At 59.1% G+C, this 390,685-nt stretch carries 299 protein-coding genes, 7 tRNA genes, 1 other RNA gene, 3 pseudogenes and 2 riboswitches; of the genes and pseudogenes, 191 read left to right on the top strand and 119 right to left on the bottom strand.

The annotated features are described in order from the left end of the window. The first annotated feature begins 223 nt into the window (after positions 1-223). Positions 224-5,638, top strand: coding sequence for a DUF6531 domain-containing protein (locus tag EII11_RS04065; protein ID WP_124868885.1), 5,415 nt, complete (start codon positions 224-226; stop codon positions 5,636-5,638). A gap of 8 nt (positions 5,639-5,646) precedes the next feature. Continuing rightward, the gene (locus EII11_RS04060; protein ID WP_124868882.1) at positions 5,647-6,372 is read left to right on the top strand and encodes a hypothetical protein; all 726 of its coding nucleotides are present in this window, start codon (positions 5,647-5,649) and stop codon (positions 6,370-6,372) included. A gap of 748 nt (positions 6,373-7,120) precedes the next feature. Here EII11_RS04060 and EII11_RS04055 read toward each other — a convergent pair. Both EII11_RS04055 and EII11_RS04050 read right to left on the bottom strand, forming a co-directional pair. Then, complete coding sequence (locus EII11_RS04055) at positions 7,121-8,230, bottom strand: transaldolase family protein (protein WP_124868878.1); 1,110 nt, start codon at positions 8,228-8,230, stop codon at positions 7,121-7,123. A gap of 163 nt (positions 8,231-8,393) precedes the next feature. Continuing rightward, the gene (locus EII11_RS04050; protein WP_338068030.1) at positions 8,394-9,149 is read right to left on the bottom strand and encodes a GntR family transcriptional regulator; all 756 of its coding nucleotides are present in this window, start codon (positions 9,147-9,149) and stop codon (positions 8,394-8,396) included. Positions 9,150-9,286: 137 nt separating this feature from the next. Between EII11_RS04050 and iolC the strand changes: the two genes are divergently transcribed. The 3 genes from iolC (at position 9,287) to iolD (ending at position 13,421) form a co-directional block, all read left to right on the top strand. After that, positions 9,287-10,396: a 5-dehydro-2-deoxygluconokinase gene (gene iolC, locus EII11_RS04045; RefSeq protein ID WP_124868875.1), complete on the top strand. Its 1,110-nt coding sequence runs from the start codon at positions 9,287-9,289 to the stop codon at positions 10,394-10,396. Next, positions 10,393-11,271 (top strand): 5-deoxy-glucuronate isomerase, encoded by an 879-nt coding sequence (gene iolB / locus EII11_RS04040; RefSeq protein WP_124868872.1) that lies wholly within the window; start codon positions 10,393-10,395, stop codon positions 11,269-11,271. The genes iolC and iolB overlap by 4 nt, the downstream gene beginning before the upstream one ends. A 239-nt stretch (positions 11,272-11,510) precedes the next feature. Further along, positions 11,511-13,421, top strand: a complete 1,911-nt coding sequence (gene iolD, locus EII11_RS04035) for a 3D-(3,5/4)-trihydroxycyclohexane-1,2-dione acylhydrolase (decyclizing) (protein WP_124868869.1) — start codon at positions 11,511-11,513, stop codon at positions 13,419-13,421. A 322-nt stretch (positions 13,422-13,743) separates the two neighbouring features. On the opposite strand, the gene EII11_RS04030 is transcribed toward iolD, so the two are convergent. Beyond that, entirely contained in the window at positions 13,744-14,445 is a 702-nt protein-coding gene (locus EII11_RS04030; protein ID WP_124868866.1) for a hypothetical protein, read from the bottom strand. 300 nt (positions 14,446-14,745) lie between these two features. Between EII11_RS04030 and EII11_RS04025 the strand changes: the two genes are divergently transcribed. The 3 genes from EII11_RS04025 to EII11_RS04015 are packed head-to-tail and all read left to right on the top strand — an operon-like array spanning position 14,746 to position 18,288. Continuing rightward, complete coding sequence (locus EII11_RS04025) at positions 14,746-16,239, top strand: CoA-acylating methylmalonate-semialdehyde dehydrogenase (protein WP_124868863.1); 1,494 nt, start codon at positions 14,746-14,748, stop codon at positions 16,237-16,239. A gap of 10 nt (positions 16,240-16,249) precedes the next feature. Next, on the top strand, positions 16,250-17,137 hold the full coding sequence (iolE, locus tag EII11_RS04020) for a myo-inosose-2 dehydratase (protein WP_124868860.1): 888 nt from the start codon (positions 16,250-16,252) through the stop codon (positions 17,135-17,137). A gap of 14 nt (positions 17,138-17,151) precedes the next feature. Beyond that, the gene (locus EII11_RS04015) at positions 17,152-18,288 is read left to right on the top strand and encodes a zinc-binding dehydrogenase (protein WP_124868858.1); all 1,137 of its coding nucleotides are present in this window, start codon (positions 17,152-17,154) and stop codon (positions 18,286-18,288) included. A 268-nt stretch (positions 18,289-18,556) separates the two neighbouring features. Here EII11_RS04015 and iolG read toward each other — a convergent pair whose 3' ends face one another. Together iolG and rarD are read right to left on the bottom strand one after the other, a co-directional pair. After that, positions 18,557-19,546 (bottom strand): inositol 2-dehydrogenase, encoded by a 990-nt coding sequence (iolG, locus tag EII11_RS04010; protein ID WP_124868855.1) that lies wholly within the window; start codon positions 19,544-19,546, stop codon positions 18,557-18,559. A 185-nt stretch (positions 19,547-19,731) separates the two neighbouring features. Further along, entirely contained in the window at positions 19,732-20,706 is a 975-nt protein-coding gene (rarD, locus tag EII11_RS04005) for an EamA family transporter RarD (RefSeq protein WP_240623048.1), read from the bottom strand. 735 nt (positions 20,707-21,441) lie between these two features. Between rarD and EII11_RS04000 the strand changes: the two genes are divergently transcribed. From EII11_RS04000 to EII11_RS03990, 3 genes are read left to right on the top strand one after another with little or no spacing between them, the layout of a single operon-like run. Beyond that, entirely contained in the window at positions 21,442-22,905 is a 1,464-nt protein-coding gene (locus EII11_RS04000) for an SLC13 family permease (protein ID WP_124868852.1), read from the top strand. Then, positions 22,906-24,885: a sensor histidine kinase gene (locus EII11_RS03995; protein ID WP_124868849.1), complete on the top strand. Its 1,980-nt coding sequence runs from the start codon at positions 22,906-22,908 to the stop codon at positions 24,883-24,885. It begins immediately after the preceding gene. 34 nt (positions 24,886-24,919) lie between these two features. Continuing rightward, positions 24,920-25,390 (top strand): response regulator, encoded by a 471-nt coding sequence (locus tag EII11_RS03990; RefSeq protein ID WP_124868846.1) that lies wholly within the window; start codon positions 24,920-24,922, stop codon positions 25,388-25,390. Positions 25,391-25,946: 556 nt separating this feature from the next. Here EII11_RS03990 and EII11_RS03985 read toward each other — a convergent pair. The 5 genes from EII11_RS03985 to EII11_RS03965 all read right to left on the bottom strand — a co-directional run bounded on the left by EII11_RS03985 (position 25,947) and on the right by EII11_RS03965 (position 29,452). Continuing rightward, entirely contained in the window at positions 25,947-27,086 is a 1,140-nt protein-coding gene (locus tag EII11_RS03985) for a TDT family transporter (protein WP_124868843.1), read from the bottom strand. Positions 27,087-27,323: 237 nt separating this feature from the next. Continuing rightward, positions 27,324-27,545, bottom strand: coding sequence for a hypothetical protein (locus EII11_RS03980; protein WP_124868840.1), 222 nt, complete (start codon positions 27,543-27,545; stop codon positions 27,324-27,326). A 561-nt stretch (positions 27,546-28,106) separates the two neighbouring features. Continuing rightward, a complete protein-coding gene (locus EII11_RS03975; RefSeq protein ID WP_124868837.1) occupies positions 28,107-28,310 on the bottom strand; it encodes a cold-shock protein in 204 nt (67 codons plus the stop codon). A gap of 234 nt (positions 28,311-28,544) precedes the next feature. Continuing rightward, positions 28,545-29,165, bottom strand: a complete 621-nt coding sequence (locus EII11_RS03970) for a PepSY domain-containing protein (protein WP_124868833.1) — start codon at positions 29,163-29,165, stop codon at positions 28,545-28,547. Positions 29,166-29,365: 200 nt separating this feature from the next. After that, a tRNA-Leu gene (locus EII11_RS03965) sits at positions 29,366-29,452 on the bottom strand. A gap of 168 nt (positions 29,453-29,620) precedes the next feature. Here EII11_RS03965 and EII11_RS03960 point away from each other — a divergent pair. Beyond that, positions 29,621-30,517 carry a patatin-like phospholipase family protein gene (locus tag EII11_RS03960; RefSeq protein WP_124868830.1) on the top strand — a complete coding sequence of 299 codons (897 nt, stop codon included), beginning with the start codon at positions 29,621-29,623 and terminating at the stop codon, positions 30,515-30,517. 376 nt (positions 30,518-30,893) lie between these two features. Here EII11_RS03960 and EII11_RS03955 read toward each other — a convergent pair whose 3' ends face one another. The 9 genes from EII11_RS03955 to EII11_RS03920 all read right to left on the bottom strand — a co-directional run bounded on the left by EII11_RS03955 (position 30,894) and on the right by EII11_RS03920 (position 39,515). Further along, positions 30,894-32,567, bottom strand: coding sequence for a succinic semialdehyde dehydrogenase (locus EII11_RS03955; RefSeq protein ID WP_240623055.1), 1,674 nt, complete (start codon positions 32,565-32,567; stop codon positions 30,894-30,896). 5 nt (positions 32,568-32,572) lie between these two features. Next, positions 32,573-33,463, bottom strand: coding sequence for an SDR family NAD(P)-dependent oxidoreductase (locus EII11_RS03950; protein ID WP_205649222.1), 891 nt, complete (start codon positions 33,461-33,463; stop codon positions 32,573-32,575). 157 nt (positions 33,464-33,620) lie between these two features. Beyond that, on the bottom strand, positions 33,621-34,583 hold the full coding sequence (gene nrdF, locus EII11_RS03945) for a class 1b ribonucleoside-diphosphate reductase subunit beta (protein ID WP_124868825.1): 963 nt from the start codon (positions 34,581-34,583) through the stop codon (positions 33,621-33,623). 229 nt (positions 34,584-34,812) lie between these two features. Continuing rightward, entirely contained in the window at positions 34,813-35,349 is a 537-nt protein-coding gene (locus EII11_RS03940) for a hypothetical protein (protein ID WP_124868822.1), read from the bottom strand. Positions 35,350-35,500: 151 nt separating this feature from the next. After that, entirely contained in the window at positions 35,501-35,665 is a 165-nt protein-coding gene (locus tag EII11_RS10460; RefSeq protein ID WP_165867054.1) for a hypothetical protein, read from the bottom strand. Between the two features lie 52 nt (positions 35,666-35,717). Next, a complete protein-coding gene (locus EII11_RS03935) occupies positions 35,718-37,028 on the bottom strand; it encodes an alpha/beta fold hydrolase (RefSeq protein ID WP_124868820.1) in 1,311 nt (436 codons plus the stop codon). 379 nt (positions 37,029-37,407) lie between these two features. After that, the gene (locus tag EII11_RS03930; protein ID WP_124868817.1) at positions 37,408-37,770 is read right to left on the bottom strand and encodes a branched-chain amino acid transporter permease; all 363 of its coding nucleotides are present in this window, start codon (positions 37,768-37,770) and stop codon (positions 37,408-37,410) included. Next, positions 37,767-38,447, bottom strand: coding sequence for an AzlC family ABC transporter permease (locus EII11_RS03925; protein WP_124868813.1), 681 nt, complete (start codon positions 38,445-38,447; stop codon positions 37,767-37,769). Before EII11_RS03925 ends, EII11_RS03930 begins: the two co-directional genes overlap by 4 nt. 21 nt (positions 38,448-38,468) lie before the next feature. Beyond that, on the bottom strand, positions 38,469-39,515 hold the full coding sequence (locus EII11_RS03920) for a ribonuclease H family protein (protein ID WP_124868993.1): 1,047 nt from the start codon (positions 39,513-39,515) through the stop codon (positions 38,469-38,471). Positions 39,516-39,946: 431 nt separating this feature from the next. Here EII11_RS03920 and EII11_RS03915 point away from each other — a divergent pair, with 431 nt between their 5' ends. Beyond that, a complete protein-coding gene (locus EII11_RS03915) occupies positions 39,947-40,423 on the top strand; it encodes a hypothetical protein (protein ID WP_124868810.1) in 477 nt (158 codons plus the stop codon). A 271-nt stretch (positions 40,424-40,694) separates the two neighbouring features. Beyond that, positions 40,695-43,478 carry a GDSL-type esterase/lipase family protein gene (locus tag EII11_RS03910; RefSeq protein ID WP_165867053.1) on the top strand — a complete coding sequence of 928 codons (2,784 nt, stop codon included), beginning with the start codon at positions 40,695-40,697 and terminating at the stop codon, positions 43,476-43,478. A 497-nt stretch (positions 43,479-43,975) separates the two neighbouring features. Here EII11_RS03910 and EII11_RS03905 read toward each other — a convergent pair whose 3' ends face one another. The 10 genes from EII11_RS03905 to EII11_RS03860 form a co-directional block, all read right to left on the bottom strand. After that, positions 43,976-46,267 carry a S9 family peptidase gene (locus EII11_RS03905; protein ID WP_124868804.1) on the bottom strand — a complete coding sequence of 764 codons (2,292 nt, stop codon included), beginning with the start codon at positions 46,265-46,267 and terminating at the stop codon, positions 43,976-43,978. Between the two features lie 111 nt (positions 46,268-46,378). Continuing rightward, complete coding sequence (locus EII11_RS03900) at positions 46,379-48,892, bottom strand: ABC transporter permease (RefSeq protein ID WP_124868801.1); 2,514 nt, start codon at positions 48,890-48,892, stop codon at positions 46,379-46,381. Then, positions 48,889-49,611 carry an ABC transporter ATP-binding protein gene (locus EII11_RS03895; protein ID WP_124868799.1) on the bottom strand — a complete coding sequence of 241 codons (723 nt, stop codon included), beginning with the start codon at positions 49,609-49,611 and terminating at the stop codon, positions 48,889-48,891. The genes EII11_RS03900 and EII11_RS03895 overlap by 4 nt, the downstream gene beginning before the upstream one ends. 263 nt (positions 49,612-49,874) lie before the next feature. Further along, positions 49,875-51,629: an ABC-ATPase domain-containing protein gene (locus tag EII11_RS03890; protein WP_124868796.1), complete on the bottom strand. Its 1,755-nt coding sequence runs from the start codon at positions 51,627-51,629 to the stop codon at positions 49,875-49,877. A 649-nt stretch (positions 51,630-52,278) separates the two neighbouring features. Further along, the gene (locus EII11_RS03885) at positions 52,279-52,746 is read right to left on the bottom strand and encodes a TM2 domain-containing protein (protein ID WP_124868792.1); all 468 of its coding nucleotides are present in this window, start codon (positions 52,744-52,746) and stop codon (positions 52,279-52,281) included. Positions 52,747-52,904: 158 nt separating this feature from the next. Then, on the bottom strand, positions 52,905-53,261 hold the full coding sequence (locus EII11_RS03880; protein WP_124868789.1) for a hypothetical protein: 357 nt from the start codon (positions 53,259-53,261) through the stop codon (positions 52,905-52,907). A gap of 123 nt (positions 53,262-53,384) precedes the next feature. Then, on the bottom strand, positions 53,385-54,431 hold the full coding sequence (locus EII11_RS03875) for a LacI family DNA-binding transcriptional regulator (RefSeq protein ID WP_124868787.1): 1,047 nt from the start codon (positions 54,429-54,431) through the stop codon (positions 53,385-53,387). Positions 54,432-54,532: 101 nt separating this feature from the next. Continuing rightward, positions 54,533-55,468, bottom strand: coding sequence for a carbohydrate ABC transporter permease (locus EII11_RS03870; RefSeq protein WP_205649221.1), 936 nt, complete (start codon positions 55,466-55,468; stop codon positions 54,533-54,535). Further along, a complete protein-coding gene (locus tag EII11_RS03865) occupies positions 55,465-56,370 on the bottom strand; it encodes a carbohydrate ABC transporter permease (protein WP_124868785.1) in 906 nt (301 codons plus the stop codon). The genes EII11_RS03870 and EII11_RS03865 overlap by 4 nt, the downstream gene beginning before the upstream one ends. Positions 56,371-56,527: 157 nt before the next feature. After that, complete coding sequence (locus EII11_RS03860; protein WP_124868782.1) at positions 56,528-57,895, bottom strand: ABC transporter substrate-binding protein; 1,368 nt, start codon at positions 57,893-57,895, stop codon at positions 56,528-56,530. Positions 57,896-58,265: 370 nt separating this feature from the next. On the opposite strand from EII11_RS03860, the gene EII11_RS03855 reads away from it, so the two are divergent. Then, on the top strand, positions 58,266-61,232 hold the full coding sequence (locus EII11_RS03855; RefSeq protein WP_124868765.1) for a glycoside hydrolase family 16 protein: 2,967 nt from the start codon (positions 58,266-58,268) through the stop codon (positions 61,230-61,232). 16 nt (positions 61,233-61,248) lie between these two features. Then, positions 61,249-63,765, top strand: coding sequence for an alpha-galactosidase (locus EII11_RS03850; protein ID WP_124868764.1), 2,517 nt, complete (start codon positions 61,249-61,251; stop codon positions 63,763-63,765). Positions 63,766-64,259: 494 nt separating this feature from the next. Here the strand turns inward: EII11_RS03850 and nrdE are convergent, their stop codons facing one another. From nrdE to EII11_RS03830, 4 genes are all read right to left on the bottom strand, one after another. Next, on the bottom strand, positions 64,260-66,416 hold the full coding sequence (nrdE, locus tag EII11_RS03845; RefSeq protein ID WP_124868763.1) for a class 1b ribonucleoside-diphosphate reductase subunit alpha: 2,157 nt from the start codon (positions 66,414-66,416) through the stop codon (positions 64,260-64,262). Beyond that, complete coding sequence (gene nrdI, locus EII11_RS03840) at positions 66,401-66,802, bottom strand: class Ib ribonucleoside-diphosphate reductase assembly flavoprotein NrdI (RefSeq protein WP_124868762.1); 402 nt, start codon at positions 66,800-66,802, stop codon at positions 66,401-66,403. The genes nrdE and nrdI overlap by 16 nt, the downstream gene beginning before the upstream one ends. 113 nt (positions 66,803-66,915) lie before the next feature. Continuing rightward, a complete protein-coding gene (gene nrdH / locus EII11_RS03835; protein ID WP_124868761.1) occupies positions 66,916-67,179 on the bottom strand; it encodes a glutaredoxin-like protein NrdH in 264 nt (87 codons plus the stop codon). A 653-nt stretch (positions 67,180-67,832) separates the two neighbouring features. Then, on the bottom strand, positions 67,833-69,485 hold the full coding sequence (locus EII11_RS03830) for an L-serine ammonia-lyase, iron-sulfur-dependent, subunit alpha (RefSeq protein WP_124868760.1): 1,653 nt from the start codon (positions 69,483-69,485) through the stop codon (positions 67,833-67,835). 366 nt (positions 69,486-69,851) lie between these two features. Here EII11_RS03830 and EII11_RS03825 point away from each other — a divergent pair, with 366 nt between their 5' ends. From EII11_RS03825 to EII11_RS03815, 3 genes are all read left to right on the top strand, one after another. After that, positions 69,852-70,910 (top strand): DUF559 domain-containing protein, encoded by a 1,059-nt coding sequence (locus EII11_RS03825; protein WP_165867052.1) that lies wholly within the window; start codon positions 69,852-69,854, stop codon positions 70,908-70,910. 92 nt (positions 70,911-71,002) lie between these two features. Further along, positions 71,003-71,467, top strand: a complete 465-nt coding sequence (locus tag EII11_RS03820; RefSeq protein ID WP_124868757.1) for a RidA family protein — start codon at positions 71,003-71,005, stop codon at positions 71,465-71,467. 394 nt (positions 71,468-71,861) lie between these two features. After that, the gene (locus tag EII11_RS03815) at positions 71,862-72,398 is read left to right on the top strand and encodes a DUF2249 domain-containing protein (protein WP_124868755.1); all 537 of its coding nucleotides are present in this window, start codon (positions 71,862-71,864) and stop codon (positions 72,396-72,398) included. Positions 72,399-73,099: 701 nt separating this feature from the next. On the opposite strand, the gene pntB is transcribed toward EII11_RS03815, so the two are convergent. Continuing rightward, entirely contained in the window at positions 73,100-74,542 is a 1,443-nt protein-coding gene (pntB, locus tag EII11_RS03810) for a Re/Si-specific NAD(P)(+) transhydrogenase subunit beta (protein ID WP_124868753.1), read from the bottom strand. 3 nt (positions 74,543-74,545) lie between these two features. Continuing rightward, the gene (locus EII11_RS03805; protein ID WP_124868751.1) at positions 74,546-76,096 is read right to left on the bottom strand and encodes a Re/Si-specific NAD(P)(+) transhydrogenase subunit alpha; all 1,551 of its coding nucleotides are present in this window, start codon (positions 76,094-76,096) and stop codon (positions 74,546-74,548) included. A 289-nt stretch (positions 76,097-76,385) separates the two neighbouring features. Here EII11_RS03805 and EII11_RS03800 point away from each other — a divergent pair, with 289 nt between their 5' ends. The 5 genes from EII11_RS03800 (at position 76,386) to EII11_RS03780 (ending at position 82,939) form a co-directional block, all read left to right on the top strand. Further along, positions 76,386-76,856, top strand: coding sequence for an SRPBCC family protein (locus tag EII11_RS03800; RefSeq protein ID WP_124868749.1), 471 nt, complete (start codon positions 76,386-76,388; stop codon positions 76,854-76,856). 401 nt (positions 76,857-77,257) lie between these two features. After that, positions 77,258-77,368, top strand: a riboswitch (TPP riboswitch). A gap of 35 nt (positions 77,369-77,403) precedes the next feature. After that, complete coding sequence (locus EII11_RS03795) at positions 77,404-78,000, top strand: ECF transporter S component (protein ID WP_124868987.1); 597 nt, start codon at positions 77,404-77,406, stop codon at positions 77,998-78,000. Between the two features lie 187 nt (positions 78,001-78,187). Then, complete coding sequence (locus EII11_RS03790) at positions 78,188-80,815, top strand: ATP-binding cassette domain-containing protein (protein ID WP_124868747.1); 2,628 nt, start codon at positions 78,188-78,190, stop codon at positions 80,813-80,815. 131 nt (positions 80,816-80,946) lie between these two features. Then, positions 80,947-81,657, top strand: coding sequence for a nucleoside/nucleotide kinase family protein (locus EII11_RS03785; RefSeq protein WP_124868745.1), 711 nt, complete (start codon positions 80,947-80,949; stop codon positions 81,655-81,657). Positions 81,658-82,069: 412 nt separating this feature from the next. Next, a complete protein-coding gene (locus tag EII11_RS03780) occupies positions 82,070-82,939 on the top strand; it encodes a class I SAM-dependent methyltransferase (RefSeq protein WP_240623047.1) in 870 nt (289 codons plus the stop codon). An 83-nt stretch (positions 82,940-83,022) separates the two neighbouring features. On the opposite strand, the gene EII11_RS03775 is transcribed toward EII11_RS03780, so the two are convergent. Continuing rightward, a complete protein-coding gene (locus tag EII11_RS03775) occupies positions 83,023-83,916 on the bottom strand; it encodes a DsbA family protein (RefSeq protein ID WP_165867051.1) in 894 nt (297 codons plus the stop codon). A 370-nt stretch (positions 83,917-84,286) separates the two neighbouring features. On the opposite strand from EII11_RS03775, the gene EII11_RS03770 reads away from it, so the two are divergent. The 3 genes from EII11_RS03770 to pheA all read left to right on the top strand — a co-directional run bounded on the left by EII11_RS03770 (position 84,287) and on the right by pheA (position 88,427). Next, positions 84,287-84,943 (top strand): DedA family protein, encoded by a 657-nt coding sequence (locus EII11_RS03770; protein WP_124868980.1) that lies wholly within the window; start codon positions 84,287-84,289, stop codon positions 84,941-84,943. A 98-nt stretch (positions 84,944-85,041) separates the two neighbouring features. After that, positions 85,042-87,339 carry a DUF6541 family protein gene (locus EII11_RS03765; RefSeq protein ID WP_124868741.1) on the top strand — a complete coding sequence of 766 codons (2,298 nt, stop codon included), beginning with the start codon at positions 85,042-85,044 and terminating at the stop codon, positions 87,337-87,339. A gap of 131 nt (positions 87,340-87,470) precedes the next feature. Continuing rightward, on the top strand, positions 87,471-88,427 hold the full coding sequence (gene pheA / locus EII11_RS03760; RefSeq protein ID WP_124868739.1) for a prephenate dehydratase: 957 nt from the start codon (positions 87,471-87,473) through the stop codon (positions 88,425-88,427). A 145-nt stretch (positions 88,428-88,572) separates the two neighbouring features. Here the strand turns inward: pheA and EII11_RS03755 are convergent, their stop codons facing one another. Further along, on the bottom strand, positions 88,573-89,766 hold the full coding sequence (locus EII11_RS03755) for a diacylglycerol/lipid kinase family protein (RefSeq protein ID WP_124868737.1): 1,194 nt from the start codon (positions 89,764-89,766) through the stop codon (positions 88,573-88,575). A 462-nt stretch (positions 89,767-90,228) separates the two neighbouring features. Between EII11_RS03755 and serS the strand changes: the two genes are divergently transcribed. From serS to EII11_RS03710, 9 genes are all read left to right on the top strand, one after another. Further along, positions 90,229-91,506, top strand: coding sequence for a serine--tRNA ligase (gene serS, locus EII11_RS03750; protein WP_124868735.1), 1,278 nt, complete (start codon positions 90,229-90,231; stop codon positions 91,504-91,506). Positions 91,507-91,799: 293 nt separating this feature from the next. Continuing rightward, entirely contained in the window at positions 91,800-92,714 is a 915-nt protein-coding gene (locus tag EII11_RS03745) for an HAD family hydrolase (RefSeq protein ID WP_124868733.1), read from the top strand. A gap of 92 nt (positions 92,715-92,806) precedes the next feature. After that, the gene (locus tag EII11_RS03740; protein WP_124868731.1) at positions 92,807-94,402 is read left to right on the top strand and encodes a xylulokinase; all 1,596 of its coding nucleotides are present in this window, start codon (positions 92,807-92,809) and stop codon (positions 94,400-94,402) included. Between the two features lie 89 nt (positions 94,403-94,491). After that, positions 94,492-94,926 carry a Fur family transcriptional regulator gene (locus tag EII11_RS03735; RefSeq protein WP_124868729.1) on the top strand — a complete coding sequence of 145 codons (435 nt, stop codon included), beginning with the start codon at positions 94,492-94,494 and terminating at the stop codon, positions 94,924-94,926. A gap of 159 nt (positions 94,927-95,085) precedes the next feature. Beyond that, the gene (locus tag EII11_RS03730; protein WP_124868727.1) at positions 95,086-96,543 is read left to right on the top strand and encodes a catalase; all 1,458 of its coding nucleotides are present in this window, start codon (positions 95,086-95,088) and stop codon (positions 96,541-96,543) included. A gap of 325 nt (positions 96,544-96,868) precedes the next feature. Then, positions 96,869-98,620 (top strand): L-lactate permease, encoded by a 1,752-nt coding sequence (locus EII11_RS03725; protein WP_124868725.1) that lies wholly within the window; start codon positions 96,869-96,871, stop codon positions 98,618-98,620. 220 nt (positions 98,621-98,840) lie between these two features. Then, positions 98,841-99,641 (top strand): (Fe-S)-binding protein, encoded by an 801-nt coding sequence (locus EII11_RS03720; RefSeq protein WP_124868723.1) that lies wholly within the window; start codon positions 98,841-98,843, stop codon positions 99,639-99,641. Then, entirely contained in the window at positions 99,641-101,224 is a 1,584-nt protein-coding gene (locus tag EII11_RS03715) for a LutB/LldF family L-lactate oxidation iron-sulfur protein (protein ID WP_124868977.1), read from the top strand. Before EII11_RS03720 ends, EII11_RS03715 begins: the two co-directional genes overlap by 1 nt. Further along, positions 101,224-101,874: a LutC/YkgG family protein gene (locus tag EII11_RS03710; protein WP_124868721.1), complete on the top strand. Its 651-nt coding sequence runs from the start codon at positions 101,224-101,226 to the stop codon at positions 101,872-101,874. Before EII11_RS03715 ends, EII11_RS03710 begins: the two co-directional genes overlap by 1 nt. Positions 101,875-101,934: 60 nt before the next feature. On the opposite strand, the gene EII11_RS03705 is transcribed toward EII11_RS03710, so the two are convergent. Then, on the bottom strand, positions 101,935-103,377 hold the full coding sequence (locus tag EII11_RS03705; protein ID WP_124868719.1) for a L,D-transpeptidase: 1,443 nt from the start codon (positions 103,375-103,377) through the stop codon (positions 101,935-101,937). A 290-nt stretch (positions 103,378-103,667) separates the two neighbouring features. Between EII11_RS03705 and EII11_RS03700 the strand changes: the two genes are divergently transcribed. Genes EII11_RS03700 through EII11_RS10825 form a run of 3 tightly spaced genes read left to right on the top strand, consistent with a single transcriptional unit; the run spans position 103,668 to position 106,014 of the window. Continuing rightward, positions 103,668-104,549, top strand: a complete 882-nt coding sequence (locus tag EII11_RS03700; protein WP_124868717.1) for a DUF5926 family protein — start codon at positions 103,668-103,670, stop codon at positions 104,547-104,549. A 17-nt stretch (positions 104,550-104,566) separates the two neighbouring features. Then, a complete protein-coding gene (locus EII11_RS03695; RefSeq protein ID WP_124868715.1) occupies positions 104,567-105,406 on the top strand; it encodes a glycosyltransferase in 840 nt (279 codons plus the stop codon). After that, the gene (locus tag EII11_RS10825) at positions 105,403-106,014 is read left to right on the top strand and encodes a methylated-DNA--[protein]-cysteine S-methyltransferase (protein WP_124868713.1); all 612 of its coding nucleotides are present in this window, start codon (positions 105,403-105,405) and stop codon (positions 106,012-106,014) included. Before EII11_RS03695 ends, EII11_RS10825 begins: the two co-directional genes overlap by 4 nt. A gap of 54 nt (positions 106,015-106,068) precedes the next feature. Here the strand turns inward: EII11_RS10825 and EII11_RS03685 are convergent, their stop codons facing one another. Further along, positions 106,069-108,489 carry a heavy metal translocating P-type ATPase gene (locus tag EII11_RS03685; protein WP_124868711.1) on the bottom strand — a complete coding sequence of 807 codons (2,421 nt, stop codon included), beginning with the start codon at positions 108,487-108,489 and terminating at the stop codon, positions 106,069-106,071. Between the two features lie 44 nt (positions 108,490-108,533). Then, complete coding sequence (locus EII11_RS03680; RefSeq protein WP_124868709.1) at positions 108,534-108,773, bottom strand: heavy-metal-associated domain-containing protein; 240 nt, start codon at positions 108,771-108,773, stop codon at positions 108,534-108,536. Between the two features lie 447 nt (positions 108,774-109,220). Here EII11_RS03680 and EII11_RS03675 point away from each other — a divergent pair, with 447 nt between their 5' ends. Beyond that, complete coding sequence (locus EII11_RS03675) at positions 109,221-110,714, top strand: alpha/beta hydrolase family protein (protein WP_124868707.1); 1,494 nt, start codon at positions 109,221-109,223, stop codon at positions 110,712-110,714. Positions 110,715-110,787: 73 nt separating this feature from the next. Continuing rightward, on the top strand, positions 110,788-111,324 hold the full coding sequence (locus EII11_RS03670) for a pyridine nucleotide-disulfide oxidoreductase (protein ID WP_240623046.1): 537 nt from the start codon (positions 110,788-110,790) through the stop codon (positions 111,322-111,324). 34 nt (positions 111,325-111,358) lie between these two features. Here the strand turns inward: EII11_RS03670 and purB are convergent, their stop codons facing one another. Both purB and EII11_RS10945 read right to left on the bottom strand, forming a co-directional pair. Beyond that, positions 111,359-112,813 (bottom strand): adenylosuccinate lyase, encoded by a 1,455-nt coding sequence (gene purB, locus EII11_RS03665; RefSeq protein WP_124868705.1) that lies wholly within the window; start codon positions 112,811-112,813, stop codon positions 111,359-111,361. A gap of 257 nt (positions 112,814-113,070) precedes the next feature. Next, positions 113,071-113,349: a fructosamine kinase family protein gene (locus tag EII11_RS10945; protein WP_338068026.1), complete on the bottom strand. Its 279-nt coding sequence runs from the start codon at positions 113,347-113,349 to the stop codon at positions 113,071-113,073. 848 nt (positions 113,350-114,197) lie between these two features. Between EII11_RS10945 and EII11_RS03655 the strand changes: the two genes are divergently transcribed. Both EII11_RS03655 and EII11_RS03650 read left to right on the top strand, forming a co-directional pair. Next, entirely contained in the window at positions 114,198-114,458 is a 261-nt protein-coding gene (locus EII11_RS03655) for a hypothetical protein (RefSeq protein ID WP_124868703.1), read from the top strand. 8 nt (positions 114,459-114,466) lie between these two features. Continuing rightward, a complete protein-coding gene (locus EII11_RS03650) occupies positions 114,467-116,263 on the top strand; it encodes a lipase family protein (RefSeq protein ID WP_124868701.1) in 1,797 nt (598 codons plus the stop codon). 225 nt (positions 116,264-116,488) lie between these two features. On the opposite strand, the gene EII11_RS03645 is transcribed toward EII11_RS03650, so the two are convergent. After that, positions 116,489-116,875, bottom strand: a complete 387-nt coding sequence (locus EII11_RS03645) for a phage holin family protein (protein WP_124868699.1) — start codon at positions 116,873-116,875, stop codon at positions 116,489-116,491. Between the two features lie 137 nt (positions 116,876-117,012). On the opposite strand from EII11_RS03645, the gene hisC reads away from it, so the two are divergent. Then, complete coding sequence (gene hisC / locus EII11_RS03640) at positions 117,013-118,116, top strand: histidinol-phosphate transaminase (protein WP_124868697.1); 1,104 nt, start codon at positions 117,013-117,015, stop codon at positions 118,114-118,116. Between the two features lie 29 nt (positions 118,117-118,145). Here hisC and EII11_RS03635 read toward each other — a convergent pair whose 3' ends face one another. The 4 genes from EII11_RS03635 to EII11_RS03620 all read right to left on the bottom strand — a co-directional run bounded on the left by EII11_RS03635 (position 118,146) and on the right by EII11_RS03620 (position 122,381). After that, a complete protein-coding gene (locus tag EII11_RS03635) occupies positions 118,146-118,976 on the bottom strand; it encodes a YwiC-like family protein (RefSeq protein WP_124868695.1) in 831 nt (276 codons plus the stop codon). A gap of 188 nt (positions 118,977-119,164) precedes the next feature. Then, a tRNA-Pro gene (locus tag EII11_RS03630) sits at positions 119,165-119,238 on the bottom strand. A 62-nt stretch (positions 119,239-119,300) separates the two neighbouring features. Further along, entirely contained in the window at positions 119,301-120,254 is a 954-nt protein-coding gene (locus EII11_RS03625; protein ID WP_124868693.1) for a metallophosphoesterase, read from the bottom strand. Between the two features lie 3 nt (positions 120,255-120,257). Further along, positions 120,258-122,381 carry a transglycosylase domain-containing protein gene (locus EII11_RS03620; RefSeq protein ID WP_124868691.1) on the bottom strand — a complete coding sequence of 708 codons (2,124 nt, stop codon included), beginning with the start codon at positions 122,379-122,381 and terminating at the stop codon, positions 120,258-120,260. A gap of 219 nt (positions 122,382-122,600) precedes the next feature. On the opposite strand from EII11_RS03620, the gene EII11_RS03615 reads away from it, so the two are divergent. Both EII11_RS03615 and EII11_RS03610 read left to right on the top strand, forming a co-directional pair. Further along, a complete protein-coding gene (locus EII11_RS03615; RefSeq protein ID WP_124868689.1) occupies positions 122,601-122,951 on the top strand; it encodes a WhiB family transcriptional regulator in 351 nt (116 codons plus the stop codon). 164 nt (positions 122,952-123,115) lie between these two features. After that, complete coding sequence (locus tag EII11_RS03610; RefSeq protein WP_124868687.1) at positions 123,116-123,274, top strand: Sp36 family protein; 159 nt, start codon at positions 123,116-123,118, stop codon at positions 123,272-123,274. 79 nt (positions 123,275-123,353) lie between these two features. Here EII11_RS03610 and EII11_RS03605 read toward each other — a convergent pair whose 3' ends face one another. Further along, positions 123,354-124,037: a Crp/Fnr family transcriptional regulator gene (locus EII11_RS03605; protein WP_124868685.1), complete on the bottom strand. Its 684-nt coding sequence runs from the start codon at positions 124,035-124,037 to the stop codon at positions 123,354-123,356. 248 nt (positions 124,038-124,285) lie between these two features. Here EII11_RS03605 and nth point away from each other — a divergent pair, with 248 nt between their 5' ends. After that, entirely contained in the window at positions 124,286-124,918 is a 633-nt protein-coding gene (nth, locus tag EII11_RS03600; protein ID WP_124868971.1) for an endonuclease III, read from the top strand. A gap of 137 nt (positions 124,919-125,055) precedes the next feature. On the opposite strand, the gene EII11_RS03595 is transcribed toward nth, so the two are convergent. Continuing rightward, entirely contained in the window at positions 125,056-127,218 is a 2,163-nt protein-coding gene (locus EII11_RS03595; RefSeq protein WP_124868683.1) for a hypothetical protein, read from the bottom strand. Between the two features lie 69 nt (positions 127,219-127,287). Continuing rightward, positions 127,288-128,145 carry a hypothetical protein gene (locus tag EII11_RS03590; protein ID WP_124868681.1) on the bottom strand — a complete coding sequence of 286 codons (858 nt, stop codon included), beginning with the start codon at positions 128,143-128,145 and terminating at the stop codon, positions 127,288-127,290. Positions 128,146-128,354: 209 nt separating this feature from the next. On the opposite strand from EII11_RS03590, the gene EII11_RS03585 reads away from it, so the two are divergent. Continuing rightward, positions 128,355-129,212 (top strand): hypothetical protein, encoded by an 858-nt coding sequence (locus EII11_RS03585; RefSeq protein WP_124868679.1) that lies wholly within the window; start codon positions 128,355-128,357, stop codon positions 129,210-129,212. Positions 129,213-129,271: 59 nt separating this feature from the next. Here EII11_RS03585 and EII11_RS03580 read toward each other — a convergent pair whose 3' ends face one another. After that, on the bottom strand, positions 129,272-130,102 hold the full coding sequence (locus EII11_RS03580) for an HAD family hydrolase (protein ID WP_240623044.1): 831 nt from the start codon (positions 130,100-130,102) through the stop codon (positions 129,272-129,274). Between the two features lie 153 nt (positions 130,103-130,255). On the opposite strand from EII11_RS03580, the gene EII11_RS03575 reads away from it, so the two are divergent. From EII11_RS03575 to EII11_RS10980, 5 genes and pseudogenes are all read left to right on the top strand, one after another. After that, the gene (locus EII11_RS03575) at positions 130,256-131,668 is read left to right on the top strand and encodes a TadA family conjugal transfer-associated ATPase (protein WP_124868677.1); all 1,413 of its coding nucleotides are present in this window, start codon (positions 130,256-130,258) and stop codon (positions 131,666-131,668) included. Beyond that, positions 131,652-132,821: a type II secretion system F family protein gene (locus EII11_RS03570; protein WP_165867050.1), complete on the top strand. Its 1,170-nt coding sequence runs from the start codon at positions 131,652-131,654 to the stop codon at positions 132,819-132,821. The genes EII11_RS03575 and EII11_RS03570 overlap by 17 nt, the downstream gene beginning before the upstream one ends. A gap of 224 nt (positions 132,822-133,045) precedes the next feature. Then, positions 133,046-133,186: pseudogene (locus EII11_RS03565) on the top strand (DUF4244 domain-containing protein); the annotation flags it as partial. Between the two features lie 99 nt (positions 133,187-133,285). Next, on the top strand, positions 133,286-133,621 hold the full coding sequence (locus EII11_RS03560; protein ID WP_165867049.1) for a hypothetical protein: 336 nt from the start codon (positions 133,286-133,288) through the stop codon (positions 133,619-133,621). Continuing rightward, positions 133,582-134,028 (top strand): Rv3654c family TadE-like protein, encoded by a 447-nt coding sequence (locus tag EII11_RS10980; protein WP_124868669.1) that lies wholly within the window; start codon positions 133,582-133,584, stop codon positions 134,026-134,028. Before EII11_RS03560 ends, EII11_RS10980 begins: the two co-directional genes overlap by 40 nt. 682 nt (positions 134,029-134,710) lie before the next feature. Here the strand turns inward: EII11_RS10980 and EII11_RS03550 are convergent. From EII11_RS03550 to EII11_RS03540, 3 genes are read right to left on the bottom strand one after another with little or no spacing between them, the layout of a single operon-like run. Further along, positions 134,711-137,131 (bottom strand): DEAD/DEAH box helicase, encoded by a 2,421-nt coding sequence (locus EII11_RS03550; protein WP_124868667.1) that lies wholly within the window; start codon positions 137,129-137,131, stop codon positions 134,711-134,713. Further along, positions 137,128-137,619 (bottom strand): YbjN domain-containing protein, encoded by a 492-nt coding sequence (locus EII11_RS03545; protein ID WP_124868665.1) that lies wholly within the window; start codon positions 137,617-137,619, stop codon positions 137,128-137,130. Before EII11_RS03545 ends, EII11_RS03550 begins: the two co-directional genes overlap by 4 nt. Next, the gene (locus tag EII11_RS03540) at positions 137,616-138,074 is read right to left on the bottom strand and encodes a YbjN domain-containing protein (protein WP_338068031.1); all 459 of its coding nucleotides are present in this window, start codon (positions 138,072-138,074) and stop codon (positions 137,616-137,618) included. Before EII11_RS03540 ends, EII11_RS03545 begins: the two co-directional genes overlap by 4 nt. A 366-nt stretch (positions 138,075-138,440) precedes the next feature. Here EII11_RS03540 and EII11_RS03535 point away from each other — a divergent pair, with 366 nt between their 5' ends. The 3 genes from EII11_RS03535 (at position 138,441) to rlmB (ending at position 141,922) form a co-directional block, all read left to right on the top strand. Further along, positions 138,441-139,379: a phosphatase PAP2 family protein gene (locus EII11_RS03535; protein ID WP_165867047.1), complete on the top strand. Its 939-nt coding sequence runs from the start codon at positions 138,441-138,443 to the stop codon at positions 139,377-139,379. Positions 139,380-139,388: 9 nt separating this feature from the next. After that, positions 139,389-140,861: an amidase gene (locus EII11_RS03530; protein WP_124868661.1), complete on the top strand. Its 1,473-nt coding sequence runs from the start codon at positions 139,389-139,391 to the stop codon at positions 140,859-140,861. Positions 140,862-140,941: 80 nt separating this feature from the next. Beyond that, a complete protein-coding gene (gene rlmB / locus EII11_RS03525) occupies positions 140,942-141,922 on the top strand; it encodes a 23S rRNA (guanosine(2251)-2'-O)-methyltransferase RlmB (protein ID WP_124868659.1) in 981 nt (326 codons plus the stop codon). Positions 141,923-142,054: 132 nt separating this feature from the next. Here the strand turns inward: rlmB and EII11_RS03520 are convergent, their stop codons facing one another. Then, on the bottom strand, positions 142,055-143,023 hold the full coding sequence (locus EII11_RS03520; protein ID WP_124868657.1) for a S41 family peptidase: 969 nt from the start codon (positions 143,021-143,023) through the stop codon (positions 142,055-142,057). Positions 143,024-143,394: 371 nt separating this feature from the next. Here EII11_RS03520 and EII11_RS03515 point away from each other — a divergent pair, with 371 nt between their 5' ends. From EII11_RS03515 to EII11_RS10900, 6 genes are all read left to right on the top strand, one after another. Then, positions 143,395-144,369 carry an SPFH domain-containing protein gene (locus EII11_RS03515; protein WP_124868655.1) on the top strand — a complete coding sequence of 325 codons (975 nt, stop codon included), beginning with the start codon at positions 143,395-143,397 and terminating at the stop codon, positions 144,367-144,369. Positions 144,370-144,503: 134 nt separating this feature from the next. Further along, positions 144,504-144,686: a type II toxin-antitoxin system antitoxin gene (locus tag EII11_RS10975; protein ID WP_205649226.1), complete on the top strand. Its 183-nt coding sequence runs from the start codon at positions 144,504-144,506 to the stop codon at positions 144,684-144,686. Positions 144,687-144,893: 207 nt separating this feature from the next. After that, positions 144,894-146,180, top strand: coding sequence for an adenylosuccinate synthase (locus tag EII11_RS03505; RefSeq protein WP_124868653.1), 1,287 nt, complete (start codon positions 144,894-144,896; stop codon positions 146,178-146,180). A 35-nt stretch (positions 146,181-146,215) separates the two neighbouring features. Then, entirely contained in the window at positions 146,216-147,163 is a 948-nt protein-coding gene (locus EII11_RS03500; protein ID WP_124868651.1) for a hypothetical protein, read from the top strand. A gap of 8 nt (positions 147,164-147,171) precedes the next feature. Next, positions 147,172-147,747 (top strand): hypothetical protein, encoded by a 576-nt coding sequence (locus EII11_RS03495; protein ID WP_124868649.1) that lies wholly within the window; start codon positions 147,172-147,174, stop codon positions 147,745-147,747. Then, complete coding sequence (locus EII11_RS10900; protein WP_276310951.1) at positions 147,744-147,869, top strand: hypothetical protein; 126 nt, start codon at positions 147,744-147,746, stop codon at positions 147,867-147,869. The genes EII11_RS03495 and EII11_RS10900 overlap by 4 nt, the downstream gene beginning before the upstream one ends. Positions 147,870-147,961: 92 nt before the next feature. Here the strand turns inward: EII11_RS10900 and EII11_RS03490 are convergent, their stop codons facing one another. Then, positions 147,962-149,230, bottom strand: coding sequence for a hypothetical protein (locus EII11_RS03490; protein WP_124868647.1), 1,269 nt, complete (start codon positions 149,228-149,230; stop codon positions 147,962-147,964). Positions 149,231-149,435: 205 nt separating this feature from the next. Between EII11_RS03490 and betT the strand changes: the two genes are divergently transcribed. From betT to dtd, 5 genes are all read left to right on the top strand, one after another. Further along, positions 149,436-151,670 carry a choline BCCT transporter BetT gene (gene betT / locus EII11_RS03485; RefSeq protein ID WP_124868645.1) on the top strand — a complete coding sequence of 745 codons (2,235 nt, stop codon included), beginning with the start codon at positions 149,436-149,438 and terminating at the stop codon, positions 151,668-151,670. Between the two features lie 226 nt (positions 151,671-151,896). Further along, positions 151,897-152,889 (top strand): hypothetical protein, encoded by a 993-nt coding sequence (locus EII11_RS03480; RefSeq protein ID WP_165867046.1) that lies wholly within the window; start codon positions 151,897-151,899, stop codon positions 152,887-152,889. 37 nt (positions 152,890-152,926) lie between these two features. Further along, positions 152,927-153,547, top strand: coding sequence for a heme-binding beta-barrel domain-containing protein (locus EII11_RS10740; RefSeq protein ID WP_205649220.1), 621 nt, complete (start codon positions 152,927-152,929; stop codon positions 153,545-153,547). 3 nt (positions 153,548-153,550) lie between these two features. Continuing rightward, positions 153,551-154,732, top strand: a complete 1,182-nt coding sequence (gene ygfZ, locus EII11_RS03475; RefSeq protein ID WP_205649219.1) for a CAF17-like 4Fe-4S cluster assembly/insertion protein YgfZ — start codon at positions 153,551-153,553, stop codon at positions 154,730-154,732. Between the two features lie 17 nt (positions 154,733-154,749). Next, positions 154,750-155,175, top strand: coding sequence for a D-aminoacyl-tRNA deacylase (gene dtd, locus EII11_RS03470; protein WP_124868641.1), 426 nt, complete (start codon positions 154,750-154,752; stop codon positions 155,173-155,175). A gap of 87 nt (positions 155,176-155,262) precedes the next feature. On the opposite strand, the gene EII11_RS03465 is transcribed toward dtd, so the two are convergent. Further along, entirely contained in the window at positions 155,263-155,949 is a 687-nt protein-coding gene (locus EII11_RS03465) for a uracil-DNA glycosylase (protein WP_124868639.1), read from the bottom strand. A gap of 121 nt (positions 155,950-156,070) precedes the next feature. Between EII11_RS03465 and EII11_RS03460 the strand changes: the two genes are divergently transcribed. Together EII11_RS03460 and groL are read left to right on the top strand one after the other, a co-directional pair. After that, positions 156,071-156,682: a LytR C-terminal domain-containing protein gene (locus EII11_RS03460; RefSeq protein WP_165867045.1), complete on the top strand. Its 612-nt coding sequence runs from the start codon at positions 156,071-156,073 to the stop codon at positions 156,680-156,682. A 441-nt stretch (positions 156,683-157,123) separates the two neighbouring features. Further along, positions 157,124-158,743: a chaperonin GroEL gene (gene groL / locus EII11_RS03455; RefSeq protein ID WP_124868637.1), complete on the top strand. Its 1,620-nt coding sequence runs from the start codon at positions 157,124-157,126 to the stop codon at positions 158,741-158,743. Positions 158,744-158,927: 184 nt separating this feature from the next. Here groL and EII11_RS03450 read toward each other — a convergent pair whose 3' ends face one another. The 4 genes from EII11_RS03450 to EII11_RS03435 all read right to left on the bottom strand — a co-directional run bounded on the left by EII11_RS03450 (position 158,928) and on the right by EII11_RS03435 (position 162,716). Then, positions 158,928-159,221 (bottom strand): WXG100 family type VII secretion target, encoded by a 294-nt coding sequence (locus EII11_RS03450; RefSeq protein WP_124868635.1) that lies wholly within the window; start codon positions 159,219-159,221, stop codon positions 158,928-158,930. 174 nt (positions 159,222-159,395) lie between these two features. Continuing rightward, positions 159,396-160,391, bottom strand: coding sequence for an HD domain-containing protein (locus tag EII11_RS03445; RefSeq protein ID WP_124868633.1), 996 nt, complete (start codon positions 160,389-160,391; stop codon positions 159,396-159,398). 87 nt (positions 160,392-160,478) lie between these two features. Further along, positions 160,479-161,999 carry a sensor histidine kinase gene (locus EII11_RS03440; RefSeq protein ID WP_240623043.1) on the bottom strand — a complete coding sequence of 507 codons (1,521 nt, stop codon included), beginning with the start codon at positions 161,997-161,999 and terminating at the stop codon, positions 160,479-160,481. A 3-nt stretch (positions 162,000-162,002) separates the two neighbouring features. Continuing rightward, positions 162,003-162,716 carry a response regulator transcription factor gene (locus tag EII11_RS03435; protein WP_124868631.1) on the bottom strand — a complete coding sequence of 238 codons (714 nt, stop codon included), beginning with the start codon at positions 162,714-162,716 and terminating at the stop codon, positions 162,003-162,005. Between the two features lie 148 nt (positions 162,717-162,864). On the opposite strand from EII11_RS03435, the gene EII11_RS03430 reads away from it, so the two are divergent. The 5 genes from EII11_RS03430 to panD all read left to right on the top strand — a co-directional run bounded on the left by EII11_RS03430 (position 162,865) and on the right by panD (position 167,950). Further along, on the top strand, positions 162,865-163,347 hold the full coding sequence (locus EII11_RS03430; RefSeq protein ID WP_124868629.1) for a PH domain-containing protein: 483 nt from the start codon (positions 162,865-162,867) through the stop codon (positions 163,345-163,347). An 8-nt stretch (positions 163,348-163,355) separates the two neighbouring features. Next, positions 163,356-165,170: a PH domain-containing protein gene (locus tag EII11_RS03425; RefSeq protein ID WP_124868627.1), complete on the top strand. Its 1,815-nt coding sequence runs from the start codon at positions 163,356-163,358 to the stop codon at positions 165,168-165,170. Beyond that, positions 165,167-166,156, top strand: coding sequence for a Rossmann-like and DUF2520 domain-containing protein (locus EII11_RS03420; protein WP_124868625.1), 990 nt, complete (start codon positions 165,167-165,169; stop codon positions 166,154-166,156). The genes EII11_RS03425 and EII11_RS03420 overlap by 4 nt, the downstream gene beginning before the upstream one ends. 322 nt (positions 166,157-166,478) lie before the next feature. Then, a complete protein-coding gene (gene panC, locus EII11_RS03415; protein ID WP_124868623.1) occupies positions 166,479-167,489 on the top strand; it encodes a pantoate--beta-alanine ligase in 1,011 nt (336 codons plus the stop codon). Positions 167,490-167,491: 2 nt separating this feature from the next. Further along, the gene (gene panD / locus EII11_RS03410; protein ID WP_276310950.1) at positions 167,492-167,950 is read left to right on the top strand and encodes an aspartate 1-decarboxylase; all 459 of its coding nucleotides are present in this window, start codon (positions 167,492-167,494) and stop codon (positions 167,948-167,950) included. A 138-nt stretch (positions 167,951-168,088) separates the two neighbouring features. On the opposite strand, the gene EII11_RS03405 is transcribed toward panD, so the two are convergent. Further along, positions 168,089-169,033, bottom strand: coding sequence for a hypothetical protein (locus tag EII11_RS03405; RefSeq protein WP_124868621.1), 945 nt, complete (start codon positions 169,031-169,033; stop codon positions 168,089-168,091). A gap of 203 nt (positions 169,034-169,236) precedes the next feature. On the opposite strand from EII11_RS03405, the gene EII11_RS03400 reads away from it, so the two are divergent. The 5 genes from EII11_RS03400 to EII11_RS03380 all read left to right on the top strand — a co-directional run bounded on the left by EII11_RS03400 (position 169,237) and on the right by EII11_RS03380 (position 176,222). Then, complete coding sequence (locus tag EII11_RS03400; RefSeq protein WP_124868619.1) at positions 169,237-170,850, top strand: lysine--tRNA ligase; 1,614 nt, start codon at positions 169,237-169,239, stop codon at positions 170,848-170,850. A 530-nt stretch (positions 170,851-171,380) separates the two neighbouring features. Continuing rightward, entirely contained in the window at positions 171,381-172,493 is a 1,113-nt protein-coding gene (locus tag EII11_RS03395) for an N-6 DNA methylase (RefSeq protein WP_124868617.1), read from the top strand. Beyond that, positions 172,481-174,547 carry a sensor histidine kinase gene (locus EII11_RS03390; protein ID WP_124868615.1) on the top strand — a complete coding sequence of 689 codons (2,067 nt, stop codon included), beginning with the start codon at positions 172,481-172,483 and terminating at the stop codon, positions 174,545-174,547. Before EII11_RS03395 ends, EII11_RS03390 begins: the two co-directional genes overlap by 13 nt. After that, positions 174,544-175,209, top strand: a complete 666-nt coding sequence (locus EII11_RS03385; protein WP_124868613.1) for a response regulator — start codon at positions 174,544-174,546, stop codon at positions 175,207-175,209. Before EII11_RS03390 ends, EII11_RS03385 begins: the two co-directional genes overlap by 4 nt. 2 nt (positions 175,210-175,211) lie before the next feature. Continuing rightward, positions 175,212-176,222 carry a ComEC/Rec2 family competence protein gene (locus EII11_RS03380; RefSeq protein ID WP_124868611.1) on the top strand — a complete coding sequence of 337 codons (1,011 nt, stop codon included), beginning with the start codon at positions 175,212-175,214 and terminating at the stop codon, positions 176,220-176,222. A 301-nt stretch (positions 176,223-176,523) separates the two neighbouring features. On the opposite strand, the gene EII11_RS03375 is transcribed toward EII11_RS03380, so the two are convergent. After that, positions 176,524-176,841, bottom strand: a complete 318-nt coding sequence (locus EII11_RS03375) for an integrase core domain-containing protein (RefSeq protein WP_124868609.1) — start codon at positions 176,839-176,841, stop codon at positions 176,524-176,526. Between the two features lie 181 nt (positions 176,842-177,022). Between EII11_RS03375 and EII11_RS03370 the strand changes: the two genes are divergently transcribed. Further along, the gene (locus EII11_RS03370; RefSeq protein WP_124868607.1) at positions 177,023-178,576 is read left to right on the top strand and encodes an IS1634 family transposase; all 1,554 of its coding nucleotides are present in this window, start codon (positions 177,023-177,025) and stop codon (positions 178,574-178,576) included. A gap of 85 nt (positions 178,577-178,661) precedes the next feature. On the opposite strand, the gene EII11_RS03365 is transcribed toward EII11_RS03370, so the two are convergent. From EII11_RS03365 to EII11_RS03350, 4 genes are all read right to left on the bottom strand, one after another. After that, positions 178,662-179,045 carry an IS3 family transposase gene (locus EII11_RS03365; protein WP_165867044.1) on the bottom strand — a complete coding sequence of 128 codons (384 nt, stop codon included), beginning with the start codon at positions 179,043-179,045 and terminating at the stop codon, positions 178,662-178,664. 84 nt (positions 179,046-179,129) lie between these two features. Further along, complete coding sequence (locus tag EII11_RS03360; RefSeq protein ID WP_124868603.1) at positions 179,130-179,441, bottom strand: transposase; 312 nt, start codon at positions 179,439-179,441, stop codon at positions 179,130-179,132. Between the two features lie 218 nt (positions 179,442-179,659). Beyond that, entirely contained in the window at positions 179,660-180,280 is a 621-nt protein-coding gene (locus EII11_RS03355; RefSeq protein WP_165867043.1) for a uridine kinase family protein, read from the bottom strand. A gap of 129 nt (positions 180,281-180,409) precedes the next feature. Then, positions 180,410-182,677: a hypothetical protein gene (locus EII11_RS03350; RefSeq protein WP_124868599.1), complete on the bottom strand. Its 2,268-nt coding sequence runs from the start codon at positions 182,675-182,677 to the stop codon at positions 180,410-180,412. A 373-nt stretch (positions 182,678-183,050) separates the two neighbouring features. Between EII11_RS03350 and EII11_RS03345 the strand changes: the two genes are divergently transcribed. From EII11_RS03345 to EII11_RS03330, 4 genes are all read left to right on the top strand, one after another. Next, the gene (locus tag EII11_RS03345; protein ID WP_124868597.1) at positions 183,051-183,974 is read left to right on the top strand and encodes a PRD domain-containing protein; all 924 of its coding nucleotides are present in this window, start codon (positions 183,051-183,053) and stop codon (positions 183,972-183,974) included. A gap of 19 nt (positions 183,975-183,993) precedes the next feature. After that, complete coding sequence (gene nagE / locus EII11_RS03340) at positions 183,994-185,574, top strand: N-acetylglucosamine-specific PTS transporter subunit IIBC (RefSeq protein WP_124868595.1); 1,581 nt, start codon at positions 183,994-183,996, stop codon at positions 185,572-185,574. A gap of 28 nt (positions 185,575-185,602) precedes the next feature. Beyond that, complete coding sequence (locus EII11_RS03335) at positions 185,603-186,091, top strand: PTS sugar transporter subunit IIA (protein WP_124868593.1); 489 nt, start codon at positions 185,603-185,605, stop codon at positions 186,089-186,091. Positions 186,092-186,182: 91 nt separating this feature from the next. Further along, entirely contained in the window at positions 186,183-186,446 is a 264-nt protein-coding gene (locus tag EII11_RS03330; protein ID WP_124868591.1) for an HPr family phosphocarrier protein, read from the top strand. Between the two features lie 109 nt (positions 186,447-186,555). Here EII11_RS03330 and EII11_RS03325 read toward each other — a convergent pair whose 3' ends face one another. Then, entirely contained in the window at positions 186,556-187,557 is a 1,002-nt protein-coding gene (locus tag EII11_RS03325; RefSeq protein WP_420820439.1) for a sugar-binding transcriptional regulator, read from the bottom strand. Between the two features lie 201 nt (positions 187,558-187,758). Here EII11_RS03325 and EII11_RS03320 point away from each other — a divergent pair, with 201 nt between their 5' ends. Together EII11_RS03320 and glpK are read left to right on the top strand one after the other, a co-directional pair. Further along, positions 187,759-188,484, top strand: coding sequence for an MIP/aquaporin family protein (locus EII11_RS03320; RefSeq protein ID WP_124868946.1), 726 nt, complete (start codon positions 187,759-187,761; stop codon positions 188,482-188,484). Positions 188,485-188,579: 95 nt separating this feature from the next. Next, positions 188,580-190,100: a glycerol kinase GlpK gene (gene glpK, locus EII11_RS03315; RefSeq protein ID WP_124868589.1), complete on the top strand. Its 1,521-nt coding sequence runs from the start codon at positions 188,580-188,582 to the stop codon at positions 190,098-190,100. Between the two features lie 307 nt (positions 190,101-190,407). On the opposite strand, the gene EII11_RS03310 is transcribed toward glpK, so the two are convergent. From EII11_RS03310 to EII11_RS03300, 3 genes are all read right to left on the bottom strand, one after another. Next, positions 190,408-190,965 carry an NYN domain-containing protein gene (locus tag EII11_RS03310; RefSeq protein ID WP_124868587.1) on the bottom strand — a complete coding sequence of 186 codons (558 nt, stop codon included), beginning with the start codon at positions 190,963-190,965 and terminating at the stop codon, positions 190,408-190,410. Positions 190,966-191,090: 125 nt separating this feature from the next. Continuing rightward, positions 191,091-191,807, bottom strand: coding sequence for a PspA/IM30 family protein (locus EII11_RS03305; protein WP_124868585.1), 717 nt, complete (start codon positions 191,805-191,807; stop codon positions 191,091-191,093). A 116-nt stretch (positions 191,808-191,923) separates the two neighbouring features. Further along, a complete protein-coding gene (locus EII11_RS03300; protein WP_124868583.1) occupies positions 191,924-193,426 on the bottom strand; it encodes a coiled-coil domain-containing protein in 1,503 nt (500 codons plus the stop codon). A 161-nt stretch (positions 193,427-193,587) separates the two neighbouring features. Between EII11_RS03300 and EII11_RS03295 the strand changes: the two genes are divergently transcribed. The 7 genes from EII11_RS03295 (at position 193,588) to EII11_RS03265 (ending at position 200,024) form a co-directional block, all read left to right on the top strand. Beyond that, positions 193,588-193,965, top strand: coding sequence for a cold-shock protein (locus tag EII11_RS03295; RefSeq protein WP_124868581.1), 378 nt, complete (start codon positions 193,588-193,590; stop codon positions 193,963-193,965). Then, entirely contained in the window at positions 193,958-194,728 is a 771-nt protein-coding gene (locus EII11_RS03290; protein WP_124868579.1) for a DUF3027 domain-containing protein, read from the top strand. The genes EII11_RS03295 and EII11_RS03290 overlap by 8 nt, the downstream gene beginning before the upstream one ends. A gap of 151 nt (positions 194,729-194,879) precedes the next feature. Then, the gene (locus EII11_RS03285) at positions 194,880-196,331 is read left to right on the top strand and encodes an NCS2 family permease (RefSeq protein WP_124868577.1); all 1,452 of its coding nucleotides are present in this window, start codon (positions 194,880-194,882) and stop codon (positions 196,329-196,331) included. 290 nt (positions 196,332-196,621) lie between these two features. Then, positions 196,622-197,104, top strand: coding sequence for a DUF2975 domain-containing protein (locus tag EII11_RS03280; protein ID WP_124868575.1), 483 nt, complete (start codon positions 196,622-196,624; stop codon positions 197,102-197,104). Beyond that, a complete protein-coding gene (locus EII11_RS03275) occupies positions 197,104-197,325 on the top strand; it encodes a helix-turn-helix domain-containing protein (RefSeq protein WP_205649217.1) in 222 nt (73 codons plus the stop codon). The genes EII11_RS03280 and EII11_RS03275 overlap by 1 nt, the downstream gene beginning before the upstream one ends. Positions 197,326-197,434: 109 nt before the next feature. After that, a complete protein-coding gene (locus EII11_RS03270) occupies positions 197,435-198,664 on the top strand; it encodes an MFS transporter (RefSeq protein WP_124868571.1) in 1,230 nt (409 codons plus the stop codon). A gap of 106 nt (positions 198,665-198,770) precedes the next feature. Continuing rightward, the gene (locus EII11_RS03265; RefSeq protein ID WP_124868569.1) at positions 198,771-200,024 is read left to right on the top strand and encodes an MFS transporter; all 1,254 of its coding nucleotides are present in this window, start codon (positions 198,771-198,773) and stop codon (positions 200,022-200,024) included. A gap of 10 nt (positions 200,025-200,034) precedes the next feature. Here EII11_RS03265 and serC read toward each other — a convergent pair whose 3' ends face one another. Then, positions 200,035-201,219, bottom strand: coding sequence for a phosphoserine transaminase (gene serC, locus EII11_RS03260; protein WP_124868567.1), 1,185 nt, complete (start codon positions 201,217-201,219; stop codon positions 200,035-200,037). Between the two features lie 192 nt (positions 201,220-201,411). On the opposite strand from serC, the gene EII11_RS03255 reads away from it, so the two are divergent. The 7 genes from EII11_RS03255 to EII11_RS03225 all read left to right on the top strand — a co-directional run bounded on the left by EII11_RS03255 (position 201,412) and on the right by EII11_RS03225 (position 208,526). Then, positions 201,412-202,086: a metal-dependent transcriptional regulator gene (locus EII11_RS03255; RefSeq protein WP_124868565.1), complete on the top strand. Its 675-nt coding sequence runs from the start codon at positions 201,412-201,414 to the stop codon at positions 202,084-202,086. A 312-nt stretch (positions 202,087-202,398) separates the two neighbouring features. Continuing rightward, positions 202,399-202,564, top strand: a riboswitch (cyclic di-AMP (ydaO/yuaA leader). A gap of 4 nt (positions 202,565-202,568) precedes the next feature. Then, positions 202,569-203,330: a C40 family peptidase gene (locus EII11_RS03250; RefSeq protein WP_240623041.1), complete on the top strand. Its 762-nt coding sequence runs from the start codon at positions 202,569-202,571 to the stop codon at positions 203,328-203,330. A 140-nt stretch (positions 203,331-203,470) separates the two neighbouring features. Then, positions 203,471-204,409: a universal stress protein gene (locus EII11_RS03245; protein ID WP_124868940.1), complete on the top strand. Its 939-nt coding sequence runs from the start codon at positions 203,471-203,473 to the stop codon at positions 204,407-204,409. A gap of 78 nt (positions 204,410-204,487) precedes the next feature. Beyond that, a tRNA-Arg gene (locus EII11_RS03240) sits at positions 204,488-204,560 on the top strand. A 107-nt stretch (positions 204,561-204,667) separates the two neighbouring features. Then, a complete protein-coding gene (locus EII11_RS03235) occupies positions 204,668-205,618 on the top strand; it encodes a cation diffusion facilitator family transporter (protein WP_124868563.1) in 951 nt (316 codons plus the stop codon). Positions 205,619-205,696: 78 nt separating this feature from the next. Then, positions 205,697-205,786: transfer RNA gene (locus tag EII11_RS03230), tRNA-Ser, on the top strand. Between the two features lie 610 nt (positions 205,787-206,396). Further along, positions 206,397-208,526: an acyltransferase family protein gene (locus EII11_RS03225; protein ID WP_165867042.1), complete on the top strand. Its 2,130-nt coding sequence runs from the start codon at positions 206,397-206,399 to the stop codon at positions 208,524-208,526. Positions 208,527-208,611: 85 nt separating this feature from the next. Here the strand turns inward: EII11_RS03225 and EII11_RS03220 are convergent, their stop codons facing one another. The 3 genes from EII11_RS03220 to EII11_RS03210 all read right to left on the bottom strand — a co-directional run bounded on the left by EII11_RS03220 (position 208,612) and on the right by EII11_RS03210 (position 211,803). After that, positions 208,612-209,517, bottom strand: coding sequence for an ABC transporter substrate-binding protein (locus EII11_RS03220; protein ID WP_124868559.1), 906 nt, complete (start codon positions 209,515-209,517; stop codon positions 208,612-208,614). A 139-nt stretch (positions 209,518-209,656) separates the two neighbouring features. Further along, positions 209,657-210,955, bottom strand: a complete 1,299-nt coding sequence (locus EII11_RS03215; protein WP_124868557.1) for a phosphotransferase enzyme family protein — start codon at positions 210,953-210,955, stop codon at positions 209,657-209,659. A gap of 224 nt (positions 210,956-211,179) precedes the next feature. After that, complete coding sequence (locus tag EII11_RS03210) at positions 211,180-211,803, bottom strand: superoxide dismutase (RefSeq protein ID WP_124868555.1); 624 nt, start codon at positions 211,801-211,803, stop codon at positions 211,180-211,182. Between the two features lie 931 nt (positions 211,804-212,734). On the opposite strand from EII11_RS03210, the gene EII11_RS03205 reads away from it, so the two are divergent. After that, entirely contained in the window at positions 212,735-213,109 is a 375-nt protein-coding gene (locus EII11_RS03205; protein WP_124868553.1) for a hypothetical protein, read from the top strand. A 426-nt stretch (positions 213,110-213,535) separates the two neighbouring features. Here the strand turns inward: EII11_RS03205 and EII11_RS03200 are convergent, their stop codons facing one another. Continuing rightward, complete coding sequence (locus EII11_RS03200; RefSeq protein WP_124868551.1) at positions 213,536-214,507, bottom strand: DUF808 family protein; 972 nt, start codon at positions 214,505-214,507, stop codon at positions 213,536-213,538. A 288-nt stretch (positions 214,508-214,795) separates the two neighbouring features. Further along, positions 214,796-215,992 carry a glycine C-acetyltransferase gene (locus tag EII11_RS03195; protein ID WP_124868549.1) on the bottom strand — a complete coding sequence of 399 codons (1,197 nt, stop codon included), beginning with the start codon at positions 215,990-215,992 and terminating at the stop codon, positions 214,796-214,798. Positions 215,993-216,362: 370 nt separating this feature from the next. On the opposite strand from EII11_RS03195, the gene EII11_RS03190 reads away from it, so the two are divergent. Continuing rightward, complete coding sequence (locus EII11_RS03190) at positions 216,363-217,658, top strand: ATP-binding protein (RefSeq protein WP_124868547.1); 1,296 nt, start codon at positions 216,363-216,365, stop codon at positions 217,656-217,658. A gap of 77 nt (positions 217,659-217,735) precedes the next feature. Here the strand turns inward: EII11_RS03190 and EII11_RS03185 are convergent, their stop codons facing one another. From EII11_RS03185 to EII11_RS03175, 3 genes are all read right to left on the bottom strand, one after another. Then, positions 217,736-218,791, bottom strand: coding sequence for a 5-methylcytosine restriction system specificity protein McrC (locus tag EII11_RS03185; protein ID WP_124868545.1), 1,056 nt, complete (start codon positions 218,789-218,791; stop codon positions 217,736-217,738). Between the two features lie 14 nt (positions 218,792-218,805). Continuing rightward, entirely contained in the window at positions 218,806-220,944 is a 2,139-nt protein-coding gene (locus EII11_RS03180; RefSeq protein WP_205649215.1) for an AAA family ATPase, read from the bottom strand. 88 nt (positions 220,945-221,032) lie between these two features. Further along, on the bottom strand, positions 221,033-222,046 hold the full coding sequence (locus tag EII11_RS03175; RefSeq protein WP_124868543.1) for a hypothetical protein: 1,014 nt from the start codon (positions 222,044-222,046) through the stop codon (positions 221,033-221,035). A gap of 536 nt (positions 222,047-222,582) precedes the next feature. Here EII11_RS03175 and EII11_RS03170 point away from each other — a divergent pair. Genes EII11_RS03170 through EII11_RS03160 form a run of 4 tightly spaced genes read left to right on the top strand, consistent with a single transcriptional unit; the run spans position 222,583 to position 228,287 of the window. Continuing rightward, a complete protein-coding gene (locus tag EII11_RS03170) occupies positions 222,583-223,278 on the top strand; it encodes a TetR/AcrR family transcriptional regulator (RefSeq protein ID WP_240623040.1) in 696 nt (231 codons plus the stop codon). A 2-nt stretch (positions 223,279-223,280) separates the two neighbouring features. Next, positions 223,281-224,855, top strand: coding sequence for an MFS transporter (locus EII11_RS03165; protein WP_124868541.1), 1,575 nt, complete (start codon positions 223,281-223,283; stop codon positions 224,853-224,855). Continuing rightward, on the top strand, positions 224,849-227,569 hold the full coding sequence (locus tag EII11_RS10455) for an ABC transporter permease (RefSeq protein WP_165867041.1): 2,721 nt from the start codon (positions 224,849-224,851) through the stop codon (positions 227,567-227,569). The genes EII11_RS03165 and EII11_RS10455 overlap by 7 nt, the downstream gene beginning before the upstream one ends. Next, entirely contained in the window at positions 227,541-228,287 is a 747-nt protein-coding gene (locus EII11_RS03160) for an ABC transporter ATP-binding protein (protein ID WP_165867040.1), read from the top strand. Before EII11_RS10455 ends, EII11_RS03160 begins: the two co-directional genes overlap by 29 nt. A 258-nt stretch (positions 228,288-228,545) precedes the next feature. Here EII11_RS03160 and EII11_RS03155 read toward each other — a convergent pair whose 3' ends face one another. The 6 genes from EII11_RS03155 to tdh all read right to left on the bottom strand — a co-directional run bounded on the left by EII11_RS03155 (position 228,546) and on the right by tdh (position 236,710). Then, on the bottom strand, positions 228,546-230,732 hold the full coding sequence (locus EII11_RS03155; protein ID WP_124868537.1) for a sialidase family protein: 2,187 nt from the start codon (positions 230,730-230,732) through the stop codon (positions 228,546-228,548). A gap of 254 nt (positions 230,733-230,986) precedes the next feature. After that, positions 230,987-232,858, bottom strand: a complete 1,872-nt coding sequence (locus EII11_RS03150) for an amylosucrase (protein WP_205649214.1) — start codon at positions 232,856-232,858, stop codon at positions 230,987-230,989. 28 nt (positions 232,859-232,886) lie between these two features. Beyond that, positions 232,887-233,390 carry a universal stress protein gene (locus tag EII11_RS03145; protein WP_124868533.1) on the bottom strand — a complete coding sequence of 168 codons (504 nt, stop codon included), beginning with the start codon at positions 233,388-233,390 and terminating at the stop codon, positions 232,887-232,889. Positions 233,391-233,396: 6 nt separating this feature from the next. Continuing rightward, positions 233,397-234,752, bottom strand: coding sequence for an MFS transporter (locus EII11_RS03140; protein WP_240623039.1), 1,356 nt, complete (start codon positions 234,750-234,752; stop codon positions 233,397-233,399). Positions 234,753-234,805: 53 nt separating this feature from the next. Next, on the bottom strand, positions 234,806-235,282 hold the full coding sequence (locus EII11_RS03135) for an SRPBCC family protein (protein WP_124868531.1): 477 nt from the start codon (positions 235,280-235,282) through the stop codon (positions 234,806-234,808). 369 nt (positions 235,283-235,651) lie between these two features. Then, the gene (gene tdh, locus EII11_RS03130; protein WP_124868529.1) at positions 235,652-236,710 is read right to left on the bottom strand and encodes an L-threonine 3-dehydrogenase; all 1,059 of its coding nucleotides are present in this window, start codon (positions 236,708-236,710) and stop codon (positions 235,652-235,654) included. Between the two features lie 114 nt (positions 236,711-236,824). Here tdh and EII11_RS03125 point away from each other — a divergent pair, with 114 nt between their 5' ends. The 7 genes from EII11_RS03125 to EII11_RS03095 all read left to right on the top strand — a co-directional run bounded on the left by EII11_RS03125 (position 236,825) and on the right by EII11_RS03095 (position 246,607). Then, positions 236,825-238,507 carry a methyltransferase gene (locus EII11_RS03125; RefSeq protein ID WP_240623038.1) on the top strand — a complete coding sequence of 561 codons (1,683 nt, stop codon included), beginning with the start codon at positions 236,825-236,827 and terminating at the stop codon, positions 238,505-238,507. 229 nt (positions 238,508-238,736) lie between these two features. Beyond that, the gene (gene topA, locus EII11_RS03120) at positions 238,737-241,523 is read left to right on the top strand and encodes a type I DNA topoisomerase (protein WP_124868527.1); all 2,787 of its coding nucleotides are present in this window, start codon (positions 238,737-238,739) and stop codon (positions 241,521-241,523) included. Between the two features lie 47 nt (positions 241,524-241,570). Continuing rightward, positions 241,571-242,275, top strand: a complete 705-nt coding sequence (tmk, locus tag EII11_RS03115) for a dTMP kinase (RefSeq protein WP_124868525.1) — start codon at positions 241,571-241,573, stop codon at positions 242,273-242,275. Beyond that, positions 242,272-243,468 (top strand): DNA polymerase III subunit delta', encoded by a 1,197-nt coding sequence (locus tag EII11_RS03110; RefSeq protein ID WP_124868523.1) that lies wholly within the window; start codon positions 242,272-242,274, stop codon positions 243,466-243,468. Before tmk ends, EII11_RS03110 begins: the two co-directional genes overlap by 4 nt. Before the next feature lie 151 nt (positions 243,469-243,619). Continuing rightward, positions 243,620-245,278 (top strand): alpha/beta hydrolase, encoded by a 1,659-nt coding sequence (locus EII11_RS03105; protein ID WP_124868521.1) that lies wholly within the window; start codon positions 243,620-243,622, stop codon positions 245,276-245,278. A 132-nt stretch (positions 245,279-245,410) separates the two neighbouring features. Next, positions 245,411-245,483, top strand: a tRNA-Thr gene (locus EII11_RS03100). A 629-nt stretch (positions 245,484-246,112) separates the two neighbouring features. Continuing rightward, positions 246,113-246,607: a ribonuclease E inhibitor RraB gene (locus EII11_RS03095; protein WP_124868519.1), complete on the top strand. Its 495-nt coding sequence runs from the start codon at positions 246,113-246,115 to the stop codon at positions 246,605-246,607. A gap of 54 nt (positions 246,608-246,661) precedes the next feature. Here the strand turns inward: EII11_RS03095 and EII11_RS03090 are convergent, their stop codons facing one another. Both EII11_RS03090 and EII11_RS03085 read right to left on the bottom strand, forming a co-directional pair. Further along, entirely contained in the window at positions 246,662-247,348 is a 687-nt protein-coding gene (locus EII11_RS03090) for a response regulator (protein WP_165867039.1), read from the bottom strand. Continuing rightward, entirely contained in the window at positions 247,341-248,537 is a 1,197-nt protein-coding gene (locus EII11_RS03085) for a sensor histidine kinase (RefSeq protein ID WP_124868515.1), read from the bottom strand. Before EII11_RS03085 ends, EII11_RS03090 begins: the two co-directional genes overlap by 8 nt. 116 nt (positions 248,538-248,653) lie before the next feature. On the opposite strand from EII11_RS03085, the gene EII11_RS03080 reads away from it, so the two are divergent. The 3 genes from EII11_RS03080 to EII11_RS03070 are packed head-to-tail and all read left to right on the top strand — an operon-like array spanning position 248,654 to position 250,916. Beyond that, positions 248,654-249,373: an ABC transporter ATP-binding protein gene (locus tag EII11_RS03080; protein WP_124868513.1), complete on the top strand. Its 720-nt coding sequence runs from the start codon at positions 248,654-248,656 to the stop codon at positions 249,371-249,373. Continuing rightward, the gene (locus EII11_RS03075) at positions 249,370-250,173 is read left to right on the top strand and encodes a hypothetical protein (protein WP_124868511.1); all 804 of its coding nucleotides are present in this window, start codon (positions 249,370-249,372) and stop codon (positions 250,171-250,173) included. Before EII11_RS03080 ends, EII11_RS03075 begins: the two co-directional genes overlap by 4 nt. Beyond that, a complete protein-coding gene (locus EII11_RS03070) occupies positions 250,170-250,916 on the top strand; it encodes a hypothetical protein (RefSeq protein WP_124868509.1) in 747 nt (248 codons plus the stop codon). Before EII11_RS03075 ends, EII11_RS03070 begins: the two co-directional genes overlap by 4 nt. Positions 250,917-251,026: 110 nt before the next feature. Here EII11_RS03070 and EII11_RS03065 read toward each other — a convergent pair whose 3' ends face one another. Beyond that, positions 251,027-252,370 carry a DUF5692 family protein gene (locus EII11_RS03065; RefSeq protein ID WP_124868507.1) on the bottom strand — a complete coding sequence of 448 codons (1,344 nt, stop codon included), beginning with the start codon at positions 252,368-252,370 and terminating at the stop codon, positions 251,027-251,029. Between the two features lie 333 nt (positions 252,371-252,703). Here EII11_RS03065 and EII11_RS03060 point away from each other — a divergent pair, with 333 nt between their 5' ends. After that, on the top strand, positions 252,704-253,672 hold the full coding sequence (locus tag EII11_RS03060; protein WP_420820441.1) for a hypothetical protein: 969 nt from the start codon (positions 252,704-252,706) through the stop codon (positions 253,670-253,672). A 188-nt stretch (positions 253,673-253,860) separates the two neighbouring features. Here EII11_RS03060 and EII11_RS03055 read toward each other — a convergent pair whose 3' ends face one another. Beyond that, complete coding sequence (locus EII11_RS03055) at positions 253,861-254,883, bottom strand: DUF5692 family protein (protein WP_205649213.1); 1,023 nt, start codon at positions 254,881-254,883, stop codon at positions 253,861-253,863. A 154-nt stretch (positions 254,884-255,037) separates the two neighbouring features. On the opposite strand from EII11_RS03055, the gene hemH reads away from it, so the two are divergent. Beyond that, complete coding sequence (hemH, locus tag EII11_RS03050) at positions 255,038-256,114, top strand: ferrochelatase (RefSeq protein ID WP_124868503.1); 1,077 nt, start codon at positions 255,038-255,040, stop codon at positions 256,112-256,114. Between the two features lie 356 nt (positions 256,115-256,470). Here the strand turns inward: hemH and EII11_RS03045 are convergent, their stop codons facing one another. Beyond that, the gene (locus EII11_RS03045; RefSeq protein WP_124868501.1) at positions 256,471-256,911 is read right to left on the bottom strand and encodes a MarR family winged helix-turn-helix transcriptional regulator; all 441 of its coding nucleotides are present in this window, start codon (positions 256,909-256,911) and stop codon (positions 256,471-256,473) included. A gap of 366 nt (positions 256,912-257,277) precedes the next feature. Here EII11_RS03045 and ffs point away from each other — a divergent pair. The 3 genes from ffs to recR all read left to right on the top strand — a co-directional run bounded on the left by ffs (position 257,278) and on the right by recR (position 261,187). Further along, positions 257,278-257,373: signal recognition particle sRNA small type (ffs, locus tag EII11_RS03040), an RNA gene on the top strand. Positions 257,374-257,605: 232 nt separating this feature from the next. Beyond that, positions 257,606-260,587 carry a DNA polymerase III subunit gamma and tau gene (locus EII11_RS03035; protein ID WP_124868499.1) on the top strand — a complete coding sequence of 994 codons (2,982 nt, stop codon included), beginning with the start codon at positions 257,606-257,608 and terminating at the stop codon, positions 260,585-260,587. 3 nt (positions 260,588-260,590) lie between these two features. Then, positions 260,591-261,187, top strand: a complete 597-nt coding sequence (gene recR, locus EII11_RS03030; RefSeq protein WP_124868497.1) for a recombination mediator RecR — start codon at positions 260,591-260,593, stop codon at positions 261,185-261,187. 109 nt (positions 261,188-261,296) lie between these two features. Here recR and EII11_RS03025 read toward each other — a convergent pair whose 3' ends face one another. Next, positions 261,297-263,006 carry a phosphoenolpyruvate--protein phosphotransferase gene (locus EII11_RS03025; protein ID WP_124868495.1) on the bottom strand — a complete coding sequence of 570 codons (1,710 nt, stop codon included), beginning with the start codon at positions 263,004-263,006 and terminating at the stop codon, positions 261,297-261,299. 286 nt (positions 263,007-263,292) lie between these two features. On the opposite strand from EII11_RS03025, the gene EII11_RS03020 reads away from it, so the two are divergent. Together EII11_RS03020 and EII11_RS03015 are read left to right on the top strand one after the other, a co-directional pair. Further along, the gene (locus EII11_RS03020) at positions 263,293-264,609 is read left to right on the top strand and encodes an aspartate kinase (RefSeq protein WP_124868493.1); all 1,317 of its coding nucleotides are present in this window, start codon (positions 263,293-263,295) and stop codon (positions 264,607-264,609) included. Continuing rightward, entirely contained in the window at positions 264,606-265,706 is a 1,101-nt protein-coding gene (locus EII11_RS03015) for an aspartate-semialdehyde dehydrogenase (RefSeq protein ID WP_124868491.1), read from the top strand. Before EII11_RS03020 ends, EII11_RS03015 begins: the two co-directional genes overlap by 4 nt. Before the next feature lie 86 nt (positions 265,707-265,792). Here the strand turns inward: EII11_RS03015 and trxA are convergent, their stop codons facing one another. From trxA to EII11_RS03000, 3 genes are all read right to left on the bottom strand, one after another. Beyond that, positions 265,793-266,152 (bottom strand): thioredoxin, encoded by a 360-nt coding sequence (trxA, locus tag EII11_RS03010; protein ID WP_124868489.1) that lies wholly within the window; start codon positions 266,150-266,152, stop codon positions 265,793-265,795. Between the two features lie 195 nt (positions 266,153-266,347). Beyond that, the gene (locus EII11_RS03005; RefSeq protein ID WP_124868487.1) at positions 266,348-267,043 is read right to left on the bottom strand and encodes a TetR/AcrR family transcriptional regulator; all 696 of its coding nucleotides are present in this window, start codon (positions 267,041-267,043) and stop codon (positions 266,348-266,350) included. Positions 267,044-267,098: 55 nt separating this feature from the next. After that, positions 267,099-267,623 (bottom strand): NUDIX domain-containing protein, encoded by a 525-nt coding sequence (locus EII11_RS03000; protein ID WP_240623037.1) that lies wholly within the window; start codon positions 267,621-267,623, stop codon positions 267,099-267,101. A gap of 155 nt (positions 267,624-267,778) precedes the next feature. On the opposite strand from EII11_RS03000, the gene EII11_RS02995 reads away from it, so the two are divergent. The 5 genes from EII11_RS02995 (at position 267,779) to EII11_RS02970 (ending at position 271,524) form a co-directional block, all read left to right on the top strand. Beyond that, positions 267,779-267,849 (top strand) — tRNA-Gly (locus tag EII11_RS02995). Positions 267,850-267,868: 19 nt separating this feature from the next. Beyond that, positions 267,869-269,263 carry a recombinase family protein gene (locus EII11_RS02990; protein WP_276310953.1) on the top strand — a complete coding sequence of 465 codons (1,395 nt, stop codon included), beginning with the start codon at positions 267,869-267,871 and terminating at the stop codon, positions 269,261-269,263. 471 nt (positions 269,264-269,734) lie between these two features. Further along, positions 269,735-270,436, top strand: a complete 702-nt coding sequence (locus EII11_RS11040) for a hypothetical protein (RefSeq protein ID WP_240623036.1) — start codon at positions 269,735-269,737, stop codon at positions 270,434-270,436. An 87-nt stretch (positions 270,437-270,523) separates the two neighbouring features. Next, the gene (gene cmtR / locus EII11_RS02975) at positions 270,524-270,883 is read left to right on the top strand and encodes a Cd(II)/Pb(II)-sensing metalloregulatory transcriptional regulator CmtR (protein WP_124868483.1); all 360 of its coding nucleotides are present in this window, start codon (positions 270,524-270,526) and stop codon (positions 270,881-270,883) included. Further along, the gene (locus EII11_RS02970; protein WP_124868481.1) at positions 270,880-271,524 is read left to right on the top strand and encodes a cation efflux transmembrane domain-containing protein; all 645 of its coding nucleotides are present in this window, start codon (positions 270,880-270,882) and stop codon (positions 271,522-271,524) included. Before cmtR ends, EII11_RS02970 begins: the two co-directional genes overlap by 4 nt. A 102-nt stretch (positions 271,525-271,626) precedes the next feature. Here the strand turns inward: EII11_RS02970 and EII11_RS10940 are convergent. The 3 genes and pseudogenes from EII11_RS10940 to EII11_RS02955 form a co-directional block, all read right to left on the bottom strand. Further along, a pseudogene (locus tag EII11_RS10940) lies at positions 271,627-271,734 on the bottom strand (LLM class flavin-dependent oxidoreductase); the annotation flags it as partial. A 13-nt stretch (positions 271,735-271,747) separates the two neighbouring features. After that, positions 271,748-271,855: pseudogene (locus EII11_RS10935) on the bottom strand (helix-turn-helix transcriptional regulator); the annotation flags it as partial. Positions 271,856-272,537: 682 nt separating this feature from the next. Then, positions 272,538-273,251 carry a FadR/GntR family transcriptional regulator gene (locus tag EII11_RS02955; RefSeq protein WP_124868479.1) on the bottom strand — a complete coding sequence of 238 codons (714 nt, stop codon included), beginning with the start codon at positions 273,249-273,251 and terminating at the stop codon, positions 272,538-272,540. Positions 273,252-273,390: 139 nt separating this feature from the next. On the opposite strand from EII11_RS02955, the gene EII11_RS02950 reads away from it, so the two are divergent. From EII11_RS02950 to EII11_RS02940, 3 genes are all read left to right on the top strand, one after another. Beyond that, positions 273,391-273,933, top strand: coding sequence for a gluconokinase (locus tag EII11_RS02950; RefSeq protein WP_124868477.1), 543 nt, complete (start codon positions 273,391-273,393; stop codon positions 273,931-273,933). A gap of 40 nt (positions 273,934-273,973) precedes the next feature. Further along, a complete protein-coding gene (locus EII11_RS02945; RefSeq protein ID WP_124868475.1) occupies positions 273,974-275,383 on the top strand; it encodes a GntP family permease in 1,410 nt (469 codons plus the stop codon). Between the two features lie 177 nt (positions 275,384-275,560). Further along, complete coding sequence (locus EII11_RS02940) at positions 275,561-277,402, top strand: glycerophosphoryl diester phosphodiesterase membrane domain-containing protein (protein WP_124868473.1); 1,842 nt, start codon at positions 275,561-275,563, stop codon at positions 277,400-277,402. 7 nt (positions 277,403-277,409) lie between these two features. Here EII11_RS02940 and EII11_RS02935 read toward each other — a convergent pair whose 3' ends face one another. Further along, complete coding sequence (locus EII11_RS02935) at positions 277,410-278,837, bottom strand: MBL fold metallo-hydrolase (protein WP_124868471.1); 1,428 nt, start codon at positions 278,835-278,837, stop codon at positions 277,410-277,412. A 240-nt stretch (positions 278,838-279,077) separates the two neighbouring features. Here EII11_RS02935 and EII11_RS02930 point away from each other — a divergent pair, with 240 nt between their 5' ends. The 4 genes from EII11_RS02930 (at position 279,078) to EII11_RS02915 (ending at position 284,368) form a co-directional block, all read left to right on the top strand. Beyond that, a complete protein-coding gene (locus tag EII11_RS02930; protein WP_124868469.1) occupies positions 279,078-280,178 on the top strand; it encodes an efflux RND transporter periplasmic adaptor subunit in 1,101 nt (366 codons plus the stop codon). Further along, complete coding sequence (locus tag EII11_RS02925) at positions 280,178-280,882, top strand: ABC transporter ATP-binding protein (RefSeq protein WP_124868467.1); 705 nt, start codon at positions 280,178-280,180, stop codon at positions 280,880-280,882. The genes EII11_RS02930 and EII11_RS02925 overlap by 1 nt, the downstream gene beginning before the upstream one ends. Beyond that, a complete protein-coding gene (locus EII11_RS02920) occupies positions 280,882-282,273 on the top strand; it encodes an ABC transporter permease (protein WP_124868914.1) in 1,392 nt (463 codons plus the stop codon). The genes EII11_RS02925 and EII11_RS02920 overlap by 1 nt, the downstream gene beginning before the upstream one ends. Before the next feature lie 733 nt (positions 282,274-283,006). After that, positions 283,007-284,368 carry an MFS transporter gene (locus tag EII11_RS02915; protein ID WP_124868465.1) on the top strand — a complete coding sequence of 454 codons (1,362 nt, stop codon included), beginning with the start codon at positions 283,007-283,009 and terminating at the stop codon, positions 284,366-284,368. A gap of 372 nt (positions 284,369-284,740) precedes the next feature. Here EII11_RS02915 and EII11_RS02910 read toward each other — a convergent pair whose 3' ends face one another. Both EII11_RS02910 and EII11_RS10970 read right to left on the bottom strand, forming a co-directional pair. Beyond that, positions 284,741-286,360, bottom strand: coding sequence for a hypothetical protein (locus tag EII11_RS02910; RefSeq protein WP_124868463.1), 1,620 nt, complete (start codon positions 286,358-286,360; stop codon positions 284,741-284,743). A gap of 2 nt (positions 286,361-286,362) precedes the next feature. Further along, a complete protein-coding gene (locus EII11_RS10970) occupies positions 286,363-286,650 on the bottom strand; it encodes a helix-turn-helix domain-containing protein (protein WP_124868461.1) in 288 nt (95 codons plus the stop codon). Positions 286,651-286,695: 45 nt separating this feature from the next. Here EII11_RS10970 and EII11_RS10965 point away from each other — a divergent pair, with 45 nt between their 5' ends. Then, the gene (locus EII11_RS10965; RefSeq protein ID WP_124868459.1) at positions 286,696-287,799 is read left to right on the top strand and encodes a DNA cytosine methyltransferase; all 1,104 of its coding nucleotides are present in this window, start codon (positions 286,696-286,698) and stop codon (positions 287,797-287,799) included. A gap of 139 nt (positions 287,800-287,938) precedes the next feature. Here EII11_RS10965 and EII11_RS02895 read toward each other — a convergent pair whose 3' ends face one another. Next, positions 287,939-288,880, bottom strand: a complete 942-nt coding sequence (locus EII11_RS02895; RefSeq protein ID WP_205649212.1) for an A/G-specific adenine glycosylase — start codon at positions 288,878-288,880, stop codon at positions 287,939-287,941. Between the two features lie 103 nt (positions 288,881-288,983). Between EII11_RS02895 and dcd the strand changes: the two genes are divergently transcribed. Beyond that, positions 288,984-289,571, top strand: a complete 588-nt coding sequence (gene dcd, locus EII11_RS02890) for a dCTP deaminase (RefSeq protein ID WP_124868457.1) — start codon at positions 288,984-288,986, stop codon at positions 289,569-289,571. Continuing rightward, positions 289,561-291,081 (top strand): hypothetical protein, encoded by a 1,521-nt coding sequence (locus tag EII11_RS02885; protein WP_124868455.1) that lies wholly within the window; start codon positions 289,561-289,563, stop codon positions 291,079-291,081. The genes dcd and EII11_RS02885 overlap by 11 nt, the downstream gene beginning before the upstream one ends. 181 nt (positions 291,082-291,262) lie before the next feature. Here EII11_RS02885 and EII11_RS02880 read toward each other — a convergent pair whose 3' ends face one another. Next, positions 291,263-293,908 carry a (Fe-S)-binding protein gene (locus tag EII11_RS02880; protein ID WP_124868453.1) on the bottom strand — a complete coding sequence of 882 codons (2,646 nt, stop codon included), beginning with the start codon at positions 293,906-293,908 and terminating at the stop codon, positions 291,263-291,265. Between the two features lie 362 nt (positions 293,909-294,270). Between EII11_RS02880 and EII11_RS02875 the strand changes: the two genes are divergently transcribed. From EII11_RS02875 to EII11_RS02820, 12 genes are all read left to right on the top strand, one after another. Continuing rightward, positions 294,271-297,303, top strand: a complete 3,033-nt coding sequence (locus EII11_RS02875) for a Na+/H+ antiporter subunit A (protein ID WP_124868451.1) — start codon at positions 294,271-294,273, stop codon at positions 297,301-297,303. After that, on the top strand, positions 297,300-297,875 hold the full coding sequence (locus tag EII11_RS02870) for a Na(+)/H(+) antiporter subunit C (protein WP_124868449.1): 576 nt from the start codon (positions 297,300-297,302) through the stop codon (positions 297,873-297,875). The genes EII11_RS02875 and EII11_RS02870 overlap by 4 nt, the downstream gene beginning before the upstream one ends. After that, positions 297,872-299,749, top strand: coding sequence for a Na+/H+ antiporter subunit D (locus tag EII11_RS02865; protein WP_124868447.1), 1,878 nt, complete (start codon positions 297,872-297,874; stop codon positions 299,747-299,749). The genes EII11_RS02870 and EII11_RS02865 overlap by 4 nt, the downstream gene beginning before the upstream one ends. A gap of 2 nt (positions 299,750-299,751) precedes the next feature. Further along, entirely contained in the window at positions 299,752-300,306 is a 555-nt protein-coding gene (locus EII11_RS02860; RefSeq protein WP_124868445.1) for a Na+/H+ antiporter subunit E, read from the top strand. Further along, positions 300,303-300,749, top strand: a complete 447-nt coding sequence (locus EII11_RS02855) for an MrpF/PhaF family protein (RefSeq protein ID WP_124868443.1) — start codon at positions 300,303-300,305, stop codon at positions 300,747-300,749. The genes EII11_RS02860 and EII11_RS02855 overlap by 4 nt, the downstream gene beginning before the upstream one ends. After that, positions 300,746-301,063 carry a monovalent cation/H(+) antiporter subunit G gene (mnhG, locus tag EII11_RS02850; RefSeq protein ID WP_124868441.1) on the top strand — a complete coding sequence of 106 codons (318 nt, stop codon included), beginning with the start codon at positions 300,746-300,748 and terminating at the stop codon, positions 301,061-301,063. The genes EII11_RS02855 and mnhG overlap by 4 nt, the downstream gene beginning before the upstream one ends. 103 nt (positions 301,064-301,166) lie before the next feature. Next, positions 301,167-302,717: an amidophosphoribosyltransferase gene (gene purF / locus EII11_RS02845; RefSeq protein WP_124868908.1), complete on the top strand. Its 1,551-nt coding sequence runs from the start codon at positions 301,167-301,169 to the stop codon at positions 302,715-302,717. Positions 302,718-302,761: 44 nt separating this feature from the next. Then, positions 302,762-303,967, top strand: coding sequence for a phosphoribosylformylglycinamidine cyclo-ligase (gene purM, locus EII11_RS02840; protein WP_124868439.1), 1,206 nt, complete (start codon positions 302,762-302,764; stop codon positions 303,965-303,967). Positions 303,968-304,301: 334 nt separating this feature from the next. After that, the gene (locus EII11_RS02835) at positions 304,302-309,311 is read left to right on the top strand and encodes a SpaA isopeptide-forming pilin-related protein (RefSeq protein ID WP_124868437.1); all 5,010 of its coding nucleotides are present in this window, start codon (positions 304,302-304,304) and stop codon (positions 309,309-309,311) included. A 99-nt stretch (positions 309,312-309,410) separates the two neighbouring features. Then, positions 309,411-311,126, top strand: a complete 1,716-nt coding sequence (locus EII11_RS02830; RefSeq protein WP_124868435.1) for a SpaH/EbpB family LPXTG-anchored major pilin — start codon at positions 309,411-309,413, stop codon at positions 311,124-311,126. Positions 311,127-311,280: 154 nt separating this feature from the next. Further along, positions 311,281-312,225: a class C sortase gene (locus EII11_RS02825; RefSeq protein ID WP_124868905.1), complete on the top strand. Its 945-nt coding sequence runs from the start codon at positions 311,281-311,283 to the stop codon at positions 312,223-312,225. Between the two features lie 390 nt (positions 312,226-312,615). Then, entirely contained in the window at positions 312,616-317,442 is a 4,827-nt protein-coding gene (locus EII11_RS02820; protein WP_124868433.1) for a beta-galactosidase, read from the top strand. A gap of 277 nt (positions 317,443-317,719) precedes the next feature. On the opposite strand, the gene EII11_RS02815 is transcribed toward EII11_RS02820, so the two are convergent. The 4 genes from EII11_RS02815 to EII11_RS02800 all read right to left on the bottom strand — a co-directional run bounded on the left by EII11_RS02815 (position 317,720) and on the right by EII11_RS02800 (position 320,941). Then, entirely contained in the window at positions 317,720-317,935 is a 216-nt protein-coding gene (locus EII11_RS02815) for a DUF3073 domain-containing protein (RefSeq protein ID WP_124868431.1), read from the bottom strand. Between the two features lie 203 nt (positions 317,936-318,138). After that, on the bottom strand, positions 318,139-318,438 hold the full coding sequence (locus EII11_RS02810; RefSeq protein WP_124868429.1) for a DUF3618 domain-containing protein: 300 nt from the start codon (positions 318,436-318,438) through the stop codon (positions 318,139-318,141). Beyond that, on the bottom strand, positions 318,431-318,934 hold the full coding sequence (locus EII11_RS02805) for a phage holin family protein (RefSeq protein WP_240623034.1): 504 nt from the start codon (positions 318,932-318,934) through the stop codon (positions 318,431-318,433). The genes EII11_RS02810 and EII11_RS02805 overlap by 8 nt, the downstream gene beginning before the upstream one ends. 165 nt (positions 318,935-319,099) lie before the next feature. Continuing rightward, the gene (locus tag EII11_RS02800; protein WP_124868427.1) at positions 319,100-320,941 is read right to left on the bottom strand and encodes a hypothetical protein; all 1,842 of its coding nucleotides are present in this window, start codon (positions 320,939-320,941) and stop codon (positions 319,100-319,102) included. A 186-nt stretch (positions 320,942-321,127) separates the two neighbouring features. On the opposite strand from EII11_RS02800, the gene EII11_RS02795 reads away from it, so the two are divergent. Together EII11_RS02795 and mscL are read left to right on the top strand one after the other, a co-directional pair. Continuing rightward, positions 321,128-325,417 (top strand): prevent-host-death family protein, encoded by a 4,290-nt coding sequence (locus EII11_RS02795; RefSeq protein ID WP_205649211.1) that lies wholly within the window; start codon positions 321,128-321,130, stop codon positions 325,415-325,417. A gap of 473 nt (positions 325,418-325,890) precedes the next feature. Continuing rightward, entirely contained in the window at positions 325,891-326,295 is a 405-nt protein-coding gene (gene mscL, locus EII11_RS02785; RefSeq protein ID WP_124868423.1) for a large conductance mechanosensitive channel protein MscL, read from the top strand. A gap of 163 nt (positions 326,296-326,458) precedes the next feature. Here mscL and EII11_RS02780 read toward each other — a convergent pair whose 3' ends face one another. Further along, positions 326,459-327,100: a 5-formyltetrahydrofolate cyclo-ligase gene (locus EII11_RS02780; RefSeq protein ID WP_124868421.1), complete on the bottom strand. Its 642-nt coding sequence runs from the start codon at positions 327,098-327,100 to the stop codon at positions 326,459-326,461. Positions 327,101-327,148: 48 nt separating this feature from the next. On the opposite strand from EII11_RS02780, the gene EII11_RS02775 reads away from it, so the two are divergent. The 5 genes from EII11_RS02775 to EII11_RS02755 all read left to right on the top strand — a co-directional run bounded on the left by EII11_RS02775 (position 327,149) and on the right by EII11_RS02755 (position 330,668). After that, positions 327,149-327,385: a hypothetical protein gene (locus EII11_RS02775; RefSeq protein WP_124868419.1), complete on the top strand. Its 237-nt coding sequence runs from the start codon at positions 327,149-327,151 to the stop codon at positions 327,383-327,385. After that, positions 327,385-328,611, top strand: coding sequence for a molybdopterin molybdotransferase MoeA (locus EII11_RS02770; protein WP_124868417.1), 1,227 nt, complete (start codon positions 327,385-327,387; stop codon positions 328,609-328,611). The genes EII11_RS02775 and EII11_RS02770 overlap by 1 nt, the downstream gene beginning before the upstream one ends. Next, the gene (locus EII11_RS02765) at positions 328,611-329,330 is read left to right on the top strand and encodes a GNAT family N-acetyltransferase (protein ID WP_124868415.1); all 720 of its coding nucleotides are present in this window, start codon (positions 328,611-328,613) and stop codon (positions 329,328-329,330) included. The genes EII11_RS02770 and EII11_RS02765 overlap by 1 nt, the downstream gene beginning before the upstream one ends. 64 nt (positions 329,331-329,394) lie before the next feature. Further along, complete coding sequence (locus EII11_RS02760) at positions 329,395-330,525, top strand: hypothetical protein (protein WP_124868413.1); 1,131 nt, start codon at positions 329,395-329,397, stop codon at positions 330,523-330,525. Between the two features lie 67 nt (positions 330,526-330,592). Continuing rightward, positions 330,593-330,668 (top strand) — tRNA-Ala (locus EII11_RS02755). A gap of 385 nt (positions 330,669-331,053) precedes the next feature. Here the strand turns inward: EII11_RS02755 and EII11_RS02750 are convergent. Beyond that, complete coding sequence (locus EII11_RS02750; RefSeq protein WP_124868411.1) at positions 331,054-334,446, bottom strand: fibronectin type III domain-containing protein; 3,393 nt, start codon at positions 334,444-334,446, stop codon at positions 331,054-331,056. Positions 334,447-334,797: 351 nt separating this feature from the next. Here EII11_RS02750 and EII11_RS02745 point away from each other — a divergent pair, with 351 nt between their 5' ends. Together EII11_RS02745 and EII11_RS02740 are read left to right on the top strand one after the other, a co-directional pair. Beyond that, a complete protein-coding gene (locus tag EII11_RS02745; RefSeq protein WP_240623033.1) occupies positions 334,798-336,357 on the top strand; it encodes a hypothetical protein in 1,560 nt (519 codons plus the stop codon). A gap of 382 nt (positions 336,358-336,739) precedes the next feature. Next, positions 336,740-338,377 carry a hypothetical protein gene (locus EII11_RS02740; RefSeq protein ID WP_124868409.1) on the top strand — a complete coding sequence of 546 codons (1,638 nt, stop codon included), beginning with the start codon at positions 336,740-336,742 and terminating at the stop codon, positions 338,375-338,377. 46 nt (positions 338,378-338,423) lie between these two features. On the opposite strand, the gene EII11_RS02735 is transcribed toward EII11_RS02740, so the two are convergent. Further along, positions 338,424-339,548 carry an alpha/beta hydrolase gene (locus tag EII11_RS02735; protein ID WP_124868407.1) on the bottom strand — a complete coding sequence of 375 codons (1,125 nt, stop codon included), beginning with the start codon at positions 339,546-339,548 and terminating at the stop codon, positions 338,424-338,426. 334 nt (positions 339,549-339,882) lie between these two features. Between EII11_RS02735 and EII11_RS02730 the strand changes: the two genes are divergently transcribed. Further along, a complete protein-coding gene (locus tag EII11_RS02730; RefSeq protein ID WP_338068024.1) occupies positions 339,883-341,193 on the top strand; it encodes a C40 family peptidase in 1,311 nt (436 codons plus the stop codon). Between the two features lie 181 nt (positions 341,194-341,374). Here the strand turns inward: EII11_RS02730 and EII11_RS02725 are convergent, their stop codons facing one another. Beyond that, positions 341,375-341,869: an inorganic diphosphatase gene (locus EII11_RS02725; protein WP_124868403.1), complete on the bottom strand. Its 495-nt coding sequence runs from the start codon at positions 341,867-341,869 to the stop codon at positions 341,375-341,377. A gap of 160 nt (positions 341,870-342,029) precedes the next feature. Between EII11_RS02725 and dacB the strand changes: the two genes are divergently transcribed. From dacB to EII11_RS02675, 10 genes are all read left to right on the top strand, one after another. Further along, positions 342,030-343,412: a D-alanyl-D-alanine carboxypeptidase/D-alanyl-D-alanine endopeptidase gene (gene dacB, locus EII11_RS02720; protein WP_165867038.1), complete on the top strand. Its 1,383-nt coding sequence runs from the start codon at positions 342,030-342,032 to the stop codon at positions 343,410-343,412. A gap of 51 nt (positions 343,413-343,463) precedes the next feature. After that, on the top strand, positions 343,464-344,312 hold the full coding sequence (locus EII11_RS02715) for a zinc-dependent metalloprotease (RefSeq protein ID WP_165867037.1): 849 nt from the start codon (positions 343,464-343,466) through the stop codon (positions 344,310-344,312). Continuing rightward, on the top strand, positions 344,299-345,543 hold the full coding sequence (gene tilS, locus EII11_RS02710) for a tRNA lysidine(34) synthetase TilS (RefSeq protein WP_165867036.1): 1,245 nt from the start codon (positions 344,299-344,301) through the stop codon (positions 345,541-345,543). Before EII11_RS02715 ends, tilS begins: the two co-directional genes overlap by 14 nt. Before the next feature lie 166 nt (positions 345,544-345,709). Continuing rightward, positions 345,710-346,264 carry a hypoxanthine phosphoribosyltransferase gene (gene hpt / locus EII11_RS02705; protein ID WP_124868395.1) on the top strand — a complete coding sequence of 185 codons (555 nt, stop codon included), beginning with the start codon at positions 345,710-345,712 and terminating at the stop codon, positions 346,262-346,264. 38 nt (positions 346,265-346,302) lie between these two features. Beyond that, positions 346,303-348,339: an ATP-dependent zinc metalloprotease FtsH gene (gene ftsH / locus EII11_RS02700; protein WP_124868896.1), complete on the top strand. Its 2,037-nt coding sequence runs from the start codon at positions 346,303-346,305 to the stop codon at positions 348,337-348,339. Beyond that, a complete protein-coding gene (folE, locus tag EII11_RS02695; RefSeq protein WP_124868393.1) occupies positions 348,339-348,905 on the top strand; it encodes a GTP cyclohydrolase I FolE in 567 nt (188 codons plus the stop codon). Before ftsH ends, folE begins: the two co-directional genes overlap by 1 nt. 29 nt (positions 348,906-348,934) lie before the next feature. Beyond that, positions 348,935-349,855, top strand: a complete 921-nt coding sequence (folP, locus tag EII11_RS02690) for a dihydropteroate synthase (RefSeq protein ID WP_240623032.1) — start codon at positions 348,935-348,937, stop codon at positions 349,853-349,855. 10 nt (positions 349,856-349,865) lie between these two features. Next, a complete protein-coding gene (gene folK / locus EII11_RS02685; RefSeq protein ID WP_124868391.1) occupies positions 349,866-352,499 on the top strand; it encodes a 2-amino-4-hydroxy-6-hydroxymethyldihydropteridine diphosphokinase in 2,634 nt (877 codons plus the stop codon). Next, positions 352,496-353,005, top strand: coding sequence for a DUF3180 domain-containing protein (locus EII11_RS02680; RefSeq protein WP_124868389.1), 510 nt, complete (start codon positions 352,496-352,498; stop codon positions 353,003-353,005). The genes folK and EII11_RS02680 overlap by 4 nt, the downstream gene beginning before the upstream one ends. A gap of 38 nt (positions 353,006-353,043) precedes the next feature. Continuing rightward, positions 353,044-353,835: a hypothetical protein gene (locus EII11_RS02675; RefSeq protein ID WP_124868387.1), complete on the top strand. Its 792-nt coding sequence runs from the start codon at positions 353,044-353,046 to the stop codon at positions 353,833-353,835. A 161-nt stretch (positions 353,836-353,996) separates the two neighbouring features. Here the strand turns inward: EII11_RS02675 and disA are convergent, their stop codons facing one another. The 4 genes from disA to EII11_RS02655 all read right to left on the bottom strand — a co-directional run bounded on the left by disA (position 353,997) and on the right by EII11_RS02655 (position 358,756). Further along, positions 353,997-355,067 carry a DNA integrity scanning diadenylate cyclase DisA gene (disA, locus tag EII11_RS02670; RefSeq protein ID WP_124868385.1) on the bottom strand — a complete coding sequence of 357 codons (1,071 nt, stop codon included), beginning with the start codon at positions 355,065-355,067 and terminating at the stop codon, positions 353,997-353,999. A 74-nt stretch (positions 355,068-355,141) separates the two neighbouring features. Then, positions 355,142-356,521 carry a DNA repair protein RadA gene (gene radA / locus EII11_RS02665; RefSeq protein ID WP_124868383.1) on the bottom strand — a complete coding sequence of 460 codons (1,380 nt, stop codon included), beginning with the start codon at positions 356,519-356,521 and terminating at the stop codon, positions 355,142-355,144. 77 nt (positions 356,522-356,598) lie between these two features. Further along, positions 356,599-357,267 (bottom strand): potassium channel family protein, encoded by a 669-nt coding sequence (locus EII11_RS02660; RefSeq protein WP_124868381.1) that lies wholly within the window; start codon positions 357,265-357,267, stop codon positions 356,599-356,601. A 94-nt stretch (positions 357,268-357,361) separates the two neighbouring features. Continuing rightward, positions 357,362-358,756, bottom strand: a complete 1,395-nt coding sequence (locus EII11_RS02655) for a TrkH family potassium uptake protein (RefSeq protein ID WP_240623049.1) — start codon at positions 358,754-358,756, stop codon at positions 357,362-357,364. A 404-nt stretch (positions 358,757-359,160) separates the two neighbouring features. On the opposite strand from EII11_RS02655, the gene EII11_RS02650 reads away from it, so the two are divergent. The 4 genes from EII11_RS02650 to EII11_RS02635 all read left to right on the top strand — a co-directional run bounded on the left by EII11_RS02650 (position 359,161) and on the right by EII11_RS02635 (position 361,746). Beyond that, entirely contained in the window at positions 359,161-359,379 is a 219-nt protein-coding gene (locus EII11_RS02650; RefSeq protein ID WP_124868377.1) for a helix-turn-helix domain-containing protein, read from the top strand. A 74-nt stretch (positions 359,380-359,453) separates the two neighbouring features. Next, positions 359,454-359,552: a 30S ribosomal protein bS22 gene (locus tag EII11_RS02645; protein ID WP_003792170.1), complete on the top strand. Its 99-nt coding sequence runs from the start codon at positions 359,454-359,456 to the stop codon at positions 359,550-359,552. 94 nt (positions 359,553-359,646) lie between these two features. Further along, positions 359,647-361,041 carry a peptidase U32 family protein gene (locus EII11_RS02640; protein WP_240623031.1) on the top strand — a complete coding sequence of 465 codons (1,395 nt, stop codon included), beginning with the start codon at positions 359,647-359,649 and terminating at the stop codon, positions 361,039-361,041. A gap of 36 nt (positions 361,042-361,077) precedes the next feature. Then, the gene (locus tag EII11_RS02635; protein ID WP_124868373.1) at positions 361,078-361,746 is read left to right on the top strand and encodes a histidine phosphatase family protein; all 669 of its coding nucleotides are present in this window, start codon (positions 361,078-361,080) and stop codon (positions 361,744-361,746) included. Here EII11_RS02635 and EII11_RS02630 read toward each other — a convergent pair. The 3 genes from EII11_RS02630 to EII11_RS02620 all read right to left on the bottom strand — a co-directional run bounded on the left by EII11_RS02630 (position 361,736) and on the right by EII11_RS02620 (position 364,685). Beyond that, the gene (locus EII11_RS02630) at positions 361,736-362,293 is read right to left on the bottom strand and encodes a hypothetical protein (RefSeq protein ID WP_338068023.1); all 558 of its coding nucleotides are present in this window, start codon (positions 362,291-362,293) and stop codon (positions 361,736-361,738) included. The genes EII11_RS02635 and EII11_RS02630 overlap by 11 nt on opposite strands. A 140-nt stretch (positions 362,294-362,433) precedes the next feature. Then, a complete protein-coding gene (locus tag EII11_RS02625) occupies positions 362,434-363,345 on the bottom strand; it encodes a 1,4-dihydroxy-2-naphthoate polyprenyltransferase (protein WP_124868371.1) in 912 nt (303 codons plus the stop codon). A 2-nt stretch (positions 363,346-363,347) separates the two neighbouring features. Then, positions 363,348-364,685, bottom strand: a complete 1,338-nt coding sequence (locus tag EII11_RS02620; RefSeq protein ID WP_124868369.1) for an AMP-binding protein — start codon at positions 364,683-364,685, stop codon at positions 363,348-363,350. 149 nt (positions 364,686-364,834) lie between these two features. Between EII11_RS02620 and EII11_RS02615 the strand changes: the two genes are divergently transcribed. The 16 genes from EII11_RS02615 to EII11_RS02540 all read left to right on the top strand — a co-directional run bounded on the left by EII11_RS02615 (position 364,835) and on the right by EII11_RS02540 (position 387,320). Further along, on the top strand, positions 364,835-366,283 hold the full coding sequence (locus tag EII11_RS02615; RefSeq protein WP_124868367.1) for a L,D-transpeptidase family protein: 1,449 nt from the start codon (positions 364,835-364,837) through the stop codon (positions 366,281-366,283). A 212-nt stretch (positions 366,284-366,495) separates the two neighbouring features. Next, a complete protein-coding gene (locus EII11_RS02610; RefSeq protein WP_240623030.1) occupies positions 366,496-367,941 on the top strand; it encodes a L,D-transpeptidase family protein in 1,446 nt (481 codons plus the stop codon). Positions 367,942-368,249: 308 nt separating this feature from the next. Continuing rightward, on the top strand, positions 368,250-369,767 hold the full coding sequence (locus tag EII11_RS02605) for a sugar ABC transporter ATP-binding protein (protein WP_124868365.1): 1,518 nt from the start codon (positions 368,250-368,252) through the stop codon (positions 369,765-369,767). After that, complete coding sequence (locus EII11_RS02600) at positions 369,764-370,765, top strand: ABC transporter permease (RefSeq protein WP_124868363.1); 1,002 nt, start codon at positions 369,764-369,766, stop codon at positions 370,763-370,765. Before EII11_RS02605 ends, EII11_RS02600 begins: the two co-directional genes overlap by 4 nt. Positions 370,766-370,855: 90 nt before the next feature. After that, positions 370,856-371,863 carry an ABC transporter substrate-binding protein gene (locus EII11_RS02595; protein ID WP_124868361.1) on the top strand — a complete coding sequence of 336 codons (1,008 nt, stop codon included), beginning with the start codon at positions 370,856-370,858 and terminating at the stop codon, positions 371,861-371,863. Between the two features lie 183 nt (positions 371,864-372,046). Then, positions 372,047-373,810, top strand: coding sequence for an L-fucose isomerase (locus tag EII11_RS02590; protein ID WP_124868359.1), 1,764 nt, complete (start codon positions 372,047-372,049; stop codon positions 373,808-373,810). Between the two features lie 213 nt (positions 373,811-374,023). Next, on the top strand, positions 374,024-375,424 hold the full coding sequence (locus EII11_RS02585) for a rhamnulokinase (protein ID WP_124868357.1): 1,401 nt from the start codon (positions 374,024-374,026) through the stop codon (positions 375,422-375,424). Next, complete coding sequence (locus EII11_RS02580; protein WP_124868355.1) at positions 375,408-376,403, top strand: LacI family DNA-binding transcriptional regulator; 996 nt, start codon at positions 375,408-375,410, stop codon at positions 376,401-376,403. The genes EII11_RS02585 and EII11_RS02580 overlap by 17 nt, the downstream gene beginning before the upstream one ends. Before the next feature lie 12 nt (positions 376,404-376,415). After that, positions 376,416-376,847, top strand: a complete 432-nt coding sequence (locus tag EII11_RS02575; RefSeq protein WP_124868353.1) for an RbsD/FucU family protein — start codon at positions 376,416-376,418, stop codon at positions 376,845-376,847. 280 nt (positions 376,848-377,127) lie between these two features. Then, positions 377,128-377,880: a DeoR/GlpR family DNA-binding transcription regulator gene (locus EII11_RS02570; RefSeq protein ID WP_124868351.1), complete on the top strand. Its 753-nt coding sequence runs from the start codon at positions 377,128-377,130 to the stop codon at positions 377,878-377,880. Positions 377,881-377,889: 9 nt separating this feature from the next. After that, positions 377,890-379,245 carry a dihydrolipoamide acetyltransferase family protein gene (locus tag EII11_RS02565; RefSeq protein ID WP_124868349.1) on the top strand — a complete coding sequence of 452 codons (1,356 nt, stop codon included), beginning with the start codon at positions 377,890-377,892 and terminating at the stop codon, positions 379,243-379,245. 5 nt (positions 379,246-379,250) lie between these two features. Continuing rightward, complete coding sequence (lpdA, locus tag EII11_RS02560) at positions 379,251-380,612, top strand: dihydrolipoyl dehydrogenase (RefSeq protein WP_124868347.1); 1,362 nt, start codon at positions 379,251-379,253, stop codon at positions 380,610-380,612. A 46-nt stretch (positions 380,613-380,658) separates the two neighbouring features. Beyond that, complete coding sequence (locus EII11_RS02555) at positions 380,659-383,109, top strand: alpha-ketoacid dehydrogenase subunit alpha/beta (protein WP_124868345.1); 2,451 nt, start codon at positions 380,659-380,661, stop codon at positions 383,107-383,109. A 148-nt stretch (positions 383,110-383,257) separates the two neighbouring features. Next, on the top strand, positions 383,258-384,577 hold the full coding sequence (locus tag EII11_RS02550) for a PHP domain-containing protein (RefSeq protein ID WP_124868343.1): 1,320 nt from the start codon (positions 383,258-383,260) through the stop codon (positions 384,575-384,577). A gap of 63 nt (positions 384,578-384,640) precedes the next feature. Continuing rightward, positions 384,641-385,657, top strand: a complete 1,017-nt coding sequence (locus tag EII11_RS02545; RefSeq protein ID WP_124868341.1) for an SDR family NAD(P)-dependent oxidoreductase — start codon at positions 384,641-384,643, stop codon at positions 385,655-385,657. 55 nt (positions 385,658-385,712) lie between these two features. Further along, complete coding sequence (locus EII11_RS02540; RefSeq protein WP_124868339.1) at positions 385,713-387,320, top strand: alcohol dehydrogenase catalytic domain-containing protein; 1,608 nt, start codon at positions 385,713-385,715, stop codon at positions 387,318-387,320. A 571-nt stretch (positions 387,321-387,891) separates the two neighbouring features. On the opposite strand, the gene EII11_RS02535 is transcribed toward EII11_RS02540, so the two are convergent. After that, positions 387,892-388,173 carry a metal-sensitive transcriptional regulator gene (locus EII11_RS02535; protein WP_240623028.1) on the bottom strand — a complete coding sequence of 94 codons (282 nt, stop codon included), beginning with the start codon at positions 388,171-388,173 and terminating at the stop codon, positions 387,892-387,894. Positions 388,174-388,348: 175 nt separating this feature from the next. Here EII11_RS02535 and EII11_RS02530 point away from each other — a divergent pair, with 175 nt between their 5' ends. Beyond that, complete coding sequence (locus EII11_RS02530; RefSeq protein WP_124868337.1) at positions 388,349-390,034, top strand: FAD-dependent oxidoreductase; 1,686 nt, start codon at positions 388,349-388,351, stop codon at positions 390,032-390,034. The last annotated feature ends 651 nt before the right edge of the window (positions 390,035-390,685 follow it).

Here is a 390,685-nt window from a genome sequence, read left to right as displayed (position 1 = left end):
GCGCTGCCCTTGAGAAGGCCAAGACTGAACTGGAAGAACTACGTGGCCAGCTCCAGCAGATCTCGACCAACATCTTCCAAGCAGGCGGCGGACAATAGTAAAGGTATCGTTGCTCGCTTTGCCTATGTGCCACACCTCTACGTAGATCACATGCTCAGCCCAGAAGTGATCAACTAGTTCACCCCCCATATTCCAAGCCCGTCACTATTTCGAACGGTGAGTTATGCCCAACTTTGGTGACTACGAGACCGATGTCGTGTTCGACTTTTCCTATGCACGCGACCTTGCTGCATTGTTCCGCTCAGCGGCACAAAAGACACGCGACTACGAATCGTCCCGAGCCGCGGCTCAACTAACGGCAGAAAAAGACTTTGAAGGCCATTTTTCTGAAGTTTTCGCCCGCAATATGCAGATTGCTCGCAATGACGGGGCAGCACTAGCAACCGCGCTTGACGACGCAGCGAACGCGGTCGACCACCTTATTTCTGAAGCCACCAAAGAAAACGCGCGGCGTCGTCAAGTGCGCGAGTATCTTGCGCGCCATGATGACTGGTGGGAGAAGGGTTGGGATTGGGTTTTTGGCCAGGAAGCCCCTCCGAGGTTTGCGAGCGACGTTCTTCCCACCCCCTATGTTTCTCCCGCCGCTTCACGACCTCGAGAGCTTCCCCTCCCAGGAGTGGGAGGATCTACTGGGCAGTCAGTGTCCTCTGCGCGACCGTCCAATCTTCGTTCAGCATCCCACGCCATTGATAATGCCAGCGTGGGCCTCGCTATTCGCATCACTCTACAGAATAAGCTCAACGGCTTCGCTTCTGTGTGCTGCTACGGTACGCTTGACGCCTCAGCCCTTGTGACTAACTTCAATACATGGTGTGGACTCCATGGCGAGGACGCGAAATGGCTCCGAACCGTCGCGGACGCTTTCGCGGCTGCAGGCGGCGAAAACAACGTTTCGACCCTTGAGGATTCTGCGATCTACAACGCGTTGAAGGCTGCAAATGTTAGCGCTTCCCGTGACGACCTTGATGTTCCTCCTGCTGCCCTTTCTGGTTTTGATCCCAACACGGGGTACGCACTGGATCCAGTAAACACCGTAACGGGAAACTTCATTGAACCGGAATGTGACATTGCGTTTACAGGATTGGCGGCAGAACTCAATGTCACCCGCATGTACAACTCCCTATCCGAGGATTGTGGTGTTCTCGGCATAGGTTGGGCGAGTACTCTCCAGCAGCGTCTTCTGGTTGACGATGAGAGCATCGTATGGGTTCAAGCAGATGGTGGAAATATCTCCTTTGCGTCCGCCACTGCATCGACTGTCAGAGCAGATCACGCAAATTTTTGGCTCACCAAAGATGCTGACATTCGCTTCCCGCTAGAAAAATCTCACAATGCCACCGTGTGGGTAGTAAACGACAATGCCGGACGCGCATGGGTCTTTACGCCTGAAGGTCAGTGGCTTGCCAGCCGCGATTCATCTTCCACGTGGCTTTGGGCAGAGCGTGATGCCGACACGATCACTGCTCTTGTTCACGAGAACGGGCGCCGAGTTGACTTCACCTATCGTGACGGTCTGCTAGTTAAAGCACTTTCCAACGATGGGCGCAGCGCAGATTACAGTTACGACGATCGCTCTCGCCTCGTGAATGTCACAACACCAGAGCACACGCGGCGCTACACGTGGGACACTAACAACCTACTTATTGAGGTCAGGAACAGTGCAAACGTCGCTGAGGTCATCAATACCTACGATGACCGGCGCAGAGTCATCTCACAAATCACCCCGCATGGCCGACGTGTCCGTTTCGCTTACCTTCCTGGACGTGTTACCGCCGTCTCCGATCATGATGGCTCTCGGTCGGATACCTGGATCGCTGACCGTTTTGGTCGACTTATTGGAGTTGTCGACTCTGCGGGAAATCGCCAATCAATGTCCTATGACGGTCATGGGAACCTCGTGCAGGTTACTGACCGTGAGGGAGCAGTTACCGTTCACGTGTACGACCAGCGAGGGCGGCGTGTACGCACTGTCCTCCCCTCGCGAGGCGAGTTCACTTTTGCTTGGGATGAGCATGATCGTCTCACCGACATCGTGACAGCAGAAGGCAGCCATATCAGCTACGTCTATGCTGCCGATCAGCGAGACCCTTCTGAGATTCATGACGCTCTAGGAGGCGTGAGTTATCTCGAATGGGAAGGGGGAATCCTGCGTCGAGTAGTCGACCCTGTTGGGGTGACACTCTCACTCCTATACAACGCCCACGGCGAACTCGAAGGCATTGAAAATGCTGATGGTGCCATAGCTCGCCTTATCCGTGACAGTCGGGGACGTGTCATTGAGGCGATCACCCCCTCCGGTGCGAGTAGCGAGTACACCTACGACGATTCGAGCAACCTGACAGCTTATCGGGATGCTGAAGGTGCCACATGGATTTTTGAATACGATGCGTACGGGCGTAAAACCGCAATGACTAACCCTGTCGGTGCTCGGACGACATACGCATATGGAGACCATGGAGCTCTGGCACGGGTTATTGATCCTCTGCTTCGAACAACGGCCTGTGCATACGACGATCTCGGAAATATATCAAGCCTCACTTTGCCTGATGGTGCCGAATACCTCTTTGAGTACGACACTTTATCGCGTCTGACGGCCATGCGTGCGCCCCAAGGTGCACAGTGGTCGTGGGAATACAATCCGAGCGGAAGAGTGACAGAGAGCCGTGATCCTTCCGGGCGCATCTCATCACAGGGTTTTAACCCCATCACTGGAGAGTTCCACTACCGTGACAGTGGACAGACAGGAAAGATCCTTTGTGACCCTTATGGGCGTCCAATCGGAGAGAGTTCTGTTGACAACTCTCAACAGTTATATACGCGTGATGCTGCTGGAAACATCATCGAGATTGTGGATGCCGAGGGTGGGTTGACCCTCCTGCGCCGTGACCTTGCTGGTCGACTCATTGAACATGTGAGCCCAGAACAAGTCTCTACTGTTTATACCTATGATGCGTGTGGGCGCATTGAGAGTATCGGCGATGCTTTTGGCAATGCTACGACTTACCACTACGACATCGACTCTCGTGTCACGGGTTTCACTCTGCCTACTGGCGAGAGAGGTAGCTACTCCTACGATCGTTGCGGGCGACTTCTCTCAGCTACTCTCCCTGGGAACGGGAAGTTTGTATTTTCATACGACGCATGCGGGCGTCTGATCTATCAACGTGATTCTCTGATGGGTATCCGTCGTTTTTCCTACGATGCCAGTGGTCAGATGGTGGCTGCGACTAACGGTCTCGGAGGAGTGACGCACTATGACTACGACGAGCGCGGGCGCGTCGTCGCTGTTACGCACCCGTCCGGCGGTCGCACTCAGTACGCCTATAACGATCTGAATCAATGCGTACGTGTCATCAACCCCGTCGGCGCACAGACCCAGTATTTCTTCGACCCATCGGGACTACCAACAGGCACGCAAGCACCGGATGGAACACGACTGTCCTTTGTTTATGAAGATGACTCTCTCGCGGGAGCTACTTATGTTAATGATCATCTTCTGAGCCGTATTGAGATTAGTGAGGATCTGCGAACTCTGCGCATCTGTGATTACACCGATCACAACATTGAGCATCACATCGAACTCATTTTCGACAGTTTGAACCGCCTAATCGCACGGCGAGATGATGGTGTTGAGCACACGTGGAGCTATGACAAGGATGGTCGTGTCACGCAGCATCGTGATATCAACGGTGACATCACCCGTTACGAGTACGACAAGAATGGGCAGCTCATCGTTGTGCGCCACAGCCAGTTGGGACGAATTGATCTGCAACATGATGCCAGTGGACGTCTGCTCAGTATTCGACGTGATCAACATGCTGACGACTACCGCTACCTCGAGGGCTGGTTGGCAGAACACATACACCGCACGAAGGTCGGTACAACTACCACCCAGGTTAAGCGTGACACCTGGGGTAGAGTTATCACCCTCTCCTATCAGGAGGGGAAAGTCGACTACGGCTATGACGATGCGAACCAACTCGTGTCTTTGTCGGGAATGGGCGAAAACTCCACCTGGGAGTATGACGAGGCTGGGCGTTTGGTCACCTCTTGTGACAACACCGTCACCACTCGCTACGCCTACAATGAAGCCGGTCAGCTCACTTCAATCGCGCCGATGAATAGTGAACCAACACTATATTCCTACAATGCATCCGGCCAGCGAGTGACAGAAAAAGGCCACAATGGTGTCAAGACTTTCTCGTGGGATCCTCGAGGGTGGCTTGAAGACATCACCTGGGATAGTCCCACAGGCCAACAGAACAAGACCAATCTGTGGGTCAATGCGCTTGGAGAGCTTTCTCGGATTGACAATACTCCGATCTCATGGGACATCCATCGCCTTACCAGCGTCGGCACGTTACCTGTTCTGAGTCTGCCCGGTGTCACTACCGTCATCGGAGGTCGACAGCCCGATTCGCAGTGGCGACAGTTCCGCCACGCCCCCGCAACGAACCCCTGGGATGTTACCTCTATCCTTACCTCTCCACATCCAAACCTGGGTATGACAGGGCATGGCTCACTCATTGTTGACGGGATGGAATGGCTAAGGCATAGGGTTTATGATCCACGATCCATGGGCTTCCTCTCTCAAGATCCCGTGCTTGCGCCAGCTGGTGCGATTTGGGAAAGCAACCCCTATAACTATGCTGCGAATAATCCGCTGAACCTTTTAGATCCGCTCGGTCTCAATCCGGTGACAGATGCAGATTTGCAAGCCTATGCTTCGACAATTAACACACGGGGGGCGCTGGGCTCAGCCTGGGAATGGACGAAGAACAACTGGGAATACATTGCTGGTGGAGCGGCGATGGTCGTCGGTTTTGGCCTCATGTGTACTGGCGTTGGGGGCCCAGCTGGCATCGCACTCATGGCAGCAAGTGGTGCTGCATTGAGTGGAGGTTCAAGCATCTTGATGCAGAAGTACTTTAATGGAAAAGTCGACTGGGGACAGGTTGGGATTCAAACGCTCATCGGTGGGGTCACAGGAGCCTTCGGTGGGTGGGCAGCCGGCCTCTCCAAGGCAGCAAATGGCGCAAGGGCATTGGGTACGATGACGTCGGTCAATGCTGGTGTGGGTGGGACAAGCTCCGCTCTCACCTATGGCCTGACCGCCGAGAATCCTACGCCTCAGGGCTATCTTGCCGCTTTCCTCTCTGGGGGGCTTGCCAGCGGAATCAGTGGCGCCGCTGGCCCTGCTGGGGGGACGATCGCCCAACAATTCGGACACGGCGCAACTTCCCTGTTTGCAAAGGGAGCCACAGGAGTGATTCAGTTTGTTGCTGGCGCTTCGGGCTCTGCAACGAACAACATTCTCAATGGTCAACCAGTATCCGTGGAATCCATGATCACAGCTGGAGGTCTCAACTCTGCTGTCTCAATAGGCGTTAGTAAGTTGGTTCCAGATCAGCACGGTACATCCACTTTGAATCAAGCTTCCTACTTTGGTGTGCGTACAGCTTCAGGCCTCGTAAACCCCACCGGACCAAATGCTGGCAGACTCATCAGCAGTGCGATCACAGGATCAATCGTTGGCTCCGGCGCCGATGTTGTGGTCCAGCAGGTGACTTCACCTTGAGAACGCAAATGAATACCATCCGCACGAGGCTCCCCCTCATTCTTACAGGAGTCCTCGTCATTGTTCTTTTCCTGGTGCCTCAAGGGGATCTCTCCATAGAGCAGGCATTGTTGTCACGCGGTTTCACTCTGCTCTTCTTTCTTGTGATTGGTGGAGCCTTCCAGACACTTGCCCCCATTTGGTCATTGATTCCCTCATTCTTCGTGATATTTTTCGGTTTCAGCTTGCTGGAAGTTGTGGGTCTTCATGTCGAACCGCTGGCGTGGATGATCGTTGGGGGATCACTGTTCTTTATATGGGCCCCAACATTCATGTGTTACTCCGAGCGTCGTGTCATGACTCTCTCCGTTGAGTACGCATCTCTTAAGGATCTGCCTCTTGGTCGGCTCATCCACTTCTTTGTCCTTTCATGGGCTGCTGCTGGTGCACTCGCATTCCTTTACGGGGTGGCTGTTCCTTTCCAGTACGGTGTTGGCATAGGTGATATCACCCTACGTGCCGTTGGTGGTTGTGGAGTGGGTGCACTCTTGGCAGCAATCAGTGGAAAGTGGAAGGTCTATGCGGTTCTTTTCGGTATTCCCGCACTTACGGTAACCATGCTTTCCGGTATTAATGCCCTAACTTCCATCGCTTTAGGGTGGCTAACCGGCTACATTATTTCCTGCCTGCTGCGGGATGAATCGACGATCTATCGGCCGTTGTCGCGGATGTTCCGCAGTCCTAAAAGCAGATAACTCCGCCTCTCAAGTGCTTTCCTAGGAGTACCGCTATGACTACTGCTATGCCTCTCACCATTGGGAGTCTGTGTTTCAGTGTTAATGAAGTAAGTTCTCATGGAATGTTTGCCCGGTGGCGAAAAAAAAGATGGTACGTTACTGTCTCAGATGCTTCCTATAGGTTGAATTTTCGTTATGAGGAGATTAAAGCGCTCTGCGATGGCCCAATCCTCATTGAAGCCGATTCCAGTTCATTGCCCCGGGGTAATTATTTTCTTGTCTCACCAGAGGCCATTAATCCTCAAAGCGCAGTAGGTGAAGCGCTCGCAGAGATGTCTTTTGAGGACGGGGCTCTCATTCTTCTCCAGGGGTTCACAGTTCTGAGGGAGTTATCTGCAAGTGAGTGCGAACAATTATGTGCCTGGCTGAAGGCGAGTGTGCCATCCGCTTAGTTCGATAATGCACGCTGTTTCCGCATCCCACCCTCATGTGAGTCCAAGGAACAACCGGGCGGTGTGAGGTCACTTTTCGTCCTGGGCACGCAGCTGGGTGTCGACTCGGGTTAGTGAGTACTCACTCGGAATGCCGGTGTTGACGTAGATGGGCGCGAAGACGTGGCGTAACAGGCGGTGGGGCGTAGAGTGCGGGGCACTCATTCACCATGAGCCCGTGGATGGACAAAGAAAAACCGTGCGGCCCGAGGTGAAGGGGTGGGAGCCTCGGGCCGCACGGTTATGCCGCCGTCTAAAGGAGGAAAGACGGGGCTTTAGGGTGCAGGCAAGATAATGTTGCGAACCAGGGTGTCAAGGTCGGCATCGGCTTGGAGGAACTGGCGCAGGGTCTTGCGTGTCAGACCGTAGTTCTGGAAGTCCTCTACCGCTAGGCCGTCTTCCTCGTAGGCTTCGAGGAACTCCGGCACCCGGCTGAGCTCCTTGAGGTAGTGCTCATCAACGGGAACATCGATACGGGCAGTGGGCTCGTAGTCGGAGGCATTGATAATGGCCTGCCACTTAAAGGGTGGGGACACGACAACGTCGCCGCCTTGCAATTCAGTCCAGTGCAAGACATTACGGAAGGCAGCAGCCAGAACGCGGGAACGGTAGCCGCGTTCTTGGAAGATCTGGTAGGCCTTCTTGAAGGTGGCCACACCTGCCCACTCCAGAGCAGAGGCATCAATAAAGATCCCCTTGCGTGCGACGGCTTCCTTCACCCAGTCATCCAGGCGTCCCACCATCAGGGTGACGACAGCGGTTTGACCGTCAATGGGTAGGCCTTCTGCTTCACGGCGTTTCAAACCGCGCTCGATTGCTTCCGCAGAGGCGACAGCTTGCGCAAGCGTGAAGGACACGGTGACATTGATCGAGACGCCACGGTAGGTGGCCTCTTCAATAGCCTTCAGGCCGATCTCAGTGGCGGGAATCTTGACGATAATGTTCTTCGCCATGTGATGGAACTCTTCGGCCTGATCGGCGAGCTTTTCCGCATTGCGGAAGTAGCGGGGGTCGGTCTGAACGGAGAGGCGACCGTTGCGTCCCTTATGCTCCTCGAAGGCGGGTTCAAGAAGGGCCGCGGCCTCAACGGACATGTCTTTGACGGCCTGCCAGCCGATTTCGGATTCACTCCATGTGGGGTGGGCATCGGCAATGGCTTGAATGCGGGGTGCCCAGATGTCGAGGTGGGCAGAGATTGTGGTGAGTGCAATGACGGGGTTGCAGGTCGCGCCAACACCACCGAAGGAGATGGATTGGCGTAATTCGTCCAGGTCAGAGGAATCGTTCCACAGTACGGATGGGAATGAGCGGGCCGCGGTGAGAAGCGGTCCTGGCGTAAAGGTGCTCACGACAAACTCCTGATGGTTAATCCCCGTCGTCCCCATTGGCGGCGGGCGTCTACCATCAAGTCAATGACAAAGTTCCTCACATGTCAAGGCTTTGTTAGGACAAATTCGGATTTTAGAGTTTTTTCAGGCGGCGCCCATCAAGACATCAGGATAGTGGCGGTATCCTCAATCTCCAGGCGTCCGGGAGTCCCATGCTCACTTACTCAGAAGTGAGGGTGAGATGGAAGGAATAATGCTCAGGGTTATACACATGATTGCCGTACTCCACAATCTGCCCTGAAGCGTCATAGGCGGTACGGCGCATCGTCAACACCGGTGAAGGGTGCTCGATCCCCAGATGCTCAGCCTCTTCAGGCTCAGAAAAGCGGGCGCCAATGGACTGCTGGGCTGAGCTGGGGTGAATCCCCAAGGAAGCAAAAGCCGCATACAGGCCGCCAGAGGTCAACTGCGTAATTGACGGCGCAATCGAAGCAGGCATGAGGTTTGTCAGGATCGCTAAAGGACGCTGATCAATACGGCGCAGGCGAACGATCGAGACAATCTCGTCGCCCACCTGGCAGCCCAGATGCTTAGCGTCCCCCGCGTTGGCCAATCGCACCTCGTAATGAAGAACCTCGGTACTTGGCTTGAAACCGGCTTTCGTCAGGTCATCTTGAAGGGATGTCAAGCTCAGAGGGCGACGCACATGAGTGGGGGTGACACGGGTGCCGATGCCGCGCCGACGCGTCAAAAGGCCTCGACTGACAAGGTCTTGCAGGGCGCGCCGAGCCGTTGGCCGTGACACCTGCAGGCGGTTCGCCATGGAAACCTCATCCTCAATGAGGCGTCCGGGGGCAAGCTCGCCAGACTGGATGAGCTCCTCAAGCGGCTTGGCAATCTGGTCATACAGGGGCACAGGGGAGTTGCGGTCAAGCTCAATTGTCAGTGCAAAAGGTGCAAGAGAATCACTCATCATTGGCCTCTGGGAAAGCGGTTTTGTCACCCCATCGTAGCGCACGCCACACAAATATCACTATTTGTACTGACAAAACGAAGGGCGGGCGGTAATCTAGGACACAGTGCAACCGCCCCAATGCCGTGGAAGGAAACACCATGCCCACTCACCCGACGCACCTTGATGTGCTGGCCATCGGGCGAAGCGGCGTCGACATCTACCCACTACAGGCAGGCGTCGGCCTCGAAATGGTTGACTGCTTTGGAAAATTCCTCGGCGGATCCCCCACCAATGTGGCCGTCGCTGCCGCCCGCATGGGCCGCAGATCGGCCATGATCACAGCCGTAGGGGATGACCCCTTCGGACGTTTCGTTCGCGCTGAAATGCGACGCCTGGGCGTCTCTGACCGATACGTCCACGTCATTGAAGGCATCACCACCCCCGTGACCTTCTGCGAAATCTTCCCGCCCGACAACTTCCCCCTCTACTTCTACCGCGACCCCACCGCCCCCGACTTGCAGCTTCAAGCCACGCACATTCCCCTCGATGCTGTCCGAAGCGCCCGCGTGTTCTGGTTCTCCGCCTCCGGCCTGTGCGCAGAACCCGTGCGCAGCGCCCACCACGCCGCCCTTCAAGCCCGCGCCCTCTTCGATAGCCGCGAGATCGACAACCCCTACTTCTCCACCCCCGAGTGGACCATTCTCGACCTCGACTACCGCCCTCGTTTTTGGCGCAGTGAAGAGCATGCGCGCGAAGAAATCAACGCCGTCCTGCCTTACGTCAATGTCGCCATCGGCAACCTTCAAGAATGTGCGATCGCCGTCGGATACGACGAGGCCGAACGCGCCGCTGACGCTCTCCTAGAGCGCGGCGTTGAGATTGCCGTCATCAAGCAGGGGCTGAAAGGAACCCTGGCCAAAACCCGAGAAGAACGCATCTTCGTCCCCGCCACCCGCGTTGAAACCCTCAATGGCCTCGGAGCGGGAGACTCCTTCGGCGGATCCTTCTGCCACGCACTACTGCAAGGCTGGGACCTGGGCCGCGTCATTCACTTCGCCTCCACAGCTGGAGCCATCGTCGCCTCCCGCCTCGAATGTTCCACCGCCATGCCCACTGAATTCGAAGTCGACCACCTCATCAATGCCAACCCCGACATCTTCCCTCGTGTCGAACGCCTCACGCCGCCTCACCACCCAGCCGAGCCGAGCGCGCCAGCCTCGTCAATGACCACCGCCAACCCCCACCACGAAGTAGGGAGCTACCAATGACTGACAGCCGCTACGTCATCCGCGCCGGAGAACTCGCCGACGCCACCTTTGACCTCAATCTCACCTCCGAAAAAGCAGGGTGGGACTGGTCGGCCCTGCGCATCCTCACCCTGCCAGCAGGCGGTAGTGTCGGCATCCCCGGCAGCGACATCGAATACCTCGTCCTGCCTCTCGCTGGCGGCTGCGAGGTTGAAGTCAACAGCGAACGCTTCACGCTGGACGGCCGCGAGAGCGCCTTCACCGACATCACCGACTACCTCTACGTACCCAGAGACGCCGACGTCACCATCATCTCCCACGAGGGCGGCCGCTTCGCCCTCCCCGGCGCGAAAGCCACCGCCGACCTGCCCGCGCGCTACTGCCCGCGTAGCGAAGTTGTCACCACCCTTCGAGGCGCCGGCCCCTCCTCGCGTCAGGTCAACAACTACGCCCTGGGCAACACGGTCGAAACCTCGCACCTGCTGGCCTGCGAAGTCCTCACCCCCGGCGGCAACTGGTCCTCCTACCCGCCCCACAAGCACGATGAACACACTGAAGTGGAGCGCATCCTCGAAGAGATCTACTACTACGAGATCCGCCCCGGCCAGGACGAGCGTGAAGGCTTCGCCCTGCAGCGCATCTACCCCTCACCTGGACACGACATTGACGTGTGCACCGAGGTCCACTCCGGCGACATCGTCATCATGCCCTACGGCTACCACGGCCCCTCCGTCGCAGCCCCCGGCTACGACCTGTACTACCTCAATGTCATGGCAGGACCCGCGGAGGACTCCGTATGGCTCATGACCGACGACCCCCACCACACCTGGGTGCGCCAGACCTGGGAGGCCCAAGAGGTTGACCCGCGCCTGCCCATGACCCCCATGAACCCCTAAACACGCCCCACTTCCACGACCGCCTCATGTCGTAACCGCCACAGTCACTGCCCACTACAGTCATTGCCCCACCACGGTCCCTGCCCCAACACGGGACAGCGTAAGCCACACCCCCGCCCACAGGAAGCGCCACCCCGCCGGGTGCTCTTCCACCGGAAGGACAACCCGTCGCCCCAAAGAAGGGCGCGGCGACGGCCTCGCCAAAGGGACCCCAACCCACCCGCCCACCAGGAGTACCCATGACCTTCGTCAGCCTCGGCCAAGAAACCGTGCGCCTCACCGTCGCCCAGGCCACCATCCGATTCCTCATCAACCAATACTCCGAGCGCGACGGCGTTGAACAACGCCTCGTCACCGGCGCCTTTGGCATCTTCGGCCACGGCAACGTCGCCGGTATTGGCCAGGCCCTCCTCCAAAACGAGATCGACCCTGAACCCGACGGCGGCTCCATGCCCTACATCATGCCCCGCAATGAGCAGGGCGAAGTGCACGCGGCCGCCGCCTACGCCAAGGCCACCAACCGCCTGCAAACCATGATGTGCACAGCCTCCATCGGCCCCGGCTCACTCAATATGGTCACCGGCGCGGCTCTGGCCACCACCAACCGCCTGCCCGTGCTCATCTTCCCCTCCGATCAGTTTGCCAACCGCGTCCCTGACCCTGTGCTCCAGCAGGTCGAAAACCCCGTCCTCTTCGACACCACCTGCAATGACGCCTTCCGGCCAGTGTCGGCCTTCTTTGACCGCATCAACCGCCCCGAGCAGCTCCTGCCCTCCCTCATGCAGGCCATGCGCACCCTGACCGACCCCGCTGACACGGGTGCCGTCGTCATCGCCATGCCCCAAGACGTGCAGGCAGAGGCCTACGACTTCCCCGTCGAGATGTTCACCAAGCGCGTGTGGCATGTGCGCCGCACTCCGGCTGAACGAGCCGCCATTGAACGTGCCGCCGCTATGATCCGCGCCTCCAAGCGGCCCATGGTGATCTCCGGTGGCGGCACGATCTACTCCGAGGCCTCCGAGGAACTGCGCGCCTTCGCCTCGGCAACGGGTATTCCCGTGGCGGACACGCAGGCTGGCAAGGGAGCCATCAATTTCGACCACCCCTGTTCCATTGGTGGTGTGGGCTCCACTGGCGGCGACTCAGGCAACCATATTGCCGACAAGGCTGACCTGGTGATCGGTATTGGTACGCGTTATTCGGACTTCACCACCGCGTCCCACACCCAGTTCAAGGACCCCAACGTTCGCTTTATCAATATCAACGTCAAAGCCTTTGACGCGGTGAAGAACGGTGCGGAGATGGTGGTTGCGGATGCTCGCGAGGCGCTCGCGGCCCTGACCGCCGCTCTGGAGGGCTACCGCGTCGACGAGGCCTACGCCGCTGAAGTTGCTGAAGAAAAGGCCGCGTGGGATAAGCGCGTCTACGAGGCCACCCACACCGGGCATGGCCCAATTCCGGCCCAGACCGACGTGTTTGGTGCGCTCAATGAGCTCATGGGTGACAACGATGTGGTCATTAACGCTGCTGGTTCCATGCCCGGTGACCTGCAGGCTCTGTGGCAGGCACGCACCCCCGTCCAGTACCACGTTGAGTACGCCTTCAGTTGCATGGGCTACGAGATTCCTGCGGCCCTGGGCGTGAAGCTGGCGTTGCCGGACTCCCAGGTGGTCTCCATCGTGGGGGATGGAACCTACCAGATGTTGCCGATGGAGTTGGCGACTATCGCCCAGGAGGGCGTGAAGGTGATCTTCGTGCTCTTGCAGAACTACGGGTTTGCCTCCATTGGCGCCCTGTCGGAATCTCGGGGTTCTCAGCGTTTCGGCACTCGCTACCGTGCGGGCGGAGCCGGGGCTGACCATACGGTGGATGGCCGCAAGCTTGATGTTGATATTGCAGCCAACGCCCGCTCCTGGGGGATCGATGTCATCGAGGTCCACACCATTGAGGAGTTCAAGGAGGCCTACCGTCAGGCTGAAGCCTCCGACCGGGCCACGATGATTCACATTGAGACTGACCTGTATGGCCCGAACCCTCCGGGTTCATCATGGTGGGATGTGCCCGTGTCGCAGGTGTCGCGCATTGAATCGACGCAGAGTGCGTTCGAGGATTATGTGCGTGATCGCGCCCCGCAGAGGCACTACCTGTAGCAGGTGAGTTCCAGCGCAGGTGACTGCCTGTCGCAGGTGACTGCGGCTGTGGCTGTGGCTTGAGCGTGTGGCCCCGCTCCTTTTGGGCGGGGCCACAGCTTTTACCTCTTCTACTTCTACCTCTTCGCGTCTGTGTACACCGCGTTGTCATGTGCACACCGGATAACCCCCAGAAAGTGCAATAAGGCTCCCGCAGGTGGTGGGGCCATTGTCGGGGTGTGCGGGCGGACCTCCTAAACCTGCGCCTTGTTGTTAATCTTGCGCGGTGTGCGGGGCTATTTTGTCAACAAGACGCATGTTTAGAACCTGTTGAGCTCTGAGATCAGTTCACTGACCAGTACGTGCACATGTCAGAGAAGTAGGTGTAGGCCAACCTCTCAGGCTCACAGGTAATGATCCTGCCCGCATAGTCGCCGGTGAGTTCCTTAAGGAGCGCACGATAGTGGGAGGGGTCGATCGGGCGAGGGGAGTCTGGGCGGTAGTAGGCCAGCGTGATATGGGGTGTGAAAGCTCCCGAAGGAATGCATGAGTCGAAAGTGGCCCGAGCTGTGAGCGCGCGCTCGCAATCTTCATCCGTTGTGGGGACCAGTCCAATGACGGCACTGGTGTTCATCAGGTTGAACACAGCATTGACTGTCATGGAGATGGGGCCGACACTGCGCGCCTGTTCAAGCAGGGTTGGCACCTGACGCGAATCCCAAAAAAGCGTGTCGCTGATAGCGCTGAGCTGCGGGTGCGCGCGCAGGTCATGGAGAGTCAGGTGGAAGGACTCGCGAGGTAGAGGTTGCGTCAAAGCTTCCCCCAATTCGTCGTGAAGCCGCGTGGCAAGCCCGTCAATCCATAGCTTCGTCTCCTCATTCAGGTCATAGATGATGGTGCTCCCATAGAAAGGACGAGGCTCACCGGTGGCGGCCTGGAACTTTTCCCGCGCCGAGTCGGATACGAAGAAGGGGGTCTCGGACGGGACGGAGTTGAGCTCGAAGCTATTGACTCGGGTAGTCAGTGCCTGGAGGGATTCATGCATAAACCCAGCCTACTTGCCTGTCACCCTGGCCCTGCACCCCTTGTATACCGGTGGCTTGTTGTTATTCCGGTGGCGGGTACGCCACCTCTTTGTTGACAAGGCACCTATTTGGCGGGTGAAGGTGGGTAGAGGGTGCGGAAAGGCAACTCCTGCCTCACCCTCGTAAATGACGGAACAAATTAACCATATGTACTGACAAATGCCCTCCAGGGGGACTAGGATGGAAAACAATCGGCACACAGGCGTGCCCAGCGTGCGCCTCATGCCGCCACAGCGACACCCCACAAGGAGTTCACGACAATGACGACGATCGAACATTGGGTCAACGGTGAGTCCTACCACGGCACCCCCGTCGGCACCTTCCCCGTCGAAAACCCTGGCACCGGCGAAGTAGAAGCCGAACTGCTCCAAGCCTCCAAGGACGACCTCGACCACGTCGTCGCCGTTGCACGCGAAGCCCAAAAGAAGTGGGCAAAAGTGCCCCTCTCCAAGCGTGTCGCCATCATGTTCCGCATGCGTGAACTCGTCCTCGAACACCAAGACGAAATGGCGCGCCTCATCGTTGCCGAACATGGCAAGAACTACTCCGACGCCATTGGAGAAATCCAACGCGGCCGCGAAACCCTCGACTTTGCTACCGCCATCAATATCGCCCTCAAGGGCGAGCACTCCTTCGACATTGCAGGCGGCGTCGACATCCACACCCTCCACCAGCCCGTCGGCGTCGTTGCGGGCATCTGCCCCTTCAACTTCCCCGCCATGGTGCCCATGTGGATGCACCCCGTTGCCATTGCCACCGGCAACGCTTTCATCCTCAAGCCCGCATCCTCCACGCCCTCGGCCGCGATCCTCACCGCCAAGCTCTACAAGGAAGCCGGCCTGCCCGACGGCATCTTCAACGTCATCTCCGGCAACCGTGAACTCGTCGGTGACATCCTCACCCACCCCGGCATTGACGCCATCTCCTTCGTGGGCTCCACTCCCGTTGCCCACATTATTCAAAACACCGGCGTCGCCCACGGCAAGCGCGTCCAAGCCCTCGGCGGAGCCAACAACCACGCTATCGTCCTGCCCGACGCTGACCTTGACTTCGCTGCCGGACACATCAGCGCCGCCGCATTCGGTGCCGCAGGCGAACGCTGCATGGCCCTGCCCGTTGTCGTCGCCGTCGGAGGAATCGGCCCCGACCTCGCCCAGCGCGTCAAGGCACACGCCGAAAAAATCAACGTCGGCTACGGCATGGACGAGGGGGTTGACATGGGTCCCGTCATTGACGCCGCCGCGAAGAAACGCATCACCGGACTCATTGACGATGCCGAATCCCGAGGCGCCGACGTCGTCCTCGATGGACGCAGCCTGGTGGTGCCCGGCCACGAAAATGGCCACTTCCTTGGTCCCACCATCCTTGACGGCGTGCCATTGGACGCCCCCGTCTACCACGAGGAAGTCTTCGGCCCCGTCCTCACCATCGTCCACGCCGACAGCTACGAAGAGGCCATTGAACTGGTGAACTCTTCCGAATTTGGCAACGGTGCAGCCATCTTCACCAACGACGGCGGAATGGCCCGCCGCTTCAGCCTCGACGTAGAAGCCGGCATGGTGGGCGTCAACGTTCCCATCCCCACCCCCGTCGCCTACTATTCCTTCGGCGGGTGGAAAGCCTCCCTCCTGGGAGACACCCACATCCACGGCCCCGAAGGCGTGCGCTTCTACACGCGCCTGAAGGCCATCACCTCGCGTTGGCCCTCCGAAAAGAGCTACGCAGCCACCATGTCCTTCCAACGAGAAGAGTGAGAACACTTCAATGAGCACCATTCGTGTGGGCTGCGCGCCCATCGCCTGGGTCAACGACGACATGCCCGAACTCGGCGGCGAAACCACCTACCAGCAGATCCTCTCTGAGGTTGCACTCGCCGGGTACGAAGGCACTGAAATCGGCAACAAGTACCCCAAGGACCCCGCAGTCCTCAAACGCGAACTCGACCTGCGAGGCATCCGCATTGCTGCTGCCTGGCATGGCTGCCTGCTCACCACCGAGCCCTACGAGGACGAGGAACGTAAGTTCATCGACTTTTGCGACTACATGGTGGCCCTCGGCGCAGACTGCGTGAACATCTGCGAGCAGGGACACTCCATCCAGGGCATGCGCGACACATCCGTCTTTGATGACAAGCCCTTCTTCACCGACGACGAATGGGAGCGCCTCGCTGACGGGCTCAACCGCTTCGGTGACATTGCCAAGGAAAAGGGCCTGCGCCTGGCCTACCACCACCACATGGGAACCGGCGTGCAGACCACCGAGGAAATCGACCGTCTCATGTCGATGACCGATCCTGACAAGCTGCTGCTGCTGGTCGATAACGGGCACCTATTGTTCTCAGGCGAAAGCACTGCAGACATCATTGCCCGCTACCTGCCGCGCATCGGACATGTGCACCTGAAGGACATTCGTCCTGAGATCGTGGAGAAAGCCCGCGCTGAAAAGCTCAGCTTCCTCGATTCGATCCTGGCGGGTGCCTTCACCGTGCCCGGCGATGGACCCACCGACTTTGCGACGCTCATGCGTCCCGTGGTGGACTCGGACTATGACGGGTGGTTCCTTGTCGAAGCTGAGCAGGATCCGGCCATTGCCAACCCCCTGGAATACGCCCTGATCGCGCGTACATACCTGCGCGACTCCCTGGGCGTGTAAGGAGGGCCGCTGCGATGAGCCACAATGCCCCCGTCGTGCCGGACACCATGCGAGCAGCAGTCCTGTCCAGCATTGAGAAAGGGCTTGAAATCCACACGATTCGCACACCGCGCCCGCGTGCGGGCGAGGTCCTCGTGAAGGTCAGTGCCTGCGGGCTGTGCCACTCTGACCTGCACGTGATTGGTGGCGCCATCGCCTTCCCCCTACCCGCCGTGCTCGGCCACGAGGTCGCAGGCCAAGTGGTTGAGCTCGGTCCGGGCACTGAACACAGCGGGCTCCAGGTGGGGCAGCAGGTCGCGGGCGCATTCCTCATGCCCTGCGGCTCCTGCCCCGCCTGCGCCGCTGGGCGTGACGACCTGTGCGGGCCATTCTTTTCAATGAACCGCCTCAACGGCACGCTCTACGACGGGGAAACACGCCTGGCTGACTGTGAGGGCAACCCCATTGCCATGTACTCCATGGGCGGTTTAGCTGAATATTGCGTCATCCCCGTGACTTCGGTGGCGCCCGTTCCTGACACGATGGATCCGGTGGCTTCAGCCATTTTGGGGTGCGCGGCCCTGACCGCTTACGGGGCGGTTCGGCGCAGCGCTGACCTGCGTGCCGGGCAATCCGTGGCGGTGGTTGCAACGGGTGGCGTAGGTTCCAATGTCATCCAATTGTCGAAGGCCTTTGGTGCCAAGGACGTCATTGCTATTGACATTTCGGATGAAAAGCTTGATGCCGCTTTAGCATTGGGAGCTACCGCCGTCGTTAATTCCGCCACCGAGAATGCGCGCGAGCGAGTCTTTGAGATGACCGGCGGATTTGGCGTGGATATTGCCTTCGAGGTGTTGGGGCGCCCACAAACGTGGGAGACCGCCCTCAACGTGCTGCGAGACGGCGGACGCATGGTGCCTATCGGCCTGGGGGCCGGCGTTCAAACAGCGGGAGTGGAAATCAACCGCACCGTGCGCCGCTCGCAATCCATTGTGGGCTCCTACGGTGCGTTGACCCGTCAAGACCTGCCTGAGGTCATTCGTTTAGCGGAAGCCGGAATCATCCGCTACGAAGACATCGTCACCCGGCAGGTCAGCCTTGACGAGGTTGCCGACACCTACGATGCGTTGCGCCGTGGAGAAATCCAAGGCCGCGCTGTCGTGAAGATGTAGCGCAGGGTGCGAATGTAGCCGCGTTGCGTCCGTGTGGATCGATGCTGATCCTTTCTTGTGGGGGTTGTGCCCGCTGCCTGCTTTCAGGCAGCGGGCACAACTGTGTGCCGCACAAGTCGATGCGGCACAAGTCGATGCGGCTGGCCTGGCGTAGACGTGAAAACCCGCAGGGAAACGCAGGAAAAAGGTGTCCTCTTGCCTGACATGTTGCAGGCAAGAGGACACCCGGTGGCGTCAGGCGCCACAGCGCACCACCGTGCGGGTCGCCTCAGTTCAGACGCACAACCTGTCCTGTGCGCGCGGACTCTTCGGCGGCCTCGGCCAGACGCAAGGCGGCGGCACCGTCTTCAATATCAGGCGAGGGGCGACGACCTTCAGTAATAGCTGCAATGAACTCCGAAAGTTCAGCGGAGTAGGCAGCCTCGTAACGCTGAAGGAAGAAGTCCAGGTAGGGATCCTCAGCATTGGTGTGCTCGGCGGTGGAGTAGCGCACCGTTGTGGGGCGTACGTTCTCAGCGAAGAGCGCACCCTTCGTTCCAAAGGCTTCCAGGCGCTGATCGTAGCCCGAGGCGCAGTGGCGCGAGTTCGTAATAGTGGCACTGTGGCCTTCCGCGTTGATGAGGGTGATGATGACGCCATCAAAGTCGCCAGTGTCAGCGAGCTCCGGGTCAAGGTTTTGGCCAACGGCAGACACGGCAACGATGTCGCCTAGGAAGTAGCGGGCCATGTCGAAGTCGTGGATCGTCATGTCCTTGAAGATGCCGCCAGAAACAGCGATGTACTCCTTGGGGGGAGCGGCGGGGTCACGCGAAATGATGGTGAGCTGCTCAAGGGTGCCCACGGCTCCAGCCTCGACCTGGTCGTGAATGTGACGGAAGGACGGGTCGAAGCGGCGGTTGAATCCGAGCATGACAACGGGGTCAAGGCCCTCAAGATCGGCGCGGAGGTTCTCAACGGCAGCGGTTTCCATGGCGACGGGCTTTTCGCACAGGGCGGGCTTGCCGGCGCGGGCGGCGGCCAGGATGTGAGGGACATGCAGGGGGGTGGGAGAGCAGATAATGACGGCGTCAACCTCATCGTCGGTGAAGACAGCGTCAACGTCATCACTTGCGCGAGCGCCGTAGGCTGCGGCAACGGCCTGTGCGTTGTCGAGGAAGGGGTCGGCTACGAGGACAAGCTGGGCCTCGGGGTGGGCGGCGACCGAACGTGCGTGAACTTGGCCGATTCGGCCGGCGCCAATAAGAGCAATACGAAGCATTCGACACTTCCTTGTGTGCGGAGGAATTACAGGTGCGCCCTCAATTCTAGGCGCAATGTCACAGGAATGTGAATACTTTGTTCGGACAAATGGGGTGGGGGAGACCAGGGCGAGGTCGGAAGGGCGGCGCGAGGATGGAAGTGTGGGGCTGGAGGTGCGAGGGGCAGGGCGGCCGTCACTTTGCGTCAACGCGCCTGTGAGTCAACTTCAGGGCTGTGCTCCTGTAGGCGGCGCAGCTTGCGAGCTTGCACGAACCAGTCCATCGTTACGAGTGCCAGGGCGCACCACACAATGCCCGTCGCCACCCAACGAATTGGCTCCATCTGCTCATGGAACACCCACACCCCCAAAATGAACTGCAGTGAGGGTGAAAGGTACTGGATGAGTCCCTGAACTCCCAAGGGCAGACGCTGGGAGGACTTCGCAAACATCATCAATGGGATCACCGTCAGGACCCCGGACCCTGCGAGCATCGCGGCGTGGCCCGCGATGCTCGCAGGGTCAGCGTGCTGAGCCGCGAGGACATGAAACGAGGTTCCCCCGGTCAGGGTGAGGTAGAGATAAAAAACAATCAACAGTGGTGTGACAGCAGCCGTCTCAGCAGCCATGCCCTCCAGAGGGCCCACCCGCAGAGCAACCTTCTTTTTTACTAGGGAATAGAAGGCAAAACTTGTCGCCAAGACAAGAGAAATCCACGGTAGGGACCCCACTCCGATAAGCAGGACCACCACAGCGGAAGTCCCTAAAGCCACGGCCGCCCACTGCAGGGGGCGGATGCGTTCACCAAGGAACACCATTCCCAGTGCCACCGTTACCAAGGGATTAATGAAGTACCCCAAGGCGGCATCCACCGTGCGTCCGATTTGCACGGCGTACACGTAGGTCGTCCAGTTCACGATGATGAGAAGGCCCGCAGCGCTCAACTGCCACATCAACTTTGTGTCGCGGACAATCGCCATGAATCGACTAAAACGGCGAAGCACCAGAAGAGCAAGGACGCAGGCGATCAGGCCCCACACCGCCCGATGAACAATCACCTCAAGGGGATGTGCCGGTTCAAGCTGGCGAAAGTACAGGGGGAAGAAGCCCCAAATAACGTGCGCCAGGATGGCCAAGGTGAAGGCATGGGAAGAGGCAGAGGACTGCGAAGGTGTGGACACACATGTCAGGATACGCCCCCATGTGGGTGAAGACCGGCCAGTATCGACCATTTGGGCAGCGTCAGTCGGCTCGGGCAGCATCATTTTTCAACCAGCGGCTCGCCACATGCAGGTGCCCCCTCACTCCCAGGCTCAGAAACCAACATAGAAGAAGTGGCTCGCTGCACACGCAGGTGACATGGCGTTACCTCGGTGAGGCCTTATTGGAGCTGCGGCCCATCTCCAGTGTTGCCCACACTGATGCCTGAGCGCCGCTTTGACATTGCTCTCGGTGCGGCCCAGGTGCTATCTCGATGTCGCCTCGCCGTCGGCTCACAGCTGTCCCGGTGGCGCGCCTCGCTGGTGCCGCAGTATCTGTTCTCCTGTCCCCTGCGCTCCCGCATGTGCGCCCAGGCATGTTATGCCTCCCGGAAAGCCCCCTAAGCCGTTGGAAGCACACCCGGGAAGCAAGGGAGCTACGAGGTGGCCTTGGCGGTGGTGCGTGCGTCGCATGGAAGCATATGCGGGAGGCAGAACGGTCCATGTGGGGAAAGGGGCGGATCGGACAAGCCTGCATCACATCAGAACTTGCGACGAAAGGCCCATAAAAACCCTGAAAAACCCGACAAGCGAACTAGGTCACCCTGGCCGGGGTTTCAAAAGTCAGAAAATATCTCCCTGATCACACCGAACTCGCCTATGATCGACATCGTTCTGACCACATCGCTTCGGCCAGCACTGTGAGGTGTCAACTCTATGGTTCCGCCTGCATCTCGTACACGAATCCGTGTCGCTGCACGCCCGTCCTCAAGCCCCAGCAAGGCAAAGAAGGGGGGAGGCAAATCTGACGTCACCAAGATCCAATGGTTCGGCCGAATCGCCACCATTATCGTCCTCACCACCTTCCTCTTCGTTGAGGTTCCCGGCCTGGACGCTGCAGGATCACGCATGCTCGGCATTTTCCTGGCAGCAATCCTCCTGTGGGTAACCGAAGCAATCCCACTTGCCGCCACGGCAGTCCTCATTATCTTCCTGGAAGTCCTCCTCGTCTCTGACCAATCCCTCCTGGCGGTCAGCGAGGAAGCCCCCAAAGCCAGTGTCTTCTTCGGAGCACTAGCAAACCCGGTCATCATCCTCTTTCTTGGCGGCTTCATGCTGGCTGACGGTGCCTCCAAGTACCGTGTCGACCGCGCACTCTCAGCCGTCCTCTTGCGCCCCTTCCTGGGTAACCCCCGCATGACCGTCATGGGCATCATGCTCATCACCGCCGTCATGAGTATGTTCATGTCGAACACGGCCACCACCGCCACCATGTTCGCCATCATGATGCCCGTCATCATCGCCCTCCCCGAGGGTAAAGCCCGCACCGGTATCGCTCTCTCGATCCCCGTTGCCGCCAACGTTGGTGGCATGGGCACCCCCGTTGGCACCCCGCCCAACGCCATCGCCCTCGGCGCCCTGCAAAGCGCAGGCATCCACATCTCCTTCGTGGAATGGATGCTCGCCGCCCTGCCAATGACCCTCCTGACCCTGCTGGTGTCGTGGCTGTTCATCTCCTGGCGCTACATCCCCGGCGACGCCAGCTTCGAGGTCGACACCTCCGCCAAGTTTGACAACTCCCGTAACGCCAAGATCTTCTACGTCGTGGCCGGCCTGACCATCCTGCTGTGGATGACCGAGTCCTTCCACGGCATCTCCTCCAACACCGTCGGCTTCCTGCCCGTCGTGGCCCTCATGGTGCTGGGCGTCATGAACGGTGACGACGTCAAGGCCCTCGACTGGCCCGTCCTGTGGCTGGTCGCTGGCGGTATCGCCCTGGGTAAGGGCGTGGGAGACACCGGCCTGGACAAGTTCCTCATCGGCTCTATCAGCTGGGAAGCGATCCCCGTCGCCCTCCTCGTCCTCGTTTTGGCAATCGTGGGCTGGGTCGTCTCCAACGTCATCTCCCACTCGGCCTCGGCCAACCTGTTGATCCCCATGGGTATTGGTCTGGCTACCTCGATCGCCGCCTCCGAAGCCGAGGTCGCAATCGTTCTGGCCCTGGGCTGCTCGCTGGGCATGTGCCTACCGATCTCCACCCCGCCCAACGCTATCGCCTACGCCACCGGCACCACACCCACCCGTGAAATGGTCATCGTTGGCATGGTCGTCGGTGTCACCGGCGTGGCCCTGCTCGCCATCTTCGCACCGCTGACCTGGGGCCTGCTGGGGGTGGTGTGAGTGAAGCTCTCCCAGGTTCACGTCATCCTTGTGGGTGACGACTCGCGCGGCATTGTGTCGAGCATTGTCGCCGACTGGGAGCGCGCATTCCCCCAAATTGACCTTGTCTGCGTGGCCGACGGGGAGGAACTTACCCGGTGGAACTCCACGCTCCTGCCCGCCGACCACGTTGCCCTGGGCATGGTGTCCTCAGAGGTGCCTAACATTGACGAGGCTTTCGCCGGGGTTGCTCACATGCCCCTCCTGCAAGACACGCAGTGGATCCTCCTGACCGACCGGGATGAACACTCTGACCTGGCCACCCTGACCAGCGCCGGACACCTCGCTGCCGTCATGCGCGCCCCCTGCACCCTGGGGCTCTTCCTTGGCCAGGCCTACCAGGTGATGGTGGCCTACTTCCTTCAAGAAGGCCTCAGCCGCGAGAGCATTATTGAACTCATTGGCCCCGCGCCAAAACGCGCCGTCCAAGGCCCGCTACTCCAAGGCCTAGGTGCCGACGAGTACGACATGGTGCGTGAACTCCTTGAAGGCGTCGAAGAAGTCATCGGGCGCCGCCCACGCATCCGCATTCCCGCAGGCGTTGACCTTACCCGTCAGAACACCTCGATCGCCGCCGTGCACCTGGTGCTTGATGGTCAGGTGAGCCTGCGGCGTGAAACCGATCGCGGCGAACTCTTGCTCCACCACGCGACCTCGGGCCTGCTCATCGGCCTCGTGTCCCTCACGCGCAACGAGAAAGCATTCTTCACCGCAACCACCACTACTTCCGCGCAGGTGGTGCGCCTGACCAATGAGCAGCTGCGCATGGTCATTGATGAAAAGCCTTCCGTTGCGGGCACGCTGGCAGTCCTGGCGATCCAATCCCTCACCCGGCGCCTCATCCGCGCTGAGGATCTCCACATGGAAAACGCGGTGCTGGCCGAGGACCTCGAAGAAGAGCGCGCCCACCTGGCCGAAACCCTTGAGGACCTGAAAAACACACGCGCTGAGCTCGTTGAACGCACACGTTTTGCCATGCTTGGCGAACTCTCCGCCGGCATCGCCCATGAACTCAACAACCCCGTGACCGCCCTCGTGCGCGCCGCCGAACACCTCGGCGAGGACCTCGACGCACTGCTGGAAACCGCCCCGGCGATGGCTGCCGCGCACACCGCCATGCGTCGGGCCCGAACGCAGGCCGTGCGCTCCACCGCGCAAGAACGCGAACTCGTCCGCCAGATTTACGAGGTCGTTGGCGATCGTGCCCTCGCGCGGCGCCTCGTCCAGGCGGGGGTGGAGGACCCTGCTGAGGCGCGTAAACTCACCAAGCGGCGCGGCAAGGAACTGCCCGCCGTGGAACTTGGAGCCAGAGCGGGCTCGTCGCTGCGGTCGGTTCTATCGGCTTCCGAGCGCGTCATTGAACTGACCGCCAGCCTCAAGGGCTACGCCCGGCCCGACAGTGAAGATCTCAAAGCCGTAGACGTGCGTGAGGGCTTAGATGACGTGCTGCGACTGACGAACCACCGGCTGCGCGGCATTGAGGTCGAACGCTACTACGAGGATGTGCCCGCAGTGCTGGCCCATCCTGCCAAGTTGCAGCAGGTGTGGACGAACCTGCTGGTGAACGCCGCTGAAGCCATTGATGATGAGCGTGAAGACGCTGCCGCACGCGGGGAGATGCCCGCTCGTGGTGAGGGTGAGCCGCTCATCCATGTGGCTGTGGAAGCCGGGGATGGGGCCGTGACCGTGACGATTACTGATAATGGTCCGGGTATTCCTGACTCCGTGCTGGAGCGGATCTACGAGCCGCACTTCACCACGAAGGCTGGGCGCGTGCGTTACGGCCTGGGGATGGGCATGGCGATCTCGCGTTCCATCGTGGAAGACGTGGGCGGTTCGATTACTGTTGATTCAACCCCCGGCCGTACCCGCATGATCGTGGCCCTACCAGCCTATAGTGCCCCGATCGCCACATCAGCCACTCCCACTCCCGCAGAGTGACACCCACCCCCGACACAATGAAGGAGGCGCAGAAATGACACTGACGATTCTCTCCCTTGAGGACGAAGTCGAAGTCCGTGAGGCTCTTGAGCGTGACTTAGAGGGTTTCTGGGACAAGATTCGCCTGGAGACTGCTGACACCGTTGATGATGCGTGGGCCGCTCTTGAAGAGATCTACGCCGATGGGGATGAGCTCGCTGTTGTGCTCTCTGACCATCGTCTGCCCGGTAAGACCGGTGTAGATTTCCTGGTGGAACTGGCATCCGATGAGCGTTTCGCTGACGCGCGCACAGTGTTGGTGACCGGCCAGGCCGATCAGGAGGACACGATCCGCGCTCTCAATGTGGCGGGCCTGGATCACTACATTGCGAAGCCCTGGCAGCCTGAAGACCTGGTGGCTGTGGTACGAGATCAGTTGACCACCTATGTGCTGCAGGCCGGTGTGGACCCACTGCCGTATCTGCCTGTGCTTGATGGTGTGCGCGTCATGGAGGCGCTGCGCTGATCGGATAGCTGCATGAGGCTGCACCATGTAGCTGAGAGGCTGAGCAGATAGCTGCTGGAGCCTTGGGCCCGGTGTGGTGGACTCTGGGTGAGTCCACCACACCGGGCTTTGTGTGTAGCCGTGTACTCGATGGGCAGGTGTGGTGTCAGGCAGTGACAGAGCCTGCGTATGATCGCGCGTTTTGCGTGCACCTGCGCCTCTCTGCCCTTGCCCTGGGTCCTGCTAATACCGTCGAGTCCCTGCCTTGGTGCTAATACCGTCGGGTCCCTGCCCCTGCACTCCGCCCGTTGTTCCCTGCTCCTGTTGTTGGATCCCTGCCTCCTGCTCACGCTTTCTGCCGTCAGCGCCCTGTCGTCGGCTCTCAGTTCTGGCCCTCGGCTCCCGCGTGTGCGCTCAGCCGGTTTTCGCGGCTCTGGGAGGGCAAAATCGCCTGGACTCACACCTGGGAGCCAGAGGAGCGGATCGGAGCCGCAGGAGCCTGTCTCGGCGGGTGGCATTTGATTGAGCACCGCTTGCCTGGGCGTCGATTGCCTGGGCGTCGCCGACTGGGGCGCTCCTAACTAAGGGATGTCGGGCGCAGGACGGCCCGAGTAACTGCGTGGGCACTTGCCACCAGGCAGAGCGTGACCGTGCCAATGAGGATGACGGTCGCCGCCACGCCGCAGCCGGTGAAGGCGGGGTAGCCGGTGCCGCGACCCAGCAGGGTGGCTCCCAGAGCCAGGGTGCCGATAGGGAAGGTGAGTGCCCACCAGCCGGGGGTGAAGGGCATGCGGTGTTGGAATCCGCGCAGAGTCACCAGGGTTGCCCAGGCAATCAACGGTGTGCCGACAAAGAACATGACGTAGCCATAGACATTGGCCATGTGTGCCAGTGCGTGGGCGAATTCGGGTGATGTCATGGGGGCGGCAGTGTGGGCCATGGCTTGAACGGCGGCTGTGGATTGGCCGACGAGTCCGAGTGGAATCCAGGAGGAGGCGGAGGCGACCAGCGGGATGGGAGCGGTGCGCCAGTGGCGCTGGTAGGCGTAGGCGAAGATGACGAGCCCCAAGGAGAGGGCCAGGAAGAAACAACTCAGTGCGGCCATGAGGATGTAGGGCGCAAATTGGGTGGGGACGTGTTGTGCCAGGAGGGCGCCGGTAGTTGCCGACACCATCGGACCCACAACGGCGAGGCCCCATACGGGTGTGGGGTCGCCCAGATTGGGGCCTACGAGGCGCGTTCCAAAGTACAGGGCAGAGAGCACACCGATGATGGTGCCGATTGTCCAGGTGACTGTGTCGATCTGCCAGGCGAGAGTATCGCTGCCGGGCAGGTGTGCAGGGAGGACCATGGTTGTTGACGATCCTGCTGAGAGGATGCCCATTGAAACCGTCCCCCAGAAGGGGATTTGCGCCGGAAGCGTGAGGGCTGCGCGCAGCACACCAGGTTGGGTGAGACAGCGCAGGGTGAAGGTCAGCGTTAATCCAAGCAGTAGCAGCCAGCAGATAATGAGCGTGGCGGGAGCGAGGAAGTGCGCGCCGGGGATGGTGTGGGCGTGGGTTTGCAGTAGTCCTGCCAGGATGCCAGTGCCCATGACGGAAGGGAACCACGCGGGGCCTGCACCTGGGAGCGGAGGCGCGCTGATCGGGTGGGTGGTGCCAGGTGTTTGGCGAGGGCGTTCGGGGGAGGCCAGGAGGAGTGGGAGCGCGTGGGGCATGGTTTTATCTTGCGCCTTTAGGCAAGGTCAGGTGAATCATCGGAGGGGGTGGCGTGGCTTTGAGAGCTGATCCACGCTGCGTGCGTACTTCTTCGTTGAGGTGGAGCCGTCTGTGTGACGAGGTGTGGGGTGTGTCTGGTTTTGGGCATAAAAAAGGCGCAACACCTTGTGTCGGAGAATCCGGGTGTTACGCGACCAGGGCGGGGGCGCGCTTCCTTGCGCGCCCCGAATTGTCAATCAGCGTGCGCGGGCGGGGATGGGTGCGCGAGTGGTGAAGGTGGCTGCCAGTGCGATCACTGCTGCTGTGGCGGCGGTGGCAACGGCAGCCACGGAGCCTGCGTAGATGCCAGCGGAGACAGCCAGGGCGGCAATCATGGAGATCGTAACGGCCAGGGCAATGCGATCAGCGGTGTGCTGCCAGCTTGCGGGGGAGATGGTTGAGTCGACAACGTGAGTCATGCGAGTGTTCCTTTCGGTTCGTGCTGGCGAAGCACGAACCGTGCTTCGCACGGCAGCGTGTCTAATAATCCGCTGTATGTTCCATCAGATTTAGGAAACTTTCTACAGCACTGTCTACTGTACTCCTGCCAAGGGGCGTGCGCTACGAGAGGTGGGCAATGGCACAGCTTCAAAGGGCCTGATTTTTAGCGGATTTTGGCACAGGCTAGGCCGTCCAGCAAGCCTCCAATAGTGCCTGAAAAGGGGGAATGGTCGAGTGCGGCGGTGAAGGGGTGAGTGTCGGAAAACCTGCCGGACATAACGTTAATCGTCGCTATCGGTAAATGCGATGAGTTGACGGAGGTATCTCACCTGGCCGACACTCACAAAAATCTTGGCGTGCCCGCCCTCATCGTAAGAATATGAGCCCACACAAAAGGGGCTCAAGACTCCAAGCAATGCGGGTGGGGGTGCAGCTCAATGATGGACTGCTCCCCCACCCGCATGCCAATATGTCCGCAGCACGCGCCCGTTCCTCAACGTAACGATGGAAGAAACGAAAGGCGTGCGGCGGTGGCCTCGTCAGAGACGAACGATGCGAGACGCCTGCAGACCCTTCGGGCCCTCCGTCGCCTCAAACTCAACCTTCTCGCCCTCTTCGAGGGTGCGGAATCCGGTGGACTCGATTGCCGAGAAGTGAGCGAAAATATCCGCCGAACCATCGTCGGGGGTGATGAAGCCGAAACCCTTATCCGGGTTGAACCATTTCACGACACCAGTAGCCATGAGTATTTCCTGTCTGTTGTGCCCCCACAAGAGAGGGCGGAAGTCTCCACCCCCAGGTTCGGAGGGGAGATAGTGACGCACTCTCCCTGCAACGACCGGAAAACCGCACGTACTGCAATGAAACTGAGAAACTACCCCTCAAACTTACAGGAGAACGCGCAAAAATGTGGGGCTAATGCCTCACAGTGAGACATCACCCCCACATTATGCGCTGGCAGCACCAAAGGGCACAGATCAGTCAACGACGAGGACGGCTTCGCCAGTCACAGCATTGATCTGAACCTTTTTATCGTCATCCATACCGGGAGCGTCAATGTCGATATCCCACGTCGGAACACCGTTTAGCATCTCAAGATCAGCACTGTCGAAAGTGCCAGACATCATGGTGAAAGCCTTCGCGATAGCTGCCTCCACAGTGACAGTCATGCCCTGAACGGACAACACATCGTCATCGTCCGTGTCGGGTTGAGTGCTGGTCACCTGGCCGTTGAGGACCTTCACCTCAATCGCCTTATCCGCGCCGTCAGGAAGAATATCGACCTCCCACTCGCCCCGATCATCCGTGCCATCATCAAGGCCGACGACCGTGCCAGGCTGAACGGCAAGAGCGGCTGCAATAGCGGCAGTTCCTGCTTCAGGAAGCATGCCCGTGACAGGCGCATTCGAAGCGGGCGCCGGGGTTGCGGCCGATGCGGGAGCCTCGGCAGTGGGCATCTCCGACTGCGGAGCAGTCTGGGGTGCGGGCCCTGGAGCCTCGGTCGCACCCGAGGGAGCTGTCGGGGCGGGAGAGGAGCACGCAGCAAGAATCAAAGCAGTGCCGGCCAAAGGAGCAAGAATACGAAGTGAAGTGTTCATGCCCCCAGCATGACAGCTATCCACAGAAGATGGCACAGTCAAAAGAGGATTCTCATTAGTCCCTTAGGAAACTCTTATGAAGCGCACAGAGGTGTAAAACGCGGAAAAACGGGGTGAGAAGCGAGGTAGGAATGGGGGCCCAGGCCCGAGGGAAAGCATCCAGATATGAGAAAAACCGTTGGTTTCCCAACGGTTTCTGATGGTGCGCGAGGGGGGAGTTGAACCCCCACTCCATCACTGGAACACGGACCTGAACCGTGCGCGTCTGCCTATTCCGCCACTCGCGCGTGCTGGATAACAATACGCAGGTTCGCCCATGAACGTCAAATTGGGGTGCACCGGCGGCTCAGACAGGGAAGAATAGCTGTGGCAAGGAAAATAAGACGGCTCACCGCAAGCATCCTCACCTGCACAGGATGGGCGCAAGGGGCCTCTTTCCGGCGATAAAGGACATCATGCCTGAGAAACTCCACTCAACGATCACCGACACAGCCCTCATCTTCGAGGGAGGTGGCATGCGCGGCTCCTACACGGCAGCCCTCGTCAACCTCCTGATCCGCGAGGGCATCTTCCTGAATCATGTGAGCGGAATCTCGGCAGGCTCCTCGCACACCACCAACTACATGTCCCGAGACGCCTGGCGCGCCCGAGCAGCCTTCGTTGACGTTGCTGACGACCCAAACTTCTGCGGCGCCTCGCACTTCCTGCGCGGACACGGCTACTTCAACGCCGAATACATCTACCAGCACACCGGCCTACCCGACGGCACGCTGCCCCTCGACATGGAAACCTTCCACGCTAACCCCGCTACCATGCGCATCGGGGTCTTCGACGCGACCGCCAACAAGCAACTGTGGCTCGGCAAGGAAGACATGCCCACCTACACCGAAGTTGCCCGCGTCATCCGAGGCTCTTCCACCCTGCCACTCCTCATGCCCCCGCAGGTCGTTGACGGACACGTCTGGGTTGATGGTGCCCTGGGCCCGAACGGCGGGATCGCGCTGGATGCCGCGATGCGAGACGGATACCGCAAGTACCTCATCGTCCTCACCCGCCCACGCGACTATGTGAAGGGCCCGCTGCGCCCCTGCGTGGGCGCGGCTCTGCGGGCGGCTTTTCCTCGCCTGCCCTCCATTTACGAGGCTGTCGCCCAACGCCCGTCCCGCTACAACGCGGTACGCCGACACATCCAAGCGCTAGAAGATGCCGGGCGTGCCTACGTGTTCTATCCGCGTGAAATGAGTGTGTCCGGCACTGAAATGCGCCGTGACCGCCTGGAAGCCTCCTATGAGGCGGGCATGCGCCAGGCAGAGGAGGAACTGCCCGCGATTAAGGATTTCCTGGGCTTATGAGATGTGGTGGTCTGCGCTTGTGGTTGGCATGCCGATCACGTGATGCGGTGTTCACGCGTTCGCGTACTCTGCGCTGAAGTCATCTCTTTCTGAATGCTCCCTGCAGTGTCGGTGCCTCGTCGTGGTGTTGGCGCCCAGGTGTGAGCTCAGGGTGAAAACGGATGCCTTGACGGCACTTTCGCGTCTGGGCGCACACGCGGGAGCGCGCTGGCAAGGGCCTATTTCTGGTGGAGAAGCTTCAGATGGCCTGTGAGGAAGAATCTAGAGGCGGATGTCAAGCGTCGAGCAGACCGGGCCTGCTCTATAGCCTCAGAAGCAAGAGAAGATCTTCAGGTGTGCGCAGGCTCAGATGCGACGACAACTACGTGGATTCACTTTATGCCCCGCGCAGGACATTCAAGGCCCGCACAGCCTGGGACATCACACGGTCGTAAGACTCATTACTCATACCCGGCACCGGCGCCAAAGGCATTAGGCGTTGACGAGCAATGGTCTGAACCTCCGTGTACTTCTCAATACCCTCGCGCCCATGCCGGCGCCCCAGGCCTGAATCCTTCCACCCGCCCATAGGCGCGCCATGACTGGCCCAAGCGGCAGCATACCCCTCGTTGATATTGACGGTCCCTGCCTCCAACCATTCGGCCACCAGCCACGGCAGGCGCCCCGAGCCCCACACGCTGGCATTGAGGCCATAGGCAGAATCATTAGCCAACTCAATGGCTTCTTCCACGTTAGCCACCGGGTAGATGGCCACCACCGGCCCGAAGGTCTCCTCCGCATAGAGCCTTGCCGACGTGGGCACATCCATCAAAACCGTCGGCTCAAAAACCGTTGGCCCAAGGTCTGGCCGTACCCGTCCACCCGCACAGACGCGCGCCCCCTGCGCAACCGCGTCATCAACGTGAGCCTTCACCTTCGCCAGATGATCGGTCGAAATCAGGCCGCCCACATCAATACGCCAATCGGTGCCAACACCCACACGCAGCGCTCGAACCTTGTCCACAAACGCCTCTACGAACTCCTCCGCAATGGCCTCAGAGACGTAGATCCGCTCAATGCTGATACATAGCTGCCCGGCATTGGAAAAACACGCGCGCACTGCACCCGCAGCGGCGGCCTCGACATTGGCCCCGGCGGTCACAATCATCGGATTCTTCCCGCCCAGCTCAGCTGAAAAACCAATGAGCCTCTCCCCGCAGCGCGCGCCGATGCGCCGACCAGTCGCCGTGGAGCCGGTGAACATCATGTAATCGACCGCGTCAATCAGGGCATCCCCTACCGTCGCGCCCGGCCCATTGAGCACCTGGAACACGCCAGCAGGTAGGCCAGCTTCCTCAAAGAGCGCTGCAACCATCAGAGCACTCAAGGGCGTGGCAGAATCGGGCTTGAGAATAACGGCATTGCCCGCCAGAATCGCCGGAATCGCATCCGATGCGGCCAGGGTGAAGGGGTAGTTCCACGGGGCGATCATGCCGACCACGCCCTTGGGGTGGCGCACCTCCCGCACACTCGTCAGCACAGGAATGGCGCCCGCCCGCCGCCGAGGCCGCAGCGCTCGCGGAGCCAGGCGCGCATAGTGTGCCGCCACCAGGGACACGTCGAGCACTTCCTCCAGCGCATGAATCCGCGCCTTCGCCGTTTCAGCCTGCACGACATCGAGCAATTCGGCGCGCCTGCGCAAAACCAGGCGCGAAAATGCGCGCACAATCCGCACGCGCTCATCCCACGAGGTTCCCGCCCACGCCCGTTGAGCCTGGCGCGCCGTTTCGCTGATGGCCTCAAGATCCTCACACGTGTGAGTAGGGATGGTGCCAAGCAGGCTGGCGTCAATGGGGGAGAGGAGTTCACGCACGGGCCCACTGCCGGTCACGCGCTCACATAGCTCCTGGTAGGGAGGCTGGGCTGCATTCAGTGAGGAGGCCGATGGCGCTGCTCCAGGAGCGTTGGTCGTGGCGCGCTCGGTGGTGTTTTCCGCATGAGGCTGCGCTTTCACCGGAGCACGCCCCGCGGTGGCCTCGTCCGACACCCCCTGATGTCCCTGCATTTTCATCCGACTCACGCCCGGCCCCTCCCCGTGAAATGATCCATCGACGAATACACGCCAAAAATCCGATCAGCAACGAAATCCCACGCTCGTGTGGGCAGCACACCCCGCACCGCCATCCCCAGCTTCACTGTCCACGGCTTGGAAACCACCGGAGTACCCCGCAACATGCCGCGCCAAGCAGCATCCACTGCCACCTGTGGCGTCATGATCGGAGTCAGGAGCGGCGCGCGCACGCCCTCAAACATGCCGGTATCAATGTAGCTCGGGCAAAAAGTCGTGACCAGAATATGACGGTGCTTCTCTTTTTCAAGCTCCAGGCGCAAGGATTCGCTCCACCCCAGCAGTGCCCACTTCGAGGCCGCGTAGACGCTCATATGCGGATTGGCCAGCGTTCCCGCCGCTGATGCGACATTCATAATCCTCTTTGGGCGCGCGGTATCGGCAATCATGGCGGGCAAAAACTCGCGCACAATCCACATTGGCCCCAGCGTATTGACCCGCATCGTAGCCTCAATATCGCGCACGGGATCGTGCTCCCAGAAGGTTGTGCCGCGCACGATACCCGCGTTGTTAATGATGATGTCCGGGTCGCCCATGAACTCGCGGGTGCGCGCGGCCGCCTGCGCAATGTTCTCCCGGTTGGACACGTCCACCCCGATCGCCATAGCCTGCGTCCCGTTAGCGGTCAGTTGATTGGCGAGGTCGGCGGCGGTGGCCTCGTCGAGGTCCCACAGTGCGATCGCCGCAGCACCCTCGGCGGCAGCACGCTGCGCGTAGAGCACGCCCATGCCGCTGGCAGCTCCTGTGATGAGCACACGCGCGCCGGGCAGGGGTGAGGGGCGTGCCGTGCTGGATGCAGATGACGATGCTGTTGCTGACGACCCTGCTGACGACGACACAGTGAGGCCCCTTTCCTAGCCGAAGCAGTGAACACTGTCATCCATTGACAAGCGCTCACCCTGCCAGGCTAACGAAAGGGGCCCACAGCTGCCCGGGGCGCGTCACGTTGTGGACGCGCCCCGGAATAAAGAGGTTACGGCAGGAAGGCGAGGCGGATCAGAAATCCCAGTCCTCGTCCTCGGTGTCCTCGATCTCGCCAATGACGTAGGACGAGCCCGAACCGGAGAAGAAGTCGTGGTTCTCGTCAGCGTTGGGAGACAGGGCTGCCAGGATCGCAGGGTTCACATTCGTGTCATCTGCGGGGAACATCGCCTCGTAACCCAGGTTCATCAGCGCCTTGTTCGCGTTGTAACGCAAGAACTTCTTAACATCCTCAGTGAGGCCCAGAGGATCGTAAAGATCCTCCGTGTACTGCTCTTCGTTCTCGTACAGTTCAAAAAGCAGCGAGAAGGTGTAGTCCTTCAGCTCATCTTGACGAGCCTGCTCCGACTCAGCCACACCCAACTGGTACTTGTAGCCAATGTAGTAGCCGTGTACGGCCTCGTCGCGGATGATGAGGCGGATCAGGTCAGCGGTGTTCGTCAGCTTCGCGTGGCTTGACCAGTACATGGGGGCGTAGAAACCTGAGTAGAACAGGAAAGACTCCAGCATGGTGGAGGCCACCTTGCGCTTCAGGGGATCGTCGCCCTCGTAGTAGGACTTAATGATCTCAGCCTTGCGCTGCAGGGACTCGTTCTCCTCCGACCAGCGGAAAGCCTCGTTGATTTCCTCGGTGGACAGCAGGGTGGAAAAGATCGAGGAGTAAGACTTGGCGTGCACCGACTCCATGAAGGCAATGTTGGTCAGCACAGCCTCTTCGTGCGGGGTGCGAGCGTCAGGGATGAGGCTCACCGCGCCAACCGTGCCCTGCAGGGTATCGAGCAGAGTCAGACCAGTGAACACACGGTTGGTCATGACCTGCTCTGCGGGGCGCAGCGTGTTCCACGAGGAGATGTCATTCGACAGCGGAATCTTCTCAGGGAGCCAGAAATTACCGGTCAGACGATCCCAAACCTCAAGGTCTTTCTCGTCCTCAATACGATTCCAGTTAATGGCCTCAAAAACCGGTGTCCTGCTCACGCCTGCACACTCCTGAATCGACATAAAAATGGGGCGGGTTAGTCCCCATCAGCCTACCTGCTTAGTCTGAGATTTAGGAGGGAGGATCGCGTGAGAACAACCATGCCCCTGCGGGCGCGGCCCGCAGGGGCATGGGGGATCAAGCAATACGGTGATTCAGAAAGAACCAGGCACCATCAGAGCAGATGAGAAGGCGTGTTATGCACCGCGAAGTGCGCTTAAAACCGCGTCACTTCCCGCAGGAGCAATCGCAGTTACCGCCGCAACCGCCCTCGCCATCTTGAATGTATGCGTACTCGCCGCCATCAAGGTAACGGCTCAGAAGGGCCGGAGTCAGCGCCAAGGCAGCCAAAGGCAGAGCCTGACGAGTATGGGCAAGTGCGCGGCCTTCAACACGGCGACGCTCACCTCGTCGGAACAAGAAGCGCTCACCAAGTACCGCAACGACACCACTGAGCGCCACTGCTGCTGCACCCGCGCCGATGTAGGGAGTCAAAGAAATCCCGTTCTCGCGTGCTTCTGCGACAGCCTCCTTCACATCTTCGGAAACCTTGCAGACCTCGCGCGCGCCGTGATGGACCATGACGCTCAAAATCCCAGTCTTCAGCAGGGTTCGCACCGCGCGTGAACGGATCGCATCAGGCATTGCATACCAGGAAAAGACCCCCACACCATTGATGACTGCACTGCTGAGCTGCGGATACCTATCCAATAGCTCAACATAACGCTGGGCACACGGGCATGAGCCAAGAACCGGACACGTCATAGGAACTCCTTTAATCGAATACAGCTCACAATAATGCATCCCACCCCAATCCGGCGGGGCAGGGAAAAGATGCGCAGGCTCGGAAAGGCTGGGTATAAGAGAGCCCAGGCCAGAGGCAAGAGGGCGTAGGCGGGGACGGGGCCGTTCATCCCTAGGAGCATGCGAAAAACGCCAGCCAACGCTGCCGAGCCTCCAGCGTCACGCCACGTTCCCCATCAAAGGTGTTGGCGGCGTCGGCCTCGTACAACATGAGGATGGCCGAACCCAAGGAGAACAGGGGAGAACAGGAAAGGAAGCCAGCACCTACTGACGCCAAACCCCAGCTCTAGGCGGGACTGGCTCCCTGCCCGCCACCCTCAACAACGCTCTCAGTCCGCGATCAACGTCAGCAGATGATCGAGCACCTTTCCACCCGACGCGCGCAGGCCATCATGCTGATACTCACTCGTCACCCATGTCCGCGCCCCAATCAGCTCAGCGGTATCCATCGACAAATCACGCGGAACAAACATGTCGTCGTAGTAAACAGCAGCGGCAACGGGAACCTCGTTGTGTGCAAGCACTTCCGGCAAATACACCGGCGTCCACTCACTGCGCTGAGCCAAAATCTCCGTCATCCCCGCCAAAGGCGCAAGCTGTGGATCCTCAGCAAAGAAAGCCCGCATCATGTGCTCGCCCGTCAGGTAATACGGCATGGACTCATCCAAAGGATCAGCATCCTTGGCAAAGCCCTCTGTTTCTTCAGCCAAACGATCCGCGCTCCAATTCGTCCGCGTGCCCGCAAGGCGGGGAGTGGCCGCAGCGTAGATCGACTCATGCATGTAGCCATACATTGGAGTCATAGCAACCTCCGCGCCCACCTGAGAGAGGAACTTCGTCGACAAGCGGCGCTCACCATTGATGTGTACCCACGGGCCCTCCAGCATGAAATGGAGTAGATCGGTGCGGGTCTGAGTGCCCAAACCCATGCCAATCATACGGAAACGTGTGGCCGAGAGGCGCTCGCCCGTGGGAAGGAACTCTTCGGTGCCACGCAGATGGGCGGCAATTTCACGGATAGTGCGCTCATCACCAGGGAATTGACGGAAGTAGACCTTATTGCGGGCGGCGGTGGCCGCATAGGTGCGCCGGTAAATGTCATCAACATGAACCAAACCCGGCAGGCCGCCCGTAATAAGAGAAGCCTTGAGTCCTTCGGGGGCCAAAGACAGATAGGACAATGTGATGAAGCCACCGTAGGACTGGCCAAGAGTCGTCCACGGTTCATCCCCGCACAGGTCAGCGCGAATGACCTCAGCATCACGCACAATCTGATCCTGGCGGAAGAACGCCGCATAATCAGCACGAGCCTGATTATCAGGGAAAGCAGCCAGAGTCTGAGCATCCAAACGCGAGGACTGGCCCGTCCCGCGCTGATCCATCAGCACCACGCGGTAGTCCTCCAGCGCGCGGCCAATCCACCCATCGCGCCAATCGCCCTGGCGAGGACCCGACCCACCCGGACCTCCCTGCAAGAAAACCAGGTAGGGGAGGCTTTCTCCCCCCGAGCGGATAATCTCGCGGGCGAAGATCTCAATCGTGGGATTGCTTGGCCCCACAGGGCGCGAGTGGTCAAGGGGCACATCCCACCGGTGCTCATGGACGGTACAGGAATGCTGGGTGTAGGTCAAAGTGCGCATGGATCAAGGGTAGTGCGTCGACGCGCTGGGATGGGTAGCTAGCTGGCGTGCGCCCAGGTGTGAGTCCAACGGAGAAAGCCTTGCCAACAGAGGCTGTTTCTTGCTGGGCGCACACCTGGGAACCGGAGAGGCGAGATACCGCTATACCGGAATACCGAACTACCGCCACGCTGATCTATCGGAATACCGAACTACCGAAATACCGGAGAATCGGGCAGCGGGATGCTGCGAAAGAGAATCGCGCGACCCTCAACAAGTGACGAATCGCAGTCATCCCGGGGATGGGCTGACTCGCAGGAGCAGCATGTAGAAATGTATACAAGCAGCCAGACACACCATTAGAGGCCACGGAATGTCAGGACGGGGCGCAAGAAGCGATTCACGAAAAGAAGGGGAGGAGAAGCATGAATGTCACTGTCCCGCCACCCACGCTCCACAGCGTTCGCCTGCCTGAGAGCAGATGAATCGCGATGGTGGCCACAGACGCCACGACTGCTGGCACCCACCGCCAAGAGGTAGCTGAGCCCGCCTCCGCCAAGCTCACACCCTGCCCAGGCCAGGCGGCACCAACAAAGGTTGCAACGGCCAGGATAGCCAACACGCCAGCAGGCATCCAACGAGCCAGAGCTTGAACGATATCTGACTCTCGCAAGGGTTCTAGCGCGGCAAAAGGCAGAGCCCGCAAAGCAAAATCAACGGCAAAAACAATCACCATGACAGCGGCAATATAGCCCAGACTCATCGCGCCCTCCTTGCAATAATTGCGACCATCAACATCAACCCAAAGGCCGTCATCGCAACAAAAAGCGTCGAATCAGGTGCCAGCCACATCGCCCCAAGAAAACACAGGGCACCCAACGCAGCGCTCGCGGCATTGCGGGGTGTGCGGCAGGCATCCAACGCCAAGGTGATAAACAGGGCGCAGAGCGCAAAGTCCATGCCTGCCAGCTCAAAAGGCAACACCTGCGCGATCGCAACTCCCACCAGGCCACCTAACACCCAGTAGCTCTGTAAAGCCGCTTGAGTAAACAACAGTTCACGCGACCGCCATTGCCTGTCACTTGCAGCGGTGAGCGCGTAGGCCTCGTCAGTTAGGGCGTACATGGCGTAGGTCTTTCCCAACGCTGAGCGCACAGCGTGAAGAGGGAAAGAGAAGGCGTAGAACACGTGGCGGAAATTCACCAGCGCAGTTGTCACCGCGATAGTCGTGAGGGAAGTGCCCGCCGTCATGAGTCCCACAAGGATGAACTCGGCTGACCCCGCATAGGCCGCCACCGACAGTGCGGGTGCAACCCACCAGGGCAATCCAGCCTGGATCACAAGCAGCCCAAGGGCGACCCCCAGGGGAAAGAGGCCCAGGCCAGCGGGTGAAGAAATACGGATCGCAGAGCGTAAATCGGCGATAAAAGATGAGGACATTGAGGCTTAACGATCCCGCATTTAAGGGTTGTTGTCTGTCTTGGTGGTGGAGGAGGAGACGATAGTGGATTGATAGTGAAGGAGGCGCGGGCCTTCTGCGGTGGGAATCCACAGGCCTGTTTCAACAGAGGAGCCGGTGCTCCAGCTCAGCTCAAAGCGGGTGAGCATCGTATTGCCAGCCTCATGAGCATGAATTCGGCTGATACTTACATGCGGTGGGCAGGGGCCGTAGAAGGTGTCTGTTACCGCCCCATTGGGCCACACGCGTTCAAAGCCCGAGGCGAGCCACGGGGTGACTTCATCGGGGAGAGCACTGGTCCATGCGGTGATGACGGCCTTTTGAGCAGCGAGAACATCGCTGCGCGTGAGAGTGGGGAGGGCTGGGGAAGTGGGGGCGGTTTCAATATCGGCTCCCAGATGTGCGCCGACGCTTTCTGGGGGGCGATTAAAAGCAGAATCGTTGTGGGCGCACACGCCGGAGCCTGAAGGAGAGGACAGAGGGTTGGGTGCATTGGCAGCCGCAGAGAAGGGAGCTGTATCTTCGTCGACGGTTTCCGTGCTATTGATGGATGCTGAAGCATCCGTAATTCCAGCGGCACCATTAAAACCGGGCCCACCTTGGACGACGCCGCCTCTTTGGTGGGTCTCGGCAGCACCGCGCGCCAGATCATCAGCGCGTTCATTCATCGGGTGGCCGGTGTGGCCTCGCACCCATTCAAAAGTTACCTGGCGTCCTGCGATAAGCCGATCAATCTCTTGAATGACCTCAAGGTTGGCAATGGGCTTCTTATCGGTCTTGACCCAGCCTTTCTTCTTCCAGCCGTGCATCCACTTCGTGATGACGTTAATCGCGTACTGCGAATCCGCCAGGATGTGGAGAGGCTCGTCGACAAGGTCGGCATCGCGTGTTGCGCGCAAAAGTTCAAGGACTGCGGTGAGCTCGCCCAGGTTATTGGTGCCATGATCCCACCCGCCCGCGTCCCAGCAGGTGGGGGAGACGACCCACGCCCAACCGGCGGGGCCGGGATTTCCTAGAGCCGAACCATCTACCGCTGCCCGAATTGTCATGGCTGCCATGGTAGTGGTCGATCCTGGTGCCCGCGTGTGCGTCCAGCACACGCGGGCCGGGAGCCTGGGCCGTATAGGCCTTGGATGTACACGCGGGCGCAGGTTAATGCAGAACGAGCGGAAGAAGAGGGTGAAACTGAGATGTGAGGGCCATAGATCAGATATGAGGGCTATAGATCAGCTGAGGCAGAGAACAGGCGTAGGGATCGGCTGAGACAGTGAAAAAGGGGGGAAGGGATTAAGTTGGGAGGAGATAGGGGAGCGGAAGCGAATGTGAGTGGATGTGGCGTGGCAAGTTATCGTGACTTCGTCGCTGCTCCGCTTGTGCGAGCAGGAATCTTTGTGGAAACAGTGGTGTACTAGTCGCACGATTCATGTCAGCGAGTTCAAAGGTTTGGTGACGAAGAGTGTCCAATGCGCGACTAAAAATTGTGATTGCGGTATTGCTGGGGGCGCTGACTGTGGGTGCGACCTACAGCATGTGGGAATGGGGGCGGACGAAGAACTTTTGGGGGACTCCTGACGAGGTCGCAGCCCTGTGGAACCTCAGCTTTGTTCAGGCAGTTGAGCAGACAGCCGAGGAGACTCACGGCGGTCTTATTGACCGTACGCAGCGTCCGAATGGCGAGTTTATGAGTAAACCTGAGCCCGCTTATATCGAGTTCAGTGTGCCTGGAGAGGATGAGGGCGAGGCGAGTGTGAAGGAGTCGGAGCGCCTGAAAAACCTTGCGGAGACGCATGGCTGGGCGGTCGAGGAAAACTGTGCGGAAAACATTCATTGGTGTGCGCAAATGTCCGACGCACAAGGTTTTCAATTATTTATGACCGTCTCGGATGCTCCTGAGCAATCGGTTGAAGAGAAGGGTACTGCCGCTCCTCTGCTTCGAGTCAAGATCTTCTATCTCTGACCGCTCCTATAGATTTTCCTTGTCATTCCAAGAGAAACAAGCTCTTGGGGCGGTAAGGGGAGCCACTCCAGAGTTTGACCGCACGTTCATAATTGCTGTGCTTTACGCTCGCGGCCTTGGCGTGGAGGTCCAAATTTTTCGTCGTTATAAATGATGTTGACGAAGGGGATAATCCTCATTAAAGGCAATAGTTGCACATATTTGAATCATTCGCGTCTGAAACCTGAGTCAGTGTCATAAAGCCACGAAATTGCCCTTTAGCATGGTGCGCATGTTCAAGATAACAACGAGGTTTCTAGCAGGGGTGGCTACCGTCGCTACCGCGATGGGCGCCTTCTCCCTCCCCGCACACGCCGATGACAGCGGCAAGTATCTGACAGTCACTCTCATTGGAGACTCCTACACCGCCGGCAACGGCGCAGGAGCCTACTATGGCCCGAAGGGCTCATATCGCTCCACCCGCAACTGGGGCCACACCTACGTCAACTGGCTCAACTCCCAGGGAGTGCACACCACCGTGCATAACCTGGCGGAATCAGGTGCAGTGACGAAGAATGTCCTTGAGAAGCAGATTCCAGCACTTGACCCAACCACGGATGTCGTCATGCTGACCATCGGCGGTAATGACATCAAGTTCGAAGACATTGTCAAGGGATGCTTCGCTGGCCCTATTTCAAGCATTAATAAGTGCGCTAAAGCAATGAAATTCGCCAAGGATACATTCCCCTCAACCCGTGAAAATATCGTTGAGGTTCTACGTCAAGTGCAGGCTAAAGTCGCGGAAGATTCTCAGATCATTTTAGTGGGCTACCCTCTGCTGAGTATGGACAAAGACTGGCACGTGCAGCCTGGCTGGTTTAGCCCCGGCAAGCCTTACCCCGCAGCCCGCGAGGTCCGTCAATTTGGGCAATTCGCTACTCAAGAGCAGCAAAAGCTTGTTGACGAATGGAACACCAACCCCGCCAATAAGGTGAAGATCACCTTTGTTCCCACCGAATTGCATTTCACTGGACATGAACCCGATCCTGACGAAAACAAGCGAAACCCCCTGCGCTGGCTTAATGAGTTCATTGAAGATGAAGGTCAGATGGGGCCTAATGGTGAAATTATCTCCAAGGGCACTGGTTGGTTTGATTACGCTTCCTGGTACCACCCCAATATCACCGGCCACGCGGAAATCGCCAAACTTCTCCAGCAGAAGATTGGTATTCCCAGCAACGTGCGTTCCGTGCGCAACCCCAAGCGCGACTCGGACATTGTCTTCGTCGTCGAAACCTCCACGGCCACCGCTGAAAAGCTCGACCAGATCAAGAAGCAGATCCGTCGCGTCGTTGACGAGGCAACCCGCACCGCCACCGATGCCGGAAAGGAAGCACGCTTCTCCCTCGTGACCTTCCGCGACCTGCCCGTAGCACCGCCTGCACCCGCACCCGGCGCGGAAGCAACCCCTGGTGCTGAAGGCACTCCTGGAGCAGATGCCAACCCCGGCGCTGCGACCCCCGAAGCAACGCCAGGCGCAACTCCAGCAGCCCCCGCAGAAGCAGAAGCGCCCGCAGCCAACGCCGCACCCGCTCCTCGCACAGTTGCCGGTTTCCGCTCAGTAAGCGCATTCCGCTCGGCAACTACCGCAGAAGACCTCGAAGAAGCAGCACAACCCGTCGAGGCAGAAGCAACGGTGACCTCCACCGAGGAAAGCGATGAGACTGACGACCTCGTAGGTACACCTCTTGTTGTGTCCGGCGATGCTGCAACTGGCAACACCAACGACACTCCGACTCCCGGTGCACCGGGGGCCACCGACACCGCCGCAGACGCCACCGTCACCAGCGACACCAACACTGCTGGCAATGCCGACAAGCCCGCTGAAAACGCGCAGCCTGCTCCGGCAGCACCCCTGGAAGAAGTCATGGTTCTCAGCGAGTTCACCGCCGACCGCGACGCCTTCCTCGCCCTCGTCGATGGCCTCGAAGCAAACGGCGAAGCTGGCGGTCCCGCCGTCTACAACGCCCTCAAAAAGGCTATCGCCATGCCCTTCACCGCAGGCGCACGCAAGCGAGTGCTCCTTCTCGGCGATGGCGAACTGGCCGACAATGACGCAAACAATGCCCTTGACTGGGCAGCGCTCGCTCAGGACGCCTTCACCGCGAACACCGCAGAAATCCTCGTCCTCGACCCCGACAACGAAACCAGCCCCGCACTGACCAACCTGTCCCACACCACAGGCGGACACGTCACCGCCCTGGAGACAGTGCGCCCGCTAATCATCGACCCGCCCACAGCACGCATCAGCAGCGTTGACGTGCTCGCTGTCGGTGAAGAGTTCGTCCTCGACGCCTCCGGCTCCTTCGCAGCCGAAGGAAGCATCATGAAGTACGAATGGGATGTCGACGGGGACGGTACCTACGACCTCACCTCCGAGGCCCCCGCAGGCGAGGCAGCAAACCCCCTGCAGGGCCACCGTTACGCAGCACCCTTCACCGGTAATGTGGCTGTGCGTGTCACCGACAAGTTCGGACACACCGCAGTGGGCACCGTCGAGGTAACCGTCACCAAGGATGGCGACCTCATTGACGATGCGCAGGACAACTGCCCTGCAGATCGCAACCCCGAACAGATCGACACCGACAAGGACGGTATTGGCGACGCATGTGACGACACTCCACTGGGAGTGCCCTCCGTGCCCGTCCCGCCAACCACCGATCCCGCGCCCGGTGGCAACAACCCCGGTAACAATAACCCAGGCGGCAACTCAGGAAGTCAGCCTGCGCCGGGGGGCAAGCCCCAGGTGACTCCTACGCCTGACGGCAAGCCGCAGGACGACGCGAAGTCGCAGGGTGATACGAAGCCGCAGGGGGGTGTGAAGCCTCAGGACAATGCATCATCGCAGACACCAAAGACAGATAACCCGAAGGCTTCGCAAGAGACTTTCCACCCCAAGAGCTCGGCACCGAAGGCTGGTCTCGCCAAGACCGGTATGGATGCTGGCCTGATGGCTGGCGCAGGTGCACTGCTTGTCGTTGGTGGATTCATGGTCGCGCGTACACGCCGCCGCTGAAGCACCACCAACCCGGGCGTGCGACACCGGAAACTGTCTTTGCCTCAGCATTGTCTGAACAGCAATAGTTTCTGGGTGGCGCTGCTGTGAGCAAAGGTGGTGGGCGTGAAACTCGGTTTCACGCCCACCACCTTTATGTCCAGACCGCGCCCACCTGTGTCAGCCCACGTGCACCGGCATAGTTGCCTCAGCACTTCTGCCTTGCCAAGCCTGCCTCACCGTGTCTGCCTCGCCAAGCCTGCTTTAATGCGCCTGCCTCAAGAGGTTCTCGGTCCCTCCCGTTGCTCCGTCCCTTAGCTCCCACGTGTGCGCTCAAAGACTCTCAGAGACAAAATGCCTCTCAGATGCCGTGGGCGCACATGCGGGCGCGCGTCAACGCTCAGGCAATCCGTGATAAGGCCGATAAGCCGGGCAGTGCACACGTGGCAAGACAGTAGGAGCGCCACAAGCCACGCCAGAACGAGTAGCAAAAACGGGTGCGCCGTAGCTCGCAGCCTCTACTCGCTCACACCCACCTGGGACATGACAAAGGCAAACTCCTCAGCTCGCGTCTCCCAACGGCCGTAGCGGCCAGAACGACCACCATGTCCGGCCACCATCTCCGTACGCAGCACAATCGGGCGCTCGCTCTGATCCGAGCCGGTCACCTCACGCAGGCGCTGCACCCACTTAGCAGGCTCCACATAGTACACACGGGTGTCATTGAGGGAAGTTGTCGCCATAATCGCCGGATGTACCACGCCCTGCTCAACATTCTCGTAAGGGGTGTAGGAGCGCATCAGCGCATACACCTGCGCGGACTCAATCGGGTTTCCCCACTCCTCCCATTCACCCACAGTCAAGGGCAGCGACGCGTCCAAGATCGTCGTCAATGCATCCACGAAAGGCACACCCGCCAACACCGCGCGGAAGACGTGTGGAGCCATATTCGTTACCGCACCCATCAGTAGCCCACCGGCCGAGCGGCCCTCAGCAATCAAACGATCCGTGGCCACCCATCCTGACGAGTGCAACCACTGGGCAACATCAATGAAGTCCGTGAAGGTGTTCACCTTCACCAGCTCCTTGCCGTCCTCGTACCAGGCGCGGCCCATCTCGCCGCCACCCCGAATGTGAGCGATCGCGTGAATCATGCCTCGACGCAGTGCGGGCAGGCGCAAAATGTCGAACTCGGCGTCAAAGCTGATCTCGTAGGAGCCATAGCCGTGAATCCACCCCGCGTGTGTCCCATCGGGGCGGCAGTCGCGATGACGCACCAGCGTCACAGGAATCTGCACCTGCCCATCCCGGGAGGGCACCCACACGCGTTCCTCAATAAACTCACTCGACTCCCAGCCGGGAACCTCCAGGCGCTTCAACACTGTGCGCTCAAACGAGCCGACCTCAACGCGCTCTGCCGTTGGCGGCACAGTGACGCTCTGGTGCTCAATGGTGAAAGACGTGTCCTCAAAGCGGCCACCGCCACCGGTAATGAGGGTGCGTACAGGCGATTCAACCTCGACAAAACGCCCCTCATCCCACAGGCCCTCCAATGCCGCAGCGGGCAGGGCTTCGCTACTCGCCGAGGTCGCACGCTGATGACAGGCAACCTGGGTGAGCGACCCGGAACGCATGGTGACGAGCATGAACGAGGCGAAGGCCTCAACCTCGGCAATACGTTCCCCCTCACGAGGCTCCCGCACGCTCACCCAGGTGGAGGGTGGCGCGATCGGGGTGGGAACGATGCTGGTGGTGGAGGAGGATGGCGCGCCGCCCTCGCTGGCCAGAGTCATGGAAGTGGCGAGGCTGGCGGGGATCGGTGCGGCCGCCACCGCGCCCTCGCGGCTGGAGCGCGAGTGAACGATCAACAGGTGATCGCCAGCGGGTTCGCAGCTCAGGAGCACGCCCTGCTCGCGGCCGGTCACCGGCACAGGGGCAGTCAGGGGCGCGTGCGTTGACCATAGCCAGGCCTCGCCAGTTGTCGGGGAGGTCGAGTGGATTGCCACCCACTGCGGGTCACGCGAGGGTGCAAACCACAAGTCGAAAGCCTCATCGGGCTCAGACAGCAGCAGGCGGTCCTCACCGGGATCGCTTCCCACGCGGTGAACCCACAATTCACACTGACGCCACGCGTCATCTAGACGGGTGTAGATAAAGGCTGAGGAGTCAGCCGACCAGGCCAGGCCGTAACCCGTGTTCGTCACCGCCTCATCAACGATCTTGCCGTCGGGCGTTTGGATGACCCAGGTCCAGCGTTCGTCGCCAGAAAAGTCACGCGCCCAGGCGATCAGCTCGCCATCAGGGCTGGGGGTGAGGGTGGCGAGCCGGAAGAACTCCTGACCCTCAGCGTAGGCGTTCTCATCGACGAGAAGCTCCTCGCCAGGGTGAGGGGTGCCCGGGGCCAGGGACGGAGGCAGGTCAACGCCACTATCGGCGCCAGCGCCGCAGTGCGAGACGTGAAGGCGATGGTGCGTGGCGTAGGATTTGCCTTCCTGGGTGCGCCGGTAGTACCAGTAGTCACCTTCACGCAGGGGAACAGACACGTCAGTCTCGGTGGTGTAGGCCTTGAACTCGGAAACCAGTGAGCGCTGGAGGTTCATGGTGGGGGCGCACACCTGGTCGGTCCAGGCGTTCTCCGCCTCAAGGTGGGCAATCACCTCAGGATTGTCCTTCTCACGCAGCCAATCCCACGGGTCATCAAAATGCTCGCCGTGAATGTCACGTACGCGAGTACCCAGGCGGCGCTCGGCGATTGGTGGGTTGCTGAGGGGAGCTGAATCAGGGGAGGAAACAGTGGGGTCAATAGTCATGGGGAAAGTCTAGGCTCCCGCGTGTGCAATCAAGCCATTGAAGGAGCGCACGAGGCGCAGATTGGCCTGGAGGCACACGCGGGAGCCGAAGACGAAACCCGTTGAAGAAACCTACTGGTCAGCCAGGGCCACCACCGGAGAAGTCTTCGCAGCTCGACGCCCCGGCAGCCATGCGGCCACCACAGCCGACATCAGCGATACGAGAACCACGCCAGCAAGCTGCAGCCACGGCACTTCGATCACCAGGGTCTCAACCTGAACCGGCAGGGCGAGCATGCCAATCCACCCGAAGAACACGCCAAGAGCAAGGCCGATAACCGTCGCTGTTAGGGCAATAAATACTGCCCCCCACGCCAACATGCGGCGCATTTGCTTGCGGCTCAAACCAAGCGCTCGAAGTAGCCCGTTTTCACGGGTGCGCTCGCGCACCGACAGGGACAAGGTATTGGTGACACCCACCAAAGACACCAGCACAGACACGCCCAACAGCGCCACGACCATACCCAACGCAATGTTGATCATGCGCGTGTACATCTGGCGTTCCAGGGCTGCGCCCTCCACTATGAGCGTCTCATCAAGCGTCGCCAGGTCGCTTTGCACCTGCGTGGCGTCCGCACCCTCAGCGAGTTTGACATGTACCCTGTTGACTTCCGCATTGGGGGCCAGCTCCAGCAGCGCCTTTTCACTGATCATTGCCGCGTATGGGGTGGTCTCAGACAGCGTCGCGGTGAACTCGCGGCAGGCTGACAGATCCTCACCCACACACACGGTCATGGAGTGCCCGTCATCGACCCCGAAACTGTCCGGGAGCAGCACTTCATCATCGCTCAGCAGTGCAATTGGAGAGTGCGACACAATGTTCAGATCCGGCTGGCCAACAATGCTCAGGCGCACCTCTTGCGCCTTCTCTGCCTCGCTCGCGCCAGTTTTGGTAAGTATGCCTTCAGCAAAGCGGCCCTCAACGACGGCCTCCACACCCGAAATCCCGGGCACTGCTGAACGCACGTCCGAGGGGAGCTCCCCCTCGCGCATCTGAGCGGTCAGGTCCAAGGGACGCTGCGCGTCGACCTCGCCATCCAGGGTGGCGCGTAGCGACGCCGCACCTACCAGCATCGTTGACACCAGGGTCACGCCAATGACAATTGCCACGCCGGTTGCTGAGGTGCGGCCCGGGTTGCGTGTGGTGTTTTCGCGGGCCATGACGCTCACAATCGAGCGGCCGAACAGGCCAAAGGAGCGGGTGAAGGTCGGCATGAGTGGGCTGATAAACACCAAGAATCCAACCAGAGCCACTACAGAGGCCGCCAGAAGAACCGAAAAACGCAGGCTCTCCGACTCGTTCTGTGCACCGACATACATGGCGGCTAGCGCCCCGACAGTGAGTAGGCCACCGACAATGAACTTCACCCACGAGGCGCGCGAGGAAACGGCGGCGGCCTCGTCAATGGGGGAGAGGGCAGCCATTGGCGAAATGCGTGCCACGCCGAGGGCAGGGCGCACGCCCACCAGCAGGGTCAAAGCGGTGCCTAAAGCTAAGGTCACGAGCACGTTGAGGGGTGAAATCATTGTCACCGCGTCCACGAAGGAGATGGCCAAGCCAGACGCCCACAGGCCGATTGCCGATAGCGTAGCACCGGCAAGAACAGCCACAACGGAGGCGAGCAGGCCCACCACCAGGGTCTCAGCGATGATAATGCGGCGCACTTGCGAGGAGCGGGCGCCCAGGGTGCGCAGGAGGGCAAGCTCGCGTTTGCGCTGGTGGAGGACAACCTGGAAGGTCGTGGAGACCACGATGAGCGAAACAGCCACAGCAATCACTGGGAAGACCATAATGATTGCCTGCGTGGTGGTCGCATCGAGCTTGGCTGAATCCAAGGCGGCCTGGCGGGCAGCATCGCCGCTTTCTATCTCCAGGGCGGGGTGTGTAGGGAGAGCCTCACGTAGGGCGTCGACGAGGGCGTTTTGCTGTTCGAGGCTGGGGGTGCCCTGCTGTGCATCCACGGCAACAAGGTAGCTCAATGGGCGCAATTCACCGGCGATCTCACTGATCGCGCCCTCGGTAGCGTACGAAGTCGGTAGGAAAGATAGGGCGCTGGCCACCGTGCCGGTGACAGTCACCTGCTGGTAACGCTCAGATGAGTACGCTGCTCGGACATCGATGGTGTCTCCAACCGTGACCTTGAGAGTCTGCGCAAGCTGAGTATCGATCGCGACCTCACTATTGGAGGTCGGCATCTTGCCTTCAACCAGGCTGGGCTGGAAGAAGGGTTCGGGCAGGATCGGTGACATCTGGCGGGTGGAGCGCTGGGAGTCCTTGTGGAACTCCAAGACGGAGAAGGTCATCGGCGCGATGGCCGTCACGCCGGTGGTTTTCTCGATCGTGGGGCGCAGGTCAACCAGATCGATGGGTTCATCAGTTTCGATCCTAGGATCCACGCTGACAAGGGCTGCCGCCCCCTGATACTGGGCGGTGATTGAACGGCTAAGAACGGTGGTGAGTGCCGTGGTCAAGGTGAGAGAGGCCAGGACGAAGGCCATGGAGATCGCCACGGCAACGCCGGTGGCGACGTAGCGGCGGGCATGGCTACGCACATTCGCCGCAATCAAATCACGGGTGACGCTCATCGGAGGGCCTCCGCAATGGACATCTCGGAGGGAGCGTTGAGGTCGGCAACGATCTGGCCGTCACGCACCACGAGCACTCGGTCAGCGATTGCGGCTGAAGCACCGTCGTGGGTGACCATAATGACGCTTTGGCCGAGCTCATCGACAGACTGGCGCAGCAGGCTGAGGACCTCGCGGGAGGAATGTGAGTCGAGGTTACCGGTGGGCTCATCAGCGACGATCACCGCAGGCTTGGAGACGAGGGCACGGGCGACGGCGACGCGCTGTTGTTGGCCGCCTGACAGTTCGGAGGGGCGGTGGGTGAGGCGCTCACTCAAGCCCAGGATGGAGACAATCCCGTTGAACCATTCCTCATCAACCTTTTGGCCGGCCAAACGCAGGGGCAAGGTGATGTTGTCGTGGGCGTTGAGGGTGGGGACCAGGTTAAAGCTCTGGAACACGAAGCCGATGCGGTCGCGGCGCACGGCGGTGAGAGCATCATCCTTGAGGGAAGTAATGACCTGATTCTCGATGCTGACGGTGCCAGAGGTGGGGTGGTCGAGTCCTGCGAGCATGTGAAGCATGGTGGACTTGCCTGAACCAGAGGGGCCCATGATGGCGGTGAATTGGCCTCGTCCAAAGTCGACGTTGACGGAGTCAAGGGCAACCACTCGGGTGTCACCTTCGCCGTAGATCTTGGTGAGGTCTCGCAGACTGACAATGTTGGCTGAAGTATTCATATCACCATCATCAGTGGGGAGGGCAGCATCAATCTATGGGGGGATGCCCTGATCCCTCCCCCAAATATGTAGGCCCAGGGATAGGGGAACGGAAGGCCAACGCTGAGGGTGAGCGCTTTGGAATCACTTCGGCGCCGAGCTGTGCGCCCAGGCAGAATCTGGCGGTGATGGCATCTATTCCGGCGCCCAGCCTCATGCTGGGCGCACACCTGGGAGCCGCAGCATGAGGCTGGGCTCCCAGGGGAAATGTGTGCTCCTTGCGATCAGGCGATCTTTAATGCTCGATAGCGGTTCAGTGCTGCCGCTAGGTCCACTGGACGCGGCCGAACAAGAAACGCCGGATAGGGGCGGGCACCGAACTTGGTCACCGCGTCCAAACCTTCAGAGTTCACCGTGCGTTCCAAGCGCACCAGGAGTTCAGCCAGGGGAGTGCGAGCGTCAGCGTAGTCCTCCAGCAGGCCCCGCAGCATCCACGCGATTGCTTCGGTCTGGCCGGTGTCAACAATTTGCTCAATGTCTGACACGTCAACCGTTGTCTTATCAATGATGATCGTATCCAGGCCGGAAGCCTTGGTTTTAGGCTTATCCCCGCCTCCGCGTGAGCGCACAGGCACACGCGCCAGTGAGGAGGGGAAACCAGACAGAGCAGTGACCTCGCGGGGAAGGTTGGCGCTAATGGATCGAGCACGCTCGGTGACATCCAGGCAGTGGTATTCATCGAGCATCAGCACTGTGTCAGCCACGTCGAGGTAATCACCTGACCCGCCCATCACGATAATGGTGGACACGCCGCACTCTGTAAAAAGTGCACGAATGCGGTCAACTAGTGGAGTGATCGGCTCCTTGTCGGCCGCAATGAGCGCGCGCATCCTGGCGTCGCGAATGAGAAGATTCGTTGCCGACGTGTCCTCATCAAGCAAGAGCAAGGGAGAGCCAGCTTCGACGGCCTCCATGATGGATGCGGCCTGCGAGGTCGACCCGGAGGCATTCTCTGTGCTGAAGCGCGAGGTGTCCGCCCCTGCGGGCAAGTGAGAGATGAAGGCCGAGACGTCAACGGCGGTGACCGCGCGACCGTCAGCGGCTCGAATCTTCATTGCTGCATCAGTGGTGGCCACAAGTTCGCGTCCATCGCCTGGAACGTGGGCGTAGACGCCGCGTTGGATGGCATTGAGCAGCGTGGATTTACCGTGGTAGCCGCCGCCAGCAATCACAGTCACCCCCGGTGGGATTGCCATGCCACGCACCGTCCCTGCATGGGGCAAGGTGACTGTAGCGGCCAGGGATTCGGGGCTCTCGAAAGGCACAGCATCAGTGAGGGGATGCTCCGATACGCCCGAACGACGGGCCAGCACGGCACCATCTGCTACGAAAGCGACCCACTGGTTCTCACGGAGGGCTTCCATAAGAGCCCGGTAGTCCTCGTAAGTATGGATATGGGCGTTCAAACCTGCAAGGTGATCGGCGGCATCTTCGGAGATGAAGTCGAGGGTGTCCATGACGGTATCCGGTAGATCAACGTCAAGGAGGCGTCCGGCTTCACGCCCCATAATGGTGCGCCCGCGCGCAGGAAGTTGGAGTTGGAAGCGGATCTCAACCCGATCGGGAGTCACCGTGCAGGCGCTACGTTCAAGGATTTCCTGGCCGGTGCGGGCAATGTGGAGTGCGCGCGACGGGCAGTTGCGGGTGATTGCTGCCGCGAAGGAACGCACCAGGTAGTCGGCTGTGGCCAGGCGTTGGTCGGTGCTCAGGGCGTGCTCTGGTAGCCCCATTGCCGAAGGGGAGGCGGTGACTCGCATCGCGGAAGGCGGTGCGTAGGGGTCGGCTTGGATGCGGTCAATGTGGAGGATGAAATCTCCGTAGTCCCAGTCGCCAAGAAGATCGCCGTAGAAACCGTAGGGGCGAGAATCAATACGGATCGCCTGATTGATGAGGTCCTGGTCGCTGCCGGTGTGACGTTGTTTTGGACGGGAAGGGCGGCGAACATTACCAGCGGGCGAAGAGTGTGGGCGCGGAGTCATGGAATAAGCCTAGCTTGCCCCAGCATGAGGGAGATTTTTGTGCGTTTGGCTCCCACGTGTGTGCGCAGGCGCCAAGAGGGGTTCGACGGGGGAGGATCTGGTCCGGTCGCACATCTGGGCACTCTGGGAAGAGGGAGAGCGGTGGTGATGTCGTTGGTGGTGGTCAGGGGATTGAGAGGGCTCACTGAGGGTGCGGCTCCCATGTGTGCGCTCAAGGGAAAAAAGGGGGTGAATAGGGGTGGAATGGGCGTGAGTGCACATCAGGGAGCCGGGGAGTGCTGGGGCTGGTGGAGCTGAAAGGTGGATTTGGGGGGTGGTGTGGGCGCACACCTGGGAGCTTAGGGGCACTGGCGCCGGTAGAGCCAGGGGAACGCGAGAAGCAAAGGCGGCGAGACCAGTGAGGTGAGCGGAGAAATGAAGGCGGTGAGGCCAAGCGAGGGCGCTCAAAGGGCTGGCGGGGATGAGGGCGCCGAGGCTGCGAGGGGGAAGCGCATGGAAAACAGGTGGGCGGTGCGACGCGTCAGCGTCGCACCGCCCAGTGCCTAGAAAAGTGATCGGTGCCTAGAAAAGTGATCAGTCTCTAGAAAGGCGATCAGTGCTTCATAAGGTGATCGCTGCTGGGAAAGCTAGTCAGTGTTGGGAGCAGAGATTAGTCCGTGAGCTCCACACCACGCGCATCGCGGTGCCACTCGCTACCAGGCTGAGAGGTCAGGATGAGAATGCCCTCAATAATGCCCCAGATCCACGACACCCACGACAGGGTACCCAGAGAAAGAACCGTCAACAGAAGCTGGATGACAGCCTTGGTGGTATAGCCCAGATAGAAGTTGTGTACGCCAAAGGTTCCTAAGAAGATACCCAGCAGACCAGCGGCAACCTTTGACTTTGGAATAGCTCCCGCCGCGTAGGGCTGCTGACCGGCGTAACCGTAACCCTGCTGCGTGTAGCCTCCGGCGTATCCCTGCTGATAGCCGTAGCCCTGTTGCTGCTGTTGCTGTGCATCGTACTGGGAGTCACCTGCATAGGGTTGGCCGCCCGCGTAGGGCTGAGAATGCTGCTCGAAGGAGGGCTGGCCTCCATTGGCGTCGTTTTCAAACTGCGGGTTGGGAGTTGACATTATTACGTCCTTCGGTGAAGAGGTGATGACATAAGGATAAGCGGCAGGCAGGCGTATGTACCCCCACTCAGGGAAGAATCAGGGGGCGAACCTAGGTTCGCCCCCTGAGAGATTCATGAGCAAAAGGAGGTCACCCCTTCCGCCTGATTCATTCCACTTCAGTTGGTGGGAATCTGACCGCTCAAGACAGCGGCCATGATGGCGCCAAAGAAAAGGAAGACAACGACGATCGCAATGATCATCAAAACGGTGCCAATAATGCCCAGGATCTTACCGATGCGTGCGCTGGAAACCACGTCGGCAGGCACGCCGGCAGCTTCGGCCTTCTTCACGATGGAGTTACCCCACACCCATGCCGGGATCGAACCGAAGGGGCCGATCAGAATAAGGCCAAGGATGCCGAGGATCAAGACAATGGTCGAGTTGGAGCGCATGCTTTCGACCTCTGCTGGAGAGATACCGAAGCCCGGCTGCTGTGAGTAGCCCTGGGGGCCAGGGGTGTAGGGAGTAGTCATAGGGAATCCTTATTTCTTGTGCGACCAATACAGGCAATAGTCTACTGATGACTAATGCCTTCGCATGAGGAAGTTTCCGCCCATCGGGATCATGGAGCAGTGTCGACGCCTGCAGGTGCCCCCTCAGTGGGGATCCCCAGCATCATGAAGGCGGCTGCGAGCGGATTGTCGAACAACGATTTCGCCGGGAACCTCGCGCAGGCGAGGAGCAAGATCCTCTGCCTCTTGATGGGCCTTAATTCGGCTGACAACCAGTTCCACAGCGCTTCGTCCTGCTGTCATGAAGTCCTGCCGATAAGTGGTCAGGGCCGGTTCCCAAATATCTGACAGGGGGTGATCGTCGAAGCCGACCACGCTCATAGTCTCAGGCACGGGGCGACCGGCCTCGCGTAGGCCCCGGATCAACCCCATCGCCAGCTCATCATTGCCAACAAAGACGGCCGTGATGTCACTGCGTGAAGCTAATTCTCTGCCGAGCAGGCGCGCGCCGGAGGGCTCCCACCCGCAACTGAGAGGCTCTGGGCGATGCAGGCCGCGGGTGTGAAGGGCAGCCTCCCATCCGTCTGTGCGGCTCGTCCCCTGGGAGCGTACAGGCACCCCGATGTGATGGACGGTGTCGTGCCCCAAGGACAGGAGGTATTCCGTCATGGCTTGGCCGCCCTCACGTTCGCACAGGGACACCTGATCGCGCTCGTCTTCTGGCGCGCCGCCGATCACCACAGTGGGCACTTCGGCGGGCAGCATCTGAAGGGCTTTTTCGGCAGTCGCATCGTATTTGAGGACGATGACGCCGCTGGGATTCAGTGCCACTACGGTGTCGACAACCTTTTGGACTTCGGTGGGTGAGGACTGATCGAGTTTGGAGATCATCACCGAGTAGTCCTGCGCGCGAGCCTCGTCTTCGATGCCTTGGATGGTCACTGCAGAGCCCAGCAGGGTGGTGTTCGTTGACAGGACTGCGATCATCCGCATAGAGGAGCGTTTGAGGCCGCGCGCAACGAGGTTAGGGCGGTAGCCCAGTAGCTCGATAGCGCGCGCAATCTTGTCAGCGCTTTCAGGGCTGAGGTGGTTTGAGCCGTTCAGGTAGCGCGACACTGTCGATACGGACACTCCTGCGCAGGCGGCCACGTCAGAGATCACCGGGGCGCGTTTCCCTCGGGACGGTGTCATCGGTGCCTCCTTGCGACAAGAGTGTGATGGGGTGGGTCGGCAGAGTTTGGGCCTTTGTGTGGGCGTCCAATTCGGCTCAGTGTGAGCGTATCAGAGGTGCCTTACTTCACTGCGCCGCCGGTAATACCTGAAATGATGCGGCGCTGACCGAGGATGAAGATCACCAGCAGCGGGATTGTCATGAGGATGATGTAGGCGAAGATCAGGTGCCAGTTGTTCAGGTACAGGCCGGCGCTGGCGACGTTGTACAGGTTCAGCGGCAGGGTGCTCATCTTGCCCGAGAGGATGAACAGCGCGTAGAACACGTCATTCCAGATGTAGAGCACAATGAGGATGGTGGCCGAGGCCAGAGTGGGGCGCAGCAGCGGGAAGATGATCGTGAAGAACACGGTCAGCGGCCGGGCTCCGTCAATGCGTGCTGATTCTTCGAGGGAGACGGGGATGGTGCGTACGAAGCCGGTGATGAAGAAGATGACGATGGACAGGTAGATGCCCACGTACACGCAGATCATACCGATTGCGGTGCCCGCCAGGCCCATCATGCGCAGCAGCATCATGATGGTCACCACTGAGGGTGGCAGGATCAGGCCGGAGATCATCACCGAGTAGAGGACGGCGACTTTACGTGAGGAGCGCCTGGCGAGAATCCACGAGGCCATCGCCCCAAAAAGCAGGGCGATAAAGACCGAAGGCACGGTCACTAGGAGGCTTCCGATCAGGGCCTTCCACATTTTGCCTTCAATGATGACGGTGGAGAAGTTTTCCAGGAAGTGCCACTCAGAGGGGAGGGAGAGGTCGGGGATGACGGCCTCGGCCTGGCTCTTGCCGGCGGTAATGACCGCCATCCACAGGGGGATACCCAGCAGGGTGACAATGACGAAAACGACGAGGATAGCGTGAAGAATCCGTGAGGTCAGGGAGCGTTGGCTGCCGACGATGCTGACAGTGGGGGCGGGGCGTCGGCCTCGTCCTGCTGCGGAGCGAGAGGGCAGCGCTGAGCGAACGCGGGATACCAGGGTTGTTGGTGTGGACATCATAGGATCTTCTTCTCCCTGCGACGAAGCACGGTAATCAGGGGGATTGCCATGATCATGACCAGTAGGAACAGCACCAGGCTCATGGTGGTGGATTGGGCGTAGAGGCCCTTACCGAAGGTGCGCCAGATGAAGAGGTTGAGGATTTCCGTGGAGCCACCGGGGCCACCATTGGTGAGCGACTGGACGATGTCGAAGGAGTTCATAGAGCCCAGCAACGCGGTGGCGATATTGAAGGTGAGTGCCGGGGCAAGAAGGGGGAACTTAATGCGCCAGAAGGTGGCGGTGCGGGATGCCCCGTCCATGGCGGCGGCCTCAAGAATCTCGTGATCAATGGTTTTCAGGCCCGCCAGGTAGGTGAGCATGGAGAAACCCATCCACTTCCAGGCGTGGATCATGGCGATGATGACGAGGGTCCATGTGGTCGAGCCGAGCCATTGGACGGCAACGTCGTAGCCGGCGATGTAGCTAAGGATCTGGTTGAATACGCCGTCGGTCTTGAGGACGGCTTGCCAGATGTAGCCTGCGGCCAGGGCGGACATGATGACCGGGATGAAGAAGAGGGTGCGCCCCAGGCGGTTGAGGGTGGTGTCTTCTTCGAAGAGGACGGCCAGGGCCAGGCCGAAGATGTTTTGGAAGACGGCGACAAGGATCGCGTAGGTGATGGTGATGCGAATGTCGGTCAGGAGGGCGCCGGAGGAGAAGAGCGAGTAGATGTTATCCAGGCCGTTGAATGAGATGGTTTTTTTGAATGCGGACCAGTCGGTGAAGGCGTAAATAAAGTTCATCACCGTGGGGACGAAGAAAAAGACCAGCAGCATGGCGGCGGCCGGGAGGAGGTAGTGCAGCGGGTAGTTTTGCGACTCCATCCTTAGGCGGCCGGCGTTCGTTGGTGTGACGCTCATACTCGCTCCTTTGTGGGTTGTGCGCAGCTTTGACGAGGCCGAGGTGTTTCCGCAGCTTTGCGGGGAGGGGTGTTGGGCGCGAGCCCGGGTGTGTTGGTGTGGTTCGGGCGGGTGGTGAATGTGGGTGGTTCACCACCCGCCCGAACGAGGGGTGAGATCAGAAGCCTTCGGCGCCCTGAGCCTTGGCCAGTTCAGCGAATTGATCCTGGGTGGCCTTTGCTGCTTCCTCGGGGGTCATGGTGCCGTTGACCATGTTGGCGAGGTTGAGGTAGAGGTCAGGGTTGGCGATGGCTTGGGACTGCATGGAGCCTTCGGCGTTGGCCAGGGATGCTGCCGAGTCGAGCAGAGCCTGGGGTACGGAGTCGGGGGAGGGGACGGACTTGAGGACCGAGACGATGTTCTGGTCCTTGACGAACTCGGCGTAGCCGTCGGTCATCCAGAAGTGAAGGAACTGGCGGGCTGCGGCCTCGCGGGTGGCGTCACCGGTGTTGAACAGGACGATGCCGCCGGTCTGCTGAGGAATGGAGGTGCCGATGTTGCCGTCCTTGGAGATGGGGAAGAAGCCGATGGTGTCGTCCAGGGCCTTCTTGTCATTCTTGGCCAGGGCGGCGATGGGGCCGAATGCGCCGTTGGCCTGGATGATCATGGCAGTCTTGCCTTCCCACAGGGCGCTGGTCTGGTCATCGAAGGTGGCCGAGCCTGCGTCTGCGTTGTACAGGCCCTTGTCGAACATGGACTTGTATTCCTTGATGGCTCCAAGAACGTCGGCGCCTTCGAAGGAGTCCTTACCGGTGTTGATGCGGTCCCACAGGCCGTCCTTGGCGGCTTCTGCGAGCTGAACGTTCACGGCCCACTGGGTGCCCCACTGGTCGCCAGCCATTTCGAAGAGGGGGGAGACGAGGCCGGGAACATTGGCGGCCTTGATCTTTTCAGCGGTGGCGATGAACTCTGCCCAGTTCTTGGGGAGTTCGGTGATGCCAGCAGCCTCGAAGACCTTCTTGTTGTAGTAGATGCCTTCAACGTCGGGGGAGGAGATCAGTGCGGCGTAGCGTTCGCCGTCGTAGCTGCCGCCAGCATTGGCGATGCCGTCGGCGTAGTCGTCCATCCAGGGCATGTCCTTGAGGTTTTGGAGCTTGTCTTGGGCAACGAAGCCAGCCAGGGTGGAGGTGGCGGGCTGCCAGAACATGATGTCGGGGGTGTCGCCGGTGGCGATCTTGGTTTGGACGTTGGACTCGTAGTTGTCGGGGATGGTGTCGACCTTGACCTTGGCGCCGGTGGCGGCCTCGAAAGCTTCGACAACCTTGGCGGGGATCTTGTTCGAGGTTTGTGCGGCCCAGAGGGTCAGTTCAACGCCGTCGAGCTTTTCAGTTGCGGCTGGCCAGTATTCGCCGCTGACGGCTGGTTCGGAGGAACTCCCTGTGTCTGTAGCCGAATCGTTGGCTGCCGGGTTGGTGCATGCGCCCAGCATGAGGGCTGTTGCGACCATGAGGGCACCAGAGGTCGAGAGAATTCGTGAACGTGCCATGCCTTCCTCCTTGAAGGGTGTTGTGCTACGCGGGTGCGCTGCCTGTGTGTCATTGGATGTCCCATGTGACGTCGTTGTCGGATCGTACGATTCGTCAACGGCTCCAAGTGAGATTGGAATACAGGTTAATCATGGGAACGTTTCCACGTCAATTGCAGACACGCAAATCGCTGAATTTCCGGGAAAATAGCAGGGGGACTTGCGGATGGTGACAGGCGGCATGGTATCCTTCCCAAGTCACCTCAAGAGTGGTGAAAGACGATGTTTCTCCTCATCGCCCAACGGTATTTTGCCCCCGCAGCATTGTGCTCAAGGTATGCCGCTACAGCGGACACCTGGACAACGTTGTCCCACTGACAAAAGGAAAACCATGTTCACACTCAGGCGAGAATATGTGGCAGCATGTGCCGCCGCAGCATTGATCATGCCTCTCCTTACTCCCGCCGCACACGCCGACGAGTCACAGCTCATCAACGTGCTTCTAGGGCGCACCCCAACCTCGAACGCCACCCTGACACACGAAAGCGCCGATCCAACCATCCCGCGCGTCACCATCAAAGACCCGCACTTTGCCACAGACGGAGACACAGGATTCACCCCCAACAACAGCGGTGAAGACGCAAACGTCACCAAGATCCTCGCAGGCGCCGAAAGCGGCAACCCTGCCAATAACAACGGATTCGACACCTGGAATGACGTCTACCTGCAATACGACCTTGGAGAATCCCGCGAAATCGGACGCATCCTCCTCCACCACAACGGCTACCAAGCCGCAGGATCAACCTTCAAAAACGTCAAAGTCGAGGTAGCGGACACCCCCACATTCGACAACCCCACCGTCATCTCGAATACTGCTGACTTCGAGGAAACCCAGGCCACCCACCTGGCCCCCCAAACCATCCTTCCTTACGGAGGGAAGATCTCGGCCCGATACATCCGCATCTGGCAAAAGGGCCACTTCATCAAGAACTTCAACGGAAACTGGTCAGGGTACTCCAATGGTGTTGCCTTCCGAGAAATCGAAGTCATGGCAACCCCCAAGGACGGAGAAACACTGCCTCCCCGCGCGGAAAGCCGCAACATCGCCCTGGGACATACTCCCTACGTCTACGGCCTCACCCCGACGAATATCTCAGCCATCAGCGATGGAAAAATCGACGACAACTACGCCGTCCACAACAGCCTCGGGCAACGGTGGCTACAGTTTGAATACCGCAATTCCTACACCATCAAACGAGTGGTGCTCGCTCTAGAACCCGGACAGTACGACAGCATCGCCGTTGACGTACGCTCCGCAGGTTCTCAAAGAAACGGCCGTGAGATCTACCGCCAACGCAATATCCAGGTCGGCAACGACCCCATCGAAATCACTCTTGATGGTCAAAAGATCACCGGCCGCACGATTCGCTTCACCATCAACAAGAGCAACGGCGAACCCACCAAGTACAAAGAAGTGGAAATCTGGGCTGAAGGCCTCGACTTCAACGAAAGCGCACCCGAATACACGCCCCCAACCAGCGCCTACGACACCCTCGTATGGCAAGACGAATTCAACGGAGACACAGTCGACGAAAGCAAGTGGAACATCATCGACAAGATGTGGAACCACGCCGCCATCTACAACCGCGACGCCGTCAGCATCCACAAAGACAATGACGGCTCCTACCTGTCCATCACCTCAACAAACTACCCCAGCACACAAGCCCTCATCGACGCCGTCGGCTGGGATCAATACGATGCCGCCACGCCCCCACACAAAGTGACGTGGTCATCGGGACGCGTGGAATCCAAGAACAAATACTCCTTCCAATTTGGACGCATGGCCGTCCGAGCAAAGGTCAATGACTCCAAGGGCATCTGGCCCGCCATCTGGATGCTCGCCCAAGACGAAACCGGACACGACGAGATTGACGTCCTCGAATACCTCGGACAAAACCCCTGGGGAGCCTGGACCACCAACCACTACGGCGTCCTTGGCGTCAGCAAGAGCGCCCACGGCCAAGAAAACTTCTCCCCCGTCGCATGGAGCCAAGACTTCCACGTCTACGAAGTCGAATGGGACCCCCAAGCAATCACCTGGTACATCGACGGAAAGAAAGTCTTCACCTCAGAGCAGGGCAAGAACGTTGACGGCATGCACACCCGCCCCATGTTCCCCATCCTTGAAACCCAGGTGGGAGACGGCTGGGTTGGAGACGTCGACTACCGCAAACAAGAAACCAAGCAAAACAGCAGCTACCTCGTGGACTGGGTGCGCGTCTATCAGCGCGCCGACCAACCTCAGGTACGCTTCGACGACCTCGATCCAACGGCCCCAACAAACAGCTACACCCTGCGTCCCACCGAACGCTCAGAAGGACTGCGATTCCTCAGCCGCGGCAACGCCAACTACGAAAACAAGAACAACTTCTTCTACGGCGGCCAACCACGATACGAAGACAGCCGACTTGCCGTAGCAGACAACGCTGAAGGCCCCCAATACCTCGTGTACGAAGTGCCGACCGCCAAGGACGTTCACCTGACGACCTACTACCAAACCATTCCCGGCAAGACCAGCCAGGTGAGCAACTCCTACGGCGGGTGGATTACCCGCGGCTACTCCATCCGAGACAACTTCCCCGGAATGATCGACTTCAGCCTGATGAGTTCTCCAGATGGCACCACATGGACACCTGCACCGATGACGGTCGTTGACAACTTCATCGACCCCCAACCCGGATACGCCCGCACCACCTTTGACGCTTACGATCTGCCTGCAGACACCAAGTACATTAAGGTTGTGTTCCCCACGATCCCGCATGGCGCGCAGGCAGCATCGAAACCGGCAATTCCCGCCACCGACATCCAGTTGGCCAAGGTGACCGTCCTTCAGCGGGAGATCCCCGCTCCTCCAGCACCGCCTCAGGACGATCAAAACACGCCAAAGCCCGACAACCCCGGAAACAACACTCCCAAACCTGATAACCCCGGACAGAGTAAACCCAAGCCAGATAATCCGGGGCAAAACGGTTCCGGCCAGGACGGTTCTGGGAAGGATGGTTCCAAGCCCAACAGCCCTTCGCCCAATAAGCCGGGGACCAACGGTCAAGGGCCATCGAATAACGCCAAACAGGGCGGCCACTCCTCACAGGGACAGGCAACGCCGGACTCGGCCCAGAAAACACCCCACAAGACGCCCCAGAAAATGGCGCCGGGCGCAGGGCAAGGCCCAGCAAAGGCCTCGTCCACGAACGCCCCATCCCTGGCAAAAACCGGCAGTGATCTGACGATTCTTCTGACGGCAGCAGGTCTGCTCGCAGTAGTAGGCGCCTTCACACGACGAGTACACACCCACTAAACCAGTAGAGGCGAACATGCTCCCCTCCACCCTCCACCTCACGCACACGTCAGATGCGACCAGCGCTCGCCCCGCAACGAGCCTCGTCCTGTCCTGCCCAAGTGATGGTTTGCCGGTCATCAGCTACTGGGGGCCAGCATTCCCTTCGTCCCTATTGGGCCGTCACGCTGGCACCCCTACGCCCGGCAACGCGGACACGGTGGAGGGGAGCACGCTGTCCTCGCCCGCGAAGAACTCACTCCTTCGCGCTCAAAAAGCCCAGATCCTCGGTGCAGGCGTGGAAGCGCCAGAACACCCGAGCCTGCTCCCCACCCAGGCTGAAGCCTGGACTGGCACGCCACTGATCAGCATCCAACGCGAAGGCCGGGAAATCTTCCCAGCGTTCCGCACCATCCGCATCGACCCTCACCCCCTGGGCGCCTCCACCTACCCCCAGGGCACCTCCACTCGCCACCTGAGCACCTCCACTCATCCCCTGGGCGCCTCCACCCCTCAGCACGGCACTGCCTCCGCTCCCAGGTGTGAATCCAACGCAGCCATCCCCCCTGAAACACCAGGAAACGACTCTGAGCTCACAGGTGGGAGCGCACAGCACGATTCAGGCCCCAACAGCGCCCCCGTTGTGGCAGGCGGATGCACCATCCACGCCACCGATGAAGCCGCCCACATTGACCTCATCATCGATCTATCCGTCGACGCCCACGGCCTCGTCAGTGAACGCGCCACCCTCATCAACCGCTCAGACGATCCCCTGAGCATCGGACGCCTCTGGCTCAGCCTCCCGCTACCCGCAGGCGCCACAGAACTTCTCACACACACAGGCCACCACCTGCGTGAACGCTCCCCCCAGCGCCAACCCCTCACTGAAGGATTCTTCAGTAAAGAAAGCTGGATGGGACGGCCCGACTTCAACACGAGCCTCCTGATCAGCGCAGGAGAGCCCGGATTCAGCTTCGAACACGGACGCACCCACGCTGTGCACCTGGCCTGGAGTGGAAACGGCACACATTTCGCCATCCGTACTCCCTACACGCATGGACTCATCGGGGCAGGAGAACTCCTCTATCCTGGCGAAATTACGCTCCAGAACGGAGAGCACTACACCACGCCCGAACTCGTTGCCTCCTGGGGAAACGGACTCAACGAGATCGCCTCGCGCTACCATGCCCGCCTGCGCGCCCAACACCCCCACTTCGTGAACCGACCCCGCCCCGTCACCCTCAACACCTGGGAAGCGGTCTACTTCAACCACGACGAGCAGACCATGATGGACCTCGCCCGACGCGCCGCCCACGTGGGGGTTGAACGCTTCGTCATCGACGATGGATGGTTCAAAGGCCGCCGAAACGACACGCGAGCCCTTGGCGACTGGCAGGTTGACACCGAGGTTTGGCCGCGAGGACTCAACGCCATCGCAGAGCTTGTGCACTCCCTTGGCATGGAGTTCGGACTCTGGTTTGAGCCGGAAATGATCAGCCTTGACTCTGACATTGCCCGAACCCACCCCGAATGGGTGCTTCGCCCCGAACCTTCACGTCTGCCTCTGCCGGGACGCGACCAGTACGTCATTGACCTCGCCAACCCTGAAGCCTGGGACTACCTCTACACAGAGATCAGCACCCTTGTTGAGGCGCTGGGAATCGACTACATCAAGTGGGATCACAACCGTTTCGTGACCGAAGCAATCTCCCCTTACACGGGTCGCCCGGCCGTACACGGCCAAACCCTTGCCCTCTACGCACTGCTTGACGCCCTACGGGAGCGATTCGGCCACCTTGAGATTGAATCCTGCTCCTCAGGCGGAGGTCGAATTGACCTGGGCATCCTCAGTCGAACCGACCGAGTATGGGCATCAGACTGCACCGATCCCTTGGAAAGAGTCGACATTCAACGACACACCTCCCTGCTGGTTCCACCGGAAATGATCGGCGCCCACATTGCCGAATCACCCTCGCACATGACCGGCCGCTTCACTCGACTGGCCACGCGCGCCTCGGTAGCCTTCAGCGGACACCTCGGCATCGAGTGGAACATCCTGACAATGGACGACGAACAGCTGGCACCCCTACGCCGCTGGATTGCCCTCTACACGCAGGCCCGACGCGAATGGTCAGCGCAAAATCCGCTGATCGCGGGCGAGAATGGGCTGCCTGAAAGTAGCCAGAATCCGGCGTGGGGAGCACGCGCCGTCCACGCTGACATCACCGACCCTGCTGTGCGACTCGATGGACTCGTTTCCCCAGATGAGCGCTGGTCGGTGTGGTGCTTTGCCGCTCGTGACACTTCCGAACACTACCCCTACGGCCTGATGCGCCTACCCGAGCTGGAGGCGGATGCTCTCTACAGAGTGCGTCCCTACGGTGGGCCGGAGCTCTATGAAAGCCTGCGCAATCCTTCATGCCGCTCTGACCTAGAGTGGTGGAACGAAGAAGGTGCCTGTGTACCCGGGGCGGTATTGAGCGAGTGGGGAATCCGTCCCCCGCATATCCTGCCCGGCACAGCCGTGCTTATTGAGGTCGAAAAGGTCAGCTAAAAACCAGAGCGCGTCAACAGACGCCACCTCAACGCCTCGTCTGAGCTTAATTTGAGCGCAGTGAAAAGCATGGCGGCGCCTACATGTGACTCCAAGGCAATACTGAGCTCATTCGGCCGTGGAATCCGGTGGAGGCACATGTGGGTGCAAGCTCAGCTAGTCAGCCGCGCGTAACCTAGCGACCACGCATGATGGTTTGATGGGACGTGCGGCCACGGTGACTTGCTCGGACGCAGCACGGCAGCAGGGCAACCAGATGCGGTGCTCAGCCCGCGCACGCAGGCATCACTGAGTGACGATGATTGGATGGCATGCCAAGCTCGGTGGCTCGATGCCATGGATGAAAACCACCAACATATGCAGTGTGGCCCACCGACTTCCTCAAGCCGGTGGGCCACACTATTAGCAGCGCGTGACTCATTATTCACGCCAGTCAATGCCCGTAGTCATTCACTCATACGGCGTCACACCTTGAGTGCACCAACCCTGCAGGATCAGAGCATGCAGGACACGCAACCCTCAACCTCGGTGCCCTCCAAAGCCATCTGGCGCAGACGCACGTAGTAGAGGGTCTTCACGCCCTTCCTCCAGGCGTAAATGTAGGACTTATTGAGGTCACGGGTCGTCACCGTGTCCGGGTAGAACAAGGTCAGCGACAAGCCCTGATCAACGTGCTGAGTGGCCACCGCATAGGTGTCGATAATGGCCTCGGGGCCAATCTCGTAGGCATCGCGGTAGAACTCCAGGTTCTCATTGGTCATGTAAGGCGCCGGGTAGTAGACGCGACCAATCTTGCCTTCCTTGCGGATCTCGATCTTGGAGACAATCGGGTGAATCGAGGAGGTCGAGTTGTTGATGTAGCTGATCGAACCGGTCGGCGGAATGGCCTGCAGATTCTGGTTGTACATGCCGAACTCAGCCACGTCAGCGGCCAGCTGACGCCAATCATCCGCAGTGGGAATGTAGATCGTTGAAGCCGCCAGCAGCTCGCGCACACGCTCAGTCTGAGGTGTCCAATCGCCATTAATGTACTTCTCAAAGTACTCGCCCGACGCGTACTTCGAACGCTCAAAGCCAACGAAGGACTCACCGCGCTCGCGGGCAATGGTATTCGAGGCCTTAATCGCCGCATAGGTGATAGCCAGGAAGTACATGTTGGTGAAATCCAGGGCTTCCTCGGAGCCGTAGTGGATATGCTCACGGGCCAGGTATCCGTGCAGGTTCATCTGCCCCAAGCCAATGGCGTGGCTCATGGCGTTACCGCGAGCAACGGAAGGCACCGACTGGATATCCGACAGGTCCGACACGGCGGTCAGGGCACGGATAGCGCTTTCAACCGTGGCCTGGAAGTCAGGCGAATCCATGGTCTTGGCAATATTGAGCGACCCCAGGTTGCAGGAGATGTCCTTACCAACGTAGGAGTAGGACAGGTCATCATTGAAGGTGGACGCCTCAGAGACCTGCAGGATCTCCGAGCACAGATTCGACATGGTGATGCGGCCATCAATGGGGTTGGCGCGATTCACCGTATCCTCAAAGACAATGTAGGGGTAGCCGGACTCGAACTGGATTTCAGCTAGGGTCTGGAAGAAACGGCGAGCGTTGATTTTCTTCTTGTGGATGCGCCCATCATTGACCATTTCGCGGTACTTCTCGGTGATAGAGATTTCCGTGAAAGGTATCCCGTAGACGCGCTCAATGTCGTAGGGGCTGAACAGGTACATGTCCTCGTTATTACGAGCCAGCTCGAAGGTGATATCAGGGATGACCACGCCCAGGGAGAGGGTCTTAATACGGATCTTCTCGTCGGCGTTTTCACGCTTCGTGTCGAGGAAGGCCATGATGTCAGGGTGGTGGGCGTGCAGGTAAACCGCGCCAGCACCCTGGCGGGCGCCAAGCTGATTGGCGTAGGAGAAGGAATCCTCCAGCAACTTCATGACGGGAATAATGCCCGAAGACTGGTTCTGGATCTTCTTAATGGGGGCCCCGGATTCACGCAGGTTTGTTAGCGAGAGTGCCACGCCGCCGCCGCGCTTAGAAAGCTGCAGGGCGGAGTTAATGCCGCGGGCGATGGACTCCATATTGTCTTCAATGCGCAGCAGGAAGCAGGAGACGAGCTCGCCACGGGCAGCTTTACCAGCATTAAGGAAGGTGGGTGTTGCGGGCTGGAAACGACCGGTCATCATCTCGTCAACGAGGTGCTGGGCCAGTTGAATGTCGCCGCGCGCCAGGTAGAGGGCGACCATGACAATGCGGTCCTCGAAGCGTTCCAGGTAGCGCTTACCGTCGAAAGTCTTAAGCGTGTACGAGGTGTAGTACTTGAAGGCACCCAGGAAAGTGGGGAAGCGGAACTTGTGAGCGTACGCCTGCTTGTACAGCGCCTTCACGTCAGCGAAATCGTATTGGTCAAGGACATGACCTTCGTAGTAGCCCTCGTCCACCAGGTAGGTGAGTTTTTCTTCCAGATCATGGAAGAAAACGGTGTTCTGGTTGACATGCTGCAGGAAGTACTGGCGAGCCGCCGCACGGTCGGCCTCGAAATTAATCAGCCCATCTTCGGTGTAGAGGTTGAGCTGGGCGTTGAGTGCATGGTAGTCCAGCTCTGGGCTGGGAACTTCCTCCAGGCCGGTGTCGGTCAGATTCTCTGCCAAAATTCTTCCAGTCCATTCTGAACTCGGGAGACGTCCTCGGAGGTTCCAAGGAGCTCGAACTTGTACATATGTGGCACTCCCAATTTCGCGGCAACAATGTCGCCAGCGAGGCCGTAGGCAGTGCCAAAGTTTGTGTTTCCTGACGAAATGACCCCTCGGCAGTGGCTGCGATTCGTCGGATCATTGAGGAAAGTGATGACCTGTTTGGGGACGGCTCCCTTGCGATTGCCTCCGCCGTAGGTGGGGACGATCAACACGTAATCGTAGTCCACACTTAGGAAAGGATCCGCCGCGCGCAGAGGGATTCGGGCGGCAGGGAAGCCGAGTTTCTCAACGAAGCGACGAGTGTTGCCGGTCGCTGACGAGAAATAGACAACCTTGACCATCCCGTGTCCTCCTGGGGAATCTGTGCGTTGCGGGGTGCAGGCCCGTAGTGTTGGGGCTGCGGCGCGGGTAGATGCACGTATCCCGGCCACCTCTGGTGGCCGGGATAGGGCTATCAGGCCTGGGCGACGCGCAAAGCAGAGGAAGTTTCGAAGGCGGCAGCAGCGGCCTTGATGCGGTCGGGGCGGTATCCGCTCCAGTGGTCGTCGCCGGCGATGACAACGGGGGCTTGCTGGTAGCCCAGTCCCTTGATGAACTCAAGGGCTTCCATGTCTTCGGAGACATCGACAGAGGTGTAGGGAAGGCCCTGCTTATCGAGGGCGCGGTAGGTCGCAGTGCACTGGACGCACATCGGCTTGGTGTAGACGGTGATCGTCATAAGATTCCTCCGGCCTAGGGGGTGAAAAGTGCATACACGCACGTAATCACACGTTTGTTATTCATAGTGGCGTCGTGCGCCGTATCTCGTGTACTAACACTACACCTTGTGTTGCTTTCGGTCGATCACCCCAAGATGTTGTGTTTGGGGGCGAATGGCGCAATTCGTGTGGATAGCTCTGTGGATGCTGACAATACAGTGATCAACAACATCTGAGTCAGTGATGCTGACGCCCTCTCAAGGGGGCGCAGACACCCCGAATCTGCCCCATTCCCTCCCTCGTGGATCTATACACAAGCTGTGGACACGGATGATCCGGGGAGTCCACATCTGTGGATAAACCCTCCGGAAATTCCCCCGAAACTTCCAGACAAAGCGGCGTGTCGCATCCCGCTATGCGGATGTATCCCAAGAAGCCCATGGTGATTCAACAATCACTTTCGCCACCAATATGCCCACCCGCGCCTCCGGCGTGCGCCCAGGTGTGCTCACAGGCGCGGTGTGACCCCGCTGTGGCTCATTGTTTGCTTGAGTGCACATGCGGGGGCGCTTGAACCCTCCGCACTCCAGGCGCGAGGAAAACAGAAGGAATCAGTGGAAGTCAGCACAAAGGAACAACAAGGAAGCGGCAGATGCAATGCAGGAGGTAGAGGTCAGCACTCCACAACATTCACAGCAAGGCCACCAGCTGAGGTCTCCTTGTACTTTGACAGCATGTCGATCCCCGTCTGGCGCATGGTTTCAATCGCCACATCCAGGCTCACCGTGTGGCGCCCGTCGCCCCACAACGCCATGCGCGCAGCATTAATTGCCTTCACCGCGGCAATCGCATTACGTTCAATACAGGGAATCTGGACCAAACCGGCCACAGGATCACAGGTCAACCCCAAAGAATGTTCCATGGCAATCTCTGCAGCATTCTCCACCTGACGGGGAGATCCACCCAAGGCTTGAGCTAAGCCAGCAGCTGCCATTGCCGATGCTGAACCGACCTCGCCCTGGCATCCGACCTCGGCCCCCGCAATAGACGCATTCGTCTTAATGAGCGCGCCAATCGCCGTTGCTGCCAGAAGGAAATCATGAACACCCTGTCTGCGAGCATGAGCGCATTCGCGCTCATCAGACGGGTCTAGCAAGAAGGAAGACATCGGCGCTTCTGCAGAGGGGACGAAAGTCGGATCGGTGGCCCCTGCCTCTGGGCAGTAGGACACCAAATACCCGAGCACTGCTGGAATCACGCCTGCTGCCCCATTAGTTGGCGCAGTGACGATTCGGTGTCCTGCAGCATTTTCCTCGTTCACAGCAAGGGCAAAAAGATTCACCCAATCCATTGCGCGCATGGGATCCTGGGCGGTTGCTGCCCACTGCAAAGTGTTTGTCGATCCTTCGGGTAGGGTGCTGGCTTGCGCGCGCTCAGCGAGTTTCAGAGCCAGAGTTCTGGCTCTACGGGGCACGTCCAAACCGCCAGGCAAAATACCGGCCGCGTCGACACCTGCATCGACACAATCGAACATGGTGTTCGCAATCTGATCCAGGTAGGCGTTGAGTTCCCCCTCGGATCGTAAAGACAGTTCATTGGCGCGCACAAGCTGCGCTATCGACAGGCCCGAAGCGTCGCATTGCTGCAGAAGCGCATCCGAGGAGGCGAAGGGGAAAGGGGCGGGCTGCTCGGGGATCACAGCTTCGCTGGCGCTCGCTAAGGCCTCCACAATCGGGTGCGTTGGATCGTCGTTCACTTGGGCCATGACGAAACCGCCGCCCACCGAGTAGTAGGTGCGTGTGAGAGTTGGTTCGGCGATGTCATGGCCTTCCGCCCACGCCGAAATTGTCAAGGCATTGACGTGGTAGGGCAGGACCGTTCCAGGAAGGAAACGAATATCAGTGGTGAGATCAAAAGGTACCGAGGCCGCCCCAGGGAGAGGGAGCCTACCTGTGCGGGCAATTGCGGGCAGGAGGGACTCAACCGTCTCAATCGATACCGACTCAGGAGAGTAGCCAGCCAAGCCCAGCAGGACCGCGCGGTCGGTATTGTGACCGCGACCCGTGGCACCAAGGGAACCAAAAAGGTCAATGTGAATGCGCGAAGGTGCAGGCAAGGTTGCCAGTTCAGTGGCAAAGGCAAGACCAGCGCGCATCGGGCCGACTGTGTGAGAAGAAGAGGGGCCAATCCCCACGCGGAACATGTCGAAAACTGACAGTGGTCGGGGCGCATCTGTGGCATGGACCTGCCCGGAGATGACAGCAGCTGCAACAGGCTGCGGGGTTGGGGTGAGTTCCTCAGTCGGAGTGATTGGGCGAAGATCCATGGGAATTATTGTGCCTGCTGGCCTCCCCCTTGAGCGAGTTGATGAACGAATGCTCGTGTGTTGTTGCTCCCAGCATCGGCGTGTGAGTCCAGCACAAATGAGGGCATTCATCCGGGGGTTTTCGCTTTCACTGCACATGCGGGCGCGGGGGCGGCGTTTCTTGGCGGCCACGGTTGTCCCTACCAGACAACATCTGGATGCAGAGGGGATCCGCCCACGAAGGTTTGTGGCGCTGATGGGCTTTCAGAGGACAGCAAAAGAGCTGCCGCTAGCGCGGTTTTCCACAGGCTCATGGACGAAACGCCGTTATCCACAGCGTTGCCACTCCGATTTCGGCGCAATAGTGCCATCGGTAAGGGTGGAGGCATGAGAACTTCTCGTCCTGCAGACCCCGCCACAAGCGTCGAAATGGCCGTCGCAAATCTTATGGTCTCACGCCGTTCGACATCCAAACAGACTGCCGCCCTCCTGAGGGAGGGCCAGATTATCCGCATCTTTCGTAACGTTTATGTCCATACCCGATACCTCTATGGCTTGGGCAAATGGGAGCTTTACGCCCGCATCACCCTATTGCGGGCCTGTGCGGTCGCCCTGGCATTGGGCGAACGCAACGTTCTCAGTCACGACACGGCACTATTTCTGGCGGGCGTTGAAATGACCGAGGCTCTTCCCGACGTTCACATCTCACGTTCTGGCAGGTGGGGCGGTAAGGAAGCCATTCTTCCCGCGGTGAAAATTCCTGGCGGCCCGCTGGTGCCCGCTGTGCGCCTTGTGCGTCACGGTGCACACGTCCCCAGTGAATGGGTGAGCAACATTGAGGGGGTGCGTGTGGCCCTTAGTGAATATGCCGCCGCGCAATGCGCCTGCACCCTACGCCCCAAGCAGGCGGTAGTGACTGTGAGTGGCGCACTGCGACGCATGAGCACCTTTAACCGTTTTCGCATGGCGGAAAGCCGTCGCCGCGAAACCTTCCTTCGTGCCGAGATTCTCAGCATCCTTGAGGAAATGCCTCGCTGTCACGGTAAAGCGCGCGCTCGCGTCGTCCTCGCCGCTGCAGATGCGGGGTGTGAGTCCGTACCGGAGCGTGAACTCCTGTGGATACTCAAGGCAGCGGGCTTGCGTGATGTGCGTACTCAGGGCGTTGTCCTTGACGGCGGTGACGTCTACTATGTGGATTTCCGCCTGGGAAAGACGCGGATCGTCATTGAGTTCGATGGCAAAGACAAATACGGGGAGTTCCCCGATCAGATTCTGCGCTCACTGACTGCGCGAGATCAGCGTCAAAAACGTCTTGAAGCCCACGGGTTCATCGTGTTGCGTTTCGAATACTTCGAACTCGCTACTCCGCAGATCGTGATTGACGAGGTGGTCCGCCGGGCAGGATTGGCGACAATGCCGCGTCCGCTGTGGGTTCTGGCCGCCTGAGGCGGGGCTGAGGAGGCTGGGTGCGGTAGCGTTAAGGCAACCACCCGGATTAGGTCATCCAGTAGTGATGCTTAACGAAAGGCTGTTCTGTTATGACAACTCCTTCTAAGAAACTCCGCGAAATGGGCGTTGAACTGCCCGAGGTTGTCGCACCTTTGGCGGCCTATGTGCCAGCAGTGATTGACCGAGGGGTGGTGCGAACCTCTGGCCAGCTCCCTATGGAGGCTGGCGAGCTGGCCTGCATTGGCGCTGTTGGTGCTGATGGTGCCGACCCTGAGGATGCGAAGGATGCGGCGCGCGTGTGTGCATTGAATGCGCTCGCGGCTGCCGCTGCGGTTGCCGGCGGTGTTGATCGACTGGCGGGTGTGGTGAAAGTGACGGGTTTTGTGGCCTCACTGCCTGACTTCTACGGCCAGCCTGCGGTTATCAATGGTGCTTCGGAGTTCTACGGTGAGGTGTTTGGGTCGGCCCATGCGCGTTCGGCTGTGGGAGTGGCGGCTTTGCCTCTTAACGCCTCGGTTGAGGTTGAGGTGGAGTTTGCGCTGAAGGAAGACTGACGCAGACTTCGCCAGTGACGTGCCTGCTAACTATGTAGTGTGTTGTGCGCTTGCTGCAGGCGTTTCGTCGTGAGGGTTTGTCCGCGCAGGGGCGCGGCGCTCCTTGTCGCGCTGGGCTCTTTGGTTCTGTGTCGGCCTGTCTGAGCGGATGTGGTGCCTGGTGCGAGGCCTCAAGTCTGAATAAGTTGCCATGCAGGGCTGCCATTGTGACTGTGTGACCTCTGAGGTGGCTCCTGTCGAGGGCCTGCTTGTGTGGCTGTAGAAGGGCGATGGCGGGGGTGGATGTCTTCAGAGGCAGTATGAATGTTCCCACTTGCAGCGGTGGACGACGCTGTTAGGTGGGTACCATGCAAGCAGTAGTGAACGCGTTGTCAGGAACTATGTGGAGGATGTTATGAGCGATGCGACGCTGCCCGATGCAGCTTCAACCCCCGGAACCCAAGTATTCAAACTGGTTGACTCTCGCGTGCAGCCCTCGGCAGCAGGCGGCTGCGGCTGTGGTGGTAAAGGCGGTTGCGGGGGTAAGAAAGGAAGCGTTGACCCGGGTGATGTCGACGCTGCGGGCGGACATCAGCACCAGCATCGTCATCAGCGCCAGCATGGACATGGTGGAGGCGGCTGTGGCTGCGGCGGACACGGGCGACGCGGACATCATGGTGAACAGACTGCTTCCCCCGCAGACGCACATGGGCAGATGAACACTGAAAGCGTCGAAGAACTCCGGGTCCATGAGCTTCCCCGTGTCGTTCGAAAGCAGTTGCTTCTGCATGCGGTGGATGTGCTTCCTGTCAATGAATCACTTGTTGTCGTGACTCCGCATCAGCCTGATCCTCTTTTTGCTCACCTGCAGCAGTCTGAGTCCCATTATCGGGTGCAGACTCAAGAGTCTGGACCTGAACGCTGGAGCTACCTCATCACCCGCGTGTCTTAAAGAAAATAATTTAGGCGGACTCTGCTCAAGCGTGGAAGGTGGGGTGTTTCCTGCCATGACATGCTCCCCGAAAGATGGACCGGTTAATCCGGTTCCTTCTTTCGGGGAGTATTTCTATGCCTAGTCGTACCGCGCTCACGCCCCCTGAGCGCGAGGTTTTGGCGTAGGCCAAAAACGATCCACGCTTCCTTCTGCCCTGCACCCCTGAGGCGTTGCTTGGCTTGTGCGAGGAAGGGGTGGGTGAGAGGGCTGCGACGATTGTTGGGCACGGACGGAGACCTGGAAGGATGTTGTTCCTGAGGGCCATGTATTCGCATGAGCAGCGTTGTTTGACGTTACGCCTGTACCGTCGCACTGCTTTGATAGCTGGAAATGTACGAGCAATAACGTTCCCTTCGCTCCCTGCTGTGCTCCCAGCAGGGAGAGGGGCCGATGGAGCAGTGTTGTGGAGGTGGACTCACATACGGGCGCGAACGCTGTGGCCCCCCAACACAAGCAAGGGCCGCGCAGCTCAAAAGAGCTGCGCGGCCCTTGCTGGAGCTTCAACATCACAGGTTGAAGAACTCACATCTGCCAGGCACTACATATCCCTGGTGGTGTGTTCGCCAAAACACGCCAAGTTCCAGAGTTACCTCCGCCGCTCGTCACGATGCCCTTCAGCCCTTGTCCGAAGGCGGAAATCGCAGCACCTGGGTGTGACATCACAGTGCTTGGATAATGGCCTCCACAGAACCCTTCGCATCACCAAAGAGCATGGAAGTGTTCTCCTTAAAGAACAGGGGGTTTTGAACGCCGGCGTAGCCGGTCGCCATCGAACGCTTAAAGACGATGACCTTCCCTGACTCCCACACGGTCAGCACGGGCATGCCAGCAATGGGAGAACCTGGCTCTTCAGCCGCGGGATTCACCGTGTCATTCGCCCCGATCACCAAGACCACGTCAACCTCTGGGAAGTCATCGTTGATCTCGTCCATTTCCAGCACGATGTCGTAGGGTACTTTCGCCTCAGCGAGCAGCACATTCATGTGACCGGGCAGGCGGCCAGCAACCGGGTGAATACCAAATTGCACCTCCACACCCTTCTCACGCAGCTTCTCCGTCAGCGTCGCCACCGGGTACTGGGCCTGAGCCACAGCCATGCCATAGCCGGGGGTAATCACCACGCGGCGAGCCTCCGACAGCAGCGCAGCCACAGCGGCGGCATCAACCTCGTCAATCGTGCCCTCTTCTTCGTCGCCGCCAGCGGCAGCTGAAGAATCTGAGCCAAAACCGCCCAGGATGACGGACACGAATGCGCGGTTCATGGCCTTACACATAATCCACGACAGGTACGCACCCGAGGAACCCACCAGGGCGCCGGTGATGATCAGCAGGTCATTATTCAGCATGAAACCGGCAGCGGCCGCAGCCCAGCCAGAGTAGGAGTTCAGCATTGACACAACGACGGGCATATCGCCGCCGCCGATAGCGGCCACCAGGTGCAGGCCCAGCAACAGCGCAATCACGGTCATCGCCAGCAATGCCACCCAGGAAATGACAGAGCCTTCCTCGGTCCGCATGAACACGACCATCAGCACCAGGGATACCAGCAGCGCCGCCAGATTCAGCCAGTTGCGGGCCGGAAGAGTCAAGGGCTTGCCGGAGATCTTCGCTGAGAGCTTGAGGTAGGCAACGATTGAACCCGTGAAAGTCACCGCGCCGATGAAGATCCCCAGGAAGATCTCACCCAGATGGAAGGTCCCCAGCGCGTGTGCAGTGGCATCAGGGGCGATGTAGGAATTGAAACCCACCAGCACGGCGGCCAGACCCACAAAGGAGTGGAGCATCGCGATGAGTTCAGGCATCCCCGTCATCTCCACGCGCTTAGCCAAAACCGTGCCGATCGCGCCACCGATACCCATGGCAAGCGCAATCAGCAGGAAGGTCACAAGCACGCCTTGACCAGGCTCGGAACCCAAAGCCAGTGCGATCGTGGCGACAAGGGCAATGAACATGCCCACCGCGCCGAAAGTATTGCCGCGCTTAGCGGTCTCATGCTTGGACAGGCTCGCCAGGGCCAGGATGAACAGCAGTCCGGCTGCCAGGTAGGCCAGGGTGGTGGCGCGAGTGAGCAGGCCACCGTCGAAGAGAAGCATGTCTGTCATCGATCAGCCCTTCTGGAACATTGCGAGCATCCGGTGTGTGACCAGGAAACCGCCGAAAATATTGATGGAAGAAACGACGATGGCGACAAAGCTCAGCGCCGACACAATGGGGTTGCTTGAGCCGATCTGCAAGATCGCACCCAGCAAGATAATGCCCGAAATCGCGTTCGTTACCGACATGAGCGGGGTGTGCAGCGAATGCGTGACGCCCGTAATGACGTAGAAGCCGACCACCACAGCCAGCATCAGCACAATGTAGTTGCCTGCGGCCAGCGCCGGGGTCGCAAGGACGAGGGCTGCGCCGACGAGGGCGGCAGCGAGCAAACCAAAGAAGGTGCGCCGTTTGGCGAGGGCGGCCTCCTCGGCAGCGCGGGCGGCAGCGGCGGCGCGCTCCTGGGGGCTGGGTTCGGCAGCGGCTGCGGCGGGTGCGGCGGAGACCTTCACTGGCGGCGGAGGCCAGAGGATCTCACCGCTTTGGGTGACGGTGATGCCGCGAACGATCTCATCTTCAAGGTCAACAACAAGCTCCCCGTCCTTGCCGGGGGTCATGAGTTTGAGCAGATTGACAACGTTTTGGCCGTAAAGCTGTGAGGATTGGCCGGGTAGGCGGCCCGCCAGGTCAGAGTGGCCAATGATGGTCACGCCGCCGGGGGTGACGATGGTTTCACCGGCAACGGTCAGGGCAGTGTTGCCCCCGTTGGCGGCTGCCATGTCAACGATGACTGAGCCGGGACGCATGGCGTTGACCGCATCCTCATCCAGGAGGATCGGGGCGGTGCGGCCCGGGATATTGGCGGTGGTAATGACAATGTCGGATTCGGCGGCAACCTTGGCGTAGAGGGCTCGGGCGACCATTTCCTGATCGGCGCTCATCTCTTTGGCGTAGCCGTCAGAGGAGACTTCCTGCTGGGCGGGAATGGCGACGAAGCGCGCACCCATGGATTCGACCTGTTCGGCCACCTCGGGGCGGACGTCGGTGGCGGAAACCTCGGCACCCATGGAGTTGGCGGTGCCAATCGCAGCCAGGCCTGCCACACCCGCACCAATGACGTAGACCTTGGCGGGGGGCATCTTGCCGGCGGCGGTGACCTGGCCGGTGAAGAGGCGGCCGAAAGCTGCGGCGGCTTCAACGACGGCGCGGTAGCCGGCGACATTTGCTTGGGAGGAGAGGACATCCATCGCCTGAGCGCGGGAGATGCGCGGCACGGTGTCCATGGCCATGGCGGTCACGCCGGCGGCGCGTAGTTTTTCGAGGAGCTCGGGGTTGCGAGCGGGGGCCAGGCGCGTGATGAGGGTGGCACCTGAACGCATGAGGGCAAGATGCTCATCTGTGGGGGCGTCAAGGGCGATGACTAGGTCAGCACCCCAGGCGTCGGCGTCGTCGGTGAGTTCGGCGCCGGCGTTAGCGTAGGCCTGATCGGTGAGGTGGGCGTAGGCTCCGGCACCGGATTGCACGCGAACGTCATAGCCCAGGGAGATGAGTTTTTTGACCGTGTCGGGGGTGGCACCAACGAGTGGTTGGTTGACCCCTTCCTTTGGCACTCCAATTAGCACGAGGACTCCTTTGTCGTGGAGGCAGGGCACCCGGGGGTGCGATCGATGTCACTACCTCTATCAAGTTTAGTTTGAGACCACAAGGAAAGACGACATATGGGCGCCGAGCGGCTCGTCGCAGACGGGGTTCGCGTGAGTCGTCGGCGCCCGCGTGTGCGTTCACAGGCACATTAGTGGCGTGGAGGGAGCGTGCGGGGCTGGGGTCACATGTGGGCGCGCCGGGGCGGCGTGTAATGGAAGAAGGTGCACAGATCTCGCGCATGTGGGGTGGGCAACGTACCGTTGAGCTATGAACTTCTTTGACGATGACACTGAGGCCCCCCAGGAGAATGTTGACACTGTCGAAGCAGACATTGTGATTGCGGCGACAGTTGAACAAGTCTGGGAGTTGGTGAGCGAACCCGGCTGGTGGATTAACGACGGGGATCTGGGTGATCACGAAGTGACCCTCACGGAGGAGGGCTACTACGAGGTCAACGATCCTGAGGCGGGTACCTGGCTGGTTGAGAAGGTCGATGAAGACCCGATGGATGTTGTCTCCTACCGGTGGTATCCCCTGGCTGGCGACGAGTTACCCGACGAGGCAACTCGCGTTGAGTTCTCCCTGTCTGAAGAAGGTGGCAGGGTGGCGCTCCATGTTGAGGAAATTGGTCTGTCGCAGGTTTCGCAGGACGAGGCTGTTGCCCGTCAGGCGTGGGAGGATGCGGCTGGTACCTGGGAGGATGCTTTCGCTCAGGCGAAGGCCTACCTTGAGGGCTGACAGTCACCGAGCTTGATATAGGTGCATGACTTAGCGTGTGCCTTTTTCATGTGTGCCCTGGGGGTGGAACCGCGTGCGGTTCCACCCCCAGGGCCGTATTTATTTCGGGGGACTTTTACCCCGGGGAACGGTGCCAAGCTCTGCAAACAGTGGACTAGGCGCAGTCCAGTCACGAGATTACATGGGGGAGGAAAGACAATGAGACGCAGAGGTCAGACAGGTGTCATTTGCGCGTGAGAGCCATAATGCAGTGGCTCGGAATTCTTGAGGAACTGTGGGTGAGGATCTACTTTGGGCGAGCATTGTGTGTTGATACCACTGCATGTTCGCTCATATGACCACCTAATCCCATGGCATCAGTGCCCATGTGTGCAGAGTAGAAAAAACTAGATGTATGCTTATGGGCGTGCCACGGGAACCTGGGACCCCAGGTTGAGAGGAAGGCAGGACCGCCTTCGACCGTAGAACCTGAACCGGATAATGCCGGCGTAGGAAGGCTCTTCTCCTCGTGCGCACCATTGTTGTGATTGACGAGAGGAAAACAACGATGGTCGAATCCAAGACCAATCTGTCCTGGCGAGTCATTGACATTGTCACGGCCGCTGTCTTATCCGTTGCCACTGGCCTGATCTTCCTGTTCTGGAACCAAGTAGGTTTCGCAGGGGTGCAATACCTTGACGCCATCGTCCCTGGCGTTGGCGGCATGCTGTACGGGATCTGGTATCTCGGCGGCGTCCTTGGCGGCCTGGTTATTCGTAAGCCTGGTGCCGCACTCTTTGTAGAGACACTCGCTGCTGTCGTTTCCATGGCTCTTGGCTCACAGTGGGGCATTGAGACCGTCTATGCGGGTCTGGCACAGGGGCTGGGTGCAGAACTTGTCTTTTTGATTGTCGCCTACCGTCATTACACCCTTCTTGTAGCAGCGTTGGCTGGCGTCTTTGCTTCTGCTGGAGGCTCGATCCTGTCCTTCGCCCTTTCCGGCTATGAGAAGAACTTCTCCTATCTGGCAATCGAATACTCTGTCGCACTTGTCTCCGGTGCGATTCTCAGTGGCCTTCTGGGGTGGGTTCTTGTTCGGAGCTTGGCTCAAACCGGAGCTTTAGACCGCTTCGCAGCCGGCCGTGAGGTCCGCGAACGCGTCTAACTAAGACGTGCACGCGTGGGGATCTCCCCCTTTTCCCACGCGGGCATCCTTCACCGACATCAACGCTGATCCGACACAAGCCTGTCCATTCTCCGAGCTGTGAGCCCACACCCTCCGCGGGTGTTTTGCGGCCCCTTATCGGCCTGAGCTCACATGTGGAAACCCGACTGAGGAAAGACAAAGCATCATGTCCTCCCACCCTCGCCCTCAGTTTTCGCCTCCGCACACTGATGACCCCCTCAGACGTGAGCAGGTAGCGGTTGAACCCTTTGGCTCTCTCGCCCCAAAAGGCGGTGCTTCCAACGAGCAAGCCGCCGCCCATACTCACAGTGAGCAGGCGGACTTCTCCGCTGCGCTGACAGACGGAAGACCCGGCGATACTCAGGCTCCTTCGATCGGTGCACGGGTTGAAGCGCGCAACTGGGGGTGGAGGCACGCCGGGCGACGCCAGTGGACGCTACGCAATATCAACCTCACCATCTCCCCGGGCGAACGAGTCCTCCTGCTAGGAGCGTCGGGTGCAGGTAAATCCACACTTGTTGCTGGCCTGGCAGGAGTTTTGGGTGGTGCCGACGAAGGGGAGGACGAAGGCACCCTGACAGTTGATGGCCTCATGCCGGAAAAGCAACGCGGCCGCGTGGGCATGGTCATGCAGGACCCTGAAGCTCAGGTTGTTCTTGCCCGCGTGGGCGATGATGTTGCTTTCGGATGTGAAAACCTTGGTGTGGCGCGTGAGGAAATCTGGAGGAGGGTTTCCTTTTCCCTTGAGTCGGTGGGTGCCAGCCTGCCTTTGGATCATTCAACTTCAGCGCTTTCTGGCGGGCAGAAGCAACGCCTTGCCCTCGCGTCGATCCTGGCTATGAAACCGGGTCTGATTTTGCTTGATGAGCCCACCGCAAATCTTGACCCTTCGGGCGTGCGCGAAGTCCGCGATGCCACTCAACGTGTCGTTGATGCCAGCGGCGCAACTGTTGTCATCATTGAGCACCGTGTTGACGTGTGGGCTGACTTTATTGACCGCGTCATAGTCATCCTTGATGGGATGATTGCCGCTGATGGCTCCCTTGATGAGGTTCTGCGCACCCACGGGGAAAGTGTGCGAGCTGCGGGCATTTGGCTTCCGGGTGATGAAGAGATTGCAGCTGACGAGGCTCTTTTCCTCCCTTCACAGAGTGCAACGGTGACGGACACGGACGGTGGCACAGCGCTAAGACTTCCCGTGCTGTCCGCGCGTCATCTTGCTGTCGGCTACGAAAAGGGCAAACCCATTAGAAGCGGGATGAATCTACAGATTCCTACAGGTCAATCCACCTGCATCATTGGCGGTAACGGACTGGGCAAAAGCACCCTTGCGTTGACTTTGGCTGGTCTCCTTCCTCAGTTGGAGGGCAGCGTTGAGGTTGGTGCCGACCTGCGTCCTGCGTGCGGCGGTGCGGACCCTCACGGGTGGTCATCGCGTGAGCTTCTTGGGCGTATCTCTATGGTGTTCCAAGAGCCTGAGTATCAGTTTCTTGGGCGCACGGTGCGTGCTGAATTGGAAATCGGCCCTCGGTTGGAGGGCGTGAGCGGGGCTGAACTTGATGCTCTGGTCGATGAGCATCTCGACATTTTGGGGTTACGCGCGTTGGCTCAGGCCAATCCGATGACCTTGTCTGGCGGGGAGAAACGCCGCCTGTCGGTGGCAACAGCTCTCATCAGCGCGCCGAAATTGCTGATCCTTGACGAACCAACTTTCGGTCAGGATCGCTCGTCGTGGATGAGGCTTGTCCAACTCCTACGTCAGGCCGTTCGCCGTGGCACAACGCTGGTGTCGATCACTCATGATGATGCTTTTGTGCGGGCGATGGGCGATCATGTCATTGACCTGGCCAACGTTGGTGAAGCTGGTGGCGGCGCGAGTGAAAGCCTCACACATGATGCCCCGAAGGCCACTGTTACCATCAACGAGGCCGAGGCGCCCGCTTCCTCGCGTGAGACTGTTGCCCACGTTCAGGGGGAGGTGGGCGAAGCGTCCGCCTCGTCGCAGAGCGGGCGTGCGGACGAAGCCCCCAAGGAGGCGCCTCTTGACCGCGTTAATCCGGTGGTTCAGGTTCTTGGCGTCGCGCTGATGACCACACCCTTGCTGACGACGATTGATGTCGTGTCAGCGGGCGTGGCGATGCTTCTTGAATTGTGCCTGCTGCCTTTAGCGGGACTACGCCTGCGGACATTCTTCCTTCGGATGAGTCCGATTTTCATTGCGGCACCTATGGCTGCACTGTCGATGCTGCTGTACGGCAAGCCGGGAGGAGAGGTCTATTGGGCGTTTGGGCCTGCGATTATTTCGGAGCATTCTACGTTGCTGGCGGCCAGTATTTTCTTGCGAGTTTTCGCTTTAGCGATGCCCGCCATCGTTGTTTTCCCGCGTATTGATCCAACTGATATGGCTGATGGTCTTACGCAGCTTCTGAAGATGCCGGCCCGTCCGGTGATCGCTTCCTTAGCGGCTGCGCGAATGGCTGGCATGATGGCTGAGGACTGGCGTGGCCTGCAGCGGGCACGCCGTGTGCGGGGTGCGGGGGAGGGAAATCGCTTCGGGGCTTTCTTCCGTGGGGCGTTTTCCCTGTTGGTGTTCGCTTTGCGTCGGTCAGCGAAGCTGTCACTGACGATGGAAGCGCGAGGTTTTGGCGCTGGTGTGCAGCGTTCATTTGCTCGGGTGTCACGGGTGGGGTGGGCTGATGCTGTGATGCTTGTTGTGTGTGTGATAGTGCCGCTGGTGTCTGTGGTGGCGGCAATATGGGCTGGAACTTTCCTTCTTCTGAGTGGTAGAAGCTGACATCTGTTGCCTGGTTGAACTCGGGGTGTTGTGTCGCCTGCGAGAGGGGTTCTTCGCGATGCTGGGAGGTGGCGCGACTTGCTGGCTTGTGGGTGAGGCAGGTGTGACAAGTGGACATTGATTGAGCGGAGATGATGATGAGCCGGGCTGTGGAGTTGAGTATGGGATCGGTGGGGGAAATCCCTGCTGGGCTGCTGGCGCGTGTTCGGGAAGTATATGAGGTGGGCGGAGGGCGAGATCGTGCTGGTCGAGCTGAGGATCTGGAAGCCCCGGACTGTGTTGAAAGTGATGCGCGAGTGCGGGTGTGGCGTGCGCCGGTGGTCATTATTGATGGGCGCTCAGGATCAGGGAAGTCCTCACTTGCTGCTGCTTTGCTGCGCCATCTGCGTATAGCAGGGATACGCAACCTTCAATTGACTGGCCCTGACCAGTGGTATCCCGGCTGGTATGGCTTGGCACAGGGGACACGCACCTTGGTTGAACTACTCTGCGGAACACCACCCCTGGGACATGCGAGGCCAGGCAATCGAGGTCGCGATAACCGCACCTTTGGTTACCGCGTGTGGGATTGGGAGCGCTCCCAGCCTGGACGCTATGTGCTGCTAGATCGGGCTCGCCCACTGTTGGTTGAGGGCGCGGGTTCATTATGCCCAGCTACTGCGGCAGCGGCTGATCTGACGATCTGGGTCGAATGTGACCCTGAGCAGCGGCGCCGTCGCGCGATTGAGCGCGACGGCGCGACCTATGAACCGTGGTGGGATGTCTGGGCCGCGCAGGAAGATGAGCATGTGAGTCTCCACCAACCCCAACGTTTAGCTGACGTGATCGTTCGTAGCCTGTAGGTCCTTTCCGTCGGTGGGAGCGAGTGATCCGCATGAAGGCGGTTTTGCTCTATGAGAGGGATCTTCCGGCGAAGAGGCATATCTGAGGATGCGGATCTTGCGCAGGTGCACGGCCCGTGTTTTCCTCGTATCTCTTTCCTTAGGGGATGATGATTCGTGTGGCGCCCGGCTGTGCGCTCAGGGCACTATTGCCCGCTGGCAGGCACTTCCATGGTGTGGGCGCACATGTGGGTGATGCGGGATGCGGACACTGCTTCGTAGAGGAGACAACGAGGCTGTAATAAGTAGGGCAGTGATAAGCCGGAGGCAGGAACAAGCAGGGGCCTCATGATAGAGACAGTGATGGAGACAGTGATGGCCGAGGCGTTGATGGCATGGGCGCTGATGGGCGAGGGGTGACTAAAGTGAGCATGTGAGCGCTACCCATCCGAAGTTGAACCTGTCGCCTTATCCCGACGCCGATCGTGAGATCACCACTGTTGCGTCCTATGGGTTGGAGCTGCAAGACAGCGGTGTGGACGCTGTGAGCAAGGCGCACTCTGCTGACTTCAGCAATCCCTTCCACACGCCCGCGCCTCTTTATGGACGCGTTCGACCGGCTTACCCGCATGAAGCTGTTGATGCTGTTCTTGGCGCCTGTGCGGCGGGGAATATTGCCGATATTGGCGCGGGAACGGGAAAACTCACAGCAATGCTTCTAGATAGAGGCGCTCGGGTGTGGGCCGTCGAACCTTCTGCAGCGATGCGTGAACAGCTTCATGCGCTGCTGGGAGGACACAAGAGACTTCACGTTCTTGATGCCACCGCTGAAGTGACGACGCTGGCAGAACACAGCGTCGATGTTGCCTCCTACGCACAGTCCTGGCATTGGATGGACGCTGAAGAGGCTGGTCAGGAGGCAGATCGGATTGTTCGCCCTGGCGGTCATATCGCTATCTTGTGGAATCAGATGAATGTGGAGGTGCCGTGGGTTCACCGTCTGACACGTATTATGCGCTCAGGTGATGTTCACCGTCCCGACAAGCCGCCACGTCTGCCTGAACCGTGGGCTGAACCGGAACTGACCATGCTCGCTTGGGAAGAGCACATCACCCCTGAAAGTCTTGTGGAATTGGGGACGACGCGCTCGTCTTACCTGCGTCAGAATGAAAGCGGGCGGGCGCGCATGCAGGAGAACCTACGCTGGTATCTCTACGAGCATCTTGAGTTTTCGCCTGGGCGCAAGATCTTTTTGCCCTATACGACGCAGGTGTGGGTGGCACGCAGGCGCACCGAGCTGTGAGCCTGCGACACGGAGATGCAGACATCACGTAGACAATAAAGAGTGCCTGCCGATGCGAACATCGGCAGGCACTCGACAGAGGGTTACTTCGCAGCGGCTTCCTTTGCCTGCTCCTCAATAGTGCGGGTCACGAAGTCCAGCGGGTAGGCGCCCGAGATGGTCGTGTCATTAATCATCATGAAGGGCGTGCCCTGGATGCCCAGGGAGAAAGCGTGCTCAGTTTCGGCCTTGACCTTTGCTGCGATCTCTTCAGAGGTCAGGTCAGCGCGGAACTTCTCCAAGTCAGGCACACCAGCCTTTTGAGCAAGTTCAACAACGGAGTCGACGGTGTATTCGGGGTGCCCACTGCCAGCGGCTTCCCACACGGTGTGGCGGTATTCAGCATGCTTGCCCTGCGCTGCAGCGGCCCAACCGCCGGCCGCAGCAATGTTAGAGCCGTGCTGCTGGAAGATCACCAGATCGCGGTACTCAATACGTAAGGTTCCATCGTCAATGAGCTTTTGGAGTTCGGGCTCAACCTGGGTGGCAAAGCGGGTGCACATCGGGCAGGAGAAGTCAGAAAACTCAACCATGACCACCGGAGCATCAGGGGAACCCACGGCTCGTCCATCGTTTGCGTCACGTCGAGCTTCCGCCCGCAGGATCTTCAGCGCTTCAGGGTTGGTAAGTGAGGGCGCAAACTCGGGCAGCTGTGCAGCCGTTTCTGTTGCGGCCTCAGCAGAAGCTGACTGTGCAGTGCCGGAGTCAGCGGAGCTACCCGTACCGCGCAGATAAAAGACGACAAGAAGAACCACCAAGGCGAGGGCAAGGAGAATCGTTGCCGTCTTCCACAGCGAGGTGCGGTCCTGGGTGGGTGCGCTCTGAGCAGAGCGTTCCTGGGACACGGGAGGGAAGGTGGGGGCCTGCGCGGAGGTGGACGCCGAAGCGTCGGGCGTGGGCTGCTGGCCCTGTTCGGGCGCGGACGATGGGGTTGTCATGTCCTGAATGCTACACGGGCCTGACGCTGACCCGCCGTGTAAGAAGGCCATATTTTCGGGACTGAGAGCCGTTCAACTCTTCTGTTATCGATGGTGCACGACACCCGTATTGGGGGAGTAAAAGTCCAGTTCCACCTTGATGTTGCCGATAGTTTTACCCGGTGTTGCTCCCTGCTTACCTCCTGAGGGAGACGTAGTTGCTTCCTGGATTTCGTAGGACGATCCGCTAACAACGCCCTATTGGCGCTAGTGTGGAAGCAGAACATTGTCCGTTGAAGGGAATTACGTGTTTTTTTCGGCTACTCAAGATGCTTCCTGGCTGAGCACCATCATCGGCTGGCTGCATGACCCTGAATCCTTGCTCATTGCGATGGGACCGTGGGTGTTGTGGGGCACCTTGCTTATCGTTCTTATCGAGTCGGGAATCCTCTTCCCTGTTCTGCCGGGTGATTCCTTACTGTTCACCGCTGGCCTCTTGCATTCGCAGTTGGGCCTGAACCTATGGACACTGATTATTTGGACTTTTGTCGCCGCTTTTGTTGGCGCCCAGGTGGGGTACTGGCTGGGGGCCCGTTACGGCCGCCGTTTGTTTAAAGATGATGCCCGATTCTTGAAGACTGAGCATCTAGATAAAGCCGAACATTACTTCACCAATTACGGTGGCCGTTCCCTGGTTATCGGCCGTTTTATCCCCTTTGTGCGCACCTTCGTTCCATTGGCCGCTGGTATTGCCCGCTACCCTTACCCGAAGTTCTTGCTCTTCAACTCTCTGGGTGCGCTCCTGTGGGGTGTGGGCGTGACCTACGCGGGCGCGGCTCTGGGTGGTGTGCCTTTTGTGCACGATAACCTGTCAGTCATCCTCATTCTTATTGTGTTTGTCTCCCTTTTGCCGATGTTTGTCGAGGTCATCGTCCATCGTGTTCGCGCTCGTCGTGCCACCCAGTCCGCTGGCGTGGAAGGGGAGAGCCTGGTCGTCAACGAGGGTGCCTTGCTGAGTGAGAGTGTCCCATCGGAGGAGACCCGCTAGAACAGGTTTCACGCAGACAGAAAAGCCCTAAGCGTTTTGAGGGAACACTGCTAGTTGTGACAGCACTCAGAACGCAGCTTCAAGGTTGAGGAGTATTCATGGTGAGTGAGTGGCTTCCCCTCTTTCCGCTTCTTGCGCTCATGTTAGGAGCGGGGATTCTCCCGGGCTATTTTTGGCTGCGAGCCTCGATTCGTTCCTCCTTAGTTGCAGCCGCCGCCGCACCGGCGCTGACATTTGGAGTGCTGACGATAGCGAGTGTCGCGTTCGCGCGATTCTCGATCCCTTGGGCATGGTGGAGCGTGGGGATGCTCCTTTTGGTAGTCACTCTTGGGGGCATGGTTTTCTGGCGCAGTCGCTGGTACAACAACCCTGAAAGCCAAGCCCTGCTAGGTAGCACCCACGCTGCTCGCCCGCCTTTTGCGGGGGACTCTCCATCTGCCCACGCCTACCGTCTTTTGACGCCGCGCGCCCGCCGTCAGTGGTGGCTGTTGGTCGCTGCTGGCTGGCTGCTGGCCGCCCTGCCGACGCTGATCGTGGCTGACCCTCATAATCCTGCCCAACAGTGGGACGCAGTCTTCCATGTGACAGGCGTGTGGCACATGGTGCAGAGCATGGACGCCTCACCTTTTGGGGCTCTCGCGCCGCTGTACGGCGGTCAAACAGGGATCTATTACCCGATGGCGTGGCACATTTTCGTCACCCTTTTCGCTACCCCAACGACTGTCATTGAAGCGGCTAATGTGTCGAGCCTCTTCCTCATGGCCGTGTGGGTGATGGGAGCAGGAGCCTTTACCGCTGTTGTGAGTACCTCGCGCGTGGCGGTTATGGCCGCGCCGCTGGTTGCTGGAGCGATGCTGTCGATGCCTGCTGACGCGTTGACGATGTATAACCAGTGGCCGCATGCGACGGGCGTGGCTTTGTTGCCGGGCGTTATTGCGGTGGCAATTGTGTGGGGGCGTCGCCTGATGCGCTCCACAGAGTTGGGCGTGATGAATGCTCTTCCCCACCTGCCCTTGGGGGTATCGCTCCTCGTGTCCTCACTGGGCCTGGCGCACTCCCATGCGAGCAGTGTATTCGCCGCCGTGTGGACGCTGGTGATCCCCACTCTTGCGGGGGTCGCAACGGTGGTGAAGCGTTCGCTGCTGTGTCGAGACTGGGCGGCATTAGTGGCTGCGGTGCTGGTTGCTTTCGCCGCCGTGTGCGGCCCCTTGTTTGTTCTGACAACGGAACAATTGCAGGGAATGGGCCGCTATCCGCGGCAGGGATTGGGCTGGGATTTCGCTTTTTCTCGCGCCCTGACGCCCTTCCCTCCCTTCTCTCAGACCATGGGCTTGTACTTAACGCTCACTATTTTCCTTCTCTTGACACTGCTGGGCGCTGTGCGCCTCTACCGGCGCACGCGCACCTGGGAGCAAGTCCGGGAGGATCTCTTGTCGGCAGCTCCTGCTGAGGTCACGCAGGGTCAGCAGGAGGTGAGCCTGCCCGAGGGGACTTCTGCGCAGGAAGAACCCGCTGCTGCCCCGCCTCGCTCGGGCGACGTTTCTTTGCTGTCTCAGCCATCGGCTTTGGCCTCGTTAACCCCGCAGGAGTGGCGGCGCGAACGCGAATGGGAGCGCGACTCTTTGGGACCCAGGCCCAGCCTGTGGCTTATTGGCGCCTTCGTCCTGTGGGCGATGGCAACCTTCCTTGCCTACTCGCCTGAGGATGCTTTGCGCGTCTTTCTTCTCTCCCCGTGGTACATGGATCCACGCCGGATCATGGCCGTCCAAAATATGGTGATGGTGCCGCTGGTGTCGATTGGCTTTGCCGGCATGGTCATGTGGGTGCGTCAGCATCGTCCGCGGGCGACGCGCGCCGAGGTTGAGGCCTCTTCGCAGTGGCGCATTGGCGTGCTTTTAGGTGTGTGGTTGCTGGCGCTGAGTTTAGGTGGCGCGTTGGATGCGCGTTTTGATGCCGCTCGTTACGTGTACGATCCGGATAATCTGGGCAAACCGGGGATGGTCACGCAAGGGGAACTGGACATGATTCGCCGGATTCCATCGACTTTGCCGGAAGACGCGGTGATCTTGGGTGACCCCATCGCGGGGGTCGCATATGTGGAAACGATTGGTCAGCGGCGAGCGTTCTTCCCGCAGTTGACCACGTCGGAAGCACCTGAGCCCTCACGGGATATTTTCCGCAAGCATTTCAATGAGATTCACACGAATCCGCAGGTGTGTGAGGCGGTCCGCCGCGAGGGTATTACGCACTTTTACGAGGACGCCGACGGAAAGTACTACAATTTCGACCGCTCTGAGCGGCATCCGGGCCTGTACAACGTGGACACCTCTTTTGGTTTCACGGTCGTGGACGCCGGTGATGATGCCGTGCTCTATGAGATCACGGCCTGCCGCTAGAAGCCACATTCGCAACCGCCTGCCCTTTTGCGGTCAGGCGGTGCCGTTTCAGAACATGTCGGCGTTGTTTTGGCGTGTCACGATAAGAGCTGAGGATGCGCAAGTCCTGCTTTGTCGGTGACACTATGAGCGTGAGTACGAATTTTCCTGGCCCTGCCCCCGCTGGAGAGCACCTGCGTATCGCTTTCCTTGGTCCCTTCGGTACTTTTACCGAGCAGGCCGTCTGGCAGGTTGCCCCTTCTGGCGCTGAACTTGTGCCAAAGACCTCGGCCCCGCAGGCTCTTGCTGCCGTTCGATCTGGCGAGGCTGACCGTGCGGTGGTACCTATTGAGAACTCCATTGAGGGTGGGGTGAACGCCACCTTGGACGCCCTCTCCCATGGTGAGCCGCTGGTGATCGTTGCAGAAATGGTTGTCACCGTGTCTTTCCAACTTGCGGTGCGTCCTGGTACTCGGCCTGAGGAAGTGTCTCGCGTTGGCACTCACCCGCATGCGTGGGCGCAGTGCCGGAATTGGGCAGAGCGGACTTTCCCCGGAGCGGTGCATGTGCCTGCGACGTCAACGGCTGCTGCTGCCGAGCTGTTGGCCTCAGGCGAGGCTCACTTTGATGCGGCCCTGTGTAATGCGACCTCGGTGGAACGCTACGGTCTGGATACTCTCTACGCTGATGTGGCGGATAATCCGGGGGCGGTCACGCGTTTTGTGATGGTTGCAAAGCCGGGGAATCTGCCGCCTGCAACGGGGGCGGATAAGACGACGATCCAGGTGGCGTTGCCGGTTAATCAGTCGGGTGCTTTGTTGACGTTGTTGGAGCAATTCAGTGTGCGGGGTGTGGACCTGTCGCGTATTGAGTCGCGTCCTTCAGGCGATGGTTTGGGGAATTACAACTTCTCGATTGACATTGTTGGGCATGTATCTGAAGAGCGCGTGCAGGCAGCTTTAGTGGGTTTGCACCGCAGTAGCCCAGAGGTGCGGTTTATGGGTTCATATCCGCGCGTTGATGGTGTGCGTGCCGAGGTGCCGGTGGGTGCTCGGGACGAGGATTTCCGCGCGGCACGTCAGTGGGTGGCGGAGATTTTATCCTCCTGAACCCGAGTACGAGTCTGCAACTCGGCTTTGACCTGGGCTTGGGTTTGAACCTGAGTGTGAGGCGGCACGCAGAGCCAGTGCCCGTGGACGTGTCCGGTAAGGCTGCGACGCGAGTAGAAGCCAACCCGACTAGCGTCGGAGTGGTTTAGATTTCGGTAACGGAAATATCAAGGGCACCGACATCCATGCGGGTGCGGATGCTGCGGGCTGTGCCGATAGCGTCACCGTCAACCTGAACGGCACTGGCTTTATCGACTGTGAGGGCTGCGTCGCGCGCCTGGGTGAAGGCAATCTCTCCGGTTGAGGGAAGGTTCAGGGAGGGCAAGCCAAGGCCTTGGTTGACGATTTTGAGGCCTAGGTCTGCCCATCCGACGAGTCCGGCGTGCGTGTCGACGGCGATAACGTCCATCATGCCGTCATCCACTGTGGCTTCGGGTGCGAGGACGAGATAGGGCAGTTCGCCGCAGTTGGCGAACATGATCGACTTGGCTTCCATGTCCACCTGGGTGCTTTCCCCGTTGGTGTCGATGGTGGTGAGTGAGGCTTGGAGTTTATCGACGGTGAGGGCGCTGACGCCGGCAATGACGTAGGCGGCCCAGCCGATTTTCTTTTTGAGTTCGGAGTCGGTGGACACCATGGTTTCCCCGTCAAAACCCATACCAGAGATGACAACGTAGGCGTATTCATCATCTGAGGGAAGGGGCGTTGGCGCAGCGTCGGGGTGTGACTTCCAGGCCTTCAGAGCAAGGGCACCTTCAGCGGGCAGCTCTGAGGGTTCTTCAATGTCTTGCACGCTGAGCCACCCCAGGTCAACGAGGCGGTGATCAGCGCCGAGGGCGACCTTGACGGCACTTTCGAGGTCATCAATGGGGAGGCCAAGATTTCGAGCTAAAAGGTTTCCTGTGCCGACGGGGATGATGCCCATGCGGACGCCGGTGTGAGCCATACCGGCGGCGACGGCGCGGACGGTGCCGTCGCCGCCGGCAGCGATGACAACGGATGCGCCTGAGACGACAGCTTCGATAGCTTGACCTGTGCCGGGATCTTCCGGGGTGGTTTCCATCCACTGCAGGTGCATGACTCCAGCGGCGGCGGCCGCTGATTCCACATGCGCTTTGAAGGCCTGGACGTCTTCATGCTTTGAGGGATTCATGATGATCCACGGCCGAGGGCCACGAAAGTCATCCCGAGGTACTTCAGGGGTCAGTAGTGCGTCATTGTGCGCGGCGGCACGTTGGCGGCGCTGCTGGAAGTAGCGGGTGAGCAGTGCAAGGACAATGATCACCGCGATGACGGCGACGATCATGAGGGCGGCAAGAATCCACGCGGCAATGGTCATAGTGCAAGCCTACTGGTCGATGGGTGTGTGCGCTCTTGGCGCCCGCGTGTGAGTCCAGAGGCCGGATGGGGGATTAGGTGCCTGTTGTGCGCCTGGATGCACATGCGGGAACCGAGGGTGTGGAGTAGGGGGAGTGCTGTCGTGGGTTTGGGGACCCGAGGGTGTGGGGCATGGGGGAGAGCGGGGCGGGGCGGTCAGTGGGGAGCGCTGCTGAGGTGTGAGTTCTCGTGGTCGCTGCAACGTTGGCCTTGGAAGGGGTTGGTTGTTGTGGTGCGGGAGTATTGGGGGAGAGAGTCTTGGCGCCCGCGTGTGAGTCCAGGCCAGATGTGGGGGCGGCAAGGGGGAAAACTGCTGTGAGTGCACACCTGGGAGCGGGAGGCAAGAGCGAGAGCAGGCGAATGCGCTGTCCGCGCCGGGGGCAGGGGGTGAGCTGAGTGCCCCGCCTGAACTACCATGGGAGTCATGATTGATGTGCGTGCCCTGCGTGAGAATCCTGAACCCGCCCGCGCCTCCCAGCGAGCTCGCGGCGCTGATGAAACCCTGGTCGATCAGATTATCGAGGCTGATGCCCGACGTCGAAGTGCCCTGCAAGAGTTCGAGCAACTGCGCGCCACTCAAAAAGATGTCTCGAAGTCAGTTGGCAAGGCCTCCCCTGAAGAGCGCCCCGCCGTCTTGGCTAAGGCAAAGGAACTTGCAGAACAGGTCAAGGCTGCCGAAGCACGCTCCAATGAGGCCGGTGCTGAAGCTGACCGTCTGGCTCGCCTCCTGCCCAACCTCATCCTGGATGGTGTTCCCACCGGCGGTGAAGAAGATTTCGTTGTGCTCCGTCACGAGGGCGGCGACCCCCGTGACTTCGCTGCAGAAGGTTTTGAACCTCAGGACCATCTGGCGTTGGGTGAGGGCCTGGGCGCCATTGACGTCAAGCGTGGTGCGAAGGTTTCCGGCTCGCGCTTCTACTACCTGACTGGTGTGGGTGCCCGCCTGGAATTGGCCTTTATGACCATGGCGATGGATCAGGCTGTTGCTACAGGCTTCACCCCCATGATGACCCCTACCCTGGTTACGCCTGCAGTCATGGGCGGTACGGGTTTCCTCAACGAACATTCTGACGAGATCTATTACCTGCCCGCTGATGACCTCTACCTCACCGGCACTTCCGAGGTGGCTCTGGCTGGATACCATGCCGATGAAATCCTTGATCTGTCGGGCGGTGCGAAGCGCTACCTGGGATGGTCGACCTGTTACCGCCGCGAGGCTGGTTCGGCAGGTAAGGACACGCGAGGCATTATCCGTGTCCACCAATTCAATAAGGTGGAGATGTTCTCCTTCTGCCGCCCGGAGGACGCTGAGGAAGAGCATGCGCGTTTCATAGGTTGGGAAGAGGAGATGCTGCGCAAGGTTGAGCTTCCCTACCGTGTTATTGACACGGCTGCGGGCGACCTGGGTACCTCCGCTGCACGCAAGTTCGACTGCGAGGCGTGGCTGCCCACCCAGGAGCGCTGGATGGAAGTCACCTCAACGTCGAATTGCACGACCTTCCAAGCTCGTCGCCTGGGCATCCGAGAGCGTCGAGAAGATGGCCAGATGTACCCTGTGGCGACACTGAATGGCACCTTGGCTACCACCCGTTGGATTGTGGCAATCCTGGAGAATCACCAGCAGGCTGATGGTTCTGTGCGCGTGCCCGAGGCTTTGCGCCCCTACCTGGGTGGCCTGGAGGTCCTCACTCCGCTGGCGTGACAGCCTGGGGGTTCAATGGAGCGGGGCTATGCGGGCAGCTATGGCGGGTGAGTCCTGAGGGGAGGAAGGGTGAGTCTCATTCATCAGTCCTGGCACATGAACTGAATACATCTGCAGGGCAGGGATGAAATCTCTGATTTCTCTGGCCAGGCTCGCCCACCATCTGTGTGCCTGGGGGTTTCGCGTAAGGGAACTCCCAGGCATCCCGCCACTACCTTCGTCACTTCCCAACTACACGGTTATCCAGCGGCTCAGCACTCAGGGCGCGCATATCACGACAGGAATCAAGCACGATGAGCCTTTTACTCACACCCCCTAACTCTGGTGAGAAGCCGATTCCTTTCGATGAGCTTGTCGCCAAAGTGAAAGCCGAATTGCCTGAGACGCTTCCACGCGATCTCAATGAGATTCTTATTGCCCTGGATGTTGACGGCACGATTCTGCTTCCTGAGGGGGCCTCAAACCGTGTGCTGGATGCTTTCCATACGCTGAACGAGTCCGGTGCGACGGTGGTGATTGCGACGGGTCGTGGTACGGAGGGCGTGCGTCCGGTGTGGCGTCATCTACAGGCTGATTCGGGCTGGAGCGTGTGTTCGAATGGTGCGGTTGCCGCGCACTGGAACCCTACTTTTGATGATGGTGTGGAGATTATCCGCACCCACACCTTTAACCCTGCCCCGGTCATTGATCGCCTGTGTGAGGCGATGCCTGATGTCTATCTGGGTGTAGAGGTGCACAAGGGATTTTTGATTTCTCGGACGTTCCCCGGCTCAGTCTTTTTTGAGGACACCTGGGTGCGTGATGTTGCGGAACTGCGTGAAACGGACACACCTCGTTTGGTGGCGATGGCTGAGGATATGAATATTGTGGAGTTCGAGTCCTCTTTGAAGGACATGGGGATTGGCGATATTGCTCAATATGCTGTGGGCTGGACAACCTGGGTGGATATTGGACCTAAGGGGTGTACGAAGGCCACGGGTCTGCAGGATTTAGTGGATGAGCTGGGGATTGCTCCGCATGCGACAATCGCGGTGGGTGATGGCATGAACGACATTGAGATGCTCACGTGGGCGGCTCATGGCGTGGCAATGGGTTCGGCTTTGCCGGAGGTTCGTCGCGCGGCGAATGCAGTGACGGGTTCGGTGGAAAATGATGGTGCTGCTGCTGTCATGTGTGCTCTTGTTGAGCGTTCCAAGGAGCGTGCGTAGGCCGTTAACCTCACGCCATTGTCGTGGTTTTGGGGCACAATTACTTGAGAGCAGTCGTGTGTGGCTGCACCTTTGATGAAGAAAGACGGATTATGACTATCGAACAGCGTCGTTCCCTTATCGAGTCCGGCCAGGCCGCCTTGGGTATTGAGTTTGGGTCCACCCGCATTAAGGCTGTCCTTATTGGCCCTGATCACGAGGTGCTCGCCTCGGGAGGTTTTGCGTGGGAGAACCAGTTGGTTGATGGACGCTGGTCCTACGCCCTTGATCTCGTTCACGAGGGGATGCGCGCCTGCTACGCCTCGTTGGTTGAGGATGTTCGCGCCCGCTACGATGTCACACCTACAACGTATGCGGCCCTGGGTATTTCAGCGATGATGCACGGCTACCTGGCTTTTGATGCTCAAGGAAACCAACTCGTTCCCTTCCGCACCTGGCGCAATACCTCAACGGCGCAGGCTTCGCAGGAACTCAGTGAGCTTTTTGATTTCACGATTCCTCAGCGCTGGTCGGTGGCCCATACCTATCAGGCGATCCTCGATCAGGAGGAGCACGTTCCTTCCTTGGCGAAGGTGAATACGCTGGCGGGCTATGTCCACGAGTTGCTCTCGGGCGAGTTCGTGCTGGGGGTTGGGGACGCTTCGGGGATGTTCCCGATTGATTCTGACACCTGCGACTACGATCAGGCGCGCGTGGAGGCCTTTGACGCCCTCGTGGCGAAGGCGGGCCTGACCTGGGGGTTGCGTGAGCTCTTCCCGCGCGTTTTGTCGGCTGGCGCTGAGGCGGGCGTGCTCACCGCTGAGGGGGCGGCACTGCTTGATCCAACGGGTGCTCTGCAGCCGGGCATCCCGATGTGTCCCCCCGAGGGCGATGCGGGCACTGGCATGGTCGCCACTAATGCTGTGGCTCCTCGAACGGGGAACGTGTCGGCGGGAACCTCGATCTTTGCGATGATCGTCTTGGAGCGCGCCTTGAAGAAGGCGTACGTCGAGGTTGATCCGGTGACGACGCCTGATGGCTCGCAGGTGGCGATGGTCCATTCGAATAATGGTGCGTCGGAGTTGGATGCCTGGGTGGGTATGTTTATCAGCTTCGCCAAGCTCGCAGGCATGGATGTGGAGGCGGGCGAGGTTTACGAACTGCTGTACCGTCATGCGTTGGAGGGCGAGGCTGACGGCGGCGGTCTGTTGGCCTACAACCTGCTCTCCGGTGAGCCGGTGGTGGGTGTGGAAGAGGCTCGCCCGCTATTTGTTCGCACTGCGGAGTCTCGCTTTACCTTGGCCAACGCTATGCGCACGCAGTTGATGGCGGTGTTTGCGCCGGTGCGTGTGGGGATGGATATTTTGCTGGAGAAGGAAGGGGTGGCGATTGATCGCCTCTTCGCTCATGGCGGCATTTTTAAGACCGCAGGCGTGGCTCAGAAGGTGCTGGCTGATTCGCTGGGTATCGCCATTGAGGTGGGGGAGACGGCTGGCGAGGGTGGTGCGTGGGGTATCGCCGTGTTGGCCCGCTACCGTGTGGCGGGGGCTGGGTTGAGTCTGCCGGAGTATTTGTCGCAGAAGGTTTTTGCGGATGCTGATACCTCGGTGATTGCTCCTGATGCTGCTGATCGGGTGGCTTTTGAGCGCTATCTTGGACGCTACGTGGAGGGGTTGGAGATTGTGCGGGCGGCTGCGGCGCACAGTTGATAGCGTGGGAGGATGTTCTGGAAATGACACCTTCACTAGATGTGTTCATTAAATGGACTGAGTCCAGATTATTGGGGTAGGGTGGAGTCATGACGCTTGAAGAACGCCGTGCGCGAATCAAAGACGCAGGCCTGCGGGTCACCGCGCCGCGCCTGGCCGTGCTTGACGTTCTTCACGCTCACCCCCACGCCACAGCCGACATGGTTGTGACCGCCGTGGAGGAAAAACTCGGCTCCATCTCCAAGCAAGCCATCTACGACGCCCTCACTGCCTTCACCCAGGCAGGCCTCCTACGCAGGCAGGTCGTCGAAGGTGGAGGCGCCCGCTACGAGATTGAACGAGGCGACAACCACCATCACCTCTGGTGTGAAAGCTGCGGGAAGTACCAAGACGTCGAGTGCGCACTTCGACAACCTCCCTGCCTCTATCCAGTAGATGATCACGGTTTTGCCATCCGTATGGCCGACATTGTCTACAGGGGGATATGCCCCGACTGTCAAAAAGCAGCCGAGCACAACTCCTGACACTGCACGGCACTGCTCATCAAGCAGCGCCGAGCATCACTATCGGAAAACGCCCCACCTCTCGTGGCGGAATGGCTCATCGGCCACCGCTCTCCTCACACCCGCGCCCTCGAAACAGCGGGTATGACTCCTTGACTCTCCTCTCATCTAGGACTCATCATGACCAACTTTGACCCCACCGTGCCCTCCACTACCGAGAGCGGCGAACCTCGCCAGTCCGACTCCTACTCCATGAGCGTCGGCGCCGACGGCCCCCTCATGCTCCACGACGTGAACCTCGTCCAAAAGCTCGCCCGCTTCGACCGCGAGCGCGTTCCCGAGCGCTCCCCCCACGCGAAGGGCTCGGGTGCTTTCGGTGAGTTCCGCGTCACCGGAGATGTCTCCGCCTACACCAAGGCTCAGCTGTTCCAGCCTGGCGCTGTGACCCCTGTCCTGCACCGTTTCTCCACCGTCGCTGGCGAGCTCGGCTCCCCTGACACCTGGCGTGACGTGCGCGGTTTCGCCGTGCGTTTCTACACCCAGGAAGGCAACTTCGACATCGTGGGTAACAACACCCCGATCTTCTTCCTGCGTGATCCCATGAAGTTCCCCGACTTCATTCACTCCCAAAAGCGCCTGCCCGACTCCGGCCTGCGCGACGCTAACATGCAGTGGGATTTTTGGACGCACTCCCCTGAAAGCGCCCACCAGGTCGCTTACCTCATGGGGGATCGCGGCCTGCCCCGCACCTGGCGTCACATGAACGGCTACTCCTCCCACACCTACATGTGGGTCAATGCCGAGGGCGAAAAGTTCTGGGTGAAGTACCACTTCCTCACCAACCAGGGCGTCGAAAACATGACCAACGCCGAGGCCGTTGAGCTCGCCGGTAAGGACGCTGACTTCCACCGCCGTGACCTCTTTGAGGCCATCAAGGAAGGCAACTTCCCCTCCTGGACCCTCTACGTTCAGGTCATGCCCTACGAGGATGCGACAACCTACCGCTTCAACCCCTTCGACCTGACCAAGGTGTGGCCGCTGGCTGACTACCCGCGTATCGAGGTCGGTACCCTCACCCTGAATGAGAACCCCACCAACCACTTCGCACAGATCGAACAGGCGGCCTTCTCTCCCTCGAACACCGTGCCCGGCACCGGCGTGTCCCCCGACAAGATGCTGCTGGCCCGCATCTTCTCCTACCCCGATGCTCAGCGTCACCGCATTGGCACGAACTACAACCAGCTGCCGGTCAACGCCCCCGTCTCGCCCGTCAACTCCTACGACAAGGAAGGCCACATGCAGTACCACCACTCCGGTGCTGCCCCGGTCTACGCCCCCAACTCCTACGGTCGCGCCTACCAGGATGAGGAAATGGTCGTGGAGAACGGTTGGGAAGCAGACGGTGCAATGGTGCGTTCGGCCTACACCCTGCACGCCGAGGACGATGACTTCGGCCAGGCACACACCCTTGTGCGTAAGGTCTACAACGATGAGCAGCGTGAACGCCTCATCGAAACCGTCCTGGGCTCCCTTGAGGGCGTTGTCGAACCCGTCCTGTCCCGAGTCTTTGACTACTGGCGCAACATTGACCAGGAAGTGGGCGACACCCTCGAAGCCCGCTACCGCGAAACTCACTGAGCGGGCCTATCACCCCTGAAAGAGACGGTCCGGGCAAGAGGGGACGGGTGCTGCCGCGTTCGCTGGGGGAGTGCGCAGCACGTCTAAGCCTGTCCGTGATTTCAAGGATGTCACCGCTCAGACAGAGAAGGTTGGGGGGCGTTGCCAATGGCAACGCCCCCCAACCTTGCATATGCAGGCAACACTGGCGCCAATGCCCAAAGGCCAGTGTGTTAAATATCGTGCCACCAGCGTCAACGACGCCTACTGACGGAGTTTCAGTAGGCGTTTTCCGTATCAATCAGTTAGCGTACTTTCACAACCGACATGCACTCTGGGAGCCCTCATGAATCTTCACGCCGCCACTGCCGTACTCTCAACGGCTACTGCGAATACCGCCATCGAGGCCGCCCTTCCCGCTGGCTTCACGCCGTCAACAACGGCTGTGGCGGGCAACGTATGGCTGACAGCACTGGTTGGCGTCATCCCCCTGCTCCTCTTCTTCGTCCTGCTGGGGGTCTTCAAAGTCAAGACTCACTGGTGCTCCCTGGCATCACTGGCGGTCGCGATCATCCTTGCCGTTGTCGCCTTCGGGATGCCCCTGCCGCTCACTCTGCTATCAGCAACCCAAGGTGTTGCCCTGGGCCTCGTGCCGATCATCTACATCATCGTTGCTGCTGTGTGGCTCTACAGCCTGACAGAAAAATCTGGACGCAGTAACGATCTGCGTGCTGTCTTTAACTCCATCGGCAAGGGCGATATGCGTGCACAAGCCCTCATTGTCTCTTTCTCCTTCTGCGGCCTCCTTGAAGGACTCGCGGGCTTTGGAGCGCCCGTGGCAATTACTGGCGCAATGCTTGTCGCCCTCGGGGTACCCGCCATTAAGGCAGCCGTCCTGACCGTCGTCGGTAACGCCATTAACGTTGGCTTTGGCGCCATGGCTATTCCCATCACCACCGCCGGCCGCCTCGGAGGAGAAAACCCCCTCTACGTCGGTGCCCTCATGGGCCGCCTGAGCTGGATCCTCGCCGCTTTCATCCCCCTCATCCTCCTGGGCATCATGGACGGAACGCGCGGCATTAGGCAACTCTGGCCGCTCGCCCTCGTTGCGGGCGCAGCAACGGCAATCGGACACTTCTTCACCCCGACCTTCTCCTACGAACTCACCGCGGTCACGGCCTCACTTCTGGGGCTTGCCGCCTCCGCCCTTTTCCTCCTGGTGTGGACCCCCATAACCCCTGAGGAAGAACGCAGCCACGTTGATACCACCAATGCTCCCGACCGCCAGCGCATCGCCCTGGCCCTCTTGCCCTACATCCTCGTGGTGGTCGTCATTGGCTTCACGAAACTGTGGCGTGTAGGAGTCGACGTTGATGCCCTCTTGAAGTCCACCGATGTGAAAATCCAGTGGCCAGGTCTCTACGGAGAACTGCTCACCACCTCCGGAGAACCCTCAGGATCAGCCATCTACACTCTGCAGATCCTCTCCAACCCCGGCACCTGGATTTTCGTCACCGGCCTGATCGTTGCCGTCGTTTACGCCGCTTATGGCAAGCCAGGTAGCTTCGAGATGCCACTATCGCGTTCCTTGGCAGCGCTCCCGCAGACCATCTACAACCTCCGCCTGTCCCTACTCACGATTGCCTTGGTGATGGCCCTGGCTTTCGTCATGAACTTTTCCGGGCAGACCAGTGCGATCGGCGCAGCCTTGGCCGCCACTGGCGCAGCCTTTGCCTTCCTCTCACCCCTGCTGGGTTGGACGGGTACGGCAGTTGCTGGGTCGGCCACCAGTGCAGGTGCCCTCTTTGCGAACCTTCAGGCTACGGCTGCTGCTGGCGCGAACCTCGAACCAGGCGTGCTGCTGGCAGGCAACACCATCGGCGGCGGTTTGGGCAAGATTGTGTCGCCTCAGAACCTCACCGTGGCGGCCACCGCTATCGGTGAACCCGGTTCAGAGGCCGAGATCCTGCGCAAGGCAGCACCGTTCTCCATTGCCCTTGTGCTGACCTTGTGCGTGCTGGTGTTCATGGCATCTCAGGGGTGGTTCGGCTCGTATCTGCCGGACCCAACTGCCTTCCCGAATGGGGCGGGAGTCTGAGCCGCCTGCCTTTTTCGCATGGCTCATGTGACGTTAACAGCATGGAGCATTACCTAACTGACGTGGGTAAACACTGATTTTTTGGCGGAATAACAGGCCCTTATTTTTAGGGCTGCCATTGCGGTCAATCTGTTCTAGCGTCGAATCAATCGCGGGTGTCACCTCGCCCGCTCGACCCCACATGACTACAAGCCCTTCTGATGACCGCAAGGAGGAGCACATGCGTTTTGCGCTCTTTGCCACCTGCATCGGGGACTCCATGTTCCCGCAGGCCCCTCAGGCAACCGTCACCATCCTCGAACGCCTCGGCCACGAGGTCGTCTTCCCTGACAAACAGGTCTGCTGCGGGCAGATGCACGCCAACACCGGATACTTCAAGGAAGCCGGGTCGATTATCGCCAACCATGTGCGGGCCTTCGCCCCCGTCCTCGACGGCGAATGGGACGGCATCGTCGTGCCCTCCGGTTCCTGCACCGGCGCCACCCGCCACGAACAGTCCATGGTGCTCGAACATATCGGCGAGGACGAACTCGCTAAGCAAGCCCGCCAGATCGCCAAACACACCTATGACCTATCCGAAGTACTCGTTGACGTGCTGGGCGTGACCGACGTGGGAGCCTACTTCCCCCACAGGGTTGTCTACCACCCCACCTGCCACTCCATGCGCGTGGCAAAGGTTGGCGACCGCCCCTACCAGCTCCTGCGCGCCGTCCAGGGCATTGACCTCGTTGACCTCCCAGACGCGGAGGTCTGCTGCGGCTTTGGCGGCACCTTCGCCATGAAGAACCACGAAACTTCAGCCGCCATGTTGGCGAACAAGATGACCAACGTTCTTTCCACCCAGGCTGAGGTGCTGTGCACCGGCGACTACTCCTGCCTCATGCATATCGGTGGTGGTCTGGCGCGCCTAAACTCCGGGGTGAGGATCATGCACCTAGCTGAAATCCTTGCCTCCACCCAGGACGAACCCTTCGTCTCGAATGTCTCCTTCGCTCCCGACTCCCTCGCGGCAGGTGCATGATGCGCAACGTCTTCCTTGGTATGCCCCGTATCTTCACTGGCGCTTCTTCCGACTCTTCTGACGAGGCCGGCGCCGTCAATACCGGCGGGTGGATCACCACCGTCACCCCACCGGCCAACACCCTACGCTGGGGCCACACTTTCCCCGAGGGCGCTCATGCGACCCTGGCCAATACGCAGATGCGCCGTAACCTCGGATACGCCACTCGGACGATCCGCGGGAAACGTGCCTTGCGCGTGGGTGAAATGCCCGACTGGGAGGAATTACGCGACGCTGCAGCCGCCATCAAGCACGAGGTGATGAGCAACCTACCTGAGCTGCTCGTCCAATTCGAAGAAAATGTCACCGCTCGTGGCGGTATTGTCCACTGGGCACGCAACGCCGCTGAAGCGAACGCCATCATCCTTGACATTATTCGCTCCAAAGGCGTGAGCGAGGTTGTCAAGGTCAAATCCATGGCCACGCAGGAAACCAACCTCAACGAGTACCTCAAGGAACGTGGCGTCACCGCCCATGAAACCGACCTCGCAGAGCTGATCGTCCAGTTGGCCGACGATATGCCCAGCCACATCGTCGTTCCCGCAATCCACCGCAACCGGGCCGAAGTGCGCGGCATCTTCCTGGACAAGATGGAAGGCGCCCCAGAGGACTTGTCCACTGACCCGCAAGAGCTCACCAACGCCGCCCGCATGTACCTGCGCCGAAAGTTCCTTGAGGCCAAGGTTGCCGTGTCGGGGACGAATATGGGTATCGCTGAAACAGGCACGGTTTCCGTCTTTGAGTCTGAAGGTAATGGTCGCATGTGCCTGACCTTGCCTGACACCCTCATTACCTTGATGGGTATTGAGAAGATCGTGCCGCGTTTCCGTGACGTGGAGGTGTTCAGCCAGCTTCTGCCGCGTTCGGCAACGGGTGAGCGCATGAACCCTTACACCTCTATGTGGACGGGCGTACATCCTGGAGATGGCCCGCAGGAGTTCCACCTTATCCTGCTCGATAACGGGCGCACGAAGACCCTCGCTGACGAGGTCGGACGCCAGGCACTGCACTGCATCCGTTGCGGCGCCTGCATGAATATTTGTCCTGTCTACCAGCAGACCGGTGGTCATGCGTACGGGTCGGTCTACCCCGGCCCGATCGGCGCGATTCTCACCCCGCAACTGACGCAGGGCCTGTCCCATGATGATCCGGTTCACTCCCTACCTTTTGCCTCTTCACTGTGTGGAGCCTGCGGCGAGGTGTGCCCGGTGAAGATTGATATTCCCGAGGTGCTCATCCACCTGCGTGCTCGTACGGTGGAGGAGTCAGGCAAGATCCTGCCGGATATGTGGGATGTTGGTATGAAAGCCTCGGCTGCCCCAATGTCGAATGCGACGCTGTGGAAGGTGGCGACAGCGCCCCTGAAAGCGACGCGCCTACTGGGTGGTAAGAAGCAGCGGATCGGCGCACTGCCCTTCCCAGCATCCATGTGGACGGGCGTTCGTGACGTGCCCGTCGCGCCGAAGGAAACATTCAGGCAGTGGTGGGATCGCACGCACCCATCAGATCAGCCAACGCAAGGCCCGCAGGAAGGGGAGAAGTGATGGACGCTCGGACTGCTATTTTGGCGCGCCTGGTTGATGCTTTGGACCGCAGTCAGCGTGAGCCTGCTCCGCCAGTACCTCGCGACTACATTCAGGTGGGTGAGAGTGCCCCGGGTAGTGAGCCGGTGGTGGAGGCCATGGTCGAGAGCCTAGAGGACTACGGGGCCCGTGTCCGCCAGGAGACGGACGAGGCCGGTATTGCAGAAGCTATTGATGATCTGCTTGGCGAGGCTCGCAGCGTTGTCGTGCCGTCTGGTCTGCCGGAGTATTTCCTTGAGGCTGCCCGCCGTCGAGGGCGCGAGGTGCGTATCGACACGCGGGAGAATCCGCTGACCAAGGCAGACCTTGATGCAACCGACGCGGTTCTGACCTCGTCACGTCTGGGTATTGCGATCTCGGGCACTATCGTCCTTGATGGCGAGGCGGATCAGGGGCGACGGGCGATCACCCTCGTTCCTGACACGCACATTATTGTTGTTGAACGAGACAGCATTGTGACGACTGTTCCTGAAGCGGTGGCCGTTTTGAACGAGAACCCTACGCGGCCATTGACGTGGATTGCTGGCCCATCAGCAACGAGTGACATTGAGCTGGTGCGTATTAACGGCGTTCATGGGCCGCGAAATCTGGGGGTTGTCATCGCGCACTGACGCCTCAGGTGGCGGGTAAGCGCGGACAGCTTCCCGCCACCGTCCTAGTGGTCAGTGGATTTAGTAGTGGGTGACGACGGTTGTGCCCATCTCCGCCCATTTCCACAGCCACTGGGAGTCGGGGACGGGGATGTTAATGCACCCGTGGGAGGATTCATCAGTGCCGATACCAAACTCCTTCACCCATGGGGCTCCGTGAAGGGCGTAGGAGCCGTGCCAGTAGGACACCCACGGTACGTCACGTTCACAGTAGGGCCAGTCGGCGGTGCAGCCCATATCCTGCTTGTCATACTTGAGGTAGACGTGGAAGGTGCCAGTGACCGTCTCATGCCCCACACCACCGTGGTTAATGAGGATCGGCCCGTAGGCAACCTCGTGGCCCACGTAGGCGGTGAGCGTTGAATCCGTGAGGTTCACATCCACCCATTTTTCGCCGGGGCGCGCCTGATGGGCGAAACGCTCAGGGCCAGCGGGAACCACTCGCGAGTCAAAGCCGGCGGGCACTTCGTCAAAAGTCAGTGTTGCTTTGGCTGCTGTGGAGCTTTGGATAGCCTTAAGAATCTGAGCGCGAACGGCCTCTTCATTTGTCAATGTCACACCCGGTTTAGCGGGCCGTGCCAGTGCAATGAATTGTCCCGCGGCATCAACATTGTTGATGCCGTTGATTGGATTACGGTTGGCGGTCTGGAAGACGCCGTCAATCCATTTGTTGATCTCTGCAATGTTGAGCTGGGCATCCAGGGTGCCGTTGTTTTCTTTGACCGTCACCCACTTGACCTTGTCGGCGGGGGAAGCCGTAATAGTTTCCTTCGGCGTGACAATCTCAACTGCGGCGGATACGAGCTCATTTGCTGCTTGGGCTGCCTGCTCGGCTTCCTCGGTGGTGATTCGTGGATCAACGTGGGCTTCGTGAACGTTAACGGTCGTTGAGCTCAAGTCCTGAGCGGCCGCATTAATCGCATCCTTCAACTCTGTGTCGCTGGCCCCACGTCCGGCAGTCGCAGGAGAAGAGATCAGTGAATTGCCGTCAGCGGCGACAACAACACTTCCTTGAGTGGGGGCGGACCCCGTGAGCTTATTCACCGTGTCAGTGAAGGTATTAAAGGCGCTTGAGTCAGTTGAAACAACCGCAGGAATAACCGTTGGCATGAAAAGGGAGTGAAGTGCGGCATTGACAGTGCCACTACCTGCCAGGGCAGCGTCCGCAGTTGCTTCAGCATTAACGCGCGCACCTGTTTGGCTGAGTGGAACGGTTGTGGTCTTACCAGCGATTTGAACTGTCACCTGCGCCGCGGAGTAGGTGTTCTTCACCATCTGGGTGATTTCTTCACGGGTCATGCCTGCAACAGAATGGCGTCCGACGTGTACGCCGGGAAGAGCACGTTCGCTGTGATCCGAGGTGAAATCAGCGATTCCTACCCCAACTCCGGCAAGAAAAAGCGCGCCGGCGAGCGTTGCCCACCACAGCCGTGATTTCAGCGGGAAGTTGTTTGCGTGTTGCACGAGGTGATCCTATGAGTGACGGTTGACGAAAGCACACAGAACTAGGTTCTAATCTAACCCACATGCGGCAGAAATGATGAACGAATATCTCTGCCCGAACGGTCAAGAAAGGCCTCCCCATTTATAAGAATGGCGAAAAGTCCTGACTGGCAATGAGCTCTACTGGGGATAGCCACGCGCTCCCGCCTGTGCGCTCACAGGGTTTTCGAGCGATTTTGGCGCGGAGATTCTCTGAGCGCACACGCGGGTGCGCGTCGCACAAAGGCACCCATGGCAGGTATCTTTGATCTATGGGTAAAGCAAGTCGCCGTAAGAAGGTCATCAACCCCGCGAATCGTCCCGCCTACCGCGCGCCTATTCCTTTCGTGGACCGCCCCTTTGAAGGGCTTTCCGCTGAAAAAGAACTGGTTGCCATGCGCGAGATCATTCCCTGCGCCACCATGACAGCTCGAACCAATGCCGACAACGGCGCCGTTGAGTTTGATCTTGTCACTCTCGTGCCAGACGGAAACTCCGCCATGGTGCGCGGTGATGGACGCGTCCTCGTGGGCCTCCAAACCCGGTCCAACTCCGGTGACCTCTCCCATGACGTTGCCGCAGCTGTCCTGGCCGCTATCGACCTGAAGAACAACGGCGGAGAGGGCGTTGTGGAAATCGACGTTCGAGAACCCTCCCCTCGCCTTCAAGACATCCTTGACCTGGACTCCTTCGGCGACATGGAACTGCGTGAGAACTTCGCCTTCTGGCTCAACCCTGACGAAGAACTCACCCACGAAATGCGCCACGCCCTTGAGCAAAATACTGAAGAGGTCATCCCCACCGAGGCCGTTCCTGGCGTTGAGGGCATGTTCTGGTGCTCCATGAACGCAAACTTCGTCCGTTATGTCACTGACATTGACGAAAACCAGCTCTTCAAGGCTCTGGCTCGTTTGAAGGTCGCTGACGCCGCTCACCTTGGCGAAGGCAGTCGTTTCGTTGGCGCATTCCGTGCGTGCGGTATCGCCATCCCCGTCTTTGAACTCCCCGAAGGCGCCACGGCAGCCGATGTCGCAGACGCTGCCGCAACCCTCGCTGCGGGAGTGGAGAAAGCTCTGACCGTCACGGATCCTCTCACGCATGATGAGCGTCGGGCCTACCAGGGCCTCGTGTCCCGCCAGGTGACCATCCGCTAAGAGGAAGTCAACAGATCATGTCCCCTCACGCACACGGCCGCCACCCCCTTGGGCAACGCCGAGTGGCTGCCATTATCGCGGCACATAACGTGGGACATGACGTGGCGACAACCGTCAGATCCTGCAGGGCTATCCCCGGCGTGGATCTCATTGTCGTGGTGGATGACGGTTCCGACGACGACACCGGACATCAGGCGCGCCTCGCGGGAGCGGTAGTGGTTCGCCACTCCGTCCCGCGAGGCCGAGCCTCCGCCCGTGAAACAGGCGTGAAAGTGGCAGCCATGCGCGACCGTGCTGATGGCCCCCAACGCCTTCTTCTTTTCCTTTCGGCTGATGTTGGTGAGTCAGCCGTGGAAGCCTCCACACTGGTTGAGGCCGTCATGGGTGGAGACGTTGATTGCGCGGTGGCGGCTCCGGTTCCCGAAGAAGGGCAGAGACGCTCCTTGGCTGCCAACCTTGCAACCGCTGCCATCAGGCGGGCTACCGGCTGGGAAAGCCGTGCGCCTCTGTCAGAAATGCGCTGCTTCACGCGTGATGCCCTCAACACCGCTATGCCCTTTGCAAATGGGTACGGCCTGGAAGTGGGCATGACCATTGACATGCTCTCAGCGGGGATGTCCATGGCAGAGCTTCCCTGCTCATTCACTCATTCGGGCGCCGATGAGACCGTCGGATACCTCAATCGGAAGCAACGCTACGCTGACGTTCTCTGGACTATTGCGAATCGGCGTCTTCGTCGCGTGCACCTGCCTGTGGCACAACGCCGTGAAGCGGCACGCCAGCAGGTGGAGGGACACCCCTACCCCCGACCAGCATCCGTGCGGGACGCTGAGCCTCTCTTTGAGGAGTCCCAATGACGGCTGGACCCTCCACGCGCTCTGCTGAGGAAATCCGACTGCGAGTGACGGGTCTGCTGAAGGGAATTGTTACGCCTCCCGATGTGGAAATCTGGGCCTGCGAGCAGGGCGTCACGCGGGTGATTCTCGGAGATAGGCTCAGCGCCACTCCAGATCCACTCACACGTATCCTTGAGGCCCCTCCCACCGATTCATCGTGGGCTCCCCACCTTGAAGGAATAGTAGGCGATGTAGATGCTGGTGACAGGGCCTCTCGGCACGCTGTCCAGGCTGCCCAGGAGATCCGCGACTACATGCGCGGCTCACGCGACTCTTTCAGCGTGCCCCTCGCCCCGGCACCAACCTCGCCCTTCACAATGCGCGTTCACGAGGCGATTGCCACCATCCCCTACGGGCAGCGGTGGACCTACGCTGAACTTGCCACCGCCCTGGGCAACCCAGGTGCCACACGCGCGGTGGGAACGGCCTGCGGGAAAAACCCGCTACCGATCCTCGTCCCCTGCCACAGAGTGGTGCGAGCTGATGGAACGCTTGGACGCTACACGGGTGGGGATGCGATTAAGGGTGCTCTTCTCGCTCTCGAAACCGGCATGAGCTCATCTATTTGACCCAATCCAGCGCCGTGTGACCTGCCGTTTGGGCCGGGCTGTACTGTACTGGGCTTAGGCGTCGGGCTGAATCCGGCGCAAACGCAAGGAGTTCACAACCACGCACACCGATGACGCCGACATTGCAGCCGCCGCGATCATCGGGTTGAGCAAGCCCATAACGGCCAGGGGCAGCATCGCGACGTTGTATCCAAAGGCCCAGAAGAGGTTTTCCTGAATGATCCTCAGAGTCTTCTTCGAAATGCGCACAGCCAGTGGGGCGGCACTCACCCGCGAGGTGGTCAGGACAATGTCTGCCACATTCTGCGCGACGTCGGTGCCTGACCCCATTGCCATCCCCAGGTCGGCCTGAGCGAGGGCAGCAGCGTCATTGACTCCGTCACCGACCATCGCCACCGTCGCCCCCGCGTTGTGGAGGTCGCGAACCAGATTGTGCTTGTCTGCGGGCGTGACCTGCGCGTAGACCCTGTCGATGCCAAGCTCGCTGGCAACTGCGCGGGCAGCACGCTCATTGTCGCCAGTGAGAAGAACAGGGGTGATGCCCAAGTCTCGCACCTGCGCGATCGCTTGGCGTGCATCAGGCTTTATCGCATCCTTCACGGCAAAGGCGGCGCACACGCGCGCACCCGCTGCCGACAAAGAGTGAGGATCCCAGGCGGGTGCAGCATCTGAGTTCGACGAGGCCGCTACTGCGGGTGCGCTCGGTCGGGGATCGCGAAGTCCCATGAAGGTTGCGTGGAAGCCAGCCGCATCCACGACATCGACAATGGCCTGAGGGTCCCACTCTCGATCGAGGGTGACAAGGGCGGATTCGGTAGCAAGATTGACGGAGGCTGAAACGCCATCCAACTTGGCGAGTTTCTTCTCCACGCGACGTACGCAGGACGCGCAGGTCATCCCTTCCACCTTGAGTTCGATCTGAGGCAGAACGAGGGCGCTGTCCTCTGAGGGCAGGGCGAGAGGGGAAGGGGCGCCAGATGGTGTGGTGGCGCTGGCCATATGTGGAGCAGAAGAAGCATCGGGTGATGTCTGCTCGGAGGTAGCGGCAGGAACGTCTGCGTCGGCAGGGACGCTCACCATCATGACCACCGTGGCGCCAGCGGCCTCGTAATTTGCTTGGAAGGCAGAGGTTTCCGGCGACAGCTCAACCCCCATGTCAATCAGCCACGACGGCTTCCCCACGACCAGGCGCTCTGAGCCGAGCATCGCTGAGACACCATTACCGGCAAAGGCCGTGAAAGCCTCGACGGGCACGGGTGGGATATTCTTCTGCCCCGCAGCGGCGACAATGGCTGTACCAACAGGGTGTTCGGAGAGAACCTCAACGCTGGCAGCCTTAGCCCATAAGGATGGCTCAGAGGCTCCGTCAAAGTGCGCGTCAACGACGCCCATTCGACCATCAGTGAGCGTGCCCGTCTTGTCAAAGATCATGGTGTCAACGCGTCGCGTTGACTCCAGAACGGGCGCTGATCGGACCACAATACCCAACTGTGCTGCACGACTCGACCCGACAAGCAGGGCCGTCGGCGTTGCCAAACCAAGGGCGCAGGGGCAGGCCACAACAAGGACAGCTACGGCTGCAGTCATCGCCGCTTGAGTAGATCCTCCCGCAACCATCCATCCAATGAATGTCAACGCAGAAAGAACAAGGACGGCGGGCACGAACACGCCAGAAACACGGTCCGCTAAACGTTGAACCTGCGCTTTATCTGCTTGAGCGGCGGCCAACATCTGGCCGATGTGTGCCAGGGCCGTGTCCTCACCGACTGCGGTTGCGCGCAGCGTCAAAGAACCCCAGGTGTTGATCACTCCGCCGATTACCTCATCACCCACTGTGACATCAACGGGTACGGACTCGCCAGTCATTAACGACGAATCCACTGCGGAGGCCCCCTCAATAACGACGCCATCGGTGGGAACCTTCTCCCCTGGCCGGACCAGCACAACGTCGCCCACCTGCAACTGCGTGGTGGGCACTTTGCGTTCCACGCGGGAACCGGCCTCGTCATTTGTCAGGAGGACAGCTTCCTTCGCGCTCATTTCCAGCAGGGAACGCAAAGCGTCGCCAGCGGCCAAGCGCGTGCGGGCTTCAATGGAGCGGCCAATTAAGAGGAAAACGACGATCATGCACGCGCCCTCAAAATAGATGTCCGCGTGCCCATGGGTGGAGCTTGGGAGGAAACTCATCTGCATGGTCATCCCGATAAGGCCCGCACCACCGAAGAACAGGGCCCACAGGCTCCACAGTGTGGATGCTGCGACACCCAAGCTCACAAGGGTGTCCATCGTCGTCGATCCGTGGCGGGCTGTACGCAAGGCGGCGCGGTGGAAGGGCCAGGCGCCCCAGGTGACGACAGGGAGGGAGAGGGCTGCCACAAGCCACTGCCAGCCGGGAAACTGCAGGGGCGGGAACATGGAAAGGACCATGACCACGACCGACAGAGGGAGGGAAACGAGCAGACGAAGGCGGTACATGCGCCTTTGCCTCCTAAAAAGGGGGAGAAGAAGGGAGTGAGGTTTTAGAAGTCGCGGGTGATAGACACGAGTTCAAAACCTGCTTCGGTGATGGCGTCACGCAACGCATCATCGTCAACGCCAGTATCGGTAACGACGGTCACGGTTGAGGTGTCGCCGCTCCTGAGGATGACCTCGGTGTTGAGGACGCCGGGAACCTCAGAGAGTTCTTCGGTGACGGTTGCAACGCAGTGTCCGCAGGTGAGTCCTTTAACCCCCAGAACGATGGTGCGATCGATAGCCACAATGCCTCCTCAATTAGGACAAGATTCCATTGCGAAACTACAGCCGACGGGGATGCCTGTCAACAGCAGGGATGTGAACCTGGCGACTGCCGCCCCCAGATGTGCATTCACGGGGATCATCAGCCGCAAGCTCCCCAGAATCGCCTGGGCGCACACGCGGGAGTCGGCACGCCTGGAGTTGGCACGCCTGGAGTCAGCGCGTCTGGACTCTGTGCGCATGAAGGTGGAGTGCGTGGAGATTGCCCCCGGTGGAAGCCCGGGTGTGGAGTGAGTGCCTGTGCGCGTGCGAAGAAGGGCAGAATCGACAAAAATAGTGCAAATAATAGGAGCTGTGCCCGCGCAGGAGTGACACTGTGCTCCTGAAGCGCATAGTGCGCCAAAGCCGCGCAACCCACGCAGGCAGACATTTTGCACACCTGGGACAAACACGAGAGAACGGAGGGGGTAATGAGCCGAGCTGCTCGGATTCTTGCTGGCATCAACTCCCGTCGTTCCGCAGCCCAGCGACGTTCCAACTATGCCCCCCGACGTGTTCCTCACTCCTTCCCTCCCGGGTACTTGCGGCGACGCCTCCTCCCCCTTACTCCCACCGCTGTAGCCGCTACGACCATCAGCGCAATCTCTGGTCTTCCACTCCTACCTCAACGCCGCCGCACCCCCCTGCGTGGCATTGCCGACAGGCTCGCTACCGATGTCTCCGAGCGCGCCCAGAGACTCTACTTCGACGAACCGGGCCTCGATACCCTCACCGTCCGAGCGATTGGCACCTGGGCCCAGCGCCTCGCCAACCTTGGACGACTCTATCTGCGAACCAGGATCGCCCTGGGATGGGACTCCGATGGGCGGGCGGCTACCATGCTGCCCCTCGTCCCCAGACGCGGCTACGACACCTTGATGGTGTCGATGCTGGTCATTGGTACGGCCCTGGGGTATTTCAAGGGCGGGCCAGTGCATATTGCCCGCTTCTATGATGACTCCCTTTCTCCAGCACGCCTACCCCTCCCTGAGGGGCAACCCATCCCTAAACCACGCCGCCTCCATGCCCCGCGCACCCTGGGCGACATGTGTGCTGACATTGATGACCTGTACTGGGCCGACGGTATTGGGCAAACCCTTAAGATCACGCGTGTTGGCCAAGGAGAGAACCGTCGCTGGTTGATCTCGATGCCGGGTACGGAAACCGTAGACCCTGTCTCGAACGCTAACCCCGCAGATACTGAGGCGAATATTCGCGAGGTCCTCAACCTTCCTTCCTCCATGCGTGGCGGCCTCCTCAAAGCGCTCCATGACGCCATGACCCATGAGGGAATCCGCCCCGAAGACTTCGCGCGTGAACCGGTGATGATCTGCGGACACTCCCAAGGAGGTATGGTCGGTACAGCTCTAGCCACGGATGCCCCTGACGCTTTAGGGATTAATGTCCAAGCCCTCCTGACCCTGGGCACACCAAGCCGTCGCCTGCGTATCCGTGATGATGTCACGATGATTGCCGTCGCACACGATCAAGACATCGTGCCGTCGATTGATGGCACCAGCGCGCGCGTTCCCGACCATCGCGTGAGCGTGGGACGGCGCTTGGTTCGCCCGCGCAAAGGCCCGCTGTACTACGCGCATGCCTCCGTGACCTACACCGAAACAGTGCGTCACATGGAACGTAAGGTGGCGATCGCCCCCTGGGGGCGTTTACCGGCAGCAGTGAAACGCCTCCACGAGTTCCTTCCTTCCGAGGGCGAAGCCACCCGCGTGTTCTTCTATGAAGTCTGGCAAGATGTGCTCGAGCCAACCCATGACCGCACATGGTGCACGGTGGTGTCCTTGGAGGACTCGCAGTGGCAGCCGGTTGAATACCGGATGGCGTGGGAGCCAGCGCCACTTTTGCCCGTCAATTATGAGTATCTACGAAGGTGGTGGACACGCGATGACGCCGAAACAAACACCTAGAGGCAGACGCAGATTCCTGGGGGCGGCCTTCCCTCGCGGTGTGCCCCGAATGTGGGAGCCAGGATCAACTCCGGTGAATAAGCAGTTGGGCGCTCGCGGTGCTGGCGAGCGGCGCTTACCGCAGATTGATAATCCCTTGCTGATTGCTGCTGTCGGCGTGGGGGCAATGGGTGTGGGAGCGGCGGTGCGTCGCTTACGCCCCGGTGGACGAGGCGGACGCCCGGAACGTTTTGCGCAGTGGGTGCACAAGAGTTTGGGGACTGTCAGCGTGGGGGATGCGGAGTTGGACGCGATCGTACGTGATATGACGGTTGATGTTCTTGAGGGCTTTGGAAAATTACCGTTGGTCAGCGTGGACCTTTATGTTGATGACGACTCCCCCCTATGGACGTCAGTGCTGGGGCACGACATGCTTGAGGTCGTCTCCGAACATGTGTGGAACAATCCTGAGATCGCTCCGGTTGCTGTACGAGGGCGCCTGCTGAGCGTGAATGATGGGCGCCAGATCGCAGACATGGAAGCCTTGGGTTTTGATGGCGAGATTGCCCGTCCAGCGGATCTTTTTGAGCGTTTCGGCCCGCCCGCATCGGACCCCACATGGAGGTCATGAGGGGCCTGCGGGCCTTTGTGTGATCCAGGTTCTGCTATACCCAGGTTGCCATTTCTTCAGCAAGACCAATGTAGGTATGGGGGCTGAGCGTTGCTAAACGTGCTTCAACCTCGGCAGGCAGACCCAGATCAGCGATGAAGGCGCGCATATCCTCGGCGGTGACTTCCGTTCCTCGGGTGAGTTCTTTGAGGCGCTCGTAGGGGTTGGCCATGCCAGTTGCTCCGGCAATGGCGGCGGCACGCATGGCCTGCTGGATAGCTTCACCCAGCACCGCCCAGTTTGCGTCAAGGTCCTCACGCATACGAGAGGCATTCATGTCGATACCGTCAAGGCCGCGCACGAGGTTATCGAGAGCCAACATGGAATGGCCTAGCGCCACACCAATATTGCGTTGAGTGGTGGAATCAGTGAGGTCGCGCTGCAGGCGGGAAGTCACCAAGGTTGCAGACAGGGTATCCAGCAGTGCTGTAGAGATTTCAAGGTTTGCTTCGGCGTTCTCAAAGCGAATGGGGTTGACCTTGTGGGGCATGGTGGATGAGCCCGTTGAACCCTGGGCAGCCAGATTCTGGTGGAAGTACCCCATGGAGATGTAGGTCCAGCAGTCGGTGGCGAGATTGTGAGCAATGCGATTGAAGCGTGCGACGTCGGCATAGATTTCAGCCTGGAAGTCGTGGGACTCGATCTGCGTTGTCAAAGGGTTCCAGGTCAGGCCAAGGCCTTCCACGAAGGCGCGGGTGGTGGCTGGCCAGTCAACGTTGGGGACAGAGATGACGTGGGCGGCCCAAGTGCCGGTGGCACCATTGATTTTGCCTAGGTATTCGGCGCTCTCAATGCGGCGAATCTGGCGGGAGAGACGGTGGGCGACGACGGCTAATTCTTTGCCCATGGTCACGGGGGTGGCGGGCTGACCGTGGGTGTGGGCGAGCATGGGAATAGTTGCCCCCGCGTGGGCCATAGCAACGAGACGCTCATGCAGGGTGCGGGCTGCGGGGAGCCACACGAGTTCAATAGCTGCTTTGATGGTGAGAGCGTAGGCGAGGTTGTTGATGTCTTCGGAGGTGCAGAAGATGTGGATGACTTCGCGCAGATCTGGCAGGCGCGTGTCGGTGCCGAGCGCATCAGGGGCGCGGTCAAGGTGCTCACCGATGAGGTATTCCACGGCTTTGACGTCGTGGCGGGTTTCAGCCTCGATCTGCGCCAGGCGTGCGATCTCGGTGGCGCCGAAGTGGCGGGGGAGCGCGCGCAGGTAGTCGCGTTCGGCATCTGTCAGGCGTGGGGCGCCGGGAAGGAGCGCCTGATCGAGCAGGTGAATGAACCACTCAACCTCAACGTGGACACGGGCGCGGTTCAGGCCCGCTTCGGAGAGGAAATTCGCCAGGGGGGCGGCTGCGGGGCGGTAGCGCCCATCGAGGGGAGAGACTGGTTCTCCCTGCGCTGCGAGGTCGGTGTAGCCGTGCGATGTCGAGAACAGTTCCTGCCAAGTGCTCATGCCTCCATCATCCCAGAGGAGGGGTGTTGTGTGCCCGCCTGAAGCTGATTCTGGACGCTGGCTGCTCCCATGTGTGCGCCCAGGTGTGGAGTGGGGGCTAATGCGGGTGAAAACACTGTGGGCGCACAGGTGGGAGCACAGCTCGATGCAGGCCGAGGTGGGTGGTACGCGTTTGCCGCCTGGTCAAGGTGTGCTGCGAGACGCGGGTTTGCCGCCTGGTCAATCGTCTGCGCGTGATGAACAGGAACGGAGAACTCTCAGAGGAAGCGCTGCACGATGCTCAAGGTTTCGGGAATGTAAGAGGTGCCGAAGAGCTGACAGTGAACCATAAGAATGTGGAGTTGGTGGAGGGGGAGTCGTTCTTCCCAACCGTCGTCTAAGGGGGACGCTTCGTTGTAGGCGGCCCAGATGCGTTGAGTGTGGGGTGCGCCAAAGACCGCGAGTGCTGCAAGGTCCTCTTCGCCGTGGCCTCCTTGGGCAGCTGGGTCGATAAGGACGACGCCCTCGGGGGTCCAGATAACATTTCCGCTCCACATGTCTCCGTGGGTGCGTGAGGCAGGGTGCCCGGCATTGCGTACAAGGGCGGGTTGGGCGTGGTCGTAGACTCCGGAGTCGAGTTTGTTGTAGAAACGGTTGAGGAGGGTCTGTTGCTGCGGGGTGAAAGGTGCGGCGTTGGAGTGGGGTGCAAGCCGGTGGCGTGGAGGTGGGCGAGTTCGCGGCCAAAGTTTTCGGCGGCCTGCGGGGTAGGGGAGGCGAGGGTAAGGCGAGGTTCTTCCAACCAGTCGGGGCCGTGATCGAGGACGGGGACGATGGGCACGGCCTGTGGCCCAGCCGCAGAGAGCCAGCGGAGGCCTGCGACTTCATAGGCGATGCGGCCTGGGCGAGAATCGTGCTTGCGGAAGGTGCTCACGGTTGATCCTAGGTGTGGGGGTGAGGAATCTAGGAGATATTGTCCACCGGCTCCCGGGTGTGCGGTCAAGCTTGCATGGGGGACTTTTCCAGGAGAGATTTGCTGGCTGCACAGGTGGGAGGAGGTGGCGTCGGCAGGGGGCGTTGTCGGTGGGATCCGGGTCTTGTCGGGAGCGGGGGAAGAACGAGCAAATCTTAGGTTTTCCTGAAAACAAACTGGTGTTTAACCGTGAGAAATGCGTGTTAGCTTATAGTTTAGAGCTGCATTTCCACAGGTATTGTTGTTATTCACAGGGTTTATCCACAATGTGACTAATATTTGCGAGATATCCACAGATGTCCTCGTTCTTTTTCTTCCTTCTGATCGTGCCACCTAGGGTCGTTCCTGACGTCATTGCTGGCAGTTCTTTAGCACCACAGGGAGTGCTAGGGGCACAAAATGCATCGCGCACAGCGGAGTAAGAAAGGAATCACCATGGTCTCCGATCATCTGAGCAATATTGACGAGGCGCTCGCAGTGCTCACGCGCGTTCAAATGAGGCTCAGTGGCGTTCAAAGCGCCCTCGCAACGTGTTCTTTTGGCTCCTGGGAAGGCCAAGCTGCTCAAGCGGCGCGAGAAGAGAGGCTTCACATTGTCAGTGAAATGGGAGCGATGAATGAAAGCCTCAACGCTGCCGAAATGGACTTCGAGGAATGTCGCAACATGCTCGTTTCGTCCGCTGTGACAGCCTTCTAGGGGGAGCCGTGAGTAAAAGTGAATTTGATGCCCGCGTAGTCGTCACCTCATCGACCACGGTCGCTGATATTCCCGCGCTAATGCAGGCATTGTCGGCTTTACGTCCCCTCTTAGATGAGATGGAGATGTGCCGAAGTGAGTTAAGCTCTCTTGTTCATCAGGTGGCATCTTTTCCCAGCCTTGAAAACAGAAGCGTGGCACTGGCGCGTTTCCATGTCGAAGAGGCCCGCGCCTCACTCAGAAAAAGCATGCGTGACCTCATCATCTTTAATGAAAGCCTGGGGACGTGTGCCCTCAGCTATAGTGCGGCCGAGGGAGATGCCGCTTCTTTTGCGCAACTGCGGGCATGGCTCTATCCCTCTCCATTGAGCGTGATGGAAGCCATCACGGGAGGAGGGGCATCTTTCTTCCAGCCATTGAGGCACCAGCACAGCCAAAAGAAACGTCCTTGGCGGCAGGCGTGGTATTCGGGACGAGGGCGAGATCTTTTTCCACCAACATTTCAGAGCGCCGCCGCTTCATCGGCAATTTATGGGGCGATCTTTGCTACCGGATGGGGCTCTGATCCAACCGATTCATGGGCAATGCAATTCCATGTGGAGGATGTTTCTCGTGGCCTCATGCGCACGACACAGTGGGTCTACCAAGGAGAGAAGCCGACAAACCAAGTGTGGGGAGCGAATGCCTCCCACGCAACACCTGAAGCAGCTGGGGTCGCGGCGTCAGCTCTATTTGGATGGGCGCGACTCTTTGCTGGGAGTAATAACAGTGTTCTTCTTGGTCGCCCTCGCGAGGAATCCCCAACGGGACATCCATCCGGCGCTCATAAGGGGAAATCAGGCATTCTTCGCATTCTCAGAAATCCGCGTTCGCACAACCTCAGCCGAACACTTCTTCCAGGTGCCAACGGGCTATCGCAGTTCTTCACCATCGGCAGTGGTTTGGGAGTGCTGCCGGAGGGTGCACTTTCAGTGTCTTCAGGAGACGTTGTATCAGCACTCAATAACTCTGCGCCTCATACCGGAATTCAAAACCCTGAGATCTTGCCGCGCCATAAGGTCAGCTACGTTGAGACTCCCAGGGAAGCATCGGCGCTCATCGAGCGAATCGGTGCCCTCGCGGAAGGGCAAGAGCACGGAGAGTTTGAGATCCTCAAACATGAAACACAAGGGCCGGGAGGGACAACCCGGTCGTGGAGTGTCATCATCCGAGGAACGCAGCATTGGACGGCCGAAGGCACGAACATTCAAGACCTTCACACGAATCTCAATGCTGTTGCGGGCCTGGAATCGGATCAGACGCGGGCTATTAAGGCAGCGATGGCAGATGTGGGCATTAAACCGACCGAAGCGGTGGAGTTTGTGGGCCATTCGCAAGGCGGAATCATCGCTAGTCAGCTTGCCAGCGATGCGGAAGTCAGTAGCCGCTATAAAGTCGCTGCTGTTCTAACGGCCGGGGCGCCGACAGCCGGATACGACCCCAACACAAGCGTTGGAATGTTGAACCTAGAAAATACGCGAGATCAGGTGCCCGCTCTTGATGGACGAGGAAACAATGACCACGGAAATAATCTCACCGTGCACTTCGACGGCAACCTGCTGGGCCGCGTGACGCCAGAAGGCCGACACATATTCGCCCATGACATGAGCGTTTATCGCGATGCAATGAAACACTTTGAGGAAGCTCCCACCAAAGCGACCGAAGAAGTGAGTGCATGGCTGGCCCAGCGAAGCAATGAGCTGAATCTTCAGGATTCGACCATCTCGACCTCCTACGTGTACACAACACGACGAAGCTCGCTGTGAAGTTCTAGGAGGCAAACAAGAGTCCCGCTATGAACTGCAGTCACGATGAAGATGAATGTCAGAGGGTAGTAAGTAAAGGAAACTTGCGGACTGTGGCATCAAGGGGAGCGAGGATGTGAAAACGCTCCTGTGTGCATCGCAGAAACGATGAGCACAGGAGCGTCGAGTCAGGGGGCTATCCGTTCGGCAACGAATACGTCACCTGATGGCAGATGAAGAAAGTGTTCACTTCTTGTCTTCTGCGACACCGAGGGCGCCAGCCGCAAGGCTGGAGACGATTGCGGTAATCAGTGCACCGAAGAGTGCTGCCCAGAATCCGCTGACCTCGAAGGGGATACCGAGCTTGCCGGCAAGCCAGCCGGTGAGCATGAACATCAGGGCGTTGGTGACCAGGGCGAAAAGACCGAAGGTCAGAGCGTACAGAGGAGCGGTGAGGGTCTTCACCATGGGGTGAACGATCGAGTTCACGGCCGTGAATACGAGGGCAATGAGCACCAGAGTCACGAGAGCGGAGAAGAAACCGCCCGAAGCAAAGGAGACACCGGGAACGAGCAGGGCCGCTACCCAGATACCAATAATCGTCGCGGCCAATTGCAAAAGAAATCGTTTCATGTATTCCAGTATTCCTGCTACCTGCAGTTTCGGCATCTGGAGGGGGGATTCTGTGTCCTAAGTCCTAACCTATGTGCCTGTGAATCCGGTAATGGAATGGTCGTGAAATGCGAGGGTTAATGAGGTAAAAATAGTCCATGACAAACGTGCCCTCATCTGCATCAAAAAACAGATTCCCGCATGCATTCGACGGACGCCCTCAGGTGCGCATACGCCCCCAAGTGGATGCACTACCCCGCTATGTGCCAGGCCAGGCAATACCTGGCGCGGTGAAGCTCTCCTCCAACGAAAACCCCTACCCGCCGTCTCCGCAGGTGCTTGACGAAGCAGGGAAGGCGCTTGGCCTCGTGAACCGCTATCCCGATCTCACAGCAACGCCGGTCCGCGAGGCACTAAGCACCCGCCTCGGGGTTGAGGCTGAACAGATCTGCGTCGGCGCAGGATCTTCGGCTGTCCTCCTTGCATCGCTCATGACCGTTAGCGGCGCTGAGGCCGAAGTCATCTTTGCCTGGCGATCCTTCGAGTCCTACCCCATCGCTGTGCCCGCAGCGGGAGCCACTCCTGTTCCTGTGCCCCTCACCGCCCAGTGGGAGCATGACCTCACACGTATGCAGGCCGCCATCACACCGGCAACGTCGGCAATCATTCTGTGCACCCCGAACAACCCAACCGGCACAGCTTTAACCTTCGCTCAGATCCGACAGTTCCTTGCGGAGGTCCCCCCTCACATCCTCGTCCTCATTGACGAGGCTTACATCGAGTTCTCAACCAGCGCCGAGGTCACCACCTCGCTACCTTTGCTGGAGGAACACCCCAATCTTCTCATCTTGCGCACTTTCTCCAAGGCCTACGGCCTTGCCGGAATGCGAGTCGGATACGGAGTTGGGCATCCTGAAATCATTTCAGCCATCCAAGCTGTCTCTATCCCCTTTGGCGTGTCAGGCCCTGCGCAGGCCGCCGCTGTCAAAGCCCTTGCCGATGAGGACGTCATTGCAAACGGGGTGCGTGCAATCACCGACGAACGGGCACGCATGAGCGATTTTTTGCGCGCACAGGGATGGGATGTCCCTGACAGTCAGGCGAACTTCTTGTGGCTCCCCCACGCCTCCGCCAGCGTCTTCCAGCACTGCCGCGACGCCGGGGTTCTCCTGCGCCCCTTCCCAGAGGGTATTCGCCTCAGCATCGGAACCCCTGAAGAAAACAACACTGCACTCGCACTGATTGCCTCTTTCAGACCTTGATTAACGCCTGCGGGCCGCGGATGGCCGAACTAAAGGGAGATCAGCAAAAGCGCCGTCAAAACCGCCGTCGCTACGAACTCGCTCATGCCAATGAGGGCGGGGCGAATTTCTGTGCCTCTACGCTGCAGCAGCGGGACAAGGAGACAGCGGGCCGCCAACATGAACCATAGCGCGACCATCCACCAGGAGGTCAGAGCATAAGCGGCAGCTCCCATCAGGACAAAGATGCAGCACACATGCCATGCCGTTGCCGCCCATACCCATCGATGGTCATTCTTGCCACGAATTAAAGAACGAACATAGGGAACCGTGCCAATGAAGTAGGCCGCGAGAATCCCTGTTGTGACCCATATGGGAGTCCAGTGTGCGTCGACAAGAGTGGTGAGGCTGGGAGTGTCTACTCCCAACCAATAGGCCAGAGGGAGCATGAGGGAGGACGCGAGGATGGTAGAGACCCTTGCAGGCATTGAGCGTTCCTGACGCCGCCAGGCCTCAATGAACGCTATGGCGACTAACGGCGCAAAGGCGGGAATCCACGTAAGAAGCTGCGGGTGCCACACAATGAGCACGATCCCCAGAAGTGCTGCGGTCACTGCCCAAAAGATAAGAGCAGGGAAAAGGCGCGTGCGAATGCGCGCTGAGCGTCGCCCCTTCAAGAAGAGTGTTGCGGCATTGAAGAAATGAAAGCCAGCGAACCACGCGAAGAATAGGACGAGATGAACCTCTGTCCAGCCTGCCAGGAAAGCGCCTAGAAGGAGTGGTAGCAGGGCCATTGGCCATGCGCCGTGCTGGTCTTGTAGCCAACCATGCTGAGTGAGGTAGCGCAGGCGTGAGGTGCGAGGCGAGGTGGAGTGAGGCACGACAGTCTTTCAGGTGTGGAAGCGTTTCTTCTAGCCTATCGGCTCCCCAAGCAGACTTCGAGAGTGTCCTGTTGTGATCTCACAGGGGTGTCATGACAGGTGGTTGCTGAAATCAGCCTCGGCTCACATGCGGGCGGAAGGGTAAAAAAATTTGCCCCTGGCACTCGCCAAGGGCAAATTTCTACGAGTCGGGGTGGCGGGATTTGAACCCACGACCTCTTCGTCCCGAACGAAGCGCGCTACCAAGCTGCGCCACACCCCGTAGAACGTGTTAAGCATACCGGCAACAATGCGCATCGACAAAACGCTTGGGGTGGTTGTCCCTCACACACTCCGAATGTGAATCAATGCAGCTTCAGGACGCGTGGCAATCCTAAAGGGCACATAGGGGCTTGTTCCAAGCCCCGCCGATACATGCAGTAGCGAAGTGGAACCGTCATGTTCCCATGTGCTCATCCACTTGCCGTGAGCGCGCGGGAGATCACAGTTAGTGACCAGAGAGCGTACTCCAGGGAGTCCGAATTGGCCGCCGTGGGTGTGCCCAGCGAGGATCAGATCGGCCTTAGCATCGGTCATTGCGTCAAGGACACGCCGGTAGGGTGCGTGAGTTAATCCGAGACGAAGTCGGGCCGTATCTGGTTGCTCGTTCGTCCACTCAGGGCTGGGAATAGGAAAGCGATCGCGGTGAATGTGGGGGTCGTCAACGCCGATGAGGGCAAGTGTCAGCGGCCCCGTTGCAGTAGTGAGAGGCAAGGAATGGGAGGCGTTGCTGCAATCCACCCATCCTGCGCCGATGAAGGTGCTACGGAGTTCTTCCCAGGGTAAGTCAGGGACGTTTCGGCTCCGGCTGCGCGCGGTTCGAGGATCTTTGCGTAGGTAGCGCGTCCAACTTTTGCGTTCTGGTGAATAGTAGTCATTGGAGCCAAAGACGAAGGCGCCGGGCAGGTCAAAGAAGGGGGCGTGAGCGTCGACGGCAAGAGCAAGCCCGTCGTGACCGCCGAAGTTGTCGCCCGTTGAGACGACGAAGTCCATCTCTTCTTCCTGAGCGAGGCGCATGAGGAAGTCTCGGATAAACTCCTGCCCTCCAAACATGTGGAGGTCAGCGATGTGGAGGATGCGCAGGTCTATATTCCTGGTGCTGGGAAGGAACACATCGTATCTGCGTAGCGTAGGGAATCGCCTCTCAACATATCCCCATGCCAACGTTGAGGTGCCAAGTAGTCCCACGCCTGCTACGGCGCCGATGGTGCGCCGGGCGGCTGTGTGAAGTAGAGGCATTGGTTAACGACCCGATTGGGGGGTGTTGCTCGGCTGGTTCGGCGTGGGCGCAGGGCGAGGCGGTGTGGGGACATTGCCGATGAAGACATCCGGCAGACCTATAAAGTCAAGGCCCTCATGAACTGTGCTCATGTACGGAGCCCAAATATTGCGGCCAACGAAGGTCTCGCCATAGATGGCATCGTAATAGTTACCATTGATGACAATATCTTGGACAGGTTGCTGCGAGGCGGCAGCTCGGCCAACCCATGCGGAGGTCGCGTACTGAGGGGTGAAACCAGTCAGCCAGGTATTGGCGTTATTGTTTGTGGTGCCTGATTTCGCGCCGAAAGGACGCCCTCCATCCAAACGAGTGGCGTTGTAATAGCGTGCGGTGGACTTGCCGAGAATATTGGATGCCTGGCGGGCAACAGTGGGGCTGATGACCTCTTTACACTGTGGCGTGTATTCCTTGATGACGGCCTCGCTACGGTCTGTGACAACGGTGAGAGCCTGGGGTGTGCAGAGCTGGCCGTCGTGGGCGATGGCAGCAAAAGCATTCGCCATGGTCAGAGGGGAAGACGATGCTGAACCGAGGATATTCGCAGGCAGTGCTTGAACAATTTCTCCATTGGCGTCGGTTACACCAAAGTCTGACGCCAACTGGAAAATCTGGCAGAAGTCCACGCGGGATGCCATGTTAATGAAAGCCTGGTTGACCGACAGACCGGTGGCGGAGATGGTATTGAATGTGCCGTTCTTCCCAGGCAGATCCTCAACGTCGTAGGTGTCGGTGTAGATGGGTTCCCCGCCGCAGGAGAACTCACCATTGACATAGATGCGGTTATTGCGCCCGACGGAGGCATAGGCGGAATTACCTTCCTTCAGCCACTGTAACAAGGTAAAGACCTTGAAGGTTGAGCCGACTTGGAAGATGCCGTTGGCGCTGTAGTTCGACATGGTTCTACCATCTTCAACACCGTATTCAGTGTTCTGTGCCATAGCCAAGACTTTGCCGGTGCCGGGCTCAACGGTGACCATCGCCGTGTCGAGACCTGATTCGTCGTGTACGGGAATGGCGTCAACGAGGGCTTGGTAGGCAGCATTGTTGAGCCTGGGGTTGAGCGTCGTGCGGATGGTCAGGCCACCGGTCTTGAGAAGGCGTTCACGCTTGGCGTAGCTATCACCAAAGGCGGGGTCGTCAAGGAATTGGCTAATGGCAAAATCGCAGAAGTAGGCGTTGATCCCAGAGGCTCCCAAACATCCCTGGGGAGTTTCATTGGGCTTGAGCATGTCGGCAACAGGGGTGTTCACGCCGTTTTGGTAGTCTTCCTCGGTAATGATGCCCTCGTTTCGCATCACCATTAAGACGGTGTTGCGGCGGGTTTCTGCGGCCTCGGGGTTGGTCAGAGGATTGTAGTCAACAGGGGATTGGACGAGGCCTGCCAGCAGGGCTGATTCGAGCCAGTTGAGTTCTGCGGCGCTGTGGCTGAAGTAGAGCTGGGAGGCGGCCTCAACGCCGTAGGTGATGGGGCCGAAGGGGGCGATATTGAGGTAGCCGGTGAGGATCTCATCCTTGGTCATGCTCTTTTCCAAGGTGAGTGCATATTTCACTTCGCGGAGTTTACGTTGGGTGGTTTGTTCCACCGCAGAGTAGGCAAGCTCAGCATCGCCTTCAAGGTAGCCGCGTTCCTGAATGGAGTTGCGGACGAATTGCTGGGTGATAGTCGAAGCGCCCTGCTTACCGCCGTCAGAGAGATTGTTGACAAGGGCTCGTGCCATACCTTCAGGGTCGACTCCGTGATGGTCGTAGAAGCGTTTGTCCTCGATGGCCACGATTGCCTGCTTCATGACGTCGGCAATTTTGTCGGAAGGGACGACGATGCGGCGCTTGTCGTAGAATCGGGCGATCACGCCGCCGTCCGCGTCCAGGAGAAGGGACTCCTCAGCGGGTGCAATGACCTGGATCTCGGAGGGAAGTCCGTCAAAGACTGTCGGGACTGTCTTTGCGACGACGCCGACAGAACCAACGGCCGGGATCATGATCCCGGCAACGAGGGTTCCCAACAAGCCAGAGAGAGCAAAGAATGACCCGATAAGGGTCATGAGCTGTGCCGGCCGGGCGTTGCGTGAGCGTGACTTCGACATACATCAAGAATACGCATCATTGACGTTCTTGTGCGGTGCGGAGGCGGCGGGAAGTGAGGGGAGAGACATTCTGATAATGAAATAGTGTCTCAATTGTGGTGTCCCCCTAGCGTGATCGAGTATCAATGTGCTTGTATTGAACGGTAGTTTGCCGGAGCAGACTGCGGCTGTGTATTTTCTTGACAGGAGTCAAGGACGACCAGAGATGGAGCAAAACGCATGACACATGTCGATCAAGACCAGAGCTGGGTCGCGCATGCACTGTGTGCTGAGCAAGAACCTGACAATCTCTTCGTTCAAGGCTCAACGCAGCGGCAGGTCCGTATGGTGTGCATGCAATGCCCGGTACGTATTGAATGCCTTGCTGACGCGCTGCAATCTGGAGCTAATTTTGGTGTCTGGGGTGGCCTGACTGAGCGTGAACGCCGCGCTATTTTGCGCCACTACTCCGATGTGACGAATTGGATGGAGTGGATTAACACGTCCTCCGACCCGCTCGCTCAAGAAATTCGTACGGCTGAGGTTCCCCGTGTTCTCAGCCACGTTCGTTCGTCATCGGTTGTCCGTTAAGGCCCCGTGACGAGGTTGAAGCCCGCGTCATCTGTCATGATCCTCGCGATGAGGAGACAGGCGATGCGGGCATTTTTATGAGGTGCAGGCGTGAGAGTGCTGCGCGCCGAGTACAGGTCCTACCCTAAGCTGGAATCATCCTGTGATCTGAAAGGGAACATGCAATGACGAAATGGGAGTATGCAACTATTCCGTTGCTGACGCACGCAACGAAGGCCATCCTTGACCAATGGGGTGCTGACGGCTGGGAGCTCGTCCAGGTTGTGCCGGGTCCGGCGGGTTCAGATAACCTCGTTGCTTATCTGAAGCGTCCGGTAGCCTGAGCGCGCCGCAAACGATACTCAAAAAGGGTGTGGCCAGGAGTGTAAAACTCCTGGCCACACCCTTATTACCTGAGAGGACTTAGCGTGCGCGACGTGCCAGACGGTCAACATCGAGCAGCATGACAGCGCGGCCTTCGAGTCGAATCCACCCGCGGGAAACAAAGTCAGCAAGGGACTTGTTCACGGTTTCACGAGAAGCGCCAACGAGCTGGGCGAGCTCTTCTTGCGTGAGGTCGTGAGGAACATGAACGCCCTTGTCCGTGGGGTTGCCGAAACGATCAGCCAAGTCAAGCAGAGCCTTAGCAACGCGGCCAGGAACATCCGAGAAGACCAGGTCAGACAGGGATTCATTGGTGCGGCGGAGGCGCTGAGCCAATGCGCGCAGCATATGCTTGGCGAGCTGCGGGTTCGCATCAAGGATCTCCATGAGGTCCTCATGCTCAAGGTAGAGAAGATTTGCGGGGGAAACCGCGGTAGCAGTGGTCGAGCGGGGGCCCGGATCGAAGAGGGTCAGTTCGCCGATGATCTCACCGGGGCCGAGGACTGCCAGAAGGGACTCGCGTCCGTCATTGGAGGTGTGGCCGAGTTTCACCTTGCCTTCGGTCACGATGTAGAGGCGGTCGCCGAGGTCGCCCTCGTCGAATAGGGTTTCACCGCGACGTAGGCTGGTGTGGCCCATCTTTGACTGCAGCGAAGCTTGCTGTTCATCATCAAGACCATCAAAGAGTGGTACTTGATTGAGGTAGTTCCCGTCACCGAACATATCTCGGAACTCTCCATTTCGTCTCTATTCGGGCGCGGATATGGCTATCTCGCTCATGGTTCAGTTCCATTGTGGCCTAGCTGTGACAGCGGGCACAAGTGGGAAGAGTGATTTCTTAGGAATCCGACCGCCGGATGTCGAAATATGCGCGCACCCGAGCACCAATGTGCACAGGTGTTCACACATGGCCTCATGACGGGCACCGAAAAATGCCTCCTTTGCCAGAAGCACCCTAGGATGGCCACGTGATGGATTCTGCAAGCGCTCACCGCATTGTCGACATTCTGCGCGCCACCTACCCGGAGGCTCGCACCAGCCTCGACCACACCTCGCCTTTCGAACTCCTCGTTGCGACGGTGTTGTCAGCCCAAACAACAGATGCGCGCGTCAACACCATCACCCCTGAACTGTTCCGCCGCTGGCCAACGCCCCGCGCCCTCGCCGCAGCATCAACTGACGAGGTTGAAGCCGTCGTCCGCCCTCTCGGGTTTCAAAAACGCCGCGCAGCCCAAGCCGTCGCCGTCGCCCAACGGCTCCTTGAAGCCTTCGACGGCGAAGTGCCTCGCGGCGCAGCAGAGCTTGAAAGCCTGCCCGGTGTCGGCCGTAAAACTGCCAATGTTGTTCGCGGCAATTGCTTTGGAGAACCCGCGCTGACCGTTGACACCCACGTTGGTCGTCTGTCCAGGCGTTTCGGGTGGAGCGAATCTGAGAATCCCGCAAAGGTCGAAAAAGACGTGTGCACGCTGCTTCCACACACCGACTGGACGCAGCTTTCTCACGACATGATTTGGCACGGACGCGCAGTGTGCACGGCCCAATCCCCACGCTGCCACGAATGCGTGTTGGTAGAACTATGCCCTGCTGTTGGTGTTGAGCGCTGACCGTATCTGCGCGTCCTGAGATGCCCGACGCGCTGAGCCTGTCCATCCAGAGGCTTAAGAAGAGAAAAACTGTCCCTCCGCTGGTGAGCAGCGGAGGGACAGGACAGTGAACAGTTCGAAGAGCAGTTCAGACGTCCTCAGTGGCGAGGACGTTCCCGCCGAGCGGCTTCCTTGGCAGCGCGGCGCCGGCCCGACCATGTCAGGTGAGCGCCAACGGGATTAACACGCTCAACCTCGGCGCGGAGCGCCTCCTCAGAGCGGCCCTTCCGGCGAGCAGAATGAGAGACGATACCAATGCCCCAGATCGCAAGACCCACAAGGAGCAGGCGCCCTGAGTAAGCCGAAACCTGCAGGTGGTGAGCGAGATTTTGGCCAATCACGCCGAACTTAGCCAGAGCATCAAAGGAGCCTTGAGTCAGGCTCATCATCGCGGCGGGAACAAGCAGCCACGGAAGGCCCAGAACAGTCAGAAGCACACCAGACACCCACGCGCCTACAGACGAACGTGCGGCCAAAGCAATCACGATGAGCAGGCCAATAATTCCAATGGCGAACTCGGCTAGAGCCCACAGGGAGAGCTGCCCACTCGCAATCGGTGCTCCCTCAGCTAAGGTCATGCGAGCCCCAGCGTCAGCAAAGAAGTACCAGGTTACTGGCACGAGAAGCAGGGTGAGCAGTAAAGAAGCGACATGGGCACTCACGCGTGACGGCACTACGGGAACAACCGTTGTTCCTTCAAAAATAGCGTCATCAAGCTTTTGTGGAGTATCCCCCGCAGGGAGGGGAGTCGCGCTCGCATGCAACGCCTGATGCCACGAGGCCGAGCTGTCCTCATCCACGGTTGGTGTGGGAGCAAAAAGATCACGACGAATCGCTGTTGTCGACAAGTCATCGCTGTCCTTTTCCCTGCTTGAGAGCACATCCACAGGAATCTCACCAGAGTGGGGCCCCGGCTGGTAGTTTTCCATACTCTCTGGGGAGGCCACAGGGATGGTGGTCGTGTGAACCTCTGCCTCCTCAACGAGAGAGTCCGCGGGGGCGTCGGCCTCGACAATCGGGGTATCGGTACCGACAGCGTCGGCACCGAATGGATTGGCACTGTGTGCAGCCTGCGCGTCTTCTGCGGGGAGTGCAGGGGTAGCGGCCTCAAGGGAGGATTCGCTGACGGGAGGGAAGAGGGAGCGGCGGCGGCTGATCTCTTGCCAGGTCGAATCATCCCCACGTTCTGGGCGCAAGACAGGGATTGGTGCAGCTACTGCCGGAGGTTCTTCCTCCACGACAGGGGTATCAGCAGGCGCCAACTCGGGTGCATCGATCTGAGGCGACGCAGAAATATCGTCGGTGAAAGTAGGTGTTTCCTCAGGCACAGGCGCGAAATCGGCCACAGGGGCGGTAGTTTCGGCGGGTGCGAAGTCGGCTACAGGAGCGGCGTCATCAGCCGCGGCAATAGGAGCAGCGGCGGCAAAGGCATCAGCCGATATAGAGAGATCAGCGGGCGCGGCATCCTCGATCAGACTATGCGAAATGGAGGCGTTGCTCGCAAGGACCTCCGAGGCGCTGTCCTGCAGCATAGGGGCAGGACGAGTCAGATCAGTGTCAGCCTCAAGCTCAAAATCGGCAACGAGGGGAGCGCCCTCGCCAGGCTGGTCTGAAGTGTCAGCCTCAGCGTTCGCTGCGAGCCATTGGGTGTCGCCGTCCGCGATCTCATCGCTGGGGGAGGCGGAATCCTCGGGACCTGCGGACCCCTCAACTGCCTCAAACGAAGGCATGTCATCCTCCGTAGAAATATCAGCCTCCAAGGATGCAGGGCTTCCTGCGCCACCGAAGTCTGTCACAGAGTAGTCGTGAGGGGCATCCTCGGGTGCTCCCTCTTCGACAACACCATCCTCAGCAAGGGCCTCGCCCACAAAAGCAGCGGTGTCGGCCTCAGCGGGGGCGGCGACCTCGTCCTCGCTCTGCTCAAGCTGGTCAGCTTCTAAAGACACCGAGGTTCCGGCGCCACCAAAGTCGGTCACGGTGTAGTCATGGGGAGCTTCGCTTTGCCCCTCAGGAATTGCTTCAACCTCGGAAGAGTCCTGCAGTGAGGGCGATTCCTCCACCCGCTCACCGTCGCTACCAGCGTGGAAATCGGTGGCCGCGCTGTCTGCTGGCTCATCAAAAACGATGGCAGTGTCAATCACCAGATCATCTGACGGAACCTCTGCGTAGAAAGGGTTTTCTCCCGCAGGGTGTCCCGAATCATGTTCGGGAGTATCGGGAGTGAGTTGATCGTCGTGAGTGGTGAAATCATCGTTCGCCATTGTTGCCTCCATTCCAAGCAAACATAACGCCCTTCACTGCCCCAATAGCGGAGGCAGGGCGGGAGGGGGTCAAATTGAATCAGATTGTTGTGACAGTAGAGAAGCGCGCAAACTCCGCCGAAGATTGCGCCGCACCAAGAGCGGGCCAACCGCCACCGCAGCAAGAGTGAGCCCCAAGGCCATGACCACGGGTGTTGCCATCTGCAGTGCCGTCATTGGCGACAAGCCGGGGGTGACCACCTGGCCGGTCAGGGAAGCCCACACCGGCACAATGATGTAGGCCGGAATCACCATGAACACCCAGATCGCAACCTGAGGGCCCAACGAGGACCAACGGGTCATCACCGCTACAGCGCCCAGAAGTAGCGCCGCAAGAATACCCGCATAGGGGCGAGGTTCGTGTCCAAGCTGCATACCCGTTAAACCATGAGCTGCAACGCCTGACGAATCCATGGGTGCCATGTAGATGTACAGGCCAATGGCTAAGGTAATCGCCACAATCGTGGCACTGAAAACGCGGGAGCGTTCACGATAATGACGTCGCGACGGCAAAAGAGAATCCCACAATTGTTCTGCGCTCAACTCAGAATGAGTCGCAGCACGCCGCACAAGGTACATCGCAATGGTCATCCCACCAAAGACTGCAGTAGTGGCATAGGGGAAGTAATTCCAATGCAATGCGGCCGTGATCTCAGCAGAACGCAGCGGTAAAACAACAGCCGCAGGACTGACGCCCTGCATGTGCAACAAGCCAATGAATGCCGACCACGCTGTCAGTGCGATCATGCCTCCGGCAGATTCTTCTGAGTTAATCGCGATCAAACAAAACAGAACCGCAGCCAGCACAATACCCACCATGCCTGCCGAGGCAGACAAAGGCTGTCCCACCGCTGTTGCTGCCAGGATTGAAACGAGCGAAAGATTCATCAAGCTCAATCCCACAGGTGCAAACACCAGCGCGAAGGCCGCGCTTCGTACATGCTGAAAGCGCGTCGGTTGGGTCAATTGTGGAGTCACCCTTCCAGTATCCCCTGTGAAGCCCCTTCGTGTCTGGGGGACGGGAAGAAAACACATCTCACCCTTCACGCAGCTCATGTGGGGTGCAGGAAGCACGCAGGCCACCATAAGGTAAGGGGGTGACGCAAATCGAGGCCCTCAATCATGCCACCCTCCAGGCAGCCGCACAGCTCCCTTCAGTCCTTCACGCCCGCCAACAGGCAGAACAGGCTCTTGCCGACCTCCGTTTCCATGAGGGGCTACGACGTCAGTGGGAAGCTGCCCGCGCAGAGGCCGCGATCCGCGAGGCCACCGCCCTGTGCCTCCTCGAAGGAGCGAGAATCAGCGTTGATGATCTGCGCGAACTCTCCATGCGGGATGCTCGCGACCTCGCCCCCACCGCCCTCGACCCCTCCCAATCTCTCGCGATTGGACTGTGGAGGGCCCAGTGGAACCTCGCCAGCAACTGTGCTCCCCTGAACGCGCGAGTACGCGCGCCGCATCGGCCTCGTCCCCTGCCGGCACTGATGAGCGCGCTGCACCGTGACATGTGCTCGGGTTTGGTTGCGGCGGGCCTTATTGGTGCCGATCAGGTTGCCTTCCCTGCTCTCCCCGGCGGCCTCGCTGTCATCCGCGATCTTGTGCAGGCGCAGCTTCCCGCCTGGATATGTGCCGCAGAAGTTAGCGCTTACCTGCGGGTGACGCCTGTGTTCTCAGTGGCCTCCGCAGCCATGGGAGCCACCCTCGCCCGCTGGGTCCTGATCGAACGAGGCGTTGACCCCAGCGCCGTGGCCGTCATGAGCGCACTGCACACTACGGAAGTTCCCGGCAGCGAAGAGGCCCTCGCCGCATGGCAGCAGGCGCACCACCCCTCTGCCGACGCGGACGCAGCTATTGATGGTGTTGGCCGATGGTATGAGTTCTTCGCCCGAGCCGTCGAGGAAGGGGCGCGCATTGGGCAAGACATCGCCCTCCATGTGCAAGCCGGACGACTGTAGCTCCCGTCCTGAGTGGCAGGGCGTGTCGGCGCGGCAGAGCGTGTTGGCGCTGATGCCCGTCAGAGGCTCGCGCGCGCCCGCTTAGCGCACCACAAACGATAGGCCACAGTGAGGGCCACTCCCGTCGCAATTGTTCCTGCCGCGACAGGGAGTGCGGCCTTCGAGGCTGACGAGCGAACCCGCGCCGTGTGCTGGAAGGTGAGGATCTGCCAGCCACGTTCCTGGGCAGTCTCGCGTAAACCTCGGTCGGGATTAACGGCAACAGGATGACCGACAGACTCCAACAGGGGCAGATCAGTGACCGAGTCGGAATAGGCGAAGCACTCGGAGAGATCCCAGCCCTGTTCAGCGGCTAGGGCAGCACAAGCGCGGGCTTTTTCATCAGCATAATTAAGGGAAGCAATCTCACCCGTGAAGGTGCCATCCTCATCGCGGACAGCCTCCGAGCCGATCACAAAGTCAGCGCCTAGGAGGTCTCCGATGGGACGAACCATCTCGGACACAGAGGCCGATGCGATCACCACCGGCTGCCCGGCGGCACGGTGAAGGGCGATCTGGTCGAGAGCTTCGGTAAAACAAACGGGGTCAATGTGGGTGGCCAGGGCGTCGCGCACGGTTGCTTCAAGGACAGCGCTATCCCATCCTTGTGACATCGCGCCCAGTTGCTTGCCCATGCGTTCCATAGCGGCGTGATCGGCACCTCGCAGAAGGTAGGGCAGATGGAGGAGCACACCAAGGGCTGCACTACGGCGGGTCATTAAGCCCGAATCAACTAAAGGAGAGCGCAGCGCAACAGAAGAGGACGTATCCAAGATGGTTTTATCCAAATCAAAGAATGCTGCCGCCCGAGGGACAGTATGCGGGCGATGTGGCATGGGTACTAAGGACACAAAGGAACCTCTTCTACGCGGTTGACCTGGCATGATGTTCCGTCTATGGATTCCAACCAGGAGTTATCCACAGGCATCGTGGTATGAAACAGTTTTCCACAACCTTGCCTTCTTGCCATAGTGATTCGCAAGTTCTCACGCTGAGCTAGAGAAATGACCGCCGCGTTCATCTACGCTCACGCCCTTGAGGCCAGAGCCATCAACCAGCTCAACACGCGCCTGCGTGCGTGTGGCCAAGCAGAACTATCCCGCGTTCGCGAGGACTCCTCACCGGGCATTCTTTTCCTTGGTGATCATCGCAATATCCTCATGTGGCGCCAGCGCGGTCACACGGTCATTACCTGCGGCTCTCAGGGTGCCTACTCCGTGAATGACGCTGCGGATCTTCTGTCGAACCTCCTTGCTGAGCGCCCACACTCGCAAAGCCCGCAAGTAGATGAAGTGCAAGAAAAGGACGAAACGAGGACATCTCCCTGTCGTCTGAAAGCCATGACCACCAAGACGACGCAAGAGGAGACGGTGGAGGAGAGCTTCTCTTTCGGCAACATCATCGATCCTTTAATCGCACACCCCACGGTCACGGACATCCTCGTGAATGGACAGCACGTGTGGGTAGATCGCGGTGATGGGCTGCATGAAGCCGAGCGTCACTTTGACTCGGTTGACGATGTCCGCCAGTTAGCTGTGAGGATTGCCGCTTACTGTGGCAGGCGCCTTGATGAAGCCAGCCCGATTGTTGATGCTGCGCTGCCCTCTGGCATCCGACTACACGCTGTGCTCCCTCCGGTGGCGGGCGACGGCCCCCTCATTTCATTGCGTATTCCGCATGTGGGGACTTTGGGGGTGGGTGACATGTGTGTGGGGCAGAGCGCGCATCTTCTTGAATCCTGGATGCAGGCGGCGATTAAAGGGCGTCGGAATTGCCTGATTTCGGGGGCCACTGGCAGCGGAAAGACGACTTTGCTCTCTGCGGTGCTCAGTGTGATGCCTCCCAATCAGCGCCTGGTGTGCATTGAAGAAATCTCCGAGTTGCGCCCCCGTCACCCCCACCTTGTGCATCTTCAAGAGCGGGCGGCCAATGTGCAGGGGGCAGGTGGGGTGAGTCTTTCGGAGCTGGTCCGTGCCGCCGTGCGCATGAGGCCGGACAGGATCATCGTGGGGGAGTGTCGAGGTGCTGAGGTGCGGGACATGTTGGCTGCCTTGAATACCGGCCACGACGGAGGGTGGGCAACGATTCATGCCAATAGCGTGGAAGATGTACCCGCGCGTTTGGAAGCGTTAGGGGCCTTGGCTGAGCTTGGCCCGCAGGCGCTGGCAGCGCAGGTACGTGCGGCTTTTGATCTGGTGATCCACATGGAACGAGGGGGTGGCGGGAAGCGACGTATCGCACAGATGGGCGTTATCGCTGACGCTGAGGGGCGCCTGCGTTGCGAGTGCGCTGCGCTCATTGACGAGGACGGGCGCGTTCGCCCTGGCCCTGCATGGGAGCGTTTGCAGGCCCTTTTAGGGCTGGGCGCTGATGATTGCAGAAAGTATCGCGGTGAGGGGCATGATGAGGACGCTTGATATTGGTTTCCTTGCTGTAGAAATGGCCGCGCATCTGCGAGCCGGGGCATCGTATGAACGTGCCTGGCAGCAGAGCGTGCGCGCAGCATGGGAAGAATCCGCTGGAAAAGGGCCCAGCGGGCAGCAAAGACGCATAGGAGGTGGCGGCCTTCGATGGTGGAAGCTCCTGCGTGGGTGGGAGGGCTGCCAAGAAGACGATGATGTGGCTGTGAGGGAGGGGGAGTCAGGGTGGGCCGTGCCGGGCGTGGTCGCTCAGTATGCTCTCCCCAGATCACGGCCTGAGAGAGGGCGTCTATTACACGCGATACGGGCAGGTGGATGCGAGTGGGAACGCTACCTGCGTGAGTGGCGGATGTGGTGGTGGGCGCGAAGTCCTGCTGGGCAGCGTCAGCGTCGCGCTGTGGAGGCGCTCGCGGTGGCGTGCGCCTTCAGTGGCGTGGTGGGCGCACCGCTTGCGGAGGTTTTAAGCCGAATTGGGCGCAGCATTGACACTGAGGAAGCAGACGAGGAAGCCCGTGATGTGGCTTCTGCTGGGCCTGCGGCCTCGGCGCACATTCTTAATGTCATGCCATTGGTGGGATTGGGCGCTGCGGGCGCCCTGGGGGCAGAGCCTTTACATTTCTTCACATCCAGCGTGCTGGGAGCCCTTGTTGCTGTGGTGGGGGTTGTGCTGATGATTGCGGGCAATGTGGTTTCGGCGCGAATGGTTGCGCACGCGAGGGGCCGTCCCCCTGAGGGTCTGGATCCTGCTTTGGCCTGTGATTTGGTGGCGGCTGCTTTAGAAAGTGGAGCGGCAATTCCCCGCGCGCTTGACGCCTTGGGTGAGGCCTCTGAGATGGTGGAGTTTCGGGATCTCGCCCGCGCATTGCTTCACGGGCAACCCTGGCAGGACGCCTGGAGGCATGTGCCCGAAGGCTTTGTGCCGCTCTCGCAGGCTTTGCAAGCCGCCTGGGAGGATGGGGTTTCGCCGGTACCTGGATGCGAGCGAGCAGCGGCGCGCCTGCGCCAAAGGCGTGCTACTCAGGCGCAACAGCAGGCGGCTCGTCTGAATGTCAGGCTTGTGGTGCCTTTGGGTGTCTTTATGTTGCCCTCTTTTATCGCCCTAGGTGTGGTTCCCCTGGTGGTTGTGCTCGTGGAGGGTCTGTCTGGGTGAGTTGGGTTCAGGTGTGTGGATGCTGCGCGTCTGGAGTTATCCACAGGCTGGCGGCGGGCAAGACGTTATCCACACCAACGCATTCGGACGTTAGGGGTAAAGAGGCGTGTTTGCGAGGCTGGGATGACAGCAAGATTTGCTGCGCCGCTTGGTAAGTCCTTGGCGGCTGTCTTGTGAAGGAGAATCCAATGAACGACATCCATACGCCCCATGATCTTTGCTCAGAGGAAGGATCGACAACTGTCGAATATGCGATTGGAGCGGTTGCCGCAGCCGCTTTTGCCGGTCTTCTGTTGGCCATTGTTCAATCGGACGCGGTACGCGCTGCCCTTCAGGGAATCATTGAACGCGCACTGTCGTTCTAAGACGGTGAGCAAGGGATGGTAGGGGCAGATGTGATGAGAGTACGTAGCCGGTGCGGCCTGCCTCAAAGTAGGTGTCATGCTGAATCAGGATCAGTCAGCGTGGAATTTGCTTTGGGGCTAGTCGCGGTGATGAGTGTGCTTGCGATGATTCTTGCGGGTCTTGATGCCGGCCAGGCGAAAGCGCAGGCCTGCCAGTTGGCCAGGGAGGGAGCACGCCATGCCGCTCGTGAGGCTGCCGGTGGGAGCGATACTCTGAATCCTCTGCCCCTGCCCCTGGCTTTGCCTTCGGGATATGAGGCGGGGAGCCTCTCTCTGGCCGTAGAAGGACAGTGGGTGAGGGCTAGGGCGCAGTGGCCTGTTCGTTCAGCAGTGGTGTGGTTGGCGCCGCATATGACATGCGAGGTCGTGACTTTGCGGGAGGAGGTGGGGATGTGATGCCGGATTGCGCTGACACGTATGGCAGGGGCAGGGGGCCTATTGGTGGCGAGGGTGGTGAAGAGGGCTCTGGCACGATTGCTGTGGTGGGCATCCTTGCCTGTGTATTGCTCTGTGGCGGGGCGGTTCTTGGCGCTGTTGCGGCCCACGCCCATACTGTCCGCGTTCAAGCTATTGCTGATGTTGCCGCGCTTGCTGGAGCAGAGTGTAGCCAACGTCAGCGGGTCTTGCAGGAGGCCTCGTGCGATGCCTGTGCACGAGTCATGGAAGTGGCTGAGGTCAATGGGGCCAGGCTGGGATGGTGTGCTCAGTCGGGAGAGGACGTACGAGCAGTGGTCCATTCCCCGTGGGCATGGGGAGGGTGGGAGTTTGATGTGAGCGCCCGAGCGAGAGCGGGTCCACTCTGAAAATACAGGAAGTTCATAAGTTGCACTGAAGCTCTCATCAGGAAAAACAGTTAGTGTTCCTCATAAGAAGAACGCAAGGCCAGGGAGCCAGCCAAGTGGCATCCTGACCGGAAGGGATAACATCTGGAGACCTCGTACTGTGTTGATGGGATGCATGAGTGGGCTGGCCTGTTGGTCAGCCCACTCGTGTATGTGCAACGAGGTAGCGTCTGCCCTGATCTCCTGATGCTGGGAGCATTTAGTTGACGAGGAAAAGGAAAGATGAAAGTAAGCTGGGAAAAACCGACCAATATGGTGGTTTTTTCGCCATTAAGTCGAAAAATGCACAGGTATTTTTCAGGTGTTGCTTAAGCTCTCGTAAGGAAGTGCTTTTACTGTAGTGGCAACAGACATGAAGGTGACGGGTCAAACAGGAGACTCGTTATCGGAAAGGGACTGCATCGGGAAGAACTCGCACTGTGTTGATGGGATGCTTTGGGGGGCTGGCCACAGGGTCGGCCCCTTAAAGTTATCTAGCCCAAGTTATCAACCCACGGTCGGTACCTCCTTCACGACGAAGGCCACGGGAAGAAAGTGCGAGAATCCCCCGAGCGGAGCCAACAACTGAGCAGAGCCAACGAAGGCGAAGCGCACAACAGAGAAACACTCACGGTATCTGAGACGACACCAACAGGAGAAACCTCTAAGGGGTGCGATCCTTCAGATAAGTCAACACGGTGATCGCCCCGGCTTTCGACAGGGGCTCATTCCCGTTCCCACACTTGGGTGACTGCACGCACGAAGGACATCCCTCATCGCAAGGGCATGACGCCACAGCCTCCAAAACAGCCCCCACCCACTCACGCGCATGCGAGAAACCGTACTGAGAATGCCCAGCACCACCCCGGTAGGCATCATGGACAAACACGGTTGGCAAGAGCGTATCCTCATGCTCAGCCGTTGACAGGCCCCCTAAATCCCAGCGGTCACAGGTCGCAAGCAAAGGCAAGAGGGCGATTGCCGCATGCTCAGCGGCATGCAGAGCGCCAGGAATATCAGCCTTTTTAACCCCCATGGCTTTCAATGCTGCCGGAGTTATCGTGTACCACACGGACTTCGTCACCAGGGTTCGCGTCGGCAGACTGAGCTCCTGGTTACGGAGAAACTCCAGACCAGGAAGACGTAGAAGATCAAAGTCTGTCACGCGGCTGGTGACATCCACCGCCCCAAAGTTCCACACCACCGTCTGGTCAGGGCTGGCCCACGTCTGAAGAACCTCACGAATCTGCACCGACACATGCTGCTTCGCGCGCGTTCGTAAGCGGGTGGAAACCTCTTCAACCTCGGCCACGCGCTGAGGTGAACCTGGCGTGACAGGCAAAAGGGAGAGCACATGAAAGGTCCTCCCCTGATGCACATAGATCGCGTCAGGGAAAACCTGCGAGTCAGCATCACCATCAGGAACACTCCCAATGACTGCTCCGGTGGAGGACTCAACGATCTGAACGTCACCACCCCCGCCTCGCAAATCAGTCATGTCACAGGCGCGATCTGGACGAGTCGCATCCCAACGCCACACACCCCCACGTTTCTTCAGATACCCCTGCGCAACCAAATCCCGCAAAAGAGCGTCGTCTTCCAACGCAAAACGCTCAAAATCACCGTCCTCAGCACTGAAAGGAAATTCCGCCGCAGCCGCACACACATGAGGAGCCACAACCCACGGGTTTGAAGGATCAATCACAGCGGCCTCTACCGGGGCGAGCACCTGCTCAGGATGGTGAACCAGGTAGGTATCCAAAGGATTATCCGAAGCTACCAGCACGGAAACGCCCTCGGCACCTGCCCTGCCCGCACGGCCAACCTGCTGCCACAAGGATGCGCGAGTACCCGGCCACCCCGCCGTCACCGTCGCATCCAACCCCGACACATCCAGACCCAATTCCAACGCCGAGGTCGTCGCCAAAGCGCGCACCGCACCAGAACGCAACGCGCCTTCTAATGCGCGACGCTCCTCTGGCAGGTAGCCGCCCCGGTAAGCGCCCACACGTTGAGATAAATCCCCACCGGCAACAGCATCTAAACGCTCACGAACTTGAGCGGCGACCGCCTCAGCTCCCGCGCGTGAACGCACAAAGGTCAACACCCTGCCTCCGGCAGCCACCAGATCAGCCGTCAAAAGAGCAGCTTCAGTGGCCGCACTCAACCGACGAGTCGGCGCCTCCAACACAGGAATCTCACCAGCAACAGCCGAAAGGAAAGAATCGATAGGCAAAGCATCCTCGTCAACAACTTCACGCGCCTGCCACATCGCCACATGCCGCCTTCCCGACGGAGAGGCGTCCTCGGTAATCGCACGCACCCCAGGGCGGCCAATCATCGTTTCGCCAACGCGCTCGGGATCACGAATCGTCGCTGAGAGCATAATGACCTGCGGGTCGGCTCCCAGACGGTGCGCAGCACGCAACAAACGGCGCATCACCAGGGCAATATGAGAACCCGTGACGCCTCGCCAATGATGCAACTCATCAATGATGATGTAACGCAAAGACGACAGTAGTCGCGTCCACCGCTCATGGCCGGGCAGAAGGACAAAATGAACAAAGTCAGGATTCGTCACAACAATATCCGCGTTGGCGCGCGCCCACTCCTTTGCCTCCCGGGGAGTATCCCCATCGGCAGACGCGGCTCGCACCTCCAGCTCACTGTCAGCTAAAAGACGCTGCAAAGCAGCCAACTGATCAGCCGCCAACGCTTTCGTTGGCGACACATACAGGCAGGTTGGCCGCCGATGAACCTCAGAAATACGCGTTGTGAACGCGCTTGCCGCCAACTCAGAAAGGATTGGCGTCCACGCAGCCAAGGACTTCCCTGAGCCGGTTCCCGTTGCCAACGCAATATCGGCACCCTCGGCTATCGCCGTCAGAGCGTGCGCCTGATGCGCCCAGGGCGCGTCAACACCATGACGTTCCCATGCGGCAACGACCCGCTCATTTACCCACTGTGGCCACGGGGCGATAACACCTTCGCGTGAAGGAATCACATGAGTGTGGACATGCTGACCGTGTTGGCGGCCAATCCGTTCCACCAGAGCAAGAAGCGAAGCTGAATGAGTTGAACTCATTCGGCTGAGGAACCCTCGTCCTCATCACAAACGCCTAAGCACTGCTCCACAGCCTCACGCGCATACTCAATCGCACTGATGCCCGTCGAAATGCCCGCACCGAGATTGTCGCGTAACTGTGCAACTGACAATCCAGCCCGAGTGTCCACTACGAAGTCAGCGCAGACTTGAACAGTGCCTGACTCGGTCGGCATCCAATAAACGGTGGGGAAATACTTCTCACGATTCCAACCATCCAGGATGGCGAACATGTGCGCGCTGTAGGAGTCCGCGCACAGCGTCGTCTCCCACATGGAACGAATCGATAAGAAACGACCCGAAGAATCGAAAGAGAAGAGCATAGGGACCTTGTCAAAGACAGCCCCTGCAGCGCGGCCTTCAACGATAATGTCAACCTGATAGCCCATATCCTGCAAGGTTGTACACATCCGCTCGAAATCAACAGGATAGGGCGTGACATCGTCATTGGGAACAGCGTAGAGAGTCATGCTTGAGCCCCCTGCGTGTTATCTGACCAGGTGACCATCTCTGGGTGAGCAAGCTCAAGATCATGGAAGAAAGACAAGATCATCTCCATGGAGGTTTCGCAGAACGCATCAAGCTGGGCTTCGGTAAGGCCGCTAGAAGCAACAACATTGCACTCAGCGATCAAGCCATAGCGTGTGCCATCCTCAAAGGGAGCAAGATAGGCCTTCGGGCCGGTGCGGGTGGTGTTGCAGGTGGCCACCTCGTGAGTGAGGGTAACGAATTGCGCGTCATCCTCGGCCGTGCCACGCCAATGGGCGCGCAGTTGAAGGATCTGGGGATTGGATGTGTCCCACAAGAAAATGGCATTCGCTGTAGGAACCAGCAACTCTGATTCGGCATAGTCACCATAGTTCAAATCGCGGCCAGCGAGCATACTGCGGATCCGCTCCAAAGAGACGGTGGATGGAGAGGACACGTCGTGCTCCTGAAGTCGCTGGTGGGAATGAACGGCAATGGCACCACTGTAATAGACGAAAAACATTCATGCGCGCCTATGCCCCCACATGTGACCTCAGGCAATCTTTTTGTTTCTTTTGTGCCGCTGTAGCTCTGGGTGCACACCTCGGTGCCCACGCAGCACACAATCAGCGTCGTGTGCCTAGGCGCGCTCAATCTCGCATTGCGCCATCAGCCTGAAAGATAGACCGCAGGGCGCTAGTGTGAAGACTCACGTCAGACTCTGCGACTTGAAAATGCCGCATGGCAATCTGCCCACTACGGTGGAATGACACAACAGCGCCTAAAGGCCACAGCGCGTGCACCTGCGGAAAGGGGGATCGACATGCCCAGCGCACAACGCACACCCACCGTGCGAGGAAAAGCCGTCCCCCGCAAAACGCCGACCTCAGGACCCGCCGCCTCCACCTACCGAGCACGCCTGAACCGGCGCCTCTACGGAGCACTGGCAGCAGTGCTCACCGCTATCCTCACCACCTTCTTCTCCCTCTACACCGAGATCGGTCAAGGCGTTGACACGCTCATGATGGAAAGCGTCATGGCCCGCGCAACTGCCGTAGCTCGGGTGGAAAATATCGTCACCGGCGTTGTTTCCCCAGCTGCAATGGTCGTTGTCAGCGTTGCCGTCACCCTTGTTGCACTCGCACGTCGCCGCCCCACGCTAGCTGGGCGAGCCGTTTCCGTGGTCCTCGTGGCAAACCTTCTCACTCAACTCCTCAAAGTCCTCCTTCACCGACCCGACCTTGGCCTCACCACAGGCCTGGCCAATTCCCTACCATCAGGTCACGTCACCGTCGCAGCATCCGTCTCCCTGGCGCTTATCATGGTCGCTCCCGCATGGATGCGCGCCCCCGCAGCCTGGCTCGGATGGATGTGGACCGCACTCATGGGCATCACCGTGGTTGCCCAAGCCTGGCACAGGCCCGCTGATGTCCTTGTCGCCCTCCTGCTTACCGGCGCATGCGCACTGATCCTCGCACCCATTGAATCGCGCGACCGTCACGTTCCCGGCATCCATCGCGCAATGGGCATAGCAGTCGCCATCGCCGTTGTTCTTGCCCTCGTATGCTCACTGATTGCCCTGTGGGGGATTGACATGCGCGCGGTCGCCTCCCCCGGCTCCGGCTTCGGTTTCTCCGACTATCTCGATAGCGTGCCCACCCGCGAGCGCCTCTTTGCCGTGGCAGGCATTTCCTGGATTATCGCCATCAGCGGCCTGATCATGCACGAGGTTGACCACCTGAGTGGGCGGGTGAGCGACTAGCGTAGAGGTATGGACCGCAACGAGCACTCGGCCTCTTACGGAGACCTCACCCCCAGCACCTACGCCACACTGAGCGCCACCGACATAGCTGAAGGCGTGCGCAGCGGCGCTTTCACTGCCCGCGCAGTTATCGAGGCCGCAATCGAACGCATCCGACAGGTCAACGGCCCTCTCAACGCCATGACGGTGATCCGCCACGATGAAGCACTGGGAGAAGCCTCCGCCCTGGATGCCGCACTCGCCAGCGGAGATCCGGCCCGTATTCGCACCTTCGGAGCCGACGGGCCCCTGGCCGGCGTACCCGTCGCCGTTAAAGAGGAATACGACGTTGCCGGCCTGCCCACAACACTGGGCGGCTACGGCAACTCCAGCCCAGCGCAGCGAGACTCCGAGGCCATCCGACGGCTACGCCGCGCGGGCGCCATCATTATCGGAAAAACCACGATGCCGGAGTTTGGCCAGATCCCGCTCACCAACTCTGAACGCTACGGGCTAACACTCAACCCCTGGGATGAAACGCGATCTCCGGGCGGCTCCTCAGGAGGATCCGCGGTTGCCGTAGCTGCAGGCATGGTCCCTATCGGACTTGGGGCCGACGGGGGCGGCTCCATCCGCATCCCGGCGGCATGCTGCGGCCTCGTTGGTCTGAAACCTGCCCGAGGGCGTATTTCCCCAGCCCCCTTAAGCGAACACTGGCACGGACTGGTGAGCCTTGGCGCGATCACCCGCACAGTGGCGGATACCGCCGTGGTCAATGACGTGCTCGCCGGGACGATGCCCTCCGACACCTTCGTCGCCCCGCCCTTGCCGATGTCGCATGTGGAAGCAACCTTGCAGACCTCACGCTCTTTCACCGTGGCGTGGAGTGCGCGCCCGGCAACCCCCGGCGTGGCGATGTCGGCCGAAGTAGAGCGCGCCCTACGTGCCACCGTGGCTCTACTGGAAGGCATGGGGCATCACATGAAAGAGACACGGAGAGTCTGGCCTGCCGCAGCCGATGCTTTCCTCACGCAATTCGCGTCCGGCATGGCCATCGAAGCGGCTGCTGTTGAGCATCCTCAATTACTTGAGGGGCGAACCCGCGCGACTGCCGACATTGGGCGCACGATCCCCCGCTTCATGCTTGACCGTGCGCTGCGGCGCAGCGAGGCCATCGCACGCATGATCGATGCGCGTTTCCTCACTCACGCTGATGTTTTGCTTCTTCCGACCCTTCCAGTCATGACGCCAGAGGCGGATGCTCTCAGCGGTGTTGGCGCTTTGACCTCTGCTTCAGGAAGCACAGTGTTTGTTGCGAACACGGCGATTTTCAACGTCTCAGGGCATCCGGCACTGTCACTGCCCGCCCCTGTGAGCGCGTCGAGTTTGCCAATCGGCATGCAATTCGTGGCACGCCCCGGCAGGGAGGATGTCCTCATGGCGCTCGCGGCTCAGATCGAGCAGCGAGTCGGTGGCTGGCCTTCACCTCGTATGGGGGAGTGAGCACTTCCACCCGCACGATTACTGAAAATCCCGGTATTCTTAACGGCTGAGCCAAAATGATGCGGAAAGGTTGGCACACTATGGCAGGTGGAAACGGCGACGGACGTCGCGGCGCGATACGCAAGGCAGGATCGAAAAAGGGTGCGCAGGTCGGCACCGGTGGGCACTCACGCCGCCGTCTCGAAGGCAAGGGCCCCACACCCAAAGCTGAGGACCGCACCTACCATCCCGCCCACAAGCGTAAGATCGCCCGCGAGCGCCTCGAAGAAAAGAAGGCGCAGATTGCCAGGGCGCGAGCTAAATCGTCGATTCGCGTTGCCCCCGGTCATGAGCTGATTGCCGGACGTAACCCGGTGGCTGAGGCCGTGCGAGCTGGCGTGCCCGTGACCCGCGTGTTTGTTCTGGGGAATGTGCGAGACGATCGCGTTGAAGAGGTGGTCCGCAACGCCTCTGCCATGGGTGCGCCCGTTTACGAGGTCACGAAGCGTGATCTTGATGTTGCAACCGAGGAAACAGTCCACCAGGGTGTCGCGATTGAGGTTGCTGAATACGAGTACGCCCACGTTGATGACCTCATTACTGATTCTCTGCAGCAGCTTGGCGTGCCCCTCTTGGTGGCTCTTGACCAGGTGACTGATCCTCACAACCTCGGTGCCGTCCTGCGTTCGTCGGGCGCTTTTGGTGTTGACGGCGTGATTATTCCCGAGCGTCGTAGCGCCGGAGTGAACACGACCGCCTGGAAGGTTTCTGCTGGTGCGGCTGCACGAGTGCCAGTGGCCCGCGCAACCAACCTGGTGCGTGCACTTGAAGCCTGCAAGAAAGCGGGTTTCTTTGTGGTGGGCCTTGACGGCGGGGGAGAGGTTTCGGTGCGTGATCTTCCCTTGGCGAAGGAGCCCCTGGTGGTTGTCACCGGCGCTGAAGGGGCTGGTTTGTCCCGTCTTGTGCGTGAAGCCTGCGACCAGGTGGTGTCGATTCCGATTTCCTCGGCTGTGGAGTCCTTGAACGCTGCCGTCGCCACGGGTATCGCCCTGTATGAGGTGGCGTCACTGCGTCAGGCATAAGGGGCGCGAGCCGAAAATCGGTCGTATCGAAAGATGCAGGACCGTGATGTGACTGTGGGGGAGATCAACGATCTCCCCCACGGCTTTATGTGTTCTGTCTTTCTGATTTCCCTGGCGCTCTCCGGGCTGGTGTCACATGCAACCGTGAGTGTTGAGCCATTGACGTGCGGCTTCGGGTGCGTCTGATAGTGCTGTCGGTTGCTCTGCTGGAATGGGGACTTCTCCGTAGGGGATCCCGTTTCGATCCACGGTGGTGCCGATGGTGAGGAACATGGTGATCCCGTTATAGACGTGGATGCCGGAATTGACCGAGGCATATCCGGCGGTCTCTCCCCCGAAGGTGCGGACATTTTCCAAGCCGCGGAAGGCTAGGAGTGTTTGTTCTCCAGAACTTGCGGTCTTTGGGCTTTGAAGGATGGCCACGGGTACGTTGATCTTGCCGTTGTAGGAGGTCAGCGTTGTGGGGGTGCCGCCACCGGCCGTGGAACCGCCGTTAATGGTGACGGGGTGTTCAGTGGATTGGATGATGAATGATGAGGCTGTGCCATCGGGAAGAAGGGGAGAGAGACCTGCGAGCATGGGGCCCATGTCGCCGCCGGTGTTGGAGCGTAGATCGAGGATGACCCCGCATACTCCTGGTTGGTAGAGGGCCTGGCCAATGGTGTCGGCATAGTCTTGCCCCTGCTGGGCTGTGCCCATGTAGCCGGGAAGGGTGAGGGTGAGGATGCCGTCATTGCGTGTGGTCTGTGGTGGCTCGTAGGTTGAGTGAGCCTCGTTGATCTCTTCTTCGGTGATAACGAAGGAGTGTTGTCCGCCGGCAACCTTGATGGCATCTTGAAGAATGGGCACAAGCTCATCCCAAGTGTTGACGTCGGTAAGAGCGGAGGTGGCTTCTTCCTTCTTCTGCGCCCACTCGGGTTTATTGGCGTAGATGCCTTGCTCCATCACTTCAAGGGCATTGAGGCCAGCTTTTTCTGGTGTTGGTGGGATCAGGTACACGCCGAAGTAGGGCCCCCACATCATGATGGCTCCCAGGGAAAGGCCGACGAGTGCAGCGAAGGTAACGCCGACGCCGAGCAGAACCTTTTTAGCAGTGGACATGAACTTTCCTTTGTTTGTGGGCCTCTTTCATCCAAGCAGGTGGGGGAGAGGGTTGGAACCCTGAATGCCCCTGATTCTGCCCTGAGCTGCGTAAGCATCCCTGAGAGGAGACTGGGGGTGGGCTTGGGGCGTGGCGCCGCTGACGGCGAGTTTTGTGACAGTTGTTGCGTTGCGTGACGGCTATAGCTGTCACTTTTTGCAACAAGTGCAACGTAACTAGGCGAGGGGCAGGGGTAGGGGGATTCTGGAGGCTCTGAGGGGTCTTGCGTTCACGCAAAAAATAGATATCATATTGATATCGCTCTAGCGTTGGCTAACGCCTGAACCAGAAGAAACCCCAAAGAAGTCCAAAAGAATGAGTGGTGAGACTCATGCCTGTCGAACACATTTCGCAAGATACCGCTGGAATGGATGCCACCCGGCCGGTCGGACAAGAAGGCATCCGCATTGATATCGCGGAAAAGCCTGCAGTGTCAGCCGGAAGTCCCCTGGCATTCCTTGTTCTGGTCATCCTCTTGGCAAGTCTGGGTGGCTCTGTCGCATTATTTATCTCTCAAGTGATCGCCCTGGAATCAGACCCCAATGCTTCCCCACTCCTCATGGGTGTAGCGATCACAGCCTTCGTGGTGACACTATGTCTGTTCTCAAGCATCACCATCGTCCAACCCGGACAGACATCAGTGCGCCAATTCTTCGGAAACTACATTGGCACTATTCGCCGTACCGGCATGGTGCTTGTACCACCCCTCACAGGCGGCACAAAGGTCTCCATCAAAGTCCACAACTTCGAGACCAATGAACTCAAGGTCAATGATCTTGACGGCAACCCCATCAACATCGCTGCCATTATTGTTTGGCAGGTCGCAGACACGGCCCGCGCAGTCTACGCCGTCGAAGAATACGAACAATTCGTAAAGACCCAGTCCGAAGCGGCCCTGCGCCATGTCGCCACCACACACCCTTACGATGAGCCAGGTCCGGGTGAAACCTCCCTGCGAGGCGGTACAGACATTGTCTCGCGCGAACTTGCCCACGAGGTTGCCGAACGCGTCGCTATGGCGGGCATCGAAATTGTCGAGGTCCGCATCTCATCCCTGGCCTACGCCCCAGAGATCGCCCAGGCGATGCTTCAACGACAGCAGGCCGGAGCAATTATTTCTGCTCGCGAGCAGATTGTTGAAGGTGCCGTGACCATGGTGGAACAAGCCCTCACGCGCCTAGAGGACGAAGACATCGTTGTGCTTGACGAGGAGCGAAAGGCACAGATGGTTTCTAATCTGCTTGTTGTGCTCTGCTCTGAACAACGCACGACCCCTGTGATTAACGCTGGATCACTGTACTCCTGAGGTCTTTTGTGACTGACAATGGAGCCATGGAGGACATGCGCATAGAGCTCGCTCTGCCCCGCGAAGAACATTACGAGGGGCAGAGCGAGTCAGCGCGTGAAGAAAAAAGCGGGAAAAAGGCTACGCGCAAGCAAATCCTTCTCCGCCTTGATCCGGCCGTGCACGCCGCCCTCGCCAAATGGGCCGCAGACGATCTTCGTTCGGTGAATGCTCAGATCGAGGTGCTCTTACGCCGGGCACTCAGCGAGGCAGGTCGCGCCCCCGAGGCTGCTCCCATGCGCGGGCGAGGGCGGCCACGTAAAGACACGACCGGGTAGTTCTTCCTTTTCGCAGCCTGACATAGTGACAATTTGGCCAGTTGCAAGCGACGAGATGGGTCAAAGTAGGCGGCAGATAAAGTAACTTCAGCGTTGTGAGTGAGTTCTGTCTGCTTTCCGGCTAAACTCTTGTCGGTAGAACCACCGTTCTGCCTGCGTTGAGCCGCGGCACGTGGCTCGCGTGGAAAATCCACTTGAGGAGAAAACATGCCAGCCGTGATCGTGCTCGGAACCCAGTGGGGTGACGAGGGCAAAGGCAAGGCCACTGACCAGCTCGGTCAGGACACTGACGTCGTCGTAAAGTTCAACGGCGGCAACAACGCCGGCCACACCGTCGTGGTCAATGGTGAAAAGTATGCGCTCCACCTTCTTCCGGCAGGTATCCTCTCTGAGGGTGTCACTCCCGTTATTGGCAACGGTGTTGTCGTCGACCTGGAAGTTCTTTTCTACGAGCTTGAAGAAATGTCTGCGCGCGGCATTGACTGCACGAAGCTGAAGATCTCATCCAACGCGCACATTATCCCCAGCTACAACCGCATCATTGACCGCTCTACTGAAAAGTCCTTGGGCGCCCGACAGATCGGCACGACAGGGCGAGGCATTGGCCCCACCTACGCCGACAAAATGAACCGCATCGGCCTGCGTATCCAAGATCTTTTCGACCCCTCGATCCTGTCTCAGAAGGTTCAGTCTGCTCTGGTGACGAAGAATCAGCTCCTCGAAGCAATGGGCGTGGAGGCCATCGACCCGCAGACGGTTGTTGACGAGCTCCTTTCCTACGCTGAACGTGTTCGCCCCATGGTTGTTGACGCCTCCCTTATCGTCAACGAGGCCCTGGACCGTGGTGAAACTGTTCTCTTCGAGGGCGGGCAGGCAACGATGCTCGACATTGACCACGGAACCTACCCCTTCGTCACATCCTCCAACCCGACCGCTGGTGGTGCCCTGACCGGCACAGGTGTTGGTCCGACCCGCATTGACGCGGTGGTGGGCGTCGCCAAGGCCTACACCACCCGCGTTGGCGAAGGCCCCTTCCCCACCGAACTGGATAACGAGGTCGGAGAGGCCCTGCGGCACAAGGGAGGCGAATTCGGCGTGACCACAGGTCGGCCTCGTCGCACCGGCTGGTTCGACTCAGTAGTCGTACGCTATTCGACGCGTATTAACGGCCTGACAGACATCTGCTTGACCAAGCTTGACGTCCTCACCGGCTATGAAACGATCCCCGTGTGCGTGGCTTACGAGGTTGACGGCGTACGCATGGAGGAGATGCCGATGGATCAAACGGGCTTCCACCATGCGACACCAATCTACGAAGAGCTACCCGGCTGGAGTGAGGACATTACGACAGCTCGCCGCTTTGAGGACCTACCTGCCAATGCACAGGCGTACATCCTGCGCCTGGAAGAACTGTCCAAGTGCCGTATTTCCATCATTGGCGTCGGCCCGGGGCGTGAGGAAACAATCGTACGTTTCCCCCTTCTTGGCCAGTGAAGGGTTGGGAGTGAGTACCACTGATGAATCCTGATGTGCCTGAACCTCACATCCCTGTAGAGCCTGGGACAGGCGAAACAGACGCGATTCCTCCCAGCACAGCATCCTCACACGAAGTGCCTTCGGGGAGCATTGCTGAGCGCCCCTCAGATCGTGAGATTGTCGCCTCGCCTTTCCCATCACGTCGGCAGGTGCATCAGGATTCCTCCCGTCAGCGCTCGATTTTCCCCTCGGCTGCGGGGATGGATAAAGCCCGAGAAATGGCGGCAGAGATCCTTGAGGACGCTCCCCATCCGCTGACTGCAGCCAAAGCGCAGGTCTCTTCCGTGCCCTGGTGGAAATGGTCGGCGGCGGCTGTGCTGGCGATTGCCGCCGTCGTGTCGGTGCCCCTTGGAGGCTGGGAAACTACCCTATCGGCGGCTGACACCGTGCAGTCGGCGGCAATGGGCGAGGCTAAAGCTGTTGGGCCCTTCTCGGTGACGGTCGGCAAGGCCGGGTGGTTTAAAGACATCGTCGGTATAGGCTATGCCGATCCAAAGAAGAATTACCTCGTCATGCGGGTGACGATCACGGACTTCTCCGCGAAGGGGCCCCTACCTGCGCAAATTATTGGCGACGTATTGAATGTCTATCTGGAGGGGCAAACCCCCGTTTCCTCTGCGGATCTGGTGGCCTCTGGAAGTTTGTCTGATGCGGTCGAGGACCTCTTTGGCGTCCATCAGCAAAATGTTGGGCTGTCATTCTCGGGCGCGATGCGCGGCACGGACGAGAACCCCGGTGAAGCTATCCAGCCCGGTTTCGACCAGGATTTCTTCGCCATGTGGGTTTTACCGGAGGGCGCCGAGATGACATCGCATGTGACGGTGCGTATCAACACCCTCAAAGAACGCCGTTCCACCCTGGATGATACGAAGGTGTGGGTGGATCCAAAATCCTTGGCCTACATTGACCTACCAGTCGCTCCGGTGCAGGAGGTGCAATGATGCCGCGAATGACAGCTCGATCTGTGGCGGGTACGGCAGCGTCCATCCTCGTGCTGCTCGTCTGCGTGGGCGCTGTTTTTGCCCTCCGGCACTATGTTCCCTCTCCGGCTGATGTCATGCGCACTCCCTTTGTTCGTGAGGCTGCTTTCAATGAGAGCGTCTCTTTGCGCACGTACGAGTTGCTTGCCCGCGATGTGACGGTGACGAAGAAAGTCGAGATGGGATCACACACCTACGTATCACCAGAGGTGTTCGTTGTGGTGGGCCTGGAACTGTCAGGTGGTACGACTGAACGCAAGATCGGCACCATTGAAGCTGTGTCCGCATCGGGTTTGCGCTACTGGGCTTTGCCGGAGAGCCGTTTGTGTACTGTTAAGCCCTATGAGAAGAATGTGCGCTGTGACGTCGCTATCGAAGTTGCCCGCAAGGATCTTCCCGGTTTGAAACTTGAGGTCGCAGCGGCGCGTGAAGCGACGCCAGAAACCCTTGATGATGTTGCACGTTTGGATCTGGCGTTGAGCGAGGACAGTCCGCAAGTGACCTCCCCTTTGGAGGCGTACACCGTGAAGAGTGATCGACTGTGAAGACCTGGTGGGAACGTAATAAGTGGTTCGTGGTGGCCTTAGTGCCGGTGACAGCCCTGGCTTTTATGGCCGGCTCACGCCAGCTCATTATCTTCTTGTCACATGCCTTTGCGGCCGAGTAGTCGACGATAAGGACGCCGGGTGCCGTCTCCTTGTTCGTCGGCTGATGAATTCAGAGCCTGATGAGGGAAAGCACTGCCCTGAGAAGGTCGGCTTAGCTTTCCACTTCTTGGGTGGCGCGCTCTGCGGCAAGCTGTTCGCGGCGAGCCCGCGCGATACTTGCTGAGCAGGCGGCCACAAGAGGCACAGTGATTGCCATAAAGAGGGCTTCAACAAATAGGGTCGTATAGGGCCTTAAGACGTACCACACGGTCTGGGCTTGTGGTCCAACGAGGGCGCGCGCCGCCATCGTCAACGGAGTGCGCAGGTGGCCGGCTGCAGCAACCAGCAGGGACATCATAATGACGGGCCCAACTCCGGCTGCCATGACTTTACGGACTGCGGCGAGGGTCTTTCGCACGGTAGCGAAGATGTCAGCGACATACTGAGCGAGCATGTTCCAGCCGCGTTTGAGGAAGGAGGGTGTGTTGTCAAGCCGTTCTTCGATGGTGGCTGTGAGGCCGAACTCCATGGGGTTATTGTCAAAGGTTGCGCCGTACACTGCTGCCGCCACAGTCAAGGTTGCAAGAGGCGTGATGATCAGCGCGGTCAGCAAGCCGTTGAAGTCTCCCCACGGCTGGGTGATGAAGTCGGGGAGAGAGGGAGTATTCCACCACTCGATGAGCCCCTCCGAGCGTTCAATGACGGCTGAAACCATTGCGCGTTTGTGGAACCATTCGGTGATTCTGCCTGTGTAGAGGTTCAGTAGGCCCGCCAATGAGACAAGCCAGAGCGCTTCAAGATAGCCCGAGAAAAGGCGGAAGGTGGGGAACTTGTCGTTGAGCTTGAGGGCACTGATGATACGGCGGATGAGAACAGCGATGAGGACGACGGCGATGATTAGCAGGGGTGAGCTGTAGCCGTAGCGGTCGTTGAGCTGTTCAGGTGCAAGAAGGCCATCAGCAACCAGGTGGTCAGTGAAGACATCCCGTAGAAAAACGAGCTTATCTGCCTTGGCTGTGCCCTGAGCGGCGTAAAGTGCCAGGAAGGGGAGGATTGAAGCTGACACGACTCCAACGAAGGAGGTGACGGCAGCTGCCCCTTCTTTCTTGCGTAGGGAAGGCAAATCCATCAGTGAAGGCGCCGTGTAGTGGAGGATTGCAATGTATCCCACGAGGGCGGACAGCGGCGCGAAAGGAAGGATCAGGAAGGACAGTAGGGCGTGGGTGCGGGTGGAGAACACCGCCAGGGATAAGAAGAATTCGTGTCCTGCCCAGGCGAGTATCGAAATAACGAGGAGCGCAGGCCAATGCTTCCACCATAATTGGGCGGTGGTCCTCAGGATTCGCCATAGAGGGCGAAGGACATCCGATACAGGATCCATTGCGAACTTTCCCGTAGACACAACAGGGGACAGCACTAGCATACGTCCCTGAACTTGCCCGGAAGGAGATCGCGCCCACCCGCGGCCTGTTTTAATACATAGGATGGGGCAGAACACAAGAACGGGTGTGCTGATAAGGAAGGCGATGCCCGCACGCTCTCTGGAACTACTCCGGTAGAGCTTCGCTTTCAATGAAGGGGATTGTGTGAGTAAAGAACTCAACGCGCGTGCAGATGCGAACAACGCGACGAAAGCCTCCGAAGGCCGCGCACTCCGCCATCCCGTCCCCCCTAATGTCAACGGCAGAGTTTTTCTTGGTGCGTCCCTTGGGGTGGTTGCGCTTGCCCTTTGGGCCATTCTGAGCCCATCCAGCGCTCACGGGGCCCTCGGTGTGGCGGTGAACAGCATTGCCCGGTGGTTTGGAGGCTTCTACATCGCTTTGGCAACAGCAATCCTTGTTTTTGTCATTGGCTTGGCAGCCTCACGCTTTGGCACAACCCGCTTGGGATCGCCCAGCGCACGCCCTGAGTTTTCCACTTTCGCCTGGGCATCAATGCTTTTCGCTGCTGGTATCGGTACTGACATTATGTTCTTCGCTGTTGCCGAGCCGATTAACCACTTTATGCTTCCTCCCACCGCTGACCCGCAAAGCGTGCAGGCGGCCCGCGAGGCTATCACCTGGACACTGTTCCATTACGGAGTGACCGGCTGGGGCATGTACGCCCTGATGGGTATTGCTTTGGGATACTTCGCCTACAACCGGAAGAAACCCCTTGCTGTTCGCTCCGCCCTTTACCCCGTGCTGGGCAGAAGAGTCGATGGGATCATAGGCGACATCGTTGACATTGCTGCCATTATGGGCACGATTTTCGGCGTAGCCGCCACGCTGGGCATCGGCGTTGTTCAACTCAATGTTGGCCTCGAACTCATCTTTGGGATTGAGCGGGGCATCGGAGCACAGATCGGCCTTGTTCTTCTAGCGATCGCGGTCTCGATCCTCTCAGCCCTCTCAGGCGTGAATAAGGGCATCCGTTTCCTCTCACAGCTCAACGTTGTCCTCGCCATTGGACTAGCTGGCTGGGTGCTTGTTGCGGGTAAGAGTGACTTCCTTGTCAGCGCGATCATTATGAATATCGGTGACTTTGTGGCCACCTTCCCCCTGCGAACCCTGGAAACCTTCGCCTACTCCGACATGACGGCGTGGATGAGCGCCTGGACGTTGTTCTTCTGGGCGTGGTGGATCGCATGGGCATCCTTCGTTGGCATGTTCTTGGCGCGCATCTCCCGAGGTCGCACCCTGCGTGAGTTCGTCGTCGGAACCATGATCATCCCCTTCCTCTACGTCCTCATGTGGATCGGGGTCTTTGGTAACGCCGCCATTGACCTCGTACGCAGCGGTGATGCCACGTTTGCTGAGCTCACTCTGGAAGTGCCTGAACTCGGCCTCTATCACCTGCTCCAAAGCTACCCTGGGGCGAGCATCCTCATCGTGCTGGCAACCGTGGTGGGGCTACTCTTCTACGTGACCTCAGCGGATTCTGGCGCCCTCGTCATGGCGAACCTCTCGTCCTTCCTGCCGACTGTCTCTGATGATGCTCCACGACGAGTACGAACGTGGTGGGCGGTTCTTACCGGAGTGCTGACAATCGCCGTGCTCACGGTTGATGGTATTCCCGCCCTCCAAAACGCGACGATCGTCATGGGACTTCCCTTCGCTTTCGTCATGGTGCTGGTCATGATTGGCCTGTTCATGGCCCTGCGTGATGATGCACAACGCCGTTTTTCTGAGGAACGCTCCGCCCGCAATATCGTCACCGGTGCGGGCGCAACGTCAGAACAGGCGGGTGCCTCGTGGCAGCAGCGCCTGACCTGGATCTTCAAGAATGTCACGGTCGAAGAAGCCATTGACTACCTTAACCGGGTCGCTGAACCCGCGATGAACAACCTTGCCACCCATTTCAACGGCCAACTCAACGCCACGGTCGTGCGTGGCCTTGATCCCGAGGTGACGGAACTGATGGACCTCACCCCTAACCGGGAGGTCTTTGATGCGCTGAGCTTGCTCATTCCCCTCGATGATGAGCCTTTTATGTACCACATCATCGCAGTGGAAGGACCGATGCCAGCCTATGGCGGCCCCTTCACCTCAGCAGGGGAGACAACGATCCGCCTTGAAGTTCACCTGCCTGAAGGCAGTCAAGACTACGACGTCATGGGCTATTCGGCAGACGCCCTCATTCATGACATCCTTGACCACTTCGACCGCCACCAGGACTACCTGCGCCTGCGCGATCAACAATTCGCTGCCCGAGTAGAGGGCATGGGCGCGTTGGAAGGTCTACCGCGGGCTTCGCACCTGGCACGAGGCACCCGCGAGAACCTTCGCGCTATCGCAGAGCGTCTGGCACGGAGCGGAAAAAAGAATAACCCCCGCACCTGAAAGACCATTCATACGGGCGTCTGCGGGCACTGTCACCCGCAGACGGGTGTGCGAGGGAGATAAAGGACGCCGAGCCGAAAGCGCCTGTCGGCGCGAAGGCCGCTCGTAGCGGCAGAGTTTGGAGCCCGGGGCTTAGCGACCCGGCGTCCCTTTAAGCATACGCGTGCATGCGCCTCACGTCGAAACGTGGCTTAAAAAGGGCCGAAAGTATGGGACTATGTTGCCTATGGATATGTCGCACCTGCCGAGTCGCCGCGATCTGCACGCGCGCCCCGACGTTCCCACCACTCGCGCACCGCAGGCGCAGGCGCCCTCTGGAGGCAATCGCTTTGAGGGAATGAGCAAATGGATTTCAGCAGCAACCGTTGCCCTTCTCTCCCTTGTCATTGCAATCCCCGTGGGGCTTGCCTCATTGGTGTGGCCAACCGTCCTCGCTACCAGTCTTGGGGCGCTCGCTATCGCAGTGGGATGGGGCAAACTGGTTGACATTCCCCTGGCATTACCCAGCCAGATCGTGGTGGGGGCTGCGGGGATTGTTTCCGCAAGCGCGGTCGCCCTCGTTGGTGACCAATCCGTCGTTTTCTTCGTTGCGGGGCTCTCCTTGGTCCTCCTCATGGGGGTTGAAGTGTGGATGGCACCCACACCCCGCAATCACGCTGCAATCGCTGATACCCACCCCCTGAGTGAGGAAGAAAGTGAGGCCCTCAAACGCGCCATGTGGGTTCACTCCTCAACCACTGCCTCCCTTGCAGCTTCAGTGAGCGCCTTGTTGGTCGCCATTGGTGGGGCCACCTGGGTGGCACTCGCCTCGCAGGACGGCTGGCGGCTACTCCTGCCCATCGCCGCCATTCTGGTGGCGGTCGTTGTGATTGGAAACCAGGTGGGTGACACCTGGGGAGCCCAATCTCTCGGGGCTTTCGCAAGCGGCATCCTTGGGGGTATCGGCGGATCCGTCATCCTTCTTTCGGCCGGTCAGGGTGTTCCCTTGGGGGACCTCATCTTGCCGTGGACAGCCAAACTCATCGGTGAATCAGGTGCTGTCGTGCTGCTGGGCATACTGGCCGGAACGCTGGTGGCGCTCATTGTCATCGTTGTTGATGCCCTCATGGGGGAGCATCAGGCTGAGCGAGGTGCCCGCGCCGCCATTGGCCGAGGCTCCGTGAAGTTCCTGATTTCCGGTGTTGTCATCTACACGATCATCCGAGTGGGCGGGGCATAATCCCCAGAAACAGGCTCGACGGCTTAGGCTATGAGCCATGATTGTTATTCCCGACAACCTTCCCGTCGAACTGGCCCCCATCGCCTGGATGCTCGGCACCTGGCAAGGCTGGGGCATGCTCAGCCAAGAAGGCGAAGCACCCGATCGTCCCGTCATTGAGGAAATTCGCGCTGAAATCTGCGACACACAGATGCGTATGACCACCAGCATCTACGCAGCAACCACCACCGATGGCGCCGAGATGGACCCCATGCTGGACTCCTTCCAAGGGCTTGCTGCACTCACTGCCGGTGAGTTGCTGCGTGAAGAAACCATGTACCTGCGCCTCCTGCCCGGCTCAGGGGAACTCCCCCCGCCAGGCGAGTATGAGCCCCGAGAACTCATGGCTTCCGCTGCCACCACAAACGGCCTGGCCGTGCTGTGGGCAGGAGTGAGCATGGGGCCTCGAGTCCAGATGATCTCAGATGCCATTGCCCGTGATTCCCACGCCCAGCCGATTGAACATCAAGGCCGCATGTATGGCCTGGTCGGTGGCGAAATGATGTGGACCCAGGAGCACACTCTGGAAGGCCAAGAAACCGCCGTTGATATCTCTGGGCGTCTCGCTCGCGTTGAGAACGACACTGACGCCTCTCCCGCTTCGACAGAGAACGAGTGACCGATGAAGCCCTCTCCTTTTGCCTCCCTGCCAGGGGCCGTGCTGAGCGACCAACTGACTCCGGCAACGGATCTGGCCACCTCACTGAGCGTTCCCCCCATCCCCCTGCATTATGGAGATCCCGCTGGCGAACAATGGGCGCTGGAGGCGGGCGAGGGCCTCGTTGACCGTTCCGACCTGGGGATCGTCGCCGTCAGCGGCGTTGACCGCCAAACCTGGCTGACGTCCCTGGCCTCGCAGATCGTCACGGGTATGGGGCCGGGGGATTCGCGTGAACTGCTCATTCTTGATCCCCAGGGGCATGTCGAATACGCGGCGGCCGTTGTTGATGATGGACAGACGACCTTCCTGATTGTTGAGGGCGCTGACGCTGAAGCCCTCGCGCAGTGGCTGGACTCCATGCGTTTTGCCCTGCGGGTCGAGGTTGCGCTTCGCCCTGACCTGCGTGTCCTTGGAACGGTTACTCGTGCCGGAAAGGAGCCGCCCGCCGTGGAAGGCGCCCTGGCCTGCTGGGATGACCCCTGGCCTGGCGTCGTCGAGGGCGGCACCGCGTACTTCCAAGGCAATCACCCTGGCCGTCACCGTCGCGCCCAATTGCACATGCTGCCCGAAGAGTCACTCGCTGCGGCTGTGCAAGCCTGGCTAGCCACGCCGGGGCACCGCGCGGCAGGCTTGAACGCGTGGGAGGCCGTACGCATTGCCGCATGGCGCCCTCGCCACGGCTACGAAACGGATGAGCGAACGATTCCAGCAGAGCTTGACTGGCTGCGCACGGCCGTTCACATCAGCAAGGGCTGCTACCGCGGGCAAGAATCAGTAGCGCGCGTACTTAATCTCGGGCGGCCGCCTCGTCGTTTGGTGGCGTTGCAATTGGATGGCTCCCGAGGAGAGCTGCCTGCCGTTGGAACGCCGATGATGCGTGGTGCCCGTCAAGTGGGAGTGGTGACCTCGGTGGCGCGCCACGCGGATGAAGGGCCGATCGCTTTGGCCGTCGTGGCGCGGAATGTTCCCGTTGATGAGGTTTTTGACCTTGAGGGAGTCGCCGCCGCTCAAGAGGTGATTGTGCCTCCAGAAGGTAAGGCAGATGCCTCGCCTGACGAGCGCCCAGGTGCGGGCCTGGCGCGTTCAGAGCTGCGTCGGCCGGATATGCGCGGGTCCTCCTCGGGCGGATTGTCTCCGCGTTAGAAGGAAAGGGGTGGCGCATGCGCGCCGTTATTCAGCGAGCAACGCGGGGTTTTGTCCGCGTTGATGATGAGATTGTCGGAGCGATCGACCGGCCCGGTTTAGTTGTCCTGCTGGGCGTGGCCAAGGGCGACGGTGCTGAGCAGGTGAAAACCCTCGTTCGCAAGATTGCTGAGCTGCGTATCCTCAACGATGAAGAATCCGTGCTGGACACGGGGGCGCCAGTGTTGATGATCTCCCAGTTCACCCTGTACGGGGATACGCGCAAGGGGCGTCGGCCCTCGTGGTCTCATGCGGCTGCTGGCCCCGAGGCGGAACCTCTTTTTAACGCTGTTGTCGAGGGTCTACGGGATCGTGGCATTGAGGTGGCAACCGGCCGTTTTGGGGCGATGATGCAGGTGGAACTCGTCAATGACGGGCCCTTCACCGTTCTTGTCGAGGCCTGAGCGGGCCTCTCCTGAGCCTGATAGTTCCCCTGCCAGGGTCACAGACTACCTGTCAGGGGAGGGGATCAGGAGGGGTCCCTTTGCTGGCTAGGGCAAGGCCCAGTTCACAGGTGAAGCGCCCATCTCAGCTAGGAGCGCGTTGGCTCGGCTGAAAGGCCGCGACCCGAAGAAGCCTCGGCTTGCCGACAGAGGTGAAGGATGAGGCGAGGCAATTACCGGAGTGGAGCCCAGTCGGGGGGCGAGGTTCTGAGCGTCACGGCCCCACAAAATGGCCACCAGCGGGGTGCCTCGTGAAACGAGGGCGTCAATTGCGCAGGCGGTCACGTCCTCCCAGCCGCGGCCACGGTGGGAACCGGCCTCGCCAGGCTGGACGGTCAACACGCGGTTGAGGAGGCACACTCCCTCACGCGCCCAGGGGGACAGGTCACCTGAAGTGGGGCGAGGAATCTGCAGATCAGCGCTGAGTTCAGTGAAGATATTGACCAGGGAACGCGGCGGAGCAACCCCGGGTGCCACCGAAAACGACAATCCCATCGCATGCCCGGGAGTGGGGTAGGGGTCCTGGCCGACGATCAACACTTTGACCTGATCAAGGGGGTAGGTGAAGGCGCGCAGGACATCGGTGCCCGCGGGCAGGTAGCCGCGTCCGGCCGCCGTTTCGGCTCGCAACATGTTGCCGAGTTCGTGGATACGCTCCTCAACGGGGGCTAGTGCGTGAGCCCAGCCGGGGTCGATGATCTCGGACAACGGGCGAGGTGTCGTTGATGATGTCACGCTCTTCAGTGTAGGGGCAGCGGTGTCATGCAGGGCAGAACAACAGGTTTTGGTATGTGTTTTTTGTCAACGCTCGGAAGTAAACATCGAGATTTGGCCAATGTGCCGCTAGTCTGTGAGTGTGAGTTCTCAGTACCCCAAAGATGAATTTGATCTTGCTGGCGAGGATATGCCGGTAGGAATGCACCGCCCCCAGCCCTCACGCTGGAAGAACGTCATTCCTTTCCTGGTGATCCTGTTGGCCGTTCCAGTGCTTGGCTGGGGCGCAAGCCAGGTGTTGACCAATTCGAGTTCGGTCACCGTGCAGTCAGGTTCGCCTACTGTGCCTGACCACGCACAGTCTCAACCCCAATCGGATGCTATGGTTGAGGCGCCTCAGTCTGAGCCTGCCCCCGAACCTGAACCTGCTCCTGCACCGCAGCCTGACACTGCGCAGTCAGAGCCTCAATCGCAGGCCGCTCAGATCAACCGCAATATTGCCATTACCGTTCTTAATGGCACGGGCACTCAGGGCTTGGCGGCCTCGAAAGCGGGTACTCTGAATGAGGCCGGCTTCCCCGGTACAACCGCAGCAAATGCTGACGGATGGGAAAGCCAAGTATCCACCGTGTACTACGAGAGCCCCCAGGTGGAGGCTACTGCCCGTGAAATTGCCCGAATCCTGGGCATCGACGCGGTTGCTGTGAACACCACCGACCTGGGTAATGCTGACGTTGTTGTCCTGCTGCGATAACACCTGAGCACTTCAACTGCCTGATGCTGGGGGGCGCGTCCACAAGGACGCGCCCCCCAGTGTTGTATCCAGATGGCTCTTTCGGCTGTGGGCTTTGACTGTGCCCTTTGGCTATGTCCTGGGGATGTGTACGGGTTAATGCTGAATGTACGGTTTAGCGTCGGATGTACGCGGCACACCACGTACATCCGACGCTAAACCGTACATGTCAAGGTAGAACCACCCGTAGTGGTGGAGGTGTCTTGGGCATTGAGCCGCGCCTCGTCTTGCACTCGCAAGGGGTGAGTGCCAAACTTGGTATTAGCACTCGCCATGGTCGAGTGAAAGACAATCCGGGATCCGATGAGGTTCTCCCCGCGCGTGACCAGAACGCGTGAGGCGCAGAATCGTCCGTCGCGGGCATCGGCCCCCAATCCGCACCGCGGAAGGAACAACAGCCAAATGGCAAAGATCATTCACTTTGATGAGGAAGCACGCCGCGGCATGGAGCGTGGCCTCAACCTCCTGGCCGACACCGTCAAGGTCACCCTGGGCCCCAAGGGCCGCAATGTCGTCCTCGACAAGAAGTGGGGTGCCCCCACCATCACCAAGGACGGCGTCTCCGTCGCCAAGGAAATCGACCTTGAGGATCCCTTCGAGCGCATCGGCGCTGAGCTGGTGAAGGAAGTTGCCAAGAAGACCGACGATGTCGCAGGCGACGGCACCACCACCGCCACCGTCCTCGCCCAGGCTCTCGTCCGTGAAGGCCTGCGCAACGTGGCCGCAGGCTCCAACCCCATCGCCCTCAAGCGCGGCATCGACCAGGCCGTTGAGGTCATCGTCGCCCAGCTCCACAAGGACGCTCGCCCCGTCGAGACCACCGAGCAGATCGCAGCCACTGCCTCCATCTCCGCCAACGATCCCGCCATCGGCGCACTGATCGCGCAGGCATTCGAGAAGGTCGGCGCTGAAGGCGTCGTCACCGTTGAGGAAACCAACTCCTTCGAAACCACCCTCGAAACCACCGAAGGTATGCGCTTCGACAAGGGCTTCCTCTCCGCCTACTTCGTCACCGATAACGAGCGCCAGGAAGCCGTCCTGGAGGACGCCTACGTCCTGCTCATGGAATCGAAGATTTCCAACGTCAAGGATCTCCTGCCTGTCCTGGAAAAGGTCATGCAGACCGGCAAGCCCCTCCTCATCATCGCTGAGGACATCGAGGGCGAAGCCCTGGCCACCCTCGTGGTCAACAAGATTCGCGGCACCTTCAAGTCCGTGGCCGTCAAGGCACCCGGCTTTGGCGACCGTCGTAAGGCCATGCTGCAGGATATGGCGATCCTCACCGGCGGCCAGGTGATCTCTGAGACCGTTGGCCTCTCCCTTGAGGCAGCCGACCTTGATCTGCTCGGCCGCGCCCGTAAGGTTGTCGTCTCCAAGGATGAAACCACCATCGTTGAAGGCGCTGGCGACAAGGAGATGCTCGAAGGCCGCATCCGCCAGATCAAGTCCGAGATCGAAAACACCGATTCCGACTACGACCGTGAAAAGCTCCAGGAACGCCTGGCCAAGCTCTCCGGCGGCGTTGCCGTTATCAAGTCCGGCGCCGCTACCGAGGTTGAACTCAAGGAACGTAAGCACCGTATCGAAGACGCGATCCGCAACGCTCGCGCCGCATCTGAAGAGGGTCTGGTTGCCGGCGGTGGCGTGGCCCTCATTCAGGCCGCCAACACTGCTCTTGCCTCCCTCTCCCTTGAGGGCGACGAGGCAACCGGCGCGAACATCGTTCGCGTTGCCGTCTCTGCTCCTCTCAAGCAGATCGCTGAAAACGCTGGCCTGGAAGGCGGCGTTGTCGCTGATCGCGTTGCCAACATGGAAGCAGGCCACGGCCTCAACGCCGCTACCGGCGAGTACGGTGACCTCATGAACCAGGGCATCTCTGACCCGGTGAAGGTGACCCGTTCCGCTCTGCAGAACGCTGCCTCCATTGCCGGCATGTTCCTCACCACCGAGGCTGTTGTTGCCGACAAGCCCGAGCCTCCCGCAGCAGGCGGCGGCGAAGGCGACATGGGCGGCATGTACTGATACCCCCCTGATTTCTTAAGAAATCTCAGCGTAAGCGCCCTACCGGGCCTCCTCAATGAGTGTTTTCGCACTGAAAGCACCGTGAGGCCAGGTAGGGCGCTCGCCTATATTTACACGCCCGACGTCACACGCCTGACATCAGACGCCCACTGCCAGAGGAGTGAGCAGTTTCGGCTACGAGGCTTCAGCGGCCAGCAAACAAGGCGGTGCTCTGGGCTTCAGCATCTGCGTAGACACTAGCCGCCGTCCCTAACTGTGTGCCGATGGCGGTCAACGCGCTTTCCACCTGGGTTTGGGTGGCCTGCCATTGGGTCACGCAGTCGGCAAAACTTGCCGAGGCGGCCCCAGCCCAGGTGCTCTGCAGGTTAATGAGGTCAGCCATGAGGGCAGCAACCTCGGCGCGAATGTTCTCACTGCTTGCGGCTACCCGGGCAGCAGATGAGGCAACGAGCTCGGAGTCAACGGTGTAGGTGGCCATAAGAAGGGTTTCCTTTCCTGAGCGCCTGTTCCTGAATGACAGGCGGTTACTCCCAGGCTAGAAAAACGGTGTGCACGCCGAAAAAGCGCGCACACCGTCGTGTGGATAACCCATTTTCACCTCAGAGCCTGTGGATAAGTCACCACAATGGACACAAGGGCCGCGAGGTCATGCTCATGGGACGTTCAACGCATCAATAGCAGTCTCCAACGAGGACGCATCGTCGTCATCGGCCGCCGCGGGCGGGAGCGCTTCGTCCTCAACAGGGGCCAGTACAGGAAGAACACCCGTCGTAGTGGGCACTTCCTCTGCTGGCGTAGCCTGATTCTTCTTCAACTGCTTGCGTTTGATAATGACCGTGTCCGCACAGGGAAGAGCCTCGTCATCACTTTTGACACCGGCATCAATCGGTGCGGCCTTCTTTGTTGCGGGAATGAGAGGCTCATCCCCATCATCCGTATCGTTGAGATCAGCATCGGGGTTAAGGGCGCGGATGCGATCTTCGAGACGCAGTAGTTCCACTTCCAGATTCGCCCGAGCTGTGTCTTCCCACTCCTGCGCGGCGGCGGTGTGGTAGACCGTCTCACGGGCCAGGAGGCGCCGAATGGCATTGCGCCTGGCCGTGTAATAGGTCAGGTCATCAATGGCGTGGTATTCCTCGCGGAGGTTCTCGCAGTACTTCTTGAAATCACGGGGTGAATCAGCCAGGCGAGCAAGGTCGGCATCAACAAGAACTTGCGCATCAATGTCATCGCGCGCTGCCTCGTGGCGGGCAATGTTGTGAATCAGCTCAAGGACGCGGGTGATGACATCCTCGCTGACCTCCAGCCCTTCAAGACGAGCGCGCGTCAGATCGGGGCAGTTCGAGGCCGGAGCGGAAGGATCGAGTTCATCACGCGCACTACAGGGCGCGCGGTCCAGGATAGCGCCGTGATACCAGGCGGCCACACGAAGCACGTCGGGATCGTGGACGCTGGAAGAAAGCTCGTCGATATGAGCCAGCACGTTGATGAGATGCCGAAAGGAGTGGGCTGTGCGTTCGGGCGCTGACCAGCGTGCGACGAGGTCACGCGCCTCAGCCTCACATTCGGCTCTGGACGCGGTTGCACCGATCTCTTGCAGGGCATCCACAAAAGAACTGAAAAGCCACTGAGGTGCTTCTGCACCCATGAGACAACTTCTCCTGATAGTCAGACCTTACCGGGCAATGCTAGCGCTTGTATCGTGTTTCCCCCACTTCTGGTGGTGGTAATCACGTTAGTGCGTCGCTTTGTCGTTCTTCGATGATGACGAATCGTCATCACCTTCACGATCGAGAGGAAGAGCAATACGAACCGTTAAGCCGCCACCGTTCGTGTGAGAGAGGGTAGCTGTGCCGTGGTGGGCATGCATGATGCCAGAAACGATGGACAGGCCCAGGCCTGAGCCGCCAAGGGAACGCGCGCGTGAGTCCTCTGCGCGGTAGAAACGCTGCCACACACGTTCGTGATCCTTCGCAGCAATGCCGGGGCCGTGATCGCGGAACTCGATAATCGCATCACGGTCACGCACGCCAACGGCCAGCTCAACGGGGGATCCTGCGGGCGTGTAGCGGACGATATTGCCAATGAGATTCGTGAAGACCTGCTGGATGCGATCACGATCAGCGATCACGAGAAGTTTACGAGGCAATGGGTGTTTACCAAGTCCGCGAACCAGCACGGCACGATCAGGGTCAAGTGCGCGCAAGTCAAAGGCTGCGTGCTCGGCCATTTCCACCATGTCGAGTTCGCTGAAGTCGAGGGGGCGACCTTCGTCGAGGCGGGCAAGCGTGAGCAGGTCCTCAACGAGGTTTCCCATGCGGGTGGACTCGGATTGAATCCTGCCCATGACGTCAGCGGTGCGTTCTTCTGGAACGCCCCCTAGCGCGTACAGCTCACAGTATCCACGAATCGCAGCCAGGGGAGTGCGCAGTTCATGGGAGGCATCTGAGACGAAACGACGGATCTTACGTTCTGAAGCCTGGCGGGCCTCGAAAGACTGTTCCACCTGCGAAAGCATGGTGTTAAGGGACTGGCCGAGGGAGCCGACCTCGGTAGTTGGCGGCTCGGGGTCAATGCGTTGCGTGAGGTCACCGGCGGCGATCTTACCGGCCGTTGATTCAATGTGGCGCAGGCCAGTGAGTGCGTGACGGACGAGGTAGCGGCCGAGTAAACCGCCGCTTGTGATGATGACCAGTCCCACGAGGGTGAAGTATGCCGAGGTGGTACGCATGGTGTGCTGCACATTTGTCAGTGGCAATGCGATTGTTACCACGCCAACGAAGTGGTCTGTGCTGCGAATTTCCATGGGGATGGCCATTGCCCGCCACGTGGCCCCCGCTTTAGAGGAGGACACAGTGACGGGCTGAGTGGGAGTCACCTGGGAAGCCGGGCGATCGTCTAATTCAATGAGTTCGGGAATCTCAGGATGCCCGGATTCTTTAATTGTGAGGGCGAAGTACGACTCTTGGGGTTGCTCGTCACCGACACGCCTGTAGCGAATGTAGTAGGAGGTCGGTGAGTCAGATTCCCCGAGGGCGTCTTCAAGGCTTTTGTCGTGTGTCCTGTTGGCAAGAGCTTCGGCTGAGGAAAAGAGCTGAGTGTCGATCTGCTCAATGAGGTGGCGCTGTAAGAGCCCAACCATGACGGTTCCAGAAACCGTCATGCCGAAGGTCAGCAGGGTAACAATGAGCCCTACCAGGCGGAACACCAGGGGTTTGGCGTTCCACATATCGTGGAGCTGGTCAATCCAGCGCATGGCTTAGCTGTCCTCACGCAGGATGTAGCCCACTCCTCGTTTCGTCTGAATCAGGTCACCGCTTGCACCCTCGACGGCAAGTTTGCGTCGCAGGTAGGAGATGTAGGACTCGACAATGGCGGCCTCGCCATCCCAGTCGTATTCCCAAACGTGGTCAAGAATCTGCATCTTGGAGACGACTCGCCCCTCGTTAATCATGAGGTAGCGCAAGAGCTTGAACTCGGTGGGAGAGAGGTCAATGTCAACGCCAGCGCGACGTACTTCGTGTGCGTCCTCGTCAAGAACGAGGTCGCCAACGCGCAGAGTGCCATCGTCATTGGACGAGGCCATCGTGCGGCGAAGAATGGCGCGGATTCGTGCGACAACTTCTTCGAGGCCGAAGGGTTTGGTGACGTAATCGTCGCCACCGACGGTGAGGCCTTGGATCTTGTCGCGCATGTCATCGCGTGCGGTGAGGAAAAGAACGGGGATTGAAATGCCGGCCTCACGAAGGCGGCGTGTGACGGTGAAACCGTCCATGTCGGGGAGCATGACGTCCAAGACGATGAGGTCAATATTTTCTTCGGTGGCAGTGCGGTAGGCACTGGCACCATCTTCGGCGGAGAGGACGTCGAAACCGGCGAAACGGAGCGAAGATGCGAGGAGATCGCGGATGTTGGGTTCGTCGTCAACGACGAGCAGGCGTGCCTCTGCGGGGGAGCTTTCAAGTCCAGACATGGAATAATCCTGCCCTAAATGACTGGACGTTCGCTGGGAGTTTTATGAATAAAATTGTGGTCTATTTTTTCCTCGTGGGACAATGAATAACAGTGAAGACAATACCTATGACATTGTCACTGCCCCCGCACCGAAAAGGACGTGCCCCATGACGAACCCGACTCTTCCTGACGGCGTCAACTTTCACCCCATCTCAGAGTCGTTGATCACCGTGCGACGCCTGGGAAGCCTCATCGGAAATCTTCCCTTCATTGTCGCCACCGCACTTCTTGGCTACTTCGTCCACTGGGCCTTCTATATCGGCACCGCGTTCTTCCTCATTCTCTTCGCATGGTCAATGTGGCTCATCCCTCGCCAAGTCCGCAATATCAAATACGCCGAAAGCGATGACGAGTTCATCATCCGCCGAGGCGTCATGTTCCGCTCCCTCACCGCTGTCCCCTACGGGCGCATCCAATACGTTGATGTCAACGAAGGCCCCATCGCCCGCCACTACGGCATTGCCACCATCACTTTGCACACCGCGTCGGCAGAAACCGCAGGCTCCCTGGACGGGCTTCCCGCCGCCGAAGCCAACCGACTGCGAGACCTCCTCGCACACCGCGGCTCCGCTGAACTGGCAGGCCTGTGAGGGGCAACATGGGCAACTCAGCATCAGAACACAAGCGCGCCGTTGACGCAGGCGTCCCCGCCGACCAATGGCGACGCCTCCACCCGGTCTCTCCAGCCCTCAACGCCTGGAAAGCCCTGGCAGCCCTCGTCGCCTTCCTTGTCTATCAGAACTCACAAGTCATCGCCGACCTGTACTCCCTCGGAGTCGCCGAATCGCTGGGCCTGGCAACGGTGGTCATCATCGGAGCAGGATCCTTCCTGCTCGTTCTCGTCGTCATCATCCTCTTCTCCTGGCTCGCATGGCGCAACACCACCTACGCACTCACCCCAGATGCCCTCTGGTTCCGTAAAGGCATCATCTTCCGCAGCCAACGCCACGCACGCCTTGACCGCATCCAAGCTGTCGACGTTGTCCACCCAGTACTCGGCCGACTCTTCGGCCTCGGACAACTTCACGTTGAGGTCGCAGGCGGCGCAGACTCGAACTTCACCTTCGGTTACCTAAGAAGCGAAGACCTCACGGCCCTACGCGCCGAAATCCTGGCCCTCGCAGCCGGACTCAAGGCAACGCCGACACCCTCGTCAATCCCCCACCACACACCCCAGGCAGCAGGAGAGGCCCCCACAAGCGCCGCACACGCCACCGCCGGGCACACACCCGGAATCAACGAAGGCGTGCAGGCTCCCAGCCCCACCCCCGCATTTGCTGAGGCTCCCGAACGGCAGCTCTACCAAATCTCCTCGGGAATGCTCATTGAATCCCTGCTGCGCTCAGTCGGCGTCATTATTGCCGCCCTACTGACCCTCATCGCTCTGGGGGTAATGATTGGACTCTTCCTGTGGGAGAGGACCGTAGCTTTCGCCGCCCTGCCGGGCCTGTTGCCCCTCGTCCTTGGTGTGGGCTCCTACCTCTGGAACCGCTTTGTCGGCGAATTTAACTTCACCGCGGCTGTCTCTCCTGACGGCATACGCATCCGACGCGGACTCCTCGAAACCCGCTCACAAACCATCCCCCCGCGCAGGGTCCACGCCGTCCACGTTGTCCAACCCCTACTATGGCGATCGCGCGACTGGTACCGCGTGCGCATCCTCCAGGCAGGCTACGCCACTGGCTCGGATAACAATGGCTCAACCTCGCAAGCCTCCGACGTGCTGCTGCCAGTCGGCACCCGCCAGCAGGCAGAACTCGCCCTATGGCTCGTCGTGCGCGACCTCGGAGTCGACGACCCTCTGGCATTCATTCAAGAAGCCCTCCATGGCGTCAACTCCACACACAACCGCTACTTCCAGCCGAACCGCCCCGACACCCGTTGGCTGGACTGGGTCGCCTGGAAACGACGCGCCGTCGCCCTCACAAACACCGTCTTTGCCCTGCGCGATGGCTGGTTCAACCGTCGAATGACTATCGCACCCGTTGAACGCCTTCAATCAATGTCCGTCCACCAGGGCCCCCTTGAGCGCCGCTACAACCTGTGCTCCCTACACATGGAGATCGTGCCTGGCACCATCAACGCTCACGCCGAACATGTTGACACTGCGCTCGCGGCAGACCTCATGAGCGAGCTCCTCACGCTGTCGAGTCAACGCCGCGCCTCTGAGCCCCCTGAGAAATGGATGCAGCGCGTCCACGACGCTCTGGACTCTGAAAGCACCAAGTCCAGCAGCGCCTACAACAGCGACGAGGCCAACAACAGTGGCGCGGACAGCAGCAATAACGAGTTGGGCGTGCATGTACCCCGCGCAGAGGCCAACCCCCAGCATGTCGAGCAGATAGCCCCCAGTGACTCTGTCGCACCTACTTCGCAGATGGGAACACAGGCGCCCAGGGAAGACACACAATGAACCAGCCAGGCCGCCTTGGTGTCGGCATTATCGGTATGGGGCATGTCGGGCCCGTCATCGGATCTGCCCTGCGCGCCGCCGGGCACGCCATTGTTGGTGTCACAGCATCGTCGGAGGCATCCCGCGAGCGAGCTGATGCGATGCTTCCGGGCATCCCGATTCTTGATGTACGCACCCTCGTTGAGCGCTGTGAGCTGGTTGTTATTGCCATCCCCGATGACGAAATTGGGCCTCTTGTTGAAGGCCTTGCAACACTGAAGGCCTGGCAGCCCGGCCAACTTGTTGTGCACGTCTCAGGCGCACATGGGGTGGGTGTTCTGGCACCCGCACAGTCGTGCGGGGCAATCACATTGGCCATCCATCCGGCGATGACCTTCACGGGGACCTCGGTGGATGTTGCCCGACTAGTGGGCACGCCTTTCGCGGTGACCGCTGCTGCGCCGGTTCTTCCTATTGCTCAGGCCCTTGTCGTGGAGATGGGCGGTGAGCCGGTGGTTGTCGCAGAAGAGGCGCGTACCCTCTACCACGCAGCCTTGGCTCATGGCGCAAACTTCCTGGTCACTCTGCTCGCCCAAGCTCAGGACACTCTGCGGGCTGCAGGAGTGGAGGACCCGGGCGCCTACCTGCGGCCACTGTGCGAAGCCGCCCTTGATCGCGTCCTGCGCGATGGCAGCGCAGGCCTTTCCGGCCCGATTCTGCGCGGGGATGCAGGAACTATTAGCGCCCATCTTCGAGCGCTGATGGATACCTCAAGGCGTGCGCCAGCAGAGGCCCCAAGCAAGATGTTGATTGAGACATCGGGCGGGGTCAGTGAGGGGGGTCTGCAAGGACACGGCCCACGGGATTTCACTACCGAGCAGGTCGCACACACCTACGCGCACATGACCCGCCAAACAGTGGCAATGCTCCAACGAAAAGGTGCGATCTCTGAGCGTGCTGCGCTGGAAATTCTCGATGCCCTGGGGGAGCGTGGCCTGGAGCTTTGATCCCAGTCAAAGCATCTCCTGCCCACGCGGATATTTCACGCCTTCTTTGCACAGAAAGAATCGCACATGAGGACATCTGCTGTTGGGTTCCCACATGTGACTCCACGGCAAAAAGGGAGTATCAGCAGCCGCATCACTGCCTGGGCGCACATGTGGGAGCGCAGGGCCTCCAAAGGCACATGCAAGAGAGGGTCTCAAAAAGACGTGCAGAGGGGGTGCACAAAGGGAGTGGACAGAGAGTGTCCTATTCCACCGTGGTCTCGTGGGGCATCGCTCATCTTTGGAAGCGCGCAGGTTCAGGTGAAAGAGGGAAAATAGAGCCATGACTTCTGGCAAGACAGAGAATCATCACCTCGCAGCGACTGACGGCGGAACAGTGGCTAGCAGTGACACAGCAGCTGGCGGTTATGCAGCAGCCACTGCTCCTACTGCTGCGCACGCAACGGATTCCAATGCAGGTGCCGCAGGCCAACCTCCCCGCGTGGTTCACAGTCGCGCCGATTATCTGGCCGCCTTGGCTGAACTGCCTGGCAGCGTTGGCCTCGTCATGACGATGGGTGCCCTCCATGAGGGGCACCTGGAACTCGTTCGCCAGGCCCACACCCATGCCGACCATGTTGTCGTCACGATCTTCGTCAACCCCACCCAATTCGCCCCCGGTGAGGACTTCGACGCCTACCCCCGCACCCTTGAGGCCGATGTCGCCGCCCTCACCACGGTGGGAGCCGACCTCGTATGGGCACCCGCCCCGGAGGATGTTTACCCTGAAGAACCCCTCATCACGCTCGATCCTGGCCCCGTCGGTCGTCACCTTGAGGGAGCCTCCCGCCCCACGCATTTTGCCGGTGTGGCACTTGTGGTGACGAAGGTACTGAACCTGACCCGCCCGCAGGTCGCCCTGTTCGGTGAGAAAGACGCGCAGCAGCTTGCTGTTATTCGCGCTTTCGTGCGTGACCTTGATATGCCAGTTCAGATCGTGGGTGTGCCGATCGTGCGTGACACGGATGGGGTGGCCCTCTCTAGCCGTAATCAGTACCTTTCGGCTGAGGAACGTGTGAGCGCCCGCTCCCTCAATCGTGCCCTTCGCGTGGCCGACGAGGCCGCAGCCGCCGGTGCTCCCCCCGCCCTGGTGATCGCCTCCGCGCGTCAAGTGTTGGATGCAGAACCTGGCGTGGAAATCGACTATGTTGAACTGGTTGACGATCATTCATTCCAGCCAGTGAGTGCTGGGCACCCAAGCGGACGTGTGCAGGCGCGTCTCTTGATTGCTGCCCGAGTGGGTACCACACGCCTGATTGATAATGCGGTGATGACCGTGGAGGTCCGAGGATGACCATGAACGCCTCTCAGGGCATTATTCAGCCCGAAATCATGCGCGAAATGGTGCATGGCAAGATCCATCGCGCCACCGTCACCAGCGCAGACTTGCATTACGTTGGATCCGTCACCATTGATGCTGACCTGCTTGACGCTGCTGACATTGCTGAAGGCCAGCGCGTTGACATTGTCGACATCGACAACGGCTCACGCCTGTCGACCTACACCATCGCCGGGGAGCGAGGTTCGGGTGTCCTGCAGATTAATGGTGCTGCCGCACACCTGGTGAACCCTGGTGACCTGGTCATTATCATTGCCTACTCGCATGTGCCCGAGTCGCGGGTGCGCACCTGGAAACCCAGCGTGGTGTTTGTAGATGCGAAGAATCGCATCGTTGAGACGGGCGCAAACCCGGGTGAGGTGCCCGAGGATCATCCGGCTGCGCAGGCACGGGGCCTGAAATCTTCAGGCCTGTAGGGGCAAGGCTGTAGGCGTAAGCCAGAAGGTCGGCTTGGTATCGAGCACAAGGGGGGCTATCGACGCCAGGAGAACGTGGAGTTTCCCCGCATCACTGAGGGGTGGAAAGGCTTAGCGCCCCGTAGCCTAGCGCATGGCTTATACGGAAGCTGCCGTCACGTTCGCATGCTCCCTTTGAGGTTCCCACTGTGCGAGTGCAGAAAGCGTGTCCTCATCAAAAGGTGCTTCTTCAATCAAGCTCTTTTGCCCGGCGAACACAAAGCCCCGCCAATGGAAGATAAGGGCGGCAAGGATAGTCATTGCCCAGTAAATGACGAATGAGGCAATCAGCAAGGCGGCGGCATCTTCGGAGGGCGGGACGAAATCATCGCTCCCCGCATCCCGTAGGAAAGTGTTGAGCCAAGTTGGCAGATCCGTGTACACCCACACGGCAAAAAATATGTAGGGAATCGCGTAAGAGATGAGCAGCGGCACCTGGCAGCGCCACTTCCTCCAGGAACGCACATGCCAGGAAAACGGTGCCTGAGCCACCGGATACAACACGCTAATGAGGTTGCCCAGAGCCATAAACAAGACCATCGGATAGAGAACCCCAGGGATCGTCCGCATCATCTCGGAGTCGTGATAGAGATACTCTGTCCACGCGGCTGTAATGACCAGCATGGGTAGCACAATGACAACGCACTGCACGGCATTCTTGCGTAAAAGAATCCGCACGAACGACTGGCCCTCATTTAGTGCCTCTGTGGTGCGAGGGACATCAAGACCGAAGATATTGGTTGTGGTGACATCAGCAAGAATAAAGGTCGAAAAGTACACGCAGTACAGCATGAGCGAGTTGTAGTGCCCACCCAGATCAGGCTGCTTGAAGAGCAGATAGAAAGCCGCCAGGGCGAGGTTAATTGCCACGCTCTGAATCCACAGCATCGGCCAGGTGAAGGTCCAGCGCAGTTCGTGCCCAAAACGCGAATCTCGCACACGCGACCATAATCCGCGAATGCCTCGAGTCTCCTGGCGCGGGCGGGCTTCAGCCCCATCCTTTCCTTCCGCATCACTTGATGCAGGTACAGACACCGATCCCATCACACACCTTCACGCTCGACACATATTCTCAAACCCGCCACACCACCAAGCAGTGAAGGGCGAGCTTTCACTCCGCACAGCCAATAGGTGAACCTCTCACATCCTATGCGAGGCAAGCACCCACAGACTCACCTCATCCGCACAACGACCCTGGCGGTGGCCTCGCCAAACAAGAAAACCAGCCACAAAACCAAGGCGCTAAGATGGTAGACGTGACTGACGCAAAGATTGACACCCCCGAACTCCCCACTGACGTTGCCGACGACGCACCCGAGCAGGTGCGAGTTCGTGCGGAAAAGCGTCAGCGCATGCTGGACGCCGGCACCGAGGCCTACCCCGTTGTGCTGGCTATCTCTTCCACCATTGAGGAAATCCGCGAAAAGTACGCCCACCTTGAAGCAGGTGACGAAACCACTGACGAGGTCGGCATCGCCGGACGCGTCATGCTCGCCCGCAACGGCGGCAAACTCTGCTTCGCTACCCTTCAAGACGGCGCCGGAAACCGCATCCAAGTCATGCTCTCCGCCGCTGAAGTAGGCGTCGAATCCCTGGCCCAATACAAGGCTGACGTTGACCTTGGCGACCACCTCTTCATCCACGGCCGCGTCATTTCCTCGCGCCGCGGTGAGCTCTCCGTCCTCGCCTGCCCCGGCACCGCTCCTGCAGGCCTGACCACCCCCGGCATCAACGAGGGCGACCCCGTCCCTGCATGGGCGATTGCCGCAAAGTCCCTACGCCCCCTGCCGAAGACCTACACGGCCGAAGACGGCACCGAGATGAGCCTGTCGGAAGACATGCGAGTACGCCGCCGCTACCTCGACATGATCGTGCGCCCCGCAGCCCGCGACATGGTGAGGATGCGCGCCAAGGTCGTGAAGTCCCTGCGCGCCTACTTTGACGAGGCCGGCTTCATCGAAATCGAAACCCCCATGCTGCAGGTCCTGCACGGCGGTGCCGCCGCCCGCCCCTTCAGCACTCACATGAACGCTTACGACACGGAACTGTTCTTGCGCATCGCGCCTGAGCTCTTCCTTAAGCGCGCAGTCGTTGGCGGTGTGGATAAGGTCTTTGAGATCAACCGCAACTTCCGTAATGAGGGCGCTGACTCCTCGCACTCGCCTGAGTTCACCATGCTTGAGGCCTACGAAGCCTACGGCTCCTACGACACCATGGCCCGCCGCACTCGCGAATTCATTCAACGCGCCGCCCGCGAAGCCCTGGGTACCGAGGTCGTCACCCTCCCTGACGGCTCCACCTACGACCTGTCTGGTTCATGGAAGGAAATCTCCATGTACGAGGCGACCTCCGAGGCCATCGGCCGCACCATCACCGCCCAGACCCCGCGTGAGGAGCTTGTAGAGATCCTCACACGTGACTTTGATGAGGAAGTGCCCGACCACTACGTCACCGGTAAGGTTGCTGAAACCCTCTTCGAGGTCGCTGTTGGTGACCAGCTCTGGGAACCGACCTTCGTTCGGGACTACCCCGAGGATTCGTCGCCGCTGACCCGAGGGCACCGCTCTAAGCCGGGCGTGGTTGAAAAGTGGGACCTCTACGTGCGGGGCTTCGAGCTGGCCACCGCCTACTCGGAGCTGGTTGATCCTGTCATCCAACGTCAGCGTTTCGAAGCGCAAGCCCTGGCTGCCGCTGATGGCGACCCTGAGGCAATGATTCTTGATGAGGACTTCCTCATGGCAATGGAATACGGTATGCCGCCTGCTGGTGGCATGGGTATGGGCCTGGATCGACTGCTCATGGCGCTGACCGGGCAGGGTATTCGCGAGACGATTACCTTCCCTCTGGTGAAGAAGCTGTAAGTTCAGCTACCTGCTTCCGGCGAGGCGGTTCCGGTGTTCCGGGGCCGCCTCGCTGTGTGTGGGCATAAAGGCGTCGGCCCTGGTGTGCAGGTTGCCGCCTCGTGTACGTGTTAGCGCATCATGTACATGGTGCACCACGTACATCAGGCACTAACACGTACGTAGAGCACTAAGGCGCACATTAAGCGCCACGGGGTGTGCTCGTTGCTGCAGCGTTCACTGCTTCGACGGCGCCCTCAAGTGAGGCAAGGAAGATTGGGAATGAGAGAAAGGAAATGGAGTTCGTCTCTTGTCAACAAAACGTACTAGTGAGCTCCGAGCGAACTGTCCTGCGTACCGTTCCGGGGAGCGGTTTGAAAGGAATGCTTGATTCCCTTCCTGGGAACGAGAACCGGGAGTCTTTATAACGGCTGGCTATGATATTGCTCAACAAGTAGATTCATTACGTGAATAGGAGCTGCTCATTGGACCGGGCGCGAGGTGTAGTACCCAATTACTCAACATTTGTTGATGGTTGCAAAAGACTCATAATGGGAGACAGTTCTCACGTTTCTGATGTTGCACTTCATAACCTTCTGAGGGAAACAGTGTCACTTGAGGCACGGCGCGCACAGGGTGTCTTCTTCACCGGCTCAAAAATGGCTAGTTTGCTTTGGGAGGGCGTAATTGATGGCGTTGGCAATGGGGCGGTGCTTGTTGATCCCGCCTGCGGGGTGGGAGACCTTCTGGTCGCCCCGCTAGAGAGGGTGGAACGAAACGGAATTCAAGATGTCTCAGTGCTGGTGTCGGACGTCAGTGCTGACCTTGCCCAAATTGCTCGAATGAGACTCCTGAATATCGACCAAAGGGGTGCGGTGCAAATTGAAGCAATGGAGGCAGATTTCCTGCACGAATCTTCGCTTGTCTCCAAAGCTACCCATGTTGTCCTCAATCCACCGTTTGTCTCAATGGACGCGAATGAGAGTTGGGCGAGTGGGCAAGTCAACAGTGCTGCACTCTTTGTTGTCAATGCGCTGGCCTCAATGCAGGAAGGCGCGCGCCTGCTGGCTATCTTGCCGGATGTGCTGCGTTCGGGAAGTCGGTATGAAAAGTGGCGACTTCATGTGTCTCAGATGGCTAAGATCAACCGATTGAAAGTGCTTGATGTCTTCGATGATCATGCCGATATCCATGTTTTCGTTCTCGATTTAACCGTGGGATCGACTGGTAGAGATTTTCTATGGACTCCATCCATCCGTGATACTACCTTAGGTCAGATGGCTGAAGTTAGAGTCGGTTCCGTAGTGCCCTACAGAGATTCTGGACGAGGAAGCGAAGTCTCATTCGTGACTGCTCGTGCGCTTGCAGAGGGAAGAAAACTCGAACGCCGATATGAGGGGAGACTAGATTACGGGCCATTCGTACTCGTAAATCGAACATCGCGTCCGGATTCGTCGCCGCGACTCCGGGCCCATATGTGGACGAGTGATGAGCCAGTAGCTGTCGAGAATCACCTTATTGTTGTTAAGCCTCGTGAGGGAGTTGAATGCGCTGATATACTGACCGTGCTGAGCAGTCCCTCAACGGAGGATTTTTTGAATCAGCGGATAAGGTGTCGACATCTTACTGTGTCAGCAATAAAAGAGATCCCATGGGAGATCTGATGGAAGAATTGCATGCGGGGCGTATACGTTTTTCTCCAAGCATTCTGAAGAGGCTTGGCGAAGAACTTAATCCTAATGTTGACCAAGGCCTCATCGAGCTTGTAAAAAACTCATACGATGCAAATTCCCGAAAATGTCACATCTGGTTGGGGACTCAAGAGGATTCGTCTTCAATAATTATTGAAGACGATGGTGACGGGATGACAGCAGACGATATCAATTCGAGCTGGTTGATCCTAGGAGAGTCGTCTAAAGCAGGGCAGCGAACTACAGGGCGGCTTGGGCGAATACCCGCAGGAAATAAGGGGCTTGGGCGCTTAGCCGCATTGCGTCTCGGGCGTCGGGCCCGAATGGTTTCTCGTCCGGGTGATGGCTTTCAGTATGAAGTGATCCTTGATTGGGACAGATTTGACAGGGCGAGAACGGTTGACGAGGTTGAAGTGCTCACATCGAAAACCCCAGCAGCTGACGCGCCGAGAGGCACGCGAATTGAATTAAGCCAACTAAGGGATACTTACGGTCGAGCACAAGTGAGGAGCTTGGCTCGTGCACTTGTATTGCTTGCAGATCCTTTCAATGAAGCCGACGATTCTTTCAGCCCTATACTGCATTCACGAGAATACTCTGATCTTGCTGAGCAGGTGTCAAGACGCTATTTCGATGATGCTGAATATCACCTACGAGCTAGCCTCAACTCTGGTCGTGCGCGAGCGGAAGTCTATGACTGGAAGGGTAATCTCATTTGGAGTGCAAACACAGACGATCTGGGGATCTACGAAGCACCTGACGCTGACCTTGACTTATGGGTGTTCATCTTAAATAAGAAGAGCTTCATTGGTCGTTCTGCATCTCTTGCAGCAGTGCGAAATTGGCTGAGTAGTTTCGGTGGAGTTCACGTATATGTAAACGGTCTCAGGGTTGCGCCATATGGTAATCCGGGCAGTGACTGGTTAGATATGAATCTCCGCCGGGCGCAAAGCCCTGAAAATCGACCGAGTACTAATACATCGATTGGCCGTATTAGGATTAATGATTTGACGGGTGTATTGCTTCAGAAAACTGATAGATCAGGTTTTGTGGAATCGACGTCTTTCTATGAATTGCGGAGATTTGCTACCGACTGTCTCGAGTGGATGGCTCGTCGGCGGCAGGCGGCCGCCGAGAAGCGCCGCCAATCCGAACGCACCTCTATCAGAAAAAAAGCTGAAGCTGAACGCTCGGTGGTGGAAGAATCGATCAGAAAGATTGATGACCCAACTATCCAGAGAGCTGTCGAGGCAGCTTTTGTCGGATATGCAGAAGCAAATCAAAGGCTGGAGGCATCGCTCCGAAAAGATCTTCAATTGTATCGGACTCTAAGCACTGCTGGTATAACAGTCGCAACTTTCTCGCATGATATTATGGGGGGACCGATTAAGATCATGGATCTTATGCTAAGTTCGTTGAAGTCCTTTGTTTCTCAGAATTGTCGCTCAATCAGTGAGGATTTTGGCAGTCGGATCGATCGGATTCAAGTGGCTGTCGAGGACATGAGGGCGCTATCTGAGGTGTCCCTCAAGCTTGTGAAAGAAAAGAAACGGAGAGTCGGTCGAGTGCTGGTTGCTGAGGCCGTTAATGGGGCGATCGAGAATATTGAGCCCTTCCTTAAAAAGCGAAACATAGAAATTGTGAGGAGCTTCGAGGGGGCGGCGGAGTGTTATATACGCGGTACTGAAGCGGCGATTGAGTCTATAGTCACAAATTTGATCAACAATAGTGTTTCCGCATTGGCGGAGTCTGTGGATCGTGAGCGCAAGATTTTTCTGGGGCTGTGCGTTGATGAGAGAGGCCTGTGGTTCGAGATTCAAGATACTGGGCCGGGAATTGTTGGAATTGATAAGAATGATATCTGGCTTCCAGGTAATACGACCAGGAAAGGGGGGACGGGATTGGGGTTGACCATCGTAAAGGATAACGTTATGGATTTGGGTGGTGAGATTGCGGTGGAACCTGTCGGTAAAATGGGGGGTGCGGTATTTAAAATACGTCTCCCGCTGGATGGAGATTTCTCATGAGTTCGTCTTCAAGGTTTGAAAAGATTCTTCTCATCGATGATGAGGAAGCTGTTCGCGATAGCTATCGAATCATAATTGAAGATGGTCCTTACAAAGGGGTGCCTGTGGCCGAGAAGTTGGGTACGTTGAAGGAGGCGCTCACCTTTAGTTCGTTTGGCGATGCCGCAATAAGTGATTACCTCCTGAAGCCTTCGAACTATGCTGGGTTCAATGGTGAAGACCTTGTTCTGGGTTGGTATAAAAAGCGCTTCCCTGCGATTCTTTGTACTAGGTATCAAAGTGAAAATATTCTAGATTTTAGAACAAAGCGAAGGTGGATCCCGGTGATACTCGAGCCGGGTCAGCTGAATGCTGACTCCCTTGCGCACAGTATTGAATTAATTCGAGCTGAGTTTAGGGGGCAATATTCTCCTCAGAGGCGGCCTTGGCGAGCGTTGGTTACGTTCACGAATATCTCCGATGACGGTCGGAATGTCGGGGCTGTTATTCCAGGATGGAGTGGTGATGAAATTGAACTTGTTCTTGAGAAATTGCCGTCACTTCTTGCTGAGAGGCTTCGTTCAGCTTTTGTTCGCGGCGAATGCTTTAGGTGTTTTGCAAAGGCTAATTTAGGTGTCGAAGATGAACGTGATCTCTATCTTGATGATTGGGAGCTGACGTAATCATGTGTTCTCAGCAGTATGTCGACATACTTGATGTTGGTCATGGCTCTTGTGTTGTGGTTCGCGATGGTGAGCATGTAATTCTTGTAGATACAGGTGCGCCGGGAAAAGTTCTGGAATATCTGAGGGAAGAGAAGATTCAGAGGATTGATGCAGTAATTCTCTCTCATGCGGATAGTGATCATATTGGGGGGCTGTTGTCTATACTGGCGCAAAATGACCCTCGAATTGTTGTGGGAGAGGTTCATTGTGCAGCTGATGCTGCTAAGGGGACACGTATCTGGGGGGATCTTCTGTTTCACCTCGACGATCTTCAGCAGTCGGGTGATAAAGTAACTATTCTAAAGCCGCAGTACCGTCACAGTGTTGATGTGGGTTCCGGAGGCTTATTCAAGATCAAGTTTGTTGGCCCGCGTCCCAGCATCGCTTTTCTTGGCCCTGGTGCTAAGGGGAGGTCTGGGCGGAAGATTACAACAAATTCTGCTAGCGTTATTGTGCAAGTCATGGCAGGAGGAGAGCCACTTCTTCTTCTGCCTGGAGATGTGGATGAAAATGCTTGTACTTCGTTTATTGATGACAAATTAATAGAGCATGCGACGCGATATCTAATGTTGCCCCATCATGGGGGGCGCATAGCAGCTTCATCGTCGCGAAATCGTGACATCGTTAGTGCGTTAGTTGATATAGTGCGGCCCGAGGTCGTGTTTATTTCTAATGGGCGTGCGGGGAAATTTAAGAATCCAAGACCTGAGGTTTTAGAGGCTGTGCGCGCGGCCTCTTCTTCGGTAAGTATCATGTGCTCTCAGCTTTCGGAAACATGCTCGAAGGACGTTGTGCATCGATCGCCCTCTGCCTTTTCGGTATATTCTTGCGGCGCAGTCTATGGCTATTCTTGTAAGGGCTCGACAAGGCTCTATGCTGAAAGAAATTTTAATATTGAGCAGGATATTAATGGGCATGTGCAATTTCTAGAGACTGTTGCCGGTGCCCTTTGCATGAAACAAGGGTCGTGACATTTTCAGGCTCCACTCAATCGGCGGCGGAAGACGGGTCCGGATCTTCCTATTTCGAGGTCTGCTCAACGGTTGCAGCTGTTCATGCATCCAAATTCGATGGTTGTGGCGAGTAGATCTTCGTCGCGATCGTTCATTGCTTTCGGGTGCCCGTTCTGCATGCCGGGACGATTGAACCTGACTCGTGCAACTTTAGTGCCCCAGGAGAGTGAGTAGTTCTTGGGTGTGGGGGGTGATGTCGATTTCTTGGAGGTCAATCAGCTTGTCAACGAGTTTGGGTGAACCGTCCTGGGTTTTGTTCCTAGGCAGTGACTCGTAAATTGGGTGTGTTGGCACGGTGGGTGTGCCAGTAGTGGTCTTCTGTTTTTTGTGGGGTGCGGTATCCCAATTCTGAATGTAGGCCGGTGGTGTTCCACCAGTGCACCCAGCATAGGGTAGCCCACTCAACTTCGGCTAATCCTTCCCAGGTCTGAGAGTAAATCAATTCACTCTTATACAGGCCATTGACAGTCTCAGCCAAGGCGTTAATCGTAGGAGTCTCCCACGCTGCCAGTGGATTCATCGATACCCGCATCACGCAATCGCTCATGGTAAGCAATGGAAACGTATTGGCTGCCATGATCACTATGATGCACCAGATCTTTCAGGCTTCCTTTGGTGGTTGCAATCGCATGATTGAGCGCCTCTAACCTGACTCGTGCAAGTGGTGGCGGTTTTGGGGTTGGAGTCCTGGTTTTTGTTGATATTCTGCGGTTCGCGCTGTGTGAGTGGGTCACTAAATGGGTGTCTAGAATGGGGGTGTGGCCCCGTTTATTCGTCGTGTGAGAACTGCTTCTGGTGCGACTGCTGTGCAGATCGTGGAAAAGCAGGGGCGCAAGAACGTTGTGCTTAAGCATGTCGGCTCTGCTCACAATGAGGTTGAGCTGACTGTGTTGATGCAGGCAGCTCATGATGAACTCCACCCCGGCCAAACAACTTTAGATTTGGAGCCCAAACGGCGCCATGCTAGGAGCGCTTTGCGTGTGGGAGGCAAACGCTCCGCCCTGTTGTGGAGCGTGTTGGATAAAGCCTATGTGGATATTGGTTTTGACGTCCTGGGCGATGAGGCGTTTAAGCAGATGGTGTTGGCTCGTTTGATTGAACCATGCTCGAAGGAAGCCACTGTCAATGTCCTTGAGCGTTTAGGAATTGAGCATGTCAGCCGTCGAACGCTGTTTAACTCCCTTAAGCGTTGCGCTCAGCGAGCTTACCGCGACACCCTCGCCCAGGCTTGCTTTACTCACGCTAGCCGTCATGGAGATCTGTCCCTTGTGCTTTATGACGTGACGACCCTGTATTTCGAGGCTGAGCGTGAGGATGAGGATTGGGAGGCAAATAAAGGCTTTCGCCGCGTGGGCTACTCCAAGGAACGTCGGGTTGACCCCCAAATCATTGTTGGCCTACTCGTTGACCGCGCGGGAAACCCTTTAGAGGTGGAAGCCTTCGAAGGTAACAAAGCCGAAACCCACACCCTCATCTCCATCATCAAACGCTTCCAAGACCGCCACGGTCTGCATGATTTCGTGGTGGTAGCTGACGCAGGCATGCTCAGCGTGGGAAACCTCAAAGCCCTGGACGAGGCAGGGCTATTATTCATCGTCGGTGCCCGCCAAAGCCGAGCACCCCACGACCTCGAACAGTACTGGGACCAGCATGGGGATTACATGGTTGATGGGCAAATTATTGACCACCCCATCCCCAACCCCAGAACACAACAGCCAAGCCTTGACCAGGGCGATAGCAGACAGGTAGGGCAAAAATCATGGAGAGCAATATGGGCTTACTCCAGCAAGCGTGCAGCGCGTGACAATAGAACCCTCAACGCGCAACAACGTCGAGCCATGGACGCCATCGAAGGGGCCAAGCCCGCACGTAAGCCTCGCTTCGTGTCCCAGGGGCGCATGGGTATGACCTTTGATGACAAAGCCTTTGAGCACGCCCAACGCCTAGTTGGACTCAAAGGCTACGTTACTAATATCCCCGCACACGTCAGTGACGGTAGGCAGATTATTGCCTACTACCACGAGCTATGGCACGTAGAGCAGTCCTTCCGCATGAGCAAACACGACCTCAAAGCCCGGCCCATCTTCCACCACACCAAAGACGCTATCCAAGCCCACCTCACCGTTGTCACCGCAGCTCTGACCCTCGCCCGACACCTCTACCAGGAAACAGGAATCACAGCCCCAAAGCTGGTCAAAAAACTCATCGATCTGCAAGAAATCGACATCACCCTACCCAACGGGCAACAACACACTGCTTACCCCCAAATCGACCCCCAAACCCAAGAACTACTCACCCTCCTGGGTCACTAAAGTTGCACGAGTCAGGTCTAAGGGTAGGGCCTCGGTGGTGAGGCGGCTCTTGGTAGCCCAGCCCACAATCTTCCTGGAGTACACGTCAGTGACGAACGCTGTGTACACGAACCCAGACTTGGTGCGCACACAGGATCATGTCAGCAACCCACAACCGGTTCGGCCCTGGGGCACGGAAGTTGCGCTGAACCAAGTCAGGACGCATATCTGGCGTTGTAGCGCCTCTAGTGGTGATCGGCTTTCGACCCCGGATAACACCATAAAGACCAGCGATTTTCATTAACCGAGCAACCTGGCCGCGGCCAATATCATGGCCCACGCGTTCCATGGCGTGCCACATCTTACGCACCCCATACACGCCATAGTTTTCGCGGTGAATGTCGATCATGACGGGGAGCAATTCACAGTCCCGCAAAGAACGCTGTGAAGGCACACGCTTCTTCGCAGCGCGGTATCCACGGGCGGTCATGAACCCACCTTGACGGTGGTGAGCCAGCGTAGTGCAGATGAATACGTGCCCCGAAACGATCACGATACTCATCGATGAACGCGATCATTTCCTGGCTCGGGGGCCTGGTTCGGAGGCGAAAAAAGCCGAGGCAGCCTTGAGCAGTTCATTGACCTGGCGCAGCTCAGCATTCTCACGACGCAAACGCTTCACTTCCTCGGCAAGCGGGCCATCCTCATGGTCTTGATTCAACGCCGGGTCGTGATACCACCGGCGTACAGTCTCGTAAGCAACCCCGAGCTTCTTGGCAATCACACCAATCGCCTTGGTTAACGACATCGTCTTATCAGCAGCCAGACGATCATTCACCAAACGAACAGCGCGCTGCTTAAACTCCACATCAAATTGCTTCGGCACAAGAACCATCCTTTCAGGTTTCACCACGGAACAAAACCCAGGACGGTTCAGCTCGGACATCGGCGAAGCGCTGCCGCGTGCACTATCGCGTCGTTTGTGTGCTCGGCGATTTGCTAGATGCTGGCGAATTCCCTAACCTCTGCCGCATCAGCTCAATGCTGATGTGAGGCGCTGCTGTATTGGCTGTTGCCATAGCGTTGGACTCCGATAGTGAAGGTTCAGTCTGCCTGAGCTGCCGCTGCAGTGGCCGCCATCTTTACTGCTTCGACGGCAGCCTCAAGGGAAGGTACTGGACGGCAGCCCAGAGCAGTCCACTCGCGAATCTGCCCCGGCTCGCGCTTGGTCAAATACAGGCCGCGCCGAATGAGTACGGGCACGGACTTGCGGTTCTTTTTAATGTCCCTGATAAACCGGAAGTAGGCATTACGCCACGGATTGCGGGCAATGCAGATCGCGTCAGCAAGAAGGCCACGCTCTTTCAACGCGGGTACGCAATGAGCGGCGAAAATCCCCTCGGCAACAATGACTGTCTCCGATGGATCAAGCTCAAGATGACGGCTGCCAATGACGGAACTTGTGGGAATGTCATAGTCGGGTGTGTCAGTTTGGCCCGTTGTGCACAGCTCAATCAAGGCTTCAATTGCGGCTTCTTTATTCCATGACCGAACATCATCCCAGTCAATGAGGTGTTCGTCGACCATCGGCATATTCGGGGTGTCAAAGGTGTGATAGAAGTCGTCCAAGCGGACAGAGCGTAGACCACAACGACGAGCCAGAGAAGACTTACCAGAACCAGATGGTCCCGTAATAATAATGACGCGCACCGGAGCCGTAGACATGATGATGAGGATACCGTTTTTCAACCGGGACTTTCCCCTCCTCGCACTGTGGGGCGCCACATGTGACACAGGTGTCGTGGCGCCCCACAGCAGTGTGGCCGAAAGGGAAGAGAATCCTCCTATCGGAAGTTAGCGGCGAGACAGGACAGGTAGTGATGCAGCAGCCGCCAGCGTCAGGCCCGACATGAGGAGCAAAACAGCCACGGACTGGCCATTTTCACCTGCCCCAGTTTGAGCAAGACGAGGCTTAGGTCGAATCGTCGCCTGGGGAGTCTGTGCTGGAGGAATGGCAGTGGATGGAGTGGCAGCAGGGCGCGTGACAGTGGGCTGGGTGACAGCAGGAGGCTTGACTGTGGGAGAGGTGCCAGGAGCAGGAGTGCCCCCTGGCGTCTGTCCGCCAGGCGTCTGTCCGCCGGGGGTCTGCCCGCCCCCTGGCGGTACGGGTGCCCTGAGTATATTCAGCTTGAGGATCGCCTGAGGCTTTGCACTGCCGCGTTCCCTGAGGGTAAGGAAGTGAATCCCGGGGCTGAGGTCAACAGGAATAGAGATGCTGGTGGACACGCGGCCTTGAGCATCAGCGGTAACCGTGCCCAGTAGACGCGGTGTTGAGTAGCTGTAAATGTCAACCATCGACAAGGGGGTGAATCCCCGCGCATCCAGTGTGAATGGCAAGCCTTGAGTCACCAGGCTAAGCGGGGCACCGGGCGCGCCAAGCTCAGGATGCGCATCAAGTAGTTCTGCCGATGTCGCAAATGGCGGCTGCGGGTTTACCACATCAAAGATCTGCTTGAACTTCCAACGCAGCACATGGGCGTGTGTCTCGATCAGGCCATCGGCTGACAGGCTTGTGCCGCTTTCGCTCCACCCTTGAGAGATCCACTCCCCGTCAGGCACCTTGACCTTAGTGGGGGTGACCTGCGGGTAGACAACAGGCAGACCCTCATAATCCGGGTAGGTGGTGACAACCTCGGCAGGTAGGGGTCTATCAGTGCCAACGGCTTCAACGCTGAAGCGATGGATGTGCGTGCGTTCTTTCGCCACCAGGGTGATGGTTGGGGCTTGGCTCACCGGGCCAGTTGGTGCTCCTTCAATGGACTGGAGCACATACAGCGGAGCGTCGGCGCCGTTGACGGTGAAGGTATCTCCAACGCTGATCGGCAGGGTGAGGGTGGAATTTTCCTGCACATACGTCGGCAGAGGCGTTCCGCCAGTGGTGGGGGCTGTGATGGCGGCCGAGGCGTCGGGTGTGCGCAGCACGTAAGACACGTTGTATGTCTCCCACTTGCGGTAGTCCCATACGGCACTATGGCCTTCGGTTTGGGTGAGCCCATCAGGAGAGAGCGTCGGTGACTCTGAGCGCCACTCCATCAAAGTCCATACGCCCTCGCCGGAGGGGTCAGGGCTGGTGGCACCGGCCGCCAGAGGGAAGGTAGGGCTAGCCTCGTGGGTGGGTGGGCCGACCGTGGCTAACGAGGGCGGCAGCGGGCGTGCGGCGGCGGAGAAGGCTTCGCCCGTGTAGGTGTGGGTGTAAGTGCGTGGTGTGGCGCTGATTGTGACCGTCACGTTGGAGGTGACCGGGCCGGTAGGTACGCCCTCAATGCGGGTGATGACGTAAGTGCGTTCAACGCCGCCGACGTTCAGGGGGAAGGTCTCTGCGGGGCTGATCCCAAGAGTGAGGGAGTGTCCATGGAGGACCGACACCGGTAACAACGCCGCTAAATCTGGGGTGGCGGGTAGGGGCGAACCGTCGGGCTGCGTGAAAGAGTAGGTGACGGTGTGGGCGGGGGTAGCCTCGTAGCTCCACTCCGAGACGAATACGAAGGTGCCCCGTGAATTGAGCGTGCGGGTGGCGTTAACGTCTGGACGCCAGCGTTGGAGCACCCAAGTGCCAGTACCGTCAGGGTCGGCCACGCGTGCACCGACAGGCTGAGGGAAGGAGGGGCGTTCTTCCTTCGTGGTGGGCCATCCGGCACTGAGCGAGGCAGGGAGGGCGCGCCCATCGGTTTGGGACAGGGCTGTGTATTTCTGGTAGTAGGTGTTGTAGGAGGTGCCCTTTTGATAGAAGAAGGTGACTTTGATGGGTTTGCCGGGGCCCTGGCTCTCGGGGCTGATGTCGATCATGGGGTAGCTGTAGAGCCTGTTATTTGAGTGGAGGAGGTCAATGTCGCCAGGGGATTGTGGCAGTGCGGATTCTTCGCGATCCCAGTGGGTGGGGACGGGGCGGTCGGTGGCGCCGCGAATGGCGTCACTTGGGGCTCCTGCGATGAAGTCGAAACTGACTTCGGCGGGTACGGGGGCGGCAGTGGCATTGGGGGTGAGGAGGAAGAAGGGGAGGATGAGCGCTAGGAGAGCACCGAGGGTGATTGGAAGGATAGGGCGGGGGCGTGAGGGCAACATGACCAGACTCCTTGGCCAAGACAGATGAGGTCATCGCGTGTGGGGTGAGCGAGAAGGTGGATATTTCGCTGCGTCGCAGAAATATCGGCGGGGTGTGCGGTCGCGCGTGAGGGAGATTCCCTGGGATTGGTTGGGGTTGATTTTAGTCACTTCAGGGATTTTGTGGCCTTTTCGGGCAGATGTGCAGGGGGTGCGAACAGAAAATGACCAAAGGGTGGTTGATGTCTTGATAACATGTGTTTGTTGAAGGTTATTGACACGGCAGAGTCCTGTGTCATAATTTCCTCAGTAATACCGCTCTGGGTGTCACTGTTCGGCAGGCATCACTGGAGAGAAGCGGATTTTCCCGCCCTAGCTCAACGAGGAGCCTCCTGTGTACGACCGCGCGCCTGGTGCTGACCCCGAATACCGGGTCACCCATGTCCTGAACAATAACGCGGTTGTTGTGCGCTCAGAATCAGGATTATCTGTTCTTGTTGGCACCGGCATCGGATTTAACCGCAAGGTGGACGATCCGATTGACCCCGCAATCGTCCAGCAGCAATACGTTGCTATTGAACCTGACAAGATCCACTACCTCACCCTTTTGAACGGTCTCGATCCTGAGCTCCTGAGCGCGATCTCTGAAGGTGTAGAACTGGCAACGAAAACCCTTGGCCATCTGCATCCGTCGATTTATCTGCTTCTCACCGACCATCTTGCCTTCGCTGTCGAACGTTTCCGCGATGGGCAGGTCATTCAGAACAACCTCCTGCCTGAAATCCGCGCCTTCTTCCCCGCAGAGTTTGAGGTAGCCGAACTCGTTCTGCATCACATCAATACGCGCGTTGGTGTTGAGCTTCCCCTTGACGAGGCTGCCTTCATCACTCTTCACCTCAACGCTGCACGCTCCGGTGAATCAGTCAAGCGCCCGTTAAGCAGGGCCAATGCACTTGCGGGCGTGATCGATCAAGCTCTTGCGCGACTCAAAGTAGCAGAATGCCCACGATCCCTGCGCGAAGACTTGAGTGCCGCTCTTGTTGCCCTCGTGGATCGTATCGAGACTGGCCGTGCACGACTCTTCAGCGTTCCTCGGTCCATTGCGCGCGACCTGCACGATGAGTGGACGCATGCTGAATGGATTATTTTGACTCTGCTTGGCGAGGCGCCCGCGCACAGCAGTAACACTTCAGGCGCCCTGATCCGAGGAGGGATCTCCTCTGAGCAGAGACTAGGAGAGACTGCTTTTCTGGCGGTGTTTCTCCACGGATGGATCTACGATCTTCAACACAATTCCATCACTCAACAAAGGAGTTAGAGAAGTGAAAGATAGGATCATGACGAGCCTGCAAAGGTTCGGTAAAGGCCTGATGGGAGCGGTGGCAGTCATGCCCGTCGCTGCCATCCTCATGGGCATCGGCTATTGGATTGACCCCGACGGCTGGGGCGGCAACAGCGTAATCGCCGCTATCCTCATCAAAGCCGGTGCAGCTGTCCTCGATAACCTTGGCTACATCTTCGCCATCGCCCTCGCTTTTGGTCTTGCTAAGGATTCCAACGGCGCTGCTGCCCTTTCCGGTTTCCTCGGCTTTACCACTGTCACCTTCCTCATCAACGAAAAGTCTGTGGCTGGATACCAGGGGGTTGACCTGGCTGCGCTGAAAGAAGCAGGCGGTGACGAACTGCTGGCATGGACCGCACAAGGTTGGGGTGCTGTTGGCCCCAAGAATGTGCTTTTCGGCATCCTCGTTGGTCTGTTGGCTGCTTGGACGTACAACCGTTTCCATGCCGTGAAGCTTCCCGACTTCCTCGCCTTCTTCTCCGGACGCCGCTTGGTCCCGATCCTCATCACCTTCTTCTCGATGCTTCTAGCACTGGTGCTTTACTTCGTGTGGCCAATCCTCTATAGCGTGCTGTTCAACTTCGGTCAGCTCATTCAGGGGATGGGTGCTCTTGGCGCAGGTATCTACGCCTTCTTCAACCGCTTGCTGATCCCCACCGGTCTGCATCACGCTCTCAACTCGATCTTCTGGTTCGACGTTGTCGGTATCGATGACATTGGCAAGTTCCTTGGTGGCGCCGGCACCATCGAAGCTGCTGCCGCTGCAACAGATGCCGCATCCTGCCCCGGCCTGTGGGCTGACGGCGTGTGCACCGTTCAAGGTGTTGTTGGCCGCTACCAGGCTGGTTTCTTCCCCGTCATGATGTTCGGTCTGCCCGCTGCCGCTCTGGCTATGTACCTGCGCGCGGACAACCCCCGCAAGAAGATTGTTGGCTCCCTCATGATGGCTGGCGCTCTGGCTTCCTTCTTCACCGGCGTGACCGAGCCTCTGGAATTCGCCTTCATGTTCGTTGCGCCCCTGCTCTACATTGTGCACGCAATCCTCACCGGTATCTCGGTCTTTATCGCCGCTTCTATGGGATGGACCGCAGGCTTTGGATTCTCAGCAGGCTTTGTCGACATGCTGCTCTCTTCCCAGAACCCCATGGCTAACCAGTGGTACATGCTGCTTGTTCTGGGCCTTGTCTACGCAGTGGTTTACTTCCTCGTCTTCTACTTCCTCATTGGTCTGCTCAACCTCAAGACCCCTGGTCGTGGCGATGACAGTGACGAGGGTGCCACTCTTTCTGGCAATGCCGAGATGAATGACGTTGCGTCGACTATCCTTGCTGGTCTAGGCGGTGTAGAAAACGTTGAATCGGTTGACTATTGCGCTACCCGCCTGCGTGTAGCGGTCAAGGACCACCTGGGTGTCAAGGAAGCGGAGATTAAGCGCGCTGGCGTTGCCGGTGTGATCCGTCCGTCCCAGAAGACGGTTCAGGTGATTGTTGGCCCACAGGTCCAGTTCGTCTACGACGAAGTGGCTCGGATCCTTTCCGACAGCAGTGTCACACTGCTGGGCGAACAGGATGTGTGAACCAACAGGAACTACCTGAGGAATAGACATGTTCGGTCTTGGTAAGAAGAAGATTGTCGTCGCGTCACCCTTTGCTGGGCAGGTTGTTCCTGTCACTGAGGTGCCAGATCCCGTTTTCGCTCAGCGTATGCTCGGGGACGGATTCGCCGTGATTCCTGAAGAGGGGGCTAGCGTCGTGAATGTGTGCTCCCCGATCTCGGGAACGCTGCGCAAGATCTTCAAGACCTTGCACGCTTTCGCAGTTGTTGGCGATGATGGGGCTGAAATCCTGGTTCATATCGGTTTGGAAACCGTTGAACTCAAGGGAGAAGGCTTCACCGCCCTCGTTGAAAGCGGCGCGAAGGTGACGGTTGGCCAGCCCATTATTTCCGTTGATGTGGCGGCAATCCGTGCCGGTGGGCGCACCCCCATCACTCCGGTGGTCTTCACCAAGAACGGGCAAGTCTCCGATGTCTCCATCACCGACTCTCACCCGTCAATGGCGGGTGTGAAGGTAGCAACGGCGCGTTTCGCCTAACACACCTGAAAGAGTCGGCGTGCGCTGTCCGCGCGTATTCGCAGTTTCGAATACGCGCGGACAGGGGGAGACCGAAAAACCAAGGAGAATAATGGTTTCCCGTACTGCAACTGTTGCTTCCGCTGTGGGCCTGCATGCCCGCCCTGCCGCGATCTTCGCTCAGGCTGTTGATGACACCGGTTTCGATGTCACCCTGACTTATGGGGATGAAGAAGCTGATGCCGCCAGCGTTATTGAAGTGATGGCTCTTGGAGTTGGGCACGGCGATGAGGTTGTCCTCAGCTGTGAAGATGACGCCGCAAGTGATTCCCTTGATGCTCTTGTCGAGCTTTTGGGACGTGATCTTGACGCCTGAGCGTCACAACATATGGGCTGGGTCAGAACAGTGTCGGTTCTGACCCAGCCCATTGCGTTCGCGCGGTGTGCGAACGCGGGAGTGTCCCTATGTCGAGTAGATTTTATCGCTACTTTGCGATTCTGCTGCGCGCCTGTTGAGCTTTGGCGTGGTGTGCGCGCTGACGCACGAGGTCCATAAGCGCGCGGGCGGCCGCATCATCAAGAACAAGGTCGGTAGCGACCTTGGCGCGAAGTGCTCCCAGCAGAGGCAGAGCTTTTCCGGTGCCTGAGACGACGAGGAGCCGTCGGGGAATCTTTTGAAGTGTTTCTGGAGTGGGGCCCGAGGCTCGTTTATTGAGAGGAAGATCGGTGGTGCCGTCCTCTCGAATGAGAACGGTGCAGACGTCCCCAACGACGCCATCAGCTTGAGCCTCAGCGATTTCCTGGGGGTCAAGGTAGCCCGATGAGTAGACGTGTGAGGGCAGAGTGCCTGTTAATGATCCCACGCCAAAGAGAGCGACATCAGCGCGGTCGATCGTGTCGAGGACGGAGCGGATCGAGCGTTCTCGCCACATAGCGTCACGCGTGTCCGGGTAGTCGAAGAATGCGGGGACAGGGAACTGCACGGTGCGTGAGCCGAAGGCTTGGGCGGCCTGGGACATGATGGAGTCCGCGTAGGGGAGGCCCGATTTGGCGGCGTTGACGGCACCGTTGAGTTGAACGACTGTTGATCCGGGGAAGTGGACGCGAGGAAGGTTGCGGGTGACCTCCGAGGTGGTGTTACCCCAGGCGACTCCGAGGGTTGCGCCGGGCTCCATGAGTTCAACGAGGCGTTCTGCAGCAACGAGGGCGACGTTGTGGAGGCGGTTGACTTCGGTGTCAACCTCGCGGACGGGGACGACGGAGGTGCGCACCCCAAAGATCTCAGAGATTTGGCCAGCTAGCGTGCCGCGAGTGCCGGGCGCTGCGGCCACGGAAATGCGGACGAGGCCGGTCTCGCGGGCGTGAGCCAGGAGTCGAGAGATCGACGATCTGGAGATCCCAAGGTGGTGTGCGATGTTTTCCATCGTGTGGCCTTGGAGGTAGTACATTGAGGCGGCTTCATGAGCCTGTTCGTCACGGATGGTCACAAACACTAGTCTCTCATGCACAGCCGTTCAGGTGAAGCGAATTTTTGTGCGGACACTGTGATAATTGCAATGAAGTCGCAACACTCTGCGACTATCGTCCTAATCCGGTGCAACGGAGCTCCGAAGAAAGGTACAAGTACAGTGTTTGCAGCACTCTTTTCCTCCGGGCTAACACCCCCGCTGAGTGGCGGACAGATCTTTATGTCCGAGTTTTTGGGGACAGCAGTCCTCCTCCTTCTAGGCGGTGGCGTCGTCGCTGCCGCAATCTTACCCAAGACCAAAGGCAACGGCGGCGGCTGGCTGCTCATTAACTTCGGCTGGGGTTTTGCCGTCTTTGCTGGCGTCTACGTCGCCTACGCCACGGGCGGTCACCTTAACCCTGCAGTGACGCTGGCGAAGGTCGTCGGCAACATCATTAACCCGGAAGTGGAACTCTCTGCAGGGGTTCCCGTTACCGGCATGAATATCGCGATCTACGTCCTCGCACAATTCCTTGGAGCCTTCGTTGGCGCCGTGGTTATGTGGCTCACCTACAAAACCCACTTTGACGAGGACTGTGACCCCGCAACCAAGCTCGCCGTCTTCTCCACCGGCCCCGCAATTCGCAACTACGGCTGGAACCTCGTGACAGAAATCGTCGGCACCGCCATGCTGATTCTCTGGATCTACGTCTCTGGCTACACCGAATCAGCGCTTGGACCACTTGGCGTTGCCATCATCATTGTGGTGATCGGTAACTCCCTGGGTGGCCCCACCGGCTACGCCATCAACCCCGCCCGTGACCTTGGCCCACGTATCGCCCACTTCGTACTGCCCATTAAGGGCAAGGGCGACTCTGACTGGGCGTACTCCTGGGTTCCGGTCGTCGGCCCCCTCATCGGCGCCGTCCTTGGTACTGTCCTTGCCTTCGGCAGTGGACTTGCCTGATCAATCACTGTTTCGGGATGCTGCAGTGGCGCAGCATCCCGAAACACTGAACACACTCGACATCCCACCCCCTGAAGAAAGTGAGAGGACAACACATGTCTGATCAAAAATTCGTGATGGCTATTGACCAGGGAACAACATCATCTCGCGCCATTATCTTCAACCACGCTGGCGAGATCGTCTCCATTGGCCAGCAAGAATTCACCCAAATCTTCCCCAACCCCGGTTGGGTCGAACACGACCCCAAGGAAATCTGGGAATCAGTCCGCGCTGTCGTCGCTGATGCCCTCCACAAGGCTGACATCAACCGCCACTCCCTAGCAGCCGTTGGCATCACCAACCAGCGTGAGACCACTGTCGTCTGGGACAAGACCACCGGCGAACCCGTCTACAACGCCATCGTGTGGCAGGATACCCGCACCGCAGCCATCACCCGTGAGCTCGCAGGCGATAAGGGTATGGATCGCTACCGCGACATCTGCGGCCTTCCCCTGGCAACCTACTTCTCTGGCCCCAAGGTCAAGTGGATCCTCGACAATGTCGAGGGCGCGCGCGAAAAAGCAGAAGCTGGCGACCTGCTCTTCGGTAACACCGACTCGTGGGTGGTATGGAACCTGACCGGCGGCGTCAACGGAGGCGTGCACGTCACTGATGTCACCAACGCCTCACGCACCATGCTCATGGACCTGCGCACCCTGCAGTGGCGTGAAGACATCTGCGCCGACATGGGCATCCCCATGTCAATGCTCCCCGCTATCAAGTCCTCGGCAGAGGTCTACGGATACGGCGCACCTAACTCCCTGCTCATTGACACCCCCGTGTCAGCAATCCTGGGCGATCAGCAGGCCGCAACCTTCGGGCAGGCCTGCTTCTCCAAGGGCATGGCAAAGAACACCTACGGCACCGGCTGCTTCATGCTGATGAACACCGGTACCGAGCCAGTGTTCTCTGAGAACGGTCTGCTCACCACCGTGTGCTACAAGATCGGTGAAGAGGCAGCCGTCTACGCTCTCGAAGGCTCGATTGCCGTCGCGGGCTCTCTGGTCCAGTGGCTGCGCGACAACCTCGGCATGATCGAAAAGTCCTCCGACGTGCGTAAGCTTGCAGAGACTGTTGAAGATAACGGCGGCGTCTACTTCGTCCCCGCCTTCTCTGGCCTGTTCGCTCCCTACTGGCGTGACGATGCCCGTGGCGCCATCGTGGGCCTGACACGCTACGTCAACAAGGGCCACATCGCTCGTGCCGTGGAAGAATCCACCGCCTTCCAATCGCGTGAAGTGCTGGACGCCATGAATGCCGACTCGGGTGTTCCACTGACCGAACTCAAGGTTGACGGCGGCATGACTCACGATGATCTCGTCATGCAATTCCAAGCTGACCTGTGTGGTGTGGACGTTGTTCGTCCCAAGGTCATTGAGACCACCGCACTCGGTGCCGCATACGCTGCAGGTATCGCCGTTGGCTTCTGGTCGGGCACGGAAGATGTCATCGCCAACTGGCAAGAAGGAAAGCGTTGGACCCCGGCAATGGATCAGGCCGAGGTTGACCGCACCTACCGCCTGTGGAAGAAGGCAGTCACCCGCACCTTCGACTGGGTTGATGAGGACGTCAAGTAAGCGCACCTGATTCCAACTCCGGCGCCGCCAGCATTCCCGCTGGCGGCGCCGCTGTGCCTGGGCAGGCAAGCAGATGAGTGGAGCTGTAATCGGCCATGAGCCACATGCTTCGCGACTCAACGCCTACCTCAGATGGTGAGGTGGCGCCCACCGCGTTGTCATTTGCGCACTGCATAACCTCCAGAAACGGCAACAACCCTCCCACGGACGGGGCAGTCCCTCAGGTAGAAAAATCCCCTTGGCTGCTGCAGATGGTGCGCGTAGCACCTGCAGCAACCAAGGGGGGATTGTTATGCAGCGTTGCGGCTTACAGGAACTCGAAGGGGTTGAAGTCCTCGACGTCAATAATGCGAATACGAGGCAAAGTGACCTGGAAGGCATGCACATCGTACTCGAGGTCAATCACCTCAAGGCCTTCCTCAATCAGCTCCTGGAGCTGAGTGGAGAGGAACTCGCGGAAACACAGGACACCCACCCTGCGACCCTGCGACAAAAGCTCTTGAATCTGAGGAACAAAATCGCCGTCATGGCTTGCGAGAATGACCGAGGCTCCTTCAATCTCGCTGATCGCTTCCAGGGTCTTTTGAATACCAAGGTCAACGACCTTCATGTCCGCAGGACCCGACAGGGGAATAGCCCGGTAGTCCATGGCATTGAGGGCCTGCACAAAGCCCATCGGAAGGTAACCATTGGAACCATTCAGGAAGAACAGACCGCGAGCCTGCTCGCCCCACTGCTCAGAAGCTGCTTGAAGAACCCGATCCCAGCGAGGACGCTCCTCAGGATTCGGACGACGGTCAAGGACAGACAAGCCTAACGTGGCATCAATATTTTCGCCATCGATTACCAGATAAGTAGTTTCCATACTGATAACCCTAGCCCGTGGGGCTGGGTTGCACGCGAGATTCGATGAAGGACTTAGACAAACAACAGGGGGCGATCAGACTCAGTCGAGTCTGATCGCCCCTCTGCAGGGAAAAGTAGTGAAGCTCAGTTCTTCGCCTTCAGCGCAGCAAATCTTGCCTCAAGGTCAATATCGACCTCGTCCGCCTCAAGCTCAGCAAACTGATCCTCAAGGGAAGCCGCGGCAATCTCGGCCTGTCCCTGAGCCATCGCCTCAGTGCGACGCACACGATCTTCAAAACGAGCCAACTCTGAGGTTGGATCCAGAACATTGATCGAACCGATCGCGTCATTGAGCTTCGTCTGAGCCTCCGCGCTACGCTGACGAGCAACCAGCTCGTCACGCTTGGACTTGAGCTGTTCAAGCTTGTCCTTCATGGTGGCAAGGCCGGTCTTTAACTTGTCAGCCATGGCATTTTGAGCCTCAATACGAGGCTTAGCATCAGCGGCCTCCCGCTCATACTGAAGCTGCTTACCCAGAGCGACGCGGGCGAGTCCATCCCACTTGTCAGCGCCAGCAGCATCACCTGCAGCGCGGAGCTGCTCAGCCTTATCAGAAGCCGCCTGAGCCTTGCGACCCCAATCAGCCGCAGTGGCAACGTCCTCTTCGTAATCCTTCTCAGCCAGACGCAGATCACCAACGGTCTGGGCTATCGCATTCTGAGCCTCAACGATGGAGTTGGTGTAGTCGCGGATCAACTGATCCAGCATCTTCTGAGGGTCTTCGGCGCGATCAAGAAGCGCATTGATATTGGCCTTCGCCAACTGTGCTACTCGGCCGAAAATTGACTGCTTCTCTGCCATGGTTTCCTCCAATAAAGGCTAGGAACGAACCGTCATTGTCAACATTAGTGTGAAATCAGGCGGTGGGCGCAGGGAAATCACAATCTCGCTGGCCTCACCTCAACGCCAAGAAGCCTCTAATCACGCTTACGCTTCTTTTTCTTCTTCCCGTCCAACGCTTCATCAATGACAACATCAACAACGGTATCCAAGGTTTGCCACAGCAAAGCCCCGCCCATTGACATCCCCATGGAAACGGTCTTATTCATCGTCATACGAGACGGAGACAGCATCTCAGGCAACTGCCCAAATGTCCCACCTGCAAAACCGCCCGGCATTGAGAACGGAGCAAAAGACCCCGACACGCGCTTAGCCGCCTCACTGGCATTATCAGAAGCACGCATTGACCGATCAGGATCAGAATGCAGGTGACGGCGAGCCTCTTCAAGGAAACGCTCCGCCTCATGAAGATCTGAGCGGGCATCCAAAGGCATCACGCCGCGGCGCGCCTCAAGGAACTCCCTCGCGCTGCGCACACTTGCCTCAGCATGATCAAGATAACGCTGAGCAGAAGCCGCTTGCCGAGCCTGATTCTCCTCACGGCTACGCAAAGGAGCCAAAGCAGCATCCAATGCTGCTTCAGCAGCGGTAAGCCTCTCCAAAGCCCCCAAAGGATCCCCCGACCCTTCACGCACTGCTTGCGCGTTCATAATGGCGGCGCGAGCCTCGTCAATGAGCGGCTCAAAGGCAGCATCATCAGCGTTGAGCCGCCGCGCATCAGCAAGATCATTCGTCAGCGACCCAATACCTGAAGCCAGGCTCTGGGCGGCGTCACGAATATGATCCTCAGCCTCAAAAATTGCACTCACCTGATGCTGCGCCATCGACAACGCCCGCGAAGCAGTCTCCAATGCTTGAATTGCCACATCTCGCTGCGACACCAACGCAGCCTCCGCGCGCTCACACGCCTGTCGAGCCTGATCCAACAGCGCGCGCGCCTGATCAGGATTATCCTCCAAAGATGCCAAAGAAGACGCTGGGAAAGACAGTGCCAAAGCACGCAGCTTCTCCTGCGCCGACGGAAGTTGCGCGGCGGTCTCCTCAATATGCCCGCGTACAGACGCTAAACGTGACTCAACCCCAGAATCCTGAGAGCGAAGTTCGGTGAAATGCTTCTGCTCCTCCAACAGAGTGGGGATCACGCCATCAAGAATGCCAATGATCTCCAAAGAGACACGACTCTTTTCCGCCTCTGTCGGGGCCGCACGCAGCGCCTCCTGCAAAGCAAAAGCACGAGGCAAAGCCTCCTCGGCCCGCCCCAGAGCACGCTCAAACTCCTGGCTGCGCACCTCCCCAAAACCAGCCTGAGCAAAGGCCAGTTCGTCACGGGCGAAACGGACAATCTCATCAGCCTGCAACAAACGTTGCTGGGCGGCAGCCTCGTCCCGCGCAGCATCGCGCGCGTAGGAACGCTGCACGCGACTACTCAGCGTTCGCCCCGAGCGAGAGCGCACAACGCTGACCACCACCCAGATCACAGCAATCGCAATAGTGGCAGCAACAACGAGGGATCCACCACCAACGACAGCGGATACAAGAGAATCCATCATTGGTAGTCGAAGGGCAACAAACAGGGCCACAGGCCTTCCCTTTCAGTGCATGAAGAATACGTTCTCCAAGATTAGTAGCCAGGTGTGTGTGATTACCTGTCGAAGAGCGGGCGTGGGCTGACTATCATTAGGGGAAGGTCTGTCAGATCAGTCCGGTCTGAAAAGACCATGAAACGTAAAGGAGTTCAATCGTGCCTACCGGGAAGGTGAAGTTCTTCGACACCGAGCGCGGTTTCGGATTTATCGCCGGAGATGACGGGAATGAGGTATTCCTGCACAGCTCCGCCCTGCCCGAGGATCTGCCCAACCCCCGTCCAGGTACCCGCGTCGAATACGGCGTGGCCGACGGGCGGAAAGGCCCCCAAGCCCTGTCGGTGCGCGTGATTGCCACACCTCCTTCCGTTGCGCGCGCTCAGCGCCGCAAGCCACAGGCGATGGTGCCCGTTGTTGAGGACCTCATCAAACTGCTCGACGCAGGCTCCAACCAACTGCGCCGCGGAAAATACCCCGATAATGCCCACCAGATTGCCAAGGTGCTGCGTGCGGTAGCAGAGGAATTCGATGCCTAAGACCACCGTCGCCCGCCCGCGTAAGATTCGCGAGGACGCCGTCCTCGTGAAGTCAGTAGAACGCGCGCGCGAGGCGGCACTGACGATCGCCAGAGAAAGCGCAGTAGGTGACCACCTCGGTTTTGAGATGGTCGCTGAACGTCTTGGCACCCACTACTTTGCCTCTACCGAGGCCGGTTACGTCGGCTGGCGTTGGGCTGTCACCATCGCCCGCGTTCCCCGAGGAAAGACCGCAACAATCTGCGAAATCGACCTCATCCCAGGTGAAGGGTCGCTTCTCGCGCCAGAATGGGTCCCCTGGGAAGAACGCCTCCTGCCCGAAGACGTCTCACGCGAGGACGTGCTGCCCTACCGGGCCAGCGACGAACGCCTCGATCAAGGCTACGAAGCCACAGGGGAAGACGCAGACGAGGTGCTCTCCCACGAACTCGGTTTAGGGCGCCCCCGTGTCCTCTCCGCTCAGGGGCGCGCTGAAGCGATCCAACGCTGGTACGCCTCCGAACAGGGGCCGAGGCGAGGTCGTCTCCCCAAAGCAACCTGCTCCACCTGTGGATTCCTCCTCAAGCTCTCTGGATCCATGCGCACAGTCTTTGGAGTATGCGCCAACGCATGGTCGGCTGATGATGGTCGCGTTGTCAGCCTGGACCACTCCTGCGGGTCGCACTCAGAAACGGACGTGCCCAAGGGAGGGACCGAATGGCCCGTTCGGCCCTCGCGTGTGAACGACTTCACCGTCGAAAATCACGCGATGCCAACGAGCTAAGTAAAAAGCCTGACGAGCACCGAAAACGAAAACCCACCGATCTTTGGTGGGTTTCGTTCTATCCTACCCGATGGACACAGCCAGTATCTCTAAGTGAGATGACAGGCGGAATATGTAGATTTTGCACCTTTGTTCAGGGCAGGATTTCCCTGTGAGCACAAAGACTGCGCCAAAGCGCGCCCACAGCACAGGTTCTGTCAGCCCTCTCGATTCCTTCTTCAAGATCAGCGAACGCGGATCCACCATCGCCCAGGAAGTACGTGGCGGTTTTGTCACCTTCTTCGCCATGGCTTACATCCTCGTCGTGAACCCCGCGATCCTGCAGAACGCAATCGGTGAAGGCTCCACCATTACCCCGGCAGGTATCGCCGCGGGCACCGCCCTCGTCGCTGGCATCGTCACCATCCTCATGGGTGTCGTCGCCAACTTCCCGCTGGCCCTCGCCGCGGGCATGGGCCTCAACGCCGTTGTCGCCTTCACCCTCGTTCTTGGCTCGGGACTGTCCTACCAGGAGGCCATGGGCCTCATCGTCTGGGAAGGCATCCTTATCACCATCCTCGTCCTCACCGGATTCCGCGAGGCCGTATTCCGCGCCGTTCCTCGCCAGCTCAAGACCGCAATCTCGGTGGGTATCGGCCTGTTCATCGCTTTCGTTGGCCTTGTCAACGCTGGCATCATCCGCCCCTCCCAGGGTGCCCCCGTGGAACTCGGCGTCCACGGCTCCCTTGCTGGCTGGCCCGCCCTCGTCTTTGTTTTCGGCCTGCTCCTGACCATCGTCCTGTACGTGCGCAAGGTGCCCGGCGCAATCCTCATCGGCCTGCTGTCCTCAACGGCTCTGGCCGTCTTCATCCAGTTCTTCGTTCACCTGGGCCCCAAGAACGCAGAAAACCCCACCGGATGGGGCCAGACCGTACCTGAACTTGGAGCACTGGTAGCTGTCCCCAGCTTCGACTCCCTCGGGCAGGTTGACCTTCTCGGAGCCGTCTCCAAGATCGGGCCTATCGCCGTTATCCTTCTGGTCTTCTCGCTGCTTCTGGCTGACTTCTTCGACACCATGGGCACGATGGTTGCTGTTGGTGGTGAAGCCCACCTGCTCGACAAGGAAGGCAACCCGCCCCGCTCCAAGCAGATCCTGCTCATTGACTCCCTTGCCGCTGTCTTTGGTGGTCTGGGTGGCGTTTCCTCCAACACCTCCTACATTGAGTCTTCCGCCGGTGTTGGCGAGGGCGCGCGCACGGGCCTGGCTTCGGTCGTCACCGGCGTGCTTTTCCTGCTGTCGACCTTCCTGGCCCCCGTTGTGGAGCTTGTGCCCACCGAGGCCGCGTCGACCGCGCTGGTATTTGTCGGCTTCCTCATGATGATGCAGGTGACTGAGATCGAATGGGATAAGCCCGAGATTGCCATCCCCTCCTTCCTTACCCTGGCCTTCATGCCCTTCTCCTACTCCATCACTGTAGGTATCGGCATCGGCTTCATCACCTACACCGTGATCCGCGCCGCAAAGGGCGAGGCCCGCCACGTCCACCCGCTGATGTGGCTGACCTCCCTGCTGTTCGTCTTCTACTTCCTGTTGGGCCCGATCCAGGCTCTGCTGGCAGGCTGACGTTCACTGTTCTGATTGACGAGGGCGGCCCCGCGCGCGTAGCGCGGGGCCGCCCTTCTTTGCTGCTGAGCTTTTGCTGGCGCTAATACTGCGTCTTGTTGTTTATCTTGCCCCGCACACGGGGCAAGATAAACAACAAGACGCAGTTTTGTGAAAGAGCGCGGCGAGGGAACAGATGTGCCTATTGACAAACGATAGATAACTATCGATAATCGATATATGCGTGGGTGGCGGTGGACACTTCCGTGATAGCCCACATCCGCACATGGACTGACGAAGGAGGAGTCTCAATGAAGAAGCGCTACATCCGCCTTGCTCAACTGGCGGTCATTCTCTTTGGCTGCACCACGCCCTTAGTGCAGCTCTTAGTGGTCTTCCTTGCTCAAGAGATCGGAAAGGAAGCTCCAGAGGTCGCCCACCTTGTTGTCCCATACTCCTGGGCCGGTGTGATCAGCATTGGTTTCTTCCAACTCTTCCTCGTGGGCATCTGGTACATGCTCCATCGCGTCTCCATTGGAGCCTTCTATACCTCCACCACCCTGCGTACCCTCGACCTCATGCGCCTTGCCTTCGCGCTCAGCGTGCTCATTCCCATTGGCGTCTTGCTTCATGCCACCTTCGGCACTGAAACAGGTATCGGCCCAGCCAGCGTGCTTCTTTTGTTCCTCATGCTCATTACCGCAGGCCCCGGCGTATTCTTGCTGCTGACCGTCCTGCGTCAACTCTTCATCGAAGCCCGCGTCAATCGCGAAGAACTGGAGAAGGTGATCTGATGATCCGGGTGACCATTGACCGCCTGCTCGTTGAACGGGGCATGAGCGTCAGTGACTTCGCTGATGCCATCGGCATCACCCCTGCCAATGTTGCCGTCTTGAAAAACGGTCGTGCCCGCGCCATCCGCTTCACCACCCTCGAAGCGATCTGCCGGGTCTTAGAGTGCCAGCCTGCCGATGTCCTCGAATATCTGCCCGACGAAGCCGACGCGAGCGCGTGAGTTATCTGCATCCCTGAAACGTGCACCCATACGGGCGGGAAAACCCAAGTGAGCCGTATCTGCTGAGATGCGCATTGAGAGCGCCTCCAGCCGGTGAGAAGATAAGGGAATGTCGCGCACCTTCGCATCCCTTGCTCACCACAACTTCCGACTGTGGTTTGCTGGAAATATCTTGGCCTCCTCAGCCATGTGGATGCAGCGTGTCGCTCAAGACTGGCTTGTCCTCACTGTGCTCACGGACAAGTCCGGCGCTCAGGCGGGCATTGTTATTGCCCTGCAATTTCTGCCCATGATGATCCTGTCCCCCTGGACGGGAGTTGTGGCCGACCGTGTCGACCGACGTACACTCGTTCAAATCACTCAGAGCATCAGCGCACTCCTAGGGCTCGGACTGGGAACGCTCATCCTCAGCGGCAGCATCCAGTTGTGGCACGTCCACCTCTTCGCCCTCGTTGGGGGCATCTCATCCTCTTTTGACGCTCCGGCACGCCAAGCCTTCGTTGCGGAAATGGTGCCACCCCATTCCGTGGCAAACGCGGTTGCTCTCTCTAGCATGTCCTTCACATCAGCTCGACTAATTGGCCCTGTAGGCGCAGGCCTCATTATTGACCGAGCGGGAGTGGGATGGGTCTTTATTATCAACGCGCTGATCTTCGTTGTCCCTGTTCTTCTTATCGCCCTTATGCGCGTCCATGAGCTCAACCCGCGCGATCACGCCCCGCGCGCCAAAGGGCAAATCCGTGAAGGCCTGCGTTACATCGCTGATCGCCCCGACCTCATCATCGTCTTTGTCCTCATGTCCGTGGTGGCTAGCCTCGGCCTGAACTTCCAGCTCACCAGTGCCATGATGGCCACGACTGTCTTCAACAAGGGAGCAGGAGAGTTCGGCTTACTCGCAACTTTTTCTGCCATCGGTGGCGTCACAGGTGCCTTGATTGCCGCCCGTATCGGTGCAGCTCGATTGAGATTCCTCATCCCGGCATCAGCAGCATTTGGTGTCATGCTCATAGTGGTTTCTCTTTCCCCCAACTATCTTGCCTACGCCCTGCTGGTCATTCCTCTGGGGACGGCCTCAATGCTCACTATGACCTCGGCAAACTCTGTCCTTCAAACGCGAACGCCTGACCGTATTCGAGGCCGAGTCATGTCTCTCTACACCATCATCTTCTTAGGGACGACACCCATTGGCGCCCCCTTCGTCGGCTGGGTGGGCGAAACCTATGGCGCACGGTGGGCTCTGGCAGTGGGAGGTATCGCATCCCTCAGCATCGCTGTCATCATGGGGGTGGCCCTCCTTGCACAACAGCGCCGCATACGTGACGGGAAGACAACGAGTTGAAAGGGCGCAGACAAGGGGCTTTAGGGAAAAACGGGGACTAAAGAGTAGGCTCTAAGAACAGCGACACCACCCCGAAACTCCCGCGAAAGAAAGGAAGGAAACACTCATGTCACGCACCTTCCAGTCCTTCGCCATCGGCAACTATCGTCTGCTTTTCGCCGGCATTCTTTTTGCCGCAGTGGGTATGTGGATGCAAATCCTCGCCCAGGACTGGCTGGTACTCACTGAACTCACTGACCATGATGCCACTCAGGTGGGCATTGTCACCGCACTGCAATTCCTCCCCCAGCTCATCTTGTCCCCCTGGGCAGGGCTATTGGCTGACAGAGTGGATCGGCGTCGTCTGCTGTACGTCACCCAACTTGCGTCAGCGGCCTCCGCCCTCGTCCTAGGGCTCCTCGTTATCAGCGGAATTGTCCAGCTATGGCATGTGTACCTCCTGGCGTTGGTCGTAGGTACCGTCTCATCCCTAGACGGGCCAGCACGCATGACCTTCGTGTCCGAGGTCGTCCCGAAAACTCACCTTGCCAACGCGGTCGGACTCAACGCCACCGCCTTTCACAGCGCACGCCTTGTTGGGCCAGCAGTCGCTGGTTTCGTCATTGACTGGGCCGGAACCGGCTGGGTATTCATCATCAACGCGGCTCTGTACATTGTGCCGCCCGCAACCTTGGCTCTGATGAAAGCATCAGAATTCCAACCGCGCACGGTCACACCGAAAGCGAAGGGGCAAATTCGAGAGGGAATCGCCTACGTTCGTAGCCGCCCAGAAATCATCATGGTCTTCCTGGCCGTCGCCGTGGTGGCAGGATTAGGACTCAATCTTCAAATGACTTCGGCCTTTATGGCAACCGAGGTGTATAACAAGCAGGCTTCCGAGTACGGAATCCTTGGATCCTTCATCGCTATTGGCGGCGTGCTGGGTTCCCTCATCGCCGCACGCCGACGCGCACCACGCCTACGCACGGTGGTGCTCGCTGCCGCAGGCTTCGGCATCGCTGAAACGGCCCTCGCATTGGCGCCGACCTTCGAGGCGTTTATGCTCCTGGCTATTCCTACAGGGTTCATGTCCTTGACGATGATGACCTCAGCAAACGCTCTGGTCCAACTCACTGCTGATGAGCATATCCGCGGGCGCGTCATGTCCCTTTACGGCATGATCTTCCTGGGAACTAGCCCGATCTGTTCGCCCTTCGTCGGCTGGGTGGCAGAGGCCCTTGGTGCGCGCTGGTCAATCCTCGTGGGTTCCTTGTCCTCCATTGCGGTGGCCATAGTCGTTGGCATCTGGGCCTACCTGTGGAGAAAGAGTCAGGGCATCACACCGACTCTCTTTGAGCTCCCACGCCGCCGCGCCTCGTAGCGGCACACACTCATACGCGTTGCGCGATCACCCAATCAATGCTCGCAACAAGCTTCTCCACGTCCGCAGTGTCCACTGAGGGGAATGTGGCAATGCGTAGCTGGTTGCGGCCCAGCTTGCGGTAGGGCTCCACATCCACCACGCCGTTTGCTCGCAGCACGCGAGCAAGGTAAGCCGCGTCGATCGCCTCGTCGAAATCAATGGTCGCCACCACAGGGGAGCGCCACTCCTCGCGTGGAATAAAAGGGGAAGCGAAAGGATGGGCCTTTGCCCATTCGTAAATGACGCCTGACGAGGCCCGGCAACGCGCCTCCATTGCGCTCAGGCCACCATGGGCGAGCATCCACTGAATCTGCTCGTCCATCATGATGAGCGTGGCAATAGCGGGAGTGTTGAGAGTCTGATTCTTCACCGAATTATCGAGAGCGACCGACAAATCCAAAAACTGCGGCATCCACCGGTCGGCTTGTCCATGCAGCGTACGAGCACGCTCCTGCGCAGCAGGGGAGAGGAACGCGAACCACAAGCCACCGTCGGAAGCAAAACACTTCTGCGGCGCAAAGTAATACACGTCGGTCGCAGTCACATCTGCAGCAACACCTCCAGCAATGGAGGTCGCATCAACAACGGTCAACGCATCCGCAGTCACCCCTGCGGACCCCGGAGTAACACGGTAGAGCGGCGAAAGAGCGCCGGTGGAAGTCTCATGGTGCGGGTAGGCACACAGATCGACATCGGGCCCCTCGTCTTGTGCGAAAGCGGAAAGGGCACGCTCATCAACGAGGGTTGCCACGGTGCCAACCTCGGCGGATATGACGAGGGAAGGGGAAAGGAAAGGGGCGGCAAGGGTTTCGTCAGCGAATTTCTGCCCGAACTCACCAAAAACTGCATGGGCGGCACGTGTGCGAACCAACGAGGTGGTAGCCACCGCCCAGAAAGCTGTCGAACCACCATTTCCGATGGCGATTTCCCAGTCGCTGGGAAGGTGATAAAGAGCGCGTAGACCCTCGCGGATGGAAGCAACGAGGTTCAGTACGGGTGCCTGACGGTGAGAAGTACCCATCAGGGGGCTTGCTGCCAGAGCGTTGGTGTGGGCTGGGCGGACCTTTGACGGGCCGCAACCGAATCGTCCATCGGAGGGTTGGAGATCGGCGGGCAGTACGGGTACGTCGCTTGGAATGTGAGAGGCGGCCATAGTGAAAATCTAGCCTGAAAGAGGCGGGGATGATTTCGGTCATGCTGATTGTGCGCATTTCGATAAAAAAGCGCACCCTGACAGGGGCAGTATTCTGCGGTTTTTCGCCATACCGAGACGAATTAGGAAAGAGACCATATTCTGAACAAACCTGTGGGAGTGGTATGCCACCTAAGGAGAGGGTAAGAGGCAATGACTGAGCTCATCGATACCACCGAGATGTACCTCAAAACGATCTACGAACTTGAGGAAGATGGTGTGACCCCCCTTCGTGCGCGCATTGTTGAGCGCTTGGGGCATTCGGGGCCGACTGTCTCCCAAACCGTTGGGCGCATGGAGCGTGACGGGCTGCTGTATGTCATGGGTGACCGCCGCCTTGAACTCACCGACCATGGTCGGGAGGTTGCTGTGGAGGTTGTGCGAAAGCATCGCCTGGCGGAGCGTCTGCTGATGGATGTTATCGGTCTGGGGTGGGCCGATGTACATGAGGAGGCGTGCCGCTGGGAGCACGTCATGTCGAGGCAGGTAGAGGATCGTCTTGTTGGGCTCCTGGGGAATCCAGTGACGGATCCTTATGGCAATCCGCTACCTGGCGCGGAGGCTCCGAAGGGAACCTCCGTGGAGTATGTTGCCCGCGGTGAGGCTGAGGTGCGGGCGGTTATCGTCCGTATTGGTGAGGCGATCCAGGCTGAGGCAGAGGTGATTGCTGACTTCGATGCTTTAGGGCTGCACCCTGGGGCTGAGGTGCAATTGAGTGCCCACCAAAAGGTTGTGCGCGTGGTGCCGGTGGTTGATGGGGAACTAGCTGCCGAATATCTGGCGTTGTCTGACTCCTTGACTCCCCACCTGTTCGTGTCTGTTCTCTAAGAAGTTCTCTCGAGTTCGCACGCCTCTGTTTCCTGTCCGTAGTGCCCCTGTCTTGTCGGCAGGGGCACCACTTTTTGCCATTCTTTTTACCCACCTATAACAGGGACAAATCCAGTGTTTTTTCAGGGAAAAATCAGGGTAGGAGTAGGGTTGTCAAAGAGTGTGCAGAAGTGGGACTTTTTTCCCAAAACGTGGACATCAGACCCCCAATTTTGGCCGATTTCCGTGAACAACTTCGCATGCCGTTACCTACGCGTGACATTTGCGGAGAAATGCGGGTAGTCTTTAACTCGGTTGTTACTCAACCAGCCACACCCCTAGCCGCCGAAGCTAGACCCTAGGGGTTTGGATACAGCAGGGTCTAGCGCGGGGGACCCACTTGGGCCTCTTGAGGTCTTGGGGTGAAGTCCGGGAAACCGGACCGGGCTCTCCTGTCCGAATCCGACAGCTAACCTCGCAGGTGCTACAAGGAGAAAAACTACGTGACCAACGCCAAGTACACACCGCGACACCGCAAAGCTCGTCGCCCCATGGCGCCGATCGCTGATCTCGCGGAAACCATGACGTCCATGAACCTCACTCCTATCCGAGGCACGGCCGTCGTTTCTGCCACCGGTCTTGCACTAACCGCAGTTGTGACACCTGTCGTCAACGCTAGCCCCTCCGTGTCTGCACAGACCGAAGAGGCAGCCCTCACGACCACCGCCCAGGTTGACGCACTGACCACCACGGTTTCGGTGCCCGATATTGCCTGGACCGCCATTGATGAGCTCTCCGTCGTCGCTGAAGCGCCTGATGCCGCACCTCAGCCCGTCGCTGAAGAGCCGCAGGAAGAGGCTGCAAGCCGCGACAACGTCCGCGAAGACATCACCTCCGACCAGTCTGTTGCTGCCTACACCGCAGCGGCAAACGCAGCCGGTGGCGACATCGTCTCAATCGCCTCAAGCCTGCTGGGCATCCCCTACGTCTACGGTGGCTCAACCCCCGCAGGCTTTGACTGCTCCGGCTTCACCCAGTACGTCTACGCCATGGCTGGCATCAGCATCCCCCGCACCTCCGGTGCTCAGGGATATGCAGGCACCTTCGTGTCGGCAGCCGACGCTCAACCCGGTGACCTCGTGTGGCACGCATACGGCCACGTCGGCATCTACGCCGGTAACGGCATGGTCATCGAAGCCACCACGCCTGGCGACGTTACTCAGATCCAGCCTCTGTGGGGCGACTACCAGTTCGTTCGCTACTGAGGTTCCCTTTCCTTTCGGGGGACATGGGGTCGATTCTTCGGAATCGGCCCCATGTTTGTTCCGCCCTTCGCGTTTGAACTATGACCTCAGGCGCTGAATGGGGCACAATAGAGGGTGACTCACATCACGAGGAGGAGATGCTGGTGTCCACTCCAACAATCGTCGTCGGCGTCGACGGCTCGCTGGCGAGCCTCGCAGCAGTAGACTGGGCAATCCATCGAGCCAACCTAATCGGCGCCCGCGTACACATCATGTGCATGTACGCCATGGCCTCATACTCCGCAGCCGCCCTCGACGGCGGATACGCCGGAATTGACGCCGAAGCCCTTGAAAAGGGGGCCCAAAGCGTCGTTGACGCGGCCGTAGAACGCGCATCGCAACTTGTCGCCCCCGACAAAGGCGTCACCATAAGCTCATCCATTGAACCCGGCGACCCCGCCTCGATCCTCGTGGAAATGTCGGCAGAGGTCGACCTCATCGTCGTTGGAAGTGCCAGTGGCGGCGGATTCATGAGTCGCCTCCTTGGAACAGTCTCCTCTTCTCTGCCAGCAAATGCCGACTGCCCTGTTGTTGTCGTGCCCGAACAAAAGAGCGGCAAAGCCTTCACACCTATCGACAAGATCGTCGTCGGCGTTGACAGCTCATCCAACACTTCAACCGCACTGCAAGCGGCCATCGCAGAAACTGAACTCTGGGGCGCCGCTTTAACCGCAGTCTCAGCAGTACCCATCCCCAGCGTTGGTGGCGTAATGGGCTGGGTCCCCAGCACCGGCAACCACGACGCCGTAATTGGCGAAATAAAAAACGGACTCAACATCGCCGTTGACGCCGCCCTGGAAGGGCGCGAAATGCCGGTAGCGCGCCACGTTCTCGACGGATCGCCAGCCTCTCTGCTCATCGAGTTTTCAACCGCAGTCGACCTCGTGGTCGTCGGCACCCGCGGAGGAGGAGGCTTTGCCGACATTTTCCTGGGCTCAACCTCCCAAACAGTCATCAGCCACTCGACCTGCCCCGTCATGGTAGTGCCCCGCAGCCGAGAAGAACGCGCCGGACAAAGCTACGCCTGGGAACGTCGCTAACCTCGCATCGCTGGGATTTACGAGCTCAGCGCCTGCGAGTGCTAGGCTTATGCCTGCACCGAGTAAGCGCTCGGGCGTGCCCCCGTAGCTCAGGGGATAGAGCACCGCTCTCCTAAAGCGGGTGTCGGACGTTCGAATCGTCTCGGGGGCACAATCTGATGTACTGGCTAAACGGGTCGGGTCATCTCAAGATGAACGTGACAACACATGCCACACTGGAGGCAGAAAGATTCATGTTCTTAGAGGAGATGATTTCCAATGGGCGCCGGGCATAGCCACGCTCACAGTCACTCGCACGACCACGATGGTGGGTTCTCTGCGCATAACCGCAGGCGCCTCGCCCTCGCTTTCGCCATCACTGGTGGCATCGTCCTTGCCCAAGCCATCGGCGCACTCATCACCGGCAGCCTCGCGCTACTGACAGACACCGCGCATGCAGCAGTTGACGCCTCGGGCCTGCTCGTTGCCCTCCTGGCAGGGCGACTCGCACTGAAACCCGCCAGCGACCGCCACACCTGGGGGTATCGACGCATCGAAGTGCTCGCCGCGCTCGCACAATCAACACTGCTGCTGGCCGTCGGCATCTACACCGCCATTGAGGCCGTGAAACGTCTCTTTGAGCCCGCAGAAATTCCCTCCACTGAACTGCTGATCTTCGGCGTGCTTGGCTTGATCGCGAACCTCAGCGCCATGCTGATCCTCTCCGCAGGCAGGGGTGCAAACTTCAACATGCGAGCAGCCTTCCTTGAAGTGCTCAACGACGCCCTCGGGTCAGCCGGCGTCATCATAGCCGCGATCGTCATCTCCACGACCGGCTTCATGCAGGCCGACTCCATTGCGGGTCTCTTCATTGCGGCGCTCATCGTCCCACGCGCCTTCACCCTTATGAAGGAAACAACGGCCGTGCTGATGGAATTCACCCCCGATGGCCTCGACCTTGAGCAAGTGCGCGCGCACATCCGTGCTTTGCCGCATGTGAAGGATGTCCACGACGTCCATGCCACAACCGTTGCGACCGGCCTGCCGACCCTCAGTGCTCACATCATTGTCGAGGACGAATGTTTCCACGATGGGCACGCCGTGGACATGCTGATGTCCGTGCGCGAATGTGTTGCCCAGCATTTCGATGTCTCGATTAAACACTCAACCTTCCAGATTGAAACGGCGCGAGTTGCAGAATCGGAGGAAGAACAGCACGCCCATCAGTGACTTTCGAGGCCGAACGGCGTTGGTATTCGTCACTCGAATTGCCGTGCTTGCAACCAATCCTGTAATCTTGGCGATCGAGGTAGCGTGTCCGAGCGGCCGAAGGTGCAGCACTCGAAATGCTGTGTGGTGTCACAGCCACCGTGGGTTCAAATCCCACCGCTACCGCCACCGGAAGTCCCCGATTTTTCAAGTGTTTTCCTTGGAAAATCGGGGATTTTCGCAGCTCAGGAAGTATCCCGTGAGCGGAAAAATTGAACCAACTTCCGCTTTAGTGTCCCACTAGTGTCTACAGAAATCCATCCGTGGGATACAGGTGGGATCCATCAGAATAAACATCCCATTGCCAGCCCTTCCCAAAAGGGCTACCCTGGCAGAAGAAGCTTGAGGGCGAGCATGGTTGCAGCCGAGCCCGCCGTGAGGATGTTAGTCCTCTAGGGCTTCCCAAAGGATTGCGATAGCCCGAACGGTTTTGGCAAGAGCTTCACCTAGTGCCTTGACTGTTCGGGCTACGTGTTTCCATTGGGGTTTGTGTCCTTTGGACATGTGCCCTCTCCCTTCTGTTGGTTTGGCCCGCTTCACGGCGGATTGCGTGGTGTTCCGTGAGGGGGTCCTTGCCTTGGAAGGGCACCCACGATTGTTTCAAATAAGACCGTGGAAAATCCTGGGGGCTCCTTTTCTGTGGATAACTAAGGTGCGTGGCGCGATCCACAGCTTTGGATCACCCCATCAAGCTGCCACTTGCCAGATGAATCAGCCGCGCAGACTACACTCTCATTCCGTGGAATTGGCTGCTGAAACCTCCAAGCCTCGCCCTGCGCAGGCTGCTTTTCGCTCCGACATTCAAGCACTACGCGCATTCGCGGTCGGAGTGGTCCTCCTCAACCACCTCTGGCCCCTCCGAATGTCGGGCGGGTTCATCGGAGTAGACATCTTCTTCGTTATCTCCGGTTTCCTCATCTCCAGCCACCTACTGAAAACCACACTCTCAGGTGAACGCCTCTCCCTCGTGAGTTTCTACGCCAAACGAATCAGACGACTCCTGCCCGCAGCCTTCCTCGTCCTCTTCGTCAGCATTATTGGCGTACTCACCCTTCTTCCTGTTGACCAGTGGCGCCGCCATCTCACAGAAATCTTTGCTGCAGCCGCATACAGCGAAAACCTCTACCTCACCGCACAAGCCGTCGACTACCACGCCCTCGGACAAAGCGCGACAGTCGCCCAACACTACTGGTCCCTCTCGGTTGAAGAACAGTTCTACTTCCTGTGGCCGCTTCTGCTCATGGGCCTAGCCGCCTTTGCGACGCGACGCGGTATCAACCGACGAGTATTCACGGGCATCGCCATTACGATCTTCACGGCAACCTTTCTTGCCTTCAGCGTGTGGTTCACGCACATGTCACCCGCGCAGGCCTACTTCTTCACACCCGTGCGCTTCTGGGAGTTCGGTATCGGCGCACTCGTAGCCCTCGGCGCTCCCCTGTGGAGCCTCGCATGTGAGCGCCCCCTAGTGATCCGACTGCGCGTGCTCGCTTCACTCCTAGGGTGGGCCACCCTGATTGCCTCGGCGTTCCTTTTCTCCCCTGAAATCCCCTTCCCTTCAGCAACAGCGCTCATCCCCGTTGCGGGCACCGCCCTCGTTATCGCAGCGGGAACTGGCGTGAAACTACCCGTCATTGACGAGGTCGCCGCCCTGCGTCCGATCCGTTGGATGGGCGATGTCTCCTACAGCATCTACCTGTGGCACTGGCCGCTGATCGTACTGGCGCCAGCACTCTTGCGCGCGCCCCTGAGCTGGAAACACAAGATTGTTATCGCAGCGCTGACGCTCCTGCTCGCTGGCCTGACAAAGCCTCACGTTGAGGATCGAGGCATTAACAGCGCGTGGCTGGCGACAAATAATCGCCGCTCCTTTGCCAGCATGCTCACCGCCGTTGCCTGCTTCGCACTGCTGTGGGGCGGACTCGGACAACTGCAAAACTACCTCGTGAAGCTGCATGAAGAGCGCGTTCAGGCTTTCCTGTCCTCTCCGTGCGCGGGTCCCCTGGCTTTCGATCCCGCTAATGGCTGCACAAATCTGCTCGACGAGCCGCTGTCGGTAGTTCTTGGTGATGAGGCGAATTATTACGTGATGCCACCAGAATGTACGCTGACGACAACCGGGCACGAAACGAAGAAATTCGGCGGCATCACAACGTGTGACTTCCGTGAAAAGCCCCACGAGCCAGCCCATCCAGAAGACACGATCTTACTCATCGGTGACTCACACGCAGATCAGTGGAAATGGCCTCTTAAAGAGATTGCCCAGCAACGAAACAAACGGCTAGAGATAATGGTCATCGGCGGGTGCCCCGTTCATCTTCTTGAGAGTGACGAAGAAAAAGCCGGACAAACTAACCTATACGGTGCCGAATGTACTGATGCAGTTAATTTCGTGGCTGACTACGTCGCGAAGACGGCACCACAAACAATTGTCTACTCCCTGTACGCCAAGAAAGAACCGCTCCCCGTCCCTCAGGGGCAAAGCTATGAGGCGCAGCCTCGCTATAACCAGGCCCTTGCTGACCTATGGGCACACTGGAAAAACGCCGGAGTGGAAAACTTCCGCGTCATCGCTGACACTCCCTACAACGATGAAGTGCGTGACGTGCAGTGCTTCTCCCAATCCTCAAACCCTGCACAGGAATGTCGTGTGCCTCGAGAGAAAGCCCTGGGGGAAGACCCGCTGCCAGGAGCTGCCACTGCCCTGGAAGACCCGAACGCTCAACTCATCGACTTCACAAACTCTTTCTGCGATGCCCAATACTGCTATGCCGTAGCCGGACAAATGCCGGTGTTCTTCGACACCACCCATCTGAGCCGCCAATATGCGCTCAAGCTGGTGCCTCGTCTAGCAGAACAGATTCCCTAAAGGACTACGGCAAAGGATAAGACCCGCGGCCAACCTCGCGTATCGAGGGCGGTCGCGGGCCTTATCCTCTCACGGGCGAAAGATGTCAGGGCAGGAAGTCGTTCGTCACCGCACCCTCAATATCCTCCAGGGAAGCGGTGGTGAAACCGCCATCAATCATCCACTGCGTGTAGGAGCGCACCAGCTCCGGCTGAATCTCTCCCCACCGTCCCGAGGGCGCAAACCATGTTGGACGCATATGCTCTAACGACAAACGCAAGACCTCGGGATCCATATTGCACATGGGCGATCCTGCCAGGGCGATCGCCTCGTCAGGGTTTTCTACGGCGAAACGGTAGCCGCGTGCCGTGGCCTCCAGGAAGTCACGCACTACCTGAGGCTGAGCCTCGCACATTTCCTGCGTGAAACAGACAAAGTAAGCGTGATGCGGAGCCACCCCTACCTGGTCAAAATCAAGGAAGGTGATGTCCTCAACGGGCGTGCAGCCCTGGTAGGGCTCCCATCCGAGCACATTAAACACCGCATCAAAGCTGCCCTTTTCGATCGCACGCATGTCAGGCTCCCAGAACTCAGGGTGGGTGACGTTGAGCAGATCGAAGTCGCCGCCGTCGGCCTCGACAGCCTCGCGCACCATGTGGGTCAAACGCGGCGAGGGCGGAATCGACACCCGCTTGCCCTCCAGGTCGCGCCAGCGGTGAATCCCATCCGACTTGCGGCCAAAAACACCAGGAAGCTGGCACTGGTTGAAGGTCGCTACGCCCACCAGCGGCACCTCGGTGTGGCGGTACTCAATGAGCTCCCCCAAGCGTGCTGAGGCCACCTGGTATTCGCCTGCAGCCACCAGGTCTGAGGGGTTCCCGCGGTCGTGGCCGTCGGAAATAATGTCGACATCCCAGCCGCGCTCGGCATACCAGCCTTTCGCGCGGGCGACGAAGAGACCAATGTGGTTGGGCCAGGGGTGGACGTATTCGAGGTGGATGCGCAGTTTCATCGGGTGCCTTTCATTGAGGGGTTCGGGTTGGGTGGAGGGATTGTGGTTGTGGAAGAGCGTCTGTTTGGCGAGGGCGTTGCCGAGGGCGGGTCGGGCGGGAGGGTGAGGGCGTTGCCGGGCGCTGGAGAGGTAGGGGACACTACGCCGGGTGGGTGGCCTCGATCGCTGCGGCGAGCTCGTCAAGGTAGCGTTTGCCTGCCTCGGTGCTGAACCAGGCGGTGTGCCCGCGGAAAAACGTCTCAAGAGCCCATTCGGCATTTGAGGGCCTCCCACTGATGAGGTGGTAGGGAATCCAATCAAGGGCCGGATCAACATGAACCGCGCGCATCATGTGAGGCAGCAGAGCAGCCTCCGTTGAGCTGAGAGGCCGCAGTGACTGGTAGCCGCGCAGGATCGCCCTGGCGGTGTCCATCCGGTAAGCGTCGGATTTTCCGTCAAGAATTTCCAGCCACAGCAAGGTGTTGCGCTCCAGTGCGATGGCCAGGTCGGCCACGGCTGTAGACACGGCAGAGAGACCAAAGTCGAAGACCGCGCATACTTCCTCGCCCGCGTACATCATGTTCGAGCAATGCCCATCCCCGTGAATCCACAAGCGAGGCAGGGACGCGTAGGCGCGGACGATCTCTGGGGTACGCCAGGCAAGGGCGGCCTCGACCTCGGCACTCAGGTCGAGGCCGTGCGCGGTGGCCTGGCCAGCGCCTTCGGCGCGCTTCAGCGTGCCAGTGCTGCCTGCGGTGCTACTTTCTATGCCGCCGTGTCCTGCGCTGTGACGTTCTTTGCTGGTGCGCACTCTGGGCGCACTATCAACGGAGCGCGAGGCGTCGCCCTCTGTAGGCGCGTAACCCGCCGCCCACTCGGTGAGCATTGGGCGAGCCGCCAGATAGTCCTCGACGGACACGTGCCCCATGGCCAGGTCGCAGCGGGCCTGAAAGAAGCCTGGCCCAGGATCAGCGGGAGCTCGTTCGGCGGTCGCCTCGGCCCGCAGGTGGATGATCGCCAAAGCCCGCCCCAGGCTTTCAGCCTCGCCCAAAGAATCGGGCGCATTCCACGAATAGCGGCCACGGTAACGATCCTCGCCAGGCGCAAAATCGTTGAGTTCGTAGAGCCACTCGCCCTCCTCGACAACGCTATCGCCATCGGGGGTGAGGTGGAAGCCGGTAACGGTCAGCGTATGCCCGTCCTCAACGTCGCGCAGCAGATTCACCGCCCGGTGGCGGGCGCGAAGCTCGGGTGCAGACATGACCGAGCGGTGATAGCGCTTGAGGAAGAAGGGCGCACTAGGGGTGGAAACCGTCACCGCGCACGACATCATGCGGATGGATTGTCTGGTCACTGTCGCTTCAGGGAAACCGAAACGGGCCATGACGGGGAGAGCCTCGTCAGCCCCAAAGGGCGGCCACGCGGGTTCAATGACGGTGTAGTCCTCGGGGTAGGTCACCTGCGCCTCCTTGCACAGGTGTGTGGTTGCGTCCCTACGCCAGCATGACCTGGTTCAGGTGAAACGGTTAGCGTCGCTTCTCAGCCCTTGGGGGTGAATCCTTGGGCACCCGTGCACACACAATAGTAAAACACTGCGCCCCTCCGGCGTGCACACATTCATGACAGCCTTTTGGGCGGTGCGGATGGGGGGTAGGAGGGGCGCAGTGTCCGTCAGTCAGTTCATCAGGCAACAACGAGGCCGTTGTACTGGGTGCGGGCGCGCTCAAAGCGTGCAGCCACGTCAGCCCAGTTCACAACGTTCCACCACGCGGTGACGTAGTCAGCCTTGACGTTCTTGTAGTCCAGGTAGAAGGCGTGCTCCCACATGTCCAGCATGAGCAGCGGAACGGTAGCAACAGGGATGTTGCCCTGCTGGTCGGTCAGCTGGAAGGTGACGAGGCGCTGGCCCAGGGTATCCCAGGCGAGGACACCCCAGCCCGAGCCCTGCAGGCCCAGGGAAGCAGCGGCGAACTGCGCCTGGAACTTCTCGAAGGAGCCGAAGAACTCATCAATAGCGGCAGCAAGTTCACCCTCGGGGCGGCCGCCAGCATCGGGGGCCATGTTCTGCCAGAAGATGGAGTGGTTGGTGTGACCACCCAGGTGGAAGGCCAGGTTCTTCTCATGCAGGTTGATCGCGGCATGGTCGCCAGCTTCGCGAGCTGCCTCCAGAGCAGCAAGAGCGCCATTCGCGCCGGCAACGTAGGCGGCGTGGTGCTTGGAGTGGTGCAGCTCCATGATGGTGGCCGAGATGTGGGGCTCCAGAGCGGCGTAGTCGTAGCCGAGTTCAGGCAGGGTGTAGACCGTCATGTTCTCTCCTAGTGATAGTGAGCAGCGGATAGGTGAACGCTGCAGGTCCACTGTTTAGGGTATCGCCCTTTAGTCCCGATTGCGCAATATGGATATGTGGTATTTCGCGCGATTTTCACAAACTTTAGTGACGTGGCGGATGATGGGCTGAGGTTGGTGACGGTTCAGGCAAGGGATAGTGGCTCATCAGGGTGAGGCTCGGGTATGGCGAGGTCGAGGTGCCGGCGCTGGGCTGGGCTGGGGTGGGCTGGGCGGGTGCTAGTGATGGAGCACTGGGCGGGTGCTAGTGGTGGAGCACTTGTTGCATAGCGTGACACTTGCGGCATTATGTGACAGCTATACCTGTCACGTCGTGCAACAACTGTCACGCAGTCGTCCTTTGACCCTCGCAGATAGTGCCGCAGTGTGGCGCGCGCAAAAAACGAGGTGCCCGCAGCCGCCTTCGCCGATCCAAGGTGTGTCTATGAAGACTTGACGCCGAGAGATTTTATGTTTTTGCACTTCGGGAATGAATTTGAATCTGATTATGTCGGGTTGGGACTTAAATGAGACGAATTTTCTATGCCGTGAGATTTGGAGTTGCTACTCGCTTGTGATGCGAAGGCTTTTAACGAAGGCTTACTAAATCTCTTGACGAATAGAGGGGGGGGGGTAGTCTTATTTTGCAATTGATAACCCAAGCAAGAGCGCGCGATGTTGCGGCTTTTGTGGAGATGAGGAGGAAATATGTTTTCTTATGAAGCGAGTGCTTCCCCTAGGGGTAACGCTACCGTTCGGCGAGTCTGCACCAATCGATCGTGTGGTGGAACGTTCTACGTCGTGCCTAATGCGCAGAACTATCGTTGCCCTCACTGCGGTCGTACCCAATAGGGCGTGTGGTAAGTAGTGCTGTGCTGCGAGGAGGTTTTTAGGGGATGAAGGAAGGAAAAGAATGAAGGTAGATGAGCGCCTTTTTCGTACCGGGATGAACTTGAATCAAATTAAGTATTCGCTTTCATCCTGTCTTTCTGGGGCAGATGTTAATCCTATGGAATATGGCCCCATGGATGTTCCTGCCGATTTTGCTGTTGTTGCTTTGAAGCGACCACTTCTTTTGCGGTTGAAGCGTGTCGAAATACAAGTTGGCCAGGCAAATGACGAGCTCGGGGGAATGATTATTTCCCTCTCTGCAACAGGGCACGGTGCGCTTGGGACTATGTGGTATGGCGCTCAGAGCGTGAATTTTGGTGGTTCAGTTTCTTGGCGAGACGAAATGGTAGCCGCATTGCGGGCAGAAGATCCTGAACTGACCGAAATCTTCGACTAGTGTCGGGCAATCAGATGGCGGTCAGCGTCGTGAAGGAGATGCTGACCGCCATCTTTGCCCGAGCTTAAGCATTTGGCATGCTGCCACCTTAATGCAGAGCAGATTATCCTTGCGACTATAGCGAAGGGCTGTGTGGAAAGTGAACGTTGCGTCGGTGTTCAGCTAGGCGAGGCGTGGGCACGGCGAGGTCGAGGTGCCGAGGCTGGGCGGGTGCTAGTTATGGATCACTTGTTGCACAGCGTGACACTTGCGACATTATGTGACAGCTATACCTGTCACGTCATGCAACAACTGTCACGTAACCCTCGTTTGAGCCTCGCCAGACGACGCACCAAGGCAGCACTTACAACAAACGAGGCTGCCGCGGGAGCCTCGTTGTGTGGAAAACGAGCGTCACGCTGACGCGCGCTGAACCTGAAGTGATGCTCAGTGAGCCGCGTCGGCCGCCTTTGCCTCGCCCTTCGAGTGGCGCAGGCGCTGAACGCCGACCCACAGGACAGCAATGACACTGCCCCAGAGCGCGCCGAAGATGCCAGACAGTGCGGTCTCAACCAGCCACATGACCGCGCCGCCAGCGGACTCGACAGCGTGTACGGCAGTCTCGACTAGATGGTGCAGCCAATCAAAACCAAGGTCATGCAGGGACAGGATAATGATGTGTCCGCCTACCCAGAGCATGGCCAGGGTGCCAATCGCACCAATCGCTGAAAAGACTTTCGGCATGACGCGCACAATGCGTTCACCCAGGGCGGCACGCTTGCCCCCGCGAGCCACCAGGTGCAGGCCAAAATCATCCATCTTCACCAAGATGGCCACCACGCCGTAGACGAAGAAAGTCATCGCCAAGGCCACGGCGGTCAACACCGCAACCCGCATGGTGCTTGAGCTACCAGTCAAGTCCGCTAAAGCAATCAGCATGATTTCTGCCGAAAGAATCAGGTCAGTGCGAACTGCGGACGACACAATTGTCTTTTCGAACTCTTCACTGCTTACTGCCGCAACACCTTCGCCCTCGCCGTGCTCTGGGCCGTGGTGAGGCAGCAGATGCAGCTTATGAAGCAACTTTTCCGCGCCCTCGAAACACAGGTAGGAGCCGCCAATGATCAACAGGATCGGCAAAGACCAGGGAGCCAGCCATGACAGGAGCAGCGCCAAAGGCAGAATAATCAACAGCTTGTTGATCAGTGACCCTTTGGCAATGCGAGCAATCACCGGCAGCTCACGTGCAGGAGAGAGGCCCTGAACATACTGAGGGGTCACCGCAGTGTCATCAATAATGACGCCCGCCGCCTTCGCGGAAGCCTTAGCCGCACCCGCTGCAACATCATCCACCGACGCAGCGGCAGCCTTCGCGAGGGTCGCAATGTCGTCAAGTAGGGCAACAAGTCCTCCGGACATAGTCAGCTCACTTTCATTAGGAGAAGGCCTGGGGTGACGGCCAAGGGGTGGGCGCTTAAGGAACAGGCGGGCGATGGTCAGTGTCGGACGAGGCGGGGCGGTGCAGGCAGGCGACATCGTCAACACTTCGTGTGGCGAGGCTATTGCCGCGGACAGTTCCGCGTAAAAAGCGTAGCAGTGGATGGGAACGCTGTGCGTGCCCATCCACTGCCGTTTCACCTTAAAGCTGTCGCCAAGGTAGGTATGCCCCAATCGTCTGCTGGGCATCCCCAAGCTGACGGGCGGCACTCAGCGGTCGGCAACGTCCTCGCGAGCCTGAATGAAGGCGGCAACGCAGGCGCGCACATCCTGCTCAGAGTGCGCAGCGGAAAGCTGCACGCGGATGCGAGCCTTCCCGCGCGGCACCACGGGGAAACTAAAGGCTGTCACATACACGCCAAGCTCTAACATGCGGGCAGCCACCTCAACGGCCTGGCGGGCACCGTCCTCGCCGGGGAACATGACGGCGTGAATGGGGTGAGTGCCCGGCAAAATCGCAAAGCCAGCAGCCTCCATCTCCGAACGAAAAAGGGCCGCCATGTCAGCCAGGTGCGCGCGCTCAGCATCGGCGTCGGCAGCCAGGCGCAGAGCCTCGCGAGAGCCCGCAACCACGGTCGGCGCCAGCGTGTTAGAGAAGAGGTAGGGGCGGGCCCGCTGGCGCAGCATATCCACAACAGCCTGACCTGCAGCAACATAGCCGCCAGAAGCACCGCCGAGCGCCTTACCGAGTGTGCCGGTGAGGATGTCGACGCGATCCTCCACACCAAAATATTCCGGCGTGCCGCGTCCACCAGCGCCCACAAAACCCGTCGCATGCGAGTCATCGACCATGACGATCGCCCGGAACTCCTCGGCTAGGTCACAAATGCCTGGCAGGGGAGCGTAAGAACCATCCATCGAAAAGACGCCATCGGTGACAATAACGATCTGCTCTGCGCCGCCCTCTCGCGCGGCAACGAGCTGGGCGCGCAGGTCTTCAAGGTCAGCATTCCGGTAGCGGAAGCGAGCGGCCTTACACAGGCGGATGCCGTCAATCAGGGAGGCGTGGTTCAATTCGTCAGAAATGATCGCGTCCTTGGCGGTAAAGAGGGCTTCAAAAATGCCACCGTTGGCATCAAAGCAGGAAGAGAAAAGGATCGCGTCATCCATGCGCAGGAACTCAGCGATTTCGCGTTCAAGGGCGCGGTGCTGGTCTTGCGTGCCGCAGATAAAACGCACAGAGCTCATGCCAAAGCCCCATGTATCGAGGGCGTCGCGCGCGGCCTGGGTAAGGCGTTCATCCCCAGCAAGTCCCAAGTAGTTATTGGCGCAGAAATTCAGGGCGTCCCCAGCGGGAGTGGTGACGTGCGGACCCTGGCGGCCCAGGATTTCACGTTCGGCCTTCCATAGGCCCTGTTCGCGGATGGACTGGAGCTCGGCTTCGAGTGTGGCGCTAAGAGTATCCATGCCTTAATTGTGCACCGTCGAGGGCGGGGGCGGGAAGGTGCGTTGTGTGGAGTTGGGGGAGGCAGGGGGGTGGTGCGTAGCGTGGCGAAGCAGACAGGAGCATGGCACGTTGTTGAACAAGGGTGTCCAGCGGCTGATTGGGAAGGGATCGCGCCAAGAGTCACCGGCTCATCCCCGGAAATCCACAACAGGCAGGCACTCAATAAGATGACGGAACGAGGGGGGAAACGACTGGTTCAGGAGGGGGGAAATGAATGGTTTGCATGGGGGGAAACGACTGGTTCAGGAGGGGGGAAGTGGTTGCTATTGGGCGTTAGGATAGTTAGAATCTGTTGAATCAACGGTGTTTTCTCGGTGAAGTGAGGGGGAAGTGTTAGTAGATTCCAAGGGGGCGTACTTAAGGCGCTACATCGATGAAGAGCTTGATGAGCTTCTGCCTGGTCTTCCTGCAGTGGCGATTGATGGTGCAAAGGCTGTTGGGAAGACGGAAACAGCACTCCGGCGCGTGGAACACGTTTTTCGTTTGGATACTGCCGAAGGTCGGGCACTTTTCTTGGCGAATCCTGCCGGGGCAGTTAATCAGGATGCTTCTGTTCTGATTGACGAGTGGCAACACTACCCAGAGAGTTGGGATCTTGTTCGGCGAGCAGTGGACGCGCGTCTGCCTGGAGTAAGGTTCTTGACGGGTAGCGCTACTCCTTTAACAGGGGTCGATACTCATAGTGGCGCTGGGCGTATTGTGTCCTTTCATATGCGCCCGCTAGCCCTATCAGAGCGAGCATCTACAAGCCCATCGATTTTCATTCGCGACTTGTTTCTAGGGACAGCAGACGTCAGTGGTGAGACAGATTTCTCGCTTGAGCAGTATGCTCAGGAGATCTGTTCGAGCGGTTTTCCTGGCATTCAGGGAATGACGCCGCGTCAACAGAGAAGGCAGATTGATAGTTATATTCAGCGTATTCTTGACCGTGATATTCCAGAGGCGGGACTCAAGGTCCGTAAGCCTCAAACTCTCCTAGCATGGCTGCAAGCCTATGCTGCAGCAACAGGTACAACAGCAACGTATAGCGAGATCTTGGATGCTGCTACAGCTGGAGTGTCGGATAAACCGAGTAAGAGTGCGACTGAGTCGTATCGGAATATCCTTACGAAACTGTGGATTCTGGATACTCTGCCTGCTTGGTATCCCACGTTTTCACCTTTTACGCGCTTGAAGAAATCGCCTAAGCACTATTTGCTTGATCCAGCCTTAAGCGCGCGTTTGATGGGGATGGATGCCTCTCGCCTGCTCGATTCGCGTGGCGGAGGGATGAAAGCATTCGGACATCTCTTCGAGGCCCTGGCAGTCTTGACGGTTCGAGGTGCTGCTCAGGCAGCTGAGGCACAGACATTCCATTTCCAGACACAGACGAAGAAGAAACCTATCGCCACTCAAGATGATGGCAGTCGTGAAGTGGACATTATTGCTGAGGATTACACGGGTAAAGTCCTTGCTTTTGAGGTAAAGCTCAAAGCTCATGTTGACGAGGCTGATGTGCGCCACCTTGTGTGGATGCGCGACAAGCTTGGCGAGCGCCTCCGAGATTGTGTTGTGCTAACTGCTGGCCGCCACGCTTACCGGCGCCCTGATGGTATTGCTGTCATTCCGCTGGCAATGTTGGGTTAACCGCGCTCCCGTGGGTGTCTTTGAGTTGCAACGTGAAGGCAGCGTTTGAGGGCGTGGTGATGGAAGACACCCCTGGTCTAGAGCTCTGCTGCAATTTGTAAGAGCTGCTTTCTGATGAGGGCGAATTCCTGGTTGAGGTTGAGTGTTGTCACCGTGATCGGGTTTCCACTCATCTGGTAGGTGACGTTCGGCTGGCTGCCTGCTTCGGTTGCTGCGTACAGCAGCATGCCTCGTATCGCCTCGCTGCCGTGTGTCATTGTCTTTTCGGCATTTTTCACATAGGCAAAGATCTGGTACAGGTGCGCAGATCGGGACTTCAGTGTGCCATGATGGGGTGAATCCAATGCGCCATCACCGTAAAACTTCGCGTCGATGATCATCGTTCGTCCGTCTTTTTCTAGAACGATGTCGGACTTCATTGTGGGCAGTAAGTGCCGATACCCATCATCGAGCGCCCATGGGATATGCGGGGCGTGCACGCGCAGGTTGGGGCATTCTTGGGTGAAGAACGCGGCCAAGAAGGACTCGTAAAGGGCAGCGAATTCGTGCCTGGTGGGGTCGAAACGATACAGGGCGTAGTCACCGTCCTCCTCCGAAGCCAGCAGTCCTTCGAGGATAAGGCGGCTGAGCCCCAGCAGAACGCGGTAGCTGCGTGTCGCTGGCGTGAGGCGGATCGCCGCCCACGGGACCTGCGCCGGATTTACCAGATCGATTCCATCGAGGAAGAGCAGTTTTTTACACAACCCCTGGCGGTAGGCCTCGTCAATGGAACCATGGCGAAGCAGGAGCGTGGCAGCAGTCTTAAGCACCTGGTTGAGCAGGATATTCTCGGAGAGCTCATCGAACTCACAACCGACGTGGGGGCGGTGTGCGACGGCGTTGCGGATGGAGGTGGGCATGACGATCTTGCCACGCAAGGTCGTCAGGTTGTCGCTGCGGGTCATGTAGTCCCTGTGCAGTCCTTGCTTGACTTGGCGGCCCAACCCTTTATTGAGGATCGCAGCGAACAGGTTATGCGGATTGTCGAACTCTTCGGTCGACAGTGAAGCAATTTCGTGGATAGTGAGGGCTTTGAAGCTGTAGGCCAGCATGTAGTAGATGTTCTTGACGAACACCTTGTTGTATTGCGTCACTTTCTGGCCTGCCTTTACTTGACGGCGGCGGCATCACGCAGGCGCTGGGCCCAGGTCTTGACCGAGTCAGGCTCGTCAAACCAGTATTCTTCCAGCAGCGGGATTAGATCACATTCGACGATGTCAGACACTGTGTCTTGGTCGAGTGTTGTGACGGTGCGTCCCGAACAGAAGTAGGAATGACCAATCTGGAATCCTGGCCCCAAGGTAGCATCTTGGCTGATCACGCTGTTTAAGGCGCGCACCTGGCTGATCACCTGATGGACGGCAGGTACGGGGTTGAGGGTCCGGATGTGTGCCTGGAATTGAGCGTTGTCAAAACCCGGGTGCATGGCATGGAAACCAAAGCGGCGGCGCAGCGCATAGTCAATGATTGCCAGCGAGCGGTCCGCTGTGTTCATCATGCCAATAATGTGCAGGTTTTCGGGGACATCGAAAGGCAAACCATTGTATTGCAAGGTCACCGGGATACCACGGTAGTCGGCTTCAATGGCGGACAACAGCTCACCGAAAACCTTTGATAGGGGAGCACGGTTGATTTCGTCAATGATGAAGTAGAAGTCCAAGTCAGGCTGGTTGGCGGCGCTGCGACAGAAACGATAGAAGATACCTTCCTTAAGTTCAAAGCCGCCATCAGCGGTGGGTTTATAGCCCATGACAAAGTCTTCATACGAGTAGCTCTGGTGGAATTGGACGAACTGGACGCGATCCTCGTCCTTAACGCCCATCAGGGAAAACGCCAACCTCCTGGCAGCGAAGGTCTTACCCACACCGGGCGAGCCTTGCAAAATCAGGTTTTTTTGCTGTTTGAGCCGACGTGCCAGACGATCATAGTCTCTTTCCGCCATGAAGACCTCTGCCAGGAAGTCCGCGCGCGTGTAAGTAGGCAGAGTCTCAGACGAGGCTGGTGCGGGGTTGAGTTTGCGGATCATGTCCAGAAGGTAGTCGTAGTGATCCTTACCCAGGTTGAAGAGGCTTCCTTGCATGTTCGGTGCGCCTTCAACCTGGTGAGCAACCATATAATCTTTGACATCAGCCAGCGGAATGGGGGTAGTCAGGCCTTCGACCTTCTCGAAGACAATACGTTGTCCGTCTGAAGCTTTGCTGATGCGCAGCAGGGCGACGATCTTCTTTACGGGAGTCGACTCATACCCAATGACCACATCGCCAGGTTGTACCTTCTCAAAGTTCGCAAAGATCTGCCGCCTATTGCCGTTGTCGTTATACAACGTGTAGCTTTGCTGTGCTCCCAACGCCATGGACTGTAGGCTCCAGATCTTGGGGTTGCAGTTCATCCACAAGTAGTTCACGGGCTGCGGCAAGGATGGGGACGATGCTGGATGAGCCGGGTTCTTATCGCTGTGGACCAGTTCTAGGTCCTGACTTGCTAATTCGAGTATCCCGCTTCTCTGGCGGGTATGCTTGGATTCTTCTTCAGAGACTCTCTTATTTCGTCGTTCGGCGGCGCGCGCCCTTTTTATAGGAGCGTAGAGGTGGGAGAGGAAGTCCTGTGCAAGAATCATGCACTTGGAGTCGGCATAATGATCCTCTGTGCGATATTGCTCGACAAGTTGTGAGAGCACAGGGTGCTCACGCATCGCCGATGAGATCTCTGCATACGCCTCCCTGTAGACAACAAGGTTGTTTCTGTAAGCCCCTGAAACCACACGCGGAGTAGTGTCAAAAAGTTCTGATAGATACTCAAATTCCTCAAACTTATAATAGCCGTAGCGGTCTGGATAACGAAGAGCCAGGTATGCCGTGATCGCGCGCTCATCTTGATGGCTATTGAGTTTACGTGACGAGTTCTCGTTCAATAGGCGATTGGCTGACTGCTTGAATCCCTCAACGCGCACAAAGAAATCTTCACTTTCATCAAACAGTATCAAGAACATTTGGCGCACAGGTTCTGGCTCTAGACGGGCAAGGTCGATTAAGGCCGCCCGTCCTAGGAAACCGCCACCACCAAGCAGGCCACTCTTCTTGTTCATAGCAGAGGCGAGCATTCCCGTGATGTTAGAGGCTTCAATATCCCATTCACGCTGGAACCGGACTACATCCTTCCATTTATACTCCTGCTCACTCCAGCGCCTTTCATTAAAGTCAACAGCGTACTGGTCTAGGAGTTCTTGAAGTTTGGCTTCATCAAGCATGTCTTTGCGTCCTCACCACAGTCTGGGGACTGTTGCCTCTGATGCCATTTTATGTGTCGCGAGCAACGGTAGGGCAATATCCGCCTTCCTACTCCCAGGTCAGCTCTGTGAGTGACTTAGCCAAGGCGACCTCGTTAGGCAGGGTGTCGGTGCCCAGGATCTCAGTCAGGTCGAAGGTGCGGTGGCTGCGGGGCGCGTAAGGGGTGATTTTGTTGAAGTCGGTGGGATGGAAATCGTCGACAAAGAAGTAGCGATGTTCGACTTGTCCCAGATCCCAACCGTGCTGGCGGGCATCGACCATGGCCGCGTCGATGCACTGCTTATGGTCGTCGGTGAGCTCACCGTGCTCGACGGTGTACTCCATGCCATTGGTGCCCCTGACGGCCACAATCCGGGCGCTGATTTTTCCAATGGCCCGCACGCTCTTGTTCCGGTAGAGGCCTAGGTAGTCGTGGGGGCGGAAGCCGCGGCTGGCCAGGTTATAGTACACGCGGTGGGTGAGGTTGAAGTCAAAGGTTTTGCCGGCCAGTCGGGCGACCATCCATTTCCAACTGTCGTTGACGGAGATCAGCCCGTCGTGCAGACAATAGTCGCGATAGTCAGCCAGGATGTCGTGTATGTCCTCATCGCGTTCGTCCAAGATGTTTTCGATGCCTTGAGCGAGCTGTTCAAAAGTGGTGTTGATGTGGCGGATGGGTTGCTGCTGGTTCTGATTGTGTTCGTCCAGGAACGTTTGGAATTCCAGGCATTTACCCTGGTCCATCTCTTCGGGTGCCAGAGTCAGCAGGATCTTGTTCTTTTGGTCGCCGAAGGACTTGAGGTGCGCTTCGAGCTGTTCTGGATAGAACCAGTCGGAGGTTTTTGTTTCGACAACAATCTTGAAACCCTCTTGGGTGATCGTCGCATCTGGAATACTCTCGTCCCCTCTCTCTTGAAGGGCAAACGCCGGTTCCAAGTTGAACGTCTCCCCAAAGTACGCGGTCGAAAGGAAAAGAAAGAACTTATCGGGTGAGTGCGCGTACAAGCGGCTAAGTAACAGCATTGTGTTTGCTGTCGCCACGTTTTCTTTCTGGTGGTAGCGCTGAAAATAGTGAATCCTCAAGGTTGCGTCCTTCTGCTGGGACGAGGCCTCCCGTCGACCTCTGTTCTGTATGCAAGATTAGACCGTTGCTTCGGGGGTCGGCTGAGATTCTGTTCGGGATGGAGACGGGGGGAGTGTGGTGTGAAGGGGGAAGAATGACAGGAGGTGGGTTGGGACTGCAGAGAGGCGCGGCTATTCAGAATTGATGAGGGGCCACACCTATCTGCGTGACAGTTGTTGCATGAGGTGACAGGTGGGGCTGTCACTAAAGGTCGCAACTGCTCCACCGGGTCACAAGGGGCGCGCTCTGCAACAACTGTCACGTAATTGGTGAGGGCGAGTGTGGGTGTGCAGATCAGGGGCGAATCAGGGTGGGCGAGGTCGCGGCCATCCTGATAGGCTACCGACTAGCGGTCGGTTACGCTATGAGGTGGTAATAAGGGGTGAGAAGGATGAGCCAGACAGTACCGGCGGACATGCATGCAACTGGTGTCAGGAAAGGCGCAAATCCCAGGAAAGATGCAGACCTTAGGGAGCGAGAGCGCTCAGGAAAAGCCGTGAAGGCAGGGAAGGGCCCCGGCGGTCCCGCTGCCGCCGTTCCCGTCCCTACCTCCGCCCCCACTCGCATACGCCTGAGCGCTGAAGCTCGACGCACCCAGATCCTCGACATTGCCCGCGAACTCTTCGTCACCCGCGGATACCACCACACCAGCACCGACGACATCCTCGCCCGAGCAGGCATCGCCAAGGGCACCCTCTACCACCATTTCGCCAGCAAAGAAGAAATCCTGCGCGCCCTGGTTCTCCGCACCTGCGATGACCTCGCCGCCCGCGCAGAAGCAGCCGCCCACACGCCAGGTAGTGCCATTGAGCGTTTCGTCCGCATCATTGGCGCACTGCGCATCACCGGCGACGAAGAGGGCGAGCGCCTCGTCAACACGCTACATGCCCCAGGAAACGCCGACTATCACTTGCTGTCCATTACCGAAACCATTGCGCGCATCACCCCGATCCTCGTTGACGTCGTGGAGGAAGGCGTGAACACAGGCGAGTTCACCACGCCCCACCCAACAGAAAGCGTTGAACTCATTTTGCTAGGGGCTGGAATGTTGCTTGACCAGGGCATATTTCCAGCCGACGAGGCCACCCTCGCCCGTCGCACGCAGGCACTCATCGTCTCTGCCGGGCGAATCCTCGGCTGCGAGCCGCAGGCCCTCGCAGACGCAATGGGCGCAACAATAGGCGGGCAGTGACCATGAGGTATTTCTCCGTCCTTTTTGCTGGTGCTCTCATTACCTCGATTGGATCAGGGATGAGCGCTTTTGCGCTCGCGGCCTGGATCTTCGCCCAGCAGGGCAGCGCTGCAAGCGTTGGGCTGCTGCAAATGTGCGCGTTTGCTCCCATGGTACTTTTGGCGCCAATCGCGGGCACCTGCGCGGATCGCTACGACCGGCGCTCACTCATGATACTGGGCGACGGGGGATCAATGATCGGCTTACTGCTGGTGCTGTGGGCGCTCGGTGGAAACGCGGGCGAGACACTCACGGGGATCCTGAACAGTGCAGCAGGCGCGGGGGTCAACGCTACGGTGGGGACGCCAGCCGACCAATCTGGAATGTCAGGGCTGACCGTTCCGCTTGTCCTCATCGGCATCACCCTTGCCTCCAGCCTGGCTGCCTTCACCGAGCCCGCCTTGCGAGCAACAGTTTCTGATCTGCTTACTCCCGAAGAATACGTGCGGGCTTCTGGCATGCTTCAACTGGCTGCCTCGTCCAAATTCCTCATCTCGCCTATCCTAGCGGCCCTCATTATGACCGTATCCTCGGTCTCCACCGTGCTGATGATTGACGCTGCGACAGCCCTTGTCACCGTCGCCTGCACCCTGTATGTTCGCAGCCGACTAGCGAAGGCGACGGCGTTCGAGGGTAAGGCCGGAGGAAGCGCCGGAGGAAACACAGCGGGGAATGACCCCAGCGGCGCGAGCACACCAAACGCTGGCCCTGGCGTCTCCGGTGCGCCCATGTCGGCGCAGAGCACCCCCAGTCAGGCAGCCCAGCATCTGAATGCCAGCACGACCACAGGAACAGGCCAGCACTTAGCCTCAAGCCCCACAGGAGGGCAAGAGAGGCCGAATTCCTTTCTCCGGGATCTCCTCAGCTCATGGCGAAGTATCGCCGCCTCCCCGCAGGTCAGAACGGTAGTGGTCATTATGGCTATGCTGACCCTCGCGCTGGGAGTTATTCAGACCCTGCTTAAGCCCTTGCTGCTCCCGCATTACTCGCCCAGCGAGGTCGGCCTCGTTGAAAGCCTGGCAGCATGCGGCATGATCGCCGGTGGTGCCCTCGTTGCCATGCTGCGCAACCCCCGCCCAGACCGGCTTGTGCGCGCAGGCATCGCCGCCGTCAGCCTCGGCGCGCTACTCATGGGCCTGCGGCCCAGCATGTGGTGGGTGGCAGCAAGCTGCGCGCTTGTCTTTGCTGCCCTCGCCGCCTGTAATGCGGGGGCCGAGGCCGGCGTGCGAGGCCTTATCCCCAACGATCAACAGGGCCGGGCGTGGGGGAGCATTGGCCTCATTACGCAAATGGGATTCCTCATCGCCTACGCCGTCGCTGGCCCTCTGGCTGACTCGATGTTCACTCCGGCACTGATGGAGGGCGGCGCCTTAGCACCAACGCTTGGCCTGATCTTTGGCCTGGGGCCTGGCCGAGGCATCGGCCTGCTCATCAGTTGCGTCGGCCTGCTCGTGGCATTCTTGGCGTGCGTGGTGCCACGCATCGATGCTGCAGGTGGTGAGGATAACCTCGTGGTGCAGGAGGAAGCCCCATGCTGACCCGCATTCTGCGCGCTGACCTCGCCAGGCATCGCCTGGTCGCCGTGGTACTGACCGCCCTTATCGCCCTGGTCACCACCCTCGCGGCCTCCGCCACCCTCATCACCGCACGAACCCTCCACACGATCGACCACTTCTTCACAGCCAGCCAAGTGCCCAACGTCGTCCAGATGCACACCGGGGAACTCGACGCTGGCCTCGTCACGCAATGGGTCACGCAGCGTGCGGACATCGTCGACCATCAGCTTCAACGCACCCTCCCCATCCCCGGCCGTTCCCTGTGGATTGGCGGGGTTCATCAGGGTGACAGTGTGCTTGAACCGGCGGCCGTGACCGCCCCGGAACGCTTCGATTTCCTTCTTGACGAGGACGGGCGCCCTGTTGCCCCTGCGCCAGGAGAGATCGTGCTACCCGTGCACTATCTGGCAGCCGGGCAGGCAGAAGTGGGCGACGAGGTGCTCATCCAAACCGGCGCAACGCAGATGCATCTGCGCGTTAGTGGATTCTTACGTGATGCGCAGATGAACCCCTCCCTGGTGACCTCCAAACGTATGGCCGTCCACCCGCAGGACTATGCGGCCTTGAGCGCGCACTACGCGCCCGAATATCTCATTGAGTTTCGCCTGGCGGAAGGTGCGTCGGGCACTGATCTTATTGATGCGTATGTCGCTGCAGGACTACCCGCGAAGGGGATCGCCGTCACCGACAGCATTTTTTGGCTTATGAATGGAATGAGCACCTTCGCTATGGCGGCAATTGCCCTACTTGCAGCGGCACTGCTGACGGTGATTGCCATGATTGCACTGCGCCTGGCAGTCTTGTCTGCCCTGGATAACGAGATTGCTCCCCTGGCGGTGCTGCGCGCTATCGGTACGCCTTTTGTGCAGGTCCGTCGGATATTCCTCATCAAATACGTGGTGATGGCGGGGGCGGGCGCTGCAGTGGGGGTTGCGTGCGCCTACCCGCTGTCGGCGTGGCTGGGCGAGGGCATCACCCTCTACTTTGGCCGCGCGCCCCATCATGTGGGCCTCCTACTGACGCCCCTGATCGTGGGAGCGATTGTCGTTGGGCTGACGGTCGTGTTTTGCCTGCAGCTTCTACGAGGTCTCCGCCGCTGTAGCAGTGCGGAGCTGCTGAGAATGGGGGCGCAAGGGCGGAGTGGTACGCACAAGAAAGGGCGAGGGCGCCGACTGCTGGCTGGGATTTTTCGTCAGCAGACGGCGGCTGGGGAGAAGCCTGAGAAAAAGAGTGCCACGGAAAAAGGTGAGGATAGCGCCATAGATCATGTGCGTGCGTCCTATTTGCGTGCGTCGCGCCTACTGTCCTCGCCCCTGTCTCCGCTTGCCTGGATGACCCTCCGTGCGGTGAGAAAAGGTAGCAGCGTGATGCTCGCCCTCGTCGTCATGGGGGCAACGCTGACGGCTTTCCTGCCCGCAGCATTGACCCAGACCATGAGTGATCCGCGTTTTGCCACCTACCTGGGTATCGGGGCAGCCGACCTGCGTATTGACCTGCGACCTGAAACTGGCGGTGATGCTCCACCGCAGGCGGATGACGCAGCATCAGGTGCGGCGGATGTTGGCCTCATGCAGCGCGCGCTTGCCGCCCATGAGGAGATTGAGGCTTTCGCTCTCTACCGCTCCTACTCTGTGGAAGTGTCGACCCCAGGACGTGACGCGGAAAGCCTCGTTGTTGAGGTCGGTGACCACCATGCCTTCCCGGTGTCCTACATTGAGGGAAAGGCTCCCGCTCTGCCTGAAGAGGTGCCAGCAGATTCGAGCGTAGATGAGGCCGGGACGCGGCAAGGAAAGGCGCTTGAAGGAGCCGCGGAGGAAAGAGCAGCGAGGAAAACCATCCCAGCAGAGATTGCCCTGTCCTACTCTGCCGCTCAGCAGCTTGAAGTCACTGTCGGCGACGTGATAGTGGTGGAGAGCGATGAAACCCGCGAAGCTGAGGCGCGCATCTTTACCGTGAGCGGTATCTACCAAGACCTCACCAATGGTGGACGCAGCGGAAAAACCTCTGAACCACTTTCAAGCACCCCACTGTGGCAGGTCGCCTACGCCACCCTCACGCAACCCGGAAACGCGGCACACACTCAGGCCATCGCAGACGAGCTCGCCACGCAGATCCCCGGCGCGAAAGTCACCGACATTAGCGAATACATTGCCCAAACCATGGGAACAGTGCACGCCCAACTGCGTGTGGTCAGTTGGGTTGCGGGGCTGAGCGCCCTGGGAGTGATTGCGCTGATTACCCACTTGGTTACGCTACTGGTGTGTGCCCGCGAAAAGCGAGATCGAGAGGTCTTGCTGCGTATCGGGGCCTCCCCAGCGGCTCTGCGCCGCACCTACCTGGCTCGCATGATCGTCATTGCTTGTGGCGGCACGCTGGGGGCGCTTGCCCTGACCTTCACCGTGGGGGAGATGCTGATTGGCATGGCCTTTGGCATGCTCGGCGCTCCTTCCATCCACCTACTTCCCAACCCCTGGCTGAGCTTTATCGTGATTCCCGCAGCGGTCATCCTCGCGGTGTGGCTGGCTACGCATGCGGCGCTCCAACATGTCGCTCCGCTGGCCCGCACATTCTCCGCCCCTCATGCGCTCTCACCTGCTCAAGGCGCGCCAGCGTCCCGCAGGACTTCTTCTGGTCGCGCTACCGAACCCAGCGGCGACCTCGCCAAATATGACGAACCCGGAGGCCACCATGATTGACCTGCGATCCATCCACCACGCCTACCAGGACGTTCCAGTTCTTCGTGACGTCTCGCTACATATTGACGAGGGCGAGTACGTGGCGATCATGGGCCCTTCAGGTTCAGGAAAGTCCACGCTGCTCAACATTCTGGCGGGACTTGAACAGCCCAGCGAGGGCAGCGTGACCTGGTGGGGTGAGGATATGACACGCCTATCCACCGAGGAATGCGCGCGTATCCGCCTCCAGCGCTGGGGCTTTGTGTTCCAAGATGCGCATCTGATGGAAAGCCTGTCTCTGCTGGACAATATTGTCCTACCTGCCCTCATGCTCAAGGCCGAAGAACGCGGCGCAATAATGGAGCGCGCCCGTGAACTCATGGCGTTAACTGGAATTAGCGAGGCAGCCTGGCGCCTCCCCAGCGAGGTCTCCGGCGGGCAACGCCAGCGAGCTGGCCTATGCCGGGCACTCATTAACCAGCCTGACATTCTGGTGGGGGATGAGCCCACGGGGGCGCTCAATACTTCCAGTACGCAAGAAATCCTTGACCTTATTGACCAGGTGCGCCGTGGGGGTAGCACCGTTGTTGTTGTCACCCATGATCCTGGGGTGGCAGCGCGTGCCGAGCGGGTGATGCTCATGGTGGACGGACGGCTGCAGGAGGAATGTTCGCTGGAGGGCAGCCTGATACAGCGGCGCGAGCAGGTGGGGAGGTTGCTGCTTGCGCATGGCGTGTGAGGGTGAGCGAGCGTGTTTCGGAAGCCTTCTTCTTGCTCGACCAGTGTCTTTGGGGTGCACGAGCAGCGTCTGGTCGATCGAAAACGCCCGGGCCCGGGTGTATCAGTGCAACGTGGGGGTACTGGTGCAACGCAGGCGCATGCGTGCAACGCAGCGACATCGGTGGAACATATGGAGTGCGCTGCCGGTGTATTAGAGTGAATCGGAGGCATTGCGCCTGGAGATAGCGGCGCAGTGAGAGCTGGATGAGCTATGCCATCACCACGTCAACCATTCAGCAGTCACCCGCGTGAAATACAGACCCTGCCACTCGTTCTCCCATAGCACCCCAAGGTCACCATCAGGTAAAGGTGCCATTGACTGATAGACGTGACGGCCAGGATTGAGCGTGCGCGCCAACGGCCACGTACACCCCTCATCCTCCGACAGGCGAATCACTCCATTGCCACGGAAAGGCAACAATTGGGAGGCATTCATGAAACAGAGTCGCCCATCATGGAGGCGAACAACATTGGGCTGACTAAAAATCTCCGGCACATCAGGTAGCGGCTCAAGCTCACCCCAGTGATGCCCGCCGTCCTCGCTGATAGCGCGCACCACCATGCCAGAGGGATGCTGGTTGCGCATGAGCATGAGAATACGCCCGCCGGACAGCTCCACAAGGGTTGCCTCGTAGGTCGCCAACGCGGGATCCTCCAAACGCGGGACACCCCCTGACGAGGCCGCCTCCCCACTGCCTGGATAGACGCCCAGCACACTGTGTCCGCGCACCCACGTGTCACCACCATCATCGGAATACACCGCAGCTGCACAAAAACCAACGCCTGTTTCGGAGGAGACATACACCGGAATCAGCAGACGCCCAGCATGAGGGCCCTGCTCAATCTGGATGCCAGTGCCTGGGCCAGTACCAAGGAACACCATCCACTCTTCTTTCACCTGATGGTTCAGGTGCCGTAGTGCAGACCATGTGCGGCCCTCATCATCGCTGGTCACCATGCACAGGTAGGAGGTCGGCAATGCGGGGGTTGTGCCGCCAAAATCTTCGCCATTAGCAGGCTCGTAGGGCAGGAGGGTGCCCTTAGCATCGACCCCAATGCCGGGCACAGCGTTGAATTGCCCAACGCCACCGGGGAAGTGGTCAATGAGGACAATCAGGCGGTCGCGCTCGCGGTCATAGACACTGCACGAGTCAATGACGCTCGCTCCGTTGACACCATGGCCTTCGGAGGGGATCACGACCTGCATCGGCTCCCAGGTATGGCCACCATCGGGTGAGCGCCGAAGGACGAATTGAATGTGGTTGGGGGCATCATTGGGGATGCTCGTGCGCTGGTCGGCACCAGCAATGAGGGCGCCCGAGGGGAGGGCCAGAAGCGAGGGGATACGGTAGCTGGCCGCACCCTCCATTCCTCGATCAAAAAGTGCGCAGGTGGTGAGGGGGCGAACCTGTGACAAGCCCTTGATCTGCGCATCTGAAAGGGGATGATCGTAGATGGCGGCGCGTACGACCTCGCCGAAAAGACGCTGGCCGGACACATCTTGGCCGATAACGACCTCGTAGCCGCTGGAAGGCTCACCGGAACGCCCATAAGGTTCTTCGCTGGCTTCACTGGCTTCGCTGGTTGGTGCGCCGGCACGTCCACTAGCAAGCGTGGTGGGGGCAGTGTCTGCGAAAAACACCTGACCGGGAATGTGCGCCTGACGGAACCCATCAATGTAGAGCTCCACCGCCCCCTGCCCGACCCGGATGGCGAGGTCATGCCACTGTCCTTCAGCCCACGCGCCCTCAATTCTGAAGGTGCGCCACTGCCCGCCCGCCGTGCAGGCCGTGTAGGTGATCGCGCCAGTGTCGACGCGCACAGCAAGTAGCTCTGTGACCTCTCCCGAGAGGCCGCGCATCCCTGCTGACAGGATTGTGCCCGTCTGCCCGTGGCCCCGCGTGCGAAAGCGCGTCCACAGGGTCCCTTCTATCAGGGGTGACACTCGGGCGGCATCAAAAGGCGCGAGGTGGTTAGCTGCAAACTCGACGAAGGGTCGAGGGCGCTGCGCGGAGGCGGCGATCTCGGCCTCGCTGAGTAGGCGGGGAAGAACGCGAAGGTCAGCGACCTCTTCCGCTACAGACTGCGGGGTGTGCCAAGCGTCAGCGCAGAGAGAGTGAAGGCCCACATCAACGGTGCCGCACATTGCCATATAGCCGTCAATGAACAGGTGCGTGCCGCGTGCGCCAATCGTGATGGCGACATCGTGCCAGCGTCCGTCAATGACGGTTGTTGCGTCCTCGCATTCGATGAGGCTTTCTCGTTGTGCGCTGTGGACTGTCCAGGTGGGGACCTCGTTGCGGATGGAAAAACTTGCTGATCCCGTGGAGCCCTCGGCGCCTAGGAGTTCGCCGTCACCCCAAGCGCGGCAGCGGAAAAGCAGGGTTGTCGAGGTATCAGCCATGGGTGTCCTGAGTGTGGGGGAGTGGGGGGCGCGCGAGGCCGGACAGGTAATGCGTATCTGTTGACGATGGACCCGATGAGCTAAGGATATCCAATAAGTGATAACAATCGCGTCTAGCGACATCATGTATCCGATAAGTGCTGACGCTGATTATCGGTGCGACCAAACCCGTTTACAGCGGAGAAGAGCACCGATCGGGCGCCCCATAATGGGACGCCCGATCGGTATCACCAGTGACCTTGAACAACAAAGAGCTAGTGAGCGACAAACCACAAGGCTTGATAGGGCTCAAGTGTCAGCTCGTGGACGTCAAGGTTGTAGTCGTAACCGCTGAGTGCTTCCCACGCTGAATGCCCCAGATGAGCGCGCAAGACTTCAGCGCTCAGACTCGTACGATGTTCACTGAGGTTGTAGACCTGCACCATGCGTCCTTGCGGATGATCGCGTAGGAGGATCAACAGATGTTGATGAGGGCTGGGGACAACTGTCGATTCAATACTTGCATGCATATGCGGTAACGACCTTCGTACCCCAATGACATGCTGAAGCGCAGCATAGATCCGCCCACCAGGTGATGACGGGTCCTTTCGCGCCCGATCTGCTGCATCCCAGTCCATGACCGGTCGATGAACCCAGCGATTGTCGGCCGCATGATCGGGATCATCAGCGTAGGTGTAGTCATTGAGCATCCCAATCTCATCGCCCATATACAGCAAAGGAACGCCTGAAAAGCCAACTACCGCAGTCAAAAGCATGGTGATACGTCGCAGCGCAAGATCAATCTCATCAGCCTCTCCCTTTTCCAGGGCTATTTCCAAGCCTGCAAGTGACGCTAAAGAGCCAGAAATACGACGGTCGTCAGTGACTGGGTTGTACTGAAACACTAAGCCGCGTGCGAAAGACCCTGGGTAGATGCCGCTGTAAAACTGAGAGAGGAAGCGTCGATGTTCCGGCCCTGATAAGCCGGTGTGAGCAGCATCCGCATCTGAGATGGCCCAACCAATGTCGTCATGGCAGCGAATGTAGGCCCCCCACGTCGTGTTTGACGGCTTGGCGGGGAAAGCCCGGAGGGCATTCTCAAAAAGGCGGGTATCGCGGCTCGCTAAAGAACTCCATAGCTGGACCATGAAGGAATTGTGGTAGGCCAGGTCAGAAACCTTCCCCCAGTGCTCGCCTTTTCCGAGATAGGGTAAAAGCTGCTCGGGGCCAACAATCGCCTCAGCTTTGAATGCAGCACCGGGAGCGGCAATGCGAATGGCGGTGCGTAAGGCCTGCGTTAGGTGGTGGACTTCCTCCTCCCCCTGACACATGGTGCCTAAGCGTTTCCATATGAAGGCGATCGCATCAAGGCGAATCACTTCCACCCCGTGGTTAAGCAGGTTGAAAATAATGCTTAGATACTCACAGAAGACGTTGGGGTTCGACCAGTTCACGTCCCACTGGTAGGAGTTGAAAGTTGTCCATACCCACGCCTTGGCCTGCTCATCCCAGGTGAAGTTTCCTGGAGCGAAATCGGGGAAAATCTCAGGGAGATGCTGTTCGTACTTGTCGGGCATTGTCCGATCGGGGAACATCCAAAAGTAGTCGCGGTAGTGCTGTTCGCCTGCTCTGGCCTTTTGCGCCCACTCGTGCTCGGCAGCAACATGGTTGAGGACAAGGTCGGCAACAAGGGCGATACCGCGTGAACGCAGAGCTGCTGCAAGATTGCTTAGATCCTCCATTGTCCCCAGATCAGAGCGCACCTTGTTGTAGTTCATCACCGCATAGCCGCCATCATTTTCATCAGGGCGAGGCTCTAGTAGGGGCATCAGGTGAAGGTAGGTGACACCCAGGTCAGAAAGGTAGTCCACTCGCGCTTCGAGGCCTTTGAGTGTTCCTGCAAAGCGGTCGGTATAGGCCACGTATCCCACACGCTCGGGGAGCTGCAGCCAGTCGGGTTGGAGAAGGCGCGCTTCGTCCAGAGCCTTGAGGTCGGCTGAACGTTCGCGGTAGGCGCGGTTGATGATCCGAACAACGAGGTCATACACGCGCTCAGTCTCATCGCCGTAGACGGCATGAAGGCTGTTGCGGAGTTCTTCACCGTAGCGGGCATATCGCAGACGCAAGGTGGTATCAACACGGGTCATGGTGGTTCCTGAGTGCGATCGGCGAGTTTTAGAGGGTGACATCTTCAGGGCGTGAAGGCTCGGGAGTGTCAGGGAGAGGGCGAATAATCAGCACATCGCAGGGGGCTTTTCCTGCGAGTTCTTGAGCAACCGTCCCAAGAAGCCTGCCTGCAATTGAACGGTCACGTATGGCCCCCATGACCAGGAGGTCAGCCTCGTGAGTCTCGATGGAATGCAGTAGTGAGGCTGCTGCGGGTCCGTCAATGAGTTCAGCGGCTTTGACTCGTGCGCCCGCTTTCTCAGCCTGAGCAACGGCCTCGTCGAGGGCCAGGGTGGCTGCTTCAACACCGGGCACCTGGTCGAAAGTGACTTCACCGCCAAGGGTGGCCTGATTCATCGCGTCAGTGCGCCGAGGTAAGGACGAGTAGGCGCAGACAATCACCAGGTCGGCGTCCTCAGCGACGGCCACATGGGCGGCCGAGGCGATGGTGGTCGGTGCCAGGGAGGAACCGTCAGTGCCAACAACAATCGTTGAGTAGGGCTTTTTCGTCATAGGAGATCATCCTTCCGAGTGCTGTCCGATGGTGTCTTCACCGGATTTTGAACGGATATCTTCGACGTCACGAACGATGGGAGGTTCTTTAATCCACAGCATTGCCAGAGCTGCACAGGCCAAGAGCACGGCGGCTGCGGTGATGGCGTTATGCGGATTGTCGCCTAGAACGTGCTTGTAGATCGGTCCGAAGGTGAGTGTCTGGATGAGCATGGGAATAACGATCATCATGTTGATGATTCCCATGTACACGCCGTAACGGGTTGAGGGAATGACGCGCACGGCCATGATGTAGGGAACGCCCATGATGGACGCCCAGGCGATACCGAGGCCAACGATGGGGACGAAAAGAAGGTAGGGGTCGGTGATGTGTGGGAAAATACCAAGTCCGATTGCTGCAAGGAAGAGGCAGATGGCGTGGACCCACTTCGCACCGTGCTTTCGAGCGAGGCCCGCAAGAAGGAAGGCCACGCAGAAGGTCACGATGTTGTAGAAGGCATTGATTGAGCCAGTTGTTGCCACTGCCTGTTCGTAAAGTTCTGGTTGTGCGGCGGTGTCCTCCACGCCGTAGACCCCTTTAGCGACGGAGAGGGAGACGTACTGCCAGTAGCAGTTCATGGCGTACCACTGGAAGAAGTAGACGAGGGCAAGTTTGCGTAGGGTGGGGGGCATGTCCACGATGGCGCTGCCGATGTCTTTGATGTAACCCATCAGGCCACCACCACTGGCTTTTTGCTCGGCGAGTTCGCGGAGTTCGGCCTCGCTGGGGGGAAGTTCAGGAGTGGTGAGGACAGAGATCATGACTGTGGCAATGGAGCATACGGAGCCAACGAGGAAGGCTGCGAAAACCCAGGTTGGTAGTTGTCCTGTTGTACCGGGCAGGATCTTTGGAAAGCCCCAGATGCACAGGTTTGCGAGGGTAATGCCAAAACCGCAGAAGAAGGATTGAGCAAGAAAACCTTTGGCGAGTTGGGAGGGAGGGAGGCGGTCAGAAATGAACGCGCGGTAGGGCTCCATTGCGGTGTTGTTGGAGGCATCAAGGGCCCACAGCAGCAGGACCGCCATCCACACGGCGCTCACCCATGGGAAGAGGGCAAGGCAGATGGAACATCCAATGGCACCGACAATGAAGTAGGGGCGTCGGCGTCCCCACTTAGGGTGCCAGGTGCGGTCTGACATGGCACCGACGAGGGGTTGAACGAGAAGGCCGGTAACGGGGCCTGCGAGGTTGAGCAGGGGGAGATCTTCAGGGGAGGCACCGAGCATCTGGTAGATGGGATTGATTGCGGTTTGTTGCATCCCAAAGGAGTATTGGATACCGAAGAATCCAAGGTTCATGAGCAGGATGTTTTTCATGCTCATGAGTGGTTTTGTGCGGACGATCGTGGAAGATGTTTCAGTTGTGGCGCTGCTCATCATCGTGCCTTCTGCGTGCTGGTTTCAGTGTGGGCGAGGTATTCGTCGAGGCGGTTGAGTTCGCGTTCCCATCCGCGGCTGTGCCAGTCGGCAATACTGGCTTCGTATGGGCCTTGGATGATACGAACGAGGGTGCCGCCTCTGCCGGTAGAGATGAATTCGACGCGCTGCTCCATAGGGGTGGTGGGGTCGATTTCTGGATCTCCCGAGATGAGTTGCTGTTCGACGAATACGTCAGGGCGGAAGAACTCGGTGAAGATAGATTCGGTGATGACGCGGTTCGTGGGGTCATCGTCAAGAACTTTCACATGGTATTGGCGCCCGCCGAGCTGAAGGTCAGCGCGTGCGTCTTCCACATGGGTTCCGGGGCTGCCTCTCCACTGGGACATTTGTTCGGGGATGGTCCAGGCGTCGAAGAGGGTCTCTCGGGATTGGGTGAAGACTCGTTCAACGATGATCATGACATCGGCAACCATGGGGCGCTCCATTACTCAAAGGGCTGAGAGAAGGTGTGTGAGGAAACACTTTCACGCTATGCGTGCAGGAGGCTTTTGTCACCAGATGTATCGGAGTATGGAAGAGGGTAAAAGCGCCAGATATCAAGGAAAAACTCGTGTTGCGGCCCAGGTGGAGCTAATGCGGACGCAATGACATTAAAAAATAGAAGTGACCCGTGGGACTTAGGTCATGATGCGAATGCACGTTTGCGATGCGCAATGCTCACATCCATTGAATACAGGTTCATCGAATGAGTGAACTCTGCACGATCAAGACTGGCAGGGCAAGAAGGCCTGCCTCGCATGTCATCACCCTCGTCAAAGCACTTAACGTGAGCTTCACGCGGCCTATCGCTCCCAGTCGATAATGACCTTGCCCGCCGTGCCCTCGGCGGCGGCAGCGAAGGCTTGCTCCCACTCTTCAGGCGCAAAACGATGGGTAATAATCGAGCGCACCGAGTTACGGAGCTGCTCGGAGGTTTCCAGCATGTAGGTCGCCAGGTACCAGGTGTCGAACATTTCACGCCCGTACACACCCTTAATGGTGAGCATGCGAGTGATGACCTGGTTCCAGTTAATCGGGAAAGCGCCCTTGGGCAGGCCAAGTAGGGCAATGGTTGCCCCATGCGTGCAATGCTCAATCAGGGAGGTCAGGCCACCGGGCGCTCCCGACATTTCCAGGCCCGCATCGAAGCCTTCACGAATCTCCAGAGCCTCCATCACTTCAGGCAAGGTCTGCTGGGTAATATCAACGGCCACATCAGCCCCGGCGGCGCGGGCCAGTTCCAAGCGAGAGGGCATCATGTCCGTCACCACCACATGGCGGGCACCCGCATGGCGAGCCAACGCCGCGCACATAACGCCAATCGGGCCAGCACCGGTAACCAACACATCCTGGCCGGTCATTTCCACCTGCTGGCAGGAGTGGACAGCATTACCAAAAGGATCAAACAGAGCGCCCAGGTCGGGGTCGATAGCCTCAGGCTGAACCCACACGTTCCCAGCGGGCACTACCACGTAGTCGGCAAAACCGCCGTCACGGTTGACGCCGATACCAATGGTGCGGATGCACATGTGGCGTCGCCCTGCGCGGCAGTTGCGGCAGCGGCCACAGACGATGTGCCCCTCAACGGACACGCGCTGGCCAACGTGGAGTTCGTCGCGGCCTCGTCCTTCGGCCACGCCCGGCCCAATGGCGCTGATCTCGCCGTAGAACTCATGGCCCAGAGTCTGCGGGGGAGTCAGCGAACCTGGTGCGCCGCCGTCCCACTTAAAGAGGTGAATGTCGGTGCCGCACAGGCCCGCGCGCATGACACGAATCTTGACCTCGCCAAAACCCGGTTCTGGTTCGGGAATCTCGCACAGTTCCAGGCCAGGGGCAGGGGCAGTTTTACGCAGTGCGCGCACGGTGGCTCCTCAGGTGAGCGTAGGTGATGACGTCGTGACCTCATTCTACGACTCTGCTCGCTGTCCTTAAATCCTCTCGCTGCGGCGAGGAACACCCCGGGTAGAGTAGGGCCCATGAGCGACCACACTTCCACCGCCCCCTCATCTCGGGTGGGCAGCCCCTCGCCAGTTCCATCCCTCAACACGGCGCTGATCGCCCGCCTGCGCGCCGACCTTGCTGCTGCCACATGGACGGTGGAGCACATGGACACGCTCCTGTCCGAGGCCGCGCGCGCCGCCCTCATGCGCGACCAGCGTGTGCCCGCCCTCGTCGAACTGCGCTCACCCGAGGTTCCCGCCGAGGAGGCCAACGCCGCCCTCCTGACGCGCCTGTTCATCCTCGGGTCGGTGGAAACTGGCGAGGCCATCGCCGCAGCCCTCCCTACGTTGGGGGTTGAAGGAGCGCTGGAGCTTGGTATTTTGCTGCCTGTGGACAGTGCAGCCGGTAACGGCGGGCTCGTCGATGCTGACAGTGGCGATCTTGCCTACCGTGCAGCCTTTGACCTGCGCCCTCACTCGGCCACCCTGCCCGCTGCAGAGGCATTCGCGCCGGACGGGAATCCTGACGACCGCCAGGAACATCACTGGTGGGTGCTTTCTGACCTGGGCGAGGTGACCACCGGCCAGCCTCTCCACCCCGATCATGTGTTGGGCATTGGCGGGGCCACCATGAGCCTGCTGGCCCTGACCATGCGCGCACCCGTGAGCCGAGCCCTCGACATTGGGACGGGCTGTGGCATCCAGGCGCTCTACCTGGCCACCCACGCCCAGCAGGTGGTGGCCACGGACCTGTCTGCCCGCGCCTGCGCCATTACCTCTTTTAATGCGGCACTCAATGACGTCCGCATTGACGTGCGCCAAGGCTCCCTCTTCGAGCCGGTAGCAGGGGAGTGCTTCGACCTGATTGTCTCCAACCCGCCTTTCGTCATTACGCCCGATTCTCTGCGTCAGGGTGGGCTGCTGGAATACCGTGACGGCGGTATGGAACGAGACTCACTGATCGGCGCGATCATCCACCAAGCCCCCGAGCACCTCAACGCAGGCGGCGCGCTGCAAATGCTTGGCAACTGGGAAATTCCGGCCGATCACGACCCGGAAACCGAATGGCAGGCGCGCATGGAGGGCTGGCTTGAGGGCCTGAACGTGGACACCTGGGTGCTCCAGCGCGACATCCTCGACCCCACGCAGTACGTGGAAATGTGGATCCGTGATTCGGGTGGCACCCTCGTCCCACGCGACGAGGTTGAAGCCACCTACGAGGCGTGGATCAGCGACTTCGCTCAGGCCGGGGTGGGAGCTATTGGCATGGGGAGCCTCGCCATGAGGGCGCGCTCGGAGGAGAACGCGAGTGATGCTGCCGCCTCGGCCTCGTCAGGCAGGGTCTACTCCTACGTGCCCGACGGTCACGCACCCACCGGGCGGGACGTTGCCCTCGCCCTCGAACACCTTACGCTGCCAGAGGACGTATGGGAGAGCACGCTTCGTTGTGCCCCCGACGTCACTGAAGAGCGCCACTTCACCCCGGGCATCCCCGATCCGAAGGCGCTGATCCTTCACCAGGGCGGTGGCATGGGGCGCTCCATTCGTGTCGGATCGGCCACCAGCGCCTTTGTGGGAGCCTGCGACGGAGAACTCCAGGCAGGCCAGATCGTCACAGCGCTCAGCGTGTTGATGGATGTGGACGCGCAGGCCGTGCGGGAAGAAATTGCCTCCATCCTGCCTGAACTGCTGCGCGCGGGAATGCTTACGCGCAGCTAGGGGCGGGCGCGGGCGGCTGGCCAGGTCAAACAGAGGGAAGACTCTGTCCGGCACACCAAAAACGGGCACACAGTAATACAGTGTGTGCGTGCGTGAGGCCGCGCCGAATAATGTCCAGAGGTAACACAAAAGCCCTTCGGCGTTGTATGGTCGCCTCAGACGCTCTGCGCGCCCGCTCCTAGGACGTGGCGCGCGAGCATGATGGGAATCAACAGAAAGAACAGGGGATATGGGCTCAAAGAAGCTGGTCATCGTCGAGTCTCCGGCGAAAGCCTCTACCATTGAGGGCTACCTTGGACCCGACTACCACGTGATGGCCTCCATCGGGCATATCCGTGACCTGCCCCAACCCAAAGACCTTCCCGCCGACATGAAGAAGGGCCCCTACGGGCGCTTCGCCGTCGACGTTGAGCATGGCTTCGAGCCTTACTACGTTGTTTCCCCTGAGAAGAAGAAGACTGTCACGGAGCTTAAGCGCGCCCTCAAAGAGGCCGACGAGCTCTACCTGGCAACTGATGAGGACCGCGAGGGTGAGGCGATCGCCTGGCATCTGCTCCAGGTCCTCAAGCCCAAGGTGCCTGTCAAGCGCATGGTCTTCCACGAAATTACACGCGAAGCCATTGAACGCGCCCTGGAAAACACGCGCGACATTGATACCTCCCTGGTTGACGCGCAAGAAACCCGCCGTGTCCTTGACCGCCTCTACGGTTACGAGGTTTCCCCCTTGCTGTGGCGCAAGGTTCGTTCCTCCCTGTCGGCTGGCCGCGTCCAGTCGGTGGCCACCCGCATTGTTGTTGACCGTGAACGTGAGCGCATCGCCCACATCAGCGCCGACTACGCTTCGGTATCCGTGACCGTTGAAGCCAAGGGACAGTCTTTCGGGGCGAAGGTCGTACAGGTTGACGGCGCGCCCGTCGCCACCGGCTCGGACTTTAGCGAAAAAGGTGTCCTCACCTCTAAAGCCGCAAAGGCCGGCGTCCTCCATCTGGACGAGGCCGGGGCCCGCCGCCTCGCTGCGCTGCTGGCCGCGGCTGATGCCTCGGCCGTCCACGAAGTCAGCCAAAAGCCATACCGCCGCCGCCCGGCAGCCCCCTTCACCACCTCCACCCTGCAGCAGGAGGCCTCCCGCAAGCTGCACTGGAATGCCTCCTCAACGATGCGCACCGCGCAGTCCTTGTATGAGGGTGGTTTCATCACCTACATGCGTACCGACTCCACGGCCTTGTCCTCCCAGGCTGTGCAGGCCGCGCGCGCTCAGGCCCGTGAACTCTACGGCGCAGAGGCCGTCGCTGATGCCCCCCGCGTGTACGGTAAGGTCGCCAAGGGTGCCCAGGAGGCCCACGAGGCTATCCGCCCTGCTGGCGACCACTTCCGCACCCCCGAGCAGGTGGCGGGCCAGCTTTCCGCCCAGCAACTCGCCCTCTATGACCTCATCTGGAAGCGTACCCTGGCCTCGCAGATGGCTGACGCCGTGGGCTTTACTGCCACTATCCGCGTGGCTACCGATGTCGCTGACGACCAGGGCGCACATACTGTGATCTCGTCTGCTTCCGGCACGGTGATCACCCAGCCGGGCTTCCGCCTGGCCTACATGGAAGGCCGCGACAAAGGCCGTTACGACGCCGAGAAGGACAATGCTGACGCCGAAAAGGTCCTGCCTGACGTCGCTCAGGGTGAGCTTGTGGATGTGACTGACTCTGAGGCTGACACGCACTCCACCCAGCCGCCTGGCCGCTACACCGAAGCAACCCTGGTTAAGACCATGGAAGAGCTGGGCATTGGCCGCCCCTCCACCTACGCGGCCACCATCCAGACCATCTCGGATCGCGGCTACGTCAACCGCCGCGGCCAATATCTTGTGCCGACCTGGCTGGCCTTCTCCGTGACGCGCCTGCTGGAAGAGAACCTGGCGAACCTGGTTGACTACGACTTCACGGCCTCCATGGAGTCTGACCTGGACCGTATTGCCGCTGGCGAGGCCGACGGCGTGGGCTTCCTGTCGGGCTTCTACTGGGGCGAGGACGGGAAGGGTGAGAGCTCTGGCCTGCGCCACCAGGTGGAATCCCTGGGCGATGACATTGATGCGCGCGCCGTGAACTCCATTGACTGTGGCAATGGCGTGACCCTGCGTATTGGCCGCTATGGGCCCTACCTGGAGCGCGAGGATGGTTCCCGGGCGAATATTCCCGACGAGGTTGCCCCCGACGAGCTGACCGATACCAAGATCGCTGAGCTTTTCGCCGCAGCCGCTGACGATGGGCGCGAGCTGGGTGTGGATCCGGCGACCGGGCACATGCTGGTGGCCAAGAATGGTCGTTTTGGGCCCTACATTACGGAGATCCTGCCCGAGCTCGCCGCGGAGGAAGCTGCTGGGCAGACCGCAGGCAAGACCTCGGGCCAGGCCGCAGCGAAGGGCCGCAAGAAGGCCGCTGCCAAGCCGCGCACAGCCTCGCTCTTCTCGACGATGTCCCTGGCGACCGTCACCCTCGAGGACGCTCTCGCCCTGCTGACCCTGCCGCGCGAGCTCGGCACCGACCCCGCCACCGGCGAGGTCATTACCGCCCAGAATGGCCGCTACGGGCCGTACTTGAAGAAGGGGACGGACTCTCGCACCCTGTCCAGCGAGGATCAACTGCTGACCATCACCCTTGAAGAGGCGCTGGAGATCTACGCTCAGCCTAAGCAGCGTGGGCGCGGGGCCGCTAAGCCGCCTTTGCGCGAGTTCGGTGTGGATCCGATTTCGGGCAAGAAGGTTGTTGTCAAGGATGGTCGCTTCGGCCCCTACATCACCGATGGGGAAACGAATATTACGGTGCCGCGCGCAGAAACGGTGGAAAACCTGACCGAAGAGCGTGCCTTTGAGTTGCTGGCGGATAAGCGCGCCAAGGGGCCCTCAACGAAGGCGAAGGCTAAAACGACGCGCAAGACGGCAACGAAGAAGGCCACCACTTCAAAGACAGCGGCAAAGAAAACAACGACGCGAAAGTCCAGCTCAACCGGCTCATCAACGAAGTAAGGAGAGGCGACTCCGCAGATTCGGGGTGGCCGTGGGAAGATAGTGCCATGACGCAAGTGGGTGGGCAGCGACGGGCCCCTGAAGGCAGCCTTTTCATTACCTTTGAAGGGGGTGACGGATCAGGTAAGACGACGCAGATTCAGAAGGTTCGCGCGTGGTTTGAGGAGCGCGGATACACCGTGCTTGTCACCCGTGAACCCGGTGGTACTGAGATGGGAACCGAGCTGCGCCGCCTCGTCCAAAATGGGCCAGAAGACGTTGATCCGCGCACCGAGGCTCTGCTGTATGCCGCCGACCGCGCCTATCACGTCGCAACTGTGATCCGCCCTGCTTTGGAGGCTGGCACCGTTGTCTTGGGGGATCGCTATATCGACTCTTCTGTTGCCTACCAAGGTGCTGCGCGCGCCCTCGGTGTGGATGAAATTCGTTCCCTGTCCGCGTGGGCTACCGAAGGGCTTGAGCCTCGTCTTACCTTCCTTCTGGATTTGCCGCCTGAGGTTGGCGCACGCCGAAAGGACGGCAAACGTGACCGGCTAGAGCGCGAGTCTGGGGAGTTTCACAAGCGTGTCCGACGCGAATACCTGCGGATCGCTGAGGAAAACACCGATCGTGTGGTTGTGATTGACGCCGTTGGAACACCCGACGAGGTCTTTAGCGAAATCCGCGGTGTCCTGGAAGAACGTATCGAAGCACTGATGACACCCGCTCAGGCGCCCCTGTGGGATCTGACCCTTGAGGGTGTTCTGGAGTGAGTGTCTGGGAGCAGCTCGTCGGCCAAGAGGCAGCAATCGAGGTGCTTGCCGAGGCGGCCCTTGCCGCGCGCCGCATTGTTGACGGACATTCCGATGCTGCTGCCACTGATACGGATGATGCCCGTTCAATGACCCACGCTTGGCTGATCACCGGCCCTCCGGGTTCTGGCCGCTCTGTTGCTGCTCTGGCTTTTGCAGCGGCTCTTCAATGCACGGGCCCCGTGCCCGGTTGTGGCGAGTGCGCGGGGTGTCGCACCACCATGGGCCGCACCAATGGTGACGTGCATAGCGTCTCCACCGAGGCCACACAGATCCGCATTGAAGAGGCTCGCGATATTGTCGGACGCGCGCAGGTTTCTCCCTCACAAGGGCGGTGGCGCGTGATCCTCGTGGAGGATGCCGACCGCATGACCGAGCGCACCTCGAATGTGCTGCTCAAGGCGGTGGAAGAACCTCCGGCACGCACAGTGTGGCTCCTATGTGCTCCCAGCCCCGAGGACATGATCACCACCATCCGTTCCCGTTGCCGACACCTGTCGTTGCGGATCCCCTCGGTGCAGGCCGTGGCTGATCTGCTGGTGCGACGCGATGGTGTCGACCCGGCTGTAGCGGTAGAGGCCGCTCGTTCGGCGCAGTCTCACATTGGATTGGCCAGGGCGTTGGCGCGTGACCCGCAGATGCGTCAACGCCGCCGAGAGATCATCACCGCCCCCATTACCGTGCGCTCTGTCGGTGAGGCCGTCATGGCTGCCTCCGACCTGTTAGAGACAGCAAAAGCTCAGGCAGAGGCACAAACGGAAGAACGTAACGCGCGTGAACGGGCAGAACTACTCCGCCAGCTTGGTATGGAGGAAGGCGAGCGGGCAAATGCTCATTCTCGGGCGCAGCTTCACCAGTTGGAAGAGGAGCAGAAACGTCGAGCCAAGCGAGCAATCCACGATGTTCTCGACCGAGCTTTAGTGGATCTGCTCGCTATCTACCGTGACGTTCTCATGCTGCAACTTGGTACGGGGGCTGACCTCGTCAATGAGGATATTGCTGTCACGATCAGCGACATTGCGCGCGCGTCCACGACTGCGCAAACCTTTGAACGAGTCGAAGCTATCGAGGAGGCACGCCGTCGGCTGGCCGCTAATGTCGCCCCTGCGTTGGCTTTGGAGGCAATGGCTATTGCCCTGCGCCCCCAAGTCTAGGGTGAGCAGAACGAGGCAGAGAGTACGTGCAGAAGGGTGAGTGTCCTTCCACTGCACATTGCCCTGAGTATGCCCTGAGTAAACCCCAGGTAGGGGCTATTGAGGTGCGTCCCATTCCTCTTTCAGGTGAGGAACCCGCTAGTCTGCCTATATGACTTCTCGTTCGCGCTTCATCATTCTTGTCACCTCTTTAGTGGTTCTTGCTCTTGTGGCCCTTGGCGCAGGTTTCGTTGTGCTCAATGCAAACCGAGCGTATGTGCCCTCTGGCCAGGCAGTCTCTGATGAGTCACCAGACACCGAACTTGATGGGACCCTTGAAGCGTTCTACTCGCAAAAGGTGAACTGGGGTCCCTGTGAAGGCAAAGCCATCACTCCTTCTCATGAAACAGCGCCGAAAAACCTCACCGATTACCAGTGCGCGACCGTCCTTGCCCCCAAAGACTGGGACAATCCTGCCGGCGAGACAATCACCCTCAGCGTCGCCGTGCACCGTTCCGGCAACGACAATGCCCCGGCACTTTTCTACAATCCCGGTGGGCCCGGCGGTTCAGCCGTGAAGATCCTCACCTCCCAGGTGCGTAACTCACTGGGCGATGCGCTGGTCGAAAAGTACGACATCGTTGCGCTTGACCCCCGCGGCGTAGGGTCCTCCACTCCCGTCGTGTGCATGACTGATGAGGAACGCGATCGCTACAACACTCACGGCGCTATTGACGAGGCTGACATTGAGCGCGTAGCTGCCGTTGACGGAAATAACGCGCCCGAAGATCAGGACGAGGAAATCGCTCTTGCGCGCGACCTGTCAGCTCGCATGGGTAAGGGCTGTGTTGAACACAGTGGTGACATCGCACAGTACATTGACACGGTTTCTGCCGCGCACGACTTCGACATGATGCGTCAGATCATGGGGCAAGAAAAGCTTGATTACCTGGGGTACTCCTACGGGACTTTCCTGGGTGCCACCTACGCTGAACTCTTCCCAGAAAACGTTGGCCGCTTTGTGCTGGATGGGGCAGTGGACCCGGCAATGAGCAGCGCAGAAATCTCTGCGCTTCAGATGCGCGGCTTTGATGAATCCCTGATCCACTGGATTGAGGACTGCCAGGCAGGTTCAGCCTGTCCTCTGACCGGCGACACGGAAGAAGGTATCGAGCGTATTAAGCGATTCCTTGCCGATCTGGAACGCCAGCCGATGCCGACTGCTGATCCTGACCGTCCTTTGACCATCAACCTGGCTGTCACTGCAATGATTGGTGCCATGTATAGCACCGAAGGGTATCCGGTGCTTACTCAGGGGATGACCCAAGCCCTGTCGGTCAATGATGGGTCGATCCTCTTGGCTATTGCTGACCTGCTCAACGATAGGGAGGCCGATGGAACTTACGCCTCCACGTCAACAGATGCCTTGATTGCTATTAACTCCTTGGACTATGAGCCTGCCGGTACCGAGCAGGATTGGAAGTCTCAGGTCATGATCTTGCGCAATGAGCTCAAACTCATGGATCGCTTCGTCGGATACGAGAGTGCTGCCTTAGCTGCCTGGCCCTTTGACCGTACAGCAACACGCAAGCCTGTGACCGCGCAGGGGGCAAACCCAATCGTTGTCGTGGGTACTACTCACGATCCGGCCACCCCCTATGTCATGTCGGTAAATCTGGCTAAGCAACTGAGTTCTGGCGTGCTGGTGACCTCTGAAGGATGGGACCACACTGCCTACTCCAAGGATGCCAGCCAATGTGTTGTTGACGCAGTCGAGGGATACCTCGTATCTGGCACCGTGCCTGCAGATGGCCTGCATTGTTCGAGTTGAACCCTGCTGGCTGGAGGCCCGTATGCATGAGTGTGTGAGCAGCCTCCCGTGTGCGGGTTTTGCTTGCCGGGTGCCAATCCGGTAATCTAACCCCGTTGCTTGTGACCTTACTGTGGTGAGGTTGGAAGCGCGGCCGCCTTAGCTCAGTCGGCAGAGCGAATCACTCGTAATGATTAGGTCGTGGGTTCGATTCCCACAGGCGGCTCGGAAGAAAATACAGTAGAAACCGCGCCATTCCAACGAAAAGTTGGGGTGGCGCGGTTTTGTGTACTGGTGTTGAGGGGGTGTCGTCCGGGCAAGCATTGATACTTAGCCCGTTAATCCTGCCCCGCGTTGTTAATCTTGCGCCGCGTGCGGGGCAGTTTTAGCAACAAGGCGCTACTTTGTAGAGTGTTGTGGCTCAGACCCGCGTTCCTGGTAGGAATTAGCATCGTTAAGAACCTCAATGTAGACACCCAACTTGTTGGACGAGGACGTAGCGGCGCCCCTTATCGGCGCTACAGGCACGCGAACGGGAAGCGCGTGACTGCATGGCTGAGGGCTTCTGAGATGTGGTAACTCACCGGCAGGTTCAGGTGCTTCGCATTCGTCTAGGGAGCTACCTCAGCGAGTGCCTATTTGGTGTTCACCTGCATTTTCGTCCACTAGGGTTCTCTGAAAAGCAAGACCATCTCATAAAAACCCTACGAAACAGTATTCGACATGCGAATATTCCCCTTATGTCGAAGAATGGAGGGAACAGCTCAGCGTTGAGAAAGCATGCCGCCGTGTTGCACCTGACAACATGGCGCCCGATCGGCAGGCCGCACCACGGACTGCCACGAAAGGGAACCTATGGGGTTGTTCGACTTCTTCCGAAGGGCCAGGGGTTCAGCCGTTGACGAGCAGATGATCCCGGTAACCCAGGGAGCCAACGCGCTGACTCCAGCACTGAGTCCAGCCCTGGCTCCAACGCCGCGATCCACGCTGGATAAGCCTCTTGTCACAGTAGGAACCGCAACCAGCCACCCCGGGGACACGCAGATTCTGACAATCCTCAGTGAGCGCGTTGATCTGGCTTTGCCGCGCGACCAGGTCCACTACCTATATTTCCCCACCGAAGAGGCTGCCCGTGCCGCCCTCGTTGAGGCTCAACGGGTCGGATGGCTGGGGGCGCGTGAGGGCGTCTATCAGCTTGACGGCTACCCTGACTGGTCGATGACCGTCAGACGCGACGACCAGCCCACCAACGCCACCACCATGCCGGGGATTCGTGCTTTCTTCGAAGAACTTGCTGAGCGTTTCAACGGCGAATACGACGGCTGGGAGGCCGCCGGCTTTGACGTCTGAACCACGCGGCTAGCAGTTCTTATTGTCTCGTTCTGGATGGAAAGTGTCGCGCTTCTATTTCACGTCTATTTGTGACGATACCCCCAGTAGAGCGAGCTTGACGCGGTCATTCACGCCAGTTTTTCGCCGGAGTGAAGCAATGTGGGTCTTCAACGTTGCTCGTGAAATCACCAGACGCTGTTCGATCTCTTCATTACTGAGCCCCTCCGCGATCAAGGCGAGCACCTCGCGCTCACGAGGAGTCAGATGCTCACCTGTGAGGAGTGGCACTTCGGGTGGAGTATCCAAGCCCCGCGACGGTACGCCATGAATGATACTGCTCATCAGGGTGCGCATAACCTGGGCTGACATCTGCGGATGCCCCTTTGCTGCCCCCTTCACCGCCGTAATGAGTTCATCGGGGGCGCTATCTTTAAGTAGATAACCGTCTGCTCCGTCGGCCAGAGCCTGGCGGAGGTAGTCATCGACCTCGTACATCGTGAGCATGAGAATGCGAATACTGCGGCCGTGGAGTGCACGAATCTGGCGGAGAGCGTCAAGGCCATCACCGCCTGGCATCCGAATATCAAGGAGTAGCACATCGGGTAATGCTTCAGCGCAGAGACGTAAGGCTTCAGGGCCGGACGCGGCCTCCCAGAGAACCTCGAAACTGTTCTCTGAGTTCAGTAAAGCGCACAGGGATCCACGCAGGAGGGCCTGATCGTCGGCGATCGCGACGCGAATGGGAGTGGTATCAGTCATCAGTGGTCTCATCGGAGGCATTCGAAGGATGAGGAGCGTGCTGCAGTATGGGCAGGGGCACTGCTGCCGTGAGGAGGAAACCTCCTGTCGGAGTGGGGCCAGCCCGCATGCTTCCACCTGCCGTTTCGCACGTGTGCGCGAGGTGATGAAGGGCTACACCTGCACCCGGAGAGGGAACCCAGCCGTCTGCGGGTCCCTCGTCGCGGACGTAGAGGAGGAGCTCGGCCTCGCCCTCGTTGACGCCTTCGCCAACGCTGATGGCGACGGTGACGCGGGTGGGTCCGGCGTGGCGCGCTGCGTTCTGCAGGCCGCAGTGAAGGGCTTCGACGAGCGGGGCGGGAAGGATGCGGGCTGAGGGCGCCGATCCGCCGTGCGTAATGGGCGAGGTGGCCTCGTCGCGTCCCATGAGCGCGGGCGACACAGAGTCCGTGAGCGCCAGGTACCCCGAGGGGTCATCAATATCGAGGACGAGGCCGGAGCGCCGTGCTCCGTCGATAATGGCGGCGACGTCGCGGGCGGGGGGAATAGCGGCCGATGCGTGCGGCGCGAGCGGAGGAGGAGTGCCGGGTGCAGGAGTGGAAGGCTCCGACACTGGGGGAGTGAGGGTGGGCGGGGTGTGAAGAATTTCGAGCATCTTGCGCAGCTGGTCAACGGTCTGCCGTGATGTCACGCTAATATCGTCCAGCGCCAGGCGAGCCTGCTCCAAACGGTCCAGGGCGGGCCCCTCGCGGCCACTTAGGCGGTGGGCGACGGTGGCTCGCACCGAGATCGTCCCAAGACCATCGGAAATAATGTCGTGCAGGTTCTGCGCGAGGCGTAGCCTCTCTTCGGCGATGGCCCGGTGAACCATCAATGCCTGGAGTTCTCGCCGGTGGGCGCGCCGATCGCTGCGCACACTCCAGATGGTGACCACAATGAGGGCAAGGACACCCAGGCGGATCCCCCACACGACCCAGGACGACACTCCTTCGATCCCCATGACCATGAAGACGGTCGACAGACACAGGCCCAGTGTCAGGTAGGTGCTGCGCTGAGAACGCCAGGAACGGGGTTCCACCGCCAGCCCGGAGCTGACGGAGCTGACGGAGCTGACGGGGTCGGCGGGCACAGCCCGCGAGGCAGTGCCATCAGGCGTGGCCGAGGCAAAAGAGGAAGAGACAGCGCCGGTCAGGGGATCGGTCGTGGACATAGTGCGAGTGTAGAGCCTGATGGGGGACTTGGCCTCAGCCTAGAGGCTGAGCTGATGCCTGAAAGATCGGCACAGGGGCTGATGTGGGGCCAGGGGAGTGGCGCAAGGATGGGGGTATGAGAGCAGAACCCGTCACAGTGACCATCACTCACCTGCATAAACAACGAGGGACGCGCGCCGTCCTCACCGACATTCACACGAGCATAGGCCCAGGGAAAGTCACCGGCCTGATCGGAGAAAACGGCGCGGGAAAATCCTCCCTTGTACGCTGCATTGTCGGCTTGGATCGCCCCACACAGGGGCAAGCCCTCGTTGGGGACCGACCCTACCGTCAGCTCAGCTCCCCCCTCGAAACAGTGGGAACCATGCTTGACGGCCCGGGCGCGCACCCGAAACGCAGCGCCCGCCAGCACCTCGCCTGGCTGTGCGCAGCGGCAGGTATTCCTGTTTCTCGCGCCGAGGAAATGCTTGAGCGCATGGGTCTGAGTGAGGCCGCCCGACAGCCTGTCGGAACCTTTTCTTTAGGGATGGGCCAGCGTCTATCCCTGGCTCAAGCCATGCTCGGTGACCCCGCCGTCCTCCTCCTTGATGAGCCTTTCAACGGTCTGGACCCTCAGGGCATCCGTCAACTCCGATCGGATTGCCGACAGTGGGCCCAAGAAGGTCGGACCGTCCTCGTTTCGAGTCACCTCATTGACGAACTTGAGGGCATTGCCGATGACGTCATCATGCTTGACCGGGGGCGCATCGTCGCAGCCGGCGCAGTGGCTGAGGTCCAAGGCAGACACCGCTCCCTCGAAGAGTCCTTCTTCGCGGCAACAGGGCGGGGGCAGTGATGCTGACACAGCTCCAGCTCCTGAGCCGCGCCACCTACGCAGAGTGGCGTAAAGCCTGGTCAACGATGGGTGTCCCCATTGCTCTTGCACTCAGTGCTCTGCCGGGTATTATCACGTTCATTGCTAACCGGCAGAGCAGTGACTGCGTCGAATGTGGGGCGTTGGATGTTGTGCCGCAAAATCTCGCGCTGCTCATTATCCCGGCAGTCACCATTGGGGCAGTGATTGCAAGCGGTGACTTCCTCACCGCCGACCCCACTCGACAACAGGCCACGGGGTGGGTGGTGAATCACGGGGCTTTTCCGCGTCGCTGGCCAACCCTGCTGGCGAAGTCCATTCTTGTGATTGTGCTGAGCCTTGCGGTGGCATTCTTCAGCTACGTCTTGATTGTGTTTCTGGGACGACCAGAGGGGGTAGGCGTCGTGCAGATGTGGTTACGTTACTTTGATCGTCTACCTGCTGTGTGCGGCTACTGGGTGTCGATGGCCCTCCTGTCCCACGCGCTGACACTGCTGGCAAGGTCGGCGACTTTTCCCTTGGCGTTGCTGATTGTCAATTCCTCTTTGGTGCCCCTGTCCTTGCAACTTTCGTCAATGACTACCCATGTCGCCCTTTTGCCGGATGTCGCTGCCTTTGGACTGATCATCCCCGAGCAACTGCCGCACAATACCTTCTTCTACCCGGAACTTTTAGAACGGGTTACGCGTTCTGATATGACCAATGCCGCAGTGCTGGTGGCGTGGGCAGTAATCCCACTTGTGGTGGCGTGGATGGTCATGATGCGGAGGGAGTGGAAATGATTCGCCGATATGCGGCCATGAGTCGGCGTCAGCTTGTGTGGCTACCCGGTGGGAACCTGTTCGTTCCTGCGTCGCTGCTGGTCTCAGTCGTTTTGGCGGTGGTGATGGTGCGTGGACGCCAGGGCAGCGCTGAAGGGGTGGGTGCAAGCGCCTTGGATGGTGTCACCCTCAGTGCTGCGGTGGTGGGGATGGCTCAGTTTGTTCCCGTCGCTGTGGGGGTGCTGGTCGTCTTGATTGACGAGGTCGGCCGCTCTTCGCGGACAGTGCGTTTGGTTGCACCCGCCCCGGCGCCCCTCCTTGGTGCGCGCATGGCATGGGTGGCGTTTCTGGCTGCTGCGTGGGGTGGTACAAGTTCGGGAGCGGCGCATCTTGTCGCCTGGATAATGGGATCTCCGGTTCTCTCGGGGTGGAAGGGGGTCGCAGTCCAGATGGGGGCGACCGCGCTCTATAGTGTGGGCTTGGCCCTGTGGAGTGCGGCTTGCGCGCGCATCATTGGGCGTCGAACGGCCGCTATGAGTGTGCTTGTTGCCGTTTCCTGCGTTCTTGCTCCTATTGCGGCCTCTATGGTCGAGGCCGCTGCTTTCCTTCCGGGTGTGGTGGGGCGCTGCCTTCTGCTTGCCACGGAGGCGGGGGATGCGTGTGGGGTGAATGGGCAGGGCGAGTGGGGACCATGTGTGCTTGCGGCGTGGTCGCTTACGGGCATGCTTGTCGCTTTTGGACTCCACATTCGTCAGGATGCGTAGAGGCGTGGCCTCTGAGTTGAACCCGTGAGAGGGGGGAAGAATGAGGCGCGCGCCCCGTCCAGTAATGGATGGGGCGCGCGCCTCGTGGTGTGGAGTAGGTGGAGCCTGTTTCAGGCCTTCACGTCCCACGCAGGGTCGCTGGTGACGCCCTTGGCAACGAGGCCAGGGTCGGCGGACAGTGGTGTACGGGGCTTGGGGTAGCGCTTGTCGGATGTCCACCAGGGCATCCAGCCAACGTAACCGTCGGCAGGGGGAGTTGCCGATTCGGGTTCAAAGCCAAGTTCGGCGGGAGTTTCGGGGACTATGTCAGTCTGGAAGTACTTGTCCTTATCGTCGAAGTGCTCGCGCACGATGGTGCGGAACTCGCCAAGCTCAAAGTAGAGGTTGTTGGTCAGCGGGTTGCGCTTGGTGGTGACGATCTTGTAGATCCAGTAGACGAACAGGCCCACGTTAAAGATGAGTGCGGCGGCGGCGCAGACAATATTGGCCACGGGGTTCATGGTCGCAAAGTTGTTCATGTGTGCCGGAGGAACCAGTAGTTCTGGCAGTAGGTTGTTGGCGGCGATCCAGAACATGAGGGTGAAGCAGCGGAACCAGATCCACTGGCCCTTTGCCCAAGTGAAGGCCGGGATAGTGCAGGCGAGCAGCAGGGCAAGCGTGCAGTACCAGGTGTAGTCTGCCAGGGCGTTGTAGAGGAAAGCGTGGTTCCACAGGTCGTAGGCGATGACCCAGGGCCACACCATATCGACCCAGATGAGGCCGCGAACCTTTTGCTTACCGGGCGAGGTAATGGCGATCTTGCCCAGGCCGGTGATGGTGATGATATTGAGCAGACCAGCAATGGCGGACATGATGTTCCAGTAGCCGCCGATGGTGCGGAATCCTGTGGCGGGGTCAATGCCCACGTGGTTGGCCTTGAAGTTGTCTGCGACGGCTTGGTACCACTCGGGGGAGTGGAGGGCTGCGGTGACGCCTCGTGTTTCGGGCAGGCCATTAATCATGTCGATGCCAACGCGGGCATCGTTAATGGATTGGAGGCATTCGGGTGAGGCGCCGCAGGCGTAGTAGGTGTCGGCCTCGAAGAAGATGGTGAGGTCGCGGATATTGGCTTCCATGATGTTGACGGCCAGACCAATCCACAGGGCGACGCCTAGCCAGATGGCGTAGCGGTGGGCTTTGACGGGATTGCGTTTGCCGTACACAAGGAGGGCGCCGGTCATGGTGGCGGTGGCGACCATGATGGCATATTTACCAAAGGGGAACCATCCGACCATGGGGGTGCCGTGGATGGCGGCGTAGGGCATGGCGGCCAGGCCACCGATGGTCCACAGGGCGAAGATCGTCCAGTTCCAGCGGCGGTTGATTTCAGCAATGATGATCTGGGCGGCAAAGACGACTACCCAGATGAGGTAGACCTTGGGAGTGCCAATTTCCCAGAGGAATAAGGACGACACTTCTTCACTCCTTCGTTGCAGTGCAGGACGTCAGCCGAACCCGGAATTTTCTGTGGTGAAGTACCGTGAAATGGGGGGTGCTTCGGTGGTCGGGAGAGGGGCCTCGTGCTACGTGGTGCGGGGATAATGAGCCGATGATACATCTATGTATCGGCGCAAAATTAGGCCCAAAAGACCTAGAAGTGCACGAATGATCGAATACAGTGAGAGTAAGTGCGATACACAGGTGTATGCACCTCTTGAATGAAGGAGTTTCCCATGTCCCGACACAAAGGTCTCTCACGTGGACTCCTTGCCGCTGGTGGACTAACGGCCGCCAGCGTGCTGGGAGGAATGGTGGTGTTTAGCCAATTTACGGGCAAGGCCACCAAGGAGGAACAGGAGTGGAAGTACCCCTCCGACGATATTGTTGATGCCAACTACGCCAATGCTTACTCATCAACGTATGCCATTGACATTGACGCTCCCGCCTATGTTGTGTGGCGTATCTTCAAGCAGATTGGTTGCGAAAAGTCTGGATCCTTCTCCTCGGAGTTCCTTGAGCGCACCTTCGCCCGCCTGCCTTTCTTCAACTCCTATGAAATCCAAGAAGAGTTCCAACAGCCCGACTCTCTGATGCCCGGCGACATTGCAGGTTTCGACTTCCAAGGCATGTCCATGGAATGGGCTGATGTTGTTCCCGGTAAGTACCTCACGCAGTGGGTGGATACGAAGAACCCTCCGGCTGCTCCCGGATCCTACGCATTCCGTTACCCCACGATGAAGCACTTTGCTGCAGCGTGGAGTTTCTACGTCATCCCCCTCAAGGGTGAGCGTTGCCGCCTGATTAACCACTGGCGCATTGGCTACGAGCCTGATACGCCGCTGCCCAAGCTCATCAACTGGATCAATATTGAGCTCATCGGTGGCTGCATGACCCACCTGCAGAACATTTACGTCAAGCGTCTGGCAGAGTTCCGCAAGCGCGAGCAGTGGATGGGTCGCTTTAAGCGTGGCGTTCTTGGCGGGCGTTTCTTTGGCTCATCCACTCCGGCTGGCCGCTGGGATGGCACCCCCTTGTTCGAGGACACCTACACCCAGTGGATGCGTTATGGACGTCAGAATCCTGCCGTCGCTGAAATCCGCCCGCCGGTAACGGATAACCCGAACTGGCCTCCGACCGGTCCTGGCACGCCGTGGGCCGAAACGGTTGATGAGGAATACTTCGACGGATGGGAAGAGCCCGCATTCTCGTGGGAGGAGCAGATCCGCCAGAAGATGGAGCGTACCTACCTGCCTGGCTGGGGTAAGAAGCGTGGCTAACGAGGCCGCCCGTTGACGTAGTCGTCATTCACCTGCAGTTGTGACGAGGGTGAGGAAAGGGGGCTGCGAACCGGAAGGTTCGCAGCCCCCTTGACTGTGGGTAATTGTGCTGTCTGCCCTGAGCTGGCACCGAATGGTTAGCGGGCAAAGAGATGCCCTCCCGTGAAACGGGAGGGCTGAGTGAAACCTTAGAGGGTCACTCCAGGGTTGCGCGACGCAATGTAGGCCTTTTCCTCGGGAGAGGCAAAGCTGTTGATCATCTCCTTGTAAGCGGGTGTATTGAGGTAGACCTCCTGGGTAAAGGGGTTGCGCTTCTCGCGCACGATAGTGCGGATGTGCCAGATGAATACGATGACATTGGCAATGAAGGCTGCCAGCGACAGAAGAAGCAGGGCGGTTGGGTTGTGGGAGGGGCGGTGCTCGAAGATGGAGTCGTGCATGAAGTGGGGGAAGGTGAGCACTACGGCTGACCAGAGGGTGAGGGTGTAGGCGCGGTATTGAATCCAGGAGCCTCGTCCGAAGGGGAGGAGTGCTGGAATGGTGCATGAGGCGAGCAGTGCGACGCCGGAGTACCAGGCGCGGTCGCCCAGGCAGTTGTACACGTAGGCGAGATTCCACAGGTCGTAGGCAATGATCCACCCAATGGTGAGGTCGCCCCAGATGATTGCCTTTGATTCGCCTTTGGCGACGAAGATACCGACCCAGCCTGAAATGGCAAGAAGGTTCAGGATGCCAGCAATGCCGTTGAGGATATTCCACGGCCCACCCCAGGTGAAGATGCCTTGGGAGGGGTCGAGGCCGTGGATGCCGTAGCACTGGAAGTCGCGGATGACGGCTTCAAGGATATTGATGGCGAGGATGAGTGGGGGAAGAAGCAGGTACCAGTTCTTGCGTCGCAACTTGGGGAAGTATTGAAGTGCGACAAGGGAGAGCGAGCCTAGAAGGGCTGAATACTGCTTGACAATGGGGAACCAGCCTGCGGATTTGGTTCCTGCGGTGGAGTAGGGCCACCAGAAGATCGTGAGCAGAATGGGGATGACGATGAAGAGTGCGATTACTGCCCACTTTGAGCGTTGGGCAAGCCATGCGCCGAAGGCAAGGCCGGCGGTGACGATGACGAGCATGAGATAGTCCCACCACTCGCCGGTTTCGAAAAAGAAAAGTGTGGGGTAATCGGGTACTGGGATCGCGGTTGCGCTTGTCAGGAACACGGAAAACACATCCTTCGACACTGAATGAATTAGTGCTATTCTTTCCGTTTTTTCCGCGAAATCATGGGACTTCAGACACGGATGCACATATGTATCCAAATGACCTGACGCCGCGTCACATCTGCTCATGTCGAAAGCCGCTATGGTGTCGGTTATGACACGCAAGAAAAATCTGTCACTTTCACAATCGGAGGACCGTGCAGTCCTGAGTGCTGATGTGCCGCAGAAGCCAGCGCTGCTCATCGTCAACCTTGGAACACCCGACGAAGCAACACCTTCGGCCGTGCGGCGATTCTTGCGGGCTTTCCTCACGGACCGCCGTGTTATCGAAACTCACCCAATCCTCTGGCGTCCCATTCTTGAGGGCATCATCTTACGGATCCGCCCTTCTCGCGTTGCTCATGCCTACCGCACGATTTGGAGCGAGGAGGGATCTCCTTTGCTCGTGGGAACGATGGCTCAGGTGGAAGGTCTGCGTCAGCGCCTCGGAAGCAGCGTCGAGGTGCGCCCCGCAATGTGTTACGGCAGTGGCAACATTCGTGAGGTTCTTGATGACCTGTACGCTGAAGGGTATCGACGCGTTGCTATCGTGCCCGCTTATCCGCAGTATTCAGCATCAACCGTGGGTGCTGTGTTTGACGAGGTCGCGCGTTGGGGGCTGGGCTCACGGGATCAGCTTTCCGTGCGCACCGTGCGTTCCTACGAGGGGGCACCGGCCTACATTGAAGCTCTTGCCACGGCGTTAGAAGAATCCTGGCAGAAAAACGGGCGACCTGATTTTGAGGCCGGTGATGTTGTCCTCGCCTCTTTCCACTCCATCCCACAGGCAATGGTAGATAAGGGGGACCCCTACCAGTTGGAATGTGAACGCACAGTGAAGCTTTTGCGTCAGCGACTGGGATGTAACGAGAAGGAACTCATCCTGACCTATCAATCGGTATTTGGGCCCGCGAAGTGGATTGGTCCAGCCACCATCGACACAGTGGAGAGTCTTGGGGCACAGGGGCGGCGTCGCGTGGATGTGATCTGTCCGGGCTTCGTCGCAGACTGCTTAGAAACACTTGAAGAAATTAACGTCTTGAACCGCCAGGTCTTCATTGATGCGGGCGGAAAGACCTTCAATTACATTCCGTGGGCGAATGGTTCTTCAGCATGTGTAGACATGCTTGAAGAACAGGCGAAGGAAGTGCTGGCCGGGTGGGTGAACGCCCCCGCTGCGGTGCGGGCGTAAAGCCGTGCACATTTGGGCCCGCAGTGTGGGGCTAGGATGCTAGCGCGCCCAAGATCATTGCGGGAGGTGAATTGTGGTGCCTGTCCCCCTCAAGGACATCCTGTATTGGGGGACAAGCCCAGACCGGAAGAAAGCGCCCGCTAAAAACCAGAGTGTCAACCTCAGTGCAGCGGTCAGGGCGCACTGAACCGAGCTGTGCAGAATCGGGGCCGCACAAAGTCACGCTCGGTAATTGAGTGATGCAACCTGCGACACAAACGATGGTTGTGTCACTCAACCATAGGACATGGCTGCACTGTCGATCTCGCGTGTTGCTCCCCTGCCGGGAGAGGCGTCACGTAGATCGGCGCTGGTGATCAGCCCAGGCGAGAGCGGATGCGCTCGAAGACGCGATCAAGAACGGCGGCCTCTTCCTCGGTGAGGTCATCCAGAACAGCAGAGCGCACAGTCGCGCGATGAATCTGCGATGCCTGATTGAAAAGCTTTTCGCCTTCCGGGGTGATAGAGATGATTCCGCCACGGCCGTCAGTGGCGCATTCTGCACGGCTGAGCAGGCCGCGGTCAATGAGGCGCTTGAGGGTGTGGGTCAGGCGCGAAGGGCTGAAAACTACTTCGCGTGCCAACTCTCGCGGGCGAATCCCGTCATTGCCTGCGCGCTGGGTGTGCAAAAGGACGTTGTACTCAGGAATGGTGAGCTGGCAGCTTGCCTTGAGGGGTGCCTCGATGTGGGTGGTGAGGCGGGTGATGGTGGTGAAGTAGCGCTCCCAGGAGTTGGCGCGCGATGCTGAGCTTGGCATGATGATCCTTCCAGTCAGATTTGAAGAATAGATAGAGAAAAAGAATAAGGGTGAAGAGCCCTTATTGCGACAGTTGCGTCAGAAACATGTCGACGAAAAGTGTCTCTGCGTTTGATGCAATCGATTGATATTCGCATTAACACAGCTCAGTTCTAGTGTTGAAAGGATTAAAATACCTCACCCGATCTCCCAGTGTGGGAGTGAGGTCACAGTGTCTGTCTCAGGCTGTGAGATGACTCTGTGGAGGTCTAAGGCATTTTTGCAACGCCTTAGTACTAAGGATAGACGGATTCTCTCAGTATTGCAGTATGTGCGGCTGGAAAGTTCCTTAAAGTGTCTATTTCGCCCAAAGGGGTGTAGACTATGTCTGATCCCTCGTGTGACGGCATCGTTCGAACCTCCCCAGGGCCGGAAGGCAGCAAGGATAAGGGCGCTCTGTCGGGTGCGCGAGGGATCCTTTGTTTCCTTTATTGACAATAGAAACTGGATGTTTTCACGCCCGATACTTTGACCATCGTGTCAGGGTTGCTCCCTGTGTGAGATGTAAGTACTGAGGCGTCTTAGGAGGTTCAAAGATGTGTGAACCTGTCTCAAATAGTGCACGGGTTTTGTCTCAGAGCATGAGAAAAATCAATCTGTCTGAAAGCGGGACTCCCGTCGCCAGATAAGGGGTTCACCCCGTAGAGTTCTAAGCGTGACCACAGCACTCTATCGCCGCTATCGCCCAGACTCTTTTTCGCATGTCATCGGTCAGGAACACGTCACTGACCCGCTGCGCGCTGCCCTGCGCGCAAATAAGGTGACTCATGCCTACCTCTTTTCTGGTCCACGAGGCTGTGGCAAGACCACCTCAGCTCGAATCCTGGCGCGCTGCCTGAACTGTGCTCAAGGGCCAACAGACACCCCATGCGGCGAATGTGACTCCTGCAAAGAACTCGCCACCGGAGGCCCTGGTTCTCTTGACGTTGTCGAAATTGACGCAGCCTCTCACGGCGGTGTTGATGACGCCCGTGAACTGCGTGAGCGAGCGACTTTTGCTCCCGTTCGCGATCGCTACAAAGTGTTCATCATCGATGAGGCTCATATGGTCACGCCTCAGGGATTCAATGCTCTTCTGAAACTCGTCGAAGAACCACCGGAGCACGTGAAATTCGTTTTTGCGACGACAGAACCCGATCGTGTCCTTGGCACCATTCGCTCGCGCACCCATCACTACCCCTTCCGCCTTGTTCCCCCCGACGCTCTTGAGCCCTATCTCGCTCAACTCAGCGCGGAAGAAGGCATTGAGATTGCACCTGGCGTTCTCGGCCTTGTCATTCGCGCAGGTGGCGGATCGGTGCGCGATACCCTCTCTGTTCTTGACCAGCTCATGGCTGGAACTATTGACGGAACCCTTGGCTATCACCAGGCAGTTTCGCTCTTGGGCTACACCGATGCCGCCCTTCTTGACGAAACCGTTGACGCTCTTGCAGGGGGCGATGGAGCGGCGGTTTATCGAGTGGTCGAACGCATGGTTGAGTCGGGGCATGACCCTCGTCGTTTCGTCGAAGACCTTCTTCAACGCCTGCGTGACCTCCTGATTATTTCCGTCGCAGGAGATGGTGCAGCCGACGTTCTTAGCGGAACCCCGGCTGACCAGCTTGACCGCATGATCACTCAAGCCCGCAACTGGGGGCCGCGTCATTTATCGCGGGCCGCTGACCTTACTGACCAGGCACTGCGTTCCATGGTCGGCGCAACCTCTCCGCGCCTGCAGCTCGAACTACTTATTGGCCGTATTCTCGTACCCGTCACCAGTGGCCACAGCAGTAATGATCCTGCTCTGCCAGGCGCTGTCGGCATGGCCGGAGGGGGGGCTCCCCACGAGGTCGACGCGCGTACTTCCTCAGCGCAGGAAAGTAGCGACGGACGTCGTTTCGGTGCAGCTCAGGCCCGTGAAGAGCTGCGCCGTAAGCGCCAGGCAGAAGGGGGAGCTCCCCCATCTGAACACCCCCACTCTTCTGCACAAGGGTCGCTGCCCGGGCAGCCCCAGGAAAAAACCACTCCACCAGCAGACACCTCGTCAGAGACTGTCGCAAGCGGCTGGACAGATGTTGCGGCCACCGTCCCCGGTAGCGGCACAGTAGGCCAGAGTGGAGCCCAGCCGGTAGTTGAACAAACGCGAGAGCCGCAACCGGCAGGCCCACTGGCCGACAGCGAATCTCCTCGGGAGGCAAGCGCGGCACAGGCTGAGTCACCTACTCAAAGGCAGAGTTTCTCCCACGACCAGGCTTCACAACAACACCCGATGCCGCAATCGCCTGCGCCCTCGGCAAGCCGAGACAGCGACATGCTGCGCCAGCGCTGGCCCGAGGTCATTGAACGCCTCTCCTCGATTAGTCGTGTGGCGTGGAGCCTGCTGAGAGGAAACGGACAGCTCGGCAGCGTCGATGAAACAACTGCGGTAGTCCTCCTTCCCACCGAAGGCATGGTTGACAACTTCATGCGAGGCAACCGCGGCGTTGACGTTGAGCGAGCCATCCACGAAGCAACGGGATTGACACTGACTGTGATCGCCCAGGTTGGCCAGGCAAGCGGGGGAGCTCAGGTGACAACCCCGACCGCTCAAGCTGCCCACCCCGCGCAGGGTGCGAACGCTCATGAGCGTCAGGAGGTCTCTGCTCCGGCAGACCCCTTTCGTGTAGAAGCCGCATACGGAGAGGTCTCAACCCCTCTTCCGTCAGACAACGGCCCAACAACGCCGAAAGCAGCGGGGCTAGGGGGAGAATGGCCTGAAACAGGCATGTCCCACACACAAGCCCCCGAGCCCACGTCGCCTGAATCAGTGAGGTTTGTACCTGAGCCATCCGCACCGGAGCTGTCCGAGCCGGTGCCCTCTGAGCCTGTGGTGTCCGACTCCACGGCGCGGGAATCGGAGATGCCGGAAATCAAGGCACCAGAAATGGGTGCCTCAGGGGATCTTGACTGGCCCACGCCCGTCATGCCTGCAGGAGCGCAGGTAGAGGAACCTTCAATCTCTGGAGACGCACACTCAAGCCCGGGAGCCAATTACACATGGCCTGCGGATCCACATGGATGGCCGGAGGCAGCAGTGCCTCCCACGGTCCCTCTGGAGGAGCGAGCCTCCGTCCTCGACCCCGCCGCACAAACCCCCGATCCTTTCGCTCCCCCCGCGCCACAGGCCCTTGCCGCCTGGTCCGCCGTTGCGCAGCCTTCCCCTGACACCGATACGCCAAATGTGCAGAGCGGACACGCATCTGAAACCGCCTCAACCCCGGTGTCAACGCACTTGGGAGCATCGTCAGTATTTGGCGACGACGTCTACGGTGATCGGGCAACGGGAAGAACCTCGGCAAATAGTGGACATGCGTCAAGCGCGGGATTCACCCGCCCCCGACTCACGCCAGTAGAGGGCGGCGCTGCAGCAGACTCTATCGGCTCACCCTCTATGGGCTCACCCGCCCCTTCTGAACGCCCCTCCTTCGGCGCTCAGGGGCCAAGGGCCAACACGACGCCAGCAGCAATGAGCGCTCCAAAGGTGTCGGCCGCAGAGGACGATTCAGCCTCAATAGACGACGTTGACGTAGAAAACTCACAATCTCACGGCCTACCTGCTGTCTTTGAAGTGCTCGGCGGTAAGGTAATCGAGGAAATCACGACGGAAGGAGGCTGGTGACCTGTGTTTGAAGGCGCGCTACAGAATCTCATCGACGAACTTGGACAATTACCTGGAGTTGGGCCCAAGTCTGCACAACGGATGGCCCTGCACCTCCTGGAGGCTGAAGCTGACGACGTGCAGCGCTTAATTGAGGCAATGAGTGCGGTACGTTCCCGCGTTCGTCACTGCGTCACCTGCGGAAATTTGACCGAAGCAGAAGAATGCATGATCTGTCGCGATCCGAGCCGCGATCCTGCGCTGATCTGCGTTGTGCAGGAAGCGAAGGATATTCACGCAATGGAAAACTCGCGTGTGTTCCGAGGTCGCTACCACGTTCTCGGTGGTGCAATCGATCCCATTCGAGGAATCGGCCCCGACCAACTGCGCATCCGCCAGCTCCTCACCCGCCTTCAAGACGACAGGATCACCGAGGTTATCCTCGCCACCAACCCCAACATTGAGGGCGAGGCTACCGCCTCTTACCTAGCGCGAACACTGCGAACAATCGGAGTGCCCACAACACGCCTGGCCATGGGCCTACCCGTTGGCGGAGACTTGGAATACGCCGATTCAGTCACCCTGGGGCGGGCTATGGAAGGGCGACAAGCGCTAGTCTGAGTCAGGCAGCGTGCTACCCGCCCCCTTCGCCTACCAGTCTCTTTGCTGCTTGGGCCCATCACTGCTTAGCCCTGGCGCTGGTGAGTCCTGTCGGTGACTCTCTCTACCGCTAGTTGCTCGGGGTGCTTTCCTCCGCCTTCGCATGACGCAGGACCAGGATCTCACGGGCAACAAGTCGTGCCTCGCCCTGATCGCGAGAAGCAAGCACAGCGGCGGCGGCCTCGCGGCATTGCTCCAGCGTGACGGTTTCAAGTAAAGCGCCGACACCTGGAATAGCAGAGGTTGCCATCGACAGACTGGTGACGCCCATTCCAACAAGAACTGCAGCCAGTAAAGAGTCAGCCGCAGCCTCGCCGCACACGCCCACAGGCTTACCTGCCCGCAAACCCGCAGCCGCAACCGAAGCAATCAACGCCAGGGGAGCCGGCTGCCACGGGTCAGTGTATTCAGCCAGGTCTGGTGACATGCGATCTGCCGCCAGGGTGTACTGAGTGAGGTCATTAGTGCCGATGGAAACGAAATCGACGTGCTCAAGGAAACGATCAATAAGGATTGCCGCAGCGGGTACCTCGATCATGATGCCAGCCTTCAAGCCGCGCTCACGCACCAGTCCAGCGAACCATTCGGCTTCGGGGACGGTCGAGATCATCGGTGCCATCACCCACACATCCGTCCCAGGTTCGCGCGCGGCAGCCGCAGCAATGGCATCAAGCTGACGAATCAGCAGGTCAGGGTTGTGGCCGGTGGTGCGAATACCGCGCACCCCCAACGCAGGGTTGAACTCCTGCATGAGCGTGGCGAAGGGGACGGGCTTATCCGAGCCAGCATCCAAGGTGCGCACGACAACCTTAGAAGCAGGGAAAGCTGAAAAGACAGGCGCGTAGGCGTCAGTTTGAGCCTCAACGCTGGGTTCGACAGCGGTGTCAAGGAACAGAAGCTCCGTACGGAAAAGGCCCACGCCCTCAGCGTAAGAGGTGGAGGCATGGCGGGCAGCCTCGCCGTCTTGCACATTGGCAAGTAGCTGCACGGGCACGCCGTCAGCGGTACGCGCAGGACCCTGCCACGCGGCGATGGCGGCGCGGCGCTTTTCGTCCTCAGCGACGCGCGCTTCAGCTTGGACCGGGTCAACACCCAGGGCTAAAGTGCCGTGGCGCCCGTCAACAAGAACCATGTCGCCTTCGTTAATCTGTGCCAGTTGGCGGGCAGCAACAATGCAGGGAATACCCAGTTGGCGGGCAATGATCGACGTGTGGGAGGTTGGGCCGCCCAACTCGGTGGCGATCGCAACGTACATGTCAGGGACGAGGCCGGCAGTGTCGGCGGGGGAGAGGTCATCGGCAAGAAGAACCACCGGGGAGTGCGCCACGGGAATACCTGGTTCGGGAATCCCCTGCAGGTGAGCGAGGACGCGGTCACGCACGTCACGCAGGTCAGAGGTGCGTTCAGCCATCAGGCCGCCCGCCTTTTCGAACATGGCAATGTACTTTTCGGTGGCGGCAATGGTGGCTTGGATGGCGGGCTTGCCCTCGCGGATGCGACGCGCGACATCCTTCTTCCAACTGCGGTCGGTGGCAAGGGATGCCGTCACGGTGAGTACTTCAGCGGCGTGGCCGGTCGCCTGGGAAGCGCGGGCGAAAAGGCCATCAGCGACGGCAACAGTGCAGCCGTTGAAACGCTCAACCTCAGCTTCGCGGGCGTCCTCGGGAAGGTCGGGAGCTTCTAAAGGAGGAAGTTCAGGGCGGCGCGCCCACACCGCTGGAGCGTAAGCAACGCCGGGGACGACTGGGGTGCCATGAACAACGATGGGCGAGTCGGACATTATTCCTCCTTGGTGAGCTGCCCACAGCCTAAACCTCGTTGACGTCACTTCTTTGGGACGGCTAAGTCGTTGTGGGGCATGCTCGGGTGTGTACTCGTGTATTTTACGAGGCCGGAGCCGAAACGACAGGGAAATGTGGGATTCCTTTCGTTCTTATTGGAATAATCTTCCACCTGCGTGATGTTTACGCGTGACCAAATGCTGGGCGAGCCTCGAAGAATCAACTATGCCTCCTAGGATGAAGAGACGAGTGAGAACATCGATACGAGGAATGAGGGGATAATCAGTGGCTCTGATCGTCCAAAAATACGGTGGCTCATCAGTGGCGGATGTCGAGGCCATGAAGCGTGTTGCGAAGCGCGTGGTCGACACTCACAATGCAGGACACCAAGTGGTGGTCGTTGTCTCCGCTATGGGTGACACCACCGATGAACTGCTCGATACCGCAGCAGAACTCACCGCAAACGCCCCCAAACGAGAGATGGATATTCTCCTGTCTGCCGGTGAGCGAATTTCCATGGCGCTACTGTCCATGGCCGTCAATGAACTGGGTGTGCCAGCCACCGCCTACACCGGCGCTCAAGCCGGTATTCACACTGACTCCCACCACGGCAAAGCGCAGATTATCGGCATGGTGCCAGAGCGTGTCGCCCGCGCCATTCAAGGAGGCGAAGTCGCTATCGTCGCAGGCTTCCAGGGAGCCTCTAAGGACGAAGACACCACCACTTTGGGCCGTGGCGGCTCCGACACCACCGCCGTCGCCCTCGCCGCAGCGCTTCACGCTGACGTGTGCGAAATCTATACCGACGTTGACGGCCTCTTCAGCGCTGATCCCCGAATCGTGCCTAAAGCTCACCGCCTGCGCACCATCAGCCAAGAAGAAACCCTAGAACTGGCCGCTCACGGAGCCAAGATTCTTCACCTGCGGGCCGTTGAGTTCGCCCGCCGATTCAATGTGCCCCTGCATGTGCGATCCTCCTTCTCCGAAAAGGAAGGAACGTGGATCTCGAACGCACCCGCCCACCCTGACCTCGCTGGTCTTGTCCCCGAAGCCGCTTTGGCCACCTCGAAGGAGGAAACAGTGGAAGAACCCATCATCTCTGGTATCGCACACGATCGTTCCCAGGACAAGATCACGGTTACGAACGTGCCCAACACTCCTGGCACCGCCGCCCGCGTCTTTGAGATTGCCGCTGAGGTGGGCGCAAACGTCGACATGATCGTGCAGAACACGCCCGTCGATAACCCCAGTCTGGCCAATATTTCTTTCACCCTGCCCGAGGCCGACGCCCGCCGTACCCTTGACGCCTTGGAAGCGCGCCGCGAGGAACTAGGCTTCCAAGAACTCCGATACAACCCCAATATCGGCAAGCTCTCCCTGGTGGGAGCCGGTATGCGCACCAATCCTGGTGTGTCCGCCAAGCTCTTCGGTGCCCTGTCGGCTGCGGGCATTAACATCGATCTTATTTCCACGTCGGAGATTCGCATTTCCGTTGTGACTGACCTTGAGGACCTGGACCGCGCTGTCCAGGCTGTCCACACCGCTTTTGGCCTGGACAGCACCGAATCTGAAGCCGTTGTGTATGGAGGTACCGGACGATGAACGTCGAAGCTGCTGCCGGTGTTGAAGGTGTGGCTGTGAAGGCCCCCGGCGAATTAACTGTTGCCGTTGTTGGCGCAACCGGCCAAGTCGGTCGCGTGATGCGTGCCCTGCTGGAAGAACGGAATTTCCCGGCAACACGCGTGCGTTTCTTCTCCTCCGCCCGTTCGGCGGGAACCGTCCTGCCCTGGAAGGGGGAGGAGATCGTTGTCGAGGATGTTGCTACCGCCGACCTGTCCGGCATTGATATTGCCGTATTCTCTGCCGGTGCCACGGCCTCACGCGAGTATGCTCCGCGTTTTGCTGCTGCAGGCGCCGTTGTGGTGGATAACTCCTCCGCATGGCGTAAAGACGAGGCTGTGCCGCTGGTTGTTTCTGAAGTCAATGGGCGAGATATTGCGATCCGCCCCAAGGGTATTATCGCTAACCCGAATTGCACGACCATGGCCGCTATGCCCGTCATTAAGCCCCTGGTTGATGCCGCAGGCGGCTTGGATCGTCTGACAGTTTCGTCCTACCAGGCTGTTTCAGGAACCGGTCTGAAGGGCGTGCAAGAACTTGTTGCCCAGGTTGAAGCAGGTGTCACTCAGGATCTTTCGGGCCTTTCCCTGGATGGTTCGGCCGTGGAACTGCCTGATAACGGTGTGTATGTCGCGCCTATCGCCTTCGATGTGGTGCCCCTGGCTGGTGGCCTCGTTGATGACGGCACGGGCGAGACTGACGAGGAACAAAAGCTCCGCAATGAATCCCGTCGAATCCTGCACCTTCCTGATTTGCGCGTGTCGGGGACTTGCGTGCGTGTTCCTGTCTTTACCGGTCACACTCTGACTATCCACGCTGAGTTCACTGACGCTGTGACGGTTGATCAGGCTGTGGCAATCCTTGAGCAAGCTCCGGGCGTGCGCGTGGTGGATGTTCCGACGCCACTGGAAGCCGCAGGCAAGGATGAGGTGCTGGTCGGGCGTATTCGCCAGGACCATGCAGTCCCCGACAATAAGGGGCTGGTGTTGGTGATCTCGGGCGATAACCTGCGTAAGGGCGCAGCGTTGAATGCCATTCAGATTGCCGAGCTGGTCGCTGCTGAATTGCAGTCCATCTGAGGCCTCATTGCCGAATTAAACAGGGCGGGGCTCACCTTCTGGTGAGCCCCGCCCTCAGTGCTTAAGGCAGCGATCGGATGTTGTTATCAGCCTTCAGCTTCGATCTCAGCGCGGACCTTGTCCATGTCCAGGGCGCGGATGTCAGCAATCAGTTCTTCCAGAGCGGGCGCGGGAAGAGCGCCGGACTGGCGGAAGATGGCGATGCCATCGCGGAAGGCCATGATGGTCGGGATCGAGGTGATCTGGGCGGCCATAGCAATCTGCTGCTCAGCATCGGTATCGACCTTGGCGAAGACGATATCCTCGTGCTTTTCCGAAGCGGCCTCGAAGATGGGGCCGAACTGACGGCAGGGACCGCACCAGGTGGCCCAGAAGTCAACGATGACGATCGGGCTATCGACAATCGTGGATTCAAAGTTCTCGTTCGTCAGGTTGATCGTGGCCATGGGGCCTCCTTCATCATGCCAACGCGCAACCTGTGCGCGCGGCGCTATATGGTGCAAATTGAGTGGCAGGGCATGAAAACCCTGCAACCGTTGACATGATCCTACGATGTTCACACTCTCTTAGCGCGCCAAGAGGAGGATTTTTGCCCTGTATGCGGTGAGTCCCACATTCAACAAGGCGAGGAACCGGAGAACTCAGCCGTGACTCACTGGGCAACGAAGGAACGCTTGAGCGTCATTACGCAAAGGAAGGTCGTCGTCAATGGGTCGGATGCGACTCGACGGGATCGGAGCTTTTTCTGGCGGCACCCCAATAGCGCGCAGGATAAAGGCCTGGACAGCGCGAATTGTGTGCTCACGTTCGGCGGGCGGTGCAGGAAGATTCTGTCCAGCCAATGCCGAATGAATCAGGCCGATCAGCATGTAAGGGTTCTGCATGGGAATCGCTTCAGCCCCCATTGCTGAACGCAAAATATTCAGAAGGACATCCTCAATCATGCCTGCGTGTTCGCGCAGGCGGGGGGTGGTCTGTATTGACACCTGGCCACGCAGATTCACCCCTGAAGCCAGGTGGTAGCGGTCCTTGAGTTCCAAATGTGCGCGCAGATAAATGCGCATCTGCTCAATGGGGTCAGACTGGCCTTCCAGAGCCGTCCGTAATACCTGTGTGAACTGCCCACTTGCGTAGTGCATGAACTCCAGGAGTAGCGTCTCTTTATCAGCGAAATGGTTGTACACCGCTGTTCGGCCTACGTCGGCTCGGGCAGCAATCTGCGACATGGTGATGCTGTCGAATGGCCCTTCAGACATGAGCTGTCCGAGTGCTTCGAAGAGGCGGTGGCGCGTCATCTGGCGATGGTCTGCCAGTGAGTCCCCAATGATTTTCGGCATAAATCTATTCTGACAGATTAAAGCCCTGTGTCCGAAAGCAGGAAGTGAGGTATACCTAACTTTTCCTCTTGTTTCGCAGGTCAGCGGCAAAAGCAACGATGCGCTCAACGATCGGTCGATCATGAACAATCCACGGCAGAGCATCCACAGTTGGCAGGCCATCAGCCGCTGTTGCGGGATCAAGAGCTGCCCAGACGAGTTCCAGGTGATTCTCCGACAGGGAGGGCTCGGGAGAATCCTGCGTGCGTTCTGCTAGCCAGACGCCCATCCTCCGCCCGGCGTGAATCGGCCACCACAGTCCATCCTGAGTGGTCACCTCATGGCCATATGTGAGCACGCACCCTAACTCCTCGCGGATCTCCCGAACGAGGGCGTCGCGGGGAGCCTCGCCAAGCTCCACCTTCCCTCCCGGCAACTCAAATTGGCCGCGTAATTCAGCAGGGTAGGCGCGCGAGGCGCAGAGTAAACGCGTGGGAAAGTCCAAAGAATCAACGATCGCCGCGGCGACAATCGGCCGAGGTGTGGACGTTTGTGAAGGGTCAGATGAAGGCGTTGATAGAGGTATCTGCGTGGAAGTCACCCTGCCATCCTAATGGCGAGGCTAGCTCATGGTGTCGCCCGGCTGGAGGGGGGAGGAATAGGCAAGGTGTGGTGGGGAGCGTTCGTTCTCGGTGTGGGTGTTTGGACGCAAGCGGCCAAGCTGAGTATCATGGGAGCGCTGCTACGGCAGACACTGCGGACGTAGTTTAATGGTAGAACTGCAGCTTCCCAAGCTGCTAGCGCGGGTTCGATTCCCGTCGTCCGCTCGACTACTACACCAACTACATCCAAGGCCGAGCCGACTGGGAGTTCGTTGGCATGTATGCCGATGAGGGGATTTCGGGGACATCAACGAAGCACCGGCAAGGCTTCCAAACCATGATCACCGACGCACTTGCCGGCCGTATCGATCTGATCGTGACCAAGAGCGTGTCCAGGTTTGCCCGTAACACCGTCGACTCACTCACCAGCGTGCGCTCCCTCAAAGAAGCCGGCGTGGAGGTCTACTTCGAGAAAGAAAACATCTGGACCCTGGACTCCAAAGGCGAACTACTCATCACCATCATGAGTAGCCTGGCCCAGGAAGAATCCCGCTCCATCTCCGAGAACGTCACCTGGGGACACCGCAGGCGTTTTGCGGAAGGCAAAGTCATGGTGCCCTACGCCTCCCTGTTGGGCTACAAGAAAGGCGACGACGGAGGCCTAGCTGTTGATGAAGACCAGGCCAGGATCGTACGACGCATCTACCGTGAATACCTGGCAGGACACTCACCCAAAACCATCGCCGCACACCTCACCAAGGATGGTATCCCTACGCCCTTGGGAAAGAAGACCTGGAACGTGTCCACCATCAACTCGATCCTGCGCAACGAAAAATACAAGGGCGACGCCCTGCTGCAGAAAAGCTTCACCGTGGACTTCCTGATGAAAACCACCAAACGCAACGAAGGAGAGATACCCCAGTACTACGTGACCGGTAACCACGAGGCCATCATCGCCCCAGCCGTATGGGACCAAGTCCAGCACGAACTAGCCAGGCGCTCTGGCAGGTCACGCTCCTTTAGCCACCCGTTCGCCTCGAAAATCGAGTGCGGGTGCTGTGGGGGATGGTACGGGCCGAAAACCTGGCACGCTGGCAGCCGCTACGAGCGGCGTATCTGGCGGTGCAACCGCAAATACGATCCCGCCGGCGATCAGTCGTGCGAGACCAAGCACGTAACCGAAGAGGAGCTGATCGCCGCGTTCGAGCAGGCCACCCGCCAGCTCGCACCACCACCCAGCCCCGAGGTACTCGAAGCAGTCCTCGATCAGCTCGGTAATCCTCACGAGCTCGAGGCCAAGCTCGCCCAGGCAATCACCGCACGCGACACAGTGGTGGACGAGATCAACGCCCTCATCCGCTCTGCAGCCAACACCGACTTCAACCCTGACGCCTTCGAGGCTGACCATGCACGGCTTGAAGCCGACTACCAGCACCACCTCGGCAAAGTCGAGGCTATCGAAAGGCAGCTACGCGAGTTCGAAGCCAAGCGTGCGGCCATCACCGCGTTCCACCAGCACCGCAGTGAACACCCCGCTATCAGCTACACGCCCGAAGCCTGGAGAGCCCTCGTTGACCACGCCACCATCCACCCCGACGGCACGATCACCATCACGTTCAACGACGGCACGACGATCTAGACCACCTTCATCCTCCACTCCAGACGCCACTGGCCTGGCGCTTCGTCGTTGTCGCTAATGCCCTGCACCCACCCGACTGCAACCTGCACCCACCCCGGCTCTTGTATCCATCGTGACCACCTTTGGTCCAATGTGATGTGGCAAGACATATGAGACAGTTCATAGGTCTTGCCACACGTTTATCTAGCCGGAGAAATGAGACACCCTTTCATGTGCTTTTTCCGGTGCATCTATCCGGACTTATGAGACAGTTATTGTTGCTTTCTTGCGTGGTAGTTCTTGTTGGGATCTAGGATGTATTCCCCGATTATTTCTCCGCTGCCTATCAGCATCACTGTGACTTCTTTTTCGGATATCAGCGCATAGACTCTTTTGTCCGCGTACCCTCTTCTGGGGTCTCGTTTGTTGTGCTAGATGTTTAGTTTGTTGTGTTGGTAGGGGTGTCTCATATGTGTTGCTTCTAGACAGGTCATGGGCGAGGAGACGACGAGGCGGCTGGAGCGGATCACGGCCCCGGCGTCGACCTCCTCGCCCTCCAGCGACGTGTCCGCGAGGATCGCGAGTATCGAGATCAGGCAGAACGAGATCGCGAGCACGCTCGGCGAGTTCGCGCAGAGTCTCAACGGCGAGAGCTTGAATGCCGCGTGGCGGAGCTTGGTTGCGGAGGCACAGAAGAATCGCGCGGCTACGGCCTCGGCGATTGAGGGGCTCAAGGCGCAGGCCGCGGCGAACCAGAAGCTCGTGAGCCAGGTCGGCGGGGTGGTTCAGCGGGTCGAGAAGGCTGTCGAGCAGGTCGCCGGGGAGGCCGCGGCCACGATGACCGCGAACCTCGACGCCTCGAACGAACGGGCCGAGCGAATCATCGCGGCGACGGCGAAGCTGGAAGCGCGTCAGCTCTGGTCGGCGGCCGCGGCAATGTGCCTCGCTCTCCTGCCGGTGGTCGTGGTCGTCGCCGGGCTCTGGATGGGTATCGTCGGGCTCATCACGGGCGCTCAGTGGGCGCTGGACGTGGATGGGAGCGTGTGGCTCGGCGTCGGGCGCTGGCTCGTGGTCATTGTGGGCCTCGCCGGGGCCGGCTACGGTCTCTTCGCGTCCGTCCGCTGGGTTGCGAGCTTGGTGGAGACGTGGCGCGGTCGCGGGATGTCGAAGTGGCCGAGGTGGCGGAAGAGGTGACCACGGTTCCCGAAGGCAGGCGCGCGGAGCGCGTGCGGCAGCCCTTACACCTGGACATTGGTCAGTGTGCACTGTATAGTTCAGTGCGTGCTGACTATTGATTCGCGCCTCGACGTCATGAACCGGCTCGGCCGGGCCATGGCCGACCCGACGCGCTCCAAGATACTCATGACCCTGCTCGACGGCCCGAGCTATCCGGCCGTGCTCTCGCGCGAGCTGAACCTGACCCGCTCGAACGTCTCGAACCACCTGACCTGCCTGCGCGACTGCGGGATCGTCATCGGCGAGCCCGAGGGGCGGCAGACCCGCTATGAGATCGCCGACCCGCACCTCGCGGCGGCGCTCGTCGCGCTGGTGGACGTGACGCTGGCTGTCGACGAGCATGCGCCGTGCGTGGACTCTGCGTGCACGGTGCCGGGCAGCTGCGGGACGGGGGTGGAGGCGTGAGCGAGGCCCTGACCACCGCGCGCCGCGCGACCCTGCACCGCCGCGTTCGCTTCATCGTCGGCTTCACGATCACCTACAACGTGATCGAGGCCATCGTCGCCGTCTGGGCGGGCGTCCTCGCCTCGTCGGCCGCGCTCATCGGCTTCGGGCTCGACTCAGTCGTCGAGGTGCTCTCGGCGGCCGCCATCGCCTGGCAGTTCACGCGCAAGGACCCCGAGCGGTGGGAGAAAGTCACCGTCAAGGCCATCGGCATCGCCTTCTTCGCGCTGGCCGCCTACGTCTCGATCGATGCGGTGCTCGCGCTGGTCGGCCAGGAGGGCCTCGACCACAGCCCGCTGGGCCTCGGCATCACCGCGCTGAGCCTGCTCGTCATGCCGCTGCTGGCGTGGTTCGAGGTCCGCACCGGGCGAGAGCTGGGCTCCAAGAGCGTGATGGCCGACGCCAAGCAGCTTATCCTCTGTGTCTATCTGTCCGGTACGGTGTTCGTCGGCCTGGTCCTCAACAGCCTGTTCGGCTGGTGGTGGGCCGATTCGGTCGCGGCGCTGGTCGTGGCGGTGCTCGCGGTGCGCGAGGGACTGGAGGCCTGGCGCGGCGACGTCGAGTCGCCGTTCGAGGTCCTGGAGGACCTCGACGACGACTGATTCCTACCCACGAGAGGATGGCGGAGACCCCCGGAGCGCTGCTTCTGGGGGTCTCAGTGTTTCCATCACACTTCACGAGTGTCATGACTCGGACATGTGCTAGCGCATATCAATCACACCGGTGCCGACCTCGATGTTTTTGGTGCGCGCACCCGCTGCTGCGAGCACGGGCACTGGAGAGGCGGCCTGGCGAGCCCAGTGGTGCACACGCCGCGCGGTCCGACTCCCACTTGGAGATCGCCTGACGCGACACCCCGAGCAGGACAGCCAAACGCTCCTGGGTGAGGCCACGACTGGACCTCAGGTACTGAAGGTTCGCACGAAAGGACATGGCAACTCCTGCACTTAGGCCGTAGGAGAGGCGGCTGACATCCGATTCCCCTGTGGCGGTTCCTCCTCCACTGTGCCAGTGAGGACGATGCACATCCACCACCCAACGGTTGCGATCCACAGAGCAACCACATGTCTCCCGCTACCACTGGTTGCATCCACCCGAACATCACGAGAGGTGATGTGCTCCGATCCCAAGGCACGTGTTCCAGCACAAACTTTCGTGTTGCGAAGGGTGTTCTGGATAAAAATGGCACCTGGAGGCCCGGAAAAACGGCTCCCGAGGGACACCTCGCACGGCGATTCCATACTTGTTGTCAGTTACTACCTCATAAATAAGTTCCTTTGGAGTCAGCAAGCCGACTCCACAATTTCTCATGACACCTCATCAATTTGACATCCGGTCCGTTGCGCCTCTGAATCGTTTTCGCGCGAAATGTGAACCAGTCCGCACCTAGCGGCGCGCCCACCAGGCCCGGCTTTGCACCCACCTGTACCCAGAGATGCACCCACCGGGCCTCGCAGTGCACCCACTTGGCTTGGTTATGCACCCACCCCGGCTCTTGTATCCATCGTGACCACCTTTGGTCCACGTCAACACCGCTTTGAAACGCCACTTTGGGTGCAGAATCTCGGTCTAACCGAGGTGCCTGGGTGGTGTTTTTGTTGGAATGGTGGCAGCTTCAGTCCTCGGTGAGGAAGCCGCGTAGCCCTTTCTTCTGAAGTGCTTCGCGGACTTCGGCAACAAGGGCACGCATTGCGCGCTCGGCTGCGTCGGCTGAGCCGTTGGCAATGGCGCGGGCTACTTCGTCGTGAAGGTCGAGGGCGACGGGTTCGGGGTGCGTGGGATAGAGGCCCAGGCGCGTGCGTCCTGCAAGGACTTCTGCGACAACCTCCCTCATGGCTAAGAAGGTGTCGTTGTGGCTCGCAGCAAGAATCTCAGAGTGAAACTCAATGTCGACTGCGAGGAAGTTACCGAGGTCCTCCTTTGCAGCTTCGATTCGTAACTGCGCTGCGAGTTTCAGGAGCTTCGTTCGCTGTTCTTCCGTTGCTCTGCGCGCAGCGGCTGCTGCTGCCACCGGTTCAATAGCCGCCCGTAACTCGTTGAGCGCCCCGAGTTTAGGGCCACGCGGGTCGGCATCAAGCTGCCAGCGGATGAGGGTGGGGGAGAGTGCTTCCCAATCGGAGACTGGGCGAATAAGAATGCCAGCACGTCGGCGTGACTCCACAAGCCTCATCGTTTCTAGTGCTCGCACGCAGTCCCGAGCAACTGTGCGTGACACTCCAAACTCTGTCTGAATCCACTGCAGTGTGAGGGATTCGCCTTCCGGTAGTTCTCCGGCGACGATGCGTCGGCCGAGCGCTTCAAAGACATCCGTGTGAAGAGAGGGAGGCACGGCGAAATCCTTTCGTGAGCCTGTGGTAATTATACGAGGGTGCTCAACATGAGAATTTCACTCCCCCTCTATAAGTAGTACCTTTTGTGTGCTATAAAAGCACTATACGGTCAATGATGACGTATCACCTGGAGGACTCATGCACAACACTCACGAATCAACAATCACCCACCTTGTCGTCATGGGCGTTGCCGGAAGTGGAAAAACAACCGCAGCCCTCTCGCTCGGAACGCTCACAGGCTGGCCAGTTGCCGAAGCCGACGACTTCCACCCCCACACAAATATCGACAAAATGTCAGCCGGAATCCCCCTCACTGATGAGGACCGCTGGCCATGGCTCGAAAGCCTGCGCGACTGGATGGGAGAGCAGACCATGCGTGGCACCTCGTCCATCGTCACCTGCTCCGCCCTCAAACGCTCCTACCGCGACCTGCTCTCCGCAGCACCCGGTCGAGTATTCTTCATCCACCTCGTCGCAGAACAAGACGCCCTCCGCGAAAGGATGGAACAGCGGGAAGGGCACTTCATGCCCCCCGAACTCCTCCCCTCCCAATTCGCAACCCTCGAAGACCTCTCAAAGGACGAGGACGGCATCGTCGTCGAATCTCGCGCCACCCCCGACGAAACACTCGCCGCCATTGTGAGCGCCCTCGCAAGCGAAGGCATCATCCTTCCCCGCTGAGGCGCGCCGCCCCACCCCCACAGCAATCACTATCATTCCAATGGAGGAACCCGTGTTGCCATCTCTCCCATACCCTGCCGCCGACGGCGTCGTGCACTCAGAGAATGAACTTCAGCTCGTCATCGCCGCCCTCGCAGGCATCGCCACGATTATCGTGCTCATCGTGTGGAAGAAAGTCCACCCATTCCTTGCCCTCACACTCGGTTCAGCAGTGCTCGCCCTCATTGCAGGAATACCACTGGCCGACACCTTCACCTCCTTCTCTAAAGGACTCGGCTCCACCGTCGGTAGCGTGGGCACACTCATCGCCTTCGGTGCGATTATCGGCAAACTCCTTATTGAATCCGGTGGTGCCGACCGCATTGTCGACACCATCCTCGACAAAACCCCAGCCGCACGCCTCCCCTGGGCAATGGCCATCATCGCCTTCGTCATCGGTATTCCACTTTTCTTTGAGGTAGGCGTGGTCCTTCTCATCCCTGTCGTGATGCTCGTGGCCCGCAAGGCCAACCTCCCCCTCGTCCTCGTCGGTATTCCTGCACTCGCTGGCCTGTCCGCCCTGCACGGCCTGGTTCCACCACACCCCGGCCCACTTATCGCCATTGATGCTCTGGGCGCAGACCTTGGTATCACTCTTGGCCTGGGCCTGCTGGTAGCAATCCCCACCGTCATCATCTCCGGCCCCCTCATTGCCCCAATGATGGCTCGCTGGGTGCCCATCGACGCCAAAGCGCCACTTGGCGAAGCAACCAACGAAGACTCCCTCAAACGCCCCTCCTTCGCCACCTCAATCTTCGTCGTGCTCCTTCCCGTGATCCTCATGCTGGGCCGCACACTCGTTGAAACCCTCATGGGCGAGCAGTCCAACTCCTGGGTCTACCAAGGTGCAGACTTCCTTGGCCAACCCATCGTCGCCCTGCTTATTACCGTCCTCGTCGCAATCCTTCTCTTTGGAGTGGTGCCCGGGCGCAGTGCTGATGAAATCTCCTCCATCGTTGGCGCCTCGCTGGGGCCAATCGCCGGTATCTTGCTCATCGTTGGTGCTGGCGGTGGTTTCAAGCAGACCCTTGTTGACTCTGGTATCGCCACCATCATTGCCTCATGGATTGAGCAGGCAGCCGTGCCCGCCCTCATTGCCGGTTGGCTTGTTGCCGTCGCGGTTCGCCTCGCAACCGGTTCCGCCACGGTCGCGACGATCACCGCCGCCGGCATTATGGCCCCCCTTGCCGGGCAGATGCCGCCCGTCGAGGCCGCCCTCCTTGTCCTCGCAATCGGAGCGGGCTCAGTGTTCCTCTCACACGTCAACGACGCCGGATTCTGGATGGTTAAGGAATACTTCGGTATGACAGTTGGGGAAACATTCAAGACCTGGTCCCTGATGGAAACAGTGCTCTCCGTCGTCGCCGGTGTCACCGTCGTCATCCTTGGGGCACTCTTTGGAGTCCTCTAGGCACCGCACTCATATCGTCCCTCCCCCGCCAGCTCTACTGGCAGGGGAGGGGCCGCTGCTGCCTGAGTAACCGGCCGTGAGCCCCTCTTTCCATGCCACTCTTCCTATACTGAGTGCACGGATGCCGGGCCCTCAACAGCCAAAGTCCCGCATCCTCAGGGAGGTTGTGAAGATCCGATGGAACAACGCAGACGATCAGCATTTGGTCAACTACGGCAAGCCGCGCCCTCACTGATCAAATATCAGATCGTCACCAAGGCCGTCCAAAGCCTTATCCTCTTTCCCCTCTTTTGGTTCACCACCCAACAGCTCCTAAACTGGCGGGGCTTGCCCTCACTCACCAACGCCAATATCGGCGCCTTCCTCCTGTCCATTCAAGGGGCTCTCTTTATTCTCCTTGTCCTGGTCATACTGCTGACAACATGGCTCATGGAAATCGGAGGATTCCTCACCCTTTCCGCACGCGCAATCAAAGGAAAGAAAGACACCTCCTACCATCACGTCCTCTGGGCAAACCTCAAAACGACCCCCGAACTGCTGGGGCCAGGCCTCGTGCTGATCGTCTTCATCGTCGGCGTTGCCCTCCCCCTCGCAGGAACTTCACTCAACATCAGTTTCCTAACGGATGTACGCATCCCCAACTTCATTACCTCCGTCATCTACTCCACCCCCCTCTACCTCGCCGCCTACTGGACCGTCCTTGCCCTGCTCCAAATCCTGGCCTTTTTTGCGGTCTTTACTTTCCACTTCATGATCTTGGGAGGCATGAAAACAGGACGAGCCCTTGCCTCATCCTTCCGCATGGTTGGCGAAAACTTCTGGCGATTTCTCGGCTTCATGCTGTGGGTCAACTTCGTTCTTTTCGCGCTCGCACTGGCAATAATCCTCGCGGCTATTACGAGCATCGTCGCCCTCAGTCAACTTCTGCCCGCAACGCCCTACTGGGAAGGCTTTGTGGGAATGCTCGCCGTCATCACACTCAGTGCACTCGTCACCCTGCTGCTTTTTATTGCAACCCCCTACGAACTCTTCTTCATCACCCAGCGTTACTACACCTACCTGGAACGCCAAGCGACAAAGAACGGCAACGAACTGGCCGCTTATCTGTCCCAACGACTACCTCACGCGCCCGAGAAAACCACGCCCAGCCTGCTTGACCGCATCCTGCGTAGGCGCCTCCTTTTAAGCGGACTGACCGCGGCCGCCCTCGTCGCAAGTGCGGCGGTCATGGCCTACGCGGCCTCCTTCGTCACCCAGGCACCCCAGATCGCGCTAGTAGGACACCGCGGTGGCCCAAGCGAGGCTGCCATCGAAAACAGCATGGAAGCCATCGAGTACTCCATCGATCAAGGCGCGCACTACGTTGAGGTTGACATCCAACGCACGAAGGATGGCCACTACATTCTCAACCATGACAATACCTTTGCCCGCCTCGCCGGAGACAAGCGAGCCTCCACCGACATGACCCTCCAGGAGACACAAAGCCTTGACCTCGGAGCAACCTCCAATGGGCGTTTCACCCAGGTGCGCGTGCCATCCCTTGACGAACTTCTCGACGCAACAAAGGGACGCATCGGTATCTTCCTCGAACTTAAGGGTGCTACCGCCGATCATCGCATGGTTGACGATGCGGTAGCCGCGATCAAAGCCCGCGACATGCTCTCCGACGTCGTCCTCATGTCACTGGACTACGACATCATCACCTACATTGAAAGCACCTACCCAGAAGTCACCAGCGGATACACCTACTTCCTAGCAGTCGGTAATACAGAAAGCCTTATCGGTGACTACCTGATCCTCGAAGAGGACGCAGCGTCACGCACACTCATCGACCGCATCCATGCCGCCGGGAAAAAAGCTGCAATCTGGACGCTCAACACCGAAGATTCCATGAGGAAGTTCGTGAACTGGCCCGTTGACGCCGTTATCACTGACTACCCCGAACAGTGGCAAGAAATTGCCCGCCAACGACAAGAAGCCAGCCCCGTCGACGTCATGATTGAGGAATTCTTAGAGTAGTCGCGCCTTACTCCAAACGATCGCCGCGCTTGCGAACCTTGCCCGAGCGGACACGAACACGCTCTCCCCGCTCAGGGACAATACCCATGAATCCATCGGCGGCAAGCAGCTCCGTCAACGCGGTTGCTGAATCGACCTCCCCATGCACGCAAAACACCTGCTGAGGCGGAGGATCAAGAGCCCTCACCCAATCCATCAGCTCTGAAGCATCCGCATGAACGGAGAACTCCTCATCCCTGACAACCTCGGCCCGCACTGCAACATACGCGCCATGCATCTTCAACTGGCGGGCACCGTCAGCAAGGGATCGCCCGCGCGTCCCAAGAGCCTGATAGCCCGTCAAAACGACAGTATGGCGCTCATCAGGCAGCATATGCTCCAGATGATGTAGGACTCGCCCGCCTGTGGCCATTCCCGAAGCCGAAATAATGATGCACGGCTGGTGAGGGCGGTTCAGACGCTCCGAGTCCTGAGCGTCACGAACCTCGCGAAGATCAAGCTGGGACAGGGACAGGCCCTCAACATCCTCGCGTAGTTCGCCGCGGTGCCGTGACGCCTGGTAAATCCGCAACGAGGCCAAAGCCATCGGCGAGTCCACATACACAGGAAGTGAGGGAATACGTCCCTCGTCCTGCATCTGCGCTAACACCTGCAGGACCAGCTCCGTACGGTCTACAGCGAAGGCCGGAATCAACACCGATCCGCCGCGCTTCACCGTCCGGCGAATCGCATCAGCAAGGGCCTCGTGCTCTGCGGCATCCGGTTCAAAATGCTCGCGATCACCATAGGTTGACTCAATAAGGACCACATCAGCGCCCGGCGGAATCTCCCGGGCGCGCAGCACCGGGTGAGTGTGACGGCCAAGATCGCCCGAAAAAAGGATCGTGCCCTCCTCAGTGGTGACATGAATCGAGGCCGACCCCAGAATGTGCCCGGCACGAACCCACTGGGCAATCACACCATCACCCAGGTCAAGAGGGGTATCAAAATCAATCACACGCAACAAAGGAAGTGTCTGTTCAACATCACTGACCCGGTAGAGCGGCTCGGGTCTGCGATGCTTGGAATAGCCTTGCGTCTGAGCAAACTCCGCATCGCGTTCTTGCAAATGAGCAGAATCCCGAAGAACAATCTCAGTGAGTTCAGCGGTGGCCTCGGTACACCAAATGGTTCCCTGGAAACCATGCTTCACCAAGCGCGGTAGCAGGCCAGTGTGATCCATGTGAGCGTGAGTCAACAAAATATCGCTGATCTGAGCGGGTGGGATTGGAAAATCCGCCCAGTTTAAGCGGCGCAATTCCTTAGATCCCTGATACATCCCGCAGTCAATGAGGATGTGGCGAGGTGAGGGCGTATGGGCATCAATCGTGAGCAAATGTTGTGATCCGGTGACAGTCCCGGCAGCGCCAATGAAAGAGAGCGTCGTTGTTCTCATGTCACCTAGCATCCCCCGAAAACGCCGGTTTCGCGCGCTGAAAAACAGTATCGACGAAGGTGAGGGAGTGTGATGGAGCCTCATCAGGGGCACCCTGAGTGCACCCTGAACAGTCACGGATTTTCACCGTTTTCAACCGGAATGACCTTCAAATGCTGACAGTGATGTCGGTAGGATTGCCTCATCTGATTTAGTTGCGTGATGCCCCATCACTTGCCCCTTCCAGTGCAAGGAGTCCCCGTGACCACTTACCGCTCTCGTGGCGCAGTCGCCATGTCGATCGTCAAAACCCTTCTTCTGTTCATCATTGCGATTGCCATGGTGAAGTTCGCTTTCTTCCCGGCACAATCCTCCAACGACGCAATGCCTCTTGAACCAATGGGCAACTACGGACAGATCACCATCACGCCTGAACGCGGCACGATCACCAATACGGTCACCCTTGAGGGCACCATCCAATCCGACCCCGCCCCAGCCGTGAAGGCCACTCTAGGCGGCGAGATCACCGAAATCTACGTCAACAATGGCGACCACGTCAGCGCCGGAGACACACTGCTGCTCATCCAAAAAGAAATGCAGGGCGATCCCGTTGAGCGCGTCGACGAAGAGGGCAACAAAATCGTCGAACCCGGTAAGACCTGGTGGAAGAACGAATGGATCACCGCGCCAGTGTCAGGCAAGTTGAATCTCACCGCCCTTCTTACCCAGCAGGTCAATGTGGGCGACTCCCTCGGCACGGTTCAACCCCCAACATTCTCTGCGGTTGCGACCCTGACCCCCGACCAGATGTACCGCGTACAAAACCTCCCGGATAAGGCCACCATCACCATTAAAAACGGGCCTGCTCCCTTCGAATGCAATGGCGTCCGCATCGAAACACCGCAGAATCGCCCCGCAAACAAGGAAGGCGACACTCAGGGCAACACTTCTTCGACCAGCATCGAAGCCCGCTGTGCCGTGCCTGATGGGCAAACAGTCTTCCCTGGCTTGCAAGTGACCATGGCTCTTGTCGCTGGCGAAGCCGCCGATGTGCTGACCGTTCCTATTTCCGCTGTTGAAGGCCGCTTCGAGCAAGGCACCGTCTATGGTCCTGCAGAACCCGGTGGCAAACCCGTGAAGATCCCCGTCAAGCTGGGCCTCACCGATGGCAAACGCGTCCAAATCATTGAAGGCCTCGCAGAAGACCAGGAGATCCTGGAGTTCGTTCCCGGCAAGATTGTTGAAGGCAAAGAATCCTCCATGTTTGGCCCTGAGGGCGAAGGCATGATGATGGAAGAAGGCGGGCCGGAGTCAGAAGGTGTACCTGCTGAGGAAATCCCCACCACTGAAGAGGCAAAGTAATGTCCTTCATTGAACTGAAAGAAATCACGCGCACCGTGGTTCTTCCAGATGGCTCTGACCTGCACATTCTGCGGGGAGTCAACCTAGAAGTTGAACCCGGCGAACGCGTCACAATCGTTGGCCGATCCGGTACCGGCAAATCGACACTGCTCAACACCATGGGAATGCTCGACAAGCCAAACTCCGGCACCTACACCATTGATGGCCAAGACGCTGTGAACCTCTCAGAAGGCCGCCGCGCCCGCATGCGAGGCGAACTCTTCGGCTTCGTCTTCCAGCAATTCAACATCTTCAACGCGCGAACCGCCCTCGAAAACGTTGAAGTGCCCCTCTTGTACGCCACCGGCATGCAATTCTGGCGCCGCAAAGAACTCGCCGCCGCCATGCTCGACCGCGTCGGCCTAGGGGATCGCCTCGACTCCTACCCCACCCAAATGTCCGGCGGTGAACAGCAACGTATCGCCATCGCGCGCGCCCTCGTCAGGCAACCAAAGATCCTACTGGCCGACGAACCCACCGGCGCGCTTGACCCAGACACGGGCAGCCTCGTCATGGGGCTACTTGAAGAGGTCGTGCGCGAACACAACGCCGCACTCATCACCATCACCCACGACATGAATGTGGCAGCGCGCGCCGACACCATCTACGAACTCTACGACGGAGTGCTCCACCCCTCGTCCTCACCATTCGTGAAGGAGGCATGATGCACGCCCTCAACCAAATCATCGGCGCCCTCGTGGAAGCCTGGGGCGAAGTCAAAGTCCAAAAAGCGCGCGTCATCCTCTCCCTCGTGGGTGTGGTCGCCGCCGTCGCGGCCATGTCCACCGTCATTGCCCTAGGGTCCCTGCTGTCCCAATCCCTCGACGAAATGCAAGAAGCCTCAGAGGGACGCTCAGTGACCCTCCACCTCAGCCTGTCGAAGAAGAGTGAGGAAGGAAAAGAACCCTCTGGCCCCGCTGGCGGTTTCGCATTCGAAGGCGGGCCGATGTTCGAATACGGACAGTTCAACCAGGAAAACAAGGACACTGCACCTGCTGGCCGCGGTGAAGACATCACAGGCAAGCCCCTTGACCCCTTCGGTGACGCCATGAAAACCGTGGCCGACCGCTTCGCAATTCCCTACTGGTCGCGCCTGGAACAAGGCAACATTTCAATCCGAGAGTTCACCGAAGCATCAAACACCGGTTCATACCGCGACAAGCCAATTATTCCGCCACTGTGGGGCTTCATGGACCCTTCAATTAAGGCGGTCGACCCCAACTACCAGGTGATCTTCCGCCTGCGTGTGCTCCAAGGCCGATGGCTGGAAGAATCCGACGTTGACCAGCGCGTAGCACCCGTTGTCATCAACTCCGTCATGTGGGACCAATTCGGTCAACCTGACCTGCGTGACCCCATGGTGATCTCAGCCAACGACGACACCGACCGAATGTTCCGCGTCGTCGGAGTCATCAAATCAAAGTCATCATGGGAAAGCCCAGAGATCTACACGCTCTACGACTCATGGCGCTACATGAACGTCGGGAAAAACTCCGCCGACAATCCCAACGTCAACATGCTCGTGTGGGTTGGTGAGGAACAAGCCGAAGAAGCGCGGCGTATCCTGCCCTCTGCCCTTGCCTCGGTCATGGGCCCAGGTTGGGAGGCAAATGCTCACGGCGGCGAAGGCTTCGACTTGGGGCAGGGGAACCTGCAGATGGTCAACAACGTCATTATGGGAATCGGTGCCATTGTTATCCTCCTTGGTGCTTTGGGGCTGCTCAATGTCGCCATCGTGACTGTGCGCCAGCGAATCCGAGAGATCGGTATTCGCCGCGCAATGGGAGCCTCAGCAAAGCGAGTCTTCTTCGCCGTCTTTATGGAATCAGTGGTTGCCACCTTCGTTGCCGGTGTCATCGGCGTCGGTATCGCCATCGTGATCCTGCGATTCTTGCCGCTGGAGTACATGGACATTGTTTTGCAAGACCGTCCGCCCTTCCCCTTCGGAGCTGCTGTCGCAGGCGTGAGTATTTCGACAAGCATCGGTGCCCTATGCGGGATTATCCCGGCGGTGGCGGCAGTACGCGTCAAACCTATTGACGCCATTCGCTACTGAGGACGACTGCACAGTCGACGAGGTCGGGCGCCTGTACCCACTCGCCTGAGCTGCGTATGCGAAAGTGGCGGCACGGCCCGCCCGCTCGCCCCTTACTAGGGGCAAGGGGCTCGGAGCCCGACCAGGCCCTGCCGTGCCGCCACCCTCGCACCTTGTGTGGGTGCCTCTATGGACTGCAAGCACTCCGCCACATTGCTCTTCTGCTAAACCGGTGGCTTGTTGTTATTCCGGTGACGTGTGTGCCACCGCTTTGTTGACAAGGCACCTATTTGAGAGGGGTATCCGTTTGATGCGGCCTGCTGGGCGGGTGCAGGTGCAGGTGCAGGCTGGCGCTCGGAAAGCCATGCGTGTTTCACGCGTGAAACACAGTGGAGGGTGTGGTGAAAAGCGCGAGACTTAAGACAGCAGCATGAGGAAACAGTATCGTAGGCTTAAGTAGGAACAAATAGTGAGTGATCGTAGTGGCGTGAGGCGTCACCGATAAAGCACGCAGTTTTCTAGCCAAGTTCTCTGACTGAGTTCTCTGGCCAAGCTCACCAGTGTCAAACACCCCCACCTTCGTCACCGCACCCCCATGGCACCGGGAACCGCCCTCGCCATTCAATGCCAGATGATGCGCTCAACCGCGCTGATCACGACATGGCGTTCAACGGGGGTGAGTAACACACCCGGAGGTGTAATGCCGGGATGGATGGCTGGAGCGAGGCAACTGCGTGAAAAAGAAAGAGGCACAATGGAACACCAGGACAGCGCTGCGTCCCCGCCCAATAAAGACGCTGCCCCTATGGAAGAGGGCACCCCTGTAGAACCGGTACCAACTAACGCCACCACTGACACCCAAGAAAGTGCCGATACCTCGCACCTTGCACACTGGAAACGGGCCGTCACACTCTTCCTTGTCGGTCAGAGTATCTCCATGTTCGGCTCGTCCATCGTCCAATTTGCCGTCATGTGGTACCTGACCCTCGAAACCCGCTCGGGCCTGGTGGTCATGCTCTACGCGGTTTTTGCCTTCGTCCCACAGGGCATGCTTTCCCTCTTCGGTGGCGCGCTGGCTGACCGCATGAATCGCAAACTGCTCATCATCATCCCTGACGCGATCATCGCGATCACCACCCTGGCCTTAGCGCTGATTATGGTCGCCGGTATCAACGACCTGTGGATCATCCTCGCAGCCGTGACCATCCGCTCCATCGGCTCAGGCTTCCAAAACCCGGCAGTGAGCGCTACGATCCCCTCGATCGTGCCTGCCGAACATCTGATGCGCGTTAATGGCATCAACGCTTCCATCCAAGGAGTTATGGCCCTCCTCGCCCCCGCAGCGGGCGGCGCAATTTACGGCCTGGGCGGTATCGTCCCTACCTTCTTCGTTGATGTCGTGACAGCTATCCTCGGTATTGGCGTCATGCTCTTTGTGCGCATCCCGAAGCTGCCCGATAATCCTGAGCCAAAGTCACTGATAGGGGATCTTGTCGCAGGCTTGCACTACACCTTCACCCACCGTTTTATTCGCTGGCTCCTGACCGTCTATGCCGTGGTGTTCGTGCTGATCGTGGCCCCAAGCTTCCTGGTGCCGCTGATGGTAACGCGTAGCTTCGGGGGCGAGGTGTGGATGCTCACCGGTGTTGAGGTGGCTTTCTCTTTGGGCATGGCTCTTGGCGGCATGGTCGTTGGCATGCTGGTCAGGCACTCAAAGATGCACCTGCTTTTGGTGTCCTCGGTTATTTTCGGCCTGCTGAGTGTGGCGATGGGCATTGCGCCCAATATTTATGTTGTGCTGGCCTTGAATGCCACCGTCGGCTTGCTCGTTCCTGTGTTCAGCACTCCCTCCACAACTGCCCTGCAAGAGAGTACCGACCCAGCTTTCATGGGACGCGTGTTTTCCCTTGTGAGCATTGTGTTCACCTTGGGAATGCCGATGGGTATGGCGGTCTTTGGTCCGCTGGCGGATGTTTTTTCTGTGGAGACTATTCTTATCGGCTCTGGAGTGGTGACAATCCTCTTCGTCCTTTTCTCCTTCTACGGTTTGGCTGATGGCCGTCATGCTCTGGCCGAAAGCCGCGCGCAGCAGGCGGCACTAGAAGTGCGCAAGTAGGCGTACAGGGAGGGGCGCGTTTTCATCAGGATTGACGAGAGACTCCCACGCGCTTCCTGTGAAGAGTCCGTGCACTTGGCGGGGCAGCTGAACGTCCGTCCTTGCCGTCGCCGAGGGAACAGAGTGCCTGTCCTGCTTCTTTTGGCGGCCCACGCTCTGCGGGCAATCCGCGGCAGGTGTGACACTGCCAGGTCCGCCACTCTCCTTAGGGCGATAGGTGCAGCCAGCCGTCCTCGCCTAGAGTAGCGAGGACGTCGCGAACCAATCCGTTAACCAGCCGCTAAGCATGCTGGGAGGCGTGTACTATTCCATAGCTGGCGCTGGTCGTAACTCTCAACGCGGCGCAACAATGTATGTCTCCCTCATGGGGGATCAGCTAATAAGCTCTGTATAGCGATCTCGAATCCACTGGGGGGTTGTGTTCCTGTTCAATCCATCAATGATGTGAGAACCGTAGATTCGTGATATCTCCCCATCGGAGGCAGAGCTGAATGCTTGTTTACCGAGGTCCCCATACGTCCAGTATTCATAAAGGATATTTACTCCGTGGAGAGTCTCGTGTGTAGGAAGTTCTGGAGCAAATCCATGGGCAATGAAGAGTACTTTAACGGTCCACGCTGTGGCGTCGTCGAGTGCAAGCCAAGAGTCTTCAAGACGTGTCATCAGAATGTTCTTGAGGGATTGGCGATGAGTGTCAAGGTATGCTGTGGTCACAGTGCCGCCGTGCGCTTCGATAGCGATTGCAAGACGATCGTCAACGTTCAGAAACTCGATATCTCCCAACTTTTTCCGGCTGGTATTAGATGCATTTACACTGTCCCCAATTCCGCGATGGCGCCAGGCAGGGCCAGAGAACGTAAGATCACTTAGCGCGTCAACAACTCGTTGTTCGATAACTCCTCTGGTGCCGGTCTGATTCGCATCAAGATACCGGATGAGTGTCTCAAGCTCTTGCTTAGGTTGAGAGGAGGTCACAGGCTTGTAATTGTCCGTTTGGAGTTCGATGAGGCGAAAAATCCAGGATCGAAGCACTTGCGAAGCACTCTTTCTTGCCATGAATGGTAGATTCTCAAGCATGCGAAGTATCCGAACAAGGGAATGAGCAGCCTCTGTCGGTCGGCTTCTACTCCAGGCTTCATCGAGTGTTGTCGCAGCCTTGGCGTTGTTTAAAACAGGGTTTCCTGTCGCGGTGCTGTATAGGCTAAAAAGTGAAGTAGCGACGTTACCCCTCGGAGAGAAGTCATAAACGTAGGTTGGTGGGTGGTCGTATAGTTCAACTGGGAGGAGGGCCCAATGGAGTATTTGAAGGTATGGCCAAGGATTCTTTTCTGCGGTGTTGAGATCCTGTGTTAGAGACTGAAGGTCGCTTAGTAGGAATAAGCTTCCGGTCCAAGTGAAGCAGAGTTCGGTCGCGAGTATCATTGACGACTCTAGGGATGAATCGGTGTACAGCATCCGTGCTCGTTCACGGTCTCTCGCACAGATTTCTTCGAGATCCCCTTTCTCGATGGTAGGAGAAATGTCGAGAACTGCTGCAACTGCTCTAATGGCTTTCGGGGTCGGGTTGCTCGATGGTTCGAGAGATTCAAGCACTCTGGATACTTGCGCTGTTGACATCTGCTCCGAAGTGATAAGTCGAAAAATCAACGTCGTTCGCGAGAGGAGTAGGCGAGCGCTTTGTGCTGTAAGTCCGCGCCAGTCTTTATTGCTTCCCTTTCGGAGACGTTCATAGGCGTCGAAGTACCTTAGTCCATCAAGGCCATAACGACCGGCTTCGCTAGTCGAGAGAGCTGTGTCGACAAAAGAATGTAGCGTGGGGTCAATGTAATCGCTTTCCTCCCAGGCCTGGAGCGACTGTTCCAATGCGTGTAGCTTTATCTCTCTTTCTGAAAGGTCATCCGGAAGGCTGTGCTCGATAGCCTCAACGGCGTGTTTGACTTCCTTATCTGAGAGGGGGAGGAGTATTCGTAGAAGTATGTCGTTGATGAGCATCCTTAAGCTTCCCTCCAAAGGCTGGCTGAGCGAGAGCCGTGCTTCTCCCATAGATTTGCGATTAGTTTGCCAGAAGTGGTGGGGTCCATGCCTACCGCTTCAAACCAGCGCATGGCGTCGCTAACAGTTATTCGCCGTTTTCCGTCCTCTATTCGGGAGATGTTTGACTGGTCCATCTCGAGTTCCTGTGCGAGAACGGACTGGGCAATGCTGGCCTGGTTGCGGCATTCCTGGAGGCAATGGGCCAAGGCGTCATCGAAGGCTAGTGCGCGTTCGAGGGATGTGGGCACTGTCTCTCATCCTTTCGGGAGTAGGAAGTGGGGTAGAATGGAGTTATGACAATATCGCATAGCTCTATCGGGGGCGGTCCTACCTTTGTATCCCTGTATTCAGGTGCTGGTGGGTTGGACCTCGGTTTTGCCGCCGCGGGATTCGTTCCTGTCTTTGCAAATGATATCGATCCCTGGGCGGTGCGTACACATAATTCAATAACGCAGGTTCGGGATTCTGAGTGGCGCGATGCTGCTCGGAGGTTTGAGTATTGCGAGGCGATTGCTGGCGATGTTCGAGATCTTGGGGATCATTTCGAAGAAGGGATGGCAGATGTTGTGATCGGAGGGCCGCCATGTCAAGGTTTTTCGGTTGCGGGAAGGATGGACCCGAATGATCCTCGCTCGAAGCACGTTTTCGATTTTTTGGGCATAGTTGCAAAAGTTCGTCCGAAGGCGTTCGTTATGGAGAATGTTGCTGCGCTCGCACGGAATTCGCGATGGGGCGATGTAATCGCTTCTCTCCGGGAAATTGCGTCCGTTGACTATGATGTTAATTTGATTGTGCTCAATGCCTCTCACTGGGGTGTTGCGCAGTCTCGAGAGCGCATGTTTCTTATAGGTACCCCTAGGCGGAGCAAGGTACCCAATTTTGAAGGTCCACCGACTCAGGATGCCCCGCCTACTGTGCGAAGTGTGCTTGAGAAGCTTCCCGAGCTGGGAATTTACGGAAATCATGGGGTTTGCACCGCCAAGATTACTCTTGCAAGACGGCCTGTGCTTAGAAGATCTCCATATGCGGGGATGCTCTTCAATGGGCAGGGTCGGGTAATGAATCTTGATGCTCCTGCGCCGACTCTCCCTGCATCTATGGGAGGAAACCGTACTCCGATAGTCGATCAAGAGAGTCTCAAGGACCCGCGGAAGACTCCTTGGATTGAGCTATATCATGATCGCCTTTTTGTAGAGAGGAAACCGCCTCTCTCTCACCTTCCCGAGGAAGCAAGATTGCGTCGAATTACTGTTCAGGAGGCTGCGGCGATTCAGAGCTTTCCTTCGGATATGGTTTGGACTGGAACTCAATCGGCTCAATACCGGCAGATTGGGAACGCGGTTCCTCCGCGCCTCGCTGCAGCTGTGGCCACGCGACTTAGAGAGGCGGTCTTCTAGGCGAGGAATACAAGGCGTTCGGCAAATATGCTAGGGATAGGTAACTATTAACTGCCTTAAAAATAGTCGTAGAGTCATAGCTGACGACAAGGCTGTCAGGGCTTCAAGATTGAGCGGACTCCTTCTCTGAAGCCGCTCTTTAGTGGGGCAGGTGCAGACAGCCGTCCTCGCTCAGACTGACGAGGCCATCGCGTAGCAAACCGTCGACAACGCGCTGAGCTTGAGCGGGGTCTGCGTCAGGTAGTGTCGCAGCCTTAAGCGCCTGAGCCATGGAGATGCCGGCAGCGGCCTCGTCCGATGCGCGAAGCACGCTGGGTGCCTGACCCTCCTGGTGAGCGGCACGCAAGGCGGCCATGACACGTCCCCTGGCTTGACGATCCGTTCCCGCCCACGCCTGCGTTTTCTTCTTCCCCGGTGCCGCTGGATATCCAGCGGCCCGCCAGGCACAAACCTCGCTCACTGGGCATGCCTGACACAGGGGCGAGCGCGCGGTGCACACCAGCGCACCGAGCTCCATCACCGACACATTCCACGCGGCAGCCTCGTCGCCATCAGAGGGAACTAGCGCGGTGGCGCGGGCAAGCTCTGTTCGGCTAGGAGTGGACGCGGCAGGCCTTTCCACCCCATCCACAATCCTGCCCAAAACGCGGCGAATATTCGTATCCAATACGGGAACGGGCAGGTGATAAGAAAAAGACGCGACAGCCGACGCCGTGTAAGGACCAATGCCCGGTAAAGCAAGCAACTCCTCATAGGAAGAGGGCACCACGCCACCATAAGAATCAGCGATTACCACGGCGCACTCGCGCAGCCGCAGTGCCCGGGAAGGATAGCCCAAGCGATCCCACGCCACCAGCACTTCCGCCGGTGAAGCCTTGGCGAGATCTGCTGGCGTTGGCCAACGATCCATCCACTGCAGCCAGATTGGCTGCACCCGCGGGATAGGTGTCTGATGGCTCATCACTTCAAACACCAGCGTCCCCCACGCCGACACGGAAGGGCTACGCATCGGCAGATCACGACCATTGTGGTCATACCAGCGGATAATCACCTCGCGGAGGAAGCCTGCGTGTTCGGACATGGGGGACAGGATACTGAAAACCACGGTCGGGGTGCTTCTTAGTGCACAGCTTGAAAGACGTTTCGACCCACACAAGCTGGGACCTGCGTGCGACAATAGCCACATGCTTCTTTCTGATCGCGACATTTTGCAGGGCCTGGACTCGGGACGAATCCAGCTTGACCCGCTGGATCGCAGCCTCGTGCAGCCCGCAAGCATTGACGTGCGCTTAGATCGATTCTTCCGACTCTTCGACAACCACCGCTACCCGGTGATTGACCCCGCCGCCGACCAGCATGATCTGACGCACCTTGTTGACGTCGGCCCCGATGAGCCCTTCGTGCTTCATCCCGGCGAGTTCGTCCTTGGCGCAACATACGAGTGCGTAACCCTGGCAGATGACATTGCCGCCCGCCTAGAAGGCAAGTCCTCTCTGGGGCGTCTTGGCCTGCTCACCCACTCGACTGCCGGTTTCATTGATCCCGGGTTCTCTGGCCACGTCACCCTTGAATTGTCGAATACAGCAACAATGCCGATTCTGCTCTACCCGGGCATGAAGGTCGGTCAATTGTGCTTCTTCAACCTTTCCTCCCCGTCTCAGCACCCTTACGGTTCCTCCGCTCTTGGTTCTCACTACCAGGGGCAGCGTGGCCCCACGGCTTCGCGCTCCCATGAGCGTTTCACTCGCACACGGATCGCCGATGGTAACTGAACGTCAGATTCCCGATTTCCCTTCGCGTCGTAGCTTGCACGCCAAGGGGGCCGACCCGCACGCACTTGACGAGGCCACCGCCATGGCGAGCCTGCCGTCACGCACTGACCTTCCCCCCGTGCCAGAAACACCGCCTGCGCCAGAAACACTCCCTGCAGCAGACACGCACTCTGCAGTGGATTCGGGCGTCGCAGTGAAAACAGGCGCTGTGGGAGGTACCGGCACTGGGGAAGTCTTCCCTGAAGCTGAGGCAAGCTCTGCGCGCGAGAATGAAGTTGCTGCCCCCATCCCTGAGCGGCGTTCCATGCGAGATCGCTTGGCAAACACGCCACCTGTCAACCTTGACCCGCCCTCTACGCCACTGCTGGGCGTGCCAGTTGGCCACGGAGCGGTCGCAGCCCCCGGCGACTCCTTCGTTGAAGGAATGACCGGAGCGTACACGATGCTCACAGAAGGTGTCTTTAACGATGAACTCGCCGGAACTGGCCTTGTCCCTGTCGTAGACGTTATTTCATCAGGTAGCCTCCTAGACGCTGAAAAGGCCACCACCCACCACCTCTTTGCTGTAAGCGAAGAGGTTGAAGGCGACGAACTCGAAGCCCTTGCTGTCTCCATCTGGGATGAAGCTCAATGGGTGGAACCGGGACGTTTAAAACTCACGGGAGACTCCTACCTGCAAGGCCCTTGGAGCATCGAAGGCGAACTGAGTGTGTCACTTGGGTTGCCTACTCACCTGAGTCGCATCTGGATCCTGGAATGCTCCACTTTGCGTGGGCGTGCGCCCTCACCAGAACTTATTGAAAGGGATGAGTGGGCCCGAGCCTTCCCCGATGGGCTTCCTCTTGGACTTGAACACAAGTCACTGCTTGCTCTGGCGCGAATGGCGCGCCGCCTTGCGGGGGCAGTACGCATTTTCGGGTCGGGCGTTGTCATGATGCCTGACCCTGAATCCGCAGTCCACATGGCTGTCTATTCGCCCAGATGGATTGACCCCGCTGAGCTCCTTGAGCGCCTGCTTCCCGATTTCCCCCAGATCGTGGACTCCCGTGACATTCCCGTCGAAGCGCGCGTTGCCGCTTCCCCGCGTGAGGTTCGTCGAATTGCCTCTGTCATGGCGGGCGTGAAACCCATGTCGGAAGAAGTAGCTGAAGTTCTCCAGAAGGCCCGTGAGGAAGCCGCACGTCAACCCCTAGTTGTTGACGGCTATGCGCTTGTTTCCCCCGTCGCTGGCGGAGGAAAACTCACCATTGAGGTACGCCGAGTCCCCAGCCCACCCCGCGTCCTGCGGTGGGAGCCATGGACCAGTGGGGTCATTGTTGAGTACCGTCTGCGCTGGATTCCCTCTGAGGGCGTCCAAGCAATCGCAGCCGCCCTCGACAAAGACATCACTGCCGAGTTCGCTTTTGAACGGACGGTAGCTGCTGTTGATGTTGAGAAAGCGGCCGTTGCTGTGGCAACGCTGACAGGTGGTTCACTCATTGACGAGGACGGTTTCCTCATCGCGACCTGAAGCATTGTCCTGGTGTGCTACTTAACGCATCATGTACTACATAGCGCTGAGTGTGCGTGGTGCAGCGGGTACATGAAGCCCTAACCTGTACATAAAGCACTGCCCCGTACATAAAGCGCATTGGTACCAAAGCTGTTTGCCAACCACCAAGCGGTACTCGACGGGGAGCTTCGGCAGCGATTTAGCCCCGATCCTGCCCGCGCCTGACAGCTTCGAGCATCATAATGGCAACGTCACGCACCTGTGGCAGTTCCACGCGCCCGCCGTCACCAGCCTCGCGTCCGTCAGCAGAAGCAACAGACCCAGGATCAGCAGAGCCAGGACCGGCAGAGCCAGTAGAGGAGGTCAGCCCCGCACTTGCCCCCGTTGCCGATCCAAGCATTTGCGAGCAGAAGGGGCAGGCGGTGGCCACAATGTCGGCACCCGTTGACGCTGCCTCCACCATACGAGCATCAGCAATGCGGATGCCTCGCGTTTCTTCCATCCACGCGCGTGCCCCACCCGCGCCACAGCACAGGGCGCGCTCGCGGTTGCGGGGCATCTCTACCAGGTCAACGCCCAAAGCTCCGAGCAATTCGCGGGGAGCTTCATAGACACGGTTGTGCCGACCCAGGTAGCAGGGGTCGTGGTAGGTGATTGTCGGCAAAGTAGTGGTAGTAGCGCCACCTTCGCCGTCACACCCAGCATTTCCAGCACTGTCAACACTTCCAGCGTTGGGAGCAACCGGAGTGAGCAGTCCCTCGCGCACAAGCCGGTTCAGCAATTGCGTGTGGTGGATGACGTCGAATCGGGCACCAAGCTGCGGGAACTCACCGGCAATAGTGTTGAAGCAGTGGGCGCAGGTGACGACAATGCGTTGGGCCTTGGCCTCCGTCAGGGCCTCAATCGCAGCCGAAGCCAGCATCTGGAAGAGCACCTCATTACCGGCGCGGCGAGCCGGATCACCCGTGCAGGATTCACCCGATCCCAGGACTGCAAAAGACACGCCTGCGGTGTGCAACAGCTCGGCAACGGCCGCAGTTGTGGCCTTGGCCTTGTCATCGTAGGCGCCCGCACAGCCCACCCAGAACAGGTAGTCGACCTCGGTAGCGTCCTCAAGATCTTCACCCACCACGGGCACCTCAAAGTCGAGGTTTTTCGCCCATTCCATGCGCTTGCGTGCGGGCTGATTGTAGGGGTTACCCTTGGACTCCATGCCGCGGAAGGCGCGGGATAGTTCGCGCGGGAAGGCACTCTCCATCAGCACCTGATGGCGCCGAAGGTCAAGAATGTGGTCAACGTGTTCAATATCCACCGGACATTGTTCAACGCAAGCACCGCAGATGGTGCAGTCCCATAGGACGCCCTCGTCAATGACGTCGGGGACAAGTGGTGCAGCCACGTCAGCAACACCAGCAGGCCCGGTTGCTCCCGAGGCTGATAGGGCGGTGAGCAGGTCAAAGGAGTGCGGGGAGGGCTCCATGCCCTTTTCGAGCAGCATCTCCTCGTCATCCAAATCAGCAACGCCGCGCTCGCCGGGGACCTCCGCGTCGGTGACCTCACGTTCACTGACCTCAAGGGCGGAGATGGAATGGACGTGGTCGCGCAGGGAAAGCACGAGCAGTTTGGGGGAGAGAGGTTTTTCTGTGTTCCATGCTGGGCAGAGTTCCTGGCAGCGGCCACATTCGGTACACGAGTACAGGTCCAGGCGGGCCTTCCAGGTGAGATCTTCAGCGGTGCCAACACCTAGAACCACCTCAGCATCCTCGTTGTCTGTCAGCGCATCAAGCACCTCAAGGTCGACCATGGGTTCGCCGTTGACAAGCATGGGGGCAGCCGGACCCAGCGACTTCGTGCCCTCAGCATTACGACGGAAGTACAGGTTCAGCACAGCCAGGAAGCGGTGCCACGCCACACCCATAGAGGTCTGCACGCCAACTACCGTCAGCCACAGCATGGAGACGAGGATCTTCACCAGTGACACAATGACAATAAGGTTCGCGGCAACATGCGCTGGCCCGCCAAGCTCGCCAGCGCTCCCGCCTGCTAAGCCTCCGCCAGAAAGCCACAGGGCCACGGGGTAGCCGAGCCACCACGTCAAGGGAAAACGCCACCACTCCAGGCCAGCCGTGCCCGCAAAATCACCAACCGCAGCAGGGCCAGCGATCGAGACGGGCACCTGAGCCACTGTCAACAGCGTGTGCGCGTACTCCAGGGCGCGCAGGGCAATGACCGCCCCGCAGACCAGCAGAATCACCCACTCAACAAAGAGGGCCTGCCAGTGAGTCGACCCCAAGAAACGTGAGGCCAAGCCTTCGGCCGACCCATCACGAGGACGAGGCCGACGCCCACGCAAGGCCTCAACGGCCACCTCGTCAGGGTCGCCTGCAGGAAGGTCGGCGGAGAGCGCGGCTTCAGCGCGGGAGCCTCGCCCTGCACGACGACGCACGATCATCAGCGCAATAATGCCCACAAAACCCGCCCAGGCGAAGAACTCCACCAGCCACAACCACGGCGGGAAGTGACCAATAAGCGGCAACGTCCAGGACTGATCACGCAGGTGCGCGTAGCCCGTAATGAGCGTGAGGAAGAGGACGGGGAAGGAGACCATGACCACCCAGTGGGCGATCTTCACCAGCGGACGACCCTTGAACTCCCTATGGGTCAGGGCGGCGGAGACAACACCCCAGGCACGCCTCCAAGGATGGTTAGTGCGCGTGTGGTCGGGCGCACCTGCGCGCATCTGACGAGTCAGGTGGGCAAGCCCTCGGCCAAAAGAGAGGAAGGCAATGGCGGTGCACAAAAGCGCAAATACCCAGCACACGGTAATGAGCAGGGGGGAAGCCATGAGCTGTACTCTCCTTTATTAGACGCTTGTGTCAGGCGCTGCACGAGTCGAATGCCCGCCGAGTTGCCTGCCTGAATGAGGGACGGCAGGCTGGGTAGGCAAAGCTGCTGATTCACCAGATCATGTCAACCTGGGACGTTCTATTATCCCGCTTTTGCGTGCAAATCATGAGTCAAGGCGCGCTGAGGGCGATCCTCGCCACCTCAGCACTCGTTCATTGCTCAACTTCGGTAGGCTAGAAAAAGAATCGCAAATGAGTGTTGAACATGACGCTAGGCCGTCGCCACTCATTGAGCGTTTGCCCTGATCACGCGCAGCGTTCCACTTTTTTGGTGCGCTGCTGACACCGAGGACACCCGAGCATGTTCGCTGTCATAGCCGCACACCTCTGTGTCGCCGTGTGCGCGCCATTCCTGGTCAGCCGCATCGGACGCCGCGCCCTCGCCCTTTTCGCAGTGGCCCCACTATCGGCTGTGGCCTACGCCCTGTCGACAACCCAGCACGTTTTTGCCGCCGCACACTCTCCATCGGCCGACTACCCCACGGAAACCCTAAGGTGGATCCCGGGCCTTGACCTGATTCTTGTGATGCGCCTGGATGTTCTCTCGTGGGTGATGACCCTCATCGTCGGTGGAGTCGGTGCTCTTGTCCTCATCTATGCCTCGGCCTACTTCAAAAAAACAGCCGTAGGCCTGGGACGTTTCGCCGCAGTCTTTGTTGCTTTTATCGCCGCCATGTTGGGCGTCGTGCAATCCGACCACACCATGGGGGTCTACGCCTTCTGGGAAGCAACCTCCTTACTGTCCTACCTGCTGATTGGCCACCACTTTGAACGCCGACCAGCTCGAACCGCAGCGCGCCAGGCCCTTTTGGTGACAACCAGTGGATCGCTGGCAATGTTCATGGGCTTTGTCATTCTTGGGCAGATGGAGGGCGGTTCCTACCTCCTGTCCGAACTGGTGACTCGCGCTCATGAAGGAACTCTTGGCCTGAGTATCACCGGTCCGACAGGCTCAGTCTCCACATCCGGCGTGCTTTTGAACGTTGCGGCTTTTCTTGTGCTCCTGGGTGCATTCTCAAAGTCGGCACTTGTGCCCACACACTTTTGGCTACCTGGCGCAATGGCGGCACCAACACCCGTGTCTGCCTACCTTCACGCTGCGGCAATGGTCAAAGCAGGCCTCTACCTTGTTGCCCGTCTGACCCCTGGGTTCACCGGAATCCTCCTATGGTCGCCGCTCATTGTCGCTGCCGGTCTGGTCACGATGTTCGTCGGCGGGTGGCGCGCCTTGCGTCAAAATGACCTCAAACTTGTGCTTGCTTACGGCACGGTCTCTCAACTCGGGCTGATTATGGCAGTGCTGGGAGCGGGCAGTGCCTCGTTGATGGCCGCAGGCGTGACCATGCTCCTGGCACATAGCCTCTTTAAATCCACACTTTTCCTGACGGTCGGTGCCGTCGAGAGCGCTTCCGGTACGCGAGATATTCAGCGTCTCAGCGGGATCGGGCGGGCAATGCCCTGGACTGCCGCTGCCGCAGCTCTGGCAGCCGCATCAATGGCAGGCCTGCCGTTGACCACCGGCTACCTGGGTAAGGAAGCGCTTCTGGCTGCCCTCATGCACGGCTCTGAAGCCCGATGGATGGCGCGAGGCGCTGCAGACGCTGGGGTAAGCGGAGCGGAACTGCTTGTCCTGGTCCTCGTGGCGCTGGGATCAATCCTGACAGCCGCCTACGCGTGGCGTTTCTGGTGGGGAGCTTTCGGGGTGCGCCCCCTTGACGAGGCCATCACCGTCAAACCATTGCCCATCACCTTGCGACTGCCCATCTACATCCTGTCCCTAGGGGCGCTGTTAGGCCTGGCGCCAGGTGCTCTGGAAGGAATCCTCGGCGCCTATGGGGCCCCCTTACCCGGGCACGCTCACCTGGCGTGGTGGTCGGGGCTTGATGTTTCGCTGGTAACCGCCGCCATCTTTGGGTGCGCAGCTCTGCTCGCACGGGGAGCGCGCCGCTTTGAAGCCTTCCAAGCTCGTCTTGCCTTCCCGCTGAACATTGTTGATCTGCACACGTGGACTTTGCGTGAGCTAGAGATTCTTGCTGCTCGCGTCACCCGCATGACCCAGCGCGGTTCTTTGCCCTTTGAACTGTCCACGATTATGGCGACACTGGTGGCTGCCGTCACCGCAGCCCTGCTGATTCGTCCTCCTTCGCAGCTTCAACTGCGCGTGTGGGACTCGCCCCTTCAGGTATTCATCGGAATCGTGATTACGATTGCGGCGATCATGACAGCCCGTGCTCGCCGTCGCATGAAGGCGGCATTCACCCTGGGGGCGGTGGGCTTAGGCGTTGCCGTGTTGTACGCCTCTTACGGGGCTCCCGATCTGGCATTGACACAGATCCTTGTTGAAGCCGTGGGTATGGTCATCTTCGTCCTTGTCCTGCGTCGCCTGCCCGCCCACTTCTCTGACCGCCCATTAGCGCGTTCGCGCTGGTGGAGACTCCTGCTGTCGCTGATCGTCTCCTACGGTGTGCTGGTCGTTGGCCTGTATGCGACGGCTGCGCGCACGCACGCGCCAGATTCTTCCCTCATGGCAGAGGAAGCCTATTTCTTTGGGCATGGCCGCAATATCGTCAACGTGATCCTTGTGGACATTCGAGCCTGGGACACGGTTGGTGAACTATCAGTGCTTCTTGTCATTGCTACTGGCGTGGCCTCGCTCATCCATGCTGGGTCGACAACTAAGCCCCGCTATCAAAGGATTTTGTCCCTCCTGCGTGGACGCGTATTCCGCTCCTCCGAGGCTCCCGCAGGCCCCCATAGTCGAGTGAGTTTCCTTCCGACTGTCGCCCACCTGGATGATCGGGAACGTTCGATCGTCATTGAGGTGACAACACGCCTGCTGTTCCCCACCATGATGATCCTGTCCTTGTGGCTGCTTTTCATCGGGCACAACAACCCTGGTGGAGGTTTTGCCGGAGGCGTGGTCGCGGGCCTTGCCTTCGTATTGCGCTACCTGGCGGGCGGAGCTGAAGAGCTTGAGCGAGCTATGCCCATTTCTCCGGGCCGCATCCTGGGTACGGGCCTGTTTATCGCAGGTGCAGGAGCTGTTGCACCTCTGGCATTTGGCCGATCGGTGCTGCAATCCACCGAGGTTGACTGGGACTTCGGCCTCTTGGGGCACCTGCATTTCACAACAGCAACCATTCTTGACATTGGCGTGTACGTCCTCGTTATTGGCCTCGTCCTTGACCTTGTGGCGGCGGCGGGGGCACAAATCGATCGCCACGGGGAAGAAAACGAGCAGGAAACCCCAGAGCCTGAGCGGATTGCGGGCATTGAGGGCTGCTCCGTTCCTCCCAATGCTCAGATGTCTGCTTCCACGGAGGTACCACGATGACTGCCCCTTCCGTCACTGTTCTTCTTATCGCAGCGGCGCTGGCCGGAACGGGCGTCTACCTCATGCTGGAACGTTCCCTGTCCCGCATCTTCATTGGCCTGGGGCTGATCACCCATGCCGTCAACGTCCTCTTGCTTGCAGCGGGAGGCGCCGCAGGACGCCCACCCCTGATCGGTGAGGAAACGGTGGAGAGTATGGGCGATCCTCTGCCGCAGGCAATGATGCTCACCTCTATCGTTCTCTCCCTTGGGACCACGGCCTTTGGTCTGGCCCTTGCCTATCGTTCGTGGCGTTTGACCGGCCACGACGAAGTGATCGACGACATTGAAGATCGGATTCTTTCACGTCGCGCAGACGATGAGGTTGTCTCCTACATCGACGAGGGGGCGACAGGTGATGAGGACGGCGACATCAACTACGACGACGGGGACGATCAGCCTCACAGTGAGGAGCCAGATAGCGAGGAACCTCGCAGCGGTGAGCCTGCCCCCGCGGAAGGAAACTCCGGCAGCGTGGACGAATCAGCGGTGGCCTCGTCAATCACTACCAACTCTGATAGGGGGCAGGCATGATCGCTGCCGCACACTACCTGCTGCCCATTCCGATTCTTCTTCCGCTTGTCAGCGCGGGCTTCGTCCTGTTCCTCGCGCGCGACCCGCGACTGCAACGCATGATTGCCTTGCTGACCCTGGCAACAACCACGGCCACTGCTTTTGCCCTGGCCGTCGCAGCCGACGCTGGGCCAGTTGTTTTGGACGTCGGCTCGTGGGCGGCCCCCATCGGCGTGACCCTGGTGGCAGACCGGCTTGCGTCGATCATGCTCGTTGTCAGCCAGATTGTCACCCTCGCCGTTCTTGTGTTTTCCCAGGCGCAAAATCTTGCGACTCAGGGGGCGCGCTCGCCTGTGACGATCTACTACCCGACGTACCTTATTTTGTCGGCTGGTGTGGCAAACGCTTTCCTGACAGGTGACCTATTCAACCTCTTTGTTGGCTTTGAAATCCTCCTTGCGGCCTCTTTCGTGCTCATCACCCTGGGGGGTACGCGAGGGCGAGTGCGCGCGGGCACGGTCTACGTTGTTGTCTCGCTTTTGTCCTCGTCAATCTTCCTTGCTGGCATTGCACTGACCTACGCGGCAACGGGCACGGTCAATATCGCTCAGCTCTCCATTCGCCTGCGTGAGATCGACCCGGGCGCAGCCCTGATGATCCAAGCGGTGCTGCTGGTGGCTTTTGGTATTAAGGCGGCCGTCGTCCCCTTGCAGGCTTGGCTGCCAGACTCCTACCCCACAGCGCCTGCCCCCGTGACCGCTGTCTTTGCTGGCCTGATGACCAAGGTCGGTGTCTATGCGATGATCCGCCTGCAGGTTTTCCTTTTCCCAGGTGATTCCATCGCGCCCATCCTGGGTGTTATTGCTTTGCTGACGATGATTATTGGCATCTTGGGTGCTGTCGCTCAAGATGACGTGAAACGTCTGCTGTCTTTCACGCTGGTATCACACATCGGCTATATGGCCTGGGGCCTGTCGTTGGTCACTGAAGCGGGTTTGGCTGCTGCCATCTACTACGCGGCTCACCATATCCTTGTTCAGACCACGCTTTTCCTTGTGGCAGGCTTGATAGAAAAACGCACCGGCACAACGTCTTTGGCGCGTCTGTCGGGCCTGGCTCGTAAAGCGCCGCTGGTGGCGATCCTGTTTTTCATCACTGGCATGAACCTGGTGGGTGTGCCGCCACTGACGGGTTTTGTCGGCAAACTTGGTTTGGCGCAGGCCTCGGTTAATGCCGCACAGATCAGTAGCGGTGTGCCTGCGCTCCAGGCGTGGCTACTCTTTGCCGGTGGTATCGTCACCAGTTTCCTCACCCTGTATGTGGTGGCGAAGTGGTGGAATATGGCCTTTTGGCAAAACCCGAAGGATGCTCCATCGGTTGTTGCCGAACCGATGCTGGGGCCGGATGTTTCCGAGGCGGTGCGTGAACGCGCAACCCGCCAGGTTGAGCGTGCGCGTAGTGCGTTGGCCCCTGTGGCGGAGCGTTCTCGTTTTTCTGCTCAGGCATCGCGCACTGAAAGTGAGAAGGTCATTGTTGAGCGCACTCCTGTGCTGATGACCGTCACGGTGGCGGCACTGGTGGCTGTGCAGGTTGCTATGGCGGCAGCATCGGGGCCGATTTGGACGTATGTGTCCTCAGCCGCCCGCGATCAAATGTTCCGTTATCCCTACATCACCGCTGTGCTTGGCGAGGACGGTCGCGGGTCGGGTAGCTCCTTGGACGAGGTGCCCGATGCGCCTTTGCCTGAGCCGGAGCAGGATCACCGAAGCCAGTCAGATTTTGGCCGTTCAGATGGGACCCCTGCGGATAAGACACCCGCAGATAAGGCCCCCGCGGATAAGGCGCCCTCGGGTGCGGCTGTCTCTGATGGGATGCTGTCAGGGGAGAGGAGGTAGTGATGTCGCAGGAGAAACATACCGGCCCTCTGCCGCGAAGATATCGAGTGTCGCTGACGTTGACGCTGTGGTTGACAGCAGTGTGGGTGCTGGTCTTTGCCAGTGTGGAGCCGATGATCCTCGTGTCGGGTGTTCTCTTGGCCATCCTGGTGCAGGGGGTCTTTCCTTTGCCGCATATTACTCACACGTGGCGGGTGCGCCCCGTAGCGCTGATTGTCTTGGTGGCGCGTTTCTTGTGGGATCTTTTGGTTGCCGGCATCCAAGTGTCGTGGGTGGTTCTTCGAGGTGGATGCGACCGGAATGGTCGGGTGCAGGTGACACTTCGCAGTGGCGACCCCGTCCACATGACAATCATTGCGGGGATGACCTCACTGGTTCCCGGCTCGGTAGTTCTTGATGTTGTGGTGCCTGAGCGTCGGCTTGATCTGCACATTCTTGATCTTGATGCTCAGGGCGGTGAAGCTGGGGTGGTGGCCTCTGTGCTTGCGCAAGAGAAACGCCTGTTGGCTGCTATCGCTCCGCACATGCTGTCGACGGTGGAAGGGAACGAGTCGTGACCCCTATTGAAATCCTTCACCTCATCATTGCGCTGCTGGCAACTGTGGCAGCTTTGCTGGCCTTCTATCGGATTGCGGCTGGTCCGAGCATTATGGATCGGACGGTGGCTTCCGATGTGTTGACGGCCTCTGCCTTTACGGTTGTGTGCGTCATGATCGTGTCCTGGAAACGTTCTGACCTGGGCGTATTGCTGATCATTTTGGCTTTGACGGCGTTCCTTACTGCCGTTGTTGTGGCGAGGTATATTCGCCGGGATGTCATTGATGATTCTGCGCGCGGGCGTCGACGTATTTTGACCGCCACCGAATACGCAGAACGCCAGCGCCGCCGTGAAGAAGATGAACTCCGCGCGGAGCTGGAAGAGATTGATTCCGAGGTTGATGCGGTTGCCGCCCAGGAACGCCGTCAGCGAGAGCGCCATGAGGAAGAGGGAACAGCATGACAGGGATAATTGCCGGCAGCCCATGGAATGAGTGGGTGGGTGCAGGGATGTTAATGATCGGCGCCCTGTTGACCGTGATTGCCGCCGTTGGTGTGGTGCGTCTACCTGATGTGTTCTCGCGTATGCACGCGGCATCAAAACCGCAGCTTCTTGGTGTGATCGTGCTGTGTGCGGGCGTGGCCGTGTCCATGTGGCAGTGGCGGTGGCTGGTGCTGGGGATGGCGGTTATTGTCCTGCAGGTGGTGACCGCATCAACGGGTTCGCATGTGTTAGCTCGTTCCGCTGCTGAGGTTGAGCATCCAGAGGTGAACTGATACTGCCGCATGGTGGACGCCACTACCGAGAGGGGAACCCCTGTGGCACAGTAGGAACGTGCAAACATGCTCCGTGAAATCCGGCCATGTACCTACTACTGAAATGCCATTCGGTGATCCTTTTGAGGATGACCGTCCCCACGACCACTGTGGAGTGTTTGGCGTCTGGGCGCCAGGTGAGGACGTTGCCCGCCTGACGTACTTTGGCTTGTATGCCCTTCAACACCGCGGACAGCAATCGTCAGGAATTGCCACTTCCGACGGGCAATCACTGCTTGTGTATAAAGACCAAGGTCTTGTCAATCAGGTGTTCTCTGAGGAGACCCTCCAGGGCTTGAAAGGTCACATTGCGCTGGGGCACGTTCGCTACGCAACGACGGGCGCTGACACCTGGCATAACGCTCAGCCCACTCTTGGCCCAACGCCAACTGGTGCGATGGCATTGGGGCACAACGGTAACCTCGTGAACACTGAGGAACTACGTGCCCTTGCGCACTCGGTTGCCCAAGGCGAGGACGTCCAACGTGGGGCGTCAACTGACACCTCAGTCCTCACAGCGCTGCTGGGCTTAGCTCAAAGCCTGCCAGGTCCTCTTCCCTTCGTTGCCCAGCCCCGCCCTGAAGGCGCTCACGCCACTTCTGCCGGCGGCCAAACGCTCGGCGTTCCCTCTGAAACGCCTTTGTCAACCGAGGACGCCGCACCTCTGGTACCCGCCGCCCTGAAGGTGCTGCCTCGTGTACGCGGCGCATTCTCCCTGGTGTTCATGGATGAAACGACGCTTTATGGCGCGCGCGACCCCCACGGTTACCGCCCTCTCGTATTGGGCCGCCTGACCAGCGGATGGGTTCTCGCTTCTGAAACGGCCGCCCTTGACCTGGTGGGCGCCTCCTTCGTGCGTGAAGTCGAACCCGGCGAACTCATTACGATTAACGCTTCTGGCGTCCACTCATGGCATTTTGCCCCGACCCGTGCCAACACCTGCGTCTTTGAATACGTTTACCTGGCCCGCCCAGACACCGTAGTGGGGGGACGCCAGATCGTCGCTGCCCGACGTGAAATGGGGGCAATCCTCGCCCGCGAATGTCCCGCCGAGGCTGACCTGGTCATGCCTACCCCCGATTCGGGCACCCCAGCGGCAATTGGTTACGCCCAAGAGTCGGGTATTCCTTTCGCGCAGGGCCTGGTGAAAAACGCCTACGTGGGTCGCACCTTCATTGAACCCACCCAGTCGCTGCGTCAGCTCGGCATTCGCCTCAAACTTAACCCCCTGCGTGAAGTGATTGAAGGCAAGCGATTGATTGTCATTGATGACTCCATCGTGCGTGGGAATACGCAGCGTGCGCTGGTGAAAATGCTGCGCGAGGCCGGAGCCGCCGAAGTCCATGTGCGCATCTCCTCTCCTCCGGTGGAATGGCCGTGCTTCTTTGGCATTGACTTCCCCACGCGTGCAGAACTCATTGCCTCTTCCATGAATACCGAGGAAATCCGCACTTGGATCGGTGCTGACTCCCTGGGCTACCTGTCCTTGGAAGGCATGGTTGAAGCCACGAAACAGGGTACAAGCCTGTGCCTGGGGTGCTTTACGGGCGAATACCCCGACCCGATCGACAAGGGCACGCCGATCCCCGGCACGCCCGGGGCGACCACCTGCTGATTAGCGACATCACCCTCCCCCCCGTCAAGAGAAAGCAGATCATCATGAGCGACGCACCTGTCCTGGATTACGCGGCCTCAGGCGTGGATACCGCCGCGGGAGACCGCGCTGTGGAGCTGATGAAAAGTGCCGTGACGCGCACGCACAATGCCACGGTCTTTGGCGGGACGGGTGGCTTTGCGGGGATGGTGGATGCTTCGGCACTGTTGGGCATGACACGTCCGCTGCTGGCCACGTCCACCGATGGCGTGGGCACGAAGATCGCGCTGGCTCAGGCCATGGATGTGCACGACACGATCGGCCAGGATCTGGTGGGCATGGTGGTTGATGACATTGTTGTTGTGGGGGCGCGCCCGCTTCTCATGACGGACTACATTGCCTGCGGCAAGGTCGTGCCTGAACGTATTGCTGCCATTGTCACAGGCGTTGCTCGCGCCTGCGCTGAGGTTGAGTGTCCCCTGGTGGGTGGTGAAACCGCTGAGCATCCCGGTGTCATGGCTGAGGATGATTACGACATTGCGGGGGCGGCTACGGGCGTTGTCGATGCTGAGCGCGTCCTTGGCCCCGCCCGCGTTGGCGAGGGCGATGTGCTGGTGGGTATTGCTTCTTCTGGCTTGCACTCGAATGGCTACTCGCTGGTGCGTAAGGTTCTTGAGGTGTCAGGACTGTCGCTGGATGCCCAGATGGAGGACTTCGGCCGCACCTTGGGTGAAGAACTTCTTGAGCCCACGCGCTTGTACACCAAACTCTGCCTAGACCTTATCGCCGCCGTGGGGGAGGGGGAACTCCTCGCGCCTTTGGAAGGTCCCGAGGCTGATGCGTCGCGCGCCCCCGGCATGCGCGGTGCGGCGACCGGTATTCACGCCCTCAGTCACGTCACCGGCGGTGGCCTGGGTGCAAACCTTTCGCGCGTGCTTCCTCGTGGAGTGGTTGCCGAGGTCAACCGTGGCGCATGGGCTGTGCCCGCCGTCTTTGACTGGGTGCGTCGCGAGGGCAATGTGTCTTGGGCGGCCCTGGAAGATTCTTTGAACCTCGGGGTGGGGATGGTGGCCGTTGTGGGCCATGACAGCGTCGATGCTGTTGTTGAGGCTGTGCGTGCGACCGGGGTGGAGGCCGGTGTTATTGGCCAGGTGCGTGCGCTCGCCGATGACGAGGCTGGAGCTTGTGGCCAGGGTGAGCGCTTGATTGCGGGAATGAAGGGCGTTGACGCGGGTGCTGTGCTGTTGCGTGGGCGTTACCTTGTGGAGTGAAATTCACCTATTAGCGTTGACAATAAATATTTCTTTTCTTTAAGCAGGCTGGAGAGGTGGAGAGTTCCGCTTCTCTTTTGGGTCGCCTGTGCTGGCAGAGATGCGTGTTTCTGCTTTCTGTTCTTTCTGGTGCAGACTGAAAAATGGGGCGAAAACTTGGCCTGCGGTCTTTGCGAATGCGATTGTGACTGTGTGCAATAGCTAAGGGTACTTGAAATGACGCCTTAATTCCGGTTAAGGTATCAGTTATCCCTTAACATAATTTGTTGCATAGAGTGTTTTATTTTCTCTGCAACCGATCAAGCGAGGTCACGTGTACCGAGGCAAGCATTCCATGCCCACAGAAGGGCATTGGGGGTATCGCAAGCTATGGCGGGCGATTGCGGTCTTTACCGTCCTTCCGCTGTGTGTATCTCTCGTTGTTATTGACGCATTAGCATTAGAATCGTCGGTTAGTGTGAATGGTGAAGAAGCCATTGCTGCAGGCGCTATTGCTATTCCTGACCAGGATGCAGATTCTGCAATGTCTGGTGCTAGGGAGAAAGAGGCCGAGAATCTTGGCGCCTTACCTGTGCCTGAGGACATGGAGGCTGCGGAGCAACCATCTGTCGATGACGATGAATCTTCAGTTGCGAGCCATCCTCAAGGTAGCGGGGAGCAGAATATGCTCGACAATCAGGCGAATGTCGGGGCTATGTCTGCCGAGAACGAAGTGACTCAAGAGGGGCCGGAGCAAGATCCTGCAAAAGATGAGGTGAATCTTTCTGGCGTGGAGGAGCCCGAAGAGGTTGTGAGTGATGTTGAGCCTTTGCCCACCGGCGCCTCATTTTTCAATGTCCCTGCGACGTGGAAACCCCTTACGTGTAACGCCGGATATGTGGTGACGGAAAATGGCCGTTTTATCCGAGATGGGGTGTCTGTTCTTGAAGTGGTGACAGAAAGAATCGCTCCTAATGCTACGAGAGTTGATGCGCTTGGCATTAGTCCTGGTGGAATGGAGGCTTTTGTTGTCGTAGAGCGCAGCCAGACATTCTCGATCTACCGATACACGGGAGCGAAAGGCTGGATGCCCTGGATCGAAAATCTTCGAAAGAGTGAGTATCTTCCGCGTTTCTCTTTCGGTATGGTGGATGTCCTCACTCAGGATTACTATTTCGGGGGCTATGATCCAAATCGCCAGAGCTTCCGTTTTTGGAAAATGGAGAATCGCACCAAGAAAATTACACAGGGAGGATCTTTCCGTCCGAATCAGGACCTTGTTAACGCTGCGCGAGCAGGACGTGCGGTAGATGCTGACATCGCCATGTACACCCGTGATGAGATTCAGCTATTCGCGGGTGTTGGAGCCGGAAACGGTGGCAGAGGTCTAGATGTTATCTATAGCATTCGCGTGAGCGATCTTTTCAATGGAAACCTTACAAGCACGCCGCATGTTGAGGTGCGAAATGAGCGATCTGCAGATTTGACACACGTGCCGTTGTCCGGTGTGGGATATTATGTCCGCAGTAAGGATGAATCGCGTGGGGAGGGTGCCGGGTATCGGCGGAATCGCCGAATAAGCATCTATTCTAATTTCTACGGTCCCCCCTATCAAGGTGAGCAGTTTAGTAACGATGTTGTGATTAGTGATGCCGCGAGCTGCGGGGACTTGCAAGTAGTGGGCCAGTTTTCAAATAAAATCTCCATGAATGTTGAGGAAATTGCGCCCGGCATATCTTCACAGTCAGCATTGAAACGTGCTCCGTTTACCTTCCGCTTCAAGGTCTTTCCAACCTCTTTGGATCCCCAGCGGCCGCTACCTTTAGAGTATGTCAATCGCTATACGCTTGATTTTGCTGACTGTGACGATATCTCATGCACAGATGGTGGCGATTACGACCCTCGACAGGGAATTGCATCAGTGTTACTGCCAGCCTTGCCACTCACTCCGGAAACGGAGCAAGGCGCCCATTACTGCGTTGCATACTATGACTACGATGTTAAGAATGCTTACAAGAAAAAAGATCAGATAGGTCCGTTCGAGAATGGTTTAAAAGCCGATAGGTGTTGGATCCTTAACAATAAAAACCTTCAAGCTGGCGTTCTGCAATTGGGTGACGTTCATTCCCTTAGGCCAAAGCTAAGTGATGTCTATTTTACTCTACTAGATAATGAGGAACAATCTATTCGACTTCCGGGAAGCGAGTGGCGGCTTGAAGGCGTAAATATTCCAAGCTATGGCTGGCCCTCCACCGTTAATATCGAAGTTCCTGACTGTGTTGCTGGTGAAGGCCGAGCATGTGGAAATGTCCTATTGAAGGATAGTGATGATGTCGCGGGTCAGTTTAGGCTCCATCATCTTCAGCCTGGAACCTATACGCTTACTCAGACAAAGGCCCCGCATGATTATATTCCTCTAGCCGCGCCGATTGTCTTCACGATCGATGCGGACGATGCCAACTATAGATACAATTCGGTTCGTCGCCTCATTAATCTCGATTCCCCTGTGAATCACTACAAGATATCGACCATTAAGGGCGTAGTGAATCTATATGAAGAAGATGGTTTTGCGCTTGTTAATGGTGAGAACAGGTCTGGAATTGAATGGAGTTTCGTTAGAGAAGGAGAGCCGCCTTATGCCGATATATCCCCTGCGGAAGTGGGAAGGCCGCAGGAGAGTGCTCTTTTAAGGAGTCGGAGTGACGGTACTTTTGGGGAAGGCTGGAAGCTCAGTCACCCCACTCCTGCGCATGTGCAAAGAATTTCTATGAGGACGGCTGCGCCGACGTCGCTCGGATATGAGGCGTTTAAGTATGATTGCTATAAGAAAGGGCGTTATAGAATCTCTACGGGTTATATTCAAAATAACCAGATATTCTCAATAGATGTCCCCCGAAATACGCAAGTCGATTGTGAGTTTAGTTACCGAAAAACCTCGGGAACCCTAAAGTGGGAAAAGGTTTCCTCTAATAGTGTTCATCTGAAGGGATCCTCGTGGAAAATTGAGGCACTCGATACCCCCGCAGCAAATGGCTTTTCTCTTACCATTGACGACTGTGCCGTACCAGTTGGACGCGAAGGTGCCTGCGTATATAAGTTGCGGGGTGATCGGGATCCGAGGGAAGGCTACTTTGAAGTAGCGGGTCTTCCCTATGGCCGTTACAGACTTATCGAGAGGCTGGCGCCGAAAGGCTATCAACGATCGCCGCTCTATCAAGAAGGCGGGCCAGCGCAAACACGGACCTTAACACCTGAGCAACGATCAGCAAGCTTCGGGTCAATCGTTAACCGCACCGTCGAAGAGAATGGACAGCTTCAGGTCAGTCTCACAGTGCAGGTCGAAGGTTCTGATACCTCCGATTTCACCTCGAACGGGAAGGTGTACAAGTCATGGATGGAAGCATCATCAACCGGGGCACCCGCGACCTTTACGGCGGGGGCCCTGTCGACAAATCCAAGTCGAACGCAGGAAAGGCAGATAGCGCTCGGGAGAACTGATTCAAAGACTATTCGCCTGGATAAGAAAAATGATCGGGTGGATGTTACTGCGCATGTGGAGGTGCAGCAGGCGCCCCCATTAGAGTTCCGATCCCTCTCGTGTGTCAGCGGTAAAGCAGATGGTGCGGCGAATCCTAAAGTCTATCTTGAGGGGAATGCTCAAAGTCTTAATCTCGTGCACCCAACCAGCTTCACGATTCGTAATCTACCTGATGCGGAAAGTGTTAACTGCACCCTGGTCTACCGCCCGGTGGCAATTACGTCGACGGTCACGGGAATTGTAAAGGTGGTCGACGATGGAGGAATTGTTATCTCTCAGGCGGGAGAAAACATCGACTTTGCAGTCGCGGTAGGGGAAGCGGAGAAGAAAGCACGTTTTAACTCAACAGGAGAGGCACAGCGTTCACTCACTCAACGTAGCGCAACAGGTGGAACCTTCGCGGATAAATGGACGCTGTTCCATTTGAATCCAAAGGTGCAGCCTCGCTTGCGCTTCGAGCAGAGAACGCCTGAGGGGGCAAACCTCACATTCACCTCACTCGTCTGTCGTAACACCATCACGAATGACGAAGTCTACCGTTCGACCGAGGCTTCGTTACCCGGAGAAAGCTCCGCGATTTCGCCAAACACGCCACTATCGTGCGAAATTACATACAAACGTCAGGTTTTTGGGAGCCTTGAGTGGTCAAAGGTTGACGCCGATGATCTCAGCAAAGTTCTGCCTGGATCGGGATGGAGGGTGAAACCCGTAGGGCCTTCGGTGATGGCCGCTCAAGGCATCGTTGTCAATGACTGTGTGGGCACAACAGCCGAAGCATGCAGCACGCAAGCGGACAAGGATCACCGTGAAGGCTACTTCAGAGTGTCTAACGTGCCTATCGGCACTTACGACCTTATTGAGGAACAATCGCCCGTTGGATACGCTGCGGGCCCGAAAAAGACCCTGAAACTTGAGGGTACTTCGCAACCTCTTAACCTTGGCCCGCAAAAAAATACGTCCACACTGCCAGAGATTACGGTGACTGCTGAAATCATTGAACTTGATGGAAACGGCGAGCGCGAGCGTGTACACAAACATGCGGGCTACACCGTTGATGTCACCGCAACCAAAGGTGTACAGCACATTTCGCCTAGCACTCCCAACAACCCCCTTGTCGGGAAGCAAGCCCTGAGCGGTGAGAATTGGGAAGTCGATACCTCGTGGAAACTCCGCTTAGATGAAGGGGGCACTGCTGCCAGCTTTGCGGTTGATTCTACTGTCTCACCGCGGGCATCTGGCTACCAACGAGTTCTGCTTCAATGTCAGCCAGATGTAGATCTACCCGACTTTAAGAATCGCGCTACCAGGTATACGGACGGAGAACTATCAGTTACCGACGTTCCGGCAGGGGCGAGGGTGCATTGCGTATTCGTCTATGCTCCCGAAGGCTATCAGCTTCCCGTAGATCTGAAGTGGCGGAAAACTGACGCTGAGGGGCAGGGGCTAACAGGCTCCGAATGGAGCCTCGAAGGGCGTGGCCAGCATCTTTCCATTGTCGACTGTGCAATCCCTGATCAGTGTGACGGCACTAACGACTCTGACCCTACCCCAGGTGTTCTACGTGTTCAGCACCTAAAGCCAGGGGAATACACCCTCGCTGAAACGAAAGCTCCCCTAGGCTACGCAGTCGGTGCACCGCGTCAGGTTCGCGTTGAAGCACAGCGTGAGTACACCGATTTAGGAGACATCGTCAATAGGGTGATAACTCCTCCCTCCTTGCCACTCACAGGCGGAATGTCCTCTGATGCTCTGATGTTCAGCGGAGCGGGCTTCCTCGCTCTCGCAGGAGCAGGGTGGCTGTTATCCCGACGTCGAGGAAAAGCTTAGGCTGCTCGACCATAAAGTGTGCTTTCCAATCGGAAAGATACATCCCAACAGTGCACATCTGGGGGCGCATCGCGCCCTCATGCTGAAAGGAAAAATCCCATGGCACTCAGAAAGAAAGCGCTTGTGCAGCGTCTGACTGCGGGGATGGGCGTACTTGCCCTCACCGCAGCCGGAGCTCTTAGCGCAGTAGGCTCAGCCTATGCCGCTCCGGGCAATCCTGAGTTCGATGCTAACGGCAATATCGATACGAGCAAGACGGGTTCCATCACCCTCGTAAAAAAGGCTGCCGGTGGCACCAGCGTTGGTACGGCTGATGGTGCGAGCGAAGCCGCAGGTGAAGGGTTGGCAGGTGCGGTATTCACCATTCACGAAGTTGAGGGGACGAACCTTGGAGTAGACGCCGGATGGAAGAAGTTCAGCGAGCTCCGCGCCAAGGATCTGAGTGGCGCATGCGCCAATCCTGATGCGCCCTCCTTGAGCGGTTTTACCTTCGTGAAGAAAGCTGAAACTCAGCCCACTGCAGCGACGGGGAAAGCCGAGGCAGTTACGGGACTACCTCTTCGTGCCTACCTGGTGTGTGAGAAAACCAAGCCGAGTAAGGCTTTGAAGCTTGCTGCTCCCTTCCTGGTAACGATCCCGACACCCTTCGAGAAGAACGGCAACAAGGGATGGCTCTACGACGTCACGGTCTACCCCAAGAGTGTAGTGTCTGACGCTCCATCAAAGACCCAGACTATCGGTGAACATGCAGTTGTTGCTGTAGCCGATAACGTCGCGTTCAGTATTAAGGCGGGGGTTCCTGCACTAGATGTACGTGAACACTTTAAGTACTTCATCATTGCTGACCCGATGGTGGAACAACTGACTGATCCGAAGATTGACTCAGTCACCCTTGCTGATGCTGACGGGCAGAATCCAGTTGCCATCGCCGTCAATGATCACTACATTAACGACATTCAAGCAGATAAGCACTGGGTTGCTGTGAAGTTTACGAAAAAGGGGCTGAGCACGCTAAAGGCAAACCCGGGAAAGGTCGTCACCGTCAATCTGAAGGCTACAGTTGCGTCGTTGCCAAATGCTGGGACGATCAAGAACGTCGGCTATTTGCTAACTGACACTGTGACACCTCCCCTTGAGCCGGGCGGCGGTACCGAGCAGCCTGAACCTGAAGATCCCTACGGCCCGCCGGAGACTCCCGGAAATCAGCCCAAGCCAAACGATCCAGTTGGCCCGAATCCACCCAAGGATCCGGTCCCTACAGCAGAAGAAGTTGTGTCCAATTGGGGTTCCTACACATTCTCCAAGGTAAACGGAGGCGATGAGAACCAAAAGCTCAAGGGCGCAGGTTTCAAGGTTTATGTCGCACAGAATCAGGGTGTGAACTCGTGTGACCCCAACCAGAAGGCCACCGCAGGTAACGCTCTGACTTTCGCTAGTGGCGATGAACTTTTCACTAACGATGAAGGTAAGCTGGTCATTCCTGGTGTTCTTATTGAACAGAAGAGTGTGCCTAAAGGTACCGCTGACCCTGGTTTCACCAAGAAGCATTTGTGTCTCGTGGTTGAAGAAACCACCGCTCCTGCTGGTTACACTCTGCCCACGGACGCTAAGACCGTCATTACTCTTGTGCCTGGGGTAACGGACGCTTCTGACACAACGAAGATTCCTAACACGAAGCAGAGCGTTCCTGAATTGCCCATGACAGGTGCTGCTGGTCAAGTCTTGCTTTTCGTGGGGGGTGCATCAATGCTTCTCTTCGCTGCGGGTGGCTACCTGCTTAATCGTCGACGCCACGCGCACGCTCGAGATATCTGATTGCGCTGTATAGCGAGCACCTGCGCACGAGTTATGCGTTGACAGGCTGATGCGGTGGCGGGAGGAGGGACCTCCTCTTCCTGCCACCGCATGTGCTGGTGCTGACGGATCAACGCCATTAGATCGCGAAGAAGAATCAAAGGAATGTGGGAAGATGCGTGTGGCTCACGGGCGGCATGTTGCACCTACAGCTCGTCAGGTGCCTAGGAAAGATGCGCAGTCTCGGCCAAATTTTTTGGCAATCGGGACAGGTATATGCGCATTGATCGGTATGATCCTAATGTCCTACTCGAATGCCGCTGCATGGCTGTCTCAATATAACCAGTCGCAGGTAATTTCGGGTTATGGCGAGCAACTGGTGCAAACGCAGCCAGATCCCCAGGTTCAGCTAGTCGCGGCTCGTCGTTATAACAGTGCACTAACAGCGGGAGCTTTGCTTGAAGCAAATACCAATGTTCCCACTGGTGATGGCCTCTCGCTTGATCCGATGCTTGACTACTCCAAACTACTATCGGTACGGAATGGGCCTCTAATGGCGCGAATTCGGATTCCAACCATTGATGTTGACCTTCCTGTTTACCACGGTACTAGTGACGACACCCTTTTGGCTGGTATCGGTCATTTGAGAGGCACCTCGTTACCGGTAGGCGGAACGAGCACGCGTTCGGTTCTGACGGGACATCGTGGTTTAGCAAGCGCAGAGATGTTCACGAATCTTGATCGGGTTAAAGAGGGGGATACTTTCTCGATTGATGTTTTTGGCGAGACATTGACCTACCGCGTCTATGACACCAAAGTCGTTGAGCCAGACCAAACCGAGGCAATCCGCGCTGAAGAAGGGCGTGATCTAGTCACTTTGGTGACATGCACGCCATTGGGAGTGAACAGTCACCGAATCCTGGTGACAGGGGAAAGAGTTTTTCCCACTCCGCAGAAAGAACTAGCGCGTGCGGCAGAGGCCCCCGAACTTCCTCGATTTCCATGGTGGATGGTATGGACAGCTACAGGCACCGTACTTATTGGCATTTACATTTGGCGTGCAGGGTTCCCCGATAGAAATGCAACAGCTCATGAGGTGCCCAGCAGGCAAGCGTCTTAGCGGCAGCGGAGCAGAGCAACGAAGCGGCGGCGTTCCTGCCTCCGTGCTGCTCTGAGCGAATCGATAACTTGCTGCTGAGAAGCAGCTTTATCCTCTTACTTCATTGATTGACCAAGTGGTCGTGATCTGCCATGAGATTTGCTTGTGCGAAAAGAATCACGCTAGATTTTGACGCAGGTAAACTCTCTTCCCATCAGCAATGATGCGTCCCTAGAGGGATTGCCGCCCCCTCTGTGGCATGTCGTAGATTTCTGACCAGAGGATCGAAAAGATTCACTGTAGTGCCGTGGAAGGGGTGCTGTCTCTTCACGGATTCTGTGGGTTGAGAGTGTGCGCAATGCTGCGCGCCACCTACACACAACCTGTCACCATCTGTGAAAGGACGCACCGATGCGCCTTGGCACTATGCATAGGCGGCGGCTTGCTGCGGCTACTGCTGTCTGCGGCCTCGCCCTCGCGGGTTTTATCCCACCCGCACAGGCCAACCCAGACGATACAGCGTCTGGAATCCCAGGACTCTCAGCGGTTACGGCACTGCCGCCCTCGAATATTTCCTTCCCAGGAAATGACGGACAGCCCCACACCGTCGGCTACGACAAGCACTCCTTCACCATCGACGGAGAACGCATCAATATCTGGTCAGGCGAGATCCACTACTGGCGAGCTCCCGATGTGAACTCGTGGCGCGACCTCTTCCAAAAGATGCGTGCCATGGGCTATAACGGCGTCTCACTCTACTTCTTCTGGGGCCTGCATCAGTCTGAAGAGGGTGCTCCTTTCGACTTCACTCCCGGCACCATTAAAGACCTCGACCTGCTGCTCACCCTCGCCAAGCAGGAAGGGCTGTACGTTATCGCCCGCCCCGGCCCCTACGTCAACGCTGAAATCTCCATGGGTGGCCTTCCCGCCTACATGACGAACTACTCGGCTGGGCTGCGCTCCACCGACCCCAAGGTTCTGAAAGCCTCAACCGAGTGGCTGGCAGCTTTCAACGAGATCGTCAAGAAGCACCTCATCACCGATGGCGGCGGCTCGGTCATCCTCTACCAGGTAGAAAATGAGCTCATTGCCGAGGACGCCAACAGGGGTGCTTTCCTCAAAGCTCTAGCAGACTTCGTCCGAAATGACGGCATCACAGTGCCCTTGTTCCACAATGACTATGGGCTGGGTGGGCGCTTCCACGATGTGAAGCGTTACGGGACGGACTTCTACGCCTATGACCGCTACCCCGTGGGCTTTAACTGCTCAGCGGGACGTAACACCATCCCCGACCTCGAAACACAATTCCGCACCTACGCGCCAGAAACGCCCCACTTCATTACCGAATCTCAGGGCGGCGCATTCACCCCCTGGGGAGCGCGCTACAACGCCTCCGACTGCTACACCTACACTGACGAGGCTTTCACCCGCCAGTGGGGTGTGAACAATATTGGCAACGGTGTGACCGCCTTTAATTTCTACATGGCTTTTGGTGGCACCAACTGGGGGTGGACGGGTTCGCCCTCCTCAGGCTTCACCTCCTACGACTACGGTGCTGGCATCACTGAGGATCGCCAGCTCACCCCTAAAGCCTCGGTGCAAAAGGAAATCGGCTACTACACCAAGGCCGTCCCCGAGTTGGCGTCGATGGATCCTGTGCGTGCGCCTCGCCCAACCATGAACGCTGGTGCGGAGATCAGCGCCTACCAGCGTCAGGCCACGGATAAGGCGAATTCTGCCACTGGCAACGGCGTGCAGGTGCTTGCCTTCCGCCACCGCAACTCCAACGATCAAACGAACTCCACCTTCACTGTCCCTCTCTCCCTGGGGAAGGCCGCAGCCGCTGAGGAAGCCAGCTTCTCTCACGATGACCGCCACGAAGACATCCACTACACGGGCAGCTGGGTTGACATCAACGAGGGCGGCGCCGCGAAGGGAACCTTGAAGCGGACCACAACAGTTGGCGATTCACTGACCTTTACCTTCACCGGCCCAGGCCTGCGCATTATTACCGGCACCGGCGTTGATCACGGCGCATTTAGCGTGCAGATTGACGACGAGCAGCCCGTCATGGTGAGCACGACAAAGGTCGATTCTGAACAGAACAAGCCCGAACAATTCGAGGCCTTCCGCGTAGAGAATCTCAGCAATACCCAACACACGCTGACGCTACGCAATGTTGGTACCGACCAAGCAACAACAGTCAGCATCGACGCCATTGATGTTTTTGCACCGGCAGCAACCGAGGCAGTCATCCACAATGATGCTGATGAGAGCTTCTTTACCTACACCGGGAACTGGACCCACGCGCGGGGCCAGAACTGGACTGCTGGTGATATTAACGGGGATGAATCCTTCTCGAATACTCAGGGCGATTCCTACTCCTTCACCTTCACCGGCGTTGGCTTTGACCTTGTCGCCCCCTGGTCAGAAAACCACGGTTCGGCAACGGTTCGCGTCGACGGTGACATCGTTGGTCAAACCCGCGAAGAAACCACGAATGGTGCAACCCCTCAAAAGGACATCTTCTCCTGGCGGGCAGAGGACACCAGCACTCCCGCTCAACACACGGTGACGGTCACCAACGACGGCCAGGCATTCCCTCGTTCGAGCGGAACCTACACCTCCATTGACGCCGTGAGGGTTTTCCCCGACGCAAGCGCCCTGCCCAAGGAGAATAACGGCTTTGAGGAAGGTGAAATCGCCTGGGCTCGCGTGCCACAAAAGGAGGGCAGCTTCTTGACCTTGCATGGCCGTGATGCTCTGCTGCTCACCGCCGACCGCAATATTGACGGCCACGCGCTTTACTACACGACCTCTCAGCTCTTCGGTGCTCCTTTGACGCTGAGGGAAGGTAGTATGCAATACCTCCTTGGCGTTGCTGGAGATGCCGGTGAAACGGTCCTGCATTACGCGGCCGAGCCAACGGTCGCCATGCCTGATGGTGTGGAGAAGCACTGGGATGGAGCACGCGGCGAACTGCGCCTGAACTACACCCACTCCGATACTCCGTTCTCCATCACCATTACCCCGGCCGGTGAGAATGCTCCTGCTCCTTTGACGCTACGTGTGATCGACCGAGTGAGCGCACAAACCACATGGCTGTTGGACTCACAAGATGCTGAGGGCAATCCCGCCACAACAGCCATTGAAGGCGCTGATCTTGCCCGAACCGTACGCTACTCCGGTGAAACGGTGGCACTGACTGGTTCGATGAACAGCGCCAAATCGGTGATGGCTTTCCTCCCAGCAGGTTACTCATCGGCAACCTGGAATGGACACGCCCTCGGTTCTGCTGACGGCAATATCGTCAGCGCTGAGGTGGCAGGTCCGCAGGAAGTGAGTGTTGCTCCACTGAGCTTCGTCAAAGCAAAGGATCACGCTGAAGCCGCAGTTGATTTCGATGATGCCGCATGGAAGACCATTACTGACACTGTCGCCGCCAACCCTCGTCACCAGGGCCCTGGCAGGGTTGCTGGCGTCGTGCTGGACTCCAACCACCACCGTTTCTACGAAGGTTCAGTCTGGTACAGGGCGCACTACACTGCCGCCAGCGATGATCCAACACTGACCTTTACCGGAAATGGCGGTTCAGGGGTTCCCAGCCAGGGTCGTAACCCTGCCTTCATGCAGGTGTGGGTCAATGGTGCCTACGCTGGAGCCCTACCGGCTGAAGGGCGCATCGCGCGTGTGGCAGCCCCCACGGGCAGCGTCAAAGCGGGGCAACCTGTGACCGTTGCCGTGCTCGTGCACAACCTCGGTCAAAACCTCGACTGGAGCGACAACGGTTTGTCCAAGCAAAACCGTGGTCTCTTTGATGCTGACCTGCGTGCTCAAGGTGGCGTTACGTGGAAGATTTCGGGTGCCACCTCCGCTGATGCTGCTGACCTTTCCCGCAATCCTTCAGGCACGCTGTACAACAATGGTGGTTTGGGTGGCGAAAAGGCTGGCTGGCACATGCCAGGCTTTGATGACTCCAGCTGGACTGCCGCTTCTGATCTGCATTCGCCCGCCGGTATCACCTGGTACCGGGCCAAGGTGAATCTGAACGTTCCGGCAACGCAGGACACGATCTTCCGACTGAATATCAACTCCTCGCGTTTTGAACAGCTTGCCGATCACTCTCAGGTGACAATCTTTGTCAACGGCTGGAACACGGGCGTCTACATTGGCAACCGTGGCCCGCAGACCTCCTTCGCTGTACCCACGGCCTTCCTTAACCTCAATGGTGAAAACACCATTGCCCTGGCCGTAGCCGCACAGTCTGACACCATGGGGCCCGAGTCGATGACTCTGAGCGCCGTGCACTCCTCAACCGTGCCCGATCGGAAGGCAAAGACAGATCCCGCTCCTGAGCCTCCAACACCGGATACTCCCGCTCCCGGTGGGCCAGATACTCCTGGACCTGGTGACCCCGGTGCTCCTGCACCTAGTGAACCCGGTACGCCTGGCGGACCCGACACGTCCACTCCTCAGCCCCCCAATGGCGGCAATGAGAATCCAGCACCTACGCCCGAAATCTCTGGCGTTGTTGCTGGACAGGAAATCCCACACAATGGCACACTCTCAGTCACGCTGAGCAAAGTGCCAGCACAGGCAGCGGTCACCATGGAACTGCGTCGTCCGAAAGTGAGCGGTGCAAGCCTTTTGCGGAGTGTGGCATCCTTCTTCGGATTCACTTCGGCTGAGGATGGGCTGCCCCTCTCGGCCAGCGCTGTTGCCAATGATGAGGGCGTGGCGACGCTGACGCTTACCGTGCCCGCCACTGTCGAGGCAGGTGCCGCTGAACTTGCGTTCACGGTCAATGGCAAGGAAGTGTCTACCCTTCCTGTCGCGATCGTCGCAGCTCAGGGGCAGGACAACGGTGGGGGACAGGTGCCTCCGCCCAACACGGGCGGTAGTACTCCGCCACCGAACACTGGTGATGGTCAAACACCACCTTCTACTAAGCCCGATACTGGGAACAACGGCCCAGGCACACCTGATACTCAGGGGCCAGGAAACTCCGGCACTAAGCCGAGTGATACGGCTACGCCTTCCGATCAGGCGAAGTCTGCTGATCCCAGCCAGACTGCAGGTGCCAAGCCCGCGCAAGACTCTGTGAAGAATGCGAAGGCTGGTAAGGGCACGCTGGCCTCAACAGGCGCGCAGACACTTGGCCTGAGCGTCCTCATTGTGGCAGCCCTCAGCGGCGGCGGCATGATGCTGGCCTTGCGCGCTCGTCAGCGCAAGAGCTGAGAAACAGCCTCATATGGCCTGTGGTGTGGATGTCGTCTATGCGCCCACACCACAGGCCATTGGCCGTCGTAGTGGCCCATTGTGAGTCCTGAACACTCATCGGCGAGTGCACGGAAGCAAAATGACTGTGAACTCAACTAGCGACAGTGACTGGGCGCAGTAGGGCCAAATCAGGTGTGTGCTGCGCCTCATGATTGGAAAGCACAAAGACCCCGTGTGTTCTACGAAGGGTAGAACACACGGGGTTAAGTGTGTGATGCGTTGAGTAGGGATCTACTCAGCGAGACTCAGAGGGCGACCAATAATCGTCCTCATCCTCGCCATTCTCGTCGTCGTCATCGAAGTCAGCGTACTTCGCGTACAGATCGTCCTCGGAGTCGTCATGCCCTGAGGCCAACTCGCGTTGGAGTGCATCTAGATCCGTATCGGGGCTGAAGTACTTCAGCTTGCGTGCGACTTTCGTCTGCTTAGCCTTCTGACGGCCGCGCCCCATTGGCGTCGACCCCCTCCACCTCGTGCGGGTCCGCCGAAGCGGTTCCCTGATCTGTCAAATTCTTTCCAGAGACATCATAGCGCGTATCGGCGCATAATTACGCCTCAGTGAGTACACAAAGATGAAAAAGTGTGCACTTCGGCTGCGTTGCCCCTGATATGCCAACAGAAAACTCCTGTGGCAATGCGCGAAAAAGTGTTCAGTCAGCGTGAACGAAAAACCTTACGCAGGGCGACTGCTCCAATCAGAGCAGCGACGCCGGCAACAACATAGCCCACCTTTTTCTGAGCCTCGGTGTCTCCAGCGCGGGCACTGTTGATCGTGTCAGCAACCTGCACCTTCACCTCTTCAGTCTTTCGCGCCAGAGACTCTTTGGAGACCTCAATAAGGTGTGCCGGTTGGAGCTGGGCAACCAACTCATCAACGGTGGCGGTCATTTGCTCGCGGGTAGCATCCAGATCTGCCTGAATGTCCTCGGGGCTACGAGAAGTCGTCTCACTCATGACGAAGTCCCTTCTTCAGTGCTTCGACGCTGGCTTCCAGTCCAGCTTTGGGGTCGGGGGTGGTCAGGCGAGCCTTGTCCACGGCCTTCTTACCGAGAAGAGCCAGCACCGCAATAATGATGAGCAGCAGCGCAACGACAATGAGCGAGGCGGCCCAGGCGGGAACAACAAGCGCCAAAGCCAGCTCAATCGTGTGGAAGATCCATCCCAGCAGGTACAGGCTCAGCAGAGCAGCTCCAGCCAGCAGCCCAATCCCCATACCCATACGGGAGGCATAGGCGCTGGCCTTCGCCTTCGTTAACTCAATTTCGCCGCGAATAAGGGAGGTGATCTGGGTGCTCAGCACGCCGAAAAGTTCCCCAATGCTGGCAGGCTTCTTCGCGGAGAAAGCCCCGGCAGGGGTCCCAAGATCAGCTGCCGCCATGTTCGCAGCTGCCGGCTTGACATGGTTGGGAACCCCTGGTTGCTGGGGCGCCGTCGAGTTCTCATTGGCCATGGGTGGCACTTCCCTTCTCGGCTGAGCAAAGCGTTGACTCCCCTAAGTGTGTCACGAAATGCGTCTCAGGCGGGCCTCAACATGAATCTTCGCGCATTGTTGCACGCAAAGAGACCTATTCCGAGAAGTCGTAAGTGCAGTTCGGAGGGGTGCGATCAGGCTTTTTCAGGTGTCCGAGCCTGCACTCTGCGCATTTTTATTGACGAGGGGAAGCACCGGGCCCGGAAGCTCCGTCAGGATCTGTTGAGCGCGGTTGAGAACCTCGGTGGAATCCTCAGAGAGAGGCCCCGTGGTCGGGCGAGGAATCTGAGGGAGCATCGTCGTTGAGGGGTAGAAGTGTTCGCCGTTGGATCCACGGTGTGTCGAGCTGGGGGTGCCCGGCGAAGCGGTATCAGGCTCTGATGCGCTCTCGGTCTCCTCAGCGTTGGGCTGCACAGGGAATATCTGCGTAGGCAGTGTCTGCGCGGGGACGGGACGCGCAACGTCGGTGTCCTTGGGCGAACTCTGAGGTGTGACGGCCGCTTCTTCTGCGGCAGCCCTCATTGTGTCTGCGGGAGAGTGCCCAGTGAAGGAAATGTCCTGCCCCGCGGGTTCCTCAGCAAAGTGACGAGAAGGCTGAGCCTGCACAAGTTCCTCAGGAGCATGGGCAACAGAATCGTCGGCACTGATCGGGTGAGCGTACACATCGCTAACGGGAGGGAAAAGGCGTGCCGATGGGCGCGCACTTGTCGAACCCGCAGCAGTCGAAGAAGCGGCAGTCGAGCGCCCAGTCGGGGAGGAATCCACTGCCTCACCCGCGCTGATTCCCGAAGCAGTTGGCGCAACGGATGCCGGGGACTCTGGCGGACGAGGCGCGGGCGAGGAAACAGCAGGCGAAGAAACGCTAGATGACGATGTAGAACGTGACACGCTCGAAGCGCTAAGCGACGCGTTTTGGCGGCCCGTGTCCTTCGCGGCGCCCTCGGTGGGGACACCCCCCGATGGTGTTGACGTTGCCACAGGAGGCAGGGCAAGGGGTATTGGACGCAGTTGGCGCTCGCGGGCCGTCGTAGGAACGACTGGCACCCATGTGGGGTGCAGTGAAGGAGCGTCCTCGTCGGAATCCTCATCATCCTCAAGGTCCATCAACTCATCGTCGTCAATAGTGACGATGCTGTCTCCCGGAGGGCTGACCCAGCTCATTGCAGGGCCAGACTGGGGGTTTTTCAAAGCCGTGGAGAAAGCGAGGTTAAGGGCGTGATAGTCGGGCTGGCTGATGTTACCGACAACCTCGCCATCAATGAGGATCAGCGCCTGGTCGCTCTGGGCTGCAACCTCTGGTGAGCGGGTTGCAATGATGATGGAGTATCCCATCTGCGCCAGCTCGTTGAGGTGCCCGAAAAGGTATTCGCTTTCTTCAGAACTGAGAAACTCAGTGGGTTCTTCAACAAGTAGAAGGGGAGTGCCAGTGACAAGGGCGCGAGCGACGGCGGTGCGTAGGCGCTCGAAGGGAGTCAAAAGAGCGACCTGTGCTTTAAGAAGTGGCGTGAGGACAAGAACACGGCAGAGGGCGAGCATCGTGTTCTGATCAGCGAAACGTCCTGTGGCAGCCAGCGCAAGCATAAGTTCTTGCTCAACCGTGAGCTCATCGTTGAGAGCGCAGCGGCGTGGCACGTAGCCAATCGGTTCCAGGTCACCGCGGAATCGCGCGGCAAGGGAACGAGGCCGAGGCCAGATAATCCGGCCACTCTCCACAGGGGTCAGACCAGCGCAGGCGAGAAGGAAAGGGGAGGGCTCTTGGGCGGGTGGCCAGGGAAGATCGCGGTAGCCGGTGAGGATGGCAGAAATAGTGCCTCGGACGAAGGACGCCGATACGGAGTTGAGCACCAGATGGTCATGCTGATTGCGTAGGTTGACATTACGCAGGCGAAGGATACGGCGACCCCTCTTCGGTTCGGAACGAGGTGCCCGGGCGCTCACAGGCTGTGAAGGTTCATCCTTCGAATGGGAACGTGCTGCCACAGTCATGCCCCCATTGTTCCACGGTCTTTGTGTACTCTTGCGTAACCACGTCAGGGGTGTGCCTGTTGCGAGGTGGAACTCACCGCAAGCTCCGCTGACAGCCTGAAGGTTTACTGTGAAATCATCTTGGAAATGGAGGCTTGTCGGCGTTCCACATAGAGACTGGCGCTGCCTGCCGGTAGCGTTGGCATCGTGGCACCATCTTTCTTCTCTCGCGCAGGCTCTTCGCAGGATTCTTCTGGCTCCTCAGGTAGTGAGCACGGTTCTGGAGCGCCTTTCGTTGATAACGGACACAGTGACGGTGCTGGAGCACCGTCTTCCCGTGGCACTGATAACGGCAGTGCCGGCGACCGGTCAGTACTGGATGTTGTTAACAGCGTAAATGCCTTTGATGCTGCCCTGGACACATGGCGCGACGAGCTCTCAGCCATTACGGCTCTTGGCGGGACAGAGAACGCCCCGCGCCTCAGCCTCGCGCAGTCCCACCCCGGCGGGCTGGCCCAACTCTACGCCGAACACACTACCCGACTGTCAAACCTGCTGCGCGAACCCAGTGCCTACGCGCGCGGCTTGGAACGCTGTCGCGAAATCCTCGCACGCTCGGCTGAACTCGCCAACCGGCACGGTATCGGCACTGTCCACCTGGCAATCGGCAACGCCTCGTGGACCCACAACGAAGCGCGACTCACCTCCCCAGCGCTCCTACGTCCCGTATTCCTCGAAGAACACGACGGTGACGTCCTCGTCACCCTCACGTCGGGCGCACAAGTTGCTCCCGCACTCGCACGGGCCTTCAACACGAAGGGCGTCACCATCGACATCGACAGTCTGATGAACGAGGCCCGTACCGTCCACGGTTTTGCACCCAGCCGCGCCCTCGCCCACATCCGAGCAATTGGCGGTGCCCTGCTTGGTTTTGACCTTCGTGACGACCTTGTCATCGGTATTTTCGAGCACCCCGCCGGACACCTCTTGCGAGAACTCGAAGCGGATGGTGCACTCGCCTCCTCCCCCATCGTGCGCGCACTGGCGGGCGATCAGAGCATTGCAGAAAAGTTACGCGCCGACCTGCCAGAACCTAATCCCACGGACCGCGATCCATGGAAGGAACGCGGCGTTGGTGATCTGACTCCACGCCAGCAAGACGTGCTGGACGCGCTGGCACAGGGGCGTTCGCTGCTGGTCAATGTTCCCCACGGCTCCGATGATGCGGGGATAACCGCAGCAATCATTGCTGAGGCCGGTATGCGTGGACGTTCGACCTTGCACATTGGCGGGGCACAAGCACGAACCGCGCGTCTTGAGGCCCGGATGCGTGCGCTCGGCATTGAAGAAATGACCCTACGAGTAGATGCAACGGCCGAGTCGGGCACTCAACTGTGCGAACGACTTGCCACCGCACTGTCGGAGACGAGTCCGCTTCAATCCCCTGAAGCTCTTGAGACGATGCGTTCTCAACTGCGCGGCACGCGCCAGACGCTGATGAACTACACCGCCACTTTGCACGCGCCCTTCCGTCAATTTGGTGTGAGCGCGTCGGACGCATTGCAGGTGCTCACCGACATCACAAGCGCGCGACCGGCCCCCCGAACGAAGGTTCGCCTTCGTGAAGAGGTACTCCTCAACATCGCCCGCGACCAGGGAGACCGGGCCCGTACTCTCCTGCATCGTGCTGCACAACTAGGGGTTTTCTCCCGCACGAGCAACCATGAGGCCTGGAACGGTGCGGTTATCAACTCCGCCGAACAAGTGCCTGAGATCCTTGAACGCATCCGACGCCTCTCTGCTGAGTCCCTCCCTGACCTGCAAGCTCGTATCGACGCCGTCATTGCAGAAACAGGTATTAGTACTCCGCAAAGCCTGAAGCACTGGGAGAGCCAACTTGAAATGCTCGCAGGCGTGCGGGCTGCACTCGATGTCTTCCGTCCGGCAATTTTCGAGCGTTCCGCTGCTGACATGGTGATCGCCACTGCTCCGAAGCAGTGGCGCAAGGATCACGGCATCACCATGAAGCGATCCCAACGCGTGCGCCTGGTCAAGCAGGCAAAAGACATGCTGCTGCCTGGCCGACACGTCGAGGACCTGCATCGCGAGCTCGTCCTCGTGCAAGAAAAACGCGAGGTATGGCGCCGCCACTGTGACGCTGACGGCTGGCCAACCCTGCCTTCTCGCATGGACGAGGCTATCGCACTGACAGCTTCTGTCCGTGCGGATCTGGAATGGATTGCGCCGATACTCGCAACCGGGCACCCCGATCTTATTGGCATGGGCCTGCCAACGCTGACGCGCCTGTGCGACCGCCTGGCGGCAGACCCTGAAGGTGCGGTTGAGCTGCCTAAACGGGTCGCAGCCTTGAAGGAACTCAATGGCATAGGCCTTGAGGATCTTGTCGCTGACCTGCGCGCGCGACATGTTGAACCTGAAATGCTTGATGCAGAACTTGATCTGGCGTGGTGGGCGTCCATCTTGGGTATCATGCTCGCCTCTGAACAGGGATTGGGCGGCCTTGAGCCAGCACATCTGGGTGAATTACTTGCCCAGGGGCGCGCCCTTGATGTTGAACAGGTGGAATCTCTTGCTCCGCAGGCTTTGGATAATCTGCATCGTTTGCGCCAGCACGCCCTGGCTACGCGGCCTGACCAGCACACCGATTTGCAGGCCGCGCTGAGTGCAGCACAGCAGTCCCCAGGAAGCGTCAACGCGCTTGAACTTTACGCCCTACACCCCTTGATTGGGCATCTGCTGCCGGTTGTCTTAACCCTGCCAACACTGGTGCCCTGGATTGTGCCGATCGGGCATCGTGTAGACCTTGTTGTCCTGGATGACATTGATGCTCTGCCTTTGTCGGAGCTGATTCCGATTATCGCCCGCGCCCGACAGGTGGTTGTGGTCGCTGACGTGGCTGCCGCCCGAGAAAACGGCCCGGTGGAACGCCTTGCAGAGATTCTGCCGACGATGACCCAAGAGATTCAGCCCACCCGCTTGAATGACCAGGCCGCGCGTCTGCTGAGCCACCACGGGATTGAACACACGGGCATCCCTGTGCCCTGGTCGTTCATGGAAGCGCCTGTGAATGCTGTCTGGTGTGAAGGCACGGGTATGCCCGCACCTGGGGCTCATTCCGTCGAATCAACCGCTGCTGAAGTTGCCGCGGTAGTGGAGCTCATTATCGCTCATGCGGTGGAAACCCCCGAGCGTTCTCTCGCTGTGATCGCCTTGAATGAGCGTCACGCAGAGCGGATCCGTGACGATGTGAAGCGTCATCTTGCGAACCAACCAGGCTTGGCGTCCTTCTTTGTCTCTGACGCTACTGAACCTTTCGTCGTTGTTGACCCCACGCAAGTGTCGGGACTCAGCCGTGATCGCATTATCATTGCCGTCGGTTTCGCAAAGACCCCACACGGCAGAGTCCTCCACGATTTTGGTGTCTTTTCCACACCAGAGGGCAAAGCCCTCATGGCCGATATTTTGCGTACGATTCGCGGGGACCTGACGGTCGTGTCGTGTATCCGCCACGATGAAATTGACCGCGACCGGCTTTCAGCTCAGGGCGCGCAGATGCTGGTTGATCTCCTGCAGGTTGCTGGCGGGCAGCAGGAGATCGCTCCCAATAGTTGGCCGATCCTTGAGTCTGAGCCGGATCGACTGCTCATTGACCTTGCAGATCGCCTTTACGGCATGGGTCTTGAGGTTGTGCCCAATATTGGTATCGCAGGCGGGATGCGTATTCCTCTGGCGATTGGCCACCCTGAAGTTCCGGGTCGCCTTCTGGTCGCTGTTCTTACAGATGATGCCACTTACGTTGCTGAACCATCCCTGCGAGTACGTGACCGCATCTGGCCAGCAATGCTTGAAGAGCAGGGGTGGAAGGTCTACACGGCACTGTCCATGGCAGTGTTTATCGACCCGACGAAGGTTGCTGAGGCGATTGTGCAGCTCGTGTTGGACGCTGTCGATGAGATCAACGGCCCAGCGCAGCCTGTGATGGTTGATATGCCGCGCGTTGAGATTGAGCCCGCTCAGCTTGATCCTGAGGAAGAAGCCGCTCTGCTGTCAACGAATGAGGCGCGTGCACGACATGATGAGTTGATGACCGGCATGGTGCACATTATTGGCACCGAGCAGGCTGACGCTGTTTTGCAGGGTGACGCGCAGGAAACGGGCGTGATGTTTGTCCAGCGTAGCGGGGCTGAGCAGCACACAGGTGAAGGGCGAGGGCCTCGTCCGGCAGTTGCTCGCGGCTTGCCGCTGTCTGCCTACGGTGATGACCAACTTGACGAGGTTGCAGCGTGGATTCGTTCCGACGGAATTGAGCGTTCTGTTGAGGAGATGGTTGAGGAGCTACGTACAGCCTTGGGTCTTGTGCGTCGTGGTGCTCAGACAGATGCGGTGCTGGCCAACGTCATTCGCCGGACAGAACCGGTGGTGCTTGAGCTCATTGAGGGCGGTTCTTCAGAATCTTCTACGGACTCTGAACTGTAAGCCCTCAGATGTGAGTTCGAGATTCTGACATGGCTGATGGTGAGCGCGACAGTGCAGGGACTGCGGAAAACCTTCCGAGGCGAAAGCGTCCTCGCCGCCGGGTTGTGGTGGTGAGCGAGGTTGATCAGCGCCTCATCGAGCGAGGTTTGCCGCCGTCGTGGGAGGAACGTGTCAGTGAGCATGATAGGGGGGATGGGCCAGTGCATGCGGACTCTAATGATGTGCGATTGTTGGAGAATGTGCCGCCGCACGCTCAGCCACGCTTATAGGGCGATCGTGAAATAAGTCCGCGCACAGCCCGGCGGCATTAACTGATGAGGCTCTCAAATATCAGTAAATGGGAAAACGTCTCGCATGTTGGATATTTGGGTGTGGTCTATTACTCGCAAAATGCTATTCGACTTGCGCATCTTATGTGGTGAGGGAAGATTTTATAGTCATTATTTGCCTCACTGAGTAGCAGAGGAAGAATCATGCTTCAAGGATTCAAGGACTTCATTTCGCGCGGTAACGTCATCGACCTGGCAGTCGGTGTTGTCATTGGTGGTGCGTTTGGCAAGATCGTTACCGCCCTGGTTGAAAACCTCATCAACCCCCTCATTGCAGGTCTGATCGGTCAGCCGAACTTCGACTCCGTCGGCGCCTTTATGCTGGGCGATTCTCTTGTTGAGCCCGGTAAGCTCCTGTCCGCAGTTGTTCAGTTCCTCCTGGTTGCCGCTGCCATCTACTTCACCGTCGTTGTTCCCATGAATAAGATGGCTGAAATCCGCCAGGCCAAGCTCAAGGAAGATGAAGCTGCTGCCGCCGCTGAAGAGCCTGCAGTGTCCGACGAAGCAAAGCTCCTGCTCGAGATCCGCGACCTGCTCGCCTCCAAGTGACTTGAGCTGAAGGGTTATAGCACATAGCCCTAATATGTCTTGGCCGGGTGGGCCTCATAATATGAGGCCCACCCGGCTTTTGCTTTTATTCAGCATTGCCTAAAAGAATTAGCCTAGAATAGGCTGAAAATATCCTGCTTATTTCATGGGCAACAAAAGAGTGTTAAACATCGGTGGGGATGAAACTACTCGGGCAGACAATCCCATCAATAAAACGATCATGAGGCTCTACCGGAATCAACCCCGGCTCCAGCACCTCATCATCAAAGACCACAGCCACCACGGGCACCCCCTCAGGCAAGGTAGCGAGCGCGCGATCATACCAACCGCCTCCCTGACCGACGCGCGCTCCGCCCCGATCAACAGCCAAAGCAGGAGCCAACACGATACTCACCTCATCCCATAAGGGCGCGTCAATCGGAGTGCGCGGTTGAGCGGGCCAGCGAGCATCCCCCACCCACAGGTCATCCTCGCCCACCACATGCAGCCCCCACTGCGGCCACGGCAGCGGCGCACCGGCCTCGTCACACACAATAGGAAGCACGCAACGAGGCGTACGCTCGACAATCCCCCTCACATCCGGCTCCGTAGGCAGGGGCATGAACAAAGCCGGAAAAGTGGAGGGAGCATATGGTGATACCCCAAAGAAAAGACAGGCATTCTCCCAACTTGCCCGCAAAGCATCACGCTCACGCGCACAAGCGTCAGAAGACGCACGATTGCGAGCCTCTTGACGACGCTCACGGCGACGCACACGAATACGCGAACGAAGCTCCGCCTTGGTTAGATCCCCCGCGAGTTCCACTGCGCCTGTCACCTCCGTTGCCGCGCACTACTGGGCTACGCTGGAACCATGGTAGAACGAGCATGCGACCTCCGACACGCAGTATCTCCTGGCGCACACCCAGGTTCCCAATTCCTGTCGGGCACCAAGGCGCGCTCCACAGCGATACCACGCGTTGCAGGTCTGCCCTCGATCGGTGCCAGCGGCCCGGTGGGCCACCTCACCACCACTACCGCAATCACCCACAAAGACGACAACAAAGCCGAAAGGCTCAGCGCCCTCATGATCCAGGAGATGGAAGCCTAATGCGTTCCGTTGCAGAGTTCTACCAGGACTGCCTAGCAGCCGTCGGCCAACAGCCACCCCTGGACGTCCAGCTCGCTGACGCCGTCACCTGCGTGCTTGCCGAGGACGTCGAAGCCCCCTTCAACCTGCCCGTGGCCGACCTTGCCGCATGCGACGGCTACGCCGTGCGCGCCCAAGACCTCGCGGGAGCCACACCGGATGCTCCAGTCACACTGCCAGTCACCGAAGAAGTACGTGCAGGCGACGTCAACCCCTCGGCGCTCCTTGCCGGTATGGCCATCCGCATTGCCTCTGGCGCGCCCATGCCTTCCGGTGCAGATGCCGTCATCGCCCTTGAGTTCACTGACCACGGCGTCGCCAAGGTAGCCGCCCGCACCCAGCCTGCAGTAGGGGAAAATATTCGCCGCAAGGCCGAAGACGTTAAGGAAGGCTCCGTTGTCCTACGCAAAGGCACCCGCCTGGGCGCCCGCCAAATTGCCCTGCTGGCAGGCGTGGGGCGTTCACGCGTCCTCGTCCACCCGCGCCCCCGCGTCGTGATCTTATCGATTGGCGACGAACTCGTAGAACCTGGCCGCCAGGCGCGACCCGGTACCGTTTTTGACGCCAATGGACATGCACTATCTTCGGCTATTGCCGACGCCGGTGCGCAGACCTTCCGCGTGGCAGCCGTACCCGACGAGCGCTTCGCCCTGTCTGAAACGATCGAGGATCAGCTTGTCCGCGCCGACCTCATCCTCACCACCGGCGGCATCTCCTACGGCTCAGGCGACACCGTCCGTGAAGTCCTCGGAGCCCTAGGAACCGTGCGCTTCGACAACGTGGCAGCCTGGCCAGGACACATCATGGGTGTGGGCACCGTCGGCGGAGACGATAACAACCCAGGTATTCCGATCTTCTGCCTGCCCGGTGATCCAGTCTCGGCTCAGGTTTGCTTCGAGGTCTACGTTCGTCCCGCCCTGCGTCACATGCAGGGATGGACCTCCGTCAACCGCCCCTCAGTAAGGGCCGCTGTGGACCGTTCCTGGTACTCCCCGCGAGGCCGTCGCGAGTTCGTGCGCGTACGACTCAGCGGCGACCCCCGCTCGGGTTATCAGGCGAAGGTCATGGGCGTACCGGCCTCGTTACTGCTCTCAGCGTTGTCAGATTCAAACGCCCTGGCTGTCGTCCCCGAGGACGTGACGAATGTGCGTGCGGGCGACATCTTGCAATGCATGGTGCTTGAGTAATGGCGTCTGTAGGAGGTTGGCGAGATGGTGCGCATGAGTTCCTCCGCGCCATATTGCCCGCATCTCCCGTGTGGGGGCGTCACCCCGACGAGCTGACCCTGCGTTTCGAGGAGCCTGTTGAGGCAGGCATTTTGCGCTCCATCCCCGGGCGTGAGGATCCTGCTTTGCTGGTGATCCGTCCGCTCGGTTTCCTCGACCACGACCGGGTGGCCGCCGCCCGCGAGGCAGACCGCGATTGGCTCCAACCCTGGGAGCCAACTCTGCCGCCCACCTCCACCGAATATGTGCAGACCGTCTCTGAATACCGGCGATCCTTGGAACGATCCCACCGAGAGGGAACGGCCCTGAGCATGCTCATGGAGATTGACGGCGAGGTTGCCGGCGTTGTTGCCGTCTCGCAGGTTCATCGAGGGGCGGCATTGTGCGCCTCCATCGGCTATTGGGTGGCGGCCCGGCATGCGCGGCGCGGGTTGGGGGCCTTCGCGGTAGCCTCGACAATTGACCTGGTGATCGGGGAACTTGGGCTGCATCGCGTAGAAATCAGCGTGCGGCCAGAAAATGTGGCCTCACTGGCGTTGTGCCGGAAGCTGGGTTTGCGGGAGGAAGGCTTCAAACCGCGTTACCTGCATATCAATGGCGAGTGGGCCGACCACGTGTGTTTCGGAATAGATGCTGAGAGTTTGCCGGAAGGGGGCTTGGCGCAATCGCTGATTGAGTGAAAAAGGTCGTCGAAAGTCGCACGAATGTCCAACACGCCCGCTAGACTACGCCAGTATTTTGGCGGTGCCTTCTAGCGTTGATTATGTGGAAATCGGTGGCATCGTATTGTTGGCGGCAGCTCTTGTCGTCCTCACAGTCGTGCCCTACGTCGTTGCGCGTCGCACAGCGATTACGCAATCACGAGAAATTGACCGTTTCTCACCACGAATGAGGATGCTCAGCGATACTAGTATTACTCCTGAACGACAAAGTGGTAGCCAGCCACAACGCCTCATTTCCACAAGCACACAGGTTCGACAGATCGAAGGAGGGCACATGGTGTCGCAACAGGGTCCGGCTCGCCGCCCCACCACTACTTCGCGCGCCGAAAAACAACGCCTCCGTGAGATCGCCCAACTGCGCGCCCGTCGCGCTGCTCGCCGCTCCACCGAGGTCGCCGCAGGTAAACGTCGCATGGTCCTCTCGGGATTCTTCGCCACCCTGACTGCTGTAGTGGGTGTCGCTGCTGCCGCCTCCACAGCTGTTTCATGGGTGTGGGTGCTGGTGCCCTTTGGGGCTTTGATTGTGTCCCTGGTGGTATCGCGCCGGGCAGCCATCCGATTTGAAGAAGTCAGTCGCGCTGAGCAAGCCCGCCTGGAAGAACTCATGGGTCTTGTCCCGATGGGCGAGGCCGATGCGGTCGATCGTCGCGTGGAAAGCGACGACGTCGCTGTTGGCGAGGCCAGCGTAGATGCGACTGGCGAAGGCGTGACCGAAACCCAGAACGAGGCCGACGTCTTTACGTCATCTGAGGATGAGCCTGTCGCAAAGGCCGAGGCAGATGTTGTTGCTGGCAAAACTGAGGTGCGTGACGGCTTCAGCGGGGCTATTGACGGTGTAGAGGCTCTTGAAGGTGCTGAGCCTGTTGAAGGGGCAGAGCCTGCTGAGGCCTCCGGTACTACGCGCGCCCCGTCAGCCTGGGTGCCCACCCCAATCCCCGCACCGATGTACGCCCAGCGCGCCCGCGTAGGCGGTCGCCTCGTCCACCCTGATACCGACCTGCGCGGTATTCCCAAGGTCGCCGCCAGCGTGCCCATGCGTCCCTCCGGCATGTCAGAAACTGCCGCGCCCCTGCGCTCCACTGAAGAAGTTGCGGCTGCTCAGCCCGTCTCCTTCGACCTCGACGCGATTCTGGAGTCACGCCGCGCGCTGTGAGTCGGATGCCTGCTGGGCGAGCGTGCATAGCAGAAGAGTTGGCGGTGCTAAAATAGGGGCATACCTTGGGGCTATGGCGCAGTTGGTAGCGCGTCTCGTTCGCAATGAGAAGGTCAGGGGTTCGAATCCCCTTAGCTCCACCACTGTGATGGGACATCAAACCCGTCGGAAGGAATCCTCCGGCGGGTTTTCCTATGCCCCGCTTTGCGCTTCTCGCTGCTGTCCGTCTAAATCTGCGTCTTGTTGTTAATTTTGCGTCGTGTGCGGGGCTGTTTTAACAACAAGACGCAGATTTGCTGGATGCTTCCCGGCATCTGGAAGGGAAGAGTGTGGAAAGTTGCGGGTTAGAAACGCCGAAAGTTGCGGGATAGATTCTCCGCAAACTGCGGGTTAGAATCGCCGAAAGTTGCGGGATGGGATGAGTTTTCCGCAGAATCTCAACAAAAGTGTTCCGGGGTGGGATGCCAGAGAACTGGCACCCCACCCCGGTGTCTCTTAGCTCTGCCTAGTGATCGGCGAAGCTTCCTGTCAGGACTGACGTACTGAGCGACGTGTCAGCACGCCAACGCCCAGGAGCAGAAGGCCAAGCAGTGCGATCGGCGCGGTCTCTGCACCGGTGCTTGCCAGGCGTGGAGAAGCCGACTTCCCCGACGGGCTTGCCTGCTGCGTGACCTTGGGCGTCGCAGAGTCAGAGGGCTTTGCAACAGACGGCTTATCAGTCGATGAAGGAGCCTGCACCTTGGGAGCATCGGCCTTGGGAGGTACGACAGTGGGCGGTACAACCGTGGGCGGTACCTTGCTTGGAGGGGTAACAGCCGGAGGCGTGGGCTTCTGAGGCTTCGCAGGCGCCTGAGAGACCTTCCACGGAAGGCGAATTTCCTTGGCAGTCTTATCGGAGACAGGGGTAATAACCAAGGTGTGATCGCCCGCAGTGAAGGTGGCCGCTACCGCCGCCGGAATCTTCAAAGTCGCCTTGCCGTTCTTCACGACAATGGTGCCAAGCTCTACCGGCGTGGAATGGAGGCTCACCTTCCACGTTGAGCCTTCCTTCGCCTGAGTGAAAACGAGGTCAACGTTCGCTTCTTCACCCATGACAAAAGAGTTCACTGTCGCACCATTTGTCATCACGTGAACCGAGGCATCCGGCGTTCCAGGTCCTGGCTTCGGGCTCGGCTGGGTTCCGGGTCCTGGTTGTGGCTGGGGTTTGGGATCGGGCCCGGGTTTCGGATTGGGGTTGGGGCCCGGTTGTGTTCCAGGTCCGGGCTGTGGCTCAGGCTGGGGTTCAGGCTTTGGCGCAGGAGCGGTCACAAAGCTAATTGCGGTACCGGCATCCATGCTGCGGTCGCTGATGGAGAGTTCATGGGCGGCCATGGTGCCAACAACGTAGGACTTCGCGCGATCGAAGGTCCCTGCAGGCACAGTGACGGTCGCCGTGAAGCTGCCGTCGCGGATCTCATGGGGCTTGACCCACGTGGCACCAGCGAAGGTAGCCAGAGCTGAGGTCGTGGGAGCCTTACCGGGAGTCCACACGCTCGGGTCGGCAACGACAACGTAAATGCCGCGGCTGGCAGAAGAACCCAGGTAACCGGTGGCGGTCACGGTGAAGGTGGTAGCAGCGGCCGGATCAATATTCTCAGTAGGAGTGACAGTGATCTGCGGATTTGGCACAACAGCGGGAGTGCCCACGGTGAAGTTATTGGATACGACCACGGCGCTTGAGCGTGCACCGTCGACCAGCTTCAGGGAAGCCTTGTACACGCCAGGACGCAGGTTATCGAGGACAACAAAATCCGTATCGGTGGGGGCATCCTTGATGAAGGACTTGAAGCCCGTGGGGCAGCTCGTGACACATTCGATGCGCACAAGCCAGCGCCCGTTCTTGGGCTCATAACCGCTGCGAATCCACTGGACGGTGGCCTTGCTTGTGTCCTTATCGACGCTTGCGAAAACCTCGCTGGGTGGGGTCATCGCGAAGTCGTCAAGGTTGGCGGGAATGGTGATGGGGTTTGACGGCTCTGACCAGGCAGACCAACCGTGGGCATTTTGAGCGCGCACTGTGAAGGTGTAGGTGACGCCAAGCTTGAGGTCCTTAATCGTCATGAACTCAGGCAGTGGGTCGTTCATATCCGCCTTGAGGGTGCGGACACTCTGGTCACTTCCGCGCAGTTCAATGTCGTAGTTGGTGACCTTCCCGCCAGGCTTGTGCGACGGCTCCAACCAGGATGCTTCAAGGGCCGTGGCATCCTTCAACGCGAGGCGCAGGTTCAGCCCCTTGGGTGCGGCCGGAACCATATCCGCATCAGGAGTAGAGGCAGTCTGGATCGTCACCTGCCCAGTGCGAACGAGGACGGAACGGAGCGGGGGAGCGAAGAAGCTGGAGGAGTCCTGGATCTCGGATTGTACGGTCGCAACGTAGACGCCGTCTTTGAGGCCGAAGAACTCAACAGCATTAAGGGCCTTACCGACCTCACGTTGATTGGCGTAGACCTCTTGCCCGTCAACGACGCGGTAGAGCTTAACGGAGTAGGAGGTGATCCGCGCATCAGTGGGGCGATCCCATACGATACGCACGCCGTTCTTTCCGCTGAGGCTCAGGACGGGGTTCTTGGGTGCGGCGGGCGCGAAGCTGAACTCGGTGCCTTCATCAAGGCGACGCTCAGAGAGTTGGGATGCTCCGGCTGCGAGAGTGCCGATCACATATTCGCGGCCGAGGTCGATTTTGTCGGTCGTCAGGTCCAGGGTGACTGTTGTCGAGAACGCGCCATTGACGATCTGTGCGGGCGCGATGTGAACCTGCTTGACGAACTCGGGAATGGGGAAGATTCCGGGGCGCCACAGTTCCGTGTCGGAAATGACGACATCAACGCCGTTTGTGCTGGCTGCTTCGCCGGTGTAGCCGGTGCCTGCAACGGTGAAGGTCGTCGGAGTCGATGGGTCGAGCGCGTCGATCTTCTGGCCGGTGGGCACAGAGACAGCGAGGGTGGTGTTGGGGGTGGGGGTGAGTGTGACTGTTTCGTAGTCGGGGGTGGCGAAGGGGCCGACCCCGGCATTGTTCTTTGCGGCGACCTCAACCTTGTAGGTCTTGCCGGGGATGAGGTTTTCGACGATCACGTACTTGCTGGCGAGTTCGTGGGCCTCGGATAGCGTTGTCTCGATTGAGGGGCTGTTGTCTGTTGGGGTGAGGCGCACGATGTAGGAGTGCACGGTCGAGTTGCCCGGGTTTTTCGGGGGAAGGAAGTTCACCCCAACGGAGGTGTCGGACAGGATGCCCGCGATAACGCCCTGAGGCGCTGACGGGACGCCGGTGGGTGCCGTTTCATTCCCCGACGAGGGGGGAGTGTGGGGTGAGTCGGGCGAAGTTGGTGGCTGATTGCCGGGAGGCGTTTGTTCGCCGCCCCCGTTAGCGCCGGGCGCTGGGGATTCACCAGGGGCGGGGGAGTCGCCGGGTTCAGAGGGGTCGTTTGGCGAGGGCGGTGCGGCTTCTGGCGTCAGGCTGAATGGGCTGGAGGTGATGGCGGTGCCGGCGATTGGGTCAATGTCCCAGGCATCTATAGCTTCGATAGTCACCGTGTACTCTGTGCCCGGCACCACCGTTGGGGCGCCAAGCTGCAGGGGGCCGCGCTTGAGGTAGCGGGCAATTGCGATGCGCGAATCCTGCTTAACAGTCACGCGGTAGTTGTGGGTGAATCCGGCAGCAGGCTCCCAGTTCACAGTCAAAGTTGTGTGATCGGCCGTAATGCTGACGTTTTGCGCAGCGAATTGATGTGTCGACTCCGTCCAAGTGATGCCGGTGTCAGTAGGGCCAGCGTCGGCAGCATGTGCTGGCATGACCGCTGATGTGAAAAGCAGTGCGCTGAGGGTGACTGTTGCCAGCCCTGCGCGTAGTGCTGATCGGCTTCGTGATGTGAGCCTGATCGCCATGAATCTCTCCTCGTAATAATGAAGCGGAGTTCTTCCTTAATTGAGAAAGGTTAGGCTAACCTTCGCTGCAACCATAGAGCTGTCGAGGATTAAAAATCAAGAACGAACAAGATTGAAATATTGAAGCGATCATGGCGAATGTCTGAAGGTGTGCAGAAAAAATGCGGGGGATCCTCCAGGGCTGTGAAGAAAACTCGGGAAAGTCCTGGCAAAGTCCTGAAGTGCAAATCTTTCAGTAGCGTCGCATGTCAGGATGGAAACAGGCAATGCCATGAAACCGACAAAAGCTCCCAAGCCGAGTGCCTTCCAGGCTGCTTTCGATCGGGGGTTTGTGGCGTCGAAGGAGGAATAATGCACTTAGGTACTTCCCGCCGTTTTGGCGCACTCGCGGTCATGGTGGCAGCATCTCTCGCGCTCGCGGCATGTGAAGACGGGCTGAAGTCCGGCGCTCCACAATCGGCCAATGTTGCCGATGGAGGTGCCATTGGTGTCCCGGCCTCGACAAGCGATGAGGCTGCTGACACCCCTGCTTCCACGCCCCAATCGGCAAACCCCGTGCCCGCTCCTGCGCCCACACCCCATGCCAACCCGACACAACCGAACGCCCCTCAATCGACACAGACGCCAACCCCTGCTCATCAAGCGGGCTCGGCTGATCCACTTACGGCCCTCTACCCCGCAGACTTCACCCTCACAGCCCTGTCGGCAGACCCTATCGCGGATGTTGCAAAGCCAGAGCGCGCTACCGGCCCCGACTCGGGCCTCGTTGATCCCACCTACGGCACACGCATTTATCGCGCCACCAGTGCCGACGAAGGCGAAGGGGGGCGCATGCGTCACGAATACTCGCGCCGTCAAGCCTTCAACGCCGACAACTCGCGCTACCTCGCCCAAGATACCGCCGGACACTGGCATCTCTACGACGGCGCCACTTTTGCTCACCTGACAGTGCTTCAAGGTCTTGCAGGGGACTGTGAACCTCTCTGGCACCCCAGTGACCCGAACACCCTCTACTTCACCTCCATCAACGGTGGCCGCATATGGTGGAGCTACAACGTGAACACCGGCGAGAAAACTGAACTCTTCGATTTCACCGGCAAAACCCCCTGGCCACAGGCCACCTCATTTTGGACAAAGGGGGAAGGCGCCCTCAGCGCCGACGGCCGCTACCTTGCCCTGATGGCCACGGCATACAACGAACAAACCCAGAAGAACACCATCTACGGCCTGCTCACCCTTGACCTGCAGAAAAAGGAAATCATCGGCACCCTTGACGCTGAGAAATTCCCCGTTCCTCACGCCTTCCCCGACCACATCAGCACCTCACCCAGCGGCGCATACGCCGTCCCTTCCTGGCTGAAAGAACACGGTGGAACCTGGGCCTACAGTCGCGACTTTTCCCAGTCATGGAAACTTGCGGAAGGCTCAGAGCATTCCGACCTTGCCTATGGCCCAAACCGTGAGGACTACCTGGTTTATGCCGACTACAGCCGCGGTGCCATTGTGGCGATCAACGTTGAAACGCGCGAAGTGACGGACCTGCACACGCTCTACCCCGCGTCCGGCGAGGCCTATGCCGTACATATCAGTGGACAGGCCTTCGATCGCCCCGGCTGGGTTGTCATCTCCACCTATGCCGACAGCGCCGACTATGGGAAGGCTTCTCCGTCGCCCACGGTGCGCCCTGAATATCGAAAGGTGTGGCTACAAGAGCTTGCGCCCGAGGGGCGTGCGCTCAATATTGCCCACATTCGCGCCAATGAACATGACGTGCAGGGGGATCCGTACTTCCTTGAACCTCAAGCCAGTGCGTCACGCGACCTCAGCCGCATTATCTTCGCTAGCAACTTTGGTGGTGGCCCGGTGGAGAGCTATGTGGTGGCCTTGCCAAACAGTGTTTTCAAAGATTAGGGCTCAGTGTTAACGAAGTACACAGGATGTAGGTGCTATCTCCAGCAAAGGCTTTCCGATCTGCCTGAGTGTTTCTCGCCCGTCCCAGTGTTTCCTAACGACGCAACACAGAGGATGTCGGGTGCTCACGAGATTGCATTAATGACATGTGAATGCTGGATGTGGATATGTGCCACCTGTATGGGACGCTGATATATCCCAGTGCATTGTCGTGTGACCCGAAGCGTTCTACGTTTATTTCAGGACGTTTGCCGCAGTGCCCTTTCTCGCAACGTCGCTGAAATTTCCGGGGGTTCTCATCTTTGTGTGAAAGAATGGGACATTGGTGGGCGTGTATCTTGATCGATAACGCCGGCGCGGATGAATGAGGGGGAGATTTCAGATGCCGCTGTTCGAGCTTGAAGGCGGACGCCTGGTGCCTGCGCAGTTTGGTCGGACTGTCGCTGAAGGGCTGACGGAGGACGTCCTCGAAACGGTGCGCAGCCAGGTTCTTGAGATTGTTGCCCGGCCTTTGTTCCCTATTACCTGGCGTGACATGTCGCGTGCGCATGAAGGTGTTGGAGATAGCCCGCGTCTGACAGCCTTGGATGCGACGGGCCAGGTTGTCGCCGTTGAGGTTCTGGCCCACTTGAACTCCGAGGCCCTCATCACCTCCCTGTCGCGCCTTGCTGATGCAGCTGCTCTTTCATGGACTGACCTCGCTAGCGAATATCCTGGCGGTATTCCGGCTTTCCGTGAAGGGTGGGCGAATTTCCGGGATTCGATGCCTCCTTCACCGGGCGCTGGCCCTCGCCTCATTATGGTGGTCGGCTCTATCGACCCGCAGGTGCGCCCCGCACTGGAGGTGCTCGCAGCCTCCGGCGTGGAAATCCACGAGATCTCCCTGCGTCGCATGTCAAGCGGCCGCGCATTCTTGGATGTCGCCCCCGTTGGCCCGCGCATCTACGCTCACGTTCCTCAGCTTTTGGGACAGGGGTCAACAGTCGAGGCCCTTCCCGTAGGGTCGTTTGGCGGAGGCCAGGCAGCTCAGCCGCAGGTGACCCAATCTCAAGCCGCCCACGAGCAAGCCCCCCAAGCCTCGCCCGCTGAGCATGCCTCATCGCATCCTGACGTCCCCCAGCCTGATGCCCTCCAGCCTGATGCGCCCCAGGCCGCTGTGGCGCAGCCTCAAGTGAACCAACCTGAGCCCGCCACGACGCCCTCCCAGGACGGGGACGCAACATCAGAAGGTCCTGCGAGTGCGCCGCAGCCGCAGGCATGGCCTCGCCCTGCAGAACCTGCACCCGCCCAAAGTGAGCGGCTTGAGGATACTCGCGACTCCGACCAGCCCACCCACACGGGCACATTCCCGCAGGCAGCAAGTGCTACCGCATTGGCTGACGAGGGCGTTCGCGCAGCGCAATCGCGCCCAACAGCTAAGGCCACAGAAAAGATGGATGCGGCCTCTCCCGCTCCGCTCGCTCCGGCCAAGCCCGCCCCCGTGGTTGAACCCAGCGTGTACGAGGAGCCCGCAATCGAGCGCACTCTCGAACGCACCTTGCGTCCTCGTCCTAGAGGCCGCCATGCCGCCACGGATGCACCTGTCACTCGCGAACGTGATCTGCCCTCACGCGGAGAACAGGCCCAAAGCCAGGCGGCTGCAGAGTCGGCAGCTCATTCGGCACTCTTCGCTTTGCATGAGCGTGAGATGAAGGTGAATCGCGCTCGCCAAGAGGGCGTGCCGGTGTATAACCGTGATGCTGAGGGACTGCGCGTGTTGGCAGGTCTTGTCGGGGAGCGCACGCCCCTGGGGGTGCGCCCGTCAATCACGGTACGTATGCCGATGTTCCTGACGGAAGAGGGAAGGATCCTCGTCGGCGGCTCTGGGTTTACTAACCCGACGGAGGCCCTGGCCTTCAACGGACACCAAGGGATGGACGGCTGGTTAGAGCTGCGCCTGGGCGATGCTCTTGGCCCCTCCTTGGCTGAGGCCCTTGACGAGGTGAACGCTGACATCCTTCGCGAGTACGAAGGAAACTGAGGCACCTGCCGGGTGGGTGCCCTGCGAGAAGAGCGCCTTAAACTGCCTAGATGAAGGCGCTGATCCAGCGTCGCATCGTCTCCCATACCTGGGCGCGCACCTGCGGTGAGGAGAGGAAAAGGTCGTGGACGCCAGCGAAGCGGGCGATAGTGACCTGCGGGCCAAGTCGGGCTGAACGGTCAACGATGGCTTCGACATCAAGGACAACGTCGGTGGAGAAGACCTCCTCGGTCCACTCCTCTCCGAAGTAAGTTGCGGTGGAGACCATCGACAGGATGGGCGCGTCGATGGATGCCTCTTTTTCGATTTGCCCGTGAGCGGCCATGATGGTGTCCATCCAGCCGACGGGCACGGGGTAGCTTTCAGGGCGTTTCCATTCGAGGGCGAACTCCCAGCCGGTGATGGCGGGATCGTCTTCGTAGCCTGTGAGTTCGTCGGGGAGGTCGAAGCCGGACTCTGCCCAGCCGCCGCCGAGGGATCTCGCGTAGTGGTCGGGGCCGGTTCCCATGGGGAGCTCCCAGTGGGGGTTGCGGTTGGCGATGCGTTCGAGGACGGGCTGGATGGTGGAGCGCATGGAGGCTGCCGACTGCATTTCGAGCCATGCGGAGTTAAGGATGAGGCCGGAGGCCACGCCGGGGTGGCGGTAGGTCCACATGGTCAAGATGAGTCCGCCGGTTGAGTGCCCGATCAGGATGAGGGGGAGGTTGGGGACTTCGCTGCGGATAAGGTCGAGGGCTTCGGAGACGTCCTCGTCGTAGTCAGCAAGGTCGGTGATGAAGCCGATGGTTTGGTGGGGGCGTAGGGAGCGCCCGTACTTGCGTAGGTCGAGGGCGTAGAAGGTGCCTCCCCATGCTGCGATATTGCGTGCGAGTTCGTGCTGGAAGAAGTAGTCGTTGCGTCCGTGGACGTAGAGGGCGACGAAGTGGGGGGTAGTGGTGGCGCCCTCGTAGGCGTGGGGGTCCTCGTGGGGGAGGTAGCGCACGAGGGTGGCGACGCATTCGCCTTCTTCATCGGGAAGAAGGGGGAGTGTGCGTGATTCGAAGCCGGGTCCCATAATGTCGGTTCGCCAGGCGTCGGCGGGGGGAGGGCCGTCTGCCCCCCAGGGGGCGAGGACATCAACGGTAGGGGTGTTGTCGACGTTGTCGGTTGTCACTTCTTCGTGGTCACTCATGTCATTAAGGGTACGTCTTGCGGTGTGGAGGGGGTGAAATCCGTGGCTGCCTCGAATATGTGTTCAAGCGCTTGTGGGGGGTGTGAACGAAGGTTTCAGAGGGGGAATTGCCTCTGAGCAGCGCACATATCTGAGATACGTGTTGCGAATGTTGCGATTGTTGCTAGTGTTGCGATTGTGACAACAGAGATTTCTGTTGCCATTGTGATAAATGTTGCAAATGGGGAATAGATCCGTTAGTCTGATGCGGAATGTAGTGCTGAACTATCCCGCAAAGGATTGGGCGGCACACATCCCCCATCAACATGACAATGACCTGAACAAGGAATCCATTGTGAGTATCTTCCGTTCCGGCGGACAGAGGCGTCGCTTCACAGCGGCCCTGAGCGCAGGTGCCGTCCTCGCTCTCTGCCTACCCTCCCTCGCCTGGGCTGCGCCCGGAGACGACGACATCGCTCGCGCTCGCGCCGAAGAAGAAGCAGCGCGGATGTCCGTGGCTCGCATCGAAGTTGAGCTCGCCACCGTTGCCACGCAAGCTCAACAGGCCCTGCAAGCCGCGCAGATAGCCGCCGAGCAGTTCAACGGGGCACGCGTTGCCCTTGACCAGGCCACCGCAGCAGCGAAAAAGGCTCAAAGCGAGGCCGACGCAGCCCAAGCCGAGTACGAGAAAGGCCGCCAGGAAGTCGCCTCCGTCGCGCAGGCTGCCTACCGCAATGGTGGCTCAGCCCTGGATTCACTTGCCCCTTATCTTGAAGCTGAAGGACTGCGCACAGTTGAAGCCCGCCAGGCCACACTGACCACCTTCGGCAATCAAGCCAATGTCAAGATGCAAAAGGTGGCGGCACTAGAGCAGGTTGCCGACGTCATGCAAAAGGCCGCCGACAAAGCCTTGGATCTGCAAAAGACCGCTACCGCTGAAGTAGAGGCGCGCTCGAAGGCTGCAGAAAAAGCGGCAAATGACGCGGCAGCCGTTCAAGCCGACACTGAGATGCGCCGCGATGTACTCCGACAAGAACTCGCGCGCAAACAGAACACCACCGTTGAACTCATTGAGGCAAAGGAACGGGCCGAGGCTGAAGCTCGCGCAGCCGCAGAAGCGGCTGCAGCACAGCGCGCCGCTGAAGAAGCAGCTCGCCGCCGTGAAGAGGCTCGACGCCGTGAGGCAGAAGAAGCTGCGCAGCGCGACGCTTACCGTCCAGCACCCGCACCCGATCCTGCACCCTACATCCCCCCGGCGCCGCCCTCGCGAGGCAATGTTGGCGCGGCCCAAGGCGCTATTGATGTGGCAAAGAGCCTGCTGGGATCCCCCTACGTCTGGGGTGGCGAAGGCGGAGCTGACGGAGGGTACGACTGCTCTGGTCTGGTCACTGTCGCCTACCGTTCCCAGGGTATCTACCTTGAACACTGGTCGGTTGCACAATACCGCTACGGCGCATCAGGCGGTGCTTATGTGCCCCTCAGCGAGGCCGAACCCGGCGATCTTGTCTTCTGGTCCTCGAATGGTTCTGCATCGGGTGTCTACCACGTTGCCATCTACCTCGGCGGTGGGCAGATCATTGAAGCAGCCACCTTTGGTGTTCCCCTGCGTATTACCGGCATGTACAACCGCGGCTCAATGATGCCCTACGCGGTACGCGTCGTCTGAGGGTCCAAGCGGATTCAGACGAGGCCGCCACATCGATCGCATCCCACGGGTGAGCGCTGTTGAAGATGCTCATTGAACGAAAGCCTGGGGCGTAAGGATAATCCTTACGCCCCAGGCTTTCTTGTGCAGGTGATCTGAGGGGTCAATCCTCCCCCAATACGCGCCCAGCGGCGCGTAAGTCTTAGTGTTGGTCGCCAGCATCCTTCAGGCGCTGGAAGGAACGGCGAATTTCTTCCTCAGCCGCTTCGCGCCCCACCCAGTGCGCGCCTTCAACAGACTTACCTGGTTCGAGATCCTTGTAGACCTCGAAGAAGTGCTGGATCTCTAGACGGTGGTATTCGGACACATCATCAATATCGGTGCGCCACGAGGCACGCTGATCTGCTGCTGGCACGCACAAGACCTTATCGTCACCACCCTTTTCATCGCGCATACGGAACATGCCAAGCGCGCGGCAACGAATCACGCAGCCGGGGAAGGTCGGCTCGTCCAGAAGAACGAGGGCGTCCAGCGGGTCGCCATCTTCACCGAGAGTGTCATCGATGAAACCGTAATCGTCGGGGTAGCGGGTCGAGGTGAAGAGCATGCGGTCCAGGCGGATGCGGCCGGTCTCGTGATCGATCTCGTACTTGTTGCGATTCCCCTTGGGGATCTCGATTGTGACGTCGAATTCCATGTCTGTCTCCATCCAACCTATGAGGTCGCCATCATTGGGAGAGGCCCCCAATTTTTGCCGTCTGCTCCGCCCAGTTTTCACCCGTGCGGCCTGTTTATTCGAGTCTGCTGCGCGCACCGTCTATTGTGAACGACGGAGAGGAACACCAAGGGGGTCACCTATGCGACGCAGAACTATTGCTGCGATTGTATGCTTAAGTTTCATTTTACTGGGCATCGGAGCCTACCTCGTGGCGAGTTTTTACCGCCCCTTTGCTTCGGCAGACACTGAGTTAGGACCTATTTCCGCTACCGAGGCCCCAGATCTAGAACCTCAGTCCCAGCCTTCGCTTCACAGCGGGCAGGTGCGTCAAGGCCAGGAAGTATCGGCCGCGCAGGTCGAAGAAGCCTTTGCTGACATCGCGCAATTAGACAGCGAGCAGTCCTGGAGTGCATGGGCGCATGTGGTAGATGCTCAGACAGGGCAGACACTTCTGGACGAAGGTGCACAGCAGCTACACACACCCGCATCGGTGACGAAAATCCTCACCGCCTACACGGCCTACACGCACTTGGATGAGAATGCGCGCCTCGCCACCGGGACATCCCTACATGGGACAGACCTGTTCCTGTGGGGGCAAGGCGATATCCTTCTGGCCCGTGGTGAAGGCAATCCGAACGCGGTTAATGGACATGCGGGCGTTGCTGACCTCGCAGCAGCAACTCTGGCTGCGCTCAAAGACCGCGAAATCGACACCGTCACCTTGCGCTGGCAGGGAAATCCCTTCGAGGGACCCTCGCATCTGGCTGCCTGGGACACTCAGGAAGTGGGGAACTACGAAGGGCATGTCGCAGCTTTCGCTATTGATGCGGGCCGAGTAGGAGTTGAAAGCAATGCGTTTCGTTCCGATCCTGAGATGGATGTCGCGCTGGAACTTGCCGCGCATCTTCGGAATGGGGGAGTGGAAGCAATCGTGACAGCAGAGGGCGATGCGCCTGAAGGAGCGCAGGAGATCGCCCGAGTTGAGTCAGCAACCCTAGGGCAACAGATTCGGCTTATGCTGCACGAATCCGATAACACCTTGGCCGATCAGCATTGCCGTCTCGCTGCCCAAGCGGCGGGCGTTGAACCCTCCTATTCGGGTGCAACAGCCAATATCACCAACACCATGCTCAGCGCCGGGGTGGAGGTCGCTGGCATGAAGCTGGAGGATTGCTCAGGCTTGTCAGCGAATGACCGCATCGCTCCTGAAGCGATGACGGGAGCCTTAATGAAGGCCATGAACTCTGAGCGCGCTGATCTGCGTGATCTGGTACGTGCTTTGCCGTGGGGAGCGTGGCAGGGAACAATGAAACGTCGCTACGAGGGCAATGAGGCTGCCGGTAATGTGCAGGCGAAAACAGGATCGCTCTCTCAGGTGACGTCATTGGCGGGCATAGTGCGGACCTCAACCGGCCGAGAGCTAGTCTTTGCTGTTGGTCTTGATGGCACGGCAGATGGGGAATCATATTTCCTTCGCTCGCATATTGATTCCTTCATTGAACGTTTGTCCGCCCTGTCATGACTGACCGGGTGAGGGGCGGATAGCGTCCACGCTCGGGCTAAACTGATGACCATGACCAGCAGTGAATACACTTCCGCATTGGGCCGCGTCGCTGCGGCGCTCACCGCAGCAGGCCCCTATGTTTCGGCAACCGGTGCTGCCGCAACCGTTGCACGTCTGCGCAAAGCAATCCACTGGTCAGATCCGTATTTGTCACGGCTTACAGGGCTGAATGAAGCCGCGGACCGTGTGCGCTCCACCCGCGCCGTGGTCGTTGACCGCCGCGCAGCCATCGACACTATGGAGGCAATGATCGCCCGCGCGCTCGGGGGCGCCGCCTCGCCATTATCGAGTGTCGCTCTTGCAATGGGGATTCGCGCGATGGCAGCTCAATCCATGGGAGTGTGGGATCCCTTCACCCAGCATCGCGTCCTGATCGCCCCGAATGTCCTGGCTGCCTCAGAAAAATACGCCCTCGATCAAAAAGACTATTGCCGCTGGAGTGCCCTTCGCACCGGGCTATGGGCGGTGCATTTAGAACATGCGCCACACCTCATCGCACATATGGGGAAGCTCGCTGCCGATCTGCCAGCACGTGCGGTGGAGTTCAAACAACTCATCATGCTGCTCGTGGCTCTCCCTGATGTGGAGATGGAGGCCCTGACTCCGCGTGATCTACCCTCAATTGGATGGATTCGTCGCCACAAGATGGATTCAGCAGGACTAGCTGGGCTGCACCTACTGCACAAGGCGGGTGTTCCCTCAGCACATCTGGAAGAGGAACAAGCAGCAGCACAAGCCTTCGCTCGAATGGTGATGGACAACGATGCTCTGCCGCTGCTCCTTGAGACAGTCGAGAATCTTCCCACAGTCGACGAGTTCTCCAACCCCTCCCTGTGGCGTCAGCGTGTCGGCATCTAAGAACCGCGTCACTGCCTCACAGCTCATTGGTTCCACTCCCGCAGCTGCAGTACGGGCCATCTCTTTACCTGTCCATCACTGCCTGGCGTCTTGGGCAGATCACAGCAAACCGGCCGCGCCCCCGATCGTCCTCGTTGCCTGTTCGGGCGGCGCGGATTCGATGGCACTGGCCGTTTCTGCTATCGATTCAGCTCACCGTTTGGGACTTCCCATCCACTCGGTGACCGTTGACCACGGCCTTCGCCCAGGCAGCGCCGACGAGGCCGCCACTGTCGCCGCATATTTGCAAGAAATGGGCGCCTGCGCGCACCGACGCGGCCCCCATCTAGAAGGCCCGTCTGGGACGTTCTTCGACGAGAAGCCCATCTTCCATCTATCGCCCGATCTTGAAGGTCACGGCCCAGAAGGAGATGCCCGCACCCTACGCTATGGCGCAATCGCGCGCCTCGCTCACGAGCTTTATGAGGACGCAGGCGGGCGCTCCACCGTCCTCATCCTCCTGGGGCACACGATGGATGATCAAGCTGAAACGGTCCTTTTGCGTCTGGCGCGAGGCTCCGGCGTGGGCTCCCTGCAATCCATGGCGCACACGCGACCATTCCCACTGACTGTCGCTCCGGGGCTGGTCAGCGCAGACAGCCCTGTAGAAGCAATGCTTCTCCGGCCCTTGCTGGGAGTGCGGCGCGCTCACACGCTTGCCTTCTGCCAAGAATTAGGCTGCCCCACTGTCGACGATCCGACCAATGCTATTGACGGGCCGTGGAAAAGTGCCGACGGAAGCCCGCTTCGACGTTCAGCCATCCGTCACAGGGTCCTCCCCGCCATTGGGGAAGCCCTCGCAATGGACCCCGTTCCTGCCCTTGCGCGAACTGCTGAACTTGCTCGTGACGACAACGAGGCCTTAGAGCATTACGCGAGCCATTCATTTGCTACCGCAGTGCGCCCACTGGTAAGCAACGAGGGAAACGAGGGCGCCGGCCTCGCCCTCGATATTGAGACTATTGCGTCTCTGCCGCGTGCACTGCGGCGTCGCGTGCTGCGTCACGCCTGCGTGGGGGCGGGGGTCAAGGCAGGGAACCTGAGTGCTGAACATCTCATGCGCGTCGATGAATTGATGACCGCATGGAAGGGGCAGGGGCCCATTCACCTTCCTCAACTGCAGGTATGGAGAACAAAAGATTCCGCAAATCGGCCCGTGCTCTGCTTCGCGCCGAAGGCCCCTGGTAGCTGAAAACTCGGCGTGCTCACTGTGAATTAGCTACGGAGAAGGGCAGTGGGGGTGCGTCTACGCTCTGGGCGAAGAAACGGGATGGAGGGGGCGTTCCCCAGGGAAATGTGGCACGCTTAAAGGTGCAGGTGTTTACCTGCCACCACGCAAACTGATGGAAGGGCCTGGAGTGGACGCGAAAGATATGGGAAGCGACCTCAAGGACATCTTGTTCACAGAGGAACAAATCCACGCGCGCCTGGAAGAAATGGCAGCCGAAATCGACCGCGACTACGAGGACAAGGATATTCTCCTCGTTGGTGTTTTACGCGGAGCCGTCATGGTGATGGCTGATCTTTCTCGTAAGATCCATGCTTCCCTGCAGATGGACTGGATGGCCGTATCCTCCTATGGATCTGGTACCAAATCCTCAGGGGTTGTCCGCATTCTCAAGGACCTCGACAATGATGTCCACGGCAGACATGTTCTCATCGTGGAAGACATTATCGACTCCGGTCTGACCCTTTCCTGGCTGAAAACTAATCTGGAGAATCGCGGTGCGGCGTCGGTCCGTATCGCCACCTTGCTGCGAAAGCCAGAGGCAGCGAAGGTTGATGTGGATGTCTCCTATGTTGGTTTTGATATTCCCAATGAGTTTGTCATTGGATACGGGCTCGACTACGCCGAACGCTATCGCCACCTGCCTTTCGTTGGCACCCTGGCATCTCATGTTTACGGCGGATAAGTAAAGAACAAAGGATTCTCGTGGCAGAGCGCACGAAAATGAAGCGGATTAATCTCGCGTTTATTCTCATCCCACTGTTGATTTTGATGATGGCGGGATGGTACCTGTGGCAGGTTTTCCAACCGCAAGAGGTCGACACCTCTGAAGGTCTCGAAATCCTTAAGAGCGACACCGTTGAGCGCGTTGTCATTAATGACGTGACCCAGCAGGTGAATCTCACGCTGACCAAGGATTGGGAACACAAGACAACCGGACTCGGTGACCCCTCCCGCAACCTGGGAACCTCCATTGTCTTTACCTATGCCGAGGTTCAGACCAAGGACATCATTGCAGCAGCGCAGAAAGCCGAACCGGCAAAGGGCTGGAACGCTCTGTATCCGCGTACCTCGGCACTGATGGCAATGCTGCAGATGGTTCTGCCTTTGCTGTTGGTGATGGGTCTGGCGTTCTGGTTCCTTAATTCACGGATGGGTGGGGGCAAGATGCTGGGTGGTTTCACCCAGTCTCAGGCGAAAGAATTTAACCAGGAACGCCCAGATGTTACCTTCGCTGATGTCGCAGGCGAGGACGAAGCAGTCGAAGAACTTGAGGAAATCCGCGAGTTCTTGGCCAGCCCTGAAAAGTTCCGTAAGGTTGGCGCGAAAATTCCCCGTGGCGTTCTGCTGTATGGTCCTCCCGGCACGGGTAAGACCCTGCTAGCGAAGGCAGTGGCTGGCGAAGCCCAGGTTCCTTTCTTCTCAATCTCCGGCTCAGAGTTCCTTGAGCTCTACGTCGGCGTTGGTGCCTCACGTGTGCGTGACCTTTTCGTGCGTGCCAAGAAGAACGCTCCTGCGATCGTCTTTATCGACGAGATTGATGCTGTTGGTCGACACCGTGGCTCCGGTATTGGTGGCGGCAATGACGAGCGTGAACAAACCCTTAACCAGCTTCTTGTGGAGCTTGACGGTTTCGATGATCGCGCCAATGTCATCCTCATTGCGGCAACCAACCGCCCCGACATTCTTGACCCTGCCCTGTTGCGTCCGGGCCGTTTTGATCGTCAGATCGCTGTGGATGCCCCTGACCTGAAGGGCCGTGAGGCCATCCTCAAGGTGCACGCCGCAGGTAAGCCTCTCACCGATGACGTGGATTTGCGTCAGATTGCGAAACGTACCCCCGGTTTCACCGGTGCGGATCTGGCTAATGTCCTTAACGAGGCAGCTTTGTTGACTGCGCGTTCCAACGCTGACCTCATTGATGATCGTGCTATTGATGAGGCTATTGACCGTGTGATCGCCGGTCCGCAAAAGCGCACCCGCGTCATGAATGATCACGATAAGGCTGTTACCGCCTACCACGAGGGCGGCCACGCACTGTGCGCTGCCGCATTGCGCTACACCGATCCGGTGACGAAGGTGACGATCCTGCCCCGTGGCCGCGCTTTGGGCTACACGATGGTGATGCCCACGGAAGACCGCTACTCCAAGACGCGCAATCAAATGCTCGATGACCTGGTGTATGCCATGGGTGGTCGCGTCGCTGAAGAACTGATCTTCCGAGATCCCTCCAGTGGCGCAGCCAATGACATTCAAAAAGCCACTCAGACCGCTCGGGCAATGGTTGTCGAATACGGCATGTCAGAACGGGTCGGTACCGTTAAGCTGGGTGGTTCCGACACGGAACCCTTCTCTCACACCGGGGGCGGACACGCCCAAGGTCCGGGATACTCGGGTGAAACTGCGGCCATCGTGGACGCAGAAGTGCGCACCTTGATGGATAACGCCGTGCGTGAAGCGTGGGAGATTCTCACTCGAAACCGCGCCGTCCTTGACACCCTTGCTGAGCGTCTTCTTGAGGAAGAAACTCTTGATGAGGCGCAGCTTGCCGAGATTTTCGCTGACATTGTCAAGCAGGATGAACGCCCCGTGTGGAACTACGGTGCCGATGCTGCCATCCCCGGAGCCGTGATGGGAAACCCTGTGGGCGTTAGCGATACGCCTGCCACAGGACCTGCCCTTGACCTCACCTCGCAGGTCAGCGCGGGAGAGAACACTGCCACTGACGGGACTCAGACGAGTGAGGAACGTAGCATCTGATGTATAACGAGGAAGCTGTTGTTGCCGCAGTAAAGGACTTACTCGTCGCGGTCGGTGAGGACCCAACCCGCGAAGGAATCCAAGATACGCCTGCTCGTATGGGGCGCGCGTGGAAGGAACTCCTGTCGGGGATGAATGAGGATCCCCGGGAACATCTACGTACGACGTTTGAGACGGGCACCGACGAGCTTGTGCTTGTCCGCGACATTGAGTTTCACTCGGTGTGCGAACACCACCTGCTTCCCTTTTACGGGCGGGCGCATGTGGGGTACATTCCCTCACAAGGCCGCGTGACCGGCCTGTCAAAGTTGGCTCGCGTTGTTGAAGGCTACGCGCGTCGGCCGCAGGTCCAAGAGCGACTGACTTCTCAGATCGCTGACGCTTTGCATGAAGTTCTTGCACCTCAAGGCACGATTGTGGTGATGGAAGCCGAGCACATGTGTATGACGATGCGCGGTATTCGTAAGCCAGGCGCATCAACGGTCACTTCAGCTCTGCGAGGCATTATGAACCACCCAGCGACCCGAGCCGAGATGATGGCCCTGGTGATGGGTGGGCCTCGGTGACTTTCCTTGCCTCTGCTGACAGTCGCCCTATGAGCGGGGCGAATGATGGTCACTCGCCCATTGCGCTGCCGTTGTCTCCGCAGCTACCCGCTGGGCGCGTGCTCCCTCAGGGGCGAACTCTGGTAATGGGTATTCTCAACATGACCCCCGATTCTTTCTCGGATGGGGGGCTGTGGGTGAATCCCGTAGACGCATTTGCTCATGCGGAGCAGATGCGTCTCCAGGGTGCTGACATCATTGACGTTGGCGGAGAATCGACCCGTCCGGGGTCGCGCCGTATTAGCTCCGAAGAGGAATGGTCTCGAATCGGGCAGGTGGTCGAGGCTCTTGCGGGGGCTGGTTTCCTTGTTTCTGTCGACACGATTCATGCTGACACTGCGCGGCGGGCTGCGGCGGTCGGGGCGAGCATTATTAATGACGTCTCTGGTGGCCGTCTCGATCCGGCGATGAACGAGGTTGTTGCGGGAACTGAGTGTGCCTATGTTGTTCAGCATTTCCGTGCTTTGCCGGGCACTCCAGAGGAACATTTTGACTATGGTGATGATCTGATTGCCACACTGTGTGAGCGTATTCAGGGGCAGGTGGATGATGCTCTGGCGGCGGGAGTAGCCCGTGAACGCATCATTATTGATCCTGGTCTTGGCTTCTCGCTCACTAATGAACAATGTTGGACTATTCTTGACTCACTCGAAGCCTTCAGGGCGCTAGGGTATCCTGTGCTCGTTGGAGCATCACGTAAACGTTTCCTGGCAACACGGGGAAATGACAAGGATGCTTTGACAGCCGAGGTCACTCGGATGCTTGCCCATCAGGGCATATGGGCAGTCCGAGTTCATAACATCGAAGCGAATGTGCGGGTGCTCCAGGAAATGGAGAGCCTCCGTCGACACGAGCCAGACGTAAAGAACCCAGATACAGAGAATCCAGATACAGAGAACAGCGGGAAGTGAGGTTGAGACAGTGAGCGCGAAGCTTGACATCATCACCCTCCGAGGGCTGACCGCCGAAGGCATCCACGGGGTGTTTGAGTTCGAGCATGCTGCCCCGCAACCTTTTGTCATCGACATCGCCCTGTGGGTTGACACAACAGACGCGATCAGCAGCGATGATATTGCCGACACTGTCTCTTACGCTGACGTTGCCAATGATGTCGTGGCAGTCGTTGAAGGTCCCCCCGCTCACCTGATTGAAACCCTCGCCCAGCGAATCTCGGACGTCCTCCTGGCCAACCCTCGCGTTGAAGGATTAGAGGTCACCGTTCACAAGCCGCAGGCGCCCCTCGAACAGGAGTTCACCGACGTGGCGGTCACCGTCCGCCGCGGGAATACGCCCGGAACAATCGCGCGAATCCGTGATATCACTGTTGTTGACGGCAAGGTCGCTCCAGAAGCAGACGAACCCCTGGTAGGGTTTGGCGGGCCTGACGAGGCTCCCGCTCTGCCGTCCTTAGTAGAGTCGCCACCTACGCCCGCCGCGCCGCTTACACCACAGACGCCTCTCCAAGAACCCCAGTCTCATCCTTTTGTGCTGGCTCTGGGCGGTAATGTCGGAGATGTACCCGTTACTCTTGCGGCTGCGGTCTCACACCTTATTGATATCCCCCGAATCCACATCCATGATGTCTCACCTTTGCTGCGCACCCACGCGGTGCTCGCACCCGGGCAGGCGCCCCAAGACGATCATTGGAATGCGGTCATTCTTGGCAGCACTACCTTGACTCCCCACGAGTTGCTGAATCACACTGCCGGTATTGAAGCAGCACTTGGCCGTGAGCGCCATGAGCACTGGGGGCCGCGCAGCATTGATATCGACATCATTTCGATGGGTGATCTTCATGTCAGCGACGCTACGCTCACTATTCCTCACCCGCGCGCTCACCTGCGTGCTTTCGTTCTTGCGCCCTGGCTCCTGATCGACCCAGAGGCTACGCTACCGGGCTTTGGCTCCATTGATGATCTTCTCAGTCGTACGGCTGACCTGAACGGCATTGTCGACGCAGTAGATGACTGGTTGGAGTCCCCAGAGGGGATCCAAGCGGAGTCCGATTCCCTGGTTGCTGCTGGTGGTCATACCCGTGAATCCTCACCCGGTGCCGAACCTCAGCCGGTGCTGAACGAGCCGTCCACTCTTGCAGAGATTCCCGGGATGTCCGATCCCGCCCGCCCTCTGGTTATACCCCCCATTGCGGTGCCAGAGATTGCCCAACCCCTAGCGCTGAGCCGCCTTGACAGACTTGATCCGAGCTCGAAAGCCTCCTTGCAGCCTGATCAAGGAGCTGACCTGCTGTGGCACAAGGTGTGGAATTCCTGGGCACAAACACCTATTGAACCCGAGGATATTCCTCAGCAGCCGACTGCCGAGAATGAGCCAGGCAACGTGACGCGTCAGAGGGAGACTCCCTCGGTTACTACCGCACAGGACCAGCCCCCTGTGCAGGCTCATGCGCCTCGCCCTGCCACTCCATCTTCTGCCCCCCCTTCGTCTCCTCCAGTTCCGGCTTCCCCGATAGCCGCGGTTTCTCCGGCAGTTTCGCTTCCTCGCCAGGCTCCCACCCCAACGCCCGCCGCCTCGGCCCAAGGTAATGGGCACCGTCTGGACTTTGTCGTTTCTCCTGGCAATCCTGCGACCTCACATGAAACCAGGCAGGGCGTTCCCTCCCGGACAGAAGCTCCCCACACGGAGGTAGCCTCCGCTGCGGAAGGGCCGGCCGTCGCCCAGCCTCTTCCCTTCCAGCAGGTTCTCGTGGATGATGCGGTTCTCGAAGAGAATCCGGGACACCGTCCCATGCGCTGGGCTCCATTACAACACTTTGATGCTGACCCTTCGGGTGCGGCAGGTTCTGGACATGCTTTTAGTGGGCGCACGGTGAATCATCCGAGTGTGCCCGGTAGCAGAGCAGAGAGCGCAGTCGCTGACGAGGCACGAGCCCGCGCCGAGCTGGAACGCATCGAGGCCCAACGCGCCGAAGAAGCTCGCCGCCGTGCCCTCCGCCAGGAGGAAGAACGACGTGAACGTGAGCGCTTGGCGCAAGAAGAGTTCGAGCGTGAGCGTCGAGCACAGGAACAGTACCAGCGTGAACGTCTGGCACGCGAACAACGTGAAATTGCCGCTCGTGAAGCTACGCGACTTCAAGAAGAAGCCGTCCGCGCTGAAACAGCTCGCATTGAGGCCGAGCGGATTGCCGCCCAAGCGCGTGCCGCCGCAGAGCGTGAAGCTACGCGGCGACCTCTGCCGAAGAGGACGGCCCAGTATGCGCCGCTTCCTGAAGACGGGCCGCGTGCCTCTTCTGAGAACCTCACGCGAGGCCACGGCGTTGACGGCGCAGATTATGGCTCCGCCGCTGAAATGGGTGAGCGTCCCCTACCACAATGGGATTTTTCGAGTGCGAAGGTCACCATCGTTGACGATTCCTCCGAAGGCGGGCGCAACGCGACTCCCCGAGCTTCACTGCTTGCACCCGACCTTCCTGAAGGGACATTGACCGGAGCAGTCACCGATCTTCCGAGCGCAACGGGAATGTTGGATCGTGTGACAATGCGTCCGACGGCAACCGGCATGATTCCGGTTGTGAAGCGGGATACGCAGCACCCATGAAGCCTCTTGCCGTGCTGCCTCTTGTCGGCTTCGGCCTGCTGGGTGCGGCGTTAACTGCGGGAGTGAACTTTGTGCTGCTCACGCTGGGATACAGTCCTTTTGTTGTCAGCCCACTGGGGGCGCTCGCCTCGGTGCTGATAGCAATCATCTTGTTGATTGCCGGTCAGGGCGTACGACGTTTACGCGAGGGAAAGCCAACTCGGATGACCCCTCTGTGGGCTTTCCGAATTGCCTTGCTGGCACGGGCATCGGCCGGAGTCAACATCTTTCTTGTCGGTTGCTGGTTGGGCCTATCCGTGTCTTACCTTCCCTGGGTTGAAGCTGTGGGGGTTCGCCAGGCTTTACTGTGGGCTCTTTTTGCTGCCCTGTGCTCAATGTCGTGGGCGCTTTCCGGTATCGTCGTTGAACGCTGGTGCCAGATTGATTCGGACGATTCAGAGAATAATCGCGGCGGCAGTGACTCTCGTTCCTTGACGCGTCACACTCCGTTGACGGGCGGCGTGTAGGCTCTCGGGATTGCTCTGGGCGCGCTAGCGTTCCTCCTATGCCGAACTCTTCTCGTCCTTCAGGATCTTCGCAGGGGGAACGCCCTCGTCGGGGTGCTACACGCTCTGGAAGTGGAACATCCACGTCTGCGAGCGGACGGGCTCGGCCTCGTCAGGCCTCTTTAGCGGGATCGCCGTCGGGGATTCGCCGTCAGGCGGGTCGGAGGAAAGGACGCCCGAACCTGTGGCCGCGCCGCATTATTACGGGCACGGGCTTGCTTCTTGTTGTTGGACTTATCCTGTGGGCTGTTTTTAACGCGGTAGCGTGGGTCTTTTCTGATTCTGATGAGTCCGTGGTGCAAAGCGGTGCGCAGTCCGGCGCGGTTGAGGATAGTGACTCACCCCGGATGACCGCAGATGGGATTCTCTATCCCAATGACGCGGTGCGTATCCCCGAATGTACTTCAGAGATGCTCGCCCTAAACTCGACGACCGGCAGCATCCATGTTGGGCAAGCTCTGACGGCCTCACTTTCAGTGGCCACGCAGGCCAATACAGCATGCTCCACCCGTGCCGACCTCTTCGGGTTGGTGATTACCAGCGGTGATGAGGTGTACTACGACTCGCGTCAATGCGAGGGCGGTGAAGGGAGTGCTCCGCTGCTTTTATCCCCAACGGCGTCCTGGACGGGAGAGCTGACATGGGATGGGCGTCGTCACAGGGGCTGTGCGCCCGTTGATAGTGACGGGGATGGCGCGACCGACCTCGCCCAGCCGGGCACCTATAAGGTGCGCGTCATGTACGGCGACCAAAACACCAGCAGCGAGCACGTCATTGAGGTCCTGCCCTAGGTACGCCGCTTGATTCCCCATGGGGCTGGAGTCTATTCAGGGGTGGTGGCAGGCAGTGCTCGCGGCGCGGATGAGCCCATGAGCCGGACGAAGCATGGCTCATATGGGTACGAGCCGCTGCGTGTCCCCAGCTCAGGGGACGAGGGGCTTGCGGCGTGCGCTTACCAGCCGACGATGCCCGAGTCTGCCATCTCTTGCTGGCGCAGCAGGCTATCCCGGATGAGCTTGGCTCGGTAGGGGCCAATCGCTTCGATCTCTTGGAGTTCTTCAACGGTTGCTTCGCGCAAGTCAGACAGAGAGTTCCAATGCTGGGCGATATCCTTAATGACCGACCAGGGTAGGCGGGGCACCAGGGAGAGCGCGCGGTAGCCTCGCGGTTGGACGAGGCGGTCGAGGTCAGCGACGTCAAAGACACCCAGGGACAGCACATTCGCCACGGCCATGAGGTCAACGAGTTTCTCGCCAGAAAGCTCAGACAGGAGCGTTTCAGCGGTAGGAATAGAATCCTGGTCGCGGATGTAGTCGCGCATAATGAGCGCACGCTGCGAAGCTGAACCGTGCAAAAGGTCATCCATCTGCAGGGCAAGCAGACGACCCTCAGAACCCAGCTCATCAAGGAAACCGTTGATTTCTGTGGTGATACGGCGGATCATCTCCATGCGCTGCATGACGGTCGCAACGTCACGAATGGTTGCCGAATCCCGCATTTCCAGAACCGTCAGTGACTGCAAGACCTCATCCAGGCGTTGACTGTACCGGTCAAGGGTGTCAACAGCAAGGTTCGCACGCGATAGCAGTGCTTCAGGCTCTTCAACGGTCTGGTGAAGTTCTCCAACGTAAATGGAAATCATCCGCATGGAGGCTGACAGGGAAAGCACAGGTAAACGAGTCTGACGGGCCACTCGCTGAGCTGTGCGATGACGCATACCGGACTCGGTGGTGGGGATTGACGGGTCGGGCAGGAGTTGCACATTCGCCAGGCGGATTCGCCAATGCTCAGGGTCAATGACAACCGCACCATCCATCTTGCACAGCTCTCGCAGACGCGAGGCAGTGAAGGGAACATCAAGTTCGAAGCCGCCTGAGCAGAGGCTTGTCACCTCTTCGTTGTATCCCAGCACAATCAGAGCGCCCGTGTGTGAACGCTGAATACGGCCCAGTCCTTCACGCAGGGCAGTGCCAGGGGCAACTGCTTGGAGGGCTCGCCTCATCCGGGAAGCATCTGAGCTCATCGGCGTTCCTTAATCACTCGAAGCGTTCACAAGGTACTGGTGCATTCAAACAGTGTTATCACCTAGTAAGGATTCTACGGCAGGGCAACGCGAACAGCGGTTGCGAGATCCGACACGGGCAAAACCGTCAGACCATCAACGGCCTGTAAGTCTTCCGAACCCTGTGCGGGCACAATCGCGCGAGTAAAGCCAAGCCGTGCGGCTTCCTGCAGGCGGCGTTGAACACTGAGACAGGAGCGAATCTCTCCGGTCAGCCCAACTTCGCCAATGACAACCAGGCCCGTAGCGGTCGCTTGGTTGCGTGCAGCAGAGACAACAGCGATAGCCGTGGCCAGGTCAACAGCGGATTCGCTGGTGCGCGCCCCGCCCACTGTCGATACATACACATCCAACGTGGACGTGTCCGCCCCCAGGCGCGCCTGCAGCACGGCCAGAACCATCGCTACCCGAGAATGGTCCACCCCCGAGGTCGTGCGCCGAGGCGAGCCCGACGACGTAGCAGCTACAAGAGCTTGCACTTCAGTGGGCATAGGGCGGCGTCCCTCCATCGAGACAGTGACGCACGAGCCTGGCACGGAGGATAAAGACTGCGACAAGAACAAGCCTGAAGGGTCTGGCAGACCGCGAATACCGGTGTCGGTCAGTTCAAAACAGCCCACCTCATCGGTGGGGCCGTAGCGGTTTTTCACGGCGCGCAGCAGGCGCAGGCGGCCGTGGCGTTCACCCTCGAACTGGCAGACCACATCAACGAGGTGCTCAAGCACACGAGGCCCAGCAATACCGCCGTCCTTGGTGACATGACCGACCAGAAGAACAGGGAGATTGCGTTCTTTGGCGACACGAATGAGCCCTGCGGCCACCGCACGCACCTGCGCCACACCACCGGCACCACCCTCAACCTGCGCAGACTGGATAGTTTGCACGGAATCAACGATCAGGAGCGAGGGTGAGGCCGCCTCCACGTGTCCAAGAAGCACCGCAAGGTCATTATCGTCGGCCAGAAGAAGATGATCATCAATAGCGCCAATACGTTCAGCGCGGGCTTTGACCTGAGCGGAGGATTCCTCGCCAGTCACGTAGAGCACCGGGCCAGTGCCAGCACCTTCAGCGCTGCGCGCCTGACGAGCAGCGCGGGCGGCCACATCCAGCAGCAAGGTGGACTTACCAACCCCCGGCTCCCCAGCCATAAGTACCACGGCACCAGGCACAATACCCCCGCCAAGGACACGGTCCAGCTCGCTCACACCCGTTGGGCGGCGGCGGGCCTGCTCGCCATCAACCTGACCGATGGGGAGAGCAGGGGAGCGCGGCGTGGTGGCCGCAACGGAGGTGGGGGAGGCGGCTCCGGCCTCGTCAATCGTGCCCCAGGCCTGACATTCCCGACACTGCCCGACCCACTTGGGGGAGGACCAGCCGCACTCACTACAACGGTAGGTCACCTTCTCTTTTGCCATGCCACCACGCTACACACTCCACCCCGAATCTGAGGTCAAGCGCTCAAGAGCGGGCCACGCTGCCCTGGGGGTGTGCCTTATGGGCGTGCAGCGAAGTGCTCAAGCAGGCTCGTATCACCCGAGACGATAATGACATCCTCGGGATTAATACGCGTCTGCGCGCTGGCGTACTCAAAGGGCTTATCGGGAGAGATCACACCCAACACATTCACCCCGTAGCGGCCACGCAAATCCAACTCGCCGATCGTGAAGCCCTGAATCTCCTTCGGCGGGTGCAGTTTCATTACAGCAAAGCCGTAGCGGTCCATCTTGAGGTAATCGATCATGCGGCCCGACACCAGGTGGGCGGCGCGAATACCCGCGTCGAACTCGGGGTAGACAACGTGGTGGGCGCCAATACGCTTCAGGATTCGTCCATGCTCACGAGAGGTCGCCTTCGCCCAAATATTGGGCACCTCTAATTCGACAAGATTGGCAGTAATGAGCACTGATGCCTCTAAAGATGAGCCCACGCCCACAACAGCGGATGAAAACTCGCGTGCGCCTAACTGCTCAAGGGCCTCGTTCGTAGTGGCGTCGGCTTCAACCAGAGGGAAACGTCCGGTGAACTGCTGGACACGGCGGGGGTCCTTCTCCACCGCCAAAATCTCGTGGCCAAGGGACTCCATCGTGGTGGCCACGGCTGAACCAAAGCGTCCCAGACCAATGACGAGGGTGCCGGAAGTACGCTGCCTATCATCTGCCATAGCTCGTATTCTCTCATCTTCCGAGGCGTTTCCGCCGACCTCTTTCGATACGCGCCACCGTGCGCCCAGCATTAACGAGGGGAAACACTGAGTTTTAGCCGATAATCGGACGTTCCTCGGGCATGCGGATCACGCGGCGACGCTCACGCAATGCCAGGGCAGCCGCCAGCGTCATCGTGCCGGTGCGCCCCGCGAACATCAAAGCGACCAGCACATACTTTGCCAGGGGCGGCAAAGTCGGCGTGATACCCGTAGAAAGACCTACTGTGGCGAAGGCAGAAATCGTCTCAAAAAGAATGACGTCAAGGGAATACTGCGTCAGGGTCAATAAGAACACCACCGACACCGCCACCATTGCCGACCCAATGAGTGCCACGGACACCGCCACGCGCACCACCGGGATAGGGATGCGACGCCCGAATGACTCAATGTCGCGGTCGCCTCGTGCCTCAGCGATCACTGCAAGCACAAGGACGGCAAAAGTCGTGACCTTAATACCGCCGGCGGTGGATGCCGGACCGCCGCCAATCATCATAAGGATGTCTTGGACGAAGTGGGTTTGCGGGCGCATGACACCAACGTCAAGGGCCGACAGTCCAGAAGAACGCGCATTAACACCGGCTAAGAGGACGTTGAGCATTTTTGAGGAGGTATCGAGTTCCCCCAAAGTTTCTGGATTTGTCCACTCTGTCAGGGCCATCATGACTGCGCCGATGGCGGCAAGAATCAGGTAGGTCGACAGTGTCAGCTTCGTGTGAAGTGTCCACTTAGAAGGGGTGCGCCAGCGGGCGGCGAGGTCAGAGACGACAGGGAAGCCAATGGCACCCACAAAGGTTCCCACGATAATCGGGGTGAGCATCCACCAGTCGGAAATGTGGGGGGCTAAGCCGCCGACAATCACCACAAATCCCGCGTTGTTAAAGACAGAGATCGCCATGAAAAGCCCATGCCATGCGGCAGGCAAGACGGACTCTCCCAAGGCAAGGAAACGCGGAAAGAAAGCGAGGAAAAGAACACCTTGAGCGATAACGGATGTCCCAATCACCGCGCGAATTAGGGTGGTGATGCGTCCCATTTGCTCGGTTTTTGTTTCCGCTGCCGTGAGAAGGCGCTGCGTGAGCCCCAGATGGTGAGAGACTGCGAACCCCAGAATCGAAGCCAAAGTCATGACACCCAAGCCGCCAATGAATATCCCTAGGGCAATGACAGCCTGACCGAAAGGGGACCAGTAGGTCGCGGTATCAACGGTTGTAAGGCCGGTGACGCAGACAGCCGACACCGCCGTAAAAAGGATGTCAACGAAGGGTGCGGGGCGATCTGAAGCGGTTGAGATCGGGAGTGCTAAAAGGGCTGTGATGACGACGATAATGGAGGTAAAGACAACCAAAGCCAGGCGTGCGGGGGCAATGCGTGCCTGGTCTTCTGCCCATTCGCGTACTTTACGCAGGCGCGTCTTTTTCAAGATGGAATGTTGGCGGGCCTCTTCCATGCGCAGTACGGGCAGGGGCATGGCGGCGTCAAGCAGAGTTTCGGCGTCGAAATGGTGACTGTTCGAGGGCGGAGCCGGGCGCGTGGGGCGTCGCCGGAAGAAGGTGCGCCCCGCGCGGGGTTCTTCAGGACGACGTTCCATGTGTGCGGAGCTTTCTTGCGTCTGGGGAGCCTTCTGGGGCAGGTCATGTGGTGCGGTTGGCACCGGATTTCAGCGTCACTGATGGACACAATTTGCCTCCATCGTAGGGGCCAAGACGAGAGTGTGGGAACTGGCACGGCGATAAAAGAAAAATTCGTCGCTCATTTGGTCGCTGAGTGTGACGATGAGTCTGTAATATATCTTCAGAGGCGTCACAAGTGCGGATAAAGGATCCGCTGCCTGTACCACTGGGAGACCTGGTAATGACTGAGCATTCCGCCCCCCGTTTTATGACGGTGACAGAGGTGGCGGAGCTTATGCGCGTCTCGAAAATGACCGTTTATCGGCTGATTCACGGTGGGGAGATCCCCGCTATTCGTGTTGGTAAGAGCTTCCGTGTTCCTGAAGTTGCCGTGCGCCAACTCATCGATGCCCAAATGTCACAGTGGTCCGATGATCGACTTACCGGAATTGGCGGGTAGTATTACTTCTGTTGCGTTCTTGGCACCCCTGAGAGCGCGGTAACAGCAACGACTCTGAAAGAGGGAGGAACCCGATGGGCTCCGTCATTAAGAAGCGCCGCAAGCGCATGGCAAAGAAGAAGCACCGCAAGCTCCTGCGCAAGACGCGCCACCAGCGTCGCAACAAGAAGTGACGTATTGAGGGGACTTGGCTGAAGCCAGGTCCCCTCTTTCCTTCTCCGCCTAAAGCCCTGAATCAAGGCAAGAACAATCACCTATCCTATGGTGGTGTCTTTCGAGTTTCCCCCGATTATGAGGCGGCAAAAGCCCGAGGTGCTTGCGCCAGCGGGCAGCCTCGCCACCGTGAAAACCGCTATCGACTTTGGTGCTGACGCCGTCTACTGCGGCGGTAAAGCTTTTGGTATGCGAAGTGCGCCTCGAAATCTCTCGATGGAAGATTTCGAGGAGGCTGTCGCCTACGCTCACGCTCGGAATGCGCGTCTCTTCGTGACCTGCAATATTTTGCCGACAAACGACGAAATTGACGCAATGAATACCTATATGGGTGAGCTTGGGGAGATCGGCGTGGACGCGCTGATCGTCTCTGACATTGGCGTCTTGATGGCGGCCCGCCAGGTGGCGCCCCACGTAGAGGTGCATGTGTCTACCCAGGCTGGTATCACGAACTATCAGGCGGCCAACGCTTTTGCCGCCATGGGGGCCAGCCGTGTCGTCCTGGCCAGAGAACTTGACCTTGAGGCAATTCGAGGTATTCGCGCTCAGGTGCCCGCAGACCTTGAGATTGAAGCCTTCGTGCACGGCTCCATGTGCATGGCTTTTTCAGGCCGATGCCTGATCTCTCAGCATCTGACCGGCAGGGATGCAAACCACGGCGACTGTGCTCAATCCTGCCGATGGAAATACCATGTTGTTGAAGAAAAACGCCCCGGACAATTCATCCCGGTGGAGGTCACTGACGGCGGGACCTTCTTGTTCAACTCCCATGACATGAACGTTCTGGCTCATGTTGATGAGATTCTTGATGCTGGCGTGACGAGCCTGAAGATTGAAGGCCGTGCCAAGAGCGCCTATTACGTGGCGGCTATGGCGAATGCGTACAAGACTGCCGTCAATGAGTACATGATCCAACGCGGCTACGAGGACGAGGACGGGCGTTCTCTACGACCCTTCACCCACCAGCTTTCCGCCGCCGAAGGATACACCCCCCATGAGGGCCAGCAGAACGGGCCGGTGGTCCTGCCAGAGTGGCTTCTTGAGGAACCCATGAAGGTCACTCACCGTGAATACTCCACCGGGTTCTACTACCCGGATCACCCAGCGGGAGAGAATATCGTGGTTGGCGGTTATATGAACGACTGGCGGTGGCTGGGTAACGTGCTCCGCTTTGACGAGGCCGAAGGGCGTCTTCACATTTACGCCAAGAATAAGATCAGTCCCGGGATGGATATTGAGTTCCTGTTCCCCGGACACGCCCCTGTTGTCTACCGTGTCCCTGCCGAAGGGCTGCGTGATGAGAATGGGGACCCTGTTGGGCAGATCAACCACCCAGCTCACGAGTTCTCCCTGCCGTGCGACAGGGCAATCCCTACGGGCGCGATGATCCGTGCTCAGGTGCGTGCCCGCTCTCTACCTCTCGCGCCACCCGCTGCGGCGGCCTCGTAAGAGGCCGTCTGGCTGACACTGTGGGAGACTAGGGGCATGGTTGCCACGGTTATTCATGTTATGCGTCACGGAGAGGTCGATAACCCAGAGGGGCTTCTCTATGGGCGACTCCCCGGTTTTGGTCTGACCGAGCGCGGCCACGCTATGGCCCAGTGCGTCGCGGATGCTTTCGTTCAACGCGGGGCTGATATTACTGCGGTTATTGCTTCGCCACTTAAGCGCGCTCAGCAGACCGCTGCGCCGACAGCGCAGGCTTTCGGCTTGCCACTGGAATCTGACTCACGCCTTATCGAGGCGGCGAGTGCCTTGGAAGGTATGCCTGTCAACGCGAATCGTGCTGCCCTGGCTCATCCTCGCTACTGGAAGTATTACCGCGCGCCGCTTCGCCCTTCGTGGGGAGAGCCCTATGTTGAGGTCGCCTCCCGGATGAGTGCTGCACTTTCACACGCCCTGAAGGTGGCGAAGGGGCATGAGGCCGTGCTGGTATCCCATCAGATGCCGATCGTGACCCTCACCCGCTTTGCGCGTGGACTCAGGTTGGCGCACAATCCGCTCTCACGGGAATGTTCCCTGGCTTCGGTGACGTCGTTCATCTTTGATGGGAACACCCTGGTTGGAATCTCCTACGATGAACCCGCAGGGCATCTTCTTGATGGGGCTCTTGATATGACTCCCGGAAACTCGGCGGCCTCCCTTAAACGCTAGCGGGCGGTTGAGTGTCGCCTTCCTCGGGAGTATCGGCCTCGACCGAGTGATTACCTGGCTGGGTGTCGTTAGCCGCGGCAGGGTCGGCTTCGCCTGTGGTGTGCTCTGAGGGGCTCGCTGCGCGCCTGTCTTCACGTTCGCGGGCTTGGCGCTCGCGTTCTGCTTTCTCCTCGGCAGCGCGTTCCTCGGCTCTTTTCCGCGCTAAATCACGTTCAAGGCGGAAAAGAAACTCTGGATCGTCGTCGGGAGCGACAGGAGCTGGTGCAGAAGGCGCAGCAGTGGGAGTCATACGTTCGCGCATGTTACTGAACAACCCTTCATCGTCGATGATCTCGCCGCGTTGGCGTGCTTCAGCGCGGGCAACGGCACGCAGGATGACCCAGGCAATGGAGCCAATGGAAAACGAGGGGATTGTCAAAAGAATGAGAAGTAGCCACAGGGCCTTAGGGATGCGGCCGGGGCAGCGCTCCTCGGGCGTGCGCCACCAGTCGGCAATGGCATAGACCGTCACGGCAATCCACAGCAGGACAAGAACTACTCTCAGCATCCTTCGAGCATAGTCAGTCTGTGGAGGCTTCGGGGTGTGAGGAGGTGCGCATCACCCGCGCCGATAGGGTGGGAGTGTCAGCGTGAACGCGCAGCGAGTAGGGCCGGTGCCCACGGTGGCGGCCGGTGGCGAAGCCCCCTTCACGAGCTGAAAAGTACCCACAGTAAGCCACATGCTGCGACAAACGCCCACAGCAGGGTATGCAGGCCAGTGTTGCGCAGCAGGGCAAGGAACTGCGTGCGTTCCTTTGCCTGAGCAATGCCATAAACGAGGGCGCCGCTCGTGGGAACAGCAAGGGCAGCAAGCAGAGGCTGAGCGCCGGGTGCCAACACGAGGGCGCCTCCCAAACAGAAGAAGGCAGCGAGGACACTCAGCACATATACCCAGCGTGAGATGCGATCCCCCAAGCGGACGGCCAGAGTCACCTTCCCACATTCACGGTCGGTGGGAATATCACGAATGTTATTGACCATCAGCAGCGCCACCGACAGTAGGCCCATTCCACAGGCCAAAAGCCACACCCAGGCGGGTAAAGCCGCGTCCTCTCCGGGCATGAGCTGAGTGTAGGTGGTGCCAGCAGTGGCCATAAGGCCAAAGAAAACGAATACCATCAGCTCTGACAGGCCAATGCCCATGTAGCCATAAGGGGTGCGACCCCCCGTGTAGAACCATGCGGCAATAATGGCGGCAATTCCAGCGAGGATTAGCCACCAGGTGCCGGAGAGGACAACCAAGACCAGTCCGGCTGCCCCAGCGGCAGCAAAGCACGCCAGAGCCGCAAAAAGGACAGTGCGAGGGCTAACCGTCCCCGAGGCTGTCAGACGCGGCGGACCTACCCGGTGGTCGTCAGTACCGCGAATCCCATCGGAATAGTCGTTGGAAAAGTTCACGCCAACCTGCAATAGCAGCGCAACTACAAGAGCGAGAAAAGCCCGCAGAGGTTCCCACACACCCATGTTGATCGCTGCGGCAGTACCGACAATGACGGGAGCCACAGCTGCCGGCAGAGTCCGAAGACGTGCCCCTTCTAACCAGTGAGCGGCCGTTGCCATACTTATTTCCTCCACGCTAATCCGCGCTCAACCAATGTGTTGAGAATACGCGCAGCCTCGCGACCATCCACTTTCCCACTGCCAGCGAGCGGCAACGCGTCGGTCACAGCAATCACGCGCGGGACATGATGGCGGTCAATGTGGGCTGCGCACTCACGACGCAAGGCCTCACACCACTGATCGGAGGGAGGCTGAGCCAACGCTGGCCCCTCTCCGTGAGCCCCCGTCACCTGAGGCAAAGCGGAGGGCACAACAAGTGCCGCCACAATATGCCCCCACTGCTCGTCGGGCAGAGCCCCCACCCAGGCATCCTCAATATCGGGGAGGTGCGTCAGAGCCTGCTCAACTTCACGCGGCGAGATCGACAGGCCTCCCGAGACAATGACGTCATCAGCGCGGCCAGTGACGTGCACGCGACCGTCCTCGCCAATCCTGCCGGTATCACCGGTCAGAAGCCAGCGCTGCCCGTCTATCTCGACAAAAGGCGAATCCCCATCAAGATAACGTGTCATCAGCATAGGGCCACGGATTGCCAAACGAGATGCTCCGCTTTCCTCAAGCAGACGCACTTCAACGCCATCTAAGGGCATGCCGTCATACACGCAGCCCCCGCTGGTTTCCGTCATACCGTAGGTGGTGTGAACACGGATCCCGCGCTCGCGGGCCGCATCCAGGAGTGCCGGGGAGATCCCCTGCCCGCCAACCAAAACCGCAGACAGGGTTGCCAGGGCTGCGCTGACCTCGTCGTCATGAAGGCATTCGCGTAACTGGGCCGGAACGAGCGAGAGGTATGCGGGCACGCCCTCTTGCGAGGTGGCCCCACGAATCGCGGGAAGAAGTGCTGCGGGGGTGAAACCTGCAGAGGTGTCGACGATACGCGGAGGGAAATCGTGCGCTGTGGATCGCAGGAGAACCTGGGCGCCCGCAATGTGATGTGTTGGCAGGGCAAGAATCCAGATTCCTGGCCCGTCGAGGGCAGCGTGGGTGGCAGCGGCAGAAGCAAGGAGAGCCTCGGTGGAGATGCCCACCAGATGCGGCGTGCCAGTTGAGGAACCCGAGGTTTCGATCACGAGGTCAATGCCATCAAAAAAGTGCGGATCGGCGGCGATTCTCTCAGCTAATTCGGGAAAGACACTGTGAGGGTCTGCTGCGGCGGTCCGAAGCGTTGAGGGGGGGACACGCTCGGGGGAGCGAATAACCACAACCGTGTGTGGAGCGGGATGTTCAGGGTCAGCCTGACGTTCCTCGTAGAGTTCGACCAGCTTATGAATCCCCGCGTGGGCCAGGGCGACGGCACCAATGGCCGTACCGCCGGGAACAAGGAGGATGCGGGTAGACATCAGCGGTGCCTTTCTACAGTGCGGACGGGGAGGCCGATCTTGAGCATAGCCTGCGCTGCTGCTGAGGAGCGGAAAGAAGTGACAGGCGTGAGCTGAGTTACTGGCAGTGAAGCAGAAAAAGGGGACGCAGTGATTTAGGATCAGAAGTAATGAAACTCAATCTGTCTGCGCCTTCAACGCGCGCGAAGTGGCTTATCGCTCTCGCCCTTATCGTGCTTACTGCCTGTGCTGCTGCACTGACAGCAGCCCACATGTATTACCGGACCCATGCGGTCCCCGGAATTACTGTGCTGGGCGAAAATATTTCCGGCCTTAATCGTCAGGCTGTCACTGATCGCCTCAACGCCCGCGTGGAAGCTGCGACATTGACCCTTGACGTCGAGGGGGCAACGCGGACAGCCTCTACCGGTGACCTTGGTGTGACAGTTGACGTTGAAAAAACGGTCAATGATGTTTTTGCTCTGTCCTCTAGCCTGAGCGGCCAGATGAAGGCGGCCTTTAGTGGGGTGGATCTGCGTCCTGACTATGCCCTGGATGAGGCTGTCGTGTCAGATTTTGCTCTCCATTTGGTTGAAGACGCCTCTGGTCGGGTGGAGAATGCGGCTGTCACCTTTAATGCCGATTCAGCGAAGTTTGTTGCCTCGCCTGCGCGCGAAGGGAAGAAGGTTGATGTCGAGCAGGTCAAAAAGGCTGTTCAGACTCTTGCTTCGACCTTGAGCCCGACGAATGCTCGCGTTACCGTCGATCATGAGAAGCCGACTGTCACCACAGAGATGGCCGAGGAATCCGCTGCGGCTGCCAATCGTCTGATCGGCACGGAGGTGTCCGTTACCGATGGCATCACTGTCTACCAGGCGAGCCTTGCAGATAAGGCCGCTTGGGTGTCCTTGCGGGTTGATGCTGCGGGCATGAAGGGACCCGAGGTTGACGCTGCGAAGGTTGCCGAGTGGGTGAAGAAGACGGCAGATGCCACCAATGAAGAGCCTGTGAAGGGCGTCAAGAATGTCAACTCTCGCGGTGATGAGGTGTCGATTCACTCCGCTGGAAAATCGGGATGGAAGGTGAAGAACGCCGAGGAAGTCATCAAGGAGGTGACCGCCGCCTTTGGCTCTGCCACTCCCTATGCGGGCGACTTTGACTATGACGAGGCCAAGCCCGAGTTTGAGACGCGACTGATCGCTGACGGGGCTGGTTCCTTGGTCTACCACGCGGTACCTGGCGAGAAGTGGATTGATATTAATCTGTCGACCAATACCGTGAGCGCCTATGAGGGAGCAACAATTGTTCAAGGGCCGGTGTACATGGTTCCCGGTGCCCCCGAGACGCCGACTATCACGGGCACCTTCAAGGTGTGGCATCAAAACCCGCTGCAGACCATGCGTGGTTTGAACGCTGATGGCACCCCGTATGAGACCCCTAATGTTCCGTGGGCAACATACTTCCATGGTGACTTCGCTTTGCATGGGGCTCCCTGGCGCTCCTCCTTCGGGTGGAATGGTCCGGGTGGATCTCATGGCTGTGTGAATATGCCGGTGGATTCGGCTCGTTGGATCTACGAGTGGGCTGATATCGGGACCACGGTTGTGAGCCACTACTGACCTTTGTCATGTGAGGCCTCCAGTTCGCAGCATGGTGATGCTGCGTGCTGGAGGCTTTGCTGCAGGCAGTGGGATGTTTGTTGGAGGGTGAAGGACACTATGCTGCACATCAGTATTTTCCTGAGTGCAAGCTGAAAACGTGTGCAATCGCATTGTGTGAATGCTGATTAGCTCTTCGGAAACTGAAGCTTTACCCACTATGATCAGGTTCCATGACAGACCATCCCTCACGTCGGCGTTTGTGGATCGCCGGTGGTGTGCTTGCAAGCCTGGTTCTGATTGGTGGAGCATCAGGCTCCTACGCCTATGCCGCTCACTATGACACCCGAGCTCTTCCGGGGGTGAGTGTTGCGGGGCAGCAGGTCACAGGAATGGACGTTGCCGCTATTGCTGCCATGGTTGAACAGCGCGTCAAGGACGTTAGCGTTGAGGTGTCCGTGGAGGGTGAGACCGTAGCTGCCTCCCTGGGGGATTTGGGGGTGACGGTGGACGCCCAGGCAACCGCTGAACAGGCAATGGAGGGGAATCGCTCGTTCGCCTCGAAGTTGGGGGCTCTCTTCTCTTCGCGTGAGGTGACGCCTGTGGTGACTGTGAATCGCGAGAAACTACAGTCCTTCGCTGATGCTTTGGCGCGGAAGGCGGGCCCGGTAGTGGTGAACGCGACGGTGGCTCTTGATTCTGAGAGCAACACTTTCCGGGCAACTGAGGCGAAGTCGGGGACGGGCCTGGATGTCGATGCTTTGAGTAAGGTCGCTGAACAGGCTGCGGGCAGCCTGTCGAATGTGTCCACAACTGCCGTTGTGCAGGAAGTAAAGCCTGAAATCACTACCGAGGAAGCTGAGCAGATGGTTGCTGCTGCTCAGGCATTGGCGGGGCTTGAGGTTTCTATTTCCGATGGCATTGATGACTTCACAGCGGACGCTGCTACGCGTGCGTCGTGGGTGAAGGTTCCTCTATCGCCTGATGGCAAGAGCCTTGAAAAGCCTATTGTTGATGAGGCGAAGGTGCGTTCGTGGGTGGAAAAGACTGCTGAAGAGACAAATGTCGCCCCGAAGCCTGGCATCAACAATGTCAATGCCAGCGGGAAGGTCTTGGTAGAGGCGCGCAAGGGCGTGAAGGGCTTTAAAGTCAACAACGCTGCTGCCGTGGCTCAAGGAGTCTTGACCTCCTTGAGCGATGGCAAGAGCTTCACCGGCGATTTTGACTACGACGAGGTTGAAGCCCCTTACGAGAGCCGACCGGCATTGCCAGGTGCTGAGAACGCCCTTTACCCCGCTGCCGAGGGGGAGAAGTGGTTGGAGATCAACCTGGGGAACAACTCGGTGTCAGCCTATGTGGGGCTTTCCCGGGTTCATGGTCCTGTGCCGATCGTGCCAGGTTCGCCAGGTAATGAAACGGTCACTGGTCTGTTCCACATTTACCTCAAGTACGACAAGCAGGACATGGGGTGTACGCCGGAGTGGCCTTACTGCGCCAAGGATGTTCCCTGGGTGTCCTACTTCCATGGTTCCTATGCTTTCCATGGGGCGCCCTGGCAGGATTCCTTCGGCTGGAGTGGTCCGGGCGGTTCACATGGCTGTGTGAATATGCCCGTTCATGAGGCGAAATGGGTGCATCAGTGGTCTGAAATGGGTACACCTGTTGTCAGCCATTACTGATTGATAGTCCGCTTGTTGGGGGATATTCCGTAGAGGAATATCCCCCAATTTTCTTAATCTGATGACTCTTTCCGCTGGGCGATACAGCCCCGTATTTTGGCGGAATCTCAACAAAATGACGCCTGGAATTGACGAGATCTATAACAGTTCAATAACAGCGTCTGGATCGGTTTTGTCGTAGAGCACAATCTGCCCTACGATGGGTGTCACACCAAAGAGGGTGCCTCCTCTATTCGGTTTCGTTAGCGTTAACGAAGAGGGGTTTTCAGCCCGACCACAGAGATGTGATTGGCACGAAGGGGTGAGAAGTGACGAACTTACTCGAATTAAAGGGGATCTCCAAGACGTTCCCCGGCGTGAAGGCGTTGTCCAACGTCAACATTGACCTGCGCGCTGGTGAGGTTTTGGGCCTGTGTGGCGAAAATGGTGCTGGTAAGTCCACACTGATGAAGATCCTCACGGGTATTTACACCGCCGATCCAGGCGGCGAAATTTGGCTCGAAGGGCAGAAGGTCGCGGTTCGCGATCCCAACCATGCTCGCGACCTAGGCCTGAGCATCATCCACCAGGAACTCAACATCATTCCTGACCTTACTGTTGCCCAGAACCTCTACATTGGTCGCCCAGGCTCGACCAATAAGGGCTACATCAAGGACGCACAGCTTGAAAAGCAGGCTCGTGAACTCTTTGACCGCCTGGGTATGGACATCGACCCATCGGCGTACTGCCGTGATCTGACTGTTGCCCGCCTGCAGATGGTGGAAATTGCTCGCGCACTGTCCTACGACGCACGCATCCTCGTCATGGATGAGCCCACCGCGGCACTCACCACCCAGGAAACTGAAACTCTCTTCGGACTGATCCGCGACTTCGTTTCCCCCACGACGGGCCTGATCTACATCTCGCACCGCATGCCGGAAATCGAAGAGATCACCGACCGCGTCTCCGTTCTGCGTGACGGCCAGTATGTTGGCACCGTCACCACCAAGGACGTTGAGATGCGTGAAATCATCTCGATGATGGTGGGCCGCGAGGTTGCAGCAGATGCTCGCCCCACGAACCCTCGCGTTTCAGATGACGTTGTTCTCTCCGTTAAGGGTCTGTCCACCACCAAGCTTCTCAAGGATGTTTCCTTTGAGGTGCGCAAGGGTGAAATCCTTGGCTTCGCAGGCCTTATGGGCGCAGGCCGCACTGAGGTCGCACGCTGCGTCTTTGGTGCCGACCCCCGCGTGACAGGCGAGATTGCCGTCAATGGCAAGACCGTGAACGTGCACAGCTGCCGCGATGCAGTCAAGGCAGGTATCGGTTACCTTTCCGAAGACCGCAAGCGATTCGGCCTCCTGCTTGAACAAGACATCAAGTTCAACACCATCTTGTCCACCATGGAAGCCTTCACCTCGCTGGGCGTCATCAAAGATGCCAAGGTGGGTTCTGTCACCCAGGAATACACCGACAAGCTGCGCACCCGTACCCCCTCGATCAACCAGCTTCTGCGCAACCTCTCCGGTGGCAACCAGCAGAAGGTTGTTATCGCCAAGTGGCTGATCCGAGACTCTGATGTGCTGATCTTCGACGAACCAACCCGCGGTATCGACGTTGGTGCAAAGGAAGAGATCTACCAGCTTCTCGAAGCCCTCGCCGCCCAGGGCAAGGCAATCATCATGATCTCCTCTGAACTGCCCGAGGTTTTGCGCCTGTCCCACCGTATCGCGGTGATGGCACACGGTCGTATCATCGGCACCCTCGACAATGAGGAAGCCACCCAAGAAAACATTATGGAACTGGCCACCGTCGGTCAGGAAGAAGCGAATGGAGTAGTCGCGTGAGCAACGCTAAAGCCCTCGATGCCAAGACGCCGAACCGCGTTCTCGCGTCGATTAAGTCCCAGATGCAGCTTGTCTTCGTCATGCTGGCGTTGATCGTCGTCTACATCTTCTTCATGTTCGCAGCACCGAAGTTCGCGCAGTTCAGCATCTTCACCGATATTCTGCTGCAGGCAGCCTACATGGGCGTGATGGCCCTGGGCGCAACATTTATTATCGCCACCTCCGGCATTGACCTCTCGGTCGGTACAGGTATGACCCTCGTTGCCGTCGGTGCTGGTGTCTTCCTCTCCGCCGACTGGCTTAACCTGCCCCTAGCTGCCGGCCTCGTCCTGACCATCGCTTTGGGTGCCCTCATGGGTGTTATTAACGGTGTGAATGTCTCAATCCTGGGACTTCCACCCTTCATTGCCACCCTGGCCATGATGATGGTCGCCCGCGGTCTGGCCCTCATCATCTCCGGCACCGCAACCATCTCGATTGCTAACCCCGGCTACATCTTCCTCTCCACCGGCAATATCATTCCCGGCCTGTCCAACGCAGCACTCTTCTTCATCATCGCCACCATCATCGCAGCCTTCCTGATGAACAAGACCGTCCTGGGACGCTACGCTCTGGCCATCGGCTCCAACGAAGAAGCAACCCGCCTCTCCGGTGTGGATGTGCGCAAGTGGAAGATCATCATTTACATGGTCGCGGGCATCTTCATGGCTTTCGGCGCCATCCTCTACTCGGCACGTTTCGGCTTCGTTCAGCCCGCTGAAGGCGTCGGCTTCGAGCTCAACGTCATCGCCGCAGTCGTGATCGGTGGCACCTCCCTGGCCGGTGGCCGCGCCTCGATCTTCGGTACCCTCATCGGTGCCCTCCTCATGGAAACCCTCAAGAAGGGCCTGACCATGATGGGTGTCGCCGCCGAATGGCAGCTCGTCGTCACCGGTATCGTCGTCCTCCTGGCCGTCTTCGTTGACAACATCCGCCGCGCTCGCGCTGCCGCAGTGTGAGCCCCCTAAACAACAGATGAGAACGGGCCTCGCGCCCACCCCCAAGCACGAGAAACGCCGGCGTTTCTCGTCCCCAAGAAAGGAAAATCAATGCGCTCCATCGGACGTATGACCACAGTTGCCGCCGCATGCGTGATGGCCCTCGGCCTGGCCGCCTGCTCCGGCTCCACCGCCCCCGCAGCAGATGCACCTGCATCTGAAGCCCCTGCAACCGAGGCTCCCGCAACGGAAGAAGGCGGCACCATTTACCTGGTGTCCAAGGGCTTCCAGCACCGCTTCTGGCAGGCAGTGAATGAAGGCGCTCAAGAGGCTGGCAAGGAACTCGGCTACACCGTTGAGTTCGTCGGTCCTCAGGATGAAACCAAGGTCACCGAGCAGCTCGACCAGCTCAAGACCGCCCTCGCCTCCGGCCCCAAGGCTATCGGCTTCGCCGCTCTTGACTCCAAGGCTGCAGCCCCCGTCCTTGAAGAGATCAAGGCCGCTGGCATCCCCGTTATCGCCTTCGACTCCGGCGTTGAGTCCGACATTCCTCTGACCACCGTTCAGACCGACAACAAGGCTGCTGCTGCTGAAGCTGCAAAGCACATGGTCGAACTCATCGGCGGCAAGGGCACCGTTGGTCTCATCTGCCACGACCAGACCTCCCAGACCGGCAAGCAGCGTTGCGAAGGCTTCCAGGAATACATCAAGACCAACGCTCCTGACGTGACCCTCCTCGATCCCCAGTACGCAGGTGAGGTCGGCAAGGCTGCAGACACCGCCAAGGCTCTCATCCAGGCTAACCCCGAACTCGTTGGCCTCTACGGCTCCAACGAAGCTGCCGCTACCGGCGCCATCCAGGGTGCCACCGAAGCGGGCAAGGCTGAGCTGAAGGTTGTCGGCTTCGACTCCGGCAAGACCCAGATTGCCGCCATCAAGGAAGGCAAGCAGGCTGGCGCCATCACCCAGGCCCCCAAGAAGATGGGACGCATGACCGTTGAGGCCGCCGTCAAGGCCATCAAGGGTGAAAAGCTCGAGAAGATCATTGACTCCGGCTTCTACTGGTACGACAAGGCCAACATCGAAGACGACGAGATCAAGCCCAACCTCTACGAGTGAGGTTTCTCAGTCCCTCAATGAGTGACTGAAACCGACAGTGGGGCGGTGCGCGCTGCGCCCCGCCCCACTGTCACACCACCGGTAATCAAGGAAAATCACAGATTTCAGGGGTGCGCGACTCCCGGGCAGTGAAGCCGCAGAGATACACCCACCACCTCCACACACAAAGGACAAGGGAACAACATGACAGACCATCCCCGCATTGGTATCCGCCCCACCATCGACGGTCGTCGCCGCGGAGTCCGTGAAAGCCTCGAAGATCAGACCATGAACATGGCCAAGCGCGTCGCGGCACTCTTCACCGAGAACCTCCGTTACGTCGACGGCACCCCCGTTGAGGTCGTCATCGCAGACACCACCATCGGCGGCGTCGCTGAAGCGCAAGCATGCGCCGAGAAGTTCGCCCGCAATGGTGTCGGCCTGACCCTCTCAGTCACCCCCTGCTGGTGCTACGGCACCGAAACCGTGGACATGGATCCCACCATGCCCCACGCCATCTGGGGCTTCAATGGCACTGAACGTCCCGGCGCCGTCTACCTCGCAGCCGCCCTCGCCGGACACGCACAGCTAGGTATCCCAGCCTTTGGCATCTACGGCAAGGAAGTTCAGGATTCCGACGACGAATCCATCCCCGCAGACGTGCGCGGCCGACTCCTTGATTACGCCAAGGCCGGTCTGGCTGTCGCCCAGATGAAGGGCAAGTCCTACCTGTCCATGGGCTCAGTCTCCATGGGTATTGCCGGCTCGGTCGTCAAGGACGAATTCTTCGGCCCCTACCTGGGCATGCGCAACGAATACATCGACATGACCGAGTTCATCCGCCGCATGGATGAAAAGATCTACGACGAAGAAGAATACGAAGCCGCCCTCAAGTGGATGCGTGAAAACCTCACCCAGGGCGAAGACTTCAACCCCGACTTCAACCAGCACCCCGAACTCCATGACGAGTGGTGGGAGATCTGCGCCAAGATGACCATTATTGGTCGTGACCTCATGCGCGGTAACCCCAAGCTCGCTGAAATTGGCTGGGGTGAAGAAGCCCTCGGTCACGGTGCCCTCGCCGGTGGCTTCCAGGGACAGCGCCAGTGGACCGACCACATGCCCAACGGTGACGTCCTCGAAACGATCCTCAACACCAACTTCGACTGGACGGGCATCCGCCAGCCCTACATCCTCGCCACCGAGAATGACTCCCTCAACGGCGCCTCCATGCTCTTCGGCCACCTCCTGACCGGCACGCCGCAGATCTTCTCCGACGTGCGCACCTACTGGAGCCCCGAATCCATCGAACGCGTCACCGGCTGGAAGCCCGAAGGCCGCGCTGCCGTTGGTCTGCTTGACCTGCGCAACTCCGGCTCGACCTCGATGGACGGCGCTGGCAAGTCCGTACGTGACGGCGAGAACGTCATCAAGCCCTGGTGGGAGATGACCGAGGAAGACTGCCAGGCAGCACTGGATGCCACCACCTTCCACCCTGCCACCTACGAGTACTTCCCCGGCGGCGGCTTCTCCACCCACTTCCGCACCTCCGGCGAAATGCCCGTGACCATGAGCCGCATCAACCTCGTTGCTGGCCTTGGCCCCGTCCTGCAGATCGCTGAAGGCTGGACCGTGGAGCTGCCCGACGAAGTAGCCACCACCATCGAAAACCGCACCGACCGCGCATGGCCCACCACCTGGTTCGTCCCGAACCTCACCGGTGAAGGCGCCTTCGCTTCGGTCTACGACGTGATGAACAACTGGGGTGCCAACCACGGTGCGATCTCCTACGGTCACATCGGCGCTCAGCTCATCACCCTGGCTTCGATGCTGCGCATCCCCGTGAACATGCACAATGTCTCCGAGGATCGCATCTTCCGCCCGAAGTCCTGGTCGCTCTTTGGCACCGCAGATCTGGAAAGCGCCGACTACCGCGCCTGCCAGACCTACGGTCCCATGTACCGCTGACGCTCGTTAGCAACTGAGTGCCTCCACGTTGGGCGCTCACCGCGAGAAAGGAACGCATTGACGCGTTACTCTCGTGAATAAGCACAGGTGGCTGTGGGGTGGATACTCCGGGTATTCACCCCACAGCACACCCCACCACCTAGGCTTTTGGGCCGCAAAGATGCGGCCGATTCTGCTTCGACTCTCCTCTCACTGCCCAGGAAGGGCCACGCTATGACTACCGCACTTGCCGTTGATCTTGGCTCCTCGTCCGGTCGCGTTCTTGCCGGCACTCTTGTTGATGGACATCTTGAGATCACGAAGGTTCACCGCTTTTACCATGAGGCGCGCCGCGACGGTGACGACCTGGTGTGGGACCTGGACACCATGTGGACAGAACTTGTCGCTGGCCTGAAAAAGGCTGCGGAACAGTTCCCCGACGCCGTCTCTATCTCTGTTGACACCTGGGGCGTTGACTTCGTTCCCCTGAACAGCAATGACGAAATTGTTGGTAAGTCGCTTGCCTACCGTGACGAGCGCACCGTCCGCACCCACGATGCCTTCCGCGCCCGCATTGGTGATGAGGAGTTCTTTGAACTGACCGGAAACGCTCCGGCAACCATTAACTCCGCTAATCAACTCTTTGCCCTCACCCAGGAACACCCCGAACAGGTTGACGAGATCGCAACCTTCCTGTTCCTTCCTGACTATTTCGCTTGGAAACTCACCGGCGTGAAGGGCTGGTCCCGCACGATTGCTTCCACCTCGGGCCTGTGTGGCCCGGGCGCGCGTGAATGGTCTGACGAGGTCTTCACCCGCCTTGGCCTGAAGAAGGAGTGGGCCGGGGAACTCAACAAGGACCTCACTGTCGTTGGCCCGTGCACTGTGCCTGGCCTTGAACATCTCACTGTTGTCCGCGCAGGAGCCCATGACACCGCCTGTGCTGTCCACGGCCTGCCTATTGAAGACAGCGTGAAGAAGGCATTCTTCCTGTCGGCTGGCTCCTGGTCGGTTTTGGGCGCCATGGAAGATGAGCCGTTGATCAGCCCCGAAGCCTACGCCATCGGCCTGACAAATGAAGGCCGCACTGATGGTGGCGTGCGCCCTCTGTTTAATATCACCGGCATGTGGATTCTGCAGGAACTCCAGCGCCAGTGGGAACGTGAGGGAACCCCCACTGATACTGATGAGCTTGTCGCTCAGGCCCGCGAGTGTGCACCGTGCGAGGCCGTTTTCGATCCCGACGATCCGCGTTTTGCCGAACCTGGCGGCATGGTCGAAAAAATTGACGAGGCAATGGCTGAGCAAGGTGTCGCAGCGCCGACCTCCATGCCGGAATACGTCCGCCTTGTTATTGAGTCCTTCGCTCGCCGCTATGCGCGCGCCATTGATGACTTGGCGGCGATTGTGGGGGAGCGCCCCGAGCAGCTTAACCTCGTCGGCGGCGGTGCACGCAACCACCTGCTGTCGGATCTGACCGCTCGCCTGGCGAATGTGCGCGTGGTCGCCGGGCCTATCGAGGCCTCGATCCTCGGTGGCTTGCTGGCGCAGCTTGAGATCATGGGACACCTCGACCCAGCAGATCGTCCCGCTGTTATCGCTGAGACGGCTCAGACTCGTGTCCACAACCCGTGAACGGCGAAGGCGCGTCTCGCTAGCCGACGTTGCGCGGCTAGCGGGCGTGTCCTCTAACACTGTGTCCCGCGTGGTGCGGGGCGATGGCGAAGTTGCTGATTCTACGCGACGCAGGATTGCGGAGATCATTGACGAAGTTGGCTATCGTCCCAACTACGCTGCCCGTGCCCTGGCGGGAAATAAAACCGGCGTGCTCCATGTGGTTCTGGCTGCGCCAATGTTCCACGGTCACGGCCAGACTCTGTTGGCTGTGATGGACGAGGCCGGTGGGGCAGATTACACGGTGAGTGTGACGAACGCTTATCTCGGTGCGGGAAGAATCGACAATGGTGCCCCTCCTTTCCAAGTGGATGGTGTCATTATTCTGGGCGGCCAGCAGCCAACAGTTGAGTTGGCGATGGAGATGGCTACGCATACGCCGACGGTTCTTCTTCTAGCGAATGAGACGAACCTGCCGGGAGTATCGACTGTGTCAGTGGATAATGCCCACGGTACCGAGGTGGCAACCCGGCACCTGTGCCAGGCAGGAGTGCGTAGCCTCACCCATCTGGCTGGCCCGGATAGTTGGAGCGATGCCGACCGACGTCGCGAAGGTTTTGTGACAGCTTGCGAAGCCGCAGGCGTCAACTACGACATCGTGACGAATCCGTCGTGGAACGCAGAGGACGGCTATCGCACGGTGAAAGCTATGGCGACTCTCCCTGAAGGTTTCGTGGCGGCTAACGATCAGCTTGCTCTTGGTGCGATGCGTGCTCTTCATGAGCGCGGGGTGGACATTCCCCACGAGGTGAAGATCGTCGGCTTTGACGACAACGATGGGGCAGAATGTTATCTACCTCCCCTGACCACGATTCGTCAGCGCTTTGACCTGGTGGGACGGGCGGCTATCAACCAAATGGCTTCCCTGCTTGAGGGTGAAGCTCCCACAGATGTTCTGATTGAACCTGAGCTGGTCATCCGGAACAGCTCGCTTGTATGAAAGGACCCGACAATGCTGTACGGACCCATGACCCATCCCCAACTTCTGCGTGCTCTGGCTGCGGCAGGCCACGGTTCGAAGATCCTTATTGCTGACGGCAACTACCCCCACACCACTGGCGTCAACGAACTGTGTGAGCTTGTTTCACTCAACCTTGCCCCCGGCCTGCTGGATGTCAATCAGGTGCTTGACGTTCTCAAGCGAACCATTCCGATTGAGAAGGCCGAAATTATGGTGCCTGAGGATGACAATGACCCCATCGTCATTGATGCCCACGACGATTACCGCGCTGCTTTGCCTGATGTCGAGTTCGGCGAGATTAAGCGCTGGGCATTCTATGATGCTGCCCGCAGCGGGGATGTCGGCATTATCATTGCCACCGGCGATCAGCGCTTGTACGCGAATCTGCTGCTGACAGTGGGAGTGCGTCAGCCGGGTGAATGAATCCCCGAGCCTGTGAAGGACCTTAGTCCTTTCATTTGCCTTGCAAAGGTGAAACTCTGATCGAGAGGGTCTGTCGTTTGTCGTGGTGGGACGAAACGGCAGGCCCTCCCGCATATTCTGCCGACTTATCAAGGGAAAGTCCTACTCAAGAGGCTGTCGTCAGAGGTATCTTCTCAGTGGAATGTGACCTTGCTGTCTTTCGTTTTATCGATTATTATGGCCACAAGAGAAAGATAAACGGAAGGGCTTGCCCTTCGGACATCACGAGGAAGTGACCGCAATGAGCATGGATCGCGTTGAACGCGCGAACCACATCCTTGACCGCCTCGCCATGAATGGCGAGGTCAGCGTCAACGTGCTCTCCGAAGAACTTGGCGTCTCCCCAGTCACCATCCGCTCCACACTCAAAGGCCTCGAAGAAGACGGCTACCTTGTGCGCACCCACGGCGGCGCACGCCCCACCGCCTATCGCAACATCCACCTGCGTCAAAGCGACCGCGTCGAAGAAAAAGAACGCATCGCAGCTGCGGCCGCCGCCCTCGTGCGCGACGATGACCGCATCATGATCGAAGCAGGCACCACCTGCGCCATGATGGTCCGCTACCTTTTTGGACGTCGAGGGGTGCAAATCGTCACCAACTCCGTCCTCGTATTCGCCAACGCGCGAAACAACCCCCAACTGAGCATCACGCTGACAGGCGGCCAATTCCGGCCCGAATCGGAATCACTCGTCGGCCCCGTCGCTGAACGCTCCATTAACGCCTTCAACGCCCGCATTGCATTCCTGGGCACCGACGGATTCACCATCGACCGTGGCCTCACCACGCAACTTGTCGAAGGTGGACAAGTCGGATCCCTCATGCGAGCCCGCGCTGAGGAGACCTGGCTGCTCGCAGACTCGTCAAAGTACGGTCGCAGCGGATTTGTCAGCTATATGGACATCGGAGAGGTCACCGGCATCATCACCGATGACGCCCTCACCGCTGAATCGGTCAAGGAATTGGAAGAGCACACGCAACTGCGTGTCGTCTAGGAGGAACACATGGCCACCATCGTGGTGATGCCCCAGCTCGGCAACTCGGTCGAGTCGTGCCTGATCATGTCGTGGGAGGTCGCCGTTGGCGACACCGTCGCCGTCGACCAGGTTCTGTGCTCGGTTGAGACAGATAAGTCCACCATGGAGGTGCAAAGCACTGACGCTGGCACCGTCCTGAAACTCCTGTGGGAAGAAGGCGACGAAGTCCCCGTCAAGGATCCCCTCATCATCCTCGGTGAGCCCGGCGAAGACATCTCCTCCCTCGTGCCCGGCGGCAGCACCGACGCTGCCCCCGCAGCATCCAACGACGAGGCTCCCGCCGAGGCCGCCCCCGCAGCCGAAGCTCCCGCTCCCTCCTTTGCGACCTCCGCCTCCGGCGGCGCCATCTCCCCGCGCGCACGCAGCCTCGCTGAAGGCCATGGTCTTGACGCCTCCGCCGTCACCGAAGGTTCTGGCCCTGGCGGACGCGTCATCGAACGCGACGTTCAAGCTCACCTGGCCGCCAACCCCGCCACCTCCGCCGCCCGCGCAGAAGGCGCAAGTGGCTCTGGAACCGGCCTCGGCGGACGCGTCTCCACCGCTGACCTTGCTGCAGGTGCAGCCGCAGCGCCAGCACCTGCTGCTGCCAGTGCTGCTGCCCCTGTTTCCGCAGGCGAATACCCCGGTGCCACCGAATCAGCACCCCTCAAGGGTATTCGCAAGGTCGTTGCAGAACGCATGGTCGCCTCCCTGGCAGAGGCCGCGCAACTGTCCTACACCGTCTCAGCTAAGGCTGACGGTCTGCTCGCTATGCGTAAGAAGCTCAAGAATGCTGACGAGTCCCTGGGGCTGAACGCCATCACCATCGGTGACCTCGTGGGCTACGCCGTTGTTAAGACCCTCACCAAGTACCCCGTCTTTAACGCCACCCTGGCTGACGGCGTGCTCACCACCTTCGAAAACGTCCACCTCGGCTTCGCAGCAGATACCCCCCGTGGCCTGCTCGTCCCCGTGGTTCGCGGCGCATCGGCCATGACCCTCAAGCAGTTCTCCGCCGCCTCCAAGCAGCTTGCTGCCGACGCCATCGCTGGAACCATCAGCCCCGATCTGCTCTCGGGCGGCACCTTCACCGTGTCCAACCTGGGCTCTTTCGGCGTGGAAACCTTCACCCCGATCATCAACCGCCCCCAGACCGCCATTCTGGGCGTGGCTGCCATTACTCCTCGCGCGGTCGTCCTTGCAGACGGCAGCGTGGGCGTGGAACAGCGCATCGGCTTCTCCCTCACCGCTGACCACCAGGTCATCGACGGTGCGGATGCCGCTCGCTTCCTGCGCGACCTCGTCGCCGCCATTGAAAACATCGACGTCACTGTTCTGGGATGAGAGATATGACTACTGAATTCGACGTTATCGTCCTCGGTGGTGGCCCCGGCGGCTACCTCGCTGCTGAACGCCTCGGCCACGCAGGCAAGAAGGTCCTCCTCGTTGAAGAAGTCGCCCTTGGCGGCACCTGCCTCAACGTGGGCTGCATCCCCACCAAGACCCTGCTGAACTCCGTCAAGACCTACACCCACGCTCTTGAAGGCGACCAGTTTGGCGTTCATGCCGAGGGCGTCTCCTACAGTTGGGAGCGCATGCAGGCCTGGAAAGCCGAGGTCGTTAAGGGCCTCGTCGCCGGTGTGGGCATGGCAGAAAAGAAGGCTGGCGTCACCGTCCTCAACGCCCGCGGCATCTTTGAAGGCCCCGGACGTGTGACGGTTGAGGGCACCACCTACACCGCCGAACACGTCATCCTCGCCACCGGCTCCGTGCCCGTCATGCCCCCAATCCCGGGCGCAGCCGACAACCCCAAGGTTGTTGACTCCACGGGCATCCTCTCCCTCGAAACCGTTCCCTCCCGTCTGACTGTTGTCGGCGGCGGCGTGATCGGCGTTGAGTTCGCAGCACTCTACGCTGCGCTGGGCACGACGGTCACCGTCATTGAAATGGCCGCCGAGATCACTCCCTTTGCTGATGCCGAGGTTGCTTCCGCGCTGCGCAAGGCCCTCAAAAACGTCACCTTCGAAATGGGATGCAAGGTCGAGTCCATCTCCGATGGCACTATCACCTACTCCAAGGATGGGGTTGCCCAGACCGTTGACGCCGACGTCATCCTCATGGCCGTTGGCCGCCGCCCCGCACTGCAGGGCTGGGGCGCAGAAAACACCGGCCTGGAGATGACTCCTCGCGGTATCGTTGTCGACGATCGTATGCGCACGAACCTGCCCAACGTGTGGGCAGTGGGTGACTGCAACGGTCGCTCCCCGCTGGCACACTCCGCCTACCGTATGGGCGAGGTTGCCGCCGCCAATATCCTTGACCCCGAGGCCTACCGCCGCGGTGAAGTCATGCGCTGGAACACCGTCCCGTGGGTGGTGTACACGGCCCCCGAAATGGCCGGCGTTGGCATGACCGAAGCCTCCGCTATTGAGGCTGGACACGAGATCATCACCGCCAAGGCACCTGCCCTCATGTCGGGCCGTTTCATCGCAGAAAACGGCTTCCGCGCACCGGGCTTTGCCAAGGTCATCGCTGACAAGCACACCCGCCAGATCCTGGGCGTTCACGTCCTGGGTGCCTACGCCTCCGAAATGATCTGGGGCGCACAGGCCATGCTGGAAACCGAGCTGACCATTGAGGACGCTCGCCAGCTTGTATTCCCGCACCCGACGGTGTCCGAAGTCATCCGCGAAGCTCTCTGGGCTTTCTGATTCCTCTCCTCCAAACCGCCAAAGTAGGCAGAAAAGAAACACGACAATGACTAAGTCTCTTATCGTTGATCCCTCGGTGGTGCGCGCTCCCGGCAAACTCACCATCCCGGAGATCCCCCTCAACACCTACACCTTCAACCTCGACACCGAACTTGCCCGCTACGGCAAGGACGGCATGGTACGCATGCTCCACGACATGATCGTTGTGCGCACCTTCGAGTCAATGCTGGACTCCATTAAGAAGACCGGCTCGTGGGAAGGTATCGAATACAACCACGCTGGCCCCGCCCACCTTGGTATTGGCCAGGAAGCCGCCTACGTTGGCCAGTCCTTCGTTCTCACCCCCGACGATCAGCTCTTCGGCTCCCACCGTTCCCACGGTGAAATCCTCGCCAAGTGCTACTCGGCAATGCGTCAGATCGACAACAGCCAGCTTGAGACGATCATGAAGGACTTCCTTGACGGAGAAACCCTGTCCTTCGCTGAGCAGATCGACTACACCGACACCAAGGACCTCACCGAAAACTTCATCCTCTTCGGTGCCCTGGCTGAAATCTTCGCCCGCAAGTCAGGCTTCAACCGAGGCCTGGGCGGCTCCATGCACACCTTCTTCCTGCCCTTCGGCTCCTACCCGAACAACGCCATCGTTGGCGGTTCGGCCCCCGTCGCCAACGGTGCAGCACTGTTCAAGCGCATCAACCGCAAGCCCGGTATCGTCATCTCCAATATTGGTGACGCCTCCATGGCCTGCGGCCCCGTGTGGGAAGCCATGAACTTCGCCACCATGGACCAGTTCGCCACCCTGTGGCGTGAAGAGGACGGCGGCTACCCGCCCATCCTGTTCAACTTCTTCAACAACTTCTATGGTATGGGTGGCCAGACCTTCGGTGAAACCATGGGCTACGAGGTCCTCGCCCGCGTCGGCGCAGGCCTCAACCCGGAGGCTATGCACGCCGAACGCGTCGACGGCATCAACCCCCTCGCCGTTGCAGACGCCACCACCCGCAAGAAGGCCATCCTCGAAGCAGGCAAGGGCCCCGTCCTCATGGACACCCTCACCTACCGCTTCTCCGGCCACTCGCCCTCGGACGCCTCCTCCTACCGCAATGCCGACGAAGTCGAGCTGTGGCAGAACGTGGACTGCATCAAGTCCTACTCCGAGCTCCTCATCGCCAATGGCCTCACCACCCAGAGCGACATTGATGCCTACACCGCAGCCTTCACCGAAAAGCTCACCAAGGTTTTGCGCCTGGCCACTGACGAAGATAAGTGCCCCCGTATCGCCGACGGCTACATCGAAACCGTCATGTTCTCCAACACGCCCACCGAGGCAATGGAGGAAGGCGAGCCTGAGATCACCCTCGAAGGCAACCCCCGCGTGGCCGCCCTCGAAAAGAAGATCCGCACCGCATTCGACGAGAACGGTAAGCCCGTCTCGAAGATGAAGATGTTCCAGTTCCGCGACGCTCTCTTTGAAGCGATGCTCCACCGCTTCTCCATCGATCCCACGATGGCAGCATGGGGTGAAGAAAACCGCGACTGGGGCGGCGCCTTCGCCGTCTACCGCGGCCTGACCGAGGCCCTGCCCTACCGTCGCCTCTTCAACTCGCCCATCGCGGAAGCCTCGATTGTTGGCGCCGGTGTTGGCTACGCCATGGCCGGCGGCCGCGCGGTTATCGAGCTCATGTACTGTGACTTCCTGGGCCGCTCCGGTGACGAGGTATTCAACCAGATGGCCAAGTGGCAGTCCATGTCCGCTGGCCTACTGAAGATGCCCCTGGTCCTGCGCGTGTCCGTGGGTAACAAGTACGGCGCTCAGCACTCCCAGGACTGGTCGGCACTGACCGCCCACATCCCTGGTCTGAAGGTGTTCTTCCCCGCCACCCCAACCGACGCTAAGGGCATGCTCAACCTGGCCCTGCGAGGCACCGACCCCGTGGTCTTCTTCGAATCCCAGCTCCTGTACGACAAGGGCGAAGAGTTCGAAAAGGACGGTGTCCCCACTGGCTACTACGAGACGCCCGAAGGCGAGCCCGCCGTGCGCCGCGAAGGCACCGACGTCACCATCGCCACCTACGGTGCAACCCTGTACCGCGCGATGGAAGCAGCAAAGATCCTCGAAGAAAAGTACGGCATGTCCGCTGAGGTCATTGACCTGCGCTTCGTGGCTCCTTTGAACTACGAGAAGCTCCTGGCTTCCGTGAAGAAGACCGGCCGCCTGGTTCTGGCCTCCGACGCTGTCGAACGTGGATCCTTCCTCCACACCGTGGCCTCAACAGTCCAGACCCTTGCCTTCGACGATCTTGACGCCCCCGTCGCCGTCGTCGGCTCGCGCAACGGCATTACCCCCGGCCCCGAGCTCGAATCGATCTTCTTCCCGCAGCCCGAGTGGATCATCGACACCATTCACGAGCGCGTTGTGCCGATCCCCGGCCACGTGCCCACCTCGAACCAGACCGAAGGCGAAATCATCCGTCGCAACCGTCTGGGCATCTGAGGTCCCAGCTTCACTCAGGAGACGGCATCTCACGCCGCGCCACTGAGAAAGCACACGGGCTGGGGTGAGGAGAACACCCTCCCCACCCCAGCCCGCACACACTTCACACCAAAAACCTTCCTATCGTCGCCGCTGATGTGAGGAACCCATGCACACCACTCATGACGCCACCAATGATGTGACAGTCACCCCCGAGGAACGCCTCGCCGCCCTGCGCGAGCTCGCCTCCACTGAAACCTTCCCCGCATGGGAGGTCGAGTCCAACAACCACATTCACACCTGCTACTCCTTCAGCCCGTACACGCCCGCCGCCGCCGCCCTTGGAGGCCGCCGCGCGGGACTACGTGTTGTTGGCTCCGTCGACCACGACTCCATCGCCGCCGCCGATGAAATGACCCAAGCCTGCCGCATCCTCGGCATGGGTTCAGTGACGGGCTTTGAATGCCGCGCCTTCTTCGAAGAAGGTAACGACGGCCCCTTCGCCAGCCGTAAGCTCAACAACCCCGACTCCTACGGCATTGCTTACCTCACCGTGCAGGGTGTGCCCGCTTGGGCGCGCGAGACAGTCGCCCAGTGGCTCGCCCCCAAGCGTGAGGCTCGCCTGCGCCGCACCCTGGCTATGGCTGAAGCCGCCAATGCAATCCTGGTCGACCTGGGCCTTGAGCCCTTCGACCCACAAAAGGACATGGTGGACATTTCCCAGTACGCCAACGGTGGCGGCATTACCGAGCGTCACCTCCTCGCGGCCATGGCTGACGCCCTCATCGCAGGCTTTGGACGCGGCGCCGCCCTCGTCGAAGGACTAACCGGCATGGGCGTCACCATTCCACCCGCCCTCGCTGATGCGCTGGGGGATGCGGACAATCCGCACCTCATGTACGACCTGCTGGGCGTCCTCAAGTCCGAATACCTCGACCGCATCTACATCCAGCCCACCGACGAACTCCCCACAGCCGCCGAGGTCGTCGCCTTCGCTGACTCCATCGGCGCGATCGCCGCCTACGCCTACCTTGGTGACGTGGCCGCCTCGCCCACGGGTGACAAGAAGGCAGAAAAGTTCGAGGATGAATTCCTTGATGAGCTTTTCGAAGCCCTTGAAGAACGAGGCTTCCGCGCTGTCACCTACATGCCGCCGCGCAACACCCCTGAGCAGCTTGCACGTATCCACGAGCTCGCCCTGCGCCACGGCATGCTGGAGATCTCCGGCGTTGACATTAACCAGCCGCGACAGTCCTTCAACTGCCCGGAGCTGCGTCGCCCTGAATTCGCTGATCTTAACGAGGCCACCTGGGCGATGGTCGCGCACGAGGCGCTGTCCACCGTTGACCCCGAGCTCCACATCCTCGGCTCTGGACGCCTCACCCCCGAGCGCCTTGCCGAACGCATTGCCGAATACGCGCCCCTGGGTCGCGCTTTTGCTGATGGTGCGGATGTCAGCGAGCTCGCGCAGTCGGCAAGTCGCGCATAAGTGTCCACTTTTTCACTCCCCAACGATGGGGCCTAACCCTCGTAAAACTCTATGGAGGAACACATGACCGTCGCACCTCTCGTGAGAGGACTCTTCCTCTCAGCACTGGAACGTCCAGTGATCGTGCGCCCCACCACGGCTGAGGCCACCCTGGCTCTTCCCGTCACTGAAGAAGAACTTATCGGCTACTCGCTGGGCGAGGTCGAACTGCCTGTCGTCGTTTCCGTCGGCGAGGAGCGTTTCGAGGTCGTCGCCACCGAACGTGGCGAGCGCGAAATCTCCGGCCGCGTGGCCGTCGTGACTGGCGGCGCCCAGGGTTTTGGCGCTGAAATCGCTAAGGGCCTGGTGGATCAGGGCTGCTTCGTGTTCATTGCGGACCTGAACGGCGAAGGCGCCAAAGCCAAGTGTGCTGAGCTTGGCCCCAATACCCATCCCATTACCGTCAACGTCGGCGACGAAGATTCCGTTGCTGCTATGGCTGATGAGATCGCCCGCGTCACCGGAGGCCTGGACCTGCTCGTGTCCAATGCCGGCATTGTGCGTGCAGGCTCGGTGCTGGAGCAGAACCTCTCTGACTTTAAGCTCTCCACCGACATCAACTACGTGGCATTCTTCCTTGTCACCAAGCATGTGGGAGCCCTGCTGGCCCGCCAGCACCTCACCGCACCCGCATGGCTGACCGACATTATCCAGATCAACTCCAAGTCCGGCCTGGCGGGCTCCAATAAGAACGCCGCCTACGCTGGCTCAAAGTTTGGCGGTATTGGCCTGGTCCAGTCCTTCGCCCTGGAAATGGTCGAGCACGGTGTGAAGGTCAACGCCATCTGCCCCGGCAACTTCTACGACGGCCCCCTGTGGTCCGACCCGGAGAAGGGCCTCTTCGTCCAATACCTGGCATCTGGAAAGGTGCCCGGTGCGACAACCGTTGCTGAAGTCAAGGAGTTCTACGAATCCAAGGTGCCGATGCGCCGCGGTGCAACAGGCATCGACGTCCTGCGCGCGATCTACTACATCGTCGAGCAGGCATACGAAACCGGCCAGGCTGTTCCCGTCACGGGCGGCCAGGTCATGATGAACTAACCCCCAACGATCTATCCCCGGCGGCAAGATCCCGTCCTACTGAAGGAAAGAAGTCATGAGCGAGATCCCTACCACTCAGCACGCGATCCAGATCGTTGGCGCAGATGAGGTGATCGTCAACCCCAACAAGTCTGTCGATCCTGTTGGCCCCCACCAAATGATGCTTCAGGTCGAAGCCTGCGGCATTTGCTTCTCCGACACCAAGCTACTGCACGCATTCGACAACCACCCCCGTAAGTCTGAGGTAATTGCCGGCATCGATCTGGATGCCCTGGCAGAAATCCCCTCCTACAAGCCCGGTTCAGCCCCCGTCGTTCCCGGCCACGAACCCGTCTGCCGCGTCATCGAAGTTGGCGACAAGGTCACCCACTTCAAGGTGGGTGATCGCGTGCTCGTTCAGGCCGACTGGAAGCACCTGCGCACCGCCAAGTCCAACGGCGCTTTCGGCTACAACTTCGACGGAGCCCTTCAGGAATACGTTGTTGTCGACGAACGCTGCGTTGTGAACCCCGCTGACGGCGAAGAATTCCTTATCCACGTTTCCGACGCTCCCTCAGCTGCCGCTGTTGGTCTGATCGAACCCTGGGCGACGGTGGAAGGCTCCTACGCCTGGGCAGAGCGCAACCACGTTGCTGACGGTGGTCGCCTCCTCGTTATTGGTGAAGGCTCTGTTGATGAGCTGACCGCCGAGCATGTCCCCGGCGAGGTCGTGCGTATCTCCGCCGCCGAGGTGTCCACCGTTGAAGGCCAAGAGTTTGATGACATCGTCTACTTCGGAGCCTCAGCCGAGGTCATCGAGGCCCTCTCCCTGCTGCTCGGCACCCGCGGCACCTTCTGCGTGGTCCTGGGTGGGGAGCGTATCGAACGCAAGGTGAGCCTGGATATCGGTCGCGTCCACTACGACTTCATCCGCTTCTGCGGCACCACAGGCTCTGATCCTCGTGACGGCTACGCCTGGATTCCCGCTAATGGCGATCTGCGTGAAAACGACCGTATCGCCATCATCGGTGCGGCTGGGCCCATGGGCCAGATGCACACCATGCGCGCTGTCACCTCAGGCGTTCCTGGCATCACCGTTGCTGGCACAGACCTGTCTGACGAGCGTCTTGAAGGCCTGCGCAGCGTGGTTGGCCCCGTCGCCCAAGCCCGCAATGTGCCTCTGGAGATCATCAACACCTCCACAACGCCCCTGGAATACGGCTACACCCACGTGTCCTGCATGGTTCCCGTGCCCGCACTGGTGTCGCAGGCCATTGACCTGGCAGCAGAAGACTCCATCGTCAACGCCTTCGCCGGTATTCCCGCAGGCACCTTCGGTGAGTTCGACTTGCAGGGCATTATTGAGCGTCGCATCTTCGTTCTGGGCACCTCCGGTTCGGATGTCTCCGACATGCGCACCGTTTTGCGTAAGATCGAAGAAGGCATCATCGACACCACCATCTCCCTGTACGCCGTAACCGGCATGGCTGGCTTCGTCGATGCCATCAACGCGGTCATGAACCGCACCTCCGGCGGCAAGATCATGGTCTTCCCCATGCTCCACGACCTGGGCCTGACCCCGCTGTCAGAGATGGGCGAGAAGCTGCCTGAGGTTGCTGCCAAGCTCGATAACGGCCTGTGGACCAAGGCTGCCGAAGAGGCTCTGCTAGCGACAGCCAAGTGAAGCTGCCTGAGCTGAAAGGCTTGTGTAGCGTTCACTGCTGAATGTGCTGAGGCCCCGCCTGGAATACCAGGCGGGGCCTTGGTGTTTGCACTCTCATGCCGGAACGGCGGCACGGCCCGCCCGCTCGCCCCTTGCGCGGCAAGGGGCTCGAAGCCCGACCAGGCCCTGCCGTGCCGCCGCTAGCGGCATTCCTGCTGAAGGTCCTATGCCCGTCCGCGCTGCAAGCACCGCACGCCGCCAGCATGTGTTGCTTCATGGCCTGCCGTGCCGCCGCTTGCGGTATTCCTGCTTAAGGTCCTATGCCCATCCGCGCCGCCGCTCGCGGCATTCCTACTTAAGCCCCTGTGCCCGTCCGCGCCGCAAGCGTCGCACGCCCTCTGCTTTGCTTGCCTGTTTGTAAACCGGTGGCTCGTCAACACACCGGTGACGTGTACGTCACCGGAATAACAACAAGCCACCGTTTTGCTGAGCAGTCAGTCTTTGTCGACGCAGCAATAGCGTGGGGGCGCAGCCTAGATGAACCAGTGAGGACAGACCCTGCCACGTCGGCGCAGGGCTTGGGGGTGAGCCTTTAGGACAGTGAAAGGAAGAGTTTTTCCAGGCGGGCGAGGTCCTCTTCACTGTGGTTGGGGTCGATGGTGCAATCTCGCATGGCACCTGCAACAACGACGAAGGCCGTGCGGCGCACAGCAGAGTGTGCGGCAGAGAGCTGGGTAATGATTTCCTCGCAGGGGGCACCATTCTCGATGGCGGAAATGACAGCGTCGAGTTGCCCGCGGGCACGCTTGAGGCGATTGAGCACTTTCTTTGGTTCGCTGACCGGCACTGGTGTTGACGCGGAAATGTTGCTCACGGTGTCCGTCCTCGTTTGTTCTTCGCTGCGTGTACGCGGTGTGTACTCACGCATCCTAAAGGACAGGCAAGAAACTCTGGAAGTGTCCTCGATGGTGAGACAATACCTAGCCACAAATATACCCCAGGGGGTATTATGTGTACATGTTTGGCACTCCTGAGGAAGGGACACAAATATGAGGATCGTTGTCGTTGGTGGTGTGGGTGGCGGCATGAGCTGCGCCGCTCGTATGCGACGCCACATGGAAGACGCCGAGGTCATCGTTTTAGAAAAGGACCCAGATGTATCGGTTGCAACCTGTGGTCTGCCCTACTTTGTTGGCGGAGAGATCGAGGAAGAATCCGCCCTCACGGTTCAGACCCCCGCCAAACTGAAAGCATGGCTGAACCTCGATGTGCGTACCAACCACGAGGCGATTCGCATTGACGTTGAACGCCGCGCCGTCCTCGTCAAAAATGAACGTGGCGAGGAATGGCTCGAATACGACGCCCTTGTTCTTTCCCCAGGTGGAGAAGCCGTTCGTCTTCCCATCCCCGGTATTGACCGCCCCGAGGTGCGGACGCTTCGTTCCATCGAAGACGCACGTTTCCTTAAGGCGGCCGTGAACGGTGGCGCTAAGCGCGCTGTCGTCATTGGTGCAGGCTTCATCGGCGTCGAAGCTGCTGAAAACCTTGCCGAAGCGGGGCTGGAGGTGGCACTCGTTGAAGGTGCTCCCCACATCCTGATGCCCTTCGATCAGGAGATCGTGCATCCTCTGCGTGTTGAAATGCGACGCCTGGGTGTGACCCTTCACGAGGGCGTCTCCGTTGCTGCTATTCACGAGGCCGAGCACGGAGTGATCGTTGAACTCACTGACGGGACCCAAATCCCCGCCGATATTGTTGTCTCGTCTGCGGGGGTGCGCGCCAACACCGAGCTTGCTGAAAGTGCTGGTATCGAGTGTGAGAACGGTGCATTCAACGTTGACCATCACGGTCGAACAAATATCCCAGGCATTTGGGCAATCGGTGATGCCGTCAACTCTGTGCATGCCGTAACCGGCAGTGTCCGCCCCGTTCAGCTTGCAGGCCCAGCCAACCGTGGCGGGCGCCTCGCCGCAGATGACATCGCCGCCTCTTTTGGAGCGACTGGCAACGCGCGACCTATGCCGCAGCCGCTGGCAACAGCTATCGTGCGCGTAGGAAAGCTAATGGCTGCTACCACTGGCGCAAACCGCTCAATGCTTGACAGCGCGGGTATTGACTACCGTGCCCTGCATGTCATGGCAAACAATCATGTCGGTTACTTCCCGGGTGCCGTGCAGATGTTCCTCGTTCTCTACGTCGATCTCAACGGCGAGCTACTGGGTGCGCAAGGTGTTGGCGAGGACGGTATCGATCGACGCATTGATGTCATCGCGACCGCAATGCGTGGTGGGCTGACCGTCGAAGATCTGATGGATCTTGACCTTTGTTACGCGCCTCCCTTTGGCGCTGCGAAGGACGCGGTCAATCTGCTTGGCATGGTGGGCGAAAACGTTGCCCAGGGTTTCCTTGACCTCTGGTATCCCTGGCAGCTTGAGGATATGCAAGAAAATGCGCTGATTCTTGACGTGCGTACGCCTGCCGAAGCTGAGCAGGTTCACATTGAGGGTGCACTAGTTATTCCGCACACCGAGCTACGTGAACGAATGGAGGAGGTGCGAGAGGCCGCACAGGGGCGTTTTGTCGCCGTCCACTGTCGCTCGGGCATGCGTTCCTACCTGTCGCATCGCATGCTTAAGGCTGCGGGTATTCCCTCGGCATCCCTCTCTGCGGGGATGCTGGGCTTGGAAGCCTATCTGGGTGACTCTGCCCCCGAAGTCTTGGTCTATGGAGACTGATTTTCTACGTTGTGCCGAGGGTATTCCGCTTCTCGGGAACCTCTGGCGTTCATTAGTCAATGAAAGGAGAACACCATGTGTCGTGCAGTGACATGCAAGGTATGCGGTAAGACCACGTGGGCTGGCTGCGGACAGCACATCGCTTCGGTGAAGGCTGGTGTGCCACGTAACCAATGGTGCGATGGCAAGCACACAGCTGAAGAACGGGCCCAAGTTCCCGGGTTCTTTGCGCGCCTTTTCGGCGCGAAGAAGAAGTAGGGCACACACGTTATTCAGACGCTTCAACGAGTAAAGAGGAGAGGACTATGTGCCAACCTGTTCCCTGTAGCTGCGGCAAGATCACCTGGAGTGGCTGCGGTCAGCACATTGATTCCGTGAAGGAGATCGTGCCCCCGGCAAAATGGTGTGATGGAGACCATGAAGCCGCAAAGTAGGCCGTGAAACGGGCCTGATGCGCTATTCAGGTGAAGGCCTGAGGCCGATGCCGACCAGACGCACCCGGTGTTTTCCGCAGGAATCTGCGAAAAACACCGGGTGTGTTCACGCTCACAGCAAAATGGTTTGACGTGTTGGTGTGGGGGTGTGTAGATTATTTACTCGTTGCGCCGGACGGTGTGGGTCGCTGAGTGAGCGGTTTTCATTGGTTTGGGC

Origin of the sequence: Schaalia canis, from assembly GCF_003858455.1 — a bacterium.
In the GTDB taxonomy this organism is placed as follows: Bacteria; Actinomycetota; Actinomycetes; order Actinomycetales; family Actinomycetaceae; genus Pauljensenia; species Pauljensenia canis.
This window is presented reverse-complemented; position numbering and strand designations above follow the sequence as displayed.

Excerpts from the sequence above, each read along its gene's own strand:
- EII11_RS04065 (WP_124868885.1), top strand. The coding sequence starts at position 224 with ATGCCCAACTTTGGTGACTACGAGACCGATGTCGTGTTCGACTTTTCC.
- EII11_RS04060 (WP_124868882.1), top strand. The coding sequence starts at position 5,647 with ATGAATACCATCCGCACGAGGCTCCCCCTCATTCTTACAGGAGTCCTC.
- EII11_RS04055 (WP_124868878.1), bottom strand. The coding sequence starts at position 8,230 with ATGGGGACGACGGGGATTAACCATCAGGAGTTTGTCGTGAGCACCTTT.
- EII11_RS04050 (WP_338068030.1), bottom strand. The coding sequence starts at position 9,149 with ATGATGAGTGATTCTCTTGCACCTTTTGCACTGACAATTGAGCTTGAC.
- iolC (WP_124868875.1), top strand. The coding sequence starts at position 9,287 with ATGCCCACTCACCCGACGCACCTTGATGTGCTGGCCATCGGGCGAAGC.
- iolB (WP_124868872.1), top strand. The coding sequence starts at position 10,393 with ATGACTGACAGCCGCTACGTCATCCGCGCCGGAGAACTCGCCGACGCC.
- iolD (WP_124868869.1), top strand. The coding sequence starts at position 11,511 with ATGACCTTCGTCAGCCTCGGCCAAGAAACCGTGCGCCTCACCGTCGCC.
- EII11_RS04030 (WP_124868866.1), bottom strand. The coding sequence starts at position 14,445 with ATGCATGAATCCCTCCAGGCACTGACTACCCGAGTCAATAGCTTCGAG.
- EII11_RS04025 (WP_124868863.1), top strand. The coding sequence starts at position 14,746 with ATGACGACGATCGAACATTGGGTCAACGGTGAGTCCTACCACGGCACC.
- iolE (WP_124868860.1), top strand. The coding sequence starts at position 16,250 with ATGAGCACCATTCGTGTGGGCTGCGCGCCCATCGCCTGGGTCAACGAC.
- EII11_RS04015 (WP_124868858.1), top strand. The coding sequence starts at position 17,152 with ATGAGCCACAATGCCCCCGTCGTGCCGGACACCATGCGAGCAGCAGTC.
- iolG (WP_124868855.1), bottom strand. The coding sequence starts at position 19,546 with ATGCTTCGTATTGCTCTTATTGGCGCCGGCCGAATCGGCCAAGTTCAC.
- EII11_RS04000 (WP_124868852.1), top strand. The coding sequence starts at position 21,442 with ATGGTTCCGCCTGCATCTCGTACACGAATCCGTGTCGCTGCACGCCCG.
- EII11_RS03990 (WP_124868846.1), top strand. The coding sequence starts at position 24,920 with ATGACACTGACGATTCTCTCCCTTGAGGACGAAGTCGAAGTCCGTGAG.
- EII11_RS03985 (WP_124868843.1), bottom strand. The coding sequence starts at position 27,086 with ATGCCCCACGCGCTCCCACTCCTCCTGGCCTCCCCCGAACGCCCTCGC.
- EII11_RS03980 (WP_124868840.1), bottom strand. The coding sequence starts at position 27,545 with ATGACTCACGTTGTCGACTCAACCATCTCCCCCGCAAGCTGGCAGCAC.
- EII11_RS03975 (WP_124868837.1), bottom strand. The coding sequence starts at position 28,310 with ATGGCTACTGGTGTCGTGAAATGGTTCAACCCGGATAAGGGTTTCGGC.
- EII11_RS03970 (WP_124868833.1), bottom strand. The coding sequence starts at position 29,165 with ATGAACACTTCACTTCGTATTCTTGCTCCTTTGGCCGGCACTGCTTTG.
- EII11_RS03960 (WP_124868830.1), top strand. The coding sequence starts at position 29,621 with ATGCCTGAGAAACTCCACTCAACGATCACCGACACAGCCCTCATCTTC.
- EII11_RS03955 (WP_240623055.1), bottom strand. The coding sequence starts at position 32,567 with ATGAAAATGCAGGGACATCAGGGGGTGTCGGACGAGGCCACCGCGGGG.
- EII11_RS03940 (WP_124868822.1), bottom strand. The coding sequence starts at position 35,349 with ATGACGTGTCCGGTTCTTGGCTCATGCCCGTGTGCCCAGCGTTATGTT.
- EII11_RS03935 (WP_124868820.1), bottom strand. The coding sequence starts at position 37,028 with ATGCGCACTTTGACCTACACCCAGCATTCCTGTACCGTCCATGAGCAC.
- EII11_RS03930 (WP_124868817.1), bottom strand. The coding sequence starts at position 37,770 with ATGAGTCTGGGCTATATTGCCGCTGTCATGGTGATTGTTTTTGCCGTT.
- EII11_RS03925 (WP_124868813.1), bottom strand. The coding sequence starts at position 38,447 with ATGTCCTCATCTTTTATCGCCGATTTACGCTCTGCGATCCGTATTTCT.
- EII11_RS03920 (WP_124868993.1), bottom strand. The coding sequence starts at position 39,515 with ATGACAATTCGGGCAGCGGTAGATGGTTCGGCTCTAGGAAATCCCGGC.
- EII11_RS03910 (WP_165867053.1), top strand. The coding sequence starts at position 40,695 with ATGTTCAAGATAACAACGAGGTTTCTAGCAGGGGTGGCTACCGTCGCT.
- EII11_RS03905 (WP_124868804.1), bottom strand. The coding sequence starts at position 46,267 with ATGACTATTGACCCCACTGTTTCCTCCCCTGATTCAGCTCCCCTCAGC.
- EII11_RS03900 (WP_124868801.1), bottom strand. The coding sequence starts at position 48,892 with ATGAGCGTCACCCGTGATTTGATTGCGGCGAATGTGCGTAGCCATGCC.
- EII11_RS03895 (WP_124868799.1), bottom strand. The coding sequence starts at position 49,611 with ATGAATACTTCAGCCAACATTGTCAGTCTGCGAGACCTCACCAAGATC.
- EII11_RS03890 (WP_124868796.1), bottom strand. The coding sequence starts at position 51,629 with ATGACTCCGCGCCCACACTCTTCGCCCGCTGGTAATGTTCGCCGCCCT.
- EII11_RS03885 (WP_124868792.1), bottom strand. The coding sequence starts at position 52,746 with ATGTCAACTCCCAACCCGCAGTTTGAAAACGACGCCAATGGAGGCCAG.
- EII11_RS03880 (WP_124868789.1), bottom strand. The coding sequence starts at position 53,261 with ATGACTACTCCCTACACCCCTGGCCCCCAGGGCTACTCACAGCAGCCG.
- EII11_RS03875 (WP_124868787.1), bottom strand. The coding sequence starts at position 54,431 with ATGACACCGTCCCGAGGGAAACGCGCCCCGGTGATCTCTGACGTGGCC.
- EII11_RS03870 (WP_205649221.1), bottom strand. The coding sequence starts at position 55,468 with ATGATGTCCACACCAACAACCCTGGTATCCCGCGTTCGCTCAGCGCTG.
- EII11_RS03865 (WP_124868785.1), bottom strand. The coding sequence starts at position 56,370 with ATGAGCGTCACACCAACGAACGCCGGCCGCCTAAGGATGGAGTCGCAA.
- EII11_RS03860 (WP_124868782.1), bottom strand. The coding sequence starts at position 57,895 with ATGGCACGTTCACGAATTCTCTCGACCTCTGGTGCCCTCATGGTCGCA.
- EII11_RS03855 (WP_124868765.1), top strand. The coding sequence starts at position 58,266 with ATGTTCACACTCAGGCGAGAATATGTGGCAGCATGTGCCGCCGCAGCA.
- EII11_RS03850 (WP_124868764.1), top strand. The coding sequence starts at position 61,249 with ATGCTCCCCTCCACCCTCCACCTCACGCACACGTCAGATGCGACCAGC.
- nrdI (WP_124868762.1), bottom strand. The coding sequence starts at position 66,802 with ATGGTCAAGGTTGTCTATTTCTCGTCAGCGACCGGCAACACTCGTCGC.
- nrdH (WP_124868761.1), bottom strand. The coding sequence starts at position 67,179 with ATGACGATCACCGTCTACACCAAGCCGATGTGCGTCCAGTGCACTGCG.
- EII11_RS03830 (WP_124868760.1), bottom strand. The coding sequence starts at position 69,485 with ATGGATCTTCGCCCAATCACTCCGACTGAGGAACTCACCCCAACCCCG.
- EII11_RS03825 (WP_165867052.1), top strand. The coding sequence starts at position 69,852 with ATGAGAACTTCTCGTCCTGCAGACCCCGCCACAAGCGTCGAAATGGCC.
- EII11_RS03820 (WP_124868757.1), top strand. The coding sequence starts at position 71,003 with ATGACAACTCCTTCTAAGAAACTCCGCGAAATGGGCGTTGAACTGCCC.
- EII11_RS03815 (WP_124868755.1), top strand. The coding sequence starts at position 71,862 with ATGAGCGATGCGACGCTGCCCGATGCAGCTTCAACCCCCGGAACCCAA.
- pntB (WP_124868753.1), bottom strand. The coding sequence starts at position 74,542 with ATGACAGACATGCTTCTCTTCGACGGTGGCCTGCTCACTCGCGCCACC.
- EII11_RS03800 (WP_124868749.1), top strand. The coding sequence starts at position 76,386 with ATGAACTTCTTTGACGATGACACTGAGGCCCCCCAGGAGAATGTTGAC.
- EII11_RS03795 (WP_124868987.1), top strand. The coding sequence starts at position 77,404 with ATGGTCGAATCCAAGACCAATCTGTCCTGGCGAGTCATTGACATTGTC.
- EII11_RS03790 (WP_124868747.1), top strand. The coding sequence starts at position 78,188 with ATGTCCTCCCACCCTCGCCCTCAGTTTTCGCCTCCGCACACTGATGAC.
- EII11_RS03785 (WP_124868745.1), top strand. The coding sequence starts at position 80,947 with ATGATGATGAGCCGGGCTGTGGAGTTGAGTATGGGATCGGTGGGGGAA.
- EII11_RS03775 (WP_165867051.1), bottom strand. The coding sequence starts at position 83,916 with ATGACAACCCCATCGTCCGCGCCCGAACAGGGCCAGCAGCCCACGCCC.
- EII11_RS03770 (WP_124868980.1), top strand. The coding sequence starts at position 84,287 with ATGGGACCGTGGGTGTTGTGGGGCACCTTGCTTATCGTTCTTATCGAG.
- EII11_RS03765 (WP_124868741.1), top strand. The coding sequence starts at position 85,042 with ATGGTGAGTGAGTGGCTTCCCCTCTTTCCGCTTCTTGCGCTCATGTTA.
- EII11_RS03755 (WP_124868737.1), bottom strand. The coding sequence starts at position 89,766 with ATGACCATTGCCGCGTGGATTCTTGCCGCCCTCATGATCGTCGCCGTC.
- serS (WP_124868735.1), top strand. The coding sequence starts at position 90,229 with ATGATTGATGTGCGTGCCCTGCGTGAGAATCCTGAACCCGCCCGCGCC.
- EII11_RS03745 (WP_124868733.1), top strand. The coding sequence starts at position 91,800 with ATGAGCCTTTTACTCACACCCCCTAACTCTGGTGAGAAGCCGATTCCT.
- EII11_RS03740 (WP_124868731.1), top strand. The coding sequence starts at position 92,807 with ATGACTATCGAACAGCGTCGTTCCCTTATCGAGTCCGGCCAGGCCGCC.
- EII11_RS03735 (WP_124868729.1), top strand. The coding sequence starts at position 94,492 with ATGACGCTTGAAGAACGCCGTGCGCGAATCAAAGACGCAGGCCTGCGG.
- EII11_RS03730 (WP_124868727.1), top strand. The coding sequence starts at position 95,086 with ATGACCAACTTTGACCCCACCGTGCCCTCCACTACCGAGAGCGGCGAA.
- EII11_RS03725 (WP_124868725.1), top strand. The coding sequence starts at position 96,869 with ATGAATCTTCACGCCGCCACTGCCGTACTCTCAACGGCTACTGCGAAT.
- EII11_RS03720 (WP_124868723.1), top strand. The coding sequence starts at position 98,841 with ATGCGTTTTGCGCTCTTTGCCACCTGCATCGGGGACTCCATGTTCCCG.
- EII11_RS03715 (WP_124868977.1), top strand. The coding sequence starts at position 99,641 with ATGCGCAACGTCTTCCTTGGTATGCCCCGTATCTTCACTGGCGCTTCT.
- EII11_RS03710 (WP_124868721.1), top strand. The coding sequence starts at position 101,224 with ATGGACGCTCGGACTGCTATTTTGGCGCGCCTGGTTGATGCTTTGGAC.
- EII11_RS03700 (WP_124868717.1), top strand. The coding sequence starts at position 103,668 with ATGGGTAAAGCAAGTCGCCGTAAGAAGGTCATCAACCCCGCGAATCGT.
- EII11_RS03695 (WP_124868715.1), top strand. The coding sequence starts at position 104,567 with ATGTCCCCTCACGCACACGGCCGCCACCCCCTTGGGCAACGCCGAGTG.
- EII11_RS10825 (WP_124868713.1), top strand. The coding sequence starts at position 105,403 with ATGACGGCTGGACCCTCCACGCGCTCTGCTGAGGAAATCCGACTGCGA.
- EII11_RS03685 (WP_124868711.1), bottom strand. The coding sequence starts at position 108,489 with ATGTACCGCCTTCGTCTGCTCGTTTCCCTCCCTCTGTCGGTCGTGGTC.
- EII11_RS03675 (WP_124868707.1), top strand. The coding sequence starts at position 109,221 with ATGAGCCGAGCTGCTCGGATTCTTGCTGGCATCAACTCCCGTCGTTCC.
- purB (WP_124868705.1), bottom strand. The coding sequence starts at position 112,813 with ATGAGCACTTGGCAGGAACTGTTCTCGACATCGCACGGCTACACCGAC.
- EII11_RS10945 (WP_338068026.1), bottom strand. The coding sequence starts at position 113,349 with ATGTGGAGCGGAAATGTTATCTGGACCCCCGAGGGCGTCGTCCTTATC.
- EII11_RS03655 (WP_124868703.1), top strand. The coding sequence starts at position 114,198 with ATGGTCTCCGATCATCTGAGCAATATTGACGAGGCGCTCGCAGTGCTC.
- EII11_RS03645 (WP_124868699.1), bottom strand. The coding sequence starts at position 116,875 with ATGAAACGATTTCTTTTGCAATTGGCCGCGACGATTATTGGTATCTGG.
- hisC (WP_124868697.1), top strand. The coding sequence starts at position 117,013 with ATGACAAACGTGCCCTCATCTGCATCAAAAAACAGATTCCCGCATGCA.
- EII11_RS03625 (WP_124868693.1), bottom strand. The coding sequence starts at position 120,254 with ATGCCTCTACTTCACACAGCCGCCCGGCGCACCATCGGCGCCGTAGCA.
- EII11_RS03620 (WP_124868691.1), bottom strand. The coding sequence starts at position 122,381 with ATGTCGAAGTCACGCTCACGCAACGCCCGGCCGGCACAGCTCATGACC.
- EII11_RS03615 (WP_124868689.1), top strand. The coding sequence starts at position 122,601 with ATGACACATGTCGATCAAGACCAGAGCTGGGTCGCGCATGCACTGTGT.
- EII11_RS03610 (WP_124868687.1), top strand. The coding sequence starts at position 123,116 with ATGACGAAATGGGAGTATGCAACTATTCCGTTGCTGACGCACGCAACG.
- EII11_RS03605 (WP_124868685.1), bottom strand. The coding sequence starts at position 124,037 with ATGTTCGGTGACGGGAACTACCTCAATCAAGTACCACTCTTTGATGGT.
- nth (WP_124868971.1), top strand. The coding sequence starts at position 124,286 with ATGGATTCTGCAAGCGCTCACCGCATTGTCGACATTCTGCGCGCCACC.
- EII11_RS03595 (WP_124868683.1), bottom strand. The coding sequence starts at position 127,218 with ATGGCGAACGATGATTTCACCACTCACGACGATCAACTCACTCCCGAT.
- EII11_RS03590 (WP_124868681.1), bottom strand. The coding sequence starts at position 128,145 with ATGAATCTTTCGCTCGTTTCAATCCTGGCAGCAACAGCGGTGGGACAG.
- EII11_RS03575 (WP_124868677.1), top strand. The coding sequence starts at position 130,256 with ATGACCGCCGCGTTCATCTACGCTCACGCCCTTGAGGCCAGAGCCATC.
- EII11_RS03570 (WP_165867050.1), top strand. The coding sequence starts at position 131,652 with ATGATGAGGACGCTTGATATTGGTTTCCTTGCTGTAGAAATGGCCGCG.
- EII11_RS10980 (WP_124868669.1), top strand. The coding sequence starts at position 133,582 with ATGCGAGGTCGTGACTTTGCGGGAGGAGGTGGGGATGTGATGCCGGAT.
- EII11_RS03550 (WP_124868667.1), bottom strand. The coding sequence starts at position 137,131 with ATGAGTTCAACTCATTCAGCTTCGCTTCTTGCTCTGGTGGAACGGATT.
- EII11_RS03545 (WP_124868665.1), bottom strand. The coding sequence starts at position 137,619 with ATGACTCTCTACGCTGTTCCCAATGACGATGTCACGCCCTATCCTGTT.
- EII11_RS03535 (WP_165867047.1), top strand. The coding sequence starts at position 138,441 with ATGCCCAGCGCACAACGCACACCCACCGTGCGAGGAAAAGCCGTCCCC.
- EII11_RS03530 (WP_124868661.1), top strand. The coding sequence starts at position 139,389 with ATGGACCGCAACGAGCACTCGGCCTCTTACGGAGACCTCACCCCCAGC.
- rlmB (WP_124868659.1), top strand. The coding sequence starts at position 140,942 with ATGGCAGGTGGAAACGGCGACGGACGTCGCGGCGCGATACGCAAGGCA.
- EII11_RS03520 (WP_124868657.1), bottom strand. The coding sequence starts at position 143,023 with ATGTCCACTGCTAAAAAGGTTCTGCTCGGCGTCGGCGTTACCTTCGCT.
- EII11_RS03515 (WP_124868655.1), top strand. The coding sequence starts at position 143,395 with ATGCCTGTCGAACACATTTCGCAAGATACCGCTGGAATGGATGCCACC.
- EII11_RS03505 (WP_124868653.1), top strand. The coding sequence starts at position 144,894 with ATGCCAGCCGTGATCGTGCTCGGAACCCAGTGGGGTGACGAGGGCAAA.
- EII11_RS03495 (WP_124868649.1), top strand. The coding sequence starts at position 147,172 with ATGACAGCTCGATCTGTGGCGGGTACGGCAGCGTCCATCCTCGTGCTG.
- EII11_RS03490 (WP_124868647.1), bottom strand. The coding sequence starts at position 149,230 with ATGGATCCTGTATCGGATGTCCTTCGCCCTCTATGGCGAATCCTGAGG.
- EII11_RS03480 (WP_165867046.1), top strand. The coding sequence starts at position 151,897 with ATGGATATGTCGCACCTGCCGAGTCGCCGCGATCTGCACGCGCGCCCC.
- EII11_RS10740 (WP_205649220.1), top strand. The coding sequence starts at position 152,927 with ATGATTGTTATTCCCGACAACCTTCCCGTCGAACTGGCCCCCATCGCC.
- ygfZ (WP_205649219.1), top strand. The coding sequence starts at position 153,551 with ATGAAGCCCTCTCCTTTTGCCTCCCTGCCAGGGGCCGTGCTGAGCGAC.
- dtd (WP_124868641.1), top strand. The coding sequence starts at position 154,750 with ATGCGCGCCGTTATTCAGCGAGCAACGCGGGGTTTTGTCCGCGTTGAT.
- groL (WP_124868637.1), top strand. The coding sequence starts at position 157,124 with ATGGCAAAGATCATTCACTTTGATGAGGAAGCACGCCGCGGCATGGAG.
- EII11_RS03450 (WP_124868635.1), bottom strand. The coding sequence starts at position 159,221 with ATGGCCACCTACACCGTTGACTCCGAGCTCGTTGCCTCATCTGCTGCC.
- EII11_RS03445 (WP_124868633.1), bottom strand. The coding sequence starts at position 160,391 with ATGGGTGCAGAAGCACCTCAGTGGCTTTTCAGTTCTTTTGTGGATGCC.
- EII11_RS03440 (WP_240623043.1), bottom strand. The coding sequence starts at position 161,999 with ATGCGCTGGATTGACCAGCTCCACGATATGTGGAACGCCAAACCCCTG.
- EII11_RS03435 (WP_124868631.1), bottom strand. The coding sequence starts at position 162,716 with ATGTCTGGACTTGAAAGCTCCCCCGCAGAGGCACGCCTGCTCGTCGTT.
- EII11_RS03430 (WP_124868629.1), top strand. The coding sequence starts at position 162,865 with ATGACGAACCCGACTCTTCCTGACGGCGTCAACTTTCACCCCATCTCA.
- EII11_RS03425 (WP_124868627.1), top strand. The coding sequence starts at position 163,356 with ATGGGCAACTCAGCATCAGAACACAAGCGCGCCGTTGACGCAGGCGTC.
- EII11_RS03420 (WP_124868625.1), top strand. The coding sequence starts at position 165,167 with ATGAACCAGCCAGGCCGCCTTGGTGTCGGCATTATCGGTATGGGGCAT.
- panC (WP_124868623.1), top strand. The coding sequence starts at position 166,479 with ATGACTTCTGGCAAGACAGAGAATCATCACCTCGCAGCGACTGACGGC.
- panD (WP_276310950.1), top strand. The coding sequence starts at position 167,492 with ATGAACGCCTCTCAGGGCATTATTCAGCCCGAAATCATGCGCGAAATG.
- EII11_RS03405 (WP_124868621.1), bottom strand. The coding sequence starts at position 169,033 with ATGGGATCGGTGTCTGTACCTGCATCAAGTGATGCGGAAGGAAAGGAT.
- EII11_RS03400 (WP_124868619.1), top strand. The coding sequence starts at position 169,237 with ATGGTAGACGTGACTGACGCAAAGATTGACACCCCCGAACTCCCCACT.
- EII11_RS03395 (WP_124868617.1), top strand. The coding sequence starts at position 171,381 with ATGGGAGACAGTTCTCACGTTTCTGATGTTGCACTTCATAACCTTCTG.
- EII11_RS03390 (WP_124868615.1), top strand. The coding sequence starts at position 172,481 with ATGGGAGATCTGATGGAAGAATTGCATGCGGGGCGTATACGTTTTTCT.
- EII11_RS03385 (WP_124868613.1), top strand. The coding sequence starts at position 174,544 with ATGAGTTCGTCTTCAAGGTTTGAAAAGATTCTTCTCATCGATGATGAG.
- EII11_RS03380 (WP_124868611.1), top strand. The coding sequence starts at position 175,212 with ATGTGTTCTCAGCAGTATGTCGACATACTTGATGTTGGTCATGGCTCT.
- EII11_RS03375 (WP_124868609.1), bottom strand. The coding sequence starts at position 176,841 with ATGGCAGCCAATACGTTTCCATTGCTTACCATGAGCGATTGCGTGATG.
- EII11_RS03365 (WP_165867044.1), bottom strand. The coding sequence starts at position 179,045 with ATGACCGCCCGTGGATACCGCGCTGCGAAGAAGCGTGTGCCTTCACAG.
- EII11_RS03355 (WP_165867043.1), bottom strand. The coding sequence starts at position 180,280 with ATGTCTACGGCTCCGGTGCGCGTCATTATTATTACGGGACCATCTGGT.
- EII11_RS03350 (WP_124868599.1), bottom strand. The coding sequence starts at position 182,677 with ATGTTGCCCTCACGCCCCCGCCCTATCCTTCCAATCACCCTCGGTGCT.
- nagE (WP_124868595.1), top strand. The coding sequence starts at position 183,994 with ATGACGAGCCTGCAAAGGTTCGGTAAAGGCCTGATGGGAGCGGTGGCA.
- EII11_RS03335 (WP_124868593.1), top strand. The coding sequence starts at position 185,603 with ATGTTCGGTCTTGGTAAGAAGAAGATTGTCGTCGCGTCACCCTTTGCT.
- EII11_RS03330 (WP_124868591.1), top strand. The coding sequence starts at position 186,183 with ATGGTTTCCCGTACTGCAACTGTTGCTTCCGCTGTGGGCCTGCATGCC.
- EII11_RS03320 (WP_124868946.1), top strand. The coding sequence starts at position 187,759 with ATGTCCGAGTTTTTGGGGACAGCAGTCCTCCTCCTTCTAGGCGGTGGC.
- glpK (WP_124868589.1), top strand. The coding sequence starts at position 188,580 with ATGTCTGATCAAAAATTCGTGATGGCTATTGACCAGGGAACAACATCA.
- EII11_RS03310 (WP_124868587.1), bottom strand. The coding sequence starts at position 190,965 with ATGGAAACTACTTATCTGGTAATCGATGGCGAAAATATTGATGCCACG.
- EII11_RS03305 (WP_124868585.1), bottom strand. The coding sequence starts at position 191,807 with ATGGCAGAGAAGCAGTCAATTTTCGGCCGAGTAGCACAGTTGGCGAAG.
- EII11_RS03290 (WP_124868579.1), top strand. The coding sequence starts at position 193,958 with ATGCCTAAGACCACCGTCGCCCGCCCGCGTAAGATTCGCGAGGACGCC.
- EII11_RS03280 (WP_124868575.1), top strand. The coding sequence starts at position 196,622 with ATGAAGAAGCGCTACATCCGCCTTGCTCAACTGGCGGTCATTCTCTTT.
- EII11_RS03275 (WP_205649217.1), top strand. The coding sequence starts at position 197,104 with ATGATCCGGGTGACCATTGACCGCCTGCTCGTTGAACGGGGCATGAGC.
- EII11_RS03270 (WP_124868571.1), top strand. The coding sequence starts at position 197,435 with ATGTCGCGCACCTTCGCATCCCTTGCTCACCACAACTTCCGACTGTGG.
- EII11_RS03265 (WP_124868569.1), top strand. The coding sequence starts at position 198,771 with ATGTCACGCACCTTCCAGTCCTTCGCCATCGGCAACTATCGTCTGCTT.
- serC (WP_124868567.1), bottom strand. The coding sequence starts at position 201,219 with ATGGCCGCCTCTCACATTCCAAGCGACGTACCCGTACTGCCCGCCGAT.
- EII11_RS03255 (WP_124868565.1), top strand. The coding sequence starts at position 201,412 with ATGACTGAGCTCATCGATACCACCGAGATGTACCTCAAAACGATCTAC.
- EII11_RS03235 (WP_124868563.1), top strand. The coding sequence starts at position 204,668 with ATGGGCGCCGGGCATAGCCACGCTCACAGTCACTCGCACGACCACGAT.
- EII11_RS03220 (WP_124868559.1), bottom strand. The coding sequence starts at position 209,517 with ATGAAACTGCGCATCCACCTCGAATACGTCCACCCCTGGCCCAACCAC.
- EII11_RS03210 (WP_124868555.1), bottom strand. The coding sequence starts at position 211,803 with ATGACGGTCTACACCCTGCCTGAACTCGGCTACGACTACGCCGCTCTG.
- EII11_RS03205 (WP_124868553.1), top strand. The coding sequence starts at position 212,735 with ATGAAGGTAGATGAGCGCCTTTTTCGTACCGGGATGAACTTGAATCAA.
- EII11_RS03200 (WP_124868551.1), bottom strand. The coding sequence starts at position 214,507 with ATGTCCGGAGGACTTGTTGCCCTACTTGACGACATTGCGACCCTCGCG.
- EII11_RS03195 (WP_124868549.1), bottom strand. The coding sequence starts at position 215,992 with ATGGATACTCTTAGCGCCACACTCGAAGCCGAGCTCCAGTCCATCCGC.
- EII11_RS03180 (WP_205649215.1), bottom strand. The coding sequence starts at position 220,944 with ATGCTTGATGAAGCCAAACTTCAAGAACTCCTAGACCAGTACGCTGTT.
- EII11_RS03165 (WP_124868541.1), top strand. The coding sequence starts at position 223,281 with ATGAGGTATTTCTCCGTCCTTTTTGCTGGTGCTCTCATTACCTCGATT.
- EII11_RS10455 (WP_165867041.1), top strand. The coding sequence starts at position 224,849 with ATGCTGACCCGCATTCTGCGCGCTGACCTCGCCAGGCATCGCCTGGTC.
- EII11_RS03160 (WP_165867040.1), top strand. The coding sequence starts at position 227,541 with ATGACGAACCCGGAGGCCACCATGATTGACCTGCGATCCATCCACCAC.
- EII11_RS03155 (WP_124868537.1), bottom strand. The coding sequence starts at position 230,732 with ATGGCTGATACCTCGACAACCCTGCTTTTCCGCTGCCGCGCTTGGGGT.
- EII11_RS03150 (WP_205649214.1), bottom strand. The coding sequence starts at position 232,858 with ATGACCCGTGTTGATACCACCTTGCGTCTGCGATATGCCCGCTACGGT.
- EII11_RS03145 (WP_124868533.1), bottom strand. The coding sequence starts at position 233,390 with ATGACGAAAAAGCCCTACTCAACGATTGTTGTTGGCACTGACGGTTCC.
- EII11_RS03140 (WP_240623039.1), bottom strand. The coding sequence starts at position 234,752 with ATGAGCATGAAAAACATCCTGCTCATGAACCTTGGATTCTTCGGTATC.
- EII11_RS03135 (WP_124868531.1), bottom strand. The coding sequence starts at position 235,282 with ATGGTTGCCGATGTCATGATCATCGTTGAACGAGTCTTCACCCAATCC.
- EII11_RS03125 (WP_240623038.1), top strand. The coding sequence starts at position 236,825 with ATGAGCGACCACACTTCCACCGCCCCCTCATCTCGGGTGGGCAGCCCC.
- topA (WP_124868527.1), top strand. The coding sequence starts at position 238,737 with ATGGGCTCAAAGAAGCTGGTCATCGTCGAGTCTCCGGCGAAAGCCTCT.
- tmk (WP_124868525.1), top strand. The coding sequence starts at position 241,571 with ATGACGCAAGTGGGTGGGCAGCGACGGGCCCCTGAAGGCAGCCTTTTC.
- EII11_RS03105 (WP_124868521.1), top strand. The coding sequence starts at position 243,620 with ATGACTTCTCGTTCGCGCTTCATCATTCTTGTCACCTCTTTAGTGGTT.
- EII11_RS03095 (WP_124868519.1), top strand. The coding sequence starts at position 246,113 with ATGGGGTTGTTCGACTTCTTCCGAAGGGCCAGGGGTTCAGCCGTTGAC.
- EII11_RS03090 (WP_165867039.1), bottom strand. The coding sequence starts at position 247,348 with ATGACTGATACCACTCCCATTCGCGTCGCGATCGCCGACGATCAGGCC.
- EII11_RS03085 (WP_124868515.1), bottom strand. The coding sequence starts at position 248,537 with ATGTCCACGACCGATCCCCTGACCGGCGCTGTCTCTTCCTCTTTTGCC.
- EII11_RS03080 (WP_124868513.1), top strand. The coding sequence starts at position 248,654 with ATGAGAGCAGAACCCGTCACAGTGACCATCACTCACCTGCATAAACAA.
- EII11_RS03070 (WP_124868509.1), top strand. The coding sequence starts at position 250,170 with ATGATTCGCCGATATGCGGCCATGAGTCGGCGTCAGCTTGTGTGGCTA.
- EII11_RS03060 (WP_420820441.1), top strand. The coding sequence starts at position 252,704 with ATGGTGGTGTTTAGCCAATTTACGGGCAAGGCCACCAAGGAGGAACAG.
- hemH (WP_124868503.1), top strand. The coding sequence starts at position 255,038 with ATGACACGCAAGAAAAATCTGTCACTTTCACAATCGGAGGACCGTGCA.
- EII11_RS03045 (WP_124868501.1), bottom strand. The coding sequence starts at position 256,911 with ATGCCAAGCTCAGCATCGCGCGCCAACTCCTGGGAGCGCTACTTCACC.
- EII11_RS03025 (WP_124868495.1), bottom strand. The coding sequence starts at position 263,006 with ATGTCCGACTCGCCCATCGTTGTTCATGGCACCCCAGTCGTCCCCGGC.
- EII11_RS03015 (WP_124868491.1), top strand. The coding sequence starts at position 264,606 with ATGAACGTCGAAGCTGCTGCCGGTGTTGAAGGTGTGGCTGTGAAGGCC.
- trxA (WP_124868489.1), bottom strand. The coding sequence starts at position 266,152 with ATGGCCACGATCAACCTGACGAACGAGAACTTTGAATCCACGATTGTC.
- EII11_RS03005 (WP_124868487.1), bottom strand. The coding sequence starts at position 267,043 with ATGCCGAAAATCATTGGGGACTCACTGGCAGACCATCGCCAGATGACG.
- EII11_RS11040 (WP_240623036.1), top strand. The coding sequence starts at position 269,735 with ATGGGCGAGGAGACGACGAGGCGGCTGGAGCGGATCACGGCCCCGGCG.
- EII11_RS02950 (WP_124868477.1), top strand. The coding sequence starts at position 273,391 with ATGCACAACACTCACGAATCAACAATCACCCACCTTGTCGTCATGGGC.
- EII11_RS02945 (WP_124868475.1), top strand. The coding sequence starts at position 273,974 with ATGGAGGAACCCGTGTTGCCATCTCTCCCATACCCTGCCGCCGACGGC.
- EII11_RS02940 (WP_124868473.1), top strand. The coding sequence starts at position 275,561 with ATGGAACAACGCAGACGATCAGCATTTGGTCAACTACGGCAAGCCGCG.
- EII11_RS02935 (WP_124868471.1), bottom strand. The coding sequence starts at position 278,837 with ATGAGAACAACGACGCTCTCTTTCATTGGCGCTGCCGGGACTGTCACC.
- EII11_RS02925 (WP_124868467.1), top strand. The coding sequence starts at position 280,178 with ATGTCCTTCATTGAACTGAAAGAAATCACGCGCACCGTGGTTCTTCCA.
- EII11_RS02920 (WP_124868914.1), top strand. The coding sequence starts at position 280,882 with ATGCACGCCCTCAACCAAATCATCGGCGCCCTCGTGGAAGCCTGGGGC.
- EII11_RS02915 (WP_124868465.1), top strand. The coding sequence starts at position 283,007 with ATGGAACACCAGGACAGCGCTGCGTCCCCGCCCAATAAAGACGCTGCC.
- EII11_RS02910 (WP_124868463.1), bottom strand. The coding sequence starts at position 286,360 with ATGCTCATCAACGACATACTTCTACGAATACTCCTCCCCCTCTCAGAT.
- EII11_RS10965 (WP_124868459.1), top strand. The coding sequence starts at position 286,696 with ATGACAATATCGCATAGCTCTATCGGGGGCGGTCCTACCTTTGTATCC.
- EII11_RS02895 (WP_205649212.1), bottom strand. The coding sequence starts at position 288,880 with ATGTCCGAACACGCAGGCTTCCTCCGCGAGGTGATTATCCGCTGGTAT.
- dcd (WP_124868457.1), top strand. The coding sequence starts at position 288,984 with ATGCTTCTTTCTGATCGCGACATTTTGCAGGGCCTGGACTCGGGACGA.
- EII11_RS02885 (WP_124868455.1), top strand. The coding sequence starts at position 289,561 with ATGGTAACTGAACGTCAGATTCCCGATTTCCCTTCGCGTCGTAGCTTG.
- EII11_RS02880 (WP_124868453.1), bottom strand. The coding sequence starts at position 293,908 with ATGGCTTCCCCCCTGCTCATTACCGTGTGCTGGGTATTTGCGCTTTTG.
- EII11_RS02875 (WP_124868451.1), top strand. The coding sequence starts at position 294,271 with ATGTTCGCTGTCATAGCCGCACACCTCTGTGTCGCCGTGTGCGCGCCA.
- EII11_RS02870 (WP_124868449.1), top strand. The coding sequence starts at position 297,300 with ATGACTGCCCCTTCCGTCACTGTTCTTCTTATCGCAGCGGCGCTGGCC.
- EII11_RS02865 (WP_124868447.1), top strand. The coding sequence starts at position 297,872 with ATGATCGCTGCCGCACACTACCTGCTGCCCATTCCGATTCTTCTTCCG.
- EII11_RS02860 (WP_124868445.1), top strand. The coding sequence starts at position 299,752 with ATGTCGCAGGAGAAACATACCGGCCCTCTGCCGCGAAGATATCGAGTG.
- mnhG (WP_124868441.1), top strand. The coding sequence starts at position 300,746 with ATGACAGGGATAATTGCCGGCAGCCCATGGAATGAGTGGGTGGGTGCA.
- purF (WP_124868908.1), top strand. The coding sequence starts at position 301,167 with ATGCCATTCGGTGATCCTTTTGAGGATGACCGTCCCCACGACCACTGT.
- purM (WP_124868439.1), top strand. The coding sequence starts at position 302,762 with ATGAGCGACGCACCTGTCCTGGATTACGCGGCCTCAGGCGTGGATACC.
- EII11_RS02835 (WP_124868437.1), top strand. The coding sequence starts at position 304,302 with ATGCCCACAGAAGGGCATTGGGGGTATCGCAAGCTATGGCGGGCGATT.
- EII11_RS02830 (WP_124868435.1), top strand. The coding sequence starts at position 309,411 with ATGGCACTCAGAAAGAAAGCGCTTGTGCAGCGTCTGACTGCGGGGATG.
- EII11_RS02825 (WP_124868905.1), top strand. The coding sequence starts at position 311,281 with ATGCGTGTGGCTCACGGGCGGCATGTTGCACCTACAGCTCGTCAGGTG.
- EII11_RS02820 (WP_124868433.1), top strand. The coding sequence starts at position 312,616 with ATGCGCCTTGGCACTATGCATAGGCGGCGGCTTGCTGCGGCTACTGCT.
- EII11_RS02815 (WP_124868431.1), bottom strand. The coding sequence starts at position 317,935 with ATGGGGCGCGGCCGTCAGAAGGCTAAGCAGACGAAAGTCGCACGCAAG.
- EII11_RS02810 (WP_124868429.1), bottom strand. The coding sequence starts at position 318,438 with ATGAGTGAGACGACTTCTCGTAGCCCCGAGGACATTCAGGCAGATCTG.
- EII11_RS02805 (WP_240623034.1), bottom strand. The coding sequence starts at position 318,934 with ATGGCCAATGAGAACTCGACGGCGCCCCAGCAACCAGGGGTTCCCAAC.
- EII11_RS02800 (WP_124868427.1), bottom strand. The coding sequence starts at position 320,941 with ATGACTGTGGCAGCACGTTCCCATTCGAAGGATGAACCTTCACAGCCT.
- mscL (WP_124868423.1), top strand. The coding sequence starts at position 325,891 with ATGCTTCAAGGATTCAAGGACTTCATTTCGCGCGGTAACGTCATCGAC.
- EII11_RS02775 (WP_124868419.1), top strand. The coding sequence starts at position 327,149 with ATGGTAGAACGAGCATGCGACCTCCGACACGCAGTATCTCCTGGCGCA.
- EII11_RS02770 (WP_124868417.1), top strand. The coding sequence starts at position 327,385 with ATGCGTTCCGTTGCAGAGTTCTACCAGGACTGCCTAGCAGCCGTCGGC.
- EII11_RS02765 (WP_124868415.1), top strand. The coding sequence starts at position 328,611 with ATGGCGTCTGTAGGAGGTTGGCGAGATGGTGCGCATGAGTTCCTCCGC.
- EII11_RS02750 (WP_124868411.1), bottom strand. The coding sequence starts at position 334,446 with ATGGCGATCAGGCTCACATCACGAAGCCGATCAGCACTACGCGCAGGG.
- EII11_RS02745 (WP_240623033.1), top strand. The coding sequence starts at position 334,798 with ATGCACTTAGGTACTTCCCGCCGTTTTGGCGCACTCGCGGTCATGGTG.
- EII11_RS02740 (WP_124868409.1), top strand. The coding sequence starts at position 336,740 with ATGCCGCTGTTCGAGCTTGAAGGCGGACGCCTGGTGCCTGCGCAGTTT.
- EII11_RS02735 (WP_124868407.1), bottom strand. The coding sequence starts at position 339,548 with ATGAGTGACCACGAAGAAGTGACAACCGACAACGTCGACAACACCCCT.
- EII11_RS02725 (WP_124868403.1), bottom strand. The coding sequence starts at position 341,869 with ATGGAATTCGACGTCACAATCGAGATCCCCAAGGGGAATCGCAACAAG.
- dacB (WP_165867038.1), top strand. The coding sequence starts at position 342,030 with ATGCGACGCAGAACTATTGCTGCGATTGTATGCTTAAGTTTCATTTTA.
- EII11_RS02715 (WP_165867037.1), top strand. The coding sequence starts at position 343,464 with ATGACCAGCAGTGAATACACTTCCGCATTGGGCCGCGTCGCTGCGGCG.
- ftsH (WP_124868896.1), top strand. The coding sequence starts at position 346,303 with ATGAAGCGGATTAATCTCGCGTTTATTCTCATCCCACTGTTGATTTTG.
- folE (WP_124868393.1), top strand. The coding sequence starts at position 348,339 with ATGTATAACGAGGAAGCTGTTGTTGCCGCAGTAAAGGACTTACTCGTC.
- folP (WP_240623032.1), top strand. The coding sequence starts at position 348,935 with ATGAGCGGGGCGAATGATGGTCACTCGCCCATTGCGCTGCCGTTGTCT.
- EII11_RS02680 (WP_124868389.1), top strand. The coding sequence starts at position 352,496 with ATGAAGCCTCTTGCCGTGCTGCCTCTTGTCGGCTTCGGCCTGCTGGGT.
- EII11_RS02675 (WP_124868387.1), top strand. The coding sequence starts at position 353,044 with ATGCCGAACTCTTCTCGTCCTTCAGGATCTTCGCAGGGGGAACGCCCT.
- disA (WP_124868385.1), bottom strand. The coding sequence starts at position 355,067 with ATGAGCTCAGATGCTTCCCGGATGAGGCGAGCCCTCCAAGCAGTTGCC.
- radA (WP_124868383.1), bottom strand. The coding sequence starts at position 356,521 with ATGGCAAAAGAGAAGGTGACCTACCGTTGTAGTGAGTGCGGCTGGTCC.
- EII11_RS02660 (WP_124868381.1), bottom strand. The coding sequence starts at position 357,267 with ATGGCAGATGATAGGCAGCGTACTTCCGGCACCCTCGTCATTGGTCTG.
- EII11_RS02655 (WP_240623049.1), bottom strand. The coding sequence starts at position 358,756 with ATGGAAGAGGCCCGCCAACATTCCATCTTGAAAAAGACGCGCCTGCGT.
- EII11_RS02650 (WP_124868377.1), top strand. The coding sequence starts at position 359,161 with ATGACTGAGCATTCCGCCCCCCGTTTTATGACGGTGACAGAGGTGGCG.
- EII11_RS02645 (WP_003792170.1), top strand. The coding sequence starts at position 359,454 with ATGGGCTCCGTCATTAAGAAGCGCCGCAAGCGCATGGCAAAGAAGAAG.
- EII11_RS02635 (WP_124868373.1), top strand. The coding sequence starts at position 361,078 with ATGGTTGCCACGGTTATTCATGTTATGCGTCACGGAGAGGTCGATAAC.
- EII11_RS02630 (WP_338068023.1), bottom strand. The coding sequence starts at position 362,293 with ATGCTGAGAGTAGTTCTTGTCCTGCTGTGGATTGCCGTGACGGTCTAT.
- EII11_RS02625 (WP_124868371.1), bottom strand. The coding sequence starts at position 363,345 with ATGGCAACGGCCGCTCACTGGTTAGAAGGGGCACGTCTTCGGACTCTG.
- EII11_RS02620 (WP_124868369.1), bottom strand. The coding sequence starts at position 364,685 with ATGTCTACCCGCATCCTCCTTGTTCCCGGCGGTACGGCCATTGGTGCC.
- EII11_RS02615 (WP_124868367.1), top strand. The coding sequence starts at position 364,835 with ATGAAACTCAATCTGTCTGCGCCTTCAACGCGCGCGAAGTGGCTTATC.
- EII11_RS02610 (WP_240623030.1), top strand. The coding sequence starts at position 366,496 with ATGACAGACCATCCCTCACGTCGGCGTTTGTGGATCGCCGGTGGTGTG.
- EII11_RS02595 (WP_124868361.1), top strand. The coding sequence starts at position 370,856 with ATGCGCTCCATCGGACGTATGACCACAGTTGCCGCCGCATGCGTGATG.
- EII11_RS02590 (WP_124868359.1), top strand. The coding sequence starts at position 372,047 with ATGACAGACCATCCCCGCATTGGTATCCGCCCCACCATCGACGGTCGT.
- EII11_RS02585 (WP_124868357.1), top strand. The coding sequence starts at position 374,024 with ATGACTACCGCACTTGCCGTTGATCTTGGCTCCTCGTCCGGTCGCGTT.
- EII11_RS02575 (WP_124868353.1), top strand. The coding sequence starts at position 376,416 with ATGCTGTACGGACCCATGACCCATCCCCAACTTCTGCGTGCTCTGGCT.
- EII11_RS02570 (WP_124868351.1), top strand. The coding sequence starts at position 377,128 with ATGAGCATGGATCGCGTTGAACGCGCGAACCACATCCTTGACCGCCTC.
- EII11_RS02565 (WP_124868349.1), top strand. The coding sequence starts at position 377,890 with ATGGCCACCATCGTGGTGATGCCCCAGCTCGGCAACTCGGTCGAGTCG.
- lpdA (WP_124868347.1), top strand. The coding sequence starts at position 379,251 with ATGACTACTGAATTCGACGTTATCGTCCTCGGTGGTGGCCCCGGCGGC.
- EII11_RS02555 (WP_124868345.1), top strand. The coding sequence starts at position 380,659 with ATGACTAAGTCTCTTATCGTTGATCCCTCGGTGGTGCGCGCTCCCGGC.
- EII11_RS02550 (WP_124868343.1), top strand. The coding sequence starts at position 383,258 with ATGCACACCACTCATGACGCCACCAATGATGTGACAGTCACCCCCGAG.
- EII11_RS02545 (WP_124868341.1), top strand. The coding sequence starts at position 384,641 with ATGACCGTCGCACCTCTCGTGAGAGGACTCTTCCTCTCAGCACTGGAA.
- EII11_RS02540 (WP_124868339.1), top strand. The coding sequence starts at position 385,713 with ATGAGCGAGATCCCTACCACTCAGCACGCGATCCAGATCGTTGGCGCA.
- EII11_RS02530 (WP_124868337.1), top strand. The coding sequence starts at position 388,349 with ATGAGGATCGTTGTCGTTGGTGGTGTGGGTGGCGGCATGAGCTGCGCC.